Genomic DNA, 449,826 nt, shown 5'->3' with positions numbered 1-449,826 from the left:
AAAGGATCTTCGCTCACGGGAGCAAGAATTCGCGATGCTGATGGCAGTACGGGCGATGCCTTCGGCCCGCGCTCTACTCGTCGCTGCGCTCCTCACCGAGCCACCCTGCGGGTGTCTTGGCCCTTCGGGTAACGATCGCTATCGCAAGCGCTCGGAAACAGTGGAGCTTCGCAAGTCGACTGCCAAGTTGCGGCGGCTCTTTCGCTAGGAAAACAAAAAGCGGGAGGGCAAGATAAAAGCACTGGCGCTCAGGAGCGTCTAAGCCGTTGTCTGCACATCCAATTTTTAGCGCTCTCCGTGGCTTCGCTGTCGCCAAGTGAGACCCAACGCAATGGCGAACTTGGACAATTGTGTCTGCGTCTTGGCGAACGCTCCTCGGCTTCACATATCGCCGGCTCATTCAGACGTCGGATGCGGGCCATGCGAGAGATCGACGACGAATTCGAAGTGAAGCTTGGACGGATCGGCAACCGCAGGGCTCGGAGGGCGACCAGCTATCTTCGACGCGTCCGCCAAGAGGCGACCAAGGCCGGCGCCAGTGCGCGGACGGCTTCGTCGTTCAGCGGCGGTCGCATCGGCCGCGGCCACGCGCAAGGTGCGGTGTTGGCCGGGCGCGGACGAAGCCACGGACAACGCCGTGTCGTGGTCAAGGCACGGATCGTGCGGATCAAGTCCGGCGACCTAGGTGCCGTGCGAGCTCACCTCCGATACGTCCAGCGCGACGGCGTCACGCGCGAGGGTGAGCCAGGGGAGCTTTACGATGCCGGCAACGACCGCGCCGATGGCAAGAGCTTTACGGAACGCAGCGCCGGCGATCGCCACCAATTCCGGCTTATCGTGGCGCCAGAGGACAGCGCGGAACTGGCGGACCTGAAGCCATTCGTCCGCGACCTCATGCGGCAGATGGAGCAGGATCTCGGCACCAAGCTCGACTGGGTCGCTGCCGATCATTTCAACACCGGCCATCCCCATACGCACATCGTCTTGCGCGGCAAGGACGGCGAAGGAAACGACCTGATCATCGCACGCGACTACATCGCTCACGGCTTTCGGTCGCGGGCAGCGGAGCTCATCACGCGAGAGCTCGGCCCTGAAACGGAGATCGAACTCGCGCGCAAGCTTCAGCAGGAGATCACGGCCGAGAGGCTCACGCGGCTTGACCGAGGCATCCTGCGAGATGCCGGGGACGGAGTACTCGAGTTGGGTGCGATGTTGGGCCGGGAGCCAAGCTGGCAAACGGCGCGAATCGGGCGGCTGCGAACCCTGGAGCGGATGGGGTTGGCAGAAGAGGCCGAGCCAGGGCGCTGGCGGATCGACCCAGAGCTTGAGCCGAAGCTCAGACGCATGGGGGAACGAGGCGACATCATCAAGACCATGCACCGCGAGATGGCTGCGGCAGGAGTTAGGCAGGCGGCAGGCGACTATGCGATCTTCGATCCGGAAGGAAGCGCTCATCGCCTAGTCGGGCGGGTCGTCGGCGAGGGGTTTGCCGATGAACTGACGGAGCGTCGTTATGTCGTGATCGACGGGGTGGACGGGCGGACACACTATGCCGAGATCGGTAGCCTTTGGGCCAACGAAGAGGCGCCCGTTCGGAACACGATCCTGGAGCTCCGGGCGCGCGTCGCGGAGCCGCGCGCATCCGATCGCATGATCGCTAGCGTCGCGGCCCGCCATGGCGGCATCTACAGCGACCGCTTGCATCGGGAATTCGATCCGCAAGCATCCGGCGAATTTGTCGGGTCGCACGTGCGGCGCCTGGAGGCAATGCGGCGCGAAGGATTGGTCAGCCGCCTTGCCGACGGCAGCTGGAGCGTGGGGCGGAATTATCTGGACCGGGCGCTTGAATACGAGAAGCTCCGGCAAACGCGCAATCCGGTGCGGGCCGCGGTGCTGTCATGGCAACGGCTCGAGGATCTGCCGCACGCGCTGGGTGCCACCTGGCTCGACCGCAAGCTTGTTGGGAAGGAGCCCGATGAGCTCGCATCGACCGGCTTTGGGGCGGAGGTGGAGACGGCGCTCCGAACAAGACGGCAATGGTTGATCGAGCAGGGGCTGGCGCGAGAGGAAGGCGGCCAGATGCGTTTTGCCCGGAACATGCTCGAGACGCTCGAGGCGCGCGAGCTGGCAAGGACTGCGGCTGACATATCCTCGCGCACCGGCCTTGAACATGTCGACGTCAAGGCCGGCGACAAGATCGAGGGCGTCTACCGGCGCATGCTGACGCTAAACAGCGGGCGGTTCGCCCTGATCGAGCGATCCCATGAGTTCGCGCTGGTACCGTGGCGGCCGGTGCTGGAGCGAGCGCGCGGGCAATTGGTCACCGGGCAGGTCGGCGGGGAGGGCATATCCTGGTCGATCGGCATCAAGCGCGGGATCGGACGATGACGGGGGACTTACTTTCGCTTGGGGGATCGTCTCGCAAAACTCTCGACGTCGGAGGTTTTGACCAGGACGGTACCGGCCTCGTCCACCGGAGAGGAGAGGTATTTGGCGCGCGCGATCTCCTCGATCTTCGATCTATTCTTGAGGAACGCTTCCACCCGACCCTCTTGTCCGAGACCATCGGCGCCGAAATGGTCGTCCAGCGCTTCGCGGCTGACTGCGCAGTTGACCACGCCGCCGAGCTCCTTTCCCTGGAACGTCACGACGTCGCGGCTGAAGTCATAGCGAGCCGGTGGATTGTCGAAGGCAAGATCGATGCCGGGAATGATGGAGCGAGGGGCGCCAATGACTTTGAGCACCGCGTCCCGAACCGAGGCCGCGATCAAAGCAAGCCCTTCGAGCATCAACTGGCGCCATTTGGGACCGCGCGCATGAGCCTCCTCCCAAGCGGATTTCAGATCATGGGGGCGCTTTTCAGCCAGGGCCGCAAGCAAGGCTTCGGACTGCTGCAGGTCCTTGTCGCGCTTTGCAAACCCTTCCGGGCGCCTGCGGGAGATGATGAGCTTGTGGACGGCATAGCGCGCCGGAGCCGGCACGTGCACGTAGATGCCGGGGCCGTGCAGGATGACCGCGGGCTCGGGATCGCGGATCAGGAAATCCAGGAAGCGCAGCGGCTGGGCGTCCGTGTTCAGGGCGGGCAGCTTTTGGGGGCGGCCGGTCTCCTTGCCCTCGTGGGGCGTGAGAAAATCGACGCGCAAGCCGCCTTTGGCGGCATAGCTGGTCACGCGCCGGCCATCAGATATGTGAGGGACGGCACGAAAGGATTTGTCGACTTCCTTCAGCACGTCCAGAACAGGGGGCGTCGAGTCCTCGACAGCCACCGAGACATTCTTGAACTGGGCAATGTCGACGTCGCCGGTCTGGAGTGAGCCTGCGGAGAGGCGAACGCCAAGCATGGCGCTGTAGGCCTGGTAGGCGATCGTTCCAACGAGCACGCCGCGAAGACGAAACACGCCGGCCTTTGCAAGCGCCGCGATGACGTCGCCGATCTCGGGAAGGGGGCGAGGAAAGCTGAACGAGCGGACCAGGGTGGACACGAGCGCCCGGCGCTCGCGCTCGTCTTCGCGAACTTCCTGATGGTGAGCAATACGCTCCAGCAGCTCCGGTGTCTCTGGTCCGACATAGCGCTGCGACCGTTGGGCGCCAGTGCCGGTCTGGAAGTACCAATACTTGCGGCCATTGATGCTCTTGGCCGTGAACGAGCCACTGTCCGCAAAGGCGTCCTGGAAGGCCGCGGTCGCGGTGCGCTCGAGGAGCTCGGCGTAGGTCGTCTGGCTCACCAGGGAAGGGGCCGGCATGGTCGTTGTCCAGAGTTATACTCAGTATGCGGATTGAGTATAAGGGGAATGGAACCCGGCGTCCAGCGGGTTTATACTCATTTCGCGGGGTGAGTATAAGCGGTTAGCCCTGGTTTCAGAGGCGAATCGGCGCGCCAGCCCCATCAGTTGCAATGTCCGTCTGGTTCCGCGCCCAGTTCCATGCCCGCCTCGGTCGCGCCGGGTCCGCATCAAGAATCGTCCAGCTTGAGCCGGTCGCTCACCTTTTGTTGAGGTGTTGGATCATCCTCGCCAAGACTGGACCGAGGTCCTTCTCGCCTTCACCCACCTGATCGACATTGCTCTTGCTTGCCGGACGGCATTTTTATTTCGATTGAACGCAAAGCCCATTCGTCCCTTTCATCGCACCGCTCACGTGGGGTGAGTGAGTGGGGCGAGCGGAATGTTTCCAGCAAAAATCTATGTCGGTCAGATTGCCGTCGTACTCGGCATTGTCGTTGTGTCGACATGGGGCGCGACGCAATGGACCGCCGCGGCTCTCGGCTATCAGCAGCGCCTCGGCGAGCCCTGGTTCTTGGTCGTCAGCTACCCCGTCTATCTGCCCTGGCGGCTGTTCGAATGGTGGTTCGCCTACGAGGCCTATGCGCCCGAGATCTTCGAGGAGGGCGGAGCCATTGCCGCCGGCGGCGGCATCGCAGGCGCGCTCTTTGCGATCGTCAATTCGGTGTGGCGCGCGCGCCAGAGCCAGTTGGTGACGACCTATGGTTCGGCACGATGGGCCACGCCAAAGGAAATCAAGACAGCCGGTCTGTTCGCGTCTAAGGGCGTCTTCTTAGGCCGCCTCGAGAACAACTACCTGCGCCACGACGGACCAGAACACGTCATGTGCTTTGCCCCGACCCGGTCGGGCAAGGGCGTCGGGCTGGTCTTGCCGACACTGCTCTCGTGGACGTCGTCGGCGGTGGTGCACGACATCAAGGGCGAAAATTGGGAATTGACCTCCGGCTGGCGTTCGATGTTCTCGCATTGCCTTCTGTTCAATCCCACGGATGAGCGGAGCGCCCGCTACAATCCCCTGCTCGAGGTGCGCAAGGGGGCGGCCGAAGTCCGCGATGTCCAGAACATCGCCGACATCCTGGTCGACCCCGAAGGGGCGCTTGAACGCCGCACCCATTGGGAAAAGACCAGTCATTCCCTGCTGGTCGGTGTCATCCTTCACGTCCTTTACGCCGAAGAGAAGAAGACGCTCACCCGCGTCACCGAGATCCTGGCTGACCCCGCGCAGTCCTTTGAGAAGACGCTCAGGATCATGCTGGCGACCAATCACCTCGGCACGGAGGCGGAGCCGAAGGTGCATCCCGTCGTCGCCGCGACCGCACGCGAGCTGCTGAACAAGTCCGAAAACGAGCGCTCCGGCGTTCTGTCGACCGCCGTGAGCTTTCTCGGGCTCTACCGCGATCCCGTCGTCAGCCGAAACACCGAGTCCTGTGATTGGCGCATCGCCGACCTCGTGAGCGCCGACAAGCCGGTCACGCTCTATCTCGTCGTTCCGCCGTCGGACATCAGTAGGACCAAGCCGCTGATCAGGCTGATCCTCAACCAGATCGGCCGCCGGCTGACCGAAACGCTGAACACCAAGGCAGGTGACCGCACGCGTCGCCAGCTCCTGATGATGCTGGATGAGTTTCCCGCACTTGGCCGGCTCGATTTCTTCGAAAGCGCGCTCGCGTTCATGGCCGGATATGGCATCCGCGCCTACCTGATCGCGCAGTCGCTCAACCAGATCGCAAAGGCGTATGGCGAGAACAATGCGATCCTGGATAATTGCCACGTCCGCATTGCCTTCGCCGCTAACGACGAGCGCACTGCCAAACGTATCTCAGACGCCCTCGGCACCGCGACGGAACTACGCGCACAGCGCAACTATGCCGGCCATCGGCTGGCTCCATGGCTTGGCCATGTCATGGTCAGCCGTCAGGAGACTGCGCGTCCTTTGCTGACGCCAGGCGAAGTGATGCAACTGCCGCCCGACCAGGCCATCGTGCTGGTTTCAGGGCTCGCACCAGTCGGCGCGATCAAGCTGCGGCACTATGAGGACGCAAACTTCGTCAGCCGTCTGCGGAAGCCGCCGTCCTTGGTGGGCGATGAGTACGCCGATCGGCCGCCGGCTCGTACTGACGATTGGCGCGGCGAGGTGCGCAACCCCGACCTTCGTCTTGCAACCCTGCCGTATCGCGAACTCATGCAGACGGGCGGCGAGGAAGGCGGCCTTAAGCAGCAATTGGCGTTGTTCGACGAGGCCGCGCCGGCCGCGAACGAGCCGCGCGCCTTCGAGGAACGACTGCTCGACGATGAGACAGACGTGGCCGCCGACCGCAGCCAGATGCAGCAAGCAAGCGCGTCCAGCGCCGTACGTCGAGCCCATGCCGTCACCCGCGACGACGACGATCTTCTCCCCTCGTTCTGAAGAGAATCCCGATGAAACCGAAGCTATCCGCCTACGTCTCTGAAAGTGTGGCGCAGCGCCTTGAGCTTGCCGCCAAGCGTCCTGGAGCCAACAAGTCAGCCATCGTCGATGCTGCGCTGGATCGCTTTCTCAATCCCGAGCGGGATGCCAGCGGCGATGCGGCACTGATCCGAAGGCTGGACCGGATGAGCCGGCAACTCGAACGAGCCGATCGCGACCTTGGCGTCCTGGCGGAGACCATTGCATTCTTCATCCGCTACTACCTGACCATCACCCCGCCGCTGCCTTCGCAAGATCAGGACGCAGCGCGTGCGCTGGGACGTGAGCGGTTCGAGATGTTCGTCGCCCAGGTCGGCAAGCGCGTCGCCTCCGGCGGCAGGCTTGTCGCCGACGTCATGGACCGCGTCAGCGCCTCGAAGCCGGATCTCTTCATGCGGAATCTCGAGGAGGGCGCCCCTCTCGGCGCCGCCCAAGCCAGCGACACTGGATCCCGCGCGCACGGCGCGCCGGGTGAGCCGCCGGAGCACTCTCCGGCAGGGCGAGAGGAGATCGGCAATGTCTGATCTCCTCTCGCCAGAAACCCGTGAACGACGCCGGGGCATGCTGCGGACCGCCATGGGACCTGCAATCGCGCTCGCTCTGGAAGAGCCTGATGTTGTCGAGGTCATGGTCAATCCCGATGGGAGGCTCTGGCTTGATCGGCACGGGACGGGCCGCGCTGATACCGGCGTTGTTCTGACGCCGCAGGAGTCAGAGCGGATCATCCGGCTTGTCGCCAGTCACGTGCGGGCGGAAGCGAGCGGTTCGTCTCCCATCGTCTCGGCGGAACTCCCGGAAACGGGTGAGCGCTTTGAAGGCCTCTTGCCGCCGGTCGCGCTCGCGCCCTGCTTTGCTATCCGCAAGCCCGCAACGACCACGTTCCGCCTGTCCGACTACGTCAAGGCGCAGATTGCCTCGCCGCTGATGGCGAAGGTGCTGACCACCGCAGTCACCGAGGCGCGCAGCATCCTGATCGCCGGCGGAACCGGCTCGGGCAAGACCACGCTTGCCAACGCGCTTCTTGCGGAGATCGCCGGCCTCGAAGAGCGGGTGGTCATCATCGAGGACACTCGTGAGCTTCGCTGCGATGCAAAGGATGCGGTGACGCTCCGGACCAAGCCAGGTGTGGCGAGCCTTGCCGATCTTGTCCGCTCCACGCTGCGCCTGCGGCCGGACCGCATCATCGTTGGTGAGGTCAGAGGCGCTGAAGCCCTCGACATGTTGAAAGCCTGGAATACCGGTCATCCCGGTGGAATTGCCACGGTTCATGCCAACTCGGCACGAGCTGCGCTCTACCGGATCGAACAACTGATCCAGGAAGCGGTCGCAACCGTGCCGCGCCGGCTCATTGCCGAGGCGATCGACCTGATCGTCTTCATCAAGGGGCGCGGACCCGCACGGCGCATCGAAGCCGTTGCCGAACTTAGAGGTCTCGATCCGTCAGGCGACTACCTCCTCGAAACGCCACCCGGACTTCCAAAAACCTCCCACCGCCCCTGACCTAAAGGAGACTGAAATATGTCCATTCGACTCCGTCTAAACGTGCGTTCGCGTCTTCGCGGCTTCTGTTCGATCAGCAGGTTGCCCTTGGTCGAACTCGGCGTGGCCTCGGCCTGCGTGCTCCTCAGTGTCACGGCGGCGCACGCCGCAGGTTCAGGCATGCCCTGGGAAGCTCCCCTCGAACGAGTCCTGGAATCCGTGCAGGGACCCGTCGCCAAGATCGTCGCCGTCATCATCATCACGGTAACAGGCATATCGCTGGCCTTCGGCGACACCTCCGGCGGATTCCGCAAGATGGTCCAGGTCGTATTTGGCCTCTCAATCGCCTTCGCTGCGAGCTCGTTCTTCCTGTCGTTCTTCTCGTTCGGCGGCGGAGCTCTGATCTAATGCGTCCCGATGGCTTTGAACTCGTGCTCCACCGCTCGTTGACCGAACCCATCCTGATCGGCGGCGCCCCGCGTGCGGCCGCCATCCTGATCGGGACCCTTTCGGCCGTGCTGGCGCTCGGCCTGCGCCTTTGGCTCGCAGGTCTCATCCTCTGGGTCATCGGCCACAGCGCGGCCGTGTGGCTCGCAAAACGCGACCCGGCCTTCGTCGAAGTCGCCATCCGTCACACCAAGCACAAAGGCCGGCTTACATGCTGAACTTGAGAGAATTCCGCGGCAACGCCTATCGGCTGGCTGATTGGCTGCCTTGGGCATGCCTGGTCGCGCCAGGCGTCATCCTCAACAAGGACGGCAGCTTTCAGCGGACGATACGCTACCGCGGACCGGACCTCGACAGTGCGACCGAGGCCGAGCTGATGAGCGTCGTATCTCGCGTCAATAACGTTCTAAAGCGCTTTGGCTCAGGCTGGGCGCTCTTCTTCGATGCCACGCGCATCCCAACTGGCGAATATCCGCGGTCGGAATTCCCCGATCCGGTGTCGTGGCTGGTGGATGAGGAGCGGCGGGCCGGTTTCGAAGGGCCGGCCGGGGTGGCGTGGGAGGATCCTTCACGCCCCGGCGGGCAGCACTTCGAAAGTGTGCTGCATCTGACCTTGATGTACTTGCCGCCGGCCGAAACGGTCTCGCGCCTCGAAGGCCTGTTTCTGGAGCGTCCCCGGGCGAGGACTCGCGCGGCTGGGGGACAACGCGCTCGTAGCGGTCAAACACCCAAACCTCATGAGCGCGGTGACATTGACGACGGGGAGACCGACGGCCAACGAAGATTTGACAGCGACCAGAAGGGCTATCGCGATCACCTCCAAAGATTCATCCAGGAAACCGATCGGGCGATCGATCTGCTCTCGTCAGTCTTGCCCGAGATCTGGCCTCTCAGCGACGCGGAGGCGCTCACCTATCTTCATAGCTGCATCTCGACCAAGCGCCATCCGGTCAGCGTTCCCAAGATCCCGGCCTATCTCGATTGTTTCCTAAGCGATGAGCCTTTGACTGGGGGCCTGTCGCCGGCGATCGGGCGGAGCCATCTGCGCGTGTTGACGGTCCTTGGGTTTCCGCACGTCACCTTTCCAGGCTTGCTCGACGAACTAAATCGGCTCGGCGTTGCCTATCGCTGGGCGACCCGGTTTCTTCCGCTCGACCGTACGCAGGCAAACGCAACCCTGTCGCGCTACCGTCGGCAGTGGTTTGCCAAGCGGAAGTCGCTCGGAGCGATCCTCAAGGAGGTCATGTTCAACGAGCAGGCAGCGCTGCTCGACACTGACGCCAGCAACAAGGCGCATGATGCCGACGCGGCGCTCTCCGAGCTCGGCGACGATCTGGTTGCCTTCGGCTATATCACCACGACCGTTACCGTAAGCGATGAGGACTCCCATCAGGCTGATGAGAAAATCCGTGCGGTCGAGCGAGTGATCAATAGCCGGGGCTTCACCGCCATCCGCGAGAGCGTCAACGCCGTGGAAGCCTGGGTTGGCAGTCTGCCTGGCCAAGCCTATGCCAACATCCGCCAGCCGATCGTCCACACCCTGAACCTCGCCCATATGTGCCCATTGTCGGCAGTATGGGCCGGACCCGAACGGTGTGAGCACCTCGACGGCCCGCCGCTTCTAATCGCCAAGACCAAGGGGGCAACCCCGTTCCGCTTGTCGCTCCACGTGGGCGATGTCGGGCACACCATCATTGTCGGTCCTACGGGAGCGGGCAAGTCGGTCCTGCTCTCGATGCTCGCGGTGCAATTCCGTCGCTATCCGAGTGCGCAGTTGATCACCTTTGACAAGGGCCGGTCAGCACGGGTCACTACGCTCGCAATGTCCGGGTCCTGGTACGAGCTCGGCGCCAAGGGAGGCATTGCCTTTCAGCCACTCAAGGATGTCGCAGAAGAAGGGGCGAGAGTCTGGGCGCTCGACTGGCTCTGTGGCGTGCTCGCCCATGAGCGCGTGACCGTGACCCCCGACGTCAAGGAGACGCTCTGGTCAGCGCTGAGGAGCCTCGGGTCTGCGCCCGTCTCCCAGCGGACCATGACCGGCCTCGTGGCGCTGCTTGCGCGCGACGCGCTGCGGCAGGCGCTGCAGCCCTACACGCTGGAAGGACCTTACGGCCGCTTCCTGGACGCAGACGCCGACCGTCTTTCCGGTGCCGACGTGCTCACCTTCGAGATGGAAGAACTCATGGCGTTGCCAGGGCTGGTGGCGCCGGTCCTGACCTATCTCTTCCACAGCCTTGAGGACCGCTTCGATGGACGGCCCACGCTGCTGGTGCTCGATGAGGCCTGGAGCTTTCTAGATGACCCGCTATTCGCGAGCCGCATTCGCGAATGGCTGAAGACGCTGCGCAAGAAGAACGTTTCGGTGATTTTCGCGACCCAATCGCTGGCCGATATCGCCGACAGCCAGATTGCCCCTGCAATCATCGAATCCTGCCCAAGTCGCATCTTCCTTCCGAACCCCAGAGCGCTGGAGCCGACCCAGACCGAGACCTATCGGCGATTCGGCCTGAACGACACCCAAATTCGGCTGATCGCGGAAGCCTTCCCGAAGCGCGACTACTACCTGCAATCCCGCGCTGGAAACCGCTTGTTTGAGCTCGGCCTCGGTCCGGTGGCGCTCGCGCTGGTCGCGGCCTCCTCGCCCGAGGATCAACGGACCGTCGATGCGGTCCTGTCCCGCTCCGGCCCCCATCACTTCGCCAAGCGCTTTCTCGCTGAACGAGACCTGCACTGGGCGGCGAACCTGATCAGCACCTTCGAACAGGCCCAGAAGGCCTGACCCCCAATCCCAACGATCAAGGAGCTATCCATGCTGAAGATCTTCGGCACACCTGCCGCATGCCAGGCGGTGAGGGCGACCGCAATCATTGCACTGTCCTTCGTCATTGCACTGAACGGATCCCGCCGGCTTGGGGCGCAAGTCGTCGTCTTCGATCCATCGAACTACAGCCAAAATCTCCTGACGGCTGCGCGCACGCTGGAGCAGATCAACAATCAGGTCAGGAGCCTGCAAAACCAGGCGCAGTCTCTGCTCAATCAGGCCAAGCATCTTACGAGCCTGCCGACGAGCGTCGTCGGCCAGCTCACATCAACGATCAATCAGATGAACACCCTGATTGGTCAGGCCAAGAACATCTCATTCGATGTTCAGAAAACCCAGCAGGATTTCGAGCGGCTGTATCCTCGCCAATACGCGGCAGTCGTTTCGTCCGACAAGATGGTTCGGGACGCGACTTCGCGCTGGGACAACAGCTACGATGGACTGAAGCAGTCGCTCACGCTTCAGTCCGCTATCGTCGGCTCGTTGGACCAGGACGGCCAGACGCTTCGAACGCTGATGGCGAATTCGTCCGCTGCGGTCGGCTCGCTTCAGGCCCAACAGTCTGGCAACGAACTGCTCGGCCTGCAGATCAAACAGTCGTTACAAACCCAGGCGCTCATGGTAACACAGGCGCGCGCGGACACGTTGCGTGCTGCTGAACAACAAGCGTCGTCCGCCGCCGCGAAGGAGCGCTTTACTCGCTTCATCGGCGATGGCCACGCCTACACCAGCGGCAAGTAGGTGAGGGCGCCATGGCTGATCTCTCCGTCATTGACCGCTTCACCGAGACCTTCTCGCGCTACATCGACTCGGGATTTGGTCTTCTGTCCGGCGACGTCTCATTCTTGAGCTCGACGTTGATCGGCATCGACCTGACGCTCGCCGGGCTTGCCTGGAGCATGCGCGCGGACGATCACGTCCTGGTCACGCTTGCCAAGAAGGTGCTCTATGTCGGCGCCTTCGCGTTCATCATCGGTAACTTCAAGAGTCTCGCCGATATTGTCTTTGCGTCGTTCTCGAGCATCGGCCTGAAGGCATCGGGCGGGAGCTTGAGCGCCGCGGACCTGGCGCGACCAGGCTTTGTCGCCTCCGCCGGGTTTACGGCGGCCCATCCTCTTCTGGAGGAGACCGGCCAATTCTCGGGCTTTGATGTCCTGACCAACCTACCGACAATCTTGATCCTGCTGTTCTGCTGGATCCTGATCGTGCTCGCGTTCTTCGTCCTCTCGGTGCAGCTCTTCGTCACGCTGATCGAGTTCAAGCTAACGATGCTTGCTAGCTTCATTCTCGTGCCGTTCGCCCTATGGGGGAAGACCGCATTCCTGGCTGAAAAGACGCTAGGCAACGTGGTGGCTTCAGGGGTGAAGGTGATGGTTCTCGCGATCATCATCGGCATAGGCTCGACCATCTTCGGTCAGCTCGCGAGCACGTTGACGCGGCCGGTCGATATCGTGTCGGCCATGAGCCTGCTGCTGGCGGCCCTTTCGCTGTTTGGCCTTGGCATCTTCGGCCCAGGAATCGCGGCCGGATTGGTCTCAGGTGCGCCCCAACTGGGCGCCGGAGCTGCCGCCGGAACGGTGGCGGGTGCGGCGGCTGTCGTGATCGGCGGCGGAGCGGCAGCCGCGGGAGGCTTACGCCTTGCCGCAGGCGGTTCAATGACTGCGGTTCGCTCCGCAGCATCGCTTGGTGGCGCATCTTCTGCCGCCGGCGCATCAGCTCGGGCCGCAACCGTGGATCAGCTAGCGAGCGCGAGCTCTGGCGGCGCAACGAACGGAGTAGCTGCGTCAGGCGGCGGGCGCGCGGGGTCGCCGTCAGGACGCGGACACGCGAGGGAAGCGGCCCAGGTCGCTGCTCACACCCTGAAAGAAGGTGACAAAGGCGGACATTCGTCGGGCCCGAAGCTGGGGGAGGAGTAAGATATGGCTGGTCACCCCTTTCAGCGCGTGTCCGTCCGCTACGGCGAAACGCCCGAGCCGGTCACGCCCTATCAGAAGGCAGCCCAGGTCTGGGACGAGCGGCTCGGGGCCGCCCGTGTTCAGGCCAGCAACTGGCGGCTGGCAGCGCTGGCAGCTATCGGCCTGTCCAGCGTCCTCGGATTGGCGATCTTCACCCAGATCGCTCGGTCGGGTGTCGTTCCCTACGTGGTCGAGGTCGACCGGCTCGGCGAAGTGCGAGCAGTCGGGCCGGCGCTCGAGGCCTACCAGCCGTCAGACGCGCAGATCGCGCACTTCCTGGCGCGGTTCATCGAGAATGTCCGCTCGCTGTCGATCGATCCGGTCATCGTCCGGGCGAACTGGCTGCGTGCCTACGATTTCGTCACCGACCGCGGCGCGCAAGCCTTGAACGACTATGCGCGCGAGGCCGATCCGTTCACGAAGATCGGCTCCAAGACCGTGACCGCCGAAGTCACCTCCGTGGTGCGCGCGTCCGGCGACAGCTTCGAGATCCGCTGGAAAGAGAACACCTACGAGAACGGCGCGATCGCAAAGACCGAGCGCTTCACAGGTCTCGTCACCACCGTTCTCAAGCCGCCGGCGGATGCCGAAACCCTGCGGAAGAACCCTCTCGGTCTCTACGTCCATTCCCTCAACTGGTCGCGCGACCTCATCGGAGACGCCAAATGAATTCCAAAGCCCTCACCAAGCTCGCGTCGACCAGCGTCGTCGCATTGTCGCTTGGGCTTGCCGGATGCGCCACCAAGCTCAATCTCGAAGCGCCCTATGATGAGATGAGTTTTGAGAAGGCGCTCCCAGAGAGCGATCCGCCGGCGCCGGTGCAGGTCGTCGAAACACCCAAGGTCCTTCCGTTGCCGGGCCAGTTGAAGCCCCTTCCGGCTAAGGGCGCAAAGGAAGAAAAACTGCCGCCGGAGCAGGCGATCGCCAAGGCGAACAAGGCAGCGAGGATGGAGCCGACACGTGCCGGATACATCAACGCCATCCAGGTCTATCCCTGGACGGAAGGTGCGCTCTACCGGCTTTATGCAAGCCCGGAGAAGGTCTCGACCATCGCGCTCCAACCGGGCGAGGAGCTGATCGACGTCTCCACCGGCGATACGGTTCGCTGGGTGGTCGGCGATACCTTGAGCGGGCAGGGCAACTCCCGGCGTGTGCACATCCTGGTCAAGCCGACGTTGCCGGATATTCAGACCAACCTCGTAGTCCTTACCGATCGTCGGGCCTATCACCTCGAGCTTGTCTCGACCAAGCAGACCTACATGGCATCCATCTCATGGACCTATCCGACCGATACGCTCGTCGCGCTCCACAAGCAAAACGCCGCTGCTCAACAGGGCGAGGAGCGGATCGCGGATCGCGGCGTACGGCTCGACAGCCTGAATTTCCGCTATCGCATCGAAGGCGACGATCCGCCGTGGCGGCCGGTGCGTGCCTTCGATGACGGCCGCAAGGTCTATATCCAGATGCCGTCCGGGCTGTCGCAAGGCGAGGCGCCGCCTTTGTTCGTCGCCGGAGCCGACGGCCGGCCGAACCTCGTCAACTACCGGGTCCGCGGTTCCTACTACATCGTCGATCGGATGTTCGGTGCCGCCGAGCTTCGCCTTGGCGAAGATCCGCAGCGCATCGTCCGGATCATTCGTATCGACGCGCGACCGGTGTCGCAGGTCTTCAGCACCGGGAGCGCCTCATGACGACAGGATTGGATCAGGATCCGGAGCCGTTGGAACTGCGAGCACGGCCGCGGCCCGTGCGGCGGCTCAACAGGCGCGCTCTCATGATCGGCTGCGCCGTCGCAGCGCTGTTTGTTGGCGGAGCGATACTCATTGCGCTCCGACCGCACTCCTTCAAGCAGGCTGAGCGGACAGAGCTTTACAATACAGACCGCAAGCAGACGGCAGAGGGTTTGAGCAAGCTGCCAAAGTCCTATGAAGACCTGCCGCCATCGACGCCGCGGCTTGGACCGCCGTCGCCTGGGGACATTGGCCGGGCCTTTGCCGAAAATGAGAAGAAGGCCGGCGTCGCATCGGACACGGGCTTCCGCACGAACCCAGAGGAAGACGCCGAGCGGGCTGAACGGATCCGCCAGACACGGGTCGCTCAACAGGCAAAGGAGTCGGGCTTGTTCGTCCGTCTGTCGGAAAAACAGGAGAAGCGCAAGCAGGCGAGCCCGACTGATGCTCCGGCAACCACTCCATCGGCATTCCGGCCTCCAACGCCCGACACCGGTCCATCTGCTGCGGAACTTGCAAAGAGGGCGCAGACGATGATCGATCGGTCCAGCGAGATCATTCCCTCGTCGCAGGCGCGAAAGCTGGCCTTCGTGGAAGCTAAAGCTGACACGGAAACCACCAATCCCCATGCGCTCAAACCAGCACCATCCACCTATGCTGTGATGGCGGGATCGATCATCCCGGCGAGCCTCGTTACGGGGCTGAATTCGGACCTGCCTGGCACGACCATCGGTCAGGTCACCGAGAACCTCTATGACACGGTAACGGGCGAGCACCTATTGATCCCGCAGGGCACAAGGATCGTAGGCAAGTACGACAGCGTCGTCGCCTTTGGCCAGAAGCGGGCGCTGGTCATCTGGAGCCGGCTCATCCTGCCGAACGGCAACTCGATCGTGATCGAGAACCTTCCGGCTACAGATGTCGCGGGCTACGCCGGACTCGAGGACGAGGTGGACTTTCACACTTGGCAACTGCTCAAAGGCGTAGCGCTGGCGACCTTGATCGGAGTGGGGACCCAACTATCAATCGGCAATGACGAAAGTGATCTTGTGAAGGCCCTGCGAGAGAGCACGCAGCAGACGACCAATCGCGCCGGCCAGCGCCTGGTGGAGCGCGAACTCGACGTGCAGCCGACGATCACGGTGAGGCCGGGTTGGCCACTACGAGTGATTGTTTCGAAGGATCTGGTGCTGAAGCCGTATCAGGACATTCAGACAATGGCGAAGGGCAGGTAAGGATGAAGCTTGCGAAGCTACCTGATCGGACACCGGTTAAGATGAATGTCGTGCTTACGCCGGTCCTGGCGCAGCGGCTGCGCGAGTATGCTGCTTTCTACGCAGAGACCTACGGCAACAAGGAAGAAGTATCAGAGCTGATACCGTTCATGCTCGAAGCATTTCTTGAAAGCGATCCGTCCTTCAAGCGAATCAAAATCGTCAGGAGTTCAAAGCCATCTCTGAGCGACAGTCCGGACGAGAAATGAGGTGGAGAACTAAGTCTCGACGCTTGCCTGCATAAGAGCTGCCCTTACGTGTTCGATCGCCAATTCGAGTGATTTCAAAAGCTCACCTAATTCTGTTGTTGAAGCCTCCTCTAGGCGGAGATTTTTGGGGCTGACAGTTTGCGAGACCAAACGATCGATCGAGTTGACGGAGCGAAGATCCGACAACTCGGACTTGGACGAACCGAAAATGTGAGACACTATTTCCCCAGCAGGGGTAACCATAGTGAATAGCTCGAGACCGGACGTGACCGCCTGCTCGAGTACGTGAATGGGAAGTTCAACACTTGCCAATGTGTGGCCCAATCCCGCCGCTCGATAACCAACGCAAGCGAAACGACCGTCGGGTCGACTGACGAGATCTACAAACGGTTCAACCGCCTGGGGCTGAGCATCGGCCATGTGAAACACTCTGAATAGGTCGACAATACCTAGTATACTGGGTGGAGATCAAGTAACGTTTGGTGCCGTCTTGCCGCATGAAGTTGCGGCGGTTGGTAGCCAAAAATGTTCGGCGTCTACGACGGAAAGGCGGCCTTACTCAAGAAGAGTTGGCTGATCGAGCGGGCCTGAATCGCAACTACATCGGAATGATTGAGCGCGAGGAGAATGCGCCGACCGTTGACGCGCTTGAGCAAATTTCCGCAGCGCTCGATATCGACCCTGTTGTCCTATTTCAGGAGCGGTAGTTGCGGTGCTGCAGAACCAAGTCCGGCACCAGGCGACGAGGGAAATGCCTGCACTTCTCTACCTCTCTCTCGCGGCGACGCCCGATCAGGTACGCCGCGGCTCAGCCGTGCGACGCGACCGGCGCACGCTCCGACTCCGTCTTGTGAGGCTTGACCTCGAGCCGCAGGCCGATCGACGAGAGTACCTTCAGGACCGTGGTGAACTCGGGATTTCCCTTTGGGTCGAGCGATCGGTAGAGGCTCTCGCGCGCCAGTCCTGTTTCGCGCGCGACTTGGCTCATGCCACGATCGCGCGCGATCTGGCCAAGCGTTTCCCTGATTGCGGTCGCATCAGCGCGGGCGAGCGCTTCGTTGAGCGCTTTGACGACCTCGTCGAGCGCCGGAGCTTGGGGTGCCAACAACGTGGCGTCCTCGCCCGCAACTTCCTCGGGCGCTTGAGCAGACGGCGCTTTCTCCATCGCCGGCAGGAAGGTAGGCTGGTCGCTGGTCTCGACCAACCGCCATTCGTCGGGCGTCGCGCGCTCCTTCACATCCCGGCGCAGTTCGTCGCTGCAGTGGGCGATGAAGTTCCTCCATGCGTCCACGGACTTGATGTTGACGACGTGCTTGTCGGGTACGTTGAACAGCACCGCGATCTTTCCAACGATGGCGAGGCGCAGCACGTTGAGGACGGTACCCGGGCTCTTTCCGTCCCAGATCATCAGGCCGAAGTCGGCCTCACGCGCCATCTCCCGGTCCTTGGCCGCGTAGAACTGAAAACCCTTCGCGTTCTTGGGCGCGTCGACGTGGTGGGTGAGCCAGGTTCCGAGGTTGTTGCGCGGCGACGCGCCCGAGCAGAACACCGTGACCTTGTCATAGTGTATGTCGTGGAAGTGCTTCTGCACGGCTTTGTCAGCGCCATTGGCGTCTCCGACGATGACGCGGTGGCCGCTCGCGACGACATTGTCGAGCCGCTTCTTAACCTCGGAGGGAAGCCGGGAAACGTGTCGCGAGCCGCCTATGAAGATCGTGTTCAATGGTTGCTCCGTGTCTTGGTGATGGTGAGGGCACGGACGACGGCAGCTTGGCCTGGGCCGAGCAGCTGATCCGTGATGGCGTTCATGGTGGTCCCCGACCGAAAAAGATCATCGAAGAGGAGGATACTGCGGCCCCGTGTCTGCGTCGCATCGATCTGATAGAGACCGTCGACCTGCTTCTTCCGCTCCTCCGGGTCGGTCACGTTCTTGAGCTGCGTGGTCGGTCGGGTCGTCGCGATGCAGGATAGCACCGGCACCCCGAGCGCAGCTCCGATTCCCTCGGCGAGGACAATGACTGGCTGCAATGCGCGCTGGTGGGATGGCGGAACGGGCACGATGCTGTCGAACTTGTCACGATACGGGGCGAGAAAGTTGGCGGCGGTTTCGATGATCGGGCCCGCTGCCTCCTTGTCGGCGCGATTCTTCAGCCGAAACAGAAACTCGGCAATTTCCGGCCGAACGGTGTCGAATTGCATGTGACCGAATTCATTGTATCCAGTCGGCGTGCTACTGGTCGTGTGAAGATCCAGGGAAACGCCCGAGTTCCAGCGCCCCTCTATTTTGATCGGATTGATTTTGACTATCGCCATTCGCGCTCCCGAATCTGTTCAATTGTAACCTATGGGCTACATTTGGGCAAGATCCCTTTGCGATCCAAGCCTATGGAAAGTCAGGCGGTCGAGGCGTTTCGCGGCATTGCGAGCGGCGCTTTGGCAGCCGCGGCGCCTAGGGCAGCCGGCCGGCTTCCAGCTCGCCGATGATCTTGTTGGTGATTTCGTCGTAGAGGCTCGCCCGATCGTGGGCCGCCCGGAGCTGATGCTTGGTCATAGCGGATCTCCGCGACGGGCGTCGGGAGCCTCTCTCCCATCCCTCAACCCGTCACGGCGAACCCGTCCGCACTCTCGCTCTCGACGGGCGTTGGGCAGCCGGCCCCGCAGAAGGGGTCGGCTGAGACCGTAGGGCTCGGACGAGGGAAGGCTTTCCCCGCAAAGCCGTAGAGCCATAGATGCGTAGATCAGGATTTCAGAACGCCAGCGCGCGCTGGACGTGGTGTTTTCGTAGGCGCGACCTTGAAGCTGGAGCTGCCCGTGTCGGCTCGGGAGTTGCTCAAGCCCTTGCGGCCAAGATCGCTCAAGGTCGAATAGGTAGGGCAAACGTGCAACATGACGGCGTGGACGGACGCCTTAGTATGATTGGGGGGGAGCTTGGGTACGGAAATTACGCTCGATGTGGCCGGGATGTCGGTCACGTATAGCAAGAACCACCGCGGAATCGATCATGGATCGATTTTTCAGGAGCAAGATCGAAAGGCGATCAAGAGCGACCAGCTCGACTACGACTGGTACGAGGAGGAGGGCGAGGACCCAACACCCTCCGAGATGGGGTTCACGCGATCGCTCAAACACGTCGTTCCCCGTCTTGAACTCCTTGGCTTCAATCTGGAGCGCGTCCGGCGTGAATATGACGCTGTCGCTCAAAACTGGCTGGAGGAGAGGCAGTCCCTTCAGGACGAGGACGACGACGAGCCTATTCCTGACCTGATGAGCTTTGCGGAGTTCCTCGCATTTGCCACCGCGCACCCGCTGGACAGTCTCGACCACACCTTTATCTCGGGCACGGACGATGCGAGCGAAGCGAAGATCCAAGGTCGCTTCGAGGGAATGCAGTTCGAGCGGATTCCCACCTACCGATCTTATGATATCCAAGCCTACTCGGAGCGAAGCTTCTTCGGCGCGTTGGTGGATATACTTCACCCGTATTCGGTCTTGCGACTCTTGGCGGAGGCCAAGGCGAACGAGGATGCGCCCGTCGTCTGGCAGTATGGACCATTGGTGCAGGCCGGGTGGGCCACAGAGCAGGAGTTTGTACCCCACGCCCGGCGAACCGAGACATTCCTGATCGCGACCGAGGGCAGCTCTGACGTCCATATCCTGAAGCGTGCGCTCGCGCTGTTGCGGCCAGGGATCGCGGATTTCTTCCGCTTCATCGACGTGAGCGAGAGCCACCCTTTTTCGGGCACGGGCAACCTTGTGAAGTTCGCAGAAGGGCTCGCGAAGATAGACGTTCAGAATCAAGTCGTCTTCGTGTTCGATAATGACGCGGAGGGGCTCGACGCGCATCAGCGTCTGTCGACGCTCACCCTGCCTGTGAACATGCGCGGCATCATGTTGCCCGAGCTCGAGGAGTTCCGCTCGTTTCCGGCTCAAGGTCCCGAGGGGCTCCACAATTCGGACATCAACCGACGCGCTGCGGCGATCGAGTGCTATCTCGATCTCCACGTCGCGGGTCATCCGCCGGCGAAGGTGCTCTGGACCAACTACAAGAAGAGCCTCGGCACCTATCAGGGGGCGTTGGAATATAAGGATTCCTATAGCAAGGAATTCTTGCAACAGACGGCCGAGACTTTGGCCGAAGGAACGTATGACGTTCGCAAGATCGAGGCTGTTCTCGATCTGCTTATCGCGGAATGTACAGCGGTCGCGGTCGACCAATGGGACCCGATTGATGTCGAATTGAGAGATGCCTTCTGATGACTGAAAAAAGCGCCTTCCATGAGACCTATGTGCGCGCGGCGGGAGCCGTCGCGTTCGTCGCCGTCATCGATGCCAAGGGGGACGAGGGAATCGGCACGGCGTTTCACATCGGCAGCGGGATCTTCGTAACGGCCCGGCACGTGATCGATGGGGTGACCATCAAGGAGATCGCTACTACCAAGTCGGCGCACCTCACAGAAGAGGCCGGCGGCAAGGCTATCCCACCGCGACGGCTGGAGATCATCGATGGACCATATTTCGGGCCGGACGATCTCGATGTCGCAGTCTTCCGGGTCGACCTCGGCGCCACGCCCTTGCCTGCGATAACCGTCAGTCAGCACACGGACTACCAACTCGAGGAAAACGACCTGGTTCTCTCGGATATCCTCGTCGTTGGCTATCCTCCGATCCCATTCACCACCGTGCCCAGCCAAGTCGTCGCCCTGGGGCAGATCAACGCAGTCGTGCGCGTGCGTCATTCTCCGGTCCTGCATTTCATCGCATCGGCCATGGCGCGCGGCGGATTCAGCGGAGGAGTGGCGCTCGACCAGTCCGGCAGCGCGCTGGCGCTCGTGACCGAGAGCTTGGGTCAAGGCGATATGCCGGTTGAGACTGGCTACATGAGCCTGTTGTCGATCGAGCCGGCGGTGGATATTGCGGCTGAGAAGTTTGGGTTCGGTGTCCACAGCGGCTATCCAGGCCGCTACACCGACACTTTGTTCGCGGCGAAGTTCTCGGACCCGTCCAGCCGGTCGCTGAGCTCCTTCATCTATGACGCGAGCCTCTACGTATACGACGACGACCGAGACGTGTTCGTCGAATCAATTGCGCTGACGAGACGCTGCTGGCCGAGGCGGTCGCGACGTTTCACGCCATCACGCCTCTGACTCGTCACGACGTCGTCGATGGGGCCGTCCTCCACACCCCGGACGAAAATCCATCCGCAGAATTGCTGGTTGAGGCGGGGGAGGCCGTCGCCGCGGTGTTCGAGAGGTCAGGGTTACAAGAGAATGGCGTCGGAACGCAGCCGCTGGCAGCTCAAGCAAAGGGGCTAGCCGCGCCTTGAATGGACTATCCGCTGCGTTACACCGCGTCGAAGAGAGGTCTGGCATCGGTCGGGCGGACGATGCGGACGGCATGCCGCGCTCGGGTGATCCCAACCCGCAGAACACGGCGGCTGTTCTCGAATTTGGGAGCTTCCTCTTCCTTCAGGAGTGCGCCACCGCGATAGCCCTCAACGATAACAACGGCATCGAACTCCTTTCCTTTCGACTTGTGGATGGTCATCAGGATGCATCCGCGCGGAGGGCGATCAGCGCCGACGAGGCGCTGCTGATCGAGAATGGCGGCGACGCGCTCGACCGCGCCGGAATATGTCGCGGTTCGCGCCCAGAGTTCGCTCAATGCCATCGCGATCGGATCGCCGGCTTTCGAGAGGCGGACCATTCCGGCTTGAACCGCGATATCCCGGAGGTCGTCATGGCCGGTGCAATGCTGGCGGGCCAGGCGCCAATCGCTGACAGGGTCGCCGGTACATGCTCCCTGATATTGCGCGAGATGGTTCGGTCCAGATGCGCGGATCGGCTTGTCCCTGCGTAGCAAGTCGATTGCGGCCGTCATCCTGGCGGCGCGGTCCCCGGCCGTCTTGGCTCCAAGGGCATTCTGCTGTTCGCACCAATCCTTCTTCAGGAGCCAAAAATCGGCCGCACGCCGTAGCGCTGCTGTCCGGGATGCGACCGAATAGGCAGAGGTCTGCTCCAGCAACGCGGCCGTAACGAGGGCCGCCGCTGATGATTGCTCACCGTCCCAGGCGATGTCGTGGCTGATGGGGGAGAGCGCGTTCTTCCCGAAATTATGAGAGGTCGAGAGCAGCTCGGAGATGTCCGCGACGAGATCGTTGCTCGTCGCCAAGACCGCCACGCAAGGCTCTGTCACACCGCGCCGGGCCAAATCAGCGAACGCCTGACCGACATGAAAGTGGACGGTGGAGTTGAACATGTTCTGGAAGCGCTTGTAGGTCGTTTCGATGACGTCTTTTGATCGGCCCGGTGCTTTTGCCGTCACCACCGCGTTCGCGAAGCGCAGCACATCCGAAGTCGGGCTACGGAAATTGTCCGCCTCCAGGTCGGCCTCCAGCAACTTGATGCCTCGACGCAGGATATCGAGGCGATCGGCGCGGACGCCCTTGCGGAAATCGTAGATCCGCTGCTCAGGGTCAGCAAGAAAGACGCTCTTGGTCGCTTCGGCGAGCGCCTGCACCAGCCGCCATTGATCATCATCTGTGTCCTGGAATTCGTCGAGGATGATGAGGGGGTGAATGTCGGCGATACCGTCGCGAATATGCTTGCTTTCTTCGATCAGGCGGGCGGCCGCATGGGCGAACGCGTCAAAGGATGCTCGGCTTTCCTCGTCGAGAAGCCGACGCCGTTCTACCTCCCAATCGCCCGCGAACTGCGTCCGCATCATCCCTTCCTGCCCGGGAGAGATCATGGCGATGGGTGAGCCGCGGAGTGCACGGCCATGCCCCTTCAGGAGTTCCCAGCAGAACGAGTGATAGGTTCTGACCTCGATCCTCGATAGTTCCTCGCGGCTCAGGACGGTCTTGCAGCGCGTGATGATCTGCTGCACCGCCGCGCGAGAGAAGCTCAGGAAAAGCGCCGTTTGACCTTGCTTCATCCGCGGCATTCCGGCCTGCGCCTTCAAGATCGCAAGGGTGGTCTTTCCCGCTCCCGGTCCGCCCAATACGAGGACGTGTCCTGGCTCTTCGAGCACCGATTTGCGCCGGTCGTTCAGGACGAAGATCATCCGGGCTTGCCCTCGTCGTCCGCGTCGTCGCCATCCAGCGGCGGAAGTTTCAGGAGCGCGTTCACGCGCTGCAGAAACTCGGTAATCGTCTTGGGGAGCTCGGCCAGCGATTGGCAGCACTCGATCAGGTGGGCCGCGTAACCATCCCCCTTGCGGTCGGCGAGCACGCCGTAGGTGAGCTTTCTGACCGCATCGTCGTCGGCTTCCACCGTCGGCTTGCCATGGTGTTGCGGATAGTCGGGCCACTCCGCGACCGCCGATAGAAACCGTCTTTGCGCGTCGATCGCAACTTCTGCGACCAGCAGCGCCTCGATCCCCTTGTAGGTCGTCTGGCAGTTCTCCGAATACAGGGCGAGATTTGCGGTTTGCTCCGCGGTCCAGTCTTTCTTCGGCAGATCGTGGAATGCGAAGAACGCCTTTCGCAGGCTTCCAAAAACGGGTCCCCATTTGGGGATTTCACCGTGGGCTCCTGCCTCGAAGACGGAGATGCCGGTCAGGTCGAACGCATCATATGCGTTTTCGGGACCGTGTGCCTCCAGCGCGCGGGATGTCGCGATAAGTGTAGCAACCTCGGTCGCGCCTTCCGCAACGATGATGCCGCGCGCCAGGATTGCTTCTGCAAGCTGAAGCTTGCGCTGGCGCACCGCCTTGAACTTGATCCCCTCCGTCGGAATTGCGGTGCTCGACAGGCGATGCTTCTCATCGCGGTCGATTGCGAGGATCTGCGTGACCTCGAATTCGTCGATGACCTGCGGCGAGTGCGAGGTGACGATCGCCTGGCCCATCCTCTTGAGAAGGTAGCGGGTGAGCCGACGCTGCGAGTGCGGGGGCAACGCGATCTCCGGCTCTTCCATCGCGAAGATGACGGAGTCGTTTCCGCGAAGGTCGGCGATGTGGGTCAGTAGCGCAAAAACAAGCGTGTTGACCGACCCCGTGCCCAATCTGTGGAACGGGACGGCGTATTCACTCCCCTTGGACCGCACAAAGAACTGAATGACCTCCCTGAGATTCTCGCGCGTGAGATCCGATGCGAAGAACGCCGTCGCATCCTCCCCGTCTGCTATCCCAATGAAGCGCTGCATCCGTTTCCGGACTTGCTCGCGAATTGCCTTGAGCTGCGGGATGGAGCCGACGGGCGGGTCAAACGCCTTCAGGCGTTTGACGGTATCCTCCCACATCGACTCGCGGCCCTTATCGCCGAGCCGAAGGATCGTATCGAGCAGGGAGCCTCGCTCAAGACTGAGCGCTCTACGGCCGGTGCGGAGCGTTCGCAGGTAGATGAAGCCGCATGCCTGCTTCCAATCGCGACCGAACGATTCCAGCCCGTTGCCCGGTGTGGGATCGTCCGGTTCGTCGGGGCTCTCCTTGGTGGGATGGGAGAAGAACGTCTTCCCCTCAAAATCGTCGGTCTTTCGATCGTACCAGCCGAGAAAGGTGATCGGGAGGGCGCGAATAACGCCGGGGGCGTCGGTGTCGGATGGTGTCGAACCGTCTACATCGACGAAACCCTGCTGCTCTTCACGCCAGGGTCTGGTCTTGTGAAAGAGTTTCCGACGCATGTCCTCAGGCAGATCGATCAAGACGACATCGATCTTGATGACGGCGAGGTTGCCGGCATCGTCGAAATATCGACCGTTGTGAAAGTCGTGTTCGTCGACGATCGGACGACGGAATAGACGTTCTGTGCCTAGAACCAGGTCCAGCGCCTCGCAGACGGTCGATTTGCCGACATTGTTGCCGCCAACCAGCAGCGTATGTCCCGGAAGATCGACAACCCCGTGTGCGACGCCTCGAAAATTCTCAATTGTTATTCTTCTGACGCGCATTGAGCCCCCCATCTCCCCGGCCAAGCTTATTTGTTTTGTGGTTCTCTCGGAATGCTGTGGTCCCTGAAGCGTTCTTCGTTGCTGGTCTGAGCAGTTTAACCGAGACTGTTCTGTTGCACGTTGGCGGCTCAGTCGATCTCAACGCGTGCGCTATCTGGTGGTAGCGAGTTTCCGACACTCACCTTGACGGTGATCGTATGGCGCGGAAGCACGGTGATAGTCGTGGGCGCAACGGCCTCCTCGCCAGCCTCGTGTACTTCATCGATCAGGTCGCGGACTGCCTGTTGATCTCCGGTGACGATGCGTCTGACGCGATCATTGTCGCGGGGCTCGGCCAGAATTGGACCACTTCGTATCAAACCAGAGAAGGCTCCATGATGAGAGCGTGGAGTAAAGTGCTCGATGATGAACCAGGTAAATGGCAGAGCCGAACGAAATGCCTCGTCGTGCAGCCCAACAAAGCCTGTGGGCTTACCTTCTATTGATCGAAGCCAGATACCGGCGTCGATTCCACCGTTGCTTATCAAGGTGTCTCTTAGAGCAAGCCCGGTTCCGAAATCAAAGATCTGACCACTTAAGTTTCGAGTGTGAAGGGCGCGCACTTGGGTACGGGTCGTGTCCGAAATCTTCGGAGTTTGTGGGCAATAGAGGCCATACAGCAGCGCGCCCTTGCCAAGAATCGAAGCGAGCCGGTCGAGCCGGGTTTGTTGCTCAGCATCGACGGCTTGGAAGTTTGCCCGCTGGTCGTACTCGCCAGAATTCGGGTTTCGAAAGAGCCGCTTCGCCTGAACCAGATAGGCCGTGGACCAGCTTTCTTTGGGCAGAATGTGGTTTTCGTAGGTGAGGACGAGACCGAAATCGGACTGGGAGACGTGGCGCTCCATCGCCGTGTTATGAGGATACGTATCGAGCGCGACTTCGAAATCGAGGCCGTCGCCAATGGAGGCAAGGTCGGCGTTGAGCTGGTCCAGGCTATAGGAGAGATTCTCTTCGCTCCGCTGGGTTTCTACATCGAGCAAGGCGCAAAGCTCGTTGGTGAGAGCCGGTTCATCCGGTGGGTGTTTCCGGAGCATCCGCTGAGATAAAGCGTCGTCGATGCCGTCGAGGTATTGGATGACGTGCTTCAGGTGCTGCGGTCCGAACATCGTGCTACTTCTTGTTACTACGTTTCGATATGAGCGGCGCTAGGGTTTTCGATTGTTGGCTTTTCGTCGCCCTGCTGCGAGCGGCTAGAAGGTATCCGCAAATAGAATATTGGGGAGGGCGTCGGTAGGCGTCCAAGCTCCAAGCGTATGCCTGACATAGGACTGGCAGAGGGCGACAATTTTGTCGGCGTCCCCCAAACGAACAAGTTGCCGGGCGATTTCTGTACGCCCGGAAAGGGCTGGTACGCTGTATCCGGAGCTGGATAAGAGAAGACCGCGGCTTGCTCCGTACACCATAACCACCTCAAAGAAGCGCTCCAGAATGTGGGGTCCTGGTCTCGATGGCGCCTTCCAGTGCTTGATTTCAACGAGATAGATCACAGGCTGACCGGCCTCTGCGCAACGTAATTCCAAATCAAAACCGCCGTCGCGTCCCGGGCGTGTGACCAGAACGTCGAATCCCAACCCGGAAAGTACCTCGCCCAGCAATCGTTCAAGGTCACGCCACTCGACGTGCATCAGGTAATCGGGGCTACGAACGATTTCCTGAGCTAAGGCCTGCAACATGGAACGCAGGGCACGTTCGACCGATGCCCCGGGAGCGTCATCTTGGTCCCGCAGCGTTTCCTGTTGTTCTGAAATATAGCGCTTTAGTCGGGGGCGGCTGCCGTGGGCCGGCCACACGATTCGGCCGTCCGCATCCTCGGCTTGCGCCCGTTCTAGAGTGAACCGCCAGTGCCGGCCGTTCGGAGGAAGATGTCCTCGCCAGTCGTATTGGAGGAGTGGCCGCGCTCCATGAACCGTGAGATCGGCAAGCAAATATGGTCCGCGTGAATCATTGTCGTGATTGCCATAGAAGTCTGAATTGGGGACCGATCGGCGCTCGGCTGTGCGGCGTGTTTCTTGAACGCTCACGATCTATCCCTCGCTGTCTGGCCAGTTGCCGCCAGTTCGGAGATCGGCGATATCGGTTGAGTCCTTTGGCATTTGTAACGAGATGTGCCAATCTCGAGGCAGGGTTCGCTTCGAAGCGAACTCGACGCGCTGAATTGCAAGTGCTTCGGACGACCCGTACTCGACTCTTTGCGCATCTTCGAGAGGGACCATTTCTGGTTCGATCCAAAGAGCCACCCCCAGGAAAACGTGGCCCAGCAGATGAGTGCCGCCGCCATGGTCGATCGCGACGTCGCCGGAATATGGAACACGCGCGGTTCGAATAATCGGTGGTGCGCCTTTCGCAATGTCGCCGAAGGGATTCAGTGCCGCTTGGACTTCCTGCCAAACATCATTGAGTGACCAAGTGGACCCATCGCCTGTGTTTCGGAAGATAGGTGCGAATAAGTCGGTATCTTCCGGCAAAGTGAAGTCGAATTCATCCGGCGGTGTTGTGCCGGACTCGGCTGAGCGAAAGGTCCGAATACCGACCCCTGCAAGGGCGCACGCTTTGTGCCAGAAGATCACAAAATCCAGCTTTAAGAACTGATTGATATCTGCGACTGAAAATTCCGACGCCCGCCGAAGCGCAATGCCATGTTGCAGTGCTACGGCTTCGGCTTCCGGCGAAAAACCTGATGCGCTGACTGCTATGGTGCGATCTGCGCCGATTGCTTGGCGTTTGGCCGCCAGCTGTTCGATCCAGGTGACATCCTGTTTCTTGCTTCTCCGCCGACACTCTACCGTTATGAGGAGCTCCGATGTCCCGGCTCGCGTGCGGATGCTCGCATCGACCTCGCGCAGCCGGCCAGTGACCCTGCATTTGATCCGGTCAGGGGACTTTACGACCATGCCGGTCGGGCCGGCGTCGGCCTCGATCCGCGCAACCAAACGCTCGAACTCGCGCCATTCGGGATCTTGGCGGCGACGAGCAGTCATTCCTCGCGGCCTTTCTTCTTCACCGCCGCGTTGAGAAACATCGGAAAGAAGCTTCGCTGCGTTTTCACCTTGATGACGTCGTTGACGCCGATCGTATTTGCCTTCCTCCTCTCGCCGCCCGCTGGAGTGATTACCTCCAAATCCGGGCTCTCGATGATCGCCGCGTGGACGTCTTCTGCATGAGCAGGGGTGATGTTGTAGATGCTCTCGTAGAAGTCGATTACGGACATGGCATCGCCGGATTCCGTCACGAGGCGTGGAATGTCTCCCAAGAGTTGGTTCTTCGCGGACGCTCGACCTTTATCGTCGAACAAGTAGAGCATTCCCTCATCGTGCCTGGGGTCGTACGACAGCATATTGAGGCCCGAGCGACCGAAATGCGCCTGGAGGCTCGCATTGTCATGAAGGATGTTGTTGTAGACCTGCCGTGCCCGGTAGGCGTTGGCAAAGTGGATCAACCAATACCTCCATCCGCCCGGATTGTTGATCGAAAAGGGACTGACGTAGGGCGCGCATAGGCGAAAGGCGTCGAAGACAATCTTCTCCGCAGTTCCGAGCCAATCGTTCTTGCTCATCAAGGCATTGAGCGCATCGATGCTCGCGGTCGTCAGTCCAAGATGAGCAAGTCGTGTTCTGAGCTGTTCCGGCTGATTCTTCTGCAGGAAAGCGAGCAGTGAACTGATCATGAAAGTGTAGAAGATTTCTGCGGCGGGATAGGAGTGCATGATGTCGAGGAGCGTATCCCGCTCGACGTGACTGTCGCCGCATTGATCCAGATTGAAGATGACGCTCCGATACCGTCCTTGTTCAAGGAGCGTCTTGATCTGCGGGTAGGCCGCCTCGAAAAACTCGTTCAAATATTCGACGCGCAGGTGCAGTTTCGGGCTTGTCTGGGCGATGGCAGCTTGCATCGGCGCGACATGTGTCTTCAACAATTCAATGGCGTCGCGACTGGCATCGTTGAAGATGAGAAGGCATTCGACCTCGATTGCGCTAAGGCCTTGTGCTGACCGATGTGTGTTCACCGCTTCGACAGCGCGCTGCAGTTCTTCAATGAATATAAGTGGTGATCCAGATGTGCCACACTGGTACTGTCCGCCGCCGGCAAAGCCGTCCACAATTGCAAGCCGAAACCGTTCCTGCTGCGGCAGCCTGCAGCGGACGCTGAGATAGTCGAAGACGTACTCGCGCAGAATTTTATGCTTGCGCTTGGAGTGCTCCTCGAGCTTTGCACCGTCAGCCCATTCGTATGGTTTTTCTACCACGTCGCCCCCTCCATCGATGCACCCTTAAGGTACAGCGGTCGGAACGGTGGGCATCTCATCCCACGTGCGTCCCCGATACTCGCGTCCATTGGCTCTTTTTGAACGCTTTTTATTGTCTTTGCCCCAGGTGCCCCACTGTTTAAAGAAGAAGGCTGTTCCTGCTGACAGGCACTGCGTATGAATTTCGTCGATCCATTCCTCACGGATTGGCCGAGCTGCCTTGCCGCTCTCTCCGCCGACGATTGCCCAATGGATCTCTCGAAGATCGATAGAGCCGACGGCTCCAATGAGAGGTTCGAAGGAAATGAATCGTATGGCGGCTGGTGCTTGGCGTAGGTATTTTATGCGATCGACGACATCTGCGTTCTCTATGCTGGTGCCGAGCCAAACGTTGGGCAGGACGTCGTCAATCAGGGTCGACACCAGCTTCGCCATGCGCGCGGGACGTTTAGTCAGAATCTGGTAGTGGTGGTGCGGTGTCTCGCGCATGACCTGCCAGACGTCACGAATGAACGTATCACTAACCCTTTCATGGAAGAGGTCGCTCATCGAGTTCACAAAGATCTTGCGAGACTTGCGCCAACGAAGCGGAATAGACAGCGCTTCACGATCTTCCCGCACGACACCGTTCCAGACCGTGCGCTTTCCCGTTTTGCGGGTCAGCTTGGCATATTTGTCGACGCCCATTGCCTCAAGGCGCCTCGCCATTTCCATGGCGTAGCAGTGCGTGCAGCCGGCGGTCACGATTGAGCAACCGGCGACTGGATTCCAAGTGGCGTCCGTCCACTCGATCTGAGTTTCAGCCATCTAGTCCTCCGTGCTGATTTTGTGTCGGCCGGCTCATTGGGCGGCTCCACTCATCGTGCGCCCGCCTGCTTGCGACGTCGGTTCGGTGCCGCCTTCACAGCGATATCGCCAAGATTATGTAGGCGAAGCGCAGGCCGCGCAGGCAGCTTCACCGTTAATTCAAGCTTTCCGCCGATCGCCTCGACATAGCTTCGGAGTGTCGACAGATACATATCCGTCTGCTTCTCGATCTTCGACACAGACGGCTGTTTGATGTTAAGCGCGGTTGCGATATCATCTTGGGCCTTGCCAGCGAGCTGGCGCAGCTTGCGCAATCCTTCGACCCCTTCTTCGGGGTCCACGAAACGCGCCTCGATTTGATCTTGCCCGTCGCGCGGCAGCCTAGCGATGATTTCGTCCAGCTTCCGACCCATTGGATGATCCGTTGTCTCCGAATTTCACGCCATCTGGATGACCGGCTATCTGCCGCGAGTAGAAACGCTTCCGGCTTCCGTTGGACTTGGATCCGGACCTTGCGCTCAAAAGACACAGGGAGTTCGCTTTGGCGGGCTTGATACAATCAGAGGTTATATATAGCTTCCAGGCTATTTCCGTCAACGGGTGATGTCACCAGCGGATTCCGCAAGGGGGCGATGCTAGCGGCTATCGCGAGAAATGCGGAGGACAATTCCTCGCACGGGTTCTTGCTGCGCGGTCTTTCGCTTTTTCTCCGCTAGAAATTGTAGCGGTCTCCAACGCAGAAGAAGAAGCTTCGCTGCATTTTGCTATAAGACAACTTCGTCTCTTGGCCTCGATGGAACTCAAATGCTAAGAAAGAAAGTATGAATAAAGCGGGCGATGTGGCGAACGCTTCAAGCGCGGCAGAGCGGTTCTTCCGGTTGTATCGCTCGCATTGTGTTTCGCCAGATGTTGACACGCTGTTCTCATTTCTCGAAGCGGCGCATAGCCTGAACGATCGGCTGCGGATCGCAAACCAGTTCGATTTCTTCGATGTGCCGGAATTTTCGGCCCTGAAATGCCTAAGAAACTTCTTTCATCACCACCAAGAACTACGGCATGTGGTTAGGCTCGTTCCAGCGGGAAACTATCCGATCGTCACTGATCTGATGACCTTGTGCTTGGTAGCCAGCGATATCGTTAAGAGTGCGGTGAATGAAACGAGGGGGCGGCACAAAGAGGAAACCAGGTTGGCATGTGGGGTCGTCTTCCATTGGTACGGCACCGTTGTGAACATCAATCCGGCGCTCTTTAATTACGTGGTGTCCGCTTACGAACGGATGACCGAGGCTGGGATCTCTCTCAACGGCGAGGCCTTCCAGGAATTTGAATCAAGATATCTTTACGAAGAGGATTATGGCTACTCACATCGCGTTGACGGGAGACTTGCTACACGAGCCGGAAATATCGACGAGTTGCTCGCTGAAATTATGGATACGAGCGGAGTTTAACTAGGGCGCGGACTCATAACGCGCGGCCAACCATAGCCGGATAGACGCGAGTTGGATGAAGGCAAGGTAGTTTCCCGCAAGTCTGTCGTAGCGCGTCGCCACCCGACGGCATTGTTTGATCCTGTTGAAGAACCGTTCGACCTGGTTGCGAGCGCGATAGAGGTACGGGCTAAAGCAGATCGGATCGCTTCGGTTGCTTTTCGGCGGGATGTTGGCCCACGCGCCTTTCTTCATGGCAAGCTCTCTGATCCAATCGGCGTCGTAGCCACGGTCGGCAAGCAGCATTGATCCGGATTCGACCACCGCGTGGATTTTGCTCGTCAGACCGCCGCGTGACCTTCCCATCGATTGACGCCGGTTTCTTGTAATGCAGGCCCCATGTTGATGTACGCGAACAATGGAAATGTCGATCATCGGCACGGCAGCATCATGGGCGCCGGCCAGTGCGCTCATGAGCGTGGCCCAAACGCCCGCCCGTCGCCAGCGAATGAACCGATTGTAGCAAGTCGTGTACGGACCGAAGTTTTCTGGCAGGTCGCGCCATGGCGCTCCGGATCGCAAGACCCAGAAGATACCATTGAGGACACGACGGTCATTCACTCGTGGCACGCCGCGTGACTTATTAGGCAACATCGGCTTGATGGCAAACCACTCATAGTTCGTGAGTTCGTAGCGCATGATTCGGCCCCTTCCGTTGGGTTGCTTGAATCATGGCTCGGCTGTCGGGCTCAACTGGTCGCTATGCACTCGAAAGCGGACCTATTATGCTCAACTTGAGTTTTGTCGTTCATGACCCAAATCGGACGAGAGCTAGGAACGGGCGTGAGGGGTTCTGATTGTCCCCGATGCCGCGCTATTACTTCGATATGCGAGACAACGATGTCTTTGTCGCCGACGATGAGGGGTTAGCCTTTTCGTCCGTGGACGAGGTGAAGGCTCAGGCCACGACGGCATTGGCCGAACTTGCCAAGGATGTGCTGCCTGACTCAGTCCTCAGAACGCTTGCGATCGAAGTTCGTGACGACTTGGGCCCGGTTCTCCGCGTCTCATTACGCTTCGAGATCGAAAACATCCGACCGGTTAACCTAAATTAAGTTGGAACTTTTCGTTCAACCTGTGATTATCCGGTATCACTGGCCGAGACACTTGGGCGCCGGTGGCTGAGAGTCGAGTGCTCCCGCCTTGCCGACCGGAGCAGTTCGCATTCCGGCTCAGGCGTCTTCAAGCGCGCGGAGTGGTGTGATGCCCGGTACATTGACGGCTGCACTCGTTCAGAAACTCAGCAAGGTCAATCACATAGACCAGGATGACATCCTGGCCATTCAACAGCTTCCCATTCACTCCAAGCGGGTCGAGGCGCAGCACCGTTTTGTGCGCGACGGGGACCGTCCGTCGGAATCCTGCCTGATCATTGATGGTTTCGCCTTCCGGTCCAAACTAACGCCAGACGGACAGAGGCAAATCCTGTCACTCCATATTCCGGGCGAGATCCCGGACCTTCAAAGCCTTCATTTGCCCGTCATGGACCATGACCTGACGACGCTTACGGAATGCACGCTCGGCTTCATCAAGCACGACGCCTTGCGCGAACTGAACAAAGCGCGGCCGAACGTAGCTGCCGCCCTGTGGCGGGAGACCTTGGTCGATGCGGCAATCTTCAGGGAATCGATCGTCAATCTCGGCCGTAGGTCAGCGCGCGCTCGATTGGCACACATGCTCGCGGAGCTTCACGAGCGCCTCGCACTAATCGGCCGGACTCTAAACGGCTCGTTTGAGTTGCCGATCACGCAAGTCGAGCTGGCAGACTGCCTTGGCCTCTCTGTCGTGCACGTGAACCGGACTCTCCAACAGCTTCGCCATGAAGGCCTTCTCGCGACCGAGCGCAAGACTTTCCACTTGCTAGACCCAGCCAAACTTGAGGAAGTTGGCCAGTTCGAAAAGATCTACCTGCACCAGCGTCCATCAGTCTGATGACGGATGCGCTGTTCAGTGCGCGTCCGCTTCTGGCCGATTTTGTTGTAAAAGTCGGTTGAGACAAGTCACGAAGCGTGATTCCGTTGTGTTGACGCGAATCTCGGCGAGGTCGATCCATGATGGGCCGTCTGAATAGTGACCAAGGTCAACTGTTCTACGAGTTTCGTCTTGGCGACGCTATTCCTGAAGATCATCTGGTGCGGAAGATCGATGCTGCTCTCGATCTATCCTGGCTTCGCGGTGAACTAGCATCCCACTATTCGTCGCTGGGGCGCCCGTCGATTGATCCGGAACTGATGATCCGGATGCTGGTCGTGGGGTATGTCTTTGCGATCCGCTCGGAACGGCTGATCTGCCGTGAAGTGCAGGTGAACCTCGCCTATCGCTGGTTCTGCAAGCTCGGTATCGAGGACGCTGTCCCGGATCATTCGGCGTTCTCGCGGGCCCGCAACGAGCGCTTCCGCGGTGGAGATGTTCTCCGCCGCGTGTTCGAACGGGTTGTCGAGACATGCATTGCCGCCGGTCTGGTTGGTGGCGAAGGATTTGCAGTCGATGCGAGCCTGATTGCGGCCGACGCGAACAAGCAGCGCTCGATCGCAGGTCAGGACTGGCGCAGGGATCGCGATCCGGCCAGGTCTAGCCGCGCGGTGAAGGAGTATTTGGCAACCCTCGACGATCCGGCGTGGGGCGCCGCCAGCGATGTCGTCCCGAAGTTTGTCTCGCCATCCGATCCGGCAGCGCAGTGGACCGGCGCTCACAAGGGGCCGGCATTCTTCGCGTACTCCGACAACTATCTCATCGACGTGAAGTTCGGCGTCATCGTTGATGTCGAGGCCTCCCGCGCCATTCGCCAGGCCGAGGTCGGTGCAGCAAAGACCATGATCGAACGGACCGAGGAACGCTTCGGTCTCAAGCCAGAGCGACTTGTCGGGGATACCGCTTACGGAGCGGCTCCGATGCTGAACTGGCTGGTCGAGGAGAAGGGCATCGCGCCGCATATCCCTGTGTTCGATAAGTCGAAGCGCGATGATGGCACCTTCTCGCGGAGCGACTTTCGATATGATCCGACCGGCGACGTTTACCACTGCCCGGGTGGTAAGCGGCTTGGGACGAGCGGTACCGTGCACGAGGGCAAGACCCTTCTGTATCGTGCAAGCAAGCTCGACTGCGATGTATGCCCGCTCAAACCGCAGTGCTGCCCAAAGGAACCATCACGCAAGATCCCGCGCGATATCCATGAGCATGCCCGAGACATTGCCCGGTCGATCGCTGGCACCGAGGGCTTCGAGTTCTCTCGGCATCAGCGCAAGAAGATCGAGATGAACTTCGCACACTTGAAGCGCATCCTGAAGCTTGGTCGGCTCCGATTGCGCGGCCCGCAAGGTGCCCAGGATGAGTTTGTTCTAGCCGCCATCGCCCAGAATCTGAGGCGGTTTGCATCGCTGGTCGCACGACCCCCACCGGCTCAGGCTCTGCGCAGCGCGTAGCGTAGCGTCGAAGTTGCGTAAAATGCGTCAGGGCCAGCGCTTCAGAGCGCGGCTCAACGAAGGGCCCAGCCAAATCCATTGCAGCCGACTTTTGCAACAAAATCGGCCCCTTCTCGGAAGTCCGACAACGTCCGCTTTCGCGCCGCTGTTGGGGGACAAGCGGACATCAGGTACGCCTACTCTCAGCGGCAAATTTATGAGTACGCACCCTAGTCCTAGGCATACGCCTATGTCCGACACGTTTTCGAAGGTGGAAGTCATCACCGGCGTTGCCCGCCGGCGGCGGTTTACGACGGAGCAGAAGCTTGTGGTCGTCAACGAGACGCTGCAACCGGGCATGTCGATCAGCTATGTTGCTCGTCGCCATGGGCTCTCCCCGAGCCTGGTCTTCCGATGGAGACGGCTGATGAGTGAAGGGGGCAAGGAAGCGGTGCGAGCCGACGAGGATGTGGTCGCCGCGTCCGAGGTCCGGCGGCTCGAGGAGCGGGTTCGAGACCTCGAACGCCTGCTGGGCCGCAAGACCATGGAGGTCGAGATCCTCAAGGAGGCTCTTGACCTTGCACGGGTAAAAAACCGACCTTGCTGTCGCGATCGCAGGCACCGGAGGATACCCTGTGAAACGGATCGCAGAAACCCTCCGGGTGGCCCGTTCCAACCTGGTTGAGCGAGCGGGTGGCAAGCGTCCGAACCGCGGTCCCCAGACTCGCGCCGGGGATGCGGAGCTCACGTCTGGTATCCGGCGCCTAGTGGATAGCCGCCCGAGCTATGGATACCGGCGGATGGCCGCGCTCCTCAAGCGCGAGCGGCGATCCGCCGGCCACGACCCCGTCAACGCCAAGCGCGTCTACCGGCTGATGAAGTAGAGTGGCTTGTTGCTGGCCCGGCATACAGGGCGCCGCTTCCCGCGGGCCCATGACGGAACGATCATGACAAGCCGCTCCAACGAGCGTTGGTGTTCGGACGCTCTGGAGTTCACCTGCTGGAATGGCGAGATCGTGCGGGTTGCCTTTGCCCTGGACAGCCATGACCGCGAGGTCATCAGCTGGGTGGCCACAACGGCTAGGATCTCTGGCGAGATGATCCGAGACATGATGGTCCACTGTGTCGAGCAGCGGTTCGCCGACATCCGGGCTCCTCACAAGGTGCAATGGCTGACCGACAATGGATCTATCTTCGCCGCTTATCGTACTCTTGAGATTGCCGCGGCCCTCAACCTCGAGCCCTGCTTCACGCCGGTCGAAAGCCCCGAGAGCAACGGCATGGCCGAGGCATTCGTAAAGACCTTCAAGCGTGACTATGTTCGTGTGAATCCGATCCCTGACGCGAGTACCGCGCTGCAGCGGATCGACCAATGGATGGAGGATTACAACTCAGAACACCCACACTCCCGCCTGGGCTACCACTCACCGCGGGAGTACATTGCATCACTCAAACCAGCCGAGTGTCCGGTCTAACGGGGGCAACTGCATGATCCCAGTCGCACCGGTACCAATGGCGATGCATGGTAGTCGCCATCGATATCCTCGTCGGCGTAGTAGTTGCTGTCGGTCAGCACCTCCGGCCGGTAAGTCGAAAGCTTCTCTTTCGCGCATGTCGGACAAATCCGGCAAAGCGGAATTCCGCGGGCGTCGTTTACCCAGTGAGAAGATAAGCCGCTGCCGCACGGGCAGGGGCGAGCATCGTCGATCGCCATAAGCGCCTCCGCTGAAAAGGGTTTAGATTTTCGGTGAGGCGGAATATTGCAGGACTAAATCGTATACTTCAACAAACGAAGTCACTGTAAATCGAAATAGAGAAAGCGCTTAGGCTTATTTAGACTTCGTCTGATAGCCCATCTGTGCGGCTTCATGATCATATGCCGTATTCGCTGAATATCCTCATTGCCCTCACTGAAGATGCTGTTCAAGTTGGCGGCAAGCAGTTCGCAAAGGAAAAGTGTGGCGCCAAACCAAAAAGCGCTACTTGGCGCGTAAGGCCAGAGCTGTCCCACGATGCATTGGGCGAGACATTGCAAATGCTGCTTGGTGGCAGCATCATTGAATGCATTCACGGATACCGCGACATTGGCCTTGCAACGACACGGGTTATCCCATGCCGACCGTTCTCTTGCCCACAGATCCTTACATTGTCGCGCTTAAAGAAAAGGCCATGGTGGATCTTCGTGAATGCTGGTGCGTCGACACGGACCGCCAGCCATACGTCGCCGTAGCCCATCTTGAAGCGGCAGATATGGTCGCAAAGATGCAGGGTCTACATATTGAGAACCTGCCCGATGAAGATAGTCCTGAAAATGGGTTCGTTTTTGAAAAGGTGCGGCCGCACGGACAGCCAGAATGCTGGGTTTCCGTTAACAAGGACGTCGACTATCGCCGGCTATTTCACAAGTTTCTGAACAAATATTACGACTTGCCGCGCCATGCGTTCTTAGACCGATCGATCCATGTTGATCACATCTTCAGTCGAAAGAGAGCCGAGCGTACCCACGGAATGAGGTACGTCCGGCTGGCTTTAGCCCGGGGTGACGTCAACTCCACGTTCGGCCGAAATTGGGAGCTCAATGTCGAACGCAACCATGTCGCGCCCGCATTGAGCGCCGATGGATTTGGATCTGTAGAAGAGACAGATGGCAACGCCATTGCACAACCGATTTGGCCACCTGAGCCGATATCTCCGGGAAGTTACGGGCTTATGCGGCAAATCAACTGGCCGATGGCAACGAAAGCATTCGATATTGCAGCACCATCTGGAATCGTGTCGATACCATATATGATCGATGCGCTTCGTGAGTTGGTCAGAGTGAATCTTCTCGGGCCAAAAGACGTGGAGGATGAGTTTGGGAAGTTTGCAGCGGTTTTCCGCATGGGTTCTGCGGGGCTTCCACACTACGAAGGACAACGGCGCGTACAGGCAAGCGCCATCACCACCGATGGAATAGAGCTAACGGAATACCATACAGTGGCTGCATGGCTAGCGGCGTCGCTTCGCGCCTGAGATCGATTGACTGTGAGGATGCACCCTCGCGCTCACTAGATGCGACGCGCGGCTCTTGATGGTATTATTTGATGGAGTTCCTCGGATCAGGAGGCGAGCACCGAACTCATTGAGCGCGACATCGAGCCGCTGACGATCAAGACGACGCCGCGCGACGTGATTCGGCCGTGAGGAGGATGCCCGCGAGAATGAACCTCGTCGCCGTCTGGCCGAGCCAGCCCAAGCCAATTGTTGTGCCCACAACGGCGCCAACCAGGGTGGTGCAATCGGAACTGGCGCGAGAAGACGCTGACTAGACCCACGGCGGAGTGTGCAAAGATGAACGCGGCCGCCTACAAGTTCGAGGATCATTACGAGGCCGCGCTGATCGACCTGATCAACCAGAAGCGCGCCGACAAGACATCGGACCGGAGGAGCGGGCGAAGGGGGAGAACGTGGTCGATCTGATGGAAGCGTTGCAGCAGAGCGTGGGGGCAGGGGAGGGTTCGTCAGCGGCGGCCGGCAAAGGGACGTGCTGATGCCAATTCAGGGTGAGGAGCTGGCGAAGGAAGCTGCTTCGAAGAGTGCCGGCGGCCAGGTCGCAGCGAAATTGGCCCAATAGCTCGACATGCCGTTTCGCGTTCTGACCCATCGGCGGTACCGGACAGGCCGGGACTGTCGAAATGCAGGCGAGTGGAGGCCAGTTTTGCCCACTTGGGTCTGATGCTCGGCCTGAAAGGCACCAATAGCTGCGAAATGCACCTCTGCCCTTCGTTCGACTCCGTAGCCCGTTGAAATCACAGGAAATGCGAACGCCCTCCGAGCGCACCAGAGTTCATGTTCCTCTCTGAAATCATTGAGATTTCCGGCTGCGATCCGGAAATGACGGCGTCCGATTCGAGCCGCTCATCGCGGTGCTGGGCAAGTGCTACAGCTTGATGCTCGCTCGCCGCCACGATGGGAAATGCCCGTGGCGGCGCGTCGTGTCCGCCTTCATCGCCACCGCGTTTGCCCAGGACGACGCCGAAGCCGCGCGAACGCAGTGGCGCAAGGTCGCAGACCAACTCCGGCCCAATCTGCCGAAGCTTGCCGGCTTCCTCGACGAGGCCGAGACTGATGTACTTGCCTACATGACGTTCCCGCCGCAGCATCGGACCAAGCTGCACTCGACCAGCCCGATCGAGCGTCTCAACGGCGAGATCAAGTGGTGGACCGAGGTGGTTGGCATCTTCCCAAATGAGGACGCCATCGTTCGCCTCATCGGCGCGATCCTGCTCGAACAGAACGATGAATAGACCGTCCAACGCGCCCGCTACATGACGCTGGAAACCATCGCACTCATTGCACTCAATTTAGAGCGGTGGGAGCGCTAGCTTGCGTGCATCGTTCGCCCGGGAGCAGGATCCCCCGGCCTCGGTTGGCAACCTACTTGAGGGAAGAGAACCAGCTATCGATGTCCTTGCGAACCTGATCTTTCGCAAAGCCATATCGCTGTTGAAGCCGACCTTCGAGCTGCTCGCGTTTGCCGTTGATCGCGGTGAGATCGTCGTCGGTAAGTTTGCCCCATTGCTCCTTCACCTTGCCTCGGAGCTCCTTCCAGTTTCCTTCAATTTGATTCCAGTCCATGGTGTGTCTCCAAATTTCAGATTGAATACGCTGCCACGTCATCGCGTTCGCTGAACCGCAGCGCTGATCGTTTTTTCGAGCGACCGCCGCTTGAGAGCGCGTTCAGTGGCGCGGGCCTGCGCCCGAGCCTGCCGCGCCCAAACGGCGTCAAAGTTGCCCTTAGTACGGGGCGTAGTATTGGCGGCGATACGGGTAGGGACCGCCGTAGTAACCTGGTGCGTAGCCCGGCGCGTAACCCGGACGGTAGTAGCCGGGGCCGTAGGCCCCATAGGCGGCGGCTCCGGCCGCGGCACCAAGAACTCCAAGACCAATGGCCGCCCCGGGAGCACGCCGATAGACGCGACCGCGGTAATGGCGTCGATAGCGGACCTCCGTCACTCCGGACGAGGACGTCCCTTCTGTCAGAAGAGGCGCGCTCGGCGAGATCGGAGCTGCCCCCGAAGGGAGTACCGAGCCGAGCATCGCGGCGCCGAAGAGCGCTGCGCCAATCGCGCATATCCTGGTCTGCCTGTTCATCGCTGTATCCTCTCGAACTTGGAGTATCTCAAGCGGCAAGTGGCTTGCGTGTCGCTGGCCTGCTTGATGGTTGGCCCTTGTTGCAGCTGCTGACGCAGAGCCCCAACGCAGAGTGCTCTGAAGGTCACGTGGCAGGTCTAAGGTCTCGTGCTTCCAGCGAGGCAATAGACCCGCCGCTGTACTCGCGCCGCGACTTGATCGATCACTTGGCGCAGGTCCTGTCGGCTTTCAAAGCCGCTTCTGCGGAAGCCTTTGTCGTGTGGGCGGCGCCGACAACCTTCATGTTGCTGCCGGTCGCAGGCTGGCTCTCGACGATCTGGCATTTCATGGTCGCGCTATCCTGAGCCAGGTAAAAAGATGAGGGCGATTGCCCAACGGTCTTGCCCTTCTCAGCCGCGAATGACGGCGAAGCGAGCGCAAGGACTGCGACCGTCGCCAATAGGGTGCTTTTCATGGAATCCACCAATTCTTGTTCGTCCGGAACTGGACAATGAACGAATAGAAACGGCGGGCAGGCGTTCCAGTTATGGCGGATTTGTTTTTGCGCGTCAGTTGACGTGGATCAATGACAATTGCGAACGCCTGTCGGCAGCCTGATTTAAGATCACTTACATCAAACTGCCGAGACATTAGGTCGCCCTCCTCACGGGCAAGGATGCCTTAGGCCGTCGTAGCCGAGATAAGTGCCGGAATAGGGGTCGTAGGACCTGAAGCGTCGCGCGCAATAGCCGACCGCGTCGCCACCAACATAGGGGGGCGGAACGACATAGGCCGGCCCGTAATAGCCGGGAGCGTAGCCGTAATAGCCGTAGGGCTGCGTTGCGCCAACAATTGCCCCGCCGATCAGCGCGCCAGCGATGCCTGCACCAATTCCAATGCCTGCGCCGCCACGATAACCACCGCGCCAGCCGCGGCGATATTGCACGGTCTCCACCGGCGGCGCCACCGCGTCGCGTAGCATCAGCGCGGAGGTGACCGGCGCCGCTGTGACTGGCGCGACGAACCACGGTGTGGCGGCGACGATGAGCGCAAGAAGCACAGTCTTGGACGTCTTGTTCATGACAGCATCTCCAGTTGCATTTTGGCAGAGCGGCTGCCTTCAGCGCAGCCGGCCATCTCCGGGAAGGGACGCGTCATAATGATCCAGGAAAGCTTACGTATATTGATTCAGCGCAACGTGAGCGCGCATCGATTGGACAGACTTAGTTTGATCGTCGGAGACGTCCGCGAAGCAGCGCCCTGCGCATGAACGAGCGCTGATCTCTTCCTTTCATCCGCAGTGGCGCATGCGTGTCGCTGCCACGACAGAACAAGGGGCTTCCATGCTTTCACTCATCATCGGGATCTTGATCATTTGCGTCGTCGGGGCAATTTGTTTCTGGGTCATCGACAAGTTCGTCAATGAATCCCGTTTGGCGGGTCTTCTCAAATTGTTGGTGGGGCTGGTCTGCCTGGCCGCGATCCTCCAACGGCTGTTGCCGCTGGCGGGGATCAATTGGCTATAGCCGGCCCGCAACTCATTACCGATCTGCTGCGTGAGGGATGCGGCACTCACGCAGCAGATCGAACCGGCGCGCGAGGCGGGGCGCGCCAGGCGACCAGGAGAACGAAGCCGACAAGTGCGATGCCGAAGTCTCGTGGCGAATGCACGGTCGTCGTCCATACCGGATCGTACAGCGCCGCACCGAGCACGCCGACCACGGCGTTGACACCCCGCATCATCGCCTGCGCGCTTCCGGAACGAGTCCCAGAATGAAAGAACTCCGAGCAGGACCAGTATCCCGGGCAGGAAGATGCCGCCGAGTCCGAGCGCCGCGCCGCCGAGCCCGTGCGGTTCCGGAGAGACCACAGACGAGCGCGCCCAGATAGCCGGCCCGCATCAGCCCGATCGAGACGACGTATGCTGCCTGCCAGCAGACCGATGATAGCGCCGGCGCCAGCATTGATAAGACTGTCTGGTGTTGCAGAGAGCTGCGACAGTGCGGTCTGATCTTTGCTGGGCAGCGCAGAGGTCAAGGCCAATCCCAGCTCTATGGTCGAGGCTTGCGGGCGCGACCCAATTCGGCCGCGGGCATCGCGACCCTCGTCGGATGGCTGAAGATTTCGAACTCGTTTCCCCGCGCGATACCGACAAGTGTGAATGCCACTGGCCTCGGCCGTTCGTACCGCAAGCGCGGGTATTCGGGAACTTGCGATGGCGTCTCGGGTTTGTGTGCGGGACTTGAAACCAGGCAATGCGTTATGCGGCAGAAGGCGAGCGTTCCAAATGCTGGATGAGGACTACATGATCAGGGGTGGAGGACGATGAGGGACAGCACGTCGGATGTTGCCGACATCAGGGACGCCGTTCACCTGTGCATCGACATGCAGAACATCTTCACGCCCGGCGGCCTCTGGGCGACGCCCTGGATGGAGCGTGTCCTGCCGACGATCGTTTCAGTCGTCTCGCGCCATCCGGCGAGAACGATCTTCACGCGCTTCATCGCGCCGCGGGATCCAGAGGATCGTCCGGGACAGTGGCAGAGCTATTTTCGCCGCTGGCACCAGGCGACCCGCAGGCATCTGCCTCCATCTGCCCTCGAGCTCGTGCCGGCCTTGAACCGCTTCGTTCCGCCTGCTGCCGTCATCGACAAGCCGGCCTATTCCGCGTTCAGCAATCCCGGCCTTGCGAGCCTGCTGGTCGAAAAGAAGGTTGCCACCGTCGTGATATCAGGCGCAGAGACGGACGTCTGCGTGCTCTCGACCGTCCTGAGCGCCGTCGATCTCGGCTTCAGAGTCGTCATCGTCGAGGACGCGCTGTGTAGCTCGTCCGACGTCGGGCACGATGCGCTCATGACGATGTATCGCACCCGGTTTCACGGCCAGGTCGACCTGGTTGGAGCGGAAGAGCTGGCCGAGTTCTGGCGGGAGTAGGAAGCGGAATTTGATCCGCAATCGCGGAGGCGCGCAACGCGCGCTGGCGCCCTTCGAAGCGATTCAGGCGAGGGCGACGTCGGCGCATGAAGGGGGCGTTGAGCGCCGGGGGTGCGGTTTCGTCCAAATTGCCTCCGGCGGCGGGGGAGATGCCGGAAGCGTTGATGAGACTCTTCGAGGCGCCGATGGTCAGGCCGTCACCGAGGTTCGAGCGCGATGATCCCGCCCTCGTTGCCCCGGAGCAGGATGGAAGCATCCGGCAATGGCTCGGGCGCCCGATCCAGCTGCGTCGACATCAGGAGGCGGCCGCGACCCTGCCATTGCCATGTCCGCGGTTCAGCCGCGACATTGAGCGCGACTAGAATTTCGTTGCGGCCGTCGATCCGTCTGTAGGCAAGGACATCGTTCTGCGACCGCAGCGGCTCGTAACCGACCCGACGCAGGCACAAATGCCTGCGCCGCAGCGCTATCAGCGCGCGAAACAGCGCCAGGATCGAATGCTCGTCGCGCTGCTGTCCGGCGATGTTGGCGGCGAGCTCAGGAGGCTCCAATGGCAGCCATGGACTCCCGGTGGTGAAGCCGCCGTCGGGACTGTCATCCCATCGCATCGGCGCGTTCGGGATCGCGGCACAGGCCATAACCCGGTACGAGCTTCTCGAAGGGATCGCGGACGCGGTCGGGCGGGATCGGGACGCGCTTGCGGCCGATCTCGTCGCCCATGAAGAAGAACGGTGTTCCCCGCAGCGTCATCAGCAGCATCGCCAGCACGCGCATTTGCGGCTCGCCGATCTTGCTCGCGATCCGCTGCTTGTCGTGCCCGCCGATCACCCAGACCGGCCAGGCATGGTCAGGAATGGCGTTGAGATAGGCGTCGATCGTCGCTTGCAGCGACAGGGCGTAGCCGAGGTCGCGGAAGGGGCTCTTGTAGATTGGCGTCAGCCACGCCGCGTCGACGCCGAGCTACTTCAGATAATCGATGCGCGACATCAGTCCGGCGAGGTCGCCCTTGCCGTCGCCGTTCGAGTCCTGGAAGGAGATCAGCGCGATCTCGTAGATGACGGCGGATTCCCACCACGCAGCCTCGTCACGGGGCGCGACGCTCATCGCCTTGCTTCATCTCGTTGTGCCCAGCGTGAGCTGCGATCTGCCTTGCCGCAGTTCTGGCGCTCTCGATGCCCTTGGGGAAACCGCTGCGATTCGGATAGAGCTTGCGCCGTGCGTCGCGCGGCGGGCGTCGCGGCTTGGTGTCCTGCGCGGCGCGGTAGTCGAGCATGGCGATGCCGCCGACCATCAGCAGTGCGAGCGCGATATTGCCCTTCTTGGGGTTGTCCAGCGTCAGCCCCGAAAGCAGCGCGGCGGCATCGAGGCCGTCGCCGCCGACGCGGGCCCACAGGCCGGCGTTCTTGTCCACCGAGAGCGACATGATCCCGGCCAGGATCTCGCGCACCCCGAAGGCCCGGACCATCGTCTCATGACCTTCCATGCCGAGCGTGCGCGTGACGCGCCTTGGCGCGAACAGCTCGACGACGCCAAGACCGATGCTGAACCAGCCGAGTGCTCGCGCGAGCTGGTCCGCGGGCTGCTTCAGGCTCGGTCCACCCTCGACGATCTTCGGGTCGCCCTTGGTGCGTACGATATTGGAGAAATGAAACATTGGTCTTGCTCCTCAGGGCTTCAGCACGACCTTGACGCAGGAATCGCGCTTGTCGCGGAACACCTGGTACATCTCGGGGCCCTGGCTGAGCGGCACGGTGTGGGTGATGACGAACGACGGATCGATCTCGCCCTCTTCGATGCGGCGGAGCAGGTCGTCGGTCCAGCGGTTGACGTGGGTCTGGCCGGTCCGCATCGTCAGGCCCTTGTTCATGAAGGCGCCCATCGGCATCTTGTCGGAGAGGCCGCTATAGACGCCGGCGACGGAGATGATGCCGCCGGGCCGGCAGACATAGATCATCTCGCGCAGCACGTGCGGCCGGTCGCTTTCCAGCATCACCATCTGCTTGGCGCGGTCGAGCACGGTGTCGGGCTGGGACGGCATCACGTGAGCTTCCATGCCGGCGCAGTCGATGCACTTTTCCGGACCCCTGCCGTCGGTGAGCTCGTTCAGCCGCTCCACCACGCTCTCGGTCTCGAAATTGATCGTGGTGGCGCCGCCGGCCTCGGCCATGCTGAGCCGCTCGGGCAGGCAGTCGATCGCGATCACCTGGTTGGCGCCGAGCAGGATGGCGCTGCGGATCGCCATCTGCCCGACCGGGCCACAGCCCCAGATCGCGACGGTATCGGTCGGCTCGATGTCGCATTGCACGGCAGCCTGCCAGCCGGTCGGGAAGATGTCGCTGAGGAACAGCAATTGCTCGTCGGGAATGCCGGCCGGCACCTTGATGTGGGTGGCGTCGGCAAAGGGCACGCGCAGATACTCAGCCTGGCCGCCGGGATAGCCGCCGGTCAGATGCGTATAGCCGAACAGGCCGGCCGTCGCGTGTCCGAAGGCCTTATCGGCCAGATGACGCTTGCGGTTGGTGGTCTCGCACACCGAAAAATTGCCGCGCTTGCACTGGTCGCATTCGCCGCAAATGATCGTGAAGGGCACGACGATACGGTCGCCCTTCTTCAGCTTTCCGTCGACGCCCGAGCCGACCTCGACCACTTCGCCCATGGTCTCGTGGCCCATGATGTCGCCGGGCAGCATGCCGGGAATGAAATTGTGGAAGAGATGAAGGTCGGAGCCGCAGATGGCGCAGCTCGTGACCTTGATGATCGCGTCGCGCGGATCCTGGATCTCCGGGTCGGTGACGGTGTCGCACCGGATGTCCTCCTTGCCGTGCCAGACCAGCGCCTTCATCTTCCGTCCTCCCGGTTGAACCACGTGCCATCCAAGTCCAGGAATGAACGATGGTTGCTATCGCCCCGCGCAAATTCTTCGCACTGCGCAAATAGGAACGAGGGAGCAGGGCGGCGATTGAGCGTCGTCACCTCAATTCCAAGGATGTGCGTATGCCCGCCAATCAACTCGCCGTCGTCACAGGCGCCTCCACCGGTATCGGCCTGGAACTCGCCAGGTGCTGCGCCCAGGCAGGTTTCAACCTCGTCATCGCGGCGGACGAATCCGCGATCGAGCACGTGGCCGTCGATCTGCGCCGGCTCGGCGGCAGCGTGGAGCCGGTCGAGGCCGATCTCGCCACCACCGAGGGCGTAGACAAGCTCTGTGCCGCCGTCGCCGACCGGCCGATCGATGCGCTGTTCGCCAATGCCGGCATCGGTCTCGGCAAGGCCTTCCTCGACCAGGACTTTGCCAGGGTGAAACGCCTCATCGACACCAACATCACCGGCACGCTGTATCTGATCCACCGCGTCGGCAACGAGATGCTTCGCCGCAATGCGGGCCGGATCCTGATCACCGGCTCGATCGCCGGGTTCATGCCGGGCAGCTTCTAGGCCGCCTACAACGCCAGCAAGGCGTTCCTGGATTCATCGTTTGCGCTGCGTGAGGAGCTGCGCGACAGCGGCGTGACCGTCACCTGCCTGATGCCAGGTGCGACCGAGACGGAGTTCTTCCGCCGCGCCGGCATGATGGACACCAAGGTCGGCACCGAGACGAAGGACGGCGCCTACGATGTCGCCAAGGCCGGTTTCGATGCGATGCTGCGCGGGGAAGCCGACATCGTCACCGGGCTGAAGAACAAGATCCAGACGACGGTCGCCAACGTCACGCCGAACGAGTTGCTGGCCAAGCAGCATCGCAAGATGGCGGAGCCGGGCACCGCGCGGTCGTAGAGCCGTCGCAATCTCGCGGAGCTACGCGAACCGTCCTGCGGACGGACAAAGGAGATCGCCGATTCACATAGCCTCATGCACAGCGGCCGCAGAGCGTTCTGAGCAAGTGACGTCCTTTGAGTAACTTACATTGCGCCGGGACGGAGTTTTTCGGCGAGCCGAGCAACCGTTCCGCATCAGGAACGTTGGATGCACGCCAGCGCGATTTTGCCTGGCATCATCAACATGTGAACGCAACGGCGCGCTGCACTGACTGACAGGGATACGCCATGACGATGATGCGGCGTCGGGTCAAGCATGAGGATACCTTGGAGGCGCGGCTGGCTGCCGAAGCGGAGCGGCTGCGCGAAGAGGCCAAATCGCTCCCGCCGGGCGCGGCGCGCGAGGAGATGCTGCGCAAGGCGCGCCAGGCCGAGACGGGATCTCAGATGAGCGAATGGCTGCGATCGCCGGGCTTGCAGCCGCCCAGTTAGGGACCGCCGCTGCAGCGTGCAGCCTGTCAGGCTGCACGCGCCGGGAACGGGTCAGATGTCGGCGCGTACCGATGCGCTGGTGTCGTGGGCAGAAACCGGAAAAATGAGCACCACGTCCATCGTCCCCGTTGCGTCCGGTTGTCACCCGGCGGTGCGGGAAATCAACGCCGCTTGGCTGCTTTGGTTTGCCGGTTATAGGGCGAGCGGTTGACGGGCCTCAGCGAAATCCCTTCGCGTTGCGCCTTGCTGCGGATGGCCGCGACCGGCCGCTGAAGCTTGATGCTCATCACGCCTGTCGGCGTGTTGCCTTTCGCGAGCTGCTTCAGCTTGCTCACGTCCGCCGGCGTCCAGGGCTCGCGCGCGCGGCGCTTATACGCGGGATTGGCCTTGCGCGGTCCCTTGCGGCCGATCGGCGAGCCCGGCCGTTTCCATGCTGCTTTTGCCATGATGATCCTCCTTCAAGTCGTTCTTGAACATGCGAATCGGCATTTCGGTTCCGGCGCAGTGCGGCGACGATGTGCGCGCGCCCGTCTGCCGCGCAAAATTGCGTGGCGTTAACTTATTGAAATGCCGGAACCGCGAGTTGCGGCGGAACCTACAAATGCGCTTCCGGAACCGGGCCGCCCCAACCGGCAGCGACTTACTGACGAGCGGCTTGGGCCCCGGCGCCCAACCTCCCTTCGGGCCAGCTTTCTTCCATCCAGATCCAACGTGAAAAACCATGACCGCCAAACGTAACCGCAGGAAACAGACCCAATCGCTCCAGGAGCGGTTGGCCGCCTTCGCCGAAGGCAGCCGCGAGCGCGCGCGCAGCCTGCCACCCGGCCGGGAACGCGCGCTCGTGCTGGCCCACCGCATCGAGCTGTGGCGGCTCGACCGGCGGATCGCGAAATTCGATCTGCCGCGGGAGGCTGCTCGGCAGTAGAGCTGTGGGAACCGCGCGCTGCGCGGCGGGTTGGTCGATGACCGACTTTGCCAGGAGCCAGCATGACGGAAGCCGACGTTCGCAAGGGAATGCCGCCCGTCAAGCTGTCGCGCGAGGAGTTCGAGCGGCGTTACAAGGAGCAGTTCGTCGACCCTGCCTTTGCCCCGCTGCAACGCGAGCTCGATGCCGTCACTGCTGCGGCCTGGGACGCCTATAGCCATTCGCGCAAGGCGCCGTTGACGCGGAAGGCGGGTGCAGGCTTCTCCGACCCCGACTACGATCTTGCCCTCGACTGGCTTGATGCGCGCGCAAAGATCCTGGAAGCGCAGCGGCGCCACGACGATGCGGACGAGATGCCGCGCATTCTCGTCATCAACGGCTCGGTGCGCAGCGAACACACCTGTCCCGGCGAGATGTCCAAGACCTGGCGGCTGGTCAAGCTGGCCGAGCCCGTCTTCATCGAGATGGGATATGCAGTCGACATCCTCGATCTGTCGCGCCTCGCCTCGGAGTTCGGCAAGACCATTCATCCCTGCAAGTCCTGCGTCGGCACCGCCATGCCGCTCTGCCACTGGCCGTGCAGCTGCTATCCGAACCATTCACTGGGCCAGACCGGCGACTGGATGAACGAGATCTATCCGCTCTGGGTTGCCGCCCACGGCATCCTGATCGTGACGCCGGTGCACTGGTATCAGGTGCCCGCCGGGCTCAAGGCGATGATGGACCGCATGGTCTGCGCCGACGGCGGCAATCCCGATCCGACCTCGACCCACGGCAAGAACGCCACCGAAGCCAAGGCGATGGAGCTGAAGGGCTGGCCCTATCCGCGCCATCTCGCCGGCCGTCATTTCGGCGTCGTCGTTCACGGCGATGCGGTCGGCGCCGAGGGCGTGCGCCGGGCCCTGTCCGACTGGCTGACCGACATGCAGCTGATCTCGGCGGGGCGCTTCGCCGAGCTCGACGGCTATGTCGGCTACATGGAGCCATACGCCACCTCGCATCGCTCTCTCGATGAGGACAGGGAATTCCAGCAGAAGGTGCAGAATGCGGCGCGCGCGCTGGGCAACGCGGTCCGGCTTGCAAGGAGCGGCCGCCTTGCAGATCCCGATGCCGGTCTTGCGGACCCGAACCCCAAATGACCGGCACGCCTGCGCTCGATTGCCTGATTGTTGGCGGTGGGCCGGCTGGGCTGATGGCCGCGATCTATCTGGCGCGATTCCGCCGCCGCGTCTTCGTCGTGGACGCCGGCGCCAGCCGGGCGGGGCTGATCCCACGCAGCCACAATGTCCCGGGTTTCGTCCACGGGCTGTCCGGCACGGAACTGATCAAACGGATGTCGGCCCAGCTGGACGAGCTCGGCATTACGCGCGTGGACGCCGAGGTCACCGCCCTGCAGCGACACGATCAGGGCTTTCTGGCGAGCTGGAATGGCCGCACGCATGCGGCCGCCGCCGTCATTCTCGCCTGCGGCATCGTCGATACCCATCCGCCGTTCGACGAATGGCGCGCCGCCGTCGCGGATGGGCTGTTGCGCTACTGCCCCGTCTGCGATGCCTTCGAGGCGACCGGCCGCCGCATCGGCGTCATCGGCCCGCTCGCGCGTGCCGCGGGCAAGGCGCTGTTCCTGCGCGGCTATTCGCGCGACGTGACGCTGCTCGCAACGGAGGGTGATGACGATCAGGCGGCAACGTCACGATTGGCCGAGGCGGATGTGGAGGTCCTGTTCGCGCCCGATCTGCGTTTGCGGCGGAGAGGCGAAGCCGTCGAAGCCGTGTTCGCCGATGGCCGCACGGCGCAGTTCGACATGGTCTATCCCGCGATGGGTGCGGAGGTGCGCTCGCAGCTCGCGGTGTCGCTTGGCGCCGAACATACCGGGGAGGGTTATCTGAAGGTCGACGACCGTCAGCGCACGTCGATCGATGGGCTCTACGGCATCGGCGACGTCGTCACCGACCTGCACCAGATCGCGGTCGCGTTCGGCCATGCCGCAATTGCCGCCTGCACGATCCACAACAGCCTGCCGTCGCGACTGGCCTGACCGGGCCGCTTGCGGTGAGCCTCGCGATCGACCGGAGAAATCTGCGGCGAATGCGCCGAGGATTGCATCGGTGGCCTGAGGAGATGTCCATGCTGGAAGAGAAGCTCAAGGAAGCCATCATCGACGAGTTGAAGCGCCAAGCCGCCGACCGGCCGCAAGCGCTGAAGGTCCAGGGCGCGGGAGACGCGAAGGGCTCGGAGGAGCTGACGGTCAACGGCAAGATCGACCTCGGCGCGCTGGCCATGGTGATCGCGGGATCGGTCGCGGGCGGGCCTTAGACTGGCGCCGGTCAACTGCAGCTCTCATGCAGTTCGGGCGGAACGCCGCAGGGACTTCGGCGGCTGACCGAATGCGCGGATGAAGGCTCTGCGCATCCGCTCGGGGTCGCGAAAGCCGGTGGCTTGAGCGACGCGCTCTATCGCTTCTCCGGAGGACTGCACGCGCTCCCGTGCCACCTCGACCCGCAAGCGCTCGACCGCCTTCGTTGGCGTGGATCCGGTCTCGGCGATGAAGGAACGGACGAAATGCCGTGAACTCAGGCCTGCGCGCTCGGCAAGTGCCTCGACCGTGAGAGGCGCATCCAGATTCTCGCGCACCCATGAAAGAAGGTTGCCGAAGCGCCCGTTCGGCGTCTTCAGTTCGAGCAAGGACGAGAACTGCGATTGTCCGCCGCTGCGGCGATGGTACAGCACCAGCTGCCGAGCGGTCGCTTGCGAAATCTCTTCACCGTGGTCCTCGGCGATCATGGCGAGCGCCAGATCAATTCCTGCGGTGATTCCGGCCGATGTCCACACGCCGCCATCGCGGGTGAAGATCTGGTCCGGCTCGAGCCGGACTTTCGGGTACCGTCCGATGAAGTCACGGGTGCAGGACCAATGCGTGGTCGCGCAACGACCGTCCAGGACTCCCGCCTCGGCGAGCAAATAGGCTCCCGAGCAGACGCTGGCCAGACGCACGCCGCGGCGCGCCAATCTCTGAATGAATGCGATCGTCGTCTTGCAGCGCGCCGCGTCCTCGACGCCTTCGCCACCTGCCACGAAAAGCGTCGTGACTGAGCTTGCCGATCGCAAGTTGCGCGCGAGCATCTCGGTGCCCGACGAACTGCGCACGGCGCCGGCCTTCGTGGCAACCGTTATCACACGCGGCGCATGCGGCGTGTGGCGTCTTGCGATCTCGAACACCGATATCGGGCCGGCGGCATCCAGCAACTGGAATTCGGGAAAGATCAGGAAGCCGATCATGAACGCGTCCAAAAATGAGGGAATTACGCCGTTTCCGCCCCCAAGGCCAACATGGCAGGCTGCCACCGTCAAGCGCGATGTCGAGGTTGGATATGTCGGGTCCGTTGCAGATCGGTCTTCTGGTTTTTCCCCGCGTTACCCAGCTCGATCTCACCGGTCCCGCCCAGGTCTTCTCAAGCCTGCCTGACGTGACGGTGCATCTGATCTGGAAACGCATCGAGCCCGTGCCGAGCGATTCCGTGATTGCGCTGACGCCGACCATCACCTTCGCCGATTGCCCGCAACTCGACGTGATCTGCGTCCCGGGCGGCTACGGCACCGACGAGCTGATGCTGGACGAGGAGGTGCTTGCGTTTCTGAAAGCGCAGGCGCGGGGCGCGAAATACCTGACTTCGGTCTGCACGGGGTCGCTCGTTCTCGGTGCGGCCGGTCTCCTGAAGGGATATCGCGCGGCCACGCACTGGACGGCGACCGATGCATTGCCGTTCTTCGGAGCCGAGGTGTCGCGCGAGAGGGTCTGCATCGATCGCAACCGCATGACGGGCGGCGGCATCACCGCTGGAATCGACTTCGCGCTCACGCTGGTTTCGATGTTGAGAGGCCGCGCGGCTGCGGAAATGATCCAGCTGCGCATGGAGTACAATCCCGTACCGCCTTTCCGGGCCGGTTCGCCGGATACCGCACCGGCTGCGATCGTTGCAGCGATGAAGGAGCTGGTCGCGCCCGCGCAGGCGAGGCGTCTGGAGTTCGTCAGGAGAGCCATTCATCAGGAGGGATAGCGCGGCGTTTCGAGGCAATCATCGCCGACAGTCGTCGCGGTGCCAGAGCAGAGGGGAAGATGGTGGATCACGTAGGGGCATTGCAGTCATGGCACATCCGACTTTGCCGTTCGGCCTTCGGCATCATCCTGACGCTGGGTCCGGTCGCATTCGCCGAACGGAGCCTGGCAGCCGATTTTTCCGGTGACGTTGTCCGGATCGGCATCATCAACGACCAGGCGGGACCATTGTCCGACCTTGCCGGACCTGGCTCCGTCGTCGCCGCGAAGATGGCGGTCCAGGATTTCCAGAAGGTCGCGCCGGGCCTGAAGGTCGACATCGTCGTCGCCGACCATCAGAACAAGCCGGATATCGGCGCCCAGATCGTCCGCAAATGGTTCGACGTGGATGGCGTCGACATGGTGGCCGACGTCGGAAACTCGGCGGTCGCGCTCGCCATCCAGTCGATCGCGCGCGACAAGAACAGGATCGTCATCTACTCGGCGGTCGGGACCACCGATGTCGGCGGCAAGCAATGTTCGCGGACCGGTCTGATGTGGTTGCACGACAATTACAATCTGGTCGCCAGCTCGGTCCGAAAGCTGGTGTCGCAAGGATACGACAGCTGGTTCTTCATCGCGTCCGACTATGCGTTCGGGCGCAATATGGTCGAAGTGTCTCAGCGCGTGCTCGCGGCGACTGGTGCTAAGTCGCTCGGCGCGGTCTTTCATCCGCTGGGAAATGCCGACTACAGCTCTTTCCTGCTCCAGGCCCAGGCCTCGAAGGCCAAAGTGGTCGCGTTCGCCAATGCTGGCGAACAGCTCGTGACCTCGATGAAGCAATGGAATGAGTTCGGGATGAATGCCGGGTCTCAGAAGGCCGTCGCCGAGCTCATGTTTCTGACCGATGTGCACGCCATGGGCGCCGAAACGGCCAAGGGATTGACGACGGTTACCGCCTGGTACTGGGCGCTCAACGAGGCGACGCGGGCGTTCGCCCAGAGGTTCTACAAGCTTCACAACGCCATGCCGACCGCGCCACAAGCCGCCGTCTATTCGGCCGTTTTGCAATACCTGAGGGCCGCGGCTGCTGCAGGGACGGATGAAACCAATGCTGTCCTGGAGCAGATTCGGTCAATGCCCGTAGACGACTTCTACGCGCCTGGCGCGCGGCTGCGCGCTGACAACAAGCTGGTGCACGATTTCTATCTCGTCGAGGTCAGGAAGCCCTCGGACGTGAAGACGCCCTGGGACTATTACGACGTCGTCGAGAGAATACCTGCCGAGGAGGCCTATCTCCCGTTGAGCCAGAGTGAATGCCCGCTGCTGAAGACCTCGCAAAACTAGCGCTTTGCCCCGCGCCGGGCCTTGCGACACTCAAAGCGCCTCTTCAGCCATACTCCTCGCCGATGCCGTATTCCCGGTAGATCTTCAGCGGGTCGAGCTCGGGAAACAGGCGGCATTTGGCCTGGGCGAGGTGCAGGCTCACCGCCGCCGGCTCCTTGCCGTTCGCGAGCAGCTTGCGGATGTCATCCATATGCGCGTTCGGCTGGTGCTTCGGTTCGAGTTGCTCCAATGCGACCAGGGCGGTTGCGAGCGCCTCGGTCAGAACCCAGTCGTCGTGGCCCGTGATTCCCTTCTTCGGCATCGGCAGACCCCACATATGGCGGCGGTCGACAGTGTACCGCGACTTCCGCCAAATCGCCATTGAGCCCGTCGCGGCATGCCGCGCGGGCAGGCGGATGGGCCTTGCTCCGGCCCGACTTGTGGCCGCGTCTCGGCTGAAAGGCGGCAAGTTGCGGGGCGATAGTATCTTTGTTGAAACAAACTTGGCGTAGACGGGCCGCTGCCGCATCCAGGCCGGCCGTTCCGGTCCGGGTCCCCCGATCCCGAAATTTCGCAACATGAATGAGTTGCGCGTCCCCAAAGGTTCGAGCCAGCATGGCCTTTCTTAGCTTCGTCTACCGCTTCCTCACGAATTTCGCCTTCATGGCGGTGGTCTATTTCAGCCTGAACTTCATGGAGAAGTATCCGAACCGGGCGATCCTGGCGATCCTGGTGCTGGTCTATGCCGGCATGCGCGCCGCCTCGACGCTGCGTGCGTTCTACTTCTTCCAGAAAATCGAGAAGCTGGAGGTCGAGACCAGGCGCCTGCAGGGTTCGATCAATGACGGTTCGGGCGGAGCCTCGGCGCGGAGGCAGGTCGTCGCCGACGTTGCGCGGCTGCGGCGCGATGGCGAGCTCAAGTCCTATATGGACCTGTTTTTCCTGGCGCTGATCGTGCTGCTCTGCGTCGCCGCAATCATGCGGCAGTGAGGGCTTAAGCGCGCTTCTTCAGGCTGGCAACGCGGGTCGGGCGGGTGGTCACACTCCTGGATGCCGAGCCCTTGGGTGCAGTGCCGGTGGTCGTCGTGCCTTTGAGCTGCTCGGGATGATCCGGTGTCGCCGGCGCCACATGCGCCGTGCGCCGTCCCTGCAGCTTGGCCGCCTTGCCCTTTGCTGCTTTGGCATGTGCTGCCTTGTCCCTGGCCGCACGAGACGTCTCGGCTGCCATCGCCACCCGCGTCGCGGCACGCCGCGACAAGGTCGTCGACAGCAGCACCTCGACCGAGCCTTCGGGGATCGCAAAGAGTGCGCGGCCGGGCACGGGCAGGGTGGCCGCGACATTGGCCTGCGCCATGGTCCGGAGCGGCAGCAGCGGCTGGTGCTCGGCCCGCGCATTGAGGTCGGCAAGATCGGGCGCCGGCAGCGTCCGGGTCTGCGTGAACACGAAATTCGGCACGCGCGGCCAGCGTGCGATCGGCGTCGTCTCGGTCGGCGGATGCAGCAGCCATTCTACCGTCGTGGTCGGCGTCGCCGGCCGCTCGGCGGTCGCGGGCACCACATGCACGATGCGATAGCCGCGCGCCTTGAGGTCCCGGATGATCTTGGGCAGCGCCGCCACCGTGCGGGCCTGGATATCGTGCAGCAGCAGGATACCCTTACCCTTGGCCTCCAGCCGCTGGATCGCGAGCTGGTAGACGCGGTCGGACGCCACGTGCCGCCAGTCGTCGGCGGGGAAATCGGCGCTCCAGACCTGGATGCCGCGCGAGATCAGATACTTCTCGACGCCCTCGGCGCGCATCAGGCCGGGAATGCGGAAGAACGGGGCGAGCTGGGTCGGATCGGTCATCGCGGCCGAGGTCCACGCGATTCCGCCGTTGATCTCGGCCTCGGCCTTTTCGATCGGCATCCGGTCGAAAGTCAGCGGATGGTCCATGCTGTGCGTGCCGACGGTGTGGCCTGCCGCGACCAGCTTGCGCACTCCTTCCGGATTGGCTTTGGCCTGACTCCCGATGATGAAGAAGGTCGCCTTGATGCACTCGTCGGCGAGGATCTGGAGCACCTGGTTGGAATATTTCGGCAGGGGACCGTCGTCGAAGGTCAGGACGACCTCATGGTCCTTCAGCGGCAGCGTCTCGCGGTACTGCATGGTGCCGATCAGCGGATGCTCGCGCGGATCGACCACGAGGGTGCGGGAGGTGCCGAGGGCCCCCGGGTGGCCGGGACAGTCGGCCGCGAAGACCGCCGGTGTGCCGATAGTGAGCATTCCCAGACAGAAGACGATCCACGATCGCGTCCGCGAAACAACGCTACTTCCGATCATGAACCCCGTCTGCCCTCATGCGATTGCCGCCTTAGTAGGTCGGAGACGCCCCGCAATGGTTCAGGTGCAATATCCGCTACAACCTTGCATGGGGTAGCATGAACAGAGTGTTAATTGGGCCAGGATCACCCCATTTTGCGCCGGCGTGACATTCCGGCATCAACGCGCATCGGCGTTCTTCTGTGATGTGCCCGCCGGTACGACGTGGACCACCCGATAGCCGTTCTCCCTCAGATACCGCAGAAAGGCCGGCATCATTGCGGCCGTGCGCACCTTGTTGTCGTGGAAGAGGATGATGCCCTTGCCGCTCGCCGCCAGGCGTTCGGTGACGAGTTTCAATTCCTGCTCCGGCGTGATCTCCTCCCAGTCGCTGGCCCAGAGATCGGCCCCGAACACGACGATGCCGCGCGACTGGAGCAGGTCGAGCTGTGCAGGCGTCGACTCGAAATAGGGAAAGCGGAAGAACGGCGTCGAGGGTATCGTCGTCGAGGTGCCGTGCAGCGCCATCTCGTCGGCAGCGATGCCGCGGTCGAGGTCGGCCTTCGCCTTGTCGAACGGGATATGCGCCATGAACGGATGCGACCAGGTGTGGTGGCCGACGGTGTGGCCCTCGCGCGCGATGCGCCTGACCATGTCGGGATACTCGGCGGCGTGCTGGCCGATCAGGAAGAAGGTCGCGCGCACGCACTCATTGGCCAGCGCCGCCAGCACCTTCGACGTCGTCGGCGGGAACGGCCCGTCGTCGAAGGTCAGCACGACCTCGTGATCTGCCAGCGGCAGCGTCTCGGGGAAGCTCTTCAAGCCGACGCGCGGATACGTCTTGGCGTCAACCCTCAGGATGCGCGAGGTGCCGAGCGCGTCCTTGCGCGGGCACTCGGCGGCATCGGCGGAGGCGATGCCGATGATGGCCGCGATGACTGCGCCCGCCGTCATCGATGTCCATTTCAGTCGAAGCATCTTTGTCATTGCGCTCAGAGTTGCCTTGTGGGTATTGCCTGAACCATCAGCTCAGACCACTGGTTCCAACCTGTCAACCGGCGAGGCGCGCCATGGATGAACATATGGACGTTGCCCCATCCGCCTCGAATTCGGTACTCGACCACGTGCCGATGCGCAATGAGGACGGCGAAATTCGGCACGAATTCGTCGAAGAAATTGCCCGTGCGATCGAGGCTGGCGACAGCGCTGCGCTGCGTGCCTGTGTCGCCGAGCTGCACGAGGCCGATCTCGGCGACCTGATCGGCGCCCTGGAGCCCGACGACCGCGTCCGCCTGGTCGAGCTGACGGGGCGCGACTTCGACTTCTCGGCCCTGAACGAGGTCGACGAGGCCGTCCGCGAGGAGATCCTCGAGGAGCTGCCGCCGGAGACGGTAGCCGAGGGCGTCCGCGAGCTCGAATCCGACGATGCGGTCGAACTGCTGGAAACCCTCGACGAGGCCGAGCAGGAGGAGATCCTCGAAAAGCTGCCGCTTAAGGAGCGCGTCGCGCTCGAGCGCAGCCTGCTCTATCCGGAGAACTCCGCCGGCCGCCGGATGCAGACCGAATTCATCGCCGTGTCCCAGGATTTCACCGTGGGCCAGGCGATCGACTACATGCGCGAGACGCCGGATCTCCCCGACCGCTTTTACGAGATCTACGTCATCGACAAGGACCAGCACTGGCTCGGCGCGGTGCCGCTCGACGTGCTCTTGCGCACGCGCCGCCCGGTGGCGCTGACCGAGCTGACCGACGAAGACCGCCGTCGCGTCTCCGTCCTGGAGGACCAGGAAGAGGTGGCGCGCATGTTCGGCAAGTACAATCTCGTCGCCGCGCCCGTGCTCGACACCCAGGACCGCCTGGTCGGCGTCATCACCGTCGACGACGTCGTCGACGTCATCGAGGAGGAGGCGGACGAGGACCTCAAGGCGCTCGGCGGCGTCACCAGCGACGAAGAATTGTCGGACACCTTCCTGACGATTGCGCGCGGACGCTTCAACTGGCTGCTGGTAAATCTCGCCACCGCCTTTCTGGCGTCCTCCGTGCTCGGCCTGTTCGAGGGCCAGCTGGAACAGATGGTGGCGCTCGCGGTGCTGGCGCCGATCGTGGCGAGCCAGGGCGGCAATGCCGCGACCCAGACCATGACGGTCGCGGTGCGCGCGCTTGCCACCCGCGAGCTCGGCTCCTCCAACGCCTGGCGCGTGGTGATGCGCGAGACGCTGGTCGGCCTGGTCAACGGTCTCGCCTTCGCCGTGATCACGGGGATTGCGGCGGTGGCCTGGTTCAAGATTCCGGGCCTTGGCATCGTCATCGGGCTTGCGATGATCTGCAACCTTATCGCCGGCGCGCTCGGCGGCATCCTGATCCCGATGGCGCTCGACCGTGTCAGGGCCGATCCGGCGGTGGCCTCCGGCACCTTCGTCACCACCGTGACCGACGTGGTCGGCTTCTTCTCCTTCCTCGGGATTGCGACGCTCTGGTTCGGGTTGAGGTAGCGGCGCCCTCGCTCTCGTGTCCCGGGCGCGCTGCAACGCCTTCGCGTTGCTGCGCAGAACCGGGACCCAACAGAGAGCGGCACGACACTGTGGCAATATGGGCCCCGGCTCTGCAGCGCACCGCCGAAGAGGCGCTGCGCCGTGTCCGGGGCGCGAGACCCTTTAATCCGAACTTAAGCGACCTGCCGCATCATTGCCCGCGCTTGGGGGAATGGGCATGCGGTTGCGGCTGAAGGCGGACGGACGGATCGTCGAATTGCGGGATGGGCAGGAATTTCCGGTCCAGCCTGCGGCCAATGCCGCGCCGGGTGATACCGGCCCGCTTGCGGTGCGCGATTTGCGCCGCCGCGCCTGCCTGACCCAGATGGAGTTCGCCGCCAAGCTCGGCGTCCCCGTCGAGACCATCCGCAACTGGGAGCAGGGCAAGCGCGCTCCGCGGGGGCCCGCCCGCGCGCTGCTCGCGGTGATCGCGCATGCGCCGGATACCGTGTTCCAGGCGCTCGCCAAGGTCTGACGCACACCTCTCGTTAGTCTTGCACTGAATATTCGGCCCGGCCGTTGCGGCGTCCGTTGGCAGCATCATGGGCCGGGTCCATAATGAGATTTCGGGCCGCAACAGAGAGGATTCCTCATGCTGTTCGTCGAGGCCAACGGCGCAAGAATCCCGGCGATCGGGCTCGGGACCTGGGAGCTGAGCGGGAGGCCTGCCGCGCGCGTGGTCGAGCAGGCGCTGCGGCTCGGTTATCGTCACATCGATACCGCGCAGGTCTACGACAATGAGCGCGAGGTCGGCGACGGCTTGCGCGCCTCCGGCGTGCGCCGCGACGACGTCTTCCTGACGACGAAGGTCTGGACCAACCATTTCGCGCCCCACGATCTCGAACGCTCGGTCAAGGAGAGCCTCGCCCGGTTGCGGCTTCCCTCCGTTGATCTGTTGCTGCTGCACTGGCCCAATCCCCACGTACCGCTGGCAGAGACGCTGGGCGCGCTGTCGCATGCCAGGCAAATGGGACTGACCCGCCACATCGGCGTCTCCAATTTCACGGTGGCGCTGATCGAGCAGGCGGTCGCGCTGTCGGCGGAGCCGCTCGTCTGCAACCAGGTCGAATACCACCCTTACCTCGACCAGGCGAAGGTGAGGGCGGCCTGCGACCAGCACGGCCTCGCGCTGGTCGCCTACAGCCCGATCGCCAAGGGTCGCATCAAGTCCGACCAGACGCTGGTGGAGATCGGCCGCGCCCATCGCAAGACGCCGGCGCAGGTGTGCCTGCGCTGGCTGGTGCAGCAAAATGTCGCTGCGATCCCGCGCACCTCGCGCGTCGAGCGCCTGTCGGAAAACGTCGATATCTTCGATTTTGAGCTGTCGGAGGATGAGATGGGCCGGATTGCCGCGCTCGCCAATCCGAAAGGCCGACTGACCGACTTTGGCTTCGCGCCGAAATGGGATTGAGGGGAACTTCCGTTATGCTAGGACCGCGGCGGCAACCCAAGATCGGTCGATGGAACTGCGGAAGACCATACGGACGGACATTGCAGCGTCGGCGATCGCGCATCTGATGCTGGTGGGGCTGATCATCCTGATCAGCGAAGTCCATCCGTTCCACGCCGCGCCGCCCGAGACTGTGACGGTGGACATCGTCACGCCGGAGCAGGTGAAGCAGGAAGAGGCCAAGGCCGAGGAGAAGTCCAAGGACGAGGCGAAGGAGAAGCCGCCGGAGCTGCTCCCCGATCTGAAGCTGCCGAAGCTTGACGTCACCGAGAAGACGGACACAGCCTCGAAGACCGCGGCCAAGCAGGAGGCTGCTGCACCATCGCCATCACCGCAGGCCTCGCCTGAGCCACAGCAGAAGCAGCCGCCATCCTCACAGGCGCCGAAGCAGCACGAGGCCAATGTGCAGCCTCAGCCCGAGCAACCGCCGCCTCAGCAGCTGCTGTCCCAACCGTCACAGGCGATGCAGCAGCCTCAGGCCATGCCGCCGCCGGCCTATCTGCCTCCGGAGCCGGACGTCACCGTCAAATACGGCGTCATGCTGGGCCTGCCGCCTGAATTGCCGCCGGAGCTGCCGAAAGATGCTCCCAAGGACGATGGCGGCGACGCCAAGGATTCGATCGGAGCCAAGCTGCCGCCCGAAGTCATCGCCGAGCTTCGCCGCCATTTGCGGAGCTGCGCCAAGCTGCCGGCCGGGGTCGCGCCGACCGACAACGTCCAGGTCAAGCTGCGCACGGTCTTCGCCACCGACGGCACGCTGGCGCGCGAGCCGATCCTGATCGAAGCTCCGCCGTCCGCGAAGGGCGTGGCGATCGTCAAGTCCGCAATGAGCGCGCTCCAGAACTGCCAGCCCTACAAGATGCTGCCGGCCGACAAGTACGGGGAATGGAAGGTGTTGGACCTGCCGTTCAGCCCGCGGGATTTCGGCGGATAGCTTGGAGCCGGATCTTGCTGTTTCGCTCCGCTGTCAATCCGCTCGCACGAAGGCGGAAGCAAACCAGAATCCCTCCGCGGTGACAGTCTGGATTGCTTCCTCGCAAGAGCTCCTCGTAATGACGAGGAGGAGAGAGCCTGCGCCAAACTCCACTCTCGTGCCCCGGACGCAGCGCAGCGTCCCTTCGACGGTGCGCTGCAGAGCCGGGGCCTATGTTGCTGTATCGTACTGTGGCCCCGGGTCCCTGCGCTGCGCTTGCGCGTTGCAGCTTGTCCGGGACACGCGCCTCAATGTCCGCGCTTCATCTCCTCACCATCCACCACATCCGGCGCCATCGCGGCCCATGCACTGGACGCGAACTGCCGTCGCCAGGTCACGACCACCACGGCCGCCGTGGTCACGAACAACACCCATGGGCTGACGAACCAGCCGAGATAGCCGAGCGCGAAGAAGAAGGCGCGCTGGCCGCGGTTGAAATGACGGCCGGCCGATTCGAACAGACGCGAGGTGCGGATGACATGGGCTTCGGCTTCGGGCGTGTCGCGCCGGTCAGCCGGCGGCATGCCGCCGAACAGGATCGCGACATAATTGAACAGGCGATAGGCCCAGGCGAATTTGAAGAACGCGTAGACGCAGATCAGCACGAGGCCGACGCATTTCAGCTCCCACATCGCGGGGGAGGTGCTGAGGTCGATCGGCAGCTTGCTCAGAATCGTGATCGCGTCATTGGTGGCGTGCAGCAGCGCCAGCGCGCCGCCGAGCGCGAACAGGCTGGTGGAAGCGAAGAAGGCGGTGCCGCTCTGGAGCGAGGCCATGATCTGCATGTCGACCATGCGCGTCTCGCGGTCGAGCAGCCGGCGCACCCAGACCTCGCGATAGCGGTTCATGCGCGCCGACAGGCTATCGCGGCCGTAGGCCGAATGCTCCAGCGTCAGGGCATAGACCAGCCATTCGATGATGAAGAAGCCGATGGCGGCGATATCGACCCAATGCCTGCTCATGTCCGTCTCCTGGCAAGGACCGCAACGATTGCCACGCATGACGGGGCGCAGCAACGATTGATTGGCGGCACGCGATGGCGCTAAAAGCGGCTCGCTTCAAGGCGTATCGAGAAGGACTGGTGACATGGCTGCGCTGAAACTCGCGATCGGCAACAAGAACTACTCGTCATGGTCGATGCGGCCCTGGCTCGCGCTCCGCGCCAACGACATCCCGTTTGTGGAGACGCTCATCCCGCTCTACACCGACAATCCCGCGGACAAGGAGCAGATCCTGTCCTTCAGCCGTGCCGGCAAGGTGCCGGTGCTGGTCGACGGCGACATCACGGTGTGGGATTCGCTTGCCATCATCGAATACATCGCCGAGCGCTTTCCTGAGAAGAAGCTGTGGCCCGACGATGCCGCGGCCCGCGCGCATGCCCGTTCGGTGTGCGCCGAAATGCATTCCGGCTTCATGGCCTTGCGCAACGAATGCGGCATGAACCTGCATCGGCAGATCCGCCCCGTGGCGCTGTCGGCGGACGCCAAGGCCAACATCGCGCGCATCGAGGCGATCTGGCGCGAGTGCCGCATCCGCTATGGCGCGAAGGGACCGTTCCTGTTCGGCCGCTTCGGCGCGGCGGACGCCATGTATGCCCCGGTCGTGCACCGGTTTCGCACCTACGCGATCGAGGTGACGCCGGACACCAAGGCCTACATGGAGACGATGATGGCGCTGCCATCATTCCAGGAATGGACGCGCGACGGGCTTGCCGAAACGCTTGTCATCGCGAAGTTCGAGGACGCCTGACCGCAGGTTTGACGGGGCGGCCGCCGTGCGCCGGCCGGCGGCCCCCAGGCCGGCAATGAGCGAGGGGCGGTGGGATCGGGGGGGCTGCGACACCGGCCTGCGACATGTCGGCGGAACGAGCGGCTCCAATGGTATCATCGGCCCGCCGATTGTCCCGTTATCATTCTGAAATGACTGAAAAATTCGAGCACTTGCCATGCTGCCATGGCGCTGGCCAAAACAGCGCAGTGCGTGCTATATAACCGCCCGGGTTTCCGGCCGGCCATCGCAGTGGGACACTGGGCGAGGCAGGCGCTGTTTGAGTAATGGAGAGGGTGTTGAAGCACAAATTTCCCGTGGGATCGCGCGTCCTGTTCACGGCCAGTAACGTTGCGCGTCCTGCTGCCAGCGGCTCGTACGAAGTCATCCGTCTGCTGCCGACCGACGGCGACGACTGCCAGTACCGGATCAAGAGCTCGACCGAAGCCTTCGAGCGCGTCGCCAAGGAAAGCCAGCTCGCGCTCTCCTGAAGGCTGACCGCACCCGCGCATTGGTGCCATCCGTGATTTGTGTCCTGCGCCGTCAAAAGGCCCGCTTCACCTTCACAAGGTGGGCCGGGGCGGTTGCCGACACGCGGTGCTCGCTTGACCATTCGCTCTTTGCTCGCGTGAGGGGACGTCGCGCATGAACTGGGCATGGGCCACTTCGCTCGACCAAATCTGGCACTCGCCGGCCTTCCCGATGTGGATGACGCTGGCGGCCGCCGGATTCTTCGGATTGATCCTCCTGATCACGCTGCAGCGCGCCGACAGATCGGTCGCCAACGGTGCGCTGACCGTCATTACGCTGCTATCCATCGCGATCGCGGGGGCAGCCACCGTGCGCGTCTATGGACCGGACGGGCAGGTCGCCCCGGCCGAAGCGCGCGTGCACACGGCTACTGCGAGCCTGCCGGCGCTGTCCTGTCTCGACGATCTCGCCGGCGATGCCGTCGCCGCTGGCTGCGAGAAGGCGCTGTTCGGCGCGCCTGACGCCGCGGCTGCCGCCGTCTCCCACACCGCCGCCAGGATCGACCGGCTGACCGCGCTCGGCGACGTCGCCACGGCCGAGAAGAGCCTGACAATCGAGATGAAGGTGCTGCGCAAGTCGCTGGAGCGTGATCGCTACGGCCTTGTCGCGCATGTGCTGATCGTGCGCGACGGCTGCACGCAGTTCGATTGCGCCGCGTTCCGCTCGCTGACCGACCAGCAGCAGGTCGCCGCCAACATGGGATCCCATCTCTACGACACGCTGGTCGCGCGCTATGCGCTGACCTGGAACACGCCCGCAACAGCGCCGGCGATGCCGGCCACCGCCGCGCTTGCCGGGCTGCCGCCGTCGATGCCAACGGGCAGGCCGACCAATGCGGAGTTCCCGAGCGCCTCGTCGACGCCGCCGGTGAGCATCATGAATCCGGAGCCGTCCACGGCGGCGCGTCAGGCGGCGCCGGCAGCCAATGCAGCGCCGCGCGCACCGGCTGCAGCCTCGGCGCAGGCTGCGGTACCCGCCGCCAAGAAACCGCCGGCGCCGAAGGCCGCGCGTGCGCCGGCTGCCGCTCCGGTTCCGCTCGCGCCACCGGCCTCGGCGCCGGCTCCGGCAGCTGCGGATAACGAGTAGATCGGCGTTCCCAATGCGTGGCGGCCCGGCTAAAGCTTCGGCATGCCACTCCATCTGATCAAGCTCGCCGTCGGCTGCGACTCCGTCAAGGAATTGAAGGAGTGGGTGGCCGAACGGATGCAGACCGCCAAGAAGAAGGGTCTGCCGCAACGTCACATCCACATCACCCGCATGGTGCCCAAGCGCGATGCCGAAATCCTCGCCGGCGGTTCGCTCTATTGGGTGATCAAGGGCGAGATTGCCGCGCGCGAAAAGATCATCGGCATCGAGCCGTTCCGCGACAAGGACGGGATCGGGCGCTGCCGGATCGTGATGCAGCCGAAGGTGATCCCGGTCTCGCCGCGGCCGATGCGCCCGTTCCAGGGCTGGCGCTATCTCACCGACGATTCCGTGCCGGCCGATCTCGGCAAGTCCGCAGCCGGCTCGATCGCGGCGATGCCGGAGCCGATGCGGCGCGAGCTGCGTGATCTCGGGCTGCTCTAAACCGCGATATTGTCGATCAGCCGGGTGGTGCCGAGCTTGGCTGCGACCAGGATCCGCAGGGGCCCGTCCTTGCGCGAGGTGACCGGCGCCAGCGTCTCGGCATGGCGGACCTCGTAATAGTCGAGCGCCAGGCCGGCCGCCGTGATCATCTCGGCGCCGCCCGCCATCGCCGGTGCGATCGAATCGCCGGCCCGGATGCGCCCGGCGCTCTCCTTCATGGCGCGGTAGAGGACGCTGGCGGTCTGCCGCTCCTCTGGCGAGAGGTAGACGTTGCGCGAGGACATCGCGAGCCCGTCGCGCTCGCGCACGGTGCGGGAGCCGAGGACCTTGACGCCGAGGTCGAGGTCGCGCGCCATCTGCGTCACCACCCGCAACTGCTGAAAATCCTTTTCGCCGAAGATCGCAAAATCCGGCCGGCACTGCGTGAACAGCTTTCCGACGACGGTGGCGACGCCGCCGAAGAAGTGCGGGCGGAAGCGGTCCTCGAGGCCGGCCAGCGCCGGTCCTTCCGGCACGATGCGGGTGGCAAAGCCCTCCGGATACATGGCCTCGACGCCCGGGTGCCAGACGATATCGACATCCTCGGCCGCGAGCTTGGCGATGTCGGCCTTCCAGGTGCGCGGATAGGCGCCAAAATCCTCGGTCGGGGCAAATTGAGTCGGGTTGACGAAGATCGACACCACGACGCGGCTGGCGCGCCGCTTGGCGAGGCGAACCAGCGACACGTGCCCGTCATGGAGGGCCCCCATGGTCGGGACCAGCGCGATCGTGGCCTTTCGCTTGCGGAGATTGTCGACGGCGCGTCGCAGGGCAGGGACCGTGCGGGCGATCAATGGGCTTGCTGACATCAGGACTCGACGGATTGGGAATCGGGGCAGGAGCGGGCGTCGTGCCCGGCCGGCTAACCTTAACAAGTGACGATCGTGGACGCCATGCATCCGAATGCGGCACAGCATCCCGCGCAAGTGGCACAGCACGTCGCGACATTGCAGGCAGGATCACAGACGAAAGACGGCGCCGCGATTCATGGCGAAGCAGGGCACGTTGCGACTTGCTTTACCTGTCACGCATTTCACTTGACCGCAGGCGCGGCCAACTCGAAGATATTCGCCAGGGGGCGTTGAGGATCACCATGCTTGTGCAGGCTAGCCAAGGCCAATCCGGCTCGGCGCATGTGGTCGTGCTCGGCAACGAGAAGGGCGGCTCCGGCAAATCGACCACCGCCTTGCACATCGCCGTTGCGCTCCTGAAGGCCGGCCAGCGCGTCGCCACGATCGATCTTGATTGCCGCCAGCAGAGCTTCACCCGCTATATCGACAACCGCGCCGCCTGGGCCCGCCGCACCAAGCTCGATCTCGAGCTGCCGGTGCATCGCTGCATCAAGCTCGGCGAGACCATGCAGATCGCCGAGAACGAGAATTCGGAGTTCCAGCAGTTCATGGAAGCGGTCTCGGCGGTCGAGAGCAGCTTCGACTTCATCGTCGTCGATACGCCCGGCACCGACAGCTATCTGATGCGGCTCGCGCATTCGATGGCCGACACCCTGGTGACGCCGATCAACGACAGCTTCCTCGATTTCGACGTGCTCGGGACCGTCGATCCCGCCAACTACGCGGTGACGGGCGAGAGCCACTATGCCGAGATGGTGCGCGACGTCAGGCGCAAGCGCCGCCAGCTCGACGGCGCAACCACCGACTGGATCGTCGTGCGCAATCGCCTGTCCATGCTCGGCTCCCGCAACAAGCAGCTCGTCGCCGAAGGCCTGAAGGATTTGTCGCTGCGGCTTGGCTTCCGCTATGTCGACGGCTTCGCCGAACGCGTCGTCTACCGCGAATTCTTCCCGCGTGGCCTGACCGCCCTCGACGAGATCGACGAGGCCACGCTCGGCATGCGGCCCAATCTCGGCCATCTTACCGCGCGGGAGGAGGTGACGAGCCTGCTCCGCCAGCTCAAGCTGCCGCTCGACGAGCGCGGTCGCCGCCGCGCCGCCAACCGGGCCGAGTGGTTCAACCAGGTCGACAAGCCGCTCGAGGTCCACGACATCCTGGGCGTCTGAGGCGGCGGTAAGTTGCTACTTTTCGCCGATCCGAGCAGCCGGCCCCTGCGGGAACCGTGGCCGCGCTCGCCGCGTTTTCACCCCGTGTTGACTGCGAAATGAACCCAATCGAGCCCGGTTGCGTCGGATGGTAAGCTGCACCTGACGTGGTGGTAAGAGAATGGGGTGCACAGAAAACGTGTGCGACGCACAATGGAAGGGCGGCGATTTCACAATATTTAGCCTTCCTGTCACGCTGCTGTGACATATATTAGCGAATAGGCGACAAGGGGCCAAAGAGCCCCGGAAGAACACGATTTTCAACAGGGATTCAGGCCTCTAGGCCTGAGGCTGAGGACGAAAATGAAGCGTGGAATTGCCGTTCTGGTTTCGGTCAGTGCCCTCTGCGGCATCGCCTATTTCACGGCGAGCAAGTGGGCGATCAAGCACGAGACCATCACCTTCTACGACGCGTCGCGCGACAATCGTCCGGTGCCCGTCTATGTCGCGGTGCGCCGTGACAAGGAAATGCAGGCCAACGCCGGCATGATCACGCTGCCGGTCGCCGTGATCAATCACGGCAACACCGTCAAGAATACCGAGTACGGCTTCCTCGCCAACATCTTCGCTGCGCGCGGCTACATGGTCTTGAGCCCGCAGCATGACCTGCCCACCGATCCTCCGATGGTGACCAAGCCCGGCGAGCTCTATGTCGGCCGGCTGCCGCAGATCCTGCGCGGCGTCGCCAACATTCATCTCGCCGTGCAGGAGATGAAGAAGGTTCAGCCCAACGCCGACTACGAGAGGGTGACGATGGTCGGCCACTCCATGGGCGGCGACATCACGATGTACTTCGCCAAGCACTATCCGGATGAGGTCAAGAAGGTCGTCACGCTCGACAATCTGCGCGTGCCCTTCGTCACCGCCGGCAAGTTCAAGATCCTGTCGTTCCGCTCCCAGGATCCGCAGTTCAAGACCGATGCAGGCGTGCTGCCGACCGACGAGGAATGCGAGAAGGCCGGTATTCAGGTCGTGAAGACCGAATTCCAGCACAACGACATGCGCGACACCGGTCCGGATGCGGCCAAGAGCTCGATCCAGAGCATGCTCGACAAGTTCCTGAGCGCGACGGACAGCGACGTGGCGCCGGTCGATACGCGATCCTCCCCGCCCAAGATCCTCGAGCCTGGTCCGGTCGCCCTGATGGCACCCGCGAAAAGCTGACATACAAGAGTTCACGTCGCCACTCGATTGCACCGCTCGTCAAAGCCTCCGCCGGCGCTGCCCGCGGAGGCTTTGTGCATTGACCGGGCCGCATGCGCTGACCACATTAGCTGCTCACGCAAGGTGCAAGGAGCGATGTCGGGCGAACCCATCAAACCGCGCGGTCGCGATGCCGTCTCGGCGCAAGCCGACGGCGCGCTCCCGCAAGCGGTGACCTCCACCTCGGAAGACATCGCCGCCTTCGTCGCCAAGGCGCGGGGACTGTCACCGCATGCACCGGGGGCGAAGGGGCGGCTGATCTTCGCCCTCGATGCGACGATGAGCCGGCAGCCGACCTGGGACATGGCCTGCGCGCTCCAGGCCGACATGTTTCGCGAGACCGCGGCGTTCGGCAGTCTCGATATCCGGCTGGTCTACTATCGCGGCCTCAACGAGTGCCGTGCCACGGGATGGATCTCCGACAGCGCCAAGCTGGCGGCGCTGATGAGCAAGATCGATTGCCGCGGCGGCGATACCCAGATCGGCAAGGTGCTGAGCGAGGCCCGGCGCGAGGCGGTCGCATCCGGCGTGCGGGCCGTGGTCTTCGTCGGTGATGCCATGGAGGAAAGGATCGACGAGCTCTGCGCCAAGGCCGGCGAGCTCGGTATGCTCAAGGTGCCCGTGTTCGTGTTTCAGGAAGGCCGTGACGCCGTCGCCGAGCAGGCCTTCCGCCAGATCGCGCACCTGACCGGTGGCGCCTGGTGCCGGTTTGATCCCGGCGCGGCGGCGCAGCTGCGCGAGCTGTTGCGGGCAGCTGCGGCCTATGCAGCTGGCGGACGCGAAGCGTTGCTGAAACTGGCGAAGACCGCGAGCGGCGCGGCGAATCTGATCGGCCAGATGAAGTAGCGATCAGCCTGGCGCGGCTCGCGGCGGCGGTAGACGCGATGCATTTTGCCGCGAGGGCGACTATATTCCGGCCATGACCCTGATTGCCGGCGCTGTCGCCGTTATCACGCTTTATCTGCTGCTTCAGATGTTTCGCGCCGCCAATCCGGCGGCGCTGGCGCGCACTATCAAGTTTGGGGGCGGCGTGCTGGCGCTGGCGGTCGCGGCCTTCACGGGTTTGCGGGGCGAGCTGGCGGTTGCGATCCCGCTCGGAATCTTCGGCGCCGGGCTGCTCGGCTGGACGCCACTGGCGAATGCCGGATTCGGCAATATCGGCGGTTGGTTCGGTGGCGGTGCGGCGCCGGCGCAAGGGCAGGCTTCACGCGTGCGCTCGCAATTCCTCGACATGCGGCTCGACCACGATTCCGGGCAGCTTACAGGCCAGATCGTCGCGGGACCTCACGCCGGGCGCAGTCTCGACGAGTTCGATCTCGCCAGCCTGCTGGCGATGGTCCCGACGTTCGACGCCGAGAGCGTGGCCTTACTTGAAAGCTATCTGGACCGCCGGTTTCCCGCCTGGCGTCAGAACGCGCAGGGCGATGCGGCAGGGCGGCAGCGCCGCACGGCGGCGAGCGGCAAAATGACGGCGGAGGAAGCCTATCAGATCCTTGGCTTGCAGCCGGGGGCGGGGCGCGACGACATCAGCCGGGCCCACAAAGCCCTGATGAAGAAACTCCATCCCGACCAGGGGGGCTCGACGTATCTCGCTGCCCGGGTAAACGAGGCCAAGGATACTCTGCTTCGCACGCATAACGGCTAACTCCGGCACTACGCTACAAACGCCCGTACCGCGTGAGCTCCGTTTGCTCCGTCTGCCGTCGCCTCGATGCCCGCCATTGTCGGCGTGGTCGATCCCTTGAGCAAAGTTTTAACCGTAAATCCTTGACGAGAGGTTGTCGTGGAGCAGCCTTGTCATGATCAGCCTCGGCATCACCGCATCCCCAAAACGAAAATGCCCGCGCAAGGCGCGGGCATTTGGTCCGGAACGGAGCAGGGAGATCAGTTGCGCACGGTGATGCAGGAGATCTCGGCGCGCTTCAAGGTGCGGCAGACGGCTTCGGCCTGGTCGCGCTCGAGCCCGGCGAAGCGGGCACGGTAGAGCTTGCGATTGTCCTTGGCGACGACCGGCTCGGTGAACGGATCGGCCTTGCTGAGCAGGCCGCGGGCCGAGCTGCGGGCAGCGTCGATCCGCTGCTGGGCTTCATTCTCGCTCTCGAGCGCGCCGACCTGGACAATCCAGCCGCTGTGAGTGACGGCCGGCTTGTTGGTGCTGCTCATCTGGATCGGCTGGGGCGCCGGGTCGGCGGACGCAAGCCTGGGACCGGCGGGGGCGGGCGCAGCGGCGGTTGCCGCCGGCAGCACCCCGAGGATGCCGTTGCCGGTGCCGAAGCCAGCCGGCTGCCGCGGCAGTTCGGTGCGGGCAATCTCGGCCTTCGGTGCTTCCGGCTGGCTGACTGCCTCGGGCCTGTTGATGAGATCCGCCCGGGCGACGACGGCGCCGGAGGTTTCCGCGACGTCGGAACGGGGCGGGATGGTGTTGGTGACCGGCGGCGCGACGTGAGCCGGGGCCGCGGAGGCGACCTTCACGGCGCCGGCCCTGACCTGAACCGTCTTGACCCGAACCGGCTTCATCGGCTCGGACGAGCCGGGGATGATGGAGAGCGGCTGGCTCGAGATCACACCATTGGTGAGCGGCGCAGGCTCGACCTTGGATTCAGTCGGGCGAACTTCAGGCTTGCTGGCTTCAGATCTGGCGTGAGCGGGCGGCATCGCGGCAGCCGCAGCGGCCAGCGTCGAAAGCCGCGAGGCGAGACGCGACGGGGCGGTTTCAGGGGCAGAGGCCTGAACCTGCGGCGCGGAGCGTGCCGGAGTATCCGAGGCGTCGGCGACGTCGGTATTGGCTTCGGCGCCGTTGCGCTCCGTGACCGCGGCGACGGTGTGGACAGTCGCGCCCTTCTCGAGGTTCTCCGCGAGCAGGTTGCGCATGATGGCGTCGCGCGAGCCTCCGCTGCGGCCGCCCAGCACCACGCCGATCAGGTGGCGGTTGCCGCGGCGGATCGAGGTGACGAGATTGAAGCCGGAGGCGCGGGTGTAGCCGGTCTTGATGCCGTCCACGCCCTCGACGCTGCCGAGCAGGTGGTTGTGGTTGCGGATCGACTGTCCCCGCCAATTGAAGGTCGAGGTCGCGAAATAGCGATAGTAGCGCGGGAAGCGCTCCTGGATGGCGCGACCGAGCGTGGCCTGGTCCCGAGCGGTCGTGACCTGCTCGTCGTTGGGAAGGCCATTGGCGTTGCGGTAGACCGTCCTGGACATGCCGAGCGAGCGCGCCTTGCGCGTCATCATCTGGGCGAAATCGTTCTCGCTGCCGGCGATCGCTTCCGCGATCACCACGGCTGCGTCGTTGGCCGAGCGGGTGACGAGGCCCTTGATCGCGTCTTCGACCCGAATGGTCTGGCCGGCACGCAGGTTCAGCTTGGTCGGATCCTGATCGGCGGCGTGCTGGGACACCGGCATCTCGGTGTCGAGCCTCATCTTGCCGGATTCGAGGCGCTCGAACAGCAGATAGAGCGTCATGATCTTCGTCAGCGAGGCCGGATGGCGGATCCCGTCGGGGCTTGTTGCCTGGAGCACCGTGCCGGAATTGCCGTCGACGATGATGGATGCGAATTTCGGGCTCGAGCTCTCGGACACATCGCGCTGGACGCGGTGATGCGCATGGTGGCGGCGATGGCGCCGCGCCTCCGCTGCATCGGTGGTGATAATGACTGCGATGGTGACCGTAAGAAGCCCCAAAACGCCAACCCGCGCCAAGCGCGAGGAAGACAAGTTTTTACGAAGCATGGAACCCCGTCCCCGTTTCTGACTTGATCACCGGCCCGTGAGGCGAAATTGTGCCCAATGGTCCCGGGATCATTACCTGCTCAGGCTGTCCCTCCGCCGGTGGTTGCCGCGGGGGAAGTTGGACCCGAGCCGCTGTTCTGGCTAAGGTGATGTTCTCAAACGGCTTTGGCCGCCTGCGGAAGTGAACACGTCCAGGGAATCAAGGTAGGGGCCTGCGGTTTCCAAAAGCTTAAGAAACCCTTGCGGGAAACCCCGGGAATATCGGCGATTTGCGTCGAGTTTTGTGCGGCGCACAAGATTCTTGACTTTTTTGTGCGTTGCACTAATTTTGGGCGAAGTCAGGGAGCCGGGGCTTCCCGACACGAGCCAGGGAAAAGGATTCCGACATGTTCAAGGTTGAAGACTTTCAGAGCTACGGGAAAGAGCAGTTCGAGCAGTGCGTTGCCTCCGCGACCTCGGTGCAGCACGGCCTCCAGGCGATCGCCAGCGCCTATGGCGACTATACGAAGAAGTCGTTCGAAGACACCAAGTCCTTCGTCGAGAAGCTTTCCGGCGTGAAGTCGCTGGACAAGGCCATGGAAGCGCAGACCGATTTTGCCCGTTCCGCCTACGAGACCTTCGTTGCGGAATCGCAGAAGATCGCCGGCCTCTACAGCGACCTCGCCAAGCAGGCGTTCAAGCCGGTCGAGACCATCGTGTCGAAGTTCACCCCGGCCGCGAACTGACCCGCTCAACACGCTCCCAGAATCAAAAGCCCGGCCAGATTGGCCGGGCTTTTCGTTTGCGGGTTGCGGACGAGAATTACCTCGCGACGCGCAGCTTGGAAATCTGCGTTAGGATGTTCTTGAACGCGTCCGATGTCTGAGAGGCACTCGTGATCATTTGGAAGTTCCCATTGGTCGCGCAATCCTGCAGCACTTGAGATTTTGCGTCCGCATTGTTGATGTTGACTTGGATCGTGAAGATCGTGACCGGGTTTGCCGTGTCGGCCTTGATGTTCTGGCAGAGGATCGCCTGGCGGGCGTCGATGGCGGACTGGGAGGTGCTCCAGCGGTTCTGGGTATTCAAGCCGTCAGACAGCAGCACTATATAATCCTTGTAGATGTAGTTGCTGGCTTTGGCCGGCGCCGCGATTGGCGGGTTTGTCGTGCTGAGGGATTGCCATCCCCAGGCAAGACCAATGGCCTGGTTGGTATTGCCGCTCGGCGACATCGCCGTGATCTGATCCTTAAGCGTCTGCCACTGATTGCTCATTGGAAACACGGTGGCCGGAAGGCAACCGGACCACTGCTCGGCATAGAACTGCGAGGAGGGGCTCCCGCTGCCCGAGCCGGGGGCGGAGTTCTTGGTGTCGTAGTCCTGATCGCGATCGTTGATGCATCCGGTCCAGGTGTTGTGACCTGGCGCTGCCGCGGCCGTTGCCGCGGTGCCGTCGCCGCGCCACAGGTGGCAGATCTTGCCCGATCCGCTGCCCGTGCAGGTGCAACTCGTGCTCGACCCGCAGCTAGCGCTCGCCCCGGTGGCGGTGGTGTAGCAACCGTTGTAATAGATGCCGGACTTTCCTGAGCGCTTATTGCCGCTGTCTACGCTGGGACAGATATATCCGGCATAGGTGCCGCTCGACGGGATTGTGTTGGTACTTTTGGCGCCGCTCAAGGTCGCGGGCCGGTCCATGCAGGTAAAGCCCTGATTGTATTTCGTGAACGGGCAAGCCGATCCGGCCACGGCCGAGTTGAAGGCGCTGGATTTGTTGTTCACGAGAATCGGAGGCTCTGCCTCCCATTCAGTCCAATTGATCCATGAGGCACTGACATTGGTGGTGCCGACGTTGACGTCTTTCGAGAACGGGATGATCGAAATGTAAACGTCGCCCGTCTGCTTGTTATAGCTGGACAAAGTGTCGATCATGTCCTTGGCCGCGGCTTGCATGGCCGTCATTTTGCCGTTCTGGGCCATCGATCCCGTGTTATCCAGAACCATCGCCACCCGCATGCGGGTATTTCCCCATGCCGCAGTAGAACTCGCGTTGAATCCAAGCGTCGGGTAACCAGCAATCGTCATGAAATCCGTAGGCATGGCGCCGGATCCGGTAATCACGACGTTCGAGATTCCATTGGAGTCTTTGGGTGTGTAGGTGGCGTGGATATCCGCCGTCGACACTGTGCCGGTGCGACCAGTGTAGAGGCCAGTAAAATAGGATTTTGCCTTAGACTCGATCTCGGATTCCGAGATGATGCCGTTGGTCAGATCTTTGGAAACCATCAACGCCGCCGAATCGAGCGCAACCTGCAGCGAAGTACGTGCTTGCACTGCGCGGCTATAGTCCACCGCGGCGCCGATGAAACCCAGCACGGGCACCAGCGCGATGGCGAAGATCATGGCGATATTGCCTTGCTCGGCCGCTGCAAAGCGGGCGAGTTGTCGACCAAGGCGGCTGAGGAGGGGCAGGCGAGACATGACGATCCCCGAAATCCGTGTTTTGCCTGATTTCGGGGCACGCCATTGAACGGCAGGTAAATTGAACCGTAGAAAGCCGGAGCCATCCGCGAAAAACCGTCGCAGGCGGGTTAACGGCCGGGTTCCTGGTCAACATCTTCTAAACATGCCGAGCGGAAATTTTTGTCAAATCGGTCCGGATTGATTAACCTGACCTGGATCGCCCGGACCGGGAATCGGGACTGCCGCGGCCGCATCGGCCTGATCTCCGCATGCTTGCGGCCAGCCGTGGGCAGGCCCATATTGCTGGCGAACGGTCCGGCTTGAGCCGGATATGTCGGGAGCGGCGATCCAACAAGGCGGCGCGCCTGCGCCAGGCTCCGAAGGGCGGAGTCGCGCGGGGACCGCCATGCGCTTCCGTGGGGAATTTGAACGCCTGTGCCATGCCGCAATTGACTTCCAGTATTGACCTGTCCGCGCCATCCGCCGCCGACGCTCCTCGCATGAGCAATGACGAGAACCGTTCGGGCAGCCCCTCGGGTCCGAACACTTCGGTCATCACCAAGGTCAAGCCCAAGACCAAACGGCCGAACCTTTATCGCGTGCTGATCCTGAACGACGACTACACGCCGATGGAGTTCGTCGTCCACGTGCTGGAGAAGTTCTTCAACAAGGACGTCGAGGCGGCGACCAAGATCATGCTGCACGTCCATCATCATGGCATCGGCGAGTGCGGCGTGTTCACCTACGAGATCGCCGAGACCAAGGTGACGCAGGTGATGGATTTTGCCCGCAAGCACCAGCATCCGCTGCAATGCGTGATGGAAAAGAAGTAAGACGCCTTGCGGCGCGTTTGAAGCGGGCTCTCGCGTAAATCGCGGCGTGATTGTTGCAGTGACGGCTGCGCGCGATGTCCCGTTGCCGCCGGCAAAACTGGGGAATTCTGCGCCGGCGCCGATCCCGCCCAAATCGGAACGGGTCTTGCATCGAAAAATACCGCAGGTGTGTCACCGCCGAGTCGCGGAACCGGTCTTTCGCCGCGATCTTGTATAACTATATGTGACAAAGGTTGTTGTTGCCTGACCGGGCGATGGCGATCATGATGGTGGGGGCCATAGAGGACGCGAATGCCGACTTTTTCCCAAAGCCTTGAACAATCCCTGCATCGTGCGCTGGCGATCGCAAACGAGCGTCATCACCAATACGCGACGCTCGAGCATCTTTTGCTCTCACTGATCGACGATTCCGATGCAGCCGCCGTCATGCGCGCCTGTAGCGTCGATCTCGACAAGCTCCGCACGAGCCTCGTCAACTATCTTGAAACCGAATTCGAGAACCTGGTGACGGATGGCGCCGACGATGCCAAGCCGACCGCAGGTTTCCAGCGCGTGATCCAGCGCGCGGTGATCCATGTGCAATCCTCCGGTCGCGAAGAGGTGACCGGCGCCAACGTGTTGATCGCGATCTTCGCCGAACGCGAGAGCCATGCCGCCTACTTCCTGCAAGAGCAGGACATGACGCGCTATGACGCGGTCAACTATATCAGCCACGGCATCGCCAAGCGCCCGGGTGTGTCCGAGGCGCGTCCCGTGCGCGGCGTCGACGAGGAGACCGAGACCAAGGGCAGCGAGGACGCCAAGAAGAAGGGCGAAGCGCTCGAGACCTATTGCGTCAACCTCAACAAGAAGGCGCGCGACGGCAAGATCGATCCGGTGATCGGACGCAATTCCGAGATCAACCGCGCGATCCAGGTGCTGTGCCGGCGGCAGAAGAACAACCCTCTGTTCGTGGGCGAGGCCGGCGTCGGCAAGACCGCGATTGCGGAGGGTCTTGCCAAGCGCATCGTCGATAGCGAGGTGCCGGAGGTTCTGGCGGCCGCGACCGTGTTCTCGCTGGACATGGGCACGCTGCTCGCCGGCACGCGCTATCGCGGCGACTTCGAGGAGCGCCTGAAGCAGGTGCTGAAGGAGCTCGAGGCGCATCCCAACGCCATCCTGTTCATTGACGAGATCCACACCGTCATCGGTGCGGGCGCTACCTCGGGCGGGGCGATGGATGCTTCGAACCTGCTCAAGCCGGCACTGGCGTCGGGCACCATCCGCTGCATGGGCTCGACCACCTACAAGGAATATCGCCAGCACTTCGAGAAGGACCGCGCGCTGGTGCGGCGCTTCCAGAAGATCGACATCAACGAGCCGACGGTCGAGGACGCGATTGCGATCCTCAAGGGTCTCAAGCCGTATTTCGAAGACTACCACCGGCTGAAGTACACCAACGAGGCGATCGAGGCCGCCGTGCAGCTGTCCTCGCGCTACATTCACGACCGCAAGCTGCCCGACAAGGCGATCGACGTGATCGACGAGTCCGGCGCGGCGCAGATGCTGGTGGCCGAGAACAAGCGCAAGAAGACCATCGGCATCAAGGAGATCGAGACCACGATCGCCTCGATGGCGCGGATCCCGCCGAAGAGCGTTTCGAAGGACGATGCCGAGGTGCTCAAGCATCTCGAGCAGACCCTGAAGCGCACCGTGTTCGGCCAGGACAAGGCGATCGAGTCGCTCGCTGCTTCGATCAAGCTGGCACGTGCCGGCCTGCGCGAGCCGGAGAAGCCGATCGGCTGCTATTTGTTTTCTGGCCCGACCGGCGTCGGCAAGACCGAGGTCGCCAAGCAGCTCGCCGCATCGCTCGGCGTCGAGCTCTTGCGCTTCGACATGTCCGAATACATGGAGCGGCACACTGTGTCGCGCCTGATCGGCGCGCCTCCGGGCTATGTCGGCTTCGACCAGGGCGGCCTGCTGACCGACGGCGTCGACCAGCATCCGCATTGCGTGGTGCTGCTCGATGAGATCGAGAAGGCGCATCCCGACCTCTACAACGTGCTGCTCCAGATCATGGATCACGGCCGGCTCACCGATCACAACGGCAAGCAGGTCAACTTCCGCAACGTGATCCTGATCATGACTACGAATGCGGGTGCGTCGGACCTCGCCAAGCAGGCGTTCGGCTTCACGCGCTCGAAGCGGGAAGGCGACGACCATGAGGCGATCAACCGGCAGTTCGCGCCGGAATTCCGCAACCGTCTCGATGCCATCGTTTCGTTCGGCCATCTCAGCGTCGAGGTGATCGGCACCGTGGTCGAGAAGTTCGTGCTTCAGCTCGAAGCGCAGCTCGGCGACCGCGACGTCACCATCGAGCTGTCCGAGCCGGCCAAGACCTGGCTGGTCCAGCACGGCTACGACGAGCAGATGGGGGCGCGCCCGATGGCCCGCGTGATCCAGGAGCACATCAAGAAGCCGTTGGCCGACGAGGTGCTGTTCGGTAAGCTGAAGGGCGGCGGTCACGTCCGCGTTGTTCTCGTCAAGGACGAGGCCGACGAGACCAAGGAGAAGATCGGCTTCGAATTCGTCGAGGGGCCGGTCACGCCGAAGCAGGAGAAGCTGCCCGGTGCCCGCAAGCGTCCGCCAGGCAAGTCGAAACCGGGCGGTCCCGGCGGCTCGAAGGGGCCGACCTCCAAGGGCCCGCTGGTCAAGGCTTGATTGGCACGCCATGAATCAAAAGGCCGGCTGCAAAGCCGGCCTTTTTTTATGCGGACGCTGAGCCAGCGGTATTAAGTTCCAGCCTCCGGCGCGCGTGGCGGCCGTGGCTTTCTCGGAGTGCGCGGTGTGGCGTGCGGGGCCGACGGCTGCATCGTCACGATCACCGGATTCGGCTTGTGATCGGTGGCCGCCCCCGTTGCGGCATCGACGCCCATGCCGATGAGGCCGCCGGCCAGGAGATTGCCGGCGAACCCGGCGGCGCCGGTACCCGACACTTCCTTGGTGAGCTGCACCGTCTGGGATTGGTAGCCCTCCTTCTCGAAGGTGATCGTGATGTCCGCGCTGCGCTTGGCGACGACGGCGCAAGGAGTGGTGCAGGTGGTGGGCACTTCGAGCCCGGAGACCACAGCTTCCACGCCTGACGGTGTCGATGAAATACTGATATTCTCAGTCGTGCCGCGCGTGACCGACGCGCAGCCGCCCAGCATGACGCTGAGCGCCACAATTCCAAATGAACGCATGAAATGCCCCTTGTCCCAGCGCCAATGAAGCGCAACCGGAGCGCGAGGGCAATAGGTCACAGGTCGGGATAGTTAAGTCACGCAACAGTTGTGCACGAAAACAGAGCGGACCTCGGCGTGGGCCTGCGCTAATCGCCCCGCAGGCGCTGGTCGTCCTGGACGCGAACGTGCTCGGCGCCGCGCGCGCCCACGGGAGACAGCCGCAGCATGCTCAGCACCGCGCCGCAGAGAGCAAACCCGACTCCTGCGAGCAGCGCCAGCCTGGTGCCCTCAACCGGGTACCGTCCGAGCAGCAGCGCCACCAGCGCCGCCCCCGTGGTCTGGCCGAGCAGCCGCGCCGTGCCCAGCATCCCGCTGGCGCCGCCGGCGCGCTCGCGCGGGGCGGCTGCGATCATGGTGCGGTTATTGGGGGTCTGGAAAAGGCCGAAGCCGGCGCCGGCCAGCGCCATGCGCCAGATCACGTCGAACGGGGTCGGCGTCGCAGGCAGGAAGGCCAGCGCGGCGAGGCCGCCGGCGAACAGCGTGAGGCCGATACCGCCGAGCAGGCCCGCCGGATAGTGCTCGACGAGGCGGCCGGCAAGGGGCGCTGCGAATGCCACCGCGATCGGCCAGGGCGTGATCAAGAGCCCCATATGCACCGCCGAATAGCCGAAGCGGCTCTGGAGATAGAAGGGGATCGCGACGAAGGCCAGCATCTGTCCGCAGAACGATGCGATCGAAGTCGCAATCGACAGCGCGAACACCGGAATGCGTAACAGATCGACCGGCAAGAGCGGCGAACTCATGTGGGTTTCGCGATAGATCAGCAGCGCGCCAGCGACGATGGCGATGGCGAATTGCGCGAGGCAGGTGATGGCGGCCTCACCATGACCGACGCTGTCGACGGCGGCGATGCCGACACCGAACGTGATCGCGGACAGACCCGCGCTCTGCCAGTCAAAGGAACGGCTCGCAGGCTTGGTGTGCGGCAGGCTGCGCAGGCCGATCAGCAATGTCACCGCACCGAGGGGCACGTTGATGGCGAACAGCCAGGGCCAGCTTCCGATGGCAAGGATGCCGGCGGCGAGCGTCGGGCCGACCGCTGCCGAGAAGGCGACCACGAGCGCGTTGAGCCCGATGCCGCGGCCGAGCTGGCTGCGTGGATAGGTGAAGCGCACCAGCGCCGCATTGACGCTCATGATGCCGGCCGCGCCAAAGCCCTGGAGGATGCGCGCGGCCGTCAGCAGCGGCAGCGTGTGCGCCAGCGCGCAGAAGGCGGAGGCCAGCGTGAACAGCACCAGTCCGACCAGATAGACGCGGCGATAGCCGACGATCTCGCCGAGCGAAGCCAGCGGCAGCAGTGAGATCGTGATCGCGAGCTGATAGCCATTGACGATCCAGATCGAGAAGGCCGGACTTGCGTCGAGGTCGGCCGCGATCGTCGGCAGCGCGACGTTGGCGATGGCGCTGTCGACCACCGCCATGATGATGCCGAGCGCAATCGTCAGCACCGCCTGGTTGCGCTGCGGCTGCGGCAGGCCGTCGGCATGCTCGATCGGGGCGGACGACATGATGGAGGCGCGGTGGATTGGAGCCGTGATTCATCTCCCAATAGGAAATTGCCGGATCGACAGCAACCCGTCAGGACACCGGCAGTTCCCGTAGCGGAAGCAGATCTCCCGACGCGGCAAGCATGGGACTGGATGGCCTCCGCAGCCTCACCAGCGCGCTGTTGATTTTCCGAAGAAGTAAAGCGCAACCAGACCGAACGTCACTGCCGTGGACAAGATGAGGATGGCGCGATCCCAATCGATCCGCGGTCGCCCGGCGCGGTTGAAGCCGAGAACCATGAACAGGGCCTTCATGGCAAATCGACGCATCAGAAGCCTCGCGAGAACCGGGACAGTGCCACGGTCCACGCGTGCCGACTTGATGCAGCTCAATGCGGGTCGATACGCGCCAGCTGCCCGCTACACCGCCGGCGGATTGCGATCGGTGAAAGTCACGCGCTGGTGCCAATAGGGGTAGGGCAGCGTCACCTTGCTCGCGGCGTCGAGCTTTGCGACCTGGTCCTTGGTCAAGGACCAGCCGACCGCGCCGAGATTTTCGCGCAGCTGGGTCTCGTTGCGCGCGCCGATGATCAGCGTCGAGACGGTCGGACGCTGGAGCAGCCAGTTGAGCGCGATCTGCGAGACGCTCTTGCCCGTCTCCTTCGCGATCTCGTCGATGGCATCGACGACACGGTAGACATGCTCGTCCGGCACGGGCGGTCCGAACTCGGCCGTCTTGGGCAGCCGGCTGACTTCCGGCTTCGGCTGGCCACGCCGAATTTTTCCGGTGAGGCGTCCCCATCCCAGCGGCGACCAGACCACGGCACCCAACCCCTGGTCGAGCCCGAGCGGCATCAACTCCCATTCGTAATCGCGCCCGATCAGCGAATAGTAGGTCTGGTTGGCGACGTAGCGCGGAAAACCGTGCTTGTCGGCAACCGCAAGCGACTTCATCAGGTGCCAGCCCGAGAAATTCGAGACGCCGACATAGCGGATCTTGCCGGCGCGCACGAGCACATCGAGCGTGCCAAGCACCTCTTCGGGCGGAGTGAAGGCGTCGAAGCCGTGCAGCTGGAACAGGTCGATGTAGTCGGTGCCGAGCCGGCTCAGCGAACCATCGATGGCCGCGAGCAGATGCTGCCGCGACGAGCCGATATCGTTGGGGCCATCGCCGAAGCGGAACGTCGCCTTGGTCGAGATCAGAACCTTGTCGCGGCGGCCCTTGATGGCTTCGCCGAGCACCCGCTCGGACTCGCCGAGCGAATAGACATTCGCGGTGTCGAACATCGACACGCCGGCTTCGAGGCAGATGTCCAGAAGGCGCCGCGCTTCGGTCGCGTCGGTCGTGCCCCAAGCCGCAAGGCGGCCGACGCCGCCGAAGGTGCCGGTGCCAAGACTCAAGGCGGGCACCATGAGGCCTGACCGGCCCAAGCGTCGGTATTCCATCGATGTGCTCCCTGGCTGGCCGCCGATAGATCACTGCGGCTCGGTGGCAGAGGATAGTGCAAGCAGGCGCCGCGTCCTATCACGCGCTCACATACCGGCCTTGCTTCGGGATGGCCTGGTCGTGCAGGGGATCGCTGACTGAAAGGGATCTCAATGCCGCAACTGGCTCTGCCGGAAGTCGCGCGGCGACATTCCGAAATGCTCGCGGAAGACCCGGCCGAAATGCGAGAGGTCGTTGAAGCCCCAGCCAAACGCGATCTCGCTGATGTGGCGATGGGCGAGCACAGGCGAGGCGAGGTCGCGCCGGCATCGGGCGAGGCGTTCGGCAAGGACGTAGCGTTGGAAGGAGGTGTCCTCGTCGGCGAGAAGGTCGTTGACGTAGCGCGGCGAGATACCGAGCGCGGCCGCGGTCTCCGTGAGCGTGAGGTCGGGATCGGAGAGATGCGCGCGGATGTGCGCCTTCAATCGGTAGAGCAGGGCCGAGCGGTGGGTCGAGGACGGCAGCGAAGTCCTGCCGAGCCGCTCGCTCAGCGCCATGGCGAGCAGATCGACGGCCTGCTCCGACAGCGCGGTGGCGGTGTCCGGGGCCAGCCCGTCCGCGCTCTGGCAAAGCCGGAAGATGAAATCATAGGCGAGCCGCTCGAGCGGCGCGTCGGCGCCAAACGACATTGCAGTCAGCGTCTCGGTGCCGCCGAGCCGGCGCCGCAGCATCTCGCGCGGCACCTTGAAGATGGTCTGCGTGAAGGCATCGTTGAATTTCAGCTCATACGGGCGCGTGGTGTCATAGAGTGCGAACTCGCCGGGATGGATCACGGTCTCCCTGCCGTCCTGCACAACGCCACCGCTGCTGCGGTTGCCGAGCGCAATGAGAACAAAATCCTGGTCCGAGCGTGCGATGCGCGAGGGTGTGCGGAACACGTGCTGGCGGTCCGAGCAGACTTCGGAGCATGCGGCCTTGCCGAGCGAAGCCTGCGTGACCGAGCCGCGAAACGCGCTGCCGAGGTCGGACTTGCAGTCGAGCCCGACGAAGACGTCGCAGACGATGTCCTGCCAGAGGGCGAGCCGCCGATAGCCGGGGCTGCCGTCCGTCGTGAACTGGATTGGCATCTGGAGAGCCTCCCTTTCACATCCAGCAAAATCGCATGTTGGCGCAGATCTAGCCTGACCGGAGGCAAATCCCGTACCGGCTCGCGGCAGCGTCCAGTCGAGTTTTTGTTCCGCGGCGGTCGAGCGCCCGCCGTCTGGCTTGGCCCAATAGACTGCATCGGACATGGCTTCCGATCAACCGGCAATGGAGGCGGGAATGGGCATCGAACATCCGAAGTACAAGGTCGCGGTGGTACAGGCGGCGCCGGCCTGGCTCGACCTCGACGCCTCGATCGACAAGTCGATCGCGCTGATCAGGGAGGCTGCGGAAAAGGGCGCCAAGCTGATCGCTTTTCCCGAGGCCTTCATTCCCGGCTACCCCTGGCACATCTGGATGGACTCGCCGGCCTGGGCGATCGGCCGCGGCTTCGTGCAGCGCTATTTCGACAATTCGCTGTCCTACGACAGCCCGCAGGCCGATCGGCTGCGCGAGGCGGTGCGCAAGGCAAAGCTCACTGCCGTGATCGGTCTGTCCGAACGCGACGGCGGCAGCCTCTATCTCGCGCAATGGCTGATCGGCCCTGATGGCGAGACCATCGCAAAACGCCGCAAGCTGCGGCCGACCCATGCCGAGCGCACTGTCTATGGCGAAGGCGACGGCAGCGATCTCGCCGTGCATGCGAGGACCGACATTGGCCGCCTGGGGGCACTGTGCTGCTGGGAGCACCTCCAGCCGCTGTCGAAATACGCGATGTACGCCCAGAACGAGCAGGTCCATGTCGCGGCCTGGCCGAGCTTCTCGCTCTACGATCCGTTCGCGCCGGCGCTCGGCGCCGAGGTCAACAACGCCGCCTCGCGCGTCTATGCGGTGGAGGGCTCCTGCTTCGTGCTCGCGCCTTGCGCGACGGTGTCGCAGGCCATGATCGACGAGCTCTGCGACCGACCGGACAAGCACGCGCTGCTGCATGCCGGCGGCGGCTTTGCCGCGATCTATGGCCCCGACGGCAGCCAGATCGGCGACAGGCTGGCGCCAGACCAGGAGGGGCTGCTGATCGCCGAAATCGACCTCGGTGCCATCGGTGTCGCCAAGAACGCTGCCGATCCCGCCGGCCACTATTCACGGCCGGACGTGACGCGGCTGCTGCTCAACAAGAAGCGGTACCAGCGCGTCGAGCAGTTCGCGTTGCCGGTCGATGCCGTCGAGCCCACGGAGATCGCGGCGGCGGCGAGCTGATCGCCGCCGCGAAGACGGGCTTGCGTTACGCGAGACAGTGCCCGAGCAGTTCGGGATGTGCGGCGCAGATATGATGCGCGCCGGCGTCCCGCAACTCGGTCTCGCTGCCATAGCCATAGAGCACGCCGATTGCGGTCATCCCGTTGGTCCTGGCGCCGACCACATCGTGGCTGCGGTCGCCGATCATGATTGCGCTGTTCGCATCGACCTTGGACTCGTCGAGCGCATAGCGGAGCAGGTCGCGCTTGTCGACGCGCGTGCCGTCGAGCTCGGAGCCGAACACACGCTCGAAATACGGCTTCAGGCCGAAATGATCGACGATGCGGGTGGCGTAGACCGCGGGCTTGCTGGTTGCGACGAACATGCGCGGTGTTGTCGCGGCAAGCCTCTTGAGGGTATCCCTGATACCGGCATAGGCTTCGTTCTCGAACAGGCCAATATCGCTGAAGCGCTCGCGATAGAGCAGCAGCGCGCGATCGGCGAGTTCGTCGGTTCCGGTGAGCTTTTTTAGGCTGGCATGCAGCGGAGGGCCTATGCACCAGGTCAGTTCGTCCTCGCTCGGCACCGAAACGCCGAGCCGTTCCAGTGCATACTGGATCGAGCGGGTGATCCCGGGTTTTGGGTTGGTCAGCGTGCCGTCGAGATCAAAAAAGATTGTCACCATCAGGCGGGACCTGCGTTGATACTGTCGCCTGTTGCTAGTTGGCTGGGGTTCCAAGTCAAGGTCCGATTTATCCGATAACGTCAAATGCCATGCGAATAGCTCGGATTGTCGCCGTCCTGTCCCAGGCTCTCGTGCTGTCGCCGGCGCTCGCAGAGGAGACGCCGCCTCCCGTCGCGCCTCCGAATGCCGAGGAACCCGCGAAGCCTGCGGAGAAACCCGCGGATGCGCGTGAGAGCGATACGCGGGAGTCGATCTGCCTGATCGTGGAGGCGGCTGCGCGCGATGCCAATCTCCCACTCGAATTCTTCGCCCGGGTGATCTGGCAGGAAAGCCGCTTCCAGGCCGATGCAGTAGGCCCCATGACGCGCAATGGCGAGCACGCACAAGGGATCGCGCAGTTCATGCCAGGCACTGCAAGCGAGCGCGGACTGCTCAATCCGTTCAATCCGGTGCAGGCATTGCCGAAGTCGGCCGAGTTTTTGAACGAGCTGCGCAACCAGTTCGGCAATCTCGGCCTTGCCGCTGCCGCCTACAATGCCGGTCCCCGGCGCGTGCAGGAATGGCTCGTCGGCACCGGGCCGATGCCGGAGCAGACCCGCAACTACGTCTTCGCCATCACCGGCACGAGCGTCGACGCCTGGGCCAAGGCCGGCAGCACCGGCAAGGGACCGCCGAGTTCACCGCCGACGAGCTGCCGTGATCTGATGGCGCTGCTCAAGCGCGCGCCGAATCCGTTCGTCGCCGAGCTTGAGCAGCATGTGGAGCTTGCCGCTGCAAAGATCTGGGGGGTGCAGCTCGCAGCCGGCTTCGACCGCAACAAGGCGCTGGCGATGTATTCCAGGGCGGTCACGAAACTGAGCGCCGTGATCGGCGAGCGTGATCCGAGCCTGCTAAGCTCGGTGATGCGCAGCCGCGGCACGCGCGCCTTCTACCAGGTGCGCATTGGAGCGGATACGCGAGCCGAGGCCGATGATCTGTGCAGCCGCATCCGCAAGGCGGGCGGCGCCTGCTTCGTGCTGAAGAACCGTGGTGTGAGCGGATAGAGCGCATTCGCTCTGGCCGTCATTCCGGGGCGATGCGAAGCATCGAACTATGGTGCGCAATTGCGCACCCGAGAATCCATCGGGCCACAGAGACCGTCGCGAGATGGATTCCGGGTTCGCGCCAAGTGGCGCGCCCCGGAATGACGACGGTGGGCCTGGGCCTCGCGCATGTCAGCCCCGCCGTGCCCTTCCTTGACGCGCGCCGCCGTCTCGCGCGTTATGCAGCCAGGATTCCTCACCAGCCGAAGCTCTCCGTGGCGCTTCCTCCGCTCGATTCCCCTCAATGGCAAAGTCCGTGGCGCGCGTTTGCGTGGGGACTGCGCTCGATCACGCAGACGATCCTCACCATCGTGCTGTTCGTGACCTACCTCGGCATCGGCGCGCTCGCCCATGACACCCATTTCAGCCTGGTCTGGGCGCTCGCCTCGACGCTGTTCGTCTGGGCCGGTCCCGCGCAGATCATCCTGATCACCACGCTCGGCTCCGGCGCGACCATCATCCAGTCGGCGATTGCAGTCACGGTCAGCGCCATTCGTCTGTTTCCGATGGTCGTCTCGGTGCTGCCGCTGATGCGCACGCCGACGACGAAACGGCGCGAGCTGGTCTTCGCCGCGCATCTGACTGCGGTGACGCTGTGGGTCGAATGCCACCGCTTCCTGCCGCTTGTGCCGCGGGAGCGGCGCATCGCTTTCGTCCACGGGCTCGGCTGCGGCCTCGTTTCGGTGTGCCTCGTCGCCAACACGGTCGGCTATTTCCTCGCCGCCAATCTGACCCAGACGCTTGGAGCGGCGATCTTGCTGTTGACGCCGCTGTCCTTCCTGTTCTCGACCGCGCGCAACAGCCGCGAAATCGCCGACGTGGCGCGCTGGCGCTCGGGATCTTGCTCTACCCACTGGCCGCCAGGATGAACTCCGGCCTCGACATCCTGATCAGCGGCGTCGTGGCAGGCACGATAGCTTATGGCGTGCATTGGTTGCGGGAGGTGCGCGCATGAGTTTTGCGCAGCTCATCGGCGATTGGCAGGCGCTCGTCGTGCTGTTCGTCGCCGGCGTCGTTCCCAACCAGATATGGCGCATGCTGGGCCTGTGGTTCGGCGGCGGCATCGACGAAGGCTCCGAGCTGCTGGTCTGGGTGCGAGCGGTCGCGACCGCGATCCTGGCCGGCGTCATCGCCCAGATCGTGGTGGAGCCGCCAGGGGCGCTTGCCACCGTGCCTGACGTCCTGCGATATGGCGCGGTCGGTGCCGGGCTCGTCGTCTTCCTGCTGACCCGCCGCTCGATCTTCGCCGGCGTGATCACGGGCGAAGTCTTCATGCTGGCCGGCAAGTGGTGGTTGGGCTAAAACCGCCGGCGAACAGCAAGGAACTGAAATATGGTTCGCGAACAGGAGCTCCGCGAGGGCGAAGTCGCCATCGAGCTGCCGCCGACGCAAGATGCCGGGCTCGTCTTCATCGGCCGTATCCGCACGCCCTGGACGTCGCGCCTGGAGACGCCGCGGCAGGGGCGTCAGGACGGCCCGATATGCCGGCTCGAGATCTTCGAGCCGTTCGTGCCGGCGATCAAGGGCGTCGATTTCTACAGCAATCTCGAAGTGCTCTACTGGCTCGACCAGTCGCGCCGCGACATCATCCTGCAAAGCCCGAAGAACAACGAGAAGACCCGCGGCACGTTCTCGCTGCGCTCGCCGGTTCGGCCCAACCCGATCGGCACGTCGATCGTGAAGCTGGTCGGCATCGAGGGCAATGCGATCCTGGTGCGTGGGCTCGATTGCCTCGACAACACGCCGCTGATCGACATCAAGCCGGATCGTTGCGAGTTCACGCCGCTGGCCGCGCCGCAAGCAGGAGATTTCCAGACGGAGTAAGGTCCGTCATTCCGGGGCGCGACGAAGTCGCGAGCTATGGTGCGCAATTGCGCGCCTGAGAATCCATCGGGCGTCAGCGACGGTGGTGGAATGGATTCCGGGCTCGACGCTTTGCGTCGCCCCGGAATGACAATCAGCCCTTCAACGCCGCGATCAGCTTGGCCGCGTGCTCTTCCAGCACCTTGGCGTCTTCCTTGCGGCTCGCCGGCGGCAGCATGGCGACGCCGTCGTGGCGCGGCATCACGTGCATGTGCAGGTGAAACACCACCTGTCCGCCGGCGGGCTCGTTGAACTGCTGCACGGTGATGCCGTCGGCGTTGAATGCCTTCATCGCGGCCGCCGCGATCTTGTGCGCGCCGCGGGCGACGTGGGCGTAGTCGTCCGGCTTGATATCGAGGATGTTGCGGGCAGGGGCCTTCGGGATCACCAGGGTGTGACCGGGGACGCGCGGCATGATGTCGAGGAAGGCGAAGACGTGCTCGTCCTCGTAGACCTTGTAGCAGGGCAGCTCACCGCGCAGAATCTTTGCGAAGATGTTGTTGGTGTCGTAGGCGGTCATGATAGCTCCTCGGCGGCTCCTCGAGATTTTGCGCTTACTGTCACCAGCAACGGCGAGGCGTCAAGACGCCTCATCGGCGCCTTTGCGGAATGGGCCGAGTTCGGCGAGCTCCCGTCCAGCTTCGGCGACATAGGCGCGCTCGCGCTTGAGGTAATCGTCGATGGCGCGGCGCAGGCCGGGATCGGCGATGAAGTGGGCGGAGTGGGTGGTGCGAGGCAGGTAGCCGCGCGCGATCTTGTGCTCGCCCTGCGCACCGGCCTCGACCTGCTTCAGGCCGTGTCTGATCGCGAAGTCGATCGCCTGATAGTAGCAGACCTCGAAATGCAGGAACGGATGATGCTCGACCGCGCCCCAGTTGCGGCCGAACAGCGTGTCCGAGCCGATGAAGTTGATCGCACCCGCGATCCAGCGGCCGTTGCGGCGGGCCATCACCAGCAGCACGTCCTCGCTCATGGTCTCGCCGATCAGCGAGAAGAACTCGCGCGTCAGGTAAGGCCGGCCCCATTTGCGCGAGCCGGTCTCCATGTAGAATTCGAAGAAGGCGTCCCAGGCATCCTCAGTGATGTCCTTGCCCGTGAGCCCGTGGATGGTAATGCCGGCCGCGAGCGCGTCGCGCCGCTCGCGCTTGATCGATTTGCGGTGGCGGGAGTTCAGCGTCGCCAGGAAGTCGTCGAAACTCGCAAAGCCCTCGTTATGCCAGTGGAATTGCTGGTCGGTGCGCTGGAGGAAGCCGTGCTCGGCGAGCAGCTTCCATTCCGTCTCCCGCGCGAAGGTGACGTGGACTGAGGACGCCTTGCTGACTCCGCACAGCGCCACCAGTCCGCTCGCCAGGGCGTCGGTGATCTGCGCACGGTCGACGCCGTCCCGGACCAGCAGCCGCGGCCCCGTCGCCGGCGTGAAGGGAACCGAGACCTGAAGCTTCGGGTAGTAGCGCCCGCCGGCGCGCTCATAAGCGTCCGCCCAGCCGCGGTCGAAGACGTATTCGCCCTGGCTGTGCGATTTCAGATAGCAGGGGACGACGCCGGCGACGCGGCCATCGACCTTGGCCACGAGATGCCGCGGACCCCAGCCGGTGCGGATGGTCGCCGAACCCGATTTCTCGAGGGCGGATAGAAATGCGTGCGAAACGAACGGGTTATAGGCAGGTCTTGAGAGCCCAAGGGAATCGCCTGGAGGGGCGGATGAGGTTCCCGCACGATGCCCCTCGCACTTGCCGCCCGGATTGGCGCAAGCGTCCCAATCCTCGGGCGAGATTTCGCCAATGGACGGTACGGCCTCGAGCGTAATGTCGGATGATGCCATTGCGCCCAAGATCGTGCATTGCAGCAGCGACTTCAAGGGGTGGGAATTGAGCTCTCTCGTGCCCCGGATGCATCGCAGCGCGCAGCGGTGCGATGCAGGGCCGGGGCCCATCTCTCCGCTCAGCGTGCCGCCTGCTGGGTCCCGGCTCTGCGCAGCAACGCTACGCGTTGCAGCGCGTCCGGGACACGAGAGCCGGCGCCGTGCAGCGGCGGTCCCTTTACGGTACGAACCCCTCGAAGATCATCTGATCCGCATACTGGCCGACCCGCGTCCGCTGCTCCGGGGTGCGGACGGTCCAGCCGAGCAGGGCGCAGCCGAAGACGTTGCGCGCGATCCAGGGGGCGGGGGCCGGAAGGTGATCGACCTTGAACGCGACGAAGTGGGGCTGGGTCCGGAAGCCATGGCGAAGGTACAGCATGCTGTCGCGCTGCTCCCGGGTGAGCTTGGCCCAGTACTCGTCCTCATAGGTCCGTTGCGCGACGATGCCGCGCGGACGGGAGGGCAGCAATTGGCGCAGCGCCAGCACCTGGTCGGGATCGAACGACATGCCGACCGCCGGGCCGTCATAGGACGCCAAGACTTCAGCCATCCGCTTCACCAGCTTGCGGTCGCCGCCAAAATGGCTCTTCACCTCGATCACCAGCGGTACCCGGCCGGCGACCATGGCGCAGAGGTCGCTGAGCGACATCATCCGCTCGGCGGTATCCCTGAACTTGACCGCCCTCAGCTCCGCCGCGGTCTTCGAGATGACGTCCCCGGTGGCCTCGGTGAGGCGGCCCAGCGCGTGATCGTGATGCACCATGGCTTCGCCGTCGGACGAGAGCTGGATGTCGACCTCGATGGAAAAATTGCCCGCAATCGCAGCCTGCACCGCGCCCGGCATGTTCTCGACGATGCCGCGCGAAATGTCATGCAGGCCGCGATGGGCGACCGGCCGGGCTGTCAGCCAATCCGGAGCACGCATTCGTGTCAGGCGACCTCGAACACGCCGTCGACCTCGACCGCCGCATCGGCGGGCAACGAGGCGACCCCGACGGTGGTCCGGGCATGGCGGCCCTTGTCACCGAAGGCGGCGACCATCAGGTCGGAGGCGCCGTTGAGCACCTTCGGCCCGTCGAGGAAGTCCGGCGCCGAGTTGATGAAGCCGCCGAGGCGCACCACCCGCACGACCTTGTCGAGATCGCCGAGCGCCGCTTTGACCTGGGCCAGCAGGTTCACCGCGCAGCCGCGCGCGGCCGCCGCACCCTCCTCGATGGAGACGCCAGCGCCGAGCTTGCCCTTGGCGATCAGCTTGCCGGCGGGGTCGAAGCAGACCTGGCCGGAGACGAACAGCAGATTGCCGGTGCGCACGAACGGGACGTAGTTGGCGACGGGAGTGGGGGCCTCGTGCAGCTTGATGCCCTGTTCCGCCAGTTTCTGCTCGACCGTGCCCGCCATGTCCGACCTCGTTGTCCAAACTCATTCGCCCCGGCGCGTCCGTTTGAAGGCCGGGCGCGCCCTGTTTCGCCTATCGTGCCGTCACATGCAAGCAACCGGAAGGGGGCGCATATTGTTGAGGCAGACCAACGCGAAGGGGTAACTTTGCGTGAAGCCGCCTCAGTTGCGACGCAATGGAACGGTCATTAAAATGTCGAATCTGCGCTTTCCTCAGGGAACAGATATGATGCACCTTTTCCGGACTTCGCTCGGTGTGATGGCGCTCGCGGCGGCCGCTTTTGGCCCCGGCGGCGGGGCGCTGGCCGCCAACGGTCCGTTCCTCGCGCATCAGGCGCTCTATGACCTCAGCCTGGTCAAATCGCGCTCCAATTCGGTCAACAGCGCCCGCGGCCGCATCCTCTACAATTTCACGGGGAACGCCTGCGAGGGCTATACCTCGGAATTCCGCCAGGTCTCCGAGCTCGACAGCGGCGAGGGCAAGATCACGCTCAGCGACCTCCGCTCCAATTCATGGGAGGACGGCGCGGGCAAGAGCTACCGCTTCAAGATCGAGACGCGCATGAACGAGGCGGATGCCGGCCGGGTCGACGGCTCGGCCGAGCGCGACGGCGACCATATCAACGTCAAGCTGAAGCTACCGGCGCCGAAGAGCTTTACGCTCGACGGCAAGGTCGTGTTTCCGACCGAGCAGATCCAGCGCATTATCGCCGCCGCGAAAGAAGGCAAGTCGCTGCTCGAGCTCTCCGTCTATGACGGCTCCGACGACGGCCAGAAGGTCTACAACACGCTGACCGTGATCGGCCAGCCGATCCCCGCCGACCGCTCCACCGCGTCCGATCCGTCGACATCGGACGAACACATGAAGTCGCTGAAGCGCTGGCCCGTCACCGTCAGCTATTTCGATCGCGACGCCCAGCAGAAAGAAGGCGAGCAGACGCCGGTCTATGCGATGTCCTTCGAACTCTATGAGAACGGCGTCTCGCGCCAGCTCGTGCTCGACTACAACGATTTCGTGATCTCCGGCGCGATGGGCAAGTTCGACGTCAAGGACACCAAGCCCTGCAATTGAGGATTCGTTGCATCTAGCCCTCGACACCGTCTCCCGCTACGCTTCCTCCCAACCACAAACTCCGGGAGGCAAGCACCATGCCCAAGCTCGACCATCTCCGCCCCAGCGGCCTGCATCACAACCCGGCCTATTCCCACGTCGTCACTGCTTCCGGTGCGCGCACCATCTACATCTCCGGCCAAGTGTCGGTGGATGAGGAGGGACGGATCGTCGGCGAGGGCGACATCGCCGCGCAGACGACGCAGGTGATGCAGAATCTCGGCCACGCGCTCAAAGCGGCGGGGGCGACCTACGCCAACATCGTCAAGATCACGACTTTCGTCGTGAACTACAAGCCGGAGCTGCGCCCGATCATTGGCAAGGCCCGCTCCGCCTTCTTCGAAGGCATGGAGCCGCCGGCCTCGACGCTCGTCGGCGTTTCCGCGCTCGCCGCGCCGGAATGGCTGATCGAGATCGAGGCGATCGCGGTCACGGATTGATTTCGCTGCGCTCTATCTGGGCGACGAGTGCGTCGCCTTGGACATCTCCCGCAGAACAGCCATCGCCTCGTCGGCTCTGTCGGCGGGTACGAAGAGATGGTCGTGGTGGAAGGCCGACACGGCGTTCACGCTGATGCCGGCTTCGGCCAGACGCGCCGTGATTGCCGCCAGAAAGCCCACCGCATCAAGCGCGGAGCGAACTGTCAAGGTGATCAGGCGCGAGGGAAATTCATGGCGTAGTCCGGCACGCTCGGCCTGCTCGTGCAGCATCACCAGCGTTGTTCCTTCGCGTTCGCGGAACGTCAGCATCGGGCTGATGGTGGCTGGAATGCTCACGTTCGGCGCAAGCGTGCAAAACACGAAGATGCCGTCCAGGATCTCCGGCTTCATGTTACTCAGCAGCGCGTCGAGATCGCGTTCACCCGTCATCACTCCTGCGCCTTCTCCGGCCCTTCATACGCAATGCCGCGGATCACCGCGGCGCTGCCGAATTTCTTGCGCAGGCTGTCCACCGCGCGCTCGGCATGCGCGGCGCGGCGGTCGAGCATGTCGGTGTCGTCGGCGGGCGAGCCCTCGCGCAGAGCGCTGACGCCGGCGCCCATCAGACGGAAGGCGGTGCCGTCGATCTCCTTGGCCAGCATCTCGCGGCAGATCGAGAAGATCTTTGCGGCGAGCTGGGTCGGGGCCGCAATGGACTGCGAGCGGGTGCGCTGGCGGAAGTCGGCGGTCTTCAGCTTCAGCGTGACGGTCGAGCCGGCGAGCTCGCTGCTCTTGAGGCGGGACGATGTCTTCTCGCACAGCCGCCACAAAATCTTCTCCAGCGTCGCGAAGTCGCGGATGTCGGTCTCGAAGGTGGTTTCGCTCGATATCGTCTTGGCGCCGCGGTCGGGCTCGACGCGGCGGTCGTCGATGCCGCGCGCGAGCCGCCACAGCCGGCGGCCGTCACTCGGAAGCTGTCGCATCATCTCGATCTCGTCGGCCTTCTGCAGGTCGGCGATGATGCGGAAGCCGCGCTGCACGAGGCGCTCCTGCGTCGCTGGCCCCACGCCGAAGATGAAGCCGACCGGTTTTTCCGCCAGCATCAATCGGGCTTCCTCCTGGTCGAGCGCGGCAAAGCCGCGGGGCTTGTCGAGGTCGGAGGCGATCTTGGCCAGGAACTTGTTGCAGGACAGGCCGACCGAGACGGTGATGCCGATGTCGCGCTCGACGTCGCGGGCAAAGCGCGCCAGCACCTTTGCCGGGATCATGCCGTGCACTCGTTCGGTGCCGGAGAGATCGAGGAAGGCTTCGTCGATCGAGAGCGGCTCGACCAGCGGCGTCAGTGCTTGCATGGCCTGGCGTACCTCGCGGCCGACGCGGACATATTTGGCCATGTCCGGCCGGATCACGGTCGCATGCGGGCAGGCCTCGAGCGCCTTGAACATCGGCATCGCTGAGCGCACACCATAGGTGCGTGCGATGTAGCAGGCGGCCGACACCACGCCGCGTTTTCCGCCGCCGATGATGACGGGCTTGTCGGAGATGTCAGGATTGTCGCGCTTCTCGACCGTCGCGTAGAACGCGTCGCAGTCGATATGAGCGATGGTCAGGCCAGCCAGCGCGCGGTGGCGGACGAGGCGAGGGGAACCGCAGGCCGAGCAGCGCCGCGCCCCCATATCCAGATCGGCCAGACAATCCCGGCAGAAGCAGCGGGGCCCGGCCGGGTCGGGGGCGGTCACGGCACGTCGCGCTCCCAGGAGCGGTCGCCGAGCGCGTCCCCGAGGACCTGCCGCGCTGCGGCAACGTTGGTCGGATGCAGCTCCGAGGCGCTCGCGAAGGCCTTCACGGTGGCGTCATCGCGCAGCACGAAATCCAGCACGTTAAGGAGGAAATTCGGGTCCGAGGCGGCGTTCCGGAGGGTCTCCGGGCCCACACCTGTCTCGGCCAGGAACAGGCCCAGCCGCTCGGGCTCGCTCGCGACGAAGGACAGCGCCTGAATCGCAACGATTTCAGCGACTTCGCGGGGGTTGTGAACAGGCTTTTTCACGGGCCCGGTTTGCCTTTCCGTTAACTTTCGGTGTCTACTTTGCATCATGCCCGAGTCTCGTGCCTGAGTCTTGCGACCCGGGGCAAGCAACTGGAAACCACATCGCAGAAAGTGGCCCCTCGGCTTTAACGAAACTAGAGCGAATCTGAGGCTAGTTTGAATCCAGTTTTCGAAGCGCCGGGAAGCGGCGCCTGAGGCGTCACATGTATCCGGCTTCGTGCCAATCAGGAGGGCGGGATGGCTAAGACCGTCCTGATCGTGGAAGACAACGAGCTCAACATGAAGCTCTTCCGCGACCTGTTGGAGGCGCATGGCTATCAGACTTCGGGCACCAGCAACGGTTACGAGGCGCTCGATCTCGTTCGCAAGATGCGGCCCGACCTCGTGCTGATGGATATCCAGTTGCCGCAGGTCTCCGGGCTCGAGGTGACGCGCTGGATCAAGGACGATCCGGAGCTGCGCAGCATTCCCATCGTCGCGGTCACGGCATTCGCGATGAAGGGCGACGAAGAGCGCATCCGCGAGGGCGGCTGCGAGGCCTATTTGTCCAAGCCGATCTCGGTCGGCAAATTCATTGAGACGGTCCGGCGTTTTATCGGATAGGAAGTGAGTTCAAAGTGTCCGCGCGTATCCTGGTTGTCGATGACGTTCCCGCCAACGTCAAACTCCTCGAAGCCCGACTGTCCGCCGAATATTTCGACGTCATGACCGCCTCGAACGGCACCGAGGCGCTGGCGATCAGTCGCCGCGCCGAATGCGACATCATCCTGCTCGACGTGATGATGCCTGACATGGACGGCTTCGAAGTCTGCCGCCGCCTCAAGACCGATCCCGCCACGCACCACATTCCGGTCGTGATGGTCACCGCGCTCGACAGCCCGGCGGACCGCAACCGCGGCCTGGAAGCCGGTGCCGACGACTTCCTCACCAAGCCCGTCTCCGACGTCGTGCTGATCGCGCGCGTGCGCTCGCTGACCCGGCTGAAGATGATGACCGACGAGCTGCGCATGCGCGCCATCACCTCGCTCGAGATCGGCATGCAAGCGCCCGAGCGCAGCGCCGTGGCCGACACCGGCAAGGGCGGCCGCATCCTGCTGGTCGACGACCGCGAGTCCTCCTACGAGCGGCTGGCGACGATCCTCGCCGCCGAGCACACCGTCGACGTCGAGTCGAACCCGACGGAGGCGCTGTTCCACGCCGCCGAGGGCAATTACGACCTCCTGATCGTCTCGCTCGACCTCAACAATTTCGATGGCCTCAGGCTGTGCAGCCAGGCGCGCTCGCTGGAGCGCACGCGGCATGTGCCGATCCTGGCCATTGCGGACCCCGAGAACTCGACGCGGCTGCTCCGCGGCCTCGAGATCGGCGTCAACGACTACCTGCTGCGTCCGATCGACAAGACCGAGCTGCTGGCCCGCGCCCGCACCCAGATCCGCCGCCGCCGCTACACCGATCATCTGCGCGACAACGTGCAGAACTCGATCGAGATGGCGATCACCGACGCGCTCACCGGCCTGCACAATCGCCGCTACATGGAGAGCCATCTCGCGACCCTCGCCGAGCAGGCCTCGCTCCGCGGCAAGCCGCTGGCGCTGATGATCCTCGACATCGACTACTTCAAGTCGATCAACGACAATTACGGCCACGACGCCGGCGACGACGTGCTGCGCGAGTTCGCGGTGCGGGTGCGCAAGTCGATCCGCGGCATCGATCTCGCCTGCCGCTACGGCGGCGAGGAGTTCGTCATCGTGATGCCGGAGACCGATCTTCACGTCGCCGGCATGGTCGCCGAGCGCCTGCGCCGCTCGATCGCGGGCGAGCCGTTCGCGATCCACAAGGGCACCAAGCGGATCGAGGTCACGATCTCGATCGGGCTCACCACGCTGGAGCGGAAGGGCGAGGCGGTTGCCGACGTCCTCAAGCGCGCCGACACAGCGCTGTATCGCGCCAAGCACGACGGCCGCAATCGCGTGGTGTCGCAGGCGGCGTGAGGCTGCTCGCACAAAACTGCGAAAACAACCCCATGCACAGTAGCCGGCGCCAGTCGGATCAAGGACTTACGCGGGTGGCAAGAATCGCCTGCGCGGGTCGCGGGCCCGTTTGACTTGTCGGGCAAAACAGGAGCATGTTGGTAGCATCGAGACGGCCCTGCAAACTCCGCTGTCATTCCCCGCGAAAGCGGGGAATCCGGTACGCCGCAGCTTCTCGGTTCTAGCCTCACTGTCTCTGGAATACTGGATCACCCGCCTTCGCGGGTGATGACACCGAATACTGCGGCAACAGTGTTCAGTGCGGTGTGCGCTTGCCTGACGTCGCCGGCTTCGCATCGTCGCCCACATCCACGCCCGCATTGCGCAGCAGCACCTTTGCCGCTTCCTTCGCGGCGCGCGCCATCGCCGGATCGTCGCGCACGAGGTCCTGGGCGATGGCGCCGTCGACCAGCAGCACGAGTTGGGTGGCGAGCGCATCCGCATCGGCAACGCCGAGCTCGGTCAACCGCTCGCGAAACCAGATGCGGCGGCTTTCCTTGAAGGCGATGGCGATCTTCTTCACGGCGCGGTCCGCAGGTCCCAGCTCGGCGACTGCATTGACGAACGGGCAGCCGCGAAAATCCTTCGCCGCAAACCGCCGCTCCAGCGAATCGAACGTCGCGAGAATCTGCTCGGCCGGCGGCTTGTCGGACGGGCGCTGAGCGACGAAGCGACGCGCGAGATAGGCTGCGATCAGCGCGTCCTTGGAGGGGAAGTGGTTGTAGAGCGTGCGTTTGGAGATGCCGATCTCGGCCGCGATGGTGTCGACGCCGATGGCGCGAATGCCTTGCAGATAGAACAGCTTGTCGGCGGTCTCGAGGATCCGCTCTTTCATCGTCTGTTGTTTGGGCGGGGGAGCCATGCGGCGGCAGACGTCCTGTTCGCTTGACAGCATCTGACATCCATAGCCTAAGTAAACAGGTCTGTGTAACCAAAATCAACGGCAAAAGCAGACGGCGGCATTTGCGCCGTGTCCATGAGGGAGAAGAAATGCCCCTGCTGCAGGTCCTGCGTCCGACATTGCCGATCCTGATCGGCGCCTCGATCATGCTGACGTTGAGCATGGGACTGCGGCAGAGCCTCGGCATCTTCATGCAGCCGCTGACGCACGACATCCACATTTCGATCTCGGATTTCACGCTGGCGCTGGCCGTGCAGAACCTCGCCTGGGGCTTTCTCCAGCCGCCCGTCGGCGCGCTCACCGTGCGCTACGGCTTCCGTCCGATCATGATCGCGGGCGCGCTGATGTACATTGCGGGGCTCGCGCTGATGGCAACCGCGAACGGGCTCGTCAGCATCATGATCGGAGCGGGCGTGCTGATCGGGACGTCGCTCGCCTGCACCGCGGCGGCGATCGCGATGTCGGTGGCGGCGCGCGCGGTGCCGGAAACGGTGCGCTCCACCGTGCTCGGCATCGTCTCCGGCGCGGGCTCGCTCGGCGCGCTCTTGTCGGCGCCGATCGGGCAGATGCTCAACGAGGGTTTCGGCTGGCGCATCGGGCTTGCCGGCTTCGTCGTCATGTCGGTGCTGATGATCCCCGCCGCCTGGTATGCCGGCCGTATCGACAGGATCCCGCTGCCGAAACCGGCGGCCGACGATATCGGGGATGCCACGGCCGCGACGGCGGCGAGGACCGCATTCGGCAATGCGTCCTTCGTGGTGATGACCTGTGCCTATCTCGTCTGCGGCATGCAGCTCGTGTTCCTCACCACGCACCTGCCGTCGTATCTGGCGATCTGCGGCCTCGATCCGATGCTAAGCGCGCAGACGCTCGGTATGATCGGCGGCTTCAACGTGCTGGGCTCGCTGTTCTTCGGCTGGGCCGGCCAGCGCTGGAACAAGCTGGCACTGCTCGGCGGCATCTACATCCTGCGCTCGCTGGCGCTCGCCTGGTACTTCACGCTGCCGGCGACGCCGTTCTCGACGCTGCTGTTCGGCGCGATCATGGGCTTTTTGTGGATGGGCGTCGGCCCGCTGGTCGCGGGCGCGGTCGCCGAGATGTTCGGCCTGCGCTGGCAGGCGATGATCCAGGGTCTCGCCTTCATGAGCCACCAGATCGGCAGCTTCCTCGGTGCCTATGGGGGAGGGGTGCTCTACGATGCGCTCGGCTCCTACACCATGGCTTGGCGCATCGGCGTCGCGCTCGGCCTTGCCGGCGGCATCGTGCAGGTCGCGTTCGCGCTGATCCGGCCGTCGCAGCCGCCGGCGCCGGTGTTGCGGACGGCGTAGCAGGGGCGACTGGTCGCTTTCGTCGGTTTGGGAGCTTACAGCGGGCCGCGCTGTTTAGTCGTGATGGGCCGCTTGTAACCCGAAGCGGATCTTCGACCGTTGACGACGCGGTCGGCGGAGGAGGCCCGCTGCTCTATTGGAATTAACTTGTAAACCGTGGGGCTAAAGGGAGGCCTGGCCCGTGTATTCGATGGTGAGGCCGCCGCCATAGTCCGACCAGCAGCCTGAACGAAGTCCTAACTTCTCATCACACATCAACGAAGATATTTCGATGTAGGAAGCACATGGAAACGTCAGTGGGCTCATTGGACCGGCGTTTCCGACCGCACGTTGAGCCTTGCGAGCTCGCGGCGCTCGTCATCCGACAATTGCCAATCCTCGCATTGACTGAAGAGCTGCTGAAAAGCGTCGTGTAGCTTGCTCCGGGCGACCTTAACCATTTCCGTGTCGTCAAATTCACGGGAGTCGAGGAGGATCGGTAGGGTAAAAATGGTTTGATCGCGCTCAAATCGAAACGTCAAACCCATATCCTCACCTCGCTCATTCGGCGAAATCATCTCAATGCGTGCGAGTGTGATCTTGAAGTTGCCCATCCATTCAACTCGCGGAATCGTGGGCGAAAAGCGAATCGGGTTTATCGTTCATCGGGCCGCCCTTTTGAGAATTGACTGGCGACAAGATCATAAGAGCCCCTGCTGCCGCGCACATAAACCTTTGCGGCTGTGGCGCAGATCACATCACGATGGCGATCAAACGCATTCAGGAAGTCAGCTTCGTCGTGACAGGCACCCGATTGAAGTCGTCTCAAGGCGCCTTCCTCAATGAAGAATGATGCCTCGATCGCACTGTCTGAGCCCCAGAAATGCACCGCACGTCTCGTCCGGTCATAGGAGCGACTTTGATTTGGAAACTCGATCATACGGCGGTCCAATCCAGGTTAGCAGGCGTGTCGTGGTGCGATGTTCGGAGAAGGTAGCGGCTCGGCTGCTGTCACTGTGCCCACATGCTCTCAAGAGACTGGAAAAGCAAACGCTTGGCGATCCATCCGCCGCGATGAGCAGCACTCAGCTACTCTGATACAATTGGCTGGCGACGAAGAAGTTGCTCGGTCGCGAGCTATGAGGTGACCAGAACCTCAACTGACATACCAGCGAAGGCATTGGTGCTGCCGATGTAGCTGCCAGATACAGGCGTTATCTGGCGGATATCGCGTGCTACCGCGATGGGAACCAAGTTGAAGCCGCCTAAGCTGCGGTTTGTTGGGTCAAACGTGATCCAGCCTGCTCCCGGTACGAAGATCTCCGCCCACGCATGCGTTGATCCTGTTCCACCGGAGCCCACTCCTTGCTGGTTCGGGTTGTAGAGATAGCCAGAAACGATCCTCGCCCCGAAGCCCAACGCGCGCGCCGCTTCGGTGAACAGCACCGCCAGATCCCGGCATGAGCCCCAGCCGCGGCTCAAGGTCTCCAGCGGCGTTTGGGTACCTTCCTCGTCACGGCTCTGATATCGAGCCGCTTCCGAAACCCCAACGCTTAGGTCCTTGAGCAGCGCCAATGTGTCAGTCTGGCTTCCGCAAACAAACATTTGTGCCCAGTTTCGCAAAGTCCCCTCGGCGTCCGCGAACTGCGGAGTGGCCAAAGCACCAAGATCGGCCCAATCATGATCGGAATAGAGGAAGGGGTAGGATGTTGCAGAGACCGCGATGTCAAAAATAGGCCATTCAACTGACGCGAGCTGAAGTTTTGCAACGCTGGAGATCACCAAATTGCTAGCCTTCATGGAAAACGTTGCGGTTGTGACCGCGTTCCCGAACACATCGCTGGCCCAGGTCAAGACCGCATCATGCGTCGACGAGATTCGGCTGGTTAGCAACCGAACATCCCGGCTTTCGCGCGGACGAAGCATTAGGCGATGTGGAAGAAGGCTTACCGGCTCGTTGAAGCGATAAGTCGTCGTATGCTGAATTTCCAACGTGATCAAGGACAACTCCGCTGGCAGCAACGCTGATGTCCAAGTGGCCACGCAATGAGGCCGAGCCGCCCTCAGGCAGGACGCAGGTCCGCTTCTATGTAAGGCTGCGGGAATGAAATACCAGATGTGGGCCAAAGTGTCCCATCTGGTGCCCGACCGGTTCGCCTTCCGGGTAGACTGAGGAACGAAGGCGAGGCGGGCCCGTTTATCACACCTGCAACATCTCTCATGTGCCCTGAGGCATCGTGCAGACCCAGCCGAGGTACTGCAATGACCTTTCAGCATGCTCGTTTTCCCAGCTTCATATCTGACTGTGTCTTCGCTGTCCGGCGATACCCCGCACTCACCACCGTTGCTGGTGCAGCGACCCTCATGGCCGGGGCGGCGCTCATTAACCGGCAGCTTGCCAAGAAGGCCGACCGCGATAATCCTCCGCAGGGGCAATTTATCGAGGTTGGCGGTGCTCGTCTGCACTATGTGGAACGCGGCAATGGTCGGCCTCTCGTTCTCTTCCATGGCAATGGCAGCATGATTCAGGATTTCGAGTCGAGCGGTCTGATTGATCGTGCGGCTGAAAATTACCGCGTGATCGTGTTTGACCGACCTGGCTTTGGACACAGCCTCCGACCCCGCAATGCCGTTTGGACTGCGGAGGCACAGGCAAATCTGTTCAAGGAGGCACTCAGTCAGTTGAGTGTCCACCGTGCCGTCGTGCTTGGACATTCATGGGGAGCGTCAGTCGCGGTCGCGCTCGCGATTCGGCACCCATCGTTGGTTGAAGCCTTGGTGCTCGCGTCGGGGTACTATTTCCCTACCGCCCGAAGCGACGCAGCGGCCTCCCTGGTGCCTGCAATACCGGGTTTCGGGGATATCATCAGCTACACCGCCTCACCCATCCTCGGTCGTTTCATGTGGCCTGCGATGTTGCGGAAATTATTCGGACCGCAGTCGGTTCCCGAGAAGTTCGCTGGCTTTCCCAGAGAAATGGCCCTCCGACCGAGACAGATGCGTGCGAGCGCCGCAGAAGCAGCACTGATGATCCCCGGCGCATTCGCGGCTGCGAAGACTTATAACGAACTAAAGATGCCCACGATCATCATCGGGGGTGAGGAGGACCGACTGATCGATATCAACAAGCAGTCGGTCAGGCTTCATGAAGAGGTCAAGCAAAGCAAATTGTACCGCATCGCCGGAGCGGGTCATATGATTCACCAGTCTGCAATGCCAGACGTCATGGCCGCCATCGACGAAGCTGCCGCCCAGACATTGCATTGAGCAGTCAGGACCGCGAAGCAGCCGCAGACGACGCGCGCATCAACACAGAGGCGCCGTCGCCGAAGCGAGGGAGCTGCAGGCATCTTAGTCTTCGCATACAAGGGGGGCGAGACTGGGAGCTTGATCTTTCGAGGCACTGGATCGCACTTCAGCCGTACCGGAAGTGCCCGAATCAGCGATTGCAGGGAGATGCCTTGGGTTTGCATTGCCCGTACGACCTGCTTCGCTGTGAAATTCTGTATCTATTTCGAGCGAACCGGCGCCTAGTGATTTCCAACACAGGCCCATCACGGCGTCTATCGGTGACTGAGAGCCTTGGTGCTCTTGCCGAATGCGCGGAGCCATTCATGCTAAAGCCAACCACTTCCCTGGCTGAACGCCTCACTGAACTGGCCAGTGTCGCTCGCACTCGTGCAGAGGCCGCGCCTCCTGGTCCCCAGCGGGAAGCTCTGTTAAAGGCCGCGCGACTGAGTGAGAACGCCTTGCATATCCAGCAATGGCTGCGTTCCCCAAGGTCGCCCGGCTCAACATAAAGATGAGGACGCCTTACCTGAATTAGCAGAAAGCTAAGACTGATGTCTCCTCGAGACGTGAGCATGCCCGTATGGCACGAAAAGCACCTGCGAGCCGCAACGCGCGCCGCCGGCGTCGCATTGTGGTCTTGGAACGTCGATACGGACGCGATCACGATGGACGAGGCCGCATACGAGCTTTGGGATGTTCCCAAAGAAGAACGGACAATTACCTTCGAAATACTCTCGAAGAATATCCACCCCGCCGATCTCGAAAGGGTCAGGTCAGCTTTTTCGGCAACGCGAGCCGTAGTGGGCGCCTATGAGATCGATTTTCGAATTTTATCAGCAGGCGATGTTCGCTGGATTTCCGCTCGGGGCCAGGGAGACGATGCTGACATAGCAGAGCGAGTTATGTTCGGCATCTTTCTCGATGTCACCCAACGCAAGCAAGCGGAGGAAGCAAATGAGTTACTGGCAGGCGAGATGAGCCATCGGGTGAAAAACCTTTTGACTATCGCGACGGCCCTTACTCAAATCACATCACGCTCGACCGAGACAAAAGAAGACATGGCCCAGGAGCTGACAAGTCGATTGATCGCTCTGGGCCGTGCTCAGGAACTCATTCGTCGAGTACCCGGTCAGAAGACCGAGGCCACGCTTCTCGGTGACCTCATCTCAGTCCTGCTCGCACCGTACGACGAGAAGGGAGCTAGTGTTCGTATTCGCGTCTCGGTCCCCAAGATAAATGTGGGAGAGAGTTCGAGCACAGCACTGGCCCTCGTGATTCACGAACTGGCGACAAATTCTGCGAAATACGGCGCATTGTCCGTTCCAAGTGGCACCTTGGACGTGTCGTGCAATGCTCATGAAGACGAGGTTGTGGTTATGTGGACCGAACGCGGCGGCCCTCCAGTCGCCGCACCCACAAAGCTGGAAGGCTTTGGAAGCAAGATGGTGCACCGAAGCATGGCTTCACAGCTCGGCGGCACTATAGCTTTCGATTGGTCAGGCGAGGGTGTGGTTGTCGCCTTGCGAATGAGTAAACACAATCTCGCGGATTGAAGTGACGCAATCCTGCGCCCGCTTATTGCAGTCGGTCCGGCATCGGGAATGGTGAGGCATGCTTCATGCCGGCGTCCGCCCGTAACCAATTCTCCAAGTGAAGAGCGCTTAGACGCAATGGGCAAAGCAAGACAGATTCAACGACTAAATGAAGATATGGAACGATATCTCGCATTGGTTGTTTTCATGGAGATCCTCGAATGTCGAGGAGCGAAGACTGAAAAGTCAGCAGCCTCCTCTAATGATCAAATCCCTACTGTCCGTCACGATTTTCATGCTGCTCGGAACTTCGGTGATCGCTTTGCCGGGGTTTACTCCTAAAGTGCAGGCGGATGAAGTCGCGGCGCTGGCGAAAGGCGACCGGCTTCAGGTGCGAGCCGTAATTTCGAACTACTCCACCCAGGTCTGGCCGAACTTTGCCGCTTCCTGTTTGCGACAGGCCGGCTCTGGAGCGAAGCTACAGGAATCTCGCCTGGTAACTGCCCGTCGATAGTCTCTGTTCCACCGCTTGCCGTGAGTTATTGCTGCTTCTAGCCCGTCAGGACACCAGTGATCGTGTTGAGACGCGCTCGTGCGCTCCGGGCCAGCTCCGCTATCGGTTTTCCAGAGTGGAGCAATTGCCAAGCGGCCGCGGCCGATGGTCGGCGGTAATCCAAAGAATCGGCGCTCTCGGTTGGTCAGACTGCATCGGCCGCCGTGAATTAGAGAGATATTGCCATGTCTACAAATCCAATTCAGGTGCCGAACGTTCTGATTGTGGAAGACGAGATGATCCTGCGCATGCGTGCAGTCGATATCGTTGAGGACGCCGGCTTCTGCCCCGTCGAGGCCGTTAATGCCGACGAGGCAATCTCGGTTCTCGAATCTCGCTCGGATATCTCGCTGCTTCTCACAGATATTCAAATGCCTGGCAGTATCGACGGTCTGAAACTCGCCCACGCAGTGCATGAGCGCTGGCCCTCGATAAAGATCATATTGGTTTCCGGTCGAGCGAAACCGTCCGAGGCGGAAAGGCCGGCGAATAGTCGTTTCTTCGGCAAACCGCTTGGTGTCGAGCAAATGATCACCGAGTTGCAGGCGATGGTTGGTGCAGGAGCGCTGCAGATAGTTCCGATTGCAGCTGATCGGCTCGCCGACGGAGCGTCTCACCCCGCGCAAATGGATGATCCTTCATCGCGATCAACACACGAGACCATTCTGTCGGCTGAAAACGACAGTCTTCGCTTGCTGCTCGATCAGGCCGAAATAGACGCCCGCGCACTCATTGTTCAAGCCGGGATAGACGCCGAGCAGCGAACCGCCGCCGACAAACTGCAGAAGCTGATTCTCGCCGAGCTCCATCATCGCGTCAAAAATACACTTGCCATGGTTAGCGCGATTGCGTCCCAAAGCTTTCGCGGAGCGCTGAGTATCGAGCACGGACAGAAGGCCATGGAAGGGAGGCTGCTCGCATTGGGACGGGCCCACGATCTGCTGATGCAAGTCAGTTGGGCGGATGCAAGCCTTACCCACACACTGAGCAGTGCGACCGAGCCCTATGATAGTCATGGAGACAGACGCTTTCATTTTAATGGACCAGATATCAGGATTACCTCCGTAGCTGTCATCACGCTTGCAATGACGATAAACGAGTTGTGCACGAACACGACCAAGTTTGGAGCCTTGTCAGTCCCCACAGGCCGCGTGGAGATTGCCTGGGGAATCGACGAGTTGAAGCAGAGGCTCCGCCTTGTGTGGACGGAAAGGGGAGGGCCCGCCGTCACGCCGCCGGTGCGGCGGAGTTTCGGCACCCGAATGATGGGGTCTCTCGGACAGCAATTGACGGGTCAGGTGAGCCTTTCTTACGAGCCAAGCGGCTTCATTTATTCGCTAGATGTGCCGCTTAGCTCAGTTGCTGCGGCCACGTGAATTTGTGCGCTGCTCGTTCTATGGGGCTTTGACGGGCGTAAGCGAAGAAGCGCCTTGCACACTGAAGAAATGCCATGGGCCCACAACTTCCGCTTCCTGGCCCTTAGCGGAACCACGTTGATCCGTTGTGATGTCGGCTATCGACGGCAGAGCGGACGCGGGAGCGTGCTCGCGCCGACCGCCGCATCGGACCCAGAGCGAACGTCCAGGGCTTCGGTTGAGGTCGTGACCCAGACCGACCGATCACGTTTGCCGGGATATGAGCCACAGAAACCTGCTCACTTGCGTGGCAGAGAACAGCGCCCCCAGCTAGCCACCCAAGCTCGGTCTTATCGAGAAGGTTCAGCGGGACGAGGCCCAGCTCATCGGGAGCCATGTTGCAATCTGCCCTGCCGGACTTGTCGGACGTCAAGTCGTCTCATCGCAAAACCGCTAGCACGCCCTTCGCCACAGGGACCAGGACATGGAATGGGCGGGCCATACGACGCATTGGACACTCGAGACCGGAGCCAAGGTGTGGCTGAGGACCAATTCCGGGTTGCACGATTATCCGCCGGCAGGAATTGACCTGCCGATCATCCTTGGCGATGCAACGGTCATCAGCAGCTGGGTGGTGAGCGCGTCGCCGAGCAGACTTGTCCTCGAGTTGGACGTCGGTCATCTCCGACGTCTGGCGCCGGGCGCTTCCGGCCTATCCCCTCGCGGATTTCCTGGATCAGAGTGGATCGTGCAGTTGCGCGTGTAGCTAAGCGGCAGGCCCCTTGTCACGCGTCGAACGAAACGATTTGTACCGATCGATCTGGTTTGCGAGGCGGACCCAGCTCTGCGACAGAGACTTGAGGAGTCTTGCTTCAGTCTCGTCCCGCGCTGATCGCATCAGGCTGAGGCATTCAGTGGACTGGGCACGACAATGGTTCACGGTTTCCATGAATGCTGCTCTCATCCCTATCGCCCAACCTGTTAGCCAGGTTGACATACTTCTGAGCGAAAATCTGTGCACCAGCTCACATTTCCATAGGGCTTGGTACCGCCATGAATGCGCTTAGCGTCGTTGCGCGGGCCGCTCGCACACAAGTTGGCGTTGATGTTCGTTGACTGTTGGGATCGAGAGCCGGGGCCCATGTCTTCGCGGTGTGCCGTGTTGCGTTCTGGGTTCCCGGCTCAGCGTTGCACGCTGCAGCGCGTCCGGGACATGTCGCGGAGCAAATGAAAACGGGGCCCAGAGGGCCCCGTCAAAGTCTTCAACGTCCCGCGATCTTACTTGATCTTGGCTTCGCGGAATTCGACGTGCTTGCGCGCGACCGGGTCGTACTTCTTCTTGACCAGCTTGTCGGTCATGGTGCGCGAGTTCTTCTTGGCGACGTAGTAGAAGCCGGTGTCGGCCGAGGACACGAGCTTGACCTTGATGGTGACCGCTTTGGCCATGTTCTGAACCTCAGAATATCGGGGAATCTGGAGCCGGCCAAACGGCCCGCGTTGGCCGGCAACCTAGCCAGAAACCGCCTGATGTCAAGGTTTTACACCCCAAAAACCACTCAAAACGGGCCGATCAGGCCTCGAAGAACCGGTTTTTCGGCCGCGGCAGCCCCAGATTCTCCCTCAAAGTGGCCCCCTCATACTCTTTGCGGAAAATCCTGCGCTTCTGAAGCTCCGGGACCACCTTGTCGACGAAATCGTCGAGGCCGGCGGGCAGGAACGGGAACATGATGTTGAAGCCGTCAGAGCCGCGCCCGACCAGCCATTCCTCCATCTGGTCGGCGATGGTTTTGGCGGTGCCGACGAAGGACAGGCCGCCATAGCCGCCGACGCGTTGGGCGAGCTGGCGCACGGTGAGCTTTTCGCGGGCGGCGAGATCGACCATGCGCTGGCGGCCGCTCTTGCTGGCGTTGGTCTCGGGGATCTCGGGAAGGGGGCCATCGGGATCGAAGCCGGAGGCATCCGTGCCGAGGATGACGGAGAGCGAGGCGATGGCGCTGTCGTAATGCACGCGGCTGTCGAGCAAAGCGCGCTTCTCCCTGGCCTCATCGACGCTGTCGCCGACCACGACGAAGGCGCCGGGCAGGATCTTCAGGTGCTCGGGATCGCGGCCGACCTTCTCCATGCGGCCCTTGATATCGGCGTAGAGCTTCTGGCCGTCGGCGAGACTGCCGCCGCCGGTGAACACGGCTTCCGCAGTTTCAGCCGCAAGCTGCCTGCCGTCTTCGGACGCGCCGGCCTGCACGATCACCGGCCAGCCCTGCACCGGACGGGCGATGTTGAGCGGCCCGCGCACCTTCAGATATTTGCCCTTGTGGTCGAGCGTGTGCATTTTCGCGGGATCGAAGAACAGGCCGCTCTCGACGTCTCTCACGAAGGCGTCGTCGGCGAAGGAGTCCCACAGGCCCGTGACGACGTCGTAGAATTCGCGGGCGCGCTTGTAGCGCTCGGCGTGCTCCATGTGATCGTCCCGGCCGAAATTCAGCGCCGCGTCCGGGTTCGAGGTGGTGACGATATTCCACCCCGCACGCCCGCCGCTGAGATGGTCGAGCGAGGCGAAGCGGCGGGCGACGTGATAGGGCTCGTCGAAGGTGGTCGAGCCCGTCGCGATCAGGCCGATGCGCTCGGTGACGGCCGAGAGCGCCGACAGCAGCGTGAACGGCTCGAACGAGGTCACGGTGTGGCTGCGCTTGAGCGCGTTGGTGGGCATGTTCAGCACGGCCAGGTGATCGGCCATGAAGAAGGCGTCGAACTTGCCGGCCTCGAGCTTTCGGATCAGCGTCTTGATATGGCCGAAGTTGAAATTGGCGTCGGGCCAGGCCCCGGGATAGCGCCAGGCGCCGGTGTGGATGCTGATCGGGCGCATGAACGCGCCAAGCTTGAGTTGCCGTTGTGCCATCGCCCGGTGTCCGTTCTTGGTGACGCTCGGGAAGACATAGGGACGCGGCGGAACTCCGCCATTGGGTACGGCGGGAAGATTATTTTGTTTTTTGCAGATCTCGCAGCACGTCATTCCGGGGCGCCACTTGGCGCGAACCCGGAATCCATTGGGCCGCAGAGGCTGCCGATGGATGGATTCCGGGCTCGCGCTACGCGCGCCCCGGAATGACGAGGAGAGAGCCGCGCCGCGCAATGACGGCTCAGCTCAGAATATCCTTCTGCATCTTGCCGCCATAGAAATGAAAGAACGGCACCGGCGCATCGTGGCTGAGCGGGCCGGTGGCAAGGCGGGTGTCGAGCTCGTTGAGCACGTTGCGCGTCATCGGATGCAGATCGGCGAGCGGTTTTGAGCCGAGCTCGACCCAGACCAGCTCGACCAGCTCCGCATCGGCATGGATCACGCCCTCGACGCGATGGGTGATCGCGGACGCATCGGCCGTGAAGAAGCGCGTGTCGAACCGCTTGACGCGGCCGGGCGGGGTGATCGCGCGCGCGATCAGGAACAGGCCGGAGGGATCGGGCAGCAGGCCCGCATCCGAAAACGGCTTCCAGGGGCCGTCGAGCCTCGTCACCTTGCCCTCGGCCTTGCGGCCGAGGCAGAGACCGGTCTCCTCACAGGCTTCGCGGATGGCGGCAATCGCCAGCGATTTCGCGCGCGAGGCCGGCGTCTTCGGGCTGCCCTTGGCGAGATTGACCTCCAGCTCGGCGGTGATGGGCGCCGCACAGGGCACGCGATGGTCGGCCTTGTCGACGCGTCCGCCCGGGAAGACGAATTTCCCCGGCATGAACACGACCTTGTCGTGGCGCTTGCCGACCAGCACTCTCGGACTGGCGCCGCTGCGATCGACCAGGATCAGCGTCGCCGCATCCCGTGGGCGGAAATAGGGATGATGGTCGGCTTCCTTCTCCTCGTGGACCTTGGTTTTCTCCGCGACTTGCACCGTATCCGTCATGTCCTCACCCAAACCGTTCTTGCTTATTCTGCTTACACAGGCGGAATACCATCCGGAGGGTTCTCGTCAAACCCGTGCATGCGCAGAGCCCATTGCAGGCCGACCACAGCTCCCTTCACCGGCTGCAGCAGCGCGAGCGAGGCGAGGAAGGTGAAGGGCAGATAGGCCGCGAAGCTGATCCAGACCGGCGTGGTGTAATTGGTCTCGATCCACAAAACCGCCGGCACCACGATGTGGCCGACGATGACGATGACGAGATAGGCGGGCAGATCGTCCGCGCGATGCGGCGTGAAGTCGAGGCCGCATGTCGCGCAATTGTCCGCCGTCTTCAGGAAGGCGCGGAACAGCTTTCCCTCGCCGCAGCGCGGGCAGCGGCCGCGAAAGCCGCGCTTCATCGCCGTCCAGACATCGCGCTTCTCGACCAGGCCGCTCTCGCGCGTCCAGATCTTTGGGGACGTGCTCATCGTCACCATGCCTTGCCTTTCTGTCCCTTGCCTTTGCTCTTGTTCTTTCCTTTGGCCTTGCTGCCCTTGGCAGATTTCTGCTTCTCCGGCTTGCGTTTTTTCTCTGGGCTGCGTCCGGGATGGGCCTTTGACGATTTGCGCTGCGGGCGGAACGGCCTGCGCTCCCGCGCCGCGGCGTCTGCCTCCGACGACAGCAGTTCGAAGCGCAGCGCGCCCGCGATCGGGGCTGCTTCTATCAGACGGACGTCGACGACGTCACCGAGCTGATACATCGTGCCGCTGCGTGTGCCGACCAGCGCGTGTCGGCTCTCGTCATAGTTGAAATATTCCGCGCCGAGGGATCGGATCGGGATCAGCCCGTCGGCGCCGGTCTCGCTCAGCTTGACGAACAGGCCGGCGCGCGTGACGCCGGAGACGCGGCCCTGGAAGCTTGCGCCGATGCGATCGGCGAGATGATGGGCGATCAGGCGGTCGACGGTCTCGCGCTCCGCCTTCATCGCGCGCCGTTCGGTCACAGAGATGTGGGCAGCGACTTCGCTCAAGGTTTCCGGCGTCTCGCTGTCGGGCAGGGCGCCTTCGCCAAGGCCGAGCGCGCGGACCAGCGCGCGGTGCACGACGAGGTCGGCATAGCGACGGATCGGCGAGGTGAAATGCGCATAGCGGCGCAGGTTCAGGCCGAAATGGCCGTAATTCTCGGAGGAATATTCGGCCTGCGCCTGGGCGCGGAGCACGACTTCGCTGACCAACGGATAGTAGTCATGGCCTTCGAGCTGGGCCAGCACGCGGTTGAACAGCGTCGGGCGCAGCGCGCCTGATTTCGTGAAGGGAACGTCGAGCGTCTCCAGAAATTCCGCGAGCGCGTGGACCTTCTCCAGCGTCGGCTCGTCATGCACGCGGTAGATCAGCGGCAGCGATTTCTTCTCCAGCATCTCGGCCGCGGCGACGTTGGCGAGGATCATGAACTCCTCGATCAGCTTGTGCGCATCGAGCCGCTCAGGCACGACGACGCGATCGACCGTGCCGTCGCTCTTCAGCAGGATCTTGCGCTCGGGCAGATCGAGATTGAGCGGATCGCGCTCGTCGCGGGCGCGCTTGGCGCAGGCATAGGCGGCATAAAGCGGTTTCAGGATCGGATCGAGCAGGGGGCCGGTGGTGTCATCCGGCCTTCCGTCGATCGCGGCCTGTGCCTGCGCATAGCTCAGCTTGGCCGCCGAGCGCATCAGGATGCGGTGAAAGCTGTGCGAGCGCTTGCGGCCGTCGGGCCCCAGCACCATCCGCACCGCGAGCGCGCCGCGCGGCTCGCCCGGGACGAGCGAGCAGAGATTGTTGGAGATGCGCTCGGGCAGCATCGGCACGACGCGGTCGGGAAAATAGACCGAGTTGCCGCGGTCGAGCGCGTCGCGATCGAGCGCAGTGCCCGGGCGGACATAGAAGCTGACATCGGCAATGGCGACGTTGACGATGAAGCCGCCTTTGTTGTTCGGATCGTCGTCGGGCTGCGCGTGGACCGCGTCGTCGTGGTCTTTTGCGTCCGGCGGGTCCATGGTGACGAGCGGGACGTCGCGCCAGTCCTCGCGACCCTTCAGATTGGCGGGCTCCGCAGCTTCCGCCTCGCGCTCGGCGGCGGCGGAGAATTGCAGCGGGATGTCGTGGGCGTAGATCGCGATCAGGCTGATCGCCTTCTCCGACTTGACCGAGCCGAGCTTCTCCTTCACGCGACCGGAGGCGAGGCCGAAGCCGCGCGAGCGGACGATGTCGACGCTGACGAGATCGCCGTCCTGCGCGCCTTGCGCATCGGTCTTGGCGATATTCAGCTCGCGGTCGGCGAACTTCTTGTCGACGGGGACGAGCCGTCCGCCACCTTCGGGAAGCTCGCGAAACACCCCGAGGATGCGGCTCTTGGCCTTGTCGATGACCTTGATGATGCGGCCGCGCCAGGCGGGGCCTTCGGTCTCGTCGGTCGGCTCGACGCGCAGCAGCGCGCGGTCGCCGACGCCGGCCGCGATGCCCGGCTTGGCCCGGCGCGGCATCTCGATGAGGATCTTTGGCGGCTCGCCGCTCTCGACCTCGTCCCATTCGGCGGGAGAGGCGATCAATTCGCCGTCGCTGTCGCGGCCGGTGATGTCGGCGAGCAGTGTGGGCGGAAGAACGTCCGGCTCCGAGACCTTGTGGCGCTTCTTCTTGATGATGCCGTCGTCGGCGAGCTCGCGCAGCATGCGCTTGAGCTCGACGCGATCGGCGTTCTTCAGGCCGAACTCGCGCGCAATTTCGCGGGTCCCGACATTCCCCTGATTTGCCTTGATGAAGGCGACGATGGCGCTCCTGTCGGGAAAGCCATGGTCTTTCTTGCGTTTCACTTAGCCTCTAACTCTTGCCGGCACTCTTCTTGGCCGGAGTATTTGCAGGATTCTTGGGGGCGGCGGACTTGGTCGGCGACGTCTTGGCGGTCGACGGCAGGGCGGCGCGCGCCTTGCTGGTGGATTCGGATTTGGTTTTGGCCGCGGCTTTCTTCGCGGCCGGCTTCTTCGGTTTTGGCGCGGCGTCTTCGCCGTCCGCAGCGTTCTTGTCCGAAGTTCTCTTGGCCGAAGCTTTCTTGGCCTTGGCCGGCTTCGCCGCTTTCTTCGCCGACTTGGTGGTCTTGGCCTTGCCGCCGCCTTTGGCGGCGCGTTCGTCGATCAGCGCGATCGCCTGCGGCAGCGTGATGGTGTCCTTTTCGAACTCGGCCGGGATCGTCGCGTTGACGCCGCCGGCCGTGACATAGACGCCGTAACGCCCGCTCTTGACGGTGACGGTGCCGAGCGTCGGATGATCTCCGAGCGCCTTGCCGGGATCCGCGCCGAAGCGGCGGCTCGGGCCCTTGGCGACCTTTTCGGCGATCAACGTCACCGCGCGGTTGAGGCCGATGTCGAACACCTCGTCGCCGGCTTCCAGGCTGGCATAGGTCTTGTCGTGCTTCACGAACGGTCCGAAGCGGCCGAGGCCGGCGGTGATCGGAAGACCGCTTTCCGGATGCTTGCCGATCTCACGCGGCAGCGACAGCAGTTTCAGCGCGAGCTCAAGGTCGACATCGCCGGGCGAGGTGCCCTTCGGGATGCCGGCGCGCTTGGGCTTCTCGCCTTCTTCATAATCCTTCTGCTCGCCGAGCTGGATATAGGGGCCGAAGCGGCCGGCCTTGACCCAGACATCGCGACCCGTATCAGGGTCCTGGCCGAGCGAACGGTCGGCGGTCGCCTCGCCATCGGCGGCGAGCTGACGGGTGTAGCGGCACTCCGGATAGTTCGAGCAGCCGACGAAGGCGCCGAACTTGCCGGCCTTCAGGTTCAGCCGGCCGGTGCCGCAGTTCGGGCACTGGCGGACGTCGCCGCCATCGGCGCGCGGCGGATAGATGTGCGGCCCCAGCATCTCGTCGAGCACATCGAGCACCTGCGCCACGCGCAAATCCTTGATGTCGTCGACGGCGCCGATGAAGTCGCGCCAAAAGTCCTTCAGCACCTGCTGCCAGGAAATCTCGTTGTTGGAGATGCGGTCGAGCTGCTCCTCGAGGCCTGCGGTGAAGTCGTATTCGACGTAGCGGCTGAAGAAGCTCTCTAGGAACGCGATCACGACGCGGCCCTTGTCCTCGCCGTGCAGGCGCTTCTTCTCCAGCTTGACGTAGCCGCGGTCCTTCAGGACCTGGAGGATCGAGGCATAGGTCGAGGGACGGCCGATGCCGAGCTCCTCCATGCGCTTGACGAGGGAAGCTTCCGAGAAGCGCGGCGGCGGCTCGGTGAAATGCTGGGTGACGGACAGACTCTGCCGTTTCACGGCCTCGCCCTGGCTCATCGCGGGCAGGCGGCGTGAATCCTCGTCTTCCTCGTCGTCGCGGCCTTCCTGGTAGAGCGCGAGAAAACCGTCGAACTTGACGACCTGGCCGGTGGCGCGCAGCTCCAGCGCACGGGAGCCTGCCTTCGCCGCGATGTCGACGGTGGTGCGCTCGAGCTCGGCAGATTCCATCTGGCTCGCGATCGTGCGCTTCCAGATCAGCTCGTAGAGCCTCGCCTGATCGGCATCGAGCCTGCGGCTCAGGCTGTCGGGGCGGCGGGAAAGATCGGTCGGGCGGATCGCTTCGTGCGCTTCCTGGGCGTTCTTGGCCTTGGCCTGGTACTGGCGGGGCGCATCGGGCACGTAGGCGTTGCCGTAGTCCTCGCCGATCACCTTGCGCGCCTGCGTGATCGCCTCGGGGGCGATCTGCACGCCGTCGGTACGCATATAAGTAATGAGTCCGGTGGTCTCGCCGCCGATGTCGATGCCTTCATAGAGGCGCTGGGCGATGCGCATGGTGTGCGCCGGCGCAAAGCCGTATTTGCGGCTGGCTTCCTGCTGCAGCGTCGAGGTGGTGAAGGGCGCCTGCGGATTGCGCCGGGCGGGCTTCGCATCGACCGCGGTCACGGTGTAGCTGGCTGTCTCCAGCGCCTTCTTGAAGTCTTCGGCTTCCGCGCCGGTGCCGATGTCGAGACGCTGGATCTTCTTGCCGTCGGCGCCGACGAGGCGAGCCTCGAACGCATCCCCGCGCGGCGTCAGCAGGGTTGCGATCAGCGACCAGTATTCGCGCGCCACGAATTTCTCGATCTCGAGCTCGCGGTCGCAGACGAGGCGCAGCGCCACCGACTGCACGCGGCCGGCCGAGCGGGCGCCCGGCAGCTTGCGCCACAGCACGGGGGAGAGAGTGAAGCCGACCAGATAGTCGAGCGCACGGCGCGCCATATAGGCGTCGACCAGCGCGCCGTCGATCTGGCGCGGATGCTTCATTGCGTCCGAGACGGCCTGCTTGGTGATGGCGTTGAACACCACCCGCTCGATTTTCTGGTCCGTCAGCGCGCGCTTTTCCTTCAGCACCTCCAGCACGTGCCAGGAGATGGCCTCGCCCTCGCGATCAGGGTCGGTTGCGAGAATCAGGCGGTCGGCGCCCTTCAGGGACCTGGCGATCTCGTTGAGCCGGCCGGCCGCCTTGGGATCGACCTCCCAGATCATCTTGAAATTGGCATCGGGATCGACGGAGCCGTTCTTCGCGGGCAGGTCGCGGACATGGCCGAACGAGGCCAGAACCTCATAGGACGAGCCCAGATATTTGTTGATCGTCTTGGCTTTCGCCGGCGACTCCACGATGACGATATTCATGTAGTTCCAGTAACTTACGGGAAAATCTTGGGCCGAAAACGAAAGGACTCGGGTCGGCCGTTTCGACCCGAACATGGGTGGTGAGGCCTCCGCTGTCAAATCGAGGGGTGTTGAAAGCCGCCTCGATGGGAAAAGTTTCATATCGAGAAAGTTGCAAATTACCACCTTGGAGTTGCGGTCGATGTGGGCTTAAAGTTGCCGTGGGGCATGGATTCGGGTGGGGTCTTGGTGACTAAGCCAAAGAAAAGGACGCGCGCCGCATCAGGCGCGCGCGGAGGCTCGCGTCATGAGGAACCAGGGGAGGGCGGCGCGGACGAGGCGGTGGCCTTCATCGCCGAGCAGACCGGAGCATTGCGCAAGCTCGCCGAGCGCCACAAGCTCGACGTGCTGTATTATCTCCTCGGCATGACCAAGCTCGAGGCCGACGAGCATCTGCGGCTGCGGACCAAGCGCAAGCTGTCGTGACAATGCTGGGTGGATTGGCGTGAACTGTCGCCTTCGACCGACGACAAAGCCAATGTGAAGAACGCGTCCAATCTCCCGAGCCTTGCGGACAAGCTCCGCAACGATGTTCGTAGCCTCGTGATCATGGTGGCATTGATCGGAGGGTTGATCCTGTGGTTTGCGGCCCTCGGCTTGACCGATCGGGTGCTCTATCGTGGCGTCGATCAAGCCTGGTCCGAGCCCGGTCGCGTCCATCTCAAGACGGAGCCTTCCGGTCATTACGCGATCGAGCGGAATGCAGACTTTGCCGCCATGAAGGCCGGCTGCGTTTACGATCTGAACTACAAGGCCGAGTTCGGCCGGCGCCAGCGCGCCGATCGCCTGAAAATGGTTCGCAGGGCTACCCTGGTCGGATGCTAGCCTGAGTTCGCTCCGCGCGCATTGACGGTGTGGTGGGGGCTCGACGCCGCAATCAGGCCGACCGCCGTCGCGCCGGCCGCGGCTTCAGCGTGGTGTCGGCGGGACTGAGCAGCCGCCCGTCCTCGGCGCGCATTTCCAGCTTCTTCACCGGGCGGCCTTTCGCACGATCGACCAGGATGGTCGCGATCTCCTCGGGGTGATCGTCGAACTCCTCGCTCCATTGCCGCAGCGCGACCAGGATCGGGAAGGTGCCGCGGCCCTTCGGCGTCAGCAGATATTCCTGATAGGCGCTGCCGTCGGAGGCGGGGGCGGTCTCGAGAATGCCGTGGTCGACCAGCGATCGCAGGCGGGCCGACAGGATGTTCTTGGCCATGCCGAGCTTGCTCTGGAATTCGCCGAAGCGGCGCACGCCGAGCAGCGCCTCGCGGACGATCAGCAGCGACCACCAGTCGCCGAGCGCCTCCAGCGAGCGCGCGATCGGGCAGGAATCGCCCTCGAAGCTGGTTCGTTTCACCATCGCAGTCTGTCCTATCGCGTTCGCACGGCGCCGGCGCCGATCACGCGCTTGTGTGGTTGCATCATAAAACCATATGCCCTAGATGGCAATATAGTTTCATCATGCAACTACTGGAGGCGAGCGTGAGACTGAAAAACAAGACGGCATTGATTACGGGCGGCAACAGCGGCATCGGGCTTGCGACGGCAAAGCTGTTCGCGGCCGAAGGCGCCAGGGTGGTGATCACCGGGCGCAACAAGCAGACGCTGGAGGCTGCCGCGAAGGAGCTCGGGCCGAACGCGCTCGCACTCGCCGCCGACGCCACCGACATCGCCGCGACCGAAGCCGCCATCAAGCAGGGCGGGGAAAAGTTCGGCAAGTTCGATATCGTGTTTGCCAATGCCGGCATTGCCGGCGGCACGCCGCTGGGTTCGGCGACGCCTGAGGTTTTCGAGAAGGTCATCAGCACCAATCTGACCGGCGTGTTCTTCACCGTGCAGTCGGCGCTGCCCTATCTCAACGACAATGCCTCGATCATCCTCAACGGCTCGGTGATCTCCGTGCTCGGCATTCCCGGTTACTCCGCTTACGGTGCCGCGAAGGCCGGCGTGCGGGCGATGGCGCGGATCATGGCCTCGGAACTGTCGCCGCGCGGAATCCGCGTCAATGTCGTGGCGCCCGGCGCGATCCGCACCCCGATCTGGGGGCCCGCGACCGCGACGCCCGAAGCCGAGAAGGCGTTCGAGAAGCGGATCGCGCTATCGACGCCGCTCGGCCGCATCGGCGAAACGGATCACGTTGCGAAGACGGTGCTGTTCCTCGCCTCCGATGATTCCGCGCATGTGCAGGGCCAGGAAATCTTCGTCGACGGCGGCGCGGTGGCCTCCCCGAGCGGCGCGCCGATCTATCGCGGCTGATCAAACCAGGCGAAAATCGAACTGGCCGGCGCGGTCCATGCGGTTGCGCCGGTCGGTTCCGACGTGCCGTGAGGTGCGTTGACCGAACCTTTGCGTGAGATATTGAACCTTCGCGCAAGCTGCGAAGACCCTCTTATGGGGCGGGGCAGACTCATTATTTATAAGGAGTCTAGCATGCCGAAAGCAGCCCGCTTTTTCTCGTCGCTTTCATCGCCGCGCATCTTCACCGAAAGATCCGCCGTTCCGGCCAAGCGCTCCGACACGTCCGAGTTGGTCGCCATCGCATTGTTTTCCGGGATGGGCCTGTTCGTCTCGCTCGTTGCCGTGATCCTGGGCATCTAGGGCGTCTGGCACTAAAGCGCGATGCGATGAGGATGAATCGTCATCGCGCTTTAGGTTGTTGTTTAAGCATGATCTTTTCGGAAAACCGCTGCGCACTTTTCCGGATCATGCTTTAGCTTTGCAGATCGTGCAGCCGTCAGCCGCCGCGCATTTTGGCGGCGGCCGATCTCGGCGCGGCGTCAGGCCGCCCGCAGGCTGGTGGCCGCTTGGAGCGCACCCGCGAGCGCTTTCTCGCGGTGATCCGGTCCGACCTGGATGCCGTCGGCGATGATGAATTCGGCATTGTGGATGCCCATGAAGCCGAACACGCCGCGCAGATAGCTTTCGAGATGCTCCAGCGCAGCGGCGGGCGAGCCCGCGCCGTAATAGCCCCCGCGCGAGATCGCGACGATCACCCGCTTGCCGCCGGCCAGCCCCTCCGGCCCGGCCGCGCCATATTTAAAAGTCTTCCCCACCACCATGATGCGGTCGATCCAGGCCTTGAGCTGGCTCGGAATGGTGAAGTTGTACATGGGGGCACCGACGACGACGACGTCGGCGCCCATGAACTCGTCCAGCACGGCCGCGCTTGCGGCAAGATCGGGCGCGAGTTCCGCCGGCGCGGGGGCGCCTTGCGCGGCCGCGAGATGCGAGCCGGAGAGATGGGCAAGCGGGGTCCGGGTCAGGTCGCGATAGGTTACGTCGAGACCGGGCGTCGTCTGCCGGAGCCGGTCGACGATGGCGGCGGAGACCTGCCGGCTGACGGAGTGGGGGCCGAGGACGCTGGAGTCGATGTGGAGCAGTTTCATTTGAGGTCACCCTGGTATAGGTTTGTAACCAGCGCTACATGAGTGACTGTCAAAATCCCCGCAAGAACGCACTTTTTTGAGCCATGGGCACATCATTGAAACCTGAGAACACCGATTTGCCTGCTCCGCCGAGGCCAAACCCAGGGCCAAATCGGAGTCCCGATCCAATGCCGGATCGCAACCACGCGGACTGCCGCGGGGTCGCCTCCGTGCTGTCCCGCGTCGGCGACAAGTGGAGCGTGTTCGTGATCATGATGCTCAGCGACGGGCCGAAGCGCTTCAACGAGCTGAAGCGCATGATCAACGGCATCTCGCAGCGAATGCTGACTTTGACGCTGCGCGGCCTCGAGCGCGACGGCCTCGTCACGCGCACGATCTTCCCGACCATCCCGCCGCGGGTGGACTATGAGCTGACTGACCTCGGCCGCGGTCTTCAGCAGCCCGTAAAGGCGCTCGGGGAGTGGGCGATCGAACATCAGGAGCAGATCGCGGCCGCGCGCACGCGGTTCGACGCGCGCAACGACGGCTAGCGTTGCGACTCGACAGTTCACGCCGTCATTCCGGGGCCCGAGCGAAGCGAGGGAGCCCGGAATCCATTTAGCCGCAGGCCAGGTGGACGAATGGATTCCGGGTTCGGCTCTTCGAGCCGCCCCGGAATGACGCCTTTCCAGTCAACGACGCCGAAGGCACACCACTAAAGCAGCGACACCAATCCGCCGCCGTGGCGCTCTAGCCGGCCGGCCAGTTCGAGCTCCAATAGCACCGTGCGCACGATCGCAGGCGAGGCGCCGGACATCCGCACGAGATCGTCGATCGTAACAGGGGCTGGGCCGAGCAGGTTGGTGATCTGATCGCGGTCATGGCCCTGCGGATCGCTCTCGAACGGCTCGCTGTCGGGCTCGCCTGCGGGGTGCATCAGCGGCCGCTCCATGATCGGCTGAACCGCATTGACGATGTCGGCGACCTCGGTGACGAGCGTCGCGCCCTGCTTGATCAGATCGTTGGCGCCGGCCGCGCGCGGATCGAGCGGCGAGCCGGGCACCGCGAACACCTCGCGACCCTGTTCGGCCGCCATGCGCGCGGTGATCAGCGAGCCCGAGCGGTGCGCCGCTTCCACCACGATGACGCCGAGCGAGGCGCCCGAGATCAGCCGGTTGCGGCGGGGAAAGTCGCGGGCGCGCGGCTCGTGGCCGAGCGGCATCTCGGAGATCGCCGCACCCGCGTGGTCGAGGATCGCGGCGAGCAGGTCGCCATGCTCGGGCGGATAGATGCAATCATGGCCGCCGGCGAGCACGGCGATCGTGCCGCTCTCAACGCTCGCGCGATGCGCGGCCTGATCGACGCCGCGGGCGAGGCCCGAGATGACGACAAAGCCGGCTTCGCCAAGCTCGCGCGCGAGCTGGCCGGCGAATTTCAAGCCCGCGCCGGAGGCGTTGCGCGAGCCGACGATGGCGATCATCGGCCGCATCAGGGTTTTCGTGTCGCCGCGTACGGCGAGCAGCGGCGGTGCGTCGTCGATCATCGCCAGCCGTGCCGGATAGCCGTCCTCGCCGGGCGCCAGCCAGGCGATGCCGAACTTGCGGCTCGCGGCAAGCTCGGCCTTCGCCTCATCGGCGCTACAGATACGGCCCGTTCGCTGCGCACCGCCGCGGCGCGCCAGATCCGGCAGGCGCTCCAACGCAGCGCGCGCCGTGCCGAAATGATCGACCAGCGAACGGAAGGTGCGCGGTCCGACATTGTCGGAGCGGATCAGCCGCAGGCGGTCGATCCTGTCAGGCTCGGTCAGCTCTACGCTCGGATTGATGGCGTCCACGGTGTCTCCTTGCAGGGACAGCATGGAACAACCTGAGGGCGTCGCGCAACAGTCACCTGCGCTTGCGCGGCCTTGCTGCGATGCTAAAAGCGATCCCAATAAGAAGGATTTTGCCATGATCTCACTCGCCGACCTCCAGCGCCGCATCGAAGCGGGCGAGTTGTCGCCTGACGCCGCCATCGCGCAATCGCACGCGGCCATCGAAGCCAAGGAGAAGGACGTCCACGCCTTCGTCCGCCACGACAAGTCGGCGAAGGCGCAAGGCTCCGGGCCGCTGCGCGGCATTGCGGTCGGGATCAAGGACATCATCGACACCGCCAATATGCCGACCGAGATGGGTTCGGAGATTTATCGTGGCTGGCAGCCGCGCGCTGACGCACCCGTCGTGATGATGCTGAAGCGGGCAGGGGCCACCATCATCGGCAAGACAACCACGACCGCGTTCGCCTCGCGCGATCCGACGCCGACGCGCAATCCGCACAATACAGGCCATTCGCCGGGCGGCTCCTCCTCGGGCTCGGCGGCGGCCGTCGGCGCCGGTATGATCCCGCTGGCGCTGGGCACCCAGACCGGCGGCTCGGTGATCCGGCCCGCCGCCTATTGTGGGACGGCAGCGATCAAGCCGTCGTTCCGGATGCTGCCGACAGTCGGTGTGAAGTGCTACTCATGGGCGCTCGACACCGTCGGCCTGTTCGGCGCCCGGGCGGAGGATCTTGCGCGCGGATTGTTGGCGATGACGGGCCGCACCGAATTTTCGGGCATCGCTCCGGCGAAGTCGCCCCGCATCGGCGTCGTCAGGCAGGAGTTTGCCGGCGCTGTTGAGCCGGCGGCCGAAGAGGGGCTGCTGGCCGCGATCAAGGCGGCCGAGCGCGCCGGTGCCAGCGTGAAGGCCATCGATCTGCCCGAGGCGGTGCAGCAAGCCTGGCGCATCCATCCGATCATCCAGGATTTCGAGGCGCATCGCGCGCTGGCCTGGGAGTTCTCCGAGCGTCATGACGAGATCGCGCCGATGCTGCGCGCCAGTCTCGATGCGACGGTCGGGCTGACGCCGAAGGAATATGACGAGGCGCGCCGGATCAGCCGTCGCGGCCGGCGCGAGCTCGGCGAGCTGTTCGAAGGTGTCGACGTGCTCTTGACCTATTCGGCGCCAGGTACGGCGCCGGCCAAGGAGCTCGCGAGCACCGGCGATCCCCGCTACAACCGGCTCTGGACGCTGATGGGCAATCCTTGCGTCAACGTGCCTGTCCTGAAGGTCGGCGGCCTGCCGATCGGCGTGCAGGTGATCGCCCGCTTCGGCAACGATCCGCTCGCGCTCTCGACGGCGTGGTTCCTCGAGCAGGCGTTGGCGAGTTCAGGCTAGCGCTGGTTCGGAAGAAACAAGGGCCTGAGCGGGCGCTGCGCCGGCCCTTGCATCTTGCCCGAGCCAGCGCTCGGCGGCCTCGCGACCGCTCCGGTGCAGCAGGCGGATGAAGCCGCGGCCGAGATCGGTCGATGAGCGCTGCGCCAGGCCGTCAACGGAGTCTTCTGCCGCGATCCTGGTGAGGCGCAGCGAAGCTGTGGCGCACGACTGCGCCCATTCGATCGCCGCGATCTCGGCATTGAGCGCGGCGTTGGCCGCGATCTGGTCGAGCCTGCGGTCGATCGCGGCGAGCGTAATCGGCACATAGCTGTCGCGCGTCGGCGTGACCTGGACGAGCAGCAGATCCGTCGCCGCCGTTTCCCGGATCACCCGCAGCAGCGGCGGATTGCCGCCGATGCCGCCGTCCCAATAGGCATCGCCGTCGATCTCGACGGCGCAGTGAACCAGCGGCGGACAGGTGGAGGCCAGCGCGACGTCCGCGGTGATGGCGTCGTTGGCGAAGATCTGCTGTTGCCCGTCGCGGATCCGCGTCGCCGCGATCAGCAGCTTCGGGCATCGCGCGTCGCGCAAGATGGAAAAGTCGATGTCGCGCGACAGCGCCTGCCGCAGCGGATCGAGATCGAACGGATCGAACTGCCCGGAACGCAGCGTCGGGCCGAACGCGACCGAGCTTCCCGCCGGCGAAAAGCCGCCGACCAGCATCAGCGAGCGGAACGAGGCCTCGTGCATCAGCCGGACCCAGAACCGGCTCAGCCGGCTGCGGGCGCCTTCGCGTCCGCCTTCGGCAAGACCGCAAGCGAGCAGCAGCGCATTGATGGCGCCGGCGCTGGCGCCGCTGACAGTGTCGATGGCGATGTCAGGCTCTTCCAGCAGCCGCTCCAGCACGCCCCAGGTGAAGGCGGCAAAGGTGCCGCCGCCCTGGAGCGCCAGCGAGAGCTTTCGCGGCGGCCATTGGTCGGAACGCGCCCGTGGCAGCGCGACCGGTGCAGCCTTGGTGACCACGACGACGAGCGGAGCATCGGCTTGCGCGACGGGCTCGGGCTGCGGCACTTGCGGCGAAACGGGCGCGGGGGCGGGCGGCGGCGCATCGGACCAGATATTGATCGCCGAGAGCAGCCGGCTTGCCGCGCTGCCGGAAGCACTGAGCGAACCAACCCCGTCATGCGCGCCGACAATCATCTCGCTCATTCTGAGCAACCGCGTTACGCCGTTTCCTGTGTCAGGATGACAGGCATGGAACCCGTTCGCTACTGTCTGCACCGAGCGGTGCGGAAGTTGCGAACAGGATTTGGCGTATAATGCGGAAGGTGTGCGGCGATATCCGTACTTTTTCCGGCTTCAGATTCTTGTTTGACGCGTTTTCTTGATGCGAACCGGCATCCACTTCGCTCGAAAACGCTCTAGGCCTTCTCGCCGATCCGGCTTTCCTTGCCGGTTTGCAGACGCTTGATGTTCTCGCGATGCGCGTAGAACAAGAGCAGCGTCAGCACCGCTGTCAGCGCCGACAATGCGAGGTGGCCGAACCACCACAGGAACATCGGCGTGATGAATGCCGCCACCAGCGCGGAGAGCGAGGAGTAGCGGGTGGTGACGGCGGTGGCTAGCCAGAGCAGGCAGAACACCACTGCGCCCGGCCAGAACAGGCCAAGCAGGACGCCGATATAGACGGCAACACCCTTGCCGCCCCTGAACTTGAGCCAGACCGGGAAGAGATGGCCGAGGAAGGCGCCGAGCCCGGCCACCATCGCGGCATTGGGGCCCGCGATGTAGCCGGCGATCACGACGGCCACCGTGCCCTTGAGCGCGTCGAACAGCAGGGTGCCTGCGGCAAGGCTCTTGCGTCCCGTACGCAGCACATTGGTGGCGCCGATGCTGCCGGAGCCGATCGAGCGGATATCCTGCGTGCCCGCGAGCCTGGTCAGGACCAGCCCGAACGGAATCGAGCCGAGGAGATAGCCGATGACGAAGGCCAACGGCAAAAATGTTTCAAGCCCCATGGCGGCAGCTCCAAAGGCAGGATCCCCATGTCGAACGATCGCGTATGTCAGACATGCTCGTAGACCGTCCGTCCGCCGACAATGGTGCGCACCACCCGGCCTGTAAAGCGGGCCTCGTCGAACGGGGTGTTCTTGCAGGGCGATTTGAGGTCGGCGGGATCGACCACCCAGGGCGTATCGGGATCGATCACGATGACGTCGGCGGGGCTGCCGGCGCGCAGGGTTCCGCCGGGCAGCCCGAGCAGCTCGGCCGGCCGGGTCGACATCGCCCGGATCAGCGTCTTCAGTTCCAGTTCGCCATTATGCACCAGCCGCAAGCCGGCCGGCAGCATGGTCTCGAGCCCGACGGCGCCGGGCGCCGCTTCCGCGAACGGCAGGCGCTTGACCTCGACGTCCTGCGGATTGTGGTCGGACATGATGACGTCGAGGAGGCCGGAGGCAATCGCCGCCACCAGCGCGCGGCGGTCGTCCTCGGTCCGCAGCGGCGGCGACAGCTTCAGGAAGGATCGATAGGGGCCGATGTCGTTCTCGTTCAGCGCCAGATGGTTGATCGAGACCGAGGCGCTGACCGCGAGCCCGGTATCGCGGGCGCGCTGGAGGATGTCGAGGGAATCGATGCAGGTGAGCGAGGCCGCATGGTAGCGGCCGCCGGTGAGCGCGACCAGGCGCAAATCCCGCTCCAGCATGATGGCTTCGGCGGCGTTCGGAATGCCCATCAGGCCGAGGCGCGTGGCGAACTCGCCCTCGTTCATCACGCCCTCACCGACCAGATCGGGGTCCTCGGTGTGATGCACGATCAGCGCGTCGAAGTCGCGCGCGTAAGTGAGCGCGCGGCGCATCACCAGGGCGTTGGTCACGCTTTTGTCGCCGTCGCTGAAGGCGATCGCGCCGGCCGCCTTCAACAGGCCGAACTCGGTCATCTCCTCGCCATGCATCCCCTTGGTGAGGGCGGCCATGGGCTGGATGTTGACGATCGCGGTGTCGCGGGCGCGGCGCATCACGAAGTCGACGGTTGCCGAATTGTCGATGACGGGAGAGGTGGCCGGCTGGCAGATGATGGTGGTGATGCCGCCCGTCGCGGCGGCCTGGCTCGCGGAGGCAAAGGTCTCGCGGTGGCTGAGGCCGGGCTCGCCGACGAAGGCGCACATGTCGATCAGGCCCGGCGCCACGATCTTGCCGGAGCAGTTGACGATGTCGGTGCCCTCGGGGACCCCGGCCGCGCCGATGCCGCGGCGAGTCTCGCGAATGGCGCCATCGGCGATGAGAACGTCGCCGATGCCGTCGAAATCCCTGGAGGGATCGACGACGCGGGCATTGGCGAGCAGGATGGGGCGGCGGTCGGTCAACATCGGCATCACGCGTTTGGCAGGTTGCGGGCGAGCGCTTCCAGCACGGCCATGCGCACGGCGACGCCCATTTCCACCTGTTCGCGGATCAGGGATTGCGCGCCGTCGGCCACGATCGAGTCGATCTCCACGCCACGGTTCATGGGACCTGGATGCATCACGAGAGCATCCGGCTTGGCGTAGGCGAGCTTCTTCTGGTCGAGCCCGAAATAATGGAAGTATTCCGATGACGAGGGCACGAAGGAGCCGTTCATGCGCTCGCGCTGCAGCCGCAACATCATGACGATGTCGGCGCCCTCAAGGCCCTCGCGCATGTCGCGCGCGACCTCGACGCCCATCCGCTCGATGCCGGGCGGCAGCAGCGTGGAGGGGCCGACGACGCGGACGCGGGCGCCCATGGTGTTGAGCAGGATGATGTTGGAGCGGGCGACGCGCGAATGCAGCACGTCGCCGCAGATGGCGACCACGAGGCCTTCGATCCGGCCCTTGTTGCGGCGGATGGTGAGCGCGTCGAGCAGCGCCTGCGTCGGATGCTCGTGCGCGCCGTCGCCGGCATTGATCACGGAACCGTCAACCTTGCGCGCCAGCAGTTCCACCGCGCCGGAGGCATGATGGCGCACCACCAGGATGTCCGGGTGCATCGCATTCAGCGTCACGGCGGTGTCGATCAGGGTCTCGCCCTTGCGGATCGAGGAGGATGATACCGACATGTTCATGACGTCGGCGCCGAGCCGCTTGCCCGCGAGCTCGAACGAGGACTGAGTCCGGGTGGACGCCTCGAAGAAGAGGTTCACCTGGGTCCGTCCACGCAGGACGGTGCGCTTCTTGTCAACCTGGCGGTTGACCTCGACATATTCTTCGGACAGGTCGAGGAGGCCGGTGATGTCGGCCGCGGAAAGGCCCTCGATGCCCAGCAAATGCCGGTGGCCGAGGACGAAGGTCGATTTCGATGTCATTAAAAGCAGAGCTATAGGGGCGGATGGCGGGGGGAGCAAGGGGCAAAGGCGAGGATGTGAGTTATCCCCTGATCTGTCTCCTGCTCAGTCATTCCGGGATGGCGCGGAAGCAGCAGACCCGGAATCTCGAGATTCCGGGTTCGATGCTTCGCATCGCCCCGGAATGACAGGGGAGAGCGAATGCGCTTTGTCAAGATTTCGATTTCATTTCTCGCGATTGCCTCATTCGCGGCAGCCCACGCCCGACCTCTCCCCGGCGGCTTCGTGTACCTGCGCGACATCGATCCTAGCATCATCCAGGACATCCGCTACGCGACCTCGAATAATTTCGTCGGCCGTCCGCTCGCCGGCTACGGCGCCGGCGAATGCGTGGTGAAGCGCGAGGTCGGGCTGCGGCTGAAGGCGATTCAACAGGAACTGGCCGCGCAGAATCTCTCGCTCAAGATGTTCGACTGCTACCGGCCGGCGCGGGCCTCGCGCGACATGGTGAAGTGGTCGCAGAACGGTCATGAGACGGCGGCCGAGCGGCGCTACAATCCCAAGATTCCGAAGACCGAGCTGTTCCGGCTCGGCTACATTGCGAGCCGCTCGCAGCATTCCACGGGTGCAGCGCTCGATCTCACGCTGGTCGATCTCAAGGCCGACAATTCCGCCAAATACGATCCGTCGACGACCTATGCCGACTGCACGGCGCCGGTCGCGATGCGCGCGCCCGAAGGCAGCGTCGACATGGGCTCGGGCTACGACTGTACCGACGCAAAGGGGCATACCGCTGCACCGTCGATCAACCCGGAGCAACGCACCTGGCGCAAGCGGCTGGTCGCTGCGATGGCCAGGCAAGGCTTTGTGAACTATTCGAAGGAGTGGTGGCATTTTTCCCTGCCGGGAGCAGGCGGGGCAGCCTATGATTTCCCGATCCAGCCGCGGACGAGGTAGAGTTCGATTGAAACCAAAGCAGCCACGAGCGGGGTTACCTCTCCCAAGGGGAGAGGTCGGCGCGAAGCGCCGGGTGAGGGGATCAGGTCCCTCGGTGGAGCGCAATCCCTCACCCGCGCCTCCGGCGCGACCTCTCCCGTCGGGAGAGGTGGCACTGCCCGAGCCGAGATAAAATCGATGGAAACACCATGACCCAGCCGAGCTTTGCGACCCACGACGTCTTCAACCAGTCGCCGCCGTTCGAGGACGTCGACCTGTTCGCGGTGGACCGGCCGCTGGTGGAAGCGGTCAGGGCCAATGGCGGCGCGGCGGCGGAGCGGGAGCTGTCGGAGTTCGGCAAGCAATGGGGCTCGGCGGCGATGGCCGACCGCGGGCGCCTCGCGAACGAGAACACGCCGAAGCTGCGCACCTTCGATGCCAAGGGCAATCGCCGCGACCAGGTCGAGTTTCATCCCGCCTATCACGAGCTGATGGCGCACAGTGCGCATGCGGGCGTGCACAATTCGACCTGGACGGCAGATGGAAGACCCGCTGGCGATGCCGCCGAAGTCATTCGTGCCGCGAAATTCTATATCGCCGCGCAAGTCGAGACCGGCCATCTCTGTCCGATCACGATGACGCGCGCCTCCGTGGGAGCGCTGGCGATGCAGCCTGACCTGCTCGCGCGCGTGATGCCGGTGCTGTCGACGAAGAGCTATGATCCGAGCTTTGCGCCGTGGTGGCAGAAGCGCGGCATGACGATCGGCATGGGCATGACCGAGAAGCAGGGCGGCACCGACGTGCGCGCCAACATGACGCGCGCCGTGCGCGACGGGGACGGCTATCGCATCACCGGTCACAAATGGTTCATGTCGGCGCCGATGTGCGATGCGTTCCTGGTGCTGGCACAGGCAGATGGCGGGCTGACCTGTTTCTTCATGCCGCGCTTTGCGCCGGACGGCTCGGTCAACGCCATCCAGTTCCAGCGGCTGAAGGACAAGCTTGGCAATCGCTCCAATGCCTCGTCCGAGGTCGAGTTCGCCGGCGCTTATGCGCAAGCGGTCGGCGAGGAGGGCAAGGGCATCCGCACCATCATCCAGATGGTGCAGCTGACGCGGCAGGATTGCGCGATTGCGTCCGTCGGCCTGATGCGCTCGGGGCTCGCACATGCGCTGCATCATGCGCGGCACCGCAGCGTGTTCCAGAAGCATCTTGCCGACCAGCCCCTGATGCAGGCCGTGCTGTCGGACATGGCGCTGCATGTCGAGGCCAGTACGGCCCTGGTGATGCGGCTCTGCCGCGCCTTCGACCTTACGCCGCAGGATGCCGCGGAGGCAGCCTATATGCGGCTGCTGACGCCCGCGATCAAATACTGGACCTGCAAGAGCGCTCCGCCATTCCTCTACGAGGCGATGGAGTGCCTCGGCGGCAACGGCTATGTCGAGGACGGCATTCTGGCTCGCCACTATCGCGAGTCGCCGGTCAACGCGATCTGGGAAGGCTCGGGCAACGTGATGTGCCTCGACGTGCTCCGCGCGCTCTCGCGCGAGCCGGAGGCGGCGATGGCGGTGCTGCAAGCGCTGGCGGCCGAGACCAAGGGCCTGCCGGGGGCTGGTGAGGCGGTCGCGTTCATCGGCAAGACCTTCCGCCGCGCCGACGGCGAACGCGTCGCGCGCCTTGCCGTCGAGAAGCTGGCGCTACTTGCTGCGACGGCTGCGCTCAACGGCGTGTCGCCGCACAATGCCGAATTGTTCGCGAGCACGCGTCTCGCGGCCAATCACGCCAGCATGTATGGCGCGGTGGAGCTGGATAGCGGCGAGGTGCGCGCGCTGCTGGAGCGGGCGCTGCCGTGATTGTTGATCCCGTCATTCCGGGGCGGTCCGAAGGACCGAACCCGGAATCTCGAGATTCCGGGTTCGATGCTGCGCATCGCCCCGGAATGACGGTGAATTTCTAACGAAAGCCTCCTGATGGATTCCCTCAATCCCGACCATCCGCCGATCACCGCGGCGCCTGCGGACCTCGCACCACGCGTCTGGAAGTTCTGGGGCACGGCGCTGTGGGGCCTCTTCATCTTCGCCGCGATGTTCGTCGGGCAGATCGGCGCCGTCGTTCTGCTGGCGTCGCAGCGCGGTCTTCCGATGGACCTCCCTTCGCTCCAGCTCATAGGCCGCGAGCCCCAGACGCTCGCGCTGTCGGTCATCACGGGGCTGCCGGCGACGCTTCTTGCGGTTTGGCTCGCCATTCGCATCAAGAAGGCGTCCTTCGTCGACTATCTCGCGCTGCATTGGCCTTCCTGGAAGCAGCTGCTGTTCGGCGCCGTCGGCCTCATCCTGATCGTGCTGGTGTGGGAGACGATGTCGCGCGCGCTGGGGCGCGAGGCGACGCCGGGCTCCATGACCGATCTGTTGAAATCGGGACGCGACAAGGGCGCTGCCCTGTTGCTCCTGTTCGCCTTCAGCGTGGCCGCGCCCATGTCGGAAGAGATTCTGGCGCGAGGCTTCCTCTATCGCGGCTGGTCGGCGAGCTTCCTGCGCGTGCCCGGCGCGATCCTGCTGTCGTCGCTGATCTGGACGGTCGTGCACCTGCAATACGACTTGTACTTCCTCACCGAAGTCCTCGCCATCGGCCTGTGGTTCGGCTACATGCGCTATCGCTCCGACTCGCTCTGGATCACCATCGTGCTCCACGCGCTGAACAATCTGACCGCGGTGGTGCTGACGATGTGGCTGGGGAGCTAGGCCTCGTACTCCGTCATTGCGAGGGCAGCACAGCAACCCAGAATCCTAGGCCAGCGCGATCGCGATCGGCATCGTGATTGCCGCCAGTATCGTCTGCAGCGTGATGATCTGCGCCAGCAACGGCGCGTCGCCGCCCATCTGGCGGGCCAGCACATAGGCGCTGGGCGAGGTCGGCACAGAGGCGCAGATCGCGACGATCGCGAGGCTGTTGCCGGTGATGCCGAACCAGGCCGCGAGCCCCAGCGCGAGCGCAGGCATCAGCACCAGCTTCAGGCCGACGCCGATGGCTGCGCCCAGGCTGGGGCGCAACAGGCCCTTCAGATGCAGGCCCGCGCCGGTCACGAGCAGGCCGATGGCGAGCGAGGACCGGCTCAGCGCGTCCGCCACCTCATGCCAGATTTTCGGCAGCGGCAGGTGCATCAGATTGACGGCAAGGCCGATCGCGCAGGCCCAGATCAGTGGATTCCGGATCACCGTCATGGCGATGACGCGCGGGGATCGCTTCTCCTTTGCGGCGTAGTGGGCGAGCACGGCGACGCTGAACACGTTGACCAGCGGGATGATCGCGACCATGGCCACGGAGGCGAGCGCCAGCCCGAGATCGCCGAACATGTTGGCGGCGATCGACAGCGCAACGAACGTTTGCCAGCGCGTTGCGCCCTGGAAGATCGAGGTGAAGGCGGGGCCATCGATGCCGAGCCGCGACAGGGCCGGCCGCAGCGCGAGACAGAGCAGCGACATCGCGAGCGCCGACAGCAGCAGCGCGCCGCCGACGCCGGCGACCGGCACCCTGGAGAGGTCGGCCTTGACCAGGGTCTGGATCAGCAGCATCGGAAACAGCACGAAATAGGTCAGTTGCTCCAGCCCGTGCCATTGCGTGTCCAGACGCATCAGGCTGTGCCGCAGCACGACGCCGAGCACGATGAGGATGAAGACCGGTAGCAGCGCCGCGATGACGACCGGCATGGATCAGTCCGTCCCCGGCGCCGCGCGCAGATTTGCCAGACGGTCGAGCGCGCCTTGCAGGATGAAGATCGCCGCGTGCTCGTCGATCACCTCGGCGCGCTTGGCGCGGCTGACGTCCATGCCGATCAGCTCGCGCTCGACCGCCGCGGTCGAGAGACGCTCGTCCCAGAGGCCGATGGGGAGCTGGGTCAGTCCGGCGAGATTGCGGGCGAAGGCGCGGGTGGATTGCGCGCGCGGGCCTTCGCTGCCGTCCATGTTGATGGGCAGGCCGAGCACGAAGCCGACCACCTTGCGTTCGGCCGCGATCGCGAGCAGCCGGGCGGCGTCCTGCTTGAACGCCTTGCGGGCGATGGTCTCGACGCCGGTCGCAAGCCGACGATCGGGGTCGGACACGGCAACGCCGATGGTCTTGGTGCCGAGATCGAGCCCGACCAGCGCGCCGCGCACGGGCCAGTGGGTTGCAGCATCGACGAGGGGCAGGATAAGAGCCGGCATGGCGTAGCGCATATCACGCGTCACGCAGCGGAGTGAACCCGGAAGATGGACGTGCTGACATTATTCGGCCTGTTCGCCGTCACGGCGATGCTGATCACCTACGCCCTGGAGGATCGCAGCCACTGGTTCGTGCTGCTGTTCGCCGCGTCCTGCGCGCTCGGCTCGGTCTACGGTTTTCTCCAGGGCGCCTGGCCGTTCGGGCTGGTCGAGGCGATCTGGTCCGTCGTGGCGCTGCGGCGGTGGCACCTGAAGGCGACAGCAAGAAGCGTGTGAGAACGGCCACGCACAAATGCAACGATCATTTGTGGCGAATCTCACACGGGCGACGTTGCAGGCCATGGCATGATGTCGCGTCCTCGGCAGCGCACGTCGATTGACGCTCTGGTTGCGGAGCGATAGAAATATAGTTCTAAGGTAGTGTGGGGCGCATGCCCCGATTTTTAGAAAGATCGGCAGCGACCGGCAGTCCGGTCCGCGCTGCAGCCTTGGCGCAGATTTTCAGGCGCCGACCACGTCCAATACTCGCCCTATATTTTGAGAGGTCACGATGCTCATCAAGCCAAGCCTGATCGCGGGCTCAGAAAGGCGATTCAAGCAAGCCGAGTTCTCACCCGATGCCTTGAACCGAAAACTGGGCGACGGCCCGATCGAGATGACCGTCGAAAAGATGCGCCAGCGCCAGCGCCAGCTCCTGGCCGAGACGCACGACATGCAAGCGGCCGAGATCGGCCTGGAGCGGATCATCCAGGGCAATGATCTCGACAGCATCAATTATCTCGCCAAGGGGACCGCCGCCGCGCGCTCGGTCTGCCGCATTCAGCTCAGGGATCTCAAGTCGAATCTGCTCGGCTATGGCTCCGGCTTTCTGATCGGGCCCGGCCTGCTGCTGACGAACCACCATGTCTTCGGCCGGCCGGCCGACGCAGCCAATTCGATCGCCGATTTCAACTACGAACTGGACGTTTCGGGACAAGAGCGTGCGCCGGTGCGGTTCGGCTTCGAGCCGGGCAGATTCTTCTACACCAATGACCGGCTGGATTTCTCGGTCGTTGCGGTGGCGCCGACCTCGCTGTCGGGCCACGAGGAACTCGAGGATTGGGGATGGCTGCCGCTCAGTGGCGCGCCCGGCAAGGCAGACCCGGGGGAGTATCTCACCATCGTGCAGCATCCCAGCGGGCAGATGAAGCAGGTCTGCGTCCGCGAGAACAAGCTGCTCAAATATGTCGGCGACTTCCTCTGGTACAATACCGATACGACGGCCGGATCGTCGGGGGCGCCGGCGTTCAACCGCTTCTGGCAGGTGGTCGCGCTGCACCACAGCGGTGTTCCCCGGAAGAATGCGCAGGGTCGCACCCTGACCAAGGACGGCAAGGTGTGGAAGCCGTCGATGGACGAATCCTCGATCGACTGGATCGCCAACGAAGGCATCCGGACCAGCGCGATCGTCGCCGATCTCAAGGTTGCCGTCGGCTCTCACCCTCTGATCAGGCCGGTGCTGGACGAGATGGACCCGCCAGGCCGGCACGAAATCGAGAGAGCCTCGCCGTCGCCGGTTGCCGCGACGCCGTACGGCGCCAATGTCTGGGTCGAGCAAACCGTCGATGGCACGTCTCTGGTGGTCCCGATCCGCGTTCCGCTTCCGATGTTCAGGAAGGAGATTCCTCTCACTCCAGCGGCGCCGCTACCGAGCCCGGCGGGAGGTCATGGCAATGGCCGGACGCCGAACGGCGGCACGGACGGCGGCATGCGCAACGGCGGTACGCCACTGATTGTTCCGCCGACCGGCCTGTTGCCTCACATCAGTGCGGGGAACGGCTTGCCGATGGAGGCCGTTCATATCGATCAGAGCACGCTGAAATCGCGTCCCGGCTACAAGGCGAATTTTCTGGGCACCGGCAAGTTCTCGGTCCCCCTGCCGAAGATTCCGGCCGCCCTCAAGTCGAGGATCGCGATGCTCAAGGGCCGCTCCAGGCAATCCGAGCTGAAATATTTCAACTACAGCGTCGTCATGAACAAGCAGCGCAGGCTCGCCTTCTTCAGCTGCGTCAATATCGACGGCGGCAAGCAGCAGGACGTCGGCAAGCGTGAAGGTGATTCCTGGCTGCGCGATCCACGCATCGACGAGGATGCCCAGATCGGCGACGAGTTCTACCGCAAGCAGGCCACTTTCGAGGCGGACCGCAGCAAGAATCCGTTCGATCGCGGTCATCTGGTGCGCCGCCTCGATGCGACCTGGGGCAACACCGTCGCTGCGGCCAAGCAGCATGGCGACGACTCCTTCCATTTCACCAACTGCTCGCCGCAGTTCTTCTCGTTCAACCAGGGCAAGCAGCTCTGGGCAGGACTGGAGGATTACACGCGCGATGTCCTGCTCGAAGGGGAGGAGAAGGGCATCGTCATGAATGGCCCGGTGTTCGATGGGCCGGATGCCGACGGATCCGATCTGCCCAATCCGGCCGGCCGGCCGCACAAGGATCCGAGCTTCGGGGGCGTTCAAATTCCGAAGTATTTCTGGAAGATACTGATCCGCCGCAACGAGGATGACGACGCTCTCAAGGCGGCGGCATTCCTGATGAGCCAGCGGAAGCAGGTGATGGAGATCGACCGAATTCAGGAGGCGGATCTGCTCGAGCGGATGTCCGAGGAGGATGTCAGCGTCTTCCAGGTCTCGATCGCGGATCTGACGAAATTGACCAAGCTCGACTTCGGCAATCTCGCTGACGCGGATTCGCACGAGGCGACCTCGGTCGGCCCGCGGCGGATCGAATCCTACGAGGACATTCGGATCTAAAGCATGATCCGGAAAAGTGCGCAGCGGTTTTCCGAAAAGATCATGCTTAGACAACAACCTGAAGCGCGATGACGATTCATCCTGATCGCATCGCGCTTTAGGGCCTTGTTCTCGGAGTAGCGGAACGAGGGGGGTCCGGGTGAGGGGAGCGGTGTGCTCTGTCGAGACACCGATGACCCTCACCCGGGGCGCTTGCGACGCGGGCCGCGCGTCAGCGGATCGCGATCGGGTTGATCATTGCCTGCACGCCGCCGGTCCAGCGCGGCTGTCCCAGCACGAACAGGAATTCATAGCCCTTGTCCCGGGCGAGCGCGGCCGTGTCCATGTTTTCGAGGATATAGGTCCCGTTCATCGCGAGCAGGATCTGGTGCACCTCGAACACGTTCTTGGATTCGAACGGCAGCACCTCCAGTCCCCAGGTGTCGGCGCCAACGGCGACGACGCCCTTGCCAGTCAGATATTTTGCACCCTCGACGCCGAGCCCGGGCTCGCCGGCCGAATAGCGCTTGTCGTCCTTGCCGAGCAGGCTGAGCCAGCCGGTGTGGAAGATGACGACGTCGCCCTGGCGGATCTCGACGTTCTGCTGCTTGGCGGCTTCCTCGATCTCCTTGACGTTGAAGGCGGTGCCTTCCTTCACCACGTCGGTCTTGAAATAGGCGGCCATGTCGAGCAGGACGCCGCGGGTGACCATCGGCGGCACCTTCTCGATGCCGAGCTTCTTCAGCCCGTTGGGATCGGCGAAGTCGGCGAGCTTGTTGCCGTTGTAATAGACGTGCTCGACGCCGAGATGGCCGAGACCGTCGAGCTGGCTGCCGATGCCGACCCAGGTGTCGAGGATGTCATCGTTGTAGGTGGCCTTGTTCGGACCAAGCCCCGCGCTGCCGGCCTGTCCCGGCTGCACCACCGTGATCTTGTAGGTGCGCGGCGGATAGGCGGGCGTCTGCGACGTGACGGGAATGCCAAGGGGGTAGGTCTTGCCGGTCTTCACCAGTGATGCCGCCTTCAGCACGAGCTCGGGCGTCATGTAGTTGGCGGCGCCGATCTCGTCGTTCGGCCCCCATTTCGATTTGGTCCAGTCCTGTGCGCTTGCAGTTCCTGATATCGCCGACAACACAGCGACACAGCACAACACGAGCGTATTGCGCATCGATAGTCCTCCCGATGTTTTTGCCGATGTTTGGCTTCGTTATGGTTTTGCGCTGGCCAGTCAGTCATCCTAACGTAGAATGATCGCGGGCTTCAAAGTTTTTTGATGTGCTGCGTTGCCGCGGCAGAACACGACGCGGGAGCGCGATGGATTTGTGACGAATTTCGTGGAGTGGAACGCTGCGTCGTGTCAGGCCGCGATGACGTCGTCGTCCTTCTTCAGGCAGTCGGCAAAACCGCTCAGCGCGCTGGTTTGATGGCCCGCGCGGCGGTGGATGAACAGTGTCTCGACGCGCGCGTGCGCCGGGCTCAGAGAGTGGATCGCGATGCTGCCGTTCATCGCGCTGCGCTCGACGACCGCGCGCGGCAGCAACGTTACGCCCATGTCGGCGGCGACGCAGCCGATCATGCCGTCGAGCGTGCCGAGCTCGAAGCGCGCGGCCGACGGCCAGCCGAACTCGACGAACACTTGTTCGAGCCGCTGGCGGTAAGTGCAGCCGGTGCGGAAAACCAGCGCGGTCGGCCCGGACTCCGGCGTTCCTGCGCGCAGCTCGGCCATCGAGGCCCATCGCCGTGCGCTGACCAGCACCAGCTCCTCGCGGAAGGCGCTCGTCGCGACGAGATCGGCATGCGTGATGGGACCCGCGACGAAGGCGCCGTCGAGCGAGCCTTCGAGCACGCCGGTGACGAGGTCGGCCGTCGGCGCGGTACGCAAGGAAAGGCGCACGGCGGGGAAGCGGCGGTGGAAGTCGGCGAGCAGCGGCGGCAGGCGCACGGCCGCCGTCGTCTCCATCGATCCAATCGCAAGCGGTCCTTTCGGTGCGCCATCGTCACGTGCGGCGAGCAAGGCTTCGCGCGACAGAGCCGCCATTCTTTGTGCGTAGGGGAGAAGGCGCTTGCCGGCGCCGGTCAGCGTCATGCCGCGGCTGTGGCGCTCGAATAGCGCCGTGCCGATCTCCGCCTCCAGCGCCTTCACGCGCTGGGTGACGTTCGACTGCACGGTGTTGAGCTCTTCGGCGGCGCGTGTGATGCCGCCAGTGCGGGCGACGGCCGCGAAGGTCTGGAGATCGCTGAGTTCCATAGCGTCGTTTCGCTTTCGAGATGGCAGCGTTCGCAACAATTCATTTCTGGAGAATGCTAGACCCGCTTAGTCTCGCTGTCCAGATCGGGGAGGAGCCATGCCGATGACGACGTCGCTGACCACGCTGCTGGAGATCGAGCATCCGATCTTGCTGGCGCCGATGGATGTCGTCGCCGGCAGCCGCCTGGTCGCGGCAGTGAGCCGCGCCGGCGGGTTCGGCATTCTCGGCGGTGGCTATGGCGAGCGAGCGTGGCTGGAGCAGGAGACTGCGAAGCTCGCCGAACTGCGTGCGCCGTTCGGGATCGGCTTCATCACGTGGAGCCTCGCCAAGCGGCCCGAGCTGCTCGACATCGCACTCGGCGCAAAGCCATCGGCGATCATGCTGTCGTTCGGCGATCCCGCGCCGTTCGCGACCAGGATCAAGTCCGCCGGCGCACGCCTGATCTGCCAGGTGCAGGACGAGGCGATGGCGCGACAGGCGCTCGATGCCGGCGCCGATATCCTGGTCGCGCAGGGGACGGAGGCGGGTGGTCATGGCGCCTCGCGCACCACCGTCGATCTCGTACCGGCGATCGTCGATCTCGTTGCGGGTCGTGCTCCCGTGGTGGCGGCCGGCGGCATCGCCGACGGGCGCGGGCTCGCCGCCATGATGATGCTGGGCGCAAGCGGCGTGCTGCTCGGCACGCGCTTCTATGCGAGCCGGGAGGCGGACGGTCCGGAGGAGGCGAAGCGGCGCATCTGTGCGGCGAACAGCGGCTCGACCGTGCGCGGCATCATCTTCGATCTCTCCCGCAACAATGTCTGGCCGGCACCGTTCACGGGACGGTGTCTGGTCAACGACCATGCCCGGCGCTGGATCGGGCGCGAGGTCGAGCTGATGCAGAATGTTGCCGCAGTCGCGGCGGACTATGCGGCGGCAAAGGCCGCCGGCGATTTCGACATCGCGGCCGTGATCGCGGGCGAGGCCGTGGGGCTGATTCATGATATCCCACCGGCGGCCGAGATCGTCGAACGGATGGCGGCCGAAGCGGAGCAATTGCTGGACGGGCGGCGCAACTCGGTGACAGCGGTACGGAATTCCTCACCCTCTAGGGGAGGGTAGAGGACCAATGCGAGAGAGCAACCATGTGGCCTGACCGTCGACTGATCGACCTCTTCAAGACCGAATTCCCGATCGTGCTGGCGCCGATGGCGGGGGCGATGGATGTGGAGCTGGTGATTGCAGCCGCGCAAGGCGGGGCACTGGGCTCGCTGCCTTGCGCGATGATCTCGGCCGAGAAAGCGCGCGAGCAGGTCGGTCTCATCCGCCAGCGCGTGAAGGCGCCGGTCAACATGAACTTCTTCGGCCACAGGCCGGTCGAGCTGACGGCCGAGGCTGAAGCGCGCTGGAAGCAGCGTCTCGCGAGCTATTACACCGAGCATGGTCTCGATCCGGCGGCGCCGATCGCTGCGGCGAACCGCGCGCCGTTCGACGCGGCGTTCTGCGAGGTTGTCGAGGAGCTGAAGCCGGAGGTCGTCAGCTTCCATTTCGGCCTGCCGGAACAGGCGCTGCTCAAGCGGGTCAAGGCGGCCGGCTGCCTCGTCATCTCGTCCGCCACGACGGTGAAGGAAGCGGTCTGGCTGGAAGAGCGCGGCGTCGACGCGGTGATCGCGCAAGGCGCCGAGGCGGGCGGTCATCGCGGCATGTTCCTGACCGACAGGATCGCAGAACAGCCCGGCACTTTCGCGCTGGTGCCGCAGGTCGCCGATGCCGTGAAGGTGCCGGTGATCGCGGCGGGCGGCATCGCCGACGGGCGCGGCATTGCCGCGGCCTTCGCGCTCGGCGCATCCGGCGTGCAGATCGGCAGCGCTTACCTGCGCTGTCCGGAATCCAAGGTCAGCGCGGGCGGCCGCAAGGCGCTCGCTGAAGCGCGGGACGATTCCACCGTCATCACCAACGTCATGACCGGCCGGCCGGCACGCGGCGTCCTGAACCGCCTGATGCGCGAGGCCGGCCCGGTCTCGCCGGATGCGCCGCCGTTTCCCCATGCCGCGACCGCGCTGGGGCCGCTCAAGGCCGCTGCCGAAAAGCAGGGCAGGGTGGATTTCACCAATCTCTGGGCGGGACAGGCCATTGCGCTGGGCCGCGAGGTCCCCGCCGCCGAGTTGACCCGCGATCTGGCCAAATCGGCCGTGGCTCGCCTGAAAGCGCTGGCCGGATAAGCCTCCAGGTTATTGTTTGCGCATGATCTTTTCGGAAAACCGCTTCACACTTTTCCGGATCATGCGCTAGCGCCGGTTGCGGCGCAAAAGCGGCCTCTGCTATACGGCACATGGGTTTTGCCGTGAGAGGCCTTATATAATGTCCGTCGACGCCGCTACCGTCCGCCGCATCGCGCATCTGGCGCGCATTGCGGTTTCCGAGGACGAGGTTCCGCATCTGCAGGGCGAGCTCAACGCCATGCTCGCTTTCGTCGAGCAGCTCTCGGAGGTCAATGTCGAGGGCGTGGAGCCGATGACCTCGGTCACCCCGATGCAGATGAAGAAGCGGCAGGACGTGGTCAATGACGGCGAGATCGCCGACGATATCGTTGCCAATGCGCCCGCGACCGAAGGCCATTTCTTCCTGGTGCCCAAGGTCGTCGAATAGAATGGCGTTTTCGAGCGAAGCGGAAGCGGTTCGCGCGAAGACAACGCGTCAAATCAAAGAGTCTTAGGACGTGGTCCGATGTGTCTGCTTTGCGACGATGAAAAGGCCTATCAGGCCTACATGAATTACCTCGACAAGATGGAGCGGCAGGGCAAGGCTGCCGACCCCAATGTCGCCGTCAATGCCGTGCTCGACGAGATCGAGGCCGCTGCGAAAGCCGCCGCCAGAAAAGACGACCCGGCCAACGACAAGACCCTGTCTCCGTTCTTCTGCAGCCCGATCAATAAATGACCAATTTGACATCGCTGACGCTCGCCGAGGCCCGCAAGGGTCTCGCCGACAAGACTTTCACGTCGCTCGAGCTGACCGACGCGCATCTGAGCGCGATCGAGGCCGCGCGCGTGCTCAATGCCTTCGTGATGGAGACGCCCGACCAGGCGCGCGCGATGGCGCGCGCGGCGGACAGCAAGATCGCCAAGGGCGATGCCGGCCCGCTCGCCGGCATTCCGCTCGGCATCAAGGATCTGTTCGCGACCAAGGGCGTGCGCACCACGGCGTGCTCGAAGATCCTCGGCAATTTCGTGCCGACCTACGAGTCCACCGTCACCTCGCAGCTCTGGCGCGACGGCGCCGTGATGCTCGGCAAGCTCAACAACGACGAGTTCGCGATGGGTTCGTCGAACGAGACCTCCTGCTTCGGGCCCGTCGGCAATCCCTGGCGGCGCGACGGCAGCAACACCACGCTGGTGCCGGGCGGCTCGTCCGGCGGTTCGGCTTCGGCCGTCGCCGCGCTGCTGTGCATGGGCGCGACCGCGACCGACACCGGCGGCTCGATCCGCCAGCCGGCGGCGTTCACCGCGACCGTCGGCATTAAGCCGACCTATGGCCGCTGCTCGCGCTGGGGCATCGTCGCCTTTGCCTCCTCGCTCGACCAGGCCGGTCCGATCGCACGCAGCGTCCGCGATGCCGCGATGCTGCTGCGCTCGATGGCGGGCCATGACCCCAAGGACACGACCTCGGTCGACATTCCCGTGCCGGACTACGAGACCGCGATCGGCAAGTCCGTGAAGGGCATGAAGATCGGCATTCCCAGGGAGTATCGGCTCGACGGCATGCCGGCCGAGATCGAGAAGCTGTGGCAAGCAGGCGCGGACTGGCTCAGGAGCGCCGGCGCCGAGCTCGTCGAGGTCTCGCTGCCGCACACCAAATATGCGCTGCCGGCCTATTACATCGTGGCGCCGGCGGAGGCCTCCTCCAACCTCGCGCGCTATGACGGCGTGCGCTACGGCCTGCGCGAGCCGGGCAGGAACATCATCGAGCTCTACGAGAACACCCGTGCCGAAGGCTTTGGCGCCGAGGTGAAGCGCCGCGTCATGATCGGCACCTATGTGCTCTCGGCTGGCTATTACGACGCCTATTATCTGCGCGCGCAAAAAGTGCGGACGCTGATCAAGAAGGATTTCGAGGATTGCTTCGCGAAAGGCGTCGACGCGATCCTCACCCCCGCGACGCCGTCGGCGGCCTTCGGCATCGGCGAGAAGGGCGGCGCCGATCCGGTCGAGATGTATCTCAACGACATCTTCACGGTGACCGTAAACATGGCGGGCCTCCCGGGCATCGCCGTGCCCGCCGGCAAGGACGCGCAGGGCCTGCCGCTCGGCCTGCAACTGATCGGCCGTCCGTTCGACGAGGAGACGCTGTTCTCGCTCGGCGAGGTGATCGAGCAGGCTGCCGGCCGCTTCACGCCCGAGAGGTGGTGGTGAATGTCGCGGCCTTCATCGCGAGCCTCGGCGGCGCGGCGCCGGCGCCGGATCTGAACGCGCCGCTCGCCGGCCTCTGGTGGGCCGCGAAGGGGGACTGGGACCGCGCCCACAAGATCGTTCAGGACGAGAGCAGCCGTGATGCGGCCTGGGTGCACGCCTATCTGCACCGCGCCGAAGGCGATCTCGGCAATGCCGGCTACTGGTATCGCCAGGCCGGCCAGCCGGCGGCAAAGGATTCATTACAGGCGGAGTGGGAGCGGATCGCTGCCACGCTGCTCGGGAGCAGGACATGAGCACGGCCACGCACAAGCTTCTCAAGGGCGCAACCGGTGACTGGGAGATGGTCATCGGCATGGAGATCCATGCCCAGGTGACCTCGAACTCGAAGCTGTTCTCGGGCGCCTCGACGGCATTCGGCGGCGAGCCGAACACGCACGTGTCGCTGGTCGATGCGGCGATGCCGGGCATGCTGCCCGTGATCAACGAGGAGTGCGTCAGGCAGGCTGTCCGAACCGGGCTCGGTCTGAACGCCAGGATCAATCTGCGTTCGGTGTTCGACCGGAAGAACTATTTCTATCCGGACTCGCCGCAGGGCTACCAGATCAGCCAGTACAAATCGCCGGTCGTCGGCGAAGGCGAGGTGCTGGTCGAGCTCGACGGCGGCCGCAGCGTCACCGTCGGCATCGAGCGGCTGCATCTGGAGCAGGACGCCGGCAAGTTGCTGCACGACCGGTCGCCGACCTTGTCCAATGTCGATCTCAACCGCTGCGGCGTGGCGCTGATGGAGATCGTGTCAAAGCCGGACATCCGCGACGCGGAGCAGGCCAAGGCCTATGTGACCAAGCTGCGCTCGATCCTGCGCTATCTCGGCACCTGCGACGGTGACATGGAGAAGGGATCCTTGCGCGCAGACGTCAACGTCTCGGTGCGCAAGCCGGGCGGGCCGCTCGGCACCCGCTGCGAGATCAAGAACATGAACTCGATCAACTTCATCGGCCAGGCGATCGAGTACGAGGCGCGGCGGCAGATCGAGATCCTCGAGGACGGCGGCCAGATCGACCAGGAAACGCGGCTCTATGACCCCAACAAGGGCGAGACGCGTTCGATGCGGTCCAAGGAAGAGGCGCACGACTACCGCTACTTCCCCGATCCCGACCTGCTGCCGCTGGAGTTCGGCCAGGAGTTCGTCGACGCGCTGAAGGCTGAGCTGCCGGAGCTGCCGGACCAGAAGAAGACCCGCTTCGTCGCCGACTTCGGCCTGTCGGCTTACGACGCGAGCGTGCTGGTCGCCGAGCGCGAGAGCGCGGTGTTCTACGAGACGGTGCTCGACAAGATCGCCAATCGCGCCCGCGACGGCAAGATGGCGGCGAACTGGGTGATCAACGAGCTGTTCGGCCGTCTCAACAAGGAAGGCCGGGATATTACGGGCTCTCCGGTCAATGCGGAGCAGCTGGCAGCGATCATCGACCTGATCGGCGAGGGCACGATCTCCGGCAAGATCGCCAAGGATCTGTTCGAGATCGTCTGGCAGGAAGGCGGCGATCCCCGCGCGCTGGTCGAAAGCCGCGGCATGAAGCAGGTGACGGATCTTTCGGCGATCGAGAAGGTGGTCGACGACATCATCGCGGCCAATCCCGACAAGGCCGCGCAGGTCAAGGACAAGCCGCAGTCGCTCGGCTGGTTCGTCGGTCAGGTGATGAAGGCGTCCGGCGGCAAGGCCAACCCGCAGAGCGTCAACGACCTGCTCAAGTCCAAGCTCGGCCTCTAGCCTCGCGCGTTCGAACGAGGTGACGGACACGCTTCGTCACCTCGCTTTCGGTTCTCGCTGCGACGTTCGCGCGCATCCTCGGCAGCAAACTTCATCCCGATCGACAGCGTCGCGGCGACCGAATCGCCGGTGCGCGATTCGCGCAAAACGGTGACTTGCACGCGCTCCGGCGAGCGTTCGCGCCGTTAACGAAGAAAATTTTTTCGTTGCCAAAAGTCGCGACTCAGAGTCCGCGAAGCGCCTCTGCGAGGTGATCGGGGGAATGGCGGTGCGCATCGTCGCGTCGATCGCGCGCGATGTGCGCGTGCAGAAAAATACTTGCTGCATAGTGTTTTCCTGCAATCGCATCTGTCGCGAACATCGACGATGCGCCTGTTCTCCGTGATCGCAGGTGCAGGTCGTGCGGTGCGTTTGCGTCGCGCTCGCCAAGCGCAGGCGCGTTGCGCCGTCAACACTTCTTTAAGCGAGAAGCTGTTTTTTTCTTCGTGTTGGTGTATTCGGGATGAAGTGCATTCGATCCCCGAGTGCACGCAGCGATTAAAGCCATCTCACACATCGGAGGGCAACATGGCCAAGAAAGCGAAGAAGGCGAAGGCGAAGAAGGCGAAGAGCGCAGTGAAGAAGACTGCGAAGAAGACCCGCAAGGTCGCCAAGAAGAAGAAGTAACTTCGCTTCTGAAGTTGCCGGCTCCAGATAGCCGGCACGTCATCAGCGCCTCCTAGAGGGTTCTGGTCGACGATAGAGGGTGTCGGCGAGACATCAGGTCAACGGTCGGACCGTTCTCTTTCGCGGTCCGGCAGAAGAAACGAGTTTTCTTCGTTCGGTGCGGTTCTCCTCAAGGGCTCCGCAATTTCACGAGAGGCCTTCGGGCCCAAGTGGAATCTGGTCCTGACGTGTTCGCCGACGCCCTCGTTCTCCTGAGGCCGGGGTATTGCCGGCATTCCTTTTCCCCCACACATTGCTGATCTGACCGCGACGCGGCCGCGCTGCCATCGAGCAGGCGTAGGGCTGCGCGCATGTCGTCGGGTGCCTGCCGCAGTCCGCGGGTTGTTCCACGTGTGCGGTGTCATTGCCTGGCCTCGACCCGGCGATCCAGTACGCCGCAGCTTCTCGGCGGATCACTGCTGCTTCCGGGATAGGGTCACCCGCCTGCCGCCTTCGCTGAAGCTTCGGCGGCCTGAGACCGCATGGCCCGGCGAAGCCTTGGCGTAGCCGGGTTGCGGGTGACGACAGAGGGTGGGGCGGCACATGAGACGCGCCACCGTGCGCGATGGTTATCGATGTCCCAAGATCCCAGGGTAAACCGAATCTGACGAATTGCAGAAGTGCCTGCAAATCAGGGACTTTCTGAATTTCGCGGACGCGCCTCGCGCGCTCGCGTTTACGTCTGCTTCATCGCGATACTTAAACTGCCATTCAAATTTGCCCGCCATCATCGCCTCCAACAAGCCGGCAAACGGCATGGGGAAGAGTTGAGCAGTTGTTTGGACGGGAGCCGCGCTCGGTGGAGCGAGACGGCACAAGAATAAAGGGGATGCGTGATGTTTCAGGGTACCTTCGATCTGGAGACGGCAACGCCGATCGACGCGAGCGCGCTGTCGGACGTGCTGTTCGAGCGCGGGATCTATTGGGCGAGCGGCCGCTCCGGGATCGTCGATCTCGTCGCCGCGCACAAATGGTTCAACCTCGCCGCGTTGAAGGGCCGCAAGGACGCCGTGGCGCTGCGCCAGGAAGTCGCCGGGCAGATGTCGGATGCCGAGATCTCGGTGGCCCAGCGCGAGGCGAGGGCCTGGGTCTCTGCGCACTGAGATGAGAAACGCGTCTGACCCGTGGTTGCACGGGTGGGCCCGGTTGCGCTGAATCAAGCTTCCTCGTCGTGCCGCCGCATAAGACCGGACGGCATGGGTGACCAAGACACGAATGGGCGATGGCTTCCGATTCAGATCGCTCCCGACGAGTGCGATCTGGAACTCGGGCGTCTGCACAAGACGGGAATTGCGCCCTGGTCATTTCCGTGCCGGCGCAAGGGCGGCGTCTGGTTCAATGTCTGGGCCGGCGAGGCTGTGCTGATATCGCCCTCGCATTGGCGGATATGGCGATCCGGTATCTAGGTGCGCGCACACATATATAAGGAGCACGCGAATCGGGCCGAGCTCGCTGTGCTCATCCTGGCGCAGGCTTTTGTGCCGGCTTCGCGATCGCTTTCAGCTGAAGGAACGCAGAGACCTTGATTGATTCTGCTGCTGGGTGGCGGAGAGGGAGGGATTCGAACCCTCGATACAGCTTGAGACCGTATGACGCTTTAGCAAAGCGTTGCCTTCAGCCACTCGGCCACCTCTCCGGTGCGAGCCTTATGCCTCTAATTACTTGGGCCGGTCAATTTGGAAGCGAGTGTTTTCGCTCGAATATTCCCAGTGATTTTCCAGGCCAGGCGGGCCTTGTTCTCGGGGCGAGAGTGTGGCGCCGGGAGAACGGACGCAAGGCTGGAACATAATCCCGCCTCTATAAAGAGTGTTTGCCGGCTACATTAGGCGCAGCAGTGGCCCTGCCTGCATCAAACTGGCTGCTGCGGAGGCGGTTGACCCCCTCATTGAGTCTCCTTTCTGATTCCACGATTCGAGCCCGTCAAAAGCCCTTCCAGGCCGAGGTCTCGGCTGGGCGCCTCATGTGGGGAATTCTGAAGGCAAATGGAACCGTCTAAAAAATATAAGTAAATACAATGCGTTGCGAGGGCGGTTCGATCACATCCGCGTGTTATTTGTGCAACACCCTTCGGAAAACACGCTTCATCGGCCCGCTTCGGAGCGTTCTGTTGTTGTGTGTGCAAGGGCGTTCGGTAATTGTGACTGAGCGACGGAGGGGGGCATCCCGAGGTCGTCCCGTTTAGGTCTTTCGCTTAAGTCCCTCGCGTTCATGCGGGTGTGTCCGAAGGCGCGAAGGGGCCCAGAGCGGTGATTTAGAGGGGGTTGGGGAAATTGGCCGTCCGGTCAGTGACCATCCCTGAAGAGCAACTTGGAGGTTTAACATGAAGTTGGTTAAGAGCCTTTTGCTCGGCTCAGCGGCGGGTCTTATCGCCGTGGGCGGAGCGCAGGCAGCCGATCTGCCCGTGAAGGCCAAGGCGGTCGAATACGTGAAGATCTGCTCCCTGTACGGAGCCGGATTCTACTACATCCCGGGCACGGACACTTGCATCAAGCTGGGTGGTTATCTGCGCGCTGAAGTCGCGCTGGGCACCAACAGCGTCTACAACGGCGCGTTCAGCGGCGCTGCTGGCGCTCACAACCGCCTCAGCAACTACTACACCATGCGGGCTCGTGAAGATCTCAACATCGATACCCGCACCGCGACCGAATACGGCGTGGTCCGCACGTTCTTCGATGCGACCTTCTCGTGGACGACCGGCGGTTACACCGGTGGCGGTACGACCGCGTACGACTCGGCTCCCGCGGGTACCTCGGGCAGCGGCTCGGTGGCCGGTGGTGCGCTTGGCGTGTACTACGCCTTCATCCAGTTCGCTGGCTTCACGATGGGTAAGGCGGTCTCCCAGTTCTCCGCTCCCTGGACCAACTATCCCGGCAACAACTTCGACGGTCTCGTCGGCGGCGGTGGCACGGTTACCGGCGTCAACCAGTTCACCTACACCGCTGACTTCGGTCAGGGCATCACGGCGTCGTTCTCGGCGCAGGATCAGGTCCAGTACTATCAGGCTGGTATCAACAACCTCGCTGTGCCGGGCACCTTCGGCTACGGCACCAACGATACCGCCGGCTCGCGCTCGCCGGACCTCGTTGCCATGGTTCGCGTCGACCAGGCTTGGGGTCTGTTCCAGGCGTCGGTTGCGGCTCATGAGAACCATGCGGGCTACTACGGCGCCACCGAAGTCACCGGTCATCCCGGCGACAAGTGGGGTTGGGCGGCTCAGCTGGCTTTGTCGATCAAGAACATCCCGACCGGTGCGGGTGACACGATCAACATCCAGGGCGTCTACACCGACGGTGCGACCCGTTACAACATCCAGGACCTCGCCGGTGGCGCGGGTGCTTGGACGAGCTACGGCAGCACGGGCTTGGCCGGTGCGTATCAGAGCCTCGGCATTGCCTTCGCGCCTGACGCGGTGTTCGTGACCGGTGGTGGCCTGGAGCTGGTCCAGACCTGGGGTATGCGCGGTGCGTACACCCACAACTGGGATCCGTACTGGAACACGGCTATCTACGGTGCGTACGCTGGAGTTCGCTACAGCGGCGCAGCGAAGACCGCGATGTGCGGCGTGGGTGGCACCATCTCGGTTGCTCTCGGCATTGCCTCGACTTCCTGTAACCCCGACTACAACATCGCTCAGCTGGGTCTCATCACCCGCTGGACCCCGGTCAAGAACCTGACCTTCTCGGCCGACTTCAACTGGACCCATCTGGACCAGAAGTACGCAGCTGGAACGGTCACCGCTGCTGGCGCCAGTGCGGCCTTGGCTAAGCCTGTCGCGGCCTACGAGCTCAAGGATCAGGACTCGTTCACCCTGCTCCTCCGCGCTCAGCGCAACTGGTAAGTTCGGTCTAACGACCTGACAGAGAACCCCGGCGGGCAACCGCCGGGGTTTTTCTTTTGCCGGCCGTGCTGATTCTCGCGTCGCGCGTTGGGCCGAGCTGGTGCGCCGCTCTGCGTTGATTTCGTCGTTCTTTGCTGCGACCTGATGGAAGTCACTGTGCAGGGTGCGCGCTGCAAGCTGTCTCCGGCCGAGGCACGCAGCGAAGGCCTGCCGGGGCCCGGCCCAGCCGTAAAAACGCCCCGACGATGTGGCCCTTGCCGCAGGAGCGATCACGCCTTCATCTTCCAGCCGCGGCACCGGTGAACGTGCCGACCAGGCCGCAACCGTCGCAGCGCTCGCGGTGCGGGTCGAAAGGGCTCGCTGAGGATCGTGGTCGGTCGCCGGCTATGCCTCGGCGACGCAGGTCCTGACGAGGGCGGCGCTCGCCCTCATGCTCGGCCGCAAATCGGAACGGGGCAGCGTCACTCGACGCTTCCGACGCCCCGTCGTAGGTCAGCCTCGATCTGTAACCGCGTGCCGCCCCCGAAACGGGCGCGGTAGACCTGAAGGTTCTCCATGATCCGCTGCACGTAGTTGCGCGTCTCGGAGAACGGAATCAGCTCGACCCAGTCGACCGCGTCGACCTTCGGGTCGCGCGGATCGCCGTAACGCCCGACCCACTTCCTCACGCTGCCGCGGCCGGCATTGTAGGCGGCGAAGGTCATGATGTAGGAGCCGCGATAATCCTCGAGCAATCCGCCGAGCTCGGCCGAGCCGAGCGTGGCGTTGTAGACCGAATCGTTCTTCAGCCGCCCCAGGTCGTAGATTGCGCCGTGGCGCTTGCAGACATAGCGGGCGGCGTCCGGCGTCACCTGCATCAGTCCATAGGCCTGCGCCGGTGAAACCACACGCGGATTGAACGCGCTCTCCTGTCGCGCGATCGCATAAACGATGCTGCGCTCGACCTCGGGGCCGATCGGCGTGAACTGCGGAATGCCGTTGACCGGGTAGGCATAGAAGTCGAACGGCAGGCCGCGATTGAGCGCGGCTTTGCCGAGCAGCAGCATGCCGCGCGCGTCGCTGTGGCGCTGGGCGAGCTCGCCAAGGCCGGCAAGCACTTCGGGATCGCCGTTCTCGCCCATGTCGGCGAGCATGGGCACCGCGAACTCGCGCTCGTCGAGCTCGTAGAGCAGTTGCGCAGCGCGCACGATCTCCAGCCGCCCGGCGCCGCGCCCGCGCGGCTGGCTGTTGAGCTCGATCTGCGGCAGGCCGAGTTTGGCTCGGGCGAGCTGGCCGTAATAGCTGGTCGACTGCTCGGCCGCGCGGGCATAGGCGTTGCGCGCCTCCTGCTGGCGGCCCAAAGCTTCCGCGGCGCGGCCCTGCCAGTAGCCGGCCCGCGCCAGCGCGGTCGGATTGACGCTGCCGACGCCGATGCGGGCAAAATGCTGGGTGGCGGTCGCGGGGTCGTTGAGGAATCGCAGCGCGATCCACCCGGCGGTGAACTCCTGCTCGGTCTTGTAGATGTCGCGCGAGGGCAGGGCGGCATCGCGCGCGATCAGATAGGCCGTGCGGAATTCCTCGGTGTCGATCATCTTGCGCGCCAGGAGGCGCCGCTCGATCCACCATTCGTCGAGATTGTGGAGGCGGCCCGGATCCTTCGGCGCCGACAGCATCAGCTGGGCAGCCTCGGCGAACTTCTCCTCGCGGCGCAGGATCTGGATCTTGCTGAAGATGAAGCCGGGGTCATTGTGCAGCTCGCGCGGTACCGCGTCGAGCAGCGCCCGCGCGTTCGGCGCTTTCTTCACGGCGGCGATGCGGGCCCTGGCGAGCGCGACATAGCCGGCGCCGAGGCGCTTTGCGGCGCGGAGCGCCGCCTCGGTCTCGCTGCCGTAAAGCAGGGTATCCATCCGCGCTTTCTGGTCGCCCGCCGTCAGCAGGGCACCGAACTGGTCGAGCGCGTTGTTCTCGGTGTCCTCCGACATAGGATCGCTGCGCCAGGCCTCGCGCACCAGCCGCTCGGCATTGGCGCGGTCGCCGCGCGCCAGCATCGCCTTGGCGAGCGTGAAGCGGCCCTTGGCGGAGATCGGAGACTCGTTCTCGAACCACGACCACGCGACCGAATCGTCGCGCCTGTCGTCCCACATCGCGGCCTCGAGGCGCCGGCGCAGGAAGGTCTGCGATGGCCAGCTCGGATTGGCGGAGAGGAAGGCCCGGTAGCGTTCCACGGTCGCGCCGTTGTCCTCGCTGCGCAGGATGATCCATTCGGCGAGCTTTCGCGCGACCGGATCCGAAATGCCGGCCGCGGCATTGGTGGCATCGCCGGCCTTGCGCTTGCGTACGAGCTCGATGACGCTCTCCAGCGTGTCCTTGTCGGCTTGCGACGTCGACGATGTCGCCGCGACCGCGGCCGGGATAACCGGCTTGCGCGGCGCCGCATGCTGGCGGGTCGCAGGGGCCAGCACGGGAGCTGCGACCGGTCTGGCGGCGGCCGGGGCGGTGGGCCTGACGGTGGCCGTCACGGGTGCGGTTTTTGCGGGCGACCCGTTGCTCGTCGGGTGTGATTTTGGCGAGGGCGCTGCTGCTGCGGGTTTCGGCTTGTCCTTCGCGGGTTCCCGACCGGCAGCATCCTTGGCTGGCGTCTTGGCGGCTTCCTTGGCCGGTGTGCCAGCCGTACCCTTGCCCTTCGCTGCCTCCTTGCCGGTTCCCTTGACTGTACCTTTGGCCGTTTCCTTCGCTGTTTCCTTGGTCGAGCCCTTGACCGGTCCTTTCGCGGCGTCCTTGGCCGCTGGCTTCGCGGTCTCCTTGCCTGTCTCCTTGGCGGTCTCCGCGGCCGTCTCATTGGACTTGGCGAGGGCGGCGCAACCCAGCGACAGCCCTGCCGTCAGGCACACGGCCAGACCGGTGGATCGCCATGCGGCACGAGCAAAGGAGGTCACGGCGTTTCGTCGCCCCGAATCAGTGAAGTGGCTCAAGACCTAGCTAAGTTTGATTGAATATGCGGACAAAATACCAACAGCCGCTTACCTCGGGCCGATTTGCACCATCACCGCGGCAAAATCGCGGCCTAAACGTTGCCCTCACCCAGAAGCGGGCCTTTTACCGGCAGGATAGACCCGATATGAATGGGGCTTGCTCAAGAGATAGCCGCGTACGGAGGAAGTCCATGGCAGCCAAGACGAAATTCCGGGGGTCTTTCACCGCCTTGGTCACGCCGTTCAAGAACGGCTCGCTGGACGAGGCGGCGTTCCGATCCCTGGTCAATTGGCAGATTTCGGAGGGGACCAATGGCTTGGTCCCGGTCGGCACCACCGGCGAGAGCCCGACGCTCAGCCATGACGAGCACAAGAAGGTCGTCGAATGGTGCATCGCTGAAGCCAAGGGGCGTGTGCCGATCATCGCGGGTGCCGGCTCCAACTCGACCAAGGAGGCTGTCGAGCTCTCCCAGCACGCCGAAAAGGCGGGTGCGGACGCCGTGTTGATCGTCACGCCCTACTACAACAAGCCGACCCAGGAAGGGATGTACCAGCACTTCAAGGCGATCAACGATGCGATCGGGATTCCGATCATCATCTACAACATCCCGCCGCGCTCAGTGATCGACATGTCGGTCGACACCATGAAGCGGCTGTGGGAGCTGAAGAACATCGCCGGCGTCAAGGACGCCACCGCCAGCATGGTTCGCGTGTCGCAGCAGCGCGCGGCGATGGGCGAGGATTTCAACCAGCTCTCGGGCGAGGACGCCACCATCATCGGCTACATGGCCCATGGCGGCCATGGCTGCATCTCGGTGACCTCGAACGTCGCGCCGCGCCTGTGCTCGGATTTCCACGCCGCCTGGCAGAAGGGCGACACCAAGGCGGCGCTCGCGATCCACGACAAGCTGATGCCGCTGCACAACAACCTCTTCATCGAGAGCAATCCGGCGCCGATCAAGTACGCGATGTCGCTGCTCGGCAAGCTGGACGAGACGCTGCGGCTGCCGATGGTGCCGGTCTCCGAGCCGACCCGCGTTGCCGTGCGCAGCGCGATGGTGCACGCGGGTCTGATCAACTGAGGCGTTAGCTTTTCCGGGGGAGCGTTTCATGAGCGCGGTCGAGGAAAAGGGCAGGCGGATGCTCAAGGAGTTCCGCGAGTTCGCCATGAAAGGCAACGTCGTCGACCTCGCGGTCGGCGTCATCATCGGTGCAGCCTTCGGCGGCATCGTCAATTCGCTGGTCGGCGACGTGATCATGCCGATCATCGGTGCCGTCACCGGCGGCCTCGACTTCTCGAATTACTTCACCCCCTTGTCGGCGAAGGTCACAGCCACCAACTTAGCTGATGCGAAAAAGCAAGGCGCCGTGCTGGCTTGGGGCAGCTTTCTCACGCTGACGATCAACTTCATGATCATTGCCTTCGTGCTGTTCCTGGTGATCCGCGCCATCAACACGCTGAAGCGCAGGGAAGAGGCGGCGCCGGCCGCTCCGCCGAAGCCGTCGGCCGAGGTCGAACTGCTGACCGAGATCCGCGATCTCCTCAAGAAGTGACGCGCGCGCTTCATCCGAACTGTTAGATTCCGCGCGCATCTCACAAGCAGGTTTGCCCGACATGGCCGATAAGAACGAACGTCCGATCAAGGTCATGGCGGAAAATCGCAAGGCCCGCTTCAACTACGCCATCGAGGACACGATCGAGGCGGGCATTGCGCTGACCGGCACCGAGGTCAAATCGATCCGCAGCGGCAAGAGCACGATTGCGGAATCCTACGCCGATTCCAAGAACGGCGAGATCTGGCTGATCAACGCCACCATTCCCGAATATCTCCAGGGCAACCGATTCAATCACGAGCCCAAGCGGCCGCGCAAACTGCTTCTCCACCGCCGCCAGATCAACAAGCTGATGGGTGCGGTCGACCGCGAGGGCATGACGCTGATCCCGCTCAAGCTCTATTTCAACGAGCGCGGGCGCGCCAAGTTGCAGCTGGCGGTTGCAAAAGGCAAGAAGCTGCACGACAAGCGCGAGTCCGAGAAGAAGCGCGACTGGAGTCGGGAGAAGGGCCGGCTGATGCGGGCGAGGGGATGACGCGATGAATCAACGGAACCTGCTCGAGGTCGATTGGAGCCAGATTCCCGCACCCTCCGACGACGGCGGCGCCGCGCATCTCGAGGGCATGACGTTGCCACCGATCAACATGCTCGCGACCGACGACACATCGGTCACGCTGTCGGCGCTGCGCGGCCGCACCGTCGTGTTCGCCTATCCCCGCACCGGCGAGCCCGGCAAGATCGCGCTGGTCGACGATTGGGACATGATCCCGGGGGCGCGCGGTTGCACGCCCCAGACTTGCGCATTTCGCGATCTGTTCGCCGAGCTGAAAGCTGCCGGCGCCTCGCACGTGTTCGGCCTCTCGACCCAGAGCAACGCGTACCAGACCGAGATGGCCTCGCGCCTGCATCTGCCGTTCCCGGTGCTCTCGGACGAGAAGCTGGCGCTCACGCGCGCCTTGAACCTGCCGACCATGGAGGTCGCAGGCCTGACGCTGATCAAGCGCCTCGCGCTGATCGTCGACGACGCCAGGATCACCCATGTGTTCTATCCGGTATTTCCACCCGACCGGAACGCCGGCGACGTGCTCGACTGGCTGAAGGCCAATCCCGCCAAGGCCTAGATCGTCCATAAGGGCAAAACCCGATCGGCTCGACGACATCAGGCTCTAATCGAGACCGGCCTTCACTTTCGCGAAAACGCTCCGGAACATGTCTGGCGTCAGCACGCCGGTGTTCGTGTTGTAGCGCGAGCAATGATAGCTGTCGTAGAGCTTGAACGCGCCGGCCTGATGGACGGCGCCGTGGCCGAAGGGCGCCTGCGAGCCCTTCAGATTCAGCGGCTTGAGCACGCTGTCGTGCGCAATCCGCCCGAGCGCGACGATCGCGCGCAGGTTCGGCATCGACGCCAGATTCGCCACGAGAAACTGGCGGCAGGTATTGATCTCGACCGGCAGCGGCTTGTTCTGCGGCGGCACGCAATGCACCGCATTGGCGATCCGGCAGTCGACCAGTTTCAGGCCGTCATCGGGACGCGCCTGATAGGTCCCCCTAGCAAAGCCGTATTCGATCAGCGTGGCGTAGAGCAGGTCGCCGGCATAATCGCCGGTGAACGGCCGTCCCGTGCGATTTGCGCCCTGCATTCCTGGCGCGAGGCCCACGATCAAAAGGCGCGCCTTGAGGTCGCCGAACGGCGCAACCGGCGCATTGTGCCACGATGGCTCGCGTGTGCGGTTCGCCTCGCGAAAGGCGACCAGGCGCGGACAGAGCGGACAGTCACGGTCGGGAACGACGGCGAGAGGTTGGCGGCTTGACCGGGCCGCCTCACTCCTCGAAGTCTTCATCGCCGCCCCTCGGCGAAATCGTGGTTGCGCGCTGGAGGAATTGCGGGGCGTGGTGGCGTTCGCCACGCTCGCCGCGGTCACGCGGGGCGGGGCGCTCGGACGGATCGCGGCCGAGCTTGGATTGCAGCTCGACCAGGTCGGTAAAAACGTCAGCCTGGCGGCGCAGCTCGTCGGCGATCATCGGCGGCTGGCTGGCGATGGTGGAGATCACCGTGACCCGCACGCCGCGGCGCTGCACGGCCTCGACCAGGGAGCGGAAGTCGCCGTCACCCGAGAACAGCACCATCTGGTCAATGTGTTCGGCGAGCTCCATGGCGTCCACCGCGAGCTCGATGTCCATGTTGCCCTTGACCTTGCGTCGGCCGGAGGCGTCGATGAATTCCTTGGTTGCCTTGGTGACGACGGTGTAGCCGTTGTAGTCCAGCCAGTCGATCAACGGGCGGATCGAGGAGTATTCCTGGTCTTCGATGATGGCGGTGTAATAGAACGCCCGCAACAACGTCCCGCGGCTCTGAAACTCCTTCAGCAGGCGCTTGTAATCGATGTCGAAGCCCAGAGTCTTCGCGGTCGCGTAGAGATTGGCCCCATCGATGAAGAGCGCGATCTTGTTGGTAGGAGAAAGTGACATTCAGTTTGCTCGCGTAGCGTTCGTGATTGATCGTTTATTGTTGGCGCGGCGACAGCAAGCCGCGCAGTCTAGAGTGCCGCTAAGACCCGTCGAAACCGCAAGTCCGGAGAAGCCGTGGCAATCAAGGTATAGTTATGGCGGACTTGCATACACCCGGGGCTGCCCTCGATGGCAGCCCGGAAAACCACCCGTCCCAGCCCCAATGTGCAGTTAGCAGAGCCGTTTGGCGAGGCCAAATCACAAATTGGCCTTGCGAAATCGTCCCGGCCCCTATAACTAGCCCCAATCATCCACATATTTCGTCCCACCCACAACGGAGCGACAGTCCATGGCTCGCGTCACCGTAGAAGATTGTATCGACAAGGTCGACAACCGGTTTGACTTGGTCCTGCTGGCCGCCCACCGTGCCCGCATGATTTCGTCCGGTTCACAACTAACGGTTGACCGCGATAACGACAAGAACCCTGTTGTGTCTTTGCGCGAAATTGCCGAGACGACGGTCTCGCCGGAGGACCTCCGCGAGGAGCTGGTGCACTCGCTCCAGAAGTTCGTCGAGGTGGACGAGCCTGAGCCGGATACGGTGCCGCTGATCGGTTCCGCAGGGGCGAGCGTCGACGCCGACGACACCGAAGTCGCCGTGGAGCGCATGACCGAAGAGGAGCTCCTGAAGGGTCTGGAAGGCCTCGCGCCTCCCGAGGAGCAGCCCGAGGAAGACGAGTGATTCCTCCGTCGCGATCCATCGACTCCTTGTGATCTGATCAAAGGCCCGAACCCTTGTTCGGGCCTTTGCTTTTGTTGACGTTTTCGTGGTTACCATAACGTTGCCGGTTGGCGCTGCGCCCTGTCACTGAATTGATCGGACACAAGCGCGATCGGAGCTAGGATGTATACAACGGACCGGCTCAGCGCCCGTTTGAAGGCAGGACGGAATGGTATATCGGCGCCGCAGATCCACGCAGATGCAGGCCGCAACCGAATCGGTTGCCGTGGCCCCGACTGCGCCGGTCGCGCGCCCGGCAAGGCCCCGCGCGCGTATGATGCGTCAATACGACCTCGTCGAGCGCGTCAGATCCTACAATCCCAACACCAACGAAGACCTGCTGAACCGTGCCTATGTCTATGCCATGAAGGCGCATGGTTCGCAGACCCGCGCCTCGGGCGATCCGTATTTCTCGCACCCGCTCGAAGTGGCGGCGATTCTCACCGACCTGAAGCTCGACGACGCCACCATCGTGGCCGCGCTGCTGCACGATACGATCGAGGACACCGAGGCGACGCGGGCCGAGATCGACCAGATCTTCGGGCCGGAGATCGGCGCGCTGGTCGAGGGCCTGACCAAGCTGAAGCGGCTCGAACTGGTGTCGCGCGAGGCCAAGCAGGCCGAGAACCTGCGCAAATTGTTGCTGGCCATTGCCGACGATGTCCGCGTGCTTCTGGTCAAGCTCGCCGACCGCCTGCACAACATGCGAACGCTGGATTTCGTGCCGCCGGAATCGCGCCGGCGCATCGCCGAGGAGACGCTCGACATCTACGCGCCGCTGGCGGGGCGCATGGGCATGCAGGAAATGCGCGAGGAGCTGGAGGATCTGTCCTTCCGCACCCTCGATCCCGAAGCCTATTCGGTGGTGATGCAGCGGCTCGACGCGCTCGCCGAGCGCAACCGCAACTTGATCGGCGAGATCGAGGACCAGCTTTCCAACAATCTGCGCCACAGGGGGCTCGGCGCGCGGGTCTATGGCCGCCGCAAGAAGCCGTTCTCGATCTGGACCAAGATGGAGCGCAAGTCGGTCGGCTTCGAGCAATTGTCCGACATCTTCGGCTTCCGCCTCGTCGTCAACGATATCGAGGCCTGCTATCGCGCGCTCGGGATCGTGCACACCACCTGGCCGGTCGTGCCGGGGCGCTTCAAGGACTACATTTCGACGCCGAAGCAGAACGACTACCGCTCGATCCACACCACGGTGATCGGTCCCGGTAACCAGCGCGTCGAGCTCCAGATCCGCACCGAGGCGATGGACCAGATCGCCGAGCGCGGCATCGCCGCGCATGTCTTCTACAAGGAAGGCGTGGGCTCGCCGACCGAATACCTTAAGCGCGAGTCCAACGCGTTCGCCTGGCTGCGCCACACCATCGGAATCCTCTCCGAGAGCGCCAATCCCGAGGAATTCCTTGAGCACACCAAGCTCGAGCTGTTCCACGACCAGGTGTTCTGCTTCACCCCGAAGGGCAAGCTGATCGCGCTGCCGCGCCACGCCAACGTGATCGACTTCGCCTATGCGGTGCACACCGACGTCGGCAACAGCGCGGTGGGCTGCAAGATCAACGGCAAGTTCGCGCCGCTGTCCTCGGAACTCCAGAACGGCGACGAGGTCGAGGTGCTGACATCGGAAGCGCAATCGGCGCCGCCGTCGGCCTGGGAGACGCTCGCGGTCACCGGCAAGGCGCGCGCCGCGATCCGCCGCGCCACGCGCACCGCCGTGCGCGATCAATATGTCGGCCTCGGCCGGCGCATCGTCGAGCGCCTGTTCGAGCGCGCCAAGATCGAATATGCCGACGACAAGCTCAAGGGCGCGCTGCCGCGGCTCGCGCGCACTTCGATCGAGGACGTCATGGCGGCGGTGGGCCGCGGCGAGATCAAGGCGTCGCACGTCGCGCGTGCGATGTACCCGGACTACAAGGAGGAGCGGATCGCGCGCTACGGCATCAAGAAGGGGCTTGCGGCCAAGTTCAAGGAGAAGTCCTCGGAACCGCGCAGCCCGGTTGCGATCCCGATCCGCGGCATCAATTCCGACCTTCCGGTGAAGTTCGCTCCGAACGGCGGCGCCGTGCCCGGGGATCGCATCGTCGGCATCGTCACGCCGGGCGAGGGCATCACGATCTATCCGATCCAGGCGCCCGCCCTGAAGGATTTCGAGGAGGAGCCGGAGCGCTGGCTCGACGTCCGCTGGGACATCGAGGATTCCGCGCCGCAGCGCTTCCCGGCCCGCATCAAGGTGGAGAACGTCAACGAGCCCGGCGCGCTGGCGCAGATCGCGACCGTGATCGCCGAGCACGACGGCAACATCGACAACATCAGCATGCAGCGCCGTTCGCCGGACTTCACGGAGACGACGATCGATCTCGAAGTCTACGATCTGAAGCACCTGAGCGCGATCCTGGCTCAGTTGCGCGCGAAGGCGGTCGTCGCCCGCGTCGAACGTGTTAATGGATAGACGCCTTGCGTATGCGTCTGTCGCCCTGATTTCGTGAGTCCTGAAATGCCCGCAACTCCGCTCCGCCTCGGCGTCAATGTCGATCATGTCGCGACCCTGCGTAACGCGCGCGGTGGCCGCAATCCGGACCCGGTGCGCGCGGCGCTGCTCGCGATCGAGGCCGGCGCCGACGGCATCACCGCGCATCTGCGCGAGGATCGCCGGCACATCCGCGACGAGGACATGGCGCGGCTGAAGGCGGAGATCTCCAAGCCGCTCAATTTCGAGATGGCGGCGACCGACGACATGCTGCGCATCTCGCTCGCCACCAAGCCGCATGCGGTCTGCCTGGTTCCGGAGCGGCGCCAGGAGGTGACGACCGAAGGCGGGTTGGATGTGGTCGGCCAGCACAACGCGCTTGCGCCCTATATCGCGCGGCTGAACGATGCCGGCATCCGGGTCTCGCTGTTCATCGCCGCCGATCCCGCCCAGATCGAAATGGCGGCACGGCTGCGCGCGCCCGTGATCGAGATCCACACCGGCGCCTGGTGCGATGCCGTCGTCGACGGCCACACCGACAAGGCCGAGGCCGAATGGCGGCGGATCGTGGCGGGGGCGAAGCTGGCCAAGGATGCCGGGCTCGAGGTCCATGCCGGGCACGGGCTCGACTATGCCACGGCGGAGACGATCGCGGCCCTGCCTGAGATCATGGAGCTCAATATCGGCTACTACATGATCGGCGAGGCGCTGTTCGTGGGTCTGGCCGAGACCGTGCGCAACATGCGCGCGGCGATGGACCGTGGCCGGGGCCGGGCATGATCATCGGCATCGGCTCCGACCTGATCGACATCACCCGCGTGGCCAAGGTGATCGAGCGCCATGGCGAGCGCTTCCTCGACCGCATCTTCACCGCGGCCGAGCGGGCCAAGGCGGAACGGCGCGCCAAGAACGAGAAGATGGTGGTGGCGACCTACGCCAAGCGCTTCGCCGCCAAGGAGGCCTGCTCCAAGGCGCTCGGCACCGGCATCAGGCGCGGCGTCTGGTGGCGCGACATGGGGGTGGTCAACCTGCCGGGCGGGCGGCCGACCATGCAACTGACCGGCGGCGCGCTGGCCCGGCTTCAGGCCCTGACGCCGGACGGGTTCGAGGCGCGGATCGACGTTTCGATCACCGACGACTGGCCGTTGGCGCAGGCCTTTGTCATCATTTCCGCAGTGCCGCTGGCGAAGCCCTGAAGAGATCCGTCCGATTTTATAATTCGTGTTTAAAATCAATACCTTGTTCAGTTTTGATGCGATCCTTGATTGCGTGGCCTCCGACAACCGTCTAAAAGTCCGCCGACGCAAATCAGCCTTGGGCGAATTCGGCTTTACGCCGGAATTGGCCCTCACTATCAGAATCAGGACAATCTCCATGGGCCGCGAAGCGATGGGCTGTTCGCGCCAGGAGGGCGTTCTGTGACCGCCGGCCGGAATTGAGAGAGCAATGAGCGTGACTTCAGGAACGAAAACTGAGAGCGGCGTCGGTGAAACGATCCGGGTCGTCATTCATGCTCTCCTGATCGCGCTGGTGATCCGCACCTTCCTGTTTCAGCCTTTCAACATCCCGTCCGGCTCGATGAAGGCGACGTTGCTGGTCGGCGACTATCTGTTCGTCTCGAAATATTCCTACGGCTATAGCCACTATTCGATTCCGTTCTCGCCGCCGCTGTTCTCGGGACGAATCTGGGGCTCGGATCCGAACCGCGGCGACATCGTCGTGTTCCGCCTGCCGAAGGACGATTCCACCGACTACATCAAGCGCGTGATCGGCCTTCCCGGCGACCGCGTCCAGATGCGGGACGGTCTGCTCTACATCAACGACACGCCCGTCGAGCGGCAGCGCATGAGCGAATATGTCGGCGAGGACCCCTGCGGCTCGGAAGGCGGCGGCATCTCCCGGGTGAAGCGCTGGAAGGAGACGCTGCCGAACGGCGTGTCCTATGAGACGCTCGACTGCGCCGACAACGGCTACATGGACAACACCAACATCTACACGGTGCCGCCCGGTCACTTCTTCATGATGGGCGACAATCGCGACAACTCCACCGACAGCCGCTTCCTCGGCCAGGTCGGCTACGTGCCGCAGGAGAATTTGATAGGCCGCGCCCAGATGATCTTCTTCTCCATCGCCGAGGGCGAGCATGCCTGGATGTTCTGGCGCTGGCCGTGGGCGGTACGCTGGAATCGTTTCTTCAAAATCGTCCGATGAAAGACGAAGCCAAGGACATCGCGACCCAGCCGCTCGAGGCACAAGCGGGCCCCGAAGGGGAAGCCGCGACCAAGGCGCCTGTAGATAAGACGCCGCCTGCGAAGAAGAAGCGGGTGCGGAGCAGCAAGGCCAAGGGCACGGATGCGAACGCGGCGCTGGAGGCGCGCATCGGCCACAGCTTTGCGGACCCGAACCTCTTGATGCAGGCGATCACGCATGTCTCGGCACTGAAGTCCGGACGCAAGCGCGGCGACAGTTATCAGCGGCTGGAATTTCTCGGCGACCACGTGCTCGGGCTCGTCGTCTCCGACATGCTCTATCACGCCTTCCCGAACGCCGACGAAGGCGAGCTGTCCAAGCGTCTCGCCGAGCTCGTGCGCAAGGAAAGCTGCGCCGACGTCGCCAAGTCGCTCGGTCTGGTCGACGACATCAAGCTGGGCTCGGTCGGCCCCAGCGCCGACGCGCGCCTGCGCAAGTCGGTGCTCGGCGACATCTGCGAGGCCGTGATCGGCGCCATCTTCCTCGACGGTGGCCATGCGGCGGCAGCCGAATTCGTCAAGCGCAACTGGACCGAGCGCATGCACAAGCCGCGCCGTCCCTTGCGCGATCCCAAGACCGTGCTGCAGGAATGGGCGCAAGGCAAGGGACTGCCGACGCCTGTTTACCGCGAGGTCGAGCGGACCGGCCCGCATCACGATCCGCAGTTCCGTGTCGCGGTCGATCTGCCGGGGCTGGCGCCGGCCGAAGGTATCGGCGGCAGCAAGCGCGCGGCAGAGAAAGTGGCAGCGTCAGTGATGATCGAGCGTGAAGGCGTTGGCGGCGGCAATGATGGCTGAAACAAGCGGCGAGGAGCCCACTGCGACGCGCTGCGGCTTCGTTGCGCTGATCGGCGCGCCGAATGTCGGCAAGTCCACGCTGGTCAACGCGCTGGTCGGCGCCAAGGTCACGATCGTCTCGCGCAAGGTGCAGACCACGCGCGCGCTGATCCGCGGCATCGTCATCGAGAACAACGCGCAGATCATCCTGGTCGACACGCCCGGCATCTTCTCGCCCAAGCGCCGGCTCGACCGCGCCATGGTCTCGACCGCCTGGAGCGGGGCGCATGACGCCGATCTCGTCTGCGTGCTGCTGGATGCCAAGACGGGGATCGACGAGGAAGCGGAGGCGATTCTCGCCAAGGCCGCCAGCGTCAATCACGAGAAGATCCTGGTGATCAACAAGGTCGACCTGGTCCAGCGCGAGAAGCTGCTGGCGCTGGCGCAAGCCGCCAACGAGCGCATGAAGTTCGCGCGGACCTTCATGATCTCGGCGATCTCGGGCGATGGCGTCGACGACATCCGCAAGACGCTCGCGGAAATGGTGCCGCCGGGCCCGTTCCTCTATCCCGAGGACCAGATGTCGGACGCGCCGATGCGGCAACTCGCGGCCGAGATCACGCGCGAAAAGATCTATCAGAAGCTGCACCAGGAATTGCCCTACCAGTCCACGGTCGAGACCGACCAATGGGAGGAGCGCAAGGATCATTCGGTGCGGATCGAGCAGACGATCTTTGTCGAGCGCGAAAGCCAGCGCAAGATCGTGCTCGGCAAGGGCGGCGCAACCATCAAGTCGATCGGCGCGGATTCACGGAAGGAACTGATGCAGATCCTCGACGTGCCGGTGCATCTGTTCCTGTTCGTCAAGGTACGCGAGAACTGGGGCGACGATCCCGATCGCTACCGCGAGATGGGCCTGGACTTCCCCAGGGAATAACCAAGAAAAGATCGGTATCCGATGAGCGTGCCCAGCAACGTCCGGCGCTTCGAAGCGCTGCTCTATGCATCGTTGATGCTGGATGCCCTCTCGGTCGCGGTGCAGGACCGCACGCCCAATGCCGAGATGACCGAGCAGATGATCATGACGGCGACCTTGCTCGCCGGCGGCATGATTCTGCTGCTGGTCTATTTCGTCTGGCTCGCTGCGCATCGGCGCAAGAACTGGCCGCGCTGGGTGCTGGCGGCGGCCCTGGTGTTGTCGGTGATCTCGCTCGGTCAGATCATCGGGGAGAAGGGCATGGAGTTCGACAGCGCCATCGAGATCGTCTCCTGCGCGCTGACCACGATAGGCCTTTATTTCTCCTTCACCGGCGATGCGCAGGGCTGGTTCAACGCGTGAAGCTAGCGCAGGGTGGATTGGCGAAGCTTAATCCACCGCTTATTGCGTGGAGACGATCGGCGGATTACGCCTTCGGCTAATCCGGCCTACGATTGAAGTGCGGAATCCGCTAGGCTTCTCCCATGGAATGGACCGACCAAGGCATCGTGCTGGGGGTGCGGCGGCATGGCGAAAGCAGCGCCATCGTCGAGCTCTTGACGCGCGCCCATGGCCGGCATCTCGGCCTCGTCCGCGGCGGCGCCGGCTCGCGGATGCGGCCCCTCTTGCAGCCCGGCAACAGCGTCAGCGCGGTGTGGCGGGCGCGGCTCGACGAGCATCTCGGTACCTATGCCGTCGAGGGATTGAAGCTGCGTGCGGCGACGCTGCTGGCATCGTCCCATGGGGTCTATGGCGTCACCCATCTCGCCTCGGTTGCGCGGCTCTTGCCGGAGCGCGATCCGCACGAAGAGATCTTTGCGCTGCTCGAGCATTCGCTCGACGATTTCGAGGATATCGGCAGCGCCGCCGTGCACCTGATCCATTTCGAGCTGGCGATGCTCGCCGAGCTGGGGTTCGGCCTGGCGCTGGACAATTGCGCGGTGACCGGCGAGACCACGGACCTGATCTACGTGTCGCCGAAATCCGGCGGTGCGGTGTCGCGCGGCGCGGGCGAGCCGTGGCGCGACCGGCTGTTGCGGCTGCCGCCCTTTCTGCGCCATGGCGAAACCGCGAGCGATCTCACCGAGCAGGATCTCCAGGACGGCTTTCGGCTCACCGGCCTGTTCCTGCTCCGTCACGTGCTGGAGCCGCGCGGGCAGGGCCATTCCGATGCCCGGGCCGGCTTCATCAATGCCCTGATACGCCAGCAGGCGAGGGCGGCGATCCCAGCGCCATGAGCTCATCGGGACTCTGCATTGCCTCTACGCATGGAGTTCCCCGGAACGAAATCGGGGCCGGTCGAGTTCGCCTTCAGGTTCCACAACGGGGACAGCCTAAATGTTGATCAGGGGATTCGCCGTGTCCGCGGCGCTACTTACGTTTGTGCCTGATGCAACGGCCGGGGAGCCGCAACCTGGCTTGTTTCGCCGGGCATCCTGCACGGTCGTCCGGTATTATGTGGCGAAATATTCCGCTGCCGCCGCAGAGACATGGGCACGGGCCCATGGCGCGACCGAGGCTGAGATCGCGGTTGCCCGCCGTTGCGTAAGCAATGCGCCGGCACCCGCCCAAACGCCTGGTCAGGCCAAAACCCAGACATTCACGGCCGGCTGGGCAGGCCAGTAGGCCGCCCCCAGGGAACCATTCGATCCTTGCCCGATTCGCTTCCACGGTTTAACCGGGCGGCATGGGAAAACGAATCGTTCCGCCGGAAGAACCGGCCGAAATCCATGAGGTGCCGCTGCGCGAGGCGCTGGAAGAGCGCTATCTCGCCTATGCGCTCTCCACCATCATGCACCGCGCGCTGCCGGACGCACGCGACGGCCTGAAGCCGGTGCACCGGCGCATCCTGTACGGCATGCGGCTGCTCAGGCTCGACCCCGGCACGGCCTTCAAGAAATCCGCAAAGATCGTCGGCGACGTGATGGGCTCGTTCCATCCGCATGGCGACCAGGCGATCTACGACGCCATGGTCCGCCTCGCGCAGGATTTCTCCTCGCGCTATCCGCTGGTCGACGGCCAGGGCAATTTCGGCAACATCGACGGCGATAACCCCGCCGCCTACCGCTACACCGAAGCGCGCATGACCGATGTCGCGCGGCTTCTGCTCGAGGGCATCGACGAGGACGGCGTCGAGTTTCGCGCCAATTACGACGGCCAGTCGAAAGAGCCCGTCGTGCTGCCCGGCGGCTTCCCGAACCTGCTCGCCAACGGCGCGCAGGGCATCGCGGTCGGCATGGCGACGTCGATTCCCCCGCACAACGCCGCCGAGCTTTGCGATGCCGCGCTGCATCTGATCGAGAAGCCCGATGCGAAATCCAGGGCGTTGATGAAGTGGGTGAAGGGCCCGGATTTCCCGACCGGAGGCATCTGCGTCGATTCCAAGCAGGCCATCGCCGAAGCCTACATGACCGGCCGCGGCTCGTTCCGCGTCCGCGCGAGATGGCAGCAGGAAGAAGGCGCGCGCGGCACCTGGGTGGTCGTCGTCACCGAGATCCCGTTCCTGGTGCAGAAGTCGCGGATGGTCGAGAAGATCGCGGAGCTGCTCGACCAGAAGAAGCTGCCGTTGGTTGGCGGGGTCCGCGACGAATCCGCCGAAGACGTCCGCCTCGTCATCGAGCCCAAGTCGAAGAACGTCGATCCCACGCTGATGATGGAATCGCTGTTTCGGCTGACCGAGCTCGAAAACAAGATCCCGCTGAACCTCAACGTGCTGATCAAGGGCAAGGTGCCAAAAGTGGTCGGCCTGGCCGAGTGCTTGCGCGAATGGCTCGACCATCTGCGCGACGTGCTGATCCGGCGCAGCAATTATCGCAAGGCGCAGATCGAGCACCGGCTGGAAGTCCTCGGCGGGTTCCTGATCGCCTATCTGAACATCGACAAGGTGATCAAGATCATCCGCACCGAGGATGAGCCGAAGCCCGAGCTGATGAAGGCCTTCAAGCTCACCGAGGTGCAGGCCGAAGCCATTCTCAACATGCGCCTGCGCTCCTTGCGCAAGCTTGAGGAGATGGAGATCCGCACCGAGGACAAGAATCTCCGCAACGAGCTCAAGGGCATCAACGCGGTGCTCGCCTCCGAAGCCGAACAGTGGAAGAAGGTCAGTGAGCAGGTCGGCAAGGTCCGCGACATGTTCGGGCCGAAGACGCCGCTCGGCAAGCGCCGCACCACCTTTGCCGACGCGCCCGAGCACGATCTCGCCGCGATCGAGGAGGCCTTCGTCGAGCGCGAGCCGGTGACGGTCGTCGTCTCCGACAAGGGCTGGATCCGCACCATGAAGGGCCATGTCGAGGATCTCTCGGGCCTTGCCTTCAAGCAGGACGACAAGCTCGGCTTCGCCTTCTTCGCGGAGACGACCTCGAAGCTGCTGCTGTTCGCGACCAACGGCAAGTTCTACTCGCTCGACGTCGCGAAGCTGCCGGGCGGCCGCGGTCACGGCGAGCCGATCCGCCTGTTCATCGACCTCGAGCAGGAAGCCGCGCCCGTCGCGCTGTTCGTGCACAAGGGCGGACGCAAATTCCTGGTCGCGAGCCACGAGGGCCAGGGCTTCGTCGTCAACGAGGACGATTGCGTCGGCACCACCAAGAAGGGCAAGCAGGTCCTCAACGTCGACATGCCGAACGAGGCGCGCGCGATCACCGAGGTGCTCGGCGACACTGTCGCGGTGATCGGCGAGAACCGCAAGATGCTGGTCTTCCCGCTCGACCAGGTGCCGGAGATGGCCCGCGGCCGCGGCGTTCGCTTGCAGAAGTACAAGGATGGCGGCCTTTCGGATATTGCCGTGTTCGACGCCAAGGCCGGCCTGACCTGGAAGGACTCCGCCGGTCGCGAATTCTCCGCGACCATGAAGGAGCTCGCCGAATGGCAGGGCACCCGCGCCGACGCCGGCCGCCTGCCGCCGAAGGGATTCCCGAAGTCGAACAAGTTCGGCCGGGGCATCGGGTAGGCGCGCAGGCCGTCGCCACACCATTGGTGTCGTGCCCCGGCTTGACCGGGGCATCCAGTACGCCGCGGCCTTTCCGTATCATCGCATGGTCTCTGGAATGCTGGATCGCCCGGTCAAGCCGGGCGATGATGACACCGACGGTGTGGTGCGCAAACGCGCGGCTGATAGTCATGAGCGCATACGTGCCTCCGCCGTATGGGCACGAACATTGCTTTTTGCTGGCGACTGCAAACGGTTGGTCAAAAGGCAAAAACACATCCATGTTCAAACTGAAGGCTTTCATTCCGGCGCTGTTCGCCATCGCGCTGATGGCGGCGCCGGCGCATGCGGCGGGGAATCTCGTCGCGGTGCTCGAGGCGGAGATCGTCACCCTCGATCCGCATTTCTCCACGGCCTATATTTCGCGCACGTTTGGCTACATGGTGTTCGATACGCTGTTTGCGAAGGACTCCAAGGGCGACATCAAACCGCAGATGGTGCAGGACTGGAAAGTCTCGCCTGACGGCCTGACCTACAGTTTCACCCTTCGCGACGGCCTGAAGTGGCATGATGGCCAGCCGGTCACGGCGGCCGATTGCGTGGCCTCGCTGCGCCGCTGGGGCACCCGCAGCGCGCTGGGCCGCCGCATCTTCGCGATCACCGCATCGCTCGAGCCGACCGACGCCAAGACCTTCGTGCTGACGCTGAAGGAGCCGTCGGGTCTCGTCATCGACGCGCTCGGCAATCCCGTCAGCCCCGTCGCCTTCATGATGCCCGAGCGCATCGCGAAGACGCCCGGCGATCAGCGCATCACCGAGATCATCGGCTCCGGCCCGTTCGTCTACAGCAAGGCCGATCACCGCACCGGCGATCGCATGATCCTGAAGAAATTCGCCGACTATGTGCCGCGCCCCGAGCCTGCCGACTTCCTCGCCGGCGGCAAGCGCGTCAATGTCGACACGCTCGAGATCCGCGTCATTCCCGACGGTGCGACCGCGGCCTCCGCGCTCCAGGCCGGCGAAGTCGACTTCATGCAATACGCGCCGTTCGATCTGCTGCCGACGCTGGAGAAGAACTCCCGCGTGAAGCTGGTCAATTTCACGGGCGGCAACATGTTCGCGGGCGCCTATCGCCTCAACGCCGCGTCGAAACCGTTCGACGATCCCGAGATCCGGCGCGTGCTGTGGAAACTGGTCGATCAGCGCGAAGTGCTGGATGCGCTCGGGCTCGATGCCAAATACGCCACGCCTTGCGCGACGTTCTTCACCTGCGGCACAACCTATGAAAGCAAGGCCGGCACCGAAGCGGCGGCGAAGCCGTCGATCGAAGCGGCGAAGGCCGCGCTGAAGGCGACCAAATATGCCGGCGAGCCCGTCGTCGTCATGGAGGCCAACGATCTCGAAGCCCCGCGTGTCTCGGCGCAGGTGCTCGCCGAGCGGCTGAAGGCGGCCGGCTTCAACGTCGATCTGCAGGTGATGGATTGGGCCAGCGTGCTGGCGCGCCGTGCCAAGAAGGAAGGCTGGAGCGTCTATGGCGTTCACGCCGGCGGCTTCGACCTGGGCTCGCCGCTGACCAACGTCATGGTGGCCTTCAACTGCGCCGACTTCACCGGTTGGCAATGCGATGCGCGCATCAAGCCATTGATGGAAGCCTTCGCCAAGGCGCCGGCCGAGGAGGACCGCAAGAAGATCGCCGGCGAGATCCAGGCCGTCATGTACGATCAGGCGCCCGCAATTCCGTGGGGCCAGTTCGCCCAGCCGGCTGCCTATCGCGCGACCTTGCGCGGTCTGATACCGTCCGCCATCCCCGTGTTCTGGAACGTCGAGAAGTAACGCGATGTACGATGTCATTGTAGTCGGCGGCGGGTCCGCCGGCGCCGCTGTTGCGGCACGGCTCTCCGAGGATCCCGCACGGCGCGTCCTGCTGCTCGAAGCGGGGCGCGACTGGCGCGCCGACGAGGCGCCCTGGGAGGTGCGGACGCCCAATCCCATTCCGATCATCCACAAGCGCGAATACCAGGAGAAATGGCAATGGCCTGATCTTCTGACGCGCCGTGTGGCGGGGCAGGAGCCGCGCTTCTATTGGCGCGGCAAGGGACTCGGCGGCTCGTCGATGATGAACGGCCAGATCGCCATTCGCGGCGTTGCGGATGCCTTCGACGAATGGGCGGCCAATGGCTGCGCCGGCTGGTCGGCGAAGGAGGTGATGCCGCTGTTCTCCGTGATCGAGGACGATCTGGAATTCGGCGATGCCGAGGGCCACGGACGCGGCGGGCCGCTGCCGGTCTATCGCGCGCCGCCGGAGACATGGGGCCCGATCGATCGCAGCTTGCGCGACGCGGCGCTGGCGAGCGGTTACCCCTGGTGTGCCGATGTCAACGGCCCTGATGGCGAGGGCGTTGCCTGCTACCCCATCAACAGCCGCGACAGCCGCCGCATCACCACCAATGAGGGCTATCTCGAGCCCGCGCGCGGCCGCGCCAACCTGGAGATCCGCGGGCATGCGCTGGTCGATCGCGTGCTGATCAGCGACGGCCGCGCGACCGGCGTCCGCGTTCATGTCGAGGGGCAGGGCACAGGCGAGATCAGCGCGCGCCAGATCGTGCTCTGCGCCGGCGCCATTCACAGTCCGGCGATCCTGCTGCGCTCGGGCGTCGGACCGGCCGAGGAGTTGAGGGCGATGGGGATCGCGGTCACGCGCGATCTGCCGGTCGGCCGCCACTTCTTCGACCACCCGCTGTTTCGCGCGACCATCCAGCTGCATGAGAAGCTCAGACCCACGGATCCGGACACCCGCCACACCAATTGCTGCGTGACCTATTCCTCGGGCCTCGCCAATGGCGGCAAGCGCGACATGATCCTGATTGCCTTCAACCACCGCGGCATCGGCGTGCCCGGGGGGATCGGCGCCGGGTTGTTCAACGCCTATTCTCGTGGAACGCTCAAGCTGGCCTCGACCGATCCCGTGATCGATCCCGTCGTCGAGGAGAACATGCTGGCCGATCCCCGCGACATGCTGCGCATGATGGATGCGGTGAAGCGCTTGGCGGTGATCTCGTCCCAGCCGGCACTTTCGGGCATCGCCGACTGGATCCGGCTGACCGACACCGACCTGACACTGCCGCAGGCAGCCAGCCTGCCGGATCACGAGCTCGAGGCGTTGCTGCGCCGTGAGACCGGCGACATCCAGCATGCCGCCGGCAGCTGCCGCATGAGCGGCGTTGGGGATGCCGACGGCGTGGTCAACCCTGACGGCACGGTGAAAGGGATAAACGGCCTGCGCGTCGCCGACGCCTCGATCATGCCGTCGGACTGCCGCGCCAATACGCACTTCACGACGGTGGTGATTGGGGAGGCGATTGCGCGAATGATGATGCGGTAGAGCCACAACGATGGTGTCATGCCCCGGCTTGACCGGGGCTTCCAGTACGCCGCGGCTTCTCTTCTCAATCGCAACCGTCTCAGAGTACTGAATCGCCCGGTCAAGCCGGGCGACGACAGCGAGCCGCTTCCACATCGTGATTGCGAGTGCGGCGAAGCTTCGCTCCGCAATGACGGAGCAAGTGGCGAAGCCATCGCTCTCCAATTCACGTCTCAAACAGCAGACATGGCATCGCATTCTCGCGGCGGGTATCGCCCGAGTTTTACCTCTCTCAGCGCCCTCGGAAAGACAAGGGCGCAGGGAAGGCCGGGCGCCGGCCGGCACCCGAGATCCGTGCGCCACAAGAAATGCACACGGGGTGGACCACAGGTATCGCCGGCCGCCCGGCCTTCCCTGCGCGAATGGTTTTAACGGTGTCCTTCGTGCTCTCCCCGGGGAGCGATGCACTATTGCCCCCGTCGCCCCGCGGCTGGCTGATGTGCGGACCCGGTTGGGCCGCTGGCATCACCGCAGGACTTGACGCACAGACCCCGGGCGTCAGGACCACACGACTTCTCCGTCCGCGCACGTCCTCGCATGTCGCTTCGAGAGCTGGCGTGTGCTCACGCCCGAAGCCATGCGAAGACGCTGTCAGCGCCGTGTCGTATGCGCGACGGCAAGTTGCTCACAGCCGAAGCCGCCCTGCAATGCCTGTTACGCCCGACGCCGTCGCGTCCATCGCTGCCCGGCCCGCGGTTCGTGACGATCGCGATCCGCCCCTTGTCTCGGGCCAGGGTGTTTTGTGTGTACGACAAAACCGAATTTCGGTAAAGCGGAATATTTGAACTGTCGGGGCCTTGATAAGGCTTGAGGTCAGGGCGTGCGGCTGTTTTGCGCGCGACCGCGCCAATGGTCGACCGGGCATTGGCGACGTGCTTTTGCCTTAAGGACGTGAACTCATGAACGGCAGCTTCCGCGGGGCACAGCGGAAGTCGCCGGTTGATCATCATCGGCGCAAGCTTCCGAAATCCGAGCAAGTTTGCGCCGATGTTGCGACCGGAGGGAGGACTCTAGCCAATCGCAATCCACTCGGTCACTTGACCTTCCCCACTGTAGCGGATTCGTCGATTAGCAACTGATTGCTGATCGACGTGCATACTCGTTGAACAGGCTGGGATGATCCGGAAAAGGTGATCTTCTGAACGTATGGCTTGTCTATCGCAACCGTAATCTTCTTTCTGTCATCAGAGACATGGAACAGCCTGCTGTCTCCCTCTATGGAGAATTGCTGGCCGGCATTTGGCCCCGCATTCAGCCTGCCCTGAAAGGTGCCGGGTTTGAGGGCCATACGATAAGCGTGCTCTCCCTCGGCTGTGTAAGTGAACGAGTAAGAGAGTGTGCCCGCGCTTACTGCCGCTCCCAAAGGATTGGGGGGCGGGACGATGGTCACGAACGTCTGTCTCGCCTCGCCGGTCCCGTCGCCATGGTAGATGACCTGACCTTCGGTGGTGAGATGGCTGAGGTTGGTTTCGCCGATTGGGATTGTGAAGTTTCCCATGCTGTCTTGCTTGAACCCGGCCGGTGCGACCAAGCAGGTTTGAGCACCGACCAGCGAGTAAGTCCCCTTGAGATTTTCGGTAGCAGCGGCTGCTGCTGCCGCAGCAGTCGATGCAACGGCAATGGTTGGCCAGAAGAGTGCAACTCGCATGATACTCTCCGAGGTTGGACAGCCCCTGGTAATTTATGCCTCAGTCCAGATCGAGGTCTCTTGATCTGTCTCAAGGATATGGAAAGTCCGAAGTTATCAAAATGACGCTCGGATTCGCGGCGGCCTTACACGATTGAAAGATCGGGGGAGCTTCGCCCTCCAGTTCGCAGATGATCAGCCACCTTATGCTGGTTCCCGGAGAGAAGCACATCAGGCTTCAACGATTGGTCCTCTGCGCTCTCCCGAGAACCGTGCCTTTGTGGCCACCATACGTCCTAGATGATTCCCGCCAGCCGCAGCGCCACGCCTGCGGCGCAACTGCCGGCGAGCACCGTCAGCATGCCCAGCTTGAACCGAAAGATCGCGGTCGCCGCCGCGATGGACAGCACGAACGCGGGGATGTCGACGCTCCTCAGCACGGGCATGTCGAAGTTCAGCGGGAACGCGTGCACCGGCACGGTCTCGCGGAACAGCGTGTGCAGCGCGAACCAGATCGAGAGGTTGAGGATCACGCCGACGACGGCTGCGGTGATCGCGCTGAGCGCGCCGGCAAGGCCCGTGTTGCCGCGCAGATGCTCGATATAGGGCGCGCCGACGAAGATCCAGAGGAAGCAGGGTGTGAAGGTGACCCAGGTCGCGAGCAGTCCGCCGAAGGTCGCCGCGAGCAACGGTGACAGGCCGCTGGGATCGCGGTAGGCCGCCATGAAGCCCACGAACTGGAGCACCATGATCAGCGGGCCCGGCGTGGTCTCGGCCATGCCGAGGCCGTCCAGCATCTCGTGCGGTTTCAGCCAGTGATAATGCTCGACCGCCTGCTGGGCGACGTAGGCCAGCACCGCATAAGCGCCGCCGAAGGTGACCAGCGCCATCTTCGAGAAGAACAGCGCAATCTGGCTGAACACATTGGCCTGTCCGACGAACAACAGCAGCGCGATCACCGGAACAAGCCAGAGCCCCAGCCATAGCGCGCCGACGCGGATCGTCCGTGCCGTGTTGGGGCGGACATGATCGGGCACGGCCTCGCCGAGCATGCTGTCGATCGCGGCGCCGCTGCCGCCATGGCCGTGACCGGCCGGCGCGAACTCCGGACGGCCAGCTCGCGCGCCGGCATAGCCGATGATGCCGGCGGCGATGATGATGATGGGGAAGGGGACTGCGAAGAAGAAGATCGCGGCGAAGGCGGCGGCCGCGAGCGCGATCATGATGCGGTTCTTCAGCGCGCGCTTGCCGACGCGCACAACGGCCTCGACGACGATGGCGAGCACGGCGGCCTTGAGGCCGAAGAACAGTGCCTCGACGACGCTGACATTGCCGAATGCGGCATAGATGTAGCTGAGGCCCATGATGGCGATGATGCCGGGCAGGATGAACAGCCCGCCCGCCATCAGCCCGCCGGCGGTGCGATGCATCAGCCAGCCGACATAGGTCGCGAGCTGCTGCGCCTCAGGTCCCGGAAGCAGCATGCAGTAGTTCAGTGCATGCAGGAAACGGCCCTCGGAGATCCACTTCTTCTCCTCGACCAGGATGCGGTGCATCACCGCGATCTGGCCCGCGGGCCCGCCAAAGCTGAGGCAGGCGACGCGGAGCCAGACGCGAAAGGCCTCATTGAAGCTGACGCCGTGACCGGCGTCAGCCCCTGCTTGAACGTTACGGGTGTCCATTACGCCTTCACCTTGTTGGTCGGCCAGTTGTGCGTCTCGGTGGTGGCGTCGCGGCACCAGCGGTAGAAGGCATCGTAGAGCGTCATGCCGGCCTCGAGCTGCTCGAGGTCGTCGTCGTACATCCGGGACAGCCCGAGCGAGGCCGCGAGCAGGCCCGGTGCCTCCGGCGCCAGATCCGGCCGCGCGGTGTCGGCGCCGCGCACCAGCGTCGCGAGGCGAAGCAGGGCCGGCGTTGCGATCCCGAATTCCTCGATCATCACGTCGAAGGTGCAGAGCTCGCCACGGTGGCTCCAGAACACGTTCTCGATGTCGAAGGGGGCCGCGCCGAAGCGTTCGCCGACGGCGACCACCTCGGATGGCGCCACATAGAGGAACACTGCATTGGGATCGACGAAGCGGCGGATCAGCCACGGGCAGGCGATGCGATCGACCTTCGGTCGCGCTCGCGTGACCCAGACGGTGCGCCCCTTGGTATCGCGTGGCGGCAGCTTGCGGGCATCGACCAGCGGCAGCCTGGCCGCCTTCCAGCCCTCGAAGCCGCCCTCCAGCGTTTCGGCTTGCACGCCGAGCTGCCGCAGCCAGGCCGCGGCGCCTTGCGCGAGCTTCTCACCGCGGAAGCAGGAGACGACGGCGCGGCGGCCGGCGAAGGCGCCGCCCCAGTCCGTCACATTGTCGTGGCTGAGCTTGATGGAGCCGGGGATCAGCCGCGGGTCGGCGGCAAAATCCTCCTCGGTGCGCACATCGATCAGTGCAGGCGCGTTCGCCGTGCCGATCAGCCGTGCCATTTTGTCAGACGAAATGGTCGTGAATGTAGACATGATGCGTCCTCGCAAGAAACGAACGGGACGCGATGCTTGGGCCTGTCGCCTCGTGGGGAGATCGCTCAAATCCCCATGGCGTAGATTACAGCGAAACTAAGTTGCACTGTCAATCCGCGGGACGATTGGACCTTAGAAAATTGGTGCCCGCGGTCTATATTGCGCGCCGACAGACCTGAATCTTCGGGAGAATTCGATGCATTCCCATTCCGTCGAGCAATGGACCCATGACCACGCGTTCCTGGGCGAGAAGCACGACGAGAACGAGCGCCGCACCTGGTTCGTGGTCGTCCTGACGCTGGTCATGATGGTCGGCGAGATCGTGGCAGGCTCGCTGTTCGGCTCGATGGCGCTGCTGGCCGACGGCTGGCACATGGGTACGCACGCGGCGGCGCTCGGCATTGCCGCCTTCGCCTATCGTTTCGCGCGCCGGCACCTGGGGAATGCGCACTTCACCTTCGGCACCGGCAAGTTCGGGGATCTTGCCGGCTTTGCCAGTGCGATCATCCTCGGCCTGATCGCAGTCGAGATCGCCTATGAGAGCGTGCTGCGGCTGATCACGCCGGTGCCGATCGTCTACGGCGAGGCCATGGCCGTGGCTGTCCTCGGCCTGTGCGTCAATCTCGCCAGTGTGTGGCTGCTGCGCGATAGCCACGATCATCACCATCACGGTCACGACCATGGCCATGCGCATGACCACGACGATCATGACCGCGACCACGATCATCATGGCCATCACCATCATCACCACGACAACAACCTTCGCGCGGCCTACGTCCATGTCATGACCGATGCCGCGACCTCGGTGCTGGCGATCGCAGCGCTCGCCGTCGCCATGTATTCAGGCTGGGTCTGGGCCGATCCGGCGGTGGGGCTGATCGGCAGCGTCGTGATCGCGAGCTGGGCGTTCGGCCTGATCAAGTCATCGGGTGCGGTGCTGCTCGACGTGCGCGCCGACGAGAAGCTGGAGCGGGTGATCCGGGCCCGCATGGAGGTCGGCGACGATCGCGTCACCGACCTCCATCTCTGGCAGGTCGGCCCCGGCCATTGTGCCGTGCTGCTCTCGGTGGTGTCGGACAAGCCGAAGCAGCCGGCCGTCTACAAGCAGCGGCTCGCGGGGTTGAAGGGCCTCAGCCATGTCACCGTTGAGGTGGAGACGTGTCCGCATTAGCGGAGAATGAATGGGACTTCTCGCAGAGAGAAGTAATTTGTGTGATTTATTCTGAGTTGTGCATAGCTGCCGCGGATGCAACCAGCCCGGGCCCTTCGCAGAGCGTGATCTGGTTCATAACCGGGCGACCGGATGCGCAGTATGGATTTGGGTGCGCTCTATGAGGGCATCCGCCGAATGCGCGACTGCCCCGGGCAAGATCCCGGTCAATATCAGGTAAGTGGAATAGCACCGGCCTTGAGAGGCCATTCACCTGAGAGCCCGGTCAACTGAGGCCGGGTTCGGAGAGACCAGCATGGGCCTCGTGCAGCAGGACACAGTGGTCCTCTTGGTCGATCTCGTCGAGTCTGTGCGGCTGATGCGGGAGCATGAGGCGTCCGCCGTGCATCGGTGGACAGACTTCGTCCAACTTGCCACGGGCCAAATTCTGCCGCGTTATCGCGGCGGCCTCGTGAAAAGCCTCGGAGACGGGCTGATGGTCCGCTTCGAGTCTGTGTCTGACGCCGTCAATGCCGCGGCCGACATGCACCGGAGTATCGCTGTTCAGAACACGGGGCGTCCCGAAGATCAACACTTCCGGCTTCGTGCAGGGATCAACGCTTCCACCGCGTGGAGCGACGGCATCGACATCTACGGCACCGGTATCAATCTTGCAGCCCGGCTCGCAACCCTTGCCGGTCCCGGTGAAACGATCGCCAGCGAGGCCGCGCATGAAAAATTGGCGGCTCTTGCCAGCCTTGCCAATCCGGGCGAGACGATTGGCAGCGCTGCGGCACGCGACGAGCTGACGCACGGTGTGGACGCGCTTTGCGAAGATCTGGGCGACTGCATCCTCAAGCACTTTGACAAGCCGGTTCGCGCCTACCGCGTTGGTCCGGCGAGTCCGCACCCGAGCCTCGCCGCTCGGCGAGACTATGGGACTCCCATGGAACCGACGATCGCCGTAATCCCTTTCGACTCGCGCAAGGACGCGGAGGAACATCTCGACATCGGTAACCTGATCGCGGACAGCGTGATCTGGCGCCTATCCAAATCGGCGAACCTCAAGGTGATCTCGCGTCTGTCGACCGATACATTCCGCGGCAGGGTAAGCGATGTCGCGGAAGTATCGGCGCATCTCGGTGCCACCTACATTCTCAGCGGCAGCTACGTGCTCGCTGCGGACCGGATACTGGTGACAGCGGAGCTCTCGGCGGCGCGAACCAACCAGGTCGTCTGGACCGACCGCCTGAGCGGGGGTATCGGCGACCTGCTGCAGCCGGAGAGTGAACTGGCGCACCGCATCGCCGCTGCAGTGCATCTGTCGGTCTTCGATGCCGAGGTCGAGCATATCATGACCCAGCCGTTGCCGACGCTGGAGAGCTATTCCCTGCTGCTTGGCAGCATTCGCCTGATGCACCGATCGAACAAGGATGAATTTCTCCAGACGCGCAAGGCTCTGGACGAACTAATCGATCGCCACGGCCGGATAGCTGCCCCACGCGCCTGGCTCGCCAACTGGTACATCCTGCGCATGACGCGCGGCTGGTCCGAGGACCGCAAGCGCGAGGCCGCTGAGGCATTGAGCGCCACTCGCGCGGCGCTCGACCGCGACCCCTCCGATGCGCTTGCGCTCGCGACCGAAGGTTTCGTCTATTGTCACATGTTGAGAGATCTGGACACCGCTCGAAAGCGGTGCGAGCAGGCCGTCGATGCCAACCCCAGCCACGCGCTGGGCTGGCTCTACCGCGGCACCGTCAACGCCTTCAAAGGCGAGGGCGAGGCGGCCGTTGCAGCAACGCGGCGTGCGATGGAGCTCTCTCCGCTTGATCCGCAGCGTTATTATTTCGAGTCCCTCGGAGCTACGGCTCTCCTTTCTGCACATCGATACGGCGAGGCGGAAAAGCTCGCGCGCTCCTCCCTCGTTCTCAATCGCATGCATCCGTCCACCTGGCGGGTCCTTACCATCGCACTCGTTTCGCAGGGACGGATAGCGGAGGCGCGCGAAGCGTTGGGCAAGATGCGCGAGCTCGAGCCGCAGTTGACCGTGGATCGATACATCGGGCGCCTCCCGAATGCGCAGCTCGAAACAGGCAGGCACTGGGCCCGCTGCCTGGAGATCGCAGGTTTACCGACGACAGGCTGACTGAACTCATACCGACTTATTTCATAAGGAGGCAGGCAATGGCTCAACTAGGCGGAGCGGGAGGAGCAGGCGGCGCAGGTGGTGCTGGCGGAGCCGGCGGCGCAGGGGGAGCAGGAGGTGCAGGCGGAGCGGGCGGCGCTGGAGGGGCCGGAGGGGCGATACTTGGCACACTCGGCGACGTCTGGGCCAATCCCATCATGGTGGATGCACTCATCCACGCTCGCGAAGGGACGATCGTTGTTCCCGAAATCTCGACGTCTCCATACTTTTACTTCTACGCGCCGGTCTTGCCGACAACGATCGACGATCCCGCCCAACTGGACCGCTGGGAGCCGTGGGTGCGCGCCTACACAGCGGTCGGGGAGATGCTGCAAGGCATCACTCTTCAGGTGTCGGGCGCCGATCCAAACGCATTCCTCGTTCGGTCGCCCTCATACGTGATCGCGGAGATAGGGCGTCCGAGCGAGTCGACGTTTAAAAACCAGATTGCGATGGTCCTGAGTTGGGCCGAGCTGCGCAACGAACGCGCCACGGAAATCATGGCGCAGATCGATCCACAGCATGCCTTCTGGTCTTCGGTCGTGTATCTGCATCCCGAGAGGACCAGACGCACGTTCGAGCTCATCAACATGGTCCTGCAGTTCTGCGTTTACGTGGAAATGCGCTTCAAGCATGCGCTGGCGTGCTGGCGGCCCGTCGAATACAACGCCGAGGTGCAGCCGATGATCACGACGCCGGGACACGGAAGCTTCCCGAGCGGACATGCGACGCAGGCCTATGCAGTAGCCTACGTGCTGAAACGGCTATTGAGCCTGCATAAGGCGACACCCGGATTCCCCCAGATCGTCGAGCAGCTCGAGCGCCAGGCGGCACGGATCGCAACCAACCGGGTCGTGGCCGGAGTCCATTTTCCGGTCGACAGCATGGCAGGGCGGATGCTGGGCGTCGCCCTGGGCGAGTATTTCGTCGGGCGTTGTCTGGGGAGCACAGCAACCAAGATCCGCACGTTCAACGCGGGCTACGCGAACAGCAACTCCAGCACGGACTTCAATCCCTTCCATGCTGACCAGGCGCTCAATGCCAACAAGTTCTATTCGGAAACCACCGGAGGGACCGTCACGCAGTCTCTGCTGATGAAGGAGCTATGGGACAAGGCCTACTCCGAAGTGTCGACGAGGTTCCCGTAGGAAACACGTCCCTGCAACCGAAGTGGAGCGCATTCCATGGCCGAGGAATTGCCGAGATGCTTTGACCCGTATCTCCGGTACGCGATCAGGAGCGAGTTCAAGAACTTCGAAGTTTTCGACGAGCAGGAGTCCAAGCTATTCCTGTTCGTGGAGCTCAAGCACGCCGGGCTGGCCGGTGATTTTGTGAGAGCTATGAGTCGTGACATCTTCGGCGCCGAATTCGGACTGACCAGTCCGAACTCGCGACATCTGACCATGCGGGCTTACAAGAGAGCGATCAAGCCGGAAAGCTTCCGGGCGTGGAACGACAACGTATCCCGGGTCGAGTTGTCGCTTCCGTTGAAGCCGACGGCCATAGAAAAAGGCGCGCAGCGCGTCAGGTCCGCGAGCGCAGCAGCACCGACATCTCTCCTCGTTGGCGTGATCGACGATGGCTGTCCGTTCGCCGCCGCTCAGTTCGTCAAATGGACCGCGGGCGTCGCAACCGGCACACGCGTGCGCGGCATTTGGGATCAGAACGAGGACCCAGCCAGAGCCCCGATCCCGGTAGGTCCCGACGTCTTCGGCGAGAAGCCGTTCGATTTCAATTACGGCCTCGAGTTCTTTCGAGAGTCCGTACCGGGCGTAGTTGGGCTGAACGACTGGATCCAGTTGCACAAGAGAGTAAACACGATCGACGAGGATAGCTGCTACGCGGATGCGGGTTTCAAGACCCTTAAGCATCAACGCTCGCATGGCGCACACGTGATGGACGTCCTCGCAGGACGCATTCCGCCCTCGGCACGCATCGCGCGGCGCGATCCGCCGAGTTGGAATCCCGGGCATCCCTTAACAGATCCCGCTTGCGAAGCCGATATCGTGTTCGTGCAGTTTCCGGAGAGCTGCCTTCGTGATGCGACCGGCGTTTGGCTGAAGGGTTACGTCGCGGATGGGATCGAATACATCATGTCATTTGTCGATTCCCGCATAACGAACGTGGTGATCAATGTCAGCTACGGACCGACGACCGGATCTCACGATGGCACCTCGGAACTTGAGGACAAGCTGAGGGAGCTTGTCACCTATTACGACGGCACTTCCGGAAATCCAAAGCTGGATATTTTTCTGTCCGCCGGCAACACGTATCTGGGCGAGGGGCACGTCCGTTTCGTGAGGCAGACCATGGCAGACCCCGACCATGTCGAATGGACGTGGCGTCTTCCTCCCGACAACACCGTGCTCTGCTTTGCCGAAATCTGGATGAAGACGAACCACACGGACAGTGTCATTGTTACGCTCACCTCGCCCGGCGGTCGTAGCTCCTCGTCGGCCACCGGACCTGCGCCCCCCGGCCCACCACCTCCGCCGCCGGCTGTACCCGCGCTTCCGCCCTACACCGGCGCGTATGCCCCGGTTGACTGGGGTGACAACAGGGTGTGGCTGATTGCGGTCGAGCCCACCATCGCCGGAGCCGGCATGGTGCCCGAACATGGGAATTGGAAGATCAAGGTCGAGGGCATCGAGGCGGGCCACGAGGTTCATGCCTATGTGGCACGTACCGATCCGAACATGAACATGCGCACCGGCGCCAAGCGCTCGTATTTTGTCGATGCCGGATGGGAGGCGGGCCGCGCGGCCGAGGCCGGCTGCACGTATGCCGGTGGGGAGTTCGACAAGAGCGGATCGCTTGTTTCTCGCCTGGGCACCCTTAACGGGATTGGTACGGATAGCGTCGCGGGTGTGCACGTGGCCGGCGGCTACATTCTTTCGGCGCCAAAGCGCAAGTCGCCTTATTCGTCGGCGGGCCCTGCACGACCCGGGCCCCACCCACTGCGAGTCGGTCCCGACTACGCGCTGTTCTGCGACGAGTCGTATGCTCTCCAGGGCGTATGCGCCGGGGGCAATCGAAGCGGCGCCGTGTTTCGCCTCGTCGGCACCAGCGCCGCCGCGCCGCAACTCGCGCGACTGGTTGCTGGCGGGCAACCTTTAACGGTACACGATGCTCCAGCCAGTCCTCCGGACGAGAAGCGAGGTTGGGGCGATCTCGATCCGCCGTGACCTGTGCGCGAAGAGCACGGTCACGACCATGGCCATGCGCATGACCACGACGACCATGACCGCGACCACGATCATCATGGCCATCACCATCATCACCACGACAACAACCTTCGCGCGGCCTACGTCCATGTCATGACCGATGCCGCGACCTCGGTGCTGGCGATCGCAGCGCTCGCCGTCGCCATGTATTCAGGCTGGGTCTGGGCCGATCCGGCGGTGGGGCTGATCGGCAGCGTCGTGATCGCGAGCTGGGCGTTCGGCCTGATCAAGTCATCGGGTGCGGTGCTGCTCGACGTGCGCGCCGACGAGAAGCTGGAGCGGGTGATCCGGGCCCGCATGGAGGTCGGCGACGATCGCGTCACCGACCTCCATCTCTGGCAGGTCGGCCCCGGCCATTGTGCCGTGCTGCTCTCGGTGGTGTCGGACAAGGCCAAGGATCCGGCCGTCTACAAGCGGCGGCTCGCGGGGCTGAAGGGCCTCAGCCATGTCACCGTCGAGGTCGAGACCTGCCCGCATTGACGGGGCTTTACGGGAAATCAGCGGACAACCGGGCGCGGAGGCTTTATGGCCGGGCCGCGGATCAGCCTTTTGGCGCGGTCGCCGTCGGCGGGCTCGCGTCCGGGGTCTTCTTCGGCTTCAGCGTTCCGGCATAGAACGAGAGCAGCCATACCAGGAGCACGGCGAGGAAATAGACGCCCCACGCCTGCGGCGGCGTGGTCGCCCAGCGCAGGAGGCCTTTGATTGTGCGGGGCGGGCCGGCGTCGTCGCTCATGGCCCGCTTGTGCGCGAAAGCGGCTGCGCCGTCAATCGGGCCGCCGCTCGGGGCGGATCAGGAACAGCGCCGCAAGCGCCGAGAGGCTGAGCGCAGACGAGACGATCAGTACCTTGGCGCCCATGAGGTCGATCAGCAGGCCGAAGGCGAGCGGCGCCACCGCCTGCGCCATCCTTGCCGGGGCGCCGATGATGCCGAGACGGTAGCCGAAATCCTTCGGGCCGAAGATCGACAGCGGCAGCGTGCCGCGCGCGATCGTCAAAATGCCGTTGCCGGAGCCGTGGAACAGCGCGAATGCGCTCGCGGCCGCGCCGCCGAAGATCGCAACGATCACGGCTCCGACGGGGTGGGTGAGGCAGGCGAGCCGTGTCGACCACAGCGGATGGAAGCGGCTGAGGAAGCCGGCTTCGAGCATGCGCGCCCCGACTTGCGCCGGGCCGATCAGCGCACCGGCCGCGATGGCTTCGGCAGGCGTGGCCCCCGTCGCCTCCAGGATGCGCGGGAAATGCGCGGCCATCGCGCCGGTGACGGTCCAGACCGCCGCGAAGATGAAGCCCAGCAGGATCATGGTGCGGTCGAGCGGCAAATGCGGCTTCTCGGCCGTGGCCGCGGCCTGCTTCGCGCCCTTGATCGCCGGCAGCATGAACAAATTGAGCGGCAGTCCGATCAGGATGTTGGCGGCGGCCCACGCAAAACAGGTGTCGCGCCAGCCGATATGGGCGATGCCCCAGGCCGTGAGCGGCCAGCCGACGGTGGAGGCGAAGCCTGCCATCAGCGTGATGCCGGTGATGGGCCGGCGTGCCTCGGTGCCGTAGATGCGACCGAGCGCTGCGAATGCGGCGTCGTAGAGCCCCATCGCCATGCCGATGCCGAGCACGAGCCAGGCGATCGCCATCACCGCGATCGATTGCGAGAACCCAAGGAGCACGAGGCCGGCGGCGATGATCAGGTTCGAGGCCGACAGCACCTGACGGCCGCCGACGAGATCGATCTGCCGTCCGATGCGCGGGCCGAGCATGGCCGAGATCACCAGCGCGGCCGAAAACGCGCCGAAGATCCAGTTGGAGGAGACGCCGAGGTCGTGCGCCATGGGATCGGCGAGCAGCGCCGGCACATAATAGCTCGAGGCCCAGGCCAGGGTCTGCGTGGTACCGAGCGCCAGGATGATCGGGAGCTGGCGCCGGGTCATCCGCGCGGGCTTCCGATTTGGGCCGACGAAGTCATCATCGCCGATATTTGCCGTTCGCGTGGCGAGGGCGTCAACCGGCGCCGCGACATATTCGACCTGCAGGGGACGGGAGCCTGGTGCACACGCCGGGCCTGCGCCTTTCGCTCGTCACGAATGCACGCCATAATGGCGCATGCAATTGACCTCGCGCCTTGCGCTGATGAACTGGCTGACCGGCCAGGGGCTCACGGGCCTGCCAGAGAACGAGCTGCTCCGCGGCTTCTGCGAGCGCTGCTGCGCCGAGGGGCTGGAACTGTCGCGCGGGCTCGTCGTCATCGACACGCTGCATCCGATCTATGAGGGCAGGGGCTTCCGCTGGAGCGACCGGCCCAGCAACGAGAGCGATGCGTTCGAATACGGCTCGACCGCCGACGGCGACGCGGCAAAGAGCTGGCGCCGCTCGGTGTTCTTCCACATGCTCGAGAATGGCCACGACGAGATGGTGATCGATCTCGCGGAGGCCCCGTCGATGGATTTCTCTCAAATCGGCGAGCTCGCCGAAAAGGGCCACAAGCACTATCTCGCCTTCGTGCATCGGTTCGGCGAGAATGGCGCGCTCGGCCTGATGGATTGCCTCTATTCCTGCTGGACCACCCGCCGCGAGAGCGGTTTCTCCGGACTGGAGCTGGAGGCGCTGCGCGATCTGGTGCCGGTGCTGGGTCTGGCGATCAAGTCGGCACAGCAGGTCGACATCGTGCGCACGCTCGGCCGGGTCTATCTCGGCCGCGATGCCTCCGAACAGGTTTTGCGCGGGCGCATCTCCCGCGGCGTCACCGAGCGCATCAACGCGGTGCTGTGGTATTCGGACCTGCGTGGCTCGACCGGGATCAGCGAGAGCATCGGCCCCGACGAGATCATTCCCTTCCTCAACGACTATGCGCAGACGGTGATCGACGCGATCCACCACGCCGGCGGCGACGTGCTGAAACTGATCGGCGACGGCGTGCTGGCGATGTTCTGGGGCGAGGATATGGCGGATGCGCGGCGGGCCGCGCTCCGGGCCGAGCACCTGTTCCGCAAGAATGTCGCCGCGCTGAACAAGCGTCGTGTGGCGGAGGGCCGTCCGACCACGTCGGCTTATGTCGGCCTGCATGTCGGCGAGGTCTTTTACGGCAATATCGGCAGCGAGGACCGGCTCGATTTCACTGTGGTCGGCCCGACCGTCAACGAGGTCAGCCGCATCGCCTCGATGAGCCGCTCGGTCGACCGCGAGCTGCTGGCCTCATCCGAGTTTTATAGTGGCCTCGATGCCGCCGGCCGCCGCTATCTCGTCTCCACTGGCCGCTACGCGCTACGCGGCATCGGCCGCGCGCAGGATCTCTATACGCTCGATCCGGAGGTCGACGCGAACGAGCCGGTGACGGGGAGCTACGAACGCTACCTGGCGAATTGAACCCGCAACGACGTGGCTAGCATTGCGCCGCAGCTTCGTCCCCCACCATGTCCGGCTGCCGGTCCAGCGCGACCGCCGGTGACAGCAGGATCACGAGCGCCTGCAGGCCGAAGACGGCGGCGGCGAGATAGAGGCACGCTTCCGCGCTCCAGAGGCCGCCGACGATCGCGCCCAGCGCCGAGCCGAGCGGACGGGCGCCATAGCTCATGATGTTGATGGCGGAGACGCGTCCCAGGAGGCGCGGCGGCGTCACCGACTGGCGCAGCGTCGTGGTCGAGATCACCCACAGGATCGGACCGACGCCGAGCAGGAAGAAGCTCAAGGCCGCGAGCCACGGCGAGGGCAGCAGCACCGTCAGCGCCATCACCAATGCGGCGACGAAGCCGGTGACGGGGCCGAGTCCGACGACGGTGCCGAAGGCAATGCGCTTCATCACGCGCGTGGCGAGGAGCGCACCGATCACCATGCCGACACCGTACATCGTCAGCACCGCGCCGACACCGGCCGCCGTCAAGCCGAGATGGCGCACGGCGTAGGGCACGAACACGGCGATCTGCAGAAACCAGCCGGTGTTGAAAATGAACTGGGTGATGAACACCGGCCGCAGCAGCGGATGGTGAAACACGAAGGCCGCGCCTTCGCGGATCTCCTGGAACGGATGACGTCGCGGCGCCGGCCCGCGCGCGGGCTCGTAAATGCCGGAGAGCAGCACGACGGCGATGGCCGAGAGTGCCGCGGCAAAGCCGAAGGCCGGGCTGGCGCCCCACCATCCCACCAGCGCGCCGCCAAGCGCAGGGCCGCTGGCGAAGGCGATGGTGCGCGCGAGCTCGATCCGTGCATTCGCCGCCGGCAACAGCTCCGAGCTCACCAGCGAGGGCACCAGCGCCGGCGCGGCGACGCTGTAGACGACGGTGCCGCACACGGCAGCGAAGCCGAGCAGCGCCAGCAGCGGCAAGTCGAGGGCCCCCAGCGCGAGCAGGAGCACGATGGCGGCGAGCGCGGCGGCCCGCAACGCCTCGGCGCCCGCCATCAGCCTGCGGCGGGAGATGCGGTCCGCGAGGACGCCGGCGGGAATGGCGAACAGGACGAAGGGCAAGGTGAGCGCAGTCTGGAGCAGGCCGGTCTGACCTTCGGCAACCCCCAGCGTCAACACCGCGACGATGGGCGCAGCGGCGAGCGCAATCTGCTCGGCCGATTGCGCCGCGAGGTTCGACCAGGCGAGGCGATTGAAGGTGTCAGGGAGGCGGGGGGGCGTTGACATGGCTCATATCCTGCAAAGGCGAATTTCGCCAATGTTCGCCCCCGACGACCACCAGACCCACCCGCTTCCCGACAAGAGGCAAAATCCCCCGCGGTCCGCGCCGGAACGGTGCCGCTAGATGCAGTTGCAAATGAGTTGCAATAAGAACAAAGTTGGTTATTCTGCCGGTATGGATGCCCGATCACCCGACCTGACTCCCGACGCCACCGCCTGGCGTGCCGACGCGCCCACTACCAAGAGCCTCGCCGAGGTTAATTCCACAGTCGCGATCCCGCGGGGCCACTGGTCCCGGCGGCTGCTGGCCTTCGTCGGTCCGGGCTACCTCGTCTCGGTCGGCTACATGGACCCCGGCAATTGGGCGACCGATCTCGCCGGCGGGTCGAAGTTCGGCTACACGCTGCTGTCCGTCATCCTGCTCTCGAACCTGATGGCGATCCTGCTGCAGTCGCTAGCCGCCCGGCTCGGCATTGTCACCGACCGCGACCTCGCGCAGGCCTGCCGCGCCACCTATTCACCGGCGGTGAACTTCCTGCTCTGGCTCGCCTGCGAGGCGGCGATCATCGCCTGCGATCTCGCCGAGGTGATCGGGACCGCGATCGCGCTGAAACTCCTGTTCGGCATTCCACTGATCGGCGGCGCATTGCTCGCCGCGCTCGACGCCTTCCTGCTGCTGCTCCTGATGAACCGCGGGTTCCGTTTCCTGGAAGCCTTCGTCATCGCGCTGCTGGCGGTGATCGCCGTCTGCTTCGCGATCCAGATCGTGGCTGCGGCCCCCCCGGTGGCGGAGGTCCTGCACGGCTTCCTGCCGAAGACCGAGATCTTCACCAATCCGGAGATGCTCTACATCGCGATCGGCATCATCGGCGCGACCGTGATGCCGCATAATCTCTATCTGCACTCCTCGATCGTGCAGACGCGCGCCTACGAGCGCAACGAGACGGGCCGGCGCGAGGCGATCAAATGGGCGACGACGGACTCCACCATCGCCCTGATGCTGGCGCTGTTCATCAACGCCGCCATCCTCGTCGTCGCTGCCGCGACCTTCCACAAGAGCGGCCATTCCGATGTCGCCGAGATCGGTCAGGCCTTCGAGCTGCTGTCGCCGCTGCTCGGCCTCGGCATCGCCTCGACGCTGTTCGCGGTGGCGCTGCTTGCCTCCGGCCTCAACTCGACGGTGACGGCGACGCTCGCCGGCCAGATCGTGATGGAAGGCTTCCTCGACCTGCGCCTGCCGAACTGGGCGCGCCGCCTGCTGACGCGCGGCATCGCCATCATTCCCGTGATCATCGTCACGGCGATCTATGGCGAGCGCGGCACGGCGGATTTGCTGGTGTTCAGCCAGGTCGTGCTGTCGATGCAGCTGCCTTTCGCCGTCATCCCTTTGGTGCGCTTCGTCTCCGACCGCCGCAAGATGGGGCAGTTCGCGATACCCATGTCTGTCGCCGCGATCGCGTGGATCGTCGCGGGCGTCATCGTCGTTTTGAATCTGAAGCTGCTCGCCGATACGCTGTTCGGGTGAGTGGGGTGAGTGGCGAATAGCGAGTAGCGAATGGAGCGTGCTTCTCCTATTCGCTATTCGCCACTCACCATTCGCTCCTTCAATCCTGCGGCTCGGACGCCACGTCGCCCTGCGCGTCGATGCGCAGCCAGCCTGAGGGTGCAAGGCGCTGCTGCGGCAGGAAGCGGGCCTTGTAGTCCATCTTCTTGGAGCCTTCGATCCAGTAGCCGAGATAGACGTAAGGCAGGCCTTGCCGGCGGGCGCGCGCGATGTGGTCGAGGATCATGAAGGTGCCCATCGAGCGGCCGACCTGGTTTGGCTCGAAGAACGAATAGACCATCGACAGACCATCGCTGAGCACGTCGGTCAGGGCGACCGCGATCAGTTCCTCGCCGCGGCCGGTGATGCCGCTGTCGGGGCCGCGCTTGCGGTACTCGATGATGCGGGTCTCGACGTGGCTGTCCTCGACCATCATGGCGTAGTCGAGCACGGTCATGTCGGCCATGCCACCGTGGCGGTGGCGGGCGTCGAGATAGGCGCGGAACACCGAATATTGCTCGGAGGTGGGCACCGCGCTGCGCTGCTCGCCGATGATGTCGGCGTTGCGCACCATCACCTTCCGGAAGCTGCGGGAGGGCCGAAACTCGTTGGCGATCACCCGGACCGAGACGCAGGCGCGGCACTGGTCGCAGGCCGGCCGGTAGGCGATGGACTGGCTGCGGCGGAAGCCGCCATGGGTCAGGAGGTCGTTGAGGTCGCCGGCGCGGTCGCCGACGAGGTGCGTGAACACCTTTCGCTCATGCCGGCCGGGCAAATAGGGGCATGGCGAGGGCGCCGTGAGGTAGAATTGGGGGGTGTCGCGCGAGTGCTGGGTCAAGGGACGTCGTGGGCCTCCGAACTGAGCATCAGCATCGCGCTACGGAAGCCCCTGGTCAATCGGTCTGCTCGGCGGGTCGGATCACTCAGCTTAGTCGGTCCTGATTGATAGGTTCTTGATCAGTACGGCCTTGCCGCCTGAGGCACGGGGGCGCGCACGGAATTGTTGATCACGACCGTGCCCAGCACGAAATCGTGCAGCAGGCGACGGCGGCCGTTGAACAAGCCGACCAGCACCACCAGGGGCGACAGGAACGAGACCGTCACCCAGAACAGCACGGCATGGGTGGCGCCGAGCACGAAGTAGCCGGGCGCGCCGTACCAGGTGCGCAATTCCAGGTCCATGACCCGCATGCCGATCGTCGCGGACGACGGACCGCCGATGCAGGCGCCGTAATAGACGATGGCCCAGATGACGGAGGCCGGCCAGGCGATCCAGAACAGGGCCCAGCCGATGCCGAGGGTGACCACGCCGAACAATGCGATGAAGACGTAGCCGAGGATCACGGGCACCGAGATCACGACCATGTCGATCAGGAACGCGAACACTCGCCGCGTCGCCACGCCGCGGAACAGTTCCGGGTGCAGGTAGGGATCGTAAGCGTGCGGTTGCACCCCGCCGTCATTGCGCCAGACGCCTGAACTGCCCGTATCATACGACATTGGTCCGTCCTCTCGAGAGGAAGCCGATGAAAACCCTCGATGCACGACATGGGAGCAGGCCATCCCGCTGCCAAGGGCGCGCGGGCAATAACAAGCCGAAATATTCCGGCGATTCGGGGGCGGGGCCTTGGTGGTCGAAGAGACGCGCGGGCGCGACATCCCAATGTCGTCCTCGCAAACGCGGGACGACAGTGGAGATGCAGTGGGGGCTACCCCTGCGTCCGCAGCTTCTCCGCTGCCTTCGGCGCGAAATAGCTCAGCACGCCGTCGGCGCCGGCGCGCTTGAAGGCGAGCAGGCTCTCCATCATGGCCCGTTCGCCGTCGAGCCAGCCGTTGTTCGCGGCGGCCACGATCATCGCGTATTCGCCGGAGACCTGGTAGGCGAAGGTCGGCATCGCAAATGTATCCTTCACGCGGCGGACCACGTCGAGATAGGGCATGCCGGGCTTCACCATCACCATGTCGGCGCCTTCGGCGATATCGAGTTCGACCTCGCGCAGCGCCTCGTCGGTGTTGGCGCTGTCCATCTGATAGGTGCGCTTGTCGCCGGTCAGCGCCTTGGCCGAGCCGATGGCGTCGCGGAACGGGCCGTAGAAGGCGGAGGCATATTTGGCTGCATAGGCCATGATCTGCACATCGAGCAGACCTGAGCGATCCAGCCCCTCGCGGATCGCGGCGACGCGACCGTCCATCATGTCGGAGGGGGCGATGATGTCGCAGCCGGCCTCGGCCTGCACCAGCGCCTGGCGCACCAGCACGGCCACCGTCTCGTCGTTGAGGATCCTGCCGTCGGAAATCAGGCCGTCATGGCCGTGGCTTGTGAAGGGATCGAGCGCGACGTCGCAGAGGATGCCGATCTCCGGAAACTCCTTCTTGATGGCGCGCACCGCCTGGCAGACCAGGTTGTCCGGGTTGGTGGCTTCCGAGCCTTCCTCGTCGCGCAAGGACGGGTCGGTGTAGGGAAACAGCGCGATGCAGGGGATGGTCAGCTTCATCGCGCGCTCGGCCTCGCGCACGGCCTGGTCGACGCTGAGGCGGTCGACACCCGGCATCGAGGCGACCTGCTCGCGCCTGTTGTGGCCGTCGATCAGGAACAGCGGCCAGATCAGATCGTCGGTGGTGAGGACGTTCTCGCGCACCATGCGCCGGGCCCACTCGGCCTTGCGGTTACGGCGCGGACGGACGGTCAGATCGAGGGCATGGGGCACTGCCGTGCTATCCCGGCGCGAAACCTCGCGCAATTCGATCGGACGTCCGTATTTGATCGCCATCACTCTTCCTCCGGCTGGAATTATTCTTATACCAGCTCGCATGGTTCCCGTCACCGCGGCTTGACCTGCCGCAAGGGATGGCAGCCGATTGATTTTGCGGGGCGAAGCAGCCAGAAGGGGCTATGTCCGAAATTTCCACCCGCGATGCGGCCCGCGACGGCCCCAATGCCAGGGACGCCGCCCGAGACAATGCCAGAGAGAGCGCATTGTCGGTGGCGGCGATTTCGTCGGAGCGCGCCCAGTCCGATGACAATGTCTGGACGCGGCGGCTGGTGCTGTTCCTGCGGGTGATGGCGCTGCTCTCGATCCTGAAAGGCCTCTATCACTGGGCGCAGGTGACGGGTTTCGTCGGTGGCGAGGACGAGGCGTTCGAGAACCAGTCGATGGCCTGGCAGGCCGCGACCGTCTACTTCGCCGTGATCGAGCTCGTGGCCGCCGTCGGCCTCTGGCTCGCGACGCCCTGGGGCGCGGTGGTGTGGCTCACGACCGTGGTGTCGATGGCCGTGATCGAGCTGATGTTCCCCGGCATCTACGGCGGCAGCCTCGTCGTGGTCGGCGTCGAGGTCTTCATGCTCGCCGCCTATCTCGCGCTCGCCTGGATGGCCGCGCGCGAACGGCCGCCGTAGCAGCGTTTCTCGACGCGCGAACATTCGTGCCCCGGACGCAGCGCAGCACGTAAATGATGCGCTGCTGAGCCGGGGCCCATTTCGCCGCGATCTCAGTTTGCGACATCTGGATCCCGGCTCTGCGCTCCGCTTCGCGGCGCTTGTCCGGGACATGAGAGTGTTGCTCTTGGTTGACCGTTGGTTGCGTAAAATTCGACGTAAGTTTTCGCTAACCAGCCTCTTCCGCCACAGCTGTTACGCGCTCGTTTCGAAACGGGGCGGGGCTGTTCTGGAATGCGACAACAGGGGCGGACGGAGGGTGAACAGGACCTTGCGAGGGTCAACAGACGGTTGCGAAAAGCCCTTGTGGCACAGGCTTAATCCGCAATTCACTGTCTTAAATTCATGATCTCTTTATTCTCTTATTTAAGCCGATCTTCAAACGCGCCCCTTAAGTTGCACCTATCAGGCGGGACACAAGTTTCGTCGAATAAGTGTCGATAAAAACGACAACAGGGGAAGTGTCATGATGAAAGCCGTCGCAACTGCGGCAGATACCGCAGAGCGCGTCTCCGGCCAGCAGGGTTCGGTGCAGTCGCTCTATCTGGAAGCTTTGACTCTGGTGGAGCGGCTGCATCGCCGGCTCCTCGACGTGATCAAGGATGAATTCGATCGCCGCGGCCGTGCGGACATCAACTCGGTCCAGGCGCTCTTGCTCTACAACATCGGCGACAAGGAGCTGACCGCGGGCGAGCTGCGCACGCGCGGTTACTATCTCGGCTCCAACGTCTCCTACAATCTGAAGAAGCTCGTCGAGCTCGGCTTTCTCGATCATCAGCGCTCGCGCGTTGATCGCCGCTCGGTGCGCATCCGCCTGACCCCGCAGGGCCAGGAAGTCCGCCGCATCGTCGATACGCTCTACCAGAAGCACGTCAAGACGGTGGAGCAGGTCGGCGGCATCTCCGGCGACGAGTTCGCGACCCTCAACAAGTCGCTGCACCGCCTCGAGCGGTTCTGGACCGACCAGATCCTCTATCGCCTCTGAGTTTTCTAAAGGGATCTAGGCCAAGCCGGCCCGCAACAAGACCGGCAGCCCTCCCGAACGTGCCTGACCTCCCCAAGCGCGCCGGCCCGGATTTTCCGGACCGGTGCGTTTTGTGTTCTCGCACCTGCGAAAAAATGTGCCGGCCGTGAGGAACCAGTTCCGGGCCGGGCGCTTATCTCTTTCGGATCGGAGAGATGTCGATGCTGGTCGAGCGCGGGCTTCGGGCGATGAACGTGGAACTCGTCAGCGAGGCCTATGGCATCGCCGCGAATTACCTTCGCCGCTCCGGCGCAATCCCTGACTCGCTGGTCACCGACGAGCGCCTGCTCGGGATCATCGTCAAGCTGATCCAGCACGGCGAATTCAACAGGATCAGGCTGGCCAACAAGGCGATCGCCCGGTTTGAGGGCCAGTCCGAGGCCCGAGCGGTTGCCTGATCAGAACTCACAAAATATCCGAAAACCAGAGGGTGCAATGGAAGCTGCCATCGACCGCATCATGCAGACCTATGACCTGCTCGCCAACCGCACCGCCGCGGCCAGCGAGGAGGCCCGGGCCAAGGTCACGAACTACCTCAATACGTTGATGGAAGCCGGCGAGAAGGACCCTCACAGGTTGACGGTTTGCGGCCTGACCTATCTGCGCCAGCTCGACGGCAGCGTCGATCCGGTAAAGGCGGGGTATACGGGGCTGTGAGACGGCACCGGGTCGGGCCGGTGGCTCTTGGCGCGAGATGAGGCCCACAGCGGCCGTCAAGAAATTGCAGAGGAGTGGTTCCATAGAACCGCTCCCGCGCCGAAAACCTCCAATCCCCACCACATCTTGCATAAATATCAGGCCCGACCCGCAACTACTTGGCCGGGGGCGGGCGATGTGGTAGATCGCGCTCGCCGCTTCCGATCGCCACACCAGACCCGTCCGTAGCCCGCCAAGAGGCTGCGGCGGTGGAGATATTCGCAAGATGAACGCACCCAGAACCGCCTCCGCGCCCGATTCGTTCTTCACCGCCTCGCTCGAGCAGGCCGATCCGGAAATCGCCGCCGCCATCAAGGGTGAGCTCGGCCGGCAGCGCCATGAGGTCGAGCTGATCGCCTCCGAGAACATCGTCAGCCGGGCCGTGCTGGAAGCGCAGGGTTCGGTCATGACCAACAAATATGCGGAAGGCTATCCGGGCGCGCGCTATTACGGCGGTTGTGAGTGGGTCGACGTCGCCGAGAACCTCGCGATCGATCGCGCCAAGAAGCTGTTCGGCGCCAACTTCGCCAATGTGCAGCCGAACTCCGGCAGCCAGATGAACCAGGCGGTGTTCCTGGCGCTGCTCCAGCCCGGCGACACCTTCATGGGCCTCGATCTCTCCGCCGGCGGCCATCTCACCCATGGCTCGCCCGTCAATATGAGCGGCAAGTGGTTCAAGGCCGCGCACTACACCGTGCGCCGCGAGGACCATGTCATCGACATGGATGCGGTGGCCCAGCAGGCCGAGCAGGTCAAGCCGAAGCTGATCATCGCCGGCGGCTCTGCCTATTCGCGCGCATGGGACTTCAAGCGTTTCCGCGAGATTGCGGACAGCGTCGGGGCGTACCTCCTGGTCGACATGGCGCATTTCGCCGGGCTCGTCGCCGGCGGCGTGCATGCTTCGCCGGTGCCGTATGCGCACGTCACCACGACGACGACGCACAAGTCGCTGCGCGGTCCGCGCGGCGGCCTCATGCTGTGGAATGACGAGACGCTGACCAAGAAGTTCAACTCGGCGATCTTCCCGGGGTTGCAGGGCGGCCCGCTGATGCACGTCATTGCGGCGAAGGCGGTCGCCTTCGGCGAGGCGCTGCGTCCGGATTTCAAGGTCTATGCCAGGAACGTCGTCGAGAACGCCAAGGCGCTGGCCGAAGCGATGAAGAGCCACGGCTTCGACATCGTCTCCGGCGGCACCGACAACCATCTGATGCTGGTCGACCTCCGGCCGAAGGGCCTGAAGGGCAACGCCTCGGAGAAGGCGCTGGTTCGCGCCGCCATCACCTGCAACAAGAACGGCATTCCGTTCGACCCGGAGTCGCCCTTCGTCACCTCCGGGATTCGTCTGGGCACGCCGGCGGCGACCACGCGCGGCTTCGGCGTGGCCGAATTCCAGCAGGTCGCCGGCATGATCGCCGAGGTCCTCAACGCGATCGCGCAATCCTCCGACGGCAAGGCGCCGCTGGTGGAAGCTGCGATCAAGGAACGGGTCAAGGCGCTCACCGACCGGTTCCCGATCTACCAGTAAGGCTAGGCCAAGCGGATGCGCTGCCCGAACTGCAACAGTCTGGATACGCAGGTAAAGGACTCGCGTCCGACCGAGGACTCGTCCGTGATCCGCAGGCGGCGCGTGTGCGTCGCCTGCAATTTCCGCTTCACCACCTTCGAGCGCGTGCAGCTGCGCGAGCTCACGGTGATCAAGCGCAACGGCCGCCGCGTGCCGTTCGACCGCGACAAGCTGATGCGCTCGGTACAGATCTCGTTGCGCAAGCGGCAGGTCGAGCCCGAGCGGGTCGAAAAGATGGTCTCTACCATCGTGCGCGAGCTCGAGACTGGTGGCGAGGCCGAGATCTCATCGGAGGTGATCGGCGAGACCGTGATGGAGCATCTGCGCACGCTGGACGACGTGGCCTACGTGCGCTTTGCCTCCGTCTACCGCAATTTCCGCGAAGCCAAGGATTTCGCCGACGTGCTCGGCGAGCTCTCCGGTGAGGAGGAAGCGCGGCTCGCCGCGATCCGCAAATGATCTTCCGCATCCTGGAAGACCAATTCGCGCAGAAGGCCCGCGAGGCCAGGGACGCCGATCGCCGTTTCATGGAGCTGGCGCTCTTGCTGGGGAAGCGCGGGCAGGGACGGACCTGGCCCAATCCGGCCGTGGGCGCCGTCATCGTCAAGGACGGCGTCATTGTCGGCCGCGGCTGGACGCAGCCTGGAGGACGACCGCATGGTGAGCCTGAGGCGCTGCGGCGCGCGGGCGAGGCGGCGCGTGGCGCCACGCTCTATGTCACCTTGGAGCCATGCTCGCATTTCGGCAAGTCGCCGCCTTGCGCCGATGCGGTGATCGCTGCGGGCATCAAGCGGGTGGTGGCGGCGATCGAGGATCCCAATCCTGAGGTCGCAGGGCAGGGGCATGCGCGTCTGCGCGCTGCCGGCATCAATGTGGATGTCGGTGTTTGCGCGGCGGAGGCTGCCTTCGACCATGCCGGCCATTTCCGCCGCATCAGCGATCACCGCCCGCATGTGATCCTCAAGCTCGCGGTTTCGCCCGACGGCAAGATCGGCGCGGCCGGCGGCAAGCCGTTCGCGATCACGGGTGAAGCCGCGCGCGACCGCGTGCATCTCCTCCGCGCACACAGCGATGCGATCCTGGTCGGCATCGGAACGGTGCTGGCGGACGATCCGCTTCTGACCTGCCGCCTGCCGGGCATGATGGCGCGCTCGCCGGTGCGCGTGGTGCTCGACCAGAGCCTGCGCATTCCCGCATCGAGCCAGCTCGTGCGATCCGCGCGCGAGACGCCGCTCTGGGTGGTGGGTTCCGAGCTCGCCGAGGCTGCTGCCGCCATGCGGCTTGGCGCGGCCGGTGCGCAGATCATTCGCATCTCGCCGGGGGGCGCGTCCGGGCTCGATCTTCCGGCCGTGCTGCACGCGCTGGCCGGGAAAGGGATCACGCGGCTGATGGTCGAGGGCGGCAGCCGCGTTGCCGCGTCCTTCGTCGCGGCCGATCTCGTCGACGAGATATGGTTGTTCCGCGGCGCGGAAGCGGTGGGCTCCGGCGGTGTCGATGCGCTCGATGCATTGCCCCTGTCGCAAATCACGCAGTCGCCGACCTACAAGGTTCATGCTAGCGAGACCTTCGGCAAGGATACTCTCACCATCTACGAGCGCGCGTAATGTTCACCGGCATTGTCACCGATATCGGCGAGATCGTCAGCTTCACGCCCACGGCGCAGGGGCAGCTGCACCGCCTGCGCATCGCCTGCCGCTACGATCAGAGCACGATTGCCGACGGCGCCTCAATCGCCTGCAACGGCGTCTGCCTGACGGTGGTCGGCTCGGGCGTCGAAGGCGGCAAGGGTTCTGCTCAAAGGACCTGGTTCGACGTCGATACCGCCGCCGAGACGCTGGCGCTGACGACGGCCAAGCACTGGAGGGTGGGGACGAAGCTCAATCTCGAGCGCGCGCTGAAGATCGGCGATGAGCTTGGCGGGCATATCGTCGCCGGCCATGCCGACGGCATCGCGACGCTGCTCAGCCGCGAGGATCTGCCCGACATGGCGCGGTTCGAGCTCTCCACCACGCGGGAGCTGGCGCGGTTCATCGCCACCAAGGGCTCGATCACGCTCGACGGCGTGTCGCTCACGGTCAATACGGTCAAGGACGTGAGTTTTTCGGTGCTGATCATCCCGCACACGCTGACGGTCACGACGATCGGCGACTGGAAGGCGGGGGACGAGGTCAATATCGAGGTCGACCTGATGGCCCGCTACGCGGCGCGGCTGACGGAGATGAAGTGACGGTGACCAAAGATCGTCATGCGCGGGCTTGACCCGCGCATCCATCCTCTTAAGAGGGGCTAGCCCGATGGATTGCCGGGGCAAGCCCGGCAATGACAGAATAGGTTGACCATGGCAGACGCGCGGCGCGCACCCCTGAAGGACCAGACCGACATTTCCGGCGCGCGCGCGCTGATTGTCGAGGCGCGGTTCTATGACGATCTCCAGGACGCGCTTCTGGATGGCGCGGTGGCCGAGCTGAAGGCGGCCGGCCTGACCCATGACGTCATCACGGTTCCCGGTGCGCTGGAAATCCCGGCGGCAGTCGCGATCGCGGTCGATGCCGCGGCGGCGAACGGCAAGCCCTATGATGCGGTGATCGCGCTCGGCTGCGTGATCCGCGGCGATACCATTCATTTCGAGATCGTGTCGCAGGAATCCTCGCGCGCGCTGATGGATCTCGCGGTGGCGCGAAAGCTGCCGCTCGGCAACGGCATCCTCACCGTCAACACCGAGGCGCAGGCCTGGGCGCGGGCGCGCGCCAGCGAGCTCGACAAGGGCGGCGATGCCGCGCGCGCCGCGCTGGCGATGCTGCGCATCAAACGCCGCCTGGCGCAGGCCTGAAGCCATGGCCGACAACAGCAAGAAGCCGGCAGGCACTCCGGAGAAGAAGGCGAACCGGCGCGGCGCGGCGCGGCTCGCAGCCGTGCAGGCGCTGTACCAGATGGATATCGCCGGTGCCGGCATCAACGACATCTTTGCCGAGTTCGAGAGTCATTGGCTCGGCAACGAGGTCGAGGGCGACACTTACCTGCCGGCCGAGGCGGCGTTCTTCCGCGACGTGGTCTCGGGTGTGGTGCGGGACCAGAAGAAGCTCGATCCGCTGATCGACGAGGCGCTGTCGAAGGGCTGGCCCTTGAAGCGGATCGAGGCCATCCTGCGCGCGGTGCTGCGAGCGGGGGCCTATGAGCTCCAGCATCGCAAGGACGTGCCGGGCAGGGTGGTGGTTTCGGAATATGTCGACGTCGCCAATGCCTTCGTCGACCGCGAGGAGACCGGCATGGTCAACGCAGTGCTCGACCAGATCGGCCGGCAGTTTCGCGGTGACGAGTTCGGGCGGGGGTAATTTCCCGCGGGTGCGGTGAATTGATGCGAGACGGCTGCCCCATATTCCGCTGTCATCACCCGCGAAGGCGGGTGATCCAGTATGCCGCGGCCTATCGATTCTACGCGACCGTCTCTGGAATACTGGATCGCCCGGTCAAGCCGGGCGATGACACCTGTTTCTGGGGTCGTTGTCGATGACAAACCCGCAAAATCCTTCCGGCGAAGACTCCCTCATCGCGCGCTATTTCAAGCCGCTGGCGACCGACCCCGGCGCGTTCGGCCTGGTCGATGATGCCGCGGTCCTGTCCTCATCCGGCGAGGACATCGTCGTCACCACCGATGCCGTCGTCGAGGGCGTGCATTATCTTGCGGACGATCCGCCCGAGACCATCGCGCGCAAGGCGCTGCGGGTGAACCTGTCCGATCTCGCCGCCAAGGGCGCGCTGCCAGCCGGCTTCGTGCTGACGCTCGCGCTGCGCGGTCAAGAGGATGCCTGGCTGCGTCCCTTTGCGGACGCGCTGGGAGAGGACGCAAAGCATTACGCTTGTCCTCTGCTCGGCGGCGACACGGTGTCGACGCCGGGCCCGCAGATGATCTCGATCACGGCCTTCGGCCGTGTGCCGCGGGGGCGGATGATCGGCCGTACCGGCGCAAGGCCGGGCGACCGCATCCTGGTGACGGGCACGATCGGCGATGCCGCGCTCGGCCTCGATGTGCTCAAAGGCGGCGCCGCCGCCGGGGCCCTGATATCCGATCCTGCCGCACGGGATTTTCTGGTCTCACGCTATCGGGTGCCGCAGCCGCGCAACGTGCTGGGGCGGGCGGTGCGCGATCATGCGACCGCAGCAATGGACGTTTCCGACGGCCTCGCTGGCGATCTGGCCAAGCTCTGTGCAGCGTCCGGGGTCTCGGCTTCGGTCGACGTGGCAAGCGTGCCGCTCTCGGCCGCGGCGGCCGGCCTGCTCGCAAACAACGTCGTTTGCGTCGAGACGCTGCTTGCGGGGGGCGATGACTACGAGGTGCTGTGCACCGTTCCGCCGGCGCAAAGCGACGCGCTGATGGCCGCCGGGCGGGCCGAGGGCGTTGCGGTGACCACGATCGGCACGATCGTGGAGGGGCAGGAGCGGCCGCGCTTCCTGGATGGGCAGGGCCAGGAACTGCTCTTGACGCGGCTCTCCTACAGCCACTTCTGAAGCGCGATGCGATCAGGATGAATCGCCATCGCGCTTGAGGTCACTGTTCGAGCATGATCTTTTCGGAAAGCCGCTGCGCACTTTTCCGGATCAGCTGTGAGAATTGCTCCAAACCGGCATCTTAGTTCTCAGCACTTGGTCCTAAATACCTGCCGAGATCGGCGGTTTCGGCCTTATCCGGCGTTGCACCCTCTATTTGATTTTGGCAAGCTTGCGACCGACTGAGGCCGCCCCTTTTTGGGCAAGGGGGCGGCCTTGTTCGAAATCAAGGCGCCGCACCGCACGACGGACAACAAAAGGCGCCGGGGGTACATCAAGGATCTGAGGCAAAAATCACATGACAGCATTATGGTTGATAGTGCTCTGCGGAGTGCTTTCCGTCGTCTACGCGATTTGGGCGACGTCTTCGGTGTTGAGCGCGGATGCGGGGTCGCCGCGCATGCAGGAGATCGCAGGAGCCGTGCGCGAAGGCGCACAGGCGTATCTGCGGCGCCAATACACCACGATCGGTCTCGTCGGCATCGTCATCTTCGTGCTGCTTGTATATTTCCTCGGGCTCTATGTCGCGATCGGTTTTGCCATCGGCGCGATCCTGTCCGGCGCTGCCGGCTTCATCGGCATGAACGTCTCGGTCCGCGCCAATGTGCGTACCGCCCAGGCCGCGACGACGTCGCTTGCCGGCGGGCTCGAACTCGCCTTCAAGGCGGGAGCGATCACCGGTATGCTGGTGGCGGGTCTCGCGCTGCTGGGGGTGACCCTCTATTTCGGCTTTTTGGTCCACTCGCTGAAGCTCGCGCCCGATAGTCGCGTGGTGATCGATGCCCTGGTGGCGCTCGGCTTCGGCGCCTCGCTGATCTCGATCTTCGCCCGTCTCGGCGGCGGCATCTTCACCAAGGGTGCGGACGTCGGCGGCGACCTCGTCGGCAAGGTCGAGGCCGGCATTCCCGAGGACGACCCGCGCAACCCGGCGACCATCGCCGACAACGTCGGTGACAATGTCGGCGACTGCGCCGGCATGGCCGCCGACCTGTTCGAGACCTATGCGGTGACCGCGGTCGCCACCATGGTCCTGGCGGCCATCTTCTTCGCCAAGACGACAATCCTCGCCAACATGATGACGCTGCCGCTCGCGATCGGCGGCATCTGCATCATCACCTCGATCATCGGCACCTTCTTCGTCAAGCTCGGGCCGAGCCAGTCGATCATGGGCGCACTCTACAAGGGCCTGATCGCGACCGGCATCCTGTCCCTGATCGGCATCGCGCTGGTGATCTACTACCTGATCGGCTTCGGCAAGCTCGAGGGCGTCGATTACACCGGCATGGCGCTGTTCGAATGCGGCGTGGTCGGCCTCGTCGTCACCGCGCTGATCATCTGGATCACCGAATACTACACGGGCACCGACTACCGTCCGGTGAAGTCAATCGCCCAGGCCTCGGTGACCGGTCACGGCACCAACGTGATCCAGGGCCTTGCGATCTCGATGGAAGCGACCGCGCTGCCCGCGATCGTGATCATCGCCGGCATCCTGGTCACCCACAGCCTCGCCGGCCTGTTCGGCATCGCGATCGCGACCGCCACCATGCTGGCGCTGGCCGGCATGATCGTCGCGCTCGACGCCTTCGGCCCCGTCACCGACAACGCCGGCGGCATCGCCGAGATGGCGGGCCTGCCGAAGGAGGTGCGCAAATCGACCGATGCGCTCGACGCGGTCGGCAACACCACCAAGGCGGTGACCAAGGGCTACGCGATCGGTTCCGCCGGTCTCGGCGCCCTGGTGCTGTTCGCGGCCTACAACCAGGACCTCAAGTTCTTCGTTGCCGGCTCCGCGCAGCATCCCTACTTCGCCGGCGTCAATCCGGACTTCTCGCTCAACAACCCCTATGTGGTGGTTGGCCTGCTGTTCGGCGGCCTCTTGCCGTACCTCTTCGGCGCGATGGGCATGACGGCCGTGGGCCGTGCGGCAAGTGCGATCGTCGAGGAGGTTCGACGCCAGTTCCGCGAGAAGCCGGGCATCATGCAGGGCACCGACAAGCCTGACTACGGCAAGGCGGTCGACTTGCTGACGAAGGCAGCGATCAAGGAGATGATCATCCCCTCGCTGCTGCCCGTGCTGTCACCGATCTTCGTCTACTTCGTGATCTATGCGATCGCGGGCGGCGGCGCGGCCGGCAAGTCGGCGGCGTTCTCGGCCGTGGGCGCAATGCTGCTCGGCGTGATCGTGACGGGCCTGTTCGTCGCGATCTCGATGACCTCGGGCGGCGGCGCCTGGGACAACGCCAAGAAGTACATCGAGGACGGTCATTTCGGCGGCAAGGGCAGTGATGCCCACAAGGCCGCCGTGACCGGCGACACCGTCGGAGATCCCTACAAGGACACGGCGGGCCCCGCGGTGAATCCGATGATCAAGATCACCAACATCGTGGCCCTGCTGCTGCTGGCGATTTTGGCGCACTGAGCGGCGTCACGAGTTTGCAAGACGAGCCCCGCGGCGCGAGCCGCGGGGTTTTTGTTTTCACGATATCGTGCCTTCGCGGCTGCTTTGTCGCAGCGGAACTGTGACGTCAATTACAAAGTGTCTTCCCTCCGGGGACTACCGTGCAGCTGCTGTCTCACCCACTGGAGGGAAGAATGACGCAAGCTGTAAACCTGAACCCAAGACACGGGAAAGCCGGACGCCAGCCGACCAGAGCCGGTCTGAAACCGCCCAGCGCCAATGCAGACCCCGGCTTGTTCGGCCGGATGTTTGACTTGCCGGCATTCACGGCGCCGGAGGCTGCGCTGCAGGCGCTTGCGGCCGCGATGAAGGACGCCAGTCCGGACAATGTGACCGGTGACAATTCCAACATTCCGTCGGGCTTTACCTATCTCGGCCAATTCGTCGATCACGACATTACGCTTGATCTCACTTCGCTTGCCGAGAAGCAGGAGGATCCCAACGCCACCACGAACTTCCGCACGCCGAGGCTCGATCTGGACAGCATCTACGGTCTGGGACCGGATGGCAGTCCCCAACTCTACGCTCGCGACACCAACAACGTCGCACAGCCCGGGCCGAAGTTCCTGCTCGGCAAGACAGAGCCCACGCCGCGCGCGGCCGGCGTCTTTCCGAATGATCTGACGAGGAATTCGGAAGGGCGAGCCCTGATCGGCGACCATCGCAATGACGAGAATCTGCTGGTCGCACAGACACACCTTGCGTTCCTGAAATTCCACAACAAGGTCGTCGACATGCTCGCGGCCGGCCCCAATGCGCCGGCGCCCGACAAGCTCTTCTCCGAAGCACGAAAGCTGGTGACTTGGCACTATCAATGGATGGTGCTGCACGATTTCGTCGAGCGCCTAACGGAGAAGGGCATCGTCGCCAAGATTCTGCACGAGGGCCGGAAGTTCTATCGATTCCAGAAGGTGCCCTATATGCCGGTCGAGTTCTCGGCGGCAGCCTACCGGCTCGGACACAGCATGGTTCGCGAGACCTATAGCCACAACCATGTGTTCACGCAGCCCGGCGGCTTTGCTGCGGCGACCCTCAACCTCGAGTTCTTCTTCTCCGGGCTCTCCGGCCGCATCCTGGGCGAAATCGCCGGTACCACTCCCAACGCGCCCAATTCCCCACCCAACGTCAGCACCTTGCCCACGGACTGGATCATCGACTGGAGCCGCTTCTACGAATTCGATCCGGCGATTGCGCCGACGCCAAACTTCCTGTTCAACCATTCGCGCAAGATCGATCCATTCCTCATTCCGAAATTGCACGATCTTCCAGGTGGCGGCGGTAGCCTGCCGCTCCGCAACCTGCAGCGCGGAGTCAATCTCGGATTGCCGTCTGGTCAAGATGTGGCTCGTGCGATGGGGATTCCAGCGCTCAAGCCGGCGGAGATCGCAACCGGCACGGACGGCGCGGTTGCGGCCGCGCATGGCTTCGATCGAAAGACGCCGCTCTGGTACTACATCCTCAAAGAGGCCCAGGTGAAGACCGGCGGTCTTCGGCTCGGTCCGGCCGGTGCGCGTATCGTGGCCGAGGTGTTCATTGGCATCGTCGCTGGCGATAGCCAATCCTATCTCAGCCAGCGGAACTGGAAACCGACGCTGCCGGCGAAGACTGCGGGCACGTTCCTGATGAGCGATCTCTTACGCTTCGTCGGAGATATTAGTCCGATCGACGGGGTCACGACCGGATAGCAGTGCTCAAGTCCCGGATGCCGCAGGCGGCATCCGGGACACGAGAAACTACTGCACGTCCATCTGCAGCCCTTCCTTCTGGATGATGCCGGCGAACTTCTTCGTCTCGGCCTCCAGGAAGGCGGCAAATTGCTGCGGGGTGCCGTAGTCGGCGCGGGCGCCCATGGCCGCGATCTGCTTCTTGATGTCCTCGCGCTCCAGCATCGCCTTGACCTGGAGATTGAGCGCGTTGAGCACCTCGGGTGAGACGCCCTTCGGCAGGAACACCGAGAACCAGGACGATATGTCGAAATTTGCCAGCTCCGGCGCGCTCTCCCGCATCGTCGGCAGGTTCGGCGCGAGGTCGCTGCGCTCGGTCGTGGTGACGCAAAGACCGTTGAGCGTGCCGTTCTGCACCTGAGGCAGGCTCGGATAGAGGTTGTCGAACAGGATCTGGATGTCGCCGGCGAGGGTCGCCTGGAGCGCGGGTCCGGCGCCGCGGAACGGGATGTGCGTCATCTTCAGCCCGGTGAGCTGGAGAAACCAGGCGCCGGTGAGGTGAGGGCTCTGGCCGACGCCCGAGGAGGCGTAGCTCAGCTTGTCCGGATTGGCCTTGAGATAGGCGATCAGCTCGGGGATCGACTTGATGCCGGTCTTCGGATGCGCCGAGACGATGTTCGGGATCCGGATCATGTTCGAGACCGGCTGGAGTTGGTCGGGCTTGTAGGTGAGATTCTTGAAGATACTGTACGCGATCGCGTTCGGACCGGGATTGCCGACCAGGATGGTGTGACCATCAGGCTTGGCGCGGACCACCTCGGCAGTCCCGATGGTGCCGCCGCCGCCCGAGCGGTTTTCCACGACCGCCGACTGGCCCCACGCGGTTTGCAGATGCGCGGCTAGGAGCCGGCCCATCACGTCGGTCGAACCGCCGGCCGCAGCCGGCACGACGAGGCGAACGTTTTCGGTGGGCTTCCAGTCGGCGAGGCTCGATCGCGGCAGTATGGCTGCGGCTGAAAGGCCGGCAGCGCCGGTGAGCACGCGACGGCGGGACAACAAAGGCTTAGGCACGAATCCACTCCCTGCTTCTTACTTTGCTGGGACCGTAGGGAACCGCTCGTGCGACCGCAAGTCGCGTGCGACGGCAAGTGCCGCGCGCAGAGCGGCACGACGCCGCAGCTTCGAGCCATTTACCTTCCGACGGAATTGGAAGGCTCTGGTTTCGTGTTGGACGCGTTTTTTCTTTTGCGCGAGCCGATATCGACTCCGCGCGAAAACCGCACCGGAGTCTCAGTTGAAGCTGAGCAGCTTGAACAGCGGCGTGAGGTAGCTCATCTCCTGGCCCGACGTCGGCGTCGTACGGCTGATGAAGTCGAAGATCTTGCCGTCCTGGAGACCGTAATTCGCAAGCCGCCGCACGCGGCGGTTCTTGTCGAAATAGATCGCGATGACGCGCTGGTCGACCACCTTCTGGTTCATGAAAGCGACCGGGCGCTCCGAGCGTTGCGAGATGTAATAGAACACCTCACCGTCGAGGGTCGCGACCGTGGAGGGGGTGCCCATCACGATCAGCACCTGGTCCTGGCTTGCGCCGATCGGAATCTGCTCGAGCGCGCCGGGCGGCAGGATGTAACCCTTCTGGAACTGCTCGCCCGTGCAGCCCGCAAGTGCCGCGCCGACCACGGCCGCGGCTGCGAGCATGCGCAAGCCGCGCCAGCATGCGTGAAAGCCGCGCCGCTGATCCGCGCGCAGGCTGGTCTGGTTCGTTGTCGTCATAGCGGAACTGATTCCGTCCCCTTGCGTCGCGCGAGGCGCTGAAGTACCGGGCGGAGGCTCTGAATGCAACACGCGCGCGCCCGCTTGCGGAAACCACAATGCTTTGGCCGTTCAATCACTTCAGGAAACCCCGATTAACCCCGTCGGGCACCATTGAAGCCATCTATGGCATGATCGTGACGCAGGCGCGAGAACCCATATTTTACCGTGACTTGGGCGTGCCCGATACGGTTAACGGGCGTTTCGACCTGTTGCTGCTGCATCTCTGGCTGCTGCTGCGCCGCCTGCGCGCGGCTCAAGGCGGCACTGGAGGCGCCACCGAGCTGTCCCAGGCGCTGTTCGACCGCTTCTGCGAGGACATGGACGACAATCTGCGCGAGATGGGGGTGGGCGACCAGACCGTGCCGAAACGGATGCGGGCCTTCGGCGAGGCGTTCTACGGCCGCGTCCAGGCTTATGATCAGGCCATGGAAGGCGGCGGCGAGGCGCTGGCATCGGCGATCTGCAAGAATATCTTGAATGGGACCGGCTTCGGCCAGGCGCAGCAGCTCGCGGCCTATGCCCGGGCCAGTGAGGCCGAGCTTGGCCGGACCGACGAGGCCGCGCTGCTGCGCGCCTCCTTCAAGTTTCCTCCTGCGCTCCCAGAGGATGTCACGCCATGAGTCGACCGAATGCCGGATCCGAGCCCGATCCCTGGCGGGCGCCCGTCATCGTTGCGCAGATACCCGACGCAGGCCTTCATCGCGAGCTCGAGGCCTCAGCGGCCGAGCGGCAGGCTATGGCGCAGCTCGCGGGTGTGCGGGAGATCCTGTCCGCGCATGCCAGCTTGGATGTCGTGCCGAAAAGCGGTGGGCGGGTCCAGGTGACGGGGCTTGTTCGGGGCCGGATCGGCCAGACCTGCGTCGTCACGCTGGATCCGATCGAGAGCGAGGTCGAGGAGGAAGTCGACCTGATCTTCGCCCCGGAGGCCGAGGCGCGGCGCCTGGCCGATCTGATCGAGGAGGGGCAGGACGATGAGGGGCCGCCTGCGGTCGCCGACGCTCCCGAGCCAATCGCCGGTGGCATCATCGACCTCGGCCGGCTCGCCACCGACGCGCTGTTCCTGGCGATCGATCCCTATCCGCGCAAGGAGGGGGCCGTGTTCGAGGCGGAGGTCGCTGCGCCCGATCCCGAGGACCATCCCTTCGCGGCACTGAAGGCGCTTCAGGACAGGAAGAAGGACCAATAGGCGGGCATTGTCCGCTTGTGCCCGCCTTGCGAGGGGACGCGAGCCATTTTCCTCGATGGTTTGAAAGGAGCGTTTATCTTTCTGATTTCAATGCACTTCCTGCTAAATCCGGGGTTCGTGGCCGCGTCGCCCCAAATGCAAAAGGCTGGGGGCAAGAGGTTGTTTCGGGGTAACAAAACGCTATTGTCGCGCCCCGGTCCGGGTGCGGCGTGGCGCTTGGCCGATCGCCATGTCCGTGGCGAACTCATTTTGCGGCCCCGCTAGCTCAAGACCGCACCAGACCAGGTTTCCAGGACTTTTATGCCAAGCAAGGTTCGCATCGCGCTGGACGCCATGGGAGGCGATGTCGGCCCCGCCGTGGTCATTCCGGGCGCTGCCATCTCGCTTGGCAGGCATCGTGATACCGAGTTCCTGCTGGTTGGGGACCGCGCCAGGATCGAGCCCGAGCTCGACAAGCATCCGAAGCTCAAAGCCGCCTCCAGGATTGTCCATACCGACGTCGCCGTCAGCATGGAGGACAAGCCGAGCCAGGCGCTGCGGCGCGGCCGCAAGACCTCCTCGATGTGGCTCGCGATCGATGCGGTCAAGAAGGGCGAGGCGGATGTCGCGATCTCCGCCGGCAATACCGGCGCGCTGATGGCGATGGCGCGCTTCCACCTGCGGACGCTGCCGGGCATCGACCGCCCGGCCATCTCGGCGATATGGCCGACCATGCGCGGCGAATCCGTCGTGCTCGACCTCGGCGCCACCCTCGGCGGCGATGCGCACCATCTGGTGTCGATGGCGGTCATGGGCGCGGCCAAGGCGAGCGTGCTGTTCAACAAGAAGCGACCTACGGTCGGACTGCTCAACATCGGCGCCGAAGAGATCAAGGGCCACGAGGAGATCCGCGAGGCCAGCGAGATCCTGCGGGCGAGAAACCTGCCGGAGCTCGACTATATCGGCTTCGTCGAGGGTGACGGCATCGGCAAGGGGCTGGCCGACGTCATTGTGACCGAGGGCTTCAGCGGCAACATCGCGCTCAAGGCCGCCGAGGGAACCGCCCGCCAGATGGCGGAATTGCTCCGTAACGAGATGCAGCGGAGCTGGCTCTCCAAGCTCGGCTATGTCTTCGCCCGCAGCGCCTTCCAGGCCCTGCGCGACAAGATGGACCCCAACAAGTCCAATGGCGGCGTGCTGCTGGGGTTAAGGGGGGTGGTGGTCAAAAGCCATGGCGGAACCAACGCTGAAGGCTTTGCCTATGCGATCGATGTTGGCTATGAGATGGCTCACTACGATCTCCTGAACAAGATCAATCAGATGCTCAACCGCGAGGGTGGTGCACTCAGTTTCGTGCAGCCCGCGCCGGAGGATGTTTCGTGACTCAAATTCGTTCGGTCGTGCTCGGCTGCGGCTCATATCTGCCGGAGCAAGTGGTGACCAACGCCCAATTGGCGGCCCGCATCGACACCTCCGACGAGTGGATCGTTCAGCGCACGGGCATTCGCGAGCGGCACATCGCGGCCGAGGGCGAGTTTACCTCGCACCTGGCGATCAAGGCGGCGCAGGCCGCACTCAGCGATGCCGGCATGGACGCGCAGTCGATCGACCTCATCGTGCTGGCGACCTCGACCCCGGACAACACCTTCCCCGCGACGGCTGTCGCCGTGCAGCACGGGCTGGGCATCAACCATGGCGCTGCCTTCGACCTCCAGGCGGTGTGCTCGGGCTTCGTGTTCGCGCTTGCCACGGCCGACAATTTCCTGCGCACCGGCGCCTTCAAGCGCGCGCTGGTGATCGGCGCCGAGACCTTCTCGCGCATCCTCGACTGGAACGACCGCGGCACCTGCGTGCTGTTCGGCGACGGCGCCGGGGCGGTGGTACTAGAGGCGCAGGAGCAGCCAGGCAATGCCGCGACCGATCGCGGCGTCGTGACCACGCATCTGCGCTCCGACGGCCGGCACAAGGCAAAGCTGTTCGTCGACGGCGGCCCGTCCTCGACCCAGACCGTCGGCCACCTGCGCATGGAAGGCCGCGAGGTCTTCAAGCATGCGGTCGGCATGATCACCGACGTCATCGTCGACGCCTTCGAGGCGACCGGGCTCAATGCCGAAAGCATCGACTGGTTCGTGCCGCACCAGGCCAACAAGCGAATCATCGACGCTTCCGCCCACAAGCTTCACATCGCGCCGGAAAAGGTGGTGCTGACGGTGGACCGTCACGGCAACACCTCCGCCGCATCGATCCCGCTGGCGCTGGCGGTGGCGCGCAAGGACGGCCGCATCAAGAAGGGTGACCTGATTCTCCTGGAGGCGATGGGCGGCGGCTTCACCTGGGGCTCTGCGCTGCTGCGCTGGTAAGCCACAGTCGGTAAAATTTTGCCGGAATTCGCGCCGATAATCGATGCGTCTGCATTGATGAGCGCTGTTGACCGCCGTATCGTAACCTCATAATTTCAGACAACAATTGTTCGCCGTGATGTGGGGCAGGGCGATGACCGATCAAAGTAAAACCGTAACGCGAGTTGATCTGTGCGAAGCCGTCTACCAGAAGGTAGGGCTGTCGCGCACGGAATCGTCCGCTTTCGTGGAACTCGTGCTGAAGGAGATCACCGATTGCCTCGAAAAGGGCGAGACGGTGAAATTGTCTTCGTTCGGGTCCTTCATGGTCCGCAAGAAGGGCCAGCGCATCGGACGCAACCCGAAGACCGGCACCGAGGTGCCGATTTCGCCGCGCCGGGTCATGGTGTTCAAGCCGTCGGCGATCCTGAAGCAGCGGATCAACGGCCAGCACCGCGCCAATGGCGACGCCACCAGCAAGGCCCAACAAGAGGCGTAACCCTTTCGCAAAGGATTTGGCATTTGGACAAGGCGCCGGATGCGTTCCGAACCATCAGCGAAGTAGCGCAGGAACTCGACATTCCGCAGCACGTGCTGCGGTTCTGGGAGACCCGGTTCTCCCAGATCAAGCCGATGAAGCGCAGCGGCGGCCGCCGCTACTACCGCCCCGACGACGTCGATCTGCTCAAGGGCATCCGCCGGCTGCTCTATGGTGAGGGCTACACCATCCGCGGGGTGCAGCGGATCCTGAAGGAGCACGGCGTCAAATCGGTGCAGGGCCTCGCCGACAGCGCGGCCGCGGTCTCGTTTGGGGCCATCGAGGACGCCATCGGCGCCAGCCTGATGGAGCCCGAGGATGAGGCGCCCATCAAGGGCGTCACCGACACCGACGATGACGACTATCAGGGCAACGAAGAGGAAGGCATCGACTTCCGCTTCAGCGAGATCGACGACGAGGAGATCCTCACCACCTTCCGCAAGGGCGGCGCCACTGCTGCGCCCGCCGGCCCCAGCGCGCTGGACCGGGAGCGGTTGGGCCGGGCGCTCGCCGACCTCGTCGCCTGCCGGGAGATGCTGGATCAGGCGCTGAAGGACGGGTAGGGGCGGTGGCCCACCGGCTTGGCGGATAGTTCCGGGCGCCTTGGGCGGATACACCAAAATGCTGCGGCCTCGCCTTGCGCAAAGCGGCGATCCTAGCTAATGGAACGACGTTCGGAGCGTGGCGCAGCCCGGTTAGCGCACTAGTCTGGGAGACTAGGGGTCGGAGGTTCAAATCCTCTCGCTCCGACCATTTCTTCAAATCGTCTTTCGGGTGGATTGACTGTTGGCGTGGGCCTGCTCGCGCCAGCGATGCGTGCGCGGCGGCCAGCGGCGAATGGCTGGTTCGGTGGTCGGTATACTAAAACATCGAAAACAACCCCATGCACAGTAGCGTGTCATTGATTGAATAAGATTTTTCCGAATCGACTTTGGTCCGGCGACCCCGACGCCGACAATCGGCGGATCAGAGGCAAGTACGTCTTGTTTCAAAACTTGCACACCTGAATGTGTCCGCATTCTCCGCGCGGGCGTCGAGGAGGGGTACACAATCTATGTCGCCCCCAACAAATCGACTACGTTGTTCAAAGTCGCTCGTGGTCGGGCGCTCCTGCATTCCATCGAATACATCCTGCGCTTCTCAAATTTCCTTAAGCGCTAAGGATGCGCGCACCTTCAATCAAATCGCCTCTCGCTGCTGATGCGTCTGCGGCGATGTTAGGTTCTCTGACAGCCCTTCAAAGAAGGAATACCGTCTAACTTGCGTCATTTGCGACGGGACAGGGCTGCATCACCTTATCCGTCTGTCCAACGCGATAGAAATAGCAGAACGACGTGCGATGCACAGGAAGCAGAGTTATGTCGCTCTTGTGTACGAAACAACCCTGTACGACCACAATGCGATTGCTATCCATGGGGCTAATCTTCAATCCTGTTGTCTTGACGTGCTGATACGGAAAATCTGGCAATGCAATCCTGTTCTGAAAAACATTCTTGTCCCAACATTTTCTCGCTGCCATTTCTCAGCGCGGGCAGAGCACCTACCTAAGCCACCGTCGCTTTGGCACGCGTCGAAGAACAGGTCAGGTTGATTGTTCTTACTCGGGTCAATTGTCGCGGCCCAATCGTCGGACCAATCGTCGCCAAATTTCAGTGCGGGCTCTTTGCCTGCGTTCTTGTAAGACACCTTCAGCGTAACCGTGCCGTCTTCAGCGATTGTGGCCGTGGCTTCAGTGGGCCAACCCAAGCCCGCGTGGATGCGACAAGTGCGTCGTAGGCGACATAGCACGCAACGACGGCCGCGGCGGCTGCAATCCAGTCTGGCAAACTCGCTTTAGCTAACATGTAGCTCCTTCTCGCTTCCCAGCCACCACGTTGATCGCGAATGGCATGCAGAATCTTCGTTGCCCTGATCGAAAACGCTCGATCCTGAACAGGCCCGTACTCTTGGGACTCTAGCTAGTGATTCGCGCTATTGCGTGAAGCTTTGTAAGAAATGTCAGGCGGTTAAGACGAATGCCGTCCCCCGGTCAACGCTAGATACTAGCGCCGACTGAAGCGATCTTCCTCGGAGAGGCGATTTCGAAGCCGATCAACTCACTGGTTTGTTTTCGTCAGTCCTCTCAACCGCGCTTTCCGCGCGCTGGCGTCGATGACGATCTCCGTAGAGACGCGTGATCTGCTTTACCCTGACAGCGTCGATCTCGCGGCGCGGGCGAGGGCGGTAGGCGTTGCCGGTGGAACTGCATCTGCTCTGTGACCAGCCGCACAATTATGCGCCGATGCCGACGTCGGAAGGGCGGCGTGCGCGTGCGCTTATCATGCGCGCGGTGGCATAAGGAAGGCGATGTGATCGTTGTCACTGAGTGCGCCGCGTCATCGGGACTGGCGCTGTGCGGCCCGTCGGAGGCGGCCTCCGGGGCGTTTCCTCGATCCGTCGTGTTCGGATCAGTAGTTTTGCGGGGCCGTCAGGCGTGGCCCTTGATCTCGTAGTGACCCGGCACGCATTTGTAGCGCTCGAGGCGCCAGTTGGCGTGATAGATCGGATGCTCGCCCATCCATTTCGCGAGCGGAGCCTGTGCGCCGACCGCGCACTGCATCATCGAAATCTCGGGCGTCATGTTGCTGTCGGTCACGATTTCCTCGACGCAACTGCCTGAGCTGGCTGCGCCAAGCCGGCACAGCACGGCAACGACGGTCACGAACATTCCTGTCACCTCATCGGTTGTTTCTGACCACGAAGAGGATGCAAGCGGAGTGCCAGAGCCTGTTACACGCAAACGACACGCTGGCCCGGCCGACTCAACCCAGCGTCCACCCGGTCTGATGATTCGGATCGTAAAAGAAATGCCCTTAACCCGAAGCCGGACAAATACGGGAGCCACTGCAAAGCTCGGCGCAGCGCCGTCGGTGTTTCACAGGCCGATCACAGCAGCGAGATCGAATGTGCTTTCCAGCGACGACGGAGCAAGCGCCTCGTCCTTCGAGACGACCGCTTTGCGGTCTCCTCAGGATGAGGCTGACTGGGCATCGATGCTTGTTGAAACTGCTGCCACGCGGTCCAGCCTCATCCTGAGGGCCCGCCGACGGCGGGCGTCTCGAAGGATGTGCCGCGGGCGAAGCTGCGTCACAGGTACGGTGGAGACCGCACTGAGCGGCCAATAGTCCGCGTGCCGAAATAACTGACGCCGGAGATGACATCGCCGATCCGCTTTCTTTTGCGGATGCAGCGCTGCTACAGTTTTGCACGCGGCCCGCTGAGCGGCGCTGTGACGAAGAAACATACCGACAAGGGGAGGGACCGAAGTCCCATGAAAGATTTTGCTGGAAAGATCGCGGTCATCACCGGCGGCGGCACGGGAATGGGGCGCGAGCTCGCGCGGCAGCTCGTCGCCGAAGGCTGCAATGTCGCCATGTGCGACGTCTCCGAGGCCGCGATGGCCGAGACCAAGCGGCTCTGCGAGGCCGAGAAGCTGCCGCAGGGCCTGAGTGTCACCACGCATGTCGCAGACGTCGCGATCGAGGATCATCTGAAGCGTTTTCGCGACGAGCTCGCCGAGCAGCAGAAGACGGACAGGATCCATCTGCTGTTCAACAATGCCGGCATCGGCGGCGGTGGCAGCCTGTTCACCAACACGCGCGAGCAGTGGGAGCGCACCTTCAACATCTGCTGGGGCGGCGTCTATCTCGGCGTGCGCACCTTCCTGCCGATGCTGGTGGCAGCGGACGAGGCGCACATCGTCAACACGGCGAGCGTCAACGGCTTCTGGGCCTCGATCGGCATGAACCAGGCGCACACGGCCTACAGCTCGGCCAAGTTCGCCGTGAAGGGATTTACCGAAGCGCTGATCAACGACCTCCGCCTGCACGCGCCGCACGTCAAATGCTCGGTGGTGATGCCCGGTCACATCGGCACCTCGATCGTCTCCAATTCGCGCAAGGTGCAGAGCGCCGATGGGTCGGAGCGGCTCAACGACGACGAGGTGGCGCTGACCCGCAAGCGCATGATCGCGGCCGGCGTGCCGGATGCGGACAAGATGTCGGACGAGGACATCCAGGCGGTGTTCGCCGAGCGCGCCCGCAGCTTCCTCGAGGAAGCGCCGACGACGGCCGCGCAGGCGGCGACGATCATTCTCGACGGCGTCAAGGCGGAGCGCTGGCGCATCCTCGTCGGCGAGGACGCCAAGCGCCTCGACGAGCGCGTGCGCGCCACGCCGGAGCAGGCCTACGACCGTGCCTTCTACGAAAGTTTCACGCAGGAGGTCGGCTGGCGGCTCGGCTGAGACTGCCTCCGGGCGGGCGCGAATATGGGTATGATGTTCATCATGGCAAGAGATGCGTCAGCAATTTTGCGTGCCACCTCTTGCCAATGCTCGCCCGCTCCATGACCCATCGGAATGTCACGCATGCGACATGACGATGTTCAAGCGATGGTGATCTGAAACGCCTCTCATCGGGCGCACGGCCGCTTGGTTGACGGACTGAAATGGTTTAGTCGTCAGGAGTAACGCGACGATAGAGCGTAGCTGCCGATGATGCCCGCATGTCTCTCCGACGACTGGACCCTTTGCCCGGAACGAGAGGACATCTCCGCTGAGTTCACGCGGCTGCTCACTGCGGCCCAGGAGGGCGGCGCCACGATCGCGGAATGCCTCATGATCGCGCGGCAGCTGAAGCGCGGCGACGACCGGTCCTGGCATCGCGAGTGGAAGAGGCTGGCGCAGACCAATCGGCAGCGCGCCGAGGCCGCGTTCGCGGAGGGCCATCTGGCGAGCGCGCAGCGCAACTGGCTGCGCGCGATGAACTACTATGGTGCCGCGGCGATGCCGCTCGAACCGGCGGACGAGCGCCGCTGGGTTGCGGTGCTGGCCATGCAGGACTGCGCCCGCCGCTACCTCGCCGCGCGCAGCCCGGCCGGCGAAGTCGTGACGATACCTTGGCTCGACGGGCACTCGCTGCAGGGCTATTTCCTTCCTGCGCCGTCAGCCGGCGGGCGGGCTCCGACCGTGATCTGCATCGGCGAGCCCGGCCACCGCAAGGAAGAGTTCCTGTTCAAGCTCGTGCCGCATGCGCGCGAGCGCGGCTTCTCGATGCTGGCCCTCGACCTCTTCGGCGACCAGCGCGACGATTTTCTCGACGCGCTGTTGCGGCGCCGGGATCTCGAGAGCGCGATCCCTGGCGTCATGGACTATCTGGAGACGCGCGGTGACGTCGACTTCGCGCGCGTCGGGATCATCGCCGATGGCTGGGGCTCGTCCTTCGTCTCGCGCGCGGTGTTGCAGGAGCCGCGGCTTGCCGCCGCCGTCTGCGACGGCGGCCTGTGGGACCTGCACGAGCGGGCCTTCTTTGCCAGCCGGTTCGCGAAGAGCGACGTCAGCATCGTCCCGGTGCCGCATGCGCCGCTCATGGCATCCAGCGCCGAGTGCCCGGTGCTGATCACGCTCGGCGAGGACGGCTGGCTCAAAGCCGATCGGGCGCGTCAGATCGTGCAGAACTCGAGGCTCGGCAGCTCGGACGTCATGCTGAAGGTGTTCACTGCGGCTGAGACCGGTGCGGCACAGTCCCATGCGGACAATCCGAGCCTTGCCAACGAATACATCTTCGACTGGCTCGAATCGCGGCTCGGTGCCATCGGGCACATCTAGCGGCGCGGTCCGGACCGGGCGTCAGAAGTCCAGGCTCAGACGGACGCAGGCCTTCTCGAGGCGGGTCTTCAGCGTCGCGAGCTTGGTGGTGAATTCGGTGAGCTCGGCTTCGTCGAATTCCTGGAAGACGAATTCTCTGATGGTCTTGTACTGCTCGTTGAGGCTCGCCAGGTGCTTCTGCGTCTTCTCGGTCAGGGACAGCCGGACCACCCTGGCGTCGGTCGGCGAGGGGCGGCGGCGCAACAGGCCCTTCTTTTCGAGCAGCTTGGATTGGGTGGTGACGAAGGACGGATCGACGTGGAGGAGCTTGGACACGACGTTGACCGGGATGCCGTCGTCCTTGTCGAGGTCGGAGATGGCCATCAGGATCAACCATTGCGGCCCGCTGATGCCGAGCGTCCTCGCCCAGAACTGACGCAGCTCCTCGAGATACATGTTGATCGACGATATCTCCCAGGTGAATCGCCTGATGATATCCAGATTGCCGATGGTGCGCAGGCGCGCTCCTTCTTTCCTCGTCGCGGACACAGCGTCACTCCGTGAACCGATTGTTCAGGTCGGTGTTCGTGGAACGTCATAGTCCACGCAAGCCTGCTCTGACGCAAGTGCAGAGCAGGACAAATTTGTTACAGAACTGACAAATATGACCCACTCAGTCGATCGGGTCATTCTTTGCTGTTGCTGCCGCGACACAGCGATCGGCAAATCAGAAAGCTGATTTCATAAACTATTTTGATTACCAAATTCTCACATGCATAGTGCCGCCCGACGGTGGGGGGATTCTCGACCGTTCCGTTGCAGGTGGGTCGCTCTGGTCCTTCGCGTTCAAGCGCGTGGGTCCGAAGGCGCGAAGCGGCTGAGCGGTTTTTGAGAGCGGGGATTGGGGGGCGCTAACGGCCCGCCTCGCCGTGAATGACAACTTGGAGGTTAATATGAAATTGGTGAAGAGCCTTTTGCTCGGCTCCGCGGCGGGTCTGTTTGCCGTGGGCGGAGCGCAGGCAGCCGATCTGCCCGTCAAGGCCAAGGCGGTCGAGTACGTCAAGATCTGCTCGTTGTACGGCGCCGGATTCTACTACATCCCGGGCACCGACACCTGCATCAAGCTGGGTGGCTATCTGCGTGCTGAAGTCGCGCTCAACTCGGGCGGTCACTACAACGGTCAGTTCAGCGGCGTGGCCGGCGGCCACAACCGTTTGACCAACTACTACTCGATGCGGTCCCGCGCGGACTTCAACATCGACACGCGCACCGCGACCGAATACGGCGTCGTCCGCACCTATTTCGATGCGGTGTATACTTGGACGTCCGGCAGCTATAGCGGCACCGGGGCTGGTGGGACCAGCTATGATTCGGCTCCCTCCGGGACGAGCGGTTCGGGCTCGGTCTCCGGCGGTTCGCTCGGCGTCTACTACGCCTTCATCCAGTTCGCAGGCTTTACGATGGGTAAGTCCGTGTCGCAGTTCGACGCGCCGTGGACGAACTATCCGGGCAACAACTTCGACCAGCTGGTCGGCGGCGGTGGCACCGTTACCGGCGTGAACCAGTTCACTTACACTGCGGACTTTGGGCAGGGCATCACGGCCGCGATTTCGGCGCAGGATCAGACCGCGTACTACCAGACCAACATCTGGAATACTTCGGGAGCGACGGCTGCCGGCATCGTCGGTGGCGCCTACGGTCTCAATGACATCGGCGGTTCGCGTTCGCCTGATATCGTCGGTATGGTGCGTGTCGACCAGGCTTGGGGTCTGTTCCAGGCCTCGGTGGCGGCCCACGACAACCACGCCGGATACTATGGTGCCAGCGAAACGACCGGCGCACCGTCCGACAAATGGGGGTGGGCCGCTGCACTGGCTCTGTCGATCAAGAACATCCCGACCGGTGCAGGCGACGTGATCAACATCCAGGGCGTCTACACCGAGGGTGCCAGCCGCTACAACTTCCAGAGCCTTGCGGCGACCAGCTACTCGATGTTCAGCGGCAGCGGCAACGGTGCCTACCAGAGCGTCGGTTTCGCTGGCGTCTCAGACGCAGTCTTCGGAGCCGGCACCGGCCTCGAACTCACGAAGACCTACGGTATGCGCGGCGCATTCACGCACAACTGGAATCCGTACTGGAACACGGCGCTTTACGGTGCGTACGGTGCGGTCCGTTACAGCAGCGCCGCTAAGGGACTGATTTGTGGCAGTGCAGGCATGGCGGCCCTGGCCCTGACCGGCACCTGCAATCCGGACTTTGACATTGCCCAGGTTGGCGTGATCACCCGCTGGACTCCGGTCAAGAACCTGACCTTCTCGGGTGACTTCAACTGGAGCCGGATCGACCAGAAGTACTCGGGCACGGTGGCCTACGGCGGGAGCGCAGCCACCGCCAAGCCGGCGGCTGTCTACGAGCTGAAGGATCAGGACAGCTTTACGCTGCTGCTCCGCGCTCAGCGCAACTGGTAAGAGCCTCGCAATGCGACATAGCCCCGGCGGGAAAACCGCCGGGGCTTTTTCGCAAAGAAGGGGTTCGGAAAGCCTGGCGGCTGTGCAGACGACGATGACGAGCCATGCGATTCGATCGCCTCAAACTTATTTACTTACCTGAGTTACTAAGCTATATAACTCCCAGCCAAATACGAAAGTTGCGGCTCTTAGCTTCACGCTAAGCCTCCAGAGACCTCCGGTGATGCCCCGCCGGAGGTTTTTTGTTTTCTGGAGCATGGTGCAGCATCAGCCGCGCATCACCCGAGCGCGCGCGTTCGGCCGGTAGGCGAGGCGGCTGTGGCCGGCGCAATAGGGCTGGCCGTCGGGAGCCGTGTTGCCGCAGAAGCAGAAATCGTCTTCGCCCGGCGTCGAGATCGGCCATCGGCAGCGGTTCTCGGCAAGCTCCAGCAGCGAGCAGCGATTGGCCTCGTCGATGGGGCCGGCGACCGCGGGGGCGTCGGTCTCGCCATAGATCGTGGCGAGCATCTCATATTGCAGCCGCGGCACGGCCCTCCGCGTGCGCGCCGGCGCAAGGCCTCTGTCCTGGGCCCTGCGGTCGTCGACCGCCCGGCCGCGCGTCAGATTCAGCCGGGACAGCTTGCCGATCACGGCGTTGCGGCTGACGCCGATGTCGGCGGCGATCTCGCGGCAGGAGAGGCCGGCCTCGAAGTGCCGCTTCAACAATTCAATGCGTTCGTCGGTCCAGGTTGGTGAAGAGATTGGTGAGACGGCACGCATGTGTAACGGTCCCAGGTTGCAGATGTCGGCCATCCGCCTTCTCGAGATCCGTCCGCCTCACGTCCGGCGCGCGCTCACGTCCTGCCATTGTCGCGGATCGACAAAAGCCCGTCCTTGATGGCGAGACGGATGCCTTCCTCGATCAATGTCCGTGCGACGCCGGGAACGCTAGTGCCGTGGGTGCCCTGTCTCACCAGCTTCTCCAGATAGGCGATGGTCGAGAGCGCCAAGGTAACGGGAATGCGGTCAGTCTCGGCTTTTTCGGTGGCCATGGCCGAACGCTAGCCTCTTACTCGGGTACATAAAAGTAACGATTAAGACTCTATTTAGGTTTGGGGGTGGAAGTCAAATCAGCGCCGGGGCGGCCGCTCACCTAGTTGGAATCGCTTGAGAATCGGACACGGCGCGGCGCGCCGCAGGGAACACCGGGCGGCGGCTTGATGTCGGCAGGTCGGGGAAGGGCCCGGCGGGCTCAGCCGTGCACGATCGCCTTTTCGATCATGCAATGGATGCCCTTGGCGCCATTGACGGTCTGGGTCACCCGCAGATCGGCCGCCAGGCTGCACAGCGTGTAGGCGTCCTCGCGCGACAGGTTTCGCGTCTCGCCGAGCAGCGCGATCATGTCGCGCAGCGCGCGCACCACGCACTGGTCGAGGTCGGGGTCCATCGCCATGGTCATGTAGTGCGTCGCCGTCTCGGCGCGGGGATAGTCGAGCCTGAGGTCCTTGCGCAGCGTCAGGCGGAAGCGGCCCTGGAGCGCGGTCTCGATCGCGGTGACGCAGACCTCGCCGTCGCCCTGCACGCCGTGGCCGTCGCCGCAGGAGAACATCGCGCCCGGAACGAACACCGGCAGATACAGCGTCGCGCCGGCGCCGAGCTCCTTGTTGTCGAGATTGCCGCCCATCGCGCGCGGGATCAGCGAGGAGATGCGGCCCCAGGCCGGCGGCGGCGAAACGCCCATCACGCCGAAGAACGGCTTGAGAGGCAGGTCGAGGCCCCACGGCATGCGGCCGGTCATCCGTGACCGGTCGAGCGGGATGTTCAGGATGCGCGTCTCATGGAAATCGTCGGGCAGGGTACCGGACAGCGGCTTGATCATGTTCCAGCCCCAATCCTGCCGGAGCTGAACGTCGAGGATATCGACCGCGAGCACGTCGCCGGGCTCGGCCCCCTGGACCGCGATCGGACCGGTGAGGATGTGGCCGGGCAGCATGCGCTCGTTCTTCGCGTGAACCTCGTGCATCTCGGGCGGAATGTGAAACCTGTCGCGGTCGGGTAGCATGTCGGGGCCGCCGCTGATGGTATCGACCGTCACCTCGTCGCCGCTGGCAATGGTGAGGACGGGCTTGAGCGCGGCTTCGAAGAAGCCCCAATGGCAGGTTTCGGGGCTGGAATGCAGGTGATGATGGGTCATTTGCCGCGTCCGGTTGGTTTCATCGGCCGCAGGCTTGACCCGGCGATCGATCCTCTTTCAAGAAGATTTCTGAAGATGGCGGGGCCGGTCAAGCCCTGCGCAGACGGGCACGATGATTTCAGCGAGGCTCCCCTGTTTTTTGTTCTTTCCAAGACCCTTGGCGTTGCGCTGCTGCCGATCAATCTTCTGGCCGAGCTCGGAATCCTGTCTGTCGTGCTGATGGCGACGCGCTTTGCCGCGCTCGGCCGCAGGCTCGCGGTGATCACGCTGGTGGTGCTGGGGCTCGCTGCGTTCTCGCCGCTCGGCAATCTCCTGATCTATCCGCTGGAGTCGCGCTTTCCCGCGTGGGATCCCTCGCGCGGCGCGCCCGACGGCATCATCGTGCTCGGCGGCTCCGTCGACACCGATCTGTCGGCGGCACACCGCACGCCCGTCGTCGCGCACGCGGCCGATCGTCTGTTTGCGCCGGCCGAGCTCGCGCGGCGCTATCCGAACGCGCGCATCGTCTTCACCGGAGGCTCAGCGAACCTGGTTTCGACCGAGGCGAGGGAGGCCGACTATTCCGCGCCGATCCTGGAGAATCTCGGCATACCGAAGCAGCGCCTGATCCTCGAGCGCAATTCCCGCAACACCTGGGAGAACGCGATCTTCACAAAGCAAATGGTGGCTCCAAAACGGGGCGAGCGCTGGCTCCTGGTGACGTCGGCCTTCCACATGCCGCGCTCGATGGGGATCTTCCGCAAGGCCGGATTTGACGTCGAGGCCTATCCCGTGGACTGGCGGATGGGGGGACGTGACGATCTTTTCTCCTTCACCAATATCGGCGCGGATGGGCTCCGCCGAACTGATGTGGCCGTACGCGAGTGGATCGGCCTCGTCGCCTACCGTCTGATGGGAAGGACCGGCGAGTTGCTTCCGGGACCGGCCAAGGACTAGAACGAGGGCCGCAAAACAACAACACACGGCGCGCGATCGCCGGCCGGGAGGAAGTCATGCAACAGCAGAGCGTAGACAGGATCGATCTTGCAGGCGTCGTCGCCGACCTCAACAGCCTGTTGCGGCTGAAGACGACGGTGATCGGCATGAAGTTGTTCGCAACGGCCGCGGAGATGGAGGCGATCCCGAAGATCCGCCGTCCGAACGCAATTCACACCACCGACCAGATCGTCAGCATGGCCGCGCGCCTGGGATGGACCGTCGGCATCACCGCCGACGACCTCGTCGGCGCGCAATGCCGCGCGGTGATCGGCCTTGCTCCGCAGGACGAGAACTGGCTCGCCGGCGAAAACTATGTCGGGGTCTGGCACGGTACCGCAGAGGATGCGCGCAAGCGCCAGCAGGCGCTGGATGTGGTTCCGTTCGGGCAATACCAGGCGCTCGCCGTCAGTCCGCTGGCGAGCGGCCGGCTCGATCCGCCCGACATCTGCCTCGTCTATGCGACGCCCGGGCAGATGATCATCCTGATCAACGGGCTGCAATATACCGGCTACCGGAAGTTCGAATGGGGCGTGGTCGGCGAGACCGCATGCGCCGATTCCTGGGGTCGGGCGCTCAAGACCGGGGAGCCCAGCCTGTCCTTGCCATGCTATGCCGAACGGCGCTATGGCGGCGTGCCGGACGAGGAGATGCTGATGGCCTTGCAGCCGTCCCATCTCGCCAAGGCAGTTGAAGGCATGAAGGCGCTGGCCAGGAACGGCCTGCGCTATCCGATCCCGCCCTATGGCATTCAAAGCGACGTCCGTGCCGGCATGGGCGTGAGTTACGCGAAGAAGTAAAGGCCGACCATGAGCTCTGCGAAATTCGACATCGTCGTCTACGGCGCGACCGGTTTCACCGGCCAGCTCGTCGCCGAGTATCTGGCAACGCATTACAAGGACGACAGGGCGCTGAAATGGGCCATGGCGGGCCGCAGCCTCGACAAGCTGAAATCGGTGCGCGACGCGATCGGTGCGCCGGCGGACACGCCGCTGATCGTGGCGGATGCGTCGGATGCGGCGTCGCTGAAGGCGATGGTGGCGCAGACCAGGTCGGTGATCACGACGGTCGGTCCGTATCAGTTCTATGGCGAGGATCTGCTCGCGGCCTGCGTCGCCGGCGGCACTGATTATTTCGATCTCTGCGGCGAGCCGGTCTGGATGCGGCAGATGATCGACAAGTACGAGGCGGCGGCCAAGGCGAGCGGCGCGCGCATCGTGTTCTCCTGCGGTTACGATTCCGTACCGTTCGAGCTCGGTACGTTCTTCGTGCAGGAAGAGGCCAAGCGCGTGTTCGGTGCGCCCGCTGCGCGCGTGAAGGGCCGCGTGCGCGACATGCGCGGCACGCTGTCAGGCGGCACCGCGGCAAGCGCGAAAGCGACCTTCGATGCGGTCGCCAAGGATCTCAGCCTCGTCGCCATTCTCAACGATCATTTTGCGCTGACGCCGGGGTTCACCGGCCCGAAGCAGCCCAAGGGCAACAGGGCGGCTTACGAGGAGGACCTGCAATCCTGGGCGGCGCCGTTCATGATGGCGCTGATCAACACCCGCAACGTCCATCGTTCCAACATGCTGATGGGCTTTCCCTACGGCAAGGAGTTTGTCTACGACGAGATGGTTCTGACCGGTCCCGGCGAGAAGGGCGAGGCCAACGCGAAGCGCGTGATGGCGGCGAATGCCGAGAAGACCGGCCCGAACGCGCCGAAGCCGGGCGAGGGGCCGTCGAAGGAGGAGCGCGAGAAGGGCTTGTTCGATCTGCTCTATGTCGCGATCGCACCGGACGGACGCCAGGTCCGCGCCGGCGTCACCGGCGACCGCGATCCCGGCTACGGCTCGACCTCCAAGATGATCTCCGAATGCGCGATCTGCCTGCTGCGTGATGCGACGGATGTTCCGGGCGGCTTCTGGACGCCGGGCGCGGCGATGCAGCACAAGCTGATCAAGCGGCTGCAGGACAATGCGGGGCTGACGTTCAAGGTGGAGAAGTAAGGGCTAGGCTTCCTCGTCAGCCCTGATCTTGTAGGCCTGCGCGGCCGCGATCATACCCCACATCGCGCCCAGCATCATCCAGAAGTGCCGCCAGTGGTCGGTGTCGATCACGAAATTTTCGCCGACGGTGCCGAGGAAAGCGGAGAAGACCGCAAGATAGGCGCGCTGCCAGGGCACACGCACGAAGATGTGCCTGAAGCCCATGATGACGGTGGTGAAGACCAGCGCGGGATAGCACACGCCGGAAAGCCAGCCGCCGGACATGAAGGCGTTCAGGTACGAGTTGTGGGTGTCCTCGGGGAAGTAGCGGTGGAATTGCAGGGGGCCGATGCCGAACGGCAGGTCGAGCGCCATCTCCGCGCCGAGGATGTGCCGGCCGAACCGGCCGAAGCGGCCTTCGTCATAGCTCTGGTCGAAGCTCGCGCGCTGCTTGAACATCTCGGCGGTGGAATCGAACGACAGCAGTACCGCGATCAGCGCGAGGCCCAGCACCGCGGCGACGATCGCCATGACGATGATGCGCGAGCGCTGCGCGTTGGTGCGGCTGGTCAGCACCATCAGCGCCAGCATGAAGGCGGCGGTCAGCACCAGTCCGCCCCAGGCGGCGCGGGAGAAGGCGAGCAGGATCGCCAGCGACATGATACCGAAGGCGATCACGTTGCGGAACGCCTTGCCGAACTTGTCTGAGACCACGCTCTGGAGCGCAAACAGCGCCGGCAGGATCAGGAAGGCGCCGAGCACGTTCGGGTCCTTGAACGTGCCGCGCGCGCGTCCATAGAGCGTCAGGAGGTCGTTGCCGCCGGGAACCAGGTGGAAGTAGCCGGCGATTGCCAATAGCGAGGCAACCATCGCGCCGACCACGAGGCCGCGGCGGAGCATGTCCAGCCGGGCCGTCGTGTCCTCCGAAACGACCATGGCGAAGAACACCACGGTCACCGCCATGTACCAGGAGGTCGCTATCCAGCTCGCCACCTCGGGTTTATCGAATAGCGGGATCGCGCTGATGGTGTAGCCCACGTTGAGCAGGACCAGCAGCGCGACCAGCGGCATCAGAACGAGCTTCAGCCGCAGGCCGGTGGCGAAGAAGGTGACGGTGGCGAGCAGTGTCGCGATCTCGTAGGGGCTCGGCTCGATGAAAACGATCGCGCCGGAGGCGCCGACCAGCCACACCAGCGCGCGCTGCAGCGCCAGCACGCCGGGCGCAGCACGGACCGCTGCATTCATCTCCCCGGCTGTCGCCGCATACGTCATCGCACGCTCATACGCTCACGCAACTCTTACGCCACAAAACACGCCGTCATCGCCCGGCTTGACCGGGCGATCCAGTACTCTGCGGCGCCCATTGCGGAAAACGGCTGGCGCTGCGGAGTACTGGATGCCCCGGTCAAGCCGGGGCATGACGGAGAAACTCAACTCAATACGCGTTCTCGTTCTTGGTCAGCAGCGAGATCGGCGTCTTCAGGAGGATGTAGAGGTCGAGCAGCACCGACCAGTTCTCGATGTAGTACAGGTCGAACTCGACGCGCTTCTGGATCTTCTCTTCATTGTCGATCTCGCCGCGCCAGCCGTTGATCTGGGCCCAGCCGGTAATGCCCGGCTTGACGCGGTGGCGGGCGAAATAGCCATCGACGGCTTCGTCGAACAGACGGCTCTGGAGCTTGCCTTGCACCGCATGCGGCCGCGGGCCGACCAGCGAGAGATTGCCGGCGAACACCACGTTGAAGAGCTGCGGCAGCTCGTCGAGGCTGGTCTTGCGGATGAAGCGGCCGACGCGGGTGACGCGCGGATCGTTCTTGGTCACGACCTTCGATGCGGTCGGGTCGGCCTGATGGTGGTACATCGAGCGGAATTTGTAGACGTCGATGCGCTCGTTGTTGAAGCCGAAGCGCTTCTGGCGAAACAGGGCCGGCCCGGGGCTGTCGAGCTTCACCGCCAGTGCCACCAGTCCCATCACCGGCAGCGCTGCGAGCAGCGCGATGCTGCCGACGACGCGGTCGAACAGCCACTTCATCACCAGGTCCCAGTCGGTGATCGGCGCCTCGAACACGTCCAGCGTCGGCACCTCGCCGAGATAGGAATAGGAGCGGGGACGGAATCGCAGCTTGTTGGTGTGCGCGGACAGGCGAATGTCGACCGGCAGCACCCAGAGCTTCTTCAGCATTTCCAGGATGCGCGTTTCCGCCGAGATCGGCAGCGCGAACAGCACGAGGTCGACGCGGGTGCGGCGGGCGAACTCGACGATGTCGTCGACCTTGCCGAGCTTGCGCGCGCCGGCGCAGGTGTCGAGCGCGCGGCTGTCGTTGCGGTCGTCGAAGACGCCGAGCACGTGAATGTCGGAATCTTCCTGCGCCTTCAACGCCTCGACCAGCTGCTCGCCGTTGCTGTCGGAGCCGACGATGATGGTCCGGCGGTCGAGCCGGCCCTGGCGTGCCCAGCCGCGCACCAGCGCGCGCAGCACCAGACGCTCGGCGATCAGCGCGGCGAGCCCGAGGAAGTAGAAGGCGGCAAGCCACAGTCGCGAGATTTCGCTGCCGTACTTGGCGAAGAAGGAGATGCCGATGAACAGCAGGAAGACGAAGGACCAGGACGAGATCATCCGCGTCATCTGCCGGAGCTGACCACGGAACAGCTGCACCTGGTAGATGTCGGCGGCCTGGAAGCAGACCACGGCGGCGACCGCGACGGCGACGACCTCGGCCGGATAAATCCAGCTGAAGGCGCCGGAGAGCGGCATGACATAGCCGACATAGAGCGCAATGCCGACGAGGCTCAGCAGCGCGAAATCAGCCAGGCGGACGAACCCGGCGATCACGATCGGGGAATAGGCGCGAGCGACCTTCTGGTTGACCACTTCGAGCGCGGCGGACGAGAGCCGGCGACGGCGCTCCACGAAGGGCTGGTCAGCGGGCTTTGCCGCAGCGCTGGTCGCGGCATCGAGCATCGAGCGTGCGTTGAGCGGTTCCACGGGCGTCCACGTCCATTCCAAAACTTGCGGCACGGTCTTGCGCGCCCCGGGCAAGCATCCCCTGGCGCTTCGATTATCGAACAAATCGGAAGATTTTCTAAAGCGAGCTTAAGGATGGTTAATGATTGGCAAACGCATCGCGATAGCCGGCGAGCACGCCCTCGACCATGGCGGCTTGCGAGAAATGTGCCGAGATGCGCTCACGCAAGGACGCCGCGCGCTGCGCGGTCGTTTGCGGATCGTCCAGCGCCGCGGCGATCGCCTCCGCCATGGCCTCGGGATTGCTCGGCGCAAACAAAGCCGGGCTGTCGGAGCCGAAGATCTCGGGAATACCGCCGATGCGGGACGCGATCATCGGAATGCCTGCGGCACCCGCCTCGATCACGACGTAGGGCATGGAATCGCCGCGCGAGGGGACGACCAGCAGCCGCCCCTTGGAGAAGCCATAGCGCGGCTTGACGTGGCCGATGAAGCGGATTGCGTCGGACAGGCCGAGCCTCTCGACCTGCGCTTTCAGCGCCGCGGTTTCCTCGCCGTCGCCGCCGAGCGTCAGCGTGACCTTCCTGCCGCCCGCATGCAGCTGCGCCACGGCATCGACCAGCAGATCCGCACCCTTGATATGCCTGAACTCGCCGACATAGGCGAGGTCGGTGGCATCGTCGGCCGTCACGACAGGCTCGAACTCCTCGGGAGTGACACCATTGAAGACGCAACGCACCACCCCCTTGGGCGTGCCGACGATGCGTTGATAGGTGTCGCGGGCAAATGCGCTCTCGAACAGGAATAGGTCGGTCGAATCCATCAGCGCGCGCTCGAGCCGTGCGTAGAACTCGCCCTTGAGGGTGTTGAGGGGATAGTGCAGCGAACCGCCATGCGGGGTGTAGATGCGGATGGTCTCGTCCGAGCGCCGCCGCATGCGGATGAAGGCGCCGGCCTTGGCGCCGTGGCCGTGCATCACGTCGGGCTTGAGCGTGGCGATCAGGCGCCGCATGCGAAGCCATACCAGGACATCGTCGGGCGACGGCTCGCGGCGAATCGCGAGCCGATGCACGCCGAGCTTCAGCCGAGGCGCGAGCTCGGCAAGCGCCTTGTCGGCACGCTCCCCACCGGTGAGGCTGTCGGCGAGAATGCCGACGTGATGGCCGCGGTCGACCTGGCCGTTGGCGACGTCGAGGATGTGGCGGAAGATGCCGCCGACCGGAGCACGCACGGCGTGCAGGATGCGAAGTGGCCGGTCGGGAGAGGGGGACATGATCAAAACCAGCTCGACGGCGACTGCCGAACAATTCTCACGAAAATTATCGCGAGGGATTAAGGGGCGTCGTGGTTAACAAACGGTGACGAGCGCGCGTCGGCCGGCCATCGGCGGTCGCGATTAACCCCGCGGCAACCTTAATGGAGTGTAATCGCCCCGGTTGAGGTAGAGTCGCAGCGTTGCCCTGCGGGAGTGTTCGATGCGTTTAGCGTTCTGGCGTGCCGGCAAGGCCAAGGCGGTGATCGAGCGGGCAGTCTCGAAGTCCCGACCCAAACCCGCGCCCAAGATCGAAGCCAAGGTTGAAGCAGGCCCTGCGCCGGCTGTCACGAAACAGGCTCAGGTCGAATCCGGCGATATCGACCTGCACGCGCTTGGAACGGCACTGGCGCGCAAGCGCAGCTGGATCATCGTGCCGACGGTGCTGGCGCTCGTTGCGTCTCTCGCTGTCGTCAATCTCGTCACGCCCCGCTACAAGTCCGAAGCCCGCATCCTGATCGATGGCCGCGAGAACGTGTTCCTGCGCCCGAACAGCGACCGCGCCGAGGAGCGGCAGGCGCTCGACGCCGAGGCCGTCACCAGCCAGGTGCAGCTGGTGTTGTCGCGCGATCTCGCGCGGGAGATCATCAAGAAGAACAAGCTCGCCGAACGCCCCGAATTCGACCCGGTGCTGCAAGGCGTCTCGCCGCTGAAGTCGCTTGCCGCGCTCATCGGTATCGGCCGCGATCCGTTCTCGATGACGCCGGAAGAGCGCGTGCTCGATGCCTATTACGAACGCCTCCAGGCCTATGCGGTCGACAAGTCGCGCGTGATCGTGATCGAATTCCAGTCCGCCGATCCCGAGCTTGCCGCCCGCGTCGCCAATTCGATCGCCGACGGCTATCTCGTGCTCCAGCAGGGCGTGCGCCAGGAGCAGGCCAAGAACGCCAGCCAGTGGCTGGCCGGTGAGATCGAGAGCTTGCGCAAGAAGGTCTCGGAGGCCGAGGCCAGGGTCGAGGACTTCCGCTCCAAGTCGAGCCTGTTCGTCGGGACCAACAACACCACGCTGTCGAACCAGCAGATGGGCGAGGTGAACACCCAGCTCAACAATGCGCGCTCGATGAAGGCGGATGCGGAATCCAAGGCGCGGCTGATCAAGGAGATGCTCCAGAGCGGCAAGCCGATCGAGGCATCCGAGGTCGTGAATTCCGAATTGATGCGCCGGCTGTCGGAGCAAAGGGTGACGCTGCGCGCGCAGCTCGCCGAACAATCATCCACGCTGCTCGGCAATCACCCGCGGATCAAGGAGCTGAAGGCGCAGCTTGGCGATCTCGACAATCAAATCCGCGACGAAGCGGCCAAGATCTCGCGCTCGCTCGAAAGCGACGCCCGGATCGCCAGCGGCCGGGTCGATGGCCTGACCGTGAGCCTCGAGCAGCTCAAGAAGCAGGCGGCCTCGACCAACGGTCAGGACGTCCAGCTCCGCGCCCTGGAGCGCGAAGCCAAGGCGCAGCGCGACCTGCTCGAGACCTATCTGGCCAAGTATCGCGAAGCCAATACCCGCGAGACCATCGACACTGCGCCGACGGACGGCCGCATCATCTCGCGCGCCATCGTCTCGAACACGCCGGCCTATCCGAAGAAGCTGCCGATCGTGCTGATCGCGACCATCGCGACGCTGCTGCTGTCGTCCGGTGTCGTCGTCACCGGTGAGCTGTTGCGTCAGACCGCGCCGCGCGCGGCGGCTGTGTTTGCGCCGGCAGCGGTTCGGCAAGAGCCGGTGATGGTGCGGCAAGAAGTGGTGGTGGAGCCGGTCGTCGAACCCGTCATGGAAGAGCCGGCGCCGCTTCAGCCGGAGATGACGGCCGATGCCGATGCGACGGAGTTCGCCGAGATCGAGCATCTCGCCGACCGCCTGCGCGCCGCGGGCGCGGCGGCGAAGAAGGTCACGGTGCTCGGCACCGCGCCCGGCGAAGCCATCACGCTGTCGACCTTGACGCTCGCCCGGCACCTGGCGCGCGATACCCGCGTCGTCGTCGTCGATCTCGCCGCATCCTCGCCGACCATTGCCGCGGTGTCCGTCGATGCGTCGGCTCCGGGCCTTGCCGAGTTGATGCAGGGCGAGGCCTCGTTCGCCCAGATCATCACCCGCGACAAGCTCTCGCGATTGCATCTGGTCATGGCCGGCCGTCCCGGCTTCGACCGCAGCCTGCTGCAATCGCCGCGCGTGGCGCTCGCGATCGACGCGCTGCTGCGCGCCTACGATCACGTGCTGATCGACGCCGGCAGCGCCTCCGATCTTCCGGCCGAACTGCTGACGGCGCATGCCCGCGCCGTCGTGGTGCCCGATGCGTCGATGGCACCTGATGCCCGCACGCTGATGTGCGAGCAGCTGAGGGCGGTCGGCTTCAGCGAGGTGACGATGCTGAGCAAGCCGGTGCTGCCGTCGGATGCCATGGAGGCGCCGCGCGTCGTGGCGGCGTGAGCGGGGCGCTCACCGCCTTTGGGGCAGGGCTATCGCATATGAGTTTTTGGCGGGCCCTGAGCGCGCGCCTCGTCCTTCGAGACGACCGCTTCGCGGTCTCCTCAGGATGAGGCTAAAGTGGCATCGGTGCCCGCTGAAACTGCTGCCGCGCACTCCGCCCTCATCCTGAGGGCCCGCCAACGGCGGGCGTCTCGAAGGATGGCCGCAGGGAATGCTCTCATATGCGATCGCCCCTGGCCATTGGGGAGAGATCAACCAACCCGGTTACGCAGTTGCGCTTCGCGCGCTCGCTACCCGAACGCCTGCCGCAGCCGTCGGGCCATGTCGAACAGCACCTGGTTCTGCTTCACCAGCCGCTTGCCGTGGCTGAGCGAGGACATCGCCATTGCCGCGAGCTTGCCGCGGGAGGTCAGGGGCACGAAGCTGTCGAAAATGTCCTCGTCGTCCTTGCAGAACATTCGCTTGTAGTCGTCCGAACCGATGCCGAGGTCGAGCGAGCGGTAGCCGTGTTCGGCACAGCGATCGATGATGTAGCGCATCAGGATCAGGCCCGGGCTGTAGCGGGCGTGCTCGGACATCGTGTAGGTGTTGAACATCATCGAGAAGCGCTCGCCGTCGGCGACGCCGGCGAAGATCGCGATCACCTCCTCGTCGCATTCCAGCGCATGGATGTCGATGACGCGGCCTTCATCGCGCGGCGCAAGGCAGGCGTTGCGGACGAACTGTTCGACGCCGGGCTCGGCGAAGACGTTCGGGAGCTTTTGTTCCGCCATCCGCACCGGCTTGACGCGGAAGAACCAGTCGAGCAGACGGGTGATGTCTGCATCCGACGTGGCTAGGTGATAGCGATAGCCGGCGAGCGACTGAAATTTCTTTTCCTTGCTCTTGAGGCGGCGGCGGAGCGAATTGCTGATCCGCGATGCGGGCGTGCCGCCCGGCTCCATCACCAGTCGCGGACAGCCGTTGATCGCGCTCTGTCGCGGCAGCAGCGCAAACGGGTTCTGCTGGCCGTGCCAGCGCTGCGGCTGCTGCGTCAGCACGAGCACGTCGACATGCTCACGCAGCGGCGCAAGCAGTGCGTCGAGATCGGCGCTGCCGGCCCGCGCGGCGAACTCCGCATTCCACAGGCCCATGTTGAAGGTTGTGTGCTTGCCGCCCATGAAGCAGGCCGTGCGCACGCCGCGACTCCGGCGTTGCGAGAGCGGCAGCAGCAGCAGCGGCGTTCGCTCGGCGTCGCGGGCGATCACGATGAACGGCCAGGCGCCTTCGCGGGCGCCGACCAGGCGTTGCCACGGGCTGAGCAGGTCGAAGCGTTGGTAAGGCGTGAAGAGGTGGCCGTTCGCCTCGAACGCACGCCAGACCGCCTCTGCCTCGGCGAGATCGGTGACGACATCGACCTGCGCGATACGGCTCGCTTCCGACCGCGCTGGCGCTTCTGCCGTCCGGCTTTGCATCGCCGCAGCCATGGTCATTCGCGAAACCTGTCGAGAAATCGAAAATACGTATTTCAGCCTGTTGCCGACCTTTGCAAACAAAGGTCAACAAAGGGTAATGACGATGGGAGAGGGAACGGGCGCCGGCGGGCCGCGAAGGATGGGATTTTGGCATCCGACGACAGATGGGTGGAACGGCTGCGTCTCGAGCTGGCCTGGTTCACTGGCCGGGCCATGCTGCACAGTCGCGGTGCCGGCGTCATCCTGCGCTTTGCGCATGTGCGGCCGCGGCGGCGCGGATTTCAGCCGATGCGCGCGAACGAGATCACGCCGCAATTTCTTGACCGCGCGATTCGCGCGCTGAAGCGGTGGAAGTACGATTTCCTCGGCATGGACGAGGTCTGCCGGCGAGCCGTGACGCTGCCGGAGAAGCGCCGTTTCGTGGCGCTGACCTTCGATGGCGTGCCCAAGGATCTCATCAACTTCGCCTATCCGGTGCTGACGCGCCATGCCGTACCCTTCACGATCTATGTGCCCACCGCCTTTCCCGACGGCGTCGGCGAAGCCTGGTGGCTCGGTCTCGAACAGGTGATCGCGCGCGAGAACCGGATTAGCCTGATGATGGGCGACAAGGAGCAGCGTTTCACCGTCACCGACAATGCCGAGAAGCAGGCGCTGTTTTCGTATCTCGAGAGCTGGCTGCGCTCGTTGCCGCCCGCGGAGCTGTCGGCTGCGATCGCCGATCTCTGCACGCGCTACAGGATCGATCTCGCCGCGCTCTCGCGCGAGGCGTCGATGGATTGGGAGGACCTTGCGAAGCTGGCCGCCGATCCGCTCGTGACGATCGGCAGCGCCACCGTCAACTATCCCGTTCTCGCCAACATGAAGGATGCGGCCGCGCTGCGCGAGATGACGATGGGCAAGGCCGTCGCGGAAGCGGCTTTCGGCCGCGAGATCAGGCATTTCGCTTTCCCGTTCGGCGACCGCTCTTCGTTTCGGCGCAGCCACGTCGTGATGGCGGAGGAGGCCGGATTTGCCAGCGCTGTGTCGACGATCCCGGGCATCGTGGACGCGCAGGGACGCACCAATCTGCGCGCGCTGCCGCGAGTTTCCTGGGACGGACGGGTGCGTTCGCTGCGGATGATGCGCGTACTGGCGTCGGGTGTCGCCGTTGCGCCGGTGAAACCGACGGGGAGCGCTGTGGGCCGGACTTAGCGAGTGGTCTTGACGCGGTCGGGCCGCTGCATCCAGCTCACGATCGGCATTGCGGGCAGCACCCAACCCATGCCGACCACGACGTAGTAGATCGCCTGCCGCCAGCCGGACTCGGCGATCCACGGCATCTGCGCCGCCGCCATGCCGAGCAGGGCCCAGACGGTGGCCAGTACCAGGAGCAGGATGGCGCCGAGGAACTTGCGGGTGCGGATCGTCATGGCGGGTGCTTGCTGCTTTCGCGTAACTTGCACTGAGGGAGCGGGGGACTATAAGGGGCACACAGTCCGGTTCAAGTCTGGTTTTTGTCCCGAATGACGACGATTTCCACCCCGTCCGAGCCGCATCGCGCCGTGCGATGGTGGCTGATCGCAGTGGCCGCACTGATCGCACTGATGGTGCTGGTCGGCGGCGCGACGCGGCTGACGGAATCCGGCCTCTCGATTGTCGAATGGAAGCCGGTCACGGGCAGTGTTCCGCCGCTCTCCGAGGCGCAGTGGGCCGAAGCATTCGAGGCCTACAAGAAGATTCCGCAATATCGCGAGCTCAACGCGGGGATGAGCCTGTCCGAGTTCAAGGAGATCTTCTGGTGGGAGTGGAGCCACCGGCTGCTCGGACGTTTCATCGGTGTCGCCTATCTCTTGCCGTTCCTGTTCTTCCTCTGGCGCGGCGGCCTGTCCGGTGAACTGAAGCGGCGGCTGTGGCTGCTGTTCGCGCTCGGCGGTCTGCAGGGTGCGGTCGGCTGGTGGATGGTCGCCTCGGGCCTGACCGAGCGGGTCGAGGTCTCGCAATATCGGCTGGCGACACATCTGGTGCTGGCTCTTCTGATCTTCGCCGGGATCGTCTGGACGGTGCGGCGGCTCAAAGAGCGGCCGCAGATCTCGGCGCCCGCGCGGCTGCGGCTCACGAGCGCGCTGCTTCTCGCCGTGACTTTCGTGCAGATCTATTTCGGCGCGCTGGTCGCGGGCCTGCGCGCCGGGCGCGCCTACAACACCTGGCCGCAGATCGACGGGGCGTTCATCCCGTCGGCGGAACGGTTGTGGTTCGAGACGCCGTGGTGGCGCAACATGTTCGACAATGTGCTGACGGTGCAGTTCGAGCACCGCATGACCGCCTACCTGCTGTTCGCGCTGGCGGCGCTGCACGCAATCGACGCGGTGCGCTCGCGCGCAGGGTCGGCAGCGAGCGGCGCCCTTTGGCTGTTTGCGGCGGTGAGCCTGCAGGCGGTGCTCGGCATCCTCACGCTGCTCAACCAGGTGCCGATCGATCTGGCGCTCGCCCACCAGGCGGTCGCGATCGTGGTGTTGACGCTTGCGGTGATGCAGGTCGAACGGCTGGCCTCGCGACAATCTGCGGAAGCCCAGCCGCGCGCGGTTCCGGTCAGTCAGCCCGGCTGATCGCCATCAGCCCGGCTGATCATGGATCAGCAATAGCCGTAAACGCCGCACGCGTAGGGCAAGCGCCAGAAATAATCGACCTGCTTCCCGCCGTAATACGCGCCCTGATAATCGTAGCTCCAGGGGCGGCCGTAATAGCCCGGCAGCGCGTGGGATCCCGGCAGCAGCGGCGTGCCCGGCAGGTTGCGGATGTAGCTGCCGATGCCGTAGGCCGGCGAGATCAGCGCATCCGGATCGGTTTCGACATAGACCTGCGGCGGATCCTGCGGCGGCAGGGCCGCGCGCCGCTTCGGCGTCGCCGGCAGATCGGCGGCGAGCGTGCTGGAAACCGTCAGCATCGCCGCAAGGGCAGGCACCATCCAGCGCAGCATCGTCGGCTCCGAATCAAAAGGGGCGATCCAAAGACGATGTATGGGGCAGATGTGGTTAATGACTGTTAACCGAGTCCAGTCATTCCGGGGCGGTCCGTAGCACCGAACCCGGAACGACTCCGAGTTCAAGCCCCCAGCGCCTGTTCCAGATCCGCGATCAGGTCTTCCTTGTCCTCGATGCCGACCGAGAGGCGCACCACGTCGGGGCCGGCGCCGGACTTGATCTTGGCGGCGTCGTCGAGCTGGCTGTGCGTGGTCGAGGCCGGATGGATCACGAGCGAGCGGGTGTCGCCGACATTGGCCAGGTGCGAGAACAGCTGCAGTTTCGACACCAGGCTCACACCGGCGTCATAGCCGCCCTTCAAGCTGAAGGTGAACACCGCGCCGGCGCCCTTCGGCGCATATTTGCGGGCGAGCTGGTTGTACTTGTCGCTCGGAAGGCCGGCATAGCTCACCGAGGCCACTGCCGGATGGCCGGCGAGGAATTCGGCGACCGCCTTGGCGTTTTCGCAGTGCTTCTGCATGCGCAGCGGCAGCGTCTCGATGCCGGTGAGGATCATGAAGGCATTGAAAGGCGACAGCGCCGGGCCGAGGTCGCGCAGGCCGAGCACGCGGCAGGCGATCGCGAAGGCGAAATTGCCAAAGGTCTCCTGGAGGCGGATGCCGTGATATTCGGGGCGCGGCTCCGACAGCATCGGATATTTGCCGCCCGCGGACCAGTCGAAGGTGCCGGCGTCGACGATGATGCCGCCGAGGGAGTTGCCGTGGCCGCCCAGGAATTTCGTCAGCGAGTGTACGACGATGTCGGCGCCGTGGTCGATCGGGCGTATCAGGTAGGGCGAAGCCAGCGTGTTGTCGACGATCAGCGGCACGCCCGCCTTGCGCGCGACCGTCGAGATCGCCTCGATGTCGGTGATGCTGCCGGCGGGATTGGCGATGGACTCGATGAAGATGGCTTTCGTGCGCGGCGTCACCGCGCGCTCGAAGCTTGCGATGTCATCGGGATCGGCCCACACCACGTTCCAGCCAAAACTCTTGAACGCATGCGTGAACTGGTTGATCGAGCCGCCATAGAGCTTTCGCGCGGCGATGAACTCGTCGCCGGGCTGCAGCAATTGCTGCAATACCACGACCTGCGCGGCATGGCCCGAGGCCACGGCAAGCGCGGCCGTACCGCCTTCAAGCGCGGCGACGCGCTCTTCGAGCACGGCATTGGTCGGGTTACCGATGCGGGTATAGATATTGCCGAACGCCTGCAGGCCGAACAGAGAAGCGGCGTGGTCGGCATCGTTGAAGACGAAGGACGTCGTTTGATAGATCGGAGTTGCGCGCGCACCGGTGGTGGGGTCGGGTTGTGCACCGGCATGCACGGCGAGAGTCGAAAATCCCGGAAGGCGATCGCTCATATGGGCGTCCTGTTTCTTGTGGTCTGAAATCGCGCGGCATGCTGATCGGCGCCGCGCTCGCCGTCAAGGCGCGGCTTCACATCGGAATGATCGTGCTACGCATTGTCGCGTTCGCGAAAGAAATCCTTCGCAATTGCGTCAGCTCTGTTCGCTCTTGTTTTTCGCGGCGCGATCCGATGCTGCGGTATCGCCGCCGCCGACGCTCATCCGATTGAGGGACAGCCGCATGCCTTGCGTCGGTGCCGGCGCCCGCTTGGAGCTGAGCGTGCGCGAATTCACGCCCATCCAGGAGATTTCGGACGACAGCCGGCCATACTCGATCTTGGGGCAGCGGTTCATCACGACTTTGATGCCCACCGCTTCCGCCTTCGCCGCCGCCGCATCGTCGCGCGCGCCGAGCTGCATCCAGATCACCTTCGGCAGCGGATCGAGCGTGAGCGCCTCTTCGATGACAGGCATGATGTGGCTGGAATTGCGAAAGATGTCGATCATGTCGACGGGACGCCCGATGTCGGAGAGCGAGGCGACGAACGGCTTTCCGAGCAGCTCCTTGCCGACATGGCCGGGGTTGATCGGGATCATGTCGTAACCGCGCTGCGCCAGATATTTGAACGCAAAATAGCTTGGCCGTACGTTGACCGGCGAGGCGCCGACCATCGCGATCGATTTCACGCTGTTGAGGATGCCGCGGATGTAATTGTCGGGATAGGCGTCGTGGTTCATTTCTTTCTTTCTCTGACCCTCATCCTGAGGAGCTGCGGCACGCGCGTCTCGAACCATGAAGCCGCAGTCGGGCCTCTATCCTTCGAGACGCCGCGTTCCGCGGCTCCTCAGGATGAGGAGTTGACTATTCGTCCCGCCATGTCGGCGTGCGCTTCTCGATGAAGGCGCCGATGCCTTCCTCGGCGTCGCGCGCCATCATGTTCTCGGTCATCACCGCCGCCGCATAGCGATAGGCGTCCGCGAGGCTCATCTCGGCCTGGCGATAGAACGCCTCCTTGCCGAGCTTGATCGTGTAGGCGGATTTCAACGCGACCTTCTGCGCCAAGGCAATCGCGGCATCGCGCTCGGTGCCGGCGGGGACAACGCGATTGACGAGCCCGATCTCGCGGGCACGCGCGGCCGGAATCGGCTCGCCCGTCAACAGCATCTCCATAGCCTGCTTACGCGGCACGTTGCGCGACAGCGCCACCATGGGCGTCGAGCAGAACAGGCCGATGTCGACGCCGGGCGTCGCAAAGCTTGCTGCCTCGGAGGCGATCGCGAGATCGCAGCTCGCCACCAGCTGACAGCCGGCCGCGGTCGCAATGCCCTGGACGGCGGCGACCGTCGGCTTCGGCAGGAGCACGATCGCCTGCATCATCGCGCTACAGGCATTCATCATCTCGGCGAAGAAGGCGCGGCCGCGATCCGGATCAGTGCGGCGTGCGGTGAGCTCCTTCATGTCGTGGCCGGCGGAGAAGGCGGGACCGTTGGCGGCGATCACCACGCCGCGCACGGCCTTGTCGTCGCGGATCTCGTTGAGCTCGGCATGCAGGCTCGCGATCATCGCCTCCGACAGGCTGTTGCGTGCGGCCGGGCGGTTGAGCGTCAGGACCGCGATGCTGCCGATCGTCTCGCGCAGCAGGATCTGTGGTTGTGGGGAGGGGGCGCGGGCAACCTGGACGGACATTGACGCGATTTCCGCTAAATGATTGCAATTGGATGACGCAGATAACTTAATGTAACAGCACAAGCGAAGCGAGGGTGGGGAACGGCATGGCGGTAGCGAAAATGAGCGTGGCGGAGCTCGAGCTGTTCCTCCGTGATGAATTTCCCCAGGCCTTCAGCGGTGACGACATTACGATCGAGAGCGCGGACGGCCAGACCTGCCTCCTGCGCCAGCGCTACAGCGAACGGATGCTGCGGCCGGGCGGAACCGTGTCCGGCCCGACGCTGATGGCGCTCGCCGATTTCGCGATGTACGTGGTGCTTTTGTCGGCGATCGGGCCGATCGGGCTCGCGGTCACCACCAATCTCAACATCAATTTCCTGCGCAAGGGCCAGCCCGGGCAGGACGTGCTGGCTGAGGCGCGGCTGCTCAAGCTCGGCAAGCGCCTCGCGGTCGGGGAAGTGAACCTCCTGTCGGGAACCTCACCCGACCCGATTGCCCATGTCACTTCCACCTATTCCATTCCAAACGTTTGAGCTTTTTGCAGGTAATATAGCACCATATTTCTAAACGATTGATTCTGCTGATGTAATTTATGTACCCGGGCATTGACCGTTGCGCGTCTCTTCTCTAGAAAACCGCGCAGTCCGGTGCGGTGTTCGCGCCGATGTCTCCCTCACGGAAATTCTGACATGAAAACCTTTTCGGCAAAGCCGGCCGAGGTGACGAAGAAGTGGGTGCTGATCGACGCCAAGGGTCTGGTCGTCGGCCGTCTCGCCACCATCGTCGCCATGCGGCTCCGCGGCAAGCACCTCCCGACCTACACCCCGCACGTTGATTGCGGCGACAACGTCATCATCATCAACGCGCAGCATGCGGTCCTCACCGGTCGCAAGCGCGAGCAGAAGACCTACTACAAGCACACCGGCTATGTCGGTCACGTCAAGGAGCGCACCGCGCGCCAGATCCTCGAGGGCCGTCATCCCGAGCGCGTGCTCGAGAAGGCCGTCGAGCGCATGATCCCGCGTGGCCCGCTCGGTCGCGTGCAGATGGGCAATCTTCGCGTCTATGGCGGGGCCGATCATCCGCACGAGGCGCAGCAGCCCGAGAAGATCGATATCGCCAAGTTGAACCGCAAGAACACGAGGGCCGCATAACATGGCCGAATCCATCCAGTCGCTCGACCAGCTCTCGCAGCTCAAGACGGCGGCCTCGCCCGAGGCGCCCAAGCACGAGAAGAAGGTCGACAAATTCAACCGCGCCTATGCCACCGGCAAGCGTAAGGACGCGGTCGCCCGCGTCTGGATCAAGCCGGGCGCCGGCAAGGTCACGGTCAATTCGCGCGAGGTCGAGGTCTATTTCGCCCGTCCCGTGCTGCGCATGATGATCGAGCAGCCGTTCTCGGTGGCCCAGCGTTCGGGCCAGTACGACGTGATCTGCACCGTCGCCGGCGGCGGCCTCTCCGGCCAGGCCGGCGCGGTTCGTCACGGCATCTCCAAGGCGCTCACCTATTTCGAGCCGGAGCTGCGCGGCGTGCTCAAGAAGGGCGGCTTCCTCACCCGCGACTCCCGCGTGGTCGAGCGCAAGAAGTACGGCAAGGCCAAGGCCCGCCGGTCCTTCCAGTTCTCGAAGCGTTAATCGCTTTTGTCGCATTCGCCGCGAAAGCGGCTTCAATGAGATGCAAAAGGGCGCTGATTTCAGCGCCCTTTTTGCTGTTCGTTTGTATGCAAATTGACGGCGTGTTTCCCGAAAACTTGGCCACCCGCGAAAACCTGAATGGAACTCGCCGGACATAGCGTCGCATTCGGAAGGGCGCGCAAATCGGATGTGCCGATCGCGTAACTGCTATGTTCTAGAGGGGGCCGACATGATGTCGCTCGATAGCATCACGCTCTATTTGGTCGCCACCATGGTCGCCGCACTGCTCGGCGCCATGATGGTGTTTTTTGGCAAGCAGGAGAACAGCCCCGCGCTGAAATGGTGGGGCGCCGCCTATCTCCTCGGTGCAGCCTCGGTCGCGCTGTGGACCGCGGCGGGCGACAGGCTGGGCCCCCATATTCACCTTGCGCTGAACGCCGTCGGTTTCGTCGCCTGCGGCATGGTGTGGAATGCGGCGCGCGTCTTCCACGGCCGCAAGCCGAACTGGCCCGGCCTCGTGCTTGGTGCGCTCGCCTGGGTCACTGCTGCGACGCTGCTCGATCCCGCCGCGTCCATGCTGCGCATGCTCGCCGGTGCAGGTATCGTCTCGATCTATGCGGCGCTGACCGCGAGCGAGCTCTGGGTCGAGCGGCGCAAGAGCCTGCAACGGCGCTGGCCCGCCTTCGTGGTGCCGGTGATGCATGGCTGTGTGTTGATGCTGCCGATCCTGGTCGGCAGCTTCCTGCGTCCGCACGATGCAGACTTCTCCTCGAGCATCTGGGTCACCCTGTTCGCGGTCGAGCTCGTGCTCTATGCCGTCGGCACGGTGTTCGTCATCTTCATGCTGGTGTCGGAGCGCACCGTCACCGCGCACCGGACCGCTGCGTCGACCGATCCTTTGACCGGCATGCTCAACCGCCGCGGCTTCTCGGAAGCCTGCGCGCGCGTGATCGAGCGCGAGGCCAAGGCCGGGCGGCCCGTGACCGTAATGATCTTCGACATCGACCACTTCAAGTCGATCAACGACCGCTTCGGCCATCCCGCCGGCGACGAGATGCTGAAGCTGTTCTCGACCGTCGTCGTCAGCAGCTTGCGCATCTCCGATCTCTCGGGCCGCATCGGCGGCGAGGAGTTCGCCGCGCTCCTGCCGTGTTCGCTGGAGGAAGGCGTGCTGGTCGCCGAGCGGGTGCGCGAAGCGTTCGAGACCTCCGGCGTGGTGGTCGACGAGGGGCCGGTCGACACCACCGTCAGCATCGGCGTCGCCGGCGGTCCGGCCGGCACCGAGCTCGAAGTGCTGCTGGCCTCGGCCGACACCGCGCTCTACCAGGCCAAGCGCGGCGGCCGTAACCGCGTGGAGGCGGCCGAGGAGCTGCCACTGTCGCTGGAGAACTGGCGTCGCCAGAGCGCGGCACGGATCGGCGCGCCACAGGCGCGTCCGGTCACGGCCTGAGCCGCTGGGGGCTTGCGGTAATCCTCTGTTTACCGTTCGATTCCTACCATTGCGGTCATGGAATCGATCCGTCGACAGAATCCGCAAATCACCCTGATGTCACTCGAAGCAGCCGCCACCTCCGCACGCGGCGGCTTCGCCTGTCTGTTCTCGACCGCCGACGAATACGAGACGGCGCTGATCGCCGAGCGTCGCGCGCAGGGGCGCTACGGCCAGCACCGCAGCTATTGGCCGTTCGCAATGTTCGCCGGTTGCGTGTTCATCGTGGCGGGCACCGTGTTGCTGCTCGCCTGACAGGCGTGCATTCAAGAGACCTGCATATTCCAGCGAGCCAGGCGCCGTTTCGGCGCCTTTTTCTTTGTCGCCGTCTGCGGTAGACACGCCGATCGAACGAGAAAAGGGTGGAAACCGATGATCACCGAGATCGCGCAAATCGACGTCAAGCCGGGCAGCGAGAAGGATTTCGAGGCGGCCGTCGCCAAGGCCAAGGCCGCCTTCGGCCGTTCAAAGGGGTTTTACGGCTTCGAGCTGCACAAATCGATCGAGAAGCCGCAGCGCTACCGGCTGATGGTGAAATGGGCGACGCTGGAGAACCACACCGTCGATTTCCGCGGCTCGGAGAATTTCACCGAATGGCGCGGCCTCGTCGGCCAGTATTTTGCCTCGCCCCCCGAGGTCGAGCACACCGAGACCGTGCTGGCGACCTGACGGCCTGAGCGACGTCAGGCTGCCTCGGCGAGCGGCGGCGCCTCATACGTCTTGAAATGGTCGATCACGACCTTGGCGATGGCGACCAGCGGCAGCGCCAGCGCGAGGCCCCAGATGCCGAACACGACGCCGAGCAGGATCTGGAACGCGAACAGCGTGGCCGGCGGGATGTCGAGCGCCTGCCGCTGCAGGATCGGCGTCAACACGTAGCTCTCCATGGCGTGCACGCCCATGAAGAGGAGAAAGGCCGACAATGCGGGGATCCAGCCCGAGGCGAGGCTTGCCAGCACCACGATGACGCCGGCGATGATGGCTCCGACGGTGGGGATGAAGGCGAGCAGGCCCGCCTGGATTCCCAGGATGAACGCGCTCGGGATGCCGATGATCGCAAGCCCGATCCAGGTCACGACGCCGACCGCGATCATGACGACGATCTGGGCGATCAGCCAGCGCTCCAGCGTCTCAGCAGTACGGTCGATGACGAGGGCGACACGCGCGCGGTGCCTCGCCGGTGCCAAGAACAGCAGGCCGTCATGATAGACGGCGGGCTGGGCGGCGAAGGCGAGGCCCAGGAACAGCACGATGAAGATATTGCCCACGCCGTGAATGGTGCCGAGCAGCAGCTTGAAGGTCTGGCTCACGATCGCTCCGCCGCTGGAGGCGAGCGCGCCGGCGCTGGGCAAGGGACCGCGCGAGGGCGCCGCTGGCGGGGATGTCGCCTCCGACGAAGTGTTGGCAGAGGAGTCCGACGCAGCGTTGCCGAGATCGAAGAAGCTGGTGTCGATGCCGTGGTTCTCGAGGAAGGACCTGACATTCACGATCTGCGACTTGATGGTCTTGCTCAGCAGCGACGCCTGCTCGGCAATGGTGGCGCCGCCAAGATAGGCGATGCCTGCGAGAAGCAGGGCAAGCGCGACACAGACGATCGCAAGTCGGATCGAGTGGGGCAGGTGAACCCGGCGGCCGAGCGCATGGATCAGCGCGTTGAGGCCGAGGCCGAGCAGCATGCCGGTGAAGATCAACAGCAGCGTCGCCGCAAAATACCAGGTGAAGGCGAGCAGCGCGGTGAACAGCACGACGCCGATGCCTCCGACCGAAATCGCCCAGGCCTGGTCCCGCGCCAGGTCGCTGCGGGTCCGGGAGCGTTCATCTCTGGGAATCGTCACATTGGGTCCTTTTCGAGGGAGGCGGCGCCAGCGCACTCTTTCGCGAAATCCCGGCGGGGATCAAGCGGGACACGCGCCGGTTTGGCGCGTTCGTCGTCTTTGCGGGGGCTGTAGATCCCCTCCGAGCGATCGGACACGCCGTCGCCCTGTCTGCCACGACGCTCCAGGCCGGGCATTTGCGCGAAAATAGCATTGCCGTCCCGCGATCCCTTCTGTTGAATTTGTTCCATCGGAGGGGCATGTTTGCAGAATCTTCTCACCGGGAGGCGCGAAACGACAGATGAGAAAGCCGGTCGTCGGCGTGATCGGGAATTCCCATCGCGTCGAAAATCGATTTCAGGTCCAGATGGTCGGCGAGCGAAACCTGCGCGCCGTGGCCGAGGTCTCCGGCGGCCTGCCGGTGATGTTCGCGGGCTCACCTGATATCACCGATATCGCGGCGCTGCTCGATACCGTGGACGGCATCATCCTCACCGGCGCCCGCGCCAACGTGCACCCGACCCGTTTCAACGTCGATCCTTGCGAGAAGCACGAGCCTTACGACATCCACCGCGACGAGGTGGCGCTGGCGCTCTCCGTCGCCTGCGTCTCCCGCGGCATCCCGCTGTTCGGCATCTGCCGCGGCCTCCAGGAGATGAACGTTGCCTTCGGCGGCTCGCTGCATCCCGAAATCCGCGAGATCCCGGGCCGCATGAACCACCGCATGCCCCGGCTGGAGAACGGCGAGATACATCCCGATCCGACGGTGGTGTTCGCCGACCGCCATGACGTCGACCTGACGCCGGGCGGGGCGTTCGCAAGGATTCTCGGCTGCGAGAAGATCAGGGTGAATTCGCTGCACGGCCAGGGCATTCTCGAACCCGGCAAGCGCGTTCTGATCGAGGGCGTCGCCGAGGACGGCACCATCGAGGCGATCCGCATCGCTGAAGCCCCGACCTTTGCGCTCGGCGTGCAATGGCATGCGGAGTACGATCCGCAGCAGAACCCGATCAACCGCAAGCTGTTCGAGGCCTTTGGCGAGGCGCTGGTGGCGCGGCAAAAGGCTGCGGCTTAAGCTCACTCTTGTGTCCCGGACGCGCTGCAGCGTTCCCAGGCTGCCCGCAGAATCGGGACTCGACACGATACGATGCGACATGGGCCATGGCTCGGCGGCGCGAGCCGAAGCAGGCGCCGGTCGTTGGCGTCCGTCAGCCGCGTGAGGCGGCTACGGCCTCCTCAAACGAAAAGGCGCCTCCTTCCGGAAGCGCCTTTTGCCTGTCGTGGTCTGTTCGTGCCGATCAGCCCGAATAGTACATGTCGAACTCGATGGGGTGCGGGGTCATCTCGAAGCGCTCGACCTCGGTCATCTTAAGCTCGATATAGGCGTCGATGAAGTCGTCGTCGAACACGCCGCCGGCCTTCAGGAAGGCGCGGTCCTTGTCGAGGTTTTCGAGCGCCTCGCGCAAGCTGCCGCACACCGTCGGGATCTGCTTCAGCTCTTCCTTCGGCAGGTCGTAGAGATCCTTGTCCATCGCCGGACCCGGATCGATCTTGTTCTTGATGCCGTCGAGGCCGGCCATCAGCATCGCGGCGAAGCCGAGATAGGGGTTGGCGAGCGGATCGGGGAAGCGCACCTCGACGCGCTTGGCCTTCGGCGAGGCGGTGTAGGGGATGCGGCAGGAGGCCGAGCGGTTGCGCGCGGAATAGGCGAGCAGCACGGGGGCCTCATAGCCCGGGACCAGACGCTTGTAGGAATTGGTCGAGGGGTTGGTGAAGGCGTTGATCGCCTTGGCGTGCTTGATGATGCCGCCGATGTAGTGGAGGCAGGTCTCCGACAGGTCGGCATATTTGTTGCCGGCGAACACCGGCTTGCCGTCCTTCCAGATCGACTGGTGCACGTGCATGCCCGAGCCGTTGTCGCCGTAGACCGGCTTCGGCATGAAGGTGGCGGACTTGCCGTAGATGTGGGCGACCTGGTGGATGCAGTATTTGTAGATCTGGAGGTGGTCGGCCATCAGCGTCAGCGTGTCGAACTTCATGCCGAGCTCGTGCTGGGCGGAAGCAACCTCGTGGTGATGCTTCTCGACCTTGACGCCCATCTTGGCCATGGCCCCCAACATCTCCGAGCGCATGTCCTGCACGGAGTCCTGCGGCGGAACCGGGAAATAGCCGCCCTTGGTGCGGACGCGGTGGCCGAGATTGCCGCCTTCATATTCGGTGTCGGAGTTGGTCGGCAGCTCCGAGGAGTCGAGGCGGAAACCGGTGTTGTAGGGCGTGGCGGAGAAGCGCACGTCGTCGAACACGAAGAACTCGGCTTCGGGGCCGACGAACACGGTGTCGCCCACGCCCATCGACTTCACCATCGCCTCGGCCTTCTTGGCGATGCCGCGGGGGTCGCGGTTGTAAGGCTCGCCGGTGGTCGGCTCGAGCACGTCGCAGGTGATGACCATGGTGGTCTCGGCGAAGAACGGATCGATCGTCGCGGTCACCGGATCGGGCATCAGGCACATGTCGGATTCGTTGATCGCCTTCCAGCCGGCGATCGAAGACCCGTCGAACATCGTCCCTTCGGCGAAAATGTCTTCATCGATCATGCTGACGTCGAACGTGACGTGCTGCCACTTGCCGCGCGGATCGGTGAAGCGCAGGTCGACGTACTTGACGTCGTTGTCCTTGATCGATTTCAGGACGTCTTTGGCGGTCTTCATGCATACCCCTTTTGGCTCTGCGGATCGGTTTCCAGATGAGCAAGATCGTTCTCGCTTTGGGCGAGTTTTGCGCGCCCGCACAAACGAAATCAGGCCGCCGAAGCAGCCTTATTTCTTGTCGCAGTGTCGCAAAATGCGGGATAGCACCCGGCTCAGATAGCGTCCAGCCCGGATTCGCCGGTTCGGATGCGGATCGCCTCTTCGATGTTGGAGACGAAAATCTTGCCGTCGCCGATGCGGCCGGTCTGCGCGGCGCGGCGGATCGCGTCGATGGCGCGCTCGACCAGATCGTCGCCGATCACGATCTCGATTTTTACCTTCGGCAGGAAGTCGACGATGTATTCTGCGCCGCGGTAAAGTTCGGCGTGACCTTTCTGCCGGCCGAAGCCCTTGGCTTCGGTGACGGTGATGCCCTGAAGACCGACTTCCTGAAGCGCTTCCTTCACCTCGTCGAGCTTGAATGGCTTGATGATGGCTTCGATTTTCTTCACTGCGCGACTCCCGGCCTTTCGATCAAATAGCAACGTCTTCGTCAGGATGCGCATTTCTCAACGCACGATCTTGTCTTCTCTATGCCGGGATCCCTGACCAGTCCGGCAACAACGGCCGGCCACACCCTGTAAGATGCCAGTGAGCACGACAAACCGAAGCGGCTTCCTCGAAAGCAGGGTCTATGCCAAGTTGCACATGCCCTGGTTATCGGAGCGTTATCAGCCTTTTAACGAGCATCCTGGGTGGTGGCGCCGATCTGCACAAAATACCGAAGACTACGAAATAGGCAAACGGTTCAATATATGTGCAGATCGATGTTTCCGCCGTCGGATCGGCACGGAAGGTGCCTGTTGAAGAGGCGTTTGTACTGGGAAGTGGCATGGAAGTTCTGACCAACGCCGAAATGCAGCGCGCCGACCAGCTCGCCATTGCGGCCGGTACGCCCGGTTTCAAGCTGATGCTGAGCGCGGGCCAGGCGGTCGCCGAGGCCGCCCATGCGCTGGTGGAGGAGGGGCCGATCCTGATCGTGGCCGGCCCCGGCAACAATGGCGGCGACGGTTTTGTCGCAGCCGCCGAGCTCGCCGCCCAGGGGCGGGAGGTCTCGGTGATCCCGATGTGCGAGCGCGACCAGCTCCAGGGCGATGCGGCCTCCGCGGCGCGCGGCTGGAAGCATCCGGTGCTTCCGTTCAATCCCCAGGCAATTGGAAAGCCTGCGCTGATCGTCGATGCGCTGTTCGGTGCCGGTCTCAGCCGTCCCGTCGACGGCGTGGCGCGCGAAATGATCGAGGCGATCAACGCCAACGGTGCTCCGGTGCTCGCGGTCGACCTGCCGAGCGGCATCAACGGCACCAGCGCGGCCGTGATGGGCGCGGCGGTGAACGCCACCGAGACCGTCACTTTCTTCCGCAAGAAGCCGGCGCATCTGCTTTTGCCCGGGCGGATGCATTGCGGCCGGGTGCGCGTCGCCGACATCGGCATCGATGCGCAGGTGCTGGACGAGATCGCGCCGCAGACCTTCGAGAATGATCCGGACCTCTGGGGCGCCGCCTTTCCGGTGCCCCGCATCGACGGCCACAAATACGCGCGCGGCCATGTGCTTGCGATCTCCGGCGATGCGGCAGCGACAGGCGCTGCGCGGCTCGCTGCGCGCGGCGCGCTGCGGGCCGGCGCGGGTCTCGTGACGCTGGCGAGCCCGCGCGATGCGCTCGCGATCAATGCGGGCGCACTGACTGCGGTGATGGTCCGCCCCGTCGACACCGCCATCGAGTTCGGCGAGCTGCTCGGCGACAAGCGTTTTAATACCTGCATCATCGGCCCCGGCGCGGGCATCGGCGAACGCACCTGCGATCTCGTTCACACCGCACTGAACGCGCAGCGGCATCTGGTGCTCGATGCGGATGCGCTGACGAGCTTTGCCGCGACCCCCGAGCGCCTGTTCGAATCGATCAAGTCCTCGCAGGACAATGCGGTGGTGCTGACCCCGCACGAGGGCGAGTTTCCGCGCCTGTTCTCCGACCTCAGCAACAAGCATCCCGGCCGCTCCAAGCTCGAGCGCGTCCGCGCCGCCGCCGAGCGCTCCGGCGCCGTCGTGCTCCTGAAAGGCCCGGACACCACCATCGCCGCCCCTGACGGCCGCGCCACCATCGCCGCCAACGCGCCGCCCTGGCTCGCCACGGCGGGTGCCGGCGACGTGCTCTCCGGCATCATCGCAGGGCTCCTGGCGCAGGGCGTGCCGGCCTTCGAAGCCGCCAGCATCGGCGTCTGGATGCACGGCGAGGCGGCGAATGAAGCCGGGCCGGGCCTGATCGCAGAGGATCTCACGGAGACGCTGCCGGCCGTGCACCGGCGGATCTATGATGCGCTCGGTATAGAATACTGATCGCTCACTCCACCGCGTACCAGCGCACAAGGCGCGGCGCGGACCAGTCGGTTGCGACGGATTCGATCAGCCAGCGTCCGGGTGAGATCGCCGCGAAGGCGATGCGCTGGGTCTGGCCGGGCTCGATCGCGAGCGTGTCGAGCCAATAGGGCTTCCAGCCATCGTCGAGCGTGTCGAGCAGGCGGAAGGGAGCGCCGTGCAGGTGGAAGACGGTCGTGATCGGGGCGGGGTTCTTCAGCGCCAGCACGACGGTGCGCCCGGCCTTGGCGCGGAACGCGGGGGCGGAGGCGGTGGAGAAATTCGCGGGCGGCGTCCAGGCGGCGTCGGCTGCGCCAAGCGCGACATCGAACCGCAGGGCGCCTCTCAGATCGAACTTCTCGGGAAGGTCGTTCGACGGGAGTGGCTGCGGCTCGAACAGCGGCACACGCCGCTCCCTTGCGCCGGAGATCAAAAGGCGCCCGATCGGGTGCGTCTCCTTGCCGTCATGCAGCAGGAATGCGGCCGATGTGGCTGTATCCACAAACACGTCGGCACGTCCGCCGGGGGCCAGCACCAGGGCCCCGTTGCGCGCGGGGAACGGCTCGGCCGGCTGTCCGTCCAGGGCCATCACGCGGACCTCGTGGCTTCCCAATTTGATCGCCAGAACAGTACGTTGCGAGCCGTTGATGAAGCGCAGTCGCAGCCGCTCATTGGCCGCGGCTGAGAGTTCGAATGAAGTTCTGCCATTGACCGTGTAGAGCCGTGTCGCGTCCTTCGGGTCCTGGCCCGGCGGGACCGCGGTGCCGTCCGGCCGCAGGCGCCATTCCTCGATCAACAGGACCTCGTCGCGATCGACGGCAACCAGGCTGGTCTCGGCCGCGATGATCGGGAGCGGGCGCGCGGGCTGCTTCAGGTCGGCTTCAAAGAGACGGAAGTCAGCCAGCAGGGTGCCCGCGCTTGGTATTGAAATAATTGATGTTTCGGCCGTGTCCGGCGCGGCGGGCGCGCGCCCTCGCGGCGGGTCGGCGGCGGTCGCGCCATTGAGGCCGTACCAGACCGGCGCAAGTGGCACGGGCAGGTCGTTCCGAAACACCACTTCGCAGCGGTCGCCGCGCTTGAGACGGACGGCCCTGAGGTGGCTTATGGCGGCCAGCTCCCAGATTGATGCAGCGGGCTGATCGGGTTTCAGAGCCAGCGTTGCCGGCCTCGCCTGAAGCGCGAGCTGGGCCGTCACGGATGGGCCTGCGCCGCCGGCGATCAGCCCGGCTGCCGAGGCTCCCAGGCCTGCCAACACCTCGCGCCGATGTGGGGCAAAGATCCGCGTTGTCATGACGTGATCCGGACCATGCCGTGCTGGATAAGTCCAGCCATCGTGCCTACTTGAAGCATGCGTCCAACCGGCCATTTTTTTGCTGCGAACAGTCAGGCACATGCTATAAGCCCGGCCGCCCGCGGCATCGCGGCCGGTCTTGATGCAAATTCACGCGGGCGTGGCGGAACTGGTAGACGCGCTGGATTTAGGTTCCAGTGACGAAAGTTGTGGGGGTTCGAGTCCCTCCGCCCGCACCAAGCGCTTTTCGCGTTTGCACGGATTACGAGACCTGCTTCTGCGGATGATCGTCCGTCTGGAGCCGGTTCGATGAACCACCGGTGTCGAGGCGTTTGCCTCGCGCCGGATCGATTAATGAGAGCGTCCCGACGCGCGATGTGCCGGGACCGAACGAGAAGAAGATTGGACGCCATGCAGGTCACAGAAACCCTCTCGGAAGGTTTGAAGCACGAGTTCAAGATCAGCGTTCCCGCGTCTGATCTCGATGCCAAGGCCGGCGCCAAGCTGGTCGACCTCAAGGACAAGGTCCGCATCAACGGCTTCCGTCCGGGCAAGGTGCCGGTCGCGCACCTGAAGAAGGTTTATGGCCGCTCGGTGATGGCCGAAACCATCGACCAGACCATTCGCGACACCAACACGCAGCTGTTCTCCGAACGCGGCTTCCGCCTTGCGACCGAGCCGAAGATCACCATGCCGACGGAGCAGAAGGACGTCGAGGAGCTGCTGAGCGGCAAGTCCGATCTGACCTACACGGTCGCGATCGAGGTGGTGCCGGCGATCGCGCTCGCCGACTTCAAGACCTTCCAGGTCGAGAAGCCCGTCGCCGACGTCACCGACACCGATGTCGACGATGCGATCAAGCGCATTGCCGATTCCAACCGCACCTATGCCGCCAAGGGCGAGGGCGCCAAGGCCGAGTCGGGCGACCGCGTCACCGTCAACTTCAAGGGCAGCATCAACGGCGAAGTCTTCGAGGGCGGCACCGGCGAAGGCATCCAGGTCGTGATCGGCTCGAACACCTTCATCCCGGGCTTCGAGGAGCAGCTGATCGGCATCGGCGCGAACGAGACCCGCACGCTGAAAGTGTCGTTCCCCAAGAACTACATGAACGACAAGCTCGCCGGCCAGCCCGCCGAGTTCGAGACCACCGCGACCCTGATCGAGGCGCCGCAGGACCTTGCGATCGACGACGAATTCGCCAAGTCGCTCGGCCTGGAATCGCTGGACAAGCTCAAGGAAGCCGCGCGCGAGCGCCTTTCCGCCGAGTTCGCGACCGCGACGCGCCAGCGCGTCAAGCGCGCGCTGCTCGATCGCCTCGACGAGGCGCATCGCTTCGAGGCGCCGCCCTCGCTGATCGACGAGGAGTTCAATCTGATGTGGAACTCGGTCAAGGCCGAGATGGATTCCGCCGGCAAGACCTTCGCCGACGAGGACACCACTGAGGACGCCGCCAGGGAAGAGTACCGCAAGATCGCCGATCGCCGCGTGCGGCTCGGCCTCGTGCTCTCCGAGATCGGCGAGAAGAACAAGATCACCGTGACCGACGACGAGGTCGGCCGTGCCGTGATCGAGCGCGCGCGCTCGATGCCCGGCCGCGAGAAGGAGGTCTGGGACTATTACCGCAACAACGCCCAGGCGCTGGCCCAGCTTCGTGCACCGATCTACGAGGACAAGGTCGTCGACTTCATCCTCGAGCTCGCCAACGTGACGGAGAAGAAGGTCTCGCGCGAGGACCTCTACAAGGACGACGACGCGGAAAAGACCGCAGCCTGAGGGCCTTGGAACAGTCTTCTATTAAGGATGATCAGCGAAGAGGCCCAGCTAGCCAGATGGCCGGCTGGGCCTCTTTGTGCGAATCAGCTTCAACTGCCGCACGGATTAAGCCTTAATGCGCTCCGCACTTGTCAGAAGCGAATTGGGCTATATCTGTCGCTACGCCTTCTACCTCTACCAAGTTCCTGCATCACAGGACGTCCATTCGCCCTTCCGGCATATCCAGCCAACCTGGCAGCCAGGCCCGGCGATGTCCGTCTCCGAAAACCCTAGGTGACTCATGCGCGATCCGGTTGAAACCTACATGAACCTCGTGCCCATGGTGGTCGAGCAGACCAACCGTGGCGAGCGCGCCTACGACATTTTCTCGCGCCTCCTGAAGGAGCGCATCATCTTCCTGACCGGGCCGGTCGAGGACGGCATGTCGACGCTGGTCGTCGCGCAGCTGTTGTTCCTCGAGGCGGAAAACCCGAAGAAGGAAATCTCGATGTACATCAACTCGCCGGGCGGCGTGGTGACGTCGGGCCTTGCGATCTACGACACCATGCAGTTCATTCGCCCGCCGGTCTCGACGCTGTGCACGGGCCAGGCGGCCTCGATGGGTTCGCTGCTGCTCGCCGCCGGCGAGAAGGACATGCGCTTCTCGCTGCCGAACGCGCGCATCATGGTGCATCAGCCCTCCGGCGGCTTCCAGGGCCAGGCCACCGACATCATGCTGCACGCCCAGGAAATCCTGAACCTGAAGAAGCGGCTCAACGAGATCTACGTGAAGCACACCGGCCAGACCTACAAGGCGATCGAGGATGCGCTGGAACGCGACAAGTTCCTGACCGCGAACGACGCCAAGGAGTTTGGTCTGGTCGACAAGGTCATCGACAAGCGCGCCGAGGAGCCGGCGCCGACGAAGTCTCCGTAGCAATACGGGGTCGTCACGGCGATCCTCGGATCGCCGTGGACCCATCGGGGTGCGTTCACGTTAGGTGCGCGTGTGCGCGCCGCAAAACGTGGTTTTACGCGCTGCGACAGGCAGAAAGTTCCGCTTTCGTGCTTGTTTTTGGTGGCAATCCAGCAACGCCGGGGCGATTTCGATCACTTCGTCCGTGCCAAGACCGGAAATCACGGTATTGTCACGGGTAGCCGGCGGCGCCCGATTAGCGAATTCTTGATAGTCGGGTGACAGCATGGTTGGCTACGATTGATCGGCTATGATCGCGGGAGAATCGAGTGACCGTGATTCGCACGGGATGTGATGCGTAGGGTCTTTTTTGGTACGGAATTTGCTCTACTTAAGCTTCATGCCGGCCATCGTGTCGGAATGGAGCGATCGAGCGGAACGATATCGAACCGCGGACGGAGACAGGAATGAGTAAGGTCGGCACGAGCGACTCCAAGAACACGCTATATTGCTCGTTCTGCGGCAAGAGCCAGCACGAAGTCCGTAAACTGATCGCGGGTCCCACCGTCTTCATCTGCGATGAGTGCGTCGAGCTCTGCATGGACATCATCCGCGAGGAGAACAAGTCCTCGCTGGTCAAGTCGCGCGACGGGATTCCGACGCCGAAGGAAATCTGCAAGGTGCTGGACGATTACGTGATCGGCCAGAGCCATGCGAAGAAGGTCCTGTCGGTGGCGGTGCACAACCACTACAAGCGCCTCAACCATCAGACCAAGCACAACGACGTCGAGCTCGCGAAGTCGAACATCCTGCTGATCGGTCCGACCGGTTCGGGCAAGACGCTGCTCGCGCAGACTCTCGCCCGCATCCTGGACGTGCCGTTCACGATGGCGGATGCGACGACGCTGACCGAAGCCGGCTATGTCGGCGAGGACGTCGAGAACATCATCCTGAAGCTGCTTCAGGCCGCCGACTACAATGTCGAGCGCGCCCAGCGCGGCATCGTCTACATCGACGAAATCGACAAGATCAGTCGCAAGTCCGACAATCCCTCGATCACGCGCGATGTGTCGGGTGAGGGCGTGCAGCAGGCGCTGCTGAAGATCATGGAGGGCACCGTGGCTTCGGTCCCGCCGCAGGGCGGCCGCAAGCATCCGCAGCAGGAATTCCTGCAAGTGGATACCACCAACATCCTCTTCATCTGCGGCGGCGCTTTCGCCGGCCTCGAGAAGATCATCTCGGCACGCGGACGGTCGACTTCGATCGGCTTCGGCGCCCAGGTGCTCGCCCCGGAGGATCGCCGTACCGGCGAGATCTTCCGTCACGTCGAGCCTGAAGACCTCCTGAAGTACGGCCTCATCCCCGAGTTCGTCGGCCGTCTGCCGGTCGTGGCGACGCTCGAGGACCTCGATGAGACCTCGCTGAAGAAGATCCTGACGGAGCCGAAGAACGCGCTGGTGAAACAGTACCAGCGGCTGTTCGAGATGGAGAACATCGAGCTGACCTTCGCCGACGAGGCGCTTGGCGCGGTCGCCCGCAAGGCGATCGAGCGCAAGACCGGCGCGCGCGGGTTGCGCTCGATCCTCGAGGCGATCCTGCTCGAGACCATGTTCGACCTGCCGGGCCTGGAAGGTGTGGAAGAAGTCGTGATTTCCCGCGAAGTGGTGGAAGGAACGGCGCGTCCGCTCTACATCTACGCCGATCGATCCGATCGCGCCGTCGAGAACGCCAGCGCCTGATCCGGCGGCGCTGGAACGCTCCAATCGTCTCCTCGAAATGGGCTGCGGAACTGTATCTCCGCAGCCGGTGTTGCGTCGCTTATTTGCGTGCGTAAGCGCCTGATGGCGCGCGTTTTTCAATGACTTGACACCCCCTGGGTCGATAGCCACCTTATGTTTGCGGCGAGCGAAAATTCTCTTCAAGATTCGCCTCAGTTCCATCCGGCGAGCCGGTCCAACTCGTAGAGGACCGATCGGTTCTGCGGATCACCTCGGCACCTTGTGGCGGTTGCGCATCATCAGCGGGCTGCGTGCAAGGGGGCAAAGCAAAAGGAAAAGGCCATGACCAATCCCAAACCCCGGCCAACCATCGTCCATGGCGAAACACACGCTTATCCCGTGCTGCCGCTGCGCGACATCGTCGTCTTTCCGCACATGATCGTTCCGCTTTTCGTCGGTCGCGAGAAGTCGATTCGCGCGCTCGAAGAGGTGATGAAGAACGATGCGCTGATCATGCTCGCGACGCAGAAGAACGCGTCCGACGATGATCCGGCGCCCGATTCCATCTACGAGACCGGGACGCTTGCCAGCGTGCTCCAGCTCTTGAAGCTTCCGGACGGCACCGTGAAGGTGCTGGTCGAAGGGCTCGAGCGCGCGCGCGTGGCAAAATACACCGATCGCGCCGACTATTACGAGGCGACTGCCGTTGCGCTCGCCGACACCGATGCGAAGTCGGTCGAGGCGGAAGCGCTGGCACGCTCGGTCGTGTCCGACTTCGAGAGCTATGTGAAGCTCAACAAGAAGATCTCGGCCGAGGTCGTCGGCGTCGTGCAGGCGATCACCGATTTCGCCAAGCTCGCCGACACGGTTGCTTCGCATCTCGCCGTCAAGATCGCGGATCGCCAGGGCATCCTGGAGACGCTGTCCGTCACCACGCGCCTGGAGAAGGTGCTGGGCCTGATGGAAAGCGAGATCTCGGTGCTGCAGGTCGAGAAGCGCATCCGCTCGCGCGTCAAGCGCCAGATGGAGAAGACCCAGCGCGAGTATTATCTCAACGAGCAGATGAAGGCGATCCAGAAGGAACTCGGCGACGACGACGGTCGCGACGAGCTCGCCGACCTCGAAGAGAAGATTTCCAAGACCAAGCTGTCCAAGGAAGCGCGCGAGAAGGCGCAGCATGAATTGAAGAAGCTGCGCCAGATGTCGCCGATGTCCGCGGAAGCGACCGTCGTGCGCAACTATCTGGACTGGCTGCTGTCGATTCCGTGGAACAAGAAGTCCAAGGTGAAGAAGGATCTGGAGGCCGCGCAGGCCATCCTGGACTCCGATCACTATGGGCTGGAGAAGGTCAAGGAACGCATCGTCGAGTATCTCGCCGTGCAGTCGCGCGCCAACAAGCTGACCGGGCCGATCCTGTGCCTCGTCGGGCCTCCCGGCGTCGGCAAGACCTCGCTCGGCAAGTCGATCGCGAAGGCGACCGGGCGCGAATTCGTGCGCGTGTCGCTCGGCGGCGTGCGTGACGAGGCCGAGATCCGCGGTCACCGCCGCACCTACATCGGCTCGATGCCCGGCAAGATCATCCAGTCGATGCGCAAGGCGAAGTCGTCCAATCCGCTGTTCCTCTTGGACGAGATCGACAAGATGGGCGCCGACTTCCGCGGCGATCCGTCCTCGGCGCTGCTCGAGGTCCTCGACCCCGAGCAGAACGCGACCTTCAACGACCACTATCTCGAGGTCGACTACGATCTGTCCAACGTGATGTTCATCACGACCGCGAATACGCTCAATATTCCCGGCCCGCTGATGGACCGCATGGAGATCATCCGGATCGCGGGCTACACCGAGAACGAGAAGGTCGAGATCGCGCGCAAGCATCTGATCCCGAACGCGGTGTCCAAGCACGGCCTGGACTCCAAGGAGTTCTCGATCGACGACGACGCGCTGCTGCTTTTGATCCGCCGCTACACCCGCGAAGCGGGCGTGCGTAATCTGGAGCGTGAGCTTTCGACACTCGCCCGCAAGGCGGTGAAGGAGCTGATGATCTCCAAGAAGAAGTCGGTCAAGGTCACCGAAAAAACTCTGGAAGAGTTGCTCGGCGTGCCGAAGTACCGCTTCGGCGAGATCGAGAGCGAGCCGCAGGTCGGCATCGTCACGGGCCTCGCCTGGACCGATGTCGGTGGCGAACTGCTGACGATCGAAGGCGTCATGATGCCCGGCAAGGGCAAGATGACGGTCACGGGCAATCTGCGCGACGTCATGAAGGAATCGATCTCGGCGGCGGCGTCCTATGTCCGCTCGCGCGCGATCAACTACGGCGTCGAGCCGCCGCTGTTCGACAGGCGCGACATCCACGTGCACGTGCCGGAAGGCGCGACGCCGAAGGACGGCCCGTCCGCCGGTGTCGCCATGGCCACCGCGATCATCTCGGTCATGACCGGCATTCCGGTCCGCCACGATGTCGCGATGACCGGCGAGATCACGCTGCGCGGCCGCGTGCTGCCGATCGGCGGCCTGAAGGAGAAGCTGCTGGCTGCGGCCCGCGGCGGCATCAAGACGGTGCTGATCCCCGAGGACAACGCCAAGGATCTCACGGAGATTTCCGATGCGATCAAGGGCGGCATGGAGATCATCCCGGTCTCGCGCCTCGACGACGTCATCGCCAAGGCGCTGGTGAGGAAGCCGGTGCCGATCGTCTGGGAAGAGGACACCAAGGTGACGGTGAAGCCGGACGGAGATGAGGCCGCCGGCGGCCTGACCGCTCACTGAGGTTTGGCAAGAGATGATAAAACGGCGCCTTCGGGCGCCGTTTTTGTTTTGGGGGGAAGGGGAGGAGGCAATGCACATCGACGGGCAATGCCATTGCGGGCAGATCACCTTTGACGCCGAGATCGACCCCGAGGCCGTCTCGGTCTGCCATTGCCGGGACTGTCAGACGCTGACGGGCTCACCGTTCCGGGTCACCGCGATCTGTTCCGCGGCCGATGTCCGCCTGACCGCCGGCACGCCAAGAATCTACGGCAAGCGCGGCGACAACGGCCGGATGCGCTTCCAGCACTTCTGCGCCGACTGCGGTTCCCCGCTGTTCACGAGCGGCGAGGGCGACCAGGCCGACGATTGGGGCATCCGCTGGGGCAGCATCCGCCAGCGCGACCAATTGCGGCCGGTGCGGCAGATCTGGTGCCAGTCGGCGGCGGTGTGGATCGACGCCGTGCCGCTGCTGCCGGGAAGGCCGGGGGATTGAGGTCGGGCTCGTCGAGCCGTAGCGGGCGAACAGGCGAAGGCTGGTGGGCGGTCACGGATTCGAACCGCGGACCCTCTCGGTGTAAACGAGATGCTCTAACCAGCTGAGCTAACCGCCCTACGGCGCCTCTTTAGCCTTGCCACGGGTGTCGGAGCAAGGGGGCGGTGACATTGCGCCCCGACTTCAGTTGATCGCTTGACCTGCTTCCGGCGTGGTATGACCTCGCAGCCAAGCCATGGAGGCCCCGATGCAACAGCCTAGCGGACACGAACTCAACACCGATCAGATCGCCTATTGGAACGGCCCGAGCGGGCAGCGCTGGGCCGATCGCCACGGGGTGCAGGAGAAGCTGCTCGGGCCCATTGCCGATCTCCTGATCAACCGTGCCAGGCCGAAGCCGGGCGAGCGCGTGATCGATGTCGGCTGCGGCTCCGGTGCGACCACCGTCGCATTCGCAAAGGCGGTGGCGCCGGATGGCTTTGCGCTCGGGCTCGATGTGTCCGAGCCGATGCTGTCGCAGGCGCGCGCGTTGGCGCCAAAGGGGCTGCCGCTCGATTTCGTGCTGGCGGATGCGACCGTTCATCCGTTCGAGCCGGCGAGCTTCGATCTGCTGGCGTCGCGCTTCGGCGTGATGTTCTTCGCCGACCCCATCGCGTCCTTCACCAATCTCCGCCGCGCGCTGAAACCGTCAGGACGGCTCGCCTTCGCCTGCTGGCGCGAGCCGAAGGAGAACCCGTGGATGATGGCGCCGCTGATGGCGGTCTACAAGCACGTGCCGAAAATGCCGCCGGTCGGTCCGGAGGAGCCGGGCCCGTTCGCCTTCGCCTCGGAGGAGCGCGTGATGCGCATCCTGAAAGGCGCAGGCTTCGTGGACGTGGCGATGGAACCGCACGATCTCGCAATGGACATCGCGATCGGCGGCGGCCTCGATGCCGCCGTCGACGGCTCGCTCCAGATCGGCCCGGCCAGCCGCGCGCTTCAGGGGCATCCGCCGGAGACCTATGAGGCCGCAAAAGCCTCGATCCGCGAAGCGCTCGCGCCGTTTCAGAAAGGGCAGAGCGTCGAGTTGCAAGGCGCGATCTGGATCGTGACGGCGAAGGCGGCGTAGGCCCTCCGCTCGCAATGACGATGTGGGATGGGCCTGAGAATTCTACACCACATCATCCGGCGCCAGCGCGCAGCCGTTGTCGGGATGCGTCTCGACCTGAAGCGTGGTGTGGCCGATGCGGAATGACGTCTTCAGCAGCTGCGCCGTTTCCTTCAGGAATGCGTCGCCGCTGCCGGCGGGCATGACGAGGTGGCAGGTCAGCGCGGTCTCGGTGGTGGAGATCGGCCAGACGTGGAGATCGTGGATTGCGGACACGCCCGGCCGCGCCAGCAAAAACGCCCTGATCGCGGCAAGGTCGATGCCTTTGGGCGCCGCTGCCATCGACATGTCGATGGACCCGCGCAGCAGGCTGGTGGTGCTCCAGAGGATGGTGGCGCAGATGACGAGGCTGGTGACGGGATCGATCCAGAGCCAGCCCGTCCAGATGATCAGCGCCGCCGAGACCACGACGCCGAGCGAGACTGCGGCGTCGGCCGCCATGTGCAGGTAGGCGCCTTCGATGTTGATGTCGTCCTTGCGTCCGCTCGCGAACAGCAGGGCGGTAAACCCGTTGATGAGGATGCCGATGCCGGCGACCACCATCACCGTAACGCCTGCGACCGGCTCCGGCTGCTGCAGGCGCAGGATCGCCTCCCAGCCGATCGCGCCGGTTGCGACCAGCAGGAACACCGCGTTCGCAAGTGCCGCGAGGATGGTGGAGGCGCGCAGGCCGTAAGTGAAGCGGCCGCTCGGGGCGCGGCGCGCTGCGATCGAGGCGCCCCAGGCCACGACCAGGCCGAGCACGTCGGAAAGATTGTGACCGGCGTCCGCGAGCAGGGCTGTGGAGTTGCCGATATAGCCGTAGATCGCCTCGGCCACGACCAGCGCGATATTGAGCGAAATGCCGATCGCGAACGCCTTGCCGAAACTGGCGGGCGCATGGACATGGGCGTGGCCATGACCATGGGCGTCGCCGGCATGGTCATGGTGGTGATGACCGTGATGGTCGTGGCTTCCCACCTCTAGCGCTCCCCGGAAGCTGCCAAGTCGGGCGCCATTGTAGGCGCTTCCCGCGCCACGTCACGACGGAACAGAACATAGAGCGCCGGCAGCACCAGGAGCGTCAGCACGGTGGAGGAGATGATGCCGCCGATCACCACGGTCGCGAGCGGCCGTTGCACCTCGGCGCCGGCGCCGGTGGCGAGCGCCATCGGCACGAAGCCGAGGGAGGCGACGAGGGCCGTCATCAGCACCGGACGCAGCCGCGTCAGTGCGCCTTCGCGAACGGCCTCGGCAACGGATCGTCCCTCGCTGCGCAGACGCTCGATGAAGGCGATGATCACGAGCCCGTTGAGCACGGCAACGCCCGACAGCGCGATGAAGCCGACGCCGGCGCTGATGGACAGGGGAATGTCGCGCAGCAGCAGTGCCGCAACACCGCCGGTCAGGGCCAGCGGCACCCCGGAAAACACCAGCGCCGCATCGGCCACCGATCCCATGCCCATGAACAGCAGCAGGAACACCAGGAGCAGTGCCACCGGCACCACGATGGTGAGCCGCTTCGTGGCCGAGACCAGCTGCTCGAACTGTCCGCCCCAGCCGATCCAGTAGCCCGGCGGCAGCCTGACCTTCTCGGCGACGGCCGCCTCGGCCTCGGCCACGAAGGAGCCGAGGTCGCGGGCGCGGACATTGGCCGTGACGACAATCCGCCGCTTGCCGTTCTCGCGGCTGATCTGGTTGGGTCCGGGCGTCGCATCGACGGTTGCGACCGACGACAGCGGCACATAGCGCATCTGGGTGAGGGAAGAGGCGGACAATGCTGTTCGGAGCGGCGTGTTGGCCGTGGCCTCCTCACCGGGCGGCAGTGGGATCGGGATCGCCCGGATCGCCTCGAGATTGCCGCGCAGATGCTCAGGCAGGCGCACGACGATATCGAAGCGGCGGTCGCCCTCGAACAGCTTGCCGGCCGACTTGCCGCCGACCGCGATCTCGACGATGCCCTGCACCTCGGCAACGCTGAGGCCGTAGCGGGCGAGCGCCTGGCGGTCGAGCCGCACGGTGAGGATCGGCAGGCCCGCGACCTGCTCGATCTTGACGTCGCTGGCGCCGCGGATGCCCCGGATCGCGGCCTCCACCTGTTTTGCGGCGCCTTGCAGGATGTCGAGGTCATCACCGAAGACCTTGATGCCGACATCGCTGCGCACGCCGGAAATCAGCTCGTTGACACGGAACTGGATCGGCTGGGAGATCTCATAGGCGCTACCCGGAATCTCGTCGGCAGCATGGTCGATGGCCTCGATCACCTCGGCTTTCGGCTTGTCCGGGTCGGGCCATTCGGCGCGCGGTTTGAGCATGATGTAGCCGTCGGTTTGCGCCGGCGACATCGGGTCGGTCGCGATCTCCGCGGTGCCGATGCGGGTGAAGAACTCCTTCACTTCAGGGATCTGCTTGATGCGCTTTTCCAAGGCCTTCTGCAGGTCCAGCGACTGGGTGAGGCTGGTGCCGGGAATCCGGATCGACGCCAGCGCGACGTCGCCTTCGTCCAGGCTCGGAATGAACTCGCCACCCATGCGCGCGGCGGCGATGCCGCTCGCAATCACGATGACCACGGCCATGACGACGACCGCGGCCCGGTTGTCGATGGCAAAGCGGAGCAGGGGGAGATAAGCGCGCTTGGCGACCCGCATGAACAGGTTTTCGTGTTCGGACACCTTGCCGGTGACGAAGATGGCAACGGCCGCCGGCACGAAGGTGATGGAGAACAGCACGGCGGCGCCGAGCGCCATCAGCACCGTCAGCGCCATCGGCGTGAACATCTTGCCTTCGACGCCGGTCAGCGTCAGCACGGGCAGGTAGACCACGGCGATGATCAGAGTCCCGAACAGGCTCGGCTTGATGACCTCGCTCGACCCGCGCTGGATCGCCTGCAGCCGCTCCGGGAGCGTGAGCAGGCGGCCCTTCTCGCGCTGGGCCTCGGCCAGCATGCGCAGGCAATTCTCGACGATGATGACGGCGCCGTCGACGATGATGCCGAAGTCGATCGCACCCAGGCTCATCAGGTTGGCGCTGACCTTGGTCTCGACCATGCCGATGATCGTCATCGCCATCGAGAGCGGAATGACACAGGCGGTGACCAGTGCGGCGCGGATGTTACCGAGGATCAGGAACAGCACGGCCACCACCAGCGCCGCGCCTTCCAGCAGATTGTTCCTGACCGTTCGGATGGTGGCCTCGACGAGGTCGGTGCGATCGTAGACAGTCCGCGTCACGACGCCTTCGGGCAGCGATTTGGCGATGTCCTCGATGCGGGCTGCGACCCGGCGGGCGACGCTGCGGCTGTTCTCGCCGATCAGCAGCATGGCGGTGCCGAGCACGGTTTCCTCGCCGTCTCGCGTCGCCGCGCCCGTGCGCAGATCGCGGCCTTCGATGACGGTCGCGACGTCCCTGATCCTGACGGGATTGCCGCCGCGCGAGCCGATCACGATGTCCTGGATTTCGGCGATGTTGCCGACCTGCCCCGGCGAGCGCACCAGATATTGCTCGCCATTGCGCTCGATATAGCCGGCACCGACATTGGCGTTGTTGGCGGCCAGCGCCGTCATGACGTCGCGAAAGCCGAGCCGGTAGGCCATCAGCTTGCCGGGGTCCGGCAGCACGTGGAATTGCCGCTCGAAGCCGCCGATGGTGTTGACCTCGACCACGCCCGGCACGTTGCGGAGCTGCGGCCGGATGATCCAGTCCTGCACGGTGCGCAAATCGGTCAGCGAATAGTCGTGGCCGCCTTGCGTCTTGGCGCCCGCCTTGGCCTCGACGGTGTACATGAAGATTTCGCCGAGCCCGGTCGAGACCGGCCCCATCGCGACCTCGACGCCCGCCGGGAGCTGGTCCTTCACCTGCTGGATGCGTTCGCCCACAAGCTGGCGGGCGAAATAGATGTCGGTGCCGTCCTTGAAGACGATCGTCACCTGGCTGAGGCCGTAGCGCGACAGCGAGCGGGTATAGTCGAGCTTCGGCAGCCCGCTCATGGCGGTCTCGACCGGGAAGGTGATGCGTTGCTCTGTCTCGAGCGGCGAATAGCCGGGCGCGCGGGTGTTGATCTGGACCTGGACGTTGGTGATGTCGGGCACGGCGTCGATCGGCAGGCGCTGAAAATTCCAGGCGCCGAAGGCGACGGCGCCGAGCGCGAGCAGGAGGACCAGCCAGCGCTGATGCAGCGAGGCGGCGATGAGGCGCTCAATCATGCTCGGCCTCGCCCTTGCCCATCTCCGCCTTCACGACGAAGCTGTTCTCCGCGACGTAGTGCTCGCCGGCCGCGAGCCCGGCCTTGATCTCGACGAACCTCGGATCGGAATCCCCGAGTTCGACCGGGCGCGCCTCGATCTTGTCGCCGTCCTCGCGCACGAACACGATGGTCCTGTTCTCCAGCGTCTGGATCGCGCTACGGCGCACGGCGACCGCGACGTTGCGCGCGGCGAGGATCAGCCGCGCCGTGACGAACAGGCCGGGACGCAGGCGTCCGTCGGGATTTGCCAGCACCACGCGCGCCAGCGCGGTCTGGGTCTCGCTGCTGCCGATCGGCGCCATGTAGGAGATCGTGCCCTTGATCTCGCCGCGGCCGTCGTCGGGATCGATCAGCACCTCGTCGTTGAGACGGACGCGCCTGAGGTCCTGCCGGTAAATCGACAGGTCGACCCAGATGGTGGAGAGGTCGGCGACGACGAAGGCCGGCTTCTGCTCGGAGGCGTATTCGCCGAGCGAGATCTGCCGCTCGATGATGGTGCCGGCGAACGGTGCCTTGAGCTCATAGACGGTGAGACTCTGGTTGCTCTCGATCGCGGCGAGCAGATCGTCCTTGGCGACCTTGTCGCCGATGCGCTTCAGGATGGATTTGACGACGCCCGGAAAGCGCGGCGTCACCTGCACCACGGCTTCCTGGTTGGCGCGCAGGATGCCGTTGAAGGCGAGCGTGTCGGTCAGCGTGGCGCCCGCGGCTTCGGCCAGCGTGACGCCCGCGGCCGCGAGCTTGACGTCGGAGATCCGGATGCGGTCGGCGCCGTGCTCGTCCTGCTCGACATGGTCGTTCGGCTTCTTTTCGGAATGCTCGGCATGCTCGGTGTGTGCGAGCTTGGCCGGGGCGAGGAGGGAATAGCCGTAAGCACCAAGCGCGGCGGCAACGATGGCAACGACGATGGTAGAGGATGTCCTCATCGTGCGCTCTCCCGCGCCAGCGTGAAGGGATTGCCGACCAGGCCTTCGATAATCGCAACGCCGGCGTGGAAATTCTGCAGCGCCTCCTGCTCGCGCAACCGCGCCTGGGTAACGCTCGCCTGTGCGTCGAGCACCTCGAGCAGGGTGAAGCGGCCCTGGCCGTAACCTTGAGAGATCGCCTCGGACGCTTCAACGGCCTTGGGGATCGCGGTCTCACGCAGCACGGCGAGCTCGCGCAGCGAGCCCTGGACCGAGTCATAGGCGCGGCCGGCAATTACGATCAGCGTGTTGCGATTGGCCTCGCGCTCGGCTCTGGTCTTGGCGAGGCTTTCCTGCGCCGAGAGGATGTTGCCCTGGTTCTGGTCGAACACGGGGATCGGCACGGAGACGGTCAGGCGCGCCGCATCGGAGCCGGTCTCGTTGTAGTGGCGCCAGCCGGCGGCGATCCGCACGTCGGGATAGGGTTTGAGCCGCGCCAGCAGCAGCTCGGCGTTGCGCTGCGCGTAGACGGCGGTCCAGCGCACCAGTTGCGGATTGGCATCGATGGCGGCGACCACCGCCTGGAACGTGGGCGGGCGTCCGGTGGTGTCGAGCCGGCCGGAAACCTCGCCGAATTTTGCGGCTGGATCGCCCATCAGCACCGCAAGCTCGCGCCGGGCGCTGGCCAGCGTCGCCCTCAAGCGCTCGCGGTCAGCTTTCACCAGGGCGGAAGCGACCTCGGCGCGGCCGGTCTCGGCGGGCGAGGAGGCGCCGGCCTCGACGCGACGGCGCAGGAGTGGCGTCAAGCGGTCGATGGCGGCAATCTGCTCGTCGAGGATCTGAATGCGCCGCTGTGCGCCGAGCACGCTGAGGAAGGCGATCGCGGTCTCCGACAGCAGCTCCAGCCTGACGGCCTTGCGCTGGATTGCGGCGACTTCGACGCCGGCGACGCCTGCGGCAATCCGCGCATCGCGCTTGCCGAACAGCTCGAAGGCCTGGCTGATCTGCAGCGTGGTCTCGGCCGATCGCGTCCCGCGATATTTGCCCGAGCCGAAAGAATCGTCCTGTTCGTAGGACAGTTCCGGGTTGAGGAGGGCGCCCGCCTGGATGCGCTGGCCCGTGGCGATGCCGACGTCGCGCTCCGCCGCCGTCAGCCGCGGGCTTGCGGCCAGCGCGCGCGACAACGCGCTCCGCATCGTCAAAGTCTGGGCATAAGACGGCGCCATCGCGAGTCCGGCAATCAGACACGCCGCCGCGCACGCCAGGCGCGCGGCCATTCCTCTGACGAACATGAAGTCGACCTGTGAAGGATGAACCCAATGGGCGCGGGACGCCCGACCAATCCGTTCAGGCAATATGTTTGGGAGGCGGGGAGTCGGTGTCGAGGACAATTCCGGCGAGGCGGGGCGCATGTTGCGGGGGCGCTGCGGAAACAAGCGCGACCGATGCGCTCGACGGCGCCGGCTGTGTCACCGTCAGGGAGAAGCAGCCATGACAATGATGGCTGCCGATGATCTTGTGGTCGCTGTGGCCTGCGGGGCCATCCAGGGCCGCTACGATCTCCGAGCCGCCGCCGGGCGTGGTGACGTCGATGTCGTGCGAGCCGTGCAACGCGCTCGCGAGCAGATAGACAGCCGCGATCAGCACAGACAGCAACCCGCGCCAGTTGCGCGGGCGGCAAGATCCTGAGGCCTGGCGGTTTGCGAGCACGACGTCACTCTGGTTGCGGTCTATGCCCGGCCTAGCATGGGCGCGGGAACAGTGTCGACCCGCAACATTGTTACGTCGCTGGAACAATTGCCGCAGCGGCGCCTGCATCGCCAGCGCCTCTCACTGACGGGTAATGACCCGCCGGTGCAAGGCCATGGCTTCGATGGCGGTCGTGGGGGCCGGCTCCGGAACGTCGCTGCCGTCGTCGGCCGCCACGGTAATGACGGCGTGGCAGCTCGCTTCCATCGCCCGCTCCAGCCATTTGATGGCCTCGTCGATCCATTGGTCGTGGTGCTCGGGATCGGCGATGGCCTTCTCCCGGAATGCATTCGCCTGATGCAGGCACGCCGTTCTGCGATCCACGCGGTGCTCCTGATCTGGAGGGTCCGCCCCAATCGCATCTTTGATGATCCCGGATCCTTCGTCGTTAACATAGGACAGGCACGGACAAGCTGGTTGCAGACGCGAAAAGGCCCCAGCCCGGACAAACCGGCTGAGGCCTCATGTGCTCACAATCTCTATCCCTGGGACTTGAGCAGATAATCCTCGCTGCGGCAGTTCGTTCCCGCCGCTCTGTCCAATTTGGAACGTTCCTCATGCCTCGCGATTAGCGACGAGAAACTGAGGAGGACGGACAATGGACGGACTGATTTATCTGATCGGCTTGATCGTCGTCATCATGGCGATCCTGTCGTTCTTCGGCCTGCGCTGAGAGCGCTGCGATGACGATCGAAACGCTCATGCGCGAAGAGATCATGGAAGGCGGCCTGGAGGGCGAGGCACCTCGAACCATCCAGTGGAGCTCGGTGTTCGCAGGCGCGCTTGCGGCGGGCGCAATGTCGTTCATCCTGCTGAGCTTTGGTGTTGCCATCGGCCTTGGTGTCAGTTCGGCCTCGCCGACCTGGCGCGATACCTCGGCTGCGCTGGCGCTGCTCTCCGGATTGTATCTGATCATCCAGGCGGTCATCAGCTTCGGCTTCGGCGGCTACATCGCCGGACGGACAACGCGACCGGCGCCCGCGCTGGCGACGATCGAGGACGACAGCGAGCGGCGAGACGGGCTGCATGGGCTGACGTCCTGGGCGCTCGCCGTGCTGTTCGGAGCCGCTCTGCTCGCGCTCCTCGGCGCATCTGCGGTCGACCGTTCACCGATGCGCAGCTCGGCCAGCAACACGTCCGCGGCCGAACCCCTGTTGAGCTATGAGCTCGACAAGCTGTTCCGCGCGCCGCGGCGTCCGCCGAATACGGACCTTCGCGAACCGCGCGCCGAAGCGGGACGCATCCTGATGACGTCTTCGAGCCACAGCGGCATCACCTCCGACGACAGGACCTATCTGGTGCAGCAGGTGGCCGCGCTCACAGGTCTGGCGGCGCCCGATTCCGAAAAACGGGTCGATGCGCTGATCGCGGAGTCCAGGACGGCCATCAACCGGGCGCGGCGCAACTCGATCATCGTTGCGTTCTCGGTCGCAGCCGCGACCCTGATCGGAGCGGTGGTGGCATGGGCGGCGGCAGCCGCCGGTGGACGGCACCGCGACGGCGCACCGTTGCCGAACTGGATGGCGAGTTCAAATCGCTTCCACCGCAATCCGCGCGCGATGCCGGTGCCGTAGTCCCAAAGCAAATGGCCGGGCGTGAGCCCGCCATTTCGATTTACGACGGTGACGGGCGCTAGGCCCGTTCCTCCCAGATCATCGCCAGATGCACGATAGTCTGGACTGCCTTTTCCATGTCCTGCCGGCTGACCCATTCGAGCCGCGAATGAAACGCGTGCTCGCCGGCGAAGATGTTGGGGCAGGGCAGGCCCATGAAGGACAGGCGGGAGCCGTCGGTGCCGCCCCGGATTGCGGTGCGCATCGGGCGCAGGCCGGCGCGGCGGATGGCTTCGACGGCGTATTCGACAACGTGCGGGTGACGATCGATCACCTGCTTCATGTTGCGGTACTGCTCCTTGATCTCGAACTTGTAGGTCGAGCGCGGATAGTCTCTCATCACGTCCTTGACGATAGTCTCGAGCAGAACCTCTTTCTCCTTCAGCCCTTCCTCGGTGAAATCGCGGACGATGAAGGAGAGCGTCGCCTGTTCCAGGGCTCCCTCGATGCCGATCGGATGCAGAAAGCCCTGCTTGCCTGAGGTCGTCTCCGGCGAGCAGCCTTCCTTCGGCAGCCGCTCGACGATGGCCGCGGCGATCTTGATCGCGTGCTCCATCTTGCCCTTGGCGTAGCCGGGATGGGCGCTGACGCCGTTGATGGTGATGGTGGCGCCGTCGGCCGAGAAGGTCTCGTCCTCGACGCAGCCGGCGCTTTCGCCGTCCATGGTGTAGCCGAAATCGGCGCCCAGCTTCTTCAGATCGACATTGTCGACGCCGCGGCCGATCTCCTCGTCCGGCGTGAACAGGATCTTGATGGTCCCGTGCTTCACATCGGGGTTGTTGATGAAGAAATGCGCGGCATCCATGATCTCGGCGACACCGGCCTTGTTGTCGGCCCCCAGCAGCGTGGTGCCGTCGCTGGTGATGATGTCGTTCCCGATCTGGTTCTTGAGTGCTGGGTGCTCGGCAAGGCGGATCACCTGGCTGGTGTCGCCTGGCAGAACGATATCGCCGCCGCGATAGTTCTTCACGAGCTGTGGTTTGACGTTCTTGCCGGAGCAGTCGGGCGAGGTGTCCATGTGCGAGCAGAAGCAGATCACCGGCACCTTCTTGTCGGTGTTGGCCGGGATCGTTCCGTAGACGTAGCCGTAATCGTCGAGATGCGCGTCCTCGACGCCCATGGCCTTCAGCTCGGCGGCGAGCACGCGGCCGAGATCCTTCTGCTTCTCGCTCGAGGGGGAGCTGGGGGATTCCGGATCGGACTGGGTGTCGATGGTGACGTAGCGCAGGAAGCGCTCGGTCACGGTGTGCGAAAAGGTGAGGGAGGACATTTCTGGTCGAACCGCCGAACTTGAGGGAAGCAGGCGGTATATCAGAAAAGCCGGCCGCGATGCGGCCGAACGAGCTCCGATCAGGCCTAATGAATCGTCAATGCTAGATCGCCTCTTTCAGTTCCTTCACGGGGCGGAATGCGACCTTCCTGCTGGCCTTGATGTGGATCGCTTCGCCGGTGCCGGGATTGCGGCCGGTGCGGGCGGCGCGCTTGCGGACCTGGAGGATGCCAAGCCCCACGATGCGGACACGGTCGCCCTTCTTGAGGTGCTTGGTGATCAGGTCGACCATGTCGGTCAGGACGGCTTCGGCGTGCTTTTTCGAGAGGTCCTGGCGCTCAGCGATGTCTGCGGCGAGGTGCTTGAGCGTGATGGTCGCGGGAGCGGCTGCCTTCTTCGCCGAATCCTTCTTAGCCATGACTGGCCTCCTCGATTCCACTGACAGGAAAGCCCGCAAGAGCCGGAAACGCGTGGGGATCCCTCTAAGTCTCGGAAGGCGTAGACGATTCGGGCGTGGGCTGACTATGGCGAGAGTTCCCGCCGGACGTCGGCAATCACTGGCGCAGATGCGACAGAAGTCGAGAAATTCGGGCTAAGGCTATGAAGGGGTTGCCAAAATGGCGCGAGAGACGGGGCTCGAACCCGCGACCTCCGGCGTGACAGGCCGGCGCTCTAACCAACTGAGCTACTCCCGCGTGGTTCGCTCGACGCGCGCGGAACGAGGGGGGACTTAAAGGGGGGACATGGTGAAGTCAAGGACGTTGCGCTCTGCCAGTCTGTCTCGGCTAAGCATTGCCCTGGAAAACGAAAAAGGCCGCCCGGAGGCGGCCATTGGTCAGCCCGGAAGAGGACTTATTAGCGAATCTCCGACCTCGCCGCACTCGTCACCGCCAGCGGCTTGCCGGCCTTGATCACAGGCGTCGACTGGGCCGTCTGGCTGTAGTCGGCATTGGTGCGGGCTGCGATCCCGAAGCCGGCCACGACGATGCCGGCCACCAGCGCCACCACCACGATTTTCAGGTGGGTCGCACGATCAGCAGAGTGAAAAGAGTGGTTCATCTGAGCCTCCCGACGGGCTTTGCCGCCGTCTATGGCTCTGTCTTAAGGGCGATCTGTTTCCGGATGGTTTCGCGGGTTCCGCAAAATGGTTTCATCTCCCCGCCTGGCCGGTTTCGTCCGGGGACGGAGCGGGCAGGCCGATGTCGGCCCGGACGAACAGCGGCGCCGAGGCCGTCGGTCAGGACAGGGACAGATCAGCCCCACGTTCGCAGATCCGTTGTCGCGCAAGGTGATCGTGAAATCCGAAATTCGAGGTTGCGGCGAGAGCCAGACCTCCTGATCGCGGTGGCCTCGGCGCAGCCGAGTTCCTTGCAGTGCTGCGACAGGTCGGTGAGCTCACGGCGATGGCCGCCGAGATGCTCGAGAGCGAGAAGAATGCGCGCTGATCTCGCTGCAACAACGGGAAATGTTGGAGCGCTTCTAAGAGTCTTTCTAAGAAGCTTTCAATTAGGGATTCCGCGCGCTCTCACATAAGCGTCATCGCAAGCGCATGCCGTTCCGGGGACAGGCGGCATGTTGCATCAAAACATGCAGCTTTTGGGGTGGCGCGTTGAACAGTCTTGGATCGCTGCGGTCGGCCGTGTTGGCGACCGCATCCGCTTGCATCTTGATGCCGCAGGCATCGCTCGCACAATCTTCCACGCAGAGTGGCGCGCAGAACCTGCCCTCGGTGACCGTCACCGCGCCGGAAGTGCGCCGCCGCGCGGCCGCAACTCCTCAGCGCCGTCTGCCGCGGGCGTCGGAACAGGTTGCCACTCGAAGCAGACCGCAGCAGCCGCAGCGCGATGTCGGCTTCGTCGAGACGCCGCGCGGCCCAGTGCACGGCTATGTCGCGAACCGCAGCTCGTCCGGCACCAAGACCAACACGCCGATCATGGAAACACCGCAGTCCGTGTCGGTGATCAGCGCCGAGCAGATCCGCGATCAGAAGCCGATGAAGCTCGACGAAACCCTGCGCTACACCGCCGGCGTGCGCGCCGGGACATTCGGCGCCGACACGCGCAACGACTGGTGGCTGATCCGCGGCTTCAAGTCCGACGACATCGGACTGTTTCTCGACGGCATGCAGCTGTTCTACACCTCCTATGCGAGCTGGCGGTTGCCGCCGTCCAACATGGAGCGCGTCGAGGTGCTGCGGGGTCCATCCGCCGTGCTTTACGGCGGATCGAGCCCGAGCGGCATCGTCAACGTCATCAGCAAGATGCCGCCGGCCGAACCGATCCGTTACATCGAGACCGGCGTCAACAATTTCGGCAACGCCTATGTCGGCTTCGATGTCGGTGGTCCCGTCGCAACGCAGCCCCAGGACGGCAAGCTGTTCTACCGCGTCGTCGGCGAGGTCAGGAACGGCGGGACGCAGGTCGACTTCACGCCTGACAACAACTACTTCATCGCACCGTCATTCACCTGGAAGCCTGATGCCGATACGACCTTCACGGTCCTCGCGTCGGCGTCGAAGACGGATACCCGGGGCATCAATTTCCTGCCTTACCAGGGCACGGTGACCAACGCGCCGTTCGGAAAGATTCCGACCAGCTTCTTCGTCGGCGATCCCAGTGTCGACAAGTTCACGCGCGAGCAGGAGATGCTCGGTTACCAGTTCGAGCGCAATCTCACCGACGATCTCACCTTCCGGCAGAATGCCAGATTTGCGCATATCGACCTGACCTATCGCGGTTACATCGGCAACGGCTGGGACAACATCAATACGGCGACGATGGGCCGCTATAACTGGTACGCGAAGAACACAGCGAACCAGGCCAATCTCGACAACCAGCTGGAGTATCGCTTCAACAGCGGCCCGATCAGGCACACGATGCTGTTTGGCGTCGATCTGAAGGGTTATCAGATCGACGACTATCAGGCCTTCAACTTCGGCACTGTTCCGTCGATCAATGTTTTCAATCCGGCCTATGGTATCAACATCCCGCTCGCGGGCGCACCGTTCCGCAACTACCAGATCACGCAGAAGCAGGCGGGCGCCTATCTTCAGGACCAGATGAAGCTCGGCAACTTCACGCTGGTGCTGAGCGGGCGCAATGACTGGGTCGAGACGACGCAGGTCGCCCGCGACACAGGCGCAACGCTCGCCAGCAACAACGACAGCCGCTTCAGCGGTCGCGCAGGCTTGATCTACAATTTCGACAACGGCATCGCGCCCTACGTCTCCTATGCCACCAGCTACAACCCGATCATCGGTCTCAATGCACAGAACCAGCTGTTCGTGCCGGAGACCGGCAAGCAGGCCGAAATCGGCGTGAAGGTCGCGCCGAAGGGATTTGACGGCCATTTCACCGCCTCGGTGTTCGATCTGAAGCGCCAGAATGTGCCGACCACCGATCCGGTGATCACCACGCTGCAGAACCAGACGGGCGAAGTGACGTCGCGCGGCATCGAGCTCGAAGCGGTGGCCAACGCCACGAAGGAGCTGAAGCTGATCGGCGCCTTCACGGCCTATCATCTCTTTACCAGCAAGGATCTCGATCCGGCGCTCGTCGGCAAGACGCCGACCAACACGCCTGAACTCCTGGTGTCGGGCTGGGCGGACTACACCTTCAGGGACGGGCCGCTCGCAGGGTTTGGCTTCGGCGGTGGCGTCCGCTATGTCGGCTCGTCCTGGGCCGACACCGCAAACACGCTCAAGGTTCCCGCGGTCGTGCTCGGCGATCTCGCGCTCCATTATGAATGGCAGAACTGGCGCACGGCGCTGAACGTGATCAACCTGACCGACAAGATCTATGTCGCGAGCTGCGCGTCGGCCTCGTCCTGCTTCTACGGCGACCGTCGGCGCATCACCGCCAGCGTCTCCTACAAGTGGTGAGCGAGGGCGCGACCTCGTACAGCCTGCGAGAGGTGGCCAGTCGATCGCGACCGTCCTTCTGCTCCGCCTCACCGGGCAACCACGGATCTTCCGCCAGGAGATCGATGAGCTCACGGGCCATGCCCCCCAGCCCGAAGCTCATCCGAGCGCGGCGCGAGCGACCAGCCAGCAAGTCGCCGCCGCCGCGCTCGCGGCCGGACCGGGATGGGGTGCGGTCCGACGCATTCGCCAGACGAGCCCCGGCCCCGTCGTGACGCATGGCTCTTCCGATCATTCGCAGCTGTGGATAGTGTCCTTGCAGCACCTGTCCTGATCGCGGCGCGCACCATCATTGGCTCCCTTGGCTGCGCTGCTCTGGGGGGCAGTCGGCAAAATATGCTGCTGCGGCGGCGGGAGGGGGCCCTGCGGCAGTCATTGCTGGGGTTTGAGCGGGCTGCCGCACCAAGAAAGCCGAGCATTTTGGTCGTCAGCGCATCGCGCATAGCTACCGCGGCCCGAGCGCCGCAATCTCAGAGCTGCTGACCTGGGAAACCGTGACTGCCCTTGCTGGGTCTGGCGATCTGCTCCATACCAGCCGCGGGGTGATTCCGGGATTTTCACCGTTCTGGGAGCGGCAAAGGGCCTGAAAAGAGCGTGTCTTGCGCCCATTGGTGCACTGCGCTAAGGCTCAGAATAATTCCAAATCGGACGAATCCGTGGCTGTCCCGAGGCTGCGGGAAAAAGGGCTCGTCAATGAGCGGCATTCTTCAGAACTATCTTCCACTCGTGGTCTTTATAGGGGTAGCGGGCCTCATTGGCCTGGTGCTGCTGATCGCGCCCTTCATCGTGGCGTTCCAGCAGCCGGACCCGGAAAAGCTGTCGGCGTATGAGTGCGGTTTCAACGCTTTCGACGATGCCCGCATGAAGTTCGACGTCCGCTTCTATCTGGTCGCCATCCTCTTCATCATCTTCGACCTCGAGGTGGCGTTCCTGTTTCCCTGGGCGGTGGCGTTCGGCAAGCTTGGCGCGACAGGCTTCTGGTCCATGGTGGTGTTCCTCGCCGTGCTGACGGTCGGGTTCGCCTATGAGTGGAAGAAGGGAGCACTGGAATGGGATTGAACCCTGCACCGTCCGCCGGTCCGGTAATCGCGCCGGCCCCGAAGGGCATCCTGGATCCGTCGACCGGCAGGCCGGTCGGGGCCAATGATCCGTTCTTCCTCGAGGTCAATTCCGAGCTGTCCGACAAGGGCTTCTTCGTGGCCGCGACCGACGATCTCATCACCTGGGCGCGCACCGGCTCCTTGATGTGGATGACCTTCGGCCTCGCCTGCTGCGCGGTCGAGATGATGCAGGTGTCGATGCCGCGCTACGACGTCGAGCGCTTCGGCTTCGCCCCGCGTGCCTCGCCGCGCCAGTCCGACGTGATGATCGTCGCGGGAACCCTGACCAACAAGATGGCGCCGGCGCTGCGCAAGGTCTACGACCAGATGCCTGAGCCGCGCTACGTCATCTCGATGGGCTCCTGCGCCAATGGCGGCGGCTACTATCACTATTCCTACTCGGTCGTGCGCGGCTGCGACCGCATCGTGCCGATCGACATCTACGTGCCGGGCTGCCCGCCCACGGCGGAAGCGCTGCTCTATGGCGTGCTGCTGCTGCAGAAGAAGATCCGGCGCACCGGCACCATCGAACGCTAAGGTTTTACGTCATGGACGACGCCAAGCTCGACGCCCTGGGGCAGACGATCGTTAGCGCGCTTCCGGGCGCCGCCACCGGTCATTCGGTGGCCTTCAACCAGCTCACGGTTGATATCGAGGCCGCCAAGATCGTCGAGGTGGTCAAGTACCTCCGCGACGATCCGAACTGCCGTTTCGTCAACATCACCGACATCACGGCGGTGGACTATCCCGATCGCGAAAAGCGTTTCGACGTGATCTATCACTTCCTGTCGCCGACGCTGAACACGCGGATCCGGCTCCGGGCCCAGGCCGACGAGACCACGCAGGTGCCATCCCTGATCGACGTATTCCCGGGTGCGGATTGGTTCGAACGCGAGGCCTACGACCTCTATGGCGTGTTCTTCGTCGGTCATCCCGACATGCGCCGCCTCCTCACCGATTACGGCTTCGAGGGGCATCCGCTGCGCAAGGATTTCCCGCTCACCGGTTTCGTCGAGGTCCGCTACGACGACCAGGAGAAGCGGGTGGTGTACGAGCCCGTGCGGCTCAACCAGGAATTCCGCAAGTTCGATTTCCTCTCGCCGTGGGAAGGGGCGGACTATCCGCTGCCCGGTGACGAGAAGGCGGGGCCGAAGGTCTGATCATGAACGAGCAACCCGAAACCCTCCGCAATTTCACCATCAACTTTGGTCCGCAGCATCCGGCCGCGCACGGTGTGTTGCGCCTGGTGCTGGAACTCGACGGCGAGATCGTGGCGCGCGTCGACCCGCATATCGGCCTGCTTCACCGCGGCACCGAAAAGCTGATCGAGCAGAAGACGTATCTCCAGGCGATCCCTTATTTCGACCGGCTCGACTACGTCGCGCCGATGAACCAGGAGCACGCCTTCTGCCTGGCTGCCGAAAAGCTGCTCGGCATCGAGGTGCCGCGCCGCGGCCAGCTGATCCGCGTGCTGTATTGCGAGATCGGCCGCATCCTGTCGCATCTGCTCAACGTCACCACGCAGGCGATGGACGTCGGCGCGCTGACCCCGCCGCTGTGGGGCTTCGAAGAGCGCGAGAAGCTGATGGTGTTCTACGAGCGCGCCTCGGGCAGCCGCATGCATGCGGCCTTCTTCCGCCTCGGCGGCGTGCATCAGGACCTGCCGCAGAAGCTCGTCGACGACATCGAGGCCTGGTGCGATCCGTTCCTGAAGGTGGTTGACGACCTCGATCGCCTGCTCACCGCCAACCGCATCTTCAAGCAGCGCAACGTCGATATCGGCGTGGTGCCGCTCAAGGAAGCCTGGGAGTGGGGCTTTTCGGGCGTGATGGTACGCGGCTCGGGCGCGGCCTGGGACCTGCGCAAGTCGCAGCCCTATGAGTGCTACGCCGAGATGGATTTCGACATTCCGATCGGCAAGAACGGCGACTGCTACGACCGCTATTTGATCCGCATGGAAGAGATGCGCCAGTCCGTGCGCATCATGAGGCAGTGCATCCAGAAGCTCAACGCGCCTGACGGCAAGGGCCCCGTCGTCGTCGAGGACAACAAGGTCGCTCCGCCGCGCCGCGGCGAGATGAAGCGCTCGATGGAAGCGCTGATCCACCACTTCAAGCTCTATACCGAAGGCGTCCACGTGCCGGCCGGCGAAGTCTACGCCGCGGTCGAAGCGCCCAAGGGCGAGTTCGGCGTCTATCTCGTCGCCGACGGCACCAACAAGCCCTACAAGTGCAAGATCCGCGCGCCGGGCTTTGCGCATCTCCAGGCCATGGATCACATCTGCCGCGGCCATCTGCTCGCCGACGTCTCGGCGATCCTCGGCTCTCTCGACATCGTGTTCGGAGAGGTCGATCGCTGATGGGGCAGCAGGCGCCAATCCAGTTCGACCGCGCCTCGGGGGCGCTTGAAGGGGCCAACCTGTGGGAGCGGACGGCTGCCCTGGCGCTGGTGACGGGATCGAAGATCTCCTCGCACTTCTCGCATATGGGCTACATCGCCTGCGCCAATCTGCTGCGCAAGACGCTGCCCGAGCGCAACATCGCGATCAGGCTCAATCCCGACGCCGTGTTCGAATTCCCTTACGGCGACGGCTACTGGAGCAAGCTGCTCAACCGCTCCTACAATTACGAGGACGAGCTCGAGCTGCTGTTCGCCGACTCCATCGACGTCGACTACACGCTGCTCGATTGTGGTGCCAATTACGGCTACTGGTCGGTGCTGGTGTCGAGCAGGCCGTTCGGTTCGCACAAGGCGATCGCGATCGAGCCATCCGGGCAGAACTATCCGAAGCTCGCCAACAACGCCCGCGTCAACGGCAACCGCTTCGAGACCATGAAATGCGCCATCGGCGCGGCCCGCGGCACCGCGCGGCTGTCCGGCACCAAGCACGAGGCCTTCAGCATTGCCGGCGATCCGTCGGTGGGTGGTGAAGACGTGTCCGTGATCGCGCTCGACAACCTCATCGACGACGGCAAGATCGCGCCCACCGGCAAATACCTGATCAAGCTCGACGTCGAGGGCGTCGAGATCGAGGCGATCAAGGGCGGCGCCCGGTTGCTCGAGGCCGACAGCGTCATCATGTGCGAGGAGCACGGCAGCGACCGCTCTCATGCCGTGTCGCGCTTCATCCTCGAACAGACCCCGCTGAAGCTGATCGTGTTCGATCCGCGCAGCAACCGGATGGAGACCGTGACCGAGCTGTCGATCCTCGACCGCATCAAGGTCTCGACCCACGTCGGCTACAACGTTTTCGGCACCGCAAGCGCATTCTGGCAGGACAGGATCGATGCCCTGAATGCTAAAACCGCGCGCCGTATGCAGTGAGAGATTAGAGATGTCCGTTCGCCGATTAGCACCGAAGGAAGTCCAGCCCGCGAGCTTTGCGTTCACGGAGGAGAACCTCGCATTCGCCAGGCAGCAGATCGCGAAGTACCCGGCCGGCCGCCAGGCCTCCGCCGTCATCGCCATCCTGTGGCGGGCGCAGGAGCAGAACGAGGGCTGGGTGTCGGAGGCTGCGATCCGCGTCATCGCCGACATGCTCGAGATGCCCTATATCCGCGTGCTGGAGGTCGCGACCTTCTACACGATGTTCCAGCTCGCCCCCGTCGGCAAGAAGGCCCATGTCCAGGTCTGCGGCACCACGCCGTGCCGCCTGCGCGGCGCCGAGGATCTGATCCACGTCTGCGAGCACCGCATCCATCACGAGCCCTTCCATCTCTCCAAGGACGGCAATTTCAGCTGGGAAGAGGTGGAGTGCCTGGGCGCCTGCGTGAATGCGCCGATGGTGCTGATCGGCAAAGATACTTATGAGGATCTGACCAAGGAAAGCTTCGGCAAGGTGCTCGACGGTTTTGCTTCGGGCAATCCGCCCAAGCCCGGTCCGCAGAACGGCCGCCAGTTCTCGGCGCCGATCACCGGGCCGACCACGCTGAAGGAGATCACCTGATGCGCGATCTCTCGTCGCCGGCAATGCAGGGGAGCGGTGCCATGAAGAAGTGGGGCTTCATCGCGATGCACGCCGTCGTGGCGGCCGCTTTCATCTTCCTGCTTCAGCGCTTCGGCCTGAACGCGTCGCTGGAATCCAGTCTGCTCTGGGCGCTGACGTTTGGCATCTGCGCCGCCGGACTTGCCTACAAGCAGTCCAATCGTTGATCGGAAAGCACTGATATGCTCGAGGACAAGGACCGCATCTTCAAGAACCTCTACGGCCTCCACGATTGGGGGCTCGAGGGCGCGCGGCGCCGCGGCGCCTGGGACGGCACGAAGAACATCATCGACAAGGGCCGCGACTGGATCATCAACGAGATGAAGGCCTCGGGGCTCCGCGGCCGCGGCGGCGCCGGCTTCCCGACCGGTCTGAAATGGTCGTTCATGCCGAAGGAATCGACCGACGGCCGGCCGAGCTATCTGGTCGTCAACGCCGACGAATCCGAGCCCGGCACCTGCAAGGATCGCGAGATCATGCGGCACGATCCGCATCTCCTGATCGAGGGCTGCCTGATCGCCAGCTGCGCGATGAACGCGCACGCCTGTTACATCTATGTCCGCGGCGAGTTCATCCGCGAGCGTGAGCACCTCCAGGCCGCGATCGACCAGGCCTACGAGGCCAAGCTGGTCGGCAAGGACAACGTCAACGGCTGGCCGTTCGACATCTACGTCGCCCACGGCGCCGGCGCCTATATCTGCGGCGAGGAAACCGCGCTGCTCGAAAGCCTCGAAGGCAAGAAGGGCCAGCCGCGGCTGAAGCCGCCGTTCCCGGCGAACGTTGGTCTGTTCGGCTGCCCGACCACCGTCAACAACGTCGAGTCGATCGCCGTTGCTCCGGATATCCTGCGCCGCGGCGCGGCGTGGTTCGCCGGCATCGGCCGCCCGAACAACGTCGGCACCAAGCTCTTCTGCATTTCCGGCCATGTCGAGCGGCCCTGCAACGTCGAAGAAGCCATGGGCATTCCGTTCCGTGAGCTGATCGAGAAGCATTGCGGCGGCATTCGCGGCGGCTGGGACAACCTCAAGGCTGTGATCCCCGGCGGCTCGTCGGTGCGCATGGTGCCGGCCGAGCAGATCATCGACACGCCGATGGATTTCGATTCCTTGAGCAAGCTGCGCTCGGGCCTCGGCACCGCGGCCGTGATCGTGATGGACAAGTCCACCGATTTGATCCGCGCCATTGCCCGCATCTCCTATTTCTACAAGCACGAGAGCTGCGGCCAGTGCACGCCGTGCCGCGAGGGCACCGGCTGGATGTGGCGGGTCCTGACCCGCATGGCCGAGGGCCGCGCCCACAAGCGCGAGATCGACATGCTGATGGAAGTGACCAAGCAGGTCGAAGGCCACACCATCTGCGCGCTCGGCGATGCAGCCGCATGGCCGATCCAGGGCCTGATCACGCATTTCCGTCACGAGATCGAAGCGCGCATCGACCAGTATTCGCACAAGGCCGACATCGACGATATCGGCGTCCGCGATCCCGTGAACATGGTCGCGGCGGAGTAAGAGACATGACCAAGCTCATCATCGACGGCAAAGAGATCGACGTCCCCGCCGAATACACGCTGCTCCAGGCGTGTGAGGCGGCCGGCGCCGAGATTCCGCGCTTCTGCTATCATGAGCGGCTGTCGATCGCCGGCAATTGCCGGATGTGCCTCGTCGAGGTGAAGGGCGGCCCGAAGCCGGTCGCGAGCTGCGCCTGGGGCGTGCGTGATTGCCGTCCGGGCCCCAAGGGCGAGCCGCCGGAGATCTCGACGCGTTCGCCGATGGTGAAGAAGGCGCGCGAAGGCGTGATGGAGTTCCTTCTCATCAACCATCCGCTGGACTGCCCGATCTGCGACCAGGGCGGCGAGTGCGACCTTCAGGACCAGGCGATGGGCTATGGTGTCGACACCAGCCGTTTCGCCGAGAACAAGCGTGCGGTCGAGGACAAATATCTCGGCGCGCTGGTCAAGACCTCGATGAACCGCTGCATCCAGTGCACGCGCTGCGTCCGCTTCTCGGCGGAAGTCGCCGGCGCGCCGGAGATGGGCGCCACCGGCCGCGGCGAGGACATGGAGATCACCACCTATCTCGAGCACGCGCTGACGTCGGAATTGCAGGGCAATCTCGTCGACATCTGCCCGGTCGGCGCGCTGACCTCGAAGCCCTATGCGTTCGCGGCACGCCCGTGGGAACTCGGCAAGACCCAGTCGATCGACGTCATGGACGGCCTGGGATCTGCGATCCGCGTCGATACGCGCGGCCGTGAGGTGATGCGTATCCTGCCGCGCATCAACGAGGCCGTGAACGAGGAGTGGATCTCCGACAAGACCCGCCACGTCGTCGATGGCCTTCGCACCCAGCGGCTCGACCGGCCCTATATCCGCGAGGCCGGCAAGCTGCGCGCGGCAACCTGGCCCGAGGCCTTTGCCGCAATTGCCGCCAAGGCGGCGCGCACCGACGGCAAGCGCATCGGCGCGATCGCGGGCGACCTCGCCGGTGTCGAGGAGATGTTCGCGCTGAAGGATCTGCTGGCCAAGTATGGCTCTGCCAATCTGGCGGTGCAGGGCGGCGATGCCTTCAATCCGGCGCTTGGCCGCGGCTCCTACATCTTCAATCCCACGCTCGCGGGCGTCGAGCAGGCCGACGCGCTGCTCGTCATCGGCGCCAATCCGCGCAAGGAGGCGGCCGTGTTCAACGCCCGCATCCGCAAGCGCTGGCGTGCCGGTGGTTTCAAGGTCGGCGTGATCGGCCCCAAGGCCGATCTCACCTACGACTATGACCATCTCGGCGCAGGCACCGAGACGCTCGCCGACCTCGCGGCCGGCAAGCACTCCTTCATGGACGTGCTGAAGAACGCCAAGAACCCGATCATCCTGGTCGGCGGGGGCGCCACCTCGCGTCACGACGGCGCGGCCATCCTTGCCGCCGCCGCCAAGCTCGCGCTCGACGTCGGCGCGGTGAAGGACGGCTGGAACGGTTTCGGCGTGCTGCACGAGACCGCCTCGCGCGTCGGTGCGCTCGATATCGGTTTCTCCGCCACGGGCGTCGGGCTCAACGCTGCGCAGATGACGACGTTCGGCACGCTCGACTTGCTGTTCCTGCTGGGGGCCGACGAGATCAAGGCGCCGGACGGCACCTTCGTCGTCTATATCGGCACCCATGGTGACCGCGGCGCGCATCGCGCCGATGTGATCCTGCCGGCGGCAGCCTACACCGAGAAGTCCGCGATCTACGTCAGCACCGAAGGCCGCGTGCAGATGACCGGCCGCGCCGCATTTCCGCCGGGCGAGGCCCGCGAGGACTGGGCGATCATCCGCGCGTTGTCCGAAGCGCTCGGCAAGAAGCTCGGCTACGACTCGCTCGCAGCGCTGCGCCAGGCGATCTTCAAGGCGGTGCCGCATCTGATCCGTCTCGGCCAGATCGAGGCCGGCTCTGCCGACCAGATCAACAAGCTTGCGGGGAAGGGCGGTTCGCCCGAAAAGGCGCCGTTCAAGCCGCTGGTCGAGGATTTCTACCTGACCAACCCAATCGCGCGTGCGTCCGCCGTCATGGCGGAATGTTCGCGCCTCGCCTCCGGGCACATGCTGACCGCAGCGGAGTGAGCGTGATCTGATGGAATTCTTCGAAAGCGCATTCTGGACCGGATTTCTCTGGCCGCTGATCATCATGGTCGCGCAGAGCGTCCTGGTGCTCGTCGTCCTCCTGGTCGCGATCGCCTACATCCTGCTCGCCGACCGCAAGATCTGGGCGGCGGTGCAGATCCGCCGCGGCCCGAACGTGGTCGGCCCGTGGGGCCTGCTGCAATCCTTCGCCGACCTTTTGAAGTTCGTGCTGAAGGAGCCGATCATTCCTGCGGGCGCCAACAAGGGCGTGTTCCTGCTGGCGCCGCTGGTGTCCTGCGTGCTGGCGCTCGCCGCCTGGGCAGTGATCCCGACCAATCTCGGCTGGGTGATCGCCGACATCAATGTCGGCATCCTCTTCATCTTCGCGATCTCGTCGCTGTCGATCTACGGCATCATCATGGCCGGCTGGTCGTCGAACTCGAAATATCCATTCCTGGCCGCGCTGCGCTCGGCGGCGCAGATGGTGTCGTACGAAGTCTCGATCGGCTTCGTCATCATCACGGTGCTGCTCTGCGCCGGCACGCTGAACCTTTCGGCCGTGGTCGAGGCCCAGCACGCGCGCGGCCTTGCCAGCCTGATCGGGCTGCCGCAGCTCACCATCCTGAACTGGTACGTCTGGCCGCTGTTCCCGATGTTCGTGGTGTTCTACGTCTCGGCGCTGGCGGAAACCAACCGTCCGCCCTTCGACCTCGTCGAAGCGGAATCCGAGCTCGTCGCCGGCTTCATGGTCGAATACGGCTCGACACCATACCTTCTGTTCATGCTCGGCGAGTATGTCGCGATCGTCACAATGTGCGCGATGGCGACCATCCTGTTCCTCGGGGGCTGGCTGCCGCCGGTGGACCTGCCGCCCTTCAACTGGGTGCCGGGGATCATCTGGTTCTCGCTGAAACTCTTCTTCATGTTCTTCCTGTTCGCGATGGCGAAGGCGATCGTGCCCCGCTACCGCTACGATCAACTGATGCGTCTCGGCTGGAAGGTGTTCCTGCCGCTGTCGCTGGCGATGGTGATCGTGGTGGCCGGCGTGCTGCATTTCGCCGGCATCGCGCCGAAGTGAGGGCCGTCATGGGTATCAACGTCAACGCCACTGCACGCTCGCTTCTTCTGTCGGAATTCGTCTCGGCGTTCTTCCTCGCCATGCGCTATTTCTTCCAGCCGAAGCCGACGCTCAACTATCCGTTCGAGAAGGGCCCGATCTCGCCGCGCTTCCGCGGCGAGCACGCGCTGCGCCGCTATCCGAACGGCGAAGAGCGCTGCATCGCCTGTAAGCTGTGTGAAGCGGTCTGCCCGGCGCAGGCCATCACCATCGAGGCCGGCCCGCGCCGCAACGACGGCACCCGCCGCACCGTGCGTTACGACATCGACATGGTGAAGTGCATCTATTGCGGCCTCTGCCAGGAAGCCTGTCCGGTCGATGCCATCGTCGAAGGTCCGAACTTCGAGTTCGCGACCGAGACCCGCGAGGAACTGTTCTATGACAAGGCCAAGCTGCTCGCCAATGGCGACCGCTGGGAACGCGAGATCGCGAAAGCGATCGAGCTCGACGCGCCGTACCGGTGAGATGAGAGCATGATCCTTCCCGCCATATCCTCGTCATTCCGGGGCGCGCGAAGCGCGAACCCGGAATCTCGCGCCACAACCTCCAGATTCCGGGTTCGCGGGCTTTGCCCGCGCCCCGGAATGACGGGGAATGCCTGATGATCCTTCCCGCGCTGTTCTTCTATCTCTTCGCCGGCGTCTGCGTCGCCTCGGCCGTGATGGTGATTGTCTCGCGCAATCCCGTGCACTCCGTGCTGTATCTGATCCTGGCCTTCGTGAACGCGTCCGGCCTGTTCGTGCTGATGGGCGCCGAGTTCCTGGCGATGATCCTGATCGTCGTCTATGTCGGCGCGGTCGCGGTGCTGTTCCTGTTCGTGATCATGATGCTCGACGTCGATTTCACCGAGCTGCGCGAGGGCTTCATCGAGTACCTGCCGGTCGGCCTCGTGATCGGCGGCATCTTCCTGTTCGAGCTGCTGCTCACCGTCGGCTTCTGGGTCATCAATCCCGGCGTCTCCAAGACGATCACGGCGGCGATCCCGGCCAATGTCAGCAACACCGAAGCGCTCGGCCTCGTGCTCTATACGAAGTACATCCACTACTTCCAGCTCTCGGGCATGGTGCTGCTGGTCGCCATGATCGGCGCCATCGTGCTGACGCTCCGGCACAAGGCGAGCGTGAAGCGGCAGGACATCAACGTTCAGAACGCGCGCACGCCCGAGATGGCGATGGCGATGCGCAAGGTGGCGCCGGGGCAGGGGCTCTCGGACGCCGATGCGGCGGAGTGGGTGAAATGACGATCGGGCTCGGACATTATCTGGCGGTCGGAGCGATCCTGTTCACGCTCGGCATCCTCGGCATCTTCCTGAACCGCAAGAACATCATCGTCATCCTGATGTCGATCGAGCTGATCCTGCTCTCGGTCAACATCAACCTCGTCGCGTTCTCGACCTTCCTCGGCGACATCGTCGGCCAGGTCTTCGCGCTGCTGGTGCTGACGGTTGCGGCTGCTGAAGCTGCGATCGGTCTCGCCATCCTGGTGGTCTATTTCCGCAACCGCGGCTCGATCGCGGTTGAGGACGTCAATCTGATGAAGGGCTGAGCTCTCAAATGGTTCAGGCAATCGTTTTCCTGCCTCTGCTGGGCGCCATTCTGGCTGGCCTGATCTCGCTTGTGGGCGCGCATGCTCGCAACCCCTCGGGCGACGAGCTCGATCATCACGGTGATCACGGGCATGGCCACGGCGACGCTCATGCGACGGCCGCCCATGATGATCATGGTCACGACGATCACGGCCATGGTCCGGTCGAGCCGCCGGCGGCGGGCTCGCGCGGCGCCGAGTTGATCACCACGGCGCTGCTGTTCGTTTCGGCGGCGTTGTCCTGGATGACGCTGGTCGATGTCGGCTTCATGCACCACGACTATAGGATCCAGCTGCTGCCCTGGATCTTCTCCGGCGACCTCCAGGTCTGGTGGACGCTGCGCGTCGACACGCTCACGGCCGTGATGCTGGTGGTGGTGACCACCGTGTCCTCGCTCGTGCACCTCTATTCCATCGGCTACATGGACGAGGACCCGAACCGGCCGCGCTTCTTCGGTTATCTCAGCCTGTTCACCTTCGCCATGCTGATGCTGGTGACGGCGGACAACCTCGTGCAGCTGTTCTTCGGCTGGGAAGGCGTGGGCCTGGCGAGCTACCTGCTGATCGGCTTCTGGTACCAGAAGCCGTCGGCGAACGCGGCCGCGATCAAGGCCTTCGTGGTCAACCGCGTCGGCGATTTCGGCTTCGCGCTCGGCATCTTCGCGATCTTCATGCTGGTCGGCTCGACCGATTTCGAGACCATCTTCCACGCTGCGCCCGGCCTCACCGGCAAGACCATCAACTTCCTCGGCTGGCACGCCGACGCGCTGACCCTGACCTGTCTCCTCTTGTTCATGGGCGCGATGGGCAAGTCGGCGCAGTTCCTGCTGCACACCTGGTTGCCGGACGCGATGGAAGGCCCGACCCCGGTCTCGGCGCTGATCCATGCCGCGACCATGGTCACCGCCGGCGTCTTCATGGTGGCGCGCCTGTCGCCGCTGTTCGAGCTCGCCCCGAACGCACAGGCCGTCGTGATGTTCTTCGGCGCGACCACCGCGTTCTTCGCCGCGACCATCGGCCTCGTCCAGAACGACATCAAGCGCATCGTCGCCTATTCGACCTGTTCGCAGCTCGGCTACATGTTCGTGGCGATGGGAGCGGGGGCCTATTCGGTCGGCATGTTCCACCTGTTCACGCATGCCTTCTTCAAGGCGCTGCTGTTCTTAGGGAGCGGCTCGGTGATCTACGCGATGCACCACGAGCAGGACATCCGCAACATGGGCGGCCTCTGGAAGAAGATCCCCTATACCTATGCGGTGATGGTGGTCGGCACGCTGGCGCTCACCGGCTTCCCGCTCACCGCCGGCTATTTCTCCAAGGACGCGATCATCGAGTCCGCCTACGCCTCGCACAATCCGTTTGCGGTGTACGGCTTCCTGATGACGGTCGTCGCGGCCGGCCTGACCTCGTTCTACTCCTGGCGCCTGATCTTCAAGACCTTCCACGGCGAGCCGCATGACGAGCACCACTACGAGGCCGCTCACGAGGCTCCGATCTGGATGCTGATCCCGATCGGCGTGCTCGCGGTCGGCTCGTTCGTCGCGGGGCTCCCGTTCAAGGAACTGTTCGCCGGTCACGGCATCGAGGAGTTCTTCCGCGAATCCGTGAAGATGAACCCGCACATCATCGAGGAGATGCACCACATCCCCGAGACCATCGCCTTCCTGCCGACGGTGATGATGGTGCTGGGCTTCCTGGTGTCGTACCTGTTCTACATCCGCCGGCCTTATTTGCCGGTCGAGCTCGCGAAGACGCAGCCGATGCTGTACCAGTTCCTGCTCAACAAGTGGTACTTCGACGAGCTCTACGACGTCATCTTCGTCCGTCCGGCGAAGTGGATCGGTTATCAGCTCTGGAAGAAGGGCGACGGCCTCATCATCGACGGCTTCGGCCCCGACGGCGTCTCGGCCCGCGTGCTGGACGTCACCCGCAACGTCGTCAAGATCCAGACCGGTTATCTCTACCACTACGCATTCGCCATGCTGATCGGCGCCGCCGGCCTGATCACTTGGTTCATGTTCGGCTTTGGAGGCCAGTAAATGACAACCTGGCCCATTCTTTCGGTCACGACGTTCCTGCCGCTGGTCGGCGCGCTGATCGTCTATCTCAGCCGCGGCGATGACGAGGCGGCCAAGCGCAATTCGCGCTGGATCGCGCTGTGGACCACGCTGATCACCTTCGCGGTGTCGGTGATCCTGGTCCTGCGCTTCGACCCGTCCAACCCCGACTTCCAGTTCGTCGAGAAGGCGAACTGGCTTGCCACCGGCATCACCTATCACATGGGCGTCGACGGCATCTCGCTGCCGCTGGTGATCCTCACCACCGCCGTGATGCCGTTCTGCATCATCGCGAGCTGGAAGGCGATCACGAGGCGTGTCCGCGAATACATGATGGCGTTCCTGATACTGGAAACGCTGATGATCGGCACCTTCTCGGCGCTCGATCTCGTGCTGTTCTACCTGTTCTTCGAGGGCGGCCTGATCCCGATGTTCCTGATCATCGGCGTCTGGGGCGGCCCGCGCCGGGTCTATGCATCGTTCAAGTTCTTCCTCTACACGCTGCTCGGCTCGGTCCTGATGCTGCTCGCCATCATGGCGCTGTACTGGAACGGCGGTACCACCGACATCCCGACCCTGATGCACACTGCCGTGCCGCGGTCCCTGCAGACCTGGGCCTGGCTCGCCTTCTTCGCCTCCTTTGCGGTGAAGATGCCGATGTGGCCCGTGCACACCTGGCTTCCCGACGCGCACGTCGAGGCGCCGACCGCCGGCTCTGTGGTTCTGGCCGCGATTATGCTCAAGATGGGCGGCTACGGCTTCCTGCGCTTCTCGCTGCCGATGTTCCCGCTGGCCTCGCATGATTTCGCGCCGCTGATGTTCACGCTCTCGGCCATCGCCATCATCTACACCTCGCTGGTGGCCCTGATGCAGGAGGACATGAAGAAACTGATCGCGTACTCGTCGGTGGCGCATATGGGCTTCGTCACCATGGGCATCTTCGCCGGCACCATGCAGGGTGTCGCCGGTGGCGTGTTCCAGATGATCTCGCACGGCATCGTCTCCGGCGCGCTGTTCCTCTGCGTCGGCATCGTCTACGACCGCCTGCACACCCGCGAGATCGCGGCCTATGGCGGCCTCGTCAACCGGATGCCGCTCTACGCGATGACCTTCATGGTCTTCACCATGGCCAATGTGGGCCTGCCCGGAACGAGCGGCTTCGTCGGCGAGTTCATGACGCTGCTCGGCACCTTCAAGGTCTCGATCCCGACCGCGTTCTTCGCCAGCTTCGGCGTGATCCTGTCGGCGGCCTATGCGCTGTGGCTCTATCGCAAGGTGGTGTTCGGGGCCCTGGTCAAGCCATCGCTGATGAGCATGAAGGATCTCACCTTCCGGGAGTGCCTGACGCTGTTCCCGATGATCGCGCTGACGATCCTGTTCGGCGTCTATCCGAAGCCGGTGCTCGACATGTCGGCCGCCTCGGTCCAGCAACTCGTGAACAACTACAACACCGCTGTGACGGCCATGAAGGCCGCCGCACTGCTCCAGTGATCGGGCAGGTCAGGATATCGCCATGAGCTTTGAGACTGCAGGTTATCAACTGGCGCCGGTGCTGCCCGAGCTCGTGCTCGCGGTCGGCGCGATGGCGCTTCTGATGCTGGGAGCCTATCGCGGGCAGGAGACGACCAGGACGGTCACGTTGCTGTCGGTGGTGCTCCTGATCGTGGTCGGCGCGCTCGTCTACATGCAGCCCGCGGGCAAGCAGGTGACCTTCGGCGGCAGCTTCATCGCCGACGACTTCGCCCGCTTCATGAAGACCCTGGCCCTGATCGGCTCGGCGGTGACGCTGATCCTGTCGACCGAGTTCCTGTCCGACCCGTCGCGCCGCATCTTCGAATATTCGATCCTGGTGCTGCTCTCGACGCTCGGCATGATGGTGCTGATCTCGGCCGGCGACCTGATCTCGCTCTATCTCGGCCTCGAGCTGATGTCGCTGGCGCTCTACGTCGTGGCGGCCTCGAACCGCGACAATGCCAAGTCGACCGAAGCCGGCTTGAAGTATTTCGTGCTCGGCGCGCTGTCCTCGGGCATGCTGCTCTACGGCTCCTCGCTGATCTACGGCTTCACCGGCACGGTGAGCTTCACCGGCATCGCCGCGGCGGCCACGGTCTCGAATGTCGGCCTGGTCTTCGGCCTCGTCTTCCTGCTCGCCGGCCTCTGCTTCAAGGTCTCCGCGGTGCCGTTCCACATGTGGACGCCCGACGTCTATGAGGGCGCCCCGACGCCGGTCACCGCCTTCTTCGCCTCGGCGCCGAAGGTGGCCGCGCTCGCCGTCTTCACCCGCGTGACGCTGACCGCATTCCCCGGCATCGTCTCGCAGTGGCAGCAGATCCTGGTGTTCGTGTCGATCGCCTCCATGGCGCTCGGCTCCTTCGCCGCGATCGGCCAGACCAACATCAAGCGCCTGATGGCTTATTCGTCGATCGGCCACATGGGCTTCGCGCTGGTCGGCCTTGCCTCCGGCACGGTCGAGGGCGCGCAGGGCGTCCTGATGTACATCGTGATCTATGTCGCGATGACGCTCGGCTCGTTCGCGATCATCCTTGCGATGAAGCGCAACGGCCAGGCGGTGGAGCAGATCAGCGATTTCGCCGGCCTGTCGCGGACCAATCCGCTGCTCGCCTTCATGTTCGCGATGCTGCTGTTCTCGCTCGCAGGTATCCCGCCGCTCGCCGGCTTCTTCGCCAAATGGTACGTCTTCGTCGCCGCCATCAAGGCGAACCTGTTCACGCTCGCCGTCATCGGCGTGCTGACCAGCGTGGTGGGGGCCTATTACTACCTCGCCATCGTCAAGACGATGTACTTCGACGAGCCGGCCGGCCAGGTCGATCCAGTGCGCATCGAAGTGCGGACGGTGCTGGCGGTCGCGGGCCTGTTCAACATCCTGTTTGCGCTGTTCGCAGGTCCCGTGGTGAGCGTCGCCTCCGCCGCGGCAAAGTCGCTGTTCTAGGATGGCTTTCACGCTCGGTCCTCGCGCACTGTCGGCGGGCTACAAGCTCGCAGCTTTCGAGCGGACCGGCTCGACCAATACCGAGGCGATCGAGCACGCCAGGGCCGGCGAGCGTGGCCCGATGTGGTTCGTCACGTCGGAGCAGACCGCCGGCCGCGGTCGTCGCCAGCGCGCCTGGATTGCGCCGCGCGGCAATCTGGCCGCCAGCATCCTCGAAGTGATGGACGTTACCCCGGCCGTCGCCGCCACGCTGGGCTTCGCCGCCGGACTGGCGGAGGAGGCGGCGCTGGAGAAGGTCAGTCTCGAGGCCGCGCTGCGCCTCGGCGAGGGCCGCCCCCGCTACGCCCTGAAATGGCCGAACGACGTGCTGGCCGGCGGCCAGAAGCTGGTCGGCATTGGCCTTGAGGCCGAGGCCGTCGGCAACGGTCTCGCTGTCGTGGCTGGCATGGGCACCAACGTCGTGGCCGCACCGGAGGGCACCCCGACGCCCGCGGTGTCGCTGGCCGCCCTCGGCGTCCAGATCAGCGCGGAGGAGCTGTTCTCGGCCCTCTCGGATGCCTGGGTCGAATTCCGCGGGATCTGGGACAATGGCCGCGGCTTTGCCGAGATCCGGAAGCTCTGGCTCGAGCGCGCTGCCGGCCTCGGGGAGAAGGTCGCGATCCACACGGGAGCGATGACGCTGGAAGGCATTTTTGACACCATCGACGACGCCGGCTGCCTGATCGTCCGCACCGCGGAGGGCCGCCTTGTGCCGGTGGCCGCGGGCGAGGTGTTCTTCGGCCCCGTCGCCTCCGTGGGAGCTGCGTGATGGCAAGGCCTGACGAACTCGTGTTTGCACCCCTCGGCGGCGTCGGCGAGATCGGCATGAACCTGTCGATCTACGGCCTCGGCAACCGCCACCAGCGCTCCTGGCTGGCGGTCGATCTCGGCGTGTCCTTCGGCGACGAGGAGCATCTGCCGGGCATCGACCTGATCATGCCCGACATCAGCTTCCTGGAGAAGGAGCGCAAGAACCTGATGGGCCTCGTGCTGACCCACGCCCATGAGGACCATTTCGGCGCCATCATCGATCTCTGGCCGAAACTGAAGTGCCCGATCTACGCCACCAGGTTCAGCGCGGCACTGTTCGAGGCCAAATGCGCTGCCGAGCGCAATGCGCCTGAGATCCCTGTCACCGTGATCCCGTCCGGCGGCCGCGTCGATATCGGCCCGTTCAACGTCGAGTTCATTCCCGTCGCGCATTCGATTCCGGAAGCCCATGCGCTGGCGATCCACACCGATGCCGGCATCGTGCTGCATACCGGCGACTGGAAGATCGACCCGACTCCGACCCTTGGAGCGCCGACCGACGAGAAGCGGCTGCGCGAATTGGGCGAGCAGGGCGTGCTGGCCTTGATCGGCGATTCCACCAACGCCGTGCGCGACGGCCGCTCGCCGTCGGAAGCCGAGGTCGCCCGGACCATCATCGAGCTCGTCAAGTCAGCCAAGGGCCGCGTCGCGGTGACGACCTTCGCCTCCAACGTCGCCCGCATCAAGGCGGTCGCCGACGCGGCGAAGGCCGCCGACCGCGAGGTCGTCGTGGTCGGCCGCGCCATGGAGCGCGTGGTGCAGGTCGCCCGCGAGACCGGCTATCTCGACGGCGTGCAGAATTTCCGTTCGCCCGAGGTCTACGGCCACCTTCCGCAGGATAAGGTGCTGGCCCTGTGCACCGGCAGCCAGGGCGAGTCGCGTGCGGCGCTGGCGCGCATCGCCAACGACGACCATCCCGAGATCACGCTCAACCGCGGCGACTGCGTCATCTTCTCCTCGCGCACCATTCCAGGCAACGAGAAGGCTGTCAGCTCGATCGTCAACAATCTCGTGCTCCAGGGCATCGAGATCATCACCGACCGCGACGCTCTGGTCCACGTCTCCGGCCATCCCCGCCGCGACGAACTGCGCGACCTGATCTCCTGGGTGAAGCCGCAACTCCTGATCCCCGTCCATGGCGAGGCCCTGCATCTGCACGAGCACGCAAAACTGGCGCGCGCCGCCGGCGTGCCGCGCGTGCTGGTCTGCCGCGACGGTGACCTCGTCAAGCTCGGCCCCGGCGATCCCGGCATCGTCGGGGAGGTGCCTTTCGGCCGTCTCTACAAGGACGGGACGATCCTGGAGGACTCCAAGTCCCGCGCGGTGATCGAGCGTCGCCGCATGGCCTTTTCCGGCTGCGCCTTCGTCGCCATCGCCATGACCGGGCAGGGCGAGCTCGCCGACGATCCCGAGGTCGATCTCGTCGGCATCCCCGAGAAGAACAGGGCCGGCGAGCTCTTCGACGACATCGTCTTCGACGCCGTGATGTCCACTATCGAGGGCCTGCCAAAGGCGCGCCGCCGTGATCCCGACGCCCTGGCCGAGTCGGTGCGACGCGCGGTCCGGGCCGTGATCAACGAACATTGGGGCAAAAAGCCTCCCTGTCTGGTACACGTACTGACAGTGTAATTGTGTCAGCATCTCCGGGAAGGCGGCCCGCCGCTTGTCCGGATCACGCGCTGAGGGAGAAGAACCATGCTGGGTCGCCTCAACCATGTCGCGATCGCGACAAGGGACGCGGTCAAGGCCGCCAGGATCTACGGTGCGGCATTCGGGGCCGATATCTCGGAGGCCGTGCCGTTGCCCGAGCACGGCGTCACCACCGTGTTCGCGACCTTGCCCAACACCAAGATCGAGTTCATCGAGCCGCTTGGCGAGGCCTCGCCGATCGCGAAGTTCCTCGAACGCAACGCCGACGGCGGCATCCACCATGTCTGCTACGAGGTCGTGGACATCATCGCCTCGCGCGATACGCTGGTGAAGGAAGGTGCGCGGGTGCTCGGCGACGGCGTGCCGAAGATCGGCGCCCACGGCAAGCCGGTGCTGTTCCTGCACCCGAAGGACTTTTCCGGCGCGCTGGTCGAGATCGAGCAGGCGTAAGGCCGCCCCATGGCCATTCAGATATCGACAGCGCTTGCGATCTACTTCGTCATCTGGTGGGTCGCGCTGTTCCTGACGCTGCCGTTTGGCGTGCGCAGTCAGCACGAGGATGGCGTCGGCGCACCCGGCACCGACCCCGGCGCGCCGATCCTGACGCGGATGGGCCGCAAGCTGATCTGGACCACGATCATCTCGGCGGTGATCTACGGCATCGGCGTAGCGGCCTATCATGCCGGCTATCTCTCGATCGAGCGCCTGTCGAAATTGATGGGAATGCCGTTCTAGATCTATCGGGGCATCCTTCGAGACGCCCGCCTTTTGCGGGCTCCTCAGGATGAGGACAGGAGTGCGCGGCAGCAGTCTCAACGCGCATCGCTGTCGGTTAGCCTCATCCTGAGGAGACCGCGAAGCGGTCGTCTCGAAGGACGAGGCGCTTGCTTCATCTCGCTGCGTGCTTAGAATTTTGCGCTTGTTTGATTGTTCGGGGGAAAAAAATGACTTTTCAGCGTATCGTCGTCACGCTTCTGGTGCTGATCGTCGCCGGCCTTGGCGCCATCGGCTATTTTGAATGGAAGATGGCCGTGCAGGTGCGCACCCTGAAGGCGTTCGTCGAGGGCTCTGTCTTCAACGAGGCGGTGATGGTCTGCGAGCAGGCCAAGAGCTCGACGCCGTTCAGGTGGAACGGAGGCAAGAGCACCTCGGTGATCGGCCTGAACTCGGTCAAGCTCGACAAATACACCGTCAGCGCCAGCTACACGCTGGTGGCGGACGGCGTCTATTGTGATTTCGATCCGATCAAAAGGAAGGCCGATATCGGCTCGAGCTTCCTGGAGCGGGAGACCTTCTAAAGCATGATCCGGAAAAGTGCGCAGCGGTTTTCCGAAAAGATCATGCTTGAACAACGACCAAAAGCGCGATGACGATTCATCCTCATCGCATCGCGCTTTAGTCGCGAGCGAAGCGCGTGAGCTCCCGAATGGCATCGCAAGCCGCCGACCACATCATCGATCTCTATCAGCGCAAGGCATCGGACTGGATCGACAGCCGTGCACGGAGCGGTCTGTTCGAACAGGCTTGGCTCGACCGTTTCCGTGCGCTGCTGCCGCCTGCCGGCTCCGTCCTCGATCTCGGCTGCGGCTCGGCAGAGCCGATGGCGGGATACCTGATCGGGCTTGATCATCCCGTGACCGGGGTGGATTCCTCGCCGGCGATGATCGATGCGTGCCGACAGCGTTTCCCGAAGCAGGAATGGATCGTTGCCGATATGCGCCAGCTTGCGTTGGGACGGCAATTTTGCGGCATCATTGCCTGGGATAGCTTCTTCCACCTCTGTTTTGAGGACCAGCGCCGCATGTTCCCGATCTTTCGCGACCACGCGAAGCCGGATGCGGCGCTGATGTTCACAAGTGGCCCGGCGCAGGGCGAGGCGATCGGTATGTTCGGCGGCGAGCCGCTGTATCATGCCAGCCTGGATCCGGCCGAATATCGTTCACTGCTGGACCGGAATGGATTCCGCGTCGTGTCGCATGCGATCGAGGATCCCGATTGCGGTGGGCACACCATCTGGCTGGCGCAGCGCCTTTGAGACGCTGCGGCAAGTCGCGGCAGGAGTCGCGCTAGCCGCAGGTCGCGCCTTATGGATAGGATGGCGGTCAAAGAAGCGGCCGGCTTGAATTCCTGAAACGGGAGTCGACAACTACTCCAGCGCCGGCACGGGGGGACCGGCATGAGTTCAGCGCACCGACCATTGGTTGATCCGCGGCAGGAAGACTATCGAATTCTCCATGAACCCGACCTGCGGGATTACATCGCCCGAGTTCCCATGCTTGCGGCCGGACTCGGTGGTGAACCGTCCTCCTGGGCGATCATCGAGGTCGGGGACGGCAATCTCAATCTCGTCTTCATCGTGAAGGGTGCGCGCGGCGGCGTCGCGGTGAAGCAGGCGCTGCCCTATGTCCGTCTTGTCGGTGAAAGCTGGCCGCTGCCGCTGTCACGCGCTCATTACGAATACCTGGCGCTGACGCGGCAGGCTGAACTCGCGCCCGGCCTCGTGCCGGCCGTGCTGCATCACAACGAGACGCTGGCCTTGACGGTGATGGAGCTGCTCGAACCCCACATCATCATGCGCAAGGGGCTGGTCGCTGCAACGCAATATCCGCGCTTCGTGGACGACATCACCACGTTCATGGCAAGGACCTTGTTCTTCACCTCCGACCTCGCGCTCTCCGCCGCCGAGAAGAAAGAGGGCATCGCGGCCTTTGCCGGCAACCACGCATTGTGCAAGATCACGGAGGATCTGATCTTCACCGAACCGTACCGCATCGCCGAACAGAACCGCTGGACCGCCCCTTATCTCGACGGCCTGGCGGCGGCCTTGCGCGAGGACATGGAATTGCATGTCGCGATCTCGCGCTTGAAGCTGAAGTTCATGGCGAGCCCCGAGGCGCTGATCCACGGCGACCTCCACACCGGCTCGATCATGGTGACGGAAAGCCACACGCGGGTGATCGACCCGGAATTTGCGTTCTATGGTCCGATGGGATTCGACGTCGGCGCGGTGCTGGCGAACCTCTTGATGGCCTATTTCGCCTCCGCCGGTCATGAACGCGCACCGGGCGAGCGGCAGGCGTTCGAAGGCTGGGTGCTGGAGACGGTCGAGCAGGTCTGGAATGAGTTTTCCCGCAAATTCCTCGACCTCTGGCGCGGTGAAGCCGCCGGCGACGCCTATCCCGCCTCCCTTTTCGCCGGTGAGCAGGGCGCCGCACGTCTTGAAGCCGAGCGCCACGCCTACATGCAACGGCTGTTCGCCGACACGGTCGGCTTCGCCGCCGCCAAGATCATCCGCCGCATCTTCGGTCTCGCCCACAACATCGACTTCGAGCTGATCGAGGACCCGCGGAGGCGCGCAACCAGCGAGGCGCGTGCCGTGCGACTCGCACGCGCAATGATGGTAGAGACGGACGCATTTTCGGTGATCGCCGACGTCACCGGCGCCGCGCGAAAACTGCGCGATTGGCAGCCGGAATTGTCTGGCTGAGACGGAGCTTCTCCGTCCGTCAGGGGTCACTTCGACATGCTCGCGCGATGCGCCAGGGCGCTGGGCCAATGCGCCGATGGGGGGAAGGCGACGTCCATTTCCACCAGGGCGTGTACTCACCAGGGTCGAACATGTCAGCGCAAAGGGGCATGGGGAAATCTTGCGATCAATCAGAGCATTATCGCGCGTGACCCGGAGCGGACGTCTTGCGCGCTAAAGCGAGATGAGACTTGGATCAGCAATCATCGCGCTTTAGGTCGTTGTTTGCGCATGACCTTTCCGGAAAACCGCTTCGCACTTTCAACCTGCCATGGCGCCGTCTGCGGTCAGCTGACAGGATGTTTTCGGGCCACAGCTCATCGTCTTTTCGCGAGGAGCTGGCGGAAACCAGTTGGCCTTTGACCGAGATCGAGCTACCCGTTGCTCATGAGGAAGAACAAGACTTTCCGGCTTGTTCTGATCAAGCCGTCACATTACGACGACGAAGGCTATGTCATTCGATGGTGGCGCGGCGGCCTGCCTTCGAATTCGCTAGCCTGCCTTTACGGCATCGCGCTCGATTGTCGCGAACGCGGGGTTCTCGGGCCCGATTGCGACATCGAGATCGACGCCATCGATGAGACCAACTGGAAGGTGCGCGTCGCGGATCTGGCGCGCGCGATCAAGGCCGCTGAGGCCGGCATGGTGATGCTGGTCGGGGTCCAGTCCAACCAGTTTCCCCGATCGCTCGATCTGGCGAGGCAGTTTCGCAAGCTCGGCATCCACGTTGCGATCGGCGGCTTCCATGTATCCGGCACCCTCTCGATGTTGCCGGAGCGGGATGCCGGCGTTCAGGAGATGATGGATCTCGGTGTGTCGGTCTTCGCAGGCGAAGCCGAGGGACGGCTCGAGGAGCTGTTGCAGGATGCGGTCGCCGGGCGGTTGCGGCCTCTCTACAACTACATCGAGGATCTGCCGCACCTGGAGAGCCAGCCTTTGCCGATCATTCCCCGCCAGCAGATCGGACGGGTCATCGGCCACACCACGAGCTTCGATGCGGGGCGCGGCTGCCCGTTCCAGTGCTCGTTCTGCACCATTATCAACGTGCAGGGCCGCAAGTCGCGACGCCGCAGCGCCGACGACATCGAGGCCGTGATCCGCGCCAACGTCGCTCAGGGCGTCTTTGCCTTCTTTCTCACCGACGACAATTTTGCGCGCAACAAGGATTGGGAAATTTTGCTCGACCGCATCATCGCGCTGCGCGAGAAGGAGGGCTGGGACCTTCGTTTCACGATCCAGGTCGACACGCTCTGCCACAAGCTGCCCAACTTCATCGAGAAATGCGCCAAGGCCGGCGTCCGGCGATGCTTCATTGGCCTCGAGAACATCAACCCGGACAGTCTGCTCGGCGCCAAGAAGCGGCAGAACAAGATCACCGACTATCGCGAGATGATGATGGCCTGGAAGAAGGCCAGGATCATGACCGTCGGCGGCTACATTATTGGCTTTCCCAACGACACGCCGGAATCGATCGTCCGCGACATCGAGATCATCAAGCATGAGCTGCCGATCGACATGCTGGAGTTCTTCTTCCTGACGCCGCTGCCGGGCTCGGAAGACCACAAGACGCTCTACCTGAAGGGCGTCGCGATGGATGCCGACCTCAACAAATACGACCTGGACCACGTCACGACGGACCACCCCGCCATGTCCAGGGCGGACTGGGAGCGGGCCTACGAGCTCGCCTGGAACACCTATTACAGCTGGGAGCACATCGAGACGCTGATGCGGCGTGCCGCGGCGACGGGCAATAATGTCGGCAAGATCGGCACCTACGCGCTCTATTTCAAAGGCTACCATCCCATCGAGCGCGTCCATCCGCTCGAGGGAGGTGTGCTGCGGCTGAAGAGCCGCGACGAGCGCCGTCCGCATCTGCCGGTCGAGCCGGCCTGGTCGTTTTATCCTCGCTATGCCGCCGACACCGTCGTGAAGGCCGTACAATGGGCTTCGCTCGCTCTGCGCCTCCACCGGCTGGCGCGCAAGGTCAAGTCGGATCCGCACCGGCTCGCCTATGTCGATGCGGCGATCACACTGCAGGCTGACGAGACCGCGAGTCTGGATTTGTACAAGACGCGGTCCAGCCAGGCGTTTCTCGATCAGCGGCGGCATATCGAAGAGGCACAGAAACCTAAGTTAGCCGGGGGATAGGGTGCGTTGAGTTGAACGGCAGCCCTGGGCCTCGGCACGCACGTTGGGCACCCTCAACTCCCGACGCCGCCGACCAGACGTGGGCGGCGAATTGCGAGCGGTTTCGCCGCGGGCAGGGCGCGTAGCCACGCGCGAAAACTGATGATCTCGGGACAGTCCGCGGTGCCTTCAGGCGCAATCAGCCAATCGCCCACGCCTGCCCCCTCATTGATCCGCTCGCAGCGATAGCCCGGATGGTGGCTCACGCCGCGGGCAATTAAGAGGTCCACCTTGCCCTCGACGAGCTCGTGCAGGCCGGCCGGCTGCAGGACGCGCAAACCGATCTCTGCATGCGCGCTGCGAAATTCCGCCAGTTCCAGGCGGCGCAGGTCGATGCCGCCGTGGACTCCCAGGTGCAGCTGCACCGCACCTGGCGGCTTCAATTGCGAGGTCGCCTCCGCAATGTGGCGAAAACCCTCGGATATTCCGGGCAAATAGGACCGGCCTGCCGCGGTGAGGATGAGCTGCTTATGCAGCCGCTCGAACAACTGCACGCCGAGGCGCGATTCCAGCGCCTTCACCTGCTGCCCCACGGCGGCTGGCGTCACGTGCAGCTCGTGCGCGGCGAGCTTGAAGCTGAGATGCCGGGCGGCAGCCTCGAAGGCGCGGAGCGCATTGAGCGGGGGAAGGGCGTAGGTCATCGCAACGCAGTTTGACACTGATGAACTGAGCCCTTGCAATAGATTTTCTTGCGCTGAACCGCAGGAATGATGCTTTGCGGCGCGGCGCTGCCGCCGGATACGGTCAACGCGTAATCCGGAAAGACCTATGTCCCCAGCTCACATCGTCAGCCACAATCCCGCAACGGTCCATGCGCCCGCCGGTGGTTACAGCATGGGACTTGAACTCAGTCAGCATCGCCGCCTGCTGTTTATCAGCGGCCAGGTGCCGGGGAAATCCGATGGCAGCGTGCCTGAAGGTTTCGAAGCGCAATGCGAGCAGGCCTGGCGCAATGTCATCGAGGTGCTCGCTGCTGCCGGCCTCGGCGTCACGCATCTGGTCAAGGTCACCACGTTCCTGACTGACCTCAGTCAAGTCGTGCCCAATCGTGCCGTCCGCCGCAAGATGCTGGCGGGCCACGAACCCGCGCTAACGGTCATGATTGCGCAAACCGTCGATAATAAATGGCTGCTGGAGATCGAGGCGATCGCCGCGGAGTGAAGCCGGCGCCGCCGGCGTCGCAGAGCCAATCATATCAGGTGTCCAATGGCTGAGATCCATCCCTTCTATCAGACGCATCGGGAAGCAATGGAGGCCGCCATGCGAGCTCGCCTCGACATCGCGGAGGCGATGCTGCGCGAGCGCGCGCGTCTCTCCGATCTCCACGGGATCAGGCAGGAAGTTATGGACGAATTCGAGATTGTCCTCACTCAGATGCCCTATGTCGGGGGTGCGACGAGCCGCATGAGCGATTTCTTCATGCGCCTGACCGGTTTCATGGCCATCAGTCGGGTGCTCCGGCGCCACGGCGTGCCGGTGCCGGTGATCGGTGAGATCGAGCGGGAGACCTACAAGGCGCAATTGCTCACCGTGTCGGAAGCGGAACGCCTTGCCTCGGGACGTCAGTTCATGTCGTCCGAGAACCAGGCATTGCTGCGCGAGCAGGCTGTGAGGAGCGCTTCGGAGAGCCATCAGAAGGAGTTTCCGGAGGACTTCGTCTACGATTTCGTAGAGCCGGGTCCAGGAGACGAATTTGAATTCGGCATCAACTACCGGGCCTGCGGGTTCTGCAAGCTCGCGGCGCGACATGGCGACACGGAGATTTTGCCGAACATCTGTGGCCTCGATTTCGATGCCTACGCCACGCGAGGTATCCGTCTGGAAAGGACGCAGACGCTGGCTGGCGGCGCCAGCCATTGCAATTTTCGATTTTCGCGGCTGCCACCCGACCGGGAGATCGGGAGTTAAACGTTCCGCGCGTTGTTCAGCGCTGCCGCTGCCGCGTCGTCATTGTGAGCGCAGCGACTTGTCCGCCGAAGCCTTGGCGAAGGCGGAAGCAATCCAGACTGTCTCCGCGGAGAGATCCTGGATTGTTTCGCTGCTCGCAATGACGGGGTAAGCCACGACTGATCGGAGCAACCGCCATAATGACATCATACCCCTGTTTTGCCCGACGAGTCAAAGTCACTTCGAAAAATCCGCATCTTTGCGGCGTCGCCGGCAAGTCATTGATTCCATTAGCGCCGGCTACTGTGCATGGGGTTGTTTTCGCGGTTTTGTTTTGAGCGCCGTCTAGTCCGCCGCCTTTTCCCTTAAGCGCTGCGCATAGACGTTGATGACCAGCGCCGCCAAGAGGATCAGGCCGCGGATCAGGATCTTCAGGAAGCTGTCGATGTTGACGTGGTCGAGGCCGTTGTTGAGCACGCCGAGGACGAACAGGCCGACGATGGTGTTGCCGATGCCGCCGCGGCCGCCGAACAGGCTGGTGCCGCCGACCACGACGGCCGCGATGGAATCGAGCAGGTAGGTGTCGAATTCGTTCTGCTGCGCGCTGCCGAAATGGGCCACGCCGAGCATGCCGCCGATGCCTGAGCAGACCGCCGAGATCACCATCACAGCGCCGAGGATGAGCTTGACGTTGAGGCCGGAATATTCGGCCGCCTCGCGGTTGCCCCCGACCATGTAGACGTAGCGGCCGAAGCGCGTGTAGGTCAGCACCAGATGGCCGCCGAGCAGCATCAGCGCGGCGACGATGACGATCCAGGGGATGCCCCCGATCGAGCCGGAGCCGAGGGTCGTGATCAGGCTCGGCACCTTGTAGGCGATCTGGCCGCGCACCAGCAGCGCGGAGATGCCGGCCGCGATCTGCATCATCGCCAGCGTCATGATGAAGGAGGGGATGCCGATCACGGTCAGGCCAAGCGCATTCACGAGGCCGAGCAGGGCGCAGAGCAGGATCGACAGGATGATCGCGACCACGCCGGGCAGGGGGATGTTGGCGATGTTGACGTAGGATTCCTGCAGCGTGAAGTAGGCGACTGCGATGCCCGTGACGTTGGCGATGCTGGCGATCGACAGGTCGATCTCGGCGCAGAGGATCACGAAGGTGAGGCCGACCGCGATGATGCCTGTGACCGACACCTGCGTCAGGATGTTGCCGAGATTGTCGAGTGTCGCGAAGGAGGGGCTGGCGAAGGCGAAGAAGGCGGTGAGGAAGATCAGCGTCAGGAAGGGGGCGATGTTGCGCATCTGCGAGCGCAGGAAGGGCGCAAGGCCCCGCGCCCGCCGTCCTGTCGCCAAAGCCGTCTCGCTGCTCATGTGCTTCTCCGTCACGCCGCTTCCAGCAGGCGGTCCTTGCTGACCGGCTCGTTCCTGAATTCCCGCACCACTGCGCCGCGCTTGAGCACGAGGATGCGGTCGGCCAGCGACAGCACCGTTTCCGGCTCGGTCGACAGCACGATGACGGCGAGCCCCCTGGTGCGGAGGTCGCGCACGATGTTGATGACGTCGTTCTTGGCGCCGACATCCATGCCGCGGGTCGGCTCGCACAGCACCAGGAGCTTGGGCGGATAGGTCAGCCATTTCGCCAGCGCGACCTTCTGCTGGTTGCCGCCAGAGAGCATGCCGAGATCGAGGCCGACCACCGGCGGCCGGATCTGCAGCTGCTCGACCTGGCGCTTGGCGATCTCGCGTTCCCGCGCCGGCTTGAGCAGCAGGGACGAGATGCGGTCCAGAATGCTGATCGAGATGTTCTTGTAGACCGGCTCCTGGTGAAACAACATGTCGCGCCGGCTCTCCGGCACCAGCGCCACGCCGGCGCGCCGCGCCGCTGCCGTGCTGGCGAAGGTTCTTGGCGTGCCCTCGACGGCAAGCGTGCCGCCGTCCGGTTTCAGCTTGCCGAACAGGATGCGCGACAGCTCCTGCTGGCCGCAGCCCATGAAGCCGTAGATGCCGAGCACTTCGCCCGCGCGCGCCTCGAACGAGATGTCCTGAAGGCTGCGGGACAGCGACAGCTGATCGACCTTGAGAACGACCTTGCTGTCGCTGGGCTGCGGCAGCATCAGGTCGTCGGTGTAGCTATGCTCGAGCGCCTCGCCGCCGCGGCCGATCATGGCCTCGATCAGCGCGCCTTTGCTGGTTGCCGCGCTTGCCGTCTCCGCGACCTTCCGCCCGTTCCGAAACACGGTCACCGTGTCGGACACGCGCAGAATATCCTCGATGAAATGTGAGATGAAGATGATTGCAGTGCCACCCTCGCGCAGCCGCTTGAGCGTGGCGAACAGCCGCTCGACTTCGGGCGGGGAGAGGGCTGAGGTCGGCTCGTCCAGGATGACGATGCGTGCGCCGGAGAACAGCACGCGCGCGATCTCGATCAGCTGCTGCAGCCCGATCGGGAGATCCCCGAGCCTGCTCATCGGATCGACGTCGATGCCGAAGCGCGCGAGCTGCTCGCCCGCCTCGCGCGCCATCCGCCGCCATTGCACGAGGCCAAGCCGGTTGGTCGGCTGGTTGCCCAGGAAGACGTTCTCCGCGACCGTCAGGTCGGGTGCAACGCTGAGCTCCTGATGCACCATGGCGATGCCGGCGGCATGCGCATCGCGGGCCGAGCGGAAATGCATCTCCTTCCCGTCGACCAGGAAGCGGCCGGAGAACCCGGTGTGCACGCCGGCGATGATCTTCATCAGCGTGCTTTTTCCGGCGCCGTTCTCACCGACGAGACCATGGATCTCGCCGGAATAGAGCGCGAAGTCGACACCACGAAGCGCTTCGACTCCGCCGAAGCTCTTCGTGATGCCTTGAAGTTCCAGGATGGGCTGTTGTGCCTCAGGCATGAAAGTTCAGATCTTGGAGGCTCAGATCAGGAAGTGGTCCTGCATCCACTGCATCCCGGCGGCGTTGGCCTTGGTGACGACCGGGCCGTCGGTGACGACGTTCTTCGGGATCCCCTGTCCGCTCTTCTCGCCGCCGACCACGGCCGACACGCCTGCGATGATGGCGCCGCCATGGATGCGGCAGGACGGATTGCGCACCGTGGCGAACATGCGGCCTTCGCTCACCGCCTGGATCGCCGGCGGCATGGCATCGACGCCGCCGATCAGGATGTTGGTGCGGCCTCGCGCCTTCATGATGTTGGCGGCGGCGAGCGCCATGTCGTCATTGTGGAAGAACGCCGCGTCGATCTGCGGGTATTTCGTCAGGTACGTTTCCCAGAGGCGGGCGGTCTTGGAGACGTCCCAGTCGGCCGGCTGGGTGTCGAGCACCTCGATGCCGGGGAATTGCTTGACCACCGTATTGAAGCCCTTGGCCCGTCCTTGCGCGCCGGTATGGCCGAGCGCGCCCTGCGTCATGATGATCTTGCCCTTGCCGCCCATGGCGTTGCACAGCGCCTGCGTCACCGAGGCGCCCATGAACTCGTTATCGGGCGCGAGGAAGGAGTGGACGTTGATCTGATCGAGAGGCGCAATCAGCGTGTCCATGTCGATCACGGGCGTGCCGGCGTCGATCATCTTCTGCACCGGCTGGGTGAGGGTGCCGATGCCGAAGGCCTGGATCGCGACGAAGTCCCATTTCTGCGAGGCCATGTTGTCGATCGCCGCGCGTTGCTTCACCGCGTCGAGCTGGCCGTCGAACCAGGTCACCTCGACGTTGAACAGCTTGCCCCAGAACTCCGCGGCCTGCTTTCCCTGCGCGCACCAGGTGGCCTGGAGGCCTGCATTGGAGAACGCCGCCTTTAGCGGCTTTTCGCTGCGTCCGACTGCGGCGGCCAGTGCAGGGTTTATGCCCATGCTGCCGAAGATGGCAGTTGCGGCGCCGGCGGTCGCTGCCGCCTGAAGAAGATCGCGCCTCGTCGTCGAGAAATCTTTCGTCCCGGACATCGCTCGCTCCCATGTATTTTGTCGTCGGCGCGTCATTGCCTGCGCGACCGATCTCCGAAAGTCTCTCACAAGAGTTGTTGGCACTCAATCTGCAATCAACCGCGAGATCGCCGCAGCCAGTGTTGGTGCAGCGCAAAGCGTCAGGCCGGAGCGGCGGCGAATGCGTCGATATCCGCGAGCAATCTATCCCAGGCCTGCGCGATTTCCGGCGTCCATTCATCGTCAAGCAGATCGCGGAGCGTATCCCTGACGACGGCGAAGAACGCGATGAACAGCTCGCGCGGCGTGCCGTAAGCATCATGCGAGGCGATCTCGCAGGCGATCAGCCGGAAATGCCCGCGGCGCTCACCGGCGAAGTCGAGGATCGCTTCGATCGTCAACGCGAGCATCGATCCCTTCACGAACTCGCTGCCTTTCGAACGGAACATCGCCTGCGTTTCCGGGCGCAGCTCGAACAGCCGTTGATAGACGTGCGGGGTGAGATCGCCGCAGCGTGAGGCCGCGCGTTCGAAGCTGTCCTGGATTGGATGAGAGGCCGTGTTCATCGGCAGTTCAGCCGCGCGGGCAAAAAAAGAGCGGGGCCCTGGCCCCGCTCGAAAATTGTGTCGACCCTATTATCCCCGATTCTAAGATTTGCTCTTGATTGACGGGGCGACGCTGCGTTTTGCGCGCCAGGGGCTCCTCCCGAGACTTGGACCACCAGACTTCGACCTCGCGGCCAGCCTGAGCAAGGGAGATGCTAAATCAACTTTTCTCACTTGTCATCATTTTCGGCAACGAATGTTCAAAATTCGAGCAGTTAACGAAACGATCGAGCTTCAGGTCACCTAAATATATGACAAATATAAGAAATTTGTGGACGGGGCGGGAGGGTTTCCCTGCCTCAAATCGCGGACGGGCGGCGGTGGAGCGCGCCGACCACAGTCTTCGAGAAATTTGCGCTGGGCCAAGAAGGCGGCGGAACTGACCTCGACTCGGCCCTGACCGCAGTGTTTAGTTGACTGACGAACGAATGGTTCGCGGATGCGCGCTCGGCTACAGAAATTCCTTCCCATCGTCCTGCTCGCCCTGGTGATGCAGGTGCTGGCGCCGATTGCCGCGTGCTGGGCGACCGGCCAGGCTATGGCCGATCCGCTTTCCGCCGCCGTCATCTGCCATAGCGCGAGCGAGCAGGGCGGCGGTCCGAATGATCCGACCGGTACGCCGACCGCGCATGCCGGCGCGTGCGCCCTGTGTTGCCTGGCCCAGGCCAATGCGTCGCTCGATTCGCCGCCGCAGGTTGCTCTCGCCACTCCCTTCCGTCACGTCGAACGTGTGGTGTGGCTTGCGGCCGATGTGTCCGCCATCGCCGCCTACAAGGGCTCGAGCGCCCAGGCTCGCGCACCCCCTCAATTTTCCTGACGTAGCGACAAACCGAACCATTGGCGCGCGCCGTTGCCGTGCCGATGGCGTGCTCAATGGACCGGCCGACGTGCCGGATGTCAGGAATTCAAGAGATGTTACGCATTCGTGCGATCAGCCGCGCGAGCTTGCCCGTGCTTTGCGGGCTGGTGTCCTCGATCGGCTCAGACGCGCTGGCCCAGGGCGCCTCGGAATCGCTTCCCGCGGTGACGGTTGAGGCGCCTTCGCGCCCCAAACCAATCACCCGGCCATCGCGACTGCGCTCAGCTTCGGCGGGACGCGCAGCGAGGCCCGTTGCTCAGAACGCGACCGCCAGCGCGCCGGCCCAAAACCTGGCCGCGTCTGCCGGCGCAGCGCGGGCTGGTCTCAATCAGTCGCCGGCCGGCCAGACCTCGACGACCATCGATCGCAGCCAGTTCGACAATCGCCCGGCGTTTTCGGTCAGCGACGTCTTGCGGGACAGTCCGGGCATTTCGATCAAGCAGGGGAACGGTCCCCGCGATTTCGGTATCTCGATTCGTGGCTCCAACGCCCGGAACGGCTTCGCGATCCGCAATCTCGTGATCTTCGAGGACGGCTTCCCCGTCACGCAGCCGGATGGCCTGTCGCGGAGCGACCTCATCGATCCTCACGCCTATGGCGCGATCGACGTGATCCGCGGCCCCTCGTCGGCGCTCTACGGCAACTACGCGACCGGCGGTGCGCTGAATTTCCGGACGCGGCCCGGCGGCACGATCGACGGCGTCGAATATGGCGTGGACGGCGGCAGCTACGGTTATCTCAACAACTACCTCGCCGCCGGCAAGAAGGTCGGGAATTTCGAGGGCTCGCTGTTCGCGAGCGACACCCGAGGCGACGGCTACATCGGCAACAGCTGGTTCAACACGCAGACCGTCAACTTTCTCGGCACGCTCAAGGCGACGCCGGATGACCGCTTCACGGTCAAGATCATCAACAATGACCTCAGCACGCGGTTGCCGATCCGGCAGTCGCTGAACCAGTATTACCTCAACCCGTTCCAGCAGGGATGTGCTACCGGTGCCACCGCCGCGCCGGGATGCGGTACGGTCAGGCTGTTCAACAACGGCTTCAACGCAACTGGCGGGACCGACACGGAGACGGCCCTGCAGGCCGGGCTCGGCCGCAACGATCGCCGCACCATCGTCGGCGGTCGATGGGAGCATGATTTCGACAACACGATGACGTGGCGCAACCAGTTCGTGTTCGACGACAGAAACATCCGCCAGCCGACCGGACAGACCAGCTCGATCGGAGATTTTCCATCGTACAACTACATGAGCGATCTGACCAAGCGCGGCGAGCTTCTTGGCCTGGAGTCCACCACGTTCTTCGGCGCCTTCTATAATACGCTGACAGCGTCGAGCGACACGCGAAACGTGATGCCAGGGGGCAATGCCACGCTCGGCAGGCTCTCGAGCAATCTCTTCAGCGAAACGACCAATTATGGTGTGCGTGCCAGGGAAGAGCTCAGGCTGACGACCTCGCTGACGGCGGTCGCCGGCGTTGGTTGGGAGACCACCCTAATGAAGGGGATAAACACGGCGTATGCGTACGCGGGTCCGACCGGCATCACCACAACAACCCTGACGACCGCGGACCGGCAGTTTCAAAATGCTGCGCCAGAGTTGGCACTCCTCTACAATCTCAACAACGAATGGCTCTTCCGCGGACGAGTTGCCACGGGATACGGCACTCCGCAGGTTTCGAACCTCTTCGTCCTTCCGACGGGTTTGTCGGGCAACAATACGCAGCTCCAAACTCAGAGGACTCTGGGTTACGACCTCGGTTTCGATTGGACTCCGAACAACACGCTCAAGCTCAGCGCGACCGGCTTCTACGAGTTCTTCCGCAACGAGATCGTCAGTCAGGCGACACCGATCTCCGGCATATCCTATACGTTCAACGCGCCGCGGTCGGAGCACCGCGGCATAGAGCTTGCCGCCGACTGGAAGTTCTATCCAGGCTGGCGGTTCATGGCGGCGTATACCTATCTCGACGAGGTCTACACCGAATATGTCGAGAACATCACCAATGGCGCCGTGTTCAGCTTCAACCGTGCCGGCAACAAGATTCCCGGTATCTCGCCCAACGAGCTGACGGCTCGAATTGGCTACGACGAGTTCGCCGGGCCGCTTGCAGGTCTCGGAGGTTTTGTCGAACTCCAGTGGAAGGACTCCTTCTACATGGACAATGCGAATCTGCTGAAGGCGCCCGGCTATGAGCTGGTCAATTTGAACGTTCACTACAAGACCGATCTGGTGTCGGACACTTTCAGATCCCTGAATCTGTTTCTCGAGGTCAGGAACGTATTCGACCGCACCTACATCGCTTCGGCAAACAACATCGCCAACACGGTGACGGCAACGGGCCTTCAAAATCCTGCGAGTGTGCTCGCAAACACCACAGGATCGATCTATGCGGGCTCGCCGCGCACCTTTGTTGCAGGTATGAAGGTGGCGTTCAAATGATCCGGGCTCTTGAAGGGAGTAGGGCCATGATCCGAATTGGCTTGCTCGGGATCGTCGCTCTCGCATTCTTGCAAGGTGCGGCGCTCGGACAGATGCGGGCTCCGCATGCGTCCGAAGCGGCCTGTGAAGAGCCGACGCTGCGCTGTGCGACCAAGGCGACGCCCGCATTCGCTTCGGACGGAAAGCTGTGGCTGGTCTGGATGGCGGGAGGGCAGGTCTCGGTCGCGAGTTCGCTGGATGCGGGCCGCAGTTTCTCGGTCCCCATCCAGGTCACGACGAAGCGGCTGAACCTTGACTGGGGGCCGGATGCGCGGCCGAAGATCGTGGTCGATCGCAAGGGCGGCATTGCCGTTGCGTTCTCGATCTTCAGGGACGAAGCCTTCAACGGCCAGGTCCTCTACACGCGTTCGGCCGATGGCGGAAAGAGCTTCGCGGAGCTGAAGCCCATCACCGCAAGCAATGAGAGCCAGCGTTTCGAAGCGCTGGCGCTCGATCAGGATGGAACGGTCTTCGCAGCCTGGCTCGACAAGCGCAATCGTGTTCCCGCAAGAGAGGCGGGACGGAAGTACGAGGGAGCAGCGCTGTTCTTTGCCTCGTCTCGCGATGGCGGCGCTACCTACGCCGAGGCCAGTCTCGCACGCGACGGCACCTGCGAGTGCTGCCGATTGGGTCTGACGTTCGCGGCGCCCGGGCGGCCGGCCGTGATCTTCAGAAACATATTCGACGGGGGCGTGCGCGACCACGCAATCATGACATTCACCGACGTCTCGACGCCAGGGAAACTCCATCGGGTCAGCAACGACGACTGGCAGATCAATGCCTGCCCGCACCACGGGCCGAGCCTCACCGTTGCGCCGAACGGAACCTATCACGTCGCCTGGTACACGAACGGGAAGGCTCGTAAAGGGTTGTTCTACGCCCACTCGCGCGACGAAGGTCGCACGTTCTCTGCGCCGATGGCGTTGGGGCGGCCGGATCGCAATCCGACGCGCCCCTTCGTGCTCGCGGGCCCGGCGGGGACGGTGATGGTGTGGAAGGAGTTCGATGGCGAGAAGACGACGGTCCAGATGACGATTTCTCACGACGATGGCGAGACCTGGTCGCCACCGAAGGCGATATCGAGCACGACCGACACATCCGATCATCCCTTGCTCGTCTCCAATGGGGAACATGTCTATCTGTCATGGATGACGAAAGCAGATGGCTATCGCCTCACAGCGATCGAGGACCAACGATGAAACGATCTGCAGCCATTCTGGGTCTGGGTATCCTGATCGCATCGGCGTCTGCCCTCGGATCGCCTGCGGGCCTCAAACCGTTCGAGCGCGGCACCTGGCAAGGCGTGCTGAGGGGGCATGCAGGTCGCCCGACGCTCGTGCATTTCTGGGGCGTGACCTGCGGGCCCTGCAAAGTCGAGCTGCCGTTGCTCGGGAAGTTTGCGAAGGACCATCCCGAAATCGATGTCGTCACGGTCAGCGCCGATCTCGTGCCGAACCTGCCGGCCGCGACGCAATCGATGCTCGATAAAGCGGGGCTGTCGTCGACCGAGAACTTCATCTTCAACGACGGCTTTGTCGAACGCTTGCGGTTCGAGATCGATCCTGCCTGGCAGGGCGACATCCCCAGGACAATGCTCATCTCTCGGGACGGGATCATCACGACCATCGAAGGCTCCGCCGAAATTTCCGATCTGGAACAATGGTCGGCGCAGCAACTCTCCAAACACTAAAGTTCAGTCTGCAAAGGGAATACCGATATGAAGACAAAGTTGAAAGATGTGCTCCTCGCTGCGTTCGCTCTTGCACTCTGCGCAGCACCGGCGGTCGCCGACGACGTCAAGGCCGGCGATCTCGTCATTTCACAGGCGTGGAGCCGTGCGACGCCGGGCGGCGCCAAGGTCGCCGGCGGCTATCTGATCATCGAGAACAAGGGGACCGCGGCGGACAGGCTGGTCGGCGTGTCCGCCGATATCGCCGGCAAGGCCGAGATCCACGAGATGGCCATGGACAACGGCGTGATGAAGATGCGCCCGCTCGACAAGGGGCTCGCGATCGATCCCGGCAAGACGGTGAAGCTCGCGCCCGGCGGCTACCACCTGATGCTCCAGGAGCTGAAGGGCCCGTTCAAGCAGGGCGACAAGGTGCCCGTGACGCTGCAATTCGAGAAGGCCGGCAAGGTCGCCGTCTCTCTCGACGTCCAGGGCGTCGGCGCGCAGGCGCCGGGCGATGCAGGGCACTCGGGTCACATGGACATGAAGAAAATGCCGGATCACTCGGGAATGAAGATGAAATGAGACGGATCAAGGTTCTCGGGAGCCAAGGCAATGCGAGGCCGGCGTCAGCCGCTGGATCGAAGTCCCGCCCGAGGGGGCAGGGCATTCGCATGAGGTCAAGGCGCCCGCGCCTGGCGTGAAGCTCCTGTCAAAAGGCTGATGTGCCTGTTGCGCTCGCGACGCTGCTCTTCATTGCCAGCTTCGCGAGCGGTGCGCATGCGGCGCTCATTCGTTGAGGGTTGGGCCTTGATCTTGTCGAGCACCCGCTGCCGGCTTTCGTGACGGCCCTCCCTGGAACGCCGCCTTCGCAAGCAACGCTTCAAGCTGAACCTGAAGCCGACGGAAAAATGACAAGGAATTTCGCTGCGTTAGCGGCTTTTCCTCATTCCCGGCCTTGTGTTTTCGCTCTTAATCCGGTTTCACTGCGGACGATCACTGATTCCCAGAGTGCTACCATGCGGTTGTCGCGGTTCTTTCTGCCCATCCTGAAGGAAAATCCGAAAGAAGCGGAGATCGTCTCGCATCGGCTGATGCTGCGCGCCGGCATGATCCGGCAGGAGGCCGCCGGCATCTATGCCTGGCTGCCGCTCGGTTTTCGCGTGCTGAAGAAGATCGAGCAGATCGTCCGCGAGGAGCAGGACCGGTCCGGCGCGATCGAGGTCTTGATGCCGACCTTGCAGCTCGCCGATCTCTGGCGCGAGAGCGGCCGCTACGACGCCTATGGCCCGGAGATGCTGCGTATCGCCGACCGTCACAAGCGCGAGCTCTTGTACGGGCCGACCAACGAGGAAATGATCACCGAGATCTTCCGCGCCTACGTGAAGTCCTACAAGAACCTGCCGCTCAATCTCTATCACATCCAATGGAAATTCCGCGACGAGCAGCGCCCGCGCTTCGGCGTGATGCGCGGGCGCGAGTTCCTGATGAAGGACGCCTATTCGTTCGACCTCAACGAGGCCGCAGCGCGCGTCGCCTACAACAAGATGTTCGTCGCCTATTTGCGCACTTTCGCGCGGATGGGGCTGAAGGCGATCCCGATGCGCGCCGAGACCGGCCCGATCGGCGGCGATCTCAGCCACGAGTTCATCGTGCTCGCCGAAACCGGCGAATCCGGCGTCTTCATCAATCGCGACGTGCTGGACCTGCCGGTGCCGGGCGAGGATGTCGATTATGAGGGCGACCTGACGCCGATCATCAAGCAATGGACCTCGCTCTATGCGGCGACGGAGGACGTCCACGATGCCGCGCGCTTCGAGCGGGAGGTGCCCGCGGACAAGCGGGTCAACACCCGCGGCATCGAGGTCGGGCAGATCTTCTATTTCGGCACCAAATATTCCGAGCCGATGAAGGCGCTGGTGGCGGGCCCCGACGGCGTCGACGTGCCGATCCATGGCGGCTCCTACGGCGTCGGCGTCTCGCGCCTGCTCGGCGCCATCATCGAGGCCTGCCATGACGATGCCGGGATCAAATGGCCGGAGGCCGTCGCGCCGTTCCGCGTGTCAATTCTCAACCTCAAGCAAGGCGATGCGGCCGTCGACGCGGCCTGCGAGAAGCTTTATGCCGAGCTCACCTCCAAGGGCGTCGACGTGCTCTACGACGACACCGATCAGCGCGCCGGCGCCAAATTCGCCGCCGCCGACCTGATCGGCAGCCCCTGGCAGATCATGATCGGGCCGAAGGGGCTTGCCGACGGCAAGGTCGAGATCAAACGACGCAGCGATGGCGCGCGCGAGACCATGTCGCCTGCCGACGCGGTCGCCCGGCTGGTCGGCTGAATATTGTTCATCGCCCGAGGTCGCGGCCGCCAATCCGGCCACAATTGACCCCGAATCATGGGATTATCGAGCGATGGATGAGACCATGACAGAGACTGTGCAAACCGCACCTTTTGCGCCATTCGAGTGGATGCTGTCGGCGCGCTATTTGCGGGCGCGGCGCAAGGAGGGATTCATCTCGGTCATCGCCGGGTTCTCCTTTCTCGGCATCATGCTTGGCGTTGCGACGCTGATCATCGTCATGGCCGTGATGAACGGCTTTCGCAAAGAGCTGCTCGACAAGATCCTGGGGCTCAACGGCCACATCCTGGTCCAGCCACTGGAATCGCCGCTGACCGACTGGAAGGACGTCGCCGAGCGCATCAGTCAGGTCGAGGGCATCCGCCTCGCAGCGCCCGTCGTGGACGGTCAGGCGCTGGCGTCGTCGCCGTGGAACGCCTCGGGCGTCCTGGTGCGGGGCATCCGCTCCGACGATCTCAACAACCTCACCTCGATCGCCAAGAACATCAAGCAGGGCTCGCTCGAAGGCTTTGACGACGGGCAGGGCGTCGCGATCGGCCGACGCCTCGCCGACCAGCTGTCGCTGCATGCCGGCGACAGCGTGACGCTGGTGGCGCCGAAGGGCGCGGTCACGCCGATGGGCACGACGCCGCGGATCAAGCCGTACAAGATCGTCGCCGTGTTCGAGATCGGCATGTCCGAATACGATCTCGGCTTCGTCTTCATGCCGCTGGCCGAGGCGCAGGCCTATTTCAACCGCAGCAACGACGTGACCTCGATCGAGGTATTCACCACCAACCCTGACAAGATCGACGCCTTTCGCAAGTCGGTGACGGAGGCGGCGGGCCGGCCGGTCTTCCTGGTCGACTGGCGGCAGCGCAACTCCACCTTCTTCAATGCGCTCCAGGTCGAGCGCAACGTGATGTTCCTGATCCTGACGATGATCGTGCTTGTCGCCGCGCTCAACATCGTCTCCGGCCTGATCATGCTGGTGAAGGACAAGGGCAGCGACATCGCGATCCTGCGCACGATGGGCGCCTCGCAGGGATCGATCATGCGCATCTTCCTGATCACGGGCGCCTCGATCGGCGTGGTCGGCACGCTGGTCGGCTTCTTCGTCGGCCTGGTGATCTGCCTCAACATCGAATCGATCCGGCAATTCCTGTCCTGGTTGACCAGCACCGAATTGTTCTCGCCGGAACTCTATTTCCTGTCGAAACTGCCCGCCGAGATCGACGTGGGCGAGACCACGGCCGTCGTCATCATGGCGCTGACGCTGTCGTTCCTGGCGACGCTCTATCCGTCGTGGCGCGCCGCGCGCCTCGATCCCGTCGAAGCGCTGCGGTACGAGTGAGGGGCTGATGGAGCAGCAGCAGGGGGCGGAAGATGTACCGGTCATTTATCTCCACGAGATAAAGCGGCAGTACCTGCAGGGCGAGGTGCCGCTGACGATCCTCGACGGCGCCACGCTGGCGCTGTGGGCAGGCCAATCCGTCGCGCTGGTCGCGCCGTCGGGCTCGGGCAAGTCGACGCTGCTGCATATCGCGGGGCTGCTCGAAGCGCCGGATTCCGGCGAGGTCTATGTCTCGGGCGCGCCGACCTCGCAGCTGCCCGACATCGAGCGCACGCAGCTTCGCCGCACCGACATCGGCTTCGTCTACCAGTCGCACCGGCTGCTGCCGGAGTTCTCGGCGCTCGAGAACGTCATGCTGCCGCAGATGATCCGCGGCCTGAAGAAGTCCGAGAGCGTCAAGCGCGCCAAGGAGATCCTGGGCTATCTCGGCCTCGGCGACCGCATCACCCACCGCCCCGCCGAGCTGTCCGGCGGCGAGCAGCAGCGTGTTGCGATCGCCCGTGCGGTCGCCAACGCGCCGCGCGTGCTGTTTGCGGACGAGCCGACCGGCAATCTCGACCCGCACACGGCGGATCACGTGTTTCAGGCGCTGATGCAGCTGGTCAAGGCGACGCGGGTGTCGATGCTGATCGCGACCCACAACATGGAGCTCGCCGGCCGCATGGACCGGCGCGTCTCGCTGTCGAACGGCCAGGTGGTCGAGCTCGAATAGCAAAGCCGCGAAAACAACCCCATGCACAGTAGCCAAGTGCTTGGTGGGATTGGCGAAAACGCGCTTCGCCGAAGGCTCAAGGCCTGATCACCGTCAATTTGAACGGCCCGCCATTGGCGGCGGCGTGCTCGACCGCCGCGTTGGCATGGTCGAGGTCGAAGGCCGTGGTCTCGTACTCGTCGAGTCGCAGCAGCCCCGCGCGCACCAGCGCGATCAGGCGGCTCGCCGCATCCGGCGGGTACATCCAGACGCCATGGATGCTGATGCAGTTGCGCATGATCCAGGGGTAGGGCAGCTCGAGGCCCGCGCCGCCCGCCATGCCGACGCCACCCATCAGCACGACGCGGCCATAAGCGCGCACCGTCATGACCGCCGCGCGCACGACGGTCGGGCTCACCGAAGGCGGCATGATATCGAACACGCAGTCGATCGGGCTTGGTGCGGCGCGCTTCATGCTCTCGCGGTCGTCGTCCTCGTTACCGGTGAGCCTGACCGGCTTCACGCGGTCGCCGAAGCGACGGACGAGGTCGGCGAGGATCTCTTCGTTGCGGCCCGGCGCCACCACGCGGGCTGCGCCCATCGCCAGCGCAACGGATACCGCCGCGCTGCCGAAATTGCCGGTGGCGCCGCTCACCAGCACGGTCTCGCCAGGTTGAAGATTTGCAGCGAGGAAGCCGCCATAAGGCACCAGCAGCGTCCCCAGCGCGCACCAACGCGTCGCTTCCTCCGACGTGATCGCGCCGAGGCGTTTGACGTTCTCGGTCGGCAGGCGCATCTGCTCGGCGAAGGAGCCATGGCGAAAGTGCTTTTGCAGAAGCATGCCGCCGGGCCCGGCGGCAGTCAGCCCCTGCAGGGCGATATCGGGCGCAACGGAGTCATCGCGCGAGCGCACCGTCGGGTCGCAGAACACCCAATCGCCGATGGCAAGCCTGGTCGCATCTGGACCGATCGCGCGGACCCGGCCGATGCCGCCGGGGCCCGGCACGATCGGCAGGTCGAGCGCATAGTTGCGCGTCCCGTCGAGGACCTCGTTCATGTAGGACAGCACGCGCGTGGCGACGACGTCGACGATCACCTCGCCGGTGCCGATGGCTGGGTCCGGAACGTCCTCGATCACCAGCGGCGATCCAAAGGATTTGAGCACGGCAGCTTTCATGATGTTCACCTCAAGGTTGGGTGAAGCCCTATGCGCCGCCTTGGAGGGGACAGGAAGGCCTGGTATTATCCTAGTATTCCACAGGCCCTCCATTGCAGGACGCTCGTCATGGCCGATCCGCGCCGGGTTGAATTCGGCGACTTCCTGAGGTCCCGCCGCGAAAAGCTGTCGCCGAAGACCGTCGGGCTTCCAATGGGCCGGCGCCGGCGCACCGCGGGGCTGCGCCGCGAGGAGGTCGCGCAACTCGCCGGCATCGGCGTCGACTGGTACATCCGCCTCGAGCAGGGCCGCACCGTCAGCCCGTCCGTCACCACGATCGACGCGCTGGCCCGCGCGCTGCGTCTCAGCAAGACCGAGCATGCGCACCTGAAGGCGCTGGCGCGCGACGGCGACAGGCGCGCGTTCACGCGCGAAATCGTGCCGCCGCCGATCCAGCGGATGATCGAGAGCCTGCACCAGCCGGCCTACATCACTGGCCGGCGCTGGGACGTGCTGGCCTGGAACGAGGCGGCCGAGGACGTCTTCGCCTTCGGGCGATTGCCGGAGCAGGATCGCAACACGCTGCTCCTCATGATGACCAACAAGCAGACGCGAAAATCCTACGGCGCCGGCTGGGCGGATGTCGCCAAGGCCATGGTGGCGATGTTTCGCGCGACCCACGACGTCTGGGCCGGCGATCCCGCCTTCACCGAGTTGCTCACGCGCCTGCGCAAGGGCAGTCCGGAATTCGTCAAATGGTGGGAGGCGCACGATATCCGCAGCACCATCTCGGGCCGCAAGACCATGAACCATCCGGCCAAAGGCGTGCTGCACTTCGAGCACACCAGCTTCCAGGCCAACGACGATCCCGCACTGAAGCTCGTGATCTATACGCCGGTCGAGGGAGGAGCGCGCGCTTGAGCCATTCGAATTCGAGTGGGCTGCTTACGCAGGCGAAATTGAACGTTCGAAAGCCGATTAGGTCCGTCCATCGCCCGCATGACGCAGCGTCATGAGGAGACCGCGATCGAGATCGCGGTTGAGCGCTCCACCGTGGCAACGAACAGTTGCTCCATCTCCGTTTGCAAGGCTGCTTCGCAAGCGCTATGTCGCGGCTTTTGGAACAGCCTGACATGACGATCTCGGACGACAACGACCTCACCCGCCTGAAAGAGATCGGGCGCATCGTTGCCAATACGCTCGAGGCGATGGGGAAGGCGCTGGAGCCGGGCATGACCACCTCGGAGCTCGACGAGATCGGGAGAAAGCTCCTGGAGGCTGCCGGGGCGCGTTCAGCTCCGGAGCTGGCCTACGACTTTCCCGGAGCGACCTGCATCAGCGTGAACGAGGAGATCGCGCATGGCATCCCGGGCGAGCGACGGATCGCGCGCGGCGATCTCGTCAACATCGACGTTTCAGCCGAGAGGAACGGCTTCTTCGCCGATACGGGAGCCTCGTTCGCCGTTCCACCCGTCACCCGCGGGATCGAACGTCTTTGCAGGGACGGCCGGCGGGCGATGTGGGCAGGCCTGCGGCAGGTGGGCGCCGGCAAACCGATTGCCGGCATCGGCCAGGCGATCGGGACCTTTGCGCGGAAGAACGGCTACAGCCTGGTCCGCAACCTTGCCAGTCATGGCGTCGGCCTGTCGCTCCATGAGGAGCCGACGGAGATCGCAACATGGCCCGACCGCTCCGAACGCCGCATCATGAGCGACGGCCTCGTGTTCACCGTCGAGCCGTTCCTCTCCATGGGCGCGGAGTGGGCGGAGAATGGCGACGATCCGTGGACGCTCTACAGCAGTCCTGAAGCGCCGACGGTGCAGTACGAGCACACTGTTGTCGCTACAAAGCACGGCCCTTTGATCGTGACGATGGCGGGCTGAGGCGACCGGGGCCGGGGACGCCTTACGCCTCGCCTGACCTGCACCGACGTCAGGCCACCGGATCGCTGGCGGAAGCCTTGCGGCTTCGGTGGTCCGGTGCCAGCGCTGGCGCAAGTGGAGCTGCCTCGCGTCGCGGGATGATGCCGGCCGGCGCAGGCCCGGCGTCGCGGGAGGCGATGGCCCAGATCAGCAGACCGAGAAGTGCGAGCGCGGCGCCGACAGGACCGGTGGAGGTCCAGCCGAATCCCTCGCGAATTGCAAGACCCCCGAGGAACGGGCCGAGCGCATTGGCCGTGTTGAATGCCGAATGATTTAACGCGGCCGCGAGTGCCTGTGCATCTCCCGCAACATCCATCAGCCGCGTCTGCAGGATGGCGCCGAGCGAGACGCTGGCGCCGATGGCGAAGATGTCCGCCGCGAGCAGCCAGGGATTGCCGGCCGCAAGCGGGAATACCAGCAGCGCGACTGCGGCAAACAGCAGGATGACGCCCGCCGTCGGCATCAAGGCACGGTCGGCGAAGCGCGGCACGAACAGATTGCCCAGTGTCGCGCCGATGCCGAACACAGCCAGGAAGAACGGGATGACCACTGTGCTGACCTTGGTGACCTCGATCAATGTCGTCGCAAGATACGTATAGACCGCGAACATGCCGCCGAAGCCGATGGCGCCGATCGCGAGCGTGATCCAGACACGGCCGCTCCTGAGCGCGCCGAGCTCGCGCAACGGATCGGATTTGCCGGCCTGGTTGCGCGGCGCGAACAAGGCGCAGAGCAACACCGTGAGCAACGCCAGCACCGAGACGAGGCCGAAGCTCGCGCGCCATCCGACTGCCTGTCCGATCAGATTGGCGAGCGGGACGCCGATGATGGTGGCTGAGGTCAGACCGAGCATAACTTGTCCGACCGCCTGCGAGCGACGATGTTGGGGAACCAGCGAGGCCGCGACCAGTGCGGCGATGCCGAAATAGGCGCCGTGCGGCAATCCGGAGAGAAAGCGGGCCGCGATCATGGCGCCATAGCCGGGCGCAAGCGCCGTGAGCGCATTGCCGAGAGCGAACACGGCCATCAGTGCCAAGAGCTGCGTGCGCCGCGCGAACCTCGCGCCGAGCACGGCAATCAGAGGCGCCCCCAGCACCACGCCGAGCGCATAGGCACTGATCGCGTGGCCTGCGGTCGGCTCGTCGATGCCGAGATCGGCGGCGAAGAACGGCAACAGGCTCATCGATGCGAATTCGGTGGTTCCGATCGCAAAGCCGCCCATCGCGAGCGAGAACAGCACAATGGCAAGGTGAGGGGGCGCGGAAGCCGAAGCCGATTTTGCGCGTCGCGAGGCCGCTTGAGACGAAGTCGTCATGAGTCCTGCATTGGTGGCGTCAACGGGAACCAGCCCAGAGAACGTCGCCACCCCTGCAAGCTTTGTCTGTCGTACTTAAACTGCGATCAGTCCGCGTCAACATCCGAGCATCGGCGGAGAGCCTTCTGCATATCAGCGTCCCGCATGTGCCGAACCTCGGTTGGCCGACCCCGATTGGCGAGGAGGCATTTTTAGCGGAAAGTACGGGTTCACCACACATGTCGCCGAACGACCCACGGCGAGATATCGGCACTGCGCAAGCGAACCGTAGCGGCAGTCGAAATAGCCGACGGGGCCGTAGATCTGCATGCAGACCGGATAGCTCGGATCGTAGGTCTGTGCATGCGCAAGTCCGCCGGCCGAGAGCTGGGCGATCGCGATGAGTGCGAGGCGGGCGCGGCGCATCTCAGCGCGGCAGGAAATAGCCCGGCGTCTGCGCGCGCGGACGATTCTGATACGCGTATGGATCGTCGCTCTGTCCGACGAAATACGGATTGGCGATGCAGGTCAGCGCGCGACCGGATGCGCTCGCCTGACACTGCGCGTAGGTGTCGAACCTGCAATTGCTCAGTCCCGGCCATTCATCACCGGTGAGGCAGAAAGGATGATTTTTGCCGAATGCGTGCGCCGGTGCGCTTGCACCCGATGCGAATGCAAATGTGACGAATGCGAGCGAAAATGTGGCAACAATGGGTAATGGAACTCGACCGCGCATTTCGATTCTCCAATCACGCGAATGTGCGCGCGACGTCGTTACGTGCATATGCAGCTTGTGTCCTGTAGTCGACATTGGAACTCGTGAAAACACTTGTTCCAAAGGGTTTCCACACACCTGCCGATAAACATTCGTTAATGCAGCAAGGTCCTTTCGACCCAACTGTTGCGTCGCGGTTACAGCAATTCCGTCGTCCGCTGCTAAGACATTGCGCACGGCCCGGGGGCCTACTGAAGAAACTGGAACGGGAACCAAATGAAAAAGAATTTGTTGCTTGCCGCTGTCAGCCTCGTCGCGCTCAGCGCGGCTGCGCCGGCGATGGCTGCTGACCTCGCGGCGCGGCCCTACACCAAAGCTCCGCCCGCGGCGATCGCCGCCGTCTACGACTGGAGCGGCTTCTATATCGGCATCAACGGCGGTGGCGGTTCGGCGGATACGTCGTGGGACCTCGTCAACTTCGGCTCTGAAGGTTCGCACAACTCGACCGGCGGCACGGTCGGTGGTCAGATCGGCTACCGCTGGCAGACCGGCCAGTTCGTTTTCGGTGTGGAAGGCCAAGGCAACTGGGCCGACTTCTCGGGTGACAACATCAGCGCCGTCACCGGGCTCCGGAACCGTACGCGCCTCGATGCGTTCGGTCTGATCACAGGCCAGGTCGGCTATGCCTGGAACAACGTCCTGCTCTACGTGAAGGGCGGTGCGGCTGTTGTCAGCAACAAGTACGACGTCTACAGCACTGTTACGGGTGCAAACCTCGACAATGCGGACGAGACTCGCTGGGGCGGCACGGTTGGCGCGGGCCTGGAGTTCGGTTTTGCTCCGAACTGGACAGTCGGTGTCGAGTACAACCACATCTTCCTCGGCGACCAAAATGTCACCTTCGCCAGTGGCGCAGTCGATCGTATCAAGCAGGACGTCGACATGGGCCTCGTCCGCCTGAACTACAAGTTCGGCGGCCCGCTGCTGGCCCGCTACTAAGACAGATCGCTCAACGCGAGCGGCTGACGAAAGCCCCGGCTTCGGCCGGGGCTTTTTTGTTGTTTGCATTCTGCGAGTTAACCATCCCGCTTCGCGAGATCTCGGATCGCTTGACTCCAAAGAACAAAATGAGAACAATGTTCTTCATACGTTCCAACAAGGGAGCAGGCCATGTTCAGGGTTTTCGTGGAAGAGGCCGCCGCACTGGCGTCCATCACGCTGTTCGTCGGGATGATCGCGATCTGGGCGCAGGTGATTCCTCAGCTCTAAGGCGCGATGAGATTGGGATGAGTCGTCATCGCCCTTCAGGTTCTGTTTGAGCATGATCTTTTCGGACAACCGCTGCACACTTTTCCGGATCATGCTCTGGGCCGGTGAGCTTGCTGCTGCCGCTGGGGAAAAGCGGGACGACTCGGCCGATCGGCCGCTCCGGCGTGGACTCTGGAGCAGTGACGCCCCACCATTGTGAGGCGAGTCGCCCGGGCGGTGCAGGATCCTCTTTTGATCTGCCTGACACCTCCCGGCGTTGGCCACCGCTCCATTTCATCTGCAAGAGGCCGTCACGCGACCATGCCGAGCGCCGGATTCGTTCACCTTCACGTTCATTCGGCCTATTCGCTGCTCAAGGGCTCGATCAAGATCGCCAAGCTCGCCGAGCTTGCGAAGAAGGACCACCAGCCCGCGCTGGCGCTGACCGACACCGACAATCTGTTCGGTGCGCTGGAGTTCTCCGACAAGATGGCGAGTTCCGGCATCCAGCCGATCGTCGGCTGCGAGCTGGCCGTCGATTTCGGCGACCAGGATCCGAATGCGCGGAACGCGATGGGGCCGTCGCGGGTGGTGCTGCTGGGAGCGCAGGAGCGCGGCTATCGCAGCCTGATGCGGCTGAACTCGCGCGCGTTCCTGGAATCGCCGGACAGCCATGCTCCCTTCATCAAGTTCGATTGGCTCGAGGGCGAGACCGAAGGCCTGATCGCGCTGACGGGCGGACCGGACGGGCCGATCTCGCTGGCGCTCGCCGGCGGTCATGCCGAGCTCGCCGCCCAGCGCTGCGAGCGTCTGGCCGGCCTGTTCGGCGACCGCCTCTACGTCGAATTGCAGCGCCACAACACCGAGAAGGAGCGGCGCGTCGAAAGCGGCTTGATCGACATCGCCTACGCCAAGGGATTGCCGCTGGTTGCGACCAACGAGCCGTATTTCGCCGCGACCGACGATTATGAAGCCCATGACGCGCTCCTCTGCATCGCCGGCGGGCGACTGATCGCCGAGACCGAGCGCGAGCAGCTCACGCCGGATCATCGCTTCAAGACGCGCGCCGAAATGGCGGTGCTGTTCGCCGACATCCCGGAGGCGCTGGCCTCGACGGTGGAGATCGCCGAGCGCTGCTCGTTCCGGCCGATGACACGCAAGCCGATCCTGCCTTTCTTCACCGTCGGCGCCGCGTCGAGCTCGGACGCCGCTGCAGTCGAGGCGGCTGAACTGAAGCGCCAGGCGGAGGAGGGGCTCGCCAACCGCCTGCGCGTGCATGGCCTGTCGCAGGGCACGACGGAAGAGACCTACGCCAAGCGGCTCGCCTTCGAGCTCGACGTCATCATGCGGATGAAATACGCGGGCTACTTCCTGATCGTGTCCGACTTCATCAAATGGGCGAAGTCGCAAGGGATTCCGGTCGGGCCGGGCCGCGGCTCCGGCGCCGGCTCGCTGGTCGCCTGGGCGCTGACCATCACCGACCTCGATCCGATCAAGTTCGGCCTGCTGTTCGAGCGCTTCCTCAATCCCGAACGCGTCTCGATGCCGGACTTCGACATCGACTTCTGCCAGGACCGCCGCGGCGAGGTCATCCAGTACGTTCAGCAGCGCTACGGCCGCGACCAGGTCGCGCAGATCATCACCTTCGGTACGCTGCAGGCGCGCGGCGTGCTGCGCGACGTCGGGCGCGTCCTCCAGATGCCCTATGGCCAGGTCGACAAGCTTACAAAACTGGTGCCGCAGAATCCCGCGGCACCGGTGACGCTGGCCGCCGCGATCGAGAGCGAGCCGAAGCTCCAGGCGTTTCGCGACGAAGACCCGGTGGTGGCGCGCGCCTTCGACATCGCGCAGCGCCTCGAAGGCCTGACGCGCCACGCCTCGACCCATGCGGCCGGCATCGTGATCGGCGATCGCCCGTTGAGCGAGCTCGTGCCGCTCTACCGCGATCCCAAATCCGACATGCCGGTGACCCAGTTCAACATGAAATGGGTCGAGCCCGCGGGGCTCGTGAAGTTTGACTTCCTCGGCTTGAAGACGCTCACAGTCCTCGACGTCGCAGTCAAACTGCTCAAGCCGCGCGGCATCGATGTCGATCTTGCCACGCTGCCGATCGACGATGCCGATAGCTACCAGATGCTGGCCCGGGGCGACGTGGTGGGTGTATTCCAGGTTGAAAGCCAGGGCATGCGGCGGGCGCTGATCGACATGCGTCCGGACCGTTTCGAGGACATCATCGCGCTGGTCGCGCTCTATCGACCGGGCCCGATGGCGAACATCCCGACCTACTGCGCGCGCAAGCATGGCGACGAGGAGCCGGAATATCTGCATCCCGTGCTGGAGCCGATCCTCAAGGAGACCTTCGGCGTCATCATCTACCAGGAACAGGTGATGCAGATCGCGCAGGTGATGTCGGGCTATTCGCTCGGCGACGCCGACCTCTTGCGCCGCGCCATGGGCAAGAAGATCCGCGCCGAGATGGACAAGCAGCGCGACATCTTCGTCGCGGGCGCGGTGAAGAACGGCGTGCCGAAGGGGCAGGCCGAGACCATCTTCGAACTCCTGGCGAAGTTTGCCGACTACGGCTTCAACAAGAGCCACGCGGCGGCTTACGCGCTGGTGTCCTACCACACCGCCTACATGAAGGCGCATTATCCCGTGGAGTTCATCGCGGCGTCGATGACGCTCGATCTCAACAACACCGACAAGCTCTCCGAATTCCGCTCCGAGGCGCAGCGGCTCGGCATCAAGGTCGAACCGCCCAACATCAACCGGTCAGGCGCGACCTTCGACGTCGGCGAGAAGACGATCTACTACGCGCTCGCAGCGCTCAAGGGCGTCGGCATTCAGGCGATCGAGCAGATCATCGCGGAGCGGACGAAGAACGGCCTGTTCACCTCGCTCGCCGATTTCGCCGCGCGGGTCTCGCCGCGCGCGATCAACAAGCGCATCATCGAAAGTCTCGCTGCCGCCGGCGCCTTCGATACGCTGGAGCCGAACCGGGCGCGTGTCTTTGCCGGTGCCGACTCGATCCTCGCCGCGTGCCAGCGCGCGCACGAGGCCGCGACCATCGGCCAGAACGACATGTTCGGCATGTCGGCGGATGCGCCGACCATCATGCTGCCGCAGGTCGAGCCGTGGCTGCCGGCCGAGCGGCTGCGCCGCGAATACGACGCGATCGGATTCTTCCTGTCCGGCCATCCGCTCGACGACTATGCGACCGTGCTGAAGCGGCTGCGGGTGCAGAGCTGGGCCGAGTTCTCGCGCGCGGTGAAGACCGGCGCGACCGCCGGCAAGGTCGCCGCCACCGTGGTTTCGCGCATGGAGCGGCGCACCAAGACCGGCAACAAGATGGGCATCATGGGCCTGTCGGATCCGACCGGCCATTTCGAGGCGGTGCTGTTCTCCGAAGGGCTCGCGCAATATCGCGACGTGCTGGAGCCGGGCGCGGCCGTGCTGCTGCAGCTTGGGGCCGAGCTTCAGGGCGAGGACGTGCGCGCCCGCGTGCTGCATGCCGAGCCGCTCGATGACGCCGCGGCCAAGACGCAGAAGGGCCTGCGCATCTTCCTGCGCGACACCAAGCCGCTGGATTCGATCGCCAAGCGTCTCGCCGGACCCGACATGGCGGCCTCGAACGGCGGGGCGCCAAAGGTCGGGAGTCCCGCGCTTGCGCCGCGCTCCAACGGCGACGGCGAGGTCTCGCTGGTGATGATGCTCGACCTGGAGACCGAGGTCGAGATGAAGCTGCCTGGCCGCTTCAAGGTCTCGCCGCAGATCGCCGGCGCGATCAAGGCGGTCGCGGGCGTGGTGGACGTGCAGCAGCTCTGACGTTGCCGTCACCGCCGCAAACCAAAGCTTAACTATTCGGCCCGTGCGTGGTTTCGAAGTTGCTCGAGCGCAGCTATCAGTTGTCGGCGCGACAATCTCGTTCGGCGGGAACCCTGGAAGGACAACAACCATGTGCGACAAATGCTCTGAAAATCTGCATCAACCTGTTGCTCCCTCCCGGCGCTCCATGATGCTCCTTGCCACCTCGGCGCTTGCGGCGGCGGCGTTTGGCGGGGCCGCGTTGGCCAAGGAGGCGAAGGTGCCGCCGAAACCGCAGAACGTGCTGTCGCCCGATGCGGCGCTGAAGCGGCTGATGGAAGGCAATGCGCGCTATGTCTCGGGCGTGTCGCGCCGGCACGACTTCAAGCACGAGCGCGAGGCACTGGTCGGCGGCCAGAATCCCTACGCGGCCGTATTGAGCTGTGCCGATTCGCGCATCGCGCCCGAATATGCCTTCGACAGTGGACGCGGAGACCTGTTCGTGTGCCGCGTCGCCGGAAACTTCGCGGGGGACGAAACCGTCGCCAGCATGGAATACACCGTCGCGGTGCTCGGCACGCCCTTGATCCTGGTGCTCGGCCATGACAATTGCGGCGCCGTCGATGCGACCATCAAGTCGCTGAAGGACGACAAGCCGTTGCCGGGGCACATCCCCTCGCTCGTCGCCGCGATCGCGCCGGCGGTGAAGACGGCGGCCCAGCAGAGCGGGAACGCGCTCGACAACGCCATTCGCCAGAATGTCCTCGACAACGTCGCCAAGCTGAAATCGGCCGCCCCGATCCTCAACGCAGCGGCCGAGCAGGGCAAGCTCAAGGTTGTCGGCGGTATCTATCGGCTGAGGACGGGAAGCGTCGAGTTGCTTGCCCAGGGCTGAGCCCATCTCGGTCCAATCCGGCCGAACCTATTTCTATCTGGCCCGAAACAGCGACCGCAAGAATGCGGTGATCGCCAATGCGAGCACCGGACTGCTGGGGTACGGGCTCACCCTCGCGATGACGTCGGCGTACAAGAATCCGGGGCCGGTCGATTTCTATGGGGCGGCTGCGCGGACGACCGTCGCCGAATTGAAATTGGCCGCGTGATCCGCGGGCGAGGGGACGTGTCGTGAGATCGTCGCGGTGAGGCCGGCGCCGGCGACGGGGCGGCCATGCCACCGCCTCAATCCAAGCTTTTCGTTGTTCAAGCCTTTCGTTCAACCGCCGTTCAGCCGGCTGCGCGCCTCATGCGTGGCGGCACCTCGACAACAATAGCGGGCGAGCAAGCATGCGTGGGACGCTCAGAGCCTTCATCTGCCTTGTGCTGCCGATCGTGGCCCTTGCCACCGGCGTACCGGACCCGGCGCGCGCGCAGCAGCCGGAAAAGCGCATCGCGCTCGTGGTCGGCAACGGCGCCTATGCCAAATCGCCGCTGGCAACGACGGCCAACGATGCCGGCCTGATCGCGCAGACGCTCCAGGCGGCGGGCTTCGACGTCGTCGGCGCGCGCGATCTCGACGGCGACACGCTACGCAAGAGCTTGCGCGATTTCATCCATAAGACCCAGGCTTCGGGCCCGGGCACCGTCGCGATGATCTATCTCGCCGGCTACGGCGTGCAGCTTGCCGGCGAGAACTATTTCATCCCGGTCGACTCCAACATCGCCCGCGACACCGACATACCGACCGAGGCCCTGCGCATCAGCGACTACGCGCGCCAGCTCGCCTCCATTCCGCTCAAGGCCAGCATCGTCGTGCTCGACGCGGCGCGTGCGCAGCCCTTCGTCGAAGGCGGTCAGCCGATCGCGAGCGGTCTGGCGCTGGTCGAGCCCGAGGCGAACATGCTGATCGCCTTCAATGCCGCGCCCGGCACGGTGGCGCCGGAGGAGCCGGGGCCTTACGGCATCTATGCACAGTCGCTCGCCGAGATGATCCGCACCGGCGGCCTGCCGCTGCCCGAGTTGTTCGACCGCGTGCGCTTGCGCGTCAACGAGGCCTCCAAGGGCGCGCAGGTGCCCTGGAACGAGCAGAAGATATCGGCGCAATTTTCGTTCTTCGAGCGTGGGCCCGACGCGCCGCCGCCGGAGACCACGCCCGACCAGGTCGCCGCGATCCGCAACAAGCCGATCCGCGATCTCGGCGTGCAGGATGCCTATGCCGCCGCGCTCGAGCGCGACACGCTGGCGGCCTATGAGGAGTTTCTCGCGGCCTATCCAAATGACCCGCTTGCGAAGCGCGTCATGGCGATCGTGGCGGCCCGCCGCGAGGCGATCACCTGGCGGCGGACCTATCGCGCCGATACGCCGGACGCCTATTGGTCGTATCTGCGTCGCTACCCGCGCGGGCCGCATGCAGGCGATGCCCGGCGCAGGCTCGCGATCCTGACTGCGCCGCTCGAGCCGCCGCCGACTTTCGCAATGCTGGACTACGACGTGCCGCCACCGCCGCCGGAGGAGGTGATCTATGTCGACCGTCCGGTGCTGTATTTCAGCGATCCCGATTTCGGCTTCGTGCCGCCACCGCCGCCGCCGGTCTATTATCTGCCGCCGCCGCCGCCGGATTTCGTCGTGCTGCCGCCGCCGCTGCCGGTGGTCGGTCTGTTCGTGCTGCCGCAGCCGGTGTTCGTGCCGATCCCGGTGTTCGTCAGGCCGCCGGTCTATGTCGCGCCGCCGCCGAACAACATCATCTTTCAGAACATCCACAACACCACGGTCATCAACACCGTGATCAACCGCCCGCCGGCGCCGCCGCCGGCCGCGGGGCCGGCGCCCGGTCCGGGCAATCTGGCCCCGGCGGTTGCCGGCCGCGCCACGCCGGCAGGTGCCGCCGTGCCGCAGGCAGTCATGCAGCGCGCCGCGCTGATCCAGCAGGGCAAGGCACCGATGCCGCCGAGCGCGACGATCCAGCCGACGGTGAGGCCCGGCATCGCGGCACCGGCTCCGGCCAATGTCGCCCCTGCTGCAACGACACCGCAGCCGCCGGCCGCGGCCAAGCTACCCCAGGCCAATACCTTGCCGGCACCCAATACCTTGTCAGCACCGGGGACTCCTGGCGGCCCGCCGGCGGGGGCGGCGCCCGGCGCTGTGACGCCGAGCGGCACGCGCGGTCCGACCGCGACGGCTCCGGCCGGCAACGCTCCTGCTGCGACACCGCAAGCACCGGCGCCCACCAGGCTGCCGCAGGCCAACACGCTGCCGGTGCCCGGAACTCCCGGCGGACCGCCTTCGGCCGGGTCAGGAGGCGCCCCCGGCGCTGCCCCGCCTCATGGCATACCCGCTGCGACCGCCACGGCGCCCACCGGTAACGTCTCGCCGGCGCCGCCGAACGCGGCAACCGCCACGGCGCCGAACCACCGGCCGGCTCCCGGAAGTTCGACGGCCCCGTCCGCCGGCCTACCCAAGCCGTCGGGGACGACGACCCCACCTGCGACTGACCTGCGCGGCAGGCCGACCGGGTCCCAGCCGGGCGCTTTGCCGCCGCCGAGCGCGGCCCACGGCAAGCCGGCCGTCCCGACCATGGTCAAACCCGCGCCGCCGCCGCAGGCCGCCAGGCCTGCCGCTCCGCCACCGCATCCTCGGGCCTTGGCGAAGCCGATGCCGCCGCCTCCGCCGCGAGTCGCGCCACCCCCGCCGCCGCGCGCGGCGCCTCCGCCCGTGGCCGTGGCCCGACCGGCGCCACCGCCGCCCGTTGCTCGACCGGCGCCGCCTCCGATGGCGCGTCCTGCGCCACCTCCGCCTCCGATGGCACGGCCCGCGCCGCCGCGTGCGGCGCCGCCTCCGCCGCCACGGCCAGCCGGCCCGCCACCAAAGGCCTGCCCGCCTGGCCAGCCGAAGTGCTAGGAGGCTGAAGGGATAGGGACGCCCGGAAGCGACAGGAGCTTGCGGGCGGCCGGGACGGCCCCTTATTTCCTTGCTTCTGGCCGAAATGGCGCTATATAGCGCGCCATCTCACACGGAAACATGGCTCACAAGGCCGTCCGGTGGCAACCGGGGCGAGAACGCTCCGTTTTGCTCACACGTTTCCGGAGGAACCAACCGGAGAATTAGAACGATGGCGCTACCCGATTTCACCATGCGTCAGCTGCTCGAAGCTGGCGTGCACTTTGGTCACCAGTCCCACCGCTGGAATCCGAAAATGGCTCCGTTCATTTTCGGCACCCGCAACAACATCCACATCGTCGACCTCGCCCAGACCGTGCCGATGCTGCACCAGGCCCTTCAGGCCGTCAGCGACACGGTTGCCAAGGGCGGCCGTATCCTGTTCGTCGGCACCAAGCGCCAGGCGCAGGATGGTGTTGCGGACGCGGCCAAGCGCTGCGCGCAGTACTTCGTCAATTCGCGCTGGCTCGGCGGCACGCTGACCAACTGGAAGACGATCTCGGCTTCGATCAAGCGCCTGCGTCACCTCGACGACGTGCTCTCGGGCGGCGAAGCCAATTCCTACACGAAGAAGGAGCGCCTGACGCTTCAGCGCGAGCGCGACAAGCTCGACCGTTCGCTCGGCGGCATCAAGGACATGGGCGGTCTGCCCGACCTGATCTTCGTGATCGACACCAACAAGGAAGACATCGCGATCCAGGAGGCCCAGCGCCTCAACATCCCGGTCGCCGCGATCGTCGACACCAATTCGGACCCGAAGGGCATCACCTATGTGGTGCCGGGCAATGACGACGCCGGCCGTGCCATTTCGCTGTACTGCGAACTCATCGCGCGTGCGGCGATCGACGGCATCTCGCGCGCCCAGGGCGATTCGGGCATGGACATCGGCGCTTCGACCCGTCCGCTCGCCGAAGAGCTGCCGGCGGCGTCCTCGAGCGGTTTCCAGGGCCTTGCCGGTCCCCGCGGCACCGCCGACGACCTCAAGAAGCTCCCGGGCGTGTCGGGTGCGATCGAGAAGAAGTTCAACGACCTCGGCATCTTCCACTATTGGCAGCTCGCCGAGCTCGACCACGACACCGCGCACACGATCGGCGAAGAAGTCGGTCTGCCGAGCCGCGCGGATGCCTGGGTGGCCAAGGCCAAGGCGCTGACCGCGGAAGCGGAATAGTCAAATAGAGCGATGGGTTGGCCGGATAGGATCCGGCCACCATTTCAGTTGACGCGAATTGCTGAGATGGACCGCGGCGGGGCGATACGATGCCACGCTGCGGCAAACCGGCAGGCACAAAGGATTTCAAGGATGGCAACGATCACAGCTGCGATGGTCAAGGATCTGCGCGAGTCGACTGGCGCGGGCATGATGGACTGCAAGGCCGCGCTGACCGAGAACGACGGCAACATGGAAGCGGCGCAGGACTGGTTGCGCAAGAAGGGTCTGTCCAAAGCCGCCAAGAAGTCGGGCCGGGTCGCGGCCGAGGGCCTGATCGGCGCGCTCACCAAGGGCACCAAGGGCGTCGTGGTCGAGGTCAATTCCGAGACCGACTTCGTCGCGCGCAACGGCCAGTTCCAGGGGCTGGTCAAGATGATCGCCCAGGTCGCATTCGACGTCGGCGCCGACGTCGAGAAGATCAAGGCCGCCAAGGTCGGCGACGTCACGATCGAAACCGCAATCAGTGATGCGATCGCCACCATCGGCGAGAACATGACGCTGCGCCGCGCCGCCCAGCTCGAAGTCAGCCAGGGCGTGGTGTCGCACTACGTCCACGGCGCCGTCATCGAAGGCGCCGGCAAGATGGGCGTGATCGTGGCGCTGGAATCGCCGGGCAAGGCCGACGAACTCGCCGCGCTCGGCCGTCAGATCGCGATGCATGTCGCGGCCGCCAACCCGCTGGCGCTCGATCCGTCCGGCCTCGATCCGGCCGTGGTCAAGCGCGAGAAGGACGTGCTCGCCGACAAGTACCGTCAGCAGGGCAAGCCTGAGAACGTGATCGAGAAGATCGTCGAGTCCGGCCTCAAGACCTACTACAAGGAAGTCTGCCTGCTCGAGCAGGCCTTCATCCACGACACCGGCAAGTCGGTGGCGCAGGCGGTGAAGGAGGCCGAGGGCAAGGTCGGCGGCGCTGTGAAGATTGCGGGCTTTGTGCGCTATGCTCTCGGCGAGGGAATCGAGAAGCAGGAAAGCGACTTCGCGGCCGAGGTCGCCGCCGCCAGCGGCAAGAAGTAAGCGCCGGAACGTTCCTTCCGGCGTGCCGCCGGAAGCGGCGCCCGGACAAGGAAAGTGCTCATGACTGATCCGGTCTATCGTCGCGTCGTGATCAAGCTGTCCGGCGAATATCTCGCGGGACAGCAAGGCTTTGGCATCGATCAGCCGACCGTCGACCGGGTTGTGGACGATCTGATCGCGGCCCGCCATCTCGGCACCGAGGTCGCGGTCGTGATCGGCGGCGGCAACATGGTCCGCGGCGTCGAGGTCTCCTCCCGCGGGGTGTCGCGCACAACCGGCGACACCATGGGCATGCTCGCCACCATGATGAATTGCCTCGCGCTGGAAGCGGCGATCGAGCGCAAGGGCACGCCGGCGCGGACGCTGTCGGCCTTCGTCATGCCGGAGATTTCCGAGCTGTTCACCCGCACTGCGGCACACAAATACCTGGCCGAGGGCCGGATCGTGCTGCTTGGCGGCGGGACGGGCAATCCGTTCTTCACCACCGACACGACCGCGGTGCTGCGTGCCGCCGAGATCGGGGCGCAGGCGGTCCTGAAGGCGACCAATGTCGACGGCGTCTACTCGGCCGACCCGAAGACGGATCCGACCGCCACGCGGTTCGACCGTCTGACGCATTCGCAGGCGATCGAGGGCGGCTACAAGGTGATGGATGCGACCGCCTTCGCGCTTGCCCGCGAGACATCGCTGCCTATCATCGTATTCTCGATCGCGGAGCCGGGGTCGATCGGCGCGATTCTGCGTGGCGTCGGCCACGGAACCATCGTCGCCGGCTGACGGCTCGTCTTGCGCGCCCCGAGGGAAGGGCACGGAGCGGTCGCCGGGATTTTGAAGGAGAAACGTGATGGCCACGGGTAATTTCGACCTCAACGAAGTGAAGCGCCGCATGCAGGGCGCCGTCCAGTCCCTCAAGCACGAACTCGGCGGCCTGCGCACCGGCCGCGCCTCCGCCTCGATGCTCGATCCGGTCCAGGTCGAGGCCTATGGCAGCCACATGCCGCTGAACCAGCTCGCCACCGTCAGCGTGCCGGAGCCGCGGTTGATCTCGGTGCAGGTCTGGGACAAGTCGATGGTCAAGGCGGTCGAGAAGGCGATCGTCGATTCCAATCTCGGCCTGTCGCCCGCGACCGAGGGCCAGGTGCTGCGCCTGCGCATTCCCGAGCTCAACGAGGAGCGGCGCAAGGAGCTGGTGAAGGTCGCGCACAAATACGCCGAAGCCGCCAAGGTCGCCGCGCGCCATGTCCGTCGCGACGGCCTCGACGTGCTCAAGAAGCTCGAGAAGAATCACGAGATGTCGGAGGACGATCAGAAGCGTCACGCCGACGAGGTGCAGAAGGCGACCGACGGTATCATCGCCGAGATCGACCAGTTGCTGGCCGCCAAGGAAAAAGAAATCCTCACCGTCTAAGGCCGCTTTCATGTCCAACGCCGCCGCGCCAGCAACGGAAGGACCCGACCGGTCCGAGGCGCCTGCGCATGTCGCCATCATCATGGATGGCAACGGGCGTTGGGCGGCCGCGCGCGGCTTGCCGCGTGCGGAAGGGCATCGCCGCGGCGTGGACGCGCTGCGCCGCGTGGTGCGCGCCTCGCACGAGCTGGGCATTCGCTATCTCACCATCTTCTCGTTCTCTTCGGAGAACTGGTCGCGCCCGGCGAGCGAGATCGGCGACCTGTTCGGCCTGCTGCGGCGCTTCATCCGCAACGATCTGGCGAGCCTGCATCGCGACGGCGTCAAGGTTCGCATCATCGGCGAGCGCGAAGGGCTCGATAGCGACATCTGCACGCTTCTCAACGAGGCCGAGGAGCTCACACGCGACAACACGCGCCTGACGCTCGTCGTCGCGTTCAACTACGGCTCGCGGCAGGAGATCGCGAAGGCGGCGCAGAGGCTGGCCCGCGAGGTCGCGGAGGGCAAGCGGGATCCCGCCACGATCGACGCCGAGACGCTCGGGGCGCATCTCGATGCGCCCGACATTCCCGATCCGGATCTCATCATCCGCACCAGCGGCGAGCAGCGCCTGTCCAACTTCCTGATGTGGCAGGCCGCCTATAGCGAGCTCGTCTTCGTGCCGATCCACTGGCCCGACTTCGACAAGGCGGCGCTGGAAGGCGCGATTGCCGAATTTGCCAGGCGCGAGCGCCGTTTCGGCGGCCTTGTCGCGAAAACCGCCTCGTGAGCGAGCCCGACGCCGCACCGGCGGGCTCTCAGCCTGCCCAGAGCAATCTCGTGCTGCGAATCCTCGCCGCGCTGGTGCTGGCGCCGCTCGCCATTGCGCTCGCCTACGCGGGCGGCTGGCTCTGGGCACTTCTCGTCACCCTGGTTTCGATCGGACTGTTCGCCGAATGGCTGATGGTGGTGGGCGCGAGCTCAGTCGCGCTGACGGGGGCGGGGACGATCGTCATCGCCATCATGGGGTTCTGCGTGACCTTCGGCGCCCTGAAGACCGCCGTCATCAGCGGTTTCATCGGCGGCGCGATCGTGACGCTGATTGCGCGGAAGAAGTTCATCTGGGCGGCGACCGGGTTTGCCTATGCATCGGCGGCACTGCTGGCCTCGATCCTGGTGCGGCAGGATCTCGTCAACGGTTTCGCTGCGCTGATATTCGTGCTGCTCGTGGTTTGGGCGACCGACATTGGCGGCTATTTTGCCGGCCGCAACATCGGCGGGCCGAAGCTGTGGCCGCGCGTGAGCCCGAAAAAGACCTGGTCCGGAGCGCTCGGCGGCTTTGCGGCGAGCCTTGCGGTTGCGGCCGGCTTTGCCGCCTGCGGGATCGGAAAGGCGGTTCCACTGCTCCTCGTCAGCGCCGTCCTGTCGGTGGTATCGCAACTCGGCGATCTCTTCGAATCCGCAGTGAAGCGGCGCTTCGGTGTCAAGGATTCCAGTCACTTAATTCCCGGCCATGGCGGGCTTATGGACCGCCTGGACGGTTTCGTCGCCGCCATCCTGGCGGCATGGATTATCGGCTTTCTCCGCCACGGTGTGCATAGCGCCGGAAGCGGTCTTATGGTTTGGTGAGGATATGAGCGCGGTCCCATTGCGTAACAACAGGCTTGCGGCGTCCGACGTCCGCAGCGTCACGGTTCTCGGCGCCACCGGCTCGATCGGCGACAGCACGATGGACCTGCTGCGCGCCTCGCCCGAGCGCTACCGCGTCGAGGCTCTGACGGCGAACGGCAATGTCGCGGCGCTGGCCAAGCTCGCCAGGGAATTCTCCGCGCGCTACGTCGCGATCGCCGACACCTCCAAGCTCGCTGAGCTCAAGGCCGCGCTGGCCGGTACCAGCACCGAATGCGGCGCCGGCGAAAGCGCGGTGATCGAGGCCGGCGCGCGTCCGGCCGACTGGGTCATGGCGGCCGTGAGCGGCGCAGCCGGACTGAAGCCGGCGCTGGCGGCGGTCGATCGCGGTGCCCATGTCGCGCTCGCCAACAAGGAGTGTCTGGTCTGCGCCGGCGATTTCTTCATGCAGCGCGCGGCAAAGGCGGGCGCCTGCATCCTGCCGGCCGATTCCGAGCACAATGCGCTGTTCCAGGCGCTGAGCTCAGGCAATCGCGACGAACTCGTCCGCGTCATCATCACGGCCTCGGGAGGTCCATTCCGGACCTGGAAGCCCGCCGACATCGAGCAGGCCACGCTCGAGCAGGCGCTGAAGCATCCGAACTGGAGCATGGGCCAGAAGATCACGATCGATTCCGCCTCGATGATGAACAAGGGGCTCGAGGTGATCGAGGCGTCCTATCTGTTCGCGCTCGCGCCCGACGAGATCGACGTGCTCGTTCATCCGCAGTCGATCATCCACGGCATGGTCGAGTTCTCCGACTGCTCCGTCGTCGCCCAGCTCGGCGCGCCCGACATGCGGACGCCGATCGCGCATTGCCTCGGCTGGCCCGATCGCATCAAGGGGCCGGCGGCCAAGCTGGACCTCGCCAAGATCGGCCAGCTGACTTTCGAAGCGCCGGACTTCGAGCGCTTCCCCGGACTTCGGCTGGCTTACGATTCGCTCCGGACGGGGAAGGGGGCGACCACGGTCTACAATGCCGCCAACGAGGTCGCGGTCGCCGCCTTCATCGCGGGCAAGATCCGGTTCGGCGCGATTGCCCGGCTGGTCGAGGCGACCCTGGACGACTGGATCAAAGGCGGGAACCAGGCGCCCCTGACGTCCGCCGACGATGCAATATCCGTTGACCATGTTGCGCGAAATAGGGCTGCCGCCCTATTGCCTCAAATTGCCTTAAAGGCATCCTAGTTGGTTCGGTGCCAGGGCCTTGCGGCGCTGGGTGAGGGAAATCGATGATCGACTTTTTCGTCCATAGTTTCAATACGTTGAGCCATGGGCTCCTCGGCTACGCGGTTCCCTTCCTGTTCGTCCTGACCATCGTCGTGTTCTTCCACGAGCTTGGCCATTTTCTGGTCGCGCGCTGGGCGGGTGTTCGCGTGCTGACCTTCTCGCTCGGTTTCGGACCTGAGCTGGTTGGCTTCAACGACCGCCATGGCACCCGCTGGAAGATCTCTGCAATCCCGCTCGGCGGCTACGTCAAGTTCTTCGGCGACGAGAGCGAGGCCTCGACACCGTCGGCCCAGACGCTCGCGGCGATGACGGCCGAGGAGCGCGCCGGCAGCTTCCACCACAAGAAGGTTGGCCCTCGCGCCGCCATTGTCGCGGCCGGACCGATCGCCAATTTCATCCTGGGCGCGTTGATCTTCGCTGGCATGGCCCTCTACTACGGCAAGCCGAGCACGATTGCGCGTGTCGACGGTGTCGTCGCCGATGGCGCGGCGGCCGCGGCCGGCTTCAAGGTCGGGGACGTCGTCGTCCAGATCGACGGCAAGCCGATCGAGAGCTTTGCCGACATGCAGCGAATCGTTGCGATGAACGCAGGTTCGACGCTTGTGTTCCAGGTGAAGCGCGACGGCGCCGTCGTCTCGCTGAACGCGACTCCGGCGCTGCTGGAGCGCAAGGATCCGTTCGGAAACAGCCATCGTCTCGGGGTGCTCGGTATCGAGCACAAGTCGCAGGCCGGGGAGGCCTCGACCGCGCCGGTCGGCGTCGGTGAGGCGCTCAAGATCGGGGTCGAGCAGGTCTGGTTCATCATCACCAGCACCTTCAAGTTCCTGGGCTCGCTGTTCGTCGGGCAGGGCAATCCGAACGAGGTCAGCGGCGTCCTGGGCATCGCGAAAATGTCCGGGCAGGCGGCCAGCGCCGGGTTCCAGTTCGTCATCAATCTCTGCGCGGTGCTGTCGGTCTCGATCGGCCTGTTGAACCTGTTCCCGATTCCGCTGCTCGATGGGGGCCACCTTATGTTCTATGCGGCCGAGGTGGTCCGTGGCCGGCCCTTGTCCGAACGAACCCAGGAGATGGGGTTCCGAATCGGGCTCGGCTTGGTGCTGATGTTGATGGTGTTTGCGACCTACAACGACATCCTGCGGATGGCCGCCTCCTGATAGAGGCTTTTTTGTGGCGTTGCTGTTCAGCAACGTCCCGGAATGAAATTGAAATCACGGCGCTTTCGGCCGTTTGCGCCGTCGGTGAAATTGGCTACAAGCGGCCTGAACTTGGGGAATCTCCAGACCGGCGTTGGGGTTGGGTCTGGCAGGGAATGATAAGGGCGCGTTGCGCGATGAAGTTTGGACTGCGACTCCGGGGGGGCTTGCTCGCAACCCTGATCATGTTCGGCGCGCCGGTGATTGCCCCGGTTGGGGCTGTTTTCGTGTCTTCGTCTGCATTCGCTCAGACCGTCCAGTCGATTTCCGTCGAAGGAAATCGGCGGGTCGAGGTGGAGACGATCCGCTCCTATTTCAGGCCGGGTCCGGGCGGCCGTCTGGATCAGGCTGCCGTCGACGACGGCCTCAAGGCGTTGATCGAGACCGGTCTGTTCCAGGACGTCAGGATCAACCGCGGTCCCGGCGGCCAGATCATCGTCTCCGTGGTGGAAAATCCGGTGATCGGGCGCCTCGCCTTCGAAGGCAACAAGAAGATCAAGGACGAGCAACTCTCCGCTGAAGTCCAGTCCAAGGCGCGCGGCACTTTCTCCCGCGCCATGGTGCAGTCCGACACGCTGCGAATCGCCGAAATCTATCGCCGGTCCGGCCGCTACGACGTGCGCGTCACGCCCGAGATCATCGAGCAGCCGAACAATCGCGTCGACCTGATCTTCGTGATCGAGGAGGGCGCCAAGACCGGCGTCAAGTCCATCGAGTTCGTCGGCAATAACGCGTTCTCGTCCTACCGCCTCAGGGACGTCATCAAGACGCGCGAATCGAACCTGCTGAGCTTCCTCGCCAGCGGCGACATCTATGATCCCGACCGCGTCGAAGCCGACCGCGACCTGATCCGCCGCTTCTACCTCAAGAACGGCTTCGCCGACGTCCAGGTCGTGGCCGCGCTCACCGAATACGATCCGGAGAAGAAGGGCTTCAACGTCACCTTCAAGATCGAGGAGGGCGCGCAGTACCGCGTCGGCGCGGTCGACTTCCGCTCGAGCATTCCGAACTTCGATCCATCCTCGATGCGCGTCTATTCGCGCGTCAATGTCGGCTCGCTCTACAACGTCGAATCGGTCGAGAAGTCGGTCGAGGAGATGCAGATCGAGGCCTCGCGCCGCGGCTATGCCTTCGCCGTGGTCCGGCCCGGCGGCGATCGCAACTTCGAAGCGCACACGGTGTCCGTCGTTTTCAACATCGACGAGGGCCCGCGCACCTATATCGAGCGCATCAACCTGCGCGGCAACACCCGCACGCGCGATTACGTGATCCGCCGCGAGTTCGACATCTCGGAAGGAGATGCCTACAACCGCGCGCTGGTCGATCGTGCCGAGCGGCGTCTGAAGAACCTCGACTATTTCAAGAGCGTGAAGATCACGACCGAGCCGGGCTCGTCGAGCGATCGCGTCATCCTGAACGTCGACATGGAAGAGAAATCGACCGGCGACTTCTCGATCTCGGGCGGTTACTCCACCACCGACGGCGCGCTGGCCGAAGTGTCGGTTTCCGAGCGCAACCTGCTCGGTCGCGGCCTATTCGCCAAGGCGTCGGTGACCTATGGCCAGTACGCCCGCGGCTACTCGCTGTCGTTCGTCGAACCGTATCTGCTCGACTACCGCGTCGCGCTCGGCCTCGACCTCTATCAGCGCCAGCAGCTGGCCAACAGCTACATCTCCTACGGCACCAAGACGCTCGGCTTCTCGCCGCGCCTCGGCTTCTCCCTGCGCGAAGATCTGGCGCTCCAGCTGCGCTACTCGATCTACCAGCAGGAAATTACGCTGCCGGGCTACTTGGCGAACTGTAACAATGACCCGCTCTCCGCGGCATTCAATCCGAGCCCGGCTTACGCCGCCGCCAACGGTATCAGTCTTGCCTCCACAAACGGCCTTGGCTGTTACAGCGATGGCGAAGCCTCGCTGCCGGTGCGCAAGGAGCTTGCCAACGGCAAGACCCTGACCTCGGCGCTCGGCTATACGCTCACCTACAACACGCTGGACAACAACAAGAACCCCACGGACGGTCTGCTCATCGACTTCCGGCAGGATTTCGCCGGCGTCGGCGGCGACGTCAGCTATCTGAAGACCGTGGCGGACGGAAAGTACTACGCTCCGCTGGTGTCGGACATCGTCGGCATCATCCGTCTCCAGGGCGGTATCCTGACCAAGGTAGGCAGCGATCTGCGCATGCTCGACCACTTCCAGATGGGCCCGAATCTCGTCCGCGGCTTTGCACCCAACGGCATCGGCCCGCGCGATTTGAATCCGTTCGGTACGCAGGACGCGCTCGGCGGCACCAAGTACTGGGGCGCCTCGCTCGAACTGCAGATGCCGTTCTGGTTCCTGCCGAAGGAAGTGGGTCTGAAGGGTGCGGTCTACGCCGATGCCGGCGGCCTCTTTGATTACCAAGGGCCAACGAGCTGGACCACGACCAACGAGGTCAATGCGCCCGGCTGTATCCCGTCGACCATCAATCCGTCATCAGCGGGCACCTGTACCGGTCTCGTGTTTGACGACAGCAAGGTGGTCCGCACGTCGGTCGGTGTCGGCCTGATCTGGCAGTCGCCATTCGGCCCGCTGCGCTTCGACTACGCCGTGCCGCTCACCAAGGGCAAGTACGACCGCACGCAGGAGTTCCGGTTCGGCGGCGGCACCACGTTCTAATTCGATCAGCACGGCACGATCCGGATCACTGGAGCCGGTTTCCGAAGGGATCGCGCCAATCCAAGACATGAGGCATGATGCGGCCTGACCGCTTCATGCCGAAGCCGGACCGCGACAGGGTGGAATGGCGCAGCCGATCTTCTTCACAAAGCCGCCTGCCACAGCGTTGGCCGATATCGCCACGCTGACCAAGGCGCAGCTGGTCGACCCCGCGAGGGGCGGCCATGTCATTACGGGCCTGGCGTCGCTCGACGAAGCCGGCCCGATGCATCTGGCATTCTTCGACAATCTCAAATATGCCGATCAGCTCAAGGCAACCAGGGCGGGTGCCTGTCTGGTCAGTCCGCGCTTTGAGGCGGAGGTGCCCGCACATGTGGCCGTGCTGCGGGTAGCGCAGCCGTTCCGCGCCTTCGTCAGGATCGCGCGGGAATGGCACGGGGACGGGCTGAGGCCGCAATCCTGGGTCGGCAATGACGGTATCGCGCCCTCGGCGATCATCGATCCCTCGGCCCGGCTCGAGGACGGCGTGATCGTCGATCCCCTGGCCGTGATCGGCCCGGACGTCGAGATCGGCAGCGGCACCGTGATCGGCGTCGGAGCGGTGATCGGCCCCGGCGTCAAGATCGGCCGGGACTGCAATGTCGGCGCCCGCACGGCGATCCAGTGCACCCTGATCGGCAACAACGTGCTGATCCATCCTGGCTGCTCGATTGGCCAGGACGGCTACGGCTTCATCTTCTTCGGCCCCGAGGGCCATCTGAAGGTGCCGCAGACCGGACGGGTGCTGATCCAGAACGACGTCGAGGTCGGCGCCAACACCACGATCGACCGCGGGTCCTTGCGGGACACCGTGATCGGCGAGGGGACCAAAATCGACAATCAGGTCCAGATCGGCCACAATGTGACGATTGGCCGGCACTGCCTGCTGGCGGCACAGATCGGCCTCGCCGGCAGCCTGACCATCGGCGACAACGTGGCGCTCGGAGCGAAGGTTGGCATCAACAATCACCTCAAGATCGGCGATGGGGCTCAGGTGACCGCCATGAGCGCGGTCAAGGACGACATTCCGCCGGGCGGCCGCTGGGGCGGGCATTTCGCCAAGCCGACCAAACAGTGGTTCAAGGAGATCATCGCGGTGGAGCGCCTGGTACGCGACAGCAAGGCCGATCCGAAGGACGAGGGACGGGAATGACGGCGGAATCACCTGTTAAGTTCGAGTTGGTGGATATCAACGCCATCCTCCAGACCCTGCCGCACCGTTTTCCGATGCTGCTCATCGACCGCGTGATCAACATCCGGGCCGATTACAGCGGCATCGGTATCAAGAACGTCACCTTCAACGAGCCGGCCTTCCAGGGGCATTTCCCCGAGCGCCCGGTCTATCCCGGCGTCATGATGATCGAGGCAATGGCGCAAACCGCGGGCGTGATCGGCATCAAGTCGGTCGAAGGCACCGAGAAGCCGCGGGCGGTCTATTTCCTCACCATCGACAAGTGCAAGTTCCGCAAGCCGGTGCTGCCCGGCGACACCATCGAATATCACATGCGCTCGCTCGGGCGCCGCAAGGCCATGTGGTGGTTTCATGGCGACGCCAAGGTCAACGGGCAGGTCGTCGCGGAGGCCGACGTTGGCGCGATGCTGACGGACTGAGCGGCCAGATGCTCCCGCACGGGCCTCACGCGCGACAAGCGTAGCGGCTGCTGGCCGTCTTGCGCCTGATATTCTGGTTGAAGAACTGGCCCATGGACGGCGCGCCCAAGAGGCGTTCGACCGTGTCAGCCGTCACGCCGCAATAGCGGTCATAGGCCCCGTCAGCCGCGACGACGAGATCCTGCCGCGCGCGATCGTAGCAGACCCGCTGAAGCACCGTGCTCCTCGTGATGTCGCGGCACTCGAACGTGCCGAGATCGATCAGCTGGCGTTCACCGGTCTCGACCGTCTCGGACACGATCGGTGTACCGGCGAGCTGCGCAAGCAGAAGGACCAGGGCCCTGACCACGATAGCTGAAGCTCCGTATGAACGTGTTGATGGGCCGGCAGGACCGCTTCATCCGGCACTTGAAATACGCCGAGATGATACGTCACTGGACAGATCGGGCATAGTCGCGCTAACCACCGGAAAACCAAGCGACTTCAACACATAACCAGACCTTCTTGACGAGTAAGATTGGCTTGATGAGCAAGATTGATCCCACCGCACGGATCGCGGACGGCGCCGTGATCGGCGAGGGCACCGAGATCGGACCCTATTGCATCATCGGCCCGAACGTCGTGATCGGCGCGAATTGCAAGTTGATCGGACAGGCCACAATCATCGGCCATACCTCGATCGGGGACGGCTGCGTGATTTCGCCGTTCGCGGTGCTCGGCGGTGCGCCTCAGGATCTCAGCTATAAGGGTGAGCCGACCCGGCTTGAGGTCGGCTCGGGCTGCACCATCCGGGAAGGTGCGACGATGAATGTTGGCACCATCAAGGGCGGCGGACTGACGCGCGTCGGCAGCGGCGGCTACTTCATGAACAACAGCCATGTCGGCCATGACTGCGTGGTCGGCGACAACGTGATCTTCGCGACGTCAGCAACACTCGGCGGGCATTGCGAGATCGGCGACGCCGTTTACATCGGCGGCCTGTCTGCGGTGCACCAGTTCACCCGCATCGGCTCCTATGTCATGGTCGGAGGTGTCTGCGGTGTGCGCGACGACGTTATCCCGTATGGGCTCGTCAACGGCCAGTACGCAGTGCTGGAGAGCCTCAACCTGATCGGCATGAAGCGTCGCAAGTTCACCAGGCAGCGGCTCGCGACGGTACGCGCGTTCTACCAGAAGCTCTTCCACGGGTCCGGCACGTTTGCAGAGCGTCTGGAGGCGGCGCGGCCGCTCGCAGGCGAAGACCCCGCGATCGCCGAAATCCTCGACTTCATCGGCAAGGGCAAGCGTCCGCTCTGTCTTCCCGCCATCGCGAAGTGAGTCCGGGATGGCCGCGGGCATGACATCGGCGGCTTCGCAGGTTTCGTCACCGATCGGCATCGTCGCCGGCGGCGGCGCCATGCCGTTCGCAGTCGCGGAGTCACTCGCCGCGCACGGCATCACGCCGGTGCTGTTTCCGCTGCGCGGGGCCTGCGATCCCGTGCGGGTGGAGAAATTCCGCCATCGCTGGATCTCGGTCGGCCAGCTCGGCCGCGCGATGCGGCTGTTTCGCGAGGAGGGCTGCCGCGACCTGATCTTCATCGGCACGCTGGTACGGCCCTCGCTGTCGGAGATCCGTTTCGACGTCAAGACGCTCCGCCTGCTCGGCAACGTCATCCGCGCCTTTCGCGGCGGCGACGATCATCTGTTGTCCGGTGTCGGCCGCATGCTCGAGCAGGACGGCTTTCGCATGGTCGGCATCAAGGACGTCGCACCGGATCTCCTGATGCCCGAGGGCTGCATCAGTCGCGCCTGGCCCAGCGACACCGGCAAGGCCGACATCGAGCGCGGGCGCGCGGTGCTGACCGCGCTCGGTCCGTTCGACATCGGCCAGGCCGCGGTGGTGATCGACGGCCATGTCGTGGCGGTCGAGGACATCGAGGGCACCGACGCGCTGCTCGCCCGCGTCGCGCGGCTGCGTGAGGAGGGCCGCATCCGCGCCGCCACGGGCCGCGGCGTGCTGGTGAAGGCGCCGAAGAGCGGCCAGGATCTACGCTTCGACCTGCCGACGATCGGCCCGCGCACGATCGAGGGCGTCGCGGCCGCCGGCCTTGCGGGCATCGCCGTCATCGCCGGCAACACCATTGCCGCGGAGCCGCAAGCGATGATCGCGCTTGCCGACGCAAAATATCTCTTCATCATCGGCCTGCCCGCGTGATGCAGGGGCGCGATCCCATGCGCAAGATATTCCTGATCGCCACGGAGGAATCCGGCGACCGGCTCGGCAGCGCCTTGATGAAGGTGTTGCGCCAGCGCCTCGGCGAGGGTGTGCAGTTCGTGGGCGTCGGCGGCCGCACCATGGCGCGCGAGGGGCTCGAATCGCTGTTTCCGATCGAGGAGCTGTCGATCGTCGGCTTTGCCGCCGTGGTGCAGCAATTGCCGAAGATCCTGCGGCTGATCAGAAAGACCGCTGACGCGGTGGCCGAGGCCGCGCCCGACGCCCTCGTCATCATCGACAGCCCCGACTTCACCCATCGCGTCGCCCGGCGCGTGCGTTCGCGCAGTCCCGGAATCCCGATCGTCGATTACGTCTCGCCGCAGCTTTGGGCGTGGCGGCCAGGACGCGCACGGACCATGCTCGGCTATGTCGATCATGTGCTCGGCCTGCTGCCGTTCGAGCCGGAGGAATACCGCAAGCTCGGCGGGCCGCCCTGCAGCTATGTCGGCCATCCCCTGATCGAGCAATTGTCCTCGCTGCGGCCGAACGCAGAGGAGCAGGCCCGCCGTGACGGCGCGCCGCCGGTGCTGCTGGTACTGCCCGGCAGCCGCCGCAGCGAGATCCGGCATCACCTCGACGTGTTCGGCGCGGCGCTCGGCCGGTTGCAGGCGGAGGGGCGCACATTCGAGCTGATGCTGCCGACCATGCCGCATCTCGAAGCCACCATCCACGAGGGCGTCGCGAAATGGCCGGTCAAGCCGCAGATCGTGATCGGCGAGCACGAGAAGCGTGCCGCTTTCCGCATTGCCCATGCTGCGCTGGCCAAATCCGGCACGGTGACGCTCGAGCTCGCACTCTCGGGCATTCCGATGGTGACGGCGTATCGCGTCGGCGCGATCGAGGCCTTCATTCTGCGCCGTGCGATCCGCGTCTCCTCGGTGATCCTTGCAAATCTCGTGATCGGCAGGGATGTCATTCCCGAGTATTTGCAGGAGGACTGCACGCCGGAGAAGCTGGCACCAGCGCTCGCCGAGCTGCTGACGGATTCGCCGCTCCGCCGGCAGCAGGTCGAGGCATTCGCCCAGCTCGATCAGATCATGTCGACCGGCAACAAGTCGCCGAGCGAGCTCGCCGCCGATATCGTGCTCGCAACGATGCGTGGGGGCCGGCAGTAAGCGGCTTCGCCCATCCTGCAAATCCCGCAAACAAAAACGGCGCCATCGCGAGATGGCGCCGTTTCGAAAGCCGTGATGGCCGAACTTACTTGCGATCGCCGATCGGCACGTAATCGCGCTTGGTCACGCCGGTGTAGAGCTGGCGCGGACGGCCGATCTTCTGCTGCGGATCCTCGATCATCTCGCTCCACTGGCTGATCCAGCCGACGGTGCGGGCGACCGCGAACAGCACGGTGAACATCGAGACCGGGAAGCCCATCGCCTTCAGCGTGATGCCCGAATAGAAGTCGACGTTCGGGTAGAGCTTGCGATCGATGAAGTACTGGTCGCTGAGCGCGATCTTCTCGAGCTCCATCGCCACGTTCAGCATCGGATCGTCGCCATGGCCGGTCTCCTTGAGCACGGCGTGACACATCTTCTGCATGATCTTGGCGCGCGGATCGTAGTTCTTGTAGACGCGGTGACCGAAGCCCATCAGGCGGACCTCGGAGTTCTTGTCCTTCACCTTGGCGATGAACTCGGGGATCTTGTCGACCGTGCCGATGTCGTAGAGCATGTTGAGCGCGGCTTCGTTGGCGCCGCCATGCGCCGGGCCCCAGAGGCAGGCGATGCCCGCCGCGATGCAGGCGAACGGGTTGGCGCCGGAGGAGCCGGCGATGCGCACCGTCGAGGTCGAGGCATTCTGCTCGTGGTCGGCGTGCAGGATGAAGATCTTCTCGAGCGCATCGGCGAGCACGGGGCTCACCTTGTAATCCTCGCAGGGCACCGCGAAGCACATGTTGAGGAAGTTCTCGGCAAAGCCCAGCGAGTTCTTCGGATAGATGAAGGGCTGGCCGACGGTGTACTTGTAGGCCATCGCCGCCAGCGTCGGGATCTTTGCGATCATGCGCATGGACGCGATCATGCGCTGCTTCGGATCGTTGATGTCGGTCGAGTCGTGATAGAACGCGGCGAGCGCGCCGACGGCCGCAACCATGATCGCCATCGGATGGGCATCGCGGCGGAAGCCCTGGAAGAAGCGGGCCATCTGCTCGTGCACCATCGTGTGATGGGTCACGCGGTGGTCGAAATCCCTCTTCTGCGAGGCGGTCGGCAGGTTCCCGTAGAGCAGGAGATAGCACGTCTCCAGGAAGTCACCATGCTCGGCGAGCTGCTCGATCGGGTAGCCGCGGTATTCCAGCACGCCCGCGTCGCCGTCGATATAGGTGATCTTGGACTGGCAGCTCGCGGTCGAAGTGAAGCCCGGATCGTAGGTGAACAGGCCGGACTGGCCGTAGAGCTTGCCGATATCGACGACATCGGGCCCGACGCTGCCGCTGAGGATCGGAAGCTCGTAGTTCTTGTTTCCGACCGTCAGCGTGGCGGTCTTATTGCTTGGTTTTGCGTCCATCGTAGTCCCCGATGTGTGGTGAAACGGGCCGAAGCCGGAGGCCCCTCAGGAGATCATGGGGCAGGCCGGATGTTCCAGAATGTACGGGGGAGATGGGTATATTATTGCTATGTGCGCTGCAAGATCGCCGCACGCATGGTCGACTTACGTCGTAGACTGGTCCTTAAGCCGTCCCAGGGTTTCCTGGCGCCCCAGAACGTCCAAAACCTCAAATATACCAGGCGACGTCGTCCGTCCGGTGAGCGCCGCCCTCAGCGGCTGGGCAACCGCGCCGAGCTTGAGACTATTTTCCTCGGCAAAGGCGCGCAGCGCGGCTTCGGTGGCGGTGCCGCTCCACGTCTCGACTTTCTCCAGCGCGGAATGAAGCTGGCCGATCAGCCTGCGGTTCTCGGGTGTCAGCAACGCTTGCGCCTTGGGATCGAGCTCCAGTGGCCGGTCGGCGAAGATGAAATGGGCGGCGTCGATCAGCTCGATCAGCGTCTTGGCGCGCTCCTTCAGGGCCGGCATGGCCTTGAGGAGCTGCGCGCGCGTGGTGTCGTTTAACTTGGCCTTAAGCTCGTTGCGTCCGGGCACGTGGCCGAGCACGTCCTCGAACATCTTCACGAGCGATTGATCGTCGGTGTGGCGGATGTAGTGACCGTTGAGGCTTTCCAGCTTGGCGAAATCGAAGCGGGCGGCGGCGCGGCCGACGCTGGCAAGGTCGAACGCCGCGATCATCTCCTCGGTCGAGAAAATCTCCTGGTCGCCATGGCTCCAGCCGAGCCGGACGAGGTAGTTGCGCAGCGCAGCCGGCAGGTACCCCATGGCGCGGTAGGCATCGACGCCCAGCGCGCCGTGCCGCTTGGACAGTTTTGAGCCGTCCGGGCCATGGATCAACGGGATGTGGGACATGCTCGGCAGCGCCCAGCCCATCGCATCGTAGATCTGCTTCTGACGCGCGGCGTTGATCAGATGGTCGTCGCCGCGGATCACATGGGTGACGCCCATGTCGTGGTCGTCGACCACCACGGCGAGCATATAGGTCGGGTTGCCGTCGCCGCGCAGCAGGACGAGGTCGTCGAGGTTCTCGTTCTGCCAGACCACGCGGCCCTGAACCTGGTCCTCGATCACGGTCTCGCCGGTCTGCGGCGCGCGCAGGCGGATGGTGGGCTTCACGTCGGCGGGGGCGGTCGCAGGATCGCGGTCGCGCCACATGCCGTCATAGAGGCGGGTGCGCCCCTCCGCGCGCGCTTTCTCGCGCATGGCGGCGAGCTCCTCGGCCGTGGCGTAGCAGCGGTAGGCCTTGCCGTCGGCCAGCAGCTGCTCGGCGACCTCGCGGTGGCGGGCAGCGCGGGCGAACTGGTAGATGACCTCGCCGTCCCAGCCGAGCTCCAGCCATTTCAGGCCGTCGAGGATGGCTGCGATGGCGGCCTCGGTGGAGCGCTCCCGGTCGGTATCCTCGATCCGGAGCAGCATCTTGCCGCCGTGCTTCTTCGCATAGAGCCAGTTGAACAGCGCCGTGCGCGCGCCCCCGATATGGAGGAAGCCGGTCGGCGAGGGAGCGAAGCGCGTGACGACGGAATCGGACATTCTTGGCAGGGCCTATGCATTTGAGGCGGTGGTGTATAGCAGGAACGGGACATAACTAAAGCCCGACGGCGGACCTGGCGGCCCTTGCTTAAGCTCTTGGCGCGGCCGCGCGAATTTGGCAGAAGGACCGCTGATTTCCCTACAGGATTTTCGTAATGACAGAACCGGTGGCAGCTGAGGCTGGGCGCGATTTCATTCGTGACATCATTCAGGCCGACCTCGATCAGGGCAGGTACAAGGAGATCGTGACCCGGTTCCCGCCGGAGCCGAACGGCTATTTGCACATCGGCCACGCCAAGTCGATCGCACTCAACTTCGGCATCGCCCAGGAGTTTCCGGGCCGCTGCCATCTGCGCTTCGACGACACCAACCCGGTCAAGGAAGAGCAGGAATATATCGATTCCATCCAGGCCGACGTGCGCTGGCTCGGCTTCGACTGGGGCAAGAACCTGTTCTTCGCTTCTGACTATTTCGACCGCCTGTATGAATGGGCGGAGCAGCTGATCCGCGACGGGCTCGCCTATGTCGACGACCAGACCCAGGAGGAGATCCGCCTCTCGCGCGGTACGCTGACCGAGCCCGGCAAGAACTCGCCGTTCCGTGACCGCAGCGTGGACGAGAACCTCGACCTGTTCCGCCGCATGAAGGCCGGCGAATTCCCGAACGGCGCGCGCGTGCTGCGGGCCAAGATCGACATGGCCGCGGGCAACATCAACCTGCGTGACCCCGTGCTGTATCGCATCCTGCATGCGCATCATCCGCGCACCGGCACCAAGTGGAGCATCTATCCGAGCTACGATTATGCGCATGGCCAGTCGGACGCGATCGAGGGCATCACGCATTCGATCTGCACGCTGGAGTTCGAGGACCACCGGCCGCTCTATGACTGGTTCATCGAGAAGCTGCCGGTGCCGTCCAAGCCGCACCAGTACGAGTTCGCGCGGCTGAACCTGACCTACACGCTGCTGTCCAAGCGCGTGCTGACCCAGCTCGTCCGCGACGGCCATGTCGCGGGCTGGGACGATCCGCGCATGCCGACCATGGCGGGCATGCGTCGCCGCGGCGTGCCGCCGGCCGCGCTACGCGAATTCGTCAAGCGCATCGGCGTCGCCAAGGCCAACAGCGTGGTCGACGTCGGCATGCTGGAGTTCTGCATCCGCGAGGAACTGAACCGCACGGCGCAGCGCCGCATGGCGGTGCTGAAGCCGCTGAAGGTCGTGATCGAGAATTATCCGGAAGGACAGACCGAGGAGCTCGAGGCGATCAACCACCCGGACGATCCCTCGGCCGGCACGCGCAAGATCACGTTCGGCCGCGAGCTCTATATCGAGCAGGACGACTTCATGGAGAACCCGCCGAAAAAGTTCTTCCGCCTGTCGCCGGGCAACGAGGTGCGGCTGCGCTACGCCTATTTCGTCAAGTGCACCGGCGTGATCAAGAACGACGCGGGCGAGGTGGTGGAGCTGCGCTGCACCTACGATCCCGCGACCAAGGGCGGCAACGCGCCCGACGGCCGCAAGGTCAAAGCGACCATGCACTGGCTGCCGGCGGCGGCCTCGAAGCCGGCGGAGATCCGCATCTACAACCAGCTGTTCGCAAATCCGAGCCCGGACGCTTCGAACTTCGCGGCCGATCTCAATCCGAATTCGCTGGAGATCCTCTCCGATGCGCGGATCGAGGCTTCCCTTGCGGAGAGCAATTCGACCGCGCCGATGCAGTTCGAGCGCCAGGGCTACTTCGTGCGTGACAAGGACTCGACCCCCGGCAAGCTCGTGTTCTCCCGTACCATCGGCCTGCGCGACACGTTCGCGAAGGAAGTCGCGAAAGGTTGATGCGCCCATGAGCAGCGAAGCCGACGCCATCGTTTCCGCCGTCATCGCGAAATGGTGCGCCGGCTTTGCGAAGCTCGACGCGGCCGCGCTGTCGTCGCTCTATGCGAAGGACGCGTTCTTCTTCGGCTCCAACCCGAAACTCTATCGGGGCAGGGGCGGCGTCGCCGACTATTTCGATGGGTTGCCGCGCTGGCGCAAACCCAGCGCGACCTTCTCCGAGGTGAACGCGGTGCAGGCCAGCCCCGATCTGATCAACATGGCCGCGACCATCGCGTTCGATCTCGCCGGCGAGCGGGACGATCTCGTCGTCAAGATGAGCTGGGTCCTCATCCGCGAGGAGGGCGAGTGGAAGATCGTCAATCATCACGCCTCGTCGCAGGCGCCGCTGATTTAGCGATCGCGCTTAACCAACTGGTTTCGTCATTCCGGGGCGCGACAAAGTCGCGAGCCCGGAATCCATAACCACCAGCGTGAGTATGGATTCCGGGCTCGCGCCAGGTGGCGCGCCCCGGAATGACAGAAGAATACGAACCGAAGCTCTCTCCGCGCGTTGAGGTGGCTCCAACCAAGGATCCCGCCATGCAGAACATCACAGAGCATATGGAAGTCATCGGCGCCGACGGCGTCCATGTCGGCACCGTCGATCGTGTCGAGGGCAACCGCATCAAGCTGACCAGGAAGGACAGCGGCGAGGGCAGCCACAAGGGTCACCATCATTTCATCGACAAGGGCCTCGTTGCCGACGTCGAAGGCAACAAGGTCCGGCTGTCGGCCAAGGCCTCGGTCGCGGTGACGATGGAAGAGGAAAAGTAGGGCGCTCCGCCGCCTGTTCCTGATCTGTACCGCTATTCGCACAGTCGCACGTTCCGGTAGCCTCCGCACCCGTCGCGTATCGTAAGGTGCAGGGGAATGGCGGAGCCGGGCCGGCCAGTGCGCTCCCAGGGAGTTGCGGGGACGTGGCCGGTCGGCCGCGCCGCACCGGCGGGCGGCTTTGCGCCGGCGGGCTTTGGCGTCTGGCCGGCAATCGTCGAAACGCTGCGCGAATGGGCTCGCGCCGAGGCCGGCGCCGGGCGGTTGCTGCCTTGGGTACCCGTCGCTTTCGGCACGGGCATCGCGCTGTATTTCGCCGCCGATCATGAGCCGGTGCTGTGGGTCGTTGTCGCAACGGCTGTCGCGCTCATGCTGGGTGCGGTCCTGCTGCGACGGCGCCGGCTGTTTGCTCCCGTGATCATGATCGCGGCGGTCGCGGCCGGTTTTGCCGTCGCGACCTGGAAGACGGCGCGCATCGCCCATACCGTGCTGGCCAAGCCGCTCTATTCGGTGTCGCTGTCCGGTTTCGTGGAGGCGCGCGACATCCGCGAGCGCACCGATCGTTTCGTGCTGCGCGTCAGCGCGATGGAGGCGCAGCGCAGCGACGTCAAGCTCGAGCGCGTGCGTCTTTCGGTGCGCAAGGGGACGGCACCGGAGGTCGGCAGCTTCGTGCAATTGAAGGCGCGGCTGCTGCCGCCGATCTCGCCTGTGCGCCCCGGCAGCTACGATTTCTCGCGCGACATGTTCTTCCAGGGCATCGGCGCCTCCGGCTTCGTGATGGGCGCGATCACGGCCGCACCGCCGCCGGATGCCGTCGGCTTGCGGCTGGGCTATGCGGCTTTCATGCAGGGCCTGCGCGATGCGATCGATGCCCGCATCCGTGCGACGCTCGAAGGCGACAATCGCGCGATCGCGACCGCGCTGCTGACGGGGCGGCGCGACGCGATCACCGCGCCCGTCAACGATGCGATGTTCGTCTCAGGGCTCGGCCATGTGCTGTCGATCTCCGGCTATCACATGGCGGTCGTCGCCGGTGTCGTGTTCTTCGCGGTTCGCGCGCTCCTCGCTCTGGTCCCGGGGCTGGCGGCCGGCTTTGCCATCAAGAAATGGTCGGCAGCCGCGGCGCTGGTTGCGGCTGCGTTCTATCTGCTGCTGTCCGGCGCGGAGGTCGCGACACAGAGATCGTTCCTCATGACGGCGGTGGTATTGATCGCCGTGATGGTGGACCGCCGCGCCATCACGTTCCGGACGCTGGCGGTGGCCGCGCTGATCGTGCTCGCCGTCGCGCCCGAGGCGCTGGTGCATCCGAGTTTCCAGATGTCCTTTGCGGCAACGCTCGGGCTGGTGGCGCTGGTGCAGATCGGCATGCCGAACCTGCTCGCATCGCCCGATCATTCCGCAACGGCGCGCATCGCGCTGTGGGGCGGCCGCGAGATCGCGATGCTGTTCCTGGCCTCGCTGATCGCGGGGCTTGCGACCACGCCCTATGCCGCCTTCCACTTTCACCGCGTGACGCCGTACGGCGTGCTGGCCAATCTCGGCGCGATGCCGGTGGTCTCGGCGCTGGTGATGCCGGCGGGGCTGTTGGGGTTGCTCGCAGCCCCATTCGGACTCGACGGCGCGTTCTGGTGGCTGATGGGGATCGGCATTGACTGGATGGTCGCGGTCTCGCGCTGGGTGGCGGCACTGCCGGGCGCAGTCGGCCGCATTCCCGCGTTCGGGATCGCGCCGCTGATCGCGGCGAGCCTCGGGATCATCGTGATGGGGCTGTTGCGCACACCCCTGCGCTGGTCCGGTGCCCTGGTGCTGCTTGCGGCCATCCTCTCGGGGCTGTCAGTGCGGCAGCCCGATATCCTGATTGCCGGGGACGGCGCGAGCGTCGCCGTGCGGGGCAGGGACGGGCAGCTGCATGTGATCCGCGCGAGCAAGGATGGCTTCCTGCTGAGGGAATGGTTGGCTGCCGATGCCGATCCGCGCGACGCCGGCAACGCCTCGTTGGCCAACGGGGTGTCGTGTGACGAGGCCGGCTGCGTGACGCCGCTCGCGGACGGACGGTTGGTCGCGTTGGCTTTGCGCATCGACGCGCTGGCTGACGATTGCACCCGCGCCGCGCTGGTGGTGACGGCACGGCCCGCGCCGCCTGATTGTGCGGCGATGATTGTCGATCGGCCGCGGCTCGCCAGTCAGGGCGCGCTGGCTCTGACGCAGAGCGGTGACGGCTTCTCGGTTCAGGCGGTGAGGGCGAGAGGCACAAGCCGCCCCTGGCTGCCGGCCGGCGCCGGCGAGGGGAATTTCGACGGCAGCCTTGCGCCGAAGACGGCCGTGCCCCGCAACCGGGACGCAACGCCATCGGAGACGGACTTGCAGGCGGACGATTGAGGAGCGATGCGGGGGAGGTCGATCGGGCGGGATTTCGCAGGACGCAAACCATACCATCTCGCCGGCCTCGGCCGGCGATGGCATTTCATTCCTGGCCCACGACCATCGGCCGGGGGCGACGACGACGTCAGCCGATCGGCAGGCGCGTGATCGTGGACCGCGTGTCGGCGACGATCTGCGGCTTGTGCTCGCGTTCGCCAACCGGTTGGGTCACCGGCAGTTGCAGCACGGTCGCGCGCTGGCCTTCGACGAGCTGTGTCACCAGCACGTATTTGCCGTCGGGAAATTCGATCGCGTCATGATGGCGATCGGGAATGTGCGGGTCGATCTTGCCGAACTTGCCGACGCGGGAGTTCACGGTGCGCGTCCAGATCCAGCGATTGTCGTAACGGACGTTGTCGGCGAAAGCGAGCTCCGTTCCCGGCAGCAAGCAGACCGCGACGGAGAGATCGGCTTCGGAGGCGAAGCCACGCGTCGAGGTGCCGCGGAAGGTTGTCGTGACGATCGTCTCGCCGACTTCGGCGGGGCGTGTCGCGACGGCATGCAGGCTGTAGTCACACATCGGGTGCTCCTCATGCGAAGATAGCGACCCGCACCTCCTTTGGAGGCGCTGGCCTCTATCAGGGTGGAAGCACGCAACGCTCTGCTTGGTTGTAGGCAAATCTGCGGCTGCGTCCGCAAGCCGCGATCACATTATCTTTCCCTGACTCGATAGGAACAAAGCCGATGCATGCGTATTCGGAAGGCGCGTGCGTCAGCGCCCCGCGGCTGCCGACCGACGCGAATATTGCCAGCCCGATTGCAGAGGCTGTGCAATTGCATTTCGCACGTTGCGGGTATGCTCGCTGGCCGCCCATTCCGTTCGCATCTGGCGGTGCGATTGTGTGGCAACGGCCTGCGGCGCTGATGCTGCGATCAGCGCCGTGACGATCGTCCATGAAACGATCTGGCGCATGACGTCTCCTCGAACTCTCAGGCCGCGAGGCGATTCTGCTGCGCGGCGTGTCGAGGATGTCGCGCCGGAGGAGGGGCCGGATAGTCTGAGCAGAACCGGAAAGACGATCCAGCCGGAGCGGAGAATGATCCGCTCCAATAGGTGTCGAACGACCGCAGGACCGCTCAGTACTTCCGGTACAGCCCGATCAGCTTGCCCTGAATCTTCACGCGGTTCGGCGGAAGAATGCGGACTTCGTAGGCGGCATTGGCGGGCTCGAGCGCGATCGAGGCGCCACGGCGGCGGAAGCGCTTGAGCGTGGCCTCCTCGTCGTCGATCAGCGCCACCACGATGTCGCCGGTATCGGCGCTCTCGTTGCGCTGGATCAGCGCCATGTCGCCGTCGAGGATGCCGGCCTCGACCATGGAGTCGCCGCGCACTTCGAGTGCGTAGTGCTCGCCCGAGCCGAGCATGTCAGGCGGCACGCTGATGGTGTGGCTGCGCGTCTGCAACGCCTCGATCGGCGTGCCGGCCGCGATGCGGCCCATTACGGGCACTGCGACGGGACGCTCGCCCTCGTCCACAGGCGGGCTGGAGGTCGTGCGCACCTTGCCGAGATTGCCTTCGATGACGCTCGGGGTGAAGCCGCGGCGGCTGCCGGCGGCGGCCTGGAGCTCGGGCAGCTTGATCACCTCGATGGCGCGGGCGCGGTTGGGCAGGCGGCGGATGAAGCCGCGCTCCTCGAGCGCGGTAATCAGGCGATGGATGCCTGACTTCGAGCGCAGGTCGAGCGCATCCTTCATCTCGTCGAAGGAGGGCGGCACGCCGCTTTCCTTCAGACGTTCGCTGATGAACCGTAGAAGCTCGTACTGTTTGCGCGTCAACATCTCGACCAAAGTCCCCCGGTTGATGTCGTTTGATTCCGAGATGATGATGTCAGCGATAAGCCGCTACATCCTCGAAACAAATCATGAACGGACACTATATGTTCGATATGTGTTCCGCAACTGCTTAATTTATGGTGAACAGGACGAGGCTCGCGGAATGCGTGTGGCCGCGCAGCTCAGGCGGGGAGCCGCAGCACCTCGCAAGGCGTGCCGGCCTCGGCCCTCGGCGCGAACGGTGCGCGCACGAGAAGTACCTGTGCTGCAGCGAGATTCGCAAGCAGAGAGGAGTCCTGATGGCTGACGGGAAGGGCGACGAGCGTGCCGTCGTCACGCTGTTCCAGGCGCGCACGCAGATAATCCTCGCGCTGGTCGTTGGCACCGAGATCGCGGCCCAGCACGGCGCGCTCGCGGTGATGATGGATCACTGAGCGGCCCGACATGGCGCGAATCAGCGGCACCATGAACAGGAAGGCGCACACGTAAGACGACACGGGATTGCCGGGCAGGCCGATCACGCGCATTGCGCCGAGCCGTCCGTGCATCATCGGCTTGCCGGGCCGAATCGCGATCTTCCAGAACGCCATCGAGATGCCTTCGTCCTTGAGCGCCTGCTGGACCAGATCGTGGTCGCCGACCGACGCACCACCGGTCGTGATCAGGATGTCGGCGCCGCTCTCCCGGGCGCGACGGATGCCGGCGGAGGTGGCCTCCAGCGTATCGGCGGCAACGCCGAGGTCGATGGTCTCGGCGCCCTCGCTGCGGGCGAGCGCGTGCAGGGCATAGCCGTTGGAATAGACGATCTGGCCGTGACCTGGCGTGGTGCCCGGCATCACCAATTCGTCGCCGGTGGCGAGGATCGCGACCCTCGGACGGCGGAAGACGGCGAGATGCGGGTGGTTCATCCCGGCGGCCAGCGCGAGATCGCGCTCCGTGAGACGGCTTCCCTTGCGGAGCAGCACGTCTCCCTCGCGGAAGTCGATGCCGGCGGGGCGGATGTGCCGCCCGGGAATCGCCGCTTCCTTGATCGTGATGAGCTTGCCTTCCGCGACGGTGTCCTCCTGGATCACCACCGCATCGGCGCCGTCGGGAACGACGCCGCCGGTGAAGATCCGCACGGCTTCGCCGGGCCCAACCCTTCCCGCGAACGGTCGACCCGCCGCGACCTCGCCGGTGACCGCGAGCCTGGAATCGACCGTTGCCGCATCGGCGGCGCGCACCGCATAGCCGTCCATCGCCGACATGGCCTCCGGTGGCTGCGTGCGCCGCGCCGCGACGTCGCGGGCGAGCACGCGATGGTAGGCCTCATCGAGGGAAACCATCTCTTCAGGCAGCGGCTCTGCACCCGCCAGCACCGCGGCTAGCGCGTCAGAAACGGGCATGAGGGCCACGGGCGGAAACTCCTGCAAATGGGTGGCGAGAGTTCTAGCCGAGTGCAGGCGCGAGGCAAAGCAGCACGCAGGATGATTTATCCGGCGCGATTTCCGTCGTGGTGCAGGGAGCTCAAGTCCGCCGCGGCATGATCCGGAAGGCGAGACAGACCGGCACGAGGATAGCCATGGCGAGGACGAGAGTGACGAGCGCCACGGCCAACATCGGTCAACGTCCTGCCGGATCGCTCGGACCGACGTCCGGTGCGACGTCGGGAGCTCTGGGATCCGGATCCTTGTCGGGCAGCGGATCGGCCAGGGACTTCAGGTCGGCCGCCTTGCTGATCAGCTTGGCGGAAAGGTCAGAATCCGAGGTGGTTCTGGCGAATTCAAGCAGGAGAGAGGCTTGCCTGGTGAGATAGCTTTTGCCCAGCACGTCGATCAGTCCGATGTAGAGGTCCCAACGGACTCATGAGTCCGAAAGGTGGTATTCCGTTCCCGGAACTTCGTACAAAAATGCACAGAGGTGTTGGGTTCCTCATCTTCTGCAAATTGAGTTCCGGGAACCGAGGGTGCTGCGGCCTCTCGCTGGAGCCCGTTGGCGTCAGATGCCAAGCGCCCTCAATGCGTTCCCGACGTCGCCGGGCGACATCACGTGCACGGCGTTCAAACCGACAGCCCGTTGGGGCTCCACAGCCAAGCTGGTGTAAGCTTTACGGCATACGTTCTCTTGAAGCGAGGAGCGGCCCATGACACGAAAAATTCTCATCATGGGGCTTCCGGGCGCGGGTAAGACGACGCTCGCCAATACTCTGGCGCCGCTACTCAATGCAGTTGTTTTCAATGCGGACTCGGTTAGGGCCAACGTATCGAGAGACCTCGGCTTTAGTCACGAAGATCGCGTTGAACATGCCCGCCGCATGAGCTGGATGTGTGACCGGGTAGTCGAAGCGGGAGGAACGGCGATCGCGGACTTCATTTGCCCGACGGAGGAAACGCGGGCTGCATTTGGTTCTACTTTCACAGTTTGGATTGATCGCATTCAGGAGAGCCGATTCGCAGACACCAATCGTATGTTTACACCGCCCAGCCATTTTGATGTGCGCGTCAATGCGGATGGCACTGTTCGATATTGGGCGGAGCAAGTGTTGGCACGCCTGCGACCGGCATTTGATCCACAACTGCCGACCGCGCTGTTCATCGGCCGCTATCAGCCGTTTCACCTTGGCCATCAGCGCCTGATCGAAGAGGGCCTGCGTCGTGTCGGCCAGGTGTGCATCGCTGTTCGCGATACGCACGGAATCGATCAGAAAAACCCGCTATCGTTCTTCGCGGTGAAGCAACGGATCGAAGCTGCGCTGTCGGCCCATGTAGGCCGCTTCATTGTCCTGCCGATGCCCAACATTACCAATGTCTATTACGGCCGCGACGTTGGTTACGCAGTCGAACGCATCGTGCTCGACGAGGCAACGGAAGATATCTCCGCCACGGACCTGCGTCGGATGAGTGCAGCGCCGATGCCCCGATAATCGTCGTCAAGCGCTGCCGTCGGTCTCGAGCGGATCGTGAGTGATGAGGTTCAGAATCTCGTCGGAGGTGAAGCCGAGCGCCATCGGCCGCACCACATCCGGGACCACGCCGAGATCGTAGAGTTCCGTCACAGATCCATCGATACGGAACCAATGAACGCACGCACCCGTATCGAGATCGATGATCTGCACCCCGCACCACGGCTCCGAATCGGCCTCGGCGAGTCTGCGGTCGAGGGCCAGCCCTTCAAAGCGCTCGTAGCGTGGTTTTGACAGTCCCACGAATGCGTACCTGCCATGGAAGGCGAGCCCGCGCACGAAACCCGGGCAGAAGGCGAGCACCCGAAATCGCCCATCTTCCGCCAGGGCGCCGCGCTCGATCCAGCCGATCTCGCCGGTTCCGGAGTTCAGCAACCACAATCGGCCGCTATACATGCGCGGAGAATGGGGCATTGAGAGGCCTCCGAGAACGACGGCACCGGACTGCACGTCGATGACGATGCCGCCATTGGCGCGCCGGTCGCGCCAGCCATCGACGGTGTCGGATCTACTGACCGCCGTCACGTAGCGCGGCACGCCGGCTTCCATGGCGAGTCCGTTCAAGTGGCACCGGTCCTCTTTGACGATCTTCGAAATGAAGGAAGGCTTCCACAATGGCGTGAAGCTGTGCCGCTCGGATGTCGTGGCAAGGCAGTTATAGAGCGTATTGACGAAGACAATGCCGCCATCCTTCGTCAAGCCGATGTCGTGAACGTCGAGCTCGCCGGTGATGAATAGTTCACGCGGGACGTAGCACGCGTCATGCAGATCGTTGATTGTCTGCTCGCGCTCGAGCACGTTCCTGAACTTGACGATCTGGAACAGTGTGGCGAGAAGAAGGGTGTCTCGATCCGCGACGCAGATCCCCATCGCCTTGTGAAAAAAACGCTCATGCACCAGAAGCCCGCCATCGACGTTCTGCCCGATCAGATAGAACTTGCCTGATTGATAGGACGAAACGGCGAGTGCGATGCGCTCTGAACCAAGAAAGGCCGGCAGCCCAGGCGACATCGAATACTTGACCGCATTGCCGCCGTGCTCCGCGGCGGCGTCTGTGCGCAGTCGATCGGCAGGTTGCTCGATCACTTCGTTGCCTGTGATGCTCCTGGACAACGTCAACACTAGCCGAGTTCTTGCGGAAACACCAAGCCGGGTCTCCCCCGACCGGGCTGACTACTAGCGCGGGAGGTCGTTACTGTGTAAAAACGCAGGTAGCGCGATTTAGGTGGGTTGGAACCTGCATTTGCTGGAGGCCTTATTGGCCGAACGGTCATTGCGTCATCTGATCTTGTCCTCCTCGATGCTCGCCAGCGCGGTCATCGGTTATGGCCGCCGCGCGTACGCCGCCTGTGTTCCGGCCGGCGGATCGAACTTCCTATGCTCCGGCGCCAGCACGGCCCAGTCGGTCTCGGCTGCCAATGCCAATGTCTCGACGCTGCCCGGCTTCAGAGTCACGACCGTGTCGTCCAATGCCCTGGCCATTACCGGATCCGGCGATCTCTTTTACACGGACACGAATTTCTCGGCCCTGACCGCGACCTCAGGCAATGGGTTGAACGTATCCAATGCCGCCGGCCCGGGCAGCATTACCATCAACACCAACGGTGCCGTCACCGCCCGCAACTACGGCATTCGCGGCCGAAACTTCGGTAGCGGAGCGCTGTCGATCACGGCCAATGGAGATGTCATCAGCACCGGCACCGGCGTGGCTTCGCTGTCGCGCGGAATCGTTGCCGTGAGTTCGGGAACCGACCTTAGCGTGACGACGGGAGTCGGGACCACCGTGAGCGGATTGCGATACGGCATCTTGAGCCGCAACTACGGCACCGGCACGACAACTGTGACCGCCAATGGGGATGTCGCAGCCAGTGGCACGACGGGAACAGACGTCGGCATCCTTGCGCGCGGGACCGCAGACGTCGTTGTGACAACGGCGGCCGGCACAACTGTCAGCGGGCAAGAAATTGGCATATCCGCGCGGAGCGACGGCGCCGGTGCATTGAATATTACCGTCAATGGCGACGTCACGGGAAATACGGCCATTTACGCCAGAACAGGCGCCGGCGGTTCCATTGCGATCAACGTCGGATCGGGGAGCAGTGTGACCTCCAACGGCACTGGTTATGCCGTCGACACGTCCACTTTTGCTTCCGCTAACGGAGCCACCAATCTTACGGTCGCCGGCACACTGAACGGCGGGACGGGCGGCGCAGTCCGCTTCCATCAAGGATCGGCGCTGGCTGACCGGCTGGAATTGCATCCGACCGCGGTGATCAACGGCACCGTCTTCGCCGGACCGGGCACCGATACGCTTGCGTTGGGGGGGACTGGCACCGGGAGCTTCGATGTCTCGCGGATCGGCTCGGCCGCGCAATATCGGGATTTCGAGATCTTCGAGAAGGTCGGCGCAAGCCAATGGACCCTGACGGGCACCAACACCGGGATCTCCGACTGGACCGTAAATGCGGGCTTGCTCTCCATCCAGGCGACGATGCCCAACACCGACTTCAGCGTGAACGGCGGAACGCTGGCGCTGGTCGGCACCGGCAACATCTCCAATTCGATTGTCACCCTGAACGGCGCCACCAGCGTGCTGGACATCTCTGGCGCAGTGGCGGGGGGAACGATCGCGTCGCTCTCAGGTGTGGCCGGCAGCGCGGTTACGCTCGGCAATCAGACCCTGACACTGTCGAGCGCCTCCGGGACCTTCGGCGGCGCAATCTCGGGCTCAGGCGGGTTGACGCTGAACGGCGGCACGGAAAGGCTAACCGGGATCAGCACCTACACGGGCGCCACCACCATCAATGCAGGAACGCTGCTGGTGGACGGCTCCATTGCATCATCGAGCGGCGTTACAGCAAACAGCGGCAGTACGCTGGGCGGAACGGGGACCTTGCCGGCCACAGCGATCAATGGCGGTATACTCTCCCCCGGACCTGCGATTGCCACACTTAACGTTCAGGGCACTCTGAGTTTCACGCCCAACTCCACGTACCAGGTGGAAATTTCCCCTGCGTCCAGCGATCGCACGAACGTGACCGGGACCGCCGCACTCGCCGGCACCGCACACGTCATCGCCGGCGCCGGAAGCTATCCGAGGAATACGACGTATGTCATCCTCACCGCTACCGGCGGGTTGAGCGGAGCATTCTCAGGCTCGAACTTCGCATCCGACTTCCTCTGTGCCTGTCTCAGCTACGATGCGAACAATGTGTACCTGCAGATCACAAGCACGGGGCTGACGTTCGCGGGCGTCGGGCAGACTCCGAACCAGATTGCTACGGGCGGCGCCGTTGAAGGACTCGGCGTGGGCAATCCGATTTATGACGTGATCGTACTCGGCAGCGCAGAGCAGGCCCGCACCGCGTTTGACCTGCTTTCGGGAGAGGTTCATGCCAGCGCCGTCGGCATGGTGCTCGACGATTCGCGCCATGTCCGCGACGCGCTGCTTGGGCGGCTGCGACAATCCTATGGCGGCAGTTTCAATCCGCTTGCGAGTCTCACTCCCGGCGGTCCGGTGTTGGCGTACGCCAGGACGACGAACGATCATCCCGCACTTGGCTTCGGAGCCAAGAAAACGGCTATGCCTGCGGAGAACGTTGTCGCGGGGTGGGCTCAAACCATCGGCGCCTGGGGGCGTAATGCGGGTGACGGCAACGCGTCCGCGCTTTCGCGCTCGGTCGGCGGTTTCATGACCGGGTTCGATGCGAATGTCGGCGAAATGTGGCGGTTCGGCGTTGCCAGTGGTTATGCGCGCTCCTGGCTTCAAGCCGACGAGCGGATGTCGTCCGGAACGGTCGATAGTTACCATTTCGGTCTCTATGGCGGTGGCCAATTCGGCGCCCTCGGATTGCGGGCCGGCGTGGTCCATACGTGGCACGACGTGGAGACGAGCCGCAGCATAGCCTTTGCAGGCGGGGAAGGGTGCTGCGCCTCCATCTTCAGCGATACGGCGACGGCCAGCTTCGCGGCTCGCACCGCGCAGGTGTTCGGCGAAATTGGCGCGAGCTTTTTTGCCGGCCGTGCTGCTATCGAGCCGTTTGCGAACGCTGCCTATGTGAACGTCCACACCAATGGCTTTACGGAAAGCGGCGGCGCGGCGGTGCTCACTGCAAACGGACAGTCGAATGATGCGGTCTTCACGACGTTGGGGGCACGGGCCGCAATCACTTATGCGCTCGCCGATCGCGCGACGATCACGACTTTTGGCATGCTCGGCTGGCGCCGCGCCTTCGGCGACATTGCGCCGGTCATGGCCATGGCCTTTGCCAGCGGCGGTGCCGGATTCAACATTAGCGGCAATTCGCTCGCACGGAACGCCGCCCTCGTCGAAGCGGGCCTAAACGTGCACTTCAGCCCGACTGCGACCATTGGCCTCTCTTACGTCGGGCAGCTCTCGGATCGGGTGACTGATCACGCGATCAAGGCAAATCTGATGTGGCGGTTCTAAGCGGGCCGTTCAACGAATCCTGCTTCAGGTGCTGCCGACGAACTCCGACAAAGCGGGAGCAGGTCTAGGACAATCTTCGGTCGCGCCCCCAAGCTACCGGTCGTCGCCGCCTAATTCAGATGCCAAGCGCCCTCAATGCGTTCCCGACGTCGCCGGGCGACGTCACGTGCACGGCGTTCAAGCCTCGCGCCCGCGCGCCCTCGATGTTCTCCGCGAGGTCGTCGAAGAACACGATGCGACCGGCCGGCACGCCGATCGCGGCGACGACGTGGTCGAACGCCTCCGCGTCCGGTTTGCGCAGGCCGATGCTGGACGACAGATACAGCTCGCGGAAATGGCCGAGCACGCCGGCATATTCCTTCGAGAAATAGTCCACGTGCGGCCGATTGGTGTTGGAGAACGCATAGAGCGGCATCTGCTTTGCCGCGCGCGGCAACAGCTCGGCGATGTCGGGCATCTCCCCGGCGAAGATCGCATTCCAGCCTTCCAGGAACTGCGCGTCCGAGATGCCGATTCCGAGTGAAGCACGCAGCGAGGCGAAATAGTCCTCGTCGCTGATCTTGCCCATCTCGTGCAGCCGGTAGGCCTCGTCGCGCACATAGCGCGCGACGATGGCCTCGGGCTGGCAGCCGGCATGTCCCGCCCAGCAGGCGATCGCCTTGGAGAAGTCGATATCGAGCACCACGCGCCCGAGGTCGAACAGAAGCGCATCCGCGCCGCCGGGAGAGAGCGATGTCATTGCGTCCTTTTCACTTCAGTATCGGCAAGTCAGTAGCGATAGGGCTCATGGTCGAACAGCGGGAACGCGCTGAACACGCTAGGCGCGTTGGTGGCGGTCGCCGGATGCAGGCAGGATTTGTCGACCTCGGCGAATGAGGTGGCGCCCAGGAGGCCAAGGCAGCGCAGCACCTCGTCCTCGAGCAGCTCCAGCATCCGTGCGACACCGGCTTCGCCTGCCGCCGCCAGCGCCCAGCACTGCAGCCGGCCGATGCCGACGAGGTCCGCGCCCGCCGCGATCGCCTTGACGATATCGGTGCCGCGGCCGAAGCCGCCGTCGACCATGATCTTGGCGCGGCCCTTCACGGCATCGACAATCTCGGGCAGCACATGCATGGCGCCGCGGCCGTGGTCGAGCTGGCGGCCGCCATGGTTGGAGACGTAAATCCACTCAACGCCGTGATCGAGCGCGATCAGCGCGTCCTCTGCCGTGGCAATGCCCTTGAGGATCAGCGGTATTTTGAACTTGTCCTTGATCATCTTCACGGTCCGCCACTCCAGGCCCTTCTGGAAATCGCCGCCGGTGGCGCGCAGACGGCTCTCGCGAACGTAGCGCTTGGCGATGTCGCGTTCACGACGGCTGTAATGGGCGGTGTCGACGGTCAGGCAGAAGGCGGCATAGGCGTTCTTCTCGGCCCGGCTGACGACATCGGCGACGAAGGCATCGTCGCCGCGGACATAAAGCTGATAGAGACGCAGCGCGTCGGGCGCGGCTTCGGCGGTCTTCTCCAGTCCTGGCTCGGACACCGAGCTCAGCATGTGCGCCGCACCGAAAGTGCCGGCGGCGCGTGCCACGCTTGCCGCGCCATCCGGATCGAAGATCTCGAGGGCGCCGACCGGGGCGAGCACCACCGGCAGGCGCATCCTACGGCCGAATTGATTGACCCCTCCGTCGACCTTGCGGACATCGCGCAGCACGCGCGGGCGGAAGGCGATCTCGTCCAGCGCCATGCGGTTGCGGCGCATCGTGGTCTCGGTCTCGGCCGCGCCGACGATGTAGTCCCAGGCATTCTGGTTCAGGTTGGCGCGCGCTTTGCGGATGAATTCGTGCAGGTTCTGGAACGTCTCGTTGCTGGCGCCGAGTTCGACGTTCCTTTCAGGCCGGATGCGGGGCGCTTCGTTCATTGTTGTCCTCCCGAGAATTTGAAGTCTTATCGCCATCGCCTATCGCGTCCGGCCCTCGAAAACCATTCTAAAATCGCATAGCTGCGAGGCATGGTCGGCCCGACCGGTTTCCCGCTTTGCGCGAAACAGTTTCGGAACGTTGCCAAAAGTTTAGTCCAAGGCGAAGGGATTTCTTTGGTATACCCGCCAGCGTGGCATCCCGGCCTTGAAGAAACCGGAATGGTATTGTGAGAAGCGGGCTGGACCGCCATTTCTATGGCGCTCCCAACCCAAAGAGAACCGCCAAGCAAAAGGCTACCTCATCCATGCGGAAAACCCTGCTGTTCCCCCTCGGCGCGCTCACCGGAGCGTGTCTGACCCTTCTGGTAGCCAGCCCGCACGGTGGAGTATGGGCGGCACGGGCGGCAGCGAGCGCGGATGATGCCTATTCCCAGCTCAATTTGTTCGGCGCGGTGTTCGAGCGGGTCAAGGCCAGCTATGTCGAGAAGCCCGACAACGCCAAGCTGATCGAGGGCGCGATCACCGGGATGGTGACCTCGCTCGATCCGCACTCGCGCTACATGAACGCCAAGGCCTGGACCGAGATGCAGGAGACCACCTCCGGCGAGTTCGGCGGGCTCGGCATCGAGGTCACGATGGAGGAGGGCCTCGTCAAGGTGGTCTCGCCGATCGACGACACGCCGGCATCCAAGGCCGGCATCATGTCCGGCGACCTCATCAGCAAGATCGACGGCGAGGCCGTGCAGGGCATGACGCTCGAACAGGCCGTCAACAAGATGAAGGGTCCTGTCGATACCAAGACCAAGCTCACCATCGTGCGCAAGGGCGCGGACGCGCCGCTCGACGTCGCGATCACGCGCGAGATCATCCATGTGCGGCCCGTGCGCTTCCACGTCGAGAACGGCGACATCGGCTATATCCGCGTCACCTCCTTCAACGAACAGACCACCGACGGCCTGAAGAAGGCGATCGCATCGATCTCCAAGCAGGTCCCGGCGGAGAAGCTCGCAGGTTACGTGATGGATCTGCGCAACAATCCGGGCGGACTGCTCGATCAGGCCGTGTCGGTGTCGAGCGCCTTCCTGCAGCGCGGCGAGGTCGTCTCGACCCGCGGCCGCAATCCGGACGAGACTCAGCGTTTCACCGCGCATGGCGGCGATCTCACCAGGGGCAAACCGCTCGTGGTCCTGATCAATGGCGGATCGGCCTCGGCCTCGGAGATCGTGGCCGGCGCGCTGCACGACCACAAGCGCGCGACGCTGATCGGCACGCGCTCGTTCGGCAAGGGCTCGGTGCAGACCATCATTCCGCTCGGCTCCGGCAACGGCGCGCTGGCGCTGACCACGGCGCGCTACTACACGCCGTCGGGCCGCTCGATCCAGGCTCAGGGCATCGCGCCCGACATCGAGATCCTCCAGGACGTGCCGCCTGAGCTGAAGGGCCGGATGGACACCATGGCGGAATCCCAGATGCGCGGCCATCTGTCGGCTCCCGACGGCACCGAGCAGACCGGATCGCAGTCCTATGTCCCGCCGGAAGAGAAGGACGACAAGGCCCTGCATGCGGCCTACGACTTCCTCCACGGCGTGACCGCGAATGCCGTCGCCTCGAAGCCCGCGTCGAAGGCCTCGGTGCCGAACTAGACCTTACGACCTCCAGGCATGAATCGCCCGGGAGCGGATGACCGCTTCCGGGCGAATGCTTTTTTAGGGGCGCTCTCGGAGTCATCCCCTCCATCGCGGCGGAAGGCCTAACCGGCCTCGCGGCGGCGGCTCTCGCTGTCTTCGCGCCGGCTGCGATGCAGCGCGAACAGCTCCAGCATCTTGTCAGCTGGCCTGGCGGCGCTGAACAGATAGCCCTGCATCTCGGAACAGCCGAGCGCGCGAAGCAGGCGCTGCTGCTCCTCGGTCTCGACGCCCTCGGCCGTGGTGGTCATGCGGCGGGCGGCCGCCAGGTTGACGACGGCCTGAACGATGCTGGCGGACCCGTCGGGGCGGGCGATGTCGTCGACGAAACAGCGGTCGATCTTGATCTTGTCGAAGGGGAAGCGGTGCAGATAGCTCAGGGATGAGTAGCCGGTGCCGAAATCGTCGAGCGCGATGCGCACGCCGATGGCACGGAGCTGGTGCAGGATCGCGAGCGCGGCATCATCGTCGCGGATCAGGACCGCCTCGGTGATCTCGAGCTCGAGCCGGCTCGCCGGCAGGTTCGACGCGGCGAGCGCCGCCATGATCTTCAGCGCCAGCGTGCCGCTCTTGAACTGCACCGGCGAGACGTTGACGGCGAGGCGGATGTCGTCGGGCCAGGCGGCTGCGTCCCGGCAGGCAGTTGCCAGCACCCATTCGCCGATCTCGTTGATCAGGCCGGTGTCTTCGGCGATCGGGATGAACTCCGCCGGCGAGACCATGCCTCGCTCGGGATGGCGCCAGCGCACCAATGCCTCGCAGCCGGTGATGCGGTTGTCCTTCAGGCTGAGGCACGGCTGGTAATAGACCTCGAGCCCGCCTTCGAACCCCCCTTGGGCGATGGCGTGGCGCAGGTCGCTCTCGAGCTGGCGGCGCTCGCGGACCCTGGCGTCCATCTCCGGCTCGAAGAAGCGGTAGGTGCGGCGTCCGGCGGCCTTGGCCGCGTACATCGCCATGTCCGCGTTCTTGAGGATCTGGTCCAGCACCGTGCCGTGTTCCGGCGCAAGCGCAATGCCGATACTGGCATCGGTGGTGAGATGATGGCCCATGCAATCGAACGGCGTGCGGATGGCGTCGAAGACCCGAGCGACGAGCTCGTTGACTTGGTCCAGCGACGTCACCGCGCTCTGTACGATGGCGAATTCGTCGCCGCCGAGTCGCGCCACAAAGTCCGCCGGCCCTGCACAGCGGTGGAGGCTCGCGGCTACCGATTTCAACAGCTCGTCGCCGACGAGATGGCCGAGCGCGTCGTTGACGCCCTTGAACTCGTCGATGTCGATGTAATGCACCGCGATCTGTTCGCCGTCGCCGACCGCGGCCAGCGCTTCGCGCAGATGCTCGTGGAACATGGTGCGGTTGGGCAGGTCGGTCAGCGCATCGTAATGGGCGAGGTGGGTGATGCGCTCCTCGATACGACGTCGCTCCGTGATGTCCTCATGGGTCGCGACCCAGCCGCCATCCGCGAGCGGTTCGTTGAGGACGTGGATCGAGCGGCCGTCGGAGGTATCGACCACCATGGAATTGCGCACATGGATGTCCTTCAGCACGAGCCCGACGTAAGCGTCGACGTCGCCGGTGAACGAGCCGGTCGCCTTGCGATGGGCGATGATGTCGTGGAAGCTGGAGCCGGGCTTCACGACCTCGGCCGACAACCCGTACATTTCGATGTAGCGCTGGTTGCAGACCACGAGCCGCTGCTCGGCGTCGAACAGCAAGAGGCCCTGCGTCATGTTGTTGACGGCGCGGTCGAGCCGCTGCTTCTCCAGAGTCAGCCGTTCCCGCGAAAGGCGGTGCTGCTCCAGCAGCTTGCGCACGATCGCAATCAGCACGCCTGCGATGGCGAGCGCGGAAGAGACGGCGACCGAGATCAGGATTCCGATCTGCTCGCGCCAGTCCGCCAGGGCCGCCGCCCGCGTCGTGGAGGCCATCATCAGGATAGGGAAGTGCGGCAGGGCACGCGCGGAGATCAGCCGGTCCTCGCCGTCGACGGGGCTCGTGAAACGGCCGGCGAAGTGATCGAGGCCGAAAACCCTCTGATTGGCGAACGAACCGGTCTTGAAATTGCGTCCCATCAATTCGCTGGAATGGGGATAACGGGCGAGCAGCGTGCCGTCGCGATGCAGCATCGAGATCGTCGCGCCTTCGCCGAGCACGACGGAGGCGAAGAATTTTTCAAAGTTGGCGGGCTCGATCCCACGTCCGACGACACCGAGGAACTCGCCGCTTGGCCCGACGATCTTCCGGGCCACAAGGATCGTCCATGCGCCGGAGACGCGGCTATGCAGCGGCTCGATCAGGACATCCGGTGAATAGGGATCGTATTTGAAGGTGCGGAAGTAGGCGCGATCGGCAACGTTCACTCTTGGAGCCGGCCATGCCCTCGACGTATTGATCAGATTGCCTTCGGCATCGACGACGTTGACGCCTCCGATGTAGGGCAGCGCCTCGATCTTCGACCGCAGCATCTGGTGGACGTCCTCGCCCGAGAGGCGCTTGCGATAATCTTCCCCGGTCATGATTCCGCTCGAGCGGACGTGGTCGACGAAATCCTTCTGGATGACCGCGAAATCCTGCAATTGCTGATCGAAATGGTGAGCGAGCAGCAGCACGGTGTTTTCCAGCTCGCGGCCGGAGTTGCGCAGCGCCCGCTCGCGGAAATTCTGCGCCATCAGGACCGAGCCTATGGCGATGGCCGCGATCAGCAGCGTGCCGCCCACCACCAGCCAGCGGATCGGTCCGCCGCGCACGAAGGCCTGGTCAAAGAGGCGACTGCCGAGTTTCGTCATCATGCTGGATCATTGCCGGGCACACCTCAGGATCAATTCTTGACCCCGGAAACACCCGTTGGTTTACGGAAACGGTGTGGAGGTAAAGTTAGGAAGCGCGGTTAACGCAACATGAAGGGCCGCGCACAAATGCAATTGATGCGTGCCGCGCGAGAGGCCGTTCGCCGAAGCAAGCGCGTCTCAGGCGCTGTAGTGGCCGGACTTGCCGCCGAGCTTCTCGACCAGGTGGATGCCTTCGATGCGCACGCCGCGCTCGACCGCCTTGATCATGTCGTAGATGGTGAGGCAGGCGATCGAGACGGCCGTGAGGGCCTCCATCTCGACGCCGGTCGGGCCCGTCACCTTCACGCTGGCCCGAACGAGGCAGCCCGGCAATTTCGCGTCAGGCTCGATGTCGACCGTCACCTTCGACAGCGCGAGCGGATGGCAGAGCGGGATCAGCTCCGATGTCCGCTTGGCGGCCATGATGCCGGCGATGCGCGCGGTGCCGAGCACGTCGCCTTTCTTGGCGTTGCCGGACACGATCAGGTCGAGCGTCGCCCTGGTCATGATGACGCGGCCTTCCGCGACAGCAAGCCGCTCGGTCGCGGGCTTGTCCGAGACGTCGACCATCCGCGCCTCGCCGGAAGCGCCGATATGGGTGAGGGCGGGGCCGGACTTGGATTTGGCTGGCTTCGTCTTGGCCGGCTTCGTCTTGGCTGGCTTGCGCGCCATATCAGCGCGTGCCTGTCGTGTTGCGCGCGAGCAGCGCGCGTGTCGCCGCAGTGACGTCGGCCTGCCGCATCAGGCTTTCACCGACGAGGAACGTCGATATGCCGGCGCGCTCGAGCCGGGCGAGATCTTCTGGCGTGAAGATGCCGCTCTCGCCGACCATCAGCCGGTCCTGAGGGATCAGCGGCGCCAGCGCCTCGCTGGTCGCAAGCGTCGTCTCGAAGGTGCGCAGGTTGCGGTTGTTGACGCCGATCATGGGCGACCGCAGCTTCAGCGCCCGTTCGAGCTCGGCGCGGTCATGGATCTCGATCAGCACGTCCATGCCATAGGCGATGGCGGCGTCTTCGATATCCCTCGCGGCGGCATCGTCGAGCGCCGCCATGATGATCAGGATGCAGTCGGCGCCGTGCGCGCGCGCTTCGACCACTTGATACGTGTCGAACATGAAATCCTTGCGCAGCACCGGCAGCGACGTTGCCGCGCGCGCCGCCACCAAGAAGTCGAGATGGCCCTGGAACGAGGGCGTGTCCGTCAACACCGACAGGCACGCCGCGCCGCCCGCCTCATAGGCTTTTGCGAGTGCCGGCGGGTCGAAATCGGCGCGGATGAGACCCTTGGAGGGCGAGGCCTTCTTGATCTCGGCGATCAGCGCGTAGTCGCCACTGGCAAGCTTGCTCTTGATCGCACGCAGGAAACCACGGGGCGCGGAAGCGGCCTTGGCTTGCGCCTCCACCGCCGACAAGGGCCGCGTACGCTTCGCCGCCGCGATCTCCTCGCGCTTATAGGTCTCGATCTTGGCCAGAATGTCGGACATGCGCAATTCAGCTGTTGGAGATTGTGACCAGGTGCTTCAGCTTCGCGTTGGCCGCGCCGCTGTCGATCGAGCGGGCGCCGATCGCGACGCCTTCCTTGAGGTCCTTGGCGCGGCCCGCCACGATCAGCGCTGCGGCGGCGTTGATCAGCGCCACGTCGCGATAGGGACTCGGCTTGCCGTCGAGCACGCTTTGCAGCGCGATCGCATTGGCATCGGCGTCACCGCCCCGGAGCGCGCCGGCCTCGCAAAGCGACAGTCCGGCCTCCTCAGGCGTCACCTCGAAATTCCGGATCTCGCCATTGTGGAGCGCGGAGACGAAGGTCGGGCCGGTGAGGGTGATCTCGTCGAGGCCATCGGAGCCGTGCACGACCCAGGCGGATTCCGAGCCGAGGTTCTTCAGCACCTGTGCGAGCGGCTGGACCCATTGCCTCGAGAACACGCCGACCATCTGCCGCTTCACGCCGGCCGGGTTGGACAGGGGGCCGAGCAGGTTGAAGATCGTGCGCGTGGCAAGCTCGACCCGGGTCGGGCCGACGTTCTTCATGGCGGGATGATGGGCGGGAGCAAACATGAAGCCGATGCCGCATTCGCGCACGCAGCGCCCGACCTGCTCCGGCTTCAGGTCGATCTTCACCCCGAGCGAGGCCAGCACGTCGGCGGCGCCCGAGCGCGACGACAGTGCGCGGTTGCCGTGCTTGGCGACCGGCACACCGGCGCCCGAGACGATGAAGGACGCGCAGGTCGAGACGTTGACCGAGCCGGAGCCGTCGCCGCCGGTGCCGACGATGTCGACGGCGTCAGGCGGCGCTGTCACGGTCAGCATCTTCGAGCGCATCGCGGAAACGGCGCCAGTGATCTCGTCCACGGTCTCGCCGCGCACGCGCAGCGCCATCAACAGTCCGCCCATCTGCGAGGGCGTGGCCTCGCCCGACATCATGGCGTCGAAGGCGGAAGCGGCTTCATCACGCGACAGGCTGGCGCCGGTCGCCACTTTTCCAATGATCGATTTCAGGTCGTCCATCGCGTGCTTTCAACTCACTGGTTCGCGCCGGTCACCTGCGCGAAGGCGGCCTGATTAATGGTGGTCCCGATGTCGGTTTCAAGCTTGTTGACGTAGGAGGCGACCTGCTCCTCGGTCTGGGCCCGGTCGAGGCTCTCCTTCAGCTGCTTGACCGCGTCGGAGGCGAAGTCGACCGCGGGATCCACAATGTCGGTGACGCGGAAGACGATCACCTCGCTGCCGCCGCTCACGGCCGTCTGTCCGACGCCGTCCTTGGCGGTGCGGAAGGCGGCCGACACGACGGTGGCGGGCACGCCGGCGGGCGAGTCATCGCGCTTGAAGCCGGCTGCGGTCTCCACCTTGGCGCCGACAGCGGCGGCCTCGTCGGCGAGCTTGCCGCCTGCTTCGAGCTTCTGCACCATCTCGGTCGCCTTGGCCTTCAGCTTGGCCGCAATCTGGTCCTGGCGCCAGCGCGCCTCGACCTGATCACGGACCTCGTCGAGATTGCGGTCGCGCGAGGGCGTGATGGCGAGCACGTCGTACCAGACATAGCCGCCCTTGAACGAGATTGCGTCGTTGTCGACCCCGACGTCGGTATTGAAGGCCTGCGACACCACGTCGAGACCCTGCGGGATATTGGCGACCGGCTGGCCGTTCGGGGCGCGGCCGGAACGGTCGACGGCGTCGATGGTCACGGCGGTGAGGCCGAGCTTCTGCGCCGCGTCGATCACGCTGGAGCCGCCGCCGCGCTCGTCTTCCATCTTGTCGCGGAGATCGGCGACCTTGACGCGCGCGCGCTCGGTCGCGATCTCGCGCTTGATGTCGCCGGCAAGGCTGGCGTAGTCCGCCTCTTTGCCCGGCTCGATCTTGTCGACCCTGACGATGGAGGTGCCGAGAGCGCCCTTGATCGGCTGGCTGATCTCACCGACGGGAAGTGCGAAGGCGGCGTCGCCGACCGCGGGATCGAGCGACGACTTGGTCACGAGCCCAAGGTCGACGTCGGAGGCACTCAGCCCGCGCTCCTTGCCGAGATCCTCGAACGACAGCCCGCCGGCGAGCCGCTCGCGTGCGGCTTGCGCTTCGGCGACGTTCGGAAACACGATCTGCTGGATCTGACGCTTCTCCGGCGTGCCGAGCCGGTCCTTGCGCTGCTCGAACACCTTCTTGGCGTCCTCGTCGGAGACCTCGGTCCATTTGCCGATCTCCTCCGGCGAGACCACGACGAAGGCGATCTTGCGGTATTCGGGCGCGCGGAACTGGACCTTGTGATCCTCGAAATAGGTGGCGAGGGCCTCAGGAGAGGGCGCGTCGATCTGGCCGGCTTGAGCTGAGTCGAGCTTGACGAATTCAATGGCGCGCTGCTGGTTCTGGTAGCGCGTCAGTACGTCGATCATGGTCTTCGGCGGCTCGATGCCAGCGCCGATCGTGCCGGTGATCTGGCGGCGCAGCGACACCTTGCGCTGCTCGGCGACATAGCGCTGCTCGGTATAGCCGAAATTGCGGATCACGGCCTGGAAGCGGTTCGCATCGAAATTGCCGCCGACGCCCTTGAAGTTGGGATCGTTCAAGATGACCTGGCGGATCTGGTCGTCGGTCTGGCCGAGCCCGAGCCGTCGCGCCTCTTCGTCGAGGGCGGCCTCCGCGATGGTCTGCTGGAGCACCTGGCGATCGAGGCCGAAGGCGCGGGCCTGGTCGGGCGTCAACGGACGGCCGAACTGGCGGCTGATCTGCTGCAGGCGGTCGGTGTAGATCTGGCGGAACTCGTTAAGCGAAATCTCGGTGCTGCCGACCTTGGCCACCGTGGACTGTCCAAAGCCCTTGAAGATGTCGGCGATGCCCCAAATGCCGAAACTGACGATCAACACGCCCATTACCACGGCCATAATGGTCTTGCCGAGCCAGTTTGATGAGGCCTTGCGCATTCCTCGAAGCATTTGGTCCAACTTGTTTGGTCAGGAGGGGAACGGAGCGCGTCTTAATGCAGATTCCGCAAAAGCGCGTCACCAAATTGATCAATCATCATAAAGTGGCGGCTTTCCCCCCGCAACCTCACGTCTCGCCGCCTCTCAAGACTGCGGTTAAAGGCCCCAAGGCGTTTTCCAGCGAAGTGGACCCGGTTCGCTTCAAGAAAACGCGTCAAAACAAGAATCTGGAACTGCCGCGACAGCTCTGCTAGCGCATCCACAAACCTCTTTTTGCTGGACCTTGGACATGACCGACACCATCCGACCGCTGATCGCGGGCAACTGGAAAATGAATGGCCTGAAGGCCCAGGCTGCCGAATTCGACGCCATGCTCAACGGTGCGGCAGAAGTGGCCGGCAAGGCCGACCTGCTTGTTTGCCCCCCGGCGACCCTGGTCGCCGCCTTCGCCGACAAGGTGCGGGGCAAGAAGGTCGCGGTAGGAGCCCAGGACTGCCATCCCAAGGCCTCCGGCGCCCATACCGGCGATGTCGCCGCCGAAATGCTGGTGGATGCGGGTGCCACCGCCATCATCGTCGGCCATTCCGAGCGCCGCGCCGACCACGGCGAGGGCGATGCTCTGGTCCGCCAGAAGGCCGAGGCCGCCTGGCGCGCCGGGGCGACGGCGATCGTCTGCATCGGCGAGACGCAGGGCCAGCGCGATGCCGGGCAAACCCTGGACGTCCTGCGTGGCCAGCTCGACGGCTCACTGCCAGACGGATCCACCGCAGCAAATCTGGTCGTGGCCTACGAGCCGGTCTGGGCGATCGGCACCGGGCTGACGCCGACAGCCAAGGATGTCGAGCAGATTCATGGCTTTATCCGGGAACTCCTGATCTCCCGGTTCAAAGACGAAGGTGCCAGAATGCGCATCCTCTACGGCGGATCGGTGAAGCCCTCGAATGCGGCCGAGCTGATGGCGGTGAAAAACGTCGACGGTGCGCTGGTCGGCGGCGCCAGCCTGAAAGCGGCCGATTTCCTTGCGATCGCCAAAGGCTGTCCTAACTAACTAAGCGCTGCCCCAGCTCGTTCAAACCCTTGGTTCGGATCCGATCGGGGGTGGCAATACCCCTCCCGATCGTGTAACACCGCGCAACTTCAGGAAAACCCGCGAAGCGCGATCGGCCGCCGTCAGGCGCCGTCCGCTTGTGAAGGATACTATGCAGACCGTTGTCATCGTCATCCACCTCATGATCGTTGCCGTCATGATCGGCACCGTCCTGCTCCAGAAGTCGGAAGGCGGCGGGCTCGGCATGGGCGGAGGCGCCGGCTTCATGTCGAGCCGTGGCACTGCGAATCTTCTGACGCGGACCACCGCGATCCTGGCCGTCGGCTTCTTCCTCACCAGCCTGTTCCTGTCCTGGTACGCCGGCTACGACCGCAAGCCGTCATCGATCATCGGCCAGCCGTCGCAGACCCAGCCGGCCGGCGGATCGCCGATCGCGCCGCCGACCTCGGGCGGCATCCTGGACTCGCTGAAGAAGGCCGACGAGCAGCAGCAAAACCAGGCGCCATCAGGTCCGCAGGTACCGCGCTCGCAATAAAGCAGGGGGGCCATGCAGGCCGGCTGCTACCGTCCTGCATCAACAATCCCCATCAAGGCACTGTCACCACTCTTAGTTCTGGCTCACCCACAGGCCCGCAAAATCTTTGGGGCGGAATACGAATCGCTTTGGCGAATCGAATTCGAGGGATTAGAGGTTAAGTCCCATGGCGCGGTACATATTCATCACCGGCGGCGTGGTTTCTTCGCTCGGCAAGGGTTTGGCTTCAGCGGCACTCGGTGCCCTGTTGCAGGCCCGGGGCTACAAGGTCCGCCTCCGCAAGCTCGACCCCTATCTCAACCTCGATCCCGGAACGATGTCGCCGTACCAGCACGGCGAAGTGTTCGTGACCGATGACGGCGCGGAGACCGATCTCGATCTCGGTCACTACGAGCGCTTCACCGGGCGGCCGGCGACCAAGGCCGACAACATCACGACGGGGCGCATCTACCAGGACATCATCTCCAAGGAGCGCCGCGGAGACTATCTCGGCGCGACCATCCAGGTGGTTCCGCACGTCACCAACGCCATCAAGGAATTCGTCCTCGACGGCAATGACGACTACGACTTCGTGCTGGTCGAGATCGGCGGCACCGTCGGCGACATCGAGGGGCTGCCGTTCTTCGAGGCGATCCGCCAGCTGAAGAACGAGCTGCCGCGCGATCACGCCGTCTATATCCACCTCACGCTGCTGCCCTATATCCCGAGCGCCGGTGAGCTGAAGACCAAGCCGACGCAGCACTCGGTGAAGGAGCTGCGCTCGATTGGCATCCAGCCGGACATCCTGCTCTGCCGCACCGACCGCGAGATCCCGAAGGAAGAGCGGCGCAAGCTCGGGCTGTTCTGCAACGTGCGCGAAAGCGCCGTGATCGAGGCGCGCGACGCAGACAGCATTTACGCCGTACCCGAGGCCTATCACAACGCAGGCCTCGACGACGAAGTGCTCGCCGCCTTCGGTATCGAATCGCGGATCCCGCCTGTGCTCAAGAGCTGGCAGCAGATCAACGAACGCATCCGCAATCCCGAGGGCGACGTCACCATCGCCATCGTCGGCAAATATACCGGCATGAAGGATGCGTATAAGTCGCTGATCGAGGCGCTCTCGCATGGCGGTATCGCCAACAAGGTCAAGGTCAATCTCGACTGGATCGAGAGCGAGATCTTCGAGAAGGAGGATCCGGCGCCGTTCCTCGAGCACGTCAACGGCATCCTGGTGCCCGGCGGTTTCGGCCAGCGCGGCGCGGAAGGAAAGATCAAGGCGGCGCAGTTCGCGCGCGAGCGCGACGTTCCCTATTTCGGCATCTGCTTCGGCATGCAGATGGCGGTGATCGAAGCCGCGCGAAACCTCGTCGGCATCGAGAATGCCAACTCCACCGAATTCGGTCCGACCGAGGAGCCGCTGGTCGGCCTGATGACGGAATGGCTGCGCGGCAACGAGCTCGAGAAGCGCTCGCAAGTCGGCGACCTCGGCGGCACGATGAGGTTGGGCGCCTATCCCGCGACCCTGAACCGCGGCAGCCGCGTCTCGCAGGTCTATGGCGGCGCGACCGAAATCTCCGAGCGTCACCGCCATCGCTACGAGGTCAACACCGCCTACAAGGATCGCCTCGAGCAGCACGGCCTGAAATTCTCAGGGCTCTCGCCCGACGGCGTGCTGCCTGAAATCGTCGAGTACGAGGATCATCCCTGGTTCATCGGCGTCCAGTTCCACCCCGAGCTGAAGTCGCGCCCGTTCGAGCCGCATCCGCTGTTTGCCTCGTTCATCGAGGCGGCGGCGAAGCAGAGCCGGCTGGTGTAGCGCGCTCTGGGCCTTTGACGATCGCGCCGTTTGTTGCGACAACTCCCTGCCGCAAGAACAACAATGCAGGGAGTGAACTCCGATGATCTACGAAATGCGTCAGTATCGCTGCGTGCCCGGCCGTCTGCCGGCGCTGCTGAAGCGCTTTGACACGGTCACGCTGAAGATCTGGGAGAAGCACGGCATCAAGCAGGCCGGCTTCTTCACGACGCTGATCGGTGAATCCAACCAGGAGCTCACCTATTTCCTGGCGTGGGAGTCGCTCGCCGAGCGCGAGAAGAAGTGGGGCGCGTTCATGACCGATCCGGACTGGCTCGAGGCGCGCGCCAAGTCGGAAGCGGACGGCCAGATCGTCGCCAACATCGTCAGCCAGATCCTGGCGCCGACCGCCTTCTCCTCGGTTAAGTAGCGCTGCCTGCCGCAGCGGAGAACCCTGGCGCAACCCTGATATTCGAACGGCCCGGGCGGAAGAGGGTTGATCCGACCCTCATCACGGCTATGGTCGCGCCGAAACGAGGGATTTGCCTTGAGCTCTTCGAATTCAGCGGCGCCGGTCGTCACCATTGGCTCGGTCAAGTTCGGCAACGATCTGCCGATCTCGATCATTGCTGGACCCTGCCAGCTCGAGAGCCGCCAGCATGCGCTGGAGGTGGCCTCCGCGCTGAAGGAGATCGCCGCGCGGCTGAACATCGGCCTCGTCTACAAGACCTCCTTCGACAAGGCCAACCGCACCAGCGCGTCGGCGGCGCGCGGGCTTGGCCTCGCCCAGTCGCTGCCGATCTTCGCCGAGATCCGATCATCGCTCGGCCTGCCGGTGCTGACCGACGTGCACGAGGCCACGCAATGCGCCGCGGTGGCGCAGGCCGTGGACATCCTGCAGATCCCTGCGTTCCTGTGCCGGCAGACCGATCTCCTTCTGGCCGCGGCCGCAACCGGCAAGGTCGTCAACGTCAAGAAGGGCCAGTTCCTGGCGCCCTGGGACATGGCCAATGTCGTGAGCAAGATCACCGGCGCCAACAATCCCAACGTGCTCGTCACCGAACGCGGCGTGTCCTTCGGCTACAACACGCTGGTCTCCGACATGCGCGCACTGCCGATCCTGGCGCGCACCACCGGTGCGCCCGTGATCTTCGACGCCACCCATTCGGTGCAGCAGCCGGGCGGGAAGGGGACCTCTTCGGGCGGCGAGCGGGAATTCGTGCCGGTGCTCGCACGCGCGGCCGTTGCGGTCGGCGTTGCCGGCGTCTTCATCGAGACCCACCCTGATCCCGACCACGCGCCCTCGGACGGACCCAACATGGTGCCCCTGCGCGAGTTCGAGGCGCTGATCGCCAGACTGATGGCGTTCGACGCGCTCGCCAAAGAATCTACCAAAGCCGGCCCGCGCTGATGCAGGAAGGCGAGGCGCGGCCACACGATCACGGCTTGCCGCCAGCGCTCTATGTCATATCAGGCGCGAGCTTCGCCGCTGCACTCTCGGCACGTGCGCTCGATCCGGTGCTGCCGCACGTCGCCGAGGATTTTGGCGTCAGCATCGCCACTGCCGCGGGCTTTGCCGCGGTGTTCGCCTTTACCTTCTCGATCATCCAGCCGATCATCGGCGCCGCCGCCGATCTGTTCGGCAAGACGCGGCTGATGATCGGCTGCCTCGCGCTGCTCGGCCTTGCCAACATCCTGGGCGCGCTATCGTCCTCGTTCTCGGTTTTGTTCGCGACCCGCATTCTCGCCGGCATCGGCTCCGGCGGCGTGTTTCCGGTGGCGCTGAGCCTCACCAGCGATCTCGTCGGGCCCGACAAACGCCAGGTCGCGATCAGCCGCACGCTCGCCGGCGCCATGACCGGCAATCTGCTCGGCGCCTCGGCGTCCGGCCTGATCGGCGATTTCCTCGGCTGGCGCGGCGTGCTGGCAGTGCTCGGCGCGCTCGTGATCGTCGCCTCGATCGCCGTTGCGGCCGGCTTCCGCGGCGCCAAGGTCAAGCATACGCCGAAGACGAGCCTGTCGGCGCTGAAGGCCGGCTATCGCACCATCTTCACCAATCCGAATGCCTATGTCTGCTACTCGGCGGTGTTCATCGAAGGCTGCTGCGTGCTCGGGCTGTTTCCCTACATCGCTTCGTTCCTGTTCGAGCTCGGCCAGACCTCGCTGTCGATCGCCGGAATCGTCATCGCCGGCTTTGCCGTCGGCGGCCTGTTCTACACGCTGACGGTGTCGCGCCTGCTGCCTTGGCTGGGCGTGAAGGGTATGATGATCGCGGGCATGACGCTGGTGGCCTCGCAGCTCGTCGCCGTGGCCTTCGGCCCGCGCTGGGAAGTTCAGGCGCTGAACCTCGTCGTCATGGGCTGGGGGTTCTACATCGCGCATGGCTGTCTCCAGGTGTTTGCCAGCGAGCTCTCGGTCGAGGCGCGCGCCACCGCGCTGTCGTTGCATTCGTTCTTCTTCTTCATGGGGCAGACCGTGGGACCGCTCGCCTACGGCTTCGGCCTCCAGCACGGCGGCAAGGTGCCGACGCTGCTCGTGAGCGCCGCGATCATGGTGGTGCTGGGCCTCGTCTGCGCCCGACTGCTCAAGCAGCGCGCGCCGGCGGACGCGCGCAACTGACGGACAGCGACACGAGACTAGCTCAAGCAGTTCTTGCGATACTCGGCCGGCGTGACGTTCATGTGTCTGCGGAAAATCCGATTGAGATGGCTTTGATCGGAAAATCCGCTCAAGAGCGCAATTTCTTTCAGGGCGAGCCGATCCTTGCGCAGAAATTGGCAGGCGCGCTCCACCTTGCGGCTCAGGACGTAGGCATGCGGGCGCATGCCATAGTGCACCTGGAACTTGCGCGCGAACTGCACCGGCGAGCAGTTGCAGATATTGGCCAGTTCCTCGAGCGTGATGTTCCTGGAGATGTTCTGCTCGACATAGTCCTGGATCAGCCTTGCATGCGCTGGCCTGAAGCGCCCCTGCGAGCAGGGCAGCTTGAATTCCACCGAGGCATAGTTTCGCAAGATGTGCACGCTCGCCTGAAGTGCCAGCGCATCGTAGCAGAGCCGGCCGCCCGGACCGCCTTCGGACACCTCCTGCACCATTCGGTCGCCGATCCAGGTTAGCACCGGGTCTTCGATCTTGAGCAGATCGTGGAGCTCGACGCCTTCTGAGTCGCGGTCGAATGCCTCGCTCGCGGTCTTCGTCATCAGGCCCGGCGAGATGTAGAGATGGCTGACCTCGAGGTCATTGCTCCAGCGCCAGTTCGAAGGCTCCGCGCGTGTCAGCAGGGTTGTGACGCCGCGTCCGACGTGATCCTGCTTCCAGGCGCCGGTGACGCGGCGGTTCATCGACGTTGTGCCTTCGCGATAGACGACAATCAGGAAGTTCTCCGACGGCGGCACCCAGATGTCGGACGGCGCATAGCGGAAGACGCGCAGCCTAAAGTCAGCCTTGCCTACCGCGGAACTGTCCAGCATCAATTGGCCGGGAGCGTAGCGTGGCAGCTCCTCGACCGTGATGAATTGGCCCATCGCGTGAGACTCCTTCCCTGAATTGTAAGGCGCGTTGACCGCTTCTGCTTCTCATTGGCCGTACGGCGGAGACGAGCATAAGCCGGTTTTGCCATTTGCCAAGCGAGCCGCGTTGCCGAACTGCAGGACCGGCAAGGGAACGTGCGGCTTCGTTCAAAGGATTGTCCGATTTGTTCAAGCTCCAACCGCCGGAAGACTCGTAGCTTCCCCCGTCCCGCACTGACGGGATCAACAATGACGCGCTGCACCACCATCCGATCGCATGACGGGTGGGGAAGATCGTGCGCACTCAAAAATCACCGAGGAGGAAAGAATGGCGGAAGCCCTGACCAAGTCCAATGGAAGTAACGGTTCGCATGGAACAGCGAGGTTCGATGCCGTGGTTGTCGGAGCCGGCGTCGCCGGGCTCTATCAGCTCTATCGTCTGCGCGAGCAGGGATTGAGCGTCAGGGCGATCGACGCCGCGTCAGGCGTCGGCGGCACGTGGTATTGGAATCGATATCCCGGCGCGCGCTTCGACTCCGAGGCCTACATCTATCAGTATCTTTTCTCCGAGGAGCTCTACAAGGATTGGAGCTGGAGCGAGAAGTTTCCGGGCCAGCCCGAAATCGAACGCTGGATGAACTACGTCGCCGACCGTCTCGATCTGCGCAAGGACATCCAGTTCAGCACGGCGGTCAAGAGCGCGCATTTCAACGAGGTCACGCAGCGCTGGCTGGTCACGACCGACCGGGGCGACGTGATCGACGCCCAGTTTCTAGTCACCTGCTGCGGCATGCTGTCGGCTCCCTACGTATCCTTTCCGGGGCAGGAGACTTTCAAGGGACAGTTGTTCCATACGGCGCGCTGGCCGGAGCAGCCTGTCGACCTCGCAGGCAAGCGCGTCGGAGTCATCGGCAACGGTGCGACCGGCATCCAGGTCATCCAGACGATCGCCGGCGATGTCGGCCATCTCAAGGTGTTCATCCGCACGCCGCAATACATCATCCCGATGAAGAATCCGAAATTTGGAGCCGCGGAGGCCGAGGACTACAAGTCGAGATTCAAGTCGCTCACGGAGCGCCTGCCGCGCACCTTCACCGGCTTTGAATACGACTTCGAGCACGCCTGGGCAGACCTCACGCCGGAGCGCCGCCGGGCGGTGATCGAGGATTGCTGGAATGACGGTTCCCTGAAACTATGGATATCCTCGTTCGCCGAGCTGTTCTTCGACCCGGAGGTGAATGCCGAGATCTCGGAATTCGTGCGCGGGAAGATGCGCGAACGGCTCGGGGATCCGAAACTGTGCGATGCGTTGATTCCGGCCGAATATGGCTTCGGAACGCACCGTGTACCGCTCGAGCAGAACTTCCTCGAGGTCTTCCATCGTCCCAACGTCGAGATCGTCAGCGTCAAGAGCAATCCGATCGAACGCGTAACGCCGCAGGGCATTCAGACCGCTGACGGTACGGTCCATGAGCTGGATGTCATTGTCCTTGCAACCGGCTTCGACGCCGGCACCGGTGCCTTGACGCGCATCGATATCAGGGGGCGCGACGGTCGATCGCTGAGGGAGGACTGGGGCAGGGACATCCGCACCACGATGGGCCTGCAGGTTCATGGCTATCCCAACCTGTTCACGACCGCCGTTCCGCTCGCTCCGTCGGCCGCGCTGTGCAACATGACCACGTGCCTGCAGCAGCAGGTCGAATGGATCGATGACTGCATCAGGTACATGCGCAGCAAGGATCTGAAGGTGGTCGAGCCGACAAAGGACGCCCAGGACAGCTGGGTGGCCCATCACGACGAGATCGCGAACGCGACGCTGATCGCGAAGACCAATTCCTGGTACCTGGGCTCGAACGTCGAAGGCAAGCCGCGCCGTGTCCTGTCGTATTGCGGCGGCGTCGGCGCGTATCGGCAGAAGTGCGACGAGGTCGCGGTGAATGGTTACGAGGGCTTCGTGATGCAATGAGCGCTCGCGGCGCGAGCGTCGACCACATCAATCAATCCAGCACGGGAGGACGATCATGATCATGAATTTTGGCGCGACGGCAGATGCCGTTCTCGACGGCGTCGTCACGTCCACGCCGCGCGTGCCCGGCGTTGTCGCGATGGTGACGGACCGCCGGCGCAACATCTATGAGGGCGCAGCCGGCAAACGCCATCTCGATCAGCCGGCGGACATGACCACCGACAGCGTCTTTGCCCTTTTCTCCACGACCAAGGCGATTACCGGCACGGCCGTTCTGCAACTCGTCGAGGAGGGCAAGCTCGATCTTGATGCACCCGCGAAGCGCTATGCGAACGAGATCGGAAAGCTGCAGGTGATCGAGGGCTTCGATGCAGCGGGCGAGCCGATCCTGCGTGCACCGAAGCGCGATATCACCACGCGCATGCTGATGACCCACACGGCGGGCCTGAGCTACGATTTCATCAACCACACCTATAACCGACTGGCCCAGGAGAAGGGTCAGCCCAGCGTGATCACCGCGACCAAGGCCTGCTTGATGACCCCGCTGCTGTTCGATCCCGGTGAGCGCTGGGACTATGGGACAAATCTCGACTGGTGCGGCCAGATCGTCGAGGCCATCACGGGCAAGCGACTCGGTGAAGTCTTCAAGACGCGCATCTTCGAACCGCTCGGGATCAAGGACATGACCTTCGAGCTGACCGACGCGATGCGCCGGAAACTGGCCGGCATCCACGCGCGAAACGCCGACGGGTCGCTGACGCCGATGGATTTCGAGCTTCCGGCAAAGCCCGAAGTCCATATGGGCGGCCACGGCCTGTACGGCACGGTCGGCGACTACATGCGTTTCATCCGCATGTGGCTGAATGACGGGGCTGGCGAGCACGGCCGCGTGCTGAAAGCCGAAACCGTGCGGATGGCGGAAAAGAACCATATGGGCGACAAGAAGGTAACGCCGATCACAGGCGTCATCCCGTCGCTTTGCAACGACGCGGAATTCTTTCCGGGTCAATCCAAATCCTGGGCGCTGAGCTTCATGGTCAACGACGAGGAAGCCCCGACGGGACGTCCCGCCGGCGCGCTGGGCTGGGCCGGGCTCGCCAACCTGTTCTACTGGATCGATCGGCAGAACAACGTCGGCGGGTTCTGGGCCACCCAGATTCTGCCCTTCGGCGATCCGACATCGTTCATCGGCTATATGAACTTCGAGACGGCGTTCTACCAGAGCCTGAGGCAGCGCTTGGCAAGCTAGGACCATGATGCGAGGGTGGCCTCGTCGCTGTCGACCGAGGCCATTCTCTCTCGATCGTCAAACGTGACCGAGCAATGCCCTAGCCCCGCCCGCGATACGGCGCGACGCCTTGCTCGGGCACCCACAGGCCCTTCGGCACGCGCCCGGTCTGCCAGAACACGTCGATCGGAATCCCGCCGCGCGGATACCAGTAGCCTCCGATGCGCAGCCATTTCGGCTTGATCTCGCTGGCGATACGCTTGCCGATCATCACGGTGCAGTCCTCGTGGAAGGCGCCGTGATTGCGGAAGCTGGCGATGTAGAGCTTGAGGGACTTCGACTCCAGCAGCCACGCACCCGGCGCGTAGTCGATCATCAGATGCGCGAAGTCAGGCTGGCCCGTGACCGGGCAGAGCGAGGTGAATTCCGGCACGGTGAAGCGCACCAGGTAATCGGTGCCCTTTTGCGGATTGGGCACGCGGTCGAGCTGGGCTTGTTCCGGTGTATGCGGCCACTCGACCGCCCGGCCGAGCTGGAGGGGTTTCTTCGCCATCGTCGTCACATCCTGTTTCGGGTGCCGGGATGGACGCAAATGCCGCTGCCGTCAACCGCTCGCGATCGTCTGGATCATGACGATCCGGTCGTTGCCGGACTCGCAGCCCCAGAGTTCGCCCGGCCTGCCATCGAGCTGGCGCACATTGGCGTTGGCCTTGTCGCTGACGAACACGTTGAACCGCTCGGTGGTGGGATCGAAGCGCACGATGGCGTTGGCGGAGAAATCCGTGAGCCAGACCTTGTCCTTGTCGTCGACGTAGACGGCGTAGGCGCGGGGGCGTTCGCCCGGCAGCTTCCACGTCTTCCAGGATCGGTCAGCGGGATCGTGCACCGAGACATGGCCGCTGTTCCACTCGCTGACCCAGATCCGCCCCTTCGAATCCGACCAGACGCGCCGCGAGCCCTGGTTCGGCGTCGGCGGCTCGACCACGGTCGCATTGCCGCTCGCGAGGTCGATCCTCGCGATGTGGCTGCCAGCGAGGGAGGCGTACCAGACCTCGCCTTTGGGCGTAACCGTGATGCCGTAGGGACCGATGCCCTTCGGCGCCTTGAACACATTCATTTCGCCAGTCTTCGGCGCGAGCCGGCCGTAATAGCCGGACTGGCCGGTGAACCAATAGGTGCCTTCCTTGTCGAACACGCCAGTGTTGAGATTGGCGTAGGCGAGCTTTTCCGGCAGGCGGAACAGCGTGACCTTGAGATCGCCGGGGTCGACCCGCGCGATCGCGTTCTGGCCGCCCTCGGTGATCCAGGGCGCTCCATCGGGGCCGATGGTCACGCCATGCGGCGCTGCACCCTGGCCGAGGCTCACCGTCTTGAAACTGCCATCCCGGGGATCGAGCCTGCCGAGCAGGCCCTTGCCCTGCGCCGTGAACCAAATCGCGCCGTCAGGAGCGGGCGTGAGATCGTGCAGGCCGACGCCCGGGCTGGCCGGATAGTATTTTGTCCGGAATGGGGCGTCCTGCGCAAACCCTGGGCGGGCGGTGAGCAGCGCGGCGCTCGAAGCAAGAAACTGGCGGCGATTCATGGCGTTACCCCGACTGTTTCAGATTGAGGTTGGGCACGCGGACCAGATGCAGTCGAGCTTAATCTCAGGCGCTTCACGCGTCAGTCGAAGCGGCTCTTCCAAGCGTTCACATTTGCTTGCGGCCCGTGTAAGACCCCCGGCACCGATCAGCCCTAACGAACGGAAGTGAACATCATGACCGCCATCATCGACATCATCGGCCGCGAAATCCTCGATAGCCGGGGCAATCCCACCGTCGAGGTCGATGTCGTGCTGGAGGACGGCGCGCTCGGTCGTGCCGCGGTGCCGTCGGGCGCCTCCACCGGCGCCCATGAGGCCGTGGAACTGCGCGACGGCGACAAGGCCCGCTATCTCGGCAAGGGCGTCTCCAAGGCGGTCGGCGCCGTCAACGGCGAGATCTTCGAGGCCCTGAGCGGCCTCGATGTCGAGCAGCAGGCCCAGCTCGACCAGATCATGATCGATCTCGACGGCACACCGAACAAGAGCCGGCTGGGCGCCAACGCCATCCTCGGCGTCTCGCTCGCCTGCGCCAAGGCTGCCGCGAACTCGCTGGACATGCCGCTCTACCGTTACGTCGGCGGCACCTCGGCGCGCCTTTTGCCGGTGCCGATGATGAACATTATCAACGGCGGCGTGCATGCCGACAACCCGATCGACTTCCAGGAGTTCATGATCCTCCCGGTCGGCGCGTCGAGCTTTGCCGAGGGCCTGCGCTACGGCGCTGAGGTGTTCCACACGCTGAAGTCGGAGCTCAAGAAAGCCGGCCACAACACCAATGTCGGCGACGAGGGCGGCTTTGCGCCGAACCTGCCGTCCGCGGACGCCGCGCTCGACTTCGTCATGAACGCGATCGGCAAGGCCGGCTTGAAGGCGGGCACCGACATCGTGCTCGGCCTCGACTGCGCCTCGACCGAGTTTTTCAAGGACGGCAAATACGTCTATGAAGGCGAGGGCAAGACCCGCTCGATCTCCGAGCAGGCGAAGTATCTTGCAGACCTGGTCTCGCGCTATCCGATTGTGACCATCGAGGACGGCATGTCGGAAGACGACATGGACGGCTGGAAGGAGCTCACCGACCTCATCGGCAGGAAGTGCCAGCTGGTCGGCGACGACCTCTTCGTCACCAACGTCAAGCGCCTCGCCGAAGGCATCAAGGCCGGCCGCGCCAACTCGATCCTGATCAAGGTCAACCAGATCGGCACGCTGACCGAGACGCTGGCCGCCGTCGAAATGGCGCACAAGGCCGGCTACACCTCGGTGATGTCGCACCGCTCCGGCGAGACCGAGGATTCCACCATCGCCGACCTCGCGGTCGCCACCAACTGCGGCCAGATCAAGACCGGCTCCCTTGCGCGGTCCGACCGCACCGCCAAATACAACCAGCTCCTGCGCATCGAGCAGCAGCTCGGCAAGCAGGCGCTCTACGGCGGCAAGGCGGCATTGAAGGCGCTGGCATAAGCCGGCGCTTCGACCGCGAAAAGACGGACAGGGAGGTTCGACATGAGCGACGGCAAGACCGGACTGCAGTTGCGTTCGCTGCTGAAGAAGAGCGGCGAGCTGGAATTGTCCCTCGTGAATGTCCCGACGCCGGAGCCGGCCGACGATGAGGTCGTGGTTCGCGTCGAAGCCACGCCGATCAACCCGTCCGACCTCGGGCTCCTGATCGGGGCGGCCGACATGTCGGCCGCCAAGGCCTCCGGCACCAGGGAGATGCCGGTCATCACCGCCACAATGCCGGAGGCGGCGATGCGGATGATGGCGGCCAGGTTCGATCAGTCGTTGCCGGTCGGCAATGAGGGCGCGGGCACGGTGATCCGGACCGGATCGTCGGACGCGGCGAAAGCGCTGATGGGCAAGACGGTGTCGATGATCGGCGGTGGGATGTACACGCAGTACCGCGTGCTCAAGGTCCGCGACGTCATGGAGCTGCCGGCGGGCACCACGGCTGCGGACGGCGCGTCCTGGTTCGTCAATCCGCTGACGGCGCTCGGCATGACCGAGACGATGCGGCGGGAGAACCACAAGGCGCTCGTGCATACGGCCGCCGCCTCCAATCTCGGCCAGATGCTCAACAAGATCTGCATCAAGGACGGCATCGGCCTCGTCAACATCGTCAGGAACAAGGAGCAGGCCGACATCCTGCACAAGATCGGCGCCAAGTACGTCGTGGATTCCAGCGCGCCTGATTTCATGGACGACCTCACCAACGCGCTGGTCGAGACCGGCGCCACGATCGCCTTCGACGCGATCGGCGGCGGCAAGCTGGCGAGCCAGATTCTGACCGCCATGGAAATCGCGGCCAACAAGACCGCGAAGGAATACAGCCGCTACGGCTCCAACGTGTACAAGCAGGTCTACATCTATGGCAGCCTCGACACGCGCCCGACCGAGCTGAACCGCTCGTTCGGCCTGAGCTGGGGCGTCGGCGGCTGGCTGCTGACGCCGTTCCTTCAGAAGATCGGCCCGGCCGAGATCGGCCGCCTGCGCCAGCGCGTGGCGGCCGAGCTGAAGACCACCTTCGCCAGCCATTACACCAAGGTGGTGTCGCTTCCCGAGGCGCTCGATCCCGCCAACATCGCAGCATACGCCAAACGCGCCACCGGCGAAAAATTCCTCATCAACCCGAATAAATAATCGTGACCTGCGACGGCGCGTCACCGAAAGCGGAAAATCGCAAGTTTGGGACGCGAACATCTCCATGCCGCGTTACGCTACATTCGGCCAGGCTTGATCGACTTGTTCAAGCCTGCGCAGTTGGGCGAACGACGATCTCACTGACATCTATGCTATCGGGTTGAGCTATTGCGAAAGCGATCGCTTCTGCGATGGCGCTCGCTGGAATTGCCAGCGACTTCATGCTTGCTTGCCCTTGCTCCCGTAGCGCGGAATCCGTCATGGAAGATGGAAGCTCGGTGTCCACATAACCGGGTGAGATGGTCGTCACCCGAAGAGATGGCCCAGCCTCTTGACGAAGGCCTTCGGAAATCGCTCTGACGGCGTTCTTCGATCCCGCGTAGACGGCCATCGTCGGAACAATCTTGAGGCCCGCAGTCGACAGTGTGTTGACGAAATGACCGAAGCCCTGACGGCGGAAGATCGGCAACGCCGCTGCGATTCCATAAAGCACGCCCTTCACGTTTACGTCGATCATGTTTTCCCAGTCGTCGACCCTCAGATCGTCCAGACGAGAAATCGGCGCAATCCCCGCATTGTTGATCAGGACGTCCAGCTTTCCATGTTGCTCTATCGCGCGTTCGACGAGCCTTGCGACATCGTTTCGTCGTCTGACGTCGGTGACGAGACAGGACGCCTGTCCTCCGTTGGACGCGATGCTCGCGGCCAGCATTTCGAGCCTGTCCGCGCGCCTTGCGCCGAGTATCACGATAGCGCCGCTGGCTGCGAGGTGCCGGGCGGTCGCTGCGCCAATTCCACTGCTGGCTCCCGTAATGGCGATGACCTTGCCTGCGATACCTGTCATGGGTGTTCCATCCAACTCGTTTGCCAGATGAATTTCGCATCGGGAACGAGGATGATCTATGCTCGGAGTGCTCGAAAATCGTCGAGATCGGATCAAGCCTTTGGATCAAGCTCTGGACCCTCTTTCTCAAGTCTTCTCTCTTTTGAACATTCGTGCCGGGCGTTGCACGAGGTTCGAGGCGGGTGGCCATTGGTCGTATCGGTTTCCGGCCAAGCCCGCCCTGAAGTTCGGTGCGGTCATCCAAGGTGACTGCTGGATCGATTTTGGCGACGAAGCACGCCACCCGCTTGCCAGCGGCGACTGTTTTCTTCTGGCCAACGCCCCGGCCTATGTTCTGGCCAATGACGAAGGCTTGGCTCCCGAAGACGGGATCGCTGCGTTCGATTGGATCCGTTCGGACGTCGCTCGTCACGGGGGCAATGACACGGTTCTGCTTGCCGGCAGTTTCACCTTTGAGGCGTCAGACGCCGAATTTTTGCTCGACTCATTGCCACGCTTTCTGCTCATTCCGTCGCACCGTCAGTCGGCATCCGTCATTCACTCCACACTCCACATTCTCGATCTCGAAATCAGGAAAACACAGATCGGCGCGGCCGTCCTCACCGACAGGCTCGTCGATATCCTGCTCGTCCAGGTGTTCCGCGCGGCGCTGGACCAGCGCACCGGCGAAGGGTTCGGATGGATCGGCGCGCTGATGGATGCGAGGATCGGCAAGGCAATCAGGCTGATGCACGAGGACGTCGCCCACCCCTGGACCTTGGAGGCACTGGCCAACGCGGTGGCGATGTCGCGATCCGTGTTCTCGAAGAGATTCAGGTTGCTGGTGGGGCGGACGCCGCTCGACTATCTCCTTCAGTGGCGAATGCGGCTTGCGCGCGATCTGCTGCGACGTGGATCGACCGTTTCAGCTACGGCCTCGCAAGTGGGGTACTCTTCGGAGAGCGCTTTCGGACATGCCTTCAAGCGCGTGCATGGCCATGCGCCGAAGCGATATTGGCGTCGAACTATCGATCCCTGATGCGTCGGACGACAGTACGGCTTAAGACCGACGGGCAGCCAACTCGCGCGGCGCGGCCGCCGCACCGGGGCCCACACGGCGCCGGTGCACACTAAACGCGCAACCCGCGAAAAAATTCCCCATCGCCCTAAATAAATAATCGTGACGAGCGACGGCATGTCACCGAGGGAAGGACTTGCCTTCTGAGCGAAGCGGGAGATTATTCCGCCGCCATTTGAAGCGGAAAAACCGCAAGGCGCTCAGAAGGGACATTTTCATGACCGATCTCAATCGCCGTCACCTGCTCGCAGGCGCCGCCGCCATGGGCGCGGCGGCCGTCACCGGGCTTGGCCCCATCGCCGCCAATGCCGCAGCGCCGCAAGCCGGGACGCAGGCGCCGGGCTTCTATCGCTACAAGGTCGGCAGTTTCGAATGCACCTCGATCAATGACGGCGCTCGCACCTTCCCGATGCCGGACAAGTTCGTAGCGAACATTCCGAAGGAAGAGGCGCTGGCGGCCGGCGAGGCGGCCTACATGCCGAAGGGCATGGTCACTGTGCCGTTCAACCCGCAGCTCATCAACACCGGCTCCAAGCTGGTGCTGATCGATACCGGCAATGGCATTGCGAATTTCGAGGCGAGCAAGGGCGCGGTCGGCCGCACGCTGCAAAACCTTCAGGCCGCCGGCGTCGACCCCAAGAACGTCGATGTCGTGCTGCTGTCGCATCTGCACCCCGACCATACCAACGGCATCCGTTTGGCCGACGGCGCGCTGGCCTTCCCGAATGCGGAGATCATGGTGCCGGGCAAGGACTGGGAGTTCTGGACCAGCGCGGACAACACCGCCAAGGCCGAGTCCAATCCGATGATGAAGAACTACTTCGCCAACGTGAAGAAGACCTTCGCCGGCCTGGAGTCCAAGGTGACGAAGTACGAGTGGGGCAAGGAGGTCGCGCCCGGCATCACTTCCATCGCGACGCCCGGCCACACGCCGGGGCACACCTCCTTCGCGATCGCATCGGGCGATGCGAAGGTGCTGATCCAGTCCGACGTCACCAACATCCCGGAATTCTTCCTGCGCAATCCGGACTGGCACGTGATGTTCGACAACGATGCCGCGATGGCGCAGGCGACGCGCCACAAGTTCTACGACATGGCGGCGGCGGAGAAGGCAACCGTGATCGGCTTCCACTTCAACTTCCCCTCGGTCGGCCATGTCGAGAAGGACGGCGCCAAATATCGCCTGATCCCGTCGGCGTGGAATCCGACGATCTGATCTGCACGCGACGTCTGCGCGAACCATCGGGCCGCCGCTTGGCGGCCCGATTTGTTCGGGCTGCATTCGCGAAACGCAGCGTTTCCAAATTGGGCCGGTTCATGCACTTGCATCCATCGGCCCGGATGGCTTAAGTGCCTTCCGGGCGCTCCCGCTCAAGCCCTCAAGGACATTTCATGGCCTACAACATCGTCACGATCGCCGGCAGCCTGCGCAAGGACAGCTTCTCGCTCAAGATCGCCAATGCGCTCGCCAAGCTGGCGCCTGGCTCGCTCAAGCTCGAGGTCGTCACGCCGGCAGGCATCTCGTTCTTCAACCAGGACCTCGAGGGCGCGCCGCCCGCGGACTGGCTCGCCTTCCGAGAGAAGCTCCAGAAATCGAACGGCGTCCTGTTCGTCACGCCCGAATACAACCGCTCGATCCCGGGCGTCCTCAAGAACGCCATCGACGTTGCCTCGCGGCCCTACGGCAAGAGCTCGTTCCTCGGCAAGCCGGTCGGCATCATCTCCAATTCGCCGGGGCTGCTCGGCGGAGTCAGCGCGGCCAAGCATCTGCAGAACATTCTGCCGGGCATTTCCGGTCCGGTTCTCCAGCAGCCGGAAATCTACCTCAGTGGCGTCGGCGACGCCTTCGGCGCGGACGGCAATTTGACCAAGGACTCCCTCAAGACGGTGCTGCAGCAATACATCGACGCGTTCGCTGCGCATGTGGCGAAAAATCAGGGCTGAGGTCTAAGCCAAGGCTGCTCAACTCTCCGTCATGCCCGGGCTTGTCCCGGCCATGACGGGATAGTGTGCCTCGTTTCGGCAATTAGCACTCCCTTAACCAACCTGTCCCATCCTGCCAGGATGGTCTCCCGCGCCCGCCTGAAATCGATCCTGACTGGCCTTGCCCTCTATGCGATGGCGGCGGCCATCGTCGGCTATTTCGGCGTCAACGCCTATACCGGCAAATACGGCCTCACCGCGCGCCAGGAGCTCGACCAGGAGATCATCGCGCTGACCAGCGAGTTGGCCCAGCTCAAACGCGAGCGTGCCAGGAGCGAACAGCGGGTCTCGCTGCTGCGGTCCGAGAAGATCGACCCCGACATGCTGGACGAGCGGGCGCGCTTCCAGCTCGACTATGTCAATCCGCGCGATCTCGTTCGGATGATCCCAGCGCACTAGCGCATGATCCGGAAAAGTGTGCAGCGGTTTTCCCTCGCGACAAGCGCGGGACACGTTTGCGCGGAGATCATGCTCAAACAGACACCTAAAGCGCCATGACGCTTCGTCCCAATCTCATCGCGCTTTAGCGCATCCGCAGCTTTCGAAAGCGGTATCGAAAGCCGCCGCCGAAATCCGACATGCGGGTCTCAATTGCAGCGAAAGTCGTAGGCCTGGAACCCGGACGGCCGCCTTGACGGCCGCGCCGCAACGGGCGCATGGCTTCTGTTGTCCCTGGTTGACGCAGATCAACGGGGCAGCACCGGCAGTTTCTAGACTGCCATCCGGAGGAAACCGTGATGAATGGGTCAATGCCCCGGCATCACGCGGCCCGTGTCGAGGCCGCCATCGCGTCAGGCCAGGCGGCTCGGTCCGCGCTCGTGGCCTCGTGGCGTCGTTCCTCCAGATTGCATCATCTCGATCCCGGCGGCCGCACCGCGCCGATGCGGCTGACCGAAGCCGAGCTGCACCGGGCGCGTGAACGTATCGCGCCGCTTCTGGCCGCGGCGCAAGGCGCGATGGATCGGCTGTATCAGGCCGTCGGCGCCGCGGGCTGCTGCGTGCTGCTCGCCGACGGCGATGGCGTGCCGGTCGATCGCCGCGGCACGGTGGCGGACGACGCGACGTTTCAGTCTTGGGGTCTGTGGACGGGGGCGCTCTGGAGTGAGGAGCACGAGGGCACCAACGGCATCGGCACCTGCCTCGTCGAGCAGCGTCCGCTGACGATCGATCGCGACCAGCATTTCTTTGCCCGCAATACGCTTCTGAGCTGCACCGCCGTTCCGATCTACGACCATGAGGCGGCGCTCGCGGGCGTGCTCGACGTCTCCTCCTGCCGCGCCGACCGCACCGACGCCTTCGCCAGCCTGATCGCGCTCGCGACCGGCGAGGCGGCCAAGCGTATCGAGGCCGACCTGTTTCGAAAGGCTTTTGCCAACGCCCGCATCGTGCTGACGCAGGCTGCGGACGGAAGTTGCAGTGGCCTCGTTGCGGTCGATGCGGACGATCTCGTGATCGGCGCGACCCGCTCCGCCCGGGTGGCGCTCGGAATCGCGCCCGGCCGGGCCTTGCAGCCGGTGCCTGCCGCCGACCTTCTCGGCGGCGATACCGCACGCGATCACCTTGCCGGCGGCCAGCGCGCGGTGTTGCAGCGCGCGCTGCTCCGCGCCGGCGGCAATGTATCCGCGGCCGCCAAGGCCCTCGGCGTCAGCCGCGCCACGCTGCACAGGAAGCTCAAGCGGTTCGAGCTGAACCACTGAGCCGCGCTGTTTCGTCAATCGCAGTGACGGGCTGGCCCACGACTGTCGCAGAACTGCGACAGGTCCGCCCCACCATGGCTCCCGTCCGGGCTGACAGAGAACACCTCCCGCATCATCGTCGGCGCAAGTCGTGAACACACGACGACAAGCGCAAGCAGCAAACATCGGGAGTGAGCAATGAACAAGGTGGAATTCCTCAGCGTCACCAAAGTTCCTTTTGCCGAACGCTACGACAATTTCATCGGCGGCAAGTTCGTGGCGCCGATCTCCGGCAAGTATTTCGACAATGCCTCGCCGGTGACCGGCCAGGTCGTCTGCAAGATTGCGCGGTCCGACGCGCAGGACGTCGAGGCGGCGCTCGACGCGGCGCATGCCGCCAAGGCCGCCTGGGGCCGCACCAGCGTCGCCGAACGCTCCGCGGTCCTGAACCGGATCGCCGACCGCATGGAGGAGAATCTCGAGCGCCTTGCGATTGCCGAGACCTGGGACAACGGCAAGCCGATCCGCGAGACCCGCGCCGCCGACCTGCCGCTCGCGATCGATCACTTCCGCTATTTCGCCGGCGTCGTCCGCGCCCAGGAAGGCTCGATCGGCGAGATCGATCACGACACCATCGCCTATCATTTCCACGAGCCGCTCGGCGTGGTGGGTCAGATCATTCCCTGGAACTTCCCGCTGCTGATGGCCTGCTGGAAGCTCGCCCCGGCGCTTGCCGCCGGCAATTGCGTCGTGCTCAAGCCTGCCGAGCAGACGCCCGCCTCGATCATGGTCTGGGCCGAGATCATTGCCGACATCCTGCCGCCCGGTGTTCTCAACATCGTCAACGGCTTTGGCCTCGAGGCTGGCAAGCCGCTGGCGTCCAGCCCGCGCATCGCCAAGATCGCCTTCACCGGTGAGACCACGACGGGCCGGCTGATCATGCAGTACGCCAGTCAGAACCTCATTCCGGTCACGCTGGAGCTCGGTGGTAAGTCGCCGAACATCTTCTTCAAGGACGTCATCGCCGAAGACGATGACTTCTTCGACAAGGCAATCGAAGGTTTCGTCATGTTCGCGCTGAACCAGGGCGAGGTCTGCACCTGCCCGAGCCGGGCGCTGGTCCACGCGGATATCTATGACCGCTTCATGGAGCGGGCGCTGAAGCGCGTGGCCGCGATCGAGCAGGGCGATCCTCGCGATCCCACGACCATGATCGGCGCTCAGGCATCCAGCGAGCAGCTGTCCAAGATCCTCTCCTACATCGACATCGGCAAGCAGGAGGGCGCCAAGGTGCTGGCCGGCGGCGGCCGTGCCGAGCTCGCGGGCGATCTCGCCGGCGGCTTCTACGTCCAGCCGACCGTGTTCGAGGGCCACAACAAGATGCGAATCTTCCAGGAGGAGATTTTCGGCCCCGTCGTCTCGGTCACGACCTTCAGGACTGACGAGGAAGCGCTCGCGATCGCCAACGACACGCTCTACGGCTTAGGTGCCGGCGTCTGGAGTCGCGACGCCAATCGCTGCTACCGCTTCGGCCGGGATATCCAGGCCGGCCGGGTCTGGACCAACTGCTACCATGCCTATCCCGCGCATGCGGCCTTCGGCGGCTACAAGCAGTCGGGCGTCGGGCGCGAGACCCACAAGATGATGCTCGATCACTATCAGCAGACCAAGAACCTCCTGGTCAGCTATAGCCCGAAGAAGCTCGGCTTCTTCTGATGAGGGATGTGCCGCTCAGGAGGCCGTCATGCCCGGGCTTGTCCCGGGCATCCACGTCCTCCGTGCCGCGGGGCAAGGCGTGGATGGCCGGGACGAGCCCGGCCATGACGTCGCGGAAGCTGCAGCGCCCCATTCGTGCGACGAGTATTCGACCGGCAGGATTCTGTTGGTTCGCAGGTTCTTGTCCGCTCACGAATCCGCGCGCGCCCATGCGCGCATAGATTTGTTGCCCGATCGGCGCCAAAGATTTTGCAATATTTCGATCAGGTTGCAGTGCGGCATAATGAAAGGCGTGTCATGCTGCCGCGGTGCTTTCGCACGCGGTTGACTTGGGTTAGAGAGGGCGAAAGTTTTCTCTGACCCGGAATTCCTATGGCCGCACCCAAGAAAGCCGCCGCGAGCACTCCACAGGACAGGACCGACGGCGGTTCGCCTCCGGAATTCACCAGGGAGCAGGAGCTCAAGGCGCTCCGCGACATGCTCCTGATCCGTCGGTTCGAGGAAAAGGCAGGCCAGCTCTACGGCATGGGCGCGATCGGCGGCTTCTGCCATCTCTACATTGGCCAGGAGGCCGTGGTGGTCGGCATGCAGATGGCGCTGAAGCAGGGCGACCAGGTCATTACGGGCTATCGCGATCACGGCCACATGCTTGCCACCGGCATGGACGCCAACGGCGTCATGGCCGAGCTCACGGGCCGCCGCGGCGGCTACTCCAAGGGCAAGGGCGGCTCCATGCACATGTTCAGCAAGGAGAAGCACTTTTACGGCGGGCACGGCATCGTCGGCGCCCAGGTCTCGCTCGGCACCGGTCTTGCCTTCGCCAATCGCTATCGCGGCAATGACAATGTCAGCATTACCTATTTCGGCGACGGCGCGGCCAACCAGGGTCAGGTCTACGAGAGCTTCAACATGGCGGAGCTCTGGAAGCTGCCGGTGATCTACGTCATCGAGAACAACCGCTACGCCATGGGCACCGCGGTCTCGCGCGCCTCGGCGCAGCAGGATTTTTCCAAGCGCGGCGTCTCCTTCAACATCCCCGGCAAGCAGGTCGACGGCATGGACGTCCGTGCCGTGAAGGCGGCGGGCGAGGAGGCGGCGGCCTGGTGCCGCGCGGGCAAGGGTCCCTTCATCCTGGAGATGCAGACCTACCGCTATCGCGGTCATTCGATGTCCGACCCTGCAAAATATCGCACGCGCGAGGAGGTCGAGAAGGTCCGCCACGATCAGGATCCGATCGAGCAGGTGCGTAACCGCCTCCTGGCGGCGAAGGTCAGCGAGCAGGATCTGAAGGCGATCGATGCCGAGGTGCGCGACATCGTCAACGCCGCCGCCGATTTCGCCCAGCACGATCCCGAGCCGGATGCCGCCGAGCTCTGGACTGACGTTTACCGCTGAACGCGCGCAAGCTTTCTTTTGGAGTTGATATGCCAATTCAAGTGCTGATGCCGGCGCTGTCGCCCACGATGGAGAAGGGCAACCTCGCCAAATGGCTGAAGAAAGAGGGCGAGACGATCAAGTCCGGCGACGTCATCGCCGAGATCGAGACCGATAAGGCCACCATGGAGGTCGAGGCGACCGACGAAGGCACGCTCGGCAAGATCCTGATCCCCGAGGGCACCGCCGACGTTGCCGTGAACACGCCGATCGCCACCATTCTCGCCGACGGCGAGAGCGCCGCCGATCTCGGCAAGGCGTCCGCACCGGCCAAGCAGGAGAAAGCTGCCGAGTCAGCGCCGCCTGCCGCCGCCAAGGCCGAGGCGCCGCAGCCGAAGGCCGCGCCTGCCGCCCCGCAGGCCGTTGCCGAGCCGGATCCGGAAGTACCCGCCGGCACCGAGATGGTGACGCAGACCATCCGCGAAGCGCTGCGCGACGCCATGGCCGAAGAGATGCGCCGCGACGCGGACGTCTTCGTGATGGGCGAAGAGGTCGCCGAATATCAGGGCGCCTACAAGGTGACCCAGGGACTGCTCCAGGAATTCGGCGCCAAGCGCGTCATCGACACCCCGATCACCGAGCACGGATTTGCCGGCGTCGGCGTCGGTGCCGCGATGACCGGCCTGAAGCCGATCGTCGAGTTCATGACCTTCAACTTCGCCATGCAGGCGATCGACCAGATCATCAACTCCGCGGCCAAGACGCTCTACATGTCCGGCGGCCAGATGGGGTGCTCGATCGTATTCCGCGGACCCAATGGTGCGGCCGCGCGCGTTGCCGCCCAGCACAGCCAGGATTACTCGTCCTGGTACTCGCACATTCCGGGCCTGAAAGTGGTCGCGCCGTATTCGGCAGCCGACGCCAAGGGCCTGCTCAAGGCTGCGATCCGCGATCCCAATCCGGTGATCTTCCTCGAGAACGAGGTGCTCTACGGTCACACCGGCGAAGTGCCCAAGCTGGATGATTTCATCATCCCGATCGGCAAGGCGCGCATCGTGCGCTCCGGCAACCACGTCACCATCATCTCCTGGTCGAACGGCATGACCTATGCGCTCAAGGCCGCCGACGAGCTCGCCAAGGACGGCATCGAGGCCGAGGTGATCGACCTGCGCACGCTGCGCCCGATGGACACCGAGACCATCATCAACTCCGTCAAGAAGACCGGCCGTGCGGTCACGGTGGAAGAGGGCTGGGCCCAGAGCGGCGTCGGCGCCGAGATCGCCGCGCGCATCATGGAGAACGCTTTCGACTATCTGGACGCGCCGGTCGCGCGCGTCTCCGGCAGGGACGTCCCGATGCCCTATGCCGCGAACCTTGAGAAGCTCGCGCTGCCTTCGGCGGCGGAAGTCGTCGAGGCCGCCAAAGCCGTCTGCTACAGGTAGATCATGGCGGGCCCCAAGGAGCAGCCACTGCCACCCGACGTCATGGACCGCGAGGACGCGGTCGAGATCCTGCGCGTGTTCGTGCTGGACGGCGGGCTGTCGATGGCGTTCCAGCGCGCCTTCGAGGAGCCCGACATGTGGGGCCTCTTGCTCGTCGATCTCGCCCGCCATGCCGCGCGCGCCTATGCGCGCGAAAGCGAATACACCGAGGAGGACGCGTTGAACCGGATCCTCGACATGTTCCAGGCCGAGATCGAGCGTCCCACCGACACCGGCACCACGACGCCGCGCGGGAAGGGGCACTGACCATGGCGATCGAATCCTATCACTTCGATTTCATGCTCGAGGCGATCCGCGAGGCTGAAGCCTCGATCGCGCAAGGCGGCCTGCCGATCGGTGCCGTGCTGACGCGCGACAACAAGATCATCGCCCGCGGCCATAACAACCGCGTGCAGGAGAACAACGTGATCCTGCACGGCGAGATGAGCTGCCTGCGCGAAGCCGGCGCGATCAAGTTCCACGACACCGTCATGTACACCACGCTGTCGCCATGCTCGATGTGCGCCGGCGCACTCGCGCTGTTCAAGGTCAAGCTGGTGGTGATCGGGGAATCCGTCACCTTCGAAGGCTCCAAGGACATCCTCGACAAGTTCGGGATCCCCTGGATCGACCTTGCCGACGACCGCTCCATCACCATGATGAAGAATTGGCGTTCCATCCCAGCCAATGAGCGCCTGTGGCAGGGCGACATCGGCAACTAAACCTGGTCTGTTCGTCTTCACATCGAAGACGACGTTTTTGAGAAGTTCTTCGTGAGGTCAGCATGCCCATCAACATCCTGATGCCCGCTCTGTCGCCGACGATGGAGAAGGGCAACCTCGCCAAGTGGCTGAAGAAGGAAGGCGATAAGGTCAAATCCGGCGACGTCATCGCCGAGATCGAGACCGACAAGGCGACCATGGAGGTCGAGGCGATCGACGAAGGCACGATCGCCAAGATACTGGTGCCCGAGGGTACGCAGGATGTCCCGGTCAACGACGTGATCGCCGTGCTCGCCGGCGAGGGCGAGGACGTCAAGGCTGCGGGTAGCGCCAAGCCCAGCGCCTCGGCCGCGCCGCCCAAATCTGCTGAAAAGACGGCAGGCAAGCCCGCTGAGGCTGCTGCTCCGGCGCCCGCCGCGCCCAAGGCCGCTCCGCCGCCCGCCGCCGCACCTGCGCCGCAGGCGGCAGCGCAAAGCAACGGCCATGGCGGCCGCGTGTTCTCGTCGCCGCTGGCGCGGCGTCTGGCCAAGGACGCCGGCATCGATGTCTCGATGATTGCAGGTACCGGTCCACATGGCCGCGTGGTCGCCCGCGACGTCGAGCAGGCCAAATCGGGCAAGGGCCTCAAGGCGCCAGCTGCTGCTCCGTCAGGTGCGCCCGCGATCGCGCCGACGATGTCGGACAAGCAGATCCTGTCGCTGTTCGAGCCCGGCTCCTACGACATCGTCCCGCATGACGGCATGCGCCGCACGATTGCGCAGCGCCTGACCGCATCGATCCAGAACGTCCCGCACTTCTACCTCACCATCGACTGCGACATCGGCAAGCTGCTCGCCGCGCGCGAGGAGATCAACGCTGCCGCGCCGAAGGACAATGAGAAGAAGCCGCTCTACAAGATCTCGGTCAACGACTTCGTCATCAAGGCGATGGCGGTGGCGCTGCAGAGGATCCCGAACTGCAACGTCAGCTGGACCGAAAGCGGCATGGTCAAGCATCACCATTCCGACGTCGGCGTTGCCGTGGCGATGCCCGGCGGTCTGATCACGCCGATCATCCGCAAAGCGGAGACCAAGACGCTCTCCACCATCTCCAACGAGATGAAGGATTTTGCCGCGCGCGCCCGCTCGCGCAAGCTCAAGCCCGAGGAGTACCAGGGCGGTACCACGGCCGTCTCCAACCTCGGCATGTACGGCATCAGCCACTTCACCGCCGTGATCAACCCGCCGCATGCGACGATCCTTGCGGTCGGCACCAGCGAGGAGCGCCCCGTCGTGCGCGGCGGCAAGATCGAGATCGCGCACATGATGAGCGTGACCCTGTCTTGCGATCACCGCGCCATCGACGGCGCGCTCGGCGCCGAGCTGATCGGCGCGTTCAAGCAGCTGATCGAAAACCCCGTGATGATGATGGTCTGACGCGGCGGCAGAGGGGGCAACCTTGCATGTCCGGACCCGCTGGCCATGGATATCGCTGCTGCTCGGAGCCGTCGTCGCGCTCAACCCGATCGGGCTCGATTTTCTTCAATCTGCGTTCTTTGCCGGCGAGCAACTGGCACGGAACATCGCCCAGCCGATCGTGCTCGCCGCACTGGCCGTGATGGTCCTGGTGATGGTGCTCGAATGGCTGGTGAGGTCTCTTTTGGTCAAGCGCCGCGCCCGCGGCGCCTCTTGAGTTGAACGGGAGCCGCTATGGCCGACACATCTTTCGACGTCATCATCATCGGCTCCGGTCCCGGCGGCTACGTCACCGCGATCCGTGCCGCGCAGCTCGGCTTCAAGACGGCAATTGTAGAAAAATCCTATCTCGGCGGCATCTGCCTGAACTGGGGCTGCATTCCGACCAAGGCGCTGCTGCGCTCGGCCGAGATCTATCACTACATGCAGCACGCCAAGGATTACGGCCTGTCGGCCGAGAAGGTGTCGTTCGATCCGAAGGCGGTGGTGCAGCGTTCGCGCGGCGTCTCGAAGCGGCTCAATGACGGCGTCGGCTTCCTGATGAAGAAGAACAAGGTCAGCGTGATCTGGGGCGCCGCCTCGATCGACGCGCCCGGCAAGGTCACCGTGAAGAAGTCCGACGTCGAGGGCCCGAAAGGCGCGCTGGGCGAGGGGATCTACCAGGCCAAGCACATCATCGTCGCGACCGGTGCGCGGCCGCGCGTGCTGCCCGGGCTCGAGCCCGACAAGAAGCTGGTGTGGACCTATTTCGAGGCGATGGTGCCGGAGCGGATGCCGAAATCGCTGCTGGTGGTCGGCTCCGGTGCGATCGGCATCGAGTTCGCCTCCTTCTTCCACACCATGGGCTCCGACGTCACCGTGGTCGAGGTGCTGCCGCAGATCCTGCCCGTCGAGGATGCCGAGATCGCGGGCCTGGCGCGCAAGCGGCTGGAGAAACAGGGCATCAAGATCATGTCCTCGACCAAAGTGACGAAGCTGGAGAAGAAGGCCGACAGCGTCGTCGCCACCATCGACGACGGCAAGGGCAAGCCCGTCACGACCGAGTTCGAGCGCGTGATCTCGGCGGTCGGCGTCGTCGGCAACATCGAGAATATCGGCCTGGAGAAACTCGGCGTCAAAACCGACCGCGGCATCATCGTGGTCGACGGCTACGGCAAGACCAACGTTCCCGGCATCTATGCCATCGGCGACGTTGCCGGCCCTCCGATGCTCGCGCACAAGGCCGAGCATGAAGGCGTGGTCTGCGTCGAGGCGATCAAGGGCCTCAATCCGCATCCCATGGACAAGAACCTGATCCCGGGCTGCACCTATTGCCAGCCGCAGGTCGCCTCCGTCGGCCTCACCGAAGCCAAGGCCAAGGAAAGCGGCCGCGAGATCCGCGTCGGCCGCTTCCCCTTCGTCGGCAACGGCAAGGCCATCGCGCTCGGCGAGGACCAGGGCCTGGTCAAGGTGATCTTCGACAAGAAGACCGGTCAGCTTCTCGGCGCCCACATGGTTGGCGCGGAGGTCACCGAGCTGATCCAGGGCTACGTCGTCGCCATGAACCTGGAGACCACGGAAGAAGAACTCATGCACACGGTGTTCCCGCATCCGACGCTGTCGGAGATGATGAAGGAAGCCGTGCTGGATGCGTATGGAAGGGTGTTGAATATTTAAGGCACGCGTCATTCCGGGGCGCCTCGAAGAGGCGAACCCGGAATCTCGAGATTCCGGGTTCGATGCTTCGCATCGCCCCGGAATGACGGACAATAGAGATCATCGGCATAACGAAGAAGAAAGAAGCCATGCACGACAACGACAACCTCACCATCGAACGCCCGACGTTCGTCACCCATCTCGAATGCGCGATGGAGGGCGACCATTATGCCGCGGACCAGGTCCACAACCTCTCCAAGGCCGGCAAGCCGCTGCTCGTCCGCTACGACCTCGCGGGCGTGAAGAAGGCGCTGACCAAGGACGCGCTCGCCCAGCGCCCCGGCGACATGTGGCGCTACCGCGAGCTGCTGCCGGTGCGCAAATGCAAGGACATCGTCTCGCTCGGCGAGGTCACGACGCCGCTGATCCGGCTGCCCAAGCTGGGTGCAAAACTCGGCGGCGGCGAGATCATCGTCAAGGACGAGGGGAGGCTGCCGACCGGCTCGTTCAAGGCGCGTGGGCTCGTGATGGCGGTGTCGATGGGCAAGGCGCTCGGCATCAAGCATATGGCGATGCCGACCAATGGTAACGCCGGCGCGGCGCTTGCGGCCTATGCGACGTCCTGCGGCATCAAGACCACGATCTTCTGCCCGGCCGACACGCCCGAGGTGAATGTCAGCGAGATCGAGCTGCAGGGGGCGACCGTCTACCGCGTCAATGGCTATATCGATGATTGCGGCAAGATCGTCGGTGAAGGAAAGGCAAAAGTCGGCTGGTTCGACACCTCGACGCTGAAGGAGCCGTATCGCATCGAGGGCAAGAAGACGATGGGCCTCGAGCTCGCCGAGCAACTCGGCTGGGACGTGCCCGACGTGATCTTCTATCCGACCGGTGGCGGCACCGGCCTGATCGGCATGTGGAAGGCTTTCGACGAGCTCGAGAAGATCGGCTTCATCGGAAGCAAGCGCCCGCGCATGGTTGCGGTGCAGGCGTCGGGCTGCGCGCCGATGGTGCGCGCCTACGAAGCCGGAACCGAGCACGCTACGCGCTGGGAGGACGCCCACACCATTGCGTCGGGCATCCGCGTGCCGCAGGCGATCGGCGATTTTCTGATCTTGCGCGCCGTGCGCGAAAGCAAGGGCTTCGCGATCGCCGTCGACGACGACAAGATCTCGTCGGCGCTGAACGAGGTCGCGCGCGAGGAGGGGCTGCTGCTGTGCCCCGAGGGCGCCGCCACCTACGCCGCCTACAAGCAGAGCCTCGCCGACGGCCGCGTCAGCAAGACCGACCGCGTGATGCTGTTCAACTGCGCGACCGGCCTGAAGTACCCGCTGCCGCCGGTCACCCGCACGCTCGACCGTCACAAGCCGATCGATTACGCGCAGTTCTAAGCATGATCCGGAAAAGTGCGCAGCGGTTTTCCGAAAAGATCATGCTAAACAACAATCTAAAGCGCGATGACGATTTATCCTAATCGCATCGCGCTTTAGCGCGACAACAGGCTACGAATGATCCCTCTTCCCGTACGCGGGCAGAGGGCCAAAAAAAACAACGACATCGCTGGGGAGAAGACAATGAAGAAGGCCGCTTGGGCTGCGCTGATTGCTGTTCTCGCTGTGACCGGCGCCGCGCGCGCCGATGACTATCCCTCACGTCCCATCACCGTCATCGTACCTTTCGCCGCCGGCGGACCGTCGGATGCGATGGCGCGAGTCCTCGCTGACCGGATGCGGGTGACGTTGGGGCAGCCCGTGGTGATCGAGAACGTCACCGGCGCGGGCGGTTCGATCGGCGTCGCTCGCGCCGTGCAATCGCCGCCGGATGGATACACCATCTCGTTCGGCCACCTCGGCACCCACGTCGCCAACGGTGCCGTCTACAAGCTCAAATACGATCTCGTCGCCGACCTCGAGCCGGTGGTGCTGTTGCCGAGCAATCCGATGATCGTCGTCAGCAAGAACGCGGTGCCTGCGACCTCGCTGAAGGAGCTGGTGGACTGGCTGAAGTCGCGGCCGTCGCCGCCGACCGCAGGCACCGCCGGCGCGGGCTCCGGCAGCCATATCGCCGGCGTCTATTTCGAGAACGTCTCCGGCATCAAGCTGCAATACGTGCCGTATCGCGGCACCGCGCCCGCGCTGAACGACCTCATCGCCGGCCAGATCGACCTCATCGTCGACCAGACCTCCAACTCCATCAACCAGGTTCGCGCCGGCACCATCCGCGCCTATGCCATCACCGACGACAAGCGCCTGCGCTCGGCGCCCGACATTCCGACCGCGGAGGAGGCGGGCCTGAAAGGCTTCAACATGACGCTGTGGTCGGGCATGTGGGTTCCGAAGGGCACGCCGAAGGAGATCGTAACCAAGCTCAATGCGGCCGCCGTGGAAGCGCTGAACGATCCCGGAGTGAGGAAGCAGCTCGAAAGCCAGGGCCTGGAGATGCCCCCCAAGGATCAGCTCACGCCCGAAGCGCTCGGCACCCGCCAGAAGGCCGAGATCGCAAAATGGTGGCCGATGATCAAGGCGGCGAACATCAAGGTGGATTGAAGCGGGCAACGCATGCCTCGCGGTATGTCGTGAGGTTCTGCAAGGGCGGCGCGGGCCATCTCGCGGGAAGCCCTCGCGAGAAGCGGGATTGATTCTGATCGCCGTCATCGTCGCGTCTGCTGGCCGCCGGGCGCACGCTGCAAGGTTTCGTGACCTGCCGCCAGCGCACGGTCCAGGCACTGCATCAGATCCGAGGCGGCGAACGGTTTGCCGAGAAAACAGATTGCCCCGGCTTTGAGGGCGCGCACCCGTACGCTCTCATCCGGGAAGGCTGTGATGAAGATGAACGGCGTCGCCGAACCATGCGCGCGCATCTGCGTCAACAGATCGATTCCAGTCATCAGCGGCATCTGCACGTCGGCGATCACACACGAGGTGCCATTCGAATCGGGCGACCTCAAAAACTCCTCGGCTGAGGCGAATGTGTGGACGACGTACCCGCGCGATTCCAGGAGATTGTTGATAGCGGCCCGCACGTAAGGGTCGTCGTCAAGCACCGAAATGACCGAAGCCGCTGACAAGACGTCCGCTCCTCACCCGGCATCACGCTTGCCGTCGCCACGGCTACACATAAACCGATAAGGTGGACCTGCCAGCGACGATTGGAAACTCATACTTAGGTTTGTGCGTCGGGCTTGTTGGACCCTATCCCGAGCGCCTCGCTCATTCTCACCAGATCGGCCAGCGACTTCGCGCCCATTTTCCGCATGATCTGGCCGCGATAGATTTTGACGGTGATTTCGGCCAATCCGAGCTGGGCGGCCACTTGCTTGTTCATCAGGCCGGCCGTCACCAGTGACAATACGTCTCGCTCCCGCGAGGATAGTGACTCGAAGCGGGATCTCACGGTCGAGACCGTCCTGTTGAGGTCGCGGCGCTTGCGGTCTCTCTCGATCGCGGCCTGGACTGCATCCAGGATGTCCTGGTCGCGGACCGGCTTTGTCAAGAAGTCGATCGCGCCGCTCTTCATGGCCCGAACCGTCATGGGAATATCACCGTGACCGGTGATGAAGATGATAGGCGTGTGGATATTCGCCTTGGCGAGATCGGATTGAAGATCAAGGCCGCTGGCTCCGGGAAGGCGGATGTCGAGCACGAGGCAACTGGGGACTTCCGGCGGCTTGGCGTGGAGGAGTTGTGGTGCCGAGCCGAATGCTTCGACCTTGAGGCCGACCGACTCGAATAAATTGGTGAGCGCACGGCGCATGGACGCGTCGTCGTCGACGATAAAGACAATTGGCTGATCGCCGTCGTTCTCCTGCGGTGACGGAGGTTCCCCGCGCTGGGTCACGAAGTTTCCTCTCGATGGAGGGGCAAGGTGATCTGAAAAGTCGCGCCGTGCTCCTGGTTGGGTGCGGCGAAAAGCCGTCCACCATGCGCCTCGATGATGGATCGACAGATCGACAGCCCCATGCCCATGCCGGTGGACTTCGTGGTAAAGAACGGCGTGAACAGGCGGTCAATCGCCTGTTCACTGATGCCGACTCCGCAGTCGGAAACGCTCACCAGCACCGCGCCATCGTCGCTCGCCGCCGAACGGATCGCCATCTCGCGCGGGCGATCTTGGACGTCTTCCATGGCCTCGATCCCGTTGATGATCAGGTTGATCAGGACCTGTTGCAATTGGATTCGATCGCCGAAAATTTTCGGCAGTGCCGACGACAGCTCCATTCGCACCGACACGGCGTGGCTGGCCATCTCACGCTGAACGAGCGCCACCGACTCCCGTACGACGACATTGGCGTCGAGCGGAGCCATGTCGATGTCGGAGCGCTTGGCGAGCGCTCGAACGCGACGGATCACGTCGCTGGCACGCGTGCCATCCTCGATGATCCACTCGACGGAGCGGCCGGCCGCTTTGAGGTCGGGCGGATTGCGCTGCAGCCAGGCGAGGCAGGCATCGGCGTTTGCGATCACAGCGGCGAGCGGCTGATTGATTTCGTGGGCAATGGAAGCGGTCAGCTCACCCAGAGTCGTGACACGCGTCACATGGGCGAGTTCGGCCTGGGCCTTGCGCAGTGCATCTTCGGCCTGATTGGCCCGGATGGCCGCGGTTACGTCAGTGCAGACGCCACGATAGCCCAGAAAAGCGCCGTCGGCGTCGAAGAACGGCTTGCCGCTGGTCCGGACGTAGATCGGCTGCCCGCTGCGATCCTTGCTGCGATACACCAGGTCGCGGAAGGGGATGTGGGCGTCGAGCGCCGCCCGGTGTTGTTGCCATTTCTCGGGTTCGAGATCGGCGTCAGGAGCGATATCCCAACGCGTGAGTCCGATCAGGCCGGCGGGAGCGGTGATGGTATCAGAGTGCTCCGATACTTGGGTGACGCGATGGTCTGGCCCTGTTTCCCAGAACCAGTCAGAGGCGGTTTCAGCATAGTCGCGGAAGCGCTGCTCGCTCGCACGCAGTCTGCGCTCTGCCTCCTTGGTCGCCGTGATGTCGGTCACTGATCCCACGAACTCCATGCACCCGTTTGAATCTCGCATCGCGCGGGCCACCGCTCGGACATACTTGATGGAGCCGTCGGGCATCACGAGCCGGTATTCGTGATCGTAGTCCTTTCCCTCTCGCGCGGCCCGAGCCGTTGTCTGTTGCACCGCGAGCCGATCGTCCGGATGGATCCGCTGTAGCATGAACGGGATCTTTGGCTTGGTTCCCTCGTCGCACTGGAAGATGCGATAGGTCTCCTTGGACCAGGTGATCTCGCGGGTTGCGGCCTTCCATCCGAAACTGCCGGTGTGGCTCAGTTCCTGCGCCTGGGCGAGATAGGCCTCGCTTTGTCGCAGCGCATTCTCGGCTTCCTTGCGCTCGGTGATGTTCTCGCAGGCAACCAGGACGATTGGTCCGCCATCGCCCCGCAGCATGGTCTTGGCATTCTCGCGCACCCATAGCACCGAGCCGTCCTTGCGTATCTTCCGGATCTCCCAGGTGTGGGACTGATCGACGGTCTCAAGGCACAGCTTGACACACGCGCGGACGAAGTCGCGATCCTCCTCGAAGAAGACATCCAGCACCGATCGGCCGATCAGCTCCGCGGCGGCATAGCCCAGTTGCGCGGCGCCGAACGTGTTCACGTTGATCACGGTCCCGGCTGGATCCACCATGAAGTACATGACCGGGGTGTGCTCGAAGACTTGCTGCCACTGCTTGACCGCCTCGAGCAAGTCGTCACCTTCGGGCTCGCTGCGCGGCTTAGCGGCGACGGTTTGCCTTACGCAGCCGGCGAGGAATTGCGCGGCTGACTTCCCGAATGTCGCTGCTCGGCCAGGCTTCATCGCAGACGCTCCCGGCGCTCTCTGCGTGAATACGAGTAGAGCACGTTGCAGCGAGACGAGCAATTCCCGCCAAAGTCGGATGGGCAGCTATGACGCTCGCCTGTGACTTGACCGCTGCCACCCTGTCCGGTGCGGCGCATCACGTACGCCATGGCATGATTTTCACGGTGACCGTGCGGCCGGAGCATCGTGCGCCGTCACGTTGCACATGAGCCGTCGGAGAGCCCCGGGCGAGTACGGACAAACCTAGGTATAGCTCCTCCATTCCTAATCATATCGGTCATTTACCTCCGTACAATTGAGCGTCTCGTGCCCTGGGGAATAGCCTCATGATAAATCGGGAGTGTTGCAGCGAGCGCACGAGAACCGGTCTGAAGCTTGCGGCGGAGGCGTCTTACCGGCAGGCAAAGACCAAGGACGATGCCGCTGCAATTTGTGGCAATTCACGATCCGCATGAGTCGAAGGAAACGAACTGGCAAAGCGCGAGCAAGGGAGGAAGACGACAATGTGCGTGACATCGGTGCTTCCCGAGCGTGGCCGATCAGAGTCCGAATGCTGCTCTTCAGTCAATGGCTGTGCGGTGTGTGGCGGCAAGTTTGGCCTGATCCGCTACTATTCCTGGCGCACCGCGCTCTGCTCCAAGAAGTGTGTCGATCGCTTCCGCACGCGCCGCGAGCGCGATCACCGGTGGTTGTTCCGGGTTCAGGCCGCGTGAGGCCGAATTAGAGAGCTGACATCGTCCGAGGGTCTGATCCGGGAGCGTACGTTGAACCGTTCATGCAAGCTGTTGTGCTCGATGGTTCTCCTCGGCTCCACTGCGACGGTCCGGGCACAGGAGACAGGACACGATGCCGTACATCGCCGGCACCCACCCCAGGACCAGGCGCTGCACGAGAAATTCTATTCGACCTGGCACATGCCGGATAATCCGGGCGTCAGTTGTTGCAACAGTGCTGACTGCTATCCGACCGACATCAAATACATCGACGACCAGATCTATGCCCGGCGCCGGGAGGACGGGAGATACATTCTGATTCCACCGCAAAAGGTGGAGCGAAACAGGGATAATCCGGACGGCCGAAACCATCTTTGCGCTCCGCCGCCCGCACTGTCACCGTTGGACGGCGTTTACTGCTTCGCTTTGGGAGGTGCCACATGAGATTCGCGTTCGTGCTGGTGAACGGCCGAACCCCGTTCCGGCAGGCCTGGTGCATGCAGTGCTGCGAGCCGCTCAGCGGCAGCTATCTCCGCGAGATCGCGACCCGTCTGCCTTACTGCGATCATCAGTGTTACGCGCTGTTCTGCGAGACGCTTGCGAAAGATCGCATGAGGGCGGCTTCATGAAATTCATGGTGGTCAATCACGAGCCCCCGTTGTGCGCGTCCACGTGCAGCACCTGCTCGCGGTCGATCCGGTCCGGCTATGTCCGGCATGTGCGGACGCAGCGCCGCTACTGCGACTACGATTGCTACCGGCGCGGCGAACTCGTGACGCTGCTGACGCAATGGTCGGTGCCTAGGCGCAACGAGCCGGCCGCCGGGAACGTCGAGGTCGCCGCTCGCAACGCGATCGAGATGTTCGCGGTCCTGGGTGCCGTCTTTTGCTGGAGCTGCACGATCCACGCCTGGACCTTCGCAAGAACCTTGACCGGCGCATATTTGGACGGTCGCGATCCGATCACGATGGAAGGAGGTGACACCTAGCTACGCGACGGCGCTCGCGTGGAAGCCGCAGCGACGCAACCTGGCAGGCGCCGTGTCCAGCCCCGGCGACGTCGCCTAGGGAGCGGGCGCTGCGGCCGCCACGGGTGCCGTTGCGCCGGCCTCCTGCGTGATGACGCGCCGATCGCTCTTGCCGGCGACCATGCCGCTGCCTTCGAACCTCGTGCGGTAGACCAGCACGTTCTCCATCACGCGCTGGACGTAGTTGCGGGTCTCCGACAGCGGGATGCGCTCGACCCAGTCGACCGGATCGACATTGGCATCCCTGGGATCGCCACGCGTCTGCACCCATTCGCGCACGCGGCCACGGCCGGCATTGTAGCCGGCGAAGGTCATGATCTGGTTGCCGCGGTATTCCGAAAAGAGCGCACTGAGCTCGGCTGCGCCCATCTGCGTGTTGTAGACGGGATCGGAGACCATCTTGCTCCAGTCATAGGTCAGGCCGAACCGCTTGGCGGTATCGCGGCCCGCTTCCGGCGTCACCTGCATCAGCCCGACCGCGTTGGCATGGGACTTGTCGCGCTGGTCGAACGAGCTTTCGGTGCGCGCCACCGAATAGATCACGCTGGTCTCGATCGCGGGCGCGACCTGCTTGTGCTCGGGGATGCCGATGGTGGGGAAGGCGTAATGGTCGAGCGCGAGCCCGCGCGCCAGCGCCGTCTTGCCGACCTCCAGCATCACGCGCGCATCGTTGCGCCGGCGGGCAAGCTCGCCGAGCGCTTCGAGTGCTGCGACGTCACTGCTCTCCTTGGCGAAATTCTCGGCGTAATAGAACACCATGTTGCGCTCGCCGATGCCGTAGAGCATGTCGGCCGCGCGCACGCGCTCATCCGCGGGGGGCGTGTCATCCGAGGCCAGCACGGGCGCAGGCGGACGCAGCTCGATCCGGTCGAGGCCGAGCTTTGCGCGCGCAAGCTGGCCGTAATAGGCGGTGGGATAGCGCGACGCAGCCCGATAGCTCATGCGGGCATCGGCCATTGCGCCCAGGGCTTCGGCGGCGCGACCGCGCCAGTAATGGGCCCGCGACAGCGCGATCGGATTGGACGAGCCCTCGTCGATGGCGGCAAAGTACATCATCGCCGTCGTGGGATCGTCGAGAAAGCGCAGCGCGATCCAGCCGCACATGAAGTGGTAGTCGACGCGATAGACTTCTTTTTCCGGCACCGCGGCCGTGCGCACCACATCATAGGCGGTCTTGAACTTGCCCTGGTCGAGCAGCTTGCGCGCAAGCATGCGACGCTCGCGCCACCAGGCGTCGGTGTCCTGGTCCGCCATGGTATCGGGCGCGGCGGCCAGGATCACCTCGGCGGCGTCGTCGATGCGGTCCTTCTGGAGGTACCATTGCGCGCGGCACAGCACGTAGCCGAGATCGCGGCGGCCGTCAGCGGAGACGTCATCGAGATAGTCCTTGGCGGTGCTGGCCTTGCCGGTGACCGCGGCGCAGGCTTTCACGATCGCGAGCGCATCCTCGCCGAGCCGTTTCGCCGCGCGCCTCGCGCCAGCGTAATCCTTGGCGCCGAGGCGCTTGTCCATACGCGCGCGGTGATCGTCAGCGGACAGAAGATCGCGAAACGCTTCGTAGGAATCCTCTTCGCTGCGCTCGGACAATTCGTCGGCGCGCCAGGCTTCGCGCACGAGCCGGGCGGCTCTGTCGGTATCGCCTTCAGCGAGCAACACGCGGGCGAGCGCAAACTTGCCCTTGGCGCTGGTCGGCCGGTCCATCGTGAACCGGTGCACGGTGGCGGCGTCGGCCTTCTCCTGCCACAGCCGCGCCTCGGCACGGCGGCGGAGCAGGGCGCTGCTCGGCCAGTCGGGATTGGCGGCGAGGAACGCGGCGTAATGCTTGAAATTGGCGGTGCTCTCGGAATGGCGCAGCATGAACCAGTCGGCGAGCTTCTGTCCGGCGGGATCGGCGATGCGGTCGCGCGCCGCGCTCGCGTCTTGCGTCTTGCCCTTGCGCGCGAGATCGATTGCGTCCTTCAGCGCGGCGAGATCGCCGGTCAGCGGCGGCGGTGCCGGCCTGTCCGCGGGCTCGTCGATGGTCTTCTTCGACTTGCGCTTGGCCTCGGCGTGCTTGCCGTGCCGCGCTTTGCCGGCGGAGGCAAGGCGGTGCTTGCCGGCTTTCGCCTCATGCGTCTTCTTCGGCGCGGCTGATTTATGACCGCTTTTCGCCGCGAGCTCTGTGGGAAAGAGGGCCATCGCGGCCACGGCAACGAAACACGCGAGCGAGCGTAGGCACTGGTTCATTCGATGGTCCCCCCTGCGAAACCACTACAAACCAAGGTCCGCGACGACATGCGGCTTGAGAATCAAAGATACGAACGATGCCGGGGCATCGGCCCGCATTCCACACCCTGTCGCAACAATACGGCAAAAAACGGATGCGGCGCTGGAATTTCCGCAAAGGAGAAAAGGGCAGTTCCATTGACCTTTCTAACTCTCGCGCGCCGGTTGCGCATGGACAGGGCGCCAGGAGGGCCAGATTGCGCGTGTTCCCGCAGCCAGTCCGGTGTATGGAGTTCCCTCGCTCCGTCCTTTAGCCTTTTCCCTTTGCCTCCGCACCTACATGCCGATTTTCAACCAGTCGATCCGGCGCAAGATTGTCGGCATCGCCCTCGGACTGATCGTCCTGATGTTGGTCACCTCGATCCTGTCGATGGTGATGTCCAGCCAGGTCGGCGTCCTGCTCGACGAGCTGACCAACCGTTACATCCCGGCCTATAGCCATCTGGCGCGTTCCAACAGTCGCTCGCTGGAGCGGGGGCTGGCGCTGCGGCGGATGGTCATGACCCGGATGGAGGCGCCGTCGGATGAGGAGGCCTATGCGGCGCGCCTTCGCGACTTCGAGGAATCGGACCGCAAGATCGAGGACGAGGCCGAGGCCGCGCGCAAGCTGATCAACGCGATCATCGAGGACCCCAGGACGTTTTCCGACAATGCCGCGCTGGCGCGAATCGATATCCGCATCGACACCGCCGTCACCGAGCTGCGCCGCGACCTGAGCGAGGACCACGCGAAGCTCCTCAAGCAGGTCGACGCCAGGCAGATGGCAGAGGCCCGCGGCACGCTGGAGCACATCGACATGCTGCGCGACCAGTTCAACCGGAAGGTCGATACGATCCGCGGCGATATGCTGGCGCAGGTCTTCTTCTCGACGTCGCAGGTGATCAGCCGCCAGCATCAGACCATCATCATTTCGGGTGTCGTGACATTGCTCGCGGCGATCGTCGGATTTTCCTTTGCGCTGCTGGTGTCCAGCGGCATCACGCGTCCGGTACGGCTGTTGCTCGCCGGCACCCGCGAGGTCGAGGCGGGCCGGTTCGACAAGCCCATCACCGTCTCGACGCAAGACGAGATCGGCGAGCTCGCTGCGGCATTCAATCGCATGATCGAGCAGTTGCGGCACAACGAGCAGATCCGGGAGACCTTTGGCCGCTACATCGATCCCAAGGTGGTGCAGGGGCTGATCGACCGGCCGGAGGTCGCAATCGACGGCGAGCGCCGGGTGATGACCATCATGTTCTGCGACATGAGCGGCTTCACCTCGATGAGCGAGGGTATGACCCCACGCGGCCTCGTCAAGGTGATGAACCACTATTTCACCGTGATGTCCGGCCCGATCCGGAGCAATCGTGGCATCATCGACAAATATATCGGCGACGCCATCATGTCCTATTGGGGCCCGCCCTTCGTCGAAGAGGACGAGCAGGCGCTGCTCGCCGGGCTTGCCGCCATCGAGATGGCCGACCAGGTGCCCGCGCTGCAGAAGCAGCTGCCCGATCTGCTCGGTATCCGCGCCATGCCCGCGCCGTGCGATCTGCGCATCGGCATCGCCACCGGCGAGGTCCTGACCGGCAGCATCGGCTCCGAGCTGATGATGAGCTTTACCGTGATGGGCGATGCCGTGAACCTCGCTTCGCGGCTGGAGGCCGTCAACAAGGTTTACGGCACCCGCATCCTGATCTCGCAGGCGACTGCGGACGCGATTGGATCGCGCCTCGAATTGCGCGAGATCGACCGTCTGGCGGTTGCGGGTCAGAGCGCGCCGCAGGCGATCTTCGAGGTGATGGCGAGACTGGGCGCACTCACCGATGCGCAAGTGAGCCTGCGCACGCACTATGTCGAAGGTCTCGCCGCCTATCGCGCCCGGCGCTTCGACGACGCTCGTGCCGCCTTCAACGCGGCGCTCGAGGCGGTCCCCGGCGACGGCCCCTCGCGCGCGATGCTCGGCCGCATCGCGCAGTTCGCGGCCAATCCGCCGGATGCCAATTGGGATGGTGCCTGGCGGCTCGAGCAGAAATAGGCTGCCGCGGAAAAATTGATGCTACCCCATAACGATGTTCGCTGTGACCTATTCCTCGGGTTTAGGTTTGGTGTCCTTGTGGCGTTTGATGGGGACACGCCGATGACAGAACTTCAGGACAGGCTGGAACGGTTCGAGACGCTGACTGCCGAATGCGAGCTGATCGCCAAGCTCGCCACCGACAGCACCAAGCGCGAGTTCTATCTGAGGCTCGGGGAACAGTATCGCCAGCTGGCGGTGGATATTCGGCAGGCGATCGCGACGACGGCCGCGGCCTGAGACCGGCTGAAATCCGTTCTTAACATTTAGCGCGCATTCTCGCAGCACGCGGGCATCGCCGATCGGCGGTGGCTCGTGGTGGCCGGGGTTCGTTGCGATGCAGCGCACCTCGCGAGTGTCATCGTGCTGTGCCTGACAGGGCAGGTCCCATGCGCTTCGTTGCCGTGATCATATTCGCGCTCATGACGGCGGCCTGCGACCAGGAGCGGGACATCACCGGCTCGACGACGTCGACCTGTCCGCTACGAAACTACAACTACAATCCACGCGACATGAACCAGTGCGTCAACGCCTGCAGATCGTGCGATCGCGGCACCACGGTCACCTGCACGACATCCTGCACCCTCAAGGGGGCTCGCTGAGCGGATTACCTTCTGCCTTGCGAGGCGTCGCAACGCGCGATCCCCGGCTCCCCAATCGTCCTCGCCGTCTCGACCTGATAGGGTCGATCGGAGCAGGGGGACATCGGATGAAATTCGCAAGCTTTGAAATCGACAACGCCGGAGGTCTCGTGGGAACGGCGAGCAGCGCGCAGGCTTCCAGCGAACGTGGCGTCGACGGTGCCGAGGCACCGGAACGATTCACATAGGATAGTCATTGGAAGCAGTGGGCAGGACGCGGAGTCCAATGGAATGGGTATGCTCGATCCCGGCCGGTTCCTGGTATCGTGCTCGCATTGCGATGCCTGGCCGATGGCCGCCAACGTGAAACGTTCAAGCTGGTCGGCATCCCCGCATGAGGTCCGTTTCGTCTGCACGCGCTGCCGGCGCGAAGAGACCGCGATCGTCTCGGCCTCCGGCGAACTGACGCCGATCAAGCGCCTCGACGCTCCGCCGCGGGATGTCGCTGTGGCCTGGGCTCAGGCCCAGCGCCCGCGGGGGCGAACGTAGGCGGCGCAGGGCATTGCTCGATTCGTTGTGGAGCCGGCCGATCGCGTCTGCGGCCAAGATGCCAGCGGTCGATTGACTCCCGGCCTGGGCGCCCCGTAGATTGGCCGCTGGCGGTTCTCCTCATGGAGATCAAAAGGGAACGTGGTGCGAGATGTCCCAAGGCGGGATCTTCTCAATGCCATGGCTGCCCCCGCAACTGTAAGCGGTGAATCTCTCGTCCTATGCCACTGGGAATTTCGGTCCTGGGAAGGCGACGCAGAGGTAACGACCCGCGAGCCAGGAGACCTGCCGTCAGCCGTGGTCACACGCGAGGATGTCGGTCGGGGAGTACAGACATTAGCTTCACCGGAGCAATCGATCGCTCCGCCGTAAAGCCTCGTTCGCTGTGACGTGCCACTGACGTCATGCCGAGGTTATGATTTTGTCCCGTTTTGTCACTGCCGCCAGGCGCTGCTGCGCCGGCATCGTTGCGGCCGCTTCCTTCTATTCGCTCGATCCCTCCATCGCCCACGCGCAGCAGGCCGGTGCCGAACAGCTGCCGCCGGTCGAAGTGACCCAGCCTGACGATCAGAGCCGTACGCGGGCCAGGGCGGCCGGCGATGGCGATGCGGTGAGGCGCCGGGTGAGCCCGAATGGTGCGCCGGGCGGGACCGGCTCGTCCGGCTCGGGCAGTGGAGCGGCCGCCGGCAATGACGGCATCGTCGGCGCGGCCACGACCATCATCACGGCCGCAGACATCGCCCATGCGCCGTCGCAAACGCTGGCCGAGATCATCGCGACGCAAGTACCGGGCGCCCAGATCACGACGTTCTATGGCGGCCAGATCGGTGCCAAGACCAGTGTCGATCTGCGCGGCTTCGGTGCCTTCGCCACGGCCAATACGCTGGTGCTGGTCAACGGACGGCGGCTGAACGACATCGACATGGCGCAGGTGGATCTCTCCACGATCCCGCTCAATGCCATCGAGCGTATCGAGATCACGCGCGGCAATTCCGGTGCAGTGCTGTATGGTGACAATGCGGTTGGCGGCGTCATCAACATCGTCACCAAAAACGGCGTCGGCGGCCCGCCCGCGACAGCGCGCATCGAGGCCGGTTTCGGCTCGTTCAACGCTGGGCTCGGCAACGTCTCGACCGCGCTCAATTCCGGTCCGTGGTCGACCTCGTTCCACGGCAATGCCGTCAGGACCGACGGCTACCGCGACAACAATCGCTATTCCCAGGAGAACGGCGTCGGCAACCTGAACTACACGATGCCTGGCCTGACCGCCTTCCTGACCGTCACCGGTGACAATCAGGAGCTGCGACTGCCGGGCGGCCGCACCGTGGATCCGTCGATCGGTCTCGACGAGCTCGCGACCAACCGGCGAGGGGCCGGCACGCCCTTCAACTACGCCAACCAGCAGGGTTTTAGCGCGACCGCCGGCTTCACGAAAACCCTGGTCAACGGCGTCGATCTCATCGTCGACGGCGGCCTGCGCGACAAGAAGCAGCAGAGTGCGTTCTTCTCGAGCCCGACGCCGGTTCCGGCTTTCTTCACGTCGACCTATGTCGAGGCCGATCTGACGACATGGTCGATCACGCCGCGGCTCAGCGTGAAGAGCCTGCTCTTCGGAATGCCGTCGCAGTTGCTGACCGGCGTCGACTATTACGATGCGAGCTTTCAGCAGAACCGCGGTGCCGGCCAGGGTCTCGCCCCCTGGCACAATTACGTCCTCAGGCAGCAGACGGTTGCTGGCTATGTCCAGCACACACTGGCCGTGACGGCTACGACCGACATCTCCTACGGCTCCCGGGTGCAGAACATCGGCCTTTCGGCACGTGACGATTTTGATGCGGCGGCTCCGTTCAACGCCGACATCGGCGCGCTCCCGCTCAGGAGCGACGAGACGCAATATGCGCTGCACCTCGGTGCCGAGCATCGTCTCAATGAGACCGTCGCGCTGTTCGGCCGGGCCGCGCGCGCCTTCCGCACGCCTGATGTCGACGAGCGGGTGTCGTCGGGCCCTTCATTCGACCCGTTCTTCAATCCGCTCCCGCAAACGTTCCGGCTCAAGACCCAGACCTCGCAGGACATCGAGGGCGGGCTGCGCATCAGAGGAGGCGGACTGCAGATGCAGAGCAGTCTCTATCTGATGGACCTCGCCAACGAGATCCATTTCAATCCAATCCTGTTCTACAACACCAACCTGGATCCGACCCGCCGTTACGGCTCGGAGACCAGTGTCTCCTATCGCATCAACGACGCCCTGCTTGTGCGTTCCGGCATGGCCTATACACGGGCTGTCTTCCGCGAAGGCGTCTGGGCGGGCAACGACGTGCCGCTGGTGTCGCGCTACACCGCGAGTGCGGGCCTCACCTGGAACATCTGGCAGAACTATCTGGTGCTGGACGCCACCGCGCGCTTCTGGAGCGAGCGTCGCATGGATAACGACCAGGCCGGAACCCAGAAGCCGATTCCCGCCAACGGCACCATCGACCTCAAGCTCAGCGGTCAATTTGAGCGCTACTTCTGGTCGCTCAGCGTCAACAATGTGCTGAACGCGCTCTACTACGATTACGCCATCGCAAGCACCTTCACGGACGGTCGCTTCAGCGCCTATCCGCTGCCCGGTCGCACCTATCTGCTCAAGGCCGGCGCCACGTTTTGATTTTGCTGGAGCTGTCACAGGCCCCCCAAACGGACTAGAGTTCGAAGAGAAAGAGATCATCATGGCTCTCAACATCCTGCGGTCCAACGACGACGGCTTCCGCCTCCATCCGGTGGCGCCGCGTCTTGCGCCGATGTTCGGCTTCGCGCTGTTGACGGTGTCGTGCGCGCTCGCGAGTTTTGCGTTCGCCTGCGCGACGCCGTTCGCGGCTTTCGCCGTCGTCGCGGCTGCGATGCTGACGCTGCGTCCGGCGCTGCTCGTCGTCACCGGCGCCTGGCTCGTGAACCAGACGATCGGCTTTAGCGCGTTGCATTATCCTATCGATGGCAGCAGCATCGCCTGGGGTTTCGTGATCGGCGCGGCTGCGCTCCTGGCGACCGCAGCGGCGTCGGGCGTGCTTCGCATGCTGCCGCAGGGCCGCACGCCGCTCATGCTCGCGATTGCGTTGTTTGCCGCCTATGCGGCCTATGAGCTCGCGCTGCTCGCCGCGACGCCGTTCCTGGGCGGAGAGGGCGCCTTCACCGCCGCCATCGTGACGCGCATTGGGCTGACCAGCGCCGCCTGGCTCGCCGGCCTCGTCGCCGTCTGCGAGGTCGTGCGCCTGTTCGATCCGTTCGGGCGCAAGGGAGCGATGTCGGCCTGACGGAGCCTGGCGCAATCCGGCAGCGGGATATCGCCCGACAGGCGAAACACCTGGTCGTTTCACAACTTTCGGTGTCAATCCGTCTCGGTGAAAATATTCCACTTTACCGAAATTCGGAAACGGCGTATGTGTCGCCCATCCTGGCTCATCCAGGAGGGGCGATCATGAGGTCGTCATTTTCGCGAGCCGGGCTTGCGGTGGACGCGGCAGCGTCGTGCACGAGAGGTCAAGGGCCGGGCGGATTGCTCTCCGTGAGCCCGAAACTGCGTGCGGACGAGCGGCGCTGTCAGGTTCGTCTCGTCTGTAAGTTTCCGGCTCCGTCGACAGGGCTGGGAAAACTGCGGCGAAATGGCGGGCCGTGCGTACGGCAAAACCGTGTGGTCCTGGCCGTCGTTGCTACGGTCAAGCTCTTGCGGAGGCGGCAGTCGCGTCAACCGGCGCGGTGCCGGTGAGTTTCGCGAAAGTGAGGGAGGCCAGAACGAACTCGGCTCCCGGGAGAGCACGGCATAAGCCGTCCGACCATCGCGCAGGGAAGGCCGTGTGTTGGGCTTCACCTGTATGCTGCTGTTGCGGTCTTCTTGCGCTACATCTTCGCGCAGCGGACCGCGGGTGCCGCCGGCACCCGGCCTTCCCTGCGCCCTTTTGGCTTCATGAGGGTGGCGCGACCAAGCAAAGCTCGGGCGAAATCAGCCGCGAGAACGGGAAGACGTGTCTGGTCAGTCCGAGCTTGAAAACGACGTCAGCTCACCTTGCTCCGTAACTGCGACTCACTTTCGTACGCGAGATCGCGGAGCTGAAAGCGGGTGCAATCATCGTGCAGCAAAAGCCGAGGTTGTGGATGGCCATCTTCGCGAGGTATCTTGGTAGGCCTGCCCGTGGCTTCTGAGCCACGATTGTGCCGCCGGTGCAACAGTCGCTCCAGATTTAACCCTCACCACCGGCGGTTCGCATCGTCGCCGCTTTTTGGCCACACCCTAACATGAATAAAATCACTCTCATGTTTTAAGGGCAGTGGCGGTCTTCGAAGGCGACGAGAAAATCCCAAGGTCGATTCAAATCTTGGCTCTGATTTTTCGGGTCTGAAAGGGTTGGCCGGGGAAACTGGTTGCGATGGTTGCAAAGATTGACAAGCAGAGGCTGCCGAGCCGTCACGTGACGGAAGGCCCTGCGCGCGCCCCCCATCGGTCCTACTTCTACGCCATGGGTCTGACCACCGAGCAGATCCACCAGCCTTTCGTCGGTGTCGCCTCCTGCTGGAATGAAGCCGCTCCCTGCAACATCGCGCTGATGCGCCAGGCCCAGGCGGTGAAGAAGGGCGTGGCGTCGGCCGGCGGCACGCCTCGCGAATTCTGCACCATCACCGTCACCGACGGCATCGCCATGGGCCATGACGGCATGCGCTCGTCGCTGCCGTCGCGGGAATGCATCGCCGACTCGGTCGAGCTGACGGTGCGCGGTCATGCCTATGACGCGCTGGTCGGCCTTGCCGGCTGCGACAAGTCGCTGCCGGGCATGATGATGGCGATGATCCGCCTCAACGTGCCCTCGATCTTCATCTATGGCGGCTCGATCCTGCCCGGCAATTTCCGCGGGCAGCAGGTCACCGTGCAGGACATGTTCGAGGCCGTCGGCAAGCACTCGGTCGGCGCCATGTCGGACGAGGACCTCGACGAGATCGAGCGTGTGGCCTGCCCCTCGGCGGGCGCGTGCGGCGCGCAGTTCACCGCCAACACCATGGCGACCGTCTCCGAGGCCATCGGCCTCGCGCTGCCATACTCGGCCGGTGCCCCGGCGCCCTACGAAGTCCGCGACGCCTTTTGCACGACCGCGGGCGAGAAGGTGATGGACCTGATCGCCCAAAACATCCGGCCGCGCGATATCGTCACCCTAAGGGCGCTGGAGAATGCCGCCGCAGTTGTTGCGGCGTCTGGCGGCTCGACCAATGCTGCGCTGCACCTTCCGGCGATCGCGCACGAGGCCGGGATCAAGTTCGACCTGTTCGACGTCGCCGAAATCTTCAAAAAGACACCTTATGTCGCGGATTTGAAGCCAGGCGGCCGTTATGTCGCCAAAGACATGTTTGAAGTAGGTGGCATACCGCTTCTGATGAAGACGCTGCTCGACAACGGCTTCCTGCACGGTGATTGCCTTACCGTCACGGGCCGCACGATCGCCGAAAACCTCAAGAGCGTTAAGTGGAATCCGCACCAGGACGTGGTGCACCCGGCAGACAAACCCATCACCGTCACGGGCGGTGTGGTCGGTCTGAAGGGTAATTTGGCGCCAGAAGGTGCGATCGTGAAAGTCGCGGGAATGTCCAACCTCAGGTTTACCGGTCCGGCCAGGTGCTTCGACCGTGAGGAGGATGCTTTCGAGGCGGTTCAGAAGCGTACCTACCGTGAAGGCGAAGTCATCGTGATCCGCTACGAGGGGCCGAAGGGCGGTCCCGGCATGCGGGAAATGCTCCAGACCACAGCGGCGCTGACCGGCCAGGGCATGGGCGGCAAGATCGCGCTCATCACCGACGGCCGCTTCTCGGGCGCCACCCGCGGCTTCTGCATCGGCCATGTCGGGCCGGAGGCGGCGGTCGGCGGCCCGATTGGGCTGCTCGAGGACGGCGACATCATCGAGATCGACGCGGTCGCCGGCACCCTTAACGTAAAATTGAGCGACGCCGAGTTCGCCCAGCGCAAGACCAAATGGAGCGCTCGCGCGACCAACCATACATCGGGTGCGCTCTGGAAATATGCTCAGCAGGTCGGACCAGCGGTCGGTGGGGCGGTAACCCATCCGGGCGGCGCGCACGAGAAACAGTGCTATGCGGACATCTAGGCGTGCCATTGTTGCGTTTGTGTTGGGAGCGGCCGCGCTGGCCGCGCCGGCGCTTGCCTTCGACGGCGCGCCGGTCAACCCCAAGGACGCGACCATCCCTGTCGTGACCACCTTGCCGGGCGCCGCGGGTGCCGTGCGCACCAAGGTTCCGCCGGCAGTCGCGACCCGGGAAACCTCGCTCAGCGCGCTGCAATATGCCGCCGAGGGTGGCCACCCCATCGCGCAGTGGAAGCTCGGCCGCATGTACGCCAACGGCGACGGCGTCGCCCAGGACGATTTGCGTGCCTTCGAGTATTTCAGCCGGATCGCGAACGCGCATGCCGAGGACAGCCCGTCGGCGCCGCAGGCGCAGATCGTGGCCAATGCCTTCGTCGCACTCGGCCGCTATTATCTCAGCGGCATCCCGAACTCGAAGATCAAGTCGGACCCGGAGCGGGCGCGGGAGATGTTCTCCTATGCGGCGTCCTATTTCGGCAATGCAGACGCGCAATACGATCTTGCGCGGTTGTACCTGAAGACACCGGACGCCTCGCGCGAGGATTTCCGTTATGGCGCGCGCTGGCTCGGCCTTGCCGCGCAGAAGGGCCAGCACCAGGCGCAGGCGCTGCTCGGCCAGATGCTGTTCAACGGCGACCGCCTGCCGCGGCAGGCCGCGCGCGGCCTGATGTGGCTGACCCTGGCGCGCGACAGCGCCGGCGCCGAGGAGACCTGGATCAAGGAAAGCTACAACCGCGCCTTCGCCAAGGCCTCCGACGACGACCGCGCCATGTGCCTGCAGATGCTGGAGCAGTGGGTGCAGGGCCGCCGGGACTAAAGCGCGATGCGATTAGGATGAATCGTCATCGCGCTTTAGGTTGTTGTTTAAGCATGATCCGGAAAACCGCTGCGCATTTTTCCGGATCATGCTTTAGGTTAGGTTCCGTAGGATGGGCAAAGGCGCCTTGGCGCCTTGCCCGCCACCTGATCGGCGCTCACGCCGCGTCGAGATCCAGATCCGCCCACACCGGAACGTGGTCCGACGGCTTCTCCCAGCCGCGCACATAGCTGTCGATGCCGACATTGGCGAGCCGGTCGCTGGCCTGTGGCGACAGCAGCAGGTGGTCGATCCGCAGGCCTTGGTTCTTCTGCCAGGCCCCGGCCTGGTAGTCCCAGAAGGTGTAGAGCCCGGGCTCGTCGGTGACGGCGCGCAAGGCGTCGGTCAGGCCGAGGCCGAGCAGGGACTGAAAGCTCTCGCGCGTCTCCGTCTTGAACAGGGCGTCCTCGGTCCAGGCGGCCGGATTGTGCACGTCGCGGGCATGCGGGATGACGTTGAAGTCGCCCGCGAGGATCAGCGGCTCCTCAGTCTTGAGGCGCTCCTTCGAATATTCAAGAAGTCGGGACATCCATTTGAGCTTGTAGGGATATTTGTCGCTCCCGACCGGGTTGCCGTTGGGCAGGTAAAGGCAGGCGATGCGCAGCACCCCGCGCTTGAGCGTGACCACGCCTTCCAGGAAGCGGGCATGCGTATCCTCGTCGTCGCCGGCAAGCCCCGACTTGGTCTCGTCGAACCGCAGCTTCGAGAGCAGGGCGACGCCGTTGAACGTCTTCTGCCCATGGGTGACGACGTTGTAGCCCAGCGCCTCGATCTCCAGCCGCGGAAAGGCCTCGTCGACGCATTTGATCTCCTGGAGGCAGACGATGTCGGGCTGGCACTCCTTCAGCCAGGTCAGCAGGAGATCGATCCGCTGCCGGACCGAGTTCACGTTCCAGGTGGCTACTCTGATGGACATAGGGAAGGCTCCGGGCGGGGGCCATGGTTAGAACAAACTGCAAACGCGCCCGTCAAGGATGCCGCAGGATCTCCCACAAAATTAACCCGGTCTAAGCAGGCGGTGGGCCATTGATCGTCGAAAGGTTCCGCGGATGGGTTGGCCGGACAAGTCGATGAAGCGAACTGAACCGCGTGACGGCCTGATCGGCGCATTCCTGTATTGGCTCGGCGGCTTCGAGATCGAGGACGGCCTGACTGCCGATCTCAGCGAGCGCGAGATCCGCCGCATTCGCGCCAAGCAGATCGACGCCGTGAGGCGGCTGATCCCGGTGACGATGGCGGTGACGATGCTGAACGTCGCCGTCGTGCTGATCCTGTTCTGGGGCAGGGGCTGGAACGACTTTCTCGCGATCTGGGGCCTGACGCTCGCCGCCACCGCCTCGCTCGCGGTGCGCTCGTGGCCGCGGTCGCATCAGAACCTGCCGCAAGAGGCCTCGCCCCGCGCGGCGCGGCGGATGCTGCGGCAGGCATTCTTCCTCGCCGCAATCTGGAGCACGCTGCCGCTCGCGTTGTTCAGCCGCGTCGAGCCGACCAGCCAGCTCATCCTGGCCTGCCTGATGGTCGGCATGATGTCGGGCGGCGCCTTCACGCTCTCGACCTTCCCGCGTGCGGGCCTCATCTATCTCGCCACCATGACTGTCGCCTGCGCCGGCGCGCTGCTGCTGTGCGGCACCGGGCCCTATCTCGTGACCTCGGTGTTCCTGCTGCTGTTCGCATTCTTCATGGCGCGCAACATCGTCTCGCAAGGCAATCTGTTCCTCGGCAATCTCAAGGCCCAGCTCGAGCTCGAGCGCCAGACCGAGATCATCTCGCTGCTGCTGAAGGACTTTCAGGAGAACGCCAGCGACTGGCTGTGGCAGACCGACGCCGACGGGCATCTGATCGACGTGCCCCAACGCTTCGCGGACGTCGCGCAGCTGCCGCTTCCGCTGCTGAAGGGATCGCATTTCGCCGACGTGCTCGACATGCTCTGCCCGGAGGACAAGAGTGCAGCCTACAACGTTGTCGGCCTGATGGAGCAGAACGAGCCGTTGCACGAGATGAACCTCAAGGTCGTTGCCGGCGGCGAGGCGCGGCTGTGGTCGCTGACGGCGAAGCCGGCTTATGATCGCGAGGGACACTTCCTCGGCTATCGCGGCTTCGGGCGCGACGTGACTGAGCGTTGGCGCGCGGAAAAGGCCGAGGCCGAGAGTCGCGCCAAGTCGGACTTCCTGGCCGTGATGAGCCACGAGATCCGCACGCCGATGAACGGCGTGCTCGGGCTCGCCAGCATGCTGCTCGAAACCAAGCTCGATCCGGAGCAGCGCGAAGCCGTCGCCACGATCCGCGACTCCGGCGACAATCTCCAGCGCATCCTCAATGACATTCTGGATTTGTCCAAGCTCGAGGCCGGGCGCTTCACCTTCGAGGTGATCGACTTCGCCCCGCAGGCGCTGGTCGAGGCTGTCGCGACCGTCATTCGCGCGAGCGCCAAGAACAGGGGGCTGACGGTCAAAGTCGAATTCGATCCGAGCCTGCCGCCGACGCTGCGCGGCGACGTCGCACGCATCCGCCAGGTGCTGCTCAACCTCGCGTCCAATGCGGTGAAGTTCACCGACGAAGGCGAGGTGACGATTTCGGTCACCTGCCAGGCGCGACGCGACCTGCTGGCGACCGTCGAATGGACGGTGACCGACAGCGGCATCGGCATCGCCCCCGAAAAGCTCGGCCAGCTCTTCAGCGACTTCGCGCAAGCCGATGCTTCGATCAGCCGTCGCTTCGGCGGCACCGGGCTCGGCCTTGCGATCTCACGGCGCATCATCGAGCAGATGGGCGGCACCATCGGCGTTACCTCGACGCCGGGCGAAGGCTCGACCTTCCGCTTCACGCTGGTGCTGCCCTGGAGCCAGGCGCAGGCGTCCGATCAGGCAGACGGCCGCGACGAGGCCGATGATCTCAAAGCCCGCATTGCCGGCCTCGACCGCCCTCTGAAGGTGCTGGTCGCGGAGGACGATGCCGTCAACCGCATGGTCGTGAGCAAGATGTTGGGATCTTTCGACGTCGAGCTGCGCGTCGTCGCCGACGGCGCCGAGGCCGTCGCTGCGGCATCCGAGGGCAATTACGACGTCGTGCTGATGGACGTGCGCATGCCCGACATGGACGGACTTGCTGCCACCCGCGCGATCCGTGCGCAAGGCGGGCGCCTCGAAGCCTTGCCGATCGTCGCGCTCACCGCCAACGCCTTCCCCGAGGACATCAAGATTTGCCGGGAGGCGGGCATGTCGGACTTCCTCGCCAAGCCGCTGCGCAAGCCGGCGCTGATCGCGGCACTCCTGCGCGCGCTGGATGGCCACGTCATGTCGGAGGATGCGCCGCTCCAGCCGGAGCTGACGCCGGTCGAGGTGGAGTGGACGGAGGAGGAAAGGCAGATAACCGGCGCGTAGCCAGTCAGACCGAGAAGCTCGTCCCGCAGCCGCAGGACGCGGTGGCATTGGGATTGTTGACGCGAAACGAGGCGCCGATCAGATCGTCGACGAAATCGACTTGCGATCCTGCCAGGAACGGCTGGGAGGCGGAATCGACCAGCACCACCGCATTGTCCTGCTCGATCACGAGATCGTCGTCGGTGCGGGCACGGTCGATGTCGAACTTGTACTGGAAGCCGGAACAGCCGCCGCCCTCGACGGAGATGCGCAGCATCGCGCCAGAACCTTCGCCCTTGAGGATCTCCCCAATCCGGCGCGCGGCCCGGTCGCTGATGGTCACGTCAGTCGTCATCGTTCGTCTCCGATAGTCCCGCAGTCATACCCAATTCATTTGGTATCCCGCGCCCGACATAGTTAAGTGCCACCATACGCAGAATCAAATGGATAGGGACTAAATTCGCCGTGTCCGTCGGAATGGCAGCCCCTCGCGCGCCCTATGCCTGCGATCCCGATCGCAGCCGCGGCCGGCTGGTCTCCGAACCCCCGAGCCGGACCCGCAGCCCGTTCCGGCGGGATTGCGACCGGGTGATCCATTCCACCGCGTTCCGCCGGTTGAAGTACAAGACCCAGGTCTTCGTGTTCCACGAGGGGGACCACTACCGCACCCGGCTGACCCATTCGCTGGAGGTGGCGCAGATCGCCCGGGCGCTGGCCCGGCAGCTCGGGCTAGACGAGGACCTCACTGAAACCCTCGCGCTCGCCCACGATCTCGGTCATCCGCCGTTCGGGCATGCCGGCGAGCGGGCCCTGGACGCCTGCCTGAAGGAATTTGGCGGCTTCGACCACAACGCCCAGACGCTCCGCGTGGTCGCTTCGCTCGAGCACCGCTATCCCGAGTTCGATGGGCTCAACCTAACCTGGGAATCGCTGGAGGGCATCGTCAAGCACAACGGGCCGCTGACCGACCGCAGCGGTGCCCCGGTCGGGCGCTATCGCGAGCATGGCATTCCCGTTGGCATCGCCGACTACATCAAGACCTACGATCTCGAATTGTGGAGCTTCGCCTCACTGGAGGCGCAGGTCGCCGCGATCGCCGACGACATTGCCTATGACGCCCACGACATCGACGACGGCCTGCGCGCCGGCCTGTTTGACCTCGACGATCTCAAGGTGATGCCGCTGACCGCGGAGATCATCTCCGGGATTGCCGGCCATTATCCCGATCTCGAGGACGTCCGGCGCGGCGCCGAGCTGGTGCGCGAGCTGATCTCGCACCTGATCGGGGCGGTGTTTGCGGAGGCGCAGAAGAACCTTGCCGCGGTGAAACCGCAATCGGCCCAGGACGTGCGCCAGCAGAGCCGGGCCCTGGTCGCGTTCCCCGCCGAGGTCGCGGAGGAAGAGGCTGCCATCAAGGCCTTCCTGTACCAGCACATGTACCGCCACAAGCGGGTGATGCGGGTGATGGGCGAGGCGGAGCAGATCCTGTTCGACCTGTTCGCAAAATACCTGAAATCCCCCGGCGAGCTGCCGCCGGAATGGCTGCTGGGGGCGGAGGCGGACGACGAGGGCGACCGGGCCCGGCGGATCGGCAATTTCATTGCCGGAATGACGGATCGTTTCGCACTGACCGAGCACCAGCGGCTCTTTGACTCGACCCCGGATTTGCGTTAGGCGGCGGCCATGTCCCAGACATCCTCATCCCTGCATCTGTTCGCCGACGTGCTCGCGCGCGTGCACGCTGCCTGCCGCGCGCTCGCGGCGGACGCCAGCTGGCCGGACGGCATCGATTTCTCGCGCGTGGTGGTCGAGCCGCCGCGCGATGCCTCCCATGGCGACATGGCGACCAACGCTGCCATGGTGCTTGCGAAAGAGGCAAAGGCAAAGCCGCGCGACCTCGCCGAGCAGATCGCCGAGCGGCTCCGTGCGGACGCGCTGATCGCCAAGGTCGATGTCGCCGGTCCCGGCTTTATCAACCTGACACTGAAGCCGGCCGCCTGGGCCGAGGCGCTGCGGACCGTGCTGCGCGAAGGCGCCGATTACGGCCGCATCCGCGGCGGCTCCAAGGTCAATGTCGAATACGTCTCGGCCAATCCGACCGGTCCGATGCATGTCGGCCATTGCCGTGGTGCCGTGTTCGGCGACGCGCTGGCGAGCCTGCTCCAGTTCGCCGGCCACGACGTCACGCGCGAGTACTACATCAACGATGCCGGCGCTCAGGTCGACGTGCTCGCACGCTCCGCGTTCCTGAGGTATCGCGAAGCGCTCGGCGAGGACATCGGTGCCATTCCCGAAGGTCTCTATCCCGGCGACTATCTAAAGCCGGTCGGGGAGACGCTGGCGAAGGAGCACGGCGACAAGCTTCTCTCAATGAGCGAGGCCGGGTGGCTGCCGACCGTGCGTGCCAAGGCGATCGCGATGATGATGGACGAGATCAAGGACGATCTCGCCGCTCTCAACATCCGTCACGACGTGTTCTTCTCCGAGCGCTCGCTGATCGAGGCGGGCAACAACAAGGTCGCCGAGACCATCGATTTCCTGCGTGCCAAGGGCGACATCTACGAAGGTCGCCTGCCGCCGCCGAAGGGCGCACCGGTCGAGGATTGGGAAGACCGAGAGCAGCTGCTGTTCAAGGCAACCGCTTACGGCGACGACGTCGATCGTCCGCTGATCAAGTCGGACAATTCCTACACCTACTTTGCCTCCGACATCGCCTATCACAAGAACAAGTTCGATCGCGGTTTTGCCGAGATGATCGACGTCTGGGGCGCCGACCATGGCGGCTATATCAAGCGCATGCAGGCGGCGGTGAAGGCGACCACCTCCGGCAAGGGTGCGCTCGATGTCAAGATCGTCCAGCTCGTGAAGCTCTTGCGCAACGGCGAGCCGGTCAAAATGTCGAAGCGGAGCGGGGACTTCGTCACCTTGCGTGAGGTGGTGGATGAGGTCGGTCAGGACGCTGTCCGCTTCATGATGCTCTACCGGAAGAACGACGCGGTGCTCGATTTCGATCTCGCCAAGGTCATGGAACAGTCGCGCGACAATCCGGTGTTCTACGTCCAGTACGGTCACGCCCGCGGCCACTCGATTTTCCGCAACGCGCGGGCCGAGGTGTTCCCTGAACTACCTGAGGATACCGGCAAGCGGATCGCCTGGCTCAGTGAGTCGGCCGTCGAGCGGCTGTCGGACCCCGTCGAACTCGATCTTCTCAAGCGCCTTGCAATATATCCGCGCATGCTCGAGGCCGCTGCAGCAGCCCACGAGCCGCACCGAATTGCCTTTTATCTCTATGATTTAGCCAGCGAATTTCACGCACTTTGGACGAAAGGGCGTGATTTGCCCTATTTACGCTTCATTATCAATAATGATGCAGATCTTACAAAGGCGCGACTGGCCATGGTCCAGGGCGTCGTCTCGGTCCTGGCATCGGGCCTCGCCATCCTCGGCGTCCATGCCCCGGACGAGATGCGGTAGTTTGGGGCGAGCTACCTAAGGGGAATTCGGGGGGTAACCGGCAGAAGCCGGATCGCTTAGACTTGGTTGACAGCCTTGTGGGTCGAAAGCCGCGCCTTGGTCGAGGGGCGCGCGGCTTTCCCGAAGGGACGCATCATCACGATGGCCGAACGATATCAGGACAGACAGTTTCCTTCCGATGGCTATGGTCGCGGTGGCGATCAGCATGAGAAGCCGGAAAATGATCCCTTGGCCGAGCTCGCCCGTCTGATCGGACAAACCGATCCGTTTGCAGCGCAGGGTCGGCCGACCGTGCGCCCGCCGGCGGCGCCTGCCCAGAGCTATCATGAAGACGATTATCGCCAGCACGATGATCCGCAGGATTACGCCGAGCAGGCCCCGCCGCCGCCCGGGCCGCCCTCATGGATGCGCCGCGCCAACGTGCAGCCGGCACCCGCGCCGGAGCCTGACTATCCCGTCTCCGTCAGCCCGGTTCATCCGTTGCATCGCTATTCGGCCAAGCCCGCCGTGCCCGAGCCTGATGCTCATCAGCCGCAGGCCTATCAGGATCGCTCTTATCAGGATCAAGCATATCAAGATCAGGCCTACGAGCAGCACGGCCAGGCTTACCTGGATCAGGCCTATCAGGAGCCGCACGCGCAGCCCGATGCGTCGCGCTACGACGATGCGCTCTACGGCCGGCTGGAGACAGGCGAGCAGGACTATCAGCGCGATCCCGCCTATCCGGACGACCCTTACGCCTTCCAAAACGACTACCCCGACGACGCCGAACTCGAAGAGCCGAAGAAGCGACGCGGCGGCATGATGACGGTCGCGGTGATCCTGGCGCTAGCCGTGGTCGGCACCGGTGCGGCCTTCGCCTACAAGACCTATATCGGCTCGCCCCGCAGCGGCGAGCCGCCGGTCATCAAGGCCGACAACACGCCGACCAAGATCGTGCCGGCGACGACGGACTCCTCGGCCAAGGTGCCGGACCGCATGGTCAGTGACGGCACTGAAAAGATCGTGCCGCGCGAGGAGGCGCCGGTCGACGTCAACGCCAAGGCGGGCGGCCCCCGGGTCGTGTTCCCGCCGCTGAACCAGAATGCGAACCCTCCGTCGGTAGCGAGCGTCTCGCCATCCGCGGTTCCGTCGCCGAGCACCGGGCCGATCCCAAGCAACGGGACATTGTCGAGCAATTCGCCGCGCCCGATCCGGACCGTCACCGTGAAGGGCGACCAGACCGATAGCACCACGCCGCAATCGGCTGTAGCCGTGCCGAAGCCCGTTGCTGCGCCCGCCGCGCCGCGCAATCCGCCGACCTCGGCACATGCCAGCGCCAATCAGCCGCTGTCGCTCGCGCCGCAGTCGGGATCGTCCGCCGAGCCGCCGCAGCGGATGGCCGCGACCAACCCGGCGCAACTCGCGCACACCAGCAGTGGTGGCGGCTACATCGTGCAGGTGTCCTCGCAGCAGAGCGAGGACAGCGCCGCCGCGTCCTACCGAGTGCTTCAGAGCAAGTACGGCAGCGTGCTCGGCGGCCGTTCGCCGGTGATCAAGCGGGTCGATCTGACCGACAAGGGCAAGGGGATCGTCTACCGCGCCTTCGCGGGTCCCTACGCTTCGGCCGAGGAGGCGACGCAGGCTTGCAACAGCCTGAAGTCCGCAGGCCTGTCTGCCTGCTTCGTCCAGAGGAATTAACGGCCGTTTCCTTGACCCCCTCGCGGGGCAGGGTTAATCGGCCGTTATGAGCACGCGGGCCTTCATTACCGGCGTATCCGGAACGGAACTAACCGCCGCCGAGCGGGAGTTTATCCGTGCCGAACGCCCATGGGGCTTCATCCTTTTCAAGCGCAACGTCGCGAATCCAGCCCAAGTTACTGCACTGGTTGCGGAATTGCGGGCGGTGGCCAATGCTCCCGATGCCCCGGTCCTGATCGATCAGGAGGGCGGACGGGTGCAGCGGCTCGGCCCGCCGCACTGGCCGGTCTATCCGCCGGGCGCTGTATTCGCGACCTTGTACGACACTGATTCGGCGCTCGGGCTCACCGCGGCGCGCCTCAGCGCCCGCCTGATCGCAGCCGATCTTGCTGATCTCGGCATCACCGTGGATTGCCTACCGCTGGCCGATGTGCCCGTGCCAGGCGCCGATGCCGTCATCGGGAACCGGGCCTATGGCACTGAGCCGGGCAAGGTCGCGACGATTGCCCGTGCGGTCACAGAGGGCCTGGAGCAGGGCGGCGTCCTGCCGGTTCTCAAGCACATTCCCGGTCATGGCCGGGCCACTGCCGACACCCATTTCAGGCTGCCGACGGTCGACACGCCCCGGGACGAGCTGGAACGGACCGATTTCGCCGCGTTCAAGCCACTCGCGGATCTGCCGATGGCCATGACTGCACATGTTGTGTTTAGCGCCGTCGACCCCGCCCATCCGGCGACGACATCTGCGACAATGATTGCTGACGTGATTCGCGGCGCAATCGGGTTCCAGGGTTTGTTAATGAGTGATGACGTGTCGATGAACGCGCTGTCGGGGAATATCGCCGAGCGGACCCGCGCCATCTTCGCGGCCGGCTGCGACGTGGCCCTGCATTGCAACGGCAACATCGAGGAGATGCGCGACGTCGCCGGCCAGACACCTGAATTGTCGGGCAGGGCATTGGAGCGGGCGAAAGCCGCGCTCGCCGCACGCAAGCCGCCACAGCCATTCGATCGGGCGGCCGCACGCGCGGAACTTGACGCATTGATCGCACGGGCAAACACGGCATCGGCATGACCGCAGAAATCCTATCGTTCGAAACCGGGCGGCCCGCAGAGCTCGCCGAGGGTGAGCCGGCGTTGGTAGTGGACGTCGAGGGCTATGAGGGCCCGCTCGACCTCTTGCTCGCACTGGCGCGGCAGCAGAAGGTCGATCTCGCCAAGATTTCGATCCTGGCGCTGGCCGACCAGTACCTCCACTTCATCGAGGCCGCGCGGAAGATCCGGCTCGAGCTTGCCGCTGACTACCTGGTCATGGCGGCGTGGCTCGCCTTCCTGAAGTCGCGCCTGCTGCTCCCGGAGCCGCCGAGTGCGGAAGGTCCGAGCGCGGAGCAGATGGCGACGGCGCTCGCCAACCGCCTGCGCCGGCTGGAAGCCATTCGCGAAGCCGCCAACCGGTTGATGAACAGGCCTCAATTGCAGCGCGACATCTTCCCGCGCGGCGAGCCCGAGCAGATAGCCGAAATCAAGCATCCGAAATACACCGCGACGCTGTACGACCTGCTCACCGCCTACGCCGCGCAGCGCCAGTCGCGCGTGCTGGCGAGCGTGCATCTGGCCAAGCGCACGGTGTGGTCGCTTGCGGAAGCGCGCGCCACGCTGGAGCGACTGGTCGGCAGCCTCAACGAACAGGATGATTGGGGCGTGCTCGACGATTTTCTGATCCGGCATGTCGCCGATCCGACGCAGCGGGCAACCGTGTTCGCCTCGAGCTTTGCCGCCGCGCTCGAACTGGTGCGCGAAGGTCAGCTCGAGTTGAACCAGAAAGAGGCATTTGCGCCGATCTATTTCCGGAAGGGGCGCCCAAAACCGGTCCCGGACGCAGCTCCTGCGCCTGATGCGCCGGTCGCTTAAGTGCAAGAAGGAGAATCACCCATGGCAAGCCTGGCTGAAGTGCGGGTAGAAGAGGCCGAGCCGATGGACAACGAATCCCAGGCCCGTCCCGAGGAATTGCGGCTGCTGGAAGCGCTGCTGTTCGCGTCGAGTGAACCGCTGGATACCGCAACGCTGGCCAAGCGCATGCCCGAGGGCGTGGACGTGAAGGTCGCGCTTCAGCAGCTTCAGGCCGATTATGCCTCGCGCGGCGTCAACCTCGTCCGCGTCGCCAACAAATGGACCTTCCGCACCGCCGGTGATCTCGCCTGGCTGATGACGCGAGAGAGCACCGAGACTCGCCGTCTGTCGCGTGCGGCGATCGAGGTGCTGGCGATCATCGCCTATCACCAGCCGGTGACACGTGCCGAGATCGAGGAGATCCGCGGTGTCGTGACCTCAAAGGGCACGCTCGACGTGCTGCTGGAGACCGGCTGGATCAAGCCGCGTGGCCGCCGCAAGACGCCCGGCCGTCCCTTGACCTTCGGAACCACCGAGGAATTCCTGTCGCAGTTCACTCTGGAACAGCTCGGTGATCTGCCGGGCCTCGAAGAGCTGAAGGGTACGGGCCTGCTGGATTCGCGCCTGCCAACCGGATTTAGCGTACCGACGCCGTCTGATGACCCGACTCTGCGCGAGGACGAGGATCCGCTGGAACCGGGCGAGGACCTCGATCTTGCGCTGGCGCCTGCGGTCGAGCCCGAGACGCCGGAAGGCGGCAATGAGGGCGGCAGCGAAGGCGGCACTGAGGAGTGACGCCCGTCCGTTTACGGGCCCTGCGACCGGTTAACACTAGCAAGATTGCGTAGTGCCGACAGCGAATTGGCGCTGCCTTGGTCCTTGTTTTTGAGACCTGCCAAGCCTAGGTTTCGGTGAAGATCGGCCGGGTCCCCGGCCATGCGCGTTTGGAGGGTTGCAGGATGGGTTCACTCAGCATTTGGCACTGGATCTTGGTGATCGCAGTGGTCCTGCTGCTGTTCGGCCGCGGGAAGATTTCGGATCTGATGGGCGACGTGGCACAGGGCATCAAGGCGTTCAAGAAGGGCATGCAGGACGACGACAAGCCCGCCGAGAAGCCCGAGCCGGCCAAGTCGATCGAGCACAATGGTGCTCCGACCGCCACACGGTCCGACGTCGGCAGCAAGGCCGTCTGAGCCAGAGAGCACGCGAGACACGGGCAGCGGCCCCGATCCTGCGCGCGAGGATTGGGCCGGCTCCGGCTGGCGTGAACGGAAGACCTCATGTTCGACATCGGGTGGAGTGAACTGGTCCTCGTCGGCGTGGTGGCCCTGATCGCCATCGGCCCGAAAGAGCTTCCGGGCGTGCTGCGCATGGTCGGGCAATGGATGGGCAAGGCCCGCAAGATGGCTGCTGAGTTCCAGGGCCAGTTTCAGGAAGCGATGCGCGAGGCCGAGATGGCCGACCTCAAGAAGAGCTTTGACGAGGTCAAGGAAGCCGCCACCGGCTTTACCAGCAACAATCCACTGACCTCGCTGCAGAAGGATGTCAGCGACGCGCTCCGCGTCGATGCGCTGGACAAGCCGGCAGAGACGTCGAGCGCCACGTCTGTTGAGCCGCCGGCGACTCCGACCACCCCAGCAGCCCCGACGCCGGAGACCTTCGTGGAAGCCGAAGCGCATGCAACTGCGAACGAGCCGCTCGCGATCACCCGTGATGTCGAACCGGCACCGGTTGCGCAGGACACCGCGCCATCCGAGGCGATCAAGGACGCCAAAGCGTCATGACCGACGCCGATATCGAGGCCAGCAAAGCCCCTCTGATGGACCATTTGATCGAGCTGCGCTCGCGGCTGATCAAGGCGCTGCTCGGCTTTGGCATTGCCTTCATCTTCTGCTTCTTCTTCGCCAAGCAGATCTACAACGTGCTGGTCTGGCCGTTCGTGTGGGTCGCAGGGCCCGAGAACTCCAAATTCATCTACACGGCGCTGCTGGAATATTTCATCACACAGCTGAAGCTCGCACTGTTCGGCGCCGGCTTCATCTCGTTCCCGATCATTGCGACGCAGATCTACAAGTTCGTCGCGCCCGGGCTCTACAAGCACGAGAAGCAGGCCTTCCTGCCGTATCTGGTCGCCACCCCGTTCTTCTTCGTGCTCGGCGCGGCGCTGGTCTATTTCGTCGTGCTGCCGATGCTGGTCCGCTTCTCGCTCGGCATGCAGCAGGCCGGCAGCGACGAGACCGCGCAGATCCAATTGCTGCCCAAGGTCGGCGAATATCTGTCGCTGATGATGTCGCTGATCTTCGCCTTCGGCATCGCCTTCCAGCTTCCGGTGATCCTGACGCTGCTCGGCCGCATCGGCGTCGTGACCTCCAAGATGCTGCGCGAGAAGCGTCGCTATTTCATCGTGATTGCCTTCGTCATCGCGGCCGTGCTGACGCCACCGGACGTGCTGAGCCAGTGCTCGCTCGCGATTCCCTTGATGGCGCTCTATGAGGGCTCGATCATCGCGGTGGCGATGGTGGAGAAGAGGGTGGCGGCCGCGCAGGCCACGACCAGTACCGACGTGTCGACGCCGGCCAATCCGGCGGAGTAGGGCACTTTCGCTTTATCATCGCACTGCTCAGCCCATGATTCGTCATGCCCGGGCTTGACCCGGGCATCCACGACTTGATCTAAGGCGGCAGACACGTGGATGGCCGGGATAAACCCGGCCATGACGGGAAAACAGCCATGCACGACATCAAATCGATCCGCGACAATCCGCAAGCCTTCGACGCCGGCCTCGCACGGCGCGGTTTGAAGCCGATGTCGGCCTCGCTGCTGGCGATCGACGAGAGGCGGCGCGCGGCGATCCTGGCCTCGGAGCAGGCGCAGGCGCGGCGCAATGCGGCCTCCAAGGAGATCGGCGATGCCAAGAAGGCCAAGGACGAGGCGCGCGCCGCCAAGCTGATGGCCGAGGTCGCCGAGTTCAAGACCACGATGCCGCAGCTCGAAGCGACCGCGAAGACTGCCGACGAGGAGCTGACGAAAGAGCTGTCGGCGATCCCGAACATTCCGTTCGACGAAGTGCCTGATGGCGTCGACGAGCACGGCAACGTCCAGCACCACGTGTTCGGCAACAAGCGCAACTATAGCTTTGCGCCAAAACTGCATGACGATCTCGGCACCGCGCTCGGCTATATGGATTTCGAGGCGGCGGCCAAACTCTCCGGCGCGCGCTTCGTCGTGCTGAAGAAGGGGCTGGCGCGGCTCGAGCGCGCCATCGGCCAGTTCATGCTCGATCTGCACACGACCGAGCACGGCTACACCGAGATCAATCCGCCGCTCCTGGTGCGCAACGAGGTGATGTTCGGCACCGGGCAACTGCCGAAATTCGAGGACGACCAGTTCTGGGCGATCAAGGGCGAGCTGCTCGCCTCGCCCGACCATGAGCGGCTGAAGTCCGAGCGCCTCGGCCTGATCCCCACGGCCGAAGTGTCGCTCACCAATCTCGCGCGAGAATCCATCCTCGACGAGAAGCAATTGCCGATGCGCCTCACCGCGCTGACGCCCTGCTTCCGCGCCGAGGCGGGCGCGGCCGGGCGCGACACGCGGGGCATGATCCGCCAGCACCAGTTCACCAAGGTCGAGCTGGTCTCGATCACCACGCCGGAAACCAGCAAGGACGAACTGGAGCGGATGCTGTCCTGCGCCGAGCAGGTGTTGCAGAAGCTCGACCTGCACTACCGCGTGATGACGCTCTGTGCAGGAGATATGGGCTTCTCGTCGCAAAAAACCTACGACATCGAGGTCTGGATGCCCGGGCAGGGCGACGGCGGCATGTTCCGCGAGATCTCGAGCTGCTCGGTCTGCGGCGACTTCCAGGCGCGGCGCATGGATGCGCGCTCGCGCGGGCCGGACGGCAAGCCGCGCTTCGTGCACACGCTGAACGGCTCCGGCACCGCAGTCGGCCGCGCGCTGATTGCGGTGATGGAGACTTATCAGCAAGAGGACGGCTCGATCGCGGTCCCCAGCGTGCTCCAGCCCTATATGGGCGGGCTGAAGGTGATCGCGCGCGACTAAAGCGTTTTCCCGCGAAGTGGGCACCGGTTCGCGTCCGAAAACGCGGCATGACGAGAATCGCGTTGCGAAGATCGGGCGGCCGGCTATCCTGCCAGCCCCTCAACGCGACCCCACCGTTCATGCCCTTGCACCGCGACATCTTCTGGATCGGCAGACAATGGGCGGTGACAGGTGCCGGGATCCAGGCCATCGATCAGCGCCTTCGCGGCGGGCTCGACATCGAGATCGCGCGGCTCTGGGACGACGATCTCGTGCAGAGCCGACGGGCCAAGCCCGGAGTCAATGCTGCCGACTTCGACAAGGCGCTGGGCGTGGCGCGCGAGCGCTTTCCGCAGACGCCCGTGTCTGATCCGTTTGTCGCGCATCTGGAGGCGCTCGGTGTGATCGAGGCTCCCGTCGTGAATCCGGTCGTGCCGGCGATGCAATTGCGTGCGGAGGGCCGGCTCGCGCGCTTCCTGCCGCAATGGCGCATTCGCCGCTAGCGGGACCAGGCCGGGAACCTGGTGCCGGGCCCCGATCAGCCGGTTTGCCTGATGGGCCACGGCCGGATATGACTGATCAAACGGCTTTTCGGAATCGACCTCGCGCATGCGCATTCTCTGCACCAATGACGACGGCATCCACGCTCCCGGCCTCAAGGTCGTGGAGGAGATCGCGCGCGCCTTGTCGGACGACGTCTGGGTGGTGGCGCCCGAGCTCGACCAGTCCGGCGTGTCGCATTCGCTGTCGTTGAACGATCCCTTGCGCCTGCGCGAGGTCGGCCCGCGGCACTTTGCGGTGCGCGGCACGCCGACGGACTGCGTCATCATGGGAGCCCGCCATATCCTGGGGGCCAAGCTGCCTGATGTCGTACTGTCCGGCGTCAACAAGGGCCGCAACGTCGCCGAGGACGTGGTCTATTCCGGCACCATTGCCGGCGCGTTGGAGGGCACCATCCTGGGCCTGCCGTCATTCGCACTGTCGCAGGAGTTCAGCGTCGAGACCCGCGAACGGCCGCCGTGGGACACCGCGCGCAAATTCGGGCCCGACATCCTGCGCAAGGTGATCGCTGCCGGCGTTCCCAAAGACACCGTCATCAACGTCAATTTTCCGTCCTGTGCGCCGGAGGATGTGCTGGGCGTCCGCGTCACGCGCCAAGGCAAGCGCAATCTCGGCTTCCTCAAGATCGACGAGCGCAGCGATGGCCGCGGCAATCCCTATTTCTGGATCGGCTTCGAGCGCACCGCGATGATGGATACGCCCGCGGACGGCACCGATCTCGCGGCGCTGCGCGAGCGCTACGTTTCCGTCACGCCGCTCAGGCTCGATCGCACCAATGAAGCGTTTTCGGAAGAGCTGAGCCGGACGCTGAAATAGGGCTAGCCGCCGCGAAGCGCGGCTTCGATGGTCTTGCCGAGTGCATCGAGCTGAAACGGCTTCTGGAGCGCCGGCCGGTCGCGGTATTGTTCGGGCAGGCCGGAAGAGCCGTAACCGGTGGCGAAGATGAACGGGCAGCCCTTCGCCATGATGACATCGGCCACCGGCGAGATGACCTTGCCATTGACGTTGACGTCCAGAATGGCGAGGTCGAACTCGGTTGATTGCGCAAGCCGCATGGCCTCGGTGATGTCGCCCGCCTCGGCGGCAACCTTGTAGCCGAGCTCCTCCAGCATGTCCGCGACCATCATTCTGATCATGACCTCGTCCTCGACGAGGAAAACAGAGCGGCCCGAAAGCCCTGTCGCAGTCATAGGTGAGTCCTTGCCCATTCTCGTAAACGTTCGCAGATAACGATAGGGGACGCAATGCGCGTTTCGGCGAGCGCAAACCCGCAAATGGCTTAGCGCTTTGAAAGCCCGGTTGTGGTCAAATGCTGCGCCGAAAGGCTATCATGAGTTCCTGAGCCGGAACAAGATTCTCGTCTCGGGTTCTTGCGGTGCAGTACGCGATCCGCCAGACGAGATGAGCAACAGCAGCTATGACGTCCCATCAGCACCCGCCGGAGAAGATGATGTTTCAGCTGACGCTGAGGCGTCGGGGCATCAGCGATCAGGCCGTGCTTAGGACCATGGAGGCGGTGCCGCGCGAGCTTTTCGTCGACGAGGCCGATCGCGACGGCGCCTATCGTGACAGCGCACTGCCGATCGCCTGCGGGCAGACCATCAGCCAGCCCTTCGTGGTCGCCTACATGACCGAGCAGCTCCAGCTCCAGAAGCAGCACCGGGTCCTCGAAATCGGCACCGGCTCTGGCTATCAGGCGGCCGTGCTGTCGCGGCTCGCCGGCCAGGTGCTGACCGTCGAGCGCTATCGCAATCTCGCCGACACGGCACGCGCCCGGCTCGAAAAGCTCGATTGTCACAATGTCGAGGTGATGCTCGGCGACGGTCTCAATCTGCCTTCCAATATCGGTCCGTTCGATCGCGTCATCGTCACCGCCGCGATCGAGCAGATTCCGGAGAACCTGGTCGAGCGGCTGGAGGCGGGGGGCATCCTGATCGCCCCCGTCGGCCCGCATCAGGGCGTACAGACGCTGACCCGCCTGACCCGCAGCGAAACCGGGATCGAGCGCAGGGAACTCGTCGAGGTCCGCTTCGTGCCGGCACTGCCTGGCGTGGCGCGGGAGCTGTAGAATCCCGGATCGGCTGTGCCGCCAACACCTTATTGGGAGGGTTAAGGCGTTATTTACTCGGCGCGTGTTTACTTAAAACACCAGTTCTGTTGCGTACGAGTGAGTAACCATGTCCGCTGTCGCCGAGTTGCTTTACTCGCGCCGCGTGCCGCAGGTCGCGGTGCTGGCGCTGATCTCCTTCAGCTTTGCAGGGTGCAGCGCCGACATGTCGTCGCGGCTGTCCCAGTCAAATTTCTCCAACCCCTTCGCCTCGGAATCCACGGGGTCGGTGCAGCAGGCACCGCCGCCGCAGCGTGAGCTGCCGCAGTATGCGCGGCCGCAGACGCAGCCCGGCCATTATCAGTCGCAGCCCTTGCCGCCGCCGGCCGTGTCCGCGCCGCAATCCTATCCCGTCGCGTCCGGCGGGGGGGTCTCCGGTGGAGGACGCGGCGTCGGCTCCTATGCGCCTCCGGCGCAGCCGCATCTCGAGACCACGGCCACAGTGCCGCCGCGCTCGGTTGCGGCCGCCCCGCCGGCCGGCGGGACCAAGATCATCGTCGGCACCAGCGATACACTCGAGGTCCTCGCCAAGCGCTATCGCGTCACGCCGCAGGCGATCCTTGCCGCCAATGGCTACAAGGGCCCGCGCGCGCTCTCGCCGGGGCAGCAGCTGATCATCCCGCATCCGGCGACCGCCGCTGCGCCGGCACCGGCCATGGCGCCCGTTGCGGCGGCGCCCGCTGCCAAGCCGGTTGCGGCCATGGCTGCGCCGTCGAGCACCCATTTCGTCAATCGCGGCGACACGCTCGCCAGCATTGCCCGGAAGAATCATATCTCGGCGGCTGAACTCGCCCGCGCCAACGGCCTCGATCCGTCTGCAAAGCTCAAGCTCGGCACCAGGCTGACCGTGCCTGGCACCAAGACTGCTGCCGTTGCGGCGACTGCGGCTCCGGTCGGGGCTGCTCCGGTTGCGGGAACGCTCCAGCCCGTCGCGGCCGCAGCCGCGCCTGCCACCAAGATTGCGGCCGCCGCGCCGGTGCAGAGTGCGCGCCTGGCCCAGGCAACGGCCAATGTCGAAGAGAAGCCCGCCGAGACCCAGGCAAAAGCCGCGGAGGCGACCGGCGCACTGCCGACCTTCCGCTGGCCGGTCCGCGGCAAGGTGGTCACAAGCTACGGCGCCAAAACCAATGGCAAGGCCAATGACGGAATCAATCTCGCGGTGCCCGAGGGGACGCCGGTCAAGGCGGCTGAAGATGGCGTCGTCGCCTATTCCGGCAACGAGCTGAAAGGTTACGGCAATCTGGTCCTGGTTCGGCACTCCAACGGCTACGTCACCGCATATGCCCATGCGAGTGAGCTGTTGGTGAAGCGCGGCGATACCATCAAGCGCGGCCAGGTCATTGCCAAGTCGGGTCAATCCGGGGAGGTGGCGTCGCCGCAGCTCCACTTCGAGATCCGCAAGGGATCGAGCCCGGTTGACCCGCTTCAATTCCTGAACGGGGCGTGAGGAGCACCGCTTTGGTCGGGCGCACCCTCGCCAAAAACACGCTGTCATCGTCCGCGAAGGCGGACGATCCAGTATTCCAGAGCGCCAGTTGTTGAGCCGATAAGCCGCGGCGTACTGGATTCCCCGCCTGCGCGGGGAATGACAGTTGTGGGTGAGGCGAAACTGGTCGCTACTTCGCCGTCAGTTTGACGCCCAGCCGTCCCGCCAGTTCCTGCACGAACTGCCACGCGACGCGGCCCGAGCGCGAGCCGCGCGTCGTGGACCATTCCAGCGCCTCGCGCTCCAGCGCTGCGTCGTCGATCTTGATGCCGAAATGGCTGCAATAGCCGCGTACCATGGCGAGATATTCGTCCTGGCTGCAGCGGTGAAAGCCGAGCCAGAGGCCGAAGCGATCCGACAGCGACACCTTCTCCTCGACCGCTTCGCCCGGATTGATCGCAGTCGAGCGCTCGTTCTCGATCATCTCGCGCGCCAGCAGATGGCGGCGGTTGGAGGTGGCGTAGAGGATGACGTTCTCGGGCCGGCCCTCGATGCCGCCTTCGAGCACGGCCTTGAGCGACTTGTAGGAGGCGTCGTTGCCGTCGAAGGAGAGGTCATCGCAGAACACGATGAAGCGGAAGGACGAGGCCCGCAGCTGTTCCATCAGCGCGGGCAGGCTCTCGATGTCCTCGCGGTGGATCTCGATCAGCTTCAGCTTGTCGGCCGGTTTGCGCTCCGCGTTGATGCTGGCATGCGCCGCCTTCACCAGCGACGACTTGCCCATGCCGCGTGCGCCCCAGAGCAGGGCGTTATTGGCCGGCAGGCCATTGGCGAAGCGCTCGGTGTTCTCCATCAGGATGTCGCGCATCCGGTCGACGCCCTTCAGCAGGAACAGCTCGACGCGGCTGACCCGCGGTACGGCCGCAAGGCGGCCGTCCGGATGCCAGACATAGGCATCCGCCCGTTCGAACGATTCGCGCTCGACGGCCGGGTTGCTCTGGGCGGAGAGGTGCGCCGCGATCGTCTCCAGCGCGCGGACGATCCGCTCCTGGGAGAGGTCCGGGACTGTCTTGGCGATGGCTTTGGAAGCTGCCGTGGGGCGTTTTGCCGCGATGAGGGCGGGCTTCCTGGCAGGGGTGCGGGGGCCTTTGCCGGCCGGGCTTTTGCTAAGGTTTTTGGGCATGTCCGAAGTTCCTGAGAACGCAGCCTTATCGGGCCTGACGGCGCGCCGCAAGGTGGCCCAAAAGGGCGGTCTGGCAGCGTTGCAATTGGGACAATGGCCGCTATAGTCCGCGCGAATTTGACCGAACCGGTCGCCTTTGAGGGCCTGACCGGCTTTCCCCCGTTCTCACGAGGATCGTCCGAATGCTGATTACCCCTGCGTATGCCCAGGCCGCGGGCGCCGGCGACACCAACAGCATGTTGATGTCGCTGCTGCCGTTCGCGCTGATCTTCGTGATCATGTACTTCCTGATTCTGCGTCCGCAGCAGAAGAAGGTCCGCGATCACGCCGAACTCGTGAAGAACATCCGCCGCGGCGACACCGTCGTGACCTCGGGAGGCCTCGTCGGCAAGGTCACCAAGGTCGTCGACGACGACCAGATCGAGTTCGAGATCTCCGACGGCGTGCGCGTGCGGCAGATGCGCCAGATGATCTCGGGCGTGCGCGCCAAGGGCGAGCCGGCCAAGGAAAGCTCGAAGGAAAGCGCCAAGGACGACACCGCGGCGAAGTGAGCGCCCGCGCGAGTCTCTCAAGTCTCCTGATCTGACAGGTCCAGTCGATGTTGTATTTCACGCGGTGGAGGGCGCTGGGGATTATCCTGACGGCGCTGATCGTGTGCCTCTGCGCGGTCCCCAACTTCTTCCCCGAGGCGCAGGTCAAGACCTGGCCCGCCTGGGCGCAGCGCCGGCTCGTGCTCGGCCTCGACCTCCAGGGCGGCTCCTACCTGCTGCTCGAGGTCGATTCCAACTACGTGAAGAAGGAGCGGCTCGACCAGGTCCGCGACGACGTTCGCCGGACGCTGCGCGATGCCAAGATCGGCTTCACCGGTGGCGTTACCGTGCGTAACGACGCGGTCGAGGTTCGTGTCACCAAGGAATCCGATGCGCAGGCCGCACTCGCCAAGCTGCGGGAGCTGTCCCAGCCCTTGGGCGGCCTCATGGGATCCAGTGGTCAGCGCGACCTTGATGTGGCAGATGCCGGCGGCGGTGTGATCCGCCTGAGCATCCCGCAGGCCGCCATGCTCGACCGCATGCGCAAGACCATCGAGCAGTCGATCCAGATCGTCGAACGCCGTGTCAACGAGCTCGGTACCGTCGAGCCCGTGATCCAGCGCCAGGGCAATGACCGCATCCTGGTGCAGGTCCCGGGTCTTCAGGACCCGACGCGCCTGAAGGAACTGCTGGGCAAGACCGCGAAGATGGAATTCCGCATGGTCGACACCTCCGTTCCGCCGGACCAGGCGCAGCAGGGGCGGTTGCCGCCGGAATCCGAGCTGTTGATGAGCGCATCGCCGCCGCCCACGCCCTACGTGGTCAAGAAGCAGGTGCTGGTCGCGGGCGGCGACCTGACCGACGCCCAGGCGAGCTTCGACCAGCGTACGGGCGAGCCGGTCGTCAGCTTCAAGTTCAACACCTCGGGCGCGCGCAAGTTCTCGCAGGCCACGACGGAGAACGTCGGACTGCCCTTCGCGATCGTGCTCGACAACAAGGTGATCTCGGCGCCCGTGATCCGCGAGCCGATCACCGGCGGTCAGGGTCAGATCTCCGGCAATTTCACGGTGCAATCGGCCAACGATCTCGCGATCCTCCTGCGCGCCGGCGCGCTGCCGGCGCCGCTCACGGTGGTCGAGGAGCGCACCGTCGGTCCGGGCCTCGGTCAGGATTCGATCGAGAAGGGCGAGTTGGCCGCCTATGTCGGCTCGATCCTCGTCATCGTCTTCATGCTGCTGACCTACCGTCTGTTCGGGGTGTTCGCCAATATCGCGGTGGCCATCAACGTCGCCATGATCTTCGGGCTGCTGTCGCTGCTCAACGCCACGCTGACGTTGCCAGGCATCGCCGGCATCGTGCTCACCGTCGGTATCGCGGTGGACTCCAACGTGCTGATCTACGAGCGTATCCGCGAGGAGCTGCGCGGCGGTCGCAACGCGATCTCCGCCATCGACGCCGGCTTCAAGCGGGCGCTCGCGACCATCCTCGATTCCAACATCACCACCTTCATTGCTGCCGCGGTGCTGTTCTACATCGGCACCGGCCCGGTGCGCGGCTTTGCCGTGACGCTCGGCATCGGCATCATCACCACGGTGTTCACCGCCTTCACCATGACCCGGCTGATTGTCGCCGGGTGGGTGCGGTGGAAGCGGCCGCAGAGCGTGCCGATCTAGGAGCCTGATCTTGACTCACACCGTTCTCATCGGGCTCGGCGTCCTCATTGCCATTCTCACCGTGGTCTCGGTGTTTGGCTGGCTGCCGTCGCTCCGCATCGTCCCTGACGATACGCATTTCGACTTCACGCGCTTCCGCCGCATTAGCTTCCCGATCTCGGCCGCGCTCTCGATCCTCGCGATCGTGTTATTCTTCACCCATGGCCTGAATTTCGGTATCGACTTCCGCGGCGGCACGCTGCTGGAGGTCAAGGCGAAGTCGGGCGCCGCCGACATCGCGGCGATGCGCACGACCCTGGATGCTCTGCGTCTCGGCGAGGTCCAGCTCCAGCAGTTTGGCGGACCCGAGAACGTCCTGATCCGCGTCGCGGAGCAGCCGGGCGGCGACGCCGCCCAGCAGGAGGCCGTGCAGAAGGTTCGCGCCGCGCTCGGCGATTCCGTCGAATATCGCCGCGTCGAGGTGGTCGGCCCGCGCGTCTCAGGCGAATTGCTGGCTTACGGCATGCTCGGCCTGATGCTCGCGATCCTAGGCATCTTGATCTATCTCTGGTTCCGCTTCGAATGGCAGTTCGCGCTCGGCGCCATGATCGCGAACGTGCATGACATCGTGCTGACCATCGGCTTCATGTCGATCAGCCAGGTCGATTTCGACCTGACCAGCATCGCCGCACTGCTGACGATCTTGGGCTATTCGCTCAACGATACCGTCGTCATCTACGATCGTATCCGTGAAATGCTGCGGCGCTACAAGAAGATGCCAATGCCGCAGCTTCTCAACGAGTCCATCAACTCGACGCTCTCGCGCTCGATCATCACGCACTTCACGGTGACGCTGGCGCTGCTCGCGCTGCTGTTGTTCGGCGGGCACGCGATCCACAGCTTTACCGCAGTGATGATGTTCGGCGTGGTGCTGGTCGGCACCTATACCTCGATCTTCATTGCGGCCCCGATCCTGATCTACCTCGGCGTCGGCGAGCATCGCGAAGATGCGCCCGATACGGCTACGCCGGCGAAGAAAAGCAAGGCATGATCCGAACCTCGTGCCCTCGCAGAAGTTTGCGAGGGCAGTAAGCCCATTCGGACGAAAGCTCATGGCCGGCGATCCCAATGCTCCGCATTTCCCGCGCTCGGCGCCGATCGATGCCTATGGCAAGGGCGGCTTCGCCTTTGCCGGCATGTCGCATCGGGGCTCGCTGCTCTGCCTGCCGGACGCGATCTGGGCCTGGGACGTGACGGACCCTGCGAAGATCGATCGCTATTCGCTGGATCGGGTCTTCACGGCCGCTAACAGCATCGACACGCTCCTGATCGGCACCGGAACCGGGCTGTGGCTGCCGCTGCCGGAGCTGCGTCAGGCCCTCAAGGCGGTGAGGGTGGTGCTGGACACAATGCAGACCGGACCCGCCGTACGCACCTACAACATCATGATCGGCGAACGGCGGCGGGTTGCTGCTGCGCTGATCGCCGTGCCATGAGCAGCCCTGCGCCGCCGCCCGACTCCGTTGCCTTTTGCGCCGATCTGGTGCGCAGCCATGACTTTCCGCGTTACGCCGCGACCCTGTTCGCGCCGGTCGCCGAGCGCCGTGCGTTGCTGGCCCTGTATGCCTTCAACGTCGAGATCGTCCGCGTCCGCGACCAGGTGAGCCAGCCCTTGCCCGGCGAGATCCGCCTGCAATGGTGGACCGACATGCTGTCGGGTCATGTCCATGGCAGCGCCGAGGGCAATCCGGTGGCAGCCGAGCTGCTCCGCGCAATCCGTGATTTCAACCTGCCGGTCGAGCCGCTGTCGCTGCTTGCCGACGAGCACCAGTTCGATCTCTACAACGACCCGATGCCGACGATGGCCGCGCTGGAAGGCTATCTGGCCGCGACCTCATCGGCGCTGTTCCGTCTGGCGGCGCAGGTTTTGGGACCGCCGTCGGAGGCCGTCGAGCATCTCGCCCGCCATGCCGGGCTGGCGCAGGGCATCGTGCAGGTCATCGCCAATTTGCCGCGCGATGCCGCGCACCGGCAATTGTTCCTGCCGCAGCAGCTGATGGAGAGGCACAATTGCAGCATCGAGGATGTCTTCGCCGGCAAGGAGACACCCAATCTGCATGCGGTGCTGGAGCAGCTTGCGGGGGAAGCCCGGCAGCATCTGACGACGGCGTCGTCGCTGCTGGCGCAGGTGGCGCCGTCCATGCGGCCGGCGTTTCTGCCGTTGACCCAGGCGCAGGCCGATCTCAAGCGCCTGTCGCGTCCGGAACGCAACCCGTTTACGCTGCAGCCGTCGTCGCGGCTGCGCACGCTCTGGACACTGTGGCGCGCCTCGCGATCGCGTGAATTTACCAAATAGCGCCTGGCTTGTCGCCTGAGCCGGCCAAATGCTCTATGCTGTCCTATGGCTGACTTGTCCCAAAGCGCGTCCGATCTCAGCGGCTTTCCGGTCGCACCAAGCGACGTTCTTGCCGCCGCCGAGACCATCCGCGGCGCCGTGGTCGAGACGCCCTGCAGCCATAGCCGGACACTGAGCAGTATCTGCGGCTGCGACATCTGGCTGAAATTCGAGAACCTCCAGTTCACCTCCTCGTTCAAGGAGCGCGGCGCGCTCAACCGGCTCACTGCGCTGACGCCGGAAGAGCGCGCGCGGGGCGTGATTGCAATGTCCGCGGGCAACCACGCGCAAGGCGTCGCCTACCACGCCAAGCGGCTCGGCATTCCCGCCACCATCGTCATGCCGATCGGCACGCCCATGGTGAAGATCGAGAACACCAGGCACCACGGCGCCGAGGTGGTGGTCACGGGCGCGACGCTGGAAGAGGCGGCCGCCTTCGCGCGCAGCCACGGTGAAGCGCGCGGCATGATCTTCGTCCACCCCTATGACGATCCGCTTGTCATCGCGGGACAGGGCACGATCGGGCTGGAAATGCTGAAGGCGGTACCGGATCTCGACACGCTGGTCGTTCCGATAGGCGGCGGCGGGTTGATCAGCGGTATCGCCATCGCGGCGAAATCGATCAAGCCGTCGCTGCGGATATTGGGCGTCGAGGCCTGGCTCTATCCGTCGATGTACAACGCGATCCATGACGGCAATCTGCCGGCGCGGGGCGACACGCTGGCCGAAGGCATCGCGGTGAAATCGCCGGGCAAGATCACCACCGAAATCGTCCGTCGGCTCGTCGACGACATCGCGCTGGTCAACGAAGCCGAGCTCGAGCGTGCGGTCGCAACCCTGATCTCGATCGAGAAGACGGTGGTCGAGGGCGCCGGCGCAGCCGGCCTCGCCGCGCTGATGTCCGACCCGTCCCGCTTTGCCGGCCAGACGGTCGGCCTGGTGCTGAGCGGAGGCAATATCGACACGCGGCTGATTGCCTCCGTCCTCACCCGAGAGCTGGCGCGCGAGGGGCGGCTGACGCAATTGTCGCTCGATATTCCCGATCGGCCCGGGCAGCTTGCCACCGTGGCCGCGCTGCTGGCCGAAGCTGGCGCCAACATCATCGAGGTCTCGCATCAGCGGACCTTTTCCGACCTGCCGGCCAAGGCGACGCTGCTGCAGCTCGTCATCGAGACCCGCGACAGCGCGCATCTCGACGAGGTGATGGCAAGGCTGAGCGCATCCGGACTGAGCGCGCGCTGCACCTGAGCGGCGCGCGGCGATGCCGCTATCGCGACCGCAGACCTGCGAGGTGACCGATCAGCCGATCGATCTCGGCTTCGGTGTTGTAATAATGCGGGGAGGCCCGCACGAGCGGCGGCAGCGAGCGGAGTTCGGCATCGATGCGGGTGCTCGACGGATCTGACGCGCCGATCGTGATGCCGGCGGCCGCGGCGCTGCTCACAATGGCGTCCGCCTCATACCCGTCCATCGTGAAGCTGACGATGGCGCCCGGTGCTCGGCCAAGGTCGCGAATGGTGAGGCCGCGGACGGACGCGAGGCCGTCCCGAAGGCGGTCCGCCAGCACACGGCAGCGCTGCTCGATGTGATCCATGCCGATATCGAGCGCATAATCGACGGAAGCGCCGAGCCCCAGCCGGGCCGCATAATTGTTCTCCCAGGTCTCGAAACGGCGCGCATCGTCGCGCAGCCGATATTCATCGCGCGCGACCCAGGGCGCTGCGAAATGGTCGATCATCGGAGGTTCGAGCTGTTGCAGCAGCGCCCGGCGGACGTAGAGAAAGCCGGTGCCGCGCGGGCCGCGCAGGAACTTGCGCCCCGTGGCCGACAGCATGTCGCAGCCGATCGCCTCGACGTCCACCGCCATCTGGCCGACCGCCTGGCACGCGTCCAGCAGGTAGGGAATGCCGTGCGCCCGCGCGATCTTGCCGACCGCCGCCGCGGGGTTGACCAGCCCGCCATTGGTCGGAACCCAGGTGATGGCGATGAGCCTTGTGCGCTCATCGACCATGCGTTCGAGCGCGTGCACGTCGAGCTCGCCGCTGGCATCGCTCGGCACGACATCGATCGTCGCGCCGGTTCGTTTCGCGACCTGAAGAAAGGCGACATAATTGGCAGCGTATTCCGCCTCGGCCGTCAGGATACGGTCGCCTTTGCGGATCGGAAGCGCGTAGAACGCCATCTGCCAGGCGACCGTTGCGTTCTCCACCAGGGCGATCTCGTCAGGTGAGGCATTGAGCAGACGCGCCACCGAGCCATACACCGCATCGAGCCGATCGGACACGCTGTCGGCAGCGGCATAGCCGCCAATTTCGCTTTCCAGGTCGATATGACCCTTCACCGCCGCGACGACTGCCGCCGGCATCAGCGCCGCGCCCGCATTGTGCAGGTACGCTAGTCGGGAGGCGGCAGGCGTGTCGGCACGTATCCGGTTGATGTCGATCACTGACGCCTCCGCTTCTCGCGATCTTCATGGAATGAATTAGACGCGCCGAGGACTGCGAGCAAGACGGCGTAGTCCTGTCTCAGATGCAGAGGCTGAGCAGTTTGATGTGGCAGCTGCTGGATTTGGGCTTGCTCGCGGGCGCCGCCTCGCGCTTCACGGCAACCAGCGGCTCCTTGTCCTTCTTGCCCTTACTCTTGCCCTTCGGCTCGTAATCGCCGGCGATCACCATGGCCCAATAGGTGCGCTTGCCGCTGGCATTCTTGGCGCTGGCAATGCCGACGCGGGAGGCGTTGTGCAGCAGGAGGTTCTTGCGGTGCCCGGAGGAGTCGATCCACTGGCCCAGCGTCTTCTCGAAATTGTCGTAGCCGTAGGCGATGTTCTCGGCGGCGCGGCCCGCGCCCGCCGGCGCGACGCGGCGGTTGAAGGGCCCGAGCGCGTCGTGACTGAGGTCGTCCTTCGCCGCCATCGCGCGGGCCTGATCCATGGCGATGCGGTCGAGGGTGGCATCGCGGACGACGCGGGCCTCCCCATGTTTGAGACGGAAGCCCGAGATCAGCTCGGCCGGTAAGTCGGCCATCGCGGGCGCGCCCGCCAGCAGCAGAAGGCCAGCGATCATCCCGCCAGCCACACGTTGCATCATCGTCCCCCCAGTGCCCATGATCCTTGCCGGCCCCGCGTTATTCGACAGTTTCTCTATCGCCAATGTGGACGCTTCAAGGCACGCCGCAATGTTAACTCGCCGGCAGGTTCGCCTCGAAATTGAAGCGGTCGCGCAGGTTCTTGCGCTGCTCCAGGATGTCCTTGAGAAAGGCACGGTCCTGCTCGTTCTTCATCATGGGCTCGATCAGGTCGAGCTGGTTCATCGCGACCAGCTGCAGGACCTCGGTGCGCGGCTTGCCGCTGGTGTTGCGCGGCAAGGCGTGCACGATCTGGATGTGCTCGGGCGGCTTCGGTCCCTTGGCCGCGGCAAGCTCGCTACGGAGCTGGCCTTCGAGCGCGGCCTGATCGGCTTCGACGAAGGCATAGAGCCCGACGCCGGAGCGGCGGTCGGCAAAGGCGACGATGGCGGTGTCGCGCACGGCGGGATTCCGGCGGATCAGCTCGGCGAGCACCGGCGCGTCGTTGACGAGCCGCCGGCCGCCGCCCTCGCGGTCGGTGAAGTTGAACAGGCCGCGGGTGATGGCGCGATAGACCTTCTTGCCGGTGGCGAGCCACAGGCTCGCGGCGAACGACTTCTTCGCCAGGATTTTCCGCTCCCGCGGCGTCAGCGCCTCCGGCGCGTAGGAGCGCTTGTGCTTCAGCAGATGCCGCAGGTCTTCATAGGCGAGGATGCGATAGAGCCGGCCGCGCCGAGCAAAGCAAGCCGCAAGCTGGAAGTCGGTCACATAGGCGCGACCGTCGCGGCCGACCAGCCAGTTCTGTTCCTTGGCGAGATCGTTGTGGCAGATACCGGCGCGGCGCAGTCGGCGCAGCGCGGCCTTGGCCGAGCGGAAATAGGCGAGATCGCCATGCGGCTTTGCCAGATGCAGCGCGACGCCGTCGACGAAGCCGCGCACCAACGCGCGGCGTCCGGCCCACAGCAGCTCGGGACCGACGTCGAGGCCTTTGGCGCGCACCAGCGCATGCTTCTCGCGGGCGAACAGATGGCGTGCCAGCAGAAACGACCACCATGGCACCTCGTCGAGCCGGCGCAGCACCGCGTCGGTCTCGCCGCTCTCGGTGCGGAAGCGGCCGCGCTCGACGGTCGAGAACACGTCGCGCTTGAGCAGCACGCCTTCGGTCCAGCGCGCCGACAGCTCTGCGGCGTCGTCTTTGGGGAGGCTCATCGAAAACTCACGCGGCGGCGGCAATGTGCAGGTGATCGGCGATCCAGCGATCGAGATCAGCGAGGGCCCGTGCGCTCAGCGCCTGCTTCTTGGCCACCGTCTTCTCGTTGCCGCGCAACCGCGTGCCGTCGGCCTTCTTCGTCGGCGCCGTCGCAAGCGGCGGGAACAGGCCGAAATTGATGTTCATCGGCTGGAACGACCGTGTGCCCGGCTCGATGGTCTCGATATGGCCGCCGGTGATGTGGCCGAGTAGCGAACCGAGCGCGGTCGTGCCCGGCGGACCGACAAGTGCTCCGCCGCGCGCGTCCGCTGCTGCATAGAGGCCGGCGATCAAGCCGACGCTGGCGGATTCCACATAGCCCTCACAGCCTGTCATCTGGCCGGCAAAGCGTAGCCGCGGCTGTGCGCGCAGCCGCAACTGGCCGTCGAGCAGCTTTGGCGAATTCAGGAAGGTGTTGCGATGCAGGCCGCCGAGTCGGGCGAACTCGGCCTTCTCCAGCCCGGGAATGGTGCGGAAGATGCGCTGCTGCTCGCCGTACTTCAATTTCGTCTGGAAGCCGACGATGTTGTAGAGCGTGCCGAGCTTGTTGTCCTGACGGAGCTGCACGATCGCATAAGCTTTCGTGGCGGGATCGTGCGGATTGGTGAGGCCGACGGGCTTCATGGGACCATGGCGCAGCGTCTCGGGGCCGCGCTCCGCCATCACTTCGATCGGTAGGCAGCCATCGAAATAGGGCGTGTTGGTCTCCCATTCCTTGAATTCGGTCTTCTCGCCAGCGATCAGCGCGGCGACGAAGCCGTCATACTGCTCCTTGGTCATCGGGCAGTTGATGTAGTCGGCGCCGTTGCCGCCGGGGCCGACCTTGTCGTAGCGCGACTGGAACCAGGCCACCGACATGTCGATGGACTCGCGGTGCACGATCGGCGCGATGGCGTCGAAGAAAGCGAGCGCGTTCTCGTCGGTCAGCTCGCGGATGGCGTCAGCCAGCGGCGCAGAGGTGAGGGGGCCGGTGGCGACGATGACGTTGCTCCAGTCGGCCGGCGGCAGGCCTGCGACCTCGCCACGCGCGATCTCAATCAGGGGATGATCGTTCAGCGCCTTGGTGACGGCCGCCGAGAAACCGTCGCGGTCGACCGCGAGTGCGCCGCCGGCGGGCACCTGATTGGCATCGGCCGCGCGCATGATCAGCGAGTCGAGCCGGCGCATCTCCGCATGCAAGAGGCCGACGGCGTTGTTGGCGGCGTCGTCCGAGCGGAACGAGTTCGAGCAGACGAGCTCGGCGAGCCCATCGGTGCGGTGCGCCTCGGTCATGCGGGTCGGCCGCATCTCATGCAACACCACGGGCACGCCGGATTTCGCCACTTGCCAAGCAGCTTCGGAACCGGCGAGGCCGGCACCGATCACGTGGACGATGTTGGATTGGGATCCTGTCATGGGGCGGACAGGTAGCGCTTTTCGGCGGAGAGTGGAATCGCCGAGATCGAGTTTTCTGCCACCAGATGCGACAACGCCCGCACAAGGCGGGCGCTATCGGGTCGTCCAGTCGAGGGCTGAACGTATCAGCCCTGATACTGACCGGCGGCAACGCGCGGGATGTCGGAGCGATCGAGGCCGATATCGGCCAATTCGCGATCGCTGAGCTGGGACAGCTCGGCAACATTGCGCTGATAGTCCCGGAAGGCCTGGATCATGCGGATGAGCGAGAGCAGCATTGGTAGTCTCCTGTAGTTCGATTCAGCCCTTGCCCGGGCTTCATCGTTGAAGTGAATATAGATGGGCGTAGTGCAGTGCGAAAGTTCCTATGTTGCGATGCAGCTAAGCGTAGATTGCATAGCGCCCGTAACGGACGATTAACCTGACGGCGCTCCCGCCCAAGCAACAGGCAGCGCGTCCGGGTAATCGGGACAAATGCCCGTGAATTCACGGACTTATGGCTCTGCATAGGATCGGCGCGCTAAGGAAATATGTTGCGCGTCCTGCGCCCGCCAAGTACTTGAACCAGCGTCTGGACCCAAGTCACACATGCGCGGATCGCATGTGTGCAGGGGTCAAAATATGAATTGAAAATCATTTTTTCGCTTGTCGATTCGCCTTGCCGCGTGGATCCCGAGCGATGCGAGCGAGAGCGGAGGGCTTGTGCCACCTTTCGACTGGCAAACGCCCCTCGGCGCATGCACACGCTTTCCGTGCAGCGTTCGTTACAGGGCTTGTTGCGGCAAGTTGCCGCGCCCCAAAGGAAAGTCGTGCCGAGACGGAGACCGAGATCGAGAACATGGCCGACGGCGACGGCAAGTTCGACGCGCAGAGGGAATCGCGGCTGCGCAGGACGCGCTGCTCAACGGCAAGATGGGTGTGTGCGGCGCGCATCTGAACAAGGCGATGCAGGCCACCATGGTCGAATAGAAACGTCGAGACGTCAGCGCACTAAAGAGAGGGCCGGTCGCTGCGCGATCGTCCCTCGATCGCCTGTTCGAGGGTTTAGGGGGCGCGCGCCAGCTGGGTGGCGAAATAGGCGATGGTCTTGGAATAGACCTCGCTCTTGTTCCATTGCTGAAGCACCGCAAAATTCGGACTGCCCGGCTGCCAATCCTTGCCTCGCTGCCAGCCATAGCCGGCGAGATAGTTGGCGGTGGAGGCGAGCACGTCAGGCGCGTTATGCAGCAGATCGCGCTTGCCATTGCCGTCGAAATCGACGGCATATTTCATCCAGGATGACGGCATGAACTGGGTCTGGCCGAGCTCACCGGCCCAGGCGCCCTTCATATCGGCCGGGGCGAGATCGCCGCGCTGGACGATGCGCAGCGCATCCATCAGTTCGGCGCGAAACTGCTCGGAGCGGCGGCAGTCATAGGCCAGCGTTGCCAGCGAACGGATCGTTGCGAACTTGCCGGTGTTGACGCCGAAATCAGTCTCCAGACCCCAGATCGCAACCAGGATCTCGCCGGGCACGCCATAGGCCCGCTCGATGCGCGACAGCACCGAGCCGTATTGCTTCAACATGTTGGAGCCGCGCTGCATGCGTGGCGGCACCATGCGGCCGGAAAACTCCTCGAAGGTCTGGCTGAAGACCTTTTGCGAACGGTCGCGGTTGAGCACGCTCTGATCGAGCGTCACGCCGGCGAGCCCGGCGTTGATGGCCTGCTGCGAGATGCCTTTCGCTGCAGCATCGGTTTTGAAATCCGCAAGCCAGGAGTCGAAATTGCCCGAGCCGCAGGCAACAGCGGCAAGCGCTGGCTGGGCTGCTGAAATTGACGCGGAGAGGACCAAGGCTGCGAGAGCGAGACGAGAAATCGTCGGGGTCATTCGAGTAAATGAATTCCGTGAAGCGATCTGACCGGTGGGCGCAATCTCGGTCGGAACCGCGGCCAAAGCAAGGCGCACAACAGGGTGCGATCCTGCCCGAGCCGGTGCAGGATCGCATGTCACGATATCGTCAGGCGTCCGTCCGATTCCGCCACGGGAAGAGGTTGGCCGGGAAGTCGGCGGCCGGCTTACGCGGACGATGCGGCGGGGGCGGCACCGGACGTGCCTCGGGCTCCGAGATGATCACTTTGCGGTAGAGGTGCCACGTGGCATGGCCGAGCAGCGGGATCACCACGGCGAGCCCGAGGAAGGCCGGTATTGTGCCGAGCGCGAGCAGCACCGCCACAATCAAGCCCCACGCCGCCATCGGTACCGGGTTTCTTGCGACGACGCGCAGCGAAGTCACCATCGACTCGAACGCGCCGGCATGACGGTCGAGCATCAAGGGGAACGACACGACGCTGATGCAGAGCGCGGCGAGCGCGAACAGGAAGCCGGTGCCGCAGCCAACCGCGATCAGCCACCAGCCTTGCTGCGTCGTCAGCACGCGCGTCATGAAGTCCGAGAGTCCGGTTACGCCCTCGTAGCCGAAGGCTGCGACATAGATCGCCTGCGCGGTCGCAACCCAAGTGACGAACAGGGCGAGCAGCAACGTCCCGAGGCCGAGCATCGCACCGAACGAAGGCGAGCGCAGCACTTCCATGGCATCCCAGGCGCTCGCCGGTTCATAACGCTCGCGCCGGCTGGAGAGCTCGTAGAGTCCCAGCGCGGCGAAGGGCCCGATCAACGCGAATCCGGCAGCCAGCGGAAACAGCAGCGGCAGCACCGAATACCCCATCACCACGCGGGCGAGCACGAGGCCGAGCACCGGGTAGATCACGCACAGGATGATGGCGTGGCTGGGAACGGCCTTGAAGTCTTCCCAGCCGCGCCTGAGTGCGTCCTGCAGATCGGACAGTCGGATGGTTCGGATCGCCGGTCCAGCCGCATCCTCGGGCTGGGCCATCCTGGGGACATTGCCCTGGTAGAGTGTGGCCATGGTCGCTAGCTCCCTTGCCAGGCGGCCGAACCCGGCGCCAGCAAACGGCGCAAGCGGCCGCATTCTCTGAAATCCCGCGATCCCGACCAGACGCGAATTCCGGCTGGCATCGCGAGCTAAACAACAAGCATACTCCGAAGTCCGAGTCCTGTCCCTCCCGCTTGGGTGAAATTCGATGTCGCGGCGCAACCACAACGACGTCATTCTGTCGTCATTTCGCCGCAGATAAGCTGATGCTGCTGGTAGCTTGCGGAACTTCGCGGGCGTAGCGCAGTAACTTCGTCTATAAGTGCCACTCAAGGCCCTTCCAACGGATTCCTTTTCGGGGAGCAGACATGAGCATTTTCGGGAAAATCATGAGCGCGATCTTCGGCAGCCAGCCGGCCTCCGCCGCGCCCGCCGGCGGCGCAGCTTCGCCCGGCGCGCCCACAGGGGCGCCAGGCGCTTCGGCCGCAGCGCCCATGGCTGCCGTTGACGTGGCGGCGATCGTCGACAAGGCGGCGGCCGCACACAAGGGCGAGAAGCTGGAATGGCGCACCTCGATCGTCGACCTCATGAAGGCGCTCGACATCGATTCCAGCCTCGCTGCGCGCAAGGATCTCGCCAAGGAGCTGGGCTACAGCGGCGACATGAACGACTCGGCTAGCATGAACGTCTGGCTGCACAAGCAGGTGATGTCCAAGCTCGCCGCCAACGGCGGCAAGCTGCCGCCGGAGATCAAGCACTGACCCGCCCGGGTCGTGCCAAGGGCCCGCGATCTCGCGGGCCCTTTTGCCTTCAGGCGACCAGATCCGCATCCTCCGGATGTCTGTCGAGATAGTCGACGACGAAGCTGCAGCCGGCGATCACCTTCCTGCCGTCGCGCCGGATCAAGTCCAGCGCGCCCTTGACCAGCTCGGAGCCGATGCCGCGGCCGCGCAGCGCGCGCGGCGTCTCGGTATGGGTGATGATGACGGCGGACGGCGTCAGCCGGTAATTGGCGAAGGCTATGTCGCTGCCGACATCGAGCTCGAAGCGGCTCCTGTCCTTGTTGTCGCGTACCGATGCCGCCATGAGGGATCCTTCCGAAATGCAGATTGCCTCTTGATCTAGGACGCCGACTTCGCCCTTGCCAAGGTGAGGCCAAGGCAGATTGGCGCAGAGGAGATATCCGCAAATGCGCCGCGGTGACCGCAGTGCAGTATGGAAATCGCGCCCTGCGAGCATGGCGCGGCGACCGCAAATATTCCTCGCTACGGCTCTTGCAAGCCGAAGTTCGGTTCCCACGTCCTGGAGAGGACATACGCCCGAATGCGGCCGGCAGGGTCGCCAGATATTCGGAGTGTCGTGATCGCCAGCCGCAGACGTATGCCTCTTTTGCAGGAGGGTACGATGTCGGACTCTGGTTTCTTGAAGACTCATCGAACATGGGAAGACTGGTGCGGGATGCTGCTTGGCGCGGCGATCGTGGCTTCGCCGTGGTTTCCCGTCCAGGATCAGGGGATCACCGGACACCAGACGGCCATCCTCAACACCGTCGCGATCGGTCTGATCGTGTTTGGTCTCAGCCAGCTCGAGTACGTGGCCTTGCAGCGGTGGCAAGAGGTGACCACGATCCTGGTCGGGCTGTGGCTCATCGCCTCGCCTTACGTGATTGGCTATTCCGCCGACGGCTTCCTCCGCATCTATCACACGACCCTCGGTGCGGTGGTGGTGCTGCTCGGCATACTCCAGCTGTGGCAAGACTGGGGTCAGACTGACCAGGACTTGCTCAAGCATGGGCAATAGGCCCTAGATATCGGAAGGCCCGCCGGCCACGGGGCGGGCCTGTGTACTCATGTCGTTACGAGATCTGCATAGTCCGGGTGCTTGTCGATCCACGCCTTCACGAACGGGCATTGTGGGATCAGCTTCAATCCAGCGGCGCGGACTTGGTCGAGTGCGCCTTGCACCAGCTTCGAGCCGATGCCCTTGCCACCAAGTTCCTTCGGCACGTCCGTATGCTCGAACGTGATCACGTTGCCATCGAGCTTGTAATGCTCGGTCGCAAGATGGCCTTCCACCGCGAGCTCGTAGCGGTGTTGGGCCTTGTTGTTGATGACGTCGCTCATGTCGTCGCCCTTCCAGCCACCAGCCTCGCGCCATGCCGCAACGCGCGGTCGGGTCGGCAGATCTTCAATGTTGAGGTCGTTCGGTTCAATCGGTCGCTTTGGCCAGCCTGGAATCTTCGGGCTGCGGCGGCGGGCGGAGGCAACCCTGGCAGATGACCAGGGCGCGGTTGACCTTGGCGTCCTGCTCGGCCTCGATGCCGTCCTGCGCCTGCCACCATTCCTTCGAATAGGGCTGAACGCCGGCTTGCGACCTGTTGCGCTCGGAGCGGGCAGCGGTCCGCGTTGGTTGTGAAGCAGCGCGCGGCCGGTTGGGATCCTCGCCGGCGCCATCCCAGGCGTAACGCGCAGGCTTGAAGGCGGGATCGGAAGCCAGATGCGCCTGTGGCGCAACGGCACATCCTGCGAGCGCCAGCGTGAGCAGGATGACGGCGGGCGCTTTGATCATGGAATGCACTCTGTACGCGAAGACGGATGAAGCGTGCGCCGATCATGTTTAAAATTCACTGAACAATTGCGGTTGTGGCTGCGACCAGCGCCGATGCGATCTCTGATCCTCCTGCTCACCTTGCTCGTGACCAGCGCGCGCCGACGACGCAAAGCCATTCAATCCGGCCGACTATCCACCGGGCGTGCAGAAGGCGCTGCGCGACGTCAACGAGGAGGAATGCGACAGCCAGGTCCGCGGCAGCCGGCCTTGCAGGGGCGCTGGCGATGGCGATAAATGGGCGGCAATGAGCGGGCAGCTTGTGCGCTGTCCGTCGTCGAAGAGGAAGCCCGATGCAGCCCCTGCGCATGTCCCGCCGCGTCATGAATCTCGCCTACATGCTGACCCAGAATGCGCGGCGGCATGGATCGCGCCCCGGCTTCGTCTGGGGTGACAAATCCTGGACCTGGCGCGAGATCGATGCGCAGGTCTCGGCGCTGGCGGCCGCACTCGCCGCGCGCGGCGTTGCCAAGGGTGACCGCATTCTTGTCCATTCCAAGAACGGCGAGGAGATGTTCGTCTCGATGTTCGCCGCGTTTCGGCTCGGCGCGGTCTGGGTGCCCACCAATTTCCGCCTGATGCCGGACGAGGTCAGCTATCTCGCGCAGGCCTCCGGCGCCAAGGCGTTTCTGTGCCATGTTGATTTTCCCGAGCACGCTGCGGCCGTGAGCGGCGGCGCGCTGGAATTCACCTGGAGCATCGACGGCAAGGCGCCATTCGCGGATATGTCGGTTGCTGAGGCCATGGCCTCGCGGGCGGAAACGGCAGTCGAGAACGCCGCTGTCGAACACGACGATCCCTGCTGGTTCTTCTTCACCTCCGGCACCACCGGCCGTTCCAAGGCGGCTGTGCTCACCCACGGCCAGATGGGGTTCGTCGTCACCAATCATCTGGCCGATCTGACACCGGGTGTGACGGAGCAGGATGCCTCGCTGGTGGTGGCGCCGTTGTCGCACGGCGCCGGCGTGCACCAGCTGATGCAGACCGCGCGCGGCGCACGCACCGTGCTGCTGCCGACCGAAAAATTCGACATCAACGAGGCGTTCCGCCTGATCGAGGCGCATCGCGTCAGCAATCTCTTCACGGTGCCGACCATCCTCAAGATGATGGTGGAGCATCCCGCCGCCGACAAATACGATCATTCCTCGCTGCGCCAGATCATCTATGCGGGGGCGCCGATGTATCGCGAGGATCAGAAGGCTGCGCTGAAGAAGCTCGGCAAGGTGATCGTGCAGTATTTTGGCCTTGGCGAGGTCACCGGCAACATCACCGTGCTGCCGGCCGCGCTGCACGATCCCGACGACGGCCCGCACGCCAAGATCGGCACCTGCGGCTTCGAGCGCACTGGCATGCAGGTCTCGATCCAGGACGACGAGGG

The 449,826-nt window shown here is 64.1% G+C and carries 423 protein-coding genes, 5 tRNA genes, 8 pseudogenes and 1 riboswitch (1 of these 437 running past the window's edge); of the genes and pseudogenes, 276 read left to right on the top strand and 160 right to left on the bottom strand.

The window, feature by feature from the left end; all coding sequences use genetic code 11:
* Positions 1-420 precede the first annotated feature (420 nt).
* The gene (gene rlxS, locus ACSHT2_RS06240; protein WP_440640813.1) at positions 421-2,388 is read left to right on the top strand and encodes a relaxase/mobilization nuclease RlxS; all 1,968 of its coding nucleotides are present in this window, start codon (positions 421-423) and stop codon (positions 2,386-2,388) included.
* An 8-nt stretch (positions 2,389-2,396) separates the two neighbouring features.
* On the opposite strand, the gene ACSHT2_RS06235 is transcribed toward rlxS, so the two are convergent.
* Positions 2,397-3,743: a GSU2403 family nucleotidyltransferase fold protein gene (locus tag ACSHT2_RS06235; RefSeq protein ID WP_440640812.1), complete on the bottom strand. Its 1,347-nt coding sequence runs from the start codon at positions 3,741-3,743 to the stop codon at positions 2,397-2,399.
* A gap of 421 nt (positions 3,744-4,164) precedes the next feature.
* Here ACSHT2_RS06235 and ACSHT2_RS06230 point away from each other — a divergent pair, with 421 nt between their 5' ends.
* From ACSHT2_RS06230 to ACSHT2_RS06175, 12 genes are read left to right on the top strand one after another with little or no spacing between them, the layout of a single operon-like run.
* Positions 4,165-6,189: a conjugal transfer protein TraG gene (locus ACSHT2_RS06230; RefSeq protein ID WP_440640811.1), complete on the top strand. Its 2,025-nt coding sequence runs from the start codon at positions 4,165-4,167 to the stop codon at positions 6,187-6,189.
* Between the two features lie 11 nt (positions 6,190-6,200).
* Positions 6,201-6,752 carry a CopG family transcriptional regulator gene (locus ACSHT2_RS06225; protein ID WP_440640810.1) on the top strand — a complete coding sequence of 184 codons (552 nt, stop codon included), beginning with the start codon at positions 6,201-6,203 and terminating at the stop codon, positions 6,750-6,752.
* Positions 6,745-7,728 carry a P-type conjugative transfer ATPase TrbB gene (trbB, locus tag ACSHT2_RS06220; protein WP_440640809.1) on the top strand — a complete coding sequence of 328 codons (984 nt, stop codon included), beginning with the start codon at positions 6,745-6,747 and terminating at the stop codon, positions 7,726-7,728. Before ACSHT2_RS06225 ends, trbB begins: the two co-directional genes overlap by 8 nt.
* An 18-nt stretch (positions 7,729-7,746) precedes the next feature.
* Positions 7,747-8,115 carry a TrbC/VirB2 family protein gene (locus tag ACSHT2_RS06215; RefSeq protein ID WP_440640808.1) on the top strand — a complete coding sequence of 123 codons (369 nt, stop codon included), beginning with the start codon at positions 7,747-7,749 and terminating at the stop codon, positions 8,113-8,115.
* Positions 8,115-8,372: a VirB3 family type IV secretion system protein gene (locus ACSHT2_RS06210; protein ID WP_074447831.1), complete on the top strand. Its 258-nt coding sequence runs from the start codon at positions 8,115-8,117 to the stop codon at positions 8,370-8,372. Before ACSHT2_RS06215 ends, ACSHT2_RS06210 begins: the two co-directional genes overlap by 1 nt.
* Positions 8,366-10,933: a conjugal transfer protein TrbE gene (trbE, locus tag ACSHT2_RS06205; RefSeq protein ID WP_440642780.1), complete on the top strand. Its 2,568-nt coding sequence runs from the start codon at positions 8,366-8,368 to the stop codon at positions 10,931-10,933. The genes ACSHT2_RS06210 and trbE overlap by 7 nt, the downstream gene beginning before the upstream one ends.
* 30 nt (positions 10,934-10,963) lie before the next feature.
* Positions 10,964-11,716: a P-type conjugative transfer protein TrbJ gene (gene trbJ, locus ACSHT2_RS06200; protein ID WP_440640807.1), complete on the top strand. Its 753-nt coding sequence runs from the start codon at positions 10,964-10,966 to the stop codon at positions 11,714-11,716.
* Between the two features lie 11 nt (positions 11,717-11,727).
* Positions 11,728-12,891 carry a P-type conjugative transfer protein TrbL gene (gene trbL / locus ACSHT2_RS06195; protein ID WP_440640806.1) on the top strand — a complete coding sequence of 388 codons (1,164 nt, stop codon included), beginning with the start codon at positions 11,728-11,730 and terminating at the stop codon, positions 12,889-12,891.
* Between the two features lie 3 nt (positions 12,892-12,894).
* Positions 12,895-13,599: a conjugal transfer protein TrbF gene (gene trbF / locus ACSHT2_RS06190; RefSeq protein ID WP_440640805.1), complete on the top strand. Its 705-nt coding sequence runs from the start codon at positions 12,895-12,897 to the stop codon at positions 13,597-13,599.
* The gene (trbG, locus tag ACSHT2_RS06185; protein WP_440640804.1) at positions 13,596-14,621 is read left to right on the top strand and encodes a P-type conjugative transfer protein TrbG; all 1,026 of its coding nucleotides are present in this window, start codon (positions 13,596-13,598) and stop codon (positions 14,619-14,621) included. Before trbF ends, trbG begins: the two co-directional genes overlap by 4 nt.
* Positions 14,618-15,895, top strand: a complete 1,278-nt coding sequence (locus ACSHT2_RS06180; RefSeq protein ID WP_440640803.1) for a TrbI/VirB10 family protein — start codon at positions 14,618-14,620, stop codon at positions 15,893-15,895. Before trbG ends, ACSHT2_RS06180 begins: the two co-directional genes overlap by 4 nt.
* A 2-nt stretch (positions 15,896-15,897) precedes the next feature.
* Positions 15,898-16,143: a DUF2274 domain-containing protein gene (locus ACSHT2_RS06175; protein ID WP_440640802.1), complete on the top strand. Its 246-nt coding sequence runs from the start codon at positions 15,898-15,900 to the stop codon at positions 16,141-16,143.
* A 9-nt stretch (positions 16,144-16,152) separates the two neighbouring features.
* Here the strand turns inward: ACSHT2_RS06175 and ACSHT2_RS06170 are convergent, their stop codons facing one another.
* Positions 16,153-16,563: a hypothetical protein gene (locus ACSHT2_RS06170; protein ID WP_440640801.1), complete on the bottom strand. Its 411-nt coding sequence runs from the start codon at positions 16,561-16,563 to the stop codon at positions 16,153-16,155.
* Between the two features lie 77 nt (positions 16,564-16,640).
* Here ACSHT2_RS06170 and ACSHT2_RS06165 point away from each other — a divergent pair, with 77 nt between their 5' ends.
* Positions 16,641-16,850, top strand: a complete 210-nt coding sequence (locus tag ACSHT2_RS06165; protein ID WP_440640800.1) for a helix-turn-helix domain-containing protein — start codon at positions 16,641-16,643, stop codon at positions 16,848-16,850.
* Positions 16,851-16,951: 101 nt separating this feature from the next.
* Here ACSHT2_RS06165 and ACSHT2_RS06160 read toward each other — a convergent pair whose 3' ends face one another.
* The 3 genes and pseudogenes from ACSHT2_RS06160 to ACSHT2_RS06150 form a co-directional block, all read right to left on the bottom strand.
* A complete protein-coding gene (locus ACSHT2_RS06160) occupies positions 16,952-17,866 on the bottom strand; it encodes an addiction module antidote protein (RefSeq protein ID WP_440640799.1) in 915 nt (304 codons plus the stop codon).
* Positions 17,863-18,456, bottom strand: coding sequence for a ComF family protein (locus tag ACSHT2_RS06155; RefSeq protein ID WP_440640798.1), 594 nt, complete (start codon positions 18,454-18,456; stop codon positions 17,863-17,865). The genes ACSHT2_RS06160 and ACSHT2_RS06155 overlap by 4 nt, the downstream gene beginning before the upstream one ends.
* An 86-nt stretch (positions 18,457-18,542) precedes the next feature.
* A pseudogene (locus ACSHT2_RS06150) lies at positions 18,543-18,694 on the bottom strand (antirestriction protein ArdC); the annotation flags it as partial.
* A 377-nt stretch (positions 18,695-19,071) separates the two neighbouring features.
* On the opposite strand from ACSHT2_RS06150, the gene ACSHT2_RS06145 reads away from it, so the two are divergent.
* Positions 19,072-20,397, top strand: coding sequence for a HEPN/Toprim-associated domain-containing protein (locus ACSHT2_RS06145; protein WP_440640797.1), 1,326 nt, complete (start codon positions 19,072-19,074; stop codon positions 20,395-20,397).
* Positions 20,397-21,287, top strand: a complete 891-nt coding sequence (locus ACSHT2_RS06140; RefSeq protein WP_440640796.1) for a S1 family peptidase — start codon at positions 20,397-20,399, stop codon at positions 21,285-21,287. The genes ACSHT2_RS06145 and ACSHT2_RS06140 overlap by 1 nt, the downstream gene beginning before the upstream one ends.
* 196 nt (positions 21,288-21,483) lie before the next feature.
* Here the strand turns inward: ACSHT2_RS06140 and ACSHT2_RS06135 are convergent, their stop codons facing one another.
* From ACSHT2_RS06135 to ACSHT2_RS06100, 8 genes are all read right to left on the bottom strand, one after another.
* Positions 21,484-23,205 carry a UvrD-helicase domain-containing protein gene (locus tag ACSHT2_RS06135; RefSeq protein WP_440640795.1) on the bottom strand — a complete coding sequence of 574 codons (1,722 nt, stop codon included), beginning with the start codon at positions 23,203-23,205 and terminating at the stop codon, positions 21,484-21,486.
* A complete protein-coding gene (locus ACSHT2_RS06130) occupies positions 23,202-25,031 on the bottom strand; it encodes an ATP-dependent nuclease (protein ID WP_440640794.1) in 1,830 nt (609 codons plus the stop codon). Before ACSHT2_RS06130 ends, ACSHT2_RS06135 begins: the two co-directional genes overlap by 4 nt.
* Positions 25,032-25,159: 128 nt before the next feature.
* On the bottom strand, positions 25,160-26,176 hold the full coding sequence (locus ACSHT2_RS06125) for a hypothetical protein (protein ID WP_440640793.1): 1,017 nt from the start codon (positions 26,174-26,176) through the stop codon (positions 25,160-25,162).
* An 84-nt stretch (positions 26,177-26,260) separates the two neighbouring features.
* Positions 26,261-27,091, bottom strand: a complete 831-nt coding sequence (locus ACSHT2_RS06120) for a restriction endonuclease (RefSeq protein ID WP_440640792.1) — start codon at positions 27,089-27,091, stop codon at positions 26,261-26,263.
* Positions 27,092-27,094: 3 nt separating this feature from the next.
* Positions 27,095-28,048, bottom strand: a complete 954-nt coding sequence (locus ACSHT2_RS06115; RefSeq protein ID WP_440640791.1) for a restriction endonuclease — start codon at positions 28,046-28,048, stop codon at positions 27,095-27,097.
* The gene (locus ACSHT2_RS06110; protein WP_440640790.1) at positions 28,045-29,313 is read right to left on the bottom strand and encodes a three-Cys-motif partner protein TcmP; all 1,269 of its coding nucleotides are present in this window, start codon (positions 29,311-29,313) and stop codon (positions 28,045-28,047) included. Before ACSHT2_RS06110 ends, ACSHT2_RS06115 begins: the two co-directional genes overlap by 4 nt.
* Positions 29,314-29,337: 24 nt before the next feature.
* On the bottom strand, positions 29,338-30,120 hold the full coding sequence (locus tag ACSHT2_RS06105; RefSeq protein ID WP_440640789.1) for a DUF5131 family protein: 783 nt from the start codon (positions 30,118-30,120) through the stop codon (positions 29,338-29,340).
* Between the two features lie 50 nt (positions 30,121-30,170).
* Positions 30,171-30,533 carry an XRE family transcriptional regulator gene (locus ACSHT2_RS06100; RefSeq protein ID WP_440640788.1) on the bottom strand — a complete coding sequence of 121 codons (363 nt, stop codon included), beginning with the start codon at positions 30,531-30,533 and terminating at the stop codon, positions 30,171-30,173.
* A 408-nt stretch (positions 30,534-30,941) separates the two neighbouring features.
* Here ACSHT2_RS06100 and ACSHT2_RS06095 point away from each other — a divergent pair, with 408 nt between their 5' ends.
* A complete protein-coding gene (locus ACSHT2_RS06095) occupies positions 30,942-31,568 on the top strand; it encodes a hypothetical protein (protein ID WP_440640787.1) in 627 nt (208 codons plus the stop codon).
* On the opposite strand, the gene ACSHT2_RS06090 is transcribed toward ACSHT2_RS06095, so the two are convergent.
* Positions 31,569-32,246: an IS5 family transposase gene (locus ACSHT2_RS06090; protein WP_440640786.1), complete on the bottom strand. Its 678-nt coding sequence runs from the start codon at positions 32,244-32,246 to the stop codon at positions 31,569-31,571.
* Positions 32,247-32,413: 167 nt separating this feature from the next.
* On the opposite strand from ACSHT2_RS06090, the gene ACSHT2_RS06085 reads away from it, so the two are divergent.
* The 4 genes and pseudogenes from ACSHT2_RS06085 (at position 32,414) to ACSHT2_RS06070 (ending at position 36,483) form a co-directional block, all read left to right on the top strand.
* Positions 32,414-32,662 (top strand): DUF6894 family protein, encoded by a 249-nt coding sequence (locus ACSHT2_RS06085; RefSeq protein ID WP_440640785.1) that lies wholly within the window; start codon positions 32,414-32,416, stop codon positions 32,660-32,662.
* A 148-nt stretch (positions 32,663-32,810) separates the two neighbouring features.
* A complete protein-coding gene (locus ACSHT2_RS06080; RefSeq protein ID WP_440640784.1) occupies positions 32,811-33,539 on the top strand; it encodes a Crp/Fnr family transcriptional regulator in 729 nt (242 codons plus the stop codon).
* Positions 33,540-33,658: 119 nt separating this feature from the next.
* Positions 33,659-35,029, top strand: a complete 1,371-nt coding sequence (locus tag ACSHT2_RS06075; protein ID WP_440640783.1) for a transposase — start codon at positions 33,659-33,661, stop codon at positions 35,027-35,029.
* A 229-nt stretch (positions 35,030-35,258) separates the two neighbouring features.
* Positions 35,259-36,483, top strand: a pseudogene (locus ACSHT2_RS06070) (IS3 family transposase).
* Here the strand turns inward: ACSHT2_RS06070 and ACSHT2_RS06065 are convergent.
* Positions 36,480-36,722, bottom strand: coding sequence for a hypothetical protein (locus ACSHT2_RS06065; protein WP_440640782.1), 243 nt, complete (start codon positions 36,720-36,722; stop codon positions 36,480-36,482). The pseudogene ACSHT2_RS06070 and the gene ACSHT2_RS06065 overlap by 4 nt on opposite strands.
* Positions 36,723-37,120: 398 nt before the next feature.
* On the opposite strand from ACSHT2_RS06065, the gene ACSHT2_RS06060 reads away from it, so the two are divergent.
* The 3 genes and pseudogenes from ACSHT2_RS06060 to ACSHT2_RS06050 form a co-directional block, all read left to right on the top strand.
* Positions 37,121-38,020 carry a hypothetical protein gene (locus ACSHT2_RS06060; protein WP_440640781.1) on the top strand — a complete coding sequence of 300 codons (900 nt, stop codon included), beginning with the start codon at positions 37,121-37,123 and terminating at the stop codon, positions 38,018-38,020.
* A 318-nt stretch (positions 38,021-38,338) separates the two neighbouring features.
* Complete coding sequence (locus ACSHT2_RS06055; protein WP_440640780.1) at positions 38,339-38,467, top strand: hypothetical protein; 129 nt, start codon at positions 38,339-38,341, stop codon at positions 38,465-38,467.
* 506 nt (positions 38,468-38,973) lie between these two features.
* Positions 38,974-39,372, top strand: a pseudogene (locus ACSHT2_RS06050) (transposase); the annotation flags it as partial.
* Between the two features lie 52 nt (positions 39,373-39,424).
* Here the strand turns inward: ACSHT2_RS06050 and ACSHT2_RS06045 are convergent.
* The 4 genes from ACSHT2_RS06045 to ACSHT2_RS06030 all read right to left on the bottom strand — a co-directional run bounded on the left by ACSHT2_RS06045 (position 39,425) and on the right by ACSHT2_RS06030 (position 41,201).
* On the bottom strand, positions 39,425-39,625 hold the full coding sequence (locus tag ACSHT2_RS06045) for a CsbD family protein (RefSeq protein WP_239621453.1): 201 nt from the start codon (positions 39,623-39,625) through the stop codon (positions 39,425-39,427).
* Between the two features lie 159 nt (positions 39,626-39,784).
* Entirely contained in the window at positions 39,785-40,168 is a 384-nt protein-coding gene (locus ACSHT2_RS06040) for a hypothetical protein (RefSeq protein ID WP_440642779.1), read from the bottom strand.
* 175 nt (positions 40,169-40,343) lie between these two features.
* Complete coding sequence (locus ACSHT2_RS06035; RefSeq protein ID WP_440642778.1) at positions 40,344-40,604, bottom strand: hypothetical protein; 261 nt, start codon at positions 40,602-40,604, stop codon at positions 40,344-40,346.
* Between the two features lie 180 nt (positions 40,605-40,784).
* Positions 40,785-41,201 (bottom strand): BA14K family protein, encoded by a 417-nt coding sequence (locus ACSHT2_RS06030; protein ID WP_440640779.1) that lies wholly within the window; start codon positions 41,199-41,201, stop codon positions 40,785-40,787.
* Between the two features lie 226 nt (positions 41,202-41,427).
* Here ACSHT2_RS06030 and ACSHT2_RS06025 point away from each other — a divergent pair, with 226 nt between their 5' ends.
* A complete protein-coding gene (locus ACSHT2_RS06025; RefSeq protein ID WP_440640778.1) occupies positions 41,428-41,646 on the top strand; it encodes a hypothetical protein in 219 nt (72 codons plus the stop codon).
* A 46-nt stretch (positions 41,647-41,692) separates the two neighbouring features.
* Here ACSHT2_RS06025 and ACSHT2_RS06020 read toward each other — a convergent pair.
* Positions 41,693-41,993 (bottom strand): annotated as a pseudogene (locus tag ACSHT2_RS06020) (chromate transporter); the annotation flags it as partial.
* Between the two features lie 452 nt (positions 41,994-42,445).
* Here ACSHT2_RS06020 and ACSHT2_RS06015 point away from each other — a divergent pair.
* A complete protein-coding gene (locus ACSHT2_RS06015; RefSeq protein WP_440640777.1) occupies positions 42,446-43,054 on the top strand; it encodes a cysteine hydrolase family protein in 609 nt (202 codons plus the stop codon).
* A 197-nt stretch (positions 43,055-43,251) separates the two neighbouring features.
* On the opposite strand, the gene ACSHT2_RS06010 is transcribed toward ACSHT2_RS06015, so the two are convergent.
* The 5 genes and pseudogenes from ACSHT2_RS06010 to ACSHT2_RS05990 all read right to left on the bottom strand — a co-directional run bounded on the left by ACSHT2_RS06010 (position 43,252) and on the right by ACSHT2_RS05990 (position 45,896).
* Complete coding sequence (locus tag ACSHT2_RS06010; RefSeq protein ID WP_440642777.1) at positions 43,252-43,503, bottom strand: hypothetical protein; 252 nt, start codon at positions 43,501-43,503, stop codon at positions 43,252-43,254.
* Between the two features lie 48 nt (positions 43,504-43,551).
* Positions 43,552-43,882: pseudogene (locus ACSHT2_RS06005) on the bottom strand (alpha-amylase family glycosyl hydrolase); the annotation flags it as partial.
* A 132-nt stretch (positions 43,883-44,014) separates the two neighbouring features.
* Positions 44,015-44,158: an alpha-amylase family glycosyl hydrolase gene (locus ACSHT2_RS06000; RefSeq protein WP_440640776.1), complete on the bottom strand. Its 144-nt coding sequence runs from the start codon at positions 44,156-44,158 to the stop codon at positions 44,015-44,017.
* On the bottom strand, positions 44,139-44,708 hold the full coding sequence (locus tag ACSHT2_RS05995) for a hypothetical protein (protein WP_440640775.1): 570 nt from the start codon (positions 44,706-44,708) through the stop codon (positions 44,139-44,141). Before ACSHT2_RS05995 ends, ACSHT2_RS06000 begins: the two co-directional genes overlap by 20 nt.
* A 12-nt stretch (positions 44,709-44,720) precedes the next feature.
* Positions 44,721-45,896, bottom strand: coding sequence for a zinc-dependent alcohol dehydrogenase (locus tag ACSHT2_RS05990; RefSeq protein WP_440640774.1), 1,176 nt, complete (start codon positions 45,894-45,896; stop codon positions 44,721-44,723).
* Between the two features lie 152 nt (positions 45,897-46,048).
* Between ACSHT2_RS05990 and ACSHT2_RS05985 the strand changes: the two are divergent.
* Both ACSHT2_RS05985 and ACSHT2_RS05980 read left to right on the top strand, forming a co-directional pair.
* Positions 46,049-46,828 (top strand): annotated as a pseudogene (locus ACSHT2_RS05985) (SDR family NAD(P)-dependent oxidoreductase).
* 275 nt (positions 46,829-47,103) lie between these two features.
* Positions 47,104-47,301 (top strand): hypothetical protein, encoded by a 198-nt coding sequence (locus ACSHT2_RS05980; protein WP_440642776.1) that lies wholly within the window; start codon positions 47,104-47,106, stop codon positions 47,299-47,301.
* A gap of 161 nt (positions 47,302-47,462) precedes the next feature.
* Here the strand turns inward: ACSHT2_RS05980 and ACSHT2_RS05975 are convergent, their stop codons facing one another.
* Positions 47,463-47,747, bottom strand: coding sequence for a hypothetical protein (locus tag ACSHT2_RS05975; RefSeq protein WP_440640773.1), 285 nt, complete (start codon positions 47,745-47,747; stop codon positions 47,463-47,465).
* 275 nt (positions 47,748-48,022) lie between these two features.
* On the opposite strand from ACSHT2_RS05975, the gene ACSHT2_RS05970 reads away from it, so the two are divergent.
* The 4 genes from ACSHT2_RS05970 to ACSHT2_RS05955 all read left to right on the top strand — a co-directional run bounded on the left by ACSHT2_RS05970 (position 48,023) and on the right by ACSHT2_RS05955 (position 50,542).
* Entirely contained in the window at positions 48,023-48,226 is a 204-nt protein-coding gene (locus ACSHT2_RS05970) for a hypothetical protein (RefSeq protein WP_440640772.1), read from the top strand.
* Between the two features lie 62 nt (positions 48,227-48,288).
* Complete coding sequence (locus ACSHT2_RS05965) at positions 48,289-49,365, top strand: flavodoxin family protein (protein ID WP_440640771.1); 1,077 nt, start codon at positions 48,289-48,291, stop codon at positions 49,363-49,365.
* On the top strand, positions 49,362-50,264 hold the full coding sequence (locus tag ACSHT2_RS05960) for an NAD(P)/FAD-dependent oxidoreductase (RefSeq protein WP_440640770.1): 903 nt from the start codon (positions 49,362-49,364) through the stop codon (positions 50,262-50,264). The genes ACSHT2_RS05965 and ACSHT2_RS05960 overlap by 4 nt, the downstream gene beginning before the upstream one ends.
* Before the next feature lie 89 nt (positions 50,265-50,353).
* The gene (locus ACSHT2_RS05955) at positions 50,354-50,542 is read left to right on the top strand and encodes a hypothetical protein (RefSeq protein WP_440640769.1); all 189 of its coding nucleotides are present in this window, start codon (positions 50,354-50,356) and stop codon (positions 50,540-50,542) included.
* A 24-nt stretch (positions 50,543-50,566) separates the two neighbouring features.
* On the opposite strand, the gene ACSHT2_RS05950 is transcribed toward ACSHT2_RS05955, so the two are convergent.
* Positions 50,567-51,505, bottom strand: a complete 939-nt coding sequence (locus ACSHT2_RS05950; protein ID WP_440642775.1) for a GlxA family transcriptional regulator — start codon at positions 51,503-51,505, stop codon at positions 50,567-50,569.
* Positions 51,506-51,597: 92 nt separating this feature from the next.
* Between ACSHT2_RS05950 and ACSHT2_RS05945 the strand changes: the two genes are divergently transcribed.
* Both ACSHT2_RS05945 and ACSHT2_RS05940 read left to right on the top strand, forming a co-directional pair.
* Positions 51,598-52,284: a DJ-1/PfpI family protein gene (locus ACSHT2_RS05945; RefSeq protein WP_440640768.1), complete on the top strand. Its 687-nt coding sequence runs from the start codon at positions 51,598-51,600 to the stop codon at positions 52,282-52,284.
* Positions 52,285-52,343: 59 nt separating this feature from the next.
* Positions 52,344-53,609: an ABC transporter substrate-binding protein gene (locus tag ACSHT2_RS05940; protein WP_440640767.1), complete on the top strand. Its 1,266-nt coding sequence runs from the start codon at positions 52,344-52,346 to the stop codon at positions 53,607-53,609.
* A gap of 43 nt (positions 53,610-53,652) precedes the next feature.
* Here ACSHT2_RS05940 and ACSHT2_RS05935 read toward each other — a convergent pair whose 3' ends face one another.
* Entirely contained in the window at positions 53,653-53,925 is a 273-nt protein-coding gene (locus ACSHT2_RS05935; protein WP_440642774.1) for a hypothetical protein, read from the bottom strand.
* A gap of 278 nt (positions 53,926-54,203) precedes the next feature.
* Here ACSHT2_RS05935 and ACSHT2_RS05930 point away from each other — a divergent pair, with 278 nt between their 5' ends.
* On the top strand, positions 54,204-54,578 hold the full coding sequence (locus ACSHT2_RS05930; RefSeq protein WP_440640766.1) for a hypothetical protein: 375 nt from the start codon (positions 54,204-54,206) through the stop codon (positions 54,576-54,578).
* Between the two features lie 4 nt (positions 54,579-54,582).
* Here the strand turns inward: ACSHT2_RS05930 and ACSHT2_RS05925 are convergent, their stop codons facing one another.
* Together ACSHT2_RS05925 and ACSHT2_RS05920 are read right to left on the bottom strand one after the other, a co-directional pair.
* Entirely contained in the window at positions 54,583-55,908 is a 1,326-nt protein-coding gene (locus tag ACSHT2_RS05925) for a polysaccharide deacetylase family protein (RefSeq protein ID WP_440640765.1), read from the bottom strand.
* 159 nt (positions 55,909-56,067) lie between these two features.
* Positions 56,068-56,874 (bottom strand): polysaccharide deacetylase family protein, encoded by an 807-nt coding sequence (locus ACSHT2_RS05920; protein ID WP_440640764.1) that lies wholly within the window; start codon positions 56,872-56,874, stop codon positions 56,068-56,070.
* 83 nt (positions 56,875-56,957) lie between these two features.
* On the opposite strand from ACSHT2_RS05920, the gene mgtE reads away from it, so the two are divergent.
* From mgtE to ACSHT2_RS05900, 4 genes are all read left to right on the top strand, one after another.
* Positions 56,958-58,379: a magnesium transporter gene (gene mgtE, locus ACSHT2_RS05915; RefSeq protein WP_440640763.1), complete on the top strand. Its 1,422-nt coding sequence runs from the start codon at positions 56,958-56,960 to the stop codon at positions 58,377-58,379.
* Positions 58,380-58,590: 211 nt separating this feature from the next.
* On the top strand, positions 58,591-58,893 hold the full coding sequence (locus ACSHT2_RS05910) for a helix-turn-helix domain-containing protein (protein ID WP_131867921.1): 303 nt from the start codon (positions 58,591-58,593) through the stop codon (positions 58,891-58,893).
* Between the two features lie 117 nt (positions 58,894-59,010).
* Complete coding sequence (locus ACSHT2_RS05905) at positions 59,011-59,829, top strand: aldo/keto reductase (RefSeq protein WP_440640762.1); 819 nt, start codon at positions 59,011-59,013, stop codon at positions 59,827-59,829.
* A gap of 49 nt (positions 59,830-59,878) precedes the next feature.
* On the top strand, positions 59,879-60,802 hold the full coding sequence (locus ACSHT2_RS05900; protein ID WP_440640761.1) for a hypothetical protein: 924 nt from the start codon (positions 59,879-59,881) through the stop codon (positions 60,800-60,802).
* A 287-nt stretch (positions 60,803-61,089) separates the two neighbouring features.
* Here ACSHT2_RS05900 and ACSHT2_RS05895 read toward each other — a convergent pair whose 3' ends face one another.
* Positions 61,090-61,803 carry a DUF599 domain-containing protein gene (locus tag ACSHT2_RS05895; RefSeq protein WP_440640760.1) on the bottom strand — a complete coding sequence of 238 codons (714 nt, stop codon included), beginning with the start codon at positions 61,801-61,803 and terminating at the stop codon, positions 61,090-61,092.
* 124 nt (positions 61,804-61,927) lie between these two features.
* Here ACSHT2_RS05895 and ACSHT2_RS05890 point away from each other — a divergent pair, with 124 nt between their 5' ends.
* The 4 genes from ACSHT2_RS05890 (at position 61,928) to ACSHT2_RS05875 (ending at position 64,708) form a co-directional block, all read left to right on the top strand.
* Positions 61,928-62,590: a glutathione S-transferase family protein gene (locus ACSHT2_RS05890; RefSeq protein WP_440640759.1), complete on the top strand. Its 663-nt coding sequence runs from the start codon at positions 61,928-61,930 to the stop codon at positions 62,588-62,590.
* Positions 62,591-62,895: 305 nt separating this feature from the next.
* Positions 62,896-63,099: a hypothetical protein gene (locus ACSHT2_RS05885; protein ID WP_085966667.1), complete on the top strand. Its 204-nt coding sequence runs from the start codon at positions 62,896-62,898 to the stop codon at positions 63,097-63,099.
* Positions 63,100-63,253: 154 nt separating this feature from the next.
* Positions 63,254-64,225, top strand: a complete 972-nt coding sequence (locus tag ACSHT2_RS05880; RefSeq protein ID WP_440640758.1) for a hypothetical protein — start codon at positions 63,254-63,256, stop codon at positions 64,223-64,225.
* 42 nt (positions 64,226-64,267) lie between these two features.
* On the top strand, positions 64,268-64,708 hold the full coding sequence (locus tag ACSHT2_RS05875; RefSeq protein ID WP_440640757.1) for a DUF1489 family protein: 441 nt from the start codon (positions 64,268-64,270) through the stop codon (positions 64,706-64,708).
* Here ACSHT2_RS05875 and panC read toward each other — a convergent pair.
* Positions 64,705-65,556, bottom strand: a complete 852-nt coding sequence (gene panC / locus ACSHT2_RS05870) for a pantoate--beta-alanine ligase (protein ID WP_440640756.1) — start codon at positions 65,554-65,556, stop codon at positions 64,705-64,707. The two genes, ACSHT2_RS05875 and panC, sit on opposite strands and share 4 nt — an antisense overlap.
* A gap of 284 nt (positions 65,557-65,840) precedes the next feature.
* On the opposite strand from panC, the gene ACSHT2_RS05865 reads away from it, so the two are divergent.
* The 4 genes from ACSHT2_RS05865 (at position 65,841) to ACSHT2_RS05850 (ending at position 69,651) form a co-directional block, all read left to right on the top strand.
* The gene (locus ACSHT2_RS05865; protein ID WP_319327529.1) at positions 65,841-66,764 is read left to right on the top strand and encodes a division plane positioning ATPase MipZ; all 924 of its coding nucleotides are present in this window, start codon (positions 65,841-65,843) and stop codon (positions 66,762-66,764) included.
* A 342-nt stretch (positions 66,765-67,106) separates the two neighbouring features.
* A complete protein-coding gene (locus ACSHT2_RS05860) occupies positions 67,107-67,967 on the top strand; it encodes an alpha/beta fold hydrolase (RefSeq protein ID WP_319327531.1) in 861 nt (286 codons plus the stop codon).
* Positions 67,968-68,102: 135 nt separating this feature from the next.
* Complete coding sequence (locus ACSHT2_RS05855; RefSeq protein WP_440640755.1) at positions 68,103-68,852, top strand: VWA domain-containing protein; 750 nt, start codon at positions 68,103-68,105, stop codon at positions 68,850-68,852.
* A 73-nt stretch (positions 68,853-68,925) separates the two neighbouring features.
* Positions 68,926-69,651, top strand: a complete 726-nt coding sequence (locus ACSHT2_RS05850; RefSeq protein ID WP_440640754.1) for a DnaJ domain-containing protein — start codon at positions 68,926-68,928, stop codon at positions 69,649-69,651.
* A 239-nt stretch (positions 69,652-69,890) separates the two neighbouring features.
* Here the strand turns inward: ACSHT2_RS05850 and ACSHT2_RS05845 are convergent, their stop codons facing one another.
* Positions 69,891-71,732 carry a serine hydrolase gene (locus ACSHT2_RS05845; protein ID WP_440640753.1) on the bottom strand — a complete coding sequence of 614 codons (1,842 nt, stop codon included), beginning with the start codon at positions 71,730-71,732 and terminating at the stop codon, positions 69,891-69,893.
* 386 nt (positions 71,733-72,118) lie between these two features.
* Between ACSHT2_RS05845 and ACSHT2_RS05840 the strand changes: the two genes are divergently transcribed.
* On the top strand, positions 72,119-72,457 hold the full coding sequence (locus ACSHT2_RS05840) for a phasin family protein (protein ID WP_011087913.1): 339 nt from the start codon (positions 72,119-72,121) through the stop codon (positions 72,455-72,457).
* A 76-nt stretch (positions 72,458-72,533) separates the two neighbouring features.
* Here ACSHT2_RS05840 and ACSHT2_RS05835 read toward each other — a convergent pair whose 3' ends face one another.
* On the bottom strand, positions 72,534-74,189 hold the full coding sequence (locus ACSHT2_RS05835) for a pilus assembly protein TadG-related protein (protein ID WP_440640752.1): 1,656 nt from the start codon (positions 74,187-74,189) through the stop codon (positions 72,534-72,536).
* 482 nt (positions 74,190-74,671) lie between these two features.
* Between ACSHT2_RS05835 and clpS the strand changes: the two genes are divergently transcribed.
* A complete protein-coding gene (gene clpS, locus ACSHT2_RS05830; protein ID WP_028135886.1) occupies positions 74,672-75,004 on the top strand; it encodes an ATP-dependent Clp protease adapter ClpS in 333 nt (110 codons plus the stop codon).
* A gap of 291 nt (positions 75,005-75,295) precedes the next feature.
* Positions 75,296-77,704, top strand: coding sequence for an ATP-dependent Clp protease ATP-binding subunit ClpA (gene clpA / locus ACSHT2_RS05825; RefSeq protein ID WP_194393499.1), 2,409 nt, complete (start codon positions 75,296-75,298; stop codon positions 77,702-77,704).
* Between the two features lie 71 nt (positions 77,705-77,775).
* On the opposite strand, the gene ACSHT2_RS05820 is transcribed toward clpA, so the two are convergent.
* From ACSHT2_RS05820 to ACSHT2_RS05800, 5 genes are all read right to left on the bottom strand, one after another.
* Positions 77,776-78,225 (bottom strand): PEGA domain-containing protein, encoded by a 450-nt coding sequence (locus tag ACSHT2_RS05820; protein WP_440640751.1) that lies wholly within the window; start codon positions 78,223-78,225, stop codon positions 77,776-77,778.
* Between the two features lie 128 nt (positions 78,226-78,353).
* Positions 78,354-79,775 (bottom strand): MFS transporter, encoded by a 1,422-nt coding sequence (locus tag ACSHT2_RS05815; RefSeq protein ID WP_440640750.1) that lies wholly within the window; start codon positions 79,773-79,775, stop codon positions 78,354-78,356.
* A 147-nt stretch (positions 79,776-79,922) separates the two neighbouring features.
* Positions 79,923-80,069, bottom strand: a complete 147-nt coding sequence (locus tag ACSHT2_RS05810) for a hypothetical protein (RefSeq protein ID WP_440643049.1) — start codon at positions 80,067-80,069, stop codon at positions 79,923-79,925.
* Between the two features lie 105 nt (positions 80,070-80,174).
* The gene (locus tag ACSHT2_RS05805) at positions 80,175-81,200 is read right to left on the bottom strand and encodes an aldo/keto reductase (RefSeq protein WP_440640749.1); all 1,026 of its coding nucleotides are present in this window, start codon (positions 81,198-81,200) and stop codon (positions 80,175-80,177) included.
* Between the two features lie 150 nt (positions 81,201-81,350).
* Positions 81,351-82,307: a helix-turn-helix domain-containing protein gene (locus ACSHT2_RS05800; RefSeq protein ID WP_440640748.1), complete on the bottom strand. Its 957-nt coding sequence runs from the start codon at positions 82,305-82,307 to the stop codon at positions 81,351-81,353.
* Between the two features lie 196 nt (positions 82,308-82,503).
* Between ACSHT2_RS05800 and ACSHT2_RS05795 the strand changes: the two genes are divergently transcribed.
* Positions 82,504-83,520, top strand: coding sequence for a carbon-nitrogen hydrolase family protein (locus tag ACSHT2_RS05795; RefSeq protein ID WP_440640747.1), 1,017 nt, complete (start codon positions 82,504-82,506; stop codon positions 83,518-83,520).
* A gap of 25 nt (positions 83,521-83,545) precedes the next feature.
* Here ACSHT2_RS05795 and ACSHT2_RS05790 read toward each other — a convergent pair whose 3' ends face one another.
* Positions 83,546-84,184, bottom strand: a complete 639-nt coding sequence (locus ACSHT2_RS05790) for an HAD family hydrolase (protein ID WP_440640746.1) — start codon at positions 84,182-84,184, stop codon at positions 83,546-83,548.
* Positions 84,185-84,273: 89 nt separating this feature from the next.
* Here ACSHT2_RS05790 and ACSHT2_RS05785 point away from each other — a divergent pair, with 89 nt between their 5' ends.
* The 4 genes and pseudogenes from ACSHT2_RS05785 to tsaA all read left to right on the top strand — a co-directional run bounded on the left by ACSHT2_RS05785 (position 84,274) and on the right by tsaA (position 87,090).
* Positions 84,274-85,227, top strand: coding sequence for a transglycosylase SLT domain-containing protein (locus ACSHT2_RS05785; RefSeq protein WP_440640745.1), 954 nt, complete (start codon positions 84,274-84,276; stop codon positions 85,225-85,227).
* Positions 85,228-85,481: 254 nt separating this feature from the next.
* Positions 85,482-86,221, top strand: a pseudogene (locus ACSHT2_RS05780) (AzlC family ABC transporter permease).
* A complete protein-coding gene (locus tag ACSHT2_RS05775; RefSeq protein ID WP_440640744.1) occupies positions 86,218-86,568 on the top strand; it encodes an AzlD domain-containing protein in 351 nt (116 codons plus the stop codon). The pseudogene ACSHT2_RS05780 and the gene ACSHT2_RS05775 overlap by 4 nt, the downstream one beginning before the upstream one ends.
* A gap of 30 nt (positions 86,569-86,598) precedes the next feature.
* Positions 86,599-87,090 (top strand): tRNA (N6-threonylcarbamoyladenosine(37)-N6)-methyltransferase TrmO, encoded by a 492-nt coding sequence (gene tsaA, locus ACSHT2_RS05770; RefSeq protein WP_319327571.1) that lies wholly within the window; start codon positions 86,599-86,601, stop codon positions 87,088-87,090.
* Between the two features lie 133 nt (positions 87,091-87,223).
* Here tsaA and ACSHT2_RS05765 read toward each other — a convergent pair whose 3' ends face one another.
* The 4 genes from ACSHT2_RS05765 to ACSHT2_RS05750 all read right to left on the bottom strand — a co-directional run bounded on the left by ACSHT2_RS05765 (position 87,224) and on the right by ACSHT2_RS05750 (position 90,388).
* Entirely contained in the window at positions 87,224-87,649 is a 426-nt protein-coding gene (locus ACSHT2_RS05765; RefSeq protein ID WP_440640743.1) for an HIT family protein, read from the bottom strand.
* 60 nt (positions 87,650-87,709) lie between these two features.
* Positions 87,710-88,951, bottom strand: coding sequence for a GNAT family N-acetyltransferase (locus ACSHT2_RS05760; protein WP_440640742.1), 1,242 nt, complete (start codon positions 88,949-88,951; stop codon positions 87,710-87,712).
* A gap of 217 nt (positions 88,952-89,168) precedes the next feature.
* Positions 89,169-89,915, bottom strand: a complete 747-nt coding sequence (locus ACSHT2_RS05755) for a glycerophosphodiester phosphodiesterase (protein WP_440640741.1) — start codon at positions 89,913-89,915, stop codon at positions 89,169-89,171.
* Between the two features lie 5 nt (positions 89,916-89,920).
* Positions 89,921-90,388 carry a RidA family protein gene (locus ACSHT2_RS05750; protein WP_061021329.1) on the bottom strand — a complete coding sequence of 156 codons (468 nt, stop codon included), beginning with the start codon at positions 90,386-90,388 and terminating at the stop codon, positions 89,921-89,923.
* A gap of 223 nt (positions 90,389-90,611) precedes the next feature.
* Here ACSHT2_RS05750 and ACSHT2_RS05745 point away from each other — a divergent pair, with 223 nt between their 5' ends.
* Together ACSHT2_RS05745 and ACSHT2_RS05740 are read left to right on the top strand one after the other, a co-directional pair.
* Complete coding sequence (locus ACSHT2_RS05745; protein ID WP_440640740.1) at positions 90,612-91,457, top strand: cell envelope integrity EipB family protein; 846 nt, start codon at positions 90,612-90,614, stop codon at positions 91,455-91,457.
* A gap of 77 nt (positions 91,458-91,534) precedes the next feature.
* Positions 91,535-91,936, top strand: a complete 402-nt coding sequence (locus tag ACSHT2_RS05740) for a RidA family protein (protein WP_131867974.1) — start codon at positions 91,535-91,537, stop codon at positions 91,934-91,936.
* 12 nt (positions 91,937-91,948) lie between these two features.
* Here ACSHT2_RS05740 and ACSHT2_RS05735 read toward each other — a convergent pair whose 3' ends face one another.
* From ACSHT2_RS05735 to ACSHT2_RS05725, 3 genes are read right to left on the bottom strand one after another with little or no spacing between them, the layout of a single operon-like run.
* Positions 91,949-92,365: an ACT domain-containing protein gene (locus ACSHT2_RS05735; protein WP_440640739.1), complete on the bottom strand. Its 417-nt coding sequence runs from the start codon at positions 92,363-92,365 to the stop codon at positions 91,949-91,951.
* Complete coding sequence (locus ACSHT2_RS05730) at positions 92,365-93,654, bottom strand: DNA polymerase IV (RefSeq protein ID WP_440640738.1); 1,290 nt, start codon at positions 93,652-93,654, stop codon at positions 92,365-92,367. Before ACSHT2_RS05730 ends, ACSHT2_RS05735 begins: the two co-directional genes overlap by 1 nt.
* Positions 93,651-93,962: a DUF3572 domain-containing protein gene (locus ACSHT2_RS05725; RefSeq protein WP_028177874.1), complete on the bottom strand. Its 312-nt coding sequence runs from the start codon at positions 93,960-93,962 to the stop codon at positions 93,651-93,653. The genes ACSHT2_RS05730 and ACSHT2_RS05725 overlap by 4 nt, the downstream gene beginning before the upstream one ends.
* 237 nt (positions 93,963-94,199) lie before the next feature.
* Here ACSHT2_RS05725 and ACSHT2_RS05720 point away from each other — a divergent pair, with 237 nt between their 5' ends.
* Together ACSHT2_RS05720 and ACSHT2_RS05715 are read left to right on the top strand one after the other, a co-directional pair.
* Positions 94,200-94,565 carry a response regulator gene (locus tag ACSHT2_RS05720; protein ID WP_124157917.1) on the top strand — a complete coding sequence of 122 codons (366 nt, stop codon included), beginning with the start codon at positions 94,200-94,202 and terminating at the stop codon, positions 94,563-94,565.
* Between the two features lie 14 nt (positions 94,566-94,579).
* Positions 94,580-95,953: a PleD family two-component system response regulator gene (locus tag ACSHT2_RS05715; protein WP_440640737.1), complete on the top strand. Its 1,374-nt coding sequence runs from the start codon at positions 94,580-94,582 to the stop codon at positions 95,951-95,953.
* Positions 95,954-96,248: 295 nt separating this feature from the next.
* Here ACSHT2_RS05715 and ACSHT2_RS05710 read toward each other — a convergent pair whose 3' ends face one another.
* Entirely contained in the window at positions 96,249-96,854 is a 606-nt protein-coding gene (locus tag ACSHT2_RS05710) for a TetR/AcrR family transcriptional regulator (protein WP_440642773.1), read from the bottom strand.
* Between the two features lie 128 nt (positions 96,855-96,982).
* Between ACSHT2_RS05710 and ACSHT2_RS05705 the strand changes: the two genes are divergently transcribed.
* Entirely contained in the window at positions 96,983-98,221 is a 1,239-nt protein-coding gene (locus ACSHT2_RS05705) for an MFS transporter (RefSeq protein WP_440640736.1), read from the top strand.
* A gap of 302 nt (positions 98,222-98,523) precedes the next feature.
* Here the strand turns inward: ACSHT2_RS05705 and ACSHT2_RS05700 are convergent, their stop codons facing one another.
* The 3 genes from ACSHT2_RS05700 to ACSHT2_RS05690 all read right to left on the bottom strand — a co-directional run bounded on the left by ACSHT2_RS05700 (position 98,524) and on the right by ACSHT2_RS05690 (position 100,201).
* Positions 98,524-98,814 (bottom strand): hypothetical protein, encoded by a 291-nt coding sequence (locus ACSHT2_RS05700; protein ID WP_440640735.1) that lies wholly within the window; start codon positions 98,812-98,814, stop codon positions 98,524-98,526.
* Between the two features lie 41 nt (positions 98,815-98,855).
* Positions 98,856-99,140, bottom strand: coding sequence for a DUF1488 domain-containing protein (locus ACSHT2_RS05695; protein WP_440640734.1), 285 nt, complete (start codon positions 99,138-99,140; stop codon positions 98,856-98,858).
* Between the two features lie 197 nt (positions 99,141-99,337).
* The gene (locus ACSHT2_RS05690) at positions 99,338-100,201 is read right to left on the bottom strand and encodes a transglutaminase family protein (protein WP_440640733.1); all 864 of its coding nucleotides are present in this window, start codon (positions 100,199-100,201) and stop codon (positions 99,338-99,340) included.
* A gap of 261 nt (positions 100,202-100,462) precedes the next feature.
* Here ACSHT2_RS05690 and ACSHT2_RS05685 point away from each other — a divergent pair, with 261 nt between their 5' ends.
* The 4 genes from ACSHT2_RS05685 to ACSHT2_RS05670 all read left to right on the top strand — a co-directional run bounded on the left by ACSHT2_RS05685 (position 100,463) and on the right by ACSHT2_RS05670 (position 104,952).
* Positions 100,463-101,467 (top strand): alpha/beta fold hydrolase, encoded by a 1,005-nt coding sequence (locus ACSHT2_RS05685; RefSeq protein ID WP_440640732.1) that lies wholly within the window; start codon positions 100,463-100,465, stop codon positions 101,465-101,467.
* A gap of 596 nt (positions 101,468-102,063) precedes the next feature.
* Complete coding sequence (locus ACSHT2_RS05680) at positions 102,064-103,044, top strand: sensor histidine kinase (protein WP_440640731.1); 981 nt, start codon at positions 102,064-102,066, stop codon at positions 103,042-103,044.
* Positions 103,045-103,285: 241 nt separating this feature from the next.
* Entirely contained in the window at positions 103,286-103,537 is a 252-nt protein-coding gene (locus ACSHT2_RS05675) for a hypothetical protein (RefSeq protein WP_440640730.1), read from the top strand.
* Between the two features lie 224 nt (positions 103,538-103,761).
* Complete coding sequence (locus tag ACSHT2_RS05670; protein ID WP_440640729.1) at positions 103,762-104,952, top strand: sensor histidine kinase; 1,191 nt, start codon at positions 103,762-103,764, stop codon at positions 104,950-104,952.
* A 1,257-nt stretch (positions 104,953-106,209) separates the two neighbouring features.
* Here ACSHT2_RS05670 and rpmG read toward each other — a convergent pair.
* The 6 genes from rpmG to topA form a co-directional block, all read right to left on the bottom strand.
* Complete coding sequence (gene rpmG / locus ACSHT2_RS05665) at positions 106,210-106,377, bottom strand: 50S ribosomal protein L33 (RefSeq protein WP_007603295.1); 168 nt, start codon at positions 106,375-106,377, stop codon at positions 106,210-106,212.
* Between the two features lie 124 nt (positions 106,378-106,501).
* Complete coding sequence (locus ACSHT2_RS05660) at positions 106,502-107,827, bottom strand: LLM class flavin-dependent oxidoreductase (RefSeq protein WP_440640728.1); 1,326 nt, start codon at positions 107,825-107,827, stop codon at positions 106,502-106,504.
* A gap of 241 nt (positions 107,828-108,068) precedes the next feature.
* A complete protein-coding gene (locus tag ACSHT2_RS05655) occupies positions 108,069-108,821 on the bottom strand; it encodes an NUDIX hydrolase (RefSeq protein WP_440640727.1) in 753 nt (250 codons plus the stop codon).
* A gap of 32 nt (positions 108,822-108,853) precedes the next feature.
* Positions 108,854-109,294, bottom strand: coding sequence for a DUF983 domain-containing protein (locus ACSHT2_RS05650; protein ID WP_440640726.1), 441 nt, complete (start codon positions 109,292-109,294; stop codon positions 108,854-108,856).
* Positions 109,288-111,642 carry a ribonuclease R gene (gene rnr / locus ACSHT2_RS05645; RefSeq protein WP_440640725.1) on the bottom strand — a complete coding sequence of 785 codons (2,355 nt, stop codon included), beginning with the start codon at positions 111,640-111,642 and terminating at the stop codon, positions 109,288-109,290. Before rnr ends, ACSHT2_RS05650 begins: the two co-directional genes overlap by 7 nt.
* 7 nt (positions 111,643-111,649) lie before the next feature.
* Entirely contained in the window at positions 111,650-114,442 is a 2,793-nt protein-coding gene (gene topA, locus ACSHT2_RS05640; RefSeq protein WP_440640724.1) for a type I DNA topoisomerase, read from the bottom strand.
* Positions 114,443-114,763: 321 nt separating this feature from the next.
* On the opposite strand from topA, the gene ACSHT2_RS05635 reads away from it, so the two are divergent.
* Together ACSHT2_RS05635 and ACSHT2_RS05630 are read left to right on the top strand one after the other, a co-directional pair.
* On the top strand, positions 114,764-114,907 hold the full coding sequence (locus tag ACSHT2_RS05635) for a hypothetical protein (protein ID WP_319327636.1): 144 nt from the start codon (positions 114,764-114,766) through the stop codon (positions 114,905-114,907).
* 9 nt (positions 114,908-114,916) lie between these two features.
* Positions 114,917-115,306 (top strand): hypothetical protein, encoded by a 390-nt coding sequence (locus ACSHT2_RS05630; protein WP_440640723.1) that lies wholly within the window; start codon positions 114,917-114,919, stop codon positions 115,304-115,306.
* 52 nt (positions 115,307-115,358) lie between these two features.
* Here ACSHT2_RS05630 and ACSHT2_RS05625 read toward each other — a convergent pair whose 3' ends face one another.
* Positions 115,359-115,823, bottom strand: coding sequence for a winged helix-turn-helix transcriptional regulator (locus ACSHT2_RS05625; protein ID WP_440640722.1), 465 nt, complete (start codon positions 115,821-115,823; stop codon positions 115,359-115,361).
* A gap of 122 nt (positions 115,824-115,945) precedes the next feature.
* Between ACSHT2_RS05625 and ACSHT2_RS05620 the strand changes: the two genes are divergently transcribed.
* Together ACSHT2_RS05620 and ACSHT2_RS05615 are read left to right on the top strand one after the other, a co-directional pair.
* A complete protein-coding gene (locus ACSHT2_RS05620; RefSeq protein ID WP_440640721.1) occupies positions 115,946-116,719 on the top strand; it encodes an SDR family oxidoreductase in 774 nt (257 codons plus the stop codon).
* Between the two features lie 174 nt (positions 116,720-116,893).
* Positions 116,894-117,061, top strand: a complete 168-nt coding sequence (locus ACSHT2_RS05615; protein ID WP_271529445.1) for a hypothetical protein — start codon at positions 116,894-116,896, stop codon at positions 117,059-117,061.
* A 179-nt stretch (positions 117,062-117,240) separates the two neighbouring features.
* Here the strand turns inward: ACSHT2_RS05615 and ACSHT2_RS05610 are convergent, their stop codons facing one another.
* Positions 117,241-117,849: an FMN-dependent NADH-azoreductase gene (locus ACSHT2_RS05610; RefSeq protein WP_440640720.1), complete on the bottom strand. Its 609-nt coding sequence runs from the start codon at positions 117,847-117,849 to the stop codon at positions 117,241-117,243.
* A gap of 83 nt (positions 117,850-117,932) precedes the next feature.
* Here ACSHT2_RS05610 and ACSHT2_RS05605 point away from each other — a divergent pair, with 83 nt between their 5' ends.
* Positions 117,933-118,379, top strand: coding sequence for a winged helix-turn-helix transcriptional regulator (locus ACSHT2_RS05605; RefSeq protein WP_440640719.1), 447 nt, complete (start codon positions 117,933-117,935; stop codon positions 118,377-118,379).
* A gap of 164 nt (positions 118,380-118,543) precedes the next feature.
* On the opposite strand, the gene dprA is transcribed toward ACSHT2_RS05605, so the two are convergent.
* A complete protein-coding gene (dprA, locus tag ACSHT2_RS05600) occupies positions 118,544-119,686 on the bottom strand; it encodes a DNA-processing protein DprA (RefSeq protein ID WP_440640718.1) in 1,143 nt (380 codons plus the stop codon).
* A 91-nt stretch (positions 119,687-119,777) separates the two neighbouring features.
* On the opposite strand from dprA, the gene ACSHT2_RS05595 reads away from it, so the two are divergent.
* Entirely contained in the window at positions 119,778-121,022 is a 1,245-nt protein-coding gene (locus tag ACSHT2_RS05595; protein WP_440640717.1) for an amidase, read from the top strand.
* Here the strand turns inward: ACSHT2_RS05595 and ACSHT2_RS05590 are convergent.
* The 4 genes from ACSHT2_RS05590 to ACSHT2_RS05575 form a co-directional block, all read right to left on the bottom strand.
* Positions 121,014-122,210 carry a patatin-like phospholipase family protein gene (locus ACSHT2_RS05590; RefSeq protein WP_440640716.1) on the bottom strand — a complete coding sequence of 399 codons (1,197 nt, stop codon included), beginning with the start codon at positions 122,208-122,210 and terminating at the stop codon, positions 121,014-121,016. The genes ACSHT2_RS05595 and ACSHT2_RS05590 overlap by 9 nt on opposite strands.
* 212 nt (positions 122,211-122,422) lie before the next feature.
* Positions 122,423-123,019: a glycerol-3-phosphate 1-O-acyltransferase PlsY gene (plsY, locus tag ACSHT2_RS05585; RefSeq protein WP_440640715.1), complete on the bottom strand. Its 597-nt coding sequence runs from the start codon at positions 123,017-123,019 to the stop codon at positions 122,423-122,425.
* Positions 123,020-123,066: 47 nt separating this feature from the next.
* Positions 123,067-124,368, bottom strand: a complete 1,302-nt coding sequence (locus ACSHT2_RS05580) for a dihydroorotase (protein WP_440642772.1) — start codon at positions 124,366-124,368, stop codon at positions 123,067-123,069.
* A gap of 5 nt (positions 124,369-124,373) precedes the next feature.
* The gene (locus ACSHT2_RS05575; RefSeq protein WP_319327670.1) at positions 124,374-125,321 is read right to left on the bottom strand and encodes an aspartate carbamoyltransferase catalytic subunit; all 948 of its coding nucleotides are present in this window, start codon (positions 125,319-125,321) and stop codon (positions 124,374-124,376) included.
* A 180-nt stretch (positions 125,322-125,501) separates the two neighbouring features.
* On the opposite strand from ACSHT2_RS05575, the gene ACSHT2_RS05570 reads away from it, so the two are divergent.
* From ACSHT2_RS05570 to ACSHT2_RS05560, 3 genes are all read left to right on the top strand, one after another.
* Complete coding sequence (locus ACSHT2_RS05570; RefSeq protein WP_440640714.1) at positions 125,502-126,257, top strand: M15 family metallopeptidase; 756 nt, start codon at positions 125,502-125,504, stop codon at positions 126,255-126,257.
* 188 nt (positions 126,258-126,445) lie between these two features.
* Positions 126,446-128,089: an isovaleryl-CoA dehydrogenase gene (locus ACSHT2_RS05565; RefSeq protein WP_440640713.1), complete on the top strand. Its 1,644-nt coding sequence runs from the start codon at positions 126,446-126,448 to the stop codon at positions 128,087-128,089.
* 117 nt (positions 128,090-128,206) lie between these two features.
* On the top strand, positions 128,207-128,977 hold the full coding sequence (locus ACSHT2_RS05560) for a lysostaphin resistance A-like protein (RefSeq protein ID WP_440640712.1): 771 nt from the start codon (positions 128,207-128,209) through the stop codon (positions 128,975-128,977).
* A gap of 45 nt (positions 128,978-129,022) precedes the next feature.
* Here the strand turns inward: ACSHT2_RS05560 and ACSHT2_RS05555 are convergent, their stop codons facing one another.
* Positions 129,023-129,943 carry an AEC family transporter gene (locus ACSHT2_RS05555; protein WP_440640711.1) on the bottom strand — a complete coding sequence of 307 codons (921 nt, stop codon included), beginning with the start codon at positions 129,941-129,943 and terminating at the stop codon, positions 129,023-129,025.
* A gap of 3 nt (positions 129,944-129,946) precedes the next feature.
* On the bottom strand, positions 129,947-130,438 hold the full coding sequence (gene ruvX, locus ACSHT2_RS05550) for a Holliday junction resolvase RuvX (RefSeq protein WP_319327676.1): 492 nt from the start codon (positions 130,436-130,438) through the stop codon (positions 129,947-129,949).
* A 45-nt stretch (positions 130,439-130,483) separates the two neighbouring features.
* On the opposite strand from ruvX, the gene ACSHT2_RS05545 reads away from it, so the two are divergent.
* Both ACSHT2_RS05545 and ACSHT2_RS05540 read left to right on the top strand, forming a co-directional pair.
* Complete coding sequence (locus ACSHT2_RS05545; protein ID WP_440640710.1) at positions 130,484-130,711, top strand: hypothetical protein; 228 nt, start codon at positions 130,484-130,486, stop codon at positions 130,709-130,711.
* Between the two features lie 274 nt (positions 130,712-130,985).
* Entirely contained in the window at positions 130,986-133,229 is a 2,244-nt protein-coding gene (locus ACSHT2_RS05540) for a DNA/RNA non-specific endonuclease (protein WP_440640709.1), read from the top strand.
* A 211-nt stretch (positions 133,230-133,440) separates the two neighbouring features.
* Here the strand turns inward: ACSHT2_RS05540 and ACSHT2_RS05535 are convergent, their stop codons facing one another.
* Together ACSHT2_RS05535 and ACSHT2_RS05530 are read right to left on the bottom strand one after the other, a co-directional pair.
* Positions 133,441-134,376, bottom strand: a complete 936-nt coding sequence (locus ACSHT2_RS05535; protein WP_440640708.1) for a cyclase family protein — start codon at positions 134,374-134,376, stop codon at positions 133,441-133,443.
* Between the two features lie 189 nt (positions 134,377-134,565).
* Positions 134,566-135,456, bottom strand: a complete 891-nt coding sequence (locus ACSHT2_RS05530; RefSeq protein WP_271529430.1) for a LysR family transcriptional regulator — start codon at positions 135,454-135,456, stop codon at positions 134,566-134,568.
* A 97-nt stretch (positions 135,457-135,553) separates the two neighbouring features.
* Here ACSHT2_RS05530 and ACSHT2_RS05525 point away from each other — a divergent pair, with 97 nt between their 5' ends.
* From ACSHT2_RS05525 to ACSHT2_RS05490, 8 genes are all read left to right on the top strand, one after another.
* The gene (locus tag ACSHT2_RS05525) at positions 135,554-136,558 is read left to right on the top strand and encodes an NAD(P)H-dependent flavin oxidoreductase (protein ID WP_440640707.1); all 1,005 of its coding nucleotides are present in this window, start codon (positions 135,554-135,556) and stop codon (positions 136,556-136,558) included.
* 23 nt (positions 136,559-136,581) lie between these two features.
* A complete protein-coding gene (locus ACSHT2_RS05520) occupies positions 136,582-137,658 on the top strand; it encodes an NAD(P)H-dependent flavin oxidoreductase (RefSeq protein WP_440640706.1) in 1,077 nt (358 codons plus the stop codon).
* Positions 137,659-137,797: 139 nt separating this feature from the next.
* Positions 137,798-138,085, top strand: coding sequence for an Asp-tRNA(Asn)/Glu-tRNA(Gln) amidotransferase subunit GatC (gene gatC, locus ACSHT2_RS05515; protein ID WP_008548395.1), 288 nt, complete (start codon positions 137,798-137,800; stop codon positions 138,083-138,085).
* Between the two features lie 78 nt (positions 138,086-138,163).
* Positions 138,164-138,376 (top strand): hypothetical protein, encoded by a 213-nt coding sequence (locus ACSHT2_RS05510; RefSeq protein WP_074119612.1) that lies wholly within the window; start codon positions 138,164-138,166, stop codon positions 138,374-138,376.
* Positions 138,373-139,848: an Asp-tRNA(Asn)/Glu-tRNA(Gln) amidotransferase subunit GatA gene (gatA, locus tag ACSHT2_RS05505; RefSeq protein ID WP_440640705.1), complete on the top strand. Its 1,476-nt coding sequence runs from the start codon at positions 138,373-138,375 to the stop codon at positions 139,846-139,848. The genes ACSHT2_RS05510 and gatA overlap by 4 nt, the downstream gene beginning before the upstream one ends.
* Positions 139,839-140,141: a hypothetical protein gene (locus tag ACSHT2_RS05500; RefSeq protein ID WP_440640704.1), complete on the top strand. Its 303-nt coding sequence runs from the start codon at positions 139,839-139,841 to the stop codon at positions 140,139-140,141. The genes gatA and ACSHT2_RS05500 overlap by 10 nt, the downstream gene beginning before the upstream one ends.
* Entirely contained in the window at positions 140,138-141,616 is a 1,479-nt protein-coding gene (gene gatB, locus ACSHT2_RS05495; protein WP_440640703.1) for an Asp-tRNA(Asn)/Glu-tRNA(Gln) amidotransferase subunit GatB, read from the top strand. Before ACSHT2_RS05500 ends, gatB begins: the two co-directional genes overlap by 4 nt.
* Positions 141,617-143,157: 1,541 nt before the next feature.
* Positions 143,158-143,424, top strand: a complete 267-nt coding sequence (locus ACSHT2_RS05490) for a hypothetical protein (RefSeq protein WP_319327693.1) — start codon at positions 143,158-143,160, stop codon at positions 143,422-143,424.
* A gap of 440 nt (positions 143,425-143,864) precedes the next feature.
* Here the strand turns inward: ACSHT2_RS05490 and ACSHT2_RS05485 are convergent.
* Positions 143,865-143,957, bottom strand: a tRNA-Ser gene (locus ACSHT2_RS05485).
* Positions 143,958-144,641: 684 nt separating this feature from the next.
* On the opposite strand from ACSHT2_RS05485, the gene ACSHT2_RS05480 reads away from it, so the two are divergent.
* A complete protein-coding gene (locus tag ACSHT2_RS05480; RefSeq protein WP_440640702.1) occupies positions 144,642-146,159 on the top strand; it encodes a porin in 1,518 nt (505 codons plus the stop codon).
* Between the two features lie 461 nt (positions 146,160-146,620).
* On the opposite strand, the gene ACSHT2_RS05475 is transcribed toward ACSHT2_RS05480, so the two are convergent.
* A complete protein-coding gene (locus ACSHT2_RS05475; RefSeq protein WP_440640701.1) occupies positions 146,621-149,074 on the bottom strand; it encodes a transglycosylase SLT domain-containing protein in 2,454 nt (817 codons plus the stop codon).
* 227 nt (positions 149,075-149,301) lie between these two features.
* On the opposite strand from ACSHT2_RS05475, the gene dapA reads away from it, so the two are divergent.
* The 4 genes from dapA (at position 149,302) to ACSHT2_RS05455 (ending at position 151,785) form a co-directional block, all read left to right on the top strand.
* Positions 149,302-150,192, top strand: a complete 891-nt coding sequence (gene dapA / locus ACSHT2_RS05470; protein WP_440640700.1) for a 4-hydroxy-tetrahydrodipicolinate synthase — start codon at positions 149,302-149,304, stop codon at positions 150,190-150,192.
* A gap of 58 nt (positions 150,193-150,250) precedes the next feature.
* Positions 150,251-150,664: a large conductance mechanosensitive channel protein MscL gene (gene mscL, locus ACSHT2_RS05465; RefSeq protein WP_440642771.1), complete on the top strand. Its 414-nt coding sequence runs from the start codon at positions 150,251-150,253 to the stop codon at positions 150,662-150,664.
* Between the two features lie 61 nt (positions 150,665-150,725).
* Positions 150,726-151,199, top strand: a complete 474-nt coding sequence (gene smpB / locus ACSHT2_RS05460) for an SsrA-binding protein SmpB (protein ID WP_271529422.1) — start codon at positions 150,726-150,728, stop codon at positions 151,197-151,199.
* Between the two features lie 4 nt (positions 151,200-151,203).
* Positions 151,204-151,785: a peroxiredoxin gene (locus ACSHT2_RS05455; RefSeq protein ID WP_440640699.1), complete on the top strand. Its 582-nt coding sequence runs from the start codon at positions 151,204-151,206 to the stop codon at positions 151,783-151,785.
* Between the two features lie 45 nt (positions 151,786-151,830).
* Here ACSHT2_RS05455 and ACSHT2_RS05450 read toward each other — a convergent pair whose 3' ends face one another.
* Together ACSHT2_RS05450 and ACSHT2_RS05445 are read right to left on the bottom strand one after the other, a co-directional pair.
* Positions 151,831-152,505 (bottom strand): uracil-DNA glycosylase, encoded by a 675-nt coding sequence (locus tag ACSHT2_RS05450; protein WP_319327737.1) that lies wholly within the window; start codon positions 152,503-152,505, stop codon positions 151,831-151,833.
* A complete protein-coding gene (locus ACSHT2_RS05445) occupies positions 152,486-153,133 on the bottom strand; it encodes a LabA-like NYN domain-containing protein (protein ID WP_319327739.1) in 648 nt (215 codons plus the stop codon). Before ACSHT2_RS05445 ends, ACSHT2_RS05450 begins: the two co-directional genes overlap by 20 nt.
* A gap of 328 nt (positions 153,134-153,461) precedes the next feature.
* On the opposite strand from ACSHT2_RS05445, the gene rpoZ reads away from it, so the two are divergent.
* The 13 genes from rpoZ (at position 153,462) to ACSHT2_RS05380 (ending at position 167,671) form a co-directional block, all read left to right on the top strand.
* Positions 153,462-153,854, top strand: a complete 393-nt coding sequence (gene rpoZ / locus ACSHT2_RS05440; RefSeq protein ID WP_166815658.1) for a DNA-directed RNA polymerase subunit omega — start codon at positions 153,462-153,464, stop codon at positions 153,852-153,854.
* A 208-nt stretch (positions 153,855-154,062) separates the two neighbouring features.
* On the top strand, positions 154,063-156,345 hold the full coding sequence (locus tag ACSHT2_RS05435; protein ID WP_440640698.1) for a RelA/SpoT family protein: 2,283 nt from the start codon (positions 154,063-154,065) through the stop codon (positions 156,343-156,345).
* A 45-nt stretch (positions 156,346-156,390) separates the two neighbouring features.
* Complete coding sequence (locus ACSHT2_RS05430; protein ID WP_440640697.1) at positions 156,391-157,143, top strand: pyridoxine 5'-phosphate synthase; 753 nt, start codon at positions 156,391-156,393, stop codon at positions 157,141-157,143.
* Positions 157,140-157,559, top strand: a complete 420-nt coding sequence (gene acpS / locus ACSHT2_RS05425) for a holo-ACP synthase (protein ID WP_440640696.1) — start codon at positions 157,140-157,142, stop codon at positions 157,557-157,559. Before ACSHT2_RS05430 ends, acpS begins: the two co-directional genes overlap by 4 nt.
* Positions 157,560-157,584: 25 nt before the next feature.
* Entirely contained in the window at positions 157,585-157,785 is a 201-nt protein-coding gene (locus ACSHT2_RS05420) for a hypothetical protein (RefSeq protein WP_440640695.1), read from the top strand.
* A gap of 24 nt (positions 157,786-157,809) precedes the next feature.
* On the top strand, positions 157,810-158,574 hold the full coding sequence (gene lepB / locus ACSHT2_RS05415; protein WP_440640694.1) for a signal peptidase I: 765 nt from the start codon (positions 157,810-157,812) through the stop codon (positions 158,572-158,574).
* Positions 158,571-159,410 carry a ribonuclease III gene (rnc, locus tag ACSHT2_RS05410; protein ID WP_440640693.1) on the top strand — a complete coding sequence of 280 codons (840 nt, stop codon included), beginning with the start codon at positions 158,571-158,573 and terminating at the stop codon, positions 159,408-159,410. Before lepB ends, rnc begins: the two co-directional genes overlap by 4 nt.
* Positions 159,400-160,326, top strand: a complete 927-nt coding sequence (gene era / locus ACSHT2_RS05405) for a GTPase Era (protein WP_440640692.1) — start codon at positions 159,400-159,402, stop codon at positions 160,324-160,326. The genes rnc and era overlap by 11 nt, the downstream gene beginning before the upstream one ends.
* A 21-nt stretch (positions 160,327-160,347) precedes the next feature.
* Complete coding sequence (locus ACSHT2_RS05400) at positions 160,348-160,728, top strand: hypothetical protein (RefSeq protein ID WP_271529414.1); 381 nt, start codon at positions 160,348-160,350, stop codon at positions 160,726-160,728.
* Between the two features lie 122 nt (positions 160,729-160,850).
* Positions 160,851-161,603 carry a DNA repair protein RecO gene (recO, locus tag ACSHT2_RS05395; protein WP_440640691.1) on the top strand — a complete coding sequence of 251 codons (753 nt, stop codon included), beginning with the start codon at positions 160,851-160,853 and terminating at the stop codon, positions 161,601-161,603.
* 449 nt (positions 161,604-162,052) lie between these two features.
* A complete protein-coding gene (gene parC, locus ACSHT2_RS05390; protein WP_440640690.1) occupies positions 162,053-164,311 on the top strand; it encodes a DNA topoisomerase IV subunit A in 2,259 nt (752 codons plus the stop codon).
* A 260-nt stretch (positions 164,312-164,571) separates the two neighbouring features.
* Positions 164,572-166,122 (top strand): ABC transporter substrate-binding protein, encoded by a 1,551-nt coding sequence (locus tag ACSHT2_RS05385; protein ID WP_440640689.1) that lies wholly within the window; start codon positions 164,572-164,574, stop codon positions 166,120-166,122.
* A gap of 4 nt (positions 166,123-166,126) precedes the next feature.
* The gene (locus tag ACSHT2_RS05380) at positions 166,127-167,671 is read left to right on the top strand and encodes a GMC family oxidoreductase (protein WP_440640688.1); all 1,545 of its coding nucleotides are present in this window, start codon (positions 166,127-166,129) and stop codon (positions 167,669-167,671) included.
* Positions 167,672-168,273: 602 nt separating this feature from the next.
* On the opposite strand, the gene ACSHT2_RS05375 is transcribed toward ACSHT2_RS05380, so the two are convergent.
* The 4 genes from ACSHT2_RS05375 to ACSHT2_RS05360 form a co-directional block, all read right to left on the bottom strand.
* Positions 168,274-168,660, bottom strand: a complete 387-nt coding sequence (locus ACSHT2_RS05375) for a hypothetical protein (RefSeq protein ID WP_440640687.1) — start codon at positions 168,658-168,660, stop codon at positions 168,274-168,276.
* An 83-nt stretch (positions 168,661-168,743) separates the two neighbouring features.
* Entirely contained in the window at positions 168,744-169,358 is a 615-nt protein-coding gene (locus tag ACSHT2_RS05370; RefSeq protein WP_440640686.1) for a hypothetical protein, read from the bottom strand.
* Positions 169,359-169,633: 275 nt separating this feature from the next.
* The gene (gene chrA / locus ACSHT2_RS05365; protein ID WP_440640685.1) at positions 169,634-171,019 is read right to left on the bottom strand and encodes a chromate efflux transporter; all 1,386 of its coding nucleotides are present in this window, start codon (positions 171,017-171,019) and stop codon (positions 169,634-169,636) included.
* Positions 171,019-171,837, bottom strand: coding sequence for a chromate resistance protein ChrB domain-containing protein (locus ACSHT2_RS05360; RefSeq protein ID WP_440640684.1), 819 nt, complete (start codon positions 171,835-171,837; stop codon positions 171,019-171,021). The genes chrA and ACSHT2_RS05360 overlap by 1 nt, the downstream gene beginning before the upstream one ends.
* Before the next feature lie 196 nt (positions 171,838-172,033).
* Between ACSHT2_RS05360 and dmeF the strand changes: the two genes are divergently transcribed.
* The 5 genes and pseudogenes from dmeF to ACSHT2_RS05335 all read left to right on the top strand — a co-directional run.
* Positions 172,034-173,008 carry a CDF family Co(II)/Ni(II) efflux transporter DmeF gene (dmeF, locus tag ACSHT2_RS05355; RefSeq protein ID WP_440640683.1) on the top strand — a complete coding sequence of 325 codons (975 nt, stop codon included), beginning with the start codon at positions 172,034-172,036 and terminating at the stop codon, positions 173,006-173,008.
* Between the two features lie 295 nt (positions 173,009-173,303).
* Positions 173,304-175,133 (top strand): adenylate/guanylate cyclase domain-containing protein, encoded by a 1,830-nt coding sequence (locus ACSHT2_RS05350; RefSeq protein WP_440640682.1) that lies wholly within the window; start codon positions 173,304-173,306, stop codon positions 175,131-175,133.
* Between the two features lie 197 nt (positions 175,134-175,330).
* On the top strand, positions 175,331-176,320 hold the full coding sequence (locus ACSHT2_RS05345) for a phosphatase PAP2 family protein (protein ID WP_440640681.1): 990 nt from the start codon (positions 175,331-175,333) through the stop codon (positions 176,318-176,320).
* Between the two features lie 36 nt (positions 176,321-176,356).
* Positions 176,357-178,357 (top strand): hypothetical protein, encoded by a 2,001-nt coding sequence (locus tag ACSHT2_RS05340; RefSeq protein ID WP_440640680.1) that lies wholly within the window; start codon positions 176,357-176,359, stop codon positions 178,355-178,357.
* Between the two features lie 15 nt (positions 178,358-178,372).
* Positions 178,373-178,876: pseudogene (locus ACSHT2_RS05335) on the top strand (cation diffusion facilitator family transporter); the annotation flags it as partial.
* Positions 178,877-178,937: 61 nt separating this feature from the next.
* Here the strand turns inward: ACSHT2_RS05335 and ACSHT2_RS05330 are convergent.
* Together ACSHT2_RS05330 and ACSHT2_RS05325 are read right to left on the bottom strand one after the other, a co-directional pair.
* Positions 178,938-179,129 carry a hypothetical protein gene (locus tag ACSHT2_RS05330; protein WP_440640679.1) on the bottom strand — a complete coding sequence of 64 codons (192 nt, stop codon included), beginning with the start codon at positions 179,127-179,129 and terminating at the stop codon, positions 178,938-178,940.
* Between the two features lie 31 nt (positions 179,130-179,160).
* Positions 179,161-180,318: an MFS transporter gene (locus tag ACSHT2_RS05325; RefSeq protein ID WP_440640678.1), complete on the bottom strand. Its 1,158-nt coding sequence runs from the start codon at positions 180,316-180,318 to the stop codon at positions 179,161-179,163.
* Between the two features lie 172 nt (positions 180,319-180,490).
* Between ACSHT2_RS05325 and ACSHT2_RS05320 the strand changes: the two genes are divergently transcribed.
* Positions 180,491-181,750 carry an adenylate/guanylate cyclase domain-containing protein gene (locus tag ACSHT2_RS05320; protein ID WP_440640677.1) on the top strand — a complete coding sequence of 420 codons (1,260 nt, stop codon included), beginning with the start codon at positions 180,491-180,493 and terminating at the stop codon, positions 181,748-181,750.
* Positions 181,751-181,766: 16 nt separating this feature from the next.
* Here the strand turns inward: ACSHT2_RS05320 and ACSHT2_RS05315 are convergent, their stop codons facing one another.
* Positions 181,767-183,011, bottom strand: coding sequence for an MFS transporter (locus tag ACSHT2_RS05315; RefSeq protein ID WP_440640676.1), 1,245 nt, complete (start codon positions 183,009-183,011; stop codon positions 181,767-181,769).
* Positions 183,012-183,180: 169 nt separating this feature from the next.
* Between ACSHT2_RS05315 and ACSHT2_RS05310 the strand changes: the two genes are divergently transcribed.
* Positions 183,181-184,530: an Nramp family divalent metal transporter gene (locus ACSHT2_RS05310; protein ID WP_440640675.1), complete on the top strand. Its 1,350-nt coding sequence runs from the start codon at positions 183,181-183,183 to the stop codon at positions 184,528-184,530.
* Positions 184,531-184,609: 79 nt separating this feature from the next.
* Here the strand turns inward: ACSHT2_RS05310 and ACSHT2_RS05305 are convergent, their stop codons facing one another.
* From ACSHT2_RS05305 to hemB, 3 genes are all read right to left on the bottom strand, one after another.
* Complete coding sequence (locus tag ACSHT2_RS05305) at positions 184,610-185,386, bottom strand: arginyltransferase (protein WP_440640674.1); 777 nt, start codon at positions 185,384-185,386, stop codon at positions 184,610-184,612.
* Positions 185,387-185,505: 119 nt separating this feature from the next.
* Positions 185,506-186,048: an RDD family protein gene (locus tag ACSHT2_RS05300; RefSeq protein WP_440640673.1), complete on the bottom strand. Its 543-nt coding sequence runs from the start codon at positions 186,046-186,048 to the stop codon at positions 185,506-185,508.
* Between the two features lie 209 nt (positions 186,049-186,257).
* Positions 186,258-187,319, bottom strand: coding sequence for a porphobilinogen synthase (hemB, locus tag ACSHT2_RS05295; protein ID WP_440640672.1), 1,062 nt, complete (start codon positions 187,317-187,319; stop codon positions 186,258-186,260).
* Between the two features lie 122 nt (positions 187,320-187,441).
* On the opposite strand from hemB, the gene ACSHT2_RS05290 reads away from it, so the two are divergent.
* From ACSHT2_RS05290 to ACSHT2_RS05230, 13 genes are all read left to right on the top strand, one after another.
* Positions 187,442-187,945 (top strand): DUF6163 family protein, encoded by a 504-nt coding sequence (locus ACSHT2_RS05290; protein WP_440640671.1) that lies wholly within the window; start codon positions 187,442-187,444, stop codon positions 187,943-187,945.
* Between the two features lie 505 nt (positions 187,946-188,450).
* Positions 188,451-188,969: a transcriptional regulator LdtR gene (gene ldtR / locus ACSHT2_RS05285; RefSeq protein ID WP_271498844.1), complete on the top strand. Its 519-nt coding sequence runs from the start codon at positions 188,451-188,453 to the stop codon at positions 188,967-188,969.
* Between the two features lie 200 nt (positions 188,970-189,169).
* Positions 189,170-189,406 carry a hypothetical protein gene (locus ACSHT2_RS05280; RefSeq protein ID WP_440640670.1) on the top strand — a complete coding sequence of 79 codons (237 nt, stop codon included), beginning with the start codon at positions 189,170-189,172 and terminating at the stop codon, positions 189,404-189,406.
* A gap of 37 nt (positions 189,407-189,443) precedes the next feature.
* On the top strand, positions 189,444-189,665 hold the full coding sequence (locus ACSHT2_RS05275; RefSeq protein ID WP_014494771.1) for a hypothetical protein: 222 nt from the start codon (positions 189,444-189,446) through the stop codon (positions 189,663-189,665).
* A 265-nt stretch (positions 189,666-189,930) separates the two neighbouring features.
* Entirely contained in the window at positions 189,931-191,229 is a 1,299-nt protein-coding gene (gene glyA, locus ACSHT2_RS05270) for a serine hydroxymethyltransferase (protein WP_440640669.1), read from the top strand.
* Between the two features lie 15 nt (positions 191,230-191,244).
* Positions 191,245-191,727, top strand: a complete 483-nt coding sequence (nrdR, locus tag ACSHT2_RS05265; protein ID WP_011087793.1) for a transcriptional regulator NrdR — start codon at positions 191,245-191,247, stop codon at positions 191,725-191,727.
* Positions 191,724-192,872 (top strand): bifunctional diaminohydroxyphosphoribosylaminopyrimidine deaminase/5-amino-6-(5-phosphoribosylamino)uracil reductase RibD, encoded by a 1,149-nt coding sequence (gene ribD / locus ACSHT2_RS05260; protein ID WP_440640668.1) that lies wholly within the window; start codon positions 191,724-191,726, stop codon positions 192,870-192,872. The genes nrdR and ribD overlap by 4 nt, the downstream gene beginning before the upstream one ends.
* Entirely contained in the window at positions 192,872-193,495 is a 624-nt protein-coding gene (locus tag ACSHT2_RS05255) for a riboflavin synthase (RefSeq protein WP_440640667.1), read from the top strand. The genes ribD and ACSHT2_RS05255 overlap by 1 nt, the downstream gene beginning before the upstream one ends.
* 111 nt (positions 193,496-193,606) lie before the next feature.
* Positions 193,607-194,098 (top strand): 6,7-dimethyl-8-ribityllumazine synthase, encoded by a 492-nt coding sequence (ribH, locus tag ACSHT2_RS05250; protein WP_061021904.1) that lies wholly within the window; start codon positions 193,607-193,609, stop codon positions 194,096-194,098.
* Between the two features lie 4 nt (positions 194,099-194,102).
* Positions 194,103-194,600, top strand: coding sequence for a transcription antitermination factor NusB (gene nusB / locus ACSHT2_RS05245; RefSeq protein WP_100232645.1), 498 nt, complete (start codon positions 194,103-194,105; stop codon positions 194,598-194,600).
* 175 nt (positions 194,601-194,775) lie between these two features.
* Positions 194,776-195,774 carry a thiamine-phosphate kinase gene (gene thiL / locus ACSHT2_RS05240; protein ID WP_440640666.1) on the top strand — a complete coding sequence of 333 codons (999 nt, stop codon included), beginning with the start codon at positions 194,776-194,778 and terminating at the stop codon, positions 195,772-195,774.
* A 337-nt stretch (positions 195,775-196,111) separates the two neighbouring features.
* Positions 196,112-198,232, top strand: coding sequence for a sodium-translocating pyrophosphatase (locus ACSHT2_RS05235; RefSeq protein WP_440640665.1), 2,121 nt, complete (start codon positions 196,112-196,114; stop codon positions 198,230-198,232).
* 284 nt (positions 198,233-198,516) lie between these two features.
* Positions 198,517-199,956 (top strand): peroxidase family protein, encoded by a 1,440-nt coding sequence (locus ACSHT2_RS05230; protein ID WP_440642770.1) that lies wholly within the window; start codon positions 198,517-198,519, stop codon positions 199,954-199,956.
* Positions 199,957-200,004: 48 nt separating this feature from the next.
* Here the strand turns inward: ACSHT2_RS05230 and ACSHT2_RS05225 are convergent, their stop codons facing one another.
* Positions 200,005-201,006: a Bug family tripartite tricarboxylate transporter substrate binding protein gene (locus ACSHT2_RS05225; protein ID WP_440640664.1), complete on the bottom strand. Its 1,002-nt coding sequence runs from the start codon at positions 201,004-201,006 to the stop codon at positions 200,005-200,007.
* 219 nt (positions 201,007-201,225) lie between these two features.
* Positions 201,226-201,711: an outer membrane protein assembly factor BamE gene (locus ACSHT2_RS05220; RefSeq protein ID WP_440640663.1), complete on the bottom strand. Its 486-nt coding sequence runs from the start codon at positions 201,709-201,711 to the stop codon at positions 201,226-201,228.
* 98 nt (positions 201,712-201,809) lie between these two features.
* Here ACSHT2_RS05220 and ACSHT2_RS05215 point away from each other — a divergent pair, with 98 nt between their 5' ends.
* The 7 genes from ACSHT2_RS05215 (at position 201,810) to ACSHT2_RS05185 (ending at position 206,548) form a co-directional block, all read left to right on the top strand.
* Entirely contained in the window at positions 201,810-202,373 is a 564-nt protein-coding gene (locus ACSHT2_RS05215) for a ubiquinol-cytochrome C chaperone family protein (protein ID WP_440640662.1), read from the top strand.
* Positions 202,370-202,939 (top strand): YceD family protein, encoded by a 570-nt coding sequence (locus ACSHT2_RS05210; RefSeq protein ID WP_440640661.1) that lies wholly within the window; start codon positions 202,370-202,372, stop codon positions 202,937-202,939. Before ACSHT2_RS05215 ends, ACSHT2_RS05210 begins: the two co-directional genes overlap by 4 nt.
* A 300-nt stretch (positions 202,940-203,239) precedes the next feature.
* On the top strand, positions 203,240-204,301 hold the full coding sequence (gene plsX, locus ACSHT2_RS05205; RefSeq protein WP_319327796.1) for a phosphate acyltransferase PlsX: 1,062 nt from the start codon (positions 203,240-203,242) through the stop codon (positions 204,299-204,301).
* The gene (locus ACSHT2_RS05200; RefSeq protein ID WP_271529386.1) at positions 204,298-205,278 is read left to right on the top strand and encodes a beta-ketoacyl-ACP synthase III; all 981 of its coding nucleotides are present in this window, start codon (positions 204,298-204,300) and stop codon (positions 205,276-205,278) included. The genes plsX and ACSHT2_RS05200 overlap by 4 nt, the downstream gene beginning before the upstream one ends.
* A 133-nt stretch (positions 205,279-205,411) precedes the next feature.
* Complete coding sequence (locus tag ACSHT2_RS05195; RefSeq protein ID WP_028136003.1) at positions 205,412-205,756, top strand: integration host factor subunit alpha; 345 nt, start codon at positions 205,412-205,414, stop codon at positions 205,754-205,756.
* Positions 205,757-205,779: 23 nt separating this feature from the next.
* Complete coding sequence (locus tag ACSHT2_RS05190) at positions 205,780-206,358, top strand: MerR family transcriptional regulator (RefSeq protein ID WP_440640660.1); 579 nt, start codon at positions 205,780-205,782, stop codon at positions 206,356-206,358.
* Between the two features lie 112 nt (positions 206,359-206,470).
* Positions 206,471-206,548 (top strand) — tRNA-Pro (locus ACSHT2_RS05185).
* A gap of 1,714 nt (positions 206,549-208,262) precedes the next feature.
* Here the strand turns inward: ACSHT2_RS05185 and ACSHT2_RS05180 are convergent.
* On the bottom strand, positions 208,263-208,502 hold the full coding sequence (locus tag ACSHT2_RS05180) for a hypothetical protein (RefSeq protein WP_028178804.1): 240 nt from the start codon (positions 208,500-208,502) through the stop codon (positions 208,263-208,265).
* 603 nt (positions 208,503-209,105) lie between these two features.
* On the opposite strand from ACSHT2_RS05180, the gene ACSHT2_RS05175 reads away from it, so the two are divergent.
* Both ACSHT2_RS05175 and ACSHT2_RS05170 read left to right on the top strand, forming a co-directional pair.
* Positions 209,106-210,077: an SDR family oxidoreductase gene (locus ACSHT2_RS05175; RefSeq protein WP_440640659.1), complete on the top strand. Its 972-nt coding sequence runs from the start codon at positions 209,106-209,108 to the stop codon at positions 210,075-210,077.
* A 249-nt stretch (positions 210,078-210,326) separates the two neighbouring features.
* Positions 210,327-211,439, top strand: a complete 1,113-nt coding sequence (locus ACSHT2_RS05170) for an alpha/beta hydrolase family protein (protein WP_440640658.1) — start codon at positions 210,327-210,329, stop codon at positions 211,437-211,439.
* Positions 211,440-211,460: 21 nt separating this feature from the next.
* Here ACSHT2_RS05170 and ACSHT2_RS05165 read toward each other — a convergent pair whose 3' ends face one another.
* On the bottom strand, positions 211,461-211,967 hold the full coding sequence (locus ACSHT2_RS05165) for a MarR family winged helix-turn-helix transcriptional regulator (protein WP_440640657.1): 507 nt from the start codon (positions 211,965-211,967) through the stop codon (positions 211,461-211,463).
* A gap of 404 nt (positions 211,968-212,371) precedes the next feature.
* Here ACSHT2_RS05165 and ACSHT2_RS05160 point away from each other — a divergent pair, with 404 nt between their 5' ends.
* Positions 212,372-213,886 carry a porin gene (locus ACSHT2_RS05160; RefSeq protein ID WP_440640656.1) on the top strand — a complete coding sequence of 505 codons (1,515 nt, stop codon included), beginning with the start codon at positions 212,372-212,374 and terminating at the stop codon, positions 213,884-213,886.
* A gap of 267 nt (positions 213,887-214,153) precedes the next feature.
* Here the strand turns inward: ACSHT2_RS05160 and ACSHT2_RS05155 are convergent, their stop codons facing one another.
* The 3 genes from ACSHT2_RS05155 to ACSHT2_RS05145 form a co-directional block, all read right to left on the bottom strand.
* Positions 214,154-214,645: a GcrA family cell cycle regulator gene (locus ACSHT2_RS05155; protein WP_440640655.1), complete on the bottom strand. Its 492-nt coding sequence runs from the start codon at positions 214,643-214,645 to the stop codon at positions 214,154-214,156.
* 74 nt (positions 214,646-214,719) lie between these two features.
* On the bottom strand, positions 214,720-214,917 hold the full coding sequence (locus tag ACSHT2_RS05150; protein WP_024341172.1) for a hypothetical protein: 198 nt from the start codon (positions 214,915-214,917) through the stop codon (positions 214,720-214,722).
* Positions 214,918-215,117: 200 nt separating this feature from the next.
* Positions 215,118-216,059: an acetamidase/formamidase family protein gene (locus tag ACSHT2_RS05145; protein WP_440640654.1), complete on the bottom strand. Its 942-nt coding sequence runs from the start codon at positions 216,057-216,059 to the stop codon at positions 215,118-215,120.
* A 168-nt stretch (positions 216,060-216,227) separates the two neighbouring features.
* Here ACSHT2_RS05145 and ACSHT2_RS05140 point away from each other — a divergent pair, with 168 nt between their 5' ends.
* From ACSHT2_RS05140 to ACSHT2_RS05130, 3 genes are read left to right on the top strand one after another with little or no spacing between them, the layout of a single operon-like run.
* Entirely contained in the window at positions 216,228-216,995 is a 768-nt protein-coding gene (locus ACSHT2_RS05140) for a YdcF family protein (protein ID WP_440642769.1), read from the top strand.
* A 56-nt stretch (positions 216,996-217,051) separates the two neighbouring features.
* Positions 217,052-217,834 (top strand): DUF169 domain-containing protein, encoded by a 783-nt coding sequence (locus ACSHT2_RS05135; RefSeq protein WP_440640653.1) that lies wholly within the window; start codon positions 217,052-217,054, stop codon positions 217,832-217,834.
* A gap of 9 nt (positions 217,835-217,843) precedes the next feature.
* Positions 217,844-219,022, top strand: a complete 1,179-nt coding sequence (locus ACSHT2_RS05130) for a saccharopine dehydrogenase family protein (protein ID WP_440640652.1) — start codon at positions 217,844-217,846, stop codon at positions 219,020-219,022.
* Positions 219,023-219,025: 3 nt separating this feature from the next.
* On the opposite strand, the gene ACSHT2_RS05125 is transcribed toward ACSHT2_RS05130, so the two are convergent.
* The 3 genes from ACSHT2_RS05125 to ACSHT2_RS05115 all read right to left on the bottom strand — a co-directional run bounded on the left by ACSHT2_RS05125 (position 219,026) and on the right by ACSHT2_RS05115 (position 223,239).
* Positions 219,026-220,273: an O-antigen ligase family protein gene (locus ACSHT2_RS05125; RefSeq protein ID WP_440640651.1), complete on the bottom strand. Its 1,248-nt coding sequence runs from the start codon at positions 220,271-220,273 to the stop codon at positions 219,026-219,028.
* A gap of 163 nt (positions 220,274-220,436) precedes the next feature.
* Positions 220,437-221,987: an undecaprenyl-phosphate glucose phosphotransferase gene (locus ACSHT2_RS05120; protein ID WP_440640650.1), complete on the bottom strand. Its 1,551-nt coding sequence runs from the start codon at positions 221,985-221,987 to the stop codon at positions 220,437-220,439.
* 118 nt (positions 221,988-222,105) lie between these two features.
* A complete protein-coding gene (locus ACSHT2_RS05115; protein WP_440640649.1) occupies positions 222,106-223,239 on the bottom strand; it encodes a glycosyltransferase family 4 protein in 1,134 nt (377 codons plus the stop codon).
* A 202-nt stretch (positions 223,240-223,441) separates the two neighbouring features.
* On the opposite strand from ACSHT2_RS05115, the gene ACSHT2_RS05110 reads away from it, so the two are divergent.
* Positions 223,442-225,703, top strand: a complete 2,262-nt coding sequence (locus ACSHT2_RS05110) for a GumC family protein (protein WP_440640648.1) — start codon at positions 223,442-223,444, stop codon at positions 225,701-225,703.
* A gap of 290 nt (positions 225,704-225,993) precedes the next feature.
* On the opposite strand, the gene ACSHT2_RS05105 is transcribed toward ACSHT2_RS05110, so the two are convergent.
* Positions 225,994-227,175: a GNAT family N-acetyltransferase gene (locus tag ACSHT2_RS05105; protein WP_440640647.1), complete on the bottom strand. Its 1,182-nt coding sequence runs from the start codon at positions 227,173-227,175 to the stop codon at positions 225,994-225,996.
* A 129-nt stretch (positions 227,176-227,304) separates the two neighbouring features.
* Here ACSHT2_RS05105 and ACSHT2_RS05100 point away from each other — a divergent pair, with 129 nt between their 5' ends.
* On the top strand, positions 227,305-228,351 hold the full coding sequence (locus tag ACSHT2_RS05100) for a polysaccharide deacetylase family protein (protein WP_440640646.1): 1,047 nt from the start codon (positions 227,305-227,307) through the stop codon (positions 228,349-228,351).
* On the opposite strand, the gene ACSHT2_RS05095 is transcribed toward ACSHT2_RS05100, so the two are convergent.
* Positions 228,348-228,569 (bottom strand): DUF2842 domain-containing protein, encoded by a 222-nt coding sequence (locus ACSHT2_RS05095; protein WP_124158023.1) that lies wholly within the window; start codon positions 228,567-228,569, stop codon positions 228,348-228,350. The genes ACSHT2_RS05100 and ACSHT2_RS05095 overlap by 4 nt on opposite strands.
* A 93-nt stretch (positions 228,570-228,662) precedes the next feature.
* Here ACSHT2_RS05095 and ACSHT2_RS05090 point away from each other — a divergent pair, with 93 nt between their 5' ends.
* Positions 228,663-229,745 carry a COX15/CtaA family protein gene (locus ACSHT2_RS05090; protein ID WP_440640645.1) on the top strand — a complete coding sequence of 361 codons (1,083 nt, stop codon included), beginning with the start codon at positions 228,663-228,665 and terminating at the stop codon, positions 229,743-229,745.
* A gap of 26 nt (positions 229,746-229,771) precedes the next feature.
* Here ACSHT2_RS05090 and ACSHT2_RS05085 read toward each other — a convergent pair whose 3' ends face one another.
* The 4 genes from ACSHT2_RS05085 to ACSHT2_RS05070 form a co-directional block, all read right to left on the bottom strand.
* A complete protein-coding gene (locus ACSHT2_RS05085; RefSeq protein ID WP_440640644.1) occupies positions 229,772-230,116 on the bottom strand; it encodes a hypothetical protein in 345 nt (114 codons plus the stop codon).
* Between the two features lie 125 nt (positions 230,117-230,241).
* On the bottom strand, positions 230,242-231,522 hold the full coding sequence (locus tag ACSHT2_RS05080) for an O-acetylhomoserine aminocarboxypropyltransferase (protein ID WP_440640643.1): 1,281 nt from the start codon (positions 231,520-231,522) through the stop codon (positions 230,242-230,244).
* Between the two features lie 138 nt (positions 231,523-231,660).
* Positions 231,661-232,245, bottom strand: a complete 585-nt coding sequence (locus ACSHT2_RS05075; RefSeq protein ID WP_124158340.1) for a CoA-binding protein — start codon at positions 232,243-232,245, stop codon at positions 231,661-231,663.
* 124 nt (positions 232,246-232,369) lie between these two features.
* Positions 232,370-233,194, bottom strand: coding sequence for an enoyl-CoA hydratase (locus tag ACSHT2_RS05070; RefSeq protein ID WP_440640642.1), 825 nt, complete (start codon positions 233,192-233,194; stop codon positions 232,370-232,372).
* Positions 233,195-233,280: 86 nt separating this feature from the next.
* On the opposite strand from ACSHT2_RS05070, the gene ACSHT2_RS05065 reads away from it, so the two are divergent.
* The 6 genes from ACSHT2_RS05065 to ACSHT2_RS05040 all read left to right on the top strand — a co-directional run bounded on the left by ACSHT2_RS05065 (position 233,281) and on the right by ACSHT2_RS05040 (position 236,969).
* Positions 233,281-233,709, top strand: coding sequence for a PaaI family thioesterase (locus tag ACSHT2_RS05065; protein ID WP_271529359.1), 429 nt, complete (start codon positions 233,281-233,283; stop codon positions 233,707-233,709).
* A 156-nt stretch (positions 233,710-233,865) separates the two neighbouring features.
* A complete protein-coding gene (rplM, locus tag ACSHT2_RS05060) occupies positions 233,866-234,330 on the top strand; it encodes a 50S ribosomal protein L13 (protein ID WP_018642440.1) in 465 nt (154 codons plus the stop codon).
* A 1-nt stretch (position 234,331) separates the two neighbouring features.
* Positions 234,332-234,811: a 30S ribosomal protein S9 gene (gene rpsI / locus ACSHT2_RS05055; RefSeq protein ID WP_440640641.1), complete on the top strand. Its 480-nt coding sequence runs from the start codon at positions 234,332-234,334 to the stop codon at positions 234,809-234,811.
* 229 nt (positions 234,812-235,040) lie between these two features.
* Positions 235,041-236,261 carry a diguanylate cyclase gene (locus ACSHT2_RS05050; RefSeq protein ID WP_440640640.1) on the top strand — a complete coding sequence of 407 codons (1,221 nt, stop codon included), beginning with the start codon at positions 235,041-235,043 and terminating at the stop codon, positions 236,259-236,261.
* A 57-nt stretch (positions 236,262-236,318) separates the two neighbouring features.
* Positions 236,319-236,555 (top strand): hypothetical protein, encoded by a 237-nt coding sequence (locus ACSHT2_RS05045; RefSeq protein ID WP_440640639.1) that lies wholly within the window; start codon positions 236,319-236,321, stop codon positions 236,553-236,555.
* Positions 236,556-236,672: 117 nt separating this feature from the next.
* Complete coding sequence (locus ACSHT2_RS05040) at positions 236,673-236,969, top strand: antibiotic biosynthesis monooxygenase family protein (protein ID WP_440640638.1); 297 nt, start codon at positions 236,673-236,675, stop codon at positions 236,967-236,969.
* 14 nt (positions 236,970-236,983) lie between these two features.
* Here the strand turns inward: ACSHT2_RS05040 and ACSHT2_RS05035 are convergent, their stop codons facing one another.
* A complete protein-coding gene (locus tag ACSHT2_RS05035) occupies positions 236,984-238,135 on the bottom strand; it encodes an AI-2E family transporter (protein ID WP_440640637.1) in 1,152 nt (383 codons plus the stop codon).
* 280 nt (positions 238,136-238,415) lie between these two features.
* Between ACSHT2_RS05035 and ACSHT2_RS05030 the strand changes: the two genes are divergently transcribed.
* Positions 238,416-239,189 carry a gamma-glutamyl-gamma-aminobutyrate hydrolase family protein gene (locus ACSHT2_RS05030; protein ID WP_440640636.1) on the top strand — a complete coding sequence of 258 codons (774 nt, stop codon included), beginning with the start codon at positions 238,416-238,418 and terminating at the stop codon, positions 239,187-239,189.
* A gap of 223 nt (positions 239,190-239,412) precedes the next feature.
* Here ACSHT2_RS05030 and glnA read toward each other — a convergent pair whose 3' ends face one another.
* Together glnA and ACSHT2_RS05020 are read right to left on the bottom strand one after the other, a co-directional pair.
* A complete protein-coding gene (gene glnA / locus ACSHT2_RS05025; protein ID WP_440640635.1) occupies positions 239,413-240,822 on the bottom strand; it encodes a type I glutamate--ammonia ligase in 1,410 nt (469 codons plus the stop codon).
* Positions 240,823-240,974: 152 nt separating this feature from the next.
* Positions 240,975-241,313 carry a P-II family nitrogen regulator gene (locus tag ACSHT2_RS05020; protein WP_007603495.1) on the bottom strand — a complete coding sequence of 113 codons (339 nt, stop codon included), beginning with the start codon at positions 241,311-241,313 and terminating at the stop codon, positions 240,975-240,977.
* Between the two features lie 380 nt (positions 241,314-241,693).
* Here ACSHT2_RS05020 and ACSHT2_RS05015 point away from each other — a divergent pair, with 380 nt between their 5' ends.
* Positions 241,694-243,193: an NAD(P)H-hydrate dehydratase gene (locus tag ACSHT2_RS05015; RefSeq protein ID WP_440640634.1), complete on the top strand. Its 1,500-nt coding sequence runs from the start codon at positions 241,694-241,696 to the stop codon at positions 243,191-243,193.
* Positions 243,194-243,197: 4 nt separating this feature from the next.
* Here ACSHT2_RS05015 and ACSHT2_RS05010 read toward each other — a convergent pair whose 3' ends face one another.
* A complete protein-coding gene (locus tag ACSHT2_RS05010) occupies positions 243,198-244,502 on the bottom strand; it encodes a multicopper oxidase family protein (protein WP_440640633.1) in 1,305 nt (434 codons plus the stop codon).
* Between the two features lie 154 nt (positions 244,503-244,656).
* Between ACSHT2_RS05010 and ACSHT2_RS05005 the strand changes: the two genes are divergently transcribed.
* The 3 genes from ACSHT2_RS05005 (at position 244,657) to ACSHT2_RS04995 (ending at position 247,191) form a co-directional block, all read left to right on the top strand.
* Positions 244,657-244,741, top strand: a tRNA-Leu gene (locus ACSHT2_RS05005).
* 172 nt (positions 244,742-244,913) lie between these two features.
* On the top strand, positions 244,914-246,275 hold the full coding sequence (tig, locus tag ACSHT2_RS05000) for a trigger factor (RefSeq protein ID WP_440640632.1): 1,362 nt from the start codon (positions 244,914-244,916) through the stop codon (positions 246,273-246,275).
* 280 nt (positions 246,276-246,555) lie between these two features.
* Entirely contained in the window at positions 246,556-247,191 is a 636-nt protein-coding gene (locus ACSHT2_RS04995) for an ATP-dependent Clp protease proteolytic subunit (RefSeq protein ID WP_319337104.1), read from the top strand.
* 60 nt (positions 247,192-247,251) lie between these two features.
* Here the strand turns inward: ACSHT2_RS04995 and ACSHT2_RS04990 are convergent, their stop codons facing one another.
* Positions 247,252-247,458, bottom strand: a complete 207-nt coding sequence (locus tag ACSHT2_RS04990) for a hypothetical protein (RefSeq protein WP_440640631.1) — start codon at positions 247,456-247,458, stop codon at positions 247,252-247,254.
* 179 nt (positions 247,459-247,637) lie between these two features.
* Here ACSHT2_RS04990 and clpX point away from each other — a divergent pair, with 179 nt between their 5' ends.
* The 3 genes from clpX to ACSHT2_RS04975 all read left to right on the top strand — a co-directional run bounded on the left by clpX (position 247,638) and on the right by ACSHT2_RS04975 (position 252,129).
* Positions 247,638-248,909, top strand: coding sequence for an ATP-dependent Clp protease ATP-binding subunit ClpX (gene clpX / locus ACSHT2_RS04985; RefSeq protein ID WP_008547851.1), 1,272 nt, complete (start codon positions 247,638-247,640; stop codon positions 248,907-248,909).
* A 321-nt stretch (positions 248,910-249,230) separates the two neighbouring features.
* On the top strand, positions 249,231-251,654 hold the full coding sequence (lon, locus tag ACSHT2_RS04980; protein WP_440640630.1) for an endopeptidase La: 2,424 nt from the start codon (positions 249,231-249,233) through the stop codon (positions 251,652-251,654).
* A gap of 70 nt (positions 251,655-251,724) precedes the next feature.
* Positions 251,725-252,129, top strand: a complete 405-nt coding sequence (locus tag ACSHT2_RS04975; RefSeq protein ID WP_440640629.1) for a GFA family protein — start codon at positions 251,725-251,727, stop codon at positions 252,127-252,129.
* 41 nt (positions 252,130-252,170) lie between these two features.
* Here ACSHT2_RS04975 and ACSHT2_RS04970 read toward each other — a convergent pair.
* A tRNA-Val gene (locus tag ACSHT2_RS04970) sits at positions 252,171-252,247 on the bottom strand.
* Positions 252,248-252,376: 129 nt separating this feature from the next.
* Between ACSHT2_RS04970 and ACSHT2_RS04965 the strand changes: the two genes are divergently transcribed.
* Positions 252,377-253,237, top strand: coding sequence for a class I SAM-dependent methyltransferase (locus ACSHT2_RS04965; protein ID WP_440640628.1), 861 nt, complete (start codon positions 252,377-252,379; stop codon positions 253,235-253,237).
* Between the two features lie 42 nt (positions 253,238-253,279).
* On the opposite strand, the gene ACSHT2_RS04960 is transcribed toward ACSHT2_RS04965, so the two are convergent.
* From ACSHT2_RS04960 to ACSHT2_RS04935, 6 genes are read right to left on the bottom strand one after another with little or no spacing between them, the layout of a single operon-like run.
* Positions 253,280-254,236, bottom strand: coding sequence for a cation diffusion facilitator family transporter (locus tag ACSHT2_RS04960; RefSeq protein ID WP_440640627.1), 957 nt, complete (start codon positions 254,234-254,236; stop codon positions 253,280-253,282).
* A gap of 2 nt (positions 254,237-254,238) precedes the next feature.
* Complete coding sequence (locus tag ACSHT2_RS04955; RefSeq protein WP_440640626.1) at positions 254,239-257,457, bottom strand: efflux RND transporter permease subunit; 3,219 nt, start codon at positions 257,455-257,457, stop codon at positions 254,239-254,241.
* The gene (gene ihpB / locus ACSHT2_RS04950; RefSeq protein WP_440640625.1) at positions 257,450-258,424 is read right to left on the bottom strand and encodes a divalent metal ion exporter adaptor subunit IhpB; all 975 of its coding nucleotides are present in this window, start codon (positions 258,422-258,424) and stop codon (positions 257,450-257,452) included. Before ihpB ends, ACSHT2_RS04955 begins: the two co-directional genes overlap by 8 nt.
* Positions 258,421-259,695 (bottom strand): divalent metal ion exporter subunit IhpA, encoded by a 1,275-nt coding sequence (ihpA, locus tag ACSHT2_RS04945; RefSeq protein WP_440640624.1) that lies wholly within the window; start codon positions 259,693-259,695, stop codon positions 258,421-258,423. The genes ihpB and ihpA overlap by 4 nt, the downstream gene beginning before the upstream one ends.
* Before the next feature lie 55 nt (positions 259,696-259,750).
* Entirely contained in the window at positions 259,751-260,221 is a 471-nt protein-coding gene (locus tag ACSHT2_RS04940; protein WP_440640623.1) for a hypothetical protein, read from the bottom strand.
* Positions 260,222-260,233: 12 nt separating this feature from the next.
* Entirely contained in the window at positions 260,234-260,476 is a 243-nt protein-coding gene (locus ACSHT2_RS04935; protein ID WP_440640622.1) for a hypothetical protein, read from the bottom strand.
* A 359-nt stretch (positions 260,477-260,835) separates the two neighbouring features.
* Between ACSHT2_RS04935 and ACSHT2_RS04930 the strand changes: the two genes are divergently transcribed.
* Positions 260,836-261,726: a phage holin family protein gene (locus ACSHT2_RS04930; protein ID WP_440640621.1), complete on the top strand. Its 891-nt coding sequence runs from the start codon at positions 260,836-260,838 to the stop codon at positions 261,724-261,726.
* A gap of 58 nt (positions 261,727-261,784) precedes the next feature.
* Here ACSHT2_RS04930 and pepT read toward each other — a convergent pair whose 3' ends face one another.
* The 4 genes from pepT to ACSHT2_RS04910 form a co-directional block, all read right to left on the bottom strand.
* Positions 261,785-263,035, bottom strand: coding sequence for a peptidase T (pepT, locus tag ACSHT2_RS04925; RefSeq protein WP_440640620.1), 1,251 nt, complete (start codon positions 263,033-263,035; stop codon positions 261,785-261,787).
* Positions 263,036-263,138: 103 nt separating this feature from the next.
* Positions 263,139-263,453, bottom strand: coding sequence for an HU family DNA-binding protein (locus ACSHT2_RS04920; RefSeq protein ID WP_370140084.1), 315 nt, complete (start codon positions 263,451-263,453; stop codon positions 263,139-263,141).
* 200 nt (positions 263,454-263,653) lie between these two features.
* Positions 263,654-263,730 (bottom strand) — tRNA-Asp (locus ACSHT2_RS04915).
* 160 nt (positions 263,731-263,890) lie between these two features.
* On the bottom strand, positions 263,891-264,094 hold the full coding sequence (locus ACSHT2_RS04910) for a hypothetical protein (protein WP_440640619.1): 204 nt from the start codon (positions 264,092-264,094) through the stop codon (positions 263,891-263,893).
* Between the two features lie 610 nt (positions 264,095-264,704).
* Between ACSHT2_RS04910 and ACSHT2_RS04905 the strand changes: the two genes are divergently transcribed.
* The 25 genes from ACSHT2_RS04905 to ACSHT2_RS04785 all read left to right on the top strand — a co-directional run bounded on the left by ACSHT2_RS04905 (position 264,705) and on the right by ACSHT2_RS04785 (position 291,509).
* On the top strand, positions 264,705-266,915 hold the full coding sequence (locus ACSHT2_RS04905; RefSeq protein WP_440640618.1) for a TonB-dependent siderophore receptor: 2,211 nt from the start codon (positions 264,705-264,707) through the stop codon (positions 266,913-266,915).
* Between the two features lie 732 nt (positions 266,916-267,647).
* On the top strand, positions 267,648-268,013 hold the full coding sequence (locus ACSHT2_RS04900; protein ID WP_008136158.1) for an NADH-quinone oxidoreductase subunit A: 366 nt from the start codon (positions 267,648-267,650) through the stop codon (positions 268,011-268,013).
* A complete protein-coding gene (locus tag ACSHT2_RS04895; protein WP_440642768.1) occupies positions 268,010-268,591 on the top strand; it encodes a NuoB/complex I 20 kDa subunit family protein in 582 nt (193 codons plus the stop codon). The genes ACSHT2_RS04900 and ACSHT2_RS04895 overlap by 4 nt, the downstream gene beginning before the upstream one ends.
* 11 nt (positions 268,592-268,602) lie before the next feature.
* Positions 268,603-269,214, top strand: a complete 612-nt coding sequence (locus ACSHT2_RS04890) for an NADH-quinone oxidoreductase subunit C (RefSeq protein ID WP_440640617.1) — start codon at positions 268,603-268,605, stop codon at positions 269,212-269,214.
* A 2-nt stretch (positions 269,215-269,216) separates the two neighbouring features.
* Positions 269,217-270,413 (top strand): NADH-quinone oxidoreductase subunit D, encoded by a 1,197-nt coding sequence (locus ACSHT2_RS04885; protein ID WP_440640616.1) that lies wholly within the window; start codon positions 269,217-269,219, stop codon positions 270,411-270,413.
* Positions 270,413-271,378, top strand: coding sequence for an FkbM family methyltransferase (locus ACSHT2_RS04880; protein ID WP_440640615.1), 966 nt, complete (start codon positions 270,413-270,415; stop codon positions 271,376-271,378). Before ACSHT2_RS04885 ends, ACSHT2_RS04880 begins: the two co-directional genes overlap by 1 nt.
* A 10-nt stretch (positions 271,379-271,388) precedes the next feature.
* A complete protein-coding gene (nuoE, locus tag ACSHT2_RS04875) occupies positions 271,389-272,000 on the top strand; it encodes an NADH-quinone oxidoreductase subunit NuoE (protein WP_319337151.1) in 612 nt (203 codons plus the stop codon).
* On the top strand, positions 272,000-272,206 hold the full coding sequence (locus ACSHT2_RS04870; RefSeq protein ID WP_194393700.1) for a hypothetical protein: 207 nt from the start codon (positions 272,000-272,002) through the stop codon (positions 272,204-272,206). The genes nuoE and ACSHT2_RS04870 overlap by 1 nt, the downstream gene beginning before the upstream one ends.
* Positions 272,207-272,221: 15 nt before the next feature.
* Positions 272,222-273,547: an NADH-quinone oxidoreductase subunit NuoF gene (gene nuoF / locus ACSHT2_RS04865; RefSeq protein ID WP_440640614.1), complete on the top strand. Its 1,326-nt coding sequence runs from the start codon at positions 272,222-272,224 to the stop codon at positions 273,545-273,547.
* Positions 273,548-273,552: 5 nt separating this feature from the next.
* Entirely contained in the window at positions 273,553-275,628 is a 2,076-nt protein-coding gene (nuoG, locus tag ACSHT2_RS04860) for an NADH-quinone oxidoreductase subunit NuoG (protein ID WP_440640613.1), read from the top strand.
* A 10-nt stretch (positions 275,629-275,638) separates the two neighbouring features.
* The gene (gene nuoH, locus ACSHT2_RS04855) at positions 275,639-276,706 is read left to right on the top strand and encodes an NADH-quinone oxidoreductase subunit NuoH (protein WP_271529316.1); all 1,068 of its coding nucleotides are present in this window, start codon (positions 275,639-275,641) and stop codon (positions 276,704-276,706) included.
* Positions 276,707-276,714: 8 nt separating this feature from the next.
* A complete protein-coding gene (gene nuoI / locus ACSHT2_RS04850; RefSeq protein ID WP_191093171.1) occupies positions 276,715-277,209 on the top strand; it encodes an NADH-quinone oxidoreductase subunit NuoI in 495 nt (164 codons plus the stop codon).
* A 137-nt stretch (positions 277,210-277,346) separates the two neighbouring features.
* Complete coding sequence (locus ACSHT2_RS04845; protein ID WP_319337158.1) at positions 277,347-277,985, top strand: NADH-quinone oxidoreductase subunit J; 639 nt, start codon at positions 277,347-277,349, stop codon at positions 277,983-277,985.
* Positions 277,982-278,290, top strand: a complete 309-nt coding sequence (nuoK, locus tag ACSHT2_RS04840) for an NADH-quinone oxidoreductase subunit NuoK (RefSeq protein WP_008547737.1) — start codon at positions 277,982-277,984, stop codon at positions 278,288-278,290. Before ACSHT2_RS04845 ends, nuoK begins: the two co-directional genes overlap by 4 nt.
* 8 nt (positions 278,291-278,298) lie before the next feature.
* Positions 278,299-280,368, top strand: a complete 2,070-nt coding sequence (gene nuoL, locus ACSHT2_RS04835; RefSeq protein ID WP_440640612.1) for an NADH-quinone oxidoreductase subunit L — start codon at positions 278,299-278,301, stop codon at positions 280,366-280,368.
* Positions 280,369-281,877 carry an NADH-quinone oxidoreductase subunit M gene (locus ACSHT2_RS04830; protein WP_440640611.1) on the top strand — a complete coding sequence of 503 codons (1,509 nt, stop codon included), beginning with the start codon at positions 280,369-280,371 and terminating at the stop codon, positions 281,875-281,877.
* Positions 281,878-281,899: 22 nt separating this feature from the next.
* On the top strand, positions 281,900-283,336 hold the full coding sequence (gene nuoN, locus ACSHT2_RS04825; protein ID WP_440640610.1) for an NADH-quinone oxidoreductase subunit NuoN: 1,437 nt from the start codon (positions 281,900-281,902) through the stop codon (positions 283,334-283,336).
* Between the two features lies 1 nt (position 283,337).
* Positions 283,338-284,144, top strand: a complete 807-nt coding sequence (locus ACSHT2_RS04820; protein WP_440640609.1) for a biotin--[acetyl-CoA-carboxylase] ligase — start codon at positions 283,338-283,340, stop codon at positions 284,142-284,144.
* Complete coding sequence (locus ACSHT2_RS04815) at positions 284,144-285,814, top strand: ribonuclease J (RefSeq protein WP_440640608.1); 1,671 nt, start codon at positions 284,144-284,146, stop codon at positions 285,812-285,814. The genes ACSHT2_RS04820 and ACSHT2_RS04815 overlap by 1 nt, the downstream gene beginning before the upstream one ends.
* 66 nt (positions 285,815-285,880) lie before the next feature.
* Positions 285,881-286,285 carry a methylmalonyl-CoA epimerase gene (gene mce, locus ACSHT2_RS04810; RefSeq protein WP_440640607.1) on the top strand — a complete coding sequence of 135 codons (405 nt, stop codon included), beginning with the start codon at positions 285,881-285,883 and terminating at the stop codon, positions 286,283-286,285.
* A 9-nt stretch (positions 286,286-286,294) separates the two neighbouring features.
* Positions 286,295-286,570: a DUF1467 family protein gene (locus tag ACSHT2_RS04805; RefSeq protein ID WP_271529309.1), complete on the top strand. Its 276-nt coding sequence runs from the start codon at positions 286,295-286,297 to the stop codon at positions 286,568-286,570.
* Positions 286,571-286,779: 209 nt separating this feature from the next.
* A complete protein-coding gene (locus ACSHT2_RS04800) occupies positions 286,780-287,133 on the top strand; it encodes a hypothetical protein (RefSeq protein ID WP_440640606.1) in 354 nt (117 codons plus the stop codon).
* 128 nt (positions 287,134-287,261) lie between these two features.
* Entirely contained in the window at positions 287,262-287,870 is a 609-nt protein-coding gene (locus ACSHT2_RS04795) for a methyltransferase domain-containing protein (protein WP_440640605.1), read from the top strand.
* A 141-nt stretch (positions 287,871-288,011) separates the two neighbouring features.
* Positions 288,012-289,322, top strand: a complete 1,311-nt coding sequence (gene mtnK / locus ACSHT2_RS04790) for an S-methyl-5-thioribose kinase (protein ID WP_440640604.1) — start codon at positions 288,012-288,014, stop codon at positions 289,320-289,322.
* A gap of 426 nt (positions 289,323-289,748) precedes the next feature.
* A complete protein-coding gene (locus tag ACSHT2_RS04785) occupies positions 289,749-291,509 on the top strand; it encodes a B12-binding domain-containing radical SAM protein (protein ID WP_440640603.1) in 1,761 nt (586 codons plus the stop codon).
* Between the two features lie 53 nt (positions 291,510-291,562).
* Here the strand turns inward: ACSHT2_RS04785 and ACSHT2_RS04780 are convergent, their stop codons facing one another.
* Positions 291,563-292,189 carry a LysR family transcriptional regulator gene (locus tag ACSHT2_RS04780; protein ID WP_440640602.1) on the bottom strand — a complete coding sequence of 209 codons (627 nt, stop codon included), beginning with the start codon at positions 292,187-292,189 and terminating at the stop codon, positions 291,563-291,565.
* Between the two features lie 193 nt (positions 292,190-292,382).
* Here ACSHT2_RS04780 and ACSHT2_RS04775 point away from each other — a divergent pair, with 193 nt between their 5' ends.
* Both ACSHT2_RS04775 and ACSHT2_RS04770 read left to right on the top strand, forming a co-directional pair.
* Positions 292,383-292,709: a RidA family protein gene (locus tag ACSHT2_RS04775; RefSeq protein ID WP_440640601.1), complete on the top strand. Its 327-nt coding sequence runs from the start codon at positions 292,383-292,385 to the stop codon at positions 292,707-292,709.
* A gap of 45 nt (positions 292,710-292,754) precedes the next feature.
* Entirely contained in the window at positions 292,755-293,456 is a 702-nt protein-coding gene (locus ACSHT2_RS04770) for an L-2-amino-thiazoline-4-carboxylic acid hydrolase (RefSeq protein ID WP_440640600.1), read from the top strand.
* A gap of 324 nt (positions 293,457-293,780) precedes the next feature.
* On the opposite strand, the gene ACSHT2_RS04765 is transcribed toward ACSHT2_RS04770, so the two are convergent.
* The 4 genes from ACSHT2_RS04765 to ACSHT2_RS04750 form a co-directional block, all read right to left on the bottom strand.
* Positions 293,781-294,806 carry an ABC transporter permease gene (locus tag ACSHT2_RS04765; RefSeq protein ID WP_440640599.1) on the bottom strand — a complete coding sequence of 342 codons (1,026 nt, stop codon included), beginning with the start codon at positions 294,804-294,806 and terminating at the stop codon, positions 293,781-293,783.
* Between the two features lie 11 nt (positions 294,807-294,817).
* Entirely contained in the window at positions 294,818-296,320 is a 1,503-nt protein-coding gene (locus ACSHT2_RS04760; protein WP_440640598.1) for a sugar ABC transporter ATP-binding protein, read from the bottom strand.
* Between the two features lie 21 nt (positions 296,321-296,341).
* Positions 296,342-297,364 carry a sugar ABC transporter substrate-binding protein gene (locus tag ACSHT2_RS04755; protein WP_440640597.1) on the bottom strand — a complete coding sequence of 341 codons (1,023 nt, stop codon included), beginning with the start codon at positions 297,362-297,364 and terminating at the stop codon, positions 296,342-296,344.
* Between the two features lie 140 nt (positions 297,365-297,504).
* Entirely contained in the window at positions 297,505-297,909 is a 405-nt protein-coding gene (locus ACSHT2_RS04750; RefSeq protein WP_440640596.1) for a globin, read from the bottom strand.
* A gap of 478 nt (positions 297,910-298,387) precedes the next feature.
* On the opposite strand from ACSHT2_RS04750, the gene ACSHT2_RS04745 reads away from it, so the two are divergent.
* The 8 genes from ACSHT2_RS04745 to ACSHT2_RS04710 all read left to right on the top strand — a co-directional run bounded on the left by ACSHT2_RS04745 (position 298,388) and on the right by ACSHT2_RS04710 (position 307,367).
* Positions 298,388-298,765, top strand: a complete 378-nt coding sequence (locus ACSHT2_RS04745; RefSeq protein WP_440640595.1) for a DUF2946 domain-containing protein — start codon at positions 298,388-298,390, stop codon at positions 298,763-298,765.
* A 95-nt stretch (positions 298,766-298,860) separates the two neighbouring features.
* Entirely contained in the window at positions 298,861-301,254 is a 2,394-nt protein-coding gene (locus ACSHT2_RS04740; RefSeq protein WP_440640594.1) for a TonB-dependent receptor family protein, read from the top strand.
* A 26-nt stretch (positions 301,255-301,280) separates the two neighbouring features.
* On the top strand, positions 301,281-302,492 hold the full coding sequence (locus tag ACSHT2_RS04735) for a sialidase family protein (protein ID WP_440640593.1): 1,212 nt from the start codon (positions 301,281-301,283) through the stop codon (positions 302,490-302,492).
* A complete protein-coding gene (locus ACSHT2_RS04730; protein ID WP_440642767.1) occupies positions 302,489-302,983 on the top strand; it encodes a TlpA family protein disulfide reductase in 495 nt (164 codons plus the stop codon). The genes ACSHT2_RS04735 and ACSHT2_RS04730 overlap by 4 nt, the downstream gene beginning before the upstream one ends.
* A gap of 27 nt (positions 302,984-303,010) precedes the next feature.
* Positions 303,011-303,547, top strand: coding sequence for a copper chaperone PCu(A)C (locus ACSHT2_RS04725; RefSeq protein WP_440640592.1), 537 nt, complete (start codon positions 303,011-303,013; stop codon positions 303,545-303,547).
* A gap of 434 nt (positions 303,548-303,981) precedes the next feature.
* Positions 303,982-305,301 carry a proline--tRNA ligase gene (gene proS / locus ACSHT2_RS04720; RefSeq protein WP_440640591.1) on the top strand — a complete coding sequence of 440 codons (1,320 nt, stop codon included), beginning with the start codon at positions 303,982-303,984 and terminating at the stop codon, positions 305,299-305,301.
* Positions 305,302-305,374: 73 nt separating this feature from the next.
* Positions 305,375-306,655 (top strand): lipoprotein-releasing ABC transporter permease subunit, encoded by a 1,281-nt coding sequence (locus ACSHT2_RS04715; RefSeq protein ID WP_440640590.1) that lies wholly within the window; start codon positions 305,375-305,377, stop codon positions 306,653-306,655.
* A 7-nt stretch (positions 306,656-306,662) separates the two neighbouring features.
* Positions 306,663-307,367: an ABC transporter ATP-binding protein gene (locus ACSHT2_RS04710; protein WP_440640589.1), complete on the top strand. Its 705-nt coding sequence runs from the start codon at positions 306,663-306,665 to the stop codon at positions 307,365-307,367.
* Positions 307,368-307,443: 76 nt separating this feature from the next.
* Here ACSHT2_RS04710 and ACSHT2_RS04705 read toward each other — a convergent pair whose 3' ends face one another.
* Positions 307,444-308,523 carry a zinc-binding dehydrogenase gene (locus ACSHT2_RS04705; RefSeq protein WP_440640588.1) on the bottom strand — a complete coding sequence of 360 codons (1,080 nt, stop codon included), beginning with the start codon at positions 308,521-308,523 and terminating at the stop codon, positions 307,444-307,446.
* 108 nt (positions 308,524-308,631) lie between these two features.
* On the opposite strand from ACSHT2_RS04705, the gene ACSHT2_RS04700 reads away from it, so the two are divergent.
* Positions 308,632-309,423 (top strand): helix-turn-helix transcriptional regulator, encoded by a 792-nt coding sequence (locus ACSHT2_RS04700; RefSeq protein ID WP_440640587.1) that lies wholly within the window; start codon positions 308,632-308,634, stop codon positions 309,421-309,423.
* Positions 309,424-309,635: 212 nt separating this feature from the next.
* Entirely contained in the window at positions 309,636-310,385 is a 750-nt protein-coding gene (map, locus tag ACSHT2_RS04695; RefSeq protein ID WP_440640586.1) for a type I methionyl aminopeptidase, read from the top strand.
* Positions 310,386-310,434: 49 nt separating this feature from the next.
* Here the strand turns inward: map and ACSHT2_RS04690 are convergent, their stop codons facing one another.
* The 3 genes from ACSHT2_RS04690 to ACSHT2_RS04680 form a co-directional block, all read right to left on the bottom strand.
* Positions 310,435-311,739, bottom strand: coding sequence for an MFS transporter (locus ACSHT2_RS04690; RefSeq protein ID WP_440640585.1), 1,305 nt, complete (start codon positions 311,737-311,739; stop codon positions 310,435-310,437).
* A gap of 132 nt (positions 311,740-311,871) precedes the next feature.
* Complete coding sequence (locus tag ACSHT2_RS04685) at positions 311,872-312,144, bottom strand: DUF3551 domain-containing protein (protein ID WP_440640584.1); 273 nt, start codon at positions 312,142-312,144, stop codon at positions 311,872-311,874.
* Position 312,145: 1 nt separating this feature from the next.
* The gene (locus ACSHT2_RS04680) at positions 312,146-312,454 is read right to left on the bottom strand and encodes a DUF3551 domain-containing protein (RefSeq protein ID WP_271588328.1); all 309 of its coding nucleotides are present in this window, start codon (positions 312,452-312,454) and stop codon (positions 312,146-312,148) included.
* 255 nt (positions 312,455-312,709) lie between these two features.
* Here ACSHT2_RS04680 and ACSHT2_RS04675 point away from each other — a divergent pair, with 255 nt between their 5' ends.
* From ACSHT2_RS04675 to fabZ, 16 genes are all read left to right on the top strand, one after another.
* Positions 312,710-313,432: an outer membrane protein gene (locus ACSHT2_RS04675; protein WP_440640583.1), complete on the top strand. Its 723-nt coding sequence runs from the start codon at positions 312,710-312,712 to the stop codon at positions 313,430-313,432.
* A gap of 570 nt (positions 313,433-314,002) precedes the next feature.
* Complete coding sequence (dnaE, locus tag ACSHT2_RS04670) at positions 314,003-317,506, top strand: DNA polymerase III subunit alpha (protein WP_440640582.1); 3,504 nt, start codon at positions 314,003-314,005, stop codon at positions 317,504-317,506.
* Between the two features lie 130 nt (positions 317,507-317,636).
* Complete coding sequence (locus ACSHT2_RS04665) at positions 317,637-318,380, top strand: carbonic anhydrase (RefSeq protein ID WP_440640581.1); 744 nt, start codon at positions 317,637-317,639, stop codon at positions 318,378-318,380.
* Positions 318,367-318,588: a hypothetical protein gene (locus tag ACSHT2_RS04660; protein ID WP_440640580.1), complete on the top strand. Its 222-nt coding sequence runs from the start codon at positions 318,367-318,369 to the stop codon at positions 318,586-318,588. The genes ACSHT2_RS04665 and ACSHT2_RS04660 overlap by 14 nt, the downstream gene beginning before the upstream one ends.
* A gap of 181 nt (positions 318,589-318,769) precedes the next feature.
* Positions 318,770-321,319 (top strand): caspase family protein, encoded by a 2,550-nt coding sequence (locus tag ACSHT2_RS04655; RefSeq protein ID WP_440640579.1) that lies wholly within the window; start codon positions 318,770-318,772, stop codon positions 321,317-321,319.
* Positions 321,320-321,530: 211 nt separating this feature from the next.
* Entirely contained in the window at positions 321,531-322,526 is a 996-nt protein-coding gene (locus ACSHT2_RS04650) for a 30S ribosomal protein S2 (RefSeq protein WP_440640578.1), read from the top strand.
* A 132-nt stretch (positions 322,527-322,658) separates the two neighbouring features.
* Positions 322,659-323,582, top strand: coding sequence for a translation elongation factor Ts (gene tsf, locus ACSHT2_RS04645; RefSeq protein ID WP_440640577.1), 924 nt, complete (start codon positions 322,659-322,661; stop codon positions 323,580-323,582).
* A gap of 60 nt (positions 323,583-323,642) precedes the next feature.
* A complete protein-coding gene (pyrH, locus tag ACSHT2_RS04640; protein WP_061879549.1) occupies positions 323,643-324,359 on the top strand; it encodes a UMP kinase in 717 nt (238 codons plus the stop codon).
* A 67-nt stretch (positions 324,360-324,426) separates the two neighbouring features.
* On the top strand, positions 324,427-324,990 hold the full coding sequence (frr, locus tag ACSHT2_RS04635) for a ribosome recycling factor (protein ID WP_440640576.1): 564 nt from the start codon (positions 324,427-324,429) through the stop codon (positions 324,988-324,990).
* A gap of 10 nt (positions 324,991-325,000) precedes the next feature.
* Entirely contained in the window at positions 325,001-325,759 is a 759-nt protein-coding gene (locus tag ACSHT2_RS04630; protein ID WP_440640575.1) for an isoprenyl transferase, read from the top strand.
* A complete protein-coding gene (locus ACSHT2_RS04625; protein WP_440640574.1) occupies positions 325,756-326,598 on the top strand; it encodes a phosphatidate cytidylyltransferase in 843 nt (280 codons plus the stop codon). The genes ACSHT2_RS04630 and ACSHT2_RS04625 overlap by 4 nt, the downstream gene beginning before the upstream one ends.
* 4 nt (positions 326,599-326,602) lie before the next feature.
* On the top strand, positions 326,603-327,826 hold the full coding sequence (gene dxr / locus ACSHT2_RS04620; RefSeq protein ID WP_440640573.1) for a 1-deoxy-D-xylulose-5-phosphate reductoisomerase: 1,224 nt from the start codon (positions 326,603-326,605) through the stop codon (positions 327,824-327,826).
* 44 nt (positions 327,827-327,870) lie between these two features.
* Entirely contained in the window at positions 327,871-329,022 is a 1,152-nt protein-coding gene (rseP, locus tag ACSHT2_RS04615; RefSeq protein ID WP_440640572.1) for an RIP metalloprotease RseP, read from the top strand.
* 176 nt (positions 329,023-329,198) lie between these two features.
* Positions 329,199-331,721: an outer membrane protein assembly factor BamA gene (bamA, locus tag ACSHT2_RS04610; RefSeq protein WP_440640571.1), complete on the top strand. Its 2,523-nt coding sequence runs from the start codon at positions 329,199-329,201 to the stop codon at positions 331,719-331,721.
* Positions 331,722-331,845: 124 nt separating this feature from the next.
* A complete protein-coding gene (gene lpxD, locus ACSHT2_RS04605) occupies positions 331,846-332,913 on the top strand; it encodes a UDP-3-O-(3-hydroxymyristoyl)glucosamine N-acyltransferase (RefSeq protein WP_440640570.1) in 1,068 nt (355 codons plus the stop codon).
* Entirely contained in the window at positions 332,910-333,371 is a 462-nt protein-coding gene (gene fabZ / locus ACSHT2_RS04600) for a 3-hydroxyacyl-ACP dehydratase FabZ (protein WP_024341283.1), read from the top strand. The genes lpxD and fabZ overlap by 4 nt, the downstream gene beginning before the upstream one ends.
* A gap of 25 nt (positions 333,372-333,396) precedes the next feature.
* Here the strand turns inward: fabZ and ACSHT2_RS04595 are convergent, their stop codons facing one another.
* Positions 333,397-333,720, bottom strand: coding sequence for a KTSC domain-containing protein (locus ACSHT2_RS04595; protein WP_440640569.1), 324 nt, complete (start codon positions 333,718-333,720; stop codon positions 333,397-333,399).
* A gap of 176 nt (positions 333,721-333,896) precedes the next feature.
* Between ACSHT2_RS04595 and lpxA the strand changes: the two genes are divergently transcribed.
* The 3 genes from lpxA to lpxB are packed head-to-tail and all read left to right on the top strand — an operon-like array spanning position 333,897 to position 336,740.
* On the top strand, positions 333,897-334,688 hold the full coding sequence (lpxA, locus tag ACSHT2_RS04590; RefSeq protein WP_440640568.1) for an acyl-ACP--UDP-N-acetylglucosamine O-acyltransferase: 792 nt from the start codon (positions 333,897-333,899) through the stop codon (positions 334,686-334,688).
* A gap of 19 nt (positions 334,689-334,707) precedes the next feature.
* Positions 334,708-335,565, top strand: a complete 858-nt coding sequence (locus ACSHT2_RS04585) for an LpxI family protein (protein WP_440640567.1) — start codon at positions 334,708-334,710, stop codon at positions 335,563-335,565.
* The gene (gene lpxB, locus ACSHT2_RS04580; protein ID WP_440640566.1) at positions 335,562-336,740 is read left to right on the top strand and encodes a lipid-A-disaccharide synthase; all 1,179 of its coding nucleotides are present in this window, start codon (positions 335,562-335,564) and stop codon (positions 336,738-336,740) included. Before ACSHT2_RS04585 ends, lpxB begins: the two co-directional genes overlap by 4 nt.
* A gap of 85 nt (positions 336,741-336,825) precedes the next feature.
* Here the strand turns inward: lpxB and gltA are convergent, their stop codons facing one another.
* A complete protein-coding gene (gene gltA, locus ACSHT2_RS04575) occupies positions 336,826-338,130 on the bottom strand; it encodes a citrate synthase (RefSeq protein WP_440640565.1) in 1,305 nt (434 codons plus the stop codon).
* A 144-nt stretch (positions 338,131-338,274) separates the two neighbouring features.
* Positions 338,275-339,699 carry a glutamate--tRNA ligase gene (gene gltX, locus ACSHT2_RS04570; protein ID WP_440640564.1) on the bottom strand — a complete coding sequence of 475 codons (1,425 nt, stop codon included), beginning with the start codon at positions 339,697-339,699 and terminating at the stop codon, positions 338,275-338,277.
* A gap of 155 nt (positions 339,700-339,854) precedes the next feature.
* Between gltX and ACSHT2_RS04565 the strand changes: the two genes are divergently transcribed.
* The 4 genes from ACSHT2_RS04565 to ACSHT2_RS04550 all read left to right on the top strand — a co-directional run bounded on the left by ACSHT2_RS04565 (position 339,855) and on the right by ACSHT2_RS04550 (position 344,720).
* A complete protein-coding gene (locus tag ACSHT2_RS04565; protein WP_440640563.1) occupies positions 339,855-341,531 on the top strand; it encodes a glutamine--tRNA ligase/YqeY domain fusion protein in 1,677 nt (558 codons plus the stop codon).
* 7 nt (positions 341,532-341,538) lie between these two features.
* Positions 341,539-341,925, top strand: coding sequence for a YybH family protein (locus ACSHT2_RS04560; protein ID WP_440640562.1), 387 nt, complete (start codon positions 341,539-341,541; stop codon positions 341,923-341,925).
* Between the two features lie 185 nt (positions 341,926-342,110).
* Entirely contained in the window at positions 342,111-342,344 is a 234-nt protein-coding gene (locus tag ACSHT2_RS04555; RefSeq protein WP_035702353.1) for a DUF2171 domain-containing protein, read from the top strand.
* 96 nt (positions 342,345-342,440) lie between these two features.
* Entirely contained in the window at positions 342,441-344,720 is a 2,280-nt protein-coding gene (locus ACSHT2_RS04550; protein ID WP_440640561.1) for a ComEC/Rec2 family competence protein, read from the top strand.
* A gap of 127 nt (positions 344,721-344,847) precedes the next feature.
* Here ACSHT2_RS04550 and ACSHT2_RS04545 read toward each other — a convergent pair whose 3' ends face one another.
* From ACSHT2_RS04545 to ACSHT2_RS04530, 4 genes are all read right to left on the bottom strand, one after another.
* A complete protein-coding gene (locus ACSHT2_RS04545) occupies positions 344,848-345,282 on the bottom strand; it encodes a hypothetical protein (protein WP_027574385.1) in 435 nt (144 codons plus the stop codon).
* Positions 345,283-345,839: 557 nt separating this feature from the next.
* A complete protein-coding gene (gene lexA, locus ACSHT2_RS04540) occupies positions 345,840-346,541 on the bottom strand; it encodes a transcriptional repressor LexA (RefSeq protein WP_239623807.1) in 702 nt (233 codons plus the stop codon).
* 176 nt (positions 346,542-346,717) lie between these two features.
* Positions 346,718-347,929: a molybdopterin molybdotransferase MoeA gene (locus tag ACSHT2_RS04535; protein ID WP_440640560.1), complete on the bottom strand. Its 1,212-nt coding sequence runs from the start codon at positions 347,927-347,929 to the stop codon at positions 346,718-346,720.
* Positions 347,930-348,137: 208 nt separating this feature from the next.
* Positions 348,138-348,344: a hypothetical protein gene (locus ACSHT2_RS04530; protein ID WP_440640559.1), complete on the bottom strand. Its 207-nt coding sequence runs from the start codon at positions 348,342-348,344 to the stop codon at positions 348,138-348,140.
* 313 nt (positions 348,345-348,657) lie between these two features.
* On the opposite strand from ACSHT2_RS04530, the gene ACSHT2_RS04525 reads away from it, so the two are divergent.
* Positions 348,658-349,437, top strand: coding sequence for an adenylyl-sulfate kinase (locus ACSHT2_RS04525; RefSeq protein ID WP_440640558.1), 780 nt, complete (start codon positions 348,658-348,660; stop codon positions 349,435-349,437).
* A 6-nt stretch (positions 349,438-349,443) separates the two neighbouring features.
* On the opposite strand, the gene ACSHT2_RS04520 is transcribed toward ACSHT2_RS04525, so the two are convergent.
* Positions 349,444-350,589: a TIGR03032 family protein gene (locus ACSHT2_RS04520; RefSeq protein ID WP_440640557.1), complete on the bottom strand. Its 1,146-nt coding sequence runs from the start codon at positions 350,587-350,589 to the stop codon at positions 349,444-349,446.
* Positions 350,590-350,734: 145 nt separating this feature from the next.
* Here ACSHT2_RS04520 and ACSHT2_RS04515 point away from each other — a divergent pair, with 145 nt between their 5' ends.
* Entirely contained in the window at positions 350,735-353,926 is a 3,192-nt protein-coding gene (locus tag ACSHT2_RS04515; RefSeq protein WP_440640556.1) for an autotransporter outer membrane beta-barrel domain-containing protein, read from the top strand.
* Positions 353,927-354,041: 115 nt separating this feature from the next.
* Here ACSHT2_RS04515 and ACSHT2_RS04510 read toward each other — a convergent pair whose 3' ends face one another.
* Complete coding sequence (locus ACSHT2_RS04510) at positions 354,042-354,665, bottom strand: HAD-IA family hydrolase (protein ID WP_440640555.1); 624 nt, start codon at positions 354,663-354,665, stop codon at positions 354,042-354,044.
* Positions 354,666-354,694: 29 nt separating this feature from the next.
* Positions 354,695-355,828: an alpha-hydroxy acid oxidase gene (locus ACSHT2_RS04505; protein ID WP_440640554.1), complete on the bottom strand. Its 1,134-nt coding sequence runs from the start codon at positions 355,826-355,828 to the stop codon at positions 354,695-354,697.
* Positions 355,829-356,133: 305 nt separating this feature from the next.
* Here ACSHT2_RS04505 and ACSHT2_RS04500 point away from each other — a divergent pair, with 305 nt between their 5' ends.
* Positions 356,134-357,471 carry a S41 family peptidase gene (locus tag ACSHT2_RS04500; protein WP_440640553.1) on the top strand — a complete coding sequence of 446 codons (1,338 nt, stop codon included), beginning with the start codon at positions 356,134-356,136 and terminating at the stop codon, positions 357,469-357,471.
* A gap of 107 nt (positions 357,472-357,578) precedes the next feature.
* Here ACSHT2_RS04500 and ACSHT2_RS04495 read toward each other — a convergent pair whose 3' ends face one another.
* The 5 genes from ACSHT2_RS04495 to ACSHT2_RS04475 all read right to left on the bottom strand — a co-directional run bounded on the left by ACSHT2_RS04495 (position 357,579) and on the right by ACSHT2_RS04475 (position 364,758).
* Entirely contained in the window at positions 357,579-360,302 is a 2,724-nt protein-coding gene (locus ACSHT2_RS04495) for a bifunctional diguanylate cyclase/phosphodiesterase (protein WP_440640552.1), read from the bottom strand.
* Between the two features lie 177 nt (positions 360,303-360,479).
* On the bottom strand, positions 360,480-361,013 hold the full coding sequence (moaC, locus tag ACSHT2_RS04490; protein WP_440640551.1) for a cyclic pyranopterin monophosphate synthase MoaC: 534 nt from the start codon (positions 361,011-361,013) through the stop codon (positions 360,480-360,482).
* Between the two features lies 1 nt (position 361,014).
* Positions 361,015-361,824 (bottom strand): indole-3-glycerol phosphate synthase TrpC, encoded by an 810-nt coding sequence (trpC, locus tag ACSHT2_RS04485; RefSeq protein ID WP_440640550.1) that lies wholly within the window; start codon positions 361,822-361,824, stop codon positions 361,015-361,017.
* Between the two features lie 7 nt (positions 361,825-361,831).
* On the bottom strand, positions 361,832-362,845 hold the full coding sequence (gene trpD, locus ACSHT2_RS04480; protein ID WP_440640549.1) for an anthranilate phosphoribosyltransferase: 1,014 nt from the start codon (positions 362,843-362,845) through the stop codon (positions 361,832-361,834).
* A 14-nt stretch (positions 362,846-362,859) separates the two neighbouring features.
* Entirely contained in the window at positions 362,860-364,758 is a 1,899-nt protein-coding gene (locus ACSHT2_RS04475; protein ID WP_440640548.1) for a SurA N-terminal domain-containing protein, read from the bottom strand.
* Between the two features lie 44 nt (positions 364,759-364,802).
* Here ACSHT2_RS04475 and ACSHT2_RS04470 point away from each other — a divergent pair, with 44 nt between their 5' ends.
* The 7 genes from ACSHT2_RS04470 (at position 364,803) to ACSHT2_RS04440 (ending at position 370,725) form a co-directional block, all read left to right on the top strand.
* Complete coding sequence (locus ACSHT2_RS04470) at positions 364,803-365,000, top strand: hypothetical protein (protein ID WP_440640547.1); 198 nt, start codon at positions 364,803-364,805, stop codon at positions 364,998-365,000.
* A 35-nt stretch (positions 365,001-365,035) separates the two neighbouring features.
* Positions 365,036-365,794, top strand: coding sequence for a triose-phosphate isomerase (gene tpiA / locus ACSHT2_RS04465; protein WP_440642766.1), 759 nt, complete (start codon positions 365,036-365,038; stop codon positions 365,792-365,794).
* A 151-nt stretch (positions 365,795-365,945) separates the two neighbouring features.
* Complete coding sequence (gene secG / locus ACSHT2_RS04460) at positions 365,946-366,329, top strand: preprotein translocase subunit SecG (RefSeq protein WP_124158131.1); 384 nt, start codon at positions 365,946-365,948, stop codon at positions 366,327-366,329.
* A 166-nt stretch (positions 366,330-366,495) separates the two neighbouring features.
* A complete protein-coding gene (locus tag ACSHT2_RS04455) occupies positions 366,496-368,127 on the top strand; it encodes a CTP synthase (RefSeq protein ID WP_440640546.1) in 1,632 nt (543 codons plus the stop codon).
* 82 nt (positions 368,128-368,209) lie between these two features.
* Entirely contained in the window at positions 368,210-368,536 is a 327-nt protein-coding gene (locus ACSHT2_RS04450; RefSeq protein ID WP_440640545.1) for an NIPSNAP family protein, read from the top strand.
* Positions 368,537-368,653: 117 nt separating this feature from the next.
* On the top strand, positions 368,654-369,517 hold the full coding sequence (gene kdsA, locus ACSHT2_RS04445) for a 3-deoxy-8-phosphooctulonate synthase (protein WP_440640544.1): 864 nt from the start codon (positions 368,654-368,656) through the stop codon (positions 369,515-369,517).
* On the top strand, positions 369,517-370,725 hold the full coding sequence (locus ACSHT2_RS04440) for an MFS transporter (RefSeq protein ID WP_440640543.1): 1,209 nt from the start codon (positions 369,517-369,519) through the stop codon (positions 370,723-370,725). The genes kdsA and ACSHT2_RS04440 overlap by 1 nt, the downstream gene beginning before the upstream one ends.
* Before the next feature lie 17 nt (positions 370,726-370,742).
* Here ACSHT2_RS04440 and ACSHT2_RS04435 read toward each other — a convergent pair whose 3' ends face one another.
* On the bottom strand, positions 370,743-371,630 hold the full coding sequence (locus tag ACSHT2_RS04435; RefSeq protein ID WP_440640542.1) for a helix-turn-helix domain-containing protein: 888 nt from the start codon (positions 371,628-371,630) through the stop codon (positions 370,743-370,745).
* Between the two features lie 313 nt (positions 371,631-371,943).
* On the opposite strand from ACSHT2_RS04435, the gene ACSHT2_RS04430 reads away from it, so the two are divergent.
* Together ACSHT2_RS04430 and ACSHT2_RS04425 are read left to right on the top strand one after the other, a co-directional pair.
* On the top strand, positions 371,944-373,584 hold the full coding sequence (locus ACSHT2_RS04430) for a flavin-containing monooxygenase (protein WP_440640541.1): 1,641 nt from the start codon (positions 371,944-371,946) through the stop codon (positions 373,582-373,584).
* 55 nt (positions 373,585-373,639) lie between these two features.
* Positions 373,640-374,833, top strand: coding sequence for a serine hydrolase domain-containing protein (locus ACSHT2_RS04425; RefSeq protein ID WP_440640540.1), 1,194 nt, complete (start codon positions 373,640-373,642; stop codon positions 374,831-374,833).
* A 79-nt stretch (positions 374,834-374,912) separates the two neighbouring features.
* Here ACSHT2_RS04425 and queF read toward each other — a convergent pair whose 3' ends face one another.
* A complete protein-coding gene (gene queF, locus ACSHT2_RS04420; protein ID WP_440640539.1) occupies positions 374,913-375,365 on the bottom strand; it encodes a preQ(1) synthase in 453 nt (150 codons plus the stop codon).
* Positions 375,366-375,416: 51 nt separating this feature from the next.
* On the bottom strand, positions 375,417-376,394 hold the full coding sequence (locus tag ACSHT2_RS04415; protein WP_440640538.1) for a Vgb family protein: 978 nt from the start codon (positions 376,392-376,394) through the stop codon (positions 375,417-375,419).
* A gap of 174 nt (positions 376,395-376,568) precedes the next feature.
* Here ACSHT2_RS04415 and eno point away from each other — a divergent pair, with 174 nt between their 5' ends.
* Together eno and ACSHT2_RS04405 are read left to right on the top strand one after the other, a co-directional pair.
* Positions 376,569-377,852, top strand: a complete 1,284-nt coding sequence (eno, locus tag ACSHT2_RS04410; RefSeq protein ID WP_440640537.1) for a phosphopyruvate hydratase — start codon at positions 376,569-376,571, stop codon at positions 377,850-377,852.
* Positions 377,853-377,894: 42 nt separating this feature from the next.
* On the top strand, positions 377,895-379,028 hold the full coding sequence (locus ACSHT2_RS04405) for a zinc-binding dehydrogenase (RefSeq protein ID WP_440640536.1): 1,134 nt from the start codon (positions 377,895-377,897) through the stop codon (positions 379,026-379,028).
* Positions 379,029-379,134: 106 nt separating this feature from the next.
* Here ACSHT2_RS04405 and ACSHT2_RS04400 read toward each other — a convergent pair whose 3' ends face one another.
* Positions 379,135-379,872, bottom strand: coding sequence for an SDR family oxidoreductase (locus tag ACSHT2_RS04400; protein WP_440640535.1), 738 nt, complete (start codon positions 379,870-379,872; stop codon positions 379,135-379,137).
* 58 nt (positions 379,873-379,930) lie between these two features.
* On the opposite strand from ACSHT2_RS04400, the gene ACSHT2_RS04395 reads away from it, so the two are divergent.
* The 15 genes from ACSHT2_RS04395 to ACSHT2_RS04325 all read left to right on the top strand — a co-directional run bounded on the left by ACSHT2_RS04395 (position 379,931) and on the right by ACSHT2_RS04325 (position 395,516).
* A complete protein-coding gene (locus tag ACSHT2_RS04395; RefSeq protein ID WP_440640534.1) occupies positions 379,931-380,890 on the top strand; it encodes an AraC family transcriptional regulator in 960 nt (319 codons plus the stop codon).
* Between the two features lie 256 nt (positions 380,891-381,146).
* Positions 381,147-382,145 carry an MBL fold metallo-hydrolase gene (locus tag ACSHT2_RS04390; RefSeq protein WP_440640533.1) on the top strand — a complete coding sequence of 333 codons (999 nt, stop codon included), beginning with the start codon at positions 381,147-381,149 and terminating at the stop codon, positions 382,143-382,145.
* Between the two features lie 176 nt (positions 382,146-382,321).
* Positions 382,322-382,873, top strand: coding sequence for an NADPH-dependent FMN reductase (locus ACSHT2_RS04385; RefSeq protein WP_440640532.1), 552 nt, complete (start codon positions 382,322-382,324; stop codon positions 382,871-382,873).
* A gap of 120 nt (positions 382,874-382,993) precedes the next feature.
* Entirely contained in the window at positions 382,994-383,311 is a 318-nt protein-coding gene (locus tag ACSHT2_RS04380; protein WP_440640531.1) for an FtsB family cell division protein, read from the top strand.
* Positions 383,312-383,649: 338 nt separating this feature from the next.
* On the top strand, positions 383,650-384,609 hold the full coding sequence (locus ACSHT2_RS04375; protein WP_440640530.1) for a GAF domain-containing protein: 960 nt from the start codon (positions 383,650-383,652) through the stop codon (positions 384,607-384,609).
* Between the two features lie 177 nt (positions 384,610-384,786).
* Complete coding sequence (gene adh, locus ACSHT2_RS04370) at positions 384,787-386,304, top strand: aldehyde dehydrogenase (protein WP_440640529.1); 1,518 nt, start codon at positions 384,787-384,789, stop codon at positions 386,302-386,304.
* A gap of 372 nt (positions 386,305-386,676) precedes the next feature.
* Positions 386,677-387,699 carry a pyruvate dehydrogenase (acetyl-transferring) E1 component subunit alpha gene (pdhA, locus tag ACSHT2_RS04365; protein WP_440640528.1) on the top strand — a complete coding sequence of 341 codons (1,023 nt, stop codon included), beginning with the start codon at positions 386,677-386,679 and terminating at the stop codon, positions 387,697-387,699.
* A gap of 29 nt (positions 387,700-387,728) precedes the next feature.
* A complete protein-coding gene (locus ACSHT2_RS04360) occupies positions 387,729-389,120 on the top strand; it encodes a pyruvate dehydrogenase complex E1 component subunit beta (RefSeq protein ID WP_440640527.1) in 1,392 nt (463 codons plus the stop codon).
* Between the two features lie 3 nt (positions 389,121-389,123).
* Positions 389,124-389,426: a DUF5076 domain-containing protein gene (locus tag ACSHT2_RS04355; protein ID WP_061881819.1), complete on the top strand. Its 303-nt coding sequence runs from the start codon at positions 389,124-389,126 to the stop codon at positions 389,424-389,426.
* 2 nt (positions 389,427-389,428) lie between these two features.
* A complete protein-coding gene (locus tag ACSHT2_RS04350; RefSeq protein WP_035672010.1) occupies positions 389,429-389,881 on the top strand; it encodes a nucleoside deaminase in 453 nt (150 codons plus the stop codon).
* Between the two features lie 62 nt (positions 389,882-389,943).
* Positions 389,944-391,296, top strand: coding sequence for a pyruvate dehydrogenase complex dihydrolipoamide acetyltransferase (locus tag ACSHT2_RS04345; protein ID WP_440640526.1), 1,353 nt, complete (start codon positions 389,944-389,946; stop codon positions 391,294-391,296).
* 22 nt (positions 391,297-391,318) lie between these two features.
* A complete protein-coding gene (locus tag ACSHT2_RS04340) occupies positions 391,319-391,552 on the top strand; it encodes a hypothetical protein (protein ID WP_319338705.1) in 234 nt (77 codons plus the stop codon).
* A 17-nt stretch (positions 391,553-391,569) separates the two neighbouring features.
* Positions 391,570-392,991 carry a dihydrolipoyl dehydrogenase gene (gene lpdA / locus ACSHT2_RS04335; protein ID WP_440640525.1) on the top strand — a complete coding sequence of 474 codons (1,422 nt, stop codon included), beginning with the start codon at positions 391,570-391,572 and terminating at the stop codon, positions 392,989-392,991.
* 128 nt (positions 392,992-393,119) lie between these two features.
* Positions 393,120-394,361 (top strand): threonine synthase, encoded by a 1,242-nt coding sequence (locus ACSHT2_RS04330; RefSeq protein ID WP_271528197.1) that lies wholly within the window; start codon positions 393,120-393,122, stop codon positions 394,359-394,361.
* 183 nt (positions 394,362-394,544) lie between these two features.
* On the top strand, positions 394,545-395,516 hold the full coding sequence (locus ACSHT2_RS04325; RefSeq protein ID WP_440640524.1) for a tripartite tricarboxylate transporter substrate binding protein BugD: 972 nt from the start codon (positions 394,545-394,547) through the stop codon (positions 395,514-395,516).
* 104 nt (positions 395,517-395,620) lie between these two features.
* Here ACSHT2_RS04325 and ACSHT2_RS04320 read toward each other — a convergent pair whose 3' ends face one another.
* The 3 genes from ACSHT2_RS04320 to ACSHT2_RS04310 all read right to left on the bottom strand — a co-directional run bounded on the left by ACSHT2_RS04320 (position 395,621) and on the right by ACSHT2_RS04310 (position 398,789).
* On the bottom strand, positions 395,621-396,037 hold the full coding sequence (locus ACSHT2_RS04320; protein WP_440640523.1) for a response regulator transcription factor: 417 nt from the start codon (positions 396,035-396,037) through the stop codon (positions 395,621-395,623).
* 95 nt (positions 396,038-396,132) lie between these two features.
* A complete protein-coding gene (locus ACSHT2_RS04315) occupies positions 396,133-396,807 on the bottom strand; it encodes a response regulator transcription factor (RefSeq protein WP_440640522.1) in 675 nt (224 codons plus the stop codon).
* Positions 396,804-398,789, bottom strand: a complete 1,986-nt coding sequence (locus ACSHT2_RS04310; RefSeq protein ID WP_440640521.1) for a PAS domain-containing sensor histidine kinase — start codon at positions 398,787-398,789, stop codon at positions 396,804-396,806. Before ACSHT2_RS04310 ends, ACSHT2_RS04315 begins: the two co-directional genes overlap by 4 nt.
* A 1,156-nt stretch (positions 398,790-399,945) precedes the next feature.
* Between ACSHT2_RS04310 and ACSHT2_RS04305 the strand changes: the two genes are divergently transcribed.
* Together ACSHT2_RS04305 and ACSHT2_RS04300 are read left to right on the top strand one after the other, a co-directional pair.
* Positions 399,946-400,134 (top strand): hypothetical protein, encoded by a 189-nt coding sequence (locus tag ACSHT2_RS04305; RefSeq protein WP_440640520.1) that lies wholly within the window; start codon positions 399,946-399,948, stop codon positions 400,132-400,134.
* Positions 400,131-400,493, top strand: coding sequence for a hypothetical protein (locus ACSHT2_RS04300; RefSeq protein WP_440640519.1), 363 nt, complete (start codon positions 400,131-400,133; stop codon positions 400,491-400,493). Before ACSHT2_RS04305 ends, ACSHT2_RS04300 begins: the two co-directional genes overlap by 4 nt.
* 75 nt (positions 400,494-400,568) lie before the next feature.
* Here ACSHT2_RS04300 and ACSHT2_RS04295 read toward each other — a convergent pair whose 3' ends face one another.
* A complete protein-coding gene (locus ACSHT2_RS04295; RefSeq protein WP_440640518.1) occupies positions 400,569-402,758 on the bottom strand; it encodes a transglycosylase SLT domain-containing protein in 2,190 nt (729 codons plus the stop codon).
* 319 nt (positions 402,759-403,077) lie between these two features.
* Here ACSHT2_RS04295 and ACSHT2_RS04290 point away from each other — a divergent pair, with 319 nt between their 5' ends.
* From ACSHT2_RS04290 to ACSHT2_RS04255, 8 genes are all read left to right on the top strand, one after another.
* A complete protein-coding gene (locus ACSHT2_RS04290) occupies positions 403,078-404,814 on the top strand; it encodes an adenylate/guanylate cyclase domain-containing protein (protein ID WP_440640517.1) in 1,737 nt (578 codons plus the stop codon).
* 102 nt (positions 404,815-404,916) lie between these two features.
* Positions 404,917-405,093, top strand: a complete 177-nt coding sequence (locus ACSHT2_RS04285) for a hypothetical protein (protein WP_162832022.1) — start codon at positions 404,917-404,919, stop codon at positions 405,091-405,093.
* Between the two features lie 149 nt (positions 405,094-405,242).
* The gene (locus ACSHT2_RS04280; RefSeq protein WP_440640516.1) at positions 405,243-405,455 is read left to right on the top strand and encodes a hypothetical protein; all 213 of its coding nucleotides are present in this window, start codon (positions 405,243-405,245) and stop codon (positions 405,453-405,455) included.
* A 270-nt stretch (positions 405,456-405,725) separates the two neighbouring features.
* On the top strand, positions 405,726-405,983 hold the full coding sequence (locus ACSHT2_RS04275; protein WP_061881804.1) for a hypothetical protein: 258 nt from the start codon (positions 405,726-405,728) through the stop codon (positions 405,981-405,983).
* 94 nt (positions 405,984-406,077) lie between these two features.
* A riboswitch (cobalamin riboswitch) is annotated at positions 406,078-406,290 on the top strand.
* Between the two features lie 114 nt (positions 406,291-406,404).
* Positions 406,405-408,633 carry a TonB-dependent receptor gene (locus ACSHT2_RS04270; protein ID WP_440640515.1) on the top strand — a complete coding sequence of 743 codons (2,229 nt, stop codon included), beginning with the start codon at positions 406,405-406,407 and terminating at the stop codon, positions 408,631-408,633.
* Positions 408,634-408,694: 61 nt separating this feature from the next.
* Complete coding sequence (locus ACSHT2_RS04265; protein WP_440640514.1) at positions 408,695-409,276, top strand: hypothetical protein; 582 nt, start codon at positions 408,695-408,697, stop codon at positions 409,274-409,276.
* Between the two features lie 1,110 nt (positions 409,277-410,386).
* The gene (ilvD, locus tag ACSHT2_RS04260) at positions 410,387-412,108 is read left to right on the top strand and encodes a dihydroxy-acid dehydratase (RefSeq protein WP_440640513.1); all 1,722 of its coding nucleotides are present in this window, start codon (positions 410,387-410,389) and stop codon (positions 412,106-412,108) included.
* Entirely contained in the window at positions 412,095-412,922 is an 828-nt protein-coding gene (locus tag ACSHT2_RS04255; RefSeq protein WP_440640512.1) for a tetratricopeptide repeat protein, read from the top strand. The genes ilvD and ACSHT2_RS04255 overlap by 14 nt, the downstream gene beginning before the upstream one ends.
* 157 nt (positions 412,923-413,079) lie before the next feature.
* On the opposite strand, the gene xth is transcribed toward ACSHT2_RS04255, so the two are convergent.
* The gene (gene xth / locus ACSHT2_RS04250) at positions 413,080-413,877 is read right to left on the bottom strand and encodes an exodeoxyribonuclease III (protein WP_440640511.1); all 798 of its coding nucleotides are present in this window, start codon (positions 413,875-413,877) and stop codon (positions 413,080-413,082) included.
* A gap of 133 nt (positions 413,878-414,010) precedes the next feature.
* On the opposite strand from xth, the gene ACSHT2_RS04245 reads away from it, so the two are divergent.
* A complete protein-coding gene (locus ACSHT2_RS04245; protein ID WP_440640510.1) occupies positions 414,011-416,341 on the top strand; it encodes an ATP-binding protein in 2,331 nt (776 codons plus the stop codon).
* Positions 416,342-416,345: 4 nt separating this feature from the next.
* Here the strand turns inward: ACSHT2_RS04245 and erpA are convergent, their stop codons facing one another.
* Entirely contained in the window at positions 416,346-416,675 is a 330-nt protein-coding gene (erpA, locus tag ACSHT2_RS04240) for an iron-sulfur cluster insertion protein ErpA (protein ID WP_038949166.1), read from the bottom strand.
* Positions 416,676-416,785: 110 nt separating this feature from the next.
* On the opposite strand from erpA, the gene ACSHT2_RS04235 reads away from it, so the two are divergent.
* The 12 genes from ACSHT2_RS04235 (at position 416,786) to surE (ending at position 428,782) form a co-directional block, all read left to right on the top strand.
* Positions 416,786-417,994 carry a deoxyguanosinetriphosphate triphosphohydrolase gene (locus ACSHT2_RS04235; protein WP_440640509.1) on the top strand — a complete coding sequence of 403 codons (1,209 nt, stop codon included), beginning with the start codon at positions 416,786-416,788 and terminating at the stop codon, positions 417,992-417,994.
* Between the two features lie 9 nt (positions 417,995-418,003).
* A complete protein-coding gene (argS, locus tag ACSHT2_RS04230; protein ID WP_440640508.1) occupies positions 418,004-419,794 on the top strand; it encodes an arginine--tRNA ligase in 1,791 nt (596 codons plus the stop codon).
* 141 nt (positions 419,795-419,935) lie between these two features.
* Entirely contained in the window at positions 419,936-421,474 is a 1,539-nt protein-coding gene (locus tag ACSHT2_RS04225) for an SPOR domain-containing protein (RefSeq protein WP_440643043.1), read from the top strand.
* Positions 421,475-421,520: 46 nt separating this feature from the next.
* Positions 421,521-422,549 (top strand): beta-N-acetylhexosaminidase, encoded by a 1,029-nt coding sequence (gene nagZ, locus ACSHT2_RS04220; RefSeq protein WP_440640507.1) that lies wholly within the window; start codon positions 421,521-421,523, stop codon positions 422,547-422,549.
* On the top strand, positions 422,546-423,385 hold the full coding sequence (locus tag ACSHT2_RS04215) for a segregation and condensation protein A (RefSeq protein WP_028179491.1): 840 nt from the start codon (positions 422,546-422,548) through the stop codon (positions 423,383-423,385). The genes nagZ and ACSHT2_RS04215 overlap by 4 nt, the downstream gene beginning before the upstream one ends.
* Positions 423,386-423,406: 21 nt before the next feature.
* Positions 423,407-424,159: an SMC-Scp complex subunit ScpB gene (gene scpB, locus ACSHT2_RS04210; protein ID WP_440640506.1), complete on the top strand. Its 753-nt coding sequence runs from the start codon at positions 423,407-423,409 to the stop codon at positions 424,157-424,159.
* Positions 424,160-424,323: 164 nt separating this feature from the next.
* The gene (locus ACSHT2_RS04205; protein WP_131868275.1) at positions 424,324-424,557 is read left to right on the top strand and encodes a twin-arginine translocase TatA/TatE family subunit; all 234 of its coding nucleotides are present in this window, start codon (positions 424,324-424,326) and stop codon (positions 424,555-424,557) included.
* Positions 424,558-424,644: 87 nt separating this feature from the next.
* The gene (gene tatB / locus ACSHT2_RS04200; RefSeq protein ID WP_440640505.1) at positions 424,645-425,148 is read left to right on the top strand and encodes a Sec-independent protein translocase protein TatB; all 504 of its coding nucleotides are present in this window, start codon (positions 424,645-424,647) and stop codon (positions 425,146-425,148) included.
* Positions 425,145-425,957, top strand: a complete 813-nt coding sequence (gene tatC, locus ACSHT2_RS04195) for a twin-arginine translocase subunit TatC (protein WP_440640504.1) — start codon at positions 425,145-425,147, stop codon at positions 425,955-425,957. The genes tatB and tatC overlap by 4 nt, the downstream gene beginning before the upstream one ends.
* A gap of 137 nt (positions 425,958-426,094) precedes the next feature.
* On the top strand, positions 426,095-427,426 hold the full coding sequence (gene serS / locus ACSHT2_RS04190; protein ID WP_440640503.1) for a serine--tRNA ligase: 1,332 nt from the start codon (positions 426,095-426,097) through the stop codon (positions 427,424-427,426).
* A 119-nt stretch (positions 427,427-427,545) separates the two neighbouring features.
* Positions 427,546-427,908: a hypothetical protein gene (locus ACSHT2_RS04185; protein ID WP_440643042.1), complete on the top strand. Its 363-nt coding sequence runs from the start codon at positions 427,546-427,548 to the stop codon at positions 427,906-427,908.
* Positions 427,909-428,014: 106 nt separating this feature from the next.
* On the top strand, positions 428,015-428,782 hold the full coding sequence (gene surE, locus ACSHT2_RS04180) for a 5'/3'-nucleotidase SurE (protein ID WP_124158183.1): 768 nt from the start codon (positions 428,015-428,017) through the stop codon (positions 428,780-428,782).
* 2 nt (positions 428,783-428,784) lie between these two features.
* Here the strand turns inward: surE and ACSHT2_RS04175 are convergent, their stop codons facing one another.
* Entirely contained in the window at positions 428,785-429,156 is a 372-nt protein-coding gene (locus ACSHT2_RS04175) for a response regulator (protein ID WP_027576223.1), read from the bottom strand.
* A gap of 227 nt (positions 429,157-429,383) precedes the next feature.
* On the opposite strand from ACSHT2_RS04175, the gene ACSHT2_RS04170 reads away from it, so the two are divergent.
* A complete protein-coding gene (locus ACSHT2_RS04170) occupies positions 429,384-430,034 on the top strand; it encodes a protein-L-isoaspartate(D-aspartate) O-methyltransferase (RefSeq protein WP_440640502.1) in 651 nt (216 codons plus the stop codon).
* A 109-nt stretch (positions 430,035-430,143) separates the two neighbouring features.
* Positions 430,144-431,520 (top strand): peptidoglycan DD-metalloendopeptidase family protein, encoded by a 1,377-nt coding sequence (locus ACSHT2_RS04165; protein ID WP_440640501.1) that lies wholly within the window; start codon positions 430,144-430,146, stop codon positions 431,518-431,520.
* A gap of 169 nt (positions 431,521-431,689) precedes the next feature.
* On the opposite strand, the gene ACSHT2_RS04160 is transcribed toward ACSHT2_RS04165, so the two are convergent.
* Entirely contained in the window at positions 431,690-432,682 is a 993-nt protein-coding gene (locus tag ACSHT2_RS04160; protein WP_440640500.1) for an ATP-binding protein, read from the bottom strand.
* Positions 432,683-432,864: 182 nt separating this feature from the next.
* Here ACSHT2_RS04160 and yajC point away from each other — a divergent pair, with 182 nt between their 5' ends.
* The 6 genes from yajC to ACSHT2_RS04130 all read left to right on the top strand — a co-directional run bounded on the left by yajC (position 432,865) and on the right by ACSHT2_RS04130 (position 438,507).
* Positions 432,865-433,233, top strand: a complete 369-nt coding sequence (yajC, locus tag ACSHT2_RS04155) for a preprotein translocase subunit YajC (RefSeq protein WP_027576227.1) — start codon at positions 432,865-432,867, stop codon at positions 433,231-433,233.
* Positions 433,234-433,280: 47 nt separating this feature from the next.
* Positions 433,281-434,885 carry a protein translocase subunit SecD gene (secD, locus tag ACSHT2_RS04150; RefSeq protein WP_440640499.1) on the top strand — a complete coding sequence of 535 codons (1,605 nt, stop codon included), beginning with the start codon at positions 433,281-433,283 and terminating at the stop codon, positions 434,883-434,885.
* A 10-nt stretch (positions 434,886-434,895) separates the two neighbouring features.
* A complete protein-coding gene (gene secF / locus ACSHT2_RS04145) occupies positions 434,896-435,915 on the top strand; it encodes a protein translocase subunit SecF (protein WP_271528228.1) in 1,020 nt (339 codons plus the stop codon).
* A gap of 61 nt (positions 435,916-435,976) precedes the next feature.
* Positions 435,977-436,360, top strand: coding sequence for an Mth938-like domain-containing protein (locus ACSHT2_RS04140; RefSeq protein WP_440640498.1), 384 nt, complete (start codon positions 435,977-435,979; stop codon positions 436,358-436,360).
* Positions 436,357-437,220: a phytoene/squalene synthase family protein gene (locus ACSHT2_RS04135; RefSeq protein ID WP_440640497.1), complete on the top strand. Its 864-nt coding sequence runs from the start codon at positions 436,357-436,359 to the stop codon at positions 437,218-437,220. Before ACSHT2_RS04140 ends, ACSHT2_RS04135 begins: the two co-directional genes overlap by 4 nt.
* Positions 437,221-437,265: 45 nt before the next feature.
* A complete protein-coding gene (locus tag ACSHT2_RS04130) occupies positions 437,266-438,507 on the top strand; it encodes a threonine ammonia-lyase (RefSeq protein WP_440640496.1) in 1,242 nt (413 codons plus the stop codon).
* A 19-nt stretch (positions 438,508-438,526) separates the two neighbouring features.
* On the opposite strand, the gene ACSHT2_RS04125 is transcribed toward ACSHT2_RS04130, so the two are convergent.
* The 7 genes from ACSHT2_RS04125 to ACSHT2_RS04095 all read right to left on the bottom strand — a co-directional run bounded on the left by ACSHT2_RS04125 (position 438,527) and on the right by ACSHT2_RS04095 (position 445,874).
* The gene (locus ACSHT2_RS04125; protein ID WP_440640495.1) at positions 438,527-439,705 is read right to left on the bottom strand and encodes an aminotransferase class V-fold PLP-dependent enzyme; all 1,179 of its coding nucleotides are present in this window, start codon (positions 439,703-439,705) and stop codon (positions 438,527-438,529) included.
* A gap of 79 nt (positions 439,706-439,784) precedes the next feature.
* Complete coding sequence (locus ACSHT2_RS04120; RefSeq protein WP_440643041.1) at positions 439,785-440,342, bottom strand: CAP domain-containing protein; 558 nt, start codon at positions 440,340-440,342, stop codon at positions 439,785-439,787.
* A 94-nt stretch (positions 440,343-440,436) separates the two neighbouring features.
* Positions 440,437-441,531 carry an AMP-binding enzyme gene (locus ACSHT2_RS04115; protein ID WP_440640494.1) on the bottom strand — a complete coding sequence of 365 codons (1,095 nt, stop codon included), beginning with the start codon at positions 441,529-441,531 and terminating at the stop codon, positions 440,437-440,439.
* A gap of 7 nt (positions 441,532-441,538) precedes the next feature.
* Complete coding sequence (gene trmFO / locus ACSHT2_RS04110; protein WP_440640493.1) at positions 441,539-442,966, bottom strand: methylenetetrahydrofolate--tRNA-(uracil(54)-C(5))-methyltransferase (FADH(2)-oxidizing) TrmFO; 1,428 nt, start codon at positions 442,964-442,966, stop codon at positions 441,539-441,541.
* Between the two features lie 125 nt (positions 442,967-443,091).
* Positions 443,092-443,244 carry a DUF1127 domain-containing protein gene (locus ACSHT2_RS04105; RefSeq protein WP_007590701.1) on the bottom strand — a complete coding sequence of 51 codons (153 nt, stop codon included), beginning with the start codon at positions 443,242-443,244 and terminating at the stop codon, positions 443,092-443,094.
* A 766-nt stretch (positions 443,245-444,010) separates the two neighbouring features.
* On the bottom strand, positions 444,011-444,835 hold the full coding sequence (locus ACSHT2_RS04100; protein ID WP_440640492.1) for a lytic murein transglycosylase: 825 nt from the start codon (positions 444,833-444,835) through the stop codon (positions 444,011-444,013).
* Positions 444,836-444,965: 130 nt separating this feature from the next.
* On the bottom strand, positions 444,966-445,874 hold the full coding sequence (locus ACSHT2_RS04095; protein ID WP_440640491.1) for a DUF2189 domain-containing protein: 909 nt from the start codon (positions 445,872-445,874) through the stop codon (positions 444,966-444,968).
* Between the two features lie 335 nt (positions 445,875-446,209).
* Here ACSHT2_RS04095 and ACSHT2_RS04090 point away from each other — a divergent pair, with 335 nt between their 5' ends.
* Complete coding sequence (locus ACSHT2_RS04090) at positions 446,210-446,602, top strand: DUF3597 domain-containing protein (protein WP_440640490.1); 393 nt, start codon at positions 446,210-446,212, stop codon at positions 446,600-446,602.
* 49 nt (positions 446,603-446,651) lie between these two features.
* Here ACSHT2_RS04090 and ACSHT2_RS04085 read toward each other — a convergent pair whose 3' ends face one another.
* Complete coding sequence (locus ACSHT2_RS04085) at positions 446,652-446,927, bottom strand: GNAT family N-acetyltransferase (RefSeq protein WP_319334336.1); 276 nt, start codon at positions 446,925-446,927, stop codon at positions 446,652-446,654.
* Between the two features lie 318 nt (positions 446,928-447,245).
* Here ACSHT2_RS04085 and ACSHT2_RS04080 point away from each other — a divergent pair, with 318 nt between their 5' ends.
* Positions 447,246-447,641 carry an SPW repeat protein gene (locus ACSHT2_RS04080; protein WP_370112704.1) on the top strand — a complete coding sequence of 132 codons (396 nt, stop codon included), beginning with the start codon at positions 447,246-447,248 and terminating at the stop codon, positions 447,639-447,641.
* 47 nt (positions 447,642-447,688) lie between these two features.
* On the opposite strand, the gene ACSHT2_RS04075 is transcribed toward ACSHT2_RS04080, so the two are convergent.
* Positions 447,689-447,964 carry a GNAT family N-acetyltransferase gene (locus tag ACSHT2_RS04075; protein ID WP_440640489.1) on the bottom strand — a complete coding sequence of 92 codons (276 nt, stop codon included), beginning with the start codon at positions 447,962-447,964 and terminating at the stop codon, positions 447,689-447,691.
* 85 nt (positions 447,965-448,049) lie between these two features.
* Positions 448,050-448,409 carry a hypothetical protein gene (locus ACSHT2_RS04070; RefSeq protein WP_440640488.1) on the bottom strand — a complete coding sequence of 120 codons (360 nt, stop codon included), beginning with the start codon at positions 448,407-448,409 and terminating at the stop codon, positions 448,050-448,052.
* Between the two features lie 332 nt (positions 448,410-448,741).
* Here ACSHT2_RS04070 and ACSHT2_RS04065 point away from each other — a divergent pair, with 332 nt between their 5' ends.
* Positions 448,742-449,826 carry the 5' portion of an acyl-CoA synthetase gene (locus tag ACSHT2_RS04065; RefSeq protein WP_440640487.1) on the top strand. It continues 523 nt past the right edge of the window, so only the first 1,085 of its 1,608 coding nucleotides appear in the window; the start codon lies at positions 448,742-448,744; its stop codon lies off the right edge, out of view.

Source organism: Bradyrhizobium sp. PUT101 (genome assembly GCF_052043945.1).
Lineage (GTDB): Bacteria > Pseudomonadota > Alphaproteobacteria > Rhizobiales > Xanthobacteraceae > Bradyrhizobium.
The sequence above is the reverse complement of the archived record's forward strand: the minus strand, read 5'-3'. Positions and strand labels throughout refer to the sequence as shown.

What these genes read in the sequence shown, in the direction of transcription:
- rlxS (WP_440640813.1), top strand. Translation starts at nt 421, where the DNA reads ATGCGAGAGATCGACGACGAATTCGAAGTGAAGCTTGGACGGATCGGC.
- ACSHT2_RS06235 (WP_440640812.1), bottom strand. Translation starts at nt 3,743, where the DNA reads ATGCCGGCCCCTTCCCTGGTGAGCCAGACGACCTACGCCGAGCTCCTC.
- ACSHT2_RS06230 (WP_440640811.1), top strand. Translation starts at nt 4,165, where the DNA reads ATGTTTCCAGCAAAAATCTATGTCGGTCAGATTGCCGTCGTACTCGGC.
- ACSHT2_RS06225 (WP_440640810.1), top strand. Translation starts at nt 6,201, where the DNA reads ATGAAACCGAAGCTATCCGCCTACGTCTCTGAAAGTGTGGCGCAGCGC.
- trbB (WP_440640809.1), top strand. Translation starts at nt 6,745, where the DNA reads ATGTCTGATCTCCTCTCGCCAGAAACCCGTGAACGACGCCGGGGCATG.
- ACSHT2_RS06215 (WP_440640808.1), top strand. Translation starts at nt 7,747, where the DNA reads ATGTCCATTCGACTCCGTCTAAACGTGCGTTCGCGTCTTCGCGGCTTC.
- ACSHT2_RS06210 (WP_074447831.1), top strand. Translation starts at nt 8,115, where the DNA reads ATGCGTCCCGATGGCTTTGAACTCGTGCTCCACCGCTCGTTGACCGAA.
- trbE (WP_440642780.1), top strand. Translation starts at nt 8,366, where the DNA reads ATGCTGAACTTGAGAGAATTCCGCGGCAACGCCTATCGGCTGGCTGAT.
- trbJ (WP_440640807.1), top strand. Translation starts at nt 10,964, where the DNA reads ATGCTGAAGATCTTCGGCACACCTGCCGCATGCCAGGCGGTGAGGGCG.
- trbL (WP_440640806.1), top strand. Translation starts at nt 11,728, where the DNA reads ATGGCTGATCTCTCCGTCATTGACCGCTTCACCGAGACCTTCTCGCGC.
- trbF (WP_440640805.1), top strand. Translation starts at nt 12,895, where the DNA reads ATGGCTGGTCACCCCTTTCAGCGCGTGTCCGTCCGCTACGGCGAAACG.
- trbG (WP_440640804.1), top strand. Translation starts at nt 13,596, where the DNA reads ATGAATTCCAAAGCCCTCACCAAGCTCGCGTCGACCAGCGTCGTCGCA.
- ACSHT2_RS06180 (WP_440640803.1), top strand. Translation starts at nt 14,618, where the DNA reads ATGACGACAGGATTGGATCAGGATCCGGAGCCGTTGGAACTGCGAGCA.
- ACSHT2_RS06175 (WP_440640802.1), top strand. Translation starts at nt 15,898, where the DNA reads ATGAAGCTTGCGAAGCTACCTGATCGGACACCGGTTAAGATGAATGTC.
- ACSHT2_RS06170 (WP_440640801.1), bottom strand. Translation starts at nt 16,563, where the DNA reads ATGGCCGATGCTCAGCCCCAGGCGGTTGAACCGTTTGTAGATCTCGTC.
- ACSHT2_RS06165 (WP_440640800.1), top strand. Translation starts at nt 16,641, where the DNA reads ATGAAGTTGCGGCGGTTGGTAGCCAAAAATGTTCGGCGTCTACGACGG.
- ACSHT2_RS06155 (WP_440640798.1), bottom strand. Translation starts at nt 18,456, where the DNA reads ATGGCGATAGTCAAAATCAATCCGATCAAAATAGAGGGGCGCTGGAAC.
- ACSHT2_RS06140 (WP_440640796.1), top strand. Translation starts at nt 20,397, where the DNA reads ATGACTGAAAAAAGCGCCTTCCATGAGACCTATGTGCGCGCGGCGGGA.
- ACSHT2_RS06135 (WP_440640795.1), bottom strand. Translation starts at nt 23,205, where the DNA reads ATGATCTTCGTCCTGAACGACCGGCGCAAATCGGTGCTCGAAGAGCCA.
- ACSHT2_RS06130 (WP_440640794.1), bottom strand. Translation starts at nt 25,031, where the DNA reads ATGCGCGTCAGAAGAATAACAATTGAGAATTTTCGAGGCGTCGCACAC.
- ACSHT2_RS06125 (WP_440640793.1), bottom strand. Translation starts at nt 26,176, where the DNA reads ATGTTCGGACCGCAGCACCTGAAGCACGTCATCCAATACCTCGACGGC.
- ACSHT2_RS06115 (WP_440640791.1), bottom strand. Translation starts at nt 28,048, where the DNA reads ATGACTGCTCGTCGCCGCCAAGATCCCGAATGGCGCGAGTTCGAGCGT.
- ACSHT2_RS06105 (WP_440640789.1), bottom strand. Translation starts at nt 30,120, where the DNA reads ATGGCTGAAACTCAGATCGAGTGGACGGACGCCACTTGGAATCCAGTC.
- ACSHT2_RS06100 (WP_440640788.1), bottom strand. Translation starts at nt 30,533, where the DNA reads ATGGGTCGGAAGCTGGACGAAATCATCGCTAGGCTGCCGCGCGACGGG.
- ACSHT2_RS06095 (WP_440640787.1), top strand. Translation starts at nt 30,942, where the DNA reads ATGAATAAAGCGGGCGATGTGGCGAACGCTTCAAGCGCGGCAGAGCGG.
- ACSHT2_RS06090 (WP_440640786.1), bottom strand. Translation starts at nt 32,246, where the DNA reads ATGCGCTACGAACTCACGAACTATGAGTGGTTTGCCATCAAGCCGATG.
- ACSHT2_RS06085 (WP_440640785.1), top strand. Translation starts at nt 32,414, where the DNA reads ATGCCGCGCTATTACTTCGATATGCGAGACAACGATGTCTTTGTCGCC.
- ACSHT2_RS06080 (WP_440640784.1), top strand. Translation starts at nt 32,811, where the DNA reads ATGCCCGGTACATTGACGGCTGCACTCGTTCAGAAACTCAGCAAGGTC.
- ACSHT2_RS06075 (WP_440640783.1), top strand. Translation starts at nt 33,659, where the DNA reads ATGATGGGCCGTCTGAATAGTGACCAAGGTCAACTGTTCTACGAGTTT.
- ACSHT2_RS06065 (WP_440640782.1), bottom strand. Translation starts at nt 36,722, where the DNA reads ATGGCGATCGACGATGCTCGCCCCTGCCCGTGCGGCAGCGGCTTATCT.
- ACSHT2_RS06060 (WP_440640781.1), top strand. Translation starts at nt 37,121, where the DNA reads ATGCCGACCGTTCTCTTGCCCACAGATCCTTACATTGTCGCGCTTAAA.
- ACSHT2_RS06055 (WP_440640780.1), top strand. Translation starts at nt 38,339, where the DNA reads ATGAACGCGGCCGCCTACAAGTTCGAGGATCATTACGAGGCCGCGCTG.
- ACSHT2_RS06045 (WP_239621453.1), bottom strand. Translation starts at nt 39,625, where the DNA reads ATGGACTGGAATCAAATTGAAGGAAACTGGAAGGAGCTCCGAGGCAAG.
- ACSHT2_RS06030 (WP_440640779.1), bottom strand. Translation starts at nt 41,201, where the DNA reads ATGAACAAGACGTCCAAGACTGTGCTTCTTGCGCTCATCGTCGCCGCC.
- ACSHT2_RS06025 (WP_440640778.1), top strand. Translation starts at nt 41,428, where the DNA reads ATGCGTGTCGCTGCCACGACAGAACAAGGGGCTTCCATGCTTTCACTC.
- ACSHT2_RS06015 (WP_440640777.1), top strand. Translation starts at nt 42,446, where the DNA reads ATGAGGGACAGCACGTCGGATGTTGCCGACATCAGGGACGCCGTTCAC.
- ACSHT2_RS06000 (WP_440640776.1), bottom strand. Translation starts at nt 44,158, where the DNA reads ATGAGCGTCGCGCCCCGTGACGAGGCTGCGTGGTGGGAATCCGCCGTC.
- ACSHT2_RS05995 (WP_440640775.1), bottom strand. Translation starts at nt 44,708, where the DNA reads ATGTTTCATTTCTCCAATATCGTACGCACCAAGGGCGACCCGAAGATC.
- ACSHT2_RS05990 (WP_440640774.1), bottom strand. Translation starts at nt 45,896, where the DNA reads ATGAAGGCGCTGGTCTGGCACGGCAAGGAGGACATCCGGTGCGACACC.
- ACSHT2_RS05980 (WP_440642776.1), top strand. Translation starts at nt 47,104, where the DNA reads ATGATGCGGCGTCGGGTCAAGCATGAGGATACCTTGGAGGCGCGGCTG.
- ACSHT2_RS05975 (WP_440640773.1), bottom strand. Translation starts at nt 47,747, where the DNA reads ATGGCAAAAGCAGCATGGAAACGGCCGGGCTCGCCGATCGGCCGCAAG.
- ACSHT2_RS05970 (WP_440640772.1), top strand. Translation starts at nt 48,023, where the DNA reads ATGACCGCCAAACGTAACCGCAGGAAACAGACCCAATCGCTCCAGGAG.
- ACSHT2_RS05965 (WP_440640771.1), top strand. Translation starts at nt 48,289, where the DNA reads ATGACGGAAGCCGACGTTCGCAAGGGAATGCCGCCCGTCAAGCTGTCG.
- ACSHT2_RS05960 (WP_440640770.1), top strand. Translation starts at nt 49,362, where the DNA reads ATGACCGGCACGCCTGCGCTCGATTGCCTGATTGTTGGCGGTGGGCCG.
- ACSHT2_RS05955 (WP_440640769.1), top strand. Translation starts at nt 50,354, where the DNA reads ATGCTGGAAGAGAAGCTCAAGGAAGCCATCATCGACGAGTTGAAGCGC.
- ACSHT2_RS05950 (WP_440642775.1), bottom strand. Translation starts at nt 51,505, where the DNA reads ATGATCGGCTTCCTGATCTTTCCCGAATTCCAGTTGCTGGATGCCGCC.
- ACSHT2_RS05945 (WP_440640768.1), top strand. Translation starts at nt 51,598, where the DNA reads ATGTCGGGTCCGTTGCAGATCGGTCTTCTGGTTTTTCCCCGCGTTACC.
- ACSHT2_RS05940 (WP_440640767.1), top strand. Translation starts at nt 52,344, where the DNA reads ATGGTGGATCACGTAGGGGCATTGCAGTCATGGCACATCCGACTTTGC.
- ACSHT2_RS05935 (WP_440642774.1), bottom strand. Translation starts at nt 53,925, where the DNA reads ATGTGGGGTCTGCCGATGCCGAAGAAGGGAATCACGGGCCACGACGAC.
- ACSHT2_RS05930 (WP_440640766.1), top strand. Translation starts at nt 54,204, where the DNA reads ATGGCCTTTCTTAGCTTCGTCTACCGCTTCCTCACGAATTTCGCCTTC.
- ACSHT2_RS05925 (WP_440640765.1), bottom strand. Translation starts at nt 55,908, where the DNA reads ATGATCGGAAGTAGCGTTGTTTCGCGGACGCGATCGTGGATCGTCTTC.
- ACSHT2_RS05920 (WP_440640764.1), bottom strand. Translation starts at nt 56,874, where the DNA reads ATGACAAAGATGCTTCGACTGAAATGGACATCGATGACGGCGGGCGCA.
- mgtE (WP_440640763.1), top strand. Translation starts at nt 56,958, where the DNA reads ATGGATGAACATATGGACGTTGCCCCATCCGCCTCGAATTCGGTACTC.
- ACSHT2_RS05910 (WP_131867921.1), top strand. Translation starts at nt 58,591, where the DNA reads ATGGGCATGCGGTTGCGGCTGAAGGCGGACGGACGGATCGTCGAATTG.
- ACSHT2_RS05905 (WP_440640762.1), top strand. Translation starts at nt 59,011, where the DNA reads ATGCTGTTCGTCGAGGCCAACGGCGCAAGAATCCCGGCGATCGGGCTC.
- ACSHT2_RS05900 (WP_440640761.1), top strand. Translation starts at nt 59,879, where the DNA reads ATGGAACTGCGGAAGACCATACGGACGGACATTGCAGCGTCGGCGATC.
- ACSHT2_RS05895 (WP_440640760.1), bottom strand. Translation starts at nt 61,803, where the DNA reads ATGAGCAGGCATTGGGTCGATATCGCCGCCATCGGCTTCTTCATCATC.
- ACSHT2_RS05890 (WP_440640759.1), top strand. Translation starts at nt 61,928, where the DNA reads ATGGCTGCGCTGAAACTCGCGATCGGCAACAAGAACTACTCGTCATGG.
- ACSHT2_RS05885 (WP_085966667.1), top strand. Translation starts at nt 62,896, where the DNA reads ATGGAGAGGGTGTTGAAGCACAAATTTCCCGTGGGATCGCGCGTCCTG.
- ACSHT2_RS05880 (WP_440640758.1), top strand. Translation starts at nt 63,254, where the DNA reads ATGAACTGGGCATGGGCCACTTCGCTCGACCAAATCTGGCACTCGCCG.
- ACSHT2_RS05875 (WP_440640757.1), top strand. Translation starts at nt 64,268, where the DNA reads ATGCCACTCCATCTGATCAAGCTCGCCGTCGGCTGCGACTCCGTCAAG.
- panC (WP_440640756.1), bottom strand. Translation starts at nt 65,556, where the DNA reads ATGTCAGCAAGCCCATTGATCGCCCGCACGGTCCCTGCCCTGCGACGC.
- ACSHT2_RS05865 (WP_319327529.1), top strand. Translation starts at nt 65,841, where the DNA reads ATGCTTGTGCAGGCTAGCCAAGGCCAATCCGGCTCGGCGCATGTGGTC.
- ACSHT2_RS05860 (WP_319327531.1), top strand. Translation starts at nt 67,107, where the DNA reads ATGAAGCGTGGAATTGCCGTTCTGGTTTCGGTCAGTGCCCTCTGCGGC.
- ACSHT2_RS05855 (WP_440640755.1), top strand. Translation starts at nt 68,103, where the DNA reads ATGTCGGGCGAACCCATCAAACCGCGCGGTCGCGATGCCGTCTCGGCG.
- ACSHT2_RS05850 (WP_440640754.1), top strand. Translation starts at nt 68,926, where the DNA reads ATGACCCTGATTGCCGGCGCTGTCGCCGTTATCACGCTTTATCTGCTG.
- ACSHT2_RS05845 (WP_440640753.1), bottom strand. Translation starts at nt 71,732, where the DNA reads ATGCTTCGTAAAAACTTGTCTTCCTCGCGCTTGGCGCGGGTTGGCGTT.
- ACSHT2_RS05840 (WP_011087913.1), top strand. Translation starts at nt 72,119, where the DNA reads ATGTTCAAGGTTGAAGACTTTCAGAGCTACGGGAAAGAGCAGTTCGAG.
- ACSHT2_RS05835 (WP_440640752.1), bottom strand. Translation starts at nt 74,189, where the DNA reads ATGTCTCGCCTGCCCCTCCTCAGCCGCCTTGGTCGACAACTCGCCCGC.
- clpS (WP_028135886.1), top strand. Translation starts at nt 74,672, where the DNA reads ATGAGCAATGACGAGAACCGTTCGGGCAGCCCCTCGGGTCCGAACACT.
- clpA (WP_194393499.1), top strand. Translation starts at nt 75,296, where the DNA reads ATGCCGACTTTTTCCCAAAGCCTTGAACAATCCCTGCATCGTGCGCTG.
- ACSHT2_RS05820 (WP_440640751.1), bottom strand. Translation starts at nt 78,225, where the DNA reads ATGCGTTCATTTGGAATTGTGGCGCTCAGCGTCATGCTGGGCGGCTGC.
- ACSHT2_RS05815 (WP_440640750.1), bottom strand. Translation starts at nt 79,775, where the DNA reads ATGTCGTCCGCCCCGATCGAGCATGCCGACGGCCTGCCGCAGCCGCAG.
- ACSHT2_RS05810 (WP_440643049.1), bottom strand. Translation starts at nt 80,069, where the DNA reads ATGAAGGCCCTGTTCATGGTTCTCGGCTTCAACCGCGCCGGGCGACCG.
- ACSHT2_RS05805 (WP_440640749.1), bottom strand. Translation starts at nt 81,200, where the DNA reads ATGGAATACCGACGCTTGGGCCGGTCAGGCCTCATGGTGCCCGCCTTG.
- ACSHT2_RS05800 (WP_440640748.1), bottom strand. Translation starts at nt 82,307, where the DNA reads ATGCCAATCCAGTTCACGACGGACGGCAGCCCCGGCTATCGGCGGCTC.
- ACSHT2_RS05795 (WP_440640747.1), top strand. Translation starts at nt 82,504, where the DNA reads ATGGGCATCGAACATCCGAAGTACAAGGTCGCGGTGGTACAGGCGGCG.
- ACSHT2_RS05790 (WP_440640746.1), bottom strand. Translation starts at nt 84,184, where the DNA reads ATGGTGACAATCTTTTTTGATCTCGACGGCACGCTGACCAACCCAAAA.
- ACSHT2_RS05785 (WP_440640745.1), top strand. Translation starts at nt 84,274, where the DNA reads ATGCGAATAGCTCGGATTGTCGCCGTCCTGTCCCAGGCTCTCGTGCTG.
- ACSHT2_RS05775 (WP_440640744.1), top strand. Translation starts at nt 86,218, where the DNA reads ATGAGTTTTGCGCAGCTCATCGGCGATTGGCAGGCGCTCGTCGTGCTG.
- tsaA (WP_319327571.1), top strand. Translation starts at nt 86,599, where the DNA reads ATGGTTCGCGAACAGGAGCTCCGCGAGGGCGAAGTCGCCATCGAGCTG.
- ACSHT2_RS05765 (WP_440640743.1), bottom strand. Translation starts at nt 87,649, where the DNA reads ATGACCGCCTACGACACCAACAACATCTTCGCAAAGATTCTGCGCGGT.
- ACSHT2_RS05760 (WP_440640742.1), bottom strand. Translation starts at nt 88,951, where the DNA reads ATGGCATCATCCGACATTACGCTCGAGGCCGTACCGTCCATTGGCGAA.
- ACSHT2_RS05755 (WP_440640741.1), bottom strand. Translation starts at nt 89,915, where the DNA reads ATGCGTGCTCCGGATTGGCTGACAGCCCGGCCGGTCGCCCATCGCGGC.
- ACSHT2_RS05750 (WP_061021329.1), bottom strand. Translation starts at nt 90,388, where the DNA reads ATGGCGGGCACGGTCGAGCAGAAACTGGCGGAACAGGGCATCAAGCTG.
- ACSHT2_RS05745 (WP_440640740.1), top strand. Translation starts at nt 90,612, where the DNA reads ATGATGCACCTTTTCCGGACTTCGCTCGGTGTGATGGCGCTCGCGGCG.
- ACSHT2_RS05740 (WP_131867974.1), top strand. Translation starts at nt 91,535, where the DNA reads ATGCCCAAGCTCGACCATCTCCGCCCCAGCGGCCTGCATCACAACCCG.
- ACSHT2_RS05735 (WP_440640739.1), bottom strand. Translation starts at nt 92,365, where the DNA reads ATGACGGGTGAACGCGATCTCGACGCGCTGCTGAGTAACATGAAGCCG.
- ACSHT2_RS05720 (WP_124157917.1), top strand. Translation starts at nt 94,200, where the DNA reads ATGGCTAAGACCGTCCTGATCGTGGAAGACAACGAGCTCAACATGAAG.
- ACSHT2_RS05710 (WP_440642773.1), bottom strand. Translation starts at nt 96,854, where the DNA reads ATGGCTCCCCCGCCCAAACAACAGACGATGAAAGAGCGGATCCTCGAG.
- ACSHT2_RS05705 (WP_440640736.1), top strand. Translation starts at nt 96,983, where the DNA reads ATGCCCCTGCTGCAGGTCCTGCGTCCGACATTGCCGATCCTGATCGGC.
- ACSHT2_RS05700 (WP_440640735.1), bottom strand. Translation starts at nt 98,814, where the DNA reads ATGGGCAACTTCAAGATCACACTCGCACGCATTGAGATGATTTCGCCG.
- ACSHT2_RS05695 (WP_440640734.1), bottom strand. Translation starts at nt 99,140, where the DNA reads ATGATCGAGTTTCCAAATCAAAGTCGCTCCTATGACCGGACGAGACGT.
- ACSHT2_RS05685 (WP_440640732.1), top strand. Translation starts at nt 100,463, where the DNA reads ATGACCTTTCAGCATGCTCGTTTTCCCAGCTTCATATCTGACTGTGTC.
- ACSHT2_RS05680 (WP_440640731.1), top strand. Translation starts at nt 102,064, where the DNA reads ATGCCCGTATGGCACGAAAAGCACCTGCGAGCCGCAACGCGCGCCGCC.
- ACSHT2_RS05675 (WP_440640730.1), top strand. Translation starts at nt 103,286, where the DNA reads ATGATCAAATCCCTACTGTCCGTCACGATTTTCATGCTGCTCGGAACT.
- ACSHT2_RS05670 (WP_440640729.1), top strand. Translation starts at nt 103,762, where the DNA reads ATGTCTACAAATCCAATTCAGGTGCCGAACGTTCTGATTGTGGAAGAC.
- rpmG (WP_007603295.1), bottom strand. Translation starts at nt 106,377, where the DNA reads ATGGCCAAAGCGGTCACCATCAAGGTCAAGCTCGTGTCCTCGGCCGAC.
- ACSHT2_RS05660 (WP_440640728.1), bottom strand. Translation starts at nt 107,827, where the DNA reads ATGGCACAACGGCAACTCAAGCTTGGCGCGTTCATGCGCCCGATCAGC.
- ACSHT2_RS05655 (WP_440640727.1), bottom strand. Translation starts at nt 108,821, where the DNA reads ATGACGGATACGGTGCAAGTCGCGGAGAAAACCAAGGTCCACGAGGAG.
- ACSHT2_RS05650 (WP_440640726.1), bottom strand. Translation starts at nt 109,294, where the DNA reads ATGGTGACGATGAGCACGTCCCCAAAGATCTGGACGCGCGAGAGCGGC.
- topA (WP_440640724.1), bottom strand. Translation starts at nt 114,442, where the DNA reads ATGAATATCGTCATCGTGGAGTCGCCGGCGAAAGCCAAGACGATCAAC.
- ACSHT2_RS05625 (WP_440640722.1), bottom strand. Translation starts at nt 115,823, where the DNA reads ATGGTGAAACGAACCAGCTTCGAGGGCGATTCCTGCCCGATCGCGCGC.
- ACSHT2_RS05615 (WP_271529445.1), top strand. Translation starts at nt 116,894, where the DNA reads ATGCCGAAAGCAGCCCGCTTTTTCTCGTCGCTTTCATCGCCGCGCATC.
- ACSHT2_RS05610 (WP_440640720.1), bottom strand. Translation starts at nt 117,849, where the DNA reads ATGAAACTGCTCCACATCGACTCCAGCGTCCTCGGCCCCCACTCCGTC.
- ACSHT2_RS05605 (WP_440640719.1), top strand. Translation starts at nt 117,933, where the DNA reads ATGGGCACATCATTGAAACCTGAGAACACCGATTTGCCTGCTCCGCCG.
- dprA (WP_440640718.1), bottom strand. Translation starts at nt 119,686, where the DNA reads ATGCTGTCCCTGCAAGGAGACACCGTGGACGCCATCAATCCGAGCGTA.
- ACSHT2_RS05595 (WP_440640717.1), top strand. Translation starts at nt 119,778, where the DNA reads ATGATCTCACTCGCCGACCTCCAGCGCCGCATCGAAGCGGGCGAGTTG.
- ACSHT2_RS05590 (WP_440640716.1), bottom strand. Translation starts at nt 122,210, where the DNA reads ATGAGCGAGATGATTGTCGGCGCGCATGACGGGGTTGGTTCGCTCAGT.
- plsY (WP_440640715.1), bottom strand. Translation starts at nt 123,019, where the DNA reads ATGGGGCTTGAAACATTTTTGCCGTTGGCCTTCGTCATCGGCTATCTC.
- ACSHT2_RS05580 (WP_440642772.1), bottom strand. Translation starts at nt 124,368, where the DNA reads ATGTTGACCGACCGCCGCCCCATCCTGCTCGCCAATGCCCGCGTCGTC.
- ACSHT2_RS05575 (WP_319327670.1), bottom strand. Translation starts at nt 125,321, where the DNA reads ATGACATCGAAATCGACCTTCGTCCTCGGCCACCGGCATTTGCTGGGC.
- ACSHT2_RS05570 (WP_440640714.1), top strand. Translation starts at nt 125,502, where the DNA reads ATGCGCTTTGTCAAGATTTCGATTTCATTTCTCGCGATTGCCTCATTC.
- ACSHT2_RS05565 (WP_440640713.1), top strand. Translation starts at nt 126,446, where the DNA reads ATGACCCAGCCGAGCTTTGCGACCCACGACGTCTTCAACCAGTCGCCG.
- ACSHT2_RS05560 (WP_440640712.1), top strand. Translation starts at nt 128,207, where the DNA reads ATGGATTCCCTCAATCCCGACCATCCGCCGATCACCGCGGCGCCTGCG.
- ACSHT2_RS05555 (WP_440640711.1), bottom strand. Translation starts at nt 129,943, where the DNA reads ATGCCGGTCGTCATCGCGGCGCTGCTACCGGTCTTCATCCTCATCGTG.
- ruvX (WP_319327676.1), bottom strand. Translation starts at nt 130,438, where the DNA reads ATGCCGGCTCTTATCCTGCCCCTCGTCGATGCTGCAACCCACTGGCCC.
- ACSHT2_RS05545 (WP_440640710.1), top strand. Translation starts at nt 130,484, where the DNA reads ATGGACGTGCTGACATTATTCGGCCTGTTCGCCGTCACGGCGATGCTG.
- ACSHT2_RS05540 (WP_440640709.1), top strand. Translation starts at nt 130,986, where the DNA reads ATGCTCATCAAGCCAAGCCTGATCGCGGGCTCAGAAAGGCGATTCAAG.
- ACSHT2_RS05535 (WP_440640708.1), bottom strand. Translation starts at nt 134,376, where the DNA reads ATGCGCAATACGCTCGTGTTGTGCTGTGTCGCTGTGTTGTCGGCGATA.
- ACSHT2_RS05530 (WP_271529430.1), bottom strand. Translation starts at nt 135,456, where the DNA reads ATGGAACTCAGCGATCTCCAGACCTTCGCGGCCGTCGCCCGCACTGGC.
- ACSHT2_RS05525 (WP_440640707.1), top strand. Translation starts at nt 135,554, where the DNA reads ATGCCGATGACGACGTCGCTGACCACGCTGCTGGAGATCGAGCATCCG.
- ACSHT2_RS05520 (WP_440640706.1), top strand. Translation starts at nt 136,582, where the DNA reads ATGTGGCCTGACCGTCGACTGATCGACCTCTTCAAGACCGAATTCCCG.
- gatC (WP_008548395.1), top strand. Translation starts at nt 137,798, where the DNA reads ATGTCCGTCGACGCCGCTACCGTCCGCCGCATCGCGCATCTGGCGCGC.
- ACSHT2_RS05510 (WP_074119612.1), top strand. Translation starts at nt 138,164, where the DNA reads ATGTGTCTGCTTTGCGACGATGAAAAGGCCTATCAGGCCTACATGAAT.
- gatA (WP_440640705.1), top strand. Translation starts at nt 138,373, where the DNA reads ATGACCAATTTGACATCGCTGACGCTCGCCGAGGCCCGCAAGGGTCTC.
- gatB (WP_440640703.1), top strand. Translation starts at nt 140,138, where the DNA reads ATGAGCACGGCCACGCACAAGCTTCTCAAGGGCGCAACCGGTGACTGG.
- ACSHT2_RS05490 (WP_319327693.1), top strand. Translation starts at nt 143,158, where the DNA reads ATGTTTCAGGGTACCTTCGATCTGGAGACGGCAACGCCGATCGACGCG.
- ACSHT2_RS05480 (WP_440640702.1), top strand. Translation starts at nt 144,642, where the DNA reads ATGAAGTTGGTTAAGAGCCTTTTGCTCGGCTCAGCGGCGGGTCTTATC.
- dapA (WP_440640700.1), top strand. Translation starts at nt 149,302, where the DNA reads ATGGCAGCCAAGACGAAATTCCGGGGGTCTTTCACCGCCTTGGTCACG.
- mscL (WP_440642771.1), top strand. Translation starts at nt 150,251, where the DNA reads ATGCTCAAGGAGTTCCGCGAGTTCGCCATGAAAGGCAACGTCGTCGAC.
- smpB (WP_271529422.1), top strand. Translation starts at nt 150,726, where the DNA reads ATGGCCGATAAGAACGAACGTCCGATCAAGGTCATGGCGGAAAATCGC.
- ACSHT2_RS05455 (WP_440640699.1), top strand. Translation starts at nt 151,204, where the DNA reads ATGAATCAACGGAACCTGCTCGAGGTCGATTGGAGCCAGATTCCCGCA.
- ACSHT2_RS05450 (WP_319327737.1), bottom strand. Translation starts at nt 152,505, where the DNA reads ATGAAGACTTCGAGGAGTGAGGCGGCCCGGTCAAGCCGCCAACCTCTC.
- ACSHT2_RS05445 (WP_319327739.1), bottom strand. Translation starts at nt 153,133, where the DNA reads ATGTCACTTTCTCCTACCAACAAGATCGCGCTCTTCATCGATGGGGCC.
- rpoZ (WP_166815658.1), top strand. Translation starts at nt 153,462, where the DNA reads ATGGCTCGCGTCACCGTAGAAGATTGTATCGACAAGGTCGACAACCGG.
- ACSHT2_RS05435 (WP_440640698.1), top strand. Translation starts at nt 154,063, where the DNA reads ATGGTATATCGGCGCCGCAGATCCACGCAGATGCAGGCCGCAACCGAA.
- ACSHT2_RS05430 (WP_440640697.1), top strand. Translation starts at nt 156,391, where the DNA reads ATGCCCGCAACTCCGCTCCGCCTCGGCGTCAATGTCGATCATGTCGCG.
- acpS (WP_440640696.1), top strand. Translation starts at nt 157,140, where the DNA reads ATGATCATCGGCATCGGCTCCGACCTGATCGACATCACCCGCGTGGCC.
- lepB (WP_440640694.1), top strand. Translation starts at nt 157,810, where the DNA reads ATGAGCGTGACTTCAGGAACGAAAACTGAGAGCGGCGTCGGTGAAACG.
- rnc (WP_440640693.1), top strand. Translation starts at nt 158,571, where the DNA reads ATGAAAGACGAAGCCAAGGACATCGCGACCCAGCCGCTCGAGGCACAA.
- era (WP_440640692.1), top strand. Translation starts at nt 159,400, where the DNA reads ATGATGGCTGAAACAAGCGGCGAGGAGCCCACTGCGACGCGCTGCGGC.
- ACSHT2_RS05400 (WP_271529414.1), top strand. Translation starts at nt 160,348, where the DNA reads ATGAGCGTGCCCAGCAACGTCCGGCGCTTCGAAGCGCTGCTCTATGCA.
- recO (WP_440640691.1), top strand. Translation starts at nt 160,851, where the DNA reads ATGGAATGGACCGACCAAGGCATCGTGCTGGGGGTGCGGCGGCATGGC.
- parC (WP_440640690.1), top strand. Translation starts at nt 162,053, where the DNA reads ATGGGAAAACGAATCGTTCCGCCGGAAGAACCGGCCGAAATCCATGAG.
- ACSHT2_RS05385 (WP_440640689.1), top strand. Translation starts at nt 164,572, where the DNA reads ATGTTCAAACTGAAGGCTTTCATTCCGGCGCTGTTCGCCATCGCGCTG.
- ACSHT2_RS05380 (WP_440640688.1), top strand. Translation starts at nt 166,127, where the DNA reads ATGTACGATGTCATTGTAGTCGGCGGCGGGTCCGCCGGCGCCGCTGTT.
- ACSHT2_RS05375 (WP_440640687.1), bottom strand. Translation starts at nt 168,660, where the DNA reads ATGATGATCAACCGGCGACTTCCGCTGTGCCCCGCGGAAGCTGCCGTT.
- ACSHT2_RS05370 (WP_440640686.1), bottom strand. Translation starts at nt 169,358, where the DNA reads ATGCGAGTTGCACTCTTCTGGCCAACCATTGCCGTTGCATCGACTGCT.
- chrA (WP_440640685.1), bottom strand. Translation starts at nt 171,019, where the DNA reads ATGGACACCCGTAACGTTCAAGCAGGGGCTGACGCCGGTCACGGCGTC.
- ACSHT2_RS05360 (WP_440640684.1), bottom strand. Translation starts at nt 171,837, where the DNA reads ATGTCTACATTCACGACCATTTCGTCTGACAAAATGGCACGGCTGATC.
- dmeF (WP_440640683.1), top strand. Translation starts at nt 172,034, where the DNA reads ATGCATTCCCATTCCGTCGAGCAATGGACCCATGACCACGCGTTCCTG.
- ACSHT2_RS05350 (WP_440640682.1), top strand. Translation starts at nt 173,304, where the DNA reads ATGGGCCTCGTGCAGCAGGACACAGTGGTCCTCTTGGTCGATCTCGTC.
- ACSHT2_RS05345 (WP_440640681.1), top strand. Translation starts at nt 175,331, where the DNA reads ATGGTGGATGCACTCATCCACGCTCGCGAAGGGACGATCGTTGTTCCC.
- ACSHT2_RS05340 (WP_440640680.1), top strand. Translation starts at nt 176,357, where the DNA reads ATGGCCGAGGAATTGCCGAGATGCTTTGACCCGTATCTCCGGTACGCG.
- ACSHT2_RS05330 (WP_440640679.1), bottom strand. Translation starts at nt 179,129, where the DNA reads ATGAGCGACGACGCCGGCCCGCCCCGCACAATCAAAGGCCTCCTGCGC.
- ACSHT2_RS05325 (WP_440640678.1), bottom strand. Translation starts at nt 180,318, where the DNA reads ATGACCCGGCGCCAGCTCCCGATCATCCTGGCGCTCGGTACCACGCAG.
- ACSHT2_RS05320 (WP_440640677.1), top strand. Translation starts at nt 180,491, where the DNA reads ATGCAATTGACCTCGCGCCTTGCGCTGATGAACTGGCTGACCGGCCAG.
- ACSHT2_RS05315 (WP_440640676.1), bottom strand. Translation starts at nt 183,011, where the DNA reads ATGTCAACGCCCCCCCGCCTCCCTGACACCTTCAATCGCCTCGCCTGG.
- ACSHT2_RS05310 (WP_440640675.1), top strand. Translation starts at nt 183,181, where the DNA reads ATGGATGCCCGATCACCCGACCTGACTCCCGACGCCACCGCCTGGCGT.
- ACSHT2_RS05300 (WP_440640673.1), bottom strand. Translation starts at nt 186,048, where the DNA reads ATGTCGTATGATACGGGCAGTTCAGGCGTCTGGCGCAATGACGGCGGG.
- hemB (WP_440640672.1), bottom strand. Translation starts at nt 187,319, where the DNA reads ATGGCGATCAAATACGGACGTCCGATCGAATTGCGCGAGGTTTCGCGC.
- ACSHT2_RS05290 (WP_440640671.1), top strand. Translation starts at nt 187,442, where the DNA reads ATGTCCGAAATTTCCACCCGCGATGCGGCCCGCGACGGCCCCAATGCC.
- ldtR (WP_271498844.1), top strand. Translation starts at nt 188,451, where the DNA reads ATGATGAAAGCCGTCGCAACTGCGGCAGATACCGCAGAGCGCGTCTCC.
- ACSHT2_RS05280 (WP_440640670.1), top strand. Translation starts at nt 189,170, where the DNA reads ATGCTGGTCGAGCGCGGGCTTCGGGCGATGAACGTGGAACTCGTCAGC.
- ACSHT2_RS05275 (WP_014494771.1), top strand. Translation starts at nt 189,444, where the DNA reads ATGGAAGCTGCCATCGACCGCATCATGCAGACCTATGACCTGCTCGCC.
- glyA (WP_440640669.1), top strand. Translation starts at nt 189,931, where the DNA reads ATGAACGCACCCAGAACCGCCTCCGCGCCCGATTCGTTCTTCACCGCC.
- nrdR (WP_011087793.1), top strand. Translation starts at nt 191,245, where the DNA reads ATGCGCTGCCCGAACTGCAACAGTCTGGATACGCAGGTAAAGGACTCG.
- ribD (WP_440640668.1), top strand. Translation starts at nt 191,724, where the DNA reads ATGATCTTCCGCATCCTGGAAGACCAATTCGCGCAGAAGGCCCGCGAG.
- ACSHT2_RS05255 (WP_440640667.1), top strand. Translation starts at nt 192,872, where the DNA reads ATGTTCACCGGCATTGTCACCGATATCGGCGAGATCGTCAGCTTCACG.
- ribH (WP_061021904.1), top strand. Translation starts at nt 193,607, where the DNA reads ATGGCAGACGCGCGGCGCGCACCCCTGAAGGACCAGACCGACATTTCC.
- nusB (WP_100232645.1), top strand. Translation starts at nt 194,103, where the DNA reads ATGGCCGACAACAGCAAGAAGCCGGCAGGCACTCCGGAGAAGAAGGCG.
- thiL (WP_440640666.1), top strand. Translation starts at nt 194,776, where the DNA reads ATGACAAACCCGCAAAATCCTTCCGGCGAAGACTCCCTCATCGCGCGC.
- ACSHT2_RS05235 (WP_440640665.1), top strand. Translation starts at nt 196,112, where the DNA reads ATGACAGCATTATGGTTGATAGTGCTCTGCGGAGTGCTTTCCGTCGTC.
- ACSHT2_RS05230 (WP_440642770.1), top strand. Translation starts at nt 198,517, where the DNA reads ATGTTTGACTTGCCGGCATTCACGGCGCCGGAGGCTGCGCTGCAGGCG.
- ACSHT2_RS05220 (WP_440640663.1), bottom strand. Translation starts at nt 201,711, where the DNA reads ATGACGACAACGAACCAGACCAGCCTGCGCGCGGATCAGCGGCGCGGC.
- ACSHT2_RS05215 (WP_440640662.1), top strand. Translation starts at nt 201,810, where the DNA reads ATGCTTTGGCCGTTCAATCACTTCAGGAAACCCCGATTAACCCCGTCG.
- ACSHT2_RS05210 (WP_440640661.1), top strand. Translation starts at nt 202,370, where the DNA reads ATGAGTCGACCGAATGCCGGATCCGAGCCCGATCCCTGGCGGGCGCCC.
- plsX (WP_319327796.1), top strand. Translation starts at nt 203,240, where the DNA reads ATGCCAAGCAAGGTTCGCATCGCGCTGGACGCCATGGGAGGCGATGTC.
- ACSHT2_RS05195 (WP_028136003.1), top strand. Translation starts at nt 205,412, where the DNA reads ATGACCGATCAAAGTAAAACCGTAACGCGAGTTGATCTGTGCGAAGCC.
- ACSHT2_RS05180 (WP_028178804.1), bottom strand. Translation starts at nt 208,502, where the DNA reads ATGTTCGTGACCGTCGTTGCCGTGCTGTGCCGGCTTGGCGCAGCCAGC.
- ACSHT2_RS05175 (WP_440640659.1), top strand. Translation starts at nt 209,106, where the DNA reads ATGAAAGATTTTGCTGGAAAGATCGCGGTCATCACCGGCGGCGGCACG.
- ACSHT2_RS05170 (WP_440640658.1), top strand. Translation starts at nt 210,327, where the DNA reads ATGATGCCCGCATGTCTCTCCGACGACTGGACCCTTTGCCCGGAACGA.
- ACSHT2_RS05160 (WP_440640656.1), top strand. Translation starts at nt 212,372, where the DNA reads ATGAAATTGGTGAAGAGCCTTTTGCTCGGCTCCGCGGCGGGTCTGTTT.
- ACSHT2_RS05155 (WP_440640655.1), bottom strand. Translation starts at nt 214,645, where the DNA reads ATGCGTGCCGTCTCACCAATCTCTTCACCAACCTGGACCGACGAACGC.
- ACSHT2_RS05150 (WP_024341172.1), bottom strand. Translation starts at nt 214,917, where the DNA reads ATGGCCACCGAAAAAGCCGAGACTGACCGCATTCCCGTTACCTTGGCG.
- ACSHT2_RS05145 (WP_440640654.1), bottom strand. Translation starts at nt 216,059, where the DNA reads ATGACCCATCATCACCTGCATTCCAGCCCCGAAACCTGCCATTGGGGC.
- ACSHT2_RS05135 (WP_440640653.1), top strand. Translation starts at nt 217,052, where the DNA reads ATGCAACAGCAGAGCGTAGACAGGATCGATCTTGCAGGCGTCGTCGCC.
- ACSHT2_RS05130 (WP_440640652.1), top strand. Translation starts at nt 217,844, where the DNA reads ATGAGCTCTGCGAAATTCGACATCGTCGTCTACGGCGCGACCGGTTTC.
- ACSHT2_RS05125 (WP_440640651.1), bottom strand. Translation starts at nt 220,273, where the DNA reads ATGACGTATGCGGCGACAGCCGGGGAGATGAATGCAGCGGTCCGTGCT.
- ACSHT2_RS05115 (WP_440640649.1), bottom strand. Translation starts at nt 223,239, where the DNA reads ATGTCCCCCTCTCCCGACCGGCCACTTCGCATCCTGCACGCCGTGCGT.
- ACSHT2_RS05110 (WP_440640648.1), top strand. Translation starts at nt 223,442, where the DNA reads ATGCGTTTAGCGTTCTGGCGTGCCGGCAAGGCCAAGGCGGTGATCGAG.
- ACSHT2_RS05105 (WP_440640647.1), bottom strand. Translation starts at nt 227,175, where the DNA reads ATGACCATGGCTGCGGCGATGCAAAGCCGGACGGCAGAAGCGCCAGCG.
- ACSHT2_RS05095 (WP_124158023.1), bottom strand. Translation starts at nt 228,569, where the DNA reads ATGACGATCCGCACCCGCAAGTTCCTCGGCGCCATCCTGCTCCTGGTA.
- ACSHT2_RS05090 (WP_440640645.1), top strand. Translation starts at nt 228,663, where the DNA reads ATGACGACGATTTCCACCCCGTCCGAGCCGCATCGCGCCGTGCGATGG.
- ACSHT2_RS05085 (WP_440640644.1), bottom strand. Translation starts at nt 230,116, where the DNA reads ATGCTGCGCTGGATGGTGCCTGCCCTTGCGGCGATGCTGACGGTTTCC.
- ACSHT2_RS05080 (WP_440640643.1), bottom strand. Translation starts at nt 231,522, where the DNA reads ATGAGCGATCGCCTTCCGGGATTTTCGACTCTCGCCGTGCATGCCGGT.
- ACSHT2_RS05075 (WP_124158340.1), bottom strand. Translation starts at nt 232,245, where the DNA reads ATGAACCACGACGCCTATCCCGACAATTACATCCGCGGCATCCTCAAC.
- ACSHT2_RS05070 (WP_440640642.1), bottom strand. Translation starts at nt 233,194, where the DNA reads ATGTCCGTCCAGGTTGCCCGCGCCCCCTCCCCACAACCACAGATCCTG.
- ACSHT2_RS05065 (WP_271529359.1), top strand. Translation starts at nt 233,281, where the DNA reads ATGGCGGTAGCGAAAATGAGCGTGGCGGAGCTCGAGCTGTTCCTCCGT.
- rplM (WP_018642440.1), top strand. Translation starts at nt 233,866, where the DNA reads ATGAAAACCTTTTCGGCAAAGCCGGCCGAGGTGACGAAGAAGTGGGTG.
- rpsI (WP_440640641.1), top strand. Translation starts at nt 234,332, where the DNA reads ATGGCCGAATCCATCCAGTCGCTCGACCAGCTCTCGCAGCTCAAGACG.
- ACSHT2_RS05050 (WP_440640640.1), top strand. Translation starts at nt 235,041, where the DNA reads ATGATGTCGCTCGATAGCATCACGCTCTATTTGGTCGCCACCATGGTC.
- ACSHT2_RS05045 (WP_440640639.1), top strand. Translation starts at nt 236,319, where the DNA reads ATGGAATCGATCCGTCGACAGAATCCGCAAATCACCCTGATGTCACTC.
- ACSHT2_RS05040 (WP_440640638.1), top strand. Translation starts at nt 236,673, where the DNA reads ATGATCACCGAGATCGCGCAAATCGACGTCAAGCCGGGCAGCGAGAAG.
- ACSHT2_RS05030 (WP_440640636.1), top strand. Translation starts at nt 238,416, where the DNA reads ATGAGAAAGCCGGTCGTCGGCGTGATCGGGAATTCCCATCGCGTCGAA.
- glnA (WP_440640635.1), bottom strand. Translation starts at nt 240,822, where the DNA reads ATGAAGACCGCCAAAGACGTCCTGAAATCGATCAAGGACAACGACGTC.
- ACSHT2_RS05015 (WP_440640634.1), top strand. Translation starts at nt 241,694, where the DNA reads ATGGAAGTTCTGACCAACGCCGAAATGCAGCGCGCCGACCAGCTCGCC.
- ACSHT2_RS05010 (WP_440640633.1), bottom strand. Translation starts at nt 244,502, where the DNA reads ATGACAACGCGGATCTTTGCCCCACATCGGCGCGAGGTGTTGGCAGGC.
- tig (WP_440640632.1), top strand. Translation starts at nt 244,914, where the DNA reads ATGCAGGTCACAGAAACCCTCTCGGAAGGTTTGAAGCACGAGTTCAAG.
- ACSHT2_RS04995 (WP_319337104.1), top strand. Translation starts at nt 246,556, where the DNA reads ATGCGCGATCCGGTTGAAACCTACATGAACCTCGTGCCCATGGTGGTC.
- ACSHT2_RS04990 (WP_440640631.1), bottom strand. Translation starts at nt 247,458, where the DNA reads ATGCTGTCACCCGACTATCAAGAATTCGCTAATCGGGCGCCGCCGGCT.
- clpX (WP_008547851.1), top strand. Translation starts at nt 247,638, where the DNA reads ATGAGTAAGGTCGGCACGAGCGACTCCAAGAACACGCTATATTGCTCG.
- lon (WP_440640630.1), top strand. Translation starts at nt 249,231, where the DNA reads ATGACCAATCCCAAACCCCGGCCAACCATCGTCCATGGCGAAACACAC.
- ACSHT2_RS04975 (WP_440640629.1), top strand. Translation starts at nt 251,725, where the DNA reads ATGCACATCGACGGGCAATGCCATTGCGGGCAGATCACCTTTGACGCC.
- ACSHT2_RS04965 (WP_440640628.1), top strand. Translation starts at nt 252,377, where the DNA reads ATGCAACAGCCTAGCGGACACGAACTCAACACCGATCAGATCGCCTAT.
- ACSHT2_RS04955 (WP_440640626.1), bottom strand. Translation starts at nt 257,457, where the DNA reads ATGATTGAGCGCCTCATCGCCGCCTCGCTGCATCAGCGCTGGCTGGTC.
- ihpB (WP_440640625.1), bottom strand. Translation starts at nt 258,424, where the DNA reads ATGAGGACATCCTCTACCATCGTCGTTGCCATCGTTGCCGCCGCGCTT.
- ihpA (WP_440640624.1), bottom strand. Translation starts at nt 259,695, where the DNA reads ATGTTCGTCAGAGGAATGGCCGCGCGCCTGGCGTGCGCGGCGGCGTGT.
- ACSHT2_RS04940 (WP_440640623.1), bottom strand. Translation starts at nt 260,221, where the DNA reads ATGCAGGCGCCGCTGCGGCAATTGTTCCAGCGACGTAACAATGTTGCG.
- ACSHT2_RS04930 (WP_440640621.1), top strand. Translation starts at nt 260,836, where the DNA reads ATGACGATCGAAACGCTCATGCGCGAAGAGATCATGGAAGGCGGCCTG.
- pepT (WP_440640620.1), bottom strand. Translation starts at nt 263,035, where the DNA reads ATGTCCTCCCTCACCTTTTCGCACACCGTGACCGAGCGCTTCCTGCGC.
- ACSHT2_RS04920 (WP_370140084.1), bottom strand. Translation starts at nt 263,453, where the DNA reads ATGGCTAAGAAGGATTCGGCGAAGAAGGCAGCCGCTCCCGCGACCATC.
- ACSHT2_RS04910 (WP_440640619.1), bottom strand. Translation starts at nt 264,094, where the DNA reads ATGAACCACTCTTTTCACTCTGCTGATCGTGCGACCCACCTGAAAATC.
- ACSHT2_RS04905 (WP_440640618.1), top strand. Translation starts at nt 264,705, where the DNA reads ATGCCGCAGGCATCGCTCGCACAATCTTCCACGCAGAGTGGCGCGCAG.
- ACSHT2_RS04900 (WP_008136158.1), top strand. Translation starts at nt 267,648, where the DNA reads ATGAGCGGCATTCTTCAGAACTATCTTCCACTCGTGGTCTTTATAGGG.
- ACSHT2_RS04890 (WP_440640617.1), top strand. Translation starts at nt 268,603, where the DNA reads ATGGACGACGCCAAGCTCGACGCCCTGGGGCAGACGATCGTTAGCGCG.
- ACSHT2_RS04885 (WP_440640616.1), top strand. Translation starts at nt 269,217, where the DNA reads ATGAACGAGCAACCCGAAACCCTCCGCAATTTCACCATCAACTTTGGT.
- ACSHT2_RS04880 (WP_440640615.1), top strand. Translation starts at nt 270,413, where the DNA reads ATGGGGCAGCAGGCGCCAATCCAGTTCGACCGCGCCTCGGGGGCGCTT.
- nuoE (WP_319337151.1), top strand. Translation starts at nt 271,389, where the DNA reads ATGTCCGTTCGCCGATTAGCACCGAAGGAAGTCCAGCCCGCGAGCTTT.
- ACSHT2_RS04870 (WP_194393700.1), top strand. Translation starts at nt 272,000, where the DNA reads ATGCGCGATCTCTCGTCGCCGGCAATGCAGGGGAGCGGTGCCATGAAG.
- nuoF (WP_440640614.1), top strand. Translation starts at nt 272,222, where the DNA reads ATGCTCGAGGACAAGGACCGCATCTTCAAGAACCTCTACGGCCTCCAC.
- nuoG (WP_440640613.1), top strand. Translation starts at nt 273,553, where the DNA reads ATGACCAAGCTCATCATCGACGGCAAAGAGATCGACGTCCCCGCCGAA.
- nuoH (WP_271529316.1), top strand. Translation starts at nt 275,639, where the DNA reads ATGGAATTCTTCGAAAGCGCATTCTGGACCGGATTTCTCTGGCCGCTG.
- nuoI (WP_191093171.1), top strand. Translation starts at nt 276,715, where the DNA reads ATGGGTATCAACGTCAACGCCACTGCACGCTCGCTTCTTCTGTCGGAA.
- ACSHT2_RS04845 (WP_319337158.1), top strand. Translation starts at nt 277,347, where the DNA reads ATGATCCTTCCCGCGCTGTTCTTCTATCTCTTCGCCGGCGTCTGCGTC.
- nuoK (WP_008547737.1), top strand. Translation starts at nt 277,982, where the DNA reads ATGACGATCGGGCTCGGACATTATCTGGCGGTCGGAGCGATCCTGTTC.
- nuoL (WP_440640612.1), top strand. Translation starts at nt 278,299, where the DNA reads ATGGTTCAGGCAATCGTTTTCCTGCCTCTGCTGGGCGCCATTCTGGCT.
- ACSHT2_RS04830 (WP_440640611.1), top strand. Translation starts at nt 280,369, where the DNA reads ATGACAACCTGGCCCATTCTTTCGGTCACGACGTTCCTGCCGCTGGTC.
- nuoN (WP_440640610.1), top strand. Translation starts at nt 281,900, where the DNA reads ATGAGCTTTGAGACTGCAGGTTATCAACTGGCGCCGGTGCTGCCCGAG.
- ACSHT2_RS04820 (WP_440640609.1), top strand. Translation starts at nt 283,338, where the DNA reads ATGGCTTTCACGCTCGGTCCTCGCGCACTGTCGGCGGGCTACAAGCTC.
- ACSHT2_RS04815 (WP_440640608.1), top strand. Translation starts at nt 284,144, where the DNA reads ATGGCAAGGCCTGACGAACTCGTGTTTGCACCCCTCGGCGGCGTCGGC.
- mce (WP_440640607.1), top strand. Translation starts at nt 285,881, where the DNA reads ATGCTGGGTCGCCTCAACCATGTCGCGATCGCGACAAGGGACGCGGTC.
- ACSHT2_RS04805 (WP_271529309.1), top strand. Translation starts at nt 286,295, where the DNA reads ATGGCCATTCAGATATCGACAGCGCTTGCGATCTACTTCGTCATCTGG.
- ACSHT2_RS04800 (WP_440640606.1), top strand. Translation starts at nt 286,780, where the DNA reads ATGACTTTTCAGCGTATCGTCGTCACGCTTCTGGTGCTGATCGTCGCC.
- ACSHT2_RS04795 (WP_440640605.1), top strand. Translation starts at nt 287,262, where the DNA reads ATGGCATCGCAAGCCGCCGACCACATCATCGATCTCTATCAGCGCAAG.
- mtnK (WP_440640604.1), top strand. Translation starts at nt 288,012, where the DNA reads ATGAGTTCAGCGCACCGACCATTGGTTGATCCGCGGCAGGAAGACTAT.
- ACSHT2_RS04785 (WP_440640603.1), top strand. Translation starts at nt 289,749, where the DNA reads ATGAGGAAGAACAAGACTTTCCGGCTTGTTCTGATCAAGCCGTCACAT.
- ACSHT2_RS04780 (WP_440640602.1), bottom strand. Translation starts at nt 292,189, where the DNA reads ATGACCTACGCCCTTCCCCCGCTCAATGCGCTCCGCGCCTTCGAGGCT.
- ACSHT2_RS04775 (WP_440640601.1), top strand. Translation starts at nt 292,383, where the DNA reads ATGGGACTTGAACTCAGTCAGCATCGCCGCCTGCTGTTTATCAGCGGC.
- ACSHT2_RS04770 (WP_440640600.1), top strand. Translation starts at nt 292,755, where the DNA reads ATGGCTGAGATCCATCCCTTCTATCAGACGCATCGGGAAGCAATGGAG.
- ACSHT2_RS04765 (WP_440640599.1), bottom strand. Translation starts at nt 294,806, where the DNA reads ATGAGCAGCGAGACGGCTTTGGCGACAGGACGGCGGGCGCGGGGCCTT.
- ACSHT2_RS04760 (WP_440640598.1), bottom strand. Translation starts at nt 296,320, where the DNA reads ATGCCTGAGGCACAACAGCCCATCCTGGAACTTCAAGGCATCACGAAG.
- ACSHT2_RS04755 (WP_440640597.1), bottom strand. Translation starts at nt 297,364, where the DNA reads ATGTCCGGGACGAAAGATTTCTCGACGACGAGGCGCGATCTTCTTCAG.
- ACSHT2_RS04750 (WP_440640596.1), bottom strand. Translation starts at nt 297,909, where the DNA reads ATGAACACGGCCTCTCATCCAATCCAGGACAGCTTCGAACGCGCGGCC.
- ACSHT2_RS04745 (WP_440640595.1), top strand. Translation starts at nt 298,388, where the DNA reads ATGCGCGCTCGGCTACAGAAATTCCTTCCCATCGTCCTGCTCGCCCTG.
- ACSHT2_RS04740 (WP_440640594.1), top strand. Translation starts at nt 298,861, where the DNA reads ATGTTACGCATTCGTGCGATCAGCCGCGCGAGCTTGCCCGTGCTTTGC.
- ACSHT2_RS04735 (WP_440640593.1), top strand. Translation starts at nt 301,281, where the DNA reads ATGATCCGAATTGGCTTGCTCGGGATCGTCGCTCTCGCATTCTTGCAA.
- ACSHT2_RS04730 (WP_440642767.1), top strand. Translation starts at nt 302,489, where the DNA reads ATGAAACGATCTGCAGCCATTCTGGGTCTGGGTATCCTGATCGCATCG.
- ACSHT2_RS04725 (WP_440640592.1), top strand. Translation starts at nt 303,011, where the DNA reads ATGAAGACAAAGTTGAAAGATGTGCTCCTCGCTGCGTTCGCTCTTGCA.
- proS (WP_440640591.1), top strand. Translation starts at nt 303,982, where the DNA reads ATGCGGTTGTCGCGGTTCTTTCTGCCCATCCTGAAGGAAAATCCGAAA.
- ACSHT2_RS04715 (WP_440640590.1), top strand. Translation starts at nt 305,375, where the DNA reads ATGGATGAGACCATGACAGAGACTGTGCAAACCGCACCTTTTGCGCCA.
- ACSHT2_RS04710 (WP_440640589.1), top strand. Translation starts at nt 306,663, where the DNA reads ATGGAGCAGCAGCAGGGGGCGGAAGATGTACCGGTCATTTATCTCCAC.
- ACSHT2_RS04705 (WP_440640588.1), bottom strand. Translation starts at nt 308,523, where the DNA reads ATGAAAGCTGCCGTGCTCAAATCCTTTGGATCGCCGCTGGTGATCGAG.
- ACSHT2_RS04700 (WP_440640587.1), top strand. Translation starts at nt 308,632, where the DNA reads ATGGCCGATCCGCGCCGGGTTGAATTCGGCGACTTCCTGAGGTCCCGC.
- map (WP_440640586.1), top strand. Translation starts at nt 309,636, where the DNA reads ATGACGATCTCGGACGACAACGACCTCACCCGCCTGAAAGAGATCGGG.
- ACSHT2_RS04690 (WP_440640585.1), bottom strand. Translation starts at nt 311,739, where the DNA reads ATGACGACTTCGTCTCAAGCGGCCTCGCGACGCGCAAAATCGGCTTCG.
- ACSHT2_RS04685 (WP_440640584.1), bottom strand. Translation starts at nt 312,144, where the DNA reads ATGCGCCGCGCCCGCCTCGCACTCATCGCGATCGCCCAGCTCTCGGCC.
- ACSHT2_RS04680 (WP_271588328.1), bottom strand. Translation starts at nt 312,454, where the DNA reads ATGCGCGGTCGAGTTCCATTACCCATTGTTGCCACATTTTCGCTCGCA.
- ACSHT2_RS04675 (WP_440640583.1), top strand. Translation starts at nt 312,710, where the DNA reads ATGAAAAAGAATTTGTTGCTTGCCGCTGTCAGCCTCGTCGCGCTCAGC.
- dnaE (WP_440640582.1), top strand. Translation starts at nt 314,003, where the DNA reads ATGCCGAGCGCCGGATTCGTTCACCTTCACGTTCATTCGGCCTATTCG.
- ACSHT2_RS04665 (WP_440640581.1), top strand. Translation starts at nt 317,637, where the DNA reads ATGTGCGACAAATGCTCTGAAAATCTGCATCAACCTGTTGCTCCCTCC.
- ACSHT2_RS04655 (WP_440640579.1), top strand. Translation starts at nt 318,770, where the DNA reads ATGCGTGGGACGCTCAGAGCCTTCATCTGCCTTGTGCTGCCGATCGTG.
- ACSHT2_RS04650 (WP_440640578.1), top strand. Translation starts at nt 321,531, where the DNA reads ATGGCGCTACCCGATTTCACCATGCGTCAGCTGCTCGAAGCTGGCGTG.
- tsf (WP_440640577.1), top strand. Translation starts at nt 322,659, where the DNA reads ATGGCAACGATCACAGCTGCGATGGTCAAGGATCTGCGCGAGTCGACT.
- pyrH (WP_061879549.1), top strand. Translation starts at nt 323,643, where the DNA reads ATGACTGATCCGGTCTATCGTCGCGTCGTGATCAAGCTGTCCGGCGAA.
- frr (WP_440640576.1), top strand. Translation starts at nt 324,427, where the DNA reads ATGGCCACGGGTAATTTCGACCTCAACGAAGTGAAGCGCCGCATGCAG.
- ACSHT2_RS04630 (WP_440640575.1), top strand. Translation starts at nt 325,001, where the DNA reads ATGTCCAACGCCGCCGCGCCAGCAACGGAAGGACCCGACCGGTCCGAG.
- dxr (WP_440640573.1), top strand. Translation starts at nt 326,603, where the DNA reads ATGAGCGCGGTCCCATTGCGTAACAACAGGCTTGCGGCGTCCGACGTC.
- rseP (WP_440640572.1), top strand. Translation starts at nt 327,871, where the DNA reads ATGATCGACTTTTTCGTCCATAGTTTCAATACGTTGAGCCATGGGCTC.
- bamA (WP_440640571.1), top strand. Translation starts at nt 329,199, where the DNA reads ATGAAGTTTGGACTGCGACTCCGGGGGGGCTTGCTCGCAACCCTGATC.
- lpxD (WP_440640570.1), top strand. Translation starts at nt 331,846, where the DNA reads ATGGCGCAGCCGATCTTCTTCACAAAGCCGCCTGCCACAGCGTTGGCC.
- fabZ (WP_024341283.1), top strand. Translation starts at nt 332,910, where the DNA reads ATGACGGCGGAATCACCTGTTAAGTTCGAGTTGGTGGATATCAACGCC.
- lpxA (WP_440640568.1), top strand. Translation starts at nt 333,897, where the DNA reads ATGAGCAAGATTGATCCCACCGCACGGATCGCGGACGGCGCCGTGATC.
- ACSHT2_RS04585 (WP_440640567.1), top strand. Translation starts at nt 334,708, where the DNA reads ATGACATCGGCGGCTTCGCAGGTTTCGTCACCGATCGGCATCGTCGCC.
- gltA (WP_440640565.1), bottom strand. Translation starts at nt 338,130, where the DNA reads ATGGACGCAAAACCAAGCAATAAGACCGCCACGCTGACGGTCGGAAAC.
- gltX (WP_440640564.1), bottom strand. Translation starts at nt 339,699, where the DNA reads ATGTCCGATTCCGTCGTCACGCGCTTCGCTCCCTCGCCGACCGGCTTC.
- ACSHT2_RS04565 (WP_440640563.1), top strand. Translation starts at nt 339,855, where the DNA reads ATGACAGAACCGGTGGCAGCTGAGGCTGGGCGCGATTTCATTCGTGAC.
- ACSHT2_RS04560 (WP_440640562.1), top strand. Translation starts at nt 341,539, where the DNA reads ATGAGCAGCGAAGCCGACGCCATCGTTTCCGCCGTCATCGCGAAATGG.
- ACSHT2_RS04555 (WP_035702353.1), top strand. Translation starts at nt 342,111, where the DNA reads ATGCAGAACATCACAGAGCATATGGAAGTCATCGGCGCCGACGGCGTC.
- ACSHT2_RS04550 (WP_440640561.1), top strand. Translation starts at nt 342,441, where the DNA reads ATGGCGGAGCCGGGCCGGCCAGTGCGCTCCCAGGGAGTTGCGGGGACG.
- ACSHT2_RS04545 (WP_027574385.1), bottom strand. Translation starts at nt 345,282, where the DNA reads ATGTGTGACTACAGCCTGCATGCCGTCGCGACACGCCCCGCCGAAGTC.
- lexA (WP_239623807.1), bottom strand. Translation starts at nt 346,541, where the DNA reads ATGTTGACGCGCAAACAGTACGAGCTTCTACGGTTCATCAGCGAACGT.
- ACSHT2_RS04525 (WP_440640558.1), top strand. Translation starts at nt 348,658, where the DNA reads ATGACACGAAAAATTCTCATCATGGGGCTTCCGGGCGCGGGTAAGACG.
- ACSHT2_RS04510 (WP_440640555.1), bottom strand. Translation starts at nt 354,665, where the DNA reads ATGACATCGCTCTCTCCCGGCGGCGCGGATGCGCTTCTGTTCGACCTC.
- ACSHT2_RS04505 (WP_440640554.1), bottom strand. Translation starts at nt 355,828, where the DNA reads ATGAACGAAGCGCCCCGCATCCGGCCTGAAAGGAACGTCGAACTCGGC.
- ACSHT2_RS04500 (WP_440640553.1), top strand. Translation starts at nt 356,134, where the DNA reads ATGCGGAAAACCCTGCTGTTCCCCCTCGGCGCGCTCACCGGAGCGTGT.
- ACSHT2_RS04495 (WP_440640552.1), bottom strand. Translation starts at nt 360,302, where the DNA reads ATGATGACGAAACTCGGCAGTCGCCTCTTTGACCAGGCCTTCGTGCGC.
- moaC (WP_440640551.1), bottom strand. Translation starts at nt 361,013, where the DNA reads ATGGCGCGCAAGCCAGCCAAGACGAAGCCGGCCAAGACGAAGCCAGCC.
- trpC (WP_440640550.1), bottom strand. Translation starts at nt 361,824, where the DNA reads ATGTCCGACATTCTGGCCAAGATCGAGACCTATAAGCGCGAGGAGATC.
- trpD (WP_440640549.1), bottom strand. Translation starts at nt 362,845, where the DNA reads ATGGACGACCTGAAATCGATCATTGGAAAAGTGGCGACCGGCGCCAGC.
- ACSHT2_RS04475 (WP_440640548.1), bottom strand. Translation starts at nt 364,758, where the DNA reads ATGCTTCGAGGAATGCGCAAGGCCTCATCAAACTGGCTCGGCAAGACC.
- ACSHT2_RS04470 (WP_440640547.1), top strand. Translation starts at nt 364,803, where the DNA reads ATGCAGATTCCGCAAAAGCGCGTCACCAAATTGATCAATCATCATAAA.
- tpiA (WP_440642766.1), top strand. Translation starts at nt 365,036, where the DNA reads ATGACCGACACCATCCGACCGCTGATCGCGGGCAACTGGAAAATGAAT.
- secG (WP_124158131.1), top strand. Translation starts at nt 365,946, where the DNA reads ATGCAGACCGTTGTCATCGTCATCCACCTCATGATCGTTGCCGTCATG.
- ACSHT2_RS04455 (WP_440640546.1), top strand. Translation starts at nt 366,496, where the DNA reads ATGGCGCGGTACATATTCATCACCGGCGGCGTGGTTTCTTCGCTCGGC.
- ACSHT2_RS04450 (WP_440640545.1), top strand. Translation starts at nt 368,210, where the DNA reads ATGATCTACGAAATGCGTCAGTATCGCTGCGTGCCCGGCCGTCTGCCG.
- ACSHT2_RS04440 (WP_440640543.1), top strand. Translation starts at nt 369,517, where the DNA reads ATGCAGGAAGGCGAGGCGCGGCCACACGATCACGGCTTGCCGCCAGCG.
- ACSHT2_RS04435 (WP_440640542.1), bottom strand. Translation starts at nt 371,630, where the DNA reads ATGGGCCAATTCATCACGGTCGAGGAGCTGCCACGCTACGCTCCCGGC.
- ACSHT2_RS04430 (WP_440640541.1), top strand. Translation starts at nt 371,944, where the DNA reads ATGGCGGAAGCCCTGACCAAGTCCAATGGAAGTAACGGTTCGCATGGA.
- ACSHT2_RS04425 (WP_440640540.1), top strand. Translation starts at nt 373,640, where the DNA reads ATGATCATGAATTTTGGCGCGACGGCAGATGCCGTTCTCGACGGCGTC.
- queF (WP_440640539.1), bottom strand. Translation starts at nt 375,365, where the DNA reads ATGGCGAAGAAACCCCTCCAGCTCGGCCGGGCGGTCGAGTGGCCGCAT.
- ACSHT2_RS04415 (WP_440640538.1), bottom strand. Translation starts at nt 376,394, where the DNA reads ATGAATCGCCGCCAGTTTCTTGCTTCGAGCGCCGCGCTGCTCACCGCC.
- eno (WP_440640537.1), top strand. Translation starts at nt 376,569, where the DNA reads ATGACCGCCATCATCGACATCATCGGCCGCGAAATCCTCGATAGCCGG.
- ACSHT2_RS04405 (WP_440640536.1), top strand. Translation starts at nt 377,895, where the DNA reads ATGAGCGACGGCAAGACCGGACTGCAGTTGCGTTCGCTGCTGAAGAAG.
- ACSHT2_RS04400 (WP_440640535.1), bottom strand. Translation starts at nt 379,872, where the DNA reads ATGACAGGTATCGCAGGCAAGGTCATCGCCATTACGGGAGCCAGCAGT.
- ACSHT2_RS04395 (WP_440640534.1), top strand. Translation starts at nt 379,931, where the DNA reads ATGCTCGGAGTGCTCGAAAATCGTCGAGATCGGATCAAGCCTTTGGAT.
- ACSHT2_RS04390 (WP_440640533.1), top strand. Translation starts at nt 381,147, where the DNA reads ATGACCGATCTCAATCGCCGTCACCTGCTCGCAGGCGCCGCCGCCATG.
- ACSHT2_RS04385 (WP_440640532.1), top strand. Translation starts at nt 382,322, where the DNA reads ATGGCCTACAACATCGTCACGATCGCCGGCAGCCTGCGCAAGGACAGC.
- ACSHT2_RS04380 (WP_440640531.1), top strand. Translation starts at nt 382,994, where the DNA reads ATGGTCTCCCGCGCCCGCCTGAAATCGATCCTGACTGGCCTTGCCCTC.
- ACSHT2_RS04375 (WP_440640530.1), top strand. Translation starts at nt 383,650, where the DNA reads ATGAATGGGTCAATGCCCCGGCATCACGCGGCCCGTGTCGAGGCCGCC.
- adh (WP_440640529.1), top strand. Translation starts at nt 384,787, where the DNA reads ATGAACAAGGTGGAATTCCTCAGCGTCACCAAAGTTCCTTTTGCCGAA.
- pdhA (WP_440640528.1), top strand. Translation starts at nt 386,677, where the DNA reads ATGGCCGCACCCAAGAAAGCCGCCGCGAGCACTCCACAGGACAGGACC.
- ACSHT2_RS04360 (WP_440640527.1), top strand. Translation starts at nt 387,729, where the DNA reads ATGCCAATTCAAGTGCTGATGCCGGCGCTGTCGCCCACGATGGAGAAG.
- ACSHT2_RS04355 (WP_061881819.1), top strand. Translation starts at nt 389,124, where the DNA reads ATGGCGGGCCCCAAGGAGCAGCCACTGCCACCCGACGTCATGGACCGC.
- ACSHT2_RS04350 (WP_035672010.1), top strand. Translation starts at nt 389,429, where the DNA reads ATGGCGATCGAATCCTATCACTTCGATTTCATGCTCGAGGCGATCCGC.
- ACSHT2_RS04345 (WP_440640526.1), top strand. Translation starts at nt 389,944, where the DNA reads ATGCCCATCAACATCCTGATGCCCGCTCTGTCGCCGACGATGGAGAAG.
- lpdA (WP_440640525.1), top strand. Translation starts at nt 391,570, where the DNA reads ATGGCCGACACATCTTTCGACGTCATCATCATCGGCTCCGGTCCCGGC.
- ACSHT2_RS04330 (WP_271528197.1), top strand. Translation starts at nt 393,120, where the DNA reads ATGCACGACAACGACAACCTCACCATCGAACGCCCGACGTTCGTCACC.
- ACSHT2_RS04325 (WP_440640524.1), top strand. Translation starts at nt 394,545, where the DNA reads ATGAAGAAGGCCGCTTGGGCTGCGCTGATTGCTGTTCTCGCTGTGACC.
- ACSHT2_RS04310 (WP_440640521.1), bottom strand. Translation starts at nt 398,789, where the DNA reads ATGAAGCCTGGCCGAGCAGCGACATTCGGGAAGTCAGCCGCGCAATTC.
- ACSHT2_RS04305 (WP_440640520.1), top strand. Translation starts at nt 399,946, where the DNA reads ATGAGATTCGCGTTCGTGCTGGTGAACGGCCGAACCCCGTTCCGGCAG.
- ACSHT2_RS04300 (WP_440640519.1), top strand. Translation starts at nt 400,131, where the DNA reads ATGAAATTCATGGTGGTCAATCACGAGCCCCCGTTGTGCGCGTCCACG.
- ACSHT2_RS04295 (WP_440640518.1), bottom strand. Translation starts at nt 402,758, where the DNA reads ATGAACCAGTGCCTACGCTCGCTCGCGTGTTTCGTTGCCGTGGCCGCG.
- ACSHT2_RS04290 (WP_440640517.1), top strand. Translation starts at nt 403,078, where the DNA reads ATGCCGATTTTCAACCAGTCGATCCGGCGCAAGATTGTCGGCATCGCC.
- ACSHT2_RS04285 (WP_162832022.1), top strand. Translation starts at nt 404,917, where the DNA reads ATGACAGAACTTCAGGACAGGCTGGAACGGTTCGAGACGCTGACTGCC.
- ACSHT2_RS04280 (WP_440640516.1), top strand. Translation starts at nt 405,243, where the DNA reads ATGCGCTTCGTTGCCGTGATCATATTCGCGCTCATGACGGCGGCCTGC.
- ACSHT2_RS04275 (WP_061881804.1), top strand. Translation starts at nt 405,726, where the DNA reads ATGGGTATGCTCGATCCCGGCCGGTTCCTGGTATCGTGCTCGCATTGC.
- ACSHT2_RS04265 (WP_440640514.1), top strand. Translation starts at nt 408,695, where the DNA reads ATGGCTCTCAACATCCTGCGGTCCAACGACGACGGCTTCCGCCTCCAT.
- ilvD (WP_440640513.1), top strand. Translation starts at nt 410,387, where the DNA reads ATGGTTGCAAAGATTGACAAGCAGAGGCTGCCGAGCCGTCACGTGACG.
- ACSHT2_RS04255 (WP_440640512.1), top strand. Translation starts at nt 412,095, where the DNA reads ATGCGGACATCTAGGCGTGCCATTGTTGCGTTTGTGTTGGGAGCGGCC.
- xth (WP_440640511.1), bottom strand. Translation starts at nt 413,877, where the DNA reads ATGTCCATCAGAGTAGCCACCTGGAACGTGAACTCGGTCCGGCAGCGG.
- ACSHT2_RS04245 (WP_440640510.1), top strand. Translation starts at nt 414,011, where the DNA reads ATGGGTTGGCCGGACAAGTCGATGAAGCGAACTGAACCGCGTGACGGC.
- erpA (WP_038949166.1), bottom strand. Translation starts at nt 416,675, where the DNA reads ATGACGACTGACGTGACCATCAGCGACCGGGCCGCGCGCCGGATTGGG.
- argS (WP_440640508.1), top strand. Translation starts at nt 418,004, where the DNA reads ATGTCCCAGACATCCTCATCCCTGCATCTGTTCGCCGACGTGCTCGCG.
- ACSHT2_RS04225 (WP_440643043.1), top strand. Translation starts at nt 419,936, where the DNA reads ATGGCCGAACGATATCAGGACAGACAGTTTCCTTCCGATGGCTATGGT.
- nagZ (WP_440640507.1), top strand. Translation starts at nt 421,521, where the DNA reads ATGAGCACGCGGGCCTTCATTACCGGCGTATCCGGAACGGAACTAACC.
- ACSHT2_RS04215 (WP_028179491.1), top strand. Translation starts at nt 422,546, where the DNA reads ATGACCGCAGAAATCCTATCGTTCGAAACCGGGCGGCCCGCAGAGCTC.
- scpB (WP_440640506.1), top strand. Translation starts at nt 423,407, where the DNA reads ATGGCAAGCCTGGCTGAAGTGCGGGTAGAAGAGGCCGAGCCGATGGAC.
- ACSHT2_RS04205 (WP_131868275.1), top strand. Translation starts at nt 424,324, where the DNA reads ATGGGTTCACTCAGCATTTGGCACTGGATCTTGGTGATCGCAGTGGTC.
- tatB (WP_440640505.1), top strand. Translation starts at nt 424,645, where the DNA reads ATGTTCGACATCGGGTGGAGTGAACTGGTCCTCGTCGGCGTGGTGGCC.
- tatC (WP_440640504.1), top strand. Translation starts at nt 425,145, where the DNA reads ATGACCGACGCCGATATCGAGGCCAGCAAAGCCCCTCTGATGGACCAT.
- serS (WP_440640503.1), top strand. Translation starts at nt 426,095, where the DNA reads ATGCACGACATCAAATCGATCCGCGACAATCCGCAAGCCTTCGACGCC.
- ACSHT2_RS04185 (WP_440643042.1), top strand. Translation starts at nt 427,546, where the DNA reads ATGCCCTTGCACCGCGACATCTTCTGGATCGGCAGACAATGGGCGGTG.
- surE (WP_124158183.1), top strand. Translation starts at nt 428,015, where the DNA reads ATGCGCATTCTCTGCACCAATGACGACGGCATCCACGCTCCCGGCCTC.
- ACSHT2_RS04175 (WP_027576223.1), bottom strand. Translation starts at nt 429,156, where the DNA reads ATGACTGCGACAGGGCTTTCGGGCCGCTCTGTTTTCCTCGTCGAGGAC.
- ACSHT2_RS04170 (WP_440640502.1), top strand. Translation starts at nt 429,384, where the DNA reads ATGACGTCCCATCAGCACCCGCCGGAGAAGATGATGTTTCAGCTGACG.
- ACSHT2_RS04165 (WP_440640501.1), top strand. Translation starts at nt 430,144, where the DNA reads ATGTCCGCTGTCGCCGAGTTGCTTTACTCGCGCCGCGTGCCGCAGGTC.
- ACSHT2_RS04160 (WP_440640500.1), bottom strand. Translation starts at nt 432,682, where the DNA reads ATGCCCAAAAACCTTAGCAAAAGCCCGGCCGGCAAAGGCCCCCGCACC.
- yajC (WP_027576227.1), top strand. Translation starts at nt 432,865, where the DNA reads ATGCTGATTACCCCTGCGTATGCCCAGGCCGCGGGCGCCGGCGACACC.
- secD (WP_440640499.1), top strand. Translation starts at nt 433,281, where the DNA reads ATGTTGTATTTCACGCGGTGGAGGGCGCTGGGGATTATCCTGACGGCG.
- ACSHT2_RS04140 (WP_440640498.1), top strand. Translation starts at nt 435,977, where the DNA reads ATGGCCGGCGATCCCAATGCTCCGCATTTCCCGCGCTCGGCGCCGATC.
- ACSHT2_RS04135 (WP_440640497.1), top strand. Translation starts at nt 436,357, where the DNA reads ATGAGCAGCCCTGCGCCGCCGCCCGACTCCGTTGCCTTTTGCGCCGAT.
- ACSHT2_RS04130 (WP_440640496.1), top strand. Translation starts at nt 437,266, where the DNA reads ATGGCTGACTTGTCCCAAAGCGCGTCCGATCTCAGCGGCTTTCCGGTC.
- ACSHT2_RS04120 (WP_440643041.1), bottom strand. Translation starts at nt 440,342, where the DNA reads ATGCAACGTGTGGCTGGCGGGATGATCGCTGGCCTTCTGCTGCTGGCG.
- ACSHT2_RS04115 (WP_440640494.1), bottom strand. Translation starts at nt 441,531, where the DNA reads ATGAGCCTCCCCAAAGACGACGCCGCAGAGCTGTCGGCGCGCTGGACC.
- trmFO (WP_440640493.1), bottom strand. Translation starts at nt 442,966, where the DNA reads ATGACAGGATCCCAATCCAACATCGTCCACGTGATCGGTGCCGGCCTC.
- ACSHT2_RS04105 (WP_007590701.1), bottom strand. Translation starts at nt 443,244, where the DNA reads ATGCTGCTCTCGCTCATCCGCATGATCCAGGCCTTCCGGGACTATCAG.
- ACSHT2_RS04100 (WP_440640492.1), bottom strand. Translation starts at nt 444,835, where the DNA reads ATGACCCCGACGATTTCTCGTCTCGCTCTCGCAGCCTTGGTCCTCTCC.
- ACSHT2_RS04095 (WP_440640491.1), bottom strand. Translation starts at nt 445,874, where the DNA reads ATGGCCACACTCTACCAGGGCAATGTCCCCAGGATGGCCCAGCCCGAG.
- ACSHT2_RS04090 (WP_440640490.1), top strand. Translation starts at nt 446,210, where the DNA reads ATGAGCATTTTCGGGAAAATCATGAGCGCGATCTTCGGCAGCCAGCCG.
- ACSHT2_RS04085 (WP_319334336.1), bottom strand. Translation starts at nt 446,927, where the DNA reads ATGGCGGCATCGGTACGCGACAACAAGGACAGGAGCCGCTTCGAGCTC.
- ACSHT2_RS04080 (WP_370112704.1), top strand. Translation starts at nt 447,246, where the DNA reads ATGTCGGACTCTGGTTTCTTGAAGACTCATCGAACATGGGAAGACTGG.
- ACSHT2_RS04075 (WP_440640489.1), bottom strand. Translation starts at nt 447,964, where the DNA reads ATGAGCGACGTCATCAACAACAAGGCCCAACACCGCTACGAGCTCGCG.
- ACSHT2_RS04070 (WP_440640488.1), bottom strand. Translation starts at nt 448,409, where the DNA reads ATGATCAAAGCGCCCGCCGTCATCCTGCTCACGCTGGCGCTCGCAGGA.